The organism is Pseudomonas mucidolens (assembly GCF_900106045.1).
Lineage (GTDB): Bacteria > Pseudomonadota > Gammaproteobacteria > Pseudomonadales > Pseudomonadaceae > Aquipseudomonas > Aquipseudomonas mucidolens.
In genome coordinates this window covers 4,924,932-5,381,597 of record NZ_LT629802.1, presented here as the reverse complement: position 1 = coordinate 5,381,597, position 456,666 = coordinate 4,924,932, and the positions used below count along the sequence as shown (strand labels likewise).

General features: G+C 60.3%; 427 protein-coding genes, 1 other RNA gene and 13 pseudogenes (1 of these 441 cut by a window edge). 203 read left to right on the top strand and 238 right to left on the bottom strand.

The features are described 5' to 3' along the window. Nucleotides 1-7: 7 nt before the first annotated feature. Entirely contained in the window at nt 8-928 is a 921-nt protein-coding gene (locus BLU75_RS24800) for a LysR family transcriptional regulator (RefSeq protein WP_084378536.1), read from the top strand. Between the two features lie 9 nt (nt 929-937). Here the strand turns inward: BLU75_RS24800 and madM are convergent, their stop codons facing one another. The 13 genes from madM to BLU75_RS24735 form a co-directional block, all read right to left on the bottom strand. Continuing rightward, nucleotides 938-1,702, bottom strand: coding sequence for a malonate transporter subunit MadM (madM, locus tag BLU75_RS24795; RefSeq protein ID WP_084378537.1), 765 nt, complete (start codon nt 1,700-1,702; stop codon nt 938-940). A 5-nt stretch (nt 1,703-1,707) separates the two neighbouring features. Further along, on the bottom strand, nt 1,708-2,100 hold the full coding sequence (madL, locus tag BLU75_RS24790; protein ID WP_084378538.1) for a malonate transporter subunit MadL: 393 nt from the start codon (nt 2,098-2,100) through the stop codon (nt 1,708-1,710). A 66-nt stretch (nt 2,101-2,166) separates the two neighbouring features. Beyond that, nucleotides 2,167-3,072 (bottom strand): malonate decarboxylase subunit epsilon, encoded by a 906-nt coding sequence (gene mdcH, locus BLU75_RS24785; RefSeq protein WP_084378539.1) that lies wholly within the window; start codon nt 3,070-3,072, stop codon nt 2,167-2,169. Next, nucleotides 3,069-3,665 (bottom strand): malonate decarboxylase holo-ACP synthase, encoded by a 597-nt coding sequence (locus BLU75_RS24780; protein WP_084378540.1) that lies wholly within the window; start codon nt 3,663-3,665, stop codon nt 3,069-3,071. Before BLU75_RS24780 ends, mdcH begins: the two co-directional genes overlap by 4 nt. After that, on the bottom strand, nt 3,659-4,435 hold the full coding sequence (gene mdcE / locus BLU75_RS24775) for a biotin-independent malonate decarboxylase subunit gamma (protein WP_084378541.1): 777 nt from the start codon (nt 4,433-4,435) through the stop codon (nt 3,659-3,661). Before mdcE ends, BLU75_RS24780 begins: the two co-directional genes overlap by 7 nt. Then, nucleotides 4,432-5,274, bottom strand: a complete 843-nt coding sequence (locus BLU75_RS24770) for a biotin-independent malonate decarboxylase subunit beta (protein ID WP_084378542.1) — start codon at nt 5,272-5,274, stop codon at nt 4,432-4,434. The genes mdcE and BLU75_RS24770 overlap by 4 nt, the downstream gene beginning before the upstream one ends. Continuing rightward, nucleotides 5,267-5,566 (bottom strand): malonate decarboxylase subunit delta, encoded by a 300-nt coding sequence (locus tag BLU75_RS24765; RefSeq protein ID WP_084378543.1) that lies wholly within the window; start codon nt 5,564-5,566, stop codon nt 5,267-5,269. Before BLU75_RS24765 ends, BLU75_RS24770 begins: the two co-directional genes overlap by 8 nt. Continuing rightward, complete coding sequence (locus tag BLU75_RS24760) at nt 5,566-6,423, bottom strand: triphosphoribosyl-dephospho-CoA synthase (RefSeq protein ID WP_084378544.1); 858 nt, start codon at nt 6,421-6,423, stop codon at nt 5,566-5,568. Before BLU75_RS24760 ends, BLU75_RS24765 begins: the two co-directional genes overlap by 1 nt. After that, nucleotides 6,424-8,094, bottom strand: coding sequence for a malonate decarboxylase subunit alpha (mdcA, locus tag BLU75_RS24755; protein ID WP_084378545.1), 1,671 nt, complete (start codon nt 8,092-8,094; stop codon nt 6,424-6,426). 105 nt (nt 8,095-8,199) lie between these two features. Continuing rightward, nucleotides 8,200-8,925 carry a hypothetical protein gene (locus BLU75_RS24750; protein WP_084378546.1) on the bottom strand — a complete coding sequence of 242 codons (726 nt, stop codon included), beginning with the start codon at nt 8,923-8,925 and terminating at the stop codon, nt 8,200-8,202. 68 nt (nt 8,926-8,993) lie between these two features. Further along, nucleotides 8,994-9,425 carry a hypothetical protein gene (locus tag BLU75_RS24745; protein WP_084378547.1) on the bottom strand — a complete coding sequence of 144 codons (432 nt, stop codon included), beginning with the start codon at nt 9,423-9,425 and terminating at the stop codon, nt 8,994-8,996. Next, a complete protein-coding gene (locus tag BLU75_RS24740; protein ID WP_084378548.1) occupies nt 9,388-10,017 on the bottom strand; it encodes a nucleotidyltransferase domain-containing protein in 630 nt (209 codons plus the stop codon). Before BLU75_RS24740 ends, BLU75_RS24745 begins: the two co-directional genes overlap by 38 nt. A 61-nt stretch (nt 10,018-10,078) precedes the next feature. Further along, entirely contained in the window at nt 10,079-10,330 is a 252-nt protein-coding gene (locus BLU75_RS24735) for a DUF6124 family protein (protein WP_084378549.1), read from the bottom strand. A gap of 487 nt (nt 10,331-10,817) precedes the next feature. Between BLU75_RS24735 and BLU75_RS24725 the strand changes: the two are divergent. Both BLU75_RS24725 and BLU75_RS24720 read left to right on the top strand, forming a co-directional pair. Beyond that, a pseudogene (locus BLU75_RS24725) lies at nt 10,818-11,100 on the top strand (type II toxin-antitoxin system RelE/ParE family toxin). Nucleotides 11,101-11,114: 14 nt separating this feature from the next. After that, complete coding sequence (locus BLU75_RS24720; RefSeq protein ID WP_084378551.1) at nt 11,115-11,402, top strand: HigA family addiction module antitoxin; 288 nt, start codon at nt 11,115-11,117, stop codon at nt 11,400-11,402. 185 nt (nt 11,403-11,587) lie between these two features. Here the strand turns inward: BLU75_RS24720 and BLU75_RS24715 are convergent, their stop codons facing one another. From BLU75_RS24715 to pilG, 6 genes are all read right to left on the bottom strand, one after another. Beyond that, nucleotides 11,588-12,043, bottom strand: a complete 456-nt coding sequence (locus BLU75_RS24715) for a chemotaxis protein CheW (RefSeq protein ID WP_084378552.1) — start codon at nt 12,041-12,043, stop codon at nt 11,588-11,590. Then, nucleotides 12,036-17,879, bottom strand: coding sequence for an Hpt domain-containing protein (locus BLU75_RS24710; RefSeq protein ID WP_084378553.1), 5,844 nt, complete (start codon nt 17,877-17,879; stop codon nt 12,036-12,038). The genes BLU75_RS24715 and BLU75_RS24710 overlap by 8 nt, the downstream gene beginning before the upstream one ends. 170 nt (nt 17,880-18,049) lie before the next feature. Then, nucleotides 18,050-20,101, bottom strand: coding sequence for a methyl-accepting chemotaxis protein (locus tag BLU75_RS24705; RefSeq protein WP_084378554.1), 2,052 nt, complete (start codon nt 20,099-20,101; stop codon nt 18,050-18,052). Then, nucleotides 20,098-20,637 carry a chemotaxis protein CheW gene (locus tag BLU75_RS24700; protein ID WP_084378555.1) on the bottom strand — a complete coding sequence of 180 codons (540 nt, stop codon included), beginning with the start codon at nt 20,635-20,637 and terminating at the stop codon, nt 20,098-20,100. The genes BLU75_RS24705 and BLU75_RS24700 overlap by 4 nt, the downstream gene beginning before the upstream one ends. Before the next feature lie 12 nt (nt 20,638-20,649). Beyond that, the gene (gene pilH / locus BLU75_RS24695; protein ID WP_084378556.1) at nt 20,650-21,015 is read right to left on the bottom strand and encodes a twitching motility response regulator PilH; all 366 of its coding nucleotides are present in this window, start codon (nt 21,013-21,015) and stop codon (nt 20,650-20,652) included. Between the two features lie 45 nt (nt 21,016-21,060). Continuing rightward, nucleotides 21,061-21,468: a twitching motility response regulator PilG gene (pilG, locus tag BLU75_RS24690; RefSeq protein WP_084378557.1), complete on the bottom strand. Its 408-nt coding sequence runs from the start codon at nt 21,466-21,468 to the stop codon at nt 21,061-21,063. Nucleotides 21,469-21,707: 239 nt separating this feature from the next. Here pilG and gshB point away from each other — a divergent pair, with 239 nt between their 5' ends. From gshB to BLU75_RS24655, 7 genes are all read left to right on the top strand, one after another. Continuing rightward, nucleotides 21,708-22,661, top strand: coding sequence for a glutathione synthase (gene gshB / locus BLU75_RS24685; protein WP_084378558.1), 954 nt, complete (start codon nt 21,708-21,710; stop codon nt 22,659-22,661). A gap of 77 nt (nt 22,662-22,738) precedes the next feature. Continuing rightward, on the top strand, nt 22,739-23,638 hold the full coding sequence (locus tag BLU75_RS24680) for an energy transducer TonB (protein ID WP_084378559.1): 900 nt from the start codon (nt 22,739-22,741) through the stop codon (nt 23,636-23,638). A gap of 60 nt (nt 23,639-23,698) precedes the next feature. Beyond that, the gene (locus tag BLU75_RS24675) at nt 23,699-24,268 is read left to right on the top strand and encodes a YqgE/AlgH family protein (RefSeq protein ID WP_084378560.1); all 570 of its coding nucleotides are present in this window, start codon (nt 23,699-23,701) and stop codon (nt 24,266-24,268) included. Continuing rightward, nucleotides 24,268-24,705 (top strand): Holliday junction resolvase RuvX, encoded by a 438-nt coding sequence (gene ruvX / locus BLU75_RS24670; protein WP_084378561.1) that lies wholly within the window; start codon nt 24,268-24,270, stop codon nt 24,703-24,705. The genes BLU75_RS24675 and ruvX overlap by 1 nt, the downstream gene beginning before the upstream one ends. A gap of 81 nt (nt 24,706-24,786) precedes the next feature. Then, nucleotides 24,787-25,293 carry a bifunctional pyr operon transcriptional regulator/uracil phosphoribosyltransferase PyrR gene (pyrR, locus tag BLU75_RS24665; RefSeq protein ID WP_084378562.1) on the top strand — a complete coding sequence of 169 codons (507 nt, stop codon included), beginning with the start codon at nt 24,787-24,789 and terminating at the stop codon, nt 25,291-25,293. Between the two features lie 24 nt (nt 25,294-25,317). Next, nucleotides 25,318-26,322: an aspartate carbamoyltransferase catalytic subunit gene (locus BLU75_RS24660; protein ID WP_084378563.1), complete on the top strand. Its 1,005-nt coding sequence runs from the start codon at nt 25,318-25,320 to the stop codon at nt 26,320-26,322. Then, nucleotides 26,319-27,590: a dihydroorotase gene (locus tag BLU75_RS24655; RefSeq protein WP_084378564.1), complete on the top strand. Its 1,272-nt coding sequence runs from the start codon at nt 26,319-26,321 to the stop codon at nt 27,588-27,590. Before BLU75_RS24660 ends, BLU75_RS24655 begins: the two co-directional genes overlap by 4 nt. 353 nt (nt 27,591-27,943) lie before the next feature. On the opposite strand, the gene BLU75_RS24650 is transcribed toward BLU75_RS24655, so the two are convergent. Further along, the gene (locus tag BLU75_RS24650) at nt 27,944-28,372 is read right to left on the bottom strand and encodes an NINE protein (RefSeq protein ID WP_084378565.1); all 429 of its coding nucleotides are present in this window, start codon (nt 28,370-28,372) and stop codon (nt 27,944-27,946) included. Nucleotides 28,373-28,621: 249 nt separating this feature from the next. Here BLU75_RS24650 and BLU75_RS24645 point away from each other — a divergent pair, with 249 nt between their 5' ends. Next, entirely contained in the window at nt 28,622-29,257 is a 636-nt protein-coding gene (locus BLU75_RS24645; RefSeq protein ID WP_084378566.1) for a C40 family peptidase, read from the top strand. A 50-nt stretch (nt 29,258-29,307) separates the two neighbouring features. Here BLU75_RS24645 and BLU75_RS24640 read toward each other — a convergent pair whose 3' ends face one another. Beyond that, nucleotides 29,308-30,342 (bottom strand): type IV pilus twitching motility protein PilT, encoded by a 1,035-nt coding sequence (locus BLU75_RS24640; protein WP_084378567.1) that lies wholly within the window; start codon nt 30,340-30,342, stop codon nt 29,308-29,310. A 57-nt stretch (nt 30,343-30,399) separates the two neighbouring features. Between BLU75_RS24640 and BLU75_RS24635 the strand changes: the two genes are divergently transcribed. From BLU75_RS24635 to BLU75_RS24595, 9 genes are all read left to right on the top strand, one after another. Further along, entirely contained in the window at nt 30,400-31,086 is a 687-nt protein-coding gene (locus tag BLU75_RS24635; RefSeq protein WP_084378568.1) for a YggS family pyridoxal phosphate-dependent enzyme, read from the top strand. A gap of 33 nt (nt 31,087-31,119) precedes the next feature. Further along, on the top strand, nt 31,120-31,938 hold the full coding sequence (gene proC, locus BLU75_RS24630) for a pyrroline-5-carboxylate reductase (protein WP_084378569.1): 819 nt from the start codon (nt 31,120-31,122) through the stop codon (nt 31,936-31,938). A gap of 9 nt (nt 31,939-31,947) precedes the next feature. Continuing rightward, nucleotides 31,948-32,538, top strand: coding sequence for a YggT family protein (locus BLU75_RS24625; protein WP_084378570.1), 591 nt, complete (start codon nt 31,948-31,950; stop codon nt 32,536-32,538). Between the two features lie 154 nt (nt 32,539-32,692). Continuing rightward, entirely contained in the window at nt 32,693-33,832 is a 1,140-nt protein-coding gene (gene metX / locus BLU75_RS24620; RefSeq protein WP_084378571.1) for a homoserine O-succinyltransferase MetX, read from the top strand. Between the two features lie 7 nt (nt 33,833-33,839). Beyond that, nucleotides 33,840-34,460 (top strand): methionine biosynthesis protein MetW, encoded by a 621-nt coding sequence (gene metW, locus BLU75_RS24615; RefSeq protein ID WP_084378572.1) that lies wholly within the window; start codon nt 33,840-33,842, stop codon nt 34,458-34,460. A gap of 21 nt (nt 34,461-34,481) precedes the next feature. Further along, nucleotides 34,482-34,919: a DUF4426 domain-containing protein gene (locus tag BLU75_RS24610; protein ID WP_084378573.1), complete on the top strand. Its 438-nt coding sequence runs from the start codon at nt 34,482-34,484 to the stop codon at nt 34,917-34,919. Then, nucleotides 34,916-35,509: an RdgB/HAM1 family non-canonical purine NTP pyrophosphatase gene (rdgB, locus tag BLU75_RS24605; protein WP_084378574.1), complete on the top strand. Its 594-nt coding sequence runs from the start codon at nt 34,916-34,918 to the stop codon at nt 35,507-35,509. Before BLU75_RS24610 ends, rdgB begins: the two co-directional genes overlap by 4 nt. Beyond that, nucleotides 35,506-36,708 (top strand): radical SAM family heme chaperone HemW, encoded by a 1,203-nt coding sequence (hemW, locus tag BLU75_RS24600; protein WP_084378575.1) that lies wholly within the window; start codon nt 35,506-35,508, stop codon nt 36,706-36,708. The genes rdgB and hemW overlap by 4 nt, the downstream gene beginning before the upstream one ends. Before the next feature lie 18 nt (nt 36,709-36,726). Then, complete coding sequence (locus BLU75_RS24595; protein ID WP_084378576.1) at nt 36,727-37,050, top strand: DUF3392 domain-containing protein; 324 nt, start codon at nt 36,727-36,729, stop codon at nt 37,048-37,050. A 163-nt stretch (nt 37,051-37,213) separates the two neighbouring features. Here the strand turns inward: BLU75_RS24595 and trmB are convergent, their stop codons facing one another. The 4 genes from trmB to BLU75_RS24575 form a co-directional block, all read right to left on the bottom strand. Next, nucleotides 37,214-37,939: a tRNA (guanosine(46)-N7)-methyltransferase TrmB gene (gene trmB / locus BLU75_RS24590; RefSeq protein ID WP_084378577.1), complete on the bottom strand. Its 726-nt coding sequence runs from the start codon at nt 37,937-37,939 to the stop codon at nt 37,214-37,216. Between the two features lie 9 nt (nt 37,940-37,948). Then, a complete protein-coding gene (locus BLU75_RS24585; RefSeq protein ID WP_017845016.1) occupies nt 37,949-38,743 on the bottom strand; it encodes a thiazole synthase in 795 nt (264 codons plus the stop codon). A 77-nt stretch (nt 38,744-38,820) separates the two neighbouring features. Further along, nucleotides 38,821-39,021: a sulfur carrier protein ThiS gene (gene thiS, locus BLU75_RS24580; protein ID WP_165447452.1), complete on the bottom strand. Its 201-nt coding sequence runs from the start codon at nt 39,019-39,021 to the stop codon at nt 38,821-38,823. A 71-nt stretch (nt 39,022-39,092) separates the two neighbouring features. After that, on the bottom strand, nt 39,093-39,473 hold the full coding sequence (locus tag BLU75_RS24575; protein ID WP_084378579.1) for a DUF423 domain-containing protein: 381 nt from the start codon (nt 39,471-39,473) through the stop codon (nt 39,093-39,095). Between the two features lie 74 nt (nt 39,474-39,547). Here BLU75_RS24575 and mtgA point away from each other — a divergent pair, with 74 nt between their 5' ends. Continuing rightward, nucleotides 39,548-40,270: a monofunctional biosynthetic peptidoglycan transglycosylase gene (mtgA, locus tag BLU75_RS24570; protein WP_084378580.1), complete on the top strand. Its 723-nt coding sequence runs from the start codon at nt 39,548-39,550 to the stop codon at nt 40,268-40,270. 65 nt (nt 40,271-40,335) lie between these two features. On the opposite strand, the gene rpoH is transcribed toward mtgA, so the two are convergent. The 4 genes from rpoH to ftsY form a co-directional block, all read right to left on the bottom strand. Next, nucleotides 40,336-41,190 (bottom strand): RNA polymerase sigma factor RpoH, encoded by an 855-nt coding sequence (gene rpoH / locus BLU75_RS24565; RefSeq protein ID WP_017845020.1) that lies wholly within the window; start codon nt 41,188-41,190, stop codon nt 40,336-40,338. A gap of 130 nt (nt 41,191-41,320) precedes the next feature. Continuing rightward, a complete protein-coding gene (ftsX, locus tag BLU75_RS24560) occupies nt 41,321-42,343 on the bottom strand; it encodes a permease-like cell division protein FtsX (RefSeq protein ID WP_084378581.1) in 1,023 nt (340 codons plus the stop codon). Beyond that, nucleotides 42,340-43,011: a cell division ATP-binding protein FtsE gene (gene ftsE / locus BLU75_RS24555; RefSeq protein WP_017476533.1), complete on the bottom strand. Its 672-nt coding sequence runs from the start codon at nt 43,009-43,011 to the stop codon at nt 42,340-42,342. The genes ftsX and ftsE overlap by 4 nt, the downstream gene beginning before the upstream one ends. Then, nucleotides 43,008-44,435, bottom strand: coding sequence for a signal recognition particle-docking protein FtsY (gene ftsY, locus BLU75_RS24550; protein WP_084378582.1), 1,428 nt, complete (start codon nt 44,433-44,435; stop codon nt 43,008-43,010). The genes ftsE and ftsY overlap by 4 nt, the downstream gene beginning before the upstream one ends. A 341-nt stretch (nt 44,436-44,776) precedes the next feature. Between ftsY and BLU75_RS24545 the strand changes: the two genes are divergently transcribed. The 4 genes from BLU75_RS24545 to BLU75_RS24530 are packed head-to-tail and all read left to right on the top strand — an operon-like array spanning nt 44,777 to nt 49,243. Beyond that, nucleotides 44,777-46,132, top strand: coding sequence for a M16 family metallopeptidase (locus tag BLU75_RS24545; protein WP_084378583.1), 1,356 nt, complete (start codon nt 44,777-44,779; stop codon nt 46,130-46,132). After that, nucleotides 46,125-47,615 carry a M16 family metallopeptidase gene (locus tag BLU75_RS24540; RefSeq protein WP_084378584.1) on the top strand — a complete coding sequence of 497 codons (1,491 nt, stop codon included), beginning with the start codon at nt 46,125-46,127 and terminating at the stop codon, nt 47,613-47,615. The genes BLU75_RS24545 and BLU75_RS24540 overlap by 8 nt, the downstream gene beginning before the upstream one ends. After that, nucleotides 47,615-48,220 (top strand): 16S rRNA (guanine(966)-N(2))-methyltransferase RsmD, encoded by a 606-nt coding sequence (gene rsmD / locus BLU75_RS24535; protein WP_084378585.1) that lies wholly within the window; start codon nt 47,615-47,617, stop codon nt 48,218-48,220. Before BLU75_RS24540 ends, rsmD begins: the two co-directional genes overlap by 1 nt. A gap of 6 nt (nt 48,221-48,226) precedes the next feature. Next, complete coding sequence (locus tag BLU75_RS24530; RefSeq protein WP_084378586.1) at nt 48,227-49,243, top strand: hydrolase; 1,017 nt, start codon at nt 48,227-48,229, stop codon at nt 49,241-49,243. A 425-nt stretch (nt 49,244-49,668) separates the two neighbouring features. Here the strand turns inward: BLU75_RS24530 and BLU75_RS24525 are convergent, their stop codons facing one another. Both BLU75_RS24525 and BLU75_RS24520 read right to left on the bottom strand, forming a co-directional pair. Continuing rightward, the gene (locus BLU75_RS24525) at nt 49,669-50,523 is read right to left on the bottom strand and encodes a sulfurtransferase (protein WP_084378587.1); all 855 of its coding nucleotides are present in this window, start codon (nt 50,521-50,523) and stop codon (nt 49,669-49,671) included. Nucleotides 50,524-50,556: 33 nt separating this feature from the next. Then, a complete protein-coding gene (locus BLU75_RS24520; RefSeq protein WP_084378588.1) occupies nt 50,557-51,228 on the bottom strand; it encodes a TetR/AcrR family transcriptional regulator in 672 nt (223 codons plus the stop codon). A gap of 147 nt (nt 51,229-51,375) precedes the next feature. Between BLU75_RS24520 and BLU75_RS24515 the strand changes: the two genes are divergently transcribed. From BLU75_RS24515 to BLU75_RS24495, 5 genes are all read left to right on the top strand, one after another. Then, complete coding sequence (locus BLU75_RS24515; RefSeq protein ID WP_090221583.1) at nt 51,376-52,803, top strand: coniferyl aldehyde dehydrogenase; 1,428 nt, start codon at nt 51,376-51,378, stop codon at nt 52,801-52,803. A 25-nt stretch (nt 52,804-52,828) separates the two neighbouring features. Beyond that, a complete protein-coding gene (locus BLU75_RS24510; RefSeq protein WP_084378590.1) occupies nt 52,829-53,374 on the top strand; it encodes a twin-arginine translocation pathway signal protein in 546 nt (181 codons plus the stop codon). A gap of 38 nt (nt 53,375-53,412) precedes the next feature. Then, on the top strand, nt 53,413-55,008 hold the full coding sequence (locus BLU75_RS24505; protein ID WP_084378591.1) for a GMC family oxidoreductase: 1,596 nt from the start codon (nt 53,413-53,415) through the stop codon (nt 55,006-55,008). Nucleotides 55,009-55,122: 114 nt separating this feature from the next. Further along, nucleotides 55,123-55,602 (top strand): pantetheine-phosphate adenylyltransferase, encoded by a 480-nt coding sequence (coaD, locus tag BLU75_RS24500; RefSeq protein WP_084378592.1) that lies wholly within the window; start codon nt 55,123-55,125, stop codon nt 55,600-55,602. A 105-nt stretch (nt 55,603-55,707) separates the two neighbouring features. After that, nucleotides 55,708-55,959 carry a YfhL family 4Fe-4S dicluster ferredoxin gene (locus tag BLU75_RS24495; RefSeq protein ID WP_003176712.1) on the top strand — a complete coding sequence of 84 codons (252 nt, stop codon included), beginning with the start codon at nt 55,708-55,710 and terminating at the stop codon, nt 55,957-55,959. Between the two features lie 149 nt (nt 55,960-56,108). Here the strand turns inward: BLU75_RS24495 and mutM are convergent, their stop codons facing one another. Together mutM and BLU75_RS24485 are read right to left on the bottom strand one after the other, a co-directional pair. Further along, nucleotides 56,109-56,921: a bifunctional DNA-formamidopyrimidine glycosylase/DNA-(apurinic or apyrimidinic site) lyase gene (mutM, locus tag BLU75_RS24490; protein WP_084378593.1), complete on the bottom strand. Its 813-nt coding sequence runs from the start codon at nt 56,919-56,921 to the stop codon at nt 56,109-56,111. Nucleotides 56,922-56,942: 21 nt separating this feature from the next. Then, complete coding sequence (locus BLU75_RS24485) at nt 56,943-57,755, bottom strand: HDOD domain-containing protein (RefSeq protein WP_165447455.1); 813 nt, start codon at nt 57,753-57,755, stop codon at nt 56,943-56,945. A gap of 242 nt (nt 57,756-57,997) precedes the next feature. Between BLU75_RS24485 and BLU75_RS24480 the strand changes: the two genes are divergently transcribed. Beyond that, complete coding sequence (locus tag BLU75_RS24480) at nt 57,998-59,194, top strand: class I SAM-dependent rRNA methyltransferase (RefSeq protein WP_084378595.1); 1,197 nt, start codon at nt 57,998-58,000, stop codon at nt 59,192-59,194. A gap of 259 nt (nt 59,195-59,453) precedes the next feature. Continuing rightward, nucleotides 59,454-60,653 (top strand): MFS transporter, encoded by a 1,200-nt coding sequence (locus tag BLU75_RS24475; RefSeq protein WP_084378596.1) that lies wholly within the window; start codon nt 59,454-59,456, stop codon nt 60,651-60,653. Between the two features lie 197 nt (nt 60,654-60,850). Here the strand turns inward: BLU75_RS24475 and BLU75_RS24470 are convergent, their stop codons facing one another. Continuing rightward, nucleotides 60,851-61,309: an REP-associated tyrosine transposase gene (locus BLU75_RS24470; RefSeq protein ID WP_084378597.1), complete on the bottom strand. Its 459-nt coding sequence runs from the start codon at nt 61,307-61,309 to the stop codon at nt 60,851-60,853. Between the two features lie 418 nt (nt 61,310-61,727). Here BLU75_RS24470 and ilvD point away from each other — a divergent pair, with 418 nt between their 5' ends. Continuing rightward, a complete protein-coding gene (gene ilvD / locus BLU75_RS24465; protein ID WP_084378598.1) occupies nt 61,728-63,569 on the top strand; it encodes a dihydroxy-acid dehydratase in 1,842 nt (613 codons plus the stop codon). 105 nt (nt 63,570-63,674) lie between these two features. Here ilvD and BLU75_RS24460 read toward each other — a convergent pair whose 3' ends face one another. Continuing rightward, the gene (locus BLU75_RS24460; protein ID WP_084378599.1) at nt 63,675-64,733 is read right to left on the bottom strand and encodes an HAD family hydrolase; all 1,059 of its coding nucleotides are present in this window, start codon (nt 64,731-64,733) and stop codon (nt 63,675-63,677) included. Nucleotides 64,734-64,975: 242 nt separating this feature from the next. Here BLU75_RS24460 and BLU75_RS24455 point away from each other — a divergent pair, with 242 nt between their 5' ends. Then, nucleotides 64,976-66,367, top strand: a complete 1,392-nt coding sequence (locus tag BLU75_RS24455) for an L-cystine transporter (protein WP_084378600.1) — start codon at nt 64,976-64,978, stop codon at nt 66,365-66,367. A gap of 112 nt (nt 66,368-66,479) precedes the next feature. Here the strand turns inward: BLU75_RS24455 and BLU75_RS24450 are convergent, their stop codons facing one another. Beyond that, nucleotides 66,480-66,992, bottom strand: coding sequence for a dihydrofolate reductase (locus tag BLU75_RS24450; RefSeq protein ID WP_084378601.1), 513 nt, complete (start codon nt 66,990-66,992; stop codon nt 66,480-66,482). Between the two features lie 90 nt (nt 66,993-67,082). Between BLU75_RS24450 and BLU75_RS24445 the strand changes: the two genes are divergently transcribed. Beyond that, on the top strand, nt 67,083-68,462 hold the full coding sequence (locus BLU75_RS24445) for a DUF2868 domain-containing protein (protein WP_084378602.1): 1,380 nt from the start codon (nt 67,083-67,085) through the stop codon (nt 68,460-68,462). After that, nucleotides 68,455-69,822 (top strand): DUF3482 domain-containing protein, encoded by a 1,368-nt coding sequence (locus BLU75_RS24440; RefSeq protein ID WP_084378603.1) that lies wholly within the window; start codon nt 68,455-68,457, stop codon nt 69,820-69,822. Before BLU75_RS24445 ends, BLU75_RS24440 begins: the two co-directional genes overlap by 8 nt. Before the next feature lie 27 nt (nt 69,823-69,849). Here the strand turns inward: BLU75_RS24440 and BLU75_RS24435 are convergent, their stop codons facing one another. The 6 genes and pseudogenes from BLU75_RS24435 to BLU75_RS24415 all read right to left on the bottom strand — a co-directional run bounded on the left by BLU75_RS24435 (nt 69,850) and on the right by BLU75_RS24415 (nt 78,295). Next, nucleotides 69,850-70,983 carry a TIGR03364 family FAD-dependent oxidoreductase gene (locus tag BLU75_RS24435; RefSeq protein ID WP_084378604.1) on the bottom strand — a complete coding sequence of 378 codons (1,134 nt, stop codon included), beginning with the start codon at nt 70,981-70,983 and terminating at the stop codon, nt 69,850-69,852. A 137-nt stretch (nt 70,984-71,120) separates the two neighbouring features. Further along, nucleotides 71,121-72,137 carry a putative 2-aminoethylphosphonate ABC transporter substrate-binding protein gene (locus BLU75_RS24430; protein WP_084378605.1) on the bottom strand — a complete coding sequence of 339 codons (1,017 nt, stop codon included), beginning with the start codon at nt 72,135-72,137 and terminating at the stop codon, nt 71,121-71,123. 27 nt (nt 72,138-72,164) lie between these two features. Further along, nucleotides 72,165-73,889 carry a putative 2-aminoethylphosphonate ABC transporter permease subunit gene (locus tag BLU75_RS27600; protein ID WP_084378606.1) on the bottom strand — a complete coding sequence of 575 codons (1,725 nt, stop codon included), beginning with the start codon at nt 73,887-73,889 and terminating at the stop codon, nt 72,165-72,167. A gap of 1 nt (nt 73,890) precedes the next feature. Next, nucleotides 73,891-74,957 (bottom strand): annotated as a pseudogene (locus BLU75_RS27595) (putative 2-aminoethylphosphonate ABC transporter ATP-binding protein). A gap of 172 nt (nt 74,958-75,129) precedes the next feature. Beyond that, on the bottom strand, nt 75,130-75,993 hold the full coding sequence (locus tag BLU75_RS24420) for a LysR family transcriptional regulator (protein ID WP_084378607.1): 864 nt from the start codon (nt 75,991-75,993) through the stop codon (nt 75,130-75,132). Nucleotides 75,994-76,009: 16 nt separating this feature from the next. Further along, a complete protein-coding gene (locus BLU75_RS24415; RefSeq protein WP_084378608.1) occupies nt 76,010-78,295 on the bottom strand; it encodes a heavy metal translocating P-type ATPase in 2,286 nt (761 codons plus the stop codon). Between the two features lie 85 nt (nt 78,296-78,380). On the opposite strand from BLU75_RS24415, the gene cadR reads away from it, so the two are divergent. Next, entirely contained in the window at nt 78,381-78,830 is a 450-nt protein-coding gene (gene cadR, locus BLU75_RS24410; protein WP_084378609.1) for a Cd(II)/Pb(II)-responsive transcriptional regulator, read from the top strand. A 32-nt stretch (nt 78,831-78,862) separates the two neighbouring features. On the opposite strand, the gene BLU75_RS24405 is transcribed toward cadR, so the two are convergent. Continuing rightward, on the bottom strand, nt 78,863-79,696 hold the full coding sequence (locus tag BLU75_RS24405; protein WP_084378610.1) for a thymidylate synthase: 834 nt from the start codon (nt 79,694-79,696) through the stop codon (nt 78,863-78,865). 51 nt (nt 79,697-79,747) lie between these two features. Then, nucleotides 79,748-80,560 (bottom strand): prolipoprotein diacylglyceryl transferase, encoded by an 813-nt coding sequence (gene lgt, locus BLU75_RS24400; protein WP_084378611.1) that lies wholly within the window; start codon nt 80,558-80,560, stop codon nt 79,748-79,750. Between the two features lie 261 nt (nt 80,561-80,821). On the opposite strand from lgt, the gene BLU75_RS24395 reads away from it, so the two are divergent. Continuing rightward, nucleotides 80,822-81,568 carry an NRDE family protein gene (locus BLU75_RS24395; protein ID WP_084378612.1) on the top strand — a complete coding sequence of 249 codons (747 nt, stop codon included), beginning with the start codon at nt 80,822-80,824 and terminating at the stop codon, nt 81,566-81,568. 157 nt (nt 81,569-81,725) lie between these two features. Here BLU75_RS24395 and ptsP read toward each other — a convergent pair whose 3' ends face one another. Next, nucleotides 81,726-84,005 carry a phosphoenolpyruvate--protein phosphotransferase gene (gene ptsP / locus BLU75_RS24390; RefSeq protein ID WP_084378613.1) on the bottom strand — a complete coding sequence of 760 codons (2,280 nt, stop codon included), beginning with the start codon at nt 84,003-84,005 and terminating at the stop codon, nt 81,726-81,728. A gap of 22 nt (nt 84,006-84,027) precedes the next feature. Next, nucleotides 84,028-84,507, bottom strand: coding sequence for an RNA pyrophosphohydrolase (locus tag BLU75_RS24385; protein ID WP_003176750.1), 480 nt, complete (start codon nt 84,505-84,507; stop codon nt 84,028-84,030). A gap of 143 nt (nt 84,508-84,650) precedes the next feature. Between BLU75_RS24385 and BLU75_RS24380 the strand changes: the two genes are divergently transcribed. Continuing rightward, on the top strand, nt 84,651-85,307 hold the full coding sequence (locus BLU75_RS24380; RefSeq protein WP_084378614.1) for a histidinol-phosphatase: 657 nt from the start codon (nt 84,651-84,653) through the stop codon (nt 85,305-85,307). Between the two features lie 135 nt (nt 85,308-85,442). On the opposite strand, the gene BLU75_RS24375 is transcribed toward BLU75_RS24380, so the two are convergent. Then, nucleotides 85,443-85,856, bottom strand: a complete 414-nt coding sequence (locus BLU75_RS24375) for a DUF2269 family protein (RefSeq protein ID WP_084378615.1) — start codon at nt 85,854-85,856, stop codon at nt 85,443-85,445. Nucleotides 85,857-85,896: 40 nt separating this feature from the next. Next, complete coding sequence (gene ilvA, locus BLU75_RS24370) at nt 85,897-87,411, bottom strand: threonine ammonia-lyase, biosynthetic (RefSeq protein WP_084378616.1); 1,515 nt, start codon at nt 87,409-87,411, stop codon at nt 85,897-85,899. A gap of 136 nt (nt 87,412-87,547) precedes the next feature. Here ilvA and rpiA point away from each other — a divergent pair, with 136 nt between their 5' ends. Further along, the gene (gene rpiA, locus BLU75_RS24365) at nt 87,548-88,219 is read left to right on the top strand and encodes a ribose-5-phosphate isomerase RpiA (RefSeq protein ID WP_084378617.1); all 672 of its coding nucleotides are present in this window, start codon (nt 87,548-87,550) and stop codon (nt 88,217-88,219) included. A 261-nt stretch (nt 88,220-88,480) separates the two neighbouring features. Further along, nucleotides 88,481-89,009, top strand: a pseudogene (locus BLU75_RS28190) (autotransporter outer membrane beta-barrel domain-containing protein); the annotation flags it as partial. On the opposite strand, the gene BLU75_RS24355 reads toward BLU75_RS28190, so the two are convergent. The 4 genes and pseudogenes from BLU75_RS24355 to BLU75_RS24340 all read right to left on the bottom strand — a co-directional run. Next, nucleotides 89,010-89,918, bottom strand: a complete 909-nt coding sequence (locus BLU75_RS24355; protein WP_084378618.1) for an SdiA-regulated domain-containing protein — start codon at nt 89,916-89,918, stop codon at nt 89,010-89,012. 122 nt (nt 89,919-90,040) lie between these two features. Further along, on the bottom strand, nt 90,041-90,967 hold the full coding sequence (locus BLU75_RS24350; RefSeq protein WP_084378619.1) for an SdiA-regulated domain-containing protein: 927 nt from the start codon (nt 90,965-90,967) through the stop codon (nt 90,041-90,043). Nucleotides 90,968-91,125: 158 nt separating this feature from the next. Then, nucleotides 91,126-91,791: a fumarylacetoacetate hydrolase family protein gene (locus BLU75_RS24345; RefSeq protein WP_084378620.1), complete on the bottom strand. Its 666-nt coding sequence runs from the start codon at nt 91,789-91,791 to the stop codon at nt 91,126-91,128. 31 nt (nt 91,792-91,822) lie between these two features. Then, nucleotides 91,823-93,211 (bottom strand): annotated as a pseudogene (locus tag BLU75_RS24340) (FAD-binding oxidoreductase); the annotation flags it as partial. A gap of 205 nt (nt 93,212-93,416) precedes the next feature. Between BLU75_RS24340 and serA the strand changes: the two are divergent. Then, nucleotides 93,417-94,646 carry a phosphoglycerate dehydrogenase gene (serA, locus tag BLU75_RS24330; protein ID WP_084378621.1) on the top strand — a complete coding sequence of 410 codons (1,230 nt, stop codon included), beginning with the start codon at nt 93,417-93,419 and terminating at the stop codon, nt 94,644-94,646. Between the two features lie 181 nt (nt 94,647-94,827). Here serA and BLU75_RS24325 read toward each other — a convergent pair whose 3' ends face one another. Next, nucleotides 94,828-95,268, bottom strand: a complete 441-nt coding sequence (locus tag BLU75_RS24325; protein WP_084378622.1) for a DUF4399 domain-containing protein — start codon at nt 95,266-95,268, stop codon at nt 94,828-94,830. Between the two features lie 134 nt (nt 95,269-95,402). Here BLU75_RS24325 and BLU75_RS24320 point away from each other — a divergent pair, with 134 nt between their 5' ends. Beyond that, a complete protein-coding gene (locus BLU75_RS24320) occupies nt 95,403-96,053 on the top strand; it encodes a transporter substrate-binding domain-containing protein (RefSeq protein ID WP_090221581.1) in 651 nt (216 codons plus the stop codon). Nucleotides 96,054-96,089: 36 nt separating this feature from the next. Here BLU75_RS24320 and BLU75_RS24315 read toward each other — a convergent pair whose 3' ends face one another. Both BLU75_RS24315 and BLU75_RS24310 read right to left on the bottom strand, forming a co-directional pair. Beyond that, a complete protein-coding gene (locus BLU75_RS24315) occupies nt 96,090-96,584 on the bottom strand; it encodes a 2-thiouracil desulfurase family protein (protein WP_084378686.1) in 495 nt (164 codons plus the stop codon). A gap of 2 nt (nt 96,585-96,586) precedes the next feature. After that, nucleotides 96,587-97,219: a 2OG-Fe(II) oxygenase gene (locus BLU75_RS24310; protein ID WP_084378623.1), complete on the bottom strand. Its 633-nt coding sequence runs from the start codon at nt 97,217-97,219 to the stop codon at nt 96,587-96,589. A gap of 131 nt (nt 97,220-97,350) precedes the next feature. On the opposite strand from BLU75_RS24310, the gene BLU75_RS24305 reads away from it, so the two are divergent. Further along, nucleotides 97,351-98,103 (top strand): DUF2059 domain-containing protein, encoded by a 753-nt coding sequence (locus BLU75_RS24305; protein WP_090221580.1) that lies wholly within the window; start codon nt 97,351-97,353, stop codon nt 98,101-98,103. Nucleotides 98,104-98,152: 49 nt separating this feature from the next. Here BLU75_RS24305 and bipL read toward each other — a convergent pair whose 3' ends face one another. Continuing rightward, the gene (bipL, locus tag BLU75_RS24300) at nt 98,153-99,094 is read right to left on the bottom strand and encodes a phospholipase BipL (RefSeq protein WP_084378625.1); all 942 of its coding nucleotides are present in this window, start codon (nt 99,092-99,094) and stop codon (nt 98,153-98,155) included. 109 nt (nt 99,095-99,203) lie between these two features. Between bipL and BLU75_RS24295 the strand changes: the two genes are divergently transcribed. Both BLU75_RS24295 and BLU75_RS24290 read left to right on the top strand, forming a co-directional pair. Beyond that, on the top strand, nt 99,204-99,779 hold the full coding sequence (locus BLU75_RS24295) for a DUF6436 domain-containing protein (RefSeq protein ID WP_084378626.1): 576 nt from the start codon (nt 99,204-99,206) through the stop codon (nt 99,777-99,779). A 29-nt stretch (nt 99,780-99,808) separates the two neighbouring features. Continuing rightward, nucleotides 99,809-102,175 (top strand): penicillin acylase family protein, encoded by a 2,367-nt coding sequence (locus tag BLU75_RS24290; protein WP_084378627.1) that lies wholly within the window; start codon nt 99,809-99,811, stop codon nt 102,173-102,175. A gap of 20 nt (nt 102,176-102,195) precedes the next feature. On the opposite strand, the gene BLU75_RS24285 is transcribed toward BLU75_RS24290, so the two are convergent. Further along, nucleotides 102,196-103,101 (bottom strand): AraC family transcriptional regulator, encoded by a 906-nt coding sequence (locus BLU75_RS24285; protein ID WP_084378628.1) that lies wholly within the window; start codon nt 103,099-103,101, stop codon nt 102,196-102,198. 99 nt (nt 103,102-103,200) lie between these two features. Here BLU75_RS24285 and BLU75_RS24280 point away from each other — a divergent pair, with 99 nt between their 5' ends. Next, complete coding sequence (locus tag BLU75_RS24280; RefSeq protein WP_084378629.1) at nt 103,201-103,554, top strand: carboxymuconolactone decarboxylase family protein; 354 nt, start codon at nt 103,201-103,203, stop codon at nt 103,552-103,554. Here the strand turns inward: BLU75_RS24280 and BLU75_RS24275 are convergent. Continuing rightward, entirely contained in the window at nt 103,532-104,497 is a 966-nt protein-coding gene (locus BLU75_RS24275) for a GlxA family transcriptional regulator (RefSeq protein ID WP_084378630.1), read from the bottom strand. The genes BLU75_RS24280 and BLU75_RS24275 overlap by 23 nt on opposite strands. Before the next feature lie 218 nt (nt 104,498-104,715). On the opposite strand from BLU75_RS24275, the gene BLU75_RS24270 reads away from it, so the two are divergent. After that, nucleotides 104,716-105,357: an HD domain-containing protein gene (locus BLU75_RS24270; RefSeq protein WP_084378631.1), complete on the top strand. Its 642-nt coding sequence runs from the start codon at nt 104,716-104,718 to the stop codon at nt 105,355-105,357. 291 nt (nt 105,358-105,648) lie between these two features. Here BLU75_RS24270 and BLU75_RS24265 read toward each other — a convergent pair whose 3' ends face one another. The 8 genes and pseudogenes from BLU75_RS24265 to BLU75_RS24230 form a co-directional block, all read right to left on the bottom strand. Beyond that, nucleotides 105,649-106,533, bottom strand: coding sequence for an ABC transporter permease subunit (locus BLU75_RS24265; protein ID WP_084378632.1), 885 nt, complete (start codon nt 106,531-106,533; stop codon nt 105,649-105,651). Beyond that, nucleotides 106,530-107,450, bottom strand: coding sequence for an ABC transporter permease subunit (locus BLU75_RS24260; protein WP_084378633.1), 921 nt, complete (start codon nt 107,448-107,450; stop codon nt 106,530-106,532). The genes BLU75_RS24265 and BLU75_RS24260 overlap by 4 nt, the downstream gene beginning before the upstream one ends. Further along, nucleotides 107,447-108,589, bottom strand: a complete 1,143-nt coding sequence (locus tag BLU75_RS24255) for an ABC transporter ATP-binding protein (RefSeq protein ID WP_084378634.1) — start codon at nt 108,587-108,589, stop codon at nt 107,447-107,449. Before BLU75_RS24255 ends, BLU75_RS24260 begins: the two co-directional genes overlap by 4 nt. Before the next feature lie 67 nt (nt 108,590-108,656). Further along, a complete protein-coding gene (locus BLU75_RS24250) occupies nt 108,657-109,751 on the bottom strand; it encodes a polyamine ABC transporter substrate-binding protein (protein WP_084378635.1) in 1,095 nt (364 codons plus the stop codon). A gap of 244 nt (nt 109,752-109,995) precedes the next feature. Further along, nucleotides 109,996-111,108: a polyamine ABC transporter substrate-binding protein gene (locus BLU75_RS24245; protein WP_084378636.1), complete on the bottom strand. Its 1,113-nt coding sequence runs from the start codon at nt 111,106-111,108 to the stop codon at nt 109,996-109,998. Nucleotides 111,109-111,307: 199 nt separating this feature from the next. After that, nucleotides 111,308-112,672, bottom strand: coding sequence for an aspartate aminotransferase family protein (locus tag BLU75_RS24240; protein WP_084378637.1), 1,365 nt, complete (start codon nt 112,670-112,672; stop codon nt 111,308-111,310). A 57-nt stretch (nt 112,673-112,729) separates the two neighbouring features. After that, nucleotides 112,730-114,088 carry a glutamine synthetase family protein gene (locus tag BLU75_RS24235; protein WP_084378638.1) on the bottom strand — a complete coding sequence of 453 codons (1,359 nt, stop codon included), beginning with the start codon at nt 114,086-114,088 and terminating at the stop codon, nt 112,730-112,732. A gap of 226 nt (nt 114,089-114,314) precedes the next feature. Then, a pseudogene (locus BLU75_RS24230) lies at nt 114,315-114,495 on the bottom strand (gamma-glutamyl-gamma-aminobutyrate hydrolase family protein); the annotation flags it as partial. A 278-nt stretch (nt 114,496-114,773) separates the two neighbouring features. On the opposite strand from BLU75_RS24230, the gene BLU75_RS24225 reads away from it, so the two are divergent. Together BLU75_RS24225 and BLU75_RS24220 are read left to right on the top strand one after the other, a co-directional pair. After that, the gene (locus BLU75_RS24225; protein WP_084378639.1) at nt 114,774-116,150 is read left to right on the top strand and encodes a glutamine synthetase family protein; all 1,377 of its coding nucleotides are present in this window, start codon (nt 114,774-114,776) and stop codon (nt 116,148-116,150) included. Nucleotides 116,151-116,304: 154 nt separating this feature from the next. Beyond that, on the top strand, nt 116,305-116,940 hold the full coding sequence (locus BLU75_RS24220; RefSeq protein WP_084378640.1) for a TetR/AcrR family transcriptional regulator: 636 nt from the start codon (nt 116,305-116,307) through the stop codon (nt 116,938-116,940). 168 nt (nt 116,941-117,108) lie between these two features. Here the strand turns inward: BLU75_RS24220 and BLU75_RS24215 are convergent, their stop codons facing one another. The 10 genes from BLU75_RS24215 to argE form a co-directional block, all read right to left on the bottom strand. Further along, nucleotides 117,109-117,324, bottom strand: a complete 216-nt coding sequence (locus BLU75_RS24215; protein WP_003213899.1) for a TOBE domain-containing protein — start codon at nt 117,322-117,324, stop codon at nt 117,109-117,111. A 27-nt stretch (nt 117,325-117,351) separates the two neighbouring features. Continuing rightward, on the bottom strand, nt 117,352-118,158 hold the full coding sequence (gene ssuB / locus BLU75_RS24210) for an aliphatic sulfonates ABC transporter ATP-binding protein (protein ID WP_084378641.1): 807 nt from the start codon (nt 118,156-118,158) through the stop codon (nt 117,352-117,354). Next, entirely contained in the window at nt 118,155-118,943 is a 789-nt protein-coding gene (gene ssuC / locus BLU75_RS24205; RefSeq protein ID WP_084378642.1) for an aliphatic sulfonate ABC transporter permease SsuC, read from the bottom strand. The genes ssuB and ssuC overlap by 4 nt, the downstream gene beginning before the upstream one ends. A gap of 7 nt (nt 118,944-118,950) precedes the next feature. Beyond that, complete coding sequence (gene ssuD, locus BLU75_RS24200; protein ID WP_084378643.1) at nt 118,951-120,099, bottom strand: FMNH2-dependent alkanesulfonate monooxygenase; 1,149 nt, start codon at nt 120,097-120,099, stop codon at nt 118,951-118,953. 25 nt (nt 120,100-120,124) lie between these two features. Beyond that, nucleotides 120,125-121,093 carry a sulfonate ABC transporter substrate-binding protein gene (locus BLU75_RS24195; RefSeq protein ID WP_090221579.1) on the bottom strand — a complete coding sequence of 323 codons (969 nt, stop codon included), beginning with the start codon at nt 121,091-121,093 and terminating at the stop codon, nt 120,125-120,127. Between the two features lie 91 nt (nt 121,094-121,184). Further along, nucleotides 121,185-121,778: an NADPH-dependent FMN reductase gene (ssuE, locus tag BLU75_RS24190; protein ID WP_084378645.1), complete on the bottom strand. Its 594-nt coding sequence runs from the start codon at nt 121,776-121,778 to the stop codon at nt 121,185-121,187. A gap of 48 nt (nt 121,779-121,826) precedes the next feature. Next, a complete protein-coding gene (locus BLU75_RS24185; RefSeq protein ID WP_084378646.1) occupies nt 121,827-122,465 on the bottom strand; it encodes a peroxiredoxin in 639 nt (212 codons plus the stop codon). 156 nt (nt 122,466-122,621) lie between these two features. Further along, nucleotides 122,622-123,950: an OprD family porin gene (locus BLU75_RS24180; protein ID WP_090221578.1), complete on the bottom strand. Its 1,329-nt coding sequence runs from the start codon at nt 123,948-123,950 to the stop codon at nt 122,622-122,624. Between the two features lie 542 nt (nt 123,951-124,492). Beyond that, nucleotides 124,493-125,791, bottom strand: a complete 1,299-nt coding sequence (argA, locus tag BLU75_RS24175; protein ID WP_084378648.1) for an amino-acid N-acetyltransferase — start codon at nt 125,789-125,791, stop codon at nt 124,493-124,495. Between the two features lie 135 nt (nt 125,792-125,926). Next, nucleotides 125,927-127,075 (bottom strand): acetylornithine deacetylase, encoded by a 1,149-nt coding sequence (gene argE / locus BLU75_RS24170; protein WP_090221577.1) that lies wholly within the window; start codon nt 127,073-127,075, stop codon nt 125,927-125,929. Nucleotides 127,076-127,232: 157 nt separating this feature from the next. Between argE and BLU75_RS24165 the strand changes: the two genes are divergently transcribed. The 6 genes from BLU75_RS24165 to BLU75_RS24140 all read left to right on the top strand — a co-directional run bounded on the left by BLU75_RS24165 (nt 127,233) and on the right by BLU75_RS24140 (nt 133,651). Further along, complete coding sequence (locus BLU75_RS24165; RefSeq protein ID WP_084378650.1) at nt 127,233-128,600, top strand: CYTH domain-containing protein; 1,368 nt, start codon at nt 127,233-127,235, stop codon at nt 128,598-128,600. 136 nt (nt 128,601-128,736) lie between these two features. Further along, nucleotides 128,737-130,491 (top strand): type IV pilus assembly ATPase TfpB, encoded by a 1,755-nt coding sequence (tfpB, locus tag BLU75_RS24160; protein ID WP_084378651.1) that lies wholly within the window; start codon nt 128,737-128,739, stop codon nt 130,489-130,491. Between the two features lie 87 nt (nt 130,492-130,578). Next, entirely contained in the window at nt 130,579-131,499 is a 921-nt protein-coding gene (locus tag BLU75_RS24155; RefSeq protein WP_084378652.1) for an SPFH domain-containing protein, read from the top strand. A 10-nt stretch (nt 131,500-131,509) separates the two neighbouring features. Then, the gene (locus BLU75_RS24150) at nt 131,510-131,956 is read left to right on the top strand and encodes an NfeD family protein (RefSeq protein WP_084378653.1); all 447 of its coding nucleotides are present in this window, start codon (nt 131,510-131,512) and stop codon (nt 131,954-131,956) included. Nucleotides 131,957-132,025: 69 nt separating this feature from the next. Beyond that, on the top strand, nt 132,026-132,343 hold the full coding sequence (locus BLU75_RS24145; RefSeq protein ID WP_084378654.1) for a DUF2388 domain-containing protein: 318 nt from the start codon (nt 132,026-132,028) through the stop codon (nt 132,341-132,343). A gap of 162 nt (nt 132,344-132,505) precedes the next feature. Then, nucleotides 132,506-133,651 carry a DegT/DnrJ/EryC1/StrS family aminotransferase gene (locus BLU75_RS24140; RefSeq protein ID WP_084378655.1) on the top strand — a complete coding sequence of 382 codons (1,146 nt, stop codon included), beginning with the start codon at nt 132,506-132,508 and terminating at the stop codon, nt 133,649-133,651. Nucleotides 133,652-133,762: 111 nt separating this feature from the next. Here the strand turns inward: BLU75_RS24140 and gcvH are convergent, their stop codons facing one another. The 9 genes from gcvH to BLU75_RS24095 form a co-directional block, all read right to left on the bottom strand. Beyond that, entirely contained in the window at nt 133,763-134,146 is a 384-nt protein-coding gene (gene gcvH, locus BLU75_RS24135; protein WP_084378656.1) for a glycine cleavage system protein GcvH, read from the bottom strand. Between the two features lie 52 nt (nt 134,147-134,198). Continuing rightward, nucleotides 134,199-135,281 (bottom strand): glycine cleavage system aminomethyltransferase GcvT, encoded by a 1,083-nt coding sequence (gene gcvT / locus BLU75_RS24130; RefSeq protein WP_084378657.1) that lies wholly within the window; start codon nt 135,279-135,281, stop codon nt 134,199-134,201. 157 nt (nt 135,282-135,438) lie between these two features. Then, nucleotides 135,439-137,055 (bottom strand): ABC transporter permease, encoded by a 1,617-nt coding sequence (locus tag BLU75_RS24125; RefSeq protein ID WP_084378658.1) that lies wholly within the window; start codon nt 137,053-137,055, stop codon nt 135,439-135,441. 165 nt (nt 137,056-137,220) lie between these two features. After that, nucleotides 137,221-138,225: an extracellular solute-binding protein gene (locus BLU75_RS24120; protein WP_084378659.1), complete on the bottom strand. Its 1,005-nt coding sequence runs from the start codon at nt 138,223-138,225 to the stop codon at nt 137,221-137,223. A 135-nt stretch (nt 138,226-138,360) separates the two neighbouring features. Continuing rightward, complete coding sequence (locus BLU75_RS24115; RefSeq protein ID WP_165447453.1) at nt 138,361-139,578, bottom strand: 2-octaprenyl-3-methyl-6-methoxy-1,4-benzoquinol hydroxylase; 1,218 nt, start codon at nt 139,576-139,578, stop codon at nt 138,361-138,363. 9 nt (nt 139,579-139,587) lie between these two features. Next, a complete protein-coding gene (locus tag BLU75_RS24110) occupies nt 139,588-140,073 on the bottom strand; it encodes a DUF4442 domain-containing protein (protein ID WP_084378661.1) in 486 nt (161 codons plus the stop codon). Next, complete coding sequence (gene ubiH, locus BLU75_RS24105) at nt 140,066-141,253, bottom strand: 2-octaprenyl-6-methoxyphenyl hydroxylase (protein ID WP_084378662.1); 1,188 nt, start codon at nt 141,251-141,253, stop codon at nt 140,066-140,068. Before ubiH ends, BLU75_RS24110 begins: the two co-directional genes overlap by 8 nt. After that, on the bottom strand, nt 141,250-142,572 hold the full coding sequence (pepP, locus tag BLU75_RS24100; protein WP_084378663.1) for a Xaa-Pro aminopeptidase: 1,323 nt from the start codon (nt 142,570-142,572) through the stop codon (nt 141,250-141,252). Before pepP ends, ubiH begins: the two co-directional genes overlap by 4 nt. A 20-nt stretch (nt 142,573-142,592) precedes the next feature. After that, complete coding sequence (locus BLU75_RS24095) at nt 142,593-143,150, bottom strand: YecA/YgfB family protein (protein ID WP_084378664.1); 558 nt, start codon at nt 143,148-143,150, stop codon at nt 142,593-142,595. Nucleotides 143,151-143,287: 137 nt separating this feature from the next. Here BLU75_RS24095 and BLU75_RS24090 point away from each other — a divergent pair, with 137 nt between their 5' ends. The 4 genes from BLU75_RS24090 to BLU75_RS24075 all read left to right on the top strand — a co-directional run bounded on the left by BLU75_RS24090 (nt 143,288) and on the right by BLU75_RS24075 (nt 144,721). Continuing rightward, nucleotides 143,288-143,497 carry a TIGR02449 family protein gene (locus BLU75_RS24090; RefSeq protein ID WP_003213954.1) on the top strand — a complete coding sequence of 70 codons (210 nt, stop codon included), beginning with the start codon at nt 143,288-143,290 and terminating at the stop codon, nt 143,495-143,497. Beyond that, nucleotides 143,494-143,811, top strand: a complete 318-nt coding sequence (locus BLU75_RS24085) for a cell division protein ZapA (RefSeq protein ID WP_084378665.1) — start codon at nt 143,494-143,496, stop codon at nt 143,809-143,811. Before BLU75_RS24090 ends, BLU75_RS24085 begins: the two co-directional genes overlap by 4 nt. Before the next feature lie 30 nt (nt 143,812-143,841). Then, nucleotides 143,842-144,020, top strand: a non-coding RNA gene (gene ssrS, locus BLU75_RS24080) — 6S RNA. Between the two features lie 65 nt (nt 144,021-144,085). Then, nucleotides 144,086-144,721, top strand: coding sequence for a 5-formyltetrahydrofolate cyclo-ligase (locus tag BLU75_RS24075; RefSeq protein ID WP_084378666.1), 636 nt, complete (start codon nt 144,086-144,088; stop codon nt 144,719-144,721). Between the two features lie 2 nt (nt 144,722-144,723). Here BLU75_RS24075 and BLU75_RS24070 read toward each other — a convergent pair whose 3' ends face one another. After that, nucleotides 144,724-144,873 carry a hypothetical protein gene (locus tag BLU75_RS24070; protein WP_090221576.1) on the bottom strand — a complete coding sequence of 50 codons (150 nt, stop codon included), beginning with the start codon at nt 144,871-144,873 and terminating at the stop codon, nt 144,724-144,726. Between the two features lie 195 nt (nt 144,874-145,068). Here BLU75_RS24070 and BLU75_RS24065 point away from each other — a divergent pair, with 195 nt between their 5' ends. Beyond that, nucleotides 145,069-145,521, top strand: coding sequence for an EVE domain-containing protein (locus BLU75_RS24065; protein WP_084378667.1), 453 nt, complete (start codon nt 145,069-145,071; stop codon nt 145,519-145,521). A gap of 40 nt (nt 145,522-145,561) precedes the next feature. On the opposite strand, the gene BLU75_RS24060 is transcribed toward BLU75_RS24065, so the two are convergent. Beyond that, nucleotides 145,562-145,969 (bottom strand): flagellar basal body-associated protein FliL, encoded by a 408-nt coding sequence (locus BLU75_RS24060; protein ID WP_084378668.1) that lies wholly within the window; start codon nt 145,967-145,969, stop codon nt 145,562-145,564. A 150-nt stretch (nt 145,970-146,119) separates the two neighbouring features. Between BLU75_RS24060 and BLU75_RS24055 the strand changes: the two genes are divergently transcribed. Together BLU75_RS24055 and glpT are read left to right on the top strand one after the other, a co-directional pair. After that, complete coding sequence (locus BLU75_RS24055; protein WP_084378669.1) at nt 146,120-147,097, top strand: NADPH:quinone oxidoreductase family protein; 978 nt, start codon at nt 146,120-146,122, stop codon at nt 147,095-147,097. A gap of 380 nt (nt 147,098-147,477) precedes the next feature. Next, nucleotides 147,478-148,815, top strand: coding sequence for a glycerol-3-phosphate transporter (gene glpT / locus BLU75_RS24045; RefSeq protein ID WP_084378671.1), 1,338 nt, complete (start codon nt 147,478-147,480; stop codon nt 148,813-148,815). Here the strand turns inward: glpT and BLU75_RS24040 are convergent. Continuing rightward, complete coding sequence (locus tag BLU75_RS24040; RefSeq protein WP_084378672.1) at nt 148,812-149,465, bottom strand: gamma-glutamylcyclotransferase; 654 nt, start codon at nt 149,463-149,465, stop codon at nt 148,812-148,814. The genes glpT and BLU75_RS24040 overlap by 4 nt on opposite strands. 232 nt (nt 149,466-149,697) lie before the next feature. On the opposite strand from BLU75_RS24040, the gene BLU75_RS24035 reads away from it, so the two are divergent. Then, on the top strand, nt 149,698-150,174 hold the full coding sequence (locus BLU75_RS24035; protein ID WP_084378673.1) for a sn-glycerol-3-phosphate transporter: 477 nt from the start codon (nt 149,698-149,700) through the stop codon (nt 150,172-150,174). Nucleotides 150,175-150,188: 14 nt separating this feature from the next. Here BLU75_RS24035 and BLU75_RS24030 read toward each other — a convergent pair whose 3' ends face one another. The 5 genes from BLU75_RS24030 to trxA all read right to left on the bottom strand — a co-directional run bounded on the left by BLU75_RS24030 (nt 150,189) and on the right by trxA (nt 156,680). Next, the gene (locus tag BLU75_RS24030) at nt 150,189-151,157 is read right to left on the bottom strand and encodes a CDP-6-deoxy-delta-3,4-glucoseen reductase (protein ID WP_084378674.1); all 969 of its coding nucleotides are present in this window, start codon (nt 151,155-151,157) and stop codon (nt 150,189-150,191) included. Next, nucleotides 151,157-152,623, bottom strand: coding sequence for a 4-hydroxy-3-polyprenylbenzoate decarboxylase (gene ubiD / locus BLU75_RS24025; RefSeq protein WP_084378675.1), 1,467 nt, complete (start codon nt 152,621-152,623; stop codon nt 151,157-151,159). The genes BLU75_RS24030 and ubiD overlap by 1 nt, the downstream gene beginning before the upstream one ends. A 90-nt stretch (nt 152,624-152,713) precedes the next feature. After that, entirely contained in the window at nt 152,714-154,696 is a 1,983-nt protein-coding gene (locus tag BLU75_RS24020; RefSeq protein WP_084378676.1) for an acyltransferase family protein, read from the bottom strand. Nucleotides 154,697-154,856: 160 nt separating this feature from the next. Further along, nucleotides 154,857-156,116 carry a transcription termination factor Rho gene (gene rho, locus BLU75_RS24015; protein WP_084378677.1) on the bottom strand — a complete coding sequence of 420 codons (1,260 nt, stop codon included), beginning with the start codon at nt 156,114-156,116 and terminating at the stop codon, nt 154,857-154,859. A gap of 234 nt (nt 156,117-156,350) precedes the next feature. Further along, nucleotides 156,351-156,680, bottom strand: coding sequence for a thioredoxin TrxA (gene trxA / locus BLU75_RS24010; RefSeq protein WP_084378678.1), 330 nt, complete (start codon nt 156,678-156,680; stop codon nt 156,351-156,353). Between the two features lie 244 nt (nt 156,681-156,924). Between trxA and BLU75_RS24005 the strand changes: the two are divergent. Next, nucleotides 156,925-157,068 (top strand): annotated as a pseudogene (locus tag BLU75_RS24005) (ATP-binding cassette domain-containing protein); the annotation flags it as partial. A gap of 4 nt (nt 157,069-157,072) precedes the next feature. On the opposite strand, the gene BLU75_RS24000 reads toward BLU75_RS24005, so the two are convergent. The 4 genes and pseudogenes from BLU75_RS24000 to BLU75_RS23985 all read right to left on the bottom strand — a co-directional run bounded on the left by BLU75_RS24000 (nt 157,073) and on the right by BLU75_RS23985 (nt 161,646). Further along, nucleotides 157,073-157,723, bottom strand: a complete 651-nt coding sequence (locus BLU75_RS24000) for a DUF1120 domain-containing protein (RefSeq protein WP_231982590.1) — start codon at nt 157,721-157,723, stop codon at nt 157,073-157,075. After that, a complete protein-coding gene (locus BLU75_RS23995) occupies nt 157,677-160,175 on the bottom strand; it encodes a fimbria/pilus outer membrane usher protein (protein ID WP_084378688.1) in 2,499 nt (832 codons plus the stop codon). Before BLU75_RS23995 ends, BLU75_RS24000 begins: the two co-directional genes overlap by 47 nt. Continuing rightward, nucleotides 160,165-160,794: pseudogene (locus BLU75_RS23990) on the bottom strand (fimbria/pilus chaperone family protein). Before BLU75_RS23990 ends, BLU75_RS23995 begins: the two are co-directional and overlap by 11 nt. A gap of 204 nt (nt 160,795-160,998) precedes the next feature. After that, nucleotides 160,999-161,646 (bottom strand): DUF1120 domain-containing protein, encoded by a 648-nt coding sequence (locus tag BLU75_RS23985; RefSeq protein ID WP_084378679.1) that lies wholly within the window; start codon nt 161,644-161,646, stop codon nt 160,999-161,001. A gap of 478 nt (nt 161,647-162,124) precedes the next feature. Here BLU75_RS23985 and ppx point away from each other — a divergent pair, with 478 nt between their 5' ends. Next, nucleotides 162,125-163,627 carry an exopolyphosphatase gene (ppx, locus tag BLU75_RS23980; protein ID WP_084378680.1) on the top strand — a complete coding sequence of 501 codons (1,503 nt, stop codon included), beginning with the start codon at nt 162,125-162,127 and terminating at the stop codon, nt 163,625-163,627. 65 nt (nt 163,628-163,692) lie between these two features. Here the strand turns inward: ppx and ppk1 are convergent, their stop codons facing one another. Both ppk1 and hemB read right to left on the bottom strand, forming a co-directional pair. Then, on the bottom strand, nt 163,693-165,915 hold the full coding sequence (ppk1, locus tag BLU75_RS23975; RefSeq protein ID WP_084378681.1) for a polyphosphate kinase 1: 2,223 nt from the start codon (nt 165,913-165,915) through the stop codon (nt 163,693-163,695). 18 nt (nt 165,916-165,933) lie between these two features. Further along, nucleotides 165,934-166,947: a porphobilinogen synthase gene (gene hemB / locus BLU75_RS23970; RefSeq protein WP_084378682.1), complete on the bottom strand. Its 1,014-nt coding sequence runs from the start codon at nt 166,945-166,947 to the stop codon at nt 165,934-165,936. A 218-nt stretch (nt 166,948-167,165) separates the two neighbouring features. On the opposite strand from hemB, the gene BLU75_RS23965 reads away from it, so the two are divergent. After that, nucleotides 167,166-167,813, top strand: coding sequence for a DedA family protein (locus BLU75_RS23965; RefSeq protein ID WP_084378683.1), 648 nt, complete (start codon nt 167,166-167,168; stop codon nt 167,811-167,813). Here the strand turns inward: BLU75_RS23965 and BLU75_RS23960 are convergent. Continuing rightward, nucleotides 167,794-169,032, bottom strand: coding sequence for a sterol desaturase family protein (locus BLU75_RS23960; protein ID WP_084378684.1), 1,239 nt, complete (start codon nt 169,030-169,032; stop codon nt 167,794-167,796). The two genes, BLU75_RS23965 and BLU75_RS23960, sit on opposite strands and share 20 nt — an antisense overlap. A 115-nt stretch (nt 169,033-169,147) precedes the next feature. On the opposite strand from BLU75_RS23960, the gene elbB reads away from it, so the two are divergent. Further along, nucleotides 169,148-169,813 (top strand): isoprenoid biosynthesis glyoxalase ElbB, encoded by a 666-nt coding sequence (elbB, locus tag BLU75_RS23955; RefSeq protein ID WP_084378685.1) that lies wholly within the window; start codon nt 169,148-169,150, stop codon nt 169,811-169,813. A 130-nt stretch (nt 169,814-169,943) separates the two neighbouring features. On the opposite strand, the gene BLU75_RS23950 is transcribed toward elbB, so the two are convergent. The 4 genes from BLU75_RS23950 to BLU75_RS23935 form a co-directional block, all read right to left on the bottom strand. Continuing rightward, nucleotides 169,944-171,842, bottom strand: a complete 1,899-nt coding sequence (locus tag BLU75_RS23950; RefSeq protein ID WP_090221575.1) for a cytochrome c/FTR1 family iron permease — start codon at nt 171,840-171,842, stop codon at nt 169,944-169,946. Between the two features lie 230 nt (nt 171,843-172,072). Beyond that, nucleotides 172,073-172,705: a LysE family transporter gene (locus BLU75_RS23945; RefSeq protein WP_084381326.1), complete on the bottom strand. Its 633-nt coding sequence runs from the start codon at nt 172,703-172,705 to the stop codon at nt 172,073-172,075. Between the two features lie 88 nt (nt 172,706-172,793). Next, nucleotides 172,794-173,366, bottom strand: a complete 573-nt coding sequence (locus BLU75_RS23940) for a mechanosensitive ion channel family protein (protein ID WP_084381325.1) — start codon at nt 173,364-173,366, stop codon at nt 172,794-172,796. Beyond that, on the bottom strand, nt 173,366-175,276 hold the full coding sequence (locus tag BLU75_RS23935) for an ATP-binding cassette domain-containing protein (RefSeq protein ID WP_090221574.1): 1,911 nt from the start codon (nt 175,274-175,276) through the stop codon (nt 173,366-173,368). Before BLU75_RS23935 ends, BLU75_RS23940 begins: the two co-directional genes overlap by 1 nt. 50 nt (nt 175,277-175,326) lie before the next feature. Here BLU75_RS23935 and BLU75_RS23930 point away from each other — a divergent pair, with 50 nt between their 5' ends. Then, on the top strand, nt 175,327-175,791 hold the full coding sequence (locus tag BLU75_RS23930; protein WP_084381323.1) for a TIGR02444 family protein: 465 nt from the start codon (nt 175,327-175,329) through the stop codon (nt 175,789-175,791). On the opposite strand, the gene BLU75_RS23925 is transcribed toward BLU75_RS23930, so the two are convergent. Continuing rightward, nucleotides 175,788-176,813 carry an AlgP family protein gene (locus tag BLU75_RS23925; RefSeq protein ID WP_090221573.1) on the bottom strand — a complete coding sequence of 342 codons (1,026 nt, stop codon included), beginning with the start codon at nt 176,811-176,813 and terminating at the stop codon, nt 175,788-175,790. The two genes, BLU75_RS23930 and BLU75_RS23925, sit on opposite strands and share 4 nt — an antisense overlap. 192 nt (nt 176,814-177,005) lie before the next feature. On the opposite strand from BLU75_RS23925, the gene BLU75_RS23920 reads away from it, so the two are divergent. Next, the gene (locus BLU75_RS23920; protein ID WP_084381321.1) at nt 177,006-177,671 is read left to right on the top strand and encodes an FKBP-type peptidyl-prolyl cis-trans isomerase; all 666 of its coding nucleotides are present in this window, start codon (nt 177,006-177,008) and stop codon (nt 177,669-177,671) included. Between the two features lie 53 nt (nt 177,672-177,724). Here BLU75_RS23920 and rsd read toward each other — a convergent pair whose 3' ends face one another. The 7 genes from rsd to BLU75_RS23885 all read right to left on the bottom strand — a co-directional run bounded on the left by rsd (nt 177,725) and on the right by BLU75_RS23885 (nt 184,117). Next, nucleotides 177,725-178,183, bottom strand: a complete 459-nt coding sequence (gene rsd / locus BLU75_RS23915; protein ID WP_084381320.1) for a sigma D regulator — start codon at nt 178,181-178,183, stop codon at nt 177,725-177,727. A 206-nt stretch (nt 178,184-178,389) separates the two neighbouring features. Next, entirely contained in the window at nt 178,390-178,911 is a 522-nt protein-coding gene (locus BLU75_RS23910; RefSeq protein WP_084381319.1) for a disulfide bond formation protein B, read from the bottom strand. A 236-nt stretch (nt 178,912-179,147) separates the two neighbouring features. Then, nucleotides 179,148-180,389 carry a heme biosynthesis protein HemY gene (locus BLU75_RS23905; RefSeq protein WP_084381318.1) on the bottom strand — a complete coding sequence of 414 codons (1,242 nt, stop codon included), beginning with the start codon at nt 180,387-180,389 and terminating at the stop codon, nt 179,148-179,150. A 5-nt stretch (nt 180,390-180,394) separates the two neighbouring features. Further along, nucleotides 180,395-181,507: a uroporphyrinogen-III C-methyltransferase gene (locus BLU75_RS23900; protein ID WP_084381317.1), complete on the bottom strand. Its 1,113-nt coding sequence runs from the start codon at nt 181,505-181,507 to the stop codon at nt 180,395-180,397. A 19-nt stretch (nt 181,508-181,526) separates the two neighbouring features. Further along, entirely contained in the window at nt 181,527-182,294 is a 768-nt protein-coding gene (locus BLU75_RS23895; protein WP_084381316.1) for a uroporphyrinogen-III synthase, read from the bottom strand. After that, the gene (gene hemC / locus BLU75_RS23890) at nt 182,291-183,232 is read right to left on the bottom strand and encodes a hydroxymethylbilane synthase (RefSeq protein ID WP_084381315.1); all 942 of its coding nucleotides are present in this window, start codon (nt 183,230-183,232) and stop codon (nt 182,291-182,293) included. The genes BLU75_RS23895 and hemC overlap by 4 nt, the downstream gene beginning before the upstream one ends. A gap of 138 nt (nt 183,233-183,370) precedes the next feature. Further along, on the bottom strand, nt 183,371-184,117 hold the full coding sequence (locus tag BLU75_RS23885; protein WP_084381314.1) for a LytR/AlgR family response regulator transcription factor: 747 nt from the start codon (nt 184,115-184,117) through the stop codon (nt 183,371-183,373). Between the two features lie 549 nt (nt 184,118-184,666). Here BLU75_RS23885 and argH point away from each other — a divergent pair. After that, entirely contained in the window at nt 184,667-186,061 is a 1,395-nt protein-coding gene (gene argH, locus BLU75_RS23880; RefSeq protein ID WP_084381313.1) for an argininosuccinate lyase, read from the top strand. Nucleotides 186,062-186,121: 60 nt separating this feature from the next. Here argH and BLU75_RS23875 read toward each other — a convergent pair whose 3' ends face one another. Next, a complete protein-coding gene (locus BLU75_RS23875; protein WP_084381312.1) occupies nt 186,122-186,781 on the bottom strand; it encodes a glutathione S-transferase family protein in 660 nt (219 codons plus the stop codon). A 125-nt stretch (nt 186,782-186,906) separates the two neighbouring features. On the opposite strand from BLU75_RS23875, the gene BLU75_RS23870 reads away from it, so the two are divergent. From BLU75_RS23870 to BLU75_RS23860, 3 genes are all read left to right on the top strand, one after another. After that, nucleotides 186,907-187,191, top strand: a complete 285-nt coding sequence (locus BLU75_RS23870; protein WP_084381311.1) for a hypothetical protein — start codon at nt 186,907-186,909, stop codon at nt 187,189-187,191. Between the two features lie 182 nt (nt 187,192-187,373). Continuing rightward, nucleotides 187,374-187,628, top strand: a complete 255-nt coding sequence (locus BLU75_RS23865; protein ID WP_084381310.1) for a TIGR02647 family protein — start codon at nt 187,374-187,376, stop codon at nt 187,626-187,628. Between the two features lie 167 nt (nt 187,629-187,795). Then, nucleotides 187,796-190,636: a class I adenylate cyclase gene (locus BLU75_RS23860; protein WP_084381309.1), complete on the top strand. Its 2,841-nt coding sequence runs from the start codon at nt 187,796-187,798 to the stop codon at nt 190,634-190,636. On the opposite strand, the gene rnk is transcribed toward BLU75_RS23860, so the two are convergent. From rnk to cyaY, 3 genes are all read right to left on the bottom strand, one after another. After that, complete coding sequence (rnk, locus tag BLU75_RS23855; RefSeq protein WP_084381308.1) at nt 190,633-191,040, bottom strand: nucleoside diphosphate kinase regulator; 408 nt, start codon at nt 191,038-191,040, stop codon at nt 190,633-190,635. The two genes, BLU75_RS23860 and rnk, sit on opposite strands and share 4 nt — an antisense overlap. A gap of 142 nt (nt 191,041-191,182) precedes the next feature. Continuing rightward, entirely contained in the window at nt 191,183-191,401 is a 219-nt protein-coding gene (locus tag BLU75_RS23850) for a DUF1289 domain-containing protein (protein WP_084381307.1), read from the bottom strand. Nucleotides 191,402-191,403: 2 nt separating this feature from the next. Further along, entirely contained in the window at nt 191,404-191,736 is a 333-nt protein-coding gene (gene cyaY, locus BLU75_RS23845; protein WP_084381306.1) for an iron donor protein CyaY, read from the bottom strand. Between the two features lie 239 nt (nt 191,737-191,975). Between cyaY and lptM the strand changes: the two genes are divergently transcribed. The 6 genes from lptM to BLU75_RS23815 are packed head-to-tail and all read left to right on the top strand — an operon-like array spanning nt 191,976 to nt 196,553. Then, on the top strand, nt 191,976-192,137 hold the full coding sequence (gene lptM / locus BLU75_RS23840) for an LPS translocon maturation chaperone LptM (RefSeq protein WP_084381305.1): 162 nt from the start codon (nt 191,976-191,978) through the stop codon (nt 192,135-192,137). A gap of 9 nt (nt 192,138-192,146) precedes the next feature. Next, entirely contained in the window at nt 192,147-193,394 is a 1,248-nt protein-coding gene (gene lysA, locus BLU75_RS23835) for a diaminopimelate decarboxylase (RefSeq protein WP_084381304.1), read from the top strand. Nucleotides 193,395-193,398: 4 nt separating this feature from the next. Further along, nucleotides 193,399-194,229: a diaminopimelate epimerase gene (dapF, locus tag BLU75_RS23830; RefSeq protein WP_084381303.1), complete on the top strand. Its 831-nt coding sequence runs from the start codon at nt 193,399-193,401 to the stop codon at nt 194,227-194,229. Nucleotides 194,230-194,242: 13 nt separating this feature from the next. Next, nucleotides 194,243-194,959: a DUF484 family protein gene (locus BLU75_RS23825; RefSeq protein WP_084381302.1), complete on the top strand. Its 717-nt coding sequence runs from the start codon at nt 194,243-194,245 to the stop codon at nt 194,957-194,959. Nucleotides 194,960-194,961: 2 nt separating this feature from the next. Continuing rightward, complete coding sequence (gene xerC / locus BLU75_RS23820; protein WP_084381301.1) at nt 194,962-195,861, top strand: tyrosine recombinase XerC; 900 nt, start codon at nt 194,962-194,964, stop codon at nt 195,859-195,861. Beyond that, complete coding sequence (locus tag BLU75_RS23815) at nt 195,858-196,553, top strand: HAD family hydrolase (protein ID WP_084381300.1); 696 nt, start codon at nt 195,858-195,860, stop codon at nt 196,551-196,553. Before xerC ends, BLU75_RS23815 begins: the two co-directional genes overlap by 4 nt. Before the next feature lie 143 nt (nt 196,554-196,696). On the opposite strand, the gene sutA is transcribed toward BLU75_RS23815, so the two are convergent. From sutA to glnK, 4 genes are all read right to left on the bottom strand, one after another. Next, nucleotides 196,697-197,023 (bottom strand): transcriptional regulator SutA, encoded by a 327-nt coding sequence (sutA, locus tag BLU75_RS23810; protein ID WP_084381299.1) that lies wholly within the window; start codon nt 197,021-197,023, stop codon nt 196,697-196,699. Between the two features lie 103 nt (nt 197,024-197,126). Next, a complete protein-coding gene (locus tag BLU75_RS23805) occupies nt 197,127-197,552 on the bottom strand; it encodes a secondary thiamine-phosphate synthase enzyme YjbQ (RefSeq protein ID WP_084381298.1) in 426 nt (141 codons plus the stop codon). Nucleotides 197,553-197,763: 211 nt separating this feature from the next. Further along, complete coding sequence (locus BLU75_RS23800) at nt 197,764-199,101, bottom strand: ammonium transporter (protein WP_084381297.1); 1,338 nt, start codon at nt 199,099-199,101, stop codon at nt 197,764-197,766. Nucleotides 199,102-199,135: 34 nt separating this feature from the next. Continuing rightward, nucleotides 199,136-199,474, bottom strand: a complete 339-nt coding sequence (glnK, locus tag BLU75_RS23795; RefSeq protein WP_084381296.1) for a P-II family nitrogen regulator — start codon at nt 199,472-199,474, stop codon at nt 199,136-199,138. Nucleotides 199,475-199,886: 412 nt separating this feature from the next. Between glnK and BLU75_RS23790 the strand changes: the two genes are divergently transcribed. The 3 genes and pseudogenes from BLU75_RS23790 to BLU75_RS23780 all read left to right on the top strand — a co-directional run. Beyond that, nucleotides 199,887-200,147 (top strand): accessory factor UbiK family protein, encoded by a 261-nt coding sequence (locus BLU75_RS23790; protein WP_025856328.1) that lies wholly within the window; start codon nt 199,887-199,889, stop codon nt 200,145-200,147. Nucleotides 200,148-200,281: 134 nt separating this feature from the next. Further along, entirely contained in the window at nt 200,282-201,778 is a 1,497-nt protein-coding gene (locus BLU75_RS23785) for a YifB family Mg chelatase-like AAA ATPase (RefSeq protein WP_084381295.1), read from the top strand. Nucleotides 201,779-201,820: 42 nt separating this feature from the next. Continuing rightward, a pseudogene (locus BLU75_RS23780) lies at nt 201,821-202,088 on the top strand (ABC transporter six-transmembrane domain-containing protein); the annotation flags it as partial. A gap of 3 nt (nt 202,089-202,091) precedes the next feature. Here BLU75_RS23780 and BLU75_RS28425 read toward each other — a convergent pair. From BLU75_RS28425 to BLU75_RS23770, 3 genes and pseudogenes are all read right to left on the bottom strand, one after another. Next, a complete protein-coding gene (locus BLU75_RS28425) occupies nt 202,092-202,814 on the bottom strand; it encodes a methyl-accepting chemotaxis protein (RefSeq protein ID WP_373863671.1) in 723 nt (240 codons plus the stop codon). 180 nt (nt 202,815-202,994) lie between these two features. Beyond that, nucleotides 202,995-204,068: pseudogene (locus BLU75_RS28420) on the bottom strand (Cache 3/Cache 2 fusion domain-containing protein); the annotation flags it as partial. 177 nt (nt 204,069-204,245) lie between these two features. After that, complete coding sequence (locus BLU75_RS23770) at nt 204,246-205,166, bottom strand: LysR substrate-binding domain-containing protein (RefSeq protein ID WP_084381293.1); 921 nt, start codon at nt 205,164-205,166, stop codon at nt 204,246-204,248. 151 nt (nt 205,167-205,317) lie between these two features. Here BLU75_RS23770 and BLU75_RS23765 point away from each other — a divergent pair, with 151 nt between their 5' ends. Beyond that, entirely contained in the window at nt 205,318-206,718 is a 1,401-nt protein-coding gene (locus BLU75_RS23765) for a NorM family multidrug efflux MATE transporter (protein ID WP_090221572.1), read from the top strand. Here BLU75_RS23765 and BLU75_RS23760 read toward each other — a convergent pair. Beyond that, nucleotides 206,698-208,371 (bottom strand): putative bifunctional diguanylate cyclase/phosphodiesterase, encoded by a 1,674-nt coding sequence (locus BLU75_RS23760; RefSeq protein WP_084381291.1) that lies wholly within the window; start codon nt 208,369-208,371, stop codon nt 206,698-206,700. The two genes, BLU75_RS23765 and BLU75_RS23760, sit on opposite strands and share 21 nt — an antisense overlap. Nucleotides 208,372-208,635: 264 nt before the next feature. On the opposite strand from BLU75_RS23760, the gene rep reads away from it, so the two are divergent. Then, nucleotides 208,636-210,645: a DNA helicase Rep gene (gene rep, locus BLU75_RS23755; protein WP_084381290.1), complete on the top strand. Its 2,010-nt coding sequence runs from the start codon at nt 208,636-208,638 to the stop codon at nt 210,643-210,645. 57 nt (nt 210,646-210,702) lie between these two features. Then, complete coding sequence (locus tag BLU75_RS23750) at nt 210,703-211,275, top strand: xanthine phosphoribosyltransferase (protein WP_084381289.1); 573 nt, start codon at nt 210,703-210,705, stop codon at nt 211,273-211,275. 129 nt (nt 211,276-211,404) lie between these two features. On the opposite strand, the gene BLU75_RS23745 is transcribed toward BLU75_RS23750, so the two are convergent. The 6 genes from BLU75_RS23745 to dadA all read right to left on the bottom strand — a co-directional run bounded on the left by BLU75_RS23745 (nt 211,405) and on the right by dadA (nt 217,500). Further along, entirely contained in the window at nt 211,405-213,327 is a 1,923-nt protein-coding gene (locus BLU75_RS23745; protein WP_084381288.1) for an acetyl-CoA hydrolase/transferase C-terminal domain-containing protein, read from the bottom strand. A gap of 137 nt (nt 213,328-213,464) precedes the next feature. Further along, a complete protein-coding gene (locus BLU75_RS23740) occupies nt 213,465-213,875 on the bottom strand; it encodes a c-type cytochrome (protein WP_084381287.1) in 411 nt (136 codons plus the stop codon). A gap of 181 nt (nt 213,876-214,056) precedes the next feature. Further along, on the bottom strand, nt 214,057-214,605 hold the full coding sequence (locus BLU75_RS23735; protein WP_084381286.1) for a cupin domain-containing protein: 549 nt from the start codon (nt 214,603-214,605) through the stop codon (nt 214,057-214,059). A 116-nt stretch (nt 214,606-214,721) separates the two neighbouring features. Then, a complete protein-coding gene (alr, locus tag BLU75_RS23730; protein ID WP_084381285.1) occupies nt 214,722-215,795 on the bottom strand; it encodes an alanine racemase in 1,074 nt (357 codons plus the stop codon). A gap of 78 nt (nt 215,796-215,873) precedes the next feature. Further along, a complete protein-coding gene (locus tag BLU75_RS23725; protein ID WP_084381284.1) occupies nt 215,874-216,227 on the bottom strand; it encodes a RidA family protein in 354 nt (117 codons plus the stop codon). Next, on the bottom strand, nt 216,199-217,500 hold the full coding sequence (gene dadA / locus BLU75_RS23720; protein WP_084381283.1) for a D-amino acid dehydrogenase: 1,302 nt from the start codon (nt 217,498-217,500) through the stop codon (nt 216,199-216,201). Before dadA ends, BLU75_RS23725 begins: the two co-directional genes overlap by 29 nt. Nucleotides 217,501-217,656: 156 nt before the next feature. On the opposite strand from dadA, the gene BLU75_RS23715 reads away from it, so the two are divergent. Then, entirely contained in the window at nt 217,657-218,145 is a 489-nt protein-coding gene (locus BLU75_RS23715; protein ID WP_003206849.1) for an Lrp/AsnC ligand binding domain-containing protein, read from the top strand. Between the two features lie 34 nt (nt 218,146-218,179). Here BLU75_RS23715 and BLU75_RS23710 read toward each other — a convergent pair whose 3' ends face one another. Next, nucleotides 218,180-218,533, bottom strand: a complete 354-nt coding sequence (locus BLU75_RS23710; protein WP_084381282.1) for a YkgJ family cysteine cluster protein — start codon at nt 218,531-218,533, stop codon at nt 218,180-218,182. 115 nt (nt 218,534-218,648) lie between these two features. Here BLU75_RS23710 and BLU75_RS23705 point away from each other — a divergent pair, with 115 nt between their 5' ends. Then, entirely contained in the window at nt 218,649-219,941 is a 1,293-nt protein-coding gene (locus tag BLU75_RS23705) for an NAD(P)/FAD-dependent oxidoreductase (RefSeq protein ID WP_084381281.1), read from the top strand. 1 nt (nt 219,942) lies between these two features. On the opposite strand, the gene BLU75_RS23700 is transcribed toward BLU75_RS23705, so the two are convergent. Beyond that, nucleotides 219,943-220,176 carry a DUF1127 domain-containing protein gene (locus BLU75_RS23700; RefSeq protein WP_084381327.1) on the bottom strand — a complete coding sequence of 78 codons (234 nt, stop codon included), beginning with the start codon at nt 220,174-220,176 and terminating at the stop codon, nt 219,943-219,945. A 166-nt stretch (nt 220,177-220,342) separates the two neighbouring features. Between BLU75_RS23700 and BLU75_RS23695 the strand changes: the two genes are divergently transcribed. Both BLU75_RS23695 and BLU75_RS23690 read left to right on the top strand, forming a co-directional pair. Continuing rightward, nucleotides 220,343-221,773 carry an aminotransferase-like domain-containing protein gene (locus tag BLU75_RS23695; protein ID WP_084381280.1) on the top strand — a complete coding sequence of 477 codons (1,431 nt, stop codon included), beginning with the start codon at nt 220,343-220,345 and terminating at the stop codon, nt 221,771-221,773. 62 nt (nt 221,774-221,835) lie between these two features. Next, nucleotides 221,836-223,398 (top strand): phospholipase D family protein, encoded by a 1,563-nt coding sequence (locus BLU75_RS23690; RefSeq protein ID WP_084381279.1) that lies wholly within the window; start codon nt 221,836-221,838, stop codon nt 223,396-223,398. Here the strand turns inward: BLU75_RS23690 and BLU75_RS23685 are convergent. Both BLU75_RS23685 and BLU75_RS23680 read right to left on the bottom strand, forming a co-directional pair. Next, nucleotides 223,395-224,537, bottom strand: a complete 1,143-nt coding sequence (locus tag BLU75_RS23685) for an MFS transporter (protein WP_084381278.1) — start codon at nt 224,535-224,537, stop codon at nt 223,395-223,397. The genes BLU75_RS23690 and BLU75_RS23685 overlap by 4 nt on opposite strands. Nucleotides 224,538-224,704: 167 nt before the next feature. Beyond that, a complete protein-coding gene (locus tag BLU75_RS23680; protein WP_084381277.1) occupies nt 224,705-226,198 on the bottom strand; it encodes an aldehyde dehydrogenase in 1,494 nt (497 codons plus the stop codon). A gap of 228 nt (nt 226,199-226,426) precedes the next feature. On the opposite strand from BLU75_RS23680, the gene BLU75_RS23675 reads away from it, so the two are divergent. Further along, on the top strand, nt 226,427-226,789 hold the full coding sequence (locus BLU75_RS23675) for a cupin domain-containing protein (RefSeq protein WP_084381276.1): 363 nt from the start codon (nt 226,427-226,429) through the stop codon (nt 226,787-226,789). Between the two features lie 290 nt (nt 226,790-227,079). Here BLU75_RS23675 and rpmG read toward each other — a convergent pair whose 3' ends face one another. Together rpmG and rpmB are read right to left on the bottom strand one after the other, a co-directional pair. Further along, nucleotides 227,080-227,235 (bottom strand): 50S ribosomal protein L33, encoded by a 156-nt coding sequence (rpmG, locus tag BLU75_RS23670; protein ID WP_003176906.1) that lies wholly within the window; start codon nt 227,233-227,235, stop codon nt 227,080-227,082. An 11-nt stretch (nt 227,236-227,246) separates the two neighbouring features. After that, nucleotides 227,247-227,480 (bottom strand): 50S ribosomal protein L28, encoded by a 234-nt coding sequence (rpmB, locus tag BLU75_RS23665; RefSeq protein ID WP_007920377.1) that lies wholly within the window; start codon nt 227,478-227,480, stop codon nt 227,247-227,249. Between the two features lie 458 nt (nt 227,481-227,938). Here rpmB and BLU75_RS23660 point away from each other — a divergent pair, with 458 nt between their 5' ends. Beyond that, the gene (locus BLU75_RS23660) at nt 227,939-229,531 is read left to right on the top strand and encodes an ABC transporter substrate-binding protein (RefSeq protein WP_084381275.1); all 1,593 of its coding nucleotides are present in this window, start codon (nt 227,939-227,941) and stop codon (nt 229,529-229,531) included. A 48-nt stretch (nt 229,532-229,579) separates the two neighbouring features. On the opposite strand, the gene radC is transcribed toward BLU75_RS23660, so the two are convergent. Then, nucleotides 229,580-230,254: a RadC family protein gene (gene radC, locus BLU75_RS23655; RefSeq protein ID WP_084381530.1), complete on the bottom strand. Its 675-nt coding sequence runs from the start codon at nt 230,252-230,254 to the stop codon at nt 229,580-229,582. 131 nt (nt 230,255-230,385) lie between these two features. On the opposite strand from radC, the gene coaBC reads away from it, so the two are divergent. From coaBC to argB, 4 genes and pseudogenes are all read left to right on the top strand, one after another. Then, nucleotides 230,386-231,594 carry a bifunctional phosphopantothenoylcysteine decarboxylase/phosphopantothenate--cysteine ligase CoaBC gene (coaBC, locus tag BLU75_RS23650; RefSeq protein ID WP_084381531.1) on the top strand — a complete coding sequence of 403 codons (1,209 nt, stop codon included), beginning with the start codon at nt 230,386-230,388 and terminating at the stop codon, nt 231,592-231,594. Nucleotides 231,595-231,599: 5 nt separating this feature from the next. Continuing rightward, a complete protein-coding gene (dut, locus tag BLU75_RS23645; protein ID WP_084381532.1) occupies nt 231,600-232,055 on the top strand; it encodes a dUTP diphosphatase in 456 nt (151 codons plus the stop codon). Nucleotides 232,056-232,310: 255 nt separating this feature from the next. Beyond that, nucleotides 232,311-233,714: pseudogene (locus BLU75_RS23640) on the top strand (phosphomannomutase/phosphoglucomutase); the annotation flags it as partial. A gap of 19 nt (nt 233,715-233,733) precedes the next feature. Continuing rightward, the gene (gene argB, locus BLU75_RS23635; RefSeq protein WP_084381534.1) at nt 233,734-234,639 is read left to right on the top strand and encodes an acetylglutamate kinase; all 906 of its coding nucleotides are present in this window, start codon (nt 233,734-233,736) and stop codon (nt 234,637-234,639) included. A 147-nt stretch (nt 234,640-234,786) separates the two neighbouring features. Here argB and pyrE read toward each other — a convergent pair whose 3' ends face one another. Further along, entirely contained in the window at nt 234,787-235,434 is a 648-nt protein-coding gene (gene pyrE, locus BLU75_RS23630) for an orotate phosphoribosyltransferase (protein WP_084381535.1), read from the bottom strand. Between the two features lie 82 nt (nt 235,435-235,516). On the opposite strand from pyrE, the gene BLU75_RS23625 reads away from it, so the two are divergent. Beyond that, complete coding sequence (locus BLU75_RS23625) at nt 235,517-236,296, top strand: exodeoxyribonuclease III (protein ID WP_003176915.1); 780 nt, start codon at nt 235,517-235,519, stop codon at nt 236,294-236,296. A 72-nt stretch (nt 236,297-236,368) separates the two neighbouring features. Here the strand turns inward: BLU75_RS23625 and BLU75_RS23620 are convergent, their stop codons facing one another. Together BLU75_RS23620 and rph are read right to left on the bottom strand one after the other, a co-directional pair. Further along, nucleotides 236,369-236,737, bottom strand: a complete 369-nt coding sequence (locus tag BLU75_RS23620; RefSeq protein ID WP_084381536.1) for a DUF4870 domain-containing protein — start codon at nt 236,735-236,737, stop codon at nt 236,369-236,371. A gap of 23 nt (nt 236,738-236,760) precedes the next feature. Next, the gene (gene rph, locus BLU75_RS23615; protein ID WP_084381537.1) at nt 236,761-237,483 is read right to left on the bottom strand and encodes a ribonuclease PH; all 723 of its coding nucleotides are present in this window, start codon (nt 237,481-237,483) and stop codon (nt 236,761-236,763) included. A 421-nt stretch (nt 237,484-237,904) separates the two neighbouring features. Between rph and BLU75_RS23610 the strand changes: the two genes are divergently transcribed. From BLU75_RS23610 to BLU75_RS23585, 6 genes are all read left to right on the top strand, one after another. Beyond that, nucleotides 237,905-238,768 (top strand): YicC/YloC family endoribonuclease, encoded by an 864-nt coding sequence (locus BLU75_RS23610; RefSeq protein WP_084381538.1) that lies wholly within the window; start codon nt 237,905-237,907, stop codon nt 238,766-238,768. A gap of 10 nt (nt 238,769-238,778) precedes the next feature. Further along, nucleotides 238,779-239,399 carry a guanylate kinase gene (gmk, locus tag BLU75_RS23605; protein WP_084381539.1) on the top strand — a complete coding sequence of 207 codons (621 nt, stop codon included), beginning with the start codon at nt 238,779-238,781 and terminating at the stop codon, nt 239,397-239,399. Between the two features lie 167 nt (nt 239,400-239,566). After that, nucleotides 239,567-239,830: a DNA-directed RNA polymerase subunit omega gene (gene rpoZ / locus BLU75_RS23600; protein WP_003176920.1), complete on the top strand. Its 264-nt coding sequence runs from the start codon at nt 239,567-239,569 to the stop codon at nt 239,828-239,830. 60 nt (nt 239,831-239,890) lie between these two features. Then, entirely contained in the window at nt 239,891-241,996 is a 2,106-nt protein-coding gene (gene spoT / locus BLU75_RS23595; protein WP_084381540.1) for a bifunctional GTP diphosphokinase/guanosine-3',5'-bis pyrophosphate 3'-pyrophosphohydrolase, read from the top strand. A gap of 36 nt (nt 241,997-242,032) precedes the next feature. Then, nucleotides 242,033-242,413, top strand: a complete 381-nt coding sequence (locus BLU75_RS23590; RefSeq protein ID WP_003176922.1) for a RidA family protein — start codon at nt 242,033-242,035, stop codon at nt 242,411-242,413. 56 nt (nt 242,414-242,469) lie between these two features. Further along, a complete protein-coding gene (locus tag BLU75_RS23585) occupies nt 242,470-243,213 on the top strand; it encodes a hypothetical protein (protein ID WP_084381541.1) in 744 nt (247 codons plus the stop codon). 43 nt (nt 243,214-243,256) lie between these two features. On the opposite strand, the gene BLU75_RS23580 is transcribed toward BLU75_RS23585, so the two are convergent. Next, nucleotides 243,257-244,108 (bottom strand): SDR family oxidoreductase, encoded by an 852-nt coding sequence (locus BLU75_RS23580; RefSeq protein ID WP_084381542.1) that lies wholly within the window; start codon nt 244,106-244,108, stop codon nt 243,257-243,259. A 187-nt stretch (nt 244,109-244,295) separates the two neighbouring features. On the opposite strand from BLU75_RS23580, the gene exbB reads away from it, so the two are divergent. The 6 genes from exbB to BLU75_RS23550 all read left to right on the top strand — a co-directional run bounded on the left by exbB (nt 244,296) and on the right by BLU75_RS23550 (nt 251,123). Continuing rightward, nucleotides 244,296-245,318, top strand: coding sequence for a tonB-system energizer ExbB (gene exbB, locus BLU75_RS23575; RefSeq protein WP_084381543.1), 1,023 nt, complete (start codon nt 244,296-244,298; stop codon nt 245,316-245,318). A gap of 6 nt (nt 245,319-245,324) precedes the next feature. Continuing rightward, entirely contained in the window at nt 245,325-245,750 is a 426-nt protein-coding gene (gene exbD, locus BLU75_RS23570; RefSeq protein WP_084381544.1) for a TonB system transport protein ExbD, read from the top strand. Continuing rightward, entirely contained in the window at nt 245,747-246,499 is a 753-nt protein-coding gene (locus tag BLU75_RS23565) for an energy transducer TonB family protein (protein ID WP_084381545.1), read from the top strand. The genes exbD and BLU75_RS23565 overlap by 4 nt, the downstream gene beginning before the upstream one ends. A gap of 145 nt (nt 246,500-246,644) precedes the next feature. Next, nucleotides 246,645-247,565 carry a hydrogen peroxide-inducible genes activator gene (locus BLU75_RS23560; RefSeq protein ID WP_084381546.1) on the top strand — a complete coding sequence of 307 codons (921 nt, stop codon included), beginning with the start codon at nt 246,645-246,647 and terminating at the stop codon, nt 247,563-247,565. A gap of 9 nt (nt 247,566-247,574) precedes the next feature. Continuing rightward, complete coding sequence (gene recG, locus BLU75_RS23555) at nt 247,575-249,650, top strand: ATP-dependent DNA helicase RecG (RefSeq protein WP_084381547.1); 2,076 nt, start codon at nt 247,575-247,577, stop codon at nt 249,648-249,650. 78 nt (nt 249,651-249,728) lie between these two features. Further along, the gene (locus BLU75_RS23550; protein WP_090221571.1) at nt 249,729-251,123 is read left to right on the top strand and encodes an aminoacyl-tRNA deacylase and HDOD domain-containing protein; all 1,395 of its coding nucleotides are present in this window, start codon (nt 249,729-249,731) and stop codon (nt 251,121-251,123) included. A 64-nt stretch (nt 251,124-251,187) separates the two neighbouring features. On the opposite strand, the gene BLU75_RS23545 is transcribed toward BLU75_RS23550, so the two are convergent. From BLU75_RS23545 to tagH, 13 genes are all read right to left on the bottom strand, one after another. Further along, the gene (locus tag BLU75_RS23545; RefSeq protein ID WP_084381549.1) at nt 251,188-251,568 is read right to left on the bottom strand and encodes a helicase; all 381 of its coding nucleotides are present in this window, start codon (nt 251,566-251,568) and stop codon (nt 251,188-251,190) included. A gap of 125 nt (nt 251,569-251,693) precedes the next feature. Further along, entirely contained in the window at nt 251,694-252,617 is a 924-nt protein-coding gene (tagQ, locus tag BLU75_RS23540; RefSeq protein ID WP_084381550.1) for a type VI secretion system-associated lipoprotein TagQ, read from the bottom strand. Nucleotides 252,618-252,701: 84 nt separating this feature from the next. Next, entirely contained in the window at nt 252,702-254,429 is a 1,728-nt protein-coding gene (locus BLU75_RS23535; protein WP_084381551.1) for a formylglycine-generating enzyme family protein, read from the bottom strand. Further along, a complete protein-coding gene (locus BLU75_RS23530) occupies nt 254,422-255,606 on the bottom strand; it encodes an ABC transporter permease (RefSeq protein WP_084381552.1) in 1,185 nt (394 codons plus the stop codon). The genes BLU75_RS23535 and BLU75_RS23530 overlap by 8 nt, the downstream gene beginning before the upstream one ends. Beyond that, nucleotides 255,606-256,310, bottom strand: a complete 705-nt coding sequence (locus BLU75_RS23525) for an ABC transporter ATP-binding protein (protein WP_084381553.1) — start codon at nt 256,308-256,310, stop codon at nt 255,606-255,608. The genes BLU75_RS23530 and BLU75_RS23525 overlap by 1 nt, the downstream gene beginning before the upstream one ends. Continuing rightward, the gene (locus tag BLU75_RS23520) at nt 256,310-259,315 is read right to left on the bottom strand and encodes a serine/threonine-protein kinase (RefSeq protein ID WP_084381554.1); all 3,006 of its coding nucleotides are present in this window, start codon (nt 259,313-259,315) and stop codon (nt 256,310-256,312) included. The genes BLU75_RS23525 and BLU75_RS23520 overlap by 1 nt, the downstream gene beginning before the upstream one ends. Then, entirely contained in the window at nt 259,312-260,031 is a 720-nt protein-coding gene (locus BLU75_RS23515; protein WP_084381555.1) for a PP2C family protein-serine/threonine phosphatase, read from the bottom strand. Before BLU75_RS23515 ends, BLU75_RS23520 begins: the two co-directional genes overlap by 4 nt. Continuing rightward, entirely contained in the window at nt 260,032-260,685 is a 654-nt protein-coding gene (gene tagF, locus BLU75_RS23510) for a type VI secretion system-associated protein TagF (protein WP_084381556.1), read from the bottom strand. Further along, a complete protein-coding gene (tssM, locus tag BLU75_RS23505; protein ID WP_084381557.1) occupies nt 260,682-264,182 on the bottom strand; it encodes a type VI secretion system membrane subunit TssM in 3,501 nt (1,166 codons plus the stop codon). Before tssM ends, tagF begins: the two co-directional genes overlap by 4 nt. Continuing rightward, nucleotides 264,179-265,474, bottom strand: coding sequence for a DotU family type VI secretion system protein (locus BLU75_RS23500; protein WP_084381558.1), 1,296 nt, complete (start codon nt 265,472-265,474; stop codon nt 264,179-264,181). Before BLU75_RS23500 ends, tssM begins: the two co-directional genes overlap by 4 nt. Nucleotides 265,475-265,480: 6 nt before the next feature. Continuing rightward, complete coding sequence (gene tssK / locus BLU75_RS23495; RefSeq protein WP_084381559.1) at nt 265,481-266,815, bottom strand: type VI secretion system baseplate subunit TssK; 1,335 nt, start codon at nt 266,813-266,815, stop codon at nt 265,481-265,483. An 18-nt stretch (nt 266,816-266,833) separates the two neighbouring features. Further along, entirely contained in the window at nt 266,834-267,340 is a 507-nt protein-coding gene (gene tssJ / locus BLU75_RS23490) for a type VI secretion system lipoprotein TssJ (protein ID WP_084381560.1), read from the bottom strand. 55 nt (nt 267,341-267,395) lie between these two features. Beyond that, on the bottom strand, nt 267,396-268,751 hold the full coding sequence (gene tagH, locus BLU75_RS23485; protein ID WP_084381561.1) for a type VI secretion system-associated FHA domain protein TagH: 1,356 nt from the start codon (nt 268,749-268,751) through the stop codon (nt 267,396-267,398). Between the two features lie 402 nt (nt 268,752-269,153). Between tagH and tssA the strand changes: the two genes are divergently transcribed. The 17 genes and pseudogenes from tssA to BLU75_RS23405 all read left to right on the top strand — a co-directional run bounded on the left by tssA (nt 269,154) and on the right by BLU75_RS23405 (nt 289,111). Next, nucleotides 269,154-270,173, top strand: coding sequence for a type VI secretion system protein TssA (gene tssA, locus BLU75_RS23480; protein ID WP_084381562.1), 1,020 nt, complete (start codon nt 269,154-269,156; stop codon nt 270,171-270,173). Nucleotides 270,174-270,227: 54 nt separating this feature from the next. Further along, nucleotides 270,228-270,734 (top strand): type VI secretion system contractile sheath small subunit, encoded by a 507-nt coding sequence (gene tssB, locus BLU75_RS23475; protein WP_084381563.1) that lies wholly within the window; start codon nt 270,228-270,230, stop codon nt 270,732-270,734. 2 nt (nt 270,735-270,736) lie between these two features. Next, on the top strand, nt 270,737-272,230 hold the full coding sequence (tssC, locus tag BLU75_RS23470; RefSeq protein ID WP_084381564.1) for a type VI secretion system contractile sheath large subunit: 1,494 nt from the start codon (nt 270,737-270,739) through the stop codon (nt 272,228-272,230). Nucleotides 272,231-272,404: 174 nt separating this feature from the next. Continuing rightward, entirely contained in the window at nt 272,405-272,893 is a 489-nt protein-coding gene (locus BLU75_RS23465; protein WP_084381565.1) for an Hcp family type VI secretion system effector, read from the top strand. An 80-nt stretch (nt 272,894-272,973) separates the two neighbouring features. Then, complete coding sequence (locus tag BLU75_RS23460; protein WP_084381566.1) at nt 272,974-273,423, top strand: type VI secretion system amidase effector protein Tae4; 450 nt, start codon at nt 272,974-272,976, stop codon at nt 273,421-273,423. Continuing rightward, the gene (locus tag BLU75_RS23455; RefSeq protein ID WP_084381567.1) at nt 273,420-273,866 is read left to right on the top strand and encodes a hypothetical protein; all 447 of its coding nucleotides are present in this window, start codon (nt 273,420-273,422) and stop codon (nt 273,864-273,866) included. The genes BLU75_RS23460 and BLU75_RS23455 overlap by 4 nt, the downstream gene beginning before the upstream one ends. Beyond that, entirely contained in the window at nt 273,863-274,378 is a 516-nt protein-coding gene (gene tssE, locus BLU75_RS23450) for a type VI secretion system baseplate subunit TssE (RefSeq protein ID WP_084381568.1), read from the top strand. Before BLU75_RS23455 ends, tssE begins: the two co-directional genes overlap by 4 nt. Beyond that, nucleotides 274,375-276,234, top strand: coding sequence for a type VI secretion system baseplate subunit TssF (tssF, locus tag BLU75_RS23445; RefSeq protein ID WP_084381569.1), 1,860 nt, complete (start codon nt 274,375-274,377; stop codon nt 276,232-276,234). The genes tssE and tssF overlap by 4 nt, the downstream gene beginning before the upstream one ends. Continuing rightward, nucleotides 276,198-277,241, top strand: coding sequence for a type VI secretion system baseplate subunit TssG (gene tssG / locus BLU75_RS23440; RefSeq protein WP_084381570.1), 1,044 nt, complete (start codon nt 276,198-276,200; stop codon nt 277,239-277,241). Before tssF ends, tssG begins: the two co-directional genes overlap by 37 nt. Continuing rightward, nucleotides 277,234-279,912, top strand: coding sequence for a type VI secretion system ATPase TssH (tssH, locus tag BLU75_RS23435; protein ID WP_084381571.1), 2,679 nt, complete (start codon nt 277,234-277,236; stop codon nt 279,910-279,912). The genes tssG and tssH overlap by 8 nt, the downstream gene beginning before the upstream one ends. 133 nt (nt 279,913-280,045) lie before the next feature. After that, nucleotides 280,046-281,977, top strand: coding sequence for a type VI secretion system Vgr family protein (locus BLU75_RS23430; RefSeq protein WP_084381572.1), 1,932 nt, complete (start codon nt 280,046-280,048; stop codon nt 281,975-281,977). 18 nt (nt 281,978-281,995) lie between these two features. Continuing rightward, nucleotides 281,996-282,430, top strand: coding sequence for a DcrB-related protein (locus BLU75_RS23425; protein ID WP_084381573.1), 435 nt, complete (start codon nt 281,996-281,998; stop codon nt 282,428-282,430). A gap of 12 nt (nt 282,431-282,442) precedes the next feature. Next, entirely contained in the window at nt 282,443-286,828 is a 4,386-nt protein-coding gene (locus BLU75_RS23420; RefSeq protein WP_231982589.1) for an RHS repeat-associated core domain-containing protein, read from the top strand. A 13-nt stretch (nt 286,829-286,841) separates the two neighbouring features. After that, the gene (locus BLU75_RS23415) at nt 286,842-287,504 is read left to right on the top strand and encodes a hypothetical protein (RefSeq protein WP_084381786.1); all 663 of its coding nucleotides are present in this window, start codon (nt 286,842-286,844) and stop codon (nt 287,502-287,504) included. An 89-nt stretch (nt 287,505-287,593) separates the two neighbouring features. Continuing rightward, nucleotides 287,594-288,235: pseudogene (locus BLU75_RS28415) on the top strand (RHS repeat domain-containing protein); the annotation flags it as partial. Nucleotides 288,236-288,316: 81 nt separating this feature from the next. Next, nucleotides 288,317-288,625 (top strand): HNH endonuclease, encoded by a 309-nt coding sequence (locus BLU75_RS28410; RefSeq protein WP_373863676.1) that lies wholly within the window; start codon nt 288,317-288,319, stop codon nt 288,623-288,625. Nucleotides 288,626-288,637: 12 nt separating this feature from the next. Beyond that, nucleotides 288,638-289,111: an SMI1/KNR4 family protein gene (locus tag BLU75_RS23405; protein ID WP_084381785.1), complete on the top strand. Its 474-nt coding sequence runs from the start codon at nt 288,638-288,640 to the stop codon at nt 289,109-289,111. A 371-nt stretch (nt 289,112-289,482) separates the two neighbouring features. Here BLU75_RS23405 and BLU75_RS23400 read toward each other — a convergent pair whose 3' ends face one another. Continuing rightward, entirely contained in the window at nt 289,483-289,764 is a 282-nt protein-coding gene (locus BLU75_RS23400) for an HU family DNA-binding protein (RefSeq protein WP_084381784.1), read from the bottom strand. Nucleotides 289,765-289,791: 27 nt separating this feature from the next. Here BLU75_RS23400 and BLU75_RS23395 point away from each other — a divergent pair, with 27 nt between their 5' ends. Beyond that, nucleotides 289,792-290,379 carry a hypothetical protein gene (locus BLU75_RS23395; RefSeq protein WP_084381783.1) on the top strand — a complete coding sequence of 196 codons (588 nt, stop codon included), beginning with the start codon at nt 289,792-289,794 and terminating at the stop codon, nt 290,377-290,379. Nucleotides 290,380-290,535: 156 nt separating this feature from the next. Here the strand turns inward: BLU75_RS23395 and BLU75_RS23390 are convergent, their stop codons facing one another. The 3 genes from BLU75_RS23390 to BLU75_RS23380 form a co-directional block, all read right to left on the bottom strand. Further along, the gene (locus BLU75_RS23390; protein ID WP_040071769.1) at nt 290,536-290,811 is read right to left on the bottom strand and encodes an HU family DNA-binding protein; all 276 of its coding nucleotides are present in this window, start codon (nt 290,809-290,811) and stop codon (nt 290,536-290,538) included. Nucleotides 290,812-291,002: 191 nt separating this feature from the next. Beyond that, the gene (locus BLU75_RS23385; RefSeq protein WP_084381782.1) at nt 291,003-292,151 is read right to left on the bottom strand and encodes an NAD(P)/FAD-dependent oxidoreductase; all 1,149 of its coding nucleotides are present in this window, start codon (nt 292,149-292,151) and stop codon (nt 291,003-291,005) included. Nucleotides 292,152-292,202: 51 nt separating this feature from the next. Beyond that, nucleotides 292,203-292,370 carry a rubredoxin gene (locus BLU75_RS23380; protein WP_032856748.1) on the bottom strand — a complete coding sequence of 56 codons (168 nt, stop codon included), beginning with the start codon at nt 292,368-292,370 and terminating at the stop codon, nt 292,203-292,205. A gap of 196 nt (nt 292,371-292,566) precedes the next feature. Here BLU75_RS23380 and BLU75_RS23375 point away from each other — a divergent pair, with 196 nt between their 5' ends. Next, nucleotides 292,567-293,130: a chorismate--pyruvate lyase family protein gene (locus BLU75_RS23375; RefSeq protein ID WP_084381781.1), complete on the top strand. Its 564-nt coding sequence runs from the start codon at nt 292,567-292,569 to the stop codon at nt 293,128-293,130. Continuing rightward, nucleotides 293,130-294,020: a 4-hydroxybenzoate octaprenyltransferase gene (ubiA, locus tag BLU75_RS23370; protein WP_084381780.1), complete on the top strand. Its 891-nt coding sequence runs from the start codon at nt 293,130-293,132 to the stop codon at nt 294,018-294,020. The genes BLU75_RS23375 and ubiA overlap by 1 nt, the downstream gene beginning before the upstream one ends. 124 nt (nt 294,021-294,144) lie before the next feature. On the opposite strand, the gene BLU75_RS23365 is transcribed toward ubiA, so the two are convergent. Next, the gene (locus BLU75_RS23365) at nt 294,145-294,522 is read right to left on the bottom strand and encodes a COG4315 family predicted lipoprotein (protein WP_084381779.1); all 378 of its coding nucleotides are present in this window, start codon (nt 294,520-294,522) and stop codon (nt 294,145-294,147) included. A gap of 152 nt (nt 294,523-294,674) precedes the next feature. Between BLU75_RS23365 and phoB the strand changes: the two genes are divergently transcribed. The 3 genes from phoB (at nt 294,675) to BLU75_RS23350 (ending at nt 298,256) form a co-directional block, all read left to right on the top strand. Continuing rightward, nucleotides 294,675-295,364: a phosphate regulon transcriptional regulator PhoB gene (gene phoB, locus BLU75_RS23360; RefSeq protein WP_003231714.1), complete on the top strand. Its 690-nt coding sequence runs from the start codon at nt 294,675-294,677 to the stop codon at nt 295,362-295,364. 141 nt (nt 295,365-295,505) lie between these two features. Further along, nucleotides 295,506-296,792 carry a phosphate regulon sensor histidine kinase PhoR gene (gene phoR / locus BLU75_RS23355; protein ID WP_231982691.1) on the top strand — a complete coding sequence of 429 codons (1,287 nt, stop codon included), beginning with the start codon at nt 295,506-295,508 and terminating at the stop codon, nt 296,790-296,792. 123 nt (nt 296,793-296,915) lie between these two features. Then, entirely contained in the window at nt 296,916-298,256 is a 1,341-nt protein-coding gene (locus tag BLU75_RS23350) for a hemolysin family protein (protein WP_084381777.1), read from the top strand. A gap of 4 nt (nt 298,257-298,260) precedes the next feature. Here BLU75_RS23350 and BLU75_RS23345 read toward each other — a convergent pair whose 3' ends face one another. From BLU75_RS23345 to BLU75_RS23310, 8 genes are all read right to left on the bottom strand, one after another. Then, nucleotides 298,261-298,941 carry a M23 family metallopeptidase gene (locus BLU75_RS23345; RefSeq protein ID WP_084381776.1) on the bottom strand — a complete coding sequence of 227 codons (681 nt, stop codon included), beginning with the start codon at nt 298,939-298,941 and terminating at the stop codon, nt 298,261-298,263. Nucleotides 298,942-299,037: 96 nt separating this feature from the next. Beyond that, entirely contained in the window at nt 299,038-299,937 is a 900-nt protein-coding gene (locus BLU75_RS23340; RefSeq protein ID WP_084381775.1) for a response regulator, read from the bottom strand. Between the two features lie 166 nt (nt 299,938-300,103). Then, entirely contained in the window at nt 300,104-300,865 is a 762-nt protein-coding gene (gene phoU / locus BLU75_RS23335) for a phosphate signaling complex protein PhoU (RefSeq protein WP_084381774.1), read from the bottom strand. A 114-nt stretch (nt 300,866-300,979) separates the two neighbouring features. Continuing rightward, a complete protein-coding gene (gene pstB / locus BLU75_RS23330) occupies nt 300,980-301,813 on the bottom strand; it encodes a phosphate ABC transporter ATP-binding protein PstB (protein ID WP_084381773.1) in 834 nt (277 codons plus the stop codon). Nucleotides 301,814-301,991: 178 nt separating this feature from the next. Next, nucleotides 301,992-303,662 carry a phosphate ABC transporter permease PstA gene (pstA, locus tag BLU75_RS23325; RefSeq protein ID WP_084381772.1) on the bottom strand — a complete coding sequence of 557 codons (1,671 nt, stop codon included), beginning with the start codon at nt 303,660-303,662 and terminating at the stop codon, nt 301,992-301,994. Nucleotides 303,663-303,677: 15 nt separating this feature from the next. After that, complete coding sequence (locus tag BLU75_RS23320) at nt 303,678-305,963, bottom strand: ABC transporter permease subunit (protein ID WP_084381771.1); 2,286 nt, start codon at nt 305,961-305,963, stop codon at nt 303,678-303,680. Nucleotides 305,964-306,195: 232 nt separating this feature from the next. Beyond that, a complete protein-coding gene (locus BLU75_RS23315) occupies nt 306,196-307,182 on the bottom strand; it encodes a phosphate ABC transporter substrate-binding protein PstS (protein ID WP_084381770.1) in 987 nt (328 codons plus the stop codon). A gap of 253 nt (nt 307,183-307,435) precedes the next feature. Beyond that, complete coding sequence (locus BLU75_RS23310) at nt 307,436-308,725, bottom strand: MFS transporter (protein WP_084381769.1); 1,290 nt, start codon at nt 308,723-308,725, stop codon at nt 307,436-307,438. Nucleotides 308,726-309,143: 418 nt separating this feature from the next. On the opposite strand from BLU75_RS23310, the gene BLU75_RS23305 reads away from it, so the two are divergent. From BLU75_RS23305 to BLU75_RS23295, 3 genes are all read left to right on the top strand, one after another. After that, a complete protein-coding gene (locus BLU75_RS23305; RefSeq protein WP_003176975.1) occupies nt 309,144-309,548 on the top strand; it encodes an acyl-CoA thioesterase in 405 nt (134 codons plus the stop codon). A 56-nt stretch (nt 309,549-309,604) separates the two neighbouring features. Continuing rightward, on the top strand, nt 309,605-310,504 hold the full coding sequence (locus BLU75_RS23300; RefSeq protein WP_090221570.1) for a D-hexose-6-phosphate mutarotase: 900 nt from the start codon (nt 309,605-309,607) through the stop codon (nt 310,502-310,504). 306 nt (nt 310,505-310,810) lie between these two features. After that, on the top strand, nt 310,811-311,728 hold the full coding sequence (locus BLU75_RS23295) for an IS110 family transposase (protein WP_084381955.1): 918 nt from the start codon (nt 310,811-310,813) through the stop codon (nt 311,726-311,728). Between the two features lie 51 nt (nt 311,729-311,779). Here BLU75_RS23295 and BLU75_RS23290 read toward each other — a convergent pair whose 3' ends face one another. The 4 genes from BLU75_RS23290 to purE all read right to left on the bottom strand — a co-directional run bounded on the left by BLU75_RS23290 (nt 311,780) and on the right by purE (nt 314,332). Beyond that, complete coding sequence (locus BLU75_RS23290) at nt 311,780-312,316, bottom strand: DUF3299 domain-containing protein (RefSeq protein ID WP_084378275.1); 537 nt, start codon at nt 312,314-312,316, stop codon at nt 311,780-311,782. 76 nt (nt 312,317-312,392) lie between these two features. Further along, entirely contained in the window at nt 312,393-312,638 is a 246-nt protein-coding gene (locus BLU75_RS23285; RefSeq protein WP_048723510.1) for a GlsB/YeaQ/YmgE family stress response membrane protein, read from the bottom strand. 104 nt (nt 312,639-312,742) lie between these two features. After that, entirely contained in the window at nt 312,743-313,828 is a 1,086-nt protein-coding gene (locus tag BLU75_RS23280) for a 5-(carboxyamino)imidazole ribonucleotide synthase (protein WP_084378276.1), read from the bottom strand. A gap of 12 nt (nt 313,829-313,840) precedes the next feature. Continuing rightward, nucleotides 313,841-314,332: a 5-(carboxyamino)imidazole ribonucleotide mutase gene (gene purE / locus BLU75_RS23275; RefSeq protein WP_084378277.1), complete on the bottom strand. Its 492-nt coding sequence runs from the start codon at nt 314,330-314,332 to the stop codon at nt 313,841-313,843. Nucleotides 314,333-314,722: 390 nt separating this feature from the next. Here purE and BLU75_RS23270 point away from each other — a divergent pair, with 390 nt between their 5' ends. After that, nucleotides 314,723-315,292 carry a M12 family metallo-peptidase gene (locus tag BLU75_RS23270; RefSeq protein WP_084378278.1) on the top strand — a complete coding sequence of 190 codons (570 nt, stop codon included), beginning with the start codon at nt 314,723-314,725 and terminating at the stop codon, nt 315,290-315,292. 43 nt (nt 315,293-315,335) lie between these two features. On the opposite strand, the gene BLU75_RS23265 is transcribed toward BLU75_RS23270, so the two are convergent. Continuing rightward, nucleotides 315,336-316,241 (bottom strand): LysR substrate-binding domain-containing protein, encoded by a 906-nt coding sequence (locus tag BLU75_RS23265; protein WP_084378279.1) that lies wholly within the window; start codon nt 316,239-316,241, stop codon nt 315,336-315,338. A 181-nt stretch (nt 316,242-316,422) separates the two neighbouring features. Between BLU75_RS23265 and aspA the strand changes: the two genes are divergently transcribed. The 20 genes from aspA (at nt 316,423) to BLU75_RS23165 (ending at nt 335,645) form a co-directional block, all read left to right on the top strand. Continuing rightward, entirely contained in the window at nt 316,423-317,847 is a 1,425-nt protein-coding gene (gene aspA, locus BLU75_RS23260; RefSeq protein ID WP_084378280.1) for an aspartate ammonia-lyase, read from the top strand. Nucleotides 317,848-318,354: 507 nt separating this feature from the next. After that, nucleotides 318,355-319,191 (top strand): ABC transporter ATP-binding protein, encoded by an 837-nt coding sequence (locus tag BLU75_RS23255; RefSeq protein WP_231982690.1) that lies wholly within the window; start codon nt 318,355-318,357, stop codon nt 319,189-319,191. A gap of 37 nt (nt 319,192-319,228) precedes the next feature. Beyond that, on the top strand, nt 319,229-320,221 hold the full coding sequence (locus BLU75_RS23250; RefSeq protein ID WP_084378283.1) for an ABC transporter substrate-binding protein: 993 nt from the start codon (nt 319,229-319,231) through the stop codon (nt 320,219-320,221). A gap of 28 nt (nt 320,222-320,249) precedes the next feature. Continuing rightward, nucleotides 320,250-321,026 carry an ABC transporter permease gene (locus BLU75_RS23245; RefSeq protein ID WP_084378284.1) on the top strand — a complete coding sequence of 259 codons (777 nt, stop codon included), beginning with the start codon at nt 320,250-320,252 and terminating at the stop codon, nt 321,024-321,026. Then, nucleotides 321,023-321,790: an SDR family oxidoreductase gene (locus BLU75_RS23240; RefSeq protein ID WP_084378285.1), complete on the top strand. Its 768-nt coding sequence runs from the start codon at nt 321,023-321,025 to the stop codon at nt 321,788-321,790. The genes BLU75_RS23245 and BLU75_RS23240 overlap by 4 nt, the downstream gene beginning before the upstream one ends. Before the next feature lie 13 nt (nt 321,791-321,803). Beyond that, nucleotides 321,804-322,343: a cupin domain-containing protein gene (locus BLU75_RS23235; RefSeq protein WP_029289969.1), complete on the top strand. Its 540-nt coding sequence runs from the start codon at nt 321,804-321,806 to the stop codon at nt 322,341-322,343. 4 nt (nt 322,344-322,347) lie between these two features. Next, nucleotides 322,348-323,226, top strand: a complete 879-nt coding sequence (locus tag BLU75_RS23230) for an alpha/beta fold hydrolase (RefSeq protein WP_084378286.1) — start codon at nt 322,348-322,350, stop codon at nt 323,224-323,226. Continuing rightward, complete coding sequence (locus BLU75_RS23225) at nt 323,223-324,056, top strand: IclR family transcriptional regulator (RefSeq protein ID WP_084378287.1); 834 nt, start codon at nt 323,223-323,225, stop codon at nt 324,054-324,056. Before BLU75_RS23230 ends, BLU75_RS23225 begins: the two co-directional genes overlap by 4 nt. Before the next feature lies 1 nt (nt 324,057). Continuing rightward, nucleotides 324,058-324,855: an SDR family oxidoreductase gene (locus tag BLU75_RS23220; RefSeq protein ID WP_084378288.1), complete on the top strand. Its 798-nt coding sequence runs from the start codon at nt 324,058-324,060 to the stop codon at nt 324,853-324,855. Next, complete coding sequence (locus BLU75_RS23215) at nt 324,848-326,530, top strand: thiamine pyrophosphate-binding protein (protein ID WP_084378289.1); 1,683 nt, start codon at nt 324,848-324,850, stop codon at nt 326,528-326,530. The genes BLU75_RS23220 and BLU75_RS23215 overlap by 8 nt, the downstream gene beginning before the upstream one ends. Before the next feature lie 10 nt (nt 326,531-326,540). After that, nucleotides 326,541-327,344 carry an aspartate dehydrogenase gene (locus tag BLU75_RS23210; RefSeq protein ID WP_084378290.1) on the top strand — a complete coding sequence of 268 codons (804 nt, stop codon included), beginning with the start codon at nt 326,541-326,543 and terminating at the stop codon, nt 327,342-327,344. A 10-nt stretch (nt 327,345-327,354) separates the two neighbouring features. Next, a complete protein-coding gene (locus BLU75_RS23205) occupies nt 327,355-328,851 on the top strand; it encodes an aldehyde dehydrogenase (protein WP_084378291.1) in 1,497 nt (498 codons plus the stop codon). Beyond that, nucleotides 328,848-329,813 (top strand): VOC family protein, encoded by a 966-nt coding sequence (locus tag BLU75_RS23200; protein ID WP_084378292.1) that lies wholly within the window; start codon nt 328,848-328,850, stop codon nt 329,811-329,813. Before BLU75_RS23205 ends, BLU75_RS23200 begins: the two co-directional genes overlap by 4 nt. Before the next feature lie 13 nt (nt 329,814-329,826). Beyond that, nucleotides 329,827-330,969 (top strand): FAD-dependent monooxygenase, encoded by a 1,143-nt coding sequence (locus tag BLU75_RS23195; protein ID WP_084378293.1) that lies wholly within the window; start codon nt 329,827-329,829, stop codon nt 330,967-330,969. 2 nt (nt 330,970-330,971) lie between these two features. Next, a complete protein-coding gene (locus BLU75_RS23190; RefSeq protein ID WP_084378294.1) occupies nt 330,972-331,289 on the top strand; it encodes a hypothetical protein in 318 nt (105 codons plus the stop codon). 1 nt (nt 331,290) lies between these two features. Beyond that, a complete protein-coding gene (locus BLU75_RS23185; protein ID WP_084378295.1) occupies nt 331,291-331,518 on the top strand; it encodes a recombinase-like helix-turn-helix domain-containing protein in 228 nt (75 codons plus the stop codon). Nucleotides 331,519-331,539: 21 nt separating this feature from the next. Then, complete coding sequence (locus tag BLU75_RS23180) at nt 331,540-332,574, top strand: aromatic ring-hydroxylating oxygenase subunit alpha (protein WP_084378296.1); 1,035 nt, start codon at nt 331,540-331,542, stop codon at nt 332,572-332,574. After that, the gene (locus BLU75_RS23175) at nt 332,571-333,002 is read left to right on the top strand and encodes a RidA family protein (protein ID WP_084378297.1); all 432 of its coding nucleotides are present in this window, start codon (nt 332,571-332,573) and stop codon (nt 333,000-333,002) included. The genes BLU75_RS23180 and BLU75_RS23175 overlap by 4 nt, the downstream gene beginning before the upstream one ends. Then, complete coding sequence (locus BLU75_RS23170; RefSeq protein ID WP_084378298.1) at nt 332,995-333,948, top strand: PDR/VanB family oxidoreductase; 954 nt, start codon at nt 332,995-332,997, stop codon at nt 333,946-333,948. The genes BLU75_RS23175 and BLU75_RS23170 overlap by 8 nt, the downstream gene beginning before the upstream one ends. Before the next feature lie 467 nt (nt 333,949-334,415). Continuing rightward, entirely contained in the window at nt 334,416-335,645 is a 1,230-nt protein-coding gene (locus BLU75_RS23165) for a hypothetical protein (RefSeq protein WP_084378299.1), read from the top strand. A gap of 12 nt (nt 335,646-335,657) precedes the next feature. On the opposite strand, the pseudogene BLU75_RS28020 reads toward BLU75_RS23165, so the two are convergent. Further along, nucleotides 335,658-335,771, bottom strand: a pseudogene (locus tag BLU75_RS28020) (outer membrane lipoprotein carrier protein LolA); the annotation flags it as partial. A 286-nt stretch (nt 335,772-336,057) separates the two neighbouring features. Here BLU75_RS28020 and BLU75_RS23160 point away from each other — a divergent pair. The 5 genes from BLU75_RS23160 to BLU75_RS23140 all read left to right on the top strand — a co-directional run bounded on the left by BLU75_RS23160 (nt 336,058) and on the right by BLU75_RS23140 (nt 341,903). Then, nucleotides 336,058-337,509 (top strand): alanine/glycine:cation symporter family protein, encoded by a 1,452-nt coding sequence (locus tag BLU75_RS23160; protein ID WP_084378300.1) that lies wholly within the window; start codon nt 336,058-336,060, stop codon nt 337,507-337,509. A gap of 72 nt (nt 337,510-337,581) precedes the next feature. Then, the gene (locus BLU75_RS23155) at nt 337,582-338,568 is read left to right on the top strand and encodes an asparaginase (protein ID WP_084378301.1); all 987 of its coding nucleotides are present in this window, start codon (nt 337,582-337,584) and stop codon (nt 338,566-338,568) included. Between the two features lie 50 nt (nt 338,569-338,618). Next, complete coding sequence (locus tag BLU75_RS23150; RefSeq protein WP_084378302.1) at nt 338,619-339,611, top strand: AraC family transcriptional regulator; 993 nt, start codon at nt 338,619-338,621, stop codon at nt 339,609-339,611. A 166-nt stretch (nt 339,612-339,777) separates the two neighbouring features. Next, nucleotides 339,778-340,815 (top strand): histone deacetylase family protein, encoded by a 1,038-nt coding sequence (locus BLU75_RS23145; RefSeq protein WP_084378303.1) that lies wholly within the window; start codon nt 339,778-339,780, stop codon nt 340,813-340,815. Next, the gene (locus BLU75_RS23140; RefSeq protein WP_084378304.1) at nt 340,812-341,903 is read left to right on the top strand and encodes a polyamine ABC transporter substrate-binding protein; all 1,092 of its coding nucleotides are present in this window, start codon (nt 340,812-340,814) and stop codon (nt 341,901-341,903) included. The genes BLU75_RS23145 and BLU75_RS23140 overlap by 4 nt, the downstream gene beginning before the upstream one ends. A 9-nt stretch (nt 341,904-341,912) precedes the next feature. Here BLU75_RS23140 and pdxR read toward each other — a convergent pair whose 3' ends face one another. After that, nucleotides 341,913-343,463 (bottom strand): MocR-like pyridoxine biosynthesis transcription factor PdxR, encoded by a 1,551-nt coding sequence (gene pdxR, locus BLU75_RS23135; protein ID WP_084378305.1) that lies wholly within the window; start codon nt 343,461-343,463, stop codon nt 341,913-341,915. A 103-nt stretch (nt 343,464-343,566) separates the two neighbouring features. Here pdxR and BLU75_RS23130 point away from each other — a divergent pair, with 103 nt between their 5' ends. Genes BLU75_RS23130 through BLU75_RS23120 form a run of 3 tightly spaced genes read left to right on the top strand, consistent with a single transcriptional unit; the run spans nt 343,567 to nt 345,327 of the window. Beyond that, a complete protein-coding gene (locus tag BLU75_RS23130; protein ID WP_084378306.1) occupies nt 343,567-344,202 on the top strand; it encodes an FMN-binding negative transcriptional regulator in 636 nt (211 codons plus the stop codon). After that, on the top strand, nt 344,199-344,645 hold the full coding sequence (locus BLU75_RS23125) for a GNAT family N-acetyltransferase (protein WP_084378307.1): 447 nt from the start codon (nt 344,199-344,201) through the stop codon (nt 344,643-344,645). The genes BLU75_RS23130 and BLU75_RS23125 overlap by 4 nt, the downstream gene beginning before the upstream one ends. Before the next feature lie 10 nt (nt 344,646-344,655). Further along, the gene (locus BLU75_RS23120) at nt 344,656-345,327 is read left to right on the top strand and encodes a GNAT family N-acetyltransferase (RefSeq protein WP_084378308.1); all 672 of its coding nucleotides are present in this window, start codon (nt 344,656-344,658) and stop codon (nt 345,325-345,327) included. Between the two features lie 122 nt (nt 345,328-345,449). On the opposite strand, the gene BLU75_RS23115 is transcribed toward BLU75_RS23120, so the two are convergent. Beyond that, the gene (locus BLU75_RS23115; RefSeq protein WP_084378309.1) at nt 345,450-346,355 is read right to left on the bottom strand and encodes a homocysteine S-methyltransferase family protein; all 906 of its coding nucleotides are present in this window, start codon (nt 346,353-346,355) and stop codon (nt 345,450-345,452) included. Between the two features lie 111 nt (nt 346,356-346,466). Here BLU75_RS23115 and BLU75_RS23110 point away from each other — a divergent pair, with 111 nt between their 5' ends. Both BLU75_RS23110 and BLU75_RS23105 read left to right on the top strand, forming a co-directional pair. Next, on the top strand, nt 346,467-347,288 hold the full coding sequence (locus BLU75_RS23110) for an ABC transporter substrate-binding protein (RefSeq protein ID WP_084378310.1): 822 nt from the start codon (nt 346,467-346,469) through the stop codon (nt 347,286-347,288). Beyond that, the gene (locus tag BLU75_RS23105; protein ID WP_084378311.1) at nt 347,285-348,118 is read left to right on the top strand and encodes an amino acid ABC transporter permease; all 834 of its coding nucleotides are present in this window, start codon (nt 347,285-347,287) and stop codon (nt 348,116-348,118) included. The genes BLU75_RS23110 and BLU75_RS23105 overlap by 4 nt, the downstream gene beginning before the upstream one ends. A gap of 3 nt (nt 348,119-348,121) precedes the next feature. On the opposite strand, the gene BLU75_RS23100 is transcribed toward BLU75_RS23105, so the two are convergent. Together BLU75_RS23100 and BLU75_RS23095 are read right to left on the bottom strand one after the other, a co-directional pair. Continuing rightward, entirely contained in the window at nt 348,122-348,400 is a 279-nt protein-coding gene (locus tag BLU75_RS23100) for a helix-turn-helix domain-containing protein (protein ID WP_084378312.1), read from the bottom strand. After that, nucleotides 348,397-349,671 carry a HipA domain-containing protein gene (locus BLU75_RS23095; protein WP_084378313.1) on the bottom strand — a complete coding sequence of 425 codons (1,275 nt, stop codon included), beginning with the start codon at nt 349,669-349,671 and terminating at the stop codon, nt 348,397-348,399. The genes BLU75_RS23100 and BLU75_RS23095 overlap by 4 nt, the downstream gene beginning before the upstream one ends. Before the next feature lie 247 nt (nt 349,672-349,918). Here BLU75_RS23095 and BLU75_RS23090 point away from each other — a divergent pair, with 247 nt between their 5' ends. After that, on the top strand, nt 349,919-352,882 hold the full coding sequence (locus tag BLU75_RS23090) for an autotransporter outer membrane beta-barrel domain-containing protein (RefSeq protein WP_084378314.1): 2,964 nt from the start codon (nt 349,919-349,921) through the stop codon (nt 352,880-352,882). A 110-nt stretch (nt 352,883-352,992) separates the two neighbouring features. Further along, the gene (locus tag BLU75_RS23085) at nt 352,993-354,315 is read left to right on the top strand and encodes an autotransporter outer membrane beta-barrel domain-containing protein (RefSeq protein WP_084378315.1); all 1,323 of its coding nucleotides are present in this window, start codon (nt 352,993-352,995) and stop codon (nt 354,313-354,315) included. Nucleotides 354,316-354,400: 85 nt separating this feature from the next. Here BLU75_RS23085 and oadA read toward each other — a convergent pair whose 3' ends face one another. Together oadA and BLU75_RS23075 are read right to left on the bottom strand one after the other, a co-directional pair. Next, a complete protein-coding gene (gene oadA / locus BLU75_RS23080) occupies nt 354,401-356,209 on the bottom strand; it encodes a sodium-extruding oxaloacetate decarboxylase subunit alpha (RefSeq protein WP_084378316.1) in 1,809 nt (602 codons plus the stop codon). Nucleotides 356,210-356,221: 12 nt separating this feature from the next. Then, nucleotides 356,222-357,637: an acetyl-CoA carboxylase biotin carboxylase subunit gene (locus BLU75_RS23075; RefSeq protein WP_084378317.1), complete on the bottom strand. Its 1,416-nt coding sequence runs from the start codon at nt 357,635-357,637 to the stop codon at nt 356,222-356,224. Between the two features lie 195 nt (nt 357,638-357,832). Here BLU75_RS23075 and BLU75_RS23070 point away from each other — a divergent pair, with 195 nt between their 5' ends. Continuing rightward, nucleotides 357,833-358,807: a LysR family transcriptional regulator gene (locus BLU75_RS23070; protein ID WP_084378318.1), complete on the top strand. Its 975-nt coding sequence runs from the start codon at nt 357,833-357,835 to the stop codon at nt 358,805-358,807. On the opposite strand, the gene BLU75_RS23065 is transcribed toward BLU75_RS23070, so the two are convergent. The 3 genes from BLU75_RS23065 to BLU75_RS23055 all read right to left on the bottom strand — a co-directional run bounded on the left by BLU75_RS23065 (nt 358,737) and on the right by BLU75_RS23055 (nt 363,002). Next, the gene (locus tag BLU75_RS23065; protein ID WP_084378319.1) at nt 358,737-358,934 is read right to left on the bottom strand and encodes a PA3496 family putative envelope integrity protein; all 198 of its coding nucleotides are present in this window, start codon (nt 358,932-358,934) and stop codon (nt 358,737-358,739) included. The two genes, BLU75_RS23070 and BLU75_RS23065, sit on opposite strands and share 71 nt — an antisense overlap. A 154-nt stretch (nt 358,935-359,088) precedes the next feature. After that, nucleotides 359,089-359,955, bottom strand: a complete 867-nt coding sequence (gene hexR, locus BLU75_RS23060) for a transcriptional regulator HexR (protein WP_003177007.1) — start codon at nt 359,953-359,955, stop codon at nt 359,089-359,091. 173 nt (nt 359,956-360,128) lie between these two features. Then, entirely contained in the window at nt 360,129-363,002 is a 2,874-nt protein-coding gene (locus BLU75_RS23055) for an EAL domain-containing protein (RefSeq protein WP_084378320.1), read from the bottom strand. Nucleotides 363,003-363,280: 278 nt separating this feature from the next. On the opposite strand from BLU75_RS23055, the gene uvrD reads away from it, so the two are divergent. The 3 genes from uvrD (at nt 363,281) to BLU75_RS23040 (ending at nt 367,172) form a co-directional block, all read left to right on the top strand. Continuing rightward, nucleotides 363,281-365,464 carry a DNA helicase II gene (gene uvrD, locus BLU75_RS23050; RefSeq protein ID WP_084378321.1) on the top strand — a complete coding sequence of 728 codons (2,184 nt, stop codon included), beginning with the start codon at nt 363,281-363,283 and terminating at the stop codon, nt 365,462-365,464. Nucleotides 365,465-365,768: 304 nt separating this feature from the next. After that, nucleotides 365,769-366,629, top strand: a complete 861-nt coding sequence (locus BLU75_RS23045) for a Tim44 domain-containing protein (RefSeq protein ID WP_084378322.1) — start codon at nt 365,769-365,771, stop codon at nt 366,627-366,629. 135 nt (nt 366,630-366,764) lie between these two features. Next, entirely contained in the window at nt 366,765-367,172 is a 408-nt protein-coding gene (locus tag BLU75_RS23040) for an SMI1/KNR4 family protein (RefSeq protein WP_084378323.1), read from the top strand. Between the two features lie 42 nt (nt 367,173-367,214). On the opposite strand, the gene BLU75_RS23035 is transcribed toward BLU75_RS23040, so the two are convergent. Then, the gene (locus BLU75_RS23035; RefSeq protein WP_084378324.1) at nt 367,215-368,978 is read right to left on the bottom strand and encodes a cation:proton antiporter; all 1,764 of its coding nucleotides are present in this window, start codon (nt 368,976-368,978) and stop codon (nt 367,215-367,217) included. 292 nt (nt 368,979-369,270) lie between these two features. Between BLU75_RS23035 and BLU75_RS23030 the strand changes: the two genes are divergently transcribed. Then, the gene (locus tag BLU75_RS23030; RefSeq protein WP_084378325.1) at nt 369,271-369,756 is read left to right on the top strand and encodes an acyl-CoA thioesterase; all 486 of its coding nucleotides are present in this window, start codon (nt 369,271-369,273) and stop codon (nt 369,754-369,756) included. 517 nt (nt 369,757-370,273) lie between these two features. Here the strand turns inward: BLU75_RS23030 and pdxY are convergent. After that, entirely contained in the window at nt 370,274-371,146 is an 873-nt protein-coding gene (pdxY, locus tag BLU75_RS23025; protein ID WP_084378326.1) for a pyridoxal kinase PdxY, read from the bottom strand. Between the two features lie 116 nt (nt 371,147-371,262). Between pdxY and BLU75_RS23020 the strand changes: the two genes are divergently transcribed. Beyond that, the gene (locus tag BLU75_RS23020) at nt 371,263-371,655 is read left to right on the top strand and encodes a DUF3301 domain-containing protein (protein ID WP_084378327.1); all 393 of its coding nucleotides are present in this window, start codon (nt 371,263-371,265) and stop codon (nt 371,653-371,655) included. Here BLU75_RS23020 and BLU75_RS23015 read toward each other — a convergent pair. From BLU75_RS23015 to dksA, 4 genes are read right to left on the bottom strand one after another with little or no spacing between them, the layout of a single operon-like run. Then, the gene (locus BLU75_RS23015; protein ID WP_084378328.1) at nt 371,649-372,611 is read right to left on the bottom strand and encodes a CobW family GTP-binding protein; all 963 of its coding nucleotides are present in this window, start codon (nt 372,609-372,611) and stop codon (nt 371,649-371,651) included. The two genes, BLU75_RS23020 and BLU75_RS23015, sit on opposite strands and share 7 nt — an antisense overlap. A gap of 43 nt (nt 372,612-372,654) precedes the next feature. After that, nucleotides 372,655-373,299 carry a DUF1826 domain-containing protein gene (locus BLU75_RS23010; RefSeq protein WP_084378329.1) on the bottom strand — a complete coding sequence of 215 codons (645 nt, stop codon included), beginning with the start codon at nt 373,297-373,299 and terminating at the stop codon, nt 372,655-372,657. Further along, nucleotides 373,299-374,507, bottom strand: coding sequence for a zinc metallochaperone GTPase ZigA (gene zigA / locus BLU75_RS23005; RefSeq protein WP_084378330.1), 1,209 nt, complete (start codon nt 374,505-374,507; stop codon nt 373,299-373,301). Before zigA ends, BLU75_RS23010 begins: the two co-directional genes overlap by 1 nt. 26 nt (nt 374,508-374,533) lie before the next feature. Next, nucleotides 374,534-374,938, bottom strand: coding sequence for an RNA polymerase-binding protein DksA (gene dksA / locus BLU75_RS23000; RefSeq protein WP_084378331.1), 405 nt, complete (start codon nt 374,936-374,938; stop codon nt 374,534-374,536). A 127-nt stretch (nt 374,939-375,065) separates the two neighbouring features. Between dksA and BLU75_RS22995 the strand changes: the two genes are divergently transcribed. Beyond that, on the top strand, nt 375,066-375,434 hold the full coding sequence (locus BLU75_RS22995; RefSeq protein ID WP_084378332.1) for a glutamine synthetase: 369 nt from the start codon (nt 375,066-375,068) through the stop codon (nt 375,432-375,434). Here BLU75_RS22995 and BLU75_RS22990 read toward each other — a convergent pair. Beyond that, on the bottom strand, nt 375,431-376,630 hold the full coding sequence (locus BLU75_RS22990; protein WP_084378333.1) for an N-acetylmuramoyl-L-alanine amidase: 1,200 nt from the start codon (nt 376,628-376,630) through the stop codon (nt 375,431-375,433). The genes BLU75_RS22995 and BLU75_RS22990 overlap by 4 nt on opposite strands. A gap of 80 nt (nt 376,631-376,710) precedes the next feature. Between BLU75_RS22990 and folE2 the strand changes: the two genes are divergently transcribed. Genes folE2 through BLU75_RS22955 form a run of 7 tightly spaced genes read left to right on the top strand, consistent with a single transcriptional unit; the run spans nt 376,711 to nt 382,353 of the window. Further along, nucleotides 376,711-377,607 (top strand): GTP cyclohydrolase FolE2, encoded by an 897-nt coding sequence (gene folE2, locus BLU75_RS22985; RefSeq protein WP_084378334.1) that lies wholly within the window; start codon nt 376,711-376,713, stop codon nt 377,605-377,607. Then, nucleotides 377,604-378,272, top strand: coding sequence for an ATP-binding cassette domain-containing protein (locus BLU75_RS22980; protein WP_084378335.1), 669 nt, complete (start codon nt 377,604-377,606; stop codon nt 378,270-378,272). Before folE2 ends, BLU75_RS22980 begins: the two co-directional genes overlap by 4 nt. Further along, nucleotides 378,272-379,138 carry a metal ABC transporter permease gene (locus BLU75_RS22975; protein ID WP_084378336.1) on the top strand — a complete coding sequence of 289 codons (867 nt, stop codon included), beginning with the start codon at nt 378,272-378,274 and terminating at the stop codon, nt 379,136-379,138. The genes BLU75_RS22980 and BLU75_RS22975 overlap by 1 nt, the downstream gene beginning before the upstream one ends. A gap of 11 nt (nt 379,139-379,149) precedes the next feature. Continuing rightward, nucleotides 379,150-380,034 carry a metal ABC transporter substrate-binding protein gene (locus BLU75_RS22970; protein ID WP_084378337.1) on the top strand — a complete coding sequence of 295 codons (885 nt, stop codon included), beginning with the start codon at nt 379,150-379,152 and terminating at the stop codon, nt 380,032-380,034. Further along, nucleotides 380,031-380,456, top strand: a complete 426-nt coding sequence (gene hisI / locus BLU75_RS22965) for a phosphoribosyl-AMP cyclohydrolase (RefSeq protein WP_084378338.1) — start codon at nt 380,031-380,033, stop codon at nt 380,454-380,456. The genes BLU75_RS22970 and hisI overlap by 4 nt, the downstream gene beginning before the upstream one ends. After that, nucleotides 380,453-381,013, top strand: coding sequence for a gamma carbonic anhydrase family protein (locus tag BLU75_RS22960; RefSeq protein ID WP_084378339.1), 561 nt, complete (start codon nt 380,453-380,455; stop codon nt 381,011-381,013). Before hisI ends, BLU75_RS22960 begins: the two co-directional genes overlap by 4 nt. Before the next feature lie 2 nt (nt 381,014-381,015). Beyond that, nucleotides 381,016-382,353, top strand: a complete 1,338-nt coding sequence (locus tag BLU75_RS22955; protein WP_084378340.1) for a dihydroorotase — start codon at nt 381,016-381,018, stop codon at nt 382,351-382,353. 156 nt (nt 382,354-382,509) lie between these two features. Here the strand turns inward: BLU75_RS22955 and BLU75_RS22950 are convergent, their stop codons facing one another. Then, on the bottom strand, nt 382,510-383,031 hold the full coding sequence (locus tag BLU75_RS22950; protein ID WP_084378341.1) for a DUF3617 domain-containing protein: 522 nt from the start codon (nt 383,029-383,031) through the stop codon (nt 382,510-382,512). Nucleotides 383,032-383,161: 130 nt separating this feature from the next. Between BLU75_RS22950 and cls the strand changes: the two genes are divergently transcribed. Beyond that, on the top strand, nt 383,162-384,601 hold the full coding sequence (cls, locus tag BLU75_RS22945) for a cardiolipin synthase (RefSeq protein WP_084378342.1): 1,440 nt from the start codon (nt 383,162-383,164) through the stop codon (nt 384,599-384,601). A 65-nt stretch (nt 384,602-384,666) separates the two neighbouring features. Here the strand turns inward: cls and cfaB are convergent, their stop codons facing one another. The 4 genes from cfaB to bufA2 all read right to left on the bottom strand — a co-directional run bounded on the left by cfaB (nt 384,667) and on the right by bufA2 (nt 387,880). Then, nucleotides 384,667-385,851, bottom strand: a complete 1,185-nt coding sequence (gene cfaB, locus BLU75_RS22940) for a C17 cyclopropane fatty acid synthase CfaB (RefSeq protein WP_084378343.1) — start codon at nt 385,849-385,851, stop codon at nt 384,667-384,669. A gap of 86 nt (nt 385,852-385,937) precedes the next feature. Continuing rightward, nucleotides 385,938-386,726, bottom strand: a complete 789-nt coding sequence (locus BLU75_RS22935; protein ID WP_084378344.1) for an HvfC/BufC N-terminal domain-containing protein — start codon at nt 386,724-386,726, stop codon at nt 385,938-385,940. Further along, nucleotides 386,717-387,562 (bottom strand): MNIO family bufferin maturase, encoded by an 846-nt coding sequence (bufB, locus tag BLU75_RS22930; protein WP_084378345.1) that lies wholly within the window; start codon nt 387,560-387,562, stop codon nt 386,717-386,719. Before bufB ends, BLU75_RS22935 begins: the two co-directional genes overlap by 10 nt. 63 nt (nt 387,563-387,625) lie before the next feature. Continuing rightward, nucleotides 387,626-387,880, bottom strand: coding sequence for a BufA2 family periplasmic bufferin-type metallophore (gene bufA2 / locus BLU75_RS22925; RefSeq protein ID WP_084378346.1), 255 nt, complete (start codon nt 387,878-387,880; stop codon nt 387,626-387,628). Nucleotides 387,881-388,139: 259 nt separating this feature from the next. On the opposite strand from bufA2, the gene BLU75_RS22920 reads away from it, so the two are divergent. The 5 genes and pseudogenes from BLU75_RS22920 to BLU75_RS22905 all read left to right on the top strand — a co-directional run bounded on the left by BLU75_RS22920 (nt 388,140) and on the right by BLU75_RS22905 (nt 390,908). After that, a complete protein-coding gene (locus BLU75_RS22920; RefSeq protein WP_084378347.1) occupies nt 388,140-388,763 on the top strand; it encodes a CDP-alcohol phosphatidyltransferase family protein in 624 nt (207 codons plus the stop codon). Between the two features lie 10 nt (nt 388,764-388,773). Continuing rightward, nucleotides 388,774-388,869, top strand: a pseudogene (locus BLU75_RS27395) (hypothetical protein); the annotation flags it as partial. Between the two features lie 31 nt (nt 388,870-388,900). Then, a complete protein-coding gene (locus BLU75_RS22915) occupies nt 388,901-389,344 on the top strand; it encodes a hypothetical protein (RefSeq protein ID WP_084378348.1) in 444 nt (147 codons plus the stop codon). Nucleotides 389,345-389,353: 9 nt separating this feature from the next. Next, nucleotides 389,354-389,974: a lysophospholipid acyltransferase family protein gene (locus BLU75_RS22910; protein ID WP_084378349.1), complete on the top strand. Its 621-nt coding sequence runs from the start codon at nt 389,354-389,356 to the stop codon at nt 389,972-389,974. Nucleotide 389,975: 1 nt separating this feature from the next. Next, nucleotides 389,976-390,908, top strand: a complete 933-nt coding sequence (locus BLU75_RS22905) for a phosphatidate cytidylyltransferase (protein ID WP_084378350.1) — start codon at nt 389,976-389,978, stop codon at nt 390,906-390,908. 508 nt (nt 390,909-391,416) lie between these two features. On the opposite strand, the gene BLU75_RS22895 is transcribed toward BLU75_RS22905, so the two are convergent. From BLU75_RS22895 to rpmH, 30 genes are all read right to left on the bottom strand, one after another. Further along, complete coding sequence (locus BLU75_RS22895) at nt 391,417-392,001, bottom strand: AraC family transcriptional regulator (protein ID WP_084378352.1); 585 nt, start codon at nt 391,999-392,001, stop codon at nt 391,417-391,419. Nucleotides 392,002-392,138: 137 nt separating this feature from the next. Continuing rightward, entirely contained in the window at nt 392,139-392,777 is a 639-nt protein-coding gene (locus BLU75_RS22890; protein WP_084378353.1) for a response regulator transcription factor, read from the bottom strand. Between the two features lie 4 nt (nt 392,778-392,781). Further along, nucleotides 392,782-395,796 carry a sensor histidine kinase gene (locus BLU75_RS22885; RefSeq protein WP_130909346.1) on the bottom strand — a complete coding sequence of 1,005 codons (3,015 nt, stop codon included), beginning with the start codon at nt 395,794-395,796 and terminating at the stop codon, nt 392,782-392,784. Between the two features lie 76 nt (nt 395,797-395,872). Continuing rightward, nucleotides 395,873-396,649 (bottom strand): alpha/beta fold hydrolase, encoded by a 777-nt coding sequence (locus BLU75_RS22880; protein ID WP_157720799.1) that lies wholly within the window; start codon nt 396,647-396,649, stop codon nt 395,873-395,875. A 138-nt stretch (nt 396,650-396,787) separates the two neighbouring features. Further along, on the bottom strand, nt 396,788-398,374 hold the full coding sequence (locus tag BLU75_RS22875) for an MFS transporter (protein ID WP_084378356.1): 1,587 nt from the start codon (nt 398,372-398,374) through the stop codon (nt 396,788-396,790). A 50-nt stretch (nt 398,375-398,424) separates the two neighbouring features. After that, on the bottom strand, nt 398,425-398,847 hold the full coding sequence (locus tag BLU75_RS22870; protein WP_084378357.1) for a DoxX family protein: 423 nt from the start codon (nt 398,845-398,847) through the stop codon (nt 398,425-398,427). A 104-nt stretch (nt 398,848-398,951) separates the two neighbouring features. After that, complete coding sequence (locus tag BLU75_RS22865; RefSeq protein ID WP_165447472.1) at nt 398,952-400,790, bottom strand: amidohydrolase; 1,839 nt, start codon at nt 400,788-400,790, stop codon at nt 398,952-398,954. Nucleotides 400,791-400,927: 137 nt separating this feature from the next. Then, nucleotides 400,928-401,503 (bottom strand): antibiotic biosynthesis monooxygenase, encoded by a 576-nt coding sequence (locus BLU75_RS22860; protein ID WP_172832086.1) that lies wholly within the window; start codon nt 401,501-401,503, stop codon nt 400,928-400,930. A gap of 45 nt (nt 401,504-401,548) precedes the next feature. After that, a complete protein-coding gene (locus tag BLU75_RS22855) occupies nt 401,549-402,235 on the bottom strand; it encodes a hydrolase (protein ID WP_084378359.1) in 687 nt (228 codons plus the stop codon). A gap of 277 nt (nt 402,236-402,512) precedes the next feature. Further along, nucleotides 402,513-404,345, bottom strand: a complete 1,833-nt coding sequence (gene glmS / locus BLU75_RS22845) for a glutamine--fructose-6-phosphate transaminase (isomerizing) (protein WP_090221568.1) — start codon at nt 404,343-404,345, stop codon at nt 402,513-402,515. A gap of 10 nt (nt 404,346-404,355) precedes the next feature. Then, nucleotides 404,356-405,123: a DeoR/GlpR family DNA-binding transcription regulator gene (locus BLU75_RS22840; RefSeq protein ID WP_084378361.1), complete on the bottom strand. Its 768-nt coding sequence runs from the start codon at nt 405,121-405,123 to the stop codon at nt 404,356-404,358. Nucleotides 405,124-405,286: 163 nt separating this feature from the next. After that, nucleotides 405,287-406,654, bottom strand: a complete 1,368-nt coding sequence (glmU, locus tag BLU75_RS22835; RefSeq protein ID WP_090221567.1) for a bifunctional UDP-N-acetylglucosamine diphosphorylase/glucosamine-1-phosphate N-acetyltransferase GlmU — start codon at nt 406,652-406,654, stop codon at nt 405,287-405,289. A gap of 115 nt (nt 406,655-406,769) precedes the next feature. Then, complete coding sequence (locus BLU75_RS22830; protein ID WP_084378363.1) at nt 406,770-407,195, bottom strand: F0F1 ATP synthase subunit epsilon; 426 nt, start codon at nt 407,193-407,195, stop codon at nt 406,770-406,772. Between the two features lie 44 nt (nt 407,196-407,239). After that, complete coding sequence (gene atpD, locus BLU75_RS22825) at nt 407,240-408,616, bottom strand: F0F1 ATP synthase subunit beta (protein ID WP_020294925.1); 1,377 nt, start codon at nt 408,614-408,616, stop codon at nt 407,240-407,242. Between the two features lie 27 nt (nt 408,617-408,643). Continuing rightward, nucleotides 408,644-409,504 carry a F0F1 ATP synthase subunit gamma gene (atpG, locus tag BLU75_RS22820; protein ID WP_084378364.1) on the bottom strand — a complete coding sequence of 287 codons (861 nt, stop codon included), beginning with the start codon at nt 409,502-409,504 and terminating at the stop codon, nt 408,644-408,646. A 50-nt stretch (nt 409,505-409,554) separates the two neighbouring features. Further along, on the bottom strand, nt 409,555-411,099 hold the full coding sequence (gene atpA, locus BLU75_RS22815) for a F0F1 ATP synthase subunit alpha (protein ID WP_084378365.1): 1,545 nt from the start codon (nt 411,097-411,099) through the stop codon (nt 409,555-409,557). Nucleotides 411,100-411,120: 21 nt separating this feature from the next. Beyond that, nucleotides 411,121-411,657 carry a F0F1 ATP synthase subunit delta gene (locus BLU75_RS22810; RefSeq protein WP_084378366.1) on the bottom strand — a complete coding sequence of 179 codons (537 nt, stop codon included), beginning with the start codon at nt 411,655-411,657 and terminating at the stop codon, nt 411,121-411,123. A gap of 12 nt (nt 411,658-411,669) precedes the next feature. Beyond that, nucleotides 411,670-412,140 (bottom strand): F0F1 ATP synthase subunit B, encoded by a 471-nt coding sequence (locus tag BLU75_RS22805; RefSeq protein WP_017736230.1) that lies wholly within the window; start codon nt 412,138-412,140, stop codon nt 411,670-411,672. 56 nt (nt 412,141-412,196) lie between these two features. Continuing rightward, nucleotides 412,197-412,454 carry a F0F1 ATP synthase subunit C gene (atpE, locus tag BLU75_RS22800; RefSeq protein WP_002555987.1) on the bottom strand — a complete coding sequence of 86 codons (258 nt, stop codon included), beginning with the start codon at nt 412,452-412,454 and terminating at the stop codon, nt 412,197-412,199. A gap of 133 nt (nt 412,455-412,587) precedes the next feature. Next, nucleotides 412,588-413,457: a F0F1 ATP synthase subunit A gene (gene atpB, locus BLU75_RS22795; RefSeq protein WP_084378367.1), complete on the bottom strand. Its 870-nt coding sequence runs from the start codon at nt 413,455-413,457 to the stop codon at nt 412,588-412,590. A gap of 16 nt (nt 413,458-413,473) precedes the next feature. Further along, on the bottom strand, nt 413,474-413,881 hold the full coding sequence (locus BLU75_RS22790) for a F0F1 ATP synthase subunit I (protein WP_084378368.1): 408 nt from the start codon (nt 413,879-413,881) through the stop codon (nt 413,474-413,476). Between the two features lie 148 nt (nt 413,882-414,029). Then, nucleotides 414,030-414,902 (bottom strand): ParB/RepB/Spo0J family partition protein, encoded by an 873-nt coding sequence (locus tag BLU75_RS22785; RefSeq protein ID WP_084378369.1) that lies wholly within the window; start codon nt 414,900-414,902, stop codon nt 414,030-414,032. 9 nt (nt 414,903-414,911) lie between these two features. Next, nucleotides 414,912-415,709: a ParA family protein gene (locus tag BLU75_RS22780; protein ID WP_084378370.1), complete on the bottom strand. Its 798-nt coding sequence runs from the start codon at nt 415,707-415,709 to the stop codon at nt 414,912-414,914. 18 nt (nt 415,710-415,727) lie between these two features. Next, nucleotides 415,728-416,372 carry a 16S rRNA (guanine(527)-N(7))-methyltransferase RsmG gene (gene rsmG, locus BLU75_RS22775; RefSeq protein ID WP_084378371.1) on the bottom strand — a complete coding sequence of 215 codons (645 nt, stop codon included), beginning with the start codon at nt 416,370-416,372 and terminating at the stop codon, nt 415,728-415,730. Continuing rightward, nucleotides 416,369-418,261 (bottom strand): tRNA uridine-5-carboxymethylaminomethyl(34) synthesis enzyme MnmG, encoded by a 1,893-nt coding sequence (mnmG, locus tag BLU75_RS22770; protein WP_084378480.1) that lies wholly within the window; start codon nt 418,259-418,261, stop codon nt 416,369-416,371. The genes rsmG and mnmG overlap by 4 nt, the downstream gene beginning before the upstream one ends. Before the next feature lie 549 nt (nt 418,262-418,810). Next, nucleotides 418,811-420,181, bottom strand: a complete 1,371-nt coding sequence (mnmE, locus tag BLU75_RS22760; RefSeq protein WP_084378372.1) for a tRNA uridine-5-carboxymethylaminomethyl(34) synthesis GTPase MnmE — start codon at nt 420,179-420,181, stop codon at nt 418,811-418,813. An 80-nt stretch (nt 420,182-420,261) separates the two neighbouring features. Further along, nucleotides 420,262-421,944 (bottom strand): membrane protein insertase YidC, encoded by a 1,683-nt coding sequence (gene yidC / locus BLU75_RS22755; protein ID WP_084378373.1) that lies wholly within the window; start codon nt 421,942-421,944, stop codon nt 420,262-420,264. Nucleotides 421,945-421,946: 2 nt separating this feature from the next. Further along, nucleotides 421,947-422,192, bottom strand: a complete 246-nt coding sequence (gene yidD, locus BLU75_RS22750; protein WP_010465488.1) for a membrane protein insertion efficiency factor YidD — start codon at nt 422,190-422,192, stop codon at nt 421,947-421,949. Next, nucleotides 422,185-422,592, bottom strand: coding sequence for a ribonuclease P protein component (gene rnpA, locus BLU75_RS22745; protein ID WP_373863642.1), 408 nt, complete (start codon nt 422,590-422,592; stop codon nt 422,185-422,187). The genes yidD and rnpA overlap by 8 nt, the downstream gene beginning before the upstream one ends. Before the next feature lie 13 nt (nt 422,593-422,605). After that, nucleotides 422,606-422,740 (bottom strand): 50S ribosomal protein L34, encoded by a 135-nt coding sequence (gene rpmH, locus BLU75_RS22740; RefSeq protein ID WP_003213577.1) that lies wholly within the window; start codon nt 422,738-422,740, stop codon nt 422,606-422,608. A gap of 585 nt (nt 422,741-423,325) precedes the next feature. Between rpmH and dnaA the strand changes: the two genes are divergently transcribed. From dnaA to gyrB, 4 genes are read left to right on the top strand one after another with little or no spacing between them, the layout of a single operon-like run. Next, the gene (gene dnaA / locus BLU75_RS22735) at nt 423,326-424,837 is read left to right on the top strand and encodes a chromosomal replication initiator protein DnaA (protein ID WP_084378375.1); all 1,512 of its coding nucleotides are present in this window, start codon (nt 423,326-423,328) and stop codon (nt 424,835-424,837) included. A 39-nt stretch (nt 424,838-424,876) separates the two neighbouring features. Beyond that, entirely contained in the window at nt 424,877-425,980 is a 1,104-nt protein-coding gene (gene dnaN / locus BLU75_RS22730; protein WP_084378376.1) for a DNA polymerase III subunit beta, read from the top strand. A 20-nt stretch (nt 425,981-426,000) separates the two neighbouring features. Next, nucleotides 426,001-427,104 carry a DNA replication/repair protein RecF gene (gene recF / locus BLU75_RS22725; protein WP_084378377.1) on the top strand — a complete coding sequence of 368 codons (1,104 nt, stop codon included), beginning with the start codon at nt 426,001-426,003 and terminating at the stop codon, nt 427,102-427,104. A gap of 4 nt (nt 427,105-427,108) precedes the next feature. Continuing rightward, the gene (gene gyrB / locus BLU75_RS22720) at nt 427,109-429,526 is read left to right on the top strand and encodes a DNA topoisomerase (ATP-hydrolyzing) subunit B (RefSeq protein WP_084378378.1); all 2,418 of its coding nucleotides are present in this window, start codon (nt 427,109-427,111) and stop codon (nt 429,524-429,526) included. Nucleotides 429,527-429,613: 87 nt separating this feature from the next. Here the strand turns inward: gyrB and BLU75_RS22715 are convergent, their stop codons facing one another. Then, complete coding sequence (locus tag BLU75_RS22715) at nt 429,614-430,354, bottom strand: response regulator transcription factor (protein WP_084378379.1); 741 nt, start codon at nt 430,352-430,354, stop codon at nt 429,614-429,616. 216 nt (nt 430,355-430,570) lie between these two features. On the opposite strand from BLU75_RS22715, the gene BLU75_RS22710 reads away from it, so the two are divergent. From BLU75_RS22710 to BLU75_RS22700, 3 genes are all read left to right on the top strand, one after another. Next, nucleotides 430,571-430,825: a hypothetical protein gene (locus BLU75_RS22710; RefSeq protein WP_090221566.1), complete on the top strand. Its 255-nt coding sequence runs from the start codon at nt 430,571-430,573 to the stop codon at nt 430,823-430,825. Between the two features lie 396 nt (nt 430,826-431,221). After that, the gene (locus BLU75_RS22705; protein WP_084378380.1) at nt 431,222-432,211 is read left to right on the top strand and encodes a FecR family protein; all 990 of its coding nucleotides are present in this window, start codon (nt 431,222-431,224) and stop codon (nt 432,209-432,211) included. 18 nt (nt 432,212-432,229) lie between these two features. After that, nucleotides 432,230-434,533, top strand: a complete 2,304-nt coding sequence (locus BLU75_RS22700) for a CHASE2 domain-containing protein (RefSeq protein ID WP_084378381.1) — start codon at nt 432,230-432,232, stop codon at nt 434,531-434,533. Nucleotides 434,534-434,906: 373 nt separating this feature from the next. Here the strand turns inward: BLU75_RS22700 and BLU75_RS22695 are convergent, their stop codons facing one another. The 4 genes from BLU75_RS22695 to glyQ all read right to left on the bottom strand — a co-directional run bounded on the left by BLU75_RS22695 (nt 434,907) and on the right by glyQ (nt 439,305). Then, complete coding sequence (locus BLU75_RS22695) at nt 434,907-435,677, bottom strand: lysophospholipid acyltransferase family protein (RefSeq protein WP_084378382.1); 771 nt, start codon at nt 435,675-435,677, stop codon at nt 434,907-434,909. Between the two features lie 84 nt (nt 435,678-435,761). Beyond that, complete coding sequence (gene gmhB, locus BLU75_RS22690) at nt 435,762-436,298, bottom strand: D-glycero-beta-D-manno-heptose 1,7-bisphosphate 7-phosphatase (RefSeq protein WP_165447471.1); 537 nt, start codon at nt 436,296-436,298, stop codon at nt 435,762-435,764. 2 nt (nt 436,299-436,300) lie between these two features. Continuing rightward, entirely contained in the window at nt 436,301-438,355 is a 2,055-nt protein-coding gene (gene glyS / locus BLU75_RS22685; protein ID WP_084378383.1) for a glycine--tRNA ligase subunit beta, read from the bottom strand. Continuing rightward, complete coding sequence (gene glyQ, locus BLU75_RS22680) at nt 438,352-439,305, bottom strand: glycine--tRNA ligase subunit alpha (RefSeq protein ID WP_003187265.1); 954 nt, start codon at nt 439,303-439,305, stop codon at nt 438,352-438,354. The genes glyS and glyQ overlap by 4 nt, the downstream gene beginning before the upstream one ends. Nucleotides 439,306-439,386: 81 nt before the next feature. On the opposite strand from glyQ, the gene BLU75_RS22675 reads away from it, so the two are divergent. Next, complete coding sequence (locus BLU75_RS22675; protein ID WP_084378384.1) at nt 439,387-439,944, top strand: DNA-3-methyladenine glycosylase I; 558 nt, start codon at nt 439,387-439,389, stop codon at nt 439,942-439,944. Between the two features lie 41 nt (nt 439,945-439,985). Next, nucleotides 439,986-440,873, top strand: a complete 888-nt coding sequence (locus BLU75_RS22670; RefSeq protein ID WP_084378385.1) for a lysophospholipid acyltransferase — start codon at nt 439,986-439,988, stop codon at nt 440,871-440,873. Between the two features lie 130 nt (nt 440,874-441,003). Here the strand turns inward: BLU75_RS22670 and BLU75_RS22665 are convergent, their stop codons facing one another. Genes BLU75_RS22665 through def form a run of 5 tightly spaced genes read right to left on the bottom strand, consistent with a single transcriptional unit; the run spans nt 441,004 to nt 445,553 of the window. Then, the gene (locus BLU75_RS22665; protein WP_084378386.1) at nt 441,004-441,315 is read right to left on the bottom strand and encodes a tetratricopeptide repeat protein; all 312 of its coding nucleotides are present in this window, start codon (nt 441,313-441,315) and stop codon (nt 441,004-441,006) included. A gap of 16 nt (nt 441,316-441,331) precedes the next feature. After that, a complete protein-coding gene (gene trkA / locus BLU75_RS22660; protein ID WP_084378387.1) occupies nt 441,332-442,705 on the bottom strand; it encodes a Trk system potassium transporter TrkA in 1,374 nt (457 codons plus the stop codon). A gap of 23 nt (nt 442,706-442,728) precedes the next feature. Next, on the bottom strand, nt 442,729-444,039 hold the full coding sequence (gene rsmB / locus BLU75_RS22655) for a 16S rRNA (cytosine(967)-C(5))-methyltransferase RsmB (RefSeq protein ID WP_084378388.1): 1,311 nt from the start codon (nt 444,037-444,039) through the stop codon (nt 442,729-442,731). Beyond that, the gene (fmt, locus tag BLU75_RS22650; protein WP_084378389.1) at nt 444,036-444,989 is read right to left on the bottom strand and encodes a methionyl-tRNA formyltransferase; all 954 of its coding nucleotides are present in this window, start codon (nt 444,987-444,989) and stop codon (nt 444,036-444,038) included. The genes rsmB and fmt overlap by 4 nt, the downstream gene beginning before the upstream one ends. A 57-nt stretch (nt 444,990-445,046) precedes the next feature. After that, nucleotides 445,047-445,553 (bottom strand): peptide deformylase, encoded by a 507-nt coding sequence (def, locus tag BLU75_RS22645; RefSeq protein ID WP_084378390.1) that lies wholly within the window; start codon nt 445,551-445,553, stop codon nt 445,047-445,049. A gap of 136 nt (nt 445,554-445,689) precedes the next feature. On the opposite strand from def, the gene BLU75_RS22640 reads away from it, so the two are divergent. From BLU75_RS22640 to tsaC, 3 genes are all read left to right on the top strand, one after another. Further along, nucleotides 445,690-446,490, top strand: a complete 801-nt coding sequence (locus BLU75_RS22640; protein WP_084378391.1) for a peptidoglycan-binding protein — start codon at nt 445,690-445,692, stop codon at nt 446,488-446,490. A 64-nt stretch (nt 446,491-446,554) separates the two neighbouring features. Then, complete coding sequence (gene dprA, locus BLU75_RS22635) at nt 446,555-447,649, top strand: DNA-processing protein DprA (RefSeq protein ID WP_084378392.1); 1,095 nt, start codon at nt 446,555-446,557, stop codon at nt 447,647-447,649. A 54-nt stretch (nt 447,650-447,703) separates the two neighbouring features. Further along, nucleotides 447,704-448,261 carry an L-threonylcarbamoyladenylate synthase type 1 TsaC gene (gene tsaC / locus BLU75_RS22630; protein ID WP_084378393.1) on the top strand — a complete coding sequence of 186 codons (558 nt, stop codon included), beginning with the start codon at nt 447,704-447,706 and terminating at the stop codon, nt 448,259-448,261. A 59-nt stretch (nt 448,262-448,320) separates the two neighbouring features. On the opposite strand, the gene BLU75_RS22625 is transcribed toward tsaC, so the two are convergent. Beyond that, the gene (locus tag BLU75_RS22625; protein WP_084378394.1) at nt 448,321-449,298 is read right to left on the bottom strand and encodes a quinone oxidoreductase family protein; all 978 of its coding nucleotides are present in this window, start codon (nt 449,296-449,298) and stop codon (nt 448,321-448,323) included. A 160-nt stretch (nt 449,299-449,458) separates the two neighbouring features. On the opposite strand from BLU75_RS22625, the gene hemF reads away from it, so the two are divergent. Beyond that, nucleotides 449,459-450,391, top strand: a complete 933-nt coding sequence (gene hemF / locus BLU75_RS22620; protein WP_084378395.1) for an oxygen-dependent coproporphyrinogen oxidase — start codon at nt 449,459-449,461, stop codon at nt 450,389-450,391. Continuing rightward, a complete protein-coding gene (gene aroE / locus BLU75_RS22615) occupies nt 450,391-451,212 on the top strand; it encodes a shikimate dehydrogenase (RefSeq protein ID WP_090221565.1) in 822 nt (273 codons plus the stop codon). The genes hemF and aroE overlap by 1 nt, the downstream gene beginning before the upstream one ends. Here the strand turns inward: aroE and BLU75_RS22610 are convergent, their stop codons facing one another. The 3 genes from BLU75_RS22610 to betC all read right to left on the bottom strand — a co-directional run bounded on the left by BLU75_RS22610 (nt 451,213) and on the right by betC (nt 455,689). Beyond that, complete coding sequence (locus BLU75_RS22610; protein ID WP_084378397.1) at nt 451,213-452,784, bottom strand: SulP family inorganic anion transporter; 1,572 nt, start codon at nt 452,782-452,784, stop codon at nt 451,213-451,215. Nucleotides 452,785-453,219: 435 nt separating this feature from the next. Then, on the bottom strand, nt 453,220-454,155 hold the full coding sequence (choX, locus tag BLU75_RS22605) for a choline ABC transporter substrate-binding protein (RefSeq protein WP_084378398.1): 936 nt from the start codon (nt 454,153-454,155) through the stop codon (nt 453,220-453,222). A 19-nt stretch (nt 454,156-454,174) separates the two neighbouring features. Then, nucleotides 454,175-455,689 (bottom strand): choline-sulfatase, encoded by a 1,515-nt coding sequence (gene betC, locus BLU75_RS22600; protein ID WP_084378399.1) that lies wholly within the window; start codon nt 455,687-455,689, stop codon nt 454,175-454,177. Nucleotides 455,690-455,803: 114 nt separating this feature from the next. Here betC and BLU75_RS22595 point away from each other — a divergent pair, with 114 nt between their 5' ends. Then, nucleotides 455,804-456,666, top strand: the 5' portion of a protein-coding gene (locus BLU75_RS22595; protein WP_084378400.1) for a choline sulfate utilization transcriptional regulator. The gene runs 88 nt beyond the window's last position; the window shows 863 of its 951 coding nt (coding positions 1-863); the start codon lies at nt 455,804-455,806; its stop codon lies beyond the right edge, outside the window.

Below are 456,666 nucleotides of genomic sequence, written 5' to 3'. Positions count from 1 at the left end.
CACCGCCATGCTGATCGACGAAGAGTTCACCCTCAAGAAGCTGGAAATCTTCCTGGCATTCATGCGCACCGGCAACCTCGCCCGCGCCGCCGCCGAGTTGCAGACCAGCAACGTCAGCGTACACCGCGCCATCCATTCCCTGGAAAACGCCCTGCGCTGCCCGCTGTTCAAGCACGAGGGTCGCAACCTCACGCCGCTGGAGAGTGCCTATGTGCTGGAGGAGCGCGCGCAAAAGCTGGTACAGGAAGTGGTCGACAGTGTGCGCCTGACCCGCGAAGCCGCTGGTTTTTCCGCCGAGCGCTTCAAGCTCGGCGCCCTGTATTCGCTGACCGTGAAGACCGTGCCGCAGTTGATCATGGGCCTGAAGATCCGCCGCAGCGAGCTGAATATCGACCTGATCCTCGGCTCCAATTTCGACTTGCTGTACAAGCTCAAGAACATGGAAGTCGACGCGATCCTGATCTCTCTGGACGAACACGCCAGCGACCCGGACTGTGCACAGATCCCACTGTTTTCCGACGATATCTTCCTCGCCACACCGGCCGATTCACCCTTCGACCGCGCACACGAAATCGATCTGGCCGAAGTCCGCCACGCCACGTTCATCACCCTGACCCAAGGCTTCGCCACGCACCAGGATGGCAACCAGGTGTTCAAGCAAGCGGGCTTCGAACCGAAGGTGGCGATGCAGGTCAACGATATCTTCACCCTGCTGAGCATGGTCAGCTCGGGCGTGGGTTATGCGCTGCTGCCGGGCAGGATTGCGGCGGTGTACGAGAATCGGGTCAAGCTGATCCCCTTACAGGCACGCTACCGCTTGCAGCAGCACATTGGCGTGGTGTTCTTGAAGGCCAAGGAGCGTGATCCGAACTTGCTGGCGTTGCTCGCGGAGTGTCGGATGTATGCCAACCGACACTTGGCGGCCTGAAGTACCGGATCAGCCCACCAGCCCGCGCATCATCAGGAACAACAGTGACGGCCCGAGCAAACACCCTAGCGCCGTATAGAACGCCGCCGTCAGGCACCCGTAAGGCACCAGTTTCGGGTCGGTCGCCGCCAATCCGCCCGCCACACCGCTCGAGGTGCCCATCAGCCCGCCGAAAATCACCGCGCTGCGTGGATTGTTCAGGCCGATCAGCGGCGCCACGAACGGTGTCATGACCATGACCAGAATGGCCTTGATCAACCCGGCCGCGATGGACAGCGCCATGACCTCGGAACTCGCGCCAATCGCCGCGCCGGTCACCGGCCCGACGATGTAGGTCACCGCGCCCGCGCCGATGGTGGTCAGGCTGACCGCATCGGTGTAACCAAAGGCCATCGCCACGCCCACACCGGCGATAAACGATGAACCGACCCCGACAAACAGCGCCAGCACACCCACATACCCGGCGCGTTTAAGCTCATCGACACTGACCCCGAAGGCGGTGGCGACAATCGCGAAATCCCGCAGCATCGCCCCACCCAGCAGCCCAATGCCCGACAACAACGGGATATCCACCACGCCTTTCGAGCCACCGGTGAAGGCGCCGCCGACATAGGACAGCACCAAGCCCAGCAGAATCGCGATGGCCGAACCATGCAGGCGGCCTTTGGTGAAATTGTCGGAGATCCAGTAAGACACCCACATCGTCAAACCGATCAGCGCGAAACCGCTGATCAAGCCGTAGCCCGTAATGACTTTCATCAAGGATTCATACATGGCGATCACCCCACCGACTTGGTAGTGGAGGCAGCATCCGGTTCACGGTTGCCGATACGTACCAGGACGGGCACCAGGGCAAACGCCACCACCACCGCACAGGTCCCGGCCAGGACCGCCATGGGACCGCCACTGATGGCGCCGTAGACGTTTTGCTGGGCCGCCATCGCCACCACGATCGGGATGTAGATCGCCGCCCAAAAAGTCAGGCCTTGTTCCGACTTGCCGGTAAACAGGCCGCGTTTGCCCAGGTAGCTGCCAACACCAATCAGCAGCAACATCGCGATGCCGACCCCGCCGACGTTAGCCGGAATGCCCAGCAACTTGCCCAACAGCTCGCCGATAAACAGCCCGGTCAGGGTACATATGGCTAAAAACGCCACACCGTAAATAATCATCTTGGTAGTCCTCTTTATGCTTATTCGAAATTGTTGTTGTTGTGCTTCGAAAGCCAAGGTCACGCTTTATCGGTGGTGGCTGCCCTCCTCTCGCAGGAGTGCCTGTAAGGTGTCCAGACGCGTCCCCTCGAACGCCATGACACGCCCTTGTTCGAATACGCGCCGCGACAAACCGCTGAGCACCGCGCCTGGAGGCAATTCGATTTGCAGGCGCACGCCGCGCTCGTACGCGCCTTGTACGGTGCCGCGCCAGTCGACGACGCGGCACATGTTGAAGGCCAAGTCGTCGCGCAACTGTTCGGGGTCGCGAATCGGGCGGGCGCGACTGCTGCTCAGGTAACGGATGGTCGGGGTGTTCAAGGTGACCCCGGCAAACGCCGCCGCCAGCGCCTGGGAGGGTTGCTCCAGCAGCGGGCAATGCGACGGCACACTGACCGCCAGTCGCTTGGCGACCCCGCGCCCGCGAACCCGTTCGGCGACGGCTTGCAGGGCCGCATGACTGCCGGCGATGACGCTTTGGTTATCGGCGTTGATATTGGCCAGGTACACCGGGGTCTGCCGGCTGTGGACCTGGGCCAGCAACGCTTCCACCGCCGCCAGGTCCAGGCCGATGATCGCGGTCATGCCGTAGCCATCGGGATAAGCCTGCTGCATCAACTCGCCCCGCAGACTGACCAGTTTCAGTGCATCGCGAAATTCCAGCGAGCCCGCAATCACCGCTGCCGGGTACGCGCCGATGGACAAGCCCGCGACGTAATCCGCTGTGTGCTCCAGCAAACGCGCACTGGCGACCCCAGCGATCAACAGACACAGCTGCACGGCGCGGGTCGACCTCAAAGCTTGCGCTGAATCGAGCTGGCGTACGTCTTCGCCCAAGCTGTCGCTGGCCTCTTGCAGCACGCTGGCCGGTAACTGCGCGAGCATGCCCGGACGCTGCGCGCCCTGGCCTGGAAACACCAGAAGGCTGCTCATGCGCCGGCCTGCCACGGATCGCGCACCAATCGCGCACCGTCGCGGGCCTTGAGCAGTACACGCGCGGCGGTGCCGGCCCATTCGCGCAAGGCGAGCGCGCCCAAAGGCGTTTGCAACTGCACGTCCACCGGGCAGAGCGCCGTGTCCAACAACGCCAGCCATTCACCGGCCTCGCGTCGGCTCATCGGTTCGGGCGTGTGCACAATCAGGTCCAGGTCACTGTCGGCATGCAACGCCTCAATGCCGCTGGCCAATTCAAACCCGGCGCTGCCGCTGACGCCCCACTCCAACGGTTCCAGCAAGGGCCGCAGTTGATCCAGTGCGCGCAAGGCGGGCAAGTCCCGTGGCGAGGTCACATTGCGTAATGCCTGCGGGGTGACCCGCCGCACAATCGCCTCAATCGGCATCAGCGTTGCGTAGCGTTGCTCGCGTAACGGGCCACGCACGCCGACCGGCAGCCAACCGCCGTCGACCACTGCTCGGCGCACCACCACCGGATGCCCCGCGCTGACCGCGTCCAGCACCCAACCCGGCGCATCGGCCGGGAGCTGGCCCGGGGTCATGCCCCAGAGCAAATCGTGGGCGTTCACCATTGTTCCCGCAGCAACTGACGAACGTGACTGGAGGCTGCGCGATGGGGCGCGCCCAGACGACCGCTCAAGTCACGGGCGCCGCGCCGCACATCCGTGATGGCCTGCACCAGGCAGTCGCTGACCCGCGCCACGTCGTCGGCCGTGGGCTGTTGAATGTTGTCGACCGACAAGCTCTCCCACAGCAAACCCAAGCTGGCGAAGCTGTCGATGTCATAGGCCATCGGCGGCACGCTGGCGGCCAGCGCTTCCAATTCTTCGACACTGCGCAAGGTCACCCGCGCCGCCGAGGCTTTGCCCATGGCGTGAACCATGACGCCCGGATCGCGCAAGGCAATCAGGCGATTGGCTTGATAGCCGTGGGCGAGAAACGCCCCGGACATGGCCTTGCCCACCAGCAAGCCGATCACCGGGTGCCCGGCCAGACGCGCGCGGGCGTAGCTGTCGGCGGCGGCGGCCAGCGCCTGGTGAATGCCCAGCGCCTCTTCGCGCCGTCCATAGGCCTGGCTCGGCACATCGACGATGGCAATCACCGGGCGCTTATCGCCGCTGGCGATCACTTCATCGACCGCCTTGGCCAAGCCCCAGCCTTCGAGCAAACCGACTTCACCGCTACGGGCACGGGGAAACCGATTGTGGGCATCGGGCACCACCGCGATAACGCGTACGGTTTGCTCGCCGAGCAGCGCATCCGCGACTTTCAGCGAGTCTGGCAAACCGCTGACCGGCGTCGCCCCGGCGCTCAACGCGTTGAACCACTGCACACCTCTCATGAGCGTTCTCCCTGATACAGATCACGAACCGTCGCCGCATCGATTTGCGGCTCGGCGTCCAGCGAGGCCAGGCGCGCCAGGTAGTCATCGGCTTGGCGACTGCGTTGGCGTGCCGGCAAACCCAGGTGCAACAGTTCAGTGACTTGCTGCTGGATCCGCGCCACATCGTCCGCCACATAACGGTCGGCCAGGCCACTGTTAAAGCGCTGTTCGCCGCCGGTCAGGCTCCAGATAAATGGCCGGTCGCGCGAATCGTATTCTTCAAGGCCGGCTTCCTGCTCAATCACTTGCGGGCCGTTCAAGCCCAGCCGTGCTTCGCGAGTCACCAACAAGTAACTGCACAAGCCTGCGGCGATGGACATGCCGCCAAAACAACCGACGCTGCCCGCCACCACGCCGATCACCGGCTGGTACTGGCGCAGATCGACAATCGCGGCGTGGATATCGGCAATCGCCGCCAGCCCGAGGTTGGCTTCCTGCAAGCGCACACCGCCGGTTTCCAGCAACAGCACCGCGCGGGTGGGAACGCCGTTGCGGTTGTCTTCGGCGGCCAGTTCCAGGGCGCCGGCGATTTTCGCGCCACCCACTTCACCCAGGCTGCCGCCCTGGAAATTGCCTTCAATCGCGGCGATCACCACCGGCAATCCAGCGATCAGGCCCTTGGCGATCACCACGCCATCGTCCGCTTGCGGCACGACGCCCTGACGGCTCAACCACGGCGACATCACTCGCTGAAACGGGTCGATCAGTTCCCGGTAACTGCCGGCATCCAGCAAGGCCTGGGCCCGCTGCCGGGCACCCAGTTCGACAAAGCTGTGTTTGCTGCGCAAGTCAGTCATGGCCGACCTCCTCGAAACCTTGTTCCAGGCGCAGGCGCACCACGCCGGGCGTGGCGCCGAAGTCGTGGATATCAATGTTCAGGGCCGGCGGGGTCTGCTCCTGGAAGATCCGCTCGAACAGGTGTTGCCAACGTTGCCCGGCGCCGTTGACCGAGGTTTGCACCTGGATCGTCAAGGTGCCCGCGGTGCCCGGTTCCAACAGCACTTCCAGGTCACCGGAACCGACACACCCCACCAGCGCACGGCCTTTTGGCGGCTGCCCGGCGGGGAATTCAAAGGATAAGGTTTCCATCAAAACGCTCCATCGCAAGACTCGATGCGGTCGATAAACAGGCAAGCGGCCAGCAGGTCGGCAGCGCCTCCGGGGGAAGCATTCAAGGCGAGCAACTGCTGGTCCAGTTCATTCAGTCGACGGCGCCCGGCCAGGCTCGCGCTGCCGCCCGCATCCAGCACCGCTTGCGCGCCCTGTTGCATGGCCTGCAGGCCTTCGGTACCGGCGCGATAGAGCACGCAGGTGTCGGCCAGTCGGGTCATGATCGCCAGCAGTGCGTCGAGGCGGGCGTTCTGTTCGCCGTGCGGGTGCGCGCGGCTTTTTTTCAGCTGCGGCAGGCCGCGTTGCAGCACCGACGGGAAACCCAGTTGTGCTTCTTCGCGGGCGCCGCGAGCACCGTAGCGGCGCGCGACTTGCGCGCCATGGCTCAGCGCTTGCGGCGCATGCCGGTCGTTAAGCAGCGCCAGGCGCGCCGCCCGCAAGGCCAGCGCATTGGCGTTGCGTGATTCAGGCGCCAGGGCGGCGGCGGCGACCAGCAATCCAAGGGCCCAGATCGCGCCACGGTGAGTGTTCACGCCCTGGGTGGTGGCGAGCATTGACTGCTCACCTTCGCGGCCGATTCGCCCTAGCGCCTCGCGCAACGGCAGGCCGATTTCACCCAGTGCAATCGCCGCCTCGGCCATTTCCTTGAAGGCCGGCCACAGGGACAGCGCCGACGCATGCATCAGGCCCAGGTGCAGATCGTTGTGGGCACCATTGCCACGCCGATCCACCAGGGCCGGCTTGGGCGAAAGATCCGCTTCGTCGATCAAGGCCTCTACCGCCAAGTCAGCCAGTTGCTCGGCCAACGTCAGTGTGTGCAGTTTGAGTGCGTGCATTTACCAGCTCCTGAACTTGGCGGGCGGGTTGTACAAGCCACCGGACCACTCCACCAGATCAGCCACGCTTTTCGCGGCCAACAGCTCGCGGGTGGCGTCGGTGCGGCGGATGCCGAGGTCTTCCGGCAAGGCGATCAACCCCTCGCGGCGCATGCGCGCGGTGTCTTTGGGGTTGTGGCGCAGGCCGATGGCGGTGACGCCGGCCACCGCCGCAATCATCGCCTGGCGCTCTTCCAGGGAACGGGCCTTGTACAGGTAGGCGATGCCTTCTTCGGTGAGCAGGTGGGTCACGTCGTCGCCGTAGATCATGATCGGCGCCAACGACATGCCGCTCTTGCGCGCCACTTCCACGGCGTCGAGGGTTTCGACGAAGGTCGGTTTGCCGCCTTCCTGGAACGTTTCGACCATCTGCACCACCAGCTTCTTGCCGCGTTCGAGCAAAGCTTCAGGCGCATCGCCGTGGCGCATGTCGAGCCAGGCCGGCGTACCGTGACGCCGACCACGTGGGTCGTGCCCCATGTTCGGCGCCCCACCGAAACCGGCGAGGCGACCGCGCGTCACGGTGGAGGAATGGCCGTCGCCGTCCACCTGCAGGGTGGCGCCGATAAACAGGTCCACGGCGTATTGCCCGGCGAGTTGGCAGAACATCCGGTTGGAACGCATGGAGCCGTCGCGACCGGTGAAAAACACATCCGGACGGGCGGCGATGTAGTTTTCCATGCCCAGTTCGGTACCGAAGCAATGCACGCTTTCGACCCAACCGCTTTCAATGGCCGGGATCAAGGTTGGGTGAGGGTTGAGCGTCCAGTTGCGGCAGATCTTGCCTTTGAGGCCGAGGGATTCGCCGTAGGTCGGCAAAATCAGCTCGATCGCGGCGGTGTTGAAACCGATGCCGTGGTTCAGCGACTGGACATTGTGTTTCTCGTAGATGCCACGGATCGCCATCATCGCCATCAACACATGCACCGGTTTGATGTGCCGTGGATCGCGGGTGAACAACGGTTCAATGTAGAAAGGCTTGTCTGCCACCACCACGAAATCGACCCAACTGGCCGGGATATCGACGCGGGGCAAATCGCTGACGTCGTCCACCAACTGGTTGACCTGGACGATGACAATGCCATCGCTGAACGCCGCGGGCTCGATCAGCGCCGGGGTGTCTTCGGTGCTGGGGCCGGTGTAGATATTACCGGCGCGGTCGGCCATGAAACCGGCGGACAGCACCACGTTGGGGATCAGGTCCACCACCAGCCGTGCGTAAAGTTCGATGTAGGTATGAATTGCACCGACTTCCAGCAGCCCGTCTTCCAGCAACTGGCTGATGCGCAGCGATTGGGTGCCGGCGAAGGAGAAATCGAGCTTGCGCGCAATGCCCTTTTCAAACAGGTCCAGGTGCTCGGAGCGCCCGACGCTGGGCATGATCATGTGCAAGTCGTGAAGCTTGGCCGGGTCGGCCTTGGCCAGGGAACGCGAGAGAAAATCCGCCTGCTTCTGGTTGTTGCCTTCCAGCACCACGCGGTCGCCGGGCAGGATCAGCGTTTCAAGCGCTTCGACGAGCCGGTCACTGGGGATCACCGCACCGTCGGCAATGGACTTGACCAGCCCGAGTCGCCGCCGCTTTTCATCGCGCCGCCGCGTCCAGCGCGAATCGGGGTTTATTGTTGTTGTCATGCTCGCTCCACGGGTTCGCTGTCGTGGGGCTTACCTTAGGAGCGAATCACGGGCCCATCAATCAAGCTCGGCGGCGAACTGTTACGGCTGGAGTAACGGTGCGAATCACTTGGCGTCACGGGCGTTAATGCGCTGACGCCACACCGTCCAGGCTAAAGCCAGCACTGCCACCGCATGAAAACTCAAGACCGCCGTCCGCGCCCCGTTCCACAACCCGAGCAAGCCCTGCACATACACGGGCAGCAGGAACAGCAGCAATACCACCAACATGCCGGCGCCCAGTTGCTCCCAGTTTTTCAGTCGACGAGGACCGGCGGCTATCGCGTAACCCAAGCCTGCGCCCAGAAACACCACCAACAGGCTCGCTATCTCATGCTCCGTCGCCACGGGCTTTTGCAGCAGTGCCGGTAACAGGGAAGTAACGAACAGCACGAATGCACAGGCACCGATAAAAAAGAACGCGTACTCGAAGATATTCAACAGTCGCTCACGAATGAAGGTACGGGCCTGAGTGTCTTCAGCCTCGTCAGGCCCTTGGGATATGGCCACCGCGAGCAGGCCAGAGCCAAGGCCACCCAAGGTCATCACCACCAGGTTGCTCACCACCGCCTTGAGCGCTTTTCCATCGTCATCAAGATTGAGGCTTTCCAGGTACAACAAGATAATCACCGCACCGGATGCGCTGACCACAAATCCCCACAGCTTCCCGCGGTTCGACTCGAACCTCATCGTCAAGCTCGCGGTCGCCACCAGCACCGCAAACCACATCAACAAGGCACCGGTAAACGGGCTCAGGTTGTACAACCAGGCAAATACGTCGAATAGCCACATTGCGTCGTTACTTCCACCGAAAGACTCCTCGGGTTATCGGCGGGCTTTGGGGGAGCTTTACTGATGTGTCATTGAGACGGGCGTTTCAGCCGTTGATCGACCACCCCCAACAGCGCTTGAGTGCTGTCGAGCAACTGCCGCAGTAACGCCTCATCCTCATCCATATAGCCTTCATATTCAGCCAGGTTGCGCCGCTCGTGGCACAGGGCAAATAACCTCACCTGAACATTGCCTATACAAGCGGTATGAGTCAGGCATTGGAAGACCAAATAGCGTTTTTCGGATCGGTAGCCATGCAAACGCAAGGCGGTAAGCGCGATGGCATGAGCTGCGTTGTAGGCCAGATCAAATCGACTGGCAAAAGACAAATTCACGCAGCTCGCATCCTTCAAGCGGTCCTTGGCCGAACGTATCAAACCTTCGCATTCCTTGCGATCCGGCGGCTCCACCTTCAATCCACCACTACGTTGCAGGTTCTCCAGATTGATCTTGCTGTCCATCCTTGGACTCCATGGGGTTTTCCCCAATGAGATTGATCTTGGCCTGATCCGCGACCCGGCGTACAAAACTGTTCCCGGCATTCCATTTGCCAATCCAGTCTTGGGGGGTGTAGAGCGTTGGGTTGATGGTGCGCCCCAACTGCTGCTCCAGCGGCATGAGCTGTTCCATGACTTCACTGTAGTCGAGGCTTTCGCCGATCAGCATCAGATCTATGTCACTGGATGAGTGCGCCGCGTCCTTGGCGATGGAGCCGTAGATAAAGGCCCACTTCAAATGTATGGCGAACGGTGCCAGTGCATTGCGCAGCGGTGCGTCCAGGCTCAGGGACTTGCGCACGATGGCCAGCAGCTCGGCGTATATCGGGCATTGAGGGTTGGCTTGATAGTGAGTCTGGTTACCCTGGCGGGTCATGTTCAAGATACCCGCCAGATGCAGGCGCTCCAATTCACGCGTCAGGCTGCCTTTACCGACTTGAGCCCAGCGCGCGATTTCATTGGTAAAAAAGCTCTGCTCAGGTTTGCCATAGAGCAAGCCCAGAACTTTTTGCTGGGTCACAGTAAAAAGGGCTGCGCTGAGAGACAGGGTTTGCATGAAGGTGACCAAAGAGTCCCAAAAAGGGAACGATAGGTCCCTTTTTGGGACTGATCAAGTTTTACAGCACCGAGGAAGGGGATAACTGTTCCAGCGCTCGCTCCACCAACATCTGGCCCAGTTCGGTCATTTGCTGGATCGCAAGCATCACACCGCGCTGGGAACCCACCAGTTCAAAAGCCAGGCCGCCGGTCAAGGCGTTGAGTGAGGCGAGGGTTTCGCTGGCGTTGATCAACAGGGTTTCGGTGTTTTGGTAAGGATTAACGCTGAAGAGGCTGGATGAGGCGGGCGAATTGGGTGTGGGTTTGAACATGATAGACAGCTCCGATATGTGAGGGAGACTGACCCTGATCGCTTGCACGCGAATTGGGTGGCAGCTGTACGCAGGTGTGCAAGACCGGGCATATCGGACCCCGGCAGACCCGAAGGTCTCCCGCGCACAGCCGCCATAACAAACACAGCGAGCATAAAAAACGCCCGTTGAATGGCTAGGGGCGTTGGTGCGCCGATATGTAACCGGACTTGCACGTCCGTGTCACCGTTTTTTGCGATGACCGTCAAAGACTAGGCGTGAAGACACCTCACCACAAGTTCATGCATTACGCGAAAACTTGCAGGAAAAGTCCCAAGGGCGCACCCCACGACGACGTCTCCTACGGTTCTTTCGGGTTGTTGCTCGGAACCGCCCTCTCTAGTCTCTCAGGCCTGAATGACCTCACCAGCGGGGCTACCATGAATCTCACCCTCAAATCCGATGCAAGGGCATTGCAAGGCGTGATGTATCACATCACAATCGCACCATGATCGTCAGCTGGAAACATAAAGGTCTCAAGATTTTTTATGAGACTGGTTCGACTCGAGGTATTAACGCTGATCATGCAAAGCGCTTGCGGCGTGTATTGCTCATTCTGGATAAAGCAGAACGTAGAGATGAGCTTGAGCTGCCTGGCTGGCTGGCGGTTTCACCAACTGAAAGGTGACCTGGTCGACTATTGGTCTGTATCCGTCAGCGGCAATTGGCCCATCATTTTCCGCATGCTCGACGATCAGGTCGAACTGGTCGATTACCTTGACTACCACTGAGTAGAGGTACCTACATGGGTATGCACAACCCACCTCACCCCGGCGAAATCCTGCTTGAGGACGTGATGCCCAGTTTGGGTATCACCATCACCGAAATGGCTAAACGTCTTGGCTTTGCCAGGGAGACGCTTTCCAGGATCCTGCACGGCCATGCACCGATCAGCCCGGACCTTGCTGTCAGGCTGGAACGCGCAGGTGTCAGCAAAGCGCGGTTGTGGCTGTCAATGCAAAGCACCTACGATCTGTGGCAGGCGGAGCACCGGGAACAGCCAGCCATTGAGCGTTTTGCACGGATTGAATAGCAGACTAAGCCGAGCGCATTGGCATTTCCCAAAAAGCCAACCTCGCGTAGCAGCTGTCGAGCCCCGGCGAGGCTGCGATAACAGTCTGTCAGGCGACATAAATGTCGGCAGGTCCGCCCTCATCGCAGCCTCGCCGGGGCTCGACAGCTCCCACCTTTGATCTCCATCGGTCACAGGGATTTTGTTCAGGCCAACCCGGCCTCCACCAGCAGCGCTTCCAGCCCCATCAGGTCCGGGACTTTCGCCACCTGTTCGCCGACTTGTACCGCCGCCAGTTCCAGCGGGCAGAGCGGCACATCCACGTAACTCAACTGGCTGTCGACCTTGTATGAGCGTGGAATGCCCTGAATCACCAGCGCAATGAATTTCAACGTCGCCCGCCCGCCCAGGGCATTGAGGACTACGATCCTTGCATGCTCGCCCATTGCGCTGGCGCCACCGCAGGCGGCTTCAAAGCTGATCAGCGGCAGCTGCTGGTCGCGCCAGGTCACTTGGCGCAAGTACCACGGCGGTGCGTCGCTGGCGGGTTCGCCGCGTTGGAAGTCGATCAGCTCCGCTACCGCCACGTTGGGCAACAACAGGTGACGGTCGGCCAGGGGCAGCAGCAATCCGGTGAGTTGGCTGGCTCGATGATCAAGCATGTTTCGGGCTCCAGTAGGCAATGCTCTCCAACAACACCGACTCCTGATAGGGCTTGCCGAGGTAATCGTTGACGCCGATGGCCATTGCCCGGTCGCGGTGTTTCTGCCCGGTGCGGGAGGTGATCATGATGATCGGCAGGTGCTTGAGCCGTGGGTCGTTGCGCACCTGGATGGCCACTTCAAAACCGTCCATGCGTGGCATTTCAATGTCCAGCAACAGCAGGTCGGGTGTGTGCTCTTCGAGCACGGCGATGGCGTCGATCCCATCTTTGGCGGTCAGCACGTTCATGCCGTTGCGCTCCAACAGCCGGCTGGTGACTTTGCGCACCGTGACCGAGTCGTCCACCACCAGCACGCGCAACCGGCGTTTCTGCTGCGGCTCATTGAGCGCCGGCAGCATGCCCGACGCTTGAGACGGCAAGGCCGGAGCCAACGCGCGGATATAGGCCAGCAGGTCGATAATCAGCACCACCCGGCCGTCCCCGAGGATCGTCGCCCCCGACAGCCCTTGCACCGTGGCAAATTGCGGACCCAGGCCCTTGACCACAATCTCCCGGGTGCCGGCCACGGCGTCGACCTGCACGGCAACCTGCCGGTCATTGCATTGCATCAGCAACACCGGCAACGGCTGGTGTTGACCCAGCAGCTCAGGCCGGGCGACGGTGTGCAAAAGCTCGCCCAGGTAATGCAACTCATAGCGCTGCCCAGCGTATTCATACACTGCAGGATCAAGTTGGTAGTGACCCTCCAGTTCACCAGGCAGCACTCGCACCAAGCCTTGGATGGCGTTCAGCGGAATCGCGTATTGATCGTCCGCGCACTGCACCATCAACGCCCGATTGACCGACACGGTGAACGGCAAACGAATCCGGAAATGCACGCCTGCCCCGGGCGTGGAGTCGATGACCATCGTGCCGCCAAGCTGGCGCACTTCTTCATGAACCACGTCCATGCCTACGCCGCGCCCGGAAATCTGGGTGATTTTTTCGGCGGTGGAAAAGCCCGGCTGCAAGATGAATTGCAGCACATCGCGGTCGCTGACCTCGACGCTGGGGTCGAGCAAGCCGCGCTTGATCGCCTTGCGTCGCACCGCCTCCAGAGGCACGCCCGCGCCGTCGTCGCGCATGTCGAAGATGATGTCGCCACGTTCATGGGTCAGGTCCAGGGTGATCCGGCCTTTCTCCGGCTTGCCCGCCAACAGACGCGCCTCACGCGACTCCAGGCCGTGGTCGACCGCGTTGCGCAGCATATGCTCCAGGGGCGCGACCATGCGCTCCAGGACATTGCGGTCCATCTCACCCTCGGCATTGCCGACCACGAACTCAACCTCCTTGCCCAGCTCGCCGGCCACTTGCCGCACGATGCGCTTGAGGCGCGGCAGCATGCGTTCGAACGGCACCATGCGCGTGCGCATCAAGCCTTCTTGCAGCTCAGTGTTGATCCGCGCCTGCTGCTGCAACAGGTTGTGTGCGTCCTGATTGCGCTGGTCGAGGGTTTCCTTGAGGTCCAGCAAATCGGAGGCCGATTCAAACAGCGCACGGGACAGCTGTTGCAGCTGGGAATGACGGTCCATTTCCAGCGGGTCGAACTCCTCGTAGCCCAACCGTTCGGCCTCGGCCTGCTGGCGACTGAGGATCCGGCCCTGGGTTTCGATGTCGAGGCGGCGCAGTTGGTCGCGCATCCGTTCGATGGTGGTTTCCACCTCGGTCAGCGCGAGGCGCGCATCGTTGACCTGCTGTTCGATACGCCCACGGAAAATCGAAGTTTCACCCGCCAGGTTAACCAGGTCGTCCAGCAGCTCGGCGGAGATTTTCACCATGTCCGCCGCCGGGTCACTGACGGCCGCCGCCTCGGGCTTGCCGGTAGACAGCGTCAACGGAGCAGCGTGTTCCTCCGCCGGGCGAACCAGGCTTCTGATCCGCTCGATCAAGCGTTCCACCGACCCCACGGGCATGCCCGCCGCCACCGCATCGACCATTTGCGCCAAGCGGTCGTGGCAGCCTTGCAACAGCGCGAACAGCTCCGCCGTGGATGACAGCAAGCCCGCCGACAAGCCTTCGTAGAGAAATTCCAGTTCATGGGCCAGGTCGCCTATCGGCCCGATCTCGACCATCCGCGCACCGCCCTTGAGGGTGTGCAGATCCCGCAGCAGGGTTTCCACTTCCTGGCGACCTTGAGGGTCGGCCTGCCAGCGCACCAGCGCGGCGCCGGAACTGTCGAGGATATCCGCCGCTTCTTCGAGAAAGATCTCCAGCAATTCGGGATCACTGCCCGCCGCATCGGGTGCTGGCGGCGCTGCAGCGGCTATAGCGCCAGGCTGTTGGCGCCACTCGCGCAATTGACTGGTCAAAGTGCTGGAATCACTCAACGCTTGCTGCTGTTGCAATTGCTCCAACTGCAGCGCCAGGTGTTCGTGGCTGGCCATCAACAGCTGCGCCACTTCGTTGGAATAGCTGTAGCGTCGGTCGACCAGGCCTTCGTAAAGGGTCTCCAGCTCCAGCGCCAGATCGCCCACCGGGCCGATCCCGGCCATGCGCGCGCCGCCTTTGAGCGTGTGCAAATCGCGTTGCAGAGACGGCAACGGTGTCGCGTTTTCGGGATCGAGCAACCAGCGCTTGAGGGACTGCCCGGCGCTATCGAGGATATCCACGGCCTCTTCAAGGAATATCTCGACGATTTCATCGTCTAGCGCCGTGCTCTGCTCCAACTGCGCAGTGGCGGTGGTCAACTCGGAAATACTCAGGCCGCGACTGCCATCGCTCTTGATCAGCCCAGTGGCGGCCGGGTCGAGGCTTTCTTCCAGCAGCTCGCGCAAGGCCCGCACCCGCAGCGGCGCGGGGCTGATTTCCTGGCCGGCGGCCAATTGATCGAGCATGTTGATCAGCGCTTCATGGGCCTGTTCGGCCTCATGAAAAAAGCGCTCGCTGACTGCCAGGCTGCTCTCTTCCACAGCGCCATACAGGTCGAGCAGGGCTTCGCACAGCGCGTCCATCGGGTGTAGATCCGCCAGGTGTGCACCCTCGCCCAGGGTGGTCAACTCTTCCAGCAAGGCGCTGAGTTCCTGGCGCTCGCCGGGATGTTGCCGCCAACGATGCAAAAGACTTTCGGCGTCGAGCAAAATGTCCATGCCCTGTGCCAGGAAGTTGCTGATCAACTGCGGATCACGCTTGATTCGTTTGCCTGCGCTCGGGCCGTTGATAAAGGCTTCAAGCTGGCTGTCGAGACGCCCTTGAATGCGCTCGATCAAATCGGCGGCACCGCTGATCGACGCATGAGGATCGCGGTCCAACTGACGCAAACCGCGCTGCAACAGCGCTTCGGCCTCCAGCAGCAGGTCGATTTCGTCCAGGTCCAACGCCAGGCGGTGGGCCTTGTATTCACGGGTCAGATGGTCCAGCGGCCGCGCCAGCTCAGCGATGGATAGCACGCCGGCCATATAGGCGCTGCCCTTGAGGGTATGCAGCGCGCGTTGCAGCTCGTCACTGACCTGCAACGGCATCTGCTCGGTGGCGCGCTGCAAAAAAAAGTTGATGCTGTCGAGATGGCTTTGAACCTCATTGCGGAAAATCTCCAGCAGCAAGGGATCCAGGGCAGGCGTGTCCTGCTCCTGCATCGGCGGTAACTCGACACCGACCGCCAAGGCATGGGCTTGTGCCGCCAAGTGATCGACGTCATCGCGTTGACGCTGGGTACCCGCAGCGAAATCCGCGATCAGCTCAGGCAGCACTGCCACGGCTTCGTCCAGAATCGCCTGGACCTCCACCCCCGACGCCACACTGCGTTCCAGCACCCGGTTGAGCAGGTTTTCCACGGCCCAGGCCAATTCCGCCAGCACCAGGGCGCGAACCATGCGCCCGCTGCCTTTGAGGGTGTGAAAGGCTCGGCGTATTTCGCTCAAGGTGGACTTGTCTTTCAAGCCCGCCGTGCCGTCCGGTACATGGCGATGCAAGACCTCAAGCACCTCTTCGGTTTCTTCAAGGAACACGTCCCGCAGCTCGTCGTCCACCGGTTGCTCATCGGCGGGCGGCGGCAGCAGGCTCCCGGGGCGTTGCAGCGCCGGCGGATTGAGGCGCGAGGTCGGATGGGCCAGCGACGCGGTTGGCGGCCGTGCCTCATCGCTGCCCACCGGCAGAGCCTGGCCCCAAGGCAACGGGCTTTCGCTCGGGGCATAGCCAAGCGCTGTCAGCCCCTCAAAGGCCACATCCAGCACCCGTTCGCCAGGCGCGTCCGGGTCCTGGAGCATGCGTTCCAGGTAGTACTCCAGGCTGGTGAGCACATCGGCAAAATGCGCAAGCGACACTTCGGCAGGCGCCACCTTGCTGCTCATCAGTTGTTCATCGACATAGTCATTGCACGCGCGCATGAGGCGCGCTGCACGTGGTAACGGGATCATCGCCAAAGCGCCGCGTACCTGGGTCAACAACTCGGGCACGGATTCCAGGCACTGCGTGTCCCAACCTGCCTCAAGGCAGTCGATGAGCAATTCCCGGGTCTGCCTGAGGCACTGGCACGATTCCTTGACGACCATCTGGTGGATCCGGGTCAGGTCGGTCGTCGGCAATCGGCTTTCTTCACGGCTTTGCGGCTCGACGGTGCCCACCATCCCGGCCAGGGTCGCCTCGACGTAGAGCAACGCTCCCGCAACGTCCATCAGGACCGCGTCGTTCGGCTCACGCTGGCCCTGGGCCAAACCCAACACGACCGCCAACTGGTCGATGATCACTTTGCGCGGCTGGCCGAAACCCAATACCGCCAAGGTGTCGGCGATCTGTCGCAAAGGTGCCAACAGACTGTCGAGGTCGGACGCATGCTGACGGTCACTGCGCACGAACAGGTCCAGGCGCTCCTTGACCCGTACCAACTCTTCACACAACGCCCCCAGCACCGAGCCCATGGCGTTGCGATCGGGCCCCGCCAGGCGCGCACGCTCGGCGTCCACCAACGCGCTATCGGGCAAGGCGTCGTCCAGACCGTAGCGTTCCTTGAGGCTTTGCATGCGCGGCGTCGGTCGGGTGACCTTGGCGATGTAGAACAACAGACTCTTGAGCAACTCATCCGGCGCCGGTGTGTTAATCGCCCCGATGCCGTGGGTTTGCAGGCGCTTGAGTTCCTGGTCACACGCCTTGAACAGACTGCGCAGCGCCGGACTGTTGGCGATAACGCCGGTAAGCATACCTTCGGCCAGCGCCGAGGTGACTTGCCACAGAGGCAACAGCGGCGCGCCGTGGCACAGCGCTTCGAGCTGGGCGAACACCCGCGCCATATCTTCCAGGTTGCTGGGACCATGGTCTTCACGCAACAGCCCGGCCAGACCTTGCTGCAGCATTTGCCGCCATTGTAGCAAGTGCTCGGGGAAATCCTCTGGCGCACGCTGGGTCAGGGCATCTTCGGGCAGCGGCGCAATCACCAGCAGTTGCGGGCTGAACAGACTGGTTTCCGACAGCAGGCTTTTACCATGCACGCTACGCAGATCGTTGAGCAACGGCAGGACCACCAGCGGCAAGTCACGACGCGCGCCGTGGACCCGATCCAGGTACAACGGCAACTGTCCCAAGGCGTGTTGCAGCAGGCGAACACCCTCATCACGCTGGCTGACACGCCCGGCTTGCAGAGCCTGGGCCAAGTGCTCCATTTCTTCGGCAAGCAGCGCCGCGCCATAGAACTCGACCATTTGCAGGGCGCCGTGGACCTGATGAATGCCCGCGAGGCACTGCGTGATCGCCTCGCCGCTCGAATCGTCGACATAGGTGGCCAACGCCGAACGCGCCTGTTTGAGGGTTTCGGCGATTTCGCCCTTGACCCATTCGAGGGCAACGTAGTCGTGCCGGTCAACCATAACGGCTCCCATCTGAATTAACCGTGGGGTTCAATGGTGGGGGCGGGCTTGCTCGCGATAGCGGTGTGTCAGATACGTATAAGGTGACTGACACAGCGTTATCGCGAGCAAGCCCGCTCCCACACAGGCCCGTTCCCACAGGGCGGCTGCGGTGATGTTGAGGGTGCATTTTATTCATCGGTCTTGCGTGCGGGCGGCAAGGTAAAGCCCGATACCGAGCGCCGCAACTGGTTGGCCATTTTCGTCAGGTTGCCAATGCTTTCGGCGGTGGCGGTGGAGCCTGACGAGGTCTGGCTGGTGATCTGCTGGATCACGTTCATGGTCAGGGAGATCTGCCCCGCCGACGACGTCTGCTGTTGTGCCGCGTTGGAGATGCTCTGGATCAACGCCGCCAGGGTCTTGGACACGCCTTCGATCTCTTCCAGCGCCACTCCGGCGTCCTGGGCCAGTCGCGCGCCGCGCACCACCTCGGTGGTGGTCTGCTCCATGGAGATCACCGCTTCGTTGGTGTCGGCCTGGATCGCCCGCACCAGCGTTTCGATCTGCCGGGTGGCCGCAGACGAGCGCTCGGCCAACCGCTGTACTTCATCGGCCACCACCGCGAACCCACGCCCGGCATCGCCCGCCATACTGGCCTGGATGGCCGCGTTGAGGGCGAGGATGTTGGTCTGTTCGGCGATATCGTCGATCAGGCTGACGATGTCGCCGATTTCCTGGGATGACTCACCCAGGCGCTTGATGCGCTTGGCGGTGTCCTGGATCTGTTCGCGAATGTTGTCCATGCCATGGATGGTGTTATGCACCACCTCATTGCCCTTGTTGGCGATTTCCACCGAGCGTTCGGCCACTGCCGAGGATTCAGCCGCGTTGGCCGAGACCTGATCGATGGACAGGGCCATCTGGTTGATCGCCGTCGACGCTTCGGCAATCTGCTGCGCCTGGTGTTCGGACGCCTGGGCCAGGTGCATGGCGGTGGCTTGGGTGTCCTGCACGGCGCCGGCCACCTGGCCGGCCGTGAGGTTGATGGTCGCCACCAGATCCCGCAGTTGATCCACGGAATAATTGATCGAATCGGCGATGGTGCCGGTGAAGTCCTCGGTCACCGAGGCGGTCACCGTGAGGTCGCCGTCGGCCAGGTCTTCGATTTCGTCCAGCAGGCGCATGATCGCGTTCTGGTTGCGTTCGTTTTTCTCGGCGGTTTCGCGCAACTGGCGATTGGTCTCGCGCACCATCACCAGGCCGATCAGGATGATTGAGGCCAGCGCCAGCAAGCCCAGGACATAGCCGCCAATCGTGTCGAGCGTGCGCCCGTCCGCAAGGTTTTCAAACCCCGTGGCCAGGTGCGAGGCTTCATCGAGCAGGGTTTGCGACAGGCTGAAAATGTTGCTTGCTGAAGCGCGCACCTGAAACAACTGCGGCGAAGTTTCGAGGATTTCGTCCACGGAGCCGGAGACGAACTCGAACAGCTCGGCTATTTCCGCCAGCCGCGCACGCGCGTCGGGGTCTTGCACCTCGGTGATCTTCAACGCGGCGTTGCCCTGGAGCATGCCGCCAAGGACCAGGCCAAAGCGGTTGGCATCGCGTCCAAAGGCGTCGGCGGCCTTTACTGCCGTTTCGTCACCCGCCAACACCGTGTTGACCGCCCCCAGGATGCGTTCGGCCAGCAGCGATTGGCGCTGGGCCACGGCCACTTGGCTGGCAGGCGCACCGCGCTGCAAGAGGATTTCCACGACTTTTTCCGATTCCAGCTGCAATTGCGGAACGGTTTCGGCCAGGGTCGCCGCCACTTGATGCAGGGACAGCACCGTCTGTTCGCTGGCCAGGATCACGTCGGTGTTTTTCAGCAACGCTTCCCAGTCATGCTGCACGGCGCGCATTTCGCTGTGCACGGCGCTCGGCGCGGCGGGCAGGCCGGTGGCCGGGTCGCCCTGCTTCAGGTAACCCCAGCGCAGGGCAAAATCATTGCGCGCCTCGCTCAGCAGCTTGAAGGCCGCAGCCTTGCCGGTAGCCGATTCCGTGGCGTTCTTGGCAATGCGCTGGGACAGCACCCGCAACTCGCCCGCATGACCGATGTACTGTTTGTCGTAGCCGGATTGCGTGTTGAGGTACGCGAAGTTGGCGAACAGCAACATGATGAAGATGATCAGCGCGATAAACAGCACGATGATCTGCGAACGGCTACGGGAGGCTTCCTGCGGTTTGACGGGGCTGACGCTGGTCATGCTGCAACATCCAGAAAGTCCGGAGCCCGGGCCAGGGCAAAGGGGCTGAAGACCTGCCACAGCGGGTCGCCGCTGAATTGGCCTTGAATAAATGCCGCACCGCTCGTCGTCGACGCTTCTGGCGGGATGCGTTCCAACAGATCCTGGGCAAAATGTTGCAGGCCGACGACTTCGTCCACCAGCAACCCGACAAACATGTCTTCGTGCTCAATCACCAGCACTCGCCGCTGTTTGCGCACCACTGACAGGGTGTGGCCGAAAAATCCGCACAAATCGATCACCGGCAATAACCGCCCACGCAGGTTAGCCACGCCTCTGACCCACGGTTTGACCCCGGGCATCAGGGTACAACGTGGCTCGTGCATCACTTCAGCAACCTCGCCCATGGGCGCGACATACCAATGCTCGGCCAGCCGAAAGCCGATCCCGCTCCAACTGTGCGAGCGGGTTTCCTGGGACGGCAGATCCGCGGCCAGCAGACGGCAGCGGCGGTCGATGTCCAGCAGCAGCTCGAAGGCGGTTTGCGACTCGGTCATGGGAGCGAGCCGTCAGCCTGCCAGCACCGCGTTCAAGGTCTTGATCAACGTCTCTTCATCCACCGGCTTGGTCAGGTAATCCTTGGCCCCCTGGCGCGTGCCCCAGACCTTATCGGTGTCCTGATCCTTGGTGGTGATGATGATCACCGGGATATGGCCGGTCTCGGGATCCTTGGTCAATTGACGCGTGGCCTGGAAACCATTGAGGCCCGGCATGACGATATCCATCAGCACCGCGTCAGGCTTTTCCTGACGGGCCAGCGCAACGCCATCACCGCCATTGACCGCCTTGAGCACCTGGTGCCCGTGTTTTTCAAGCATTTCGGTGAGTTTGTACATTTCAGTCGGCGAATCGTCGACGATCAGGACACGTGCCATGGTTTTCCCCACTACATTGGTGGACGCAAGCCCTTTGGGGCTGGGTCAGTGTGCTTGTTCTACCGGCGCGAAACCCGGCGCATAGGCCTTGATCGCACTCAGCAGTTCTTCCTTGCTGAACGGTTTGGTCAAAAACTGATCAGAGCCGACGATCCGCCCCTTGGCCTTGTCGAACAGACCGTCCCGGGAAGACAGCATGATCACCGGGATCGCTTTGAACGCCGGGTTGTTCTTGACCAGGGCGCAGGTCTGATAGCCATCCAGGCGCGGCATCATGATGTCGACAAAAATAATGTGCGGGTGATGATCAACGATCTTGGCCAGGGCATCGAAACCGTCGATGGCCGTAATGACTTCGCACCCTACGTTCTTCAACAGTGTCTCGGCGGTGCGGCGAATCGTTTTCGAATCGTCGATCACCATCACTTTCAAGGCGTTGGAATGCTGTTCCATATCTGCTCTACCATCGCCACAGCGAATCGGTTTTCGGTGTGTACTGCCTGATGTTGCCAAGGACGCGCGCCAAACCCTTGCCGTGCAAGGGCCAGTACGCCTTGGCAGCCTTTTTAGCACAGACTGGGAAGGCAATCTATCAGCCAACCGGCAAGGTGGTTTTTCCTTGACCCGCAACGGCCTGCGCGCCACTCTGGCGCCACTTTTCATGCGCCCTTATTTGCTAGAGGAAATCCCCCATGAGCGTTCGCGTCGGCATTGTCATGGACCCTATCGCCAGCATTTCCTATAAAAAGGACAGCTCGCTGGCCATGCTGCTGGCCGCCCAGGCCCGCGGCTGGAGCCTGTTCTATATGGAGCAGCGCGATCTTTACCAGGGTGACGGTGAAGCGCGGGCGCGGATGCGTCCCTTGCAGGTGTTCGCCAACCCTGACAAGTGGTTCGAACTGCAGGACGAAGTCGACAGCCCGCTGAGCGATCTGGACGTGATCCTGATGCGCAAGGATCCGCCGTTCGACATGGAGTTCGTCTACTCCACCTATCTGTTGGAGCAGGCCGAGCGCGCCGGCGTGCTGATCGTCAACAAACCGCAAAGCCTGCGTGACTGCAATGAAAAGCTGTTCGCCACGCTGTTCCCGCAATGCACGCCGCCCACCGTGGTCAGCCGTCGCGCCGACGTGTTGCGCGAATTCGCCGCGAAGCACGGTGACGTGATCCTCAAACCGCTGGACGGCATGGGCGGCACCTCGATCTTTCGCCATCGCGCAGGCGATCCGAACCTGTCGGTGATCCTCGAGACCCTGACCGCGCTGGGCACCCAGCAGATCATGGGCCAGGCGTACCTGCCGGCGATCAAGGACGGCGACAAGCGCATCCTGATGATCGACGGCGAACCCGTGGATTACTGCCTGGCGCGCATTCCAGCGGCCGGTGAAACCCGTGGCAACCTGGCGGCCGGTGGGCGTGGCGAAGCCCGGCCGTTAAGCGACAAGGACCGCTGGATCGCCGCCCAGGTCGGCCCGACGCTGAAGGAAAAGGGCTTGCTGTTCGTGGGCCTGGACGTGATTGGCGAGCACCTGACGGAAATCAACGTCACCAGCCCGACCTGCATTCGTGAAATCGATAATGCGTTCGGCACGAATATCGGCGACATGCTGATGACCGCGATTGCCTCCAAGCTACAAGCCAAGTGACATAGAACAGCCGGATGTAAACCAACATTGCGCTATCATGCCCCACCTGTGAAACGCACGATGTTGGTTTTCCTGCTATGACGCTCCCGTCCAATCCGCCCCCCGAATTCACCCACAGCGGCGTACGCCCGGCTGATCGGCTCGGATTTACGCTGTTTCTCGCGGCACTGATCCATTTGGCGCTGATCCTCGGCCTGGGCTTCACGTTCGTCGAGCCCAAGCAGATCAGCCAGACCCTGGAGATCACGCTCGCCACCTTCAAGAGCGAGAAGGCGCCCGAGAAAGCCGACTTTCTCGCCCAGGACAATCAACAAGGCAGCGGCACGCTGGACAAGAAAGCCGTGCCCAAGACCACTGAAGTGGCGCCGTTCCACGACAACAAGATCAATAAGGTCACGCCGCCTCCGGTGCCCAAGCCCGAGGTCAAGCAGGCTGCGCCCAAGGCCGCGGTCGCGACCACCGCGCCAAAACCGCAAAAAACCGTGACCCAACGGGAAAAAGTCAAGACCGAGCCGGCCCCCAAGACACCTGCCCCGACGTTCGACAGCTCGCAGCTTTCCAGCGAAATCTCCAGCCTGGAAGCCGAACTGGCCAACGAACAGCAGTTGTACGCCAAACGCCCGCGCATCTACCGGCTGAATGCCGCCTCGACCATGCGCGACAAGGGCGCCTGGTACAAGGACCAATGGCGCAAGAAGGTTGAGCGCATCGGTAACCTGAACTACCCGGACGAAGCCCGACGCCAGCAGATCTACGGCAACCTGCGACTGCTGGTCTCGATCAACCGCGACGGCAGTTTGTACGAGGTCCTGGTGCTGGAGTCCTCCGGCCAGCCGTTGCTGGACCAGGCAGCCCAACGCATTGTGCGCCTGGCGGCGCCCTTCGCGCCGTTTACCGGCGACCTGGCCGACATCGACCGGCTGGAAATCATCCGCACCTGGCGCTTTGCCAAGGGCGACCGGCTATCCAGCAACTGATCACGCCCGCAACACATCCCCAGCTTGTCAGTTCGTCCCTCCAACGCCACACTAGCGAACATGAAAAACGTCAGCCCGACCTACCTCAAGCACCAATTCCTGATCGCCATGCCCCATATGGCCGACCCGAACTTTGCACAGACCTTGACCTATATCGTCGAGCACACGGCCAATGGCGCCATGGGCTTGGTGGTCAACCGCCCGCAAGACCTGAACCTGGCCGATATCCTCGAGCAATTGCGCCCGGACGTTGATTCGCCCGCCAGTTGCCAGGCCGTGCCGATCTATTTCGGCGGGCCGGTGCAGACTGACCGCGGTTTTGTGCTGCATCCGAGCGGGCCCACGTTCCAGGCGACGGTGGATCTGGACGGGCTGTCCCTGTCGACCTCCCAGGACGTGCTGTTTGCGATTGCCGACGGCGGCGGGCCGGCGCAAAGCCTGATTACCCTGGGTTATGCCGGGTGGGAAGCCGGTCAACTGGAAGCAGAGTTGGCCGATAACGCCTGGCTGACCTGTCCGTTTGATGCCGACATTCTGTTCAACACCCCCAGTGAATTACGCCTGAATGCGGCAGCGGCGCGGCTGGGCGTCAACCTCAGCCTGCTGACCAGCCAAGCGGGGCACGCCTGATGGCCTTGCGTCTGATCCTCGGCTTTGACTACGGCACCAAACAGATCGGCGTCGCCGTGGGCCAGGTGATTACCGGCCAGGCCCGCGAGCTGTGTACCTTGAAAGCGCAGAACGGTGTGCCGGACTGGAATCAGGTCGAAGCGCTGATCAAGGAATGGCAACCCGACGCCGTGGTCGTCGGCCTGCCATTGAACATGGACGGCAGCCCCAGCGAGATGTGCCTGCGCGCCGAAAAGTTTGCCCGCCGCCTCAACGGTCGTTACAACCTGCCCTTCTATACCCACGATGAACGCCTGACCACGTTCGAGGCCAAGGGCGAACGCCTGACCCGTGGCGGACAGAAAGGCAGCTACCGCGACAACCCGGTGGATGCGATTGCCGCGGCCTTGCTGTTGCAAGGTTGGCTGGACGAAAACACCGCTTTATTTGAATCCTGACTGACGCGGCTTGCCGCGTCTTCTTACGTTTGAGCCCGGACTTTGTCAGCCCACGCTGGCCAAGGCCTTGAAGGAGCCACCATGAGCCTGCCGAATCCCGCCGACCTGATCAGTCAGATGGCGACGCGCCTTACCGCCCATCTGCACCATCGCGCCATCAGCGAGCCGCGCTTTATCGGCATTCGCACCGGCGGCGTCTGGGTGGCCCAGGCGTTACTCGAAGAACTGCGCAGCGATTCGCCCCTGGGCACCCTGGACGTGTCTTTCTACCGCGACGATTTCAGCCAGAACGGTCTGCACCCACAAGTGCGCCCCTCGGCCCTGCCCTTCGAGATCGAAGGCCAGCACCTGGTGCTGATCGACGACGTATTGATGAGCGGCCGCACTATCCGTGCCGCGATGAACGAGTTGTTCGACTACGGCCGTCCGGCCAGCATCACCCTCGTGTGCCTGCTGGACCTGGACGCCGGCGAGTTGCCAATCAGCCCAGATGTGGTGGGCGCGACACTGTCGCTGGAGGCCAACCAGCGGGTAAAATTGTCCGGTCCCACGCCGCTCGAACTCGAACTGCAAGACCTCGTCCTTTAAACCGCCTTGTAAAGAGTCCCCGCGATGACGCCTCTAGATGCCAAGCGCCCGCTGCAGCTCAATGCTCAGGGCCAGTTGCAACACTTCCTGTCTCTCGACGGTTTGCCCCGCGAACTGCTCACTGAAATCCTCGACACCGCTGACTCGTTCCTTGAAGTCGGCGGCCGGGCGGTGAAAAAAGTCCCGCTGCTGCGTGGCAAGACCATCTGCAATGTGTTCTTCGAGAACTCCACGCGCACCCGCACCACCTTCGAACTGGCGGCCCAACGCCTGTCGGCGGATGTGATCACGCTGAACGTCTCCACCTCATCGGCGAGCAAGGGTGAAACCCTGCTCGACACCCTGCGCAACCTGGAGGCCATGGCGGCCGACATGTTCGTGGTGCGCCACGGTGATTCCGGCGCCGCGCATTTCATCGCCGAGCACGTATGCCCGCAGGTGGCGATCATCAATGGCGGCGACGGCCGTCACGCCCATCCGACCCAGGGCATGCTCGACATGCTGACCATCCGTCGGCACAAGGGCGGGTTTGAAAACCTCTCGGTGGCGATCGTCGGCGACATCCTGCACTCGCGGGTCGCGCGCTCGAACATGCTGGCCCTGAAAACCCTTGGCTGCCCGGACATCCGGGTAATCGCGCCGAAGACATTGCTGCCGATCGGCATCGAGCAATATGGCGTGAAGGTCTACACCGACATGGCTGAAGGCCTGAAGGACGTCGACGTGGTGATCATGCTGCGCCTGCAGCGCGAGCGCATGTCCGGCGGCCTGTTGCCCAGCGAAGGCGAGTTCTACCGCCTGTTCGGCCTGACCACCGCACGCCTGGCCGGTGCCAGGCCGGACGCCATTGTGATGCACCCGGGTCCGATCAACCGCGGCGTGGAGATTGAGTCGGCGGTGGCCGACGGACCGCACTCGGTGATTCTCAATCAGGTCACCTACGGCATTGCGGTACGCATGGCGGTGTTGTCCATGGCCATGAGCGGGCAAACCGCCCAACGTCAATTCGAGCAGGAGAACGCCCAGTGAAGCTCAGCATTCTCGGCGCCCGAGTCATCGATCCGGCCAGCGGCCTGGATCAAATCAGCGATCTGCACCTGGAAGCCGGCAAGATCATTGCCATCGGCGGCGCCCCCAGCGGCTTCAGCGCGACCGAAACCATCGACGCCAAAGGCCTGGTCGCCGCGCCAGGACTGGTGGACCTGAACGTCGCCCTGCGCGAGCCGGGTTACAGCCGTAAAGGCAGCATCGCCAGTGAAACCCGCGCCGCGGCGGCGGGTGGCGTCACCAGCCTGTGTTGCCCACCACAGACCAGGCCGGTGCTGGACACCTCGGCCGTGACCGAGCTGATCCTCGACCGCGCCCGCGAAGCCGGTAACTGCAAGGTGTTCCCGATCGGCGCCCTGAGCAAAGGCCTGGACGGCGAGCAACTGGCCGAGCTGATTGCCCTGCGCGACGCCGGTTGCGTGGCCTTCGGCAACGGCCTGGAGAGTTTCCGCAGCACGCGCACCCTGTGCCGCGCCCTGGAATACGCGGCAACGTTCGACCTGACGGTGATTTTTCACTCCCAGGACCGCGACCTGGCCGAAGGCGGCCTGGCCCACGACGGCGCCACCGCCGCCTTCCTGGGTCTGCCGGGCATCCCGGAGACCGCTGAAACCGTGGCCTTGGCCCGTGATCTGCTGTTGGTGGAACAAAGCGGCGTGCGCGCGCACTTCAGCCAGTTGACCAGCGCCCGGGGCGTGGCCCTGATAGCGCAGGCCCAGGCGCGTGGCTTGCCGGTGACGGCGGACGTGGCGTTGTATCAACTGATCCTGACGGACGAAGCCCTGATCGACTTCTCCAGCCTGTATCACGTGCAACCGCCCTTGCGCACCCGCGCCGACCGCGAGGGTTTGCGGGCTGCGCTGAAATCCGGCGTGGTGTCGGCGATTTCCAGCCATCACCAACCTCATGAGCGCGACGCCAAGCTGGCACCGTTTGGTGCCACTGAGCCTGGCATCAGCAGCGTCGAGTTGTTGTTGCCGTTGGCGATGACACTGGTCGAGGACGGATTGCTGGACCTGCCAACGCTGCTGGCACGCCTGAGTTCAGGCCCGGCCCAGGCCTTGCGCCTGCCGGCCGGCAAACTGGCGGTGGGTTCGGCAGCGGATCTGGTGCTGTTCGATCCGGCCAGTTCCGTGGTAGCTGGGGAAGGCTGGTTGTCCAAAGGCGAAAACTGCCCGTTCATGGGTCACAGCTTGCCGGCGACGGTGCGCTACACCCTGGTGGATGGGCGGATCAGCTTCCAGGCCTGATCGCTTGCCCGCCTGATGTGGGCGGGCCGGGTTGTTCGCGGTGGCCTCACCCTTACAACCCCCTCACCCTAACCCTCTCCCAGAGGGCATAGGCATCTACACAACTTTGCCTCAACGCTTAAATCCAGGCAGATAGGGCTGTTGTGGCGAGCGGGCTTGTCCCGCGCAGGGCTGCGAAGCAGACCCAGTAAGCCGAATGCGGTGTATCAGATACTTCATAGCGGCTGGTTTTGGGGCTGCTTCGCAACCCTACGCGGGACAAGCCCGCTCGCCACAGGGACATTCGTCAGCTTCTGAAAGTTGTGTAGACACCTATGCCCTCCGGGAGAGGGCTAGGGTGGCTTTTGACCCACTTATCGCCCACCAATCCGTTCAGCATTGCGGATGGAAATCTGCGTGTTCAACGTCCAGAAGTCATACAGCACCCCCACCAGAAACAAACCGCCGGTCAGCAGATACAAAATGCCGGTGAGCCATTTGCCCTGATACATCCGGTGCAAACCAAACACCCCAAGGAACGTCAACAGAATCCACGCCACGTTGTATTCAATGGGCCCCGCGGTAAAACGCAAATCCGCTTCCCGGTCCATGGCCGGAATCAGAAACAGGTCGATCAGCCAACCGATGCCCAGCAGGCCGAAAGTGAAAAACCAGATCGTGCCGGTCACCGGCTTACCGTAATAAAAGCGATGAGCCCCCGTGAAGCCAAAAATCCACAGCAGGTAACCGATCACCTTGCTATGGGTGTCCTGCTGCGAAACATCCTGTCGATAGGTGTTCATAAATGACCTCTTTTGCCTCGATAGATAAATATTTCTGGTTTATTTGTGACTTTTTTTAAAGCACCCGACGTACGGCAAATCCTACCGTCACTTTCCTCAAAGCCTTACGCCACCTGAGTCGTGTAGGACAATTACGACAGTGAGTCGCGGATTTCATGAAATTGACCCCCAGGTTCAGTCGACAAACGGCCTGAGAAAGACACAGAAAGCTGTTATAAAGTTGCGCGCAAACCAATACGAGCCTGCCTGATGCGACCATTTTTAAAGACATGGCTAACCATTTGCCTATTAGTGCCACTGGCTGCCCACGCCACCAATCGCGAGCAACGACTTCCGAACGTTAACGGTTTTACCCCTAAACTTCACGTCACCACCCGCCCAGCCAAAGCCGTCAAGCTCACCGTCAAGCGCCCGGCCCAACTGAACAAGGCCCATGGCAAAGCGGTCCCCGGCCTTTTCGCGAACACCAACCAGCAGAGCAGCAAAGTCTTGAGCCGTGCCGTCAACGTGCTCGGTACTCCTTATCGTTGGGGCGGCAGCAGCCCAAGTAAAGGGTTCGACTGCAGCGGCCTGGTGAAATATGCGTTTAACGACATCGCCTCGGTGGATTTGCCACGCACCTCCAAGGCTATGGCCAGCGGCCACGGGCAGAAAGTCAATCGCAAGGACCTGAAACCCGGTGACCTGCTGTTCTTCAAGCTCAAAAGCCGCAGGGTCAACCATGTTGCCATTTATCTGGGCAACGACCGTTTCATCCACGCGCCGCGCCGTGGCAAAACGGTCAGCATCGACACGCTGAAAAAGCCGTTCTGGAGCAAGAACTACGTGATTGCCAAACGTGTCTTGCCTAAAGAGCAGAGCAATCTGCGGATTGTGCAACGCTGACAGCAAGCCTCCGCCCACATTTGGACTGCATTCAAATGTGGGCACTCGCCTCACATCTCCCCAGGCGCGCGCGCCCTCTCCCGGGCATCCTCCCGACTGATCAGGCCTTGGTTGACCAACGCCTTCAGGCTCATGTCCAACGTCTTCATCCCGAACGCCCCACCGGTCTGAATCGCCGAGTACATCTGCGCCACCTTGTCCGCGCGGATCAGGTTACGGATCGCCGGCGTGCCAAGCATGATTTCATACGCCGCCACGCGCCCGCCGCCGATTTTTTTGATCAAGGTTTGAGACACCACCGCCTGCAAGGACTCCGAGAGCATTGAGCGGACCATGGTTTTTTCACTGGCGGGAAACACATCCACCACCCGATCCACGGTTTTCGCCGCCGTCAGGGTGTGCAAGGTGCCAAACACCAGATGCCCGGTTTCGGCAGCCGTCAGGGCCAGGCGAATGGTTTCCAAGTCACGCATTTCCCCCACCAGAATCACATCCGGATCCTCTCGCAGTGCGGAACGCAAGGCGGCGCAGACGCTGTGGGTATCGCGATAGATCTGCCGCTGGCTGACCAAGGCCTTTTTGGACGGATGGACGAATTCGATCGGGTCTTCAAGGGTGAGGATGTGCCGGGGACGATGGCTGTTGAGGTAATCGATCATCGCCGCCAGGGTCGTGGATTTGCCCGAACCCGTGGATCCGGTCACCAGCACCAGGCCTTGGGGCAGATCGGCGATACGCCGGAACACCTCGCCCAGCTGCAGTTCGTCGAGGCTCAGTACCCGTGACGGAATCGCCCGGAACACCGCGCCCATCCCCCGGTGCTGCTGAAAGACATTCACTCGAAAACGCGCCACATCAGGCAACTCGAACGAAAAATCAGTTTCAAGAGATGTTTCGAAATCCTTTTGTTGATGTTTATTGAGTAGCGGGCTGAGCATGTCCGCCACTTGCGTAGCGCTCAGTGCCGGCCAGTCGAGAGATCGAATGTCGCCGTCGATCCGCACCCTCGGCGCCAGACCGGCTGACAAATGCAGGTCTGAGGCGCCATGGCTGACGCTTTCGGCCAGCAATTGAGTGATATCCATAGGGCTTTCCATTTCCAGTAGAATGCCGCGGACTCCATATCCGCGGGCGCAACTTGAATGTCGACCATAGCAGACAATATTGGCCTGGTTAATGACCGGATCCGTACGGCGGCCCAGGCCGTGCAGCGGGATGAAACCAGCGTGCATTTGCTGGCCGTAAGCAAGACCAAACCCGCGCAAGCCGTGCGCGAAGCGCATGCCGCCGGACTGCGCGACTTTGGCGAGAACTATCTGCAGGAAGCCCTCGGCAAACAGGCCGAATTAACTGACCTGCCCTTGAGTTGGCACTTCATCGGCCCCATTCAATCGAACAAGACGCGTGCTATCGCCGAAAATTTCGCTTGGGTGCACTCCGTGGACCGTTTGAAAATCGCACAACGCCTCTCCGAACAACGCCCGGCTGACCTGGCGCCGCTGAATATCTGCATTCAGGTCAACGTCAGTGGCGAGGCCAGCAAATCCGGCTGTACACCCGCCGATCTGCCGGCATTGGCTGAAGCGATCAACCGGCTGCCGCGCCTGAAACTGCGTGGCTTGATGGCTATTCCCGAGCCGACCGACGACCGCGCCGAACAAGACGCCGCGTTCGCCAAGGTTCGCGACTTGCAGGAGAGCCTGAATCTCAAGCTCGACACACTTTCCATGGGCATGAGCCATGACCTTGAGTCAGCCATTGCCCAAGGCGCTACCTGGGTGCGGATCGGTACCGCGCTGTTTGGCGCCCGCGACTACGGCCAGCCATGAAATGGCTGACTTCCATCTGAGTAAGGACCTGTCATGAGCAACACGCGTATTGCCTTTATCGGCGCCGGTAACATGGCGGCCAGCCTGATCGGCGGGCTGCGGGCCAAGGGTCTGGACGCTGCGCAGATTTGCGCCAGCGATCCGGGTGCCGAGAGCCGCACCCGTGTGAGCACTGAACACGGTATCGAGACCTTTGCCGACAACGCCGAGGCCATTCAGGACGCCAACGTGATCGTGCTGGCGGTCAAGCCACAAGCCATGAAAGCCGTGTGTGAAACCCTGCGCCCGAGCCTCAAGCCCGATCAACTGCTGGTTTCCATCGCCGCCGGCATCAACTGCGCCAGTTTGAAGAACTGGCTGGGCGCCTCGCCAATCGTGCGGTGCATGCCGAATACACCATCGCTGTTGCGCCAAGGTGTAAGCGGCCTGTACGCCACGGCTGAGGTCAGCGCCGAACAGCGCGACCAGGCCCAGGAGCTGTTGTCCGCCGTGGGCATCGCTGTGTGGCTGGAAGAGGAACAGCAACTGGACGCGGTGACCGCCGTTTCCGGCAGCGGCCCGGCCTATTTCTTCCTGCTGATCGAAGCCATGACCGCCGCCGGCGTGAAACTTGGCCTGCCTCGGGCTGTCGCCGAGCAGTTGGCCGCGCAAACCGCGCTGGGCGCCGCGCACATGGCCGTGTCCAGCGACGTGGATGCCGCCGAGTTGCGCCGCCGCGTGACCTCCCCCGGCGGCACCACGCAGGCCGCCATCGAATCATTCCAGGCCGGGGGCTTTGAAGCCCTGGTGGAAAAAGCACTAGGTGCCGCCGCGCACCGCTCGGCCGAACTGGCCGAACAACTGGGTCAATAAGGAGCCAACATGATTGGTTTGAACACCGCAGCCGTCTACGTGCTGCAAACCCTCGGCAGCCTGTACCTGCTGATCGTGCTGTTGCGCTTTGTCCTGCAATTGGTGCGCGCCAACTTCTACAACCCGCTCTGCCAATTCGCCGTGAAGGCCACTCAGCCGCTGCTCAAGCCATTGCGCCGGGTGATCCCGAGCCTGTTCGGCCTGGACATGTCGTCGCTGGTGCTGGCGATCCTGGTGCAACTGGCGCTGATGGCTCTGACCTTGTTGCTGACGTACGGCTTTATCGGCAATTTCCTGCAATTGCTGGTTTGGGCCATCATCGGCGTGACCGCGCTGTTCCTGAAGATTTTCTTCTTCGCCCTGATCATCAGCGTGATCCTGTCGTGGGTCGCACCGGGTAGCCATAACCCTGGGGCGGAACTGGTCAACCAGATCTGCGAGCCGGTGCTGGCGCCGTTCCGCAAAATCCTGCCGAACCTGGGCGGACTGGATATCTCGCCAATCCTCGCGTTCATGGTGCTCAAGCTCCTGGATATGCTGGTGATCAACAACCTGGCGGCGATGACCATGATGCCGGACATCCTGCGCCTGCTGATCTAAACCCAACACCGACCCAAAATGTGGGAGCGGCGGTGCGACTTGCTCGCTCCCACATTTTGTAACTGCGTATTGAGTTGAATCCATGCAGGCCTTCGCTTGCCGCTTGCCCCCCCGGTCTTTAGACTTACGCCTCATTTAAATGAGAGCAGGGTCGATGCCAGCAGCCTTTCCCCCCGATTCTGTTGGACTGGTCGTGCCACACGTGGCGCACTTCAGCGAACCGCTGGCCTTGGCCTGCGGCCGTTCGCTGCCTGCCTATGACCTGATTTACGAAACCTATGGTGAGCTGAACGCCACGGCGAGCAATGCCGTGCTGATTTGCCACGCCCTGTCCGGCCATCATCACGCCGCCGGCTACCACAATGTCGACGAGCGCAAGCCCGGCTGGTGGGACAGTTGCATCGGCCCCGGCAAGCCCATCGACACCCACAAGTTCTTTGTGGTCAGTCTGAACAACCTTGGCGGCTGCAACGGTTCCACCGGCCCCAGCAGCCTCAACCCGGAAACCGGCAAGCCCTTTGGCGCCGACTTCCCGGTGCTGACCGTGGAAGACTGGGTCCACAGCCAGGCGCGTCTTGCCGACAAGCTGGGCGTCAGTCAGTGGGCCGCGGTGATCGGCGGCAGCCTTGGCGGCATGCAGGCGCTGCAATGGACCATCACCTACCCGGACCGCGTGCGCCATTGCCTGGCCATTGCCTCGGCCCCCAAATTGTCGGCGCAGAACATCGCGTTCAACGAAGTGGCGCGCCAGGCGATCCTCACCGATCCCGAGTTCCACGGCGGCTCGTTCCAGGAACAGGGCGTGATCCCCAAGCGCGGGCTGATGCTGGCACGCATGGTCGGGCACATCACCTACCTGTCGGACGACTCCATGGGCGAGAAATTCGGCCGTGGACTCAAGAGCGAGAAGCTCAACTACGACTTCCACAGCGTCGAATTCCAGGTCGAAAGCTACCTGCGTTATCAAGGCGAAGAGTTTTCCGGGCGCTTCGACGCCAATACCTACTTGCTGATGACCAAGGCCCTGGACTACTTCGACCCGGCGGCGAGTTTCGACAATGACCTGGCGAAAACCTTCGCAGGCGCCACCGCCAAGTTCTGCGTGATGTCGTTCACCACTGACTGGCGCTTCTCCCCGGCCCGCTCCCGGGAGCTGGTGGATGCGTTGATGGCGGCAAAGAAAGACGTCTGCTACCTGGAGATCGATGCACCGCAAGGCCACGACGCCTTCCTGATTCCGATCCCGCGCTATTTGCAGGCCTTCAGTAACTACATGAACCGCATAACTTTGTGAGAACGCCATGAGAGCCGACCTGGAAATCATCCAAGACTGGATCCCTGCTGGCAGCCGCGTGCTCGACCTGGGTTGCGGCGATGGCGAACTGCTGAGCTGGCTGCGCGACAACAAGCAAGTCACCGGTTATGGCCTGGAAAACGATGCGGACAACATTGCCCAGTGCGTGGCCAAGGGCATCAACGTGATCGAGCAGGACCTGGACAAGGGCCTGGGCAACTTCGCCAGTAACAGCTTCGATATCGTGGTGATGACCCAGGCCCTGCAGGCCGTGCACTATCCCGACCGGATCCTCGACGAAATGTTGCGGGTCGGCCGCCAGTGCATCATCACCTTCCCCAACTTCGGTCATTGGCGCTGCCGCTGGTACCTGGCCACCAAGGGTCGGATGCCGGTCTCGGATTTCCTGCCGTACACGTGGTACAACACGCCGAACATTCACTTCTGCACCTTTGAAGACTTCGAAGCGCTGTGCGGTGAACGTGAAGCCAAAGTGCTCGACCGCCTGGCCGTCGATCAACAGCACCGCCACGGCTGGGCGAGTAAGCTATGGCCTAATCTGTTGGGCGAAATCGGTATCTACCGGGTCAGCAGTCCGGGCCTGACGGACCACCAGATTGCCGTCTAACCATTTTCAAGAGGGACGATCATGAATCGCCTGGCTGTTTTTCTACTTACCGCGTGCCTGGGCGCCAACGCCATGGCCGCCGATGTCATCGACAGCAATCGCCAGAGGGCGTTTGGTGACATCACCGTGCATTACAGCACCCTGAGCAGCACCTACCTGCAGCCGGAAACCGCCCAGGCCATCGGCGTGGTGCGCAGCAAGAACAAGGGTCTGATCAATGTGTCGGTAATCAAGGGCGCCGAGCCGGTAGCGGCGCAGGTGACCGGCTCCATCAAGGACCTGACTGGCAAAAGTGAAATGCTGACGTTCAAGCAAATCAACGAAAAAGGCGCGACCTACTACATCGCACCCTATTCAGTGCCGCAACAAGAAGTCCGAGTGTTCACCATCAACGTTGAAACCGGCGGCAAGGCCCATGGTTTCAGCTTCAGCCAAGAACTGTTTCCGACCGAAAAATGAACCTGACCCGACTCGTACTGGCCAGCCATAACGCCGGCAAACTCAAAGAACTCCAGGCCATGCTTGGGGCATCGGTGCAACTGCGCTCGATTGGCGAATTCAGTCAGGTAGAGCCGGAAGAAACCGGCTTGTCGTTTGTCGAAAATGCGATCCTCAAGGCGCGCAATGCCGCGCGCATTTCCGGCCTGCCGGCCTTGGCCGACGATTCGGGCCTGGCCGTGGATTTCCTCGGCGGTGCGCCGGGCATCTACTCGGCGCGTTACGCCGACGGCAAAGGTGACGCGGCGAACAACGCCAAGCTGCTGGACGCCCTCAAGGATGTGCCGGACGCCGAGCGCGGTGCGCAATTCGTCTGCGTGCTGGCCCTGGTGCGTCACGCCGATGACCCATTGCCGATCCTTTGCGAAGGCTTGTGGCACGGGCGCATCCTGCATGCGGCCAGCGGGGAACAGGGTTTCGGCTACGACCCGCTATTCTGGGTGCCGGAGCGCAATGTCTCCAGCGCCGAGCTGAGCCCGGCCGACAAAAACCAGATCAGCCACCGCGCCCGCGCCATGGTTTTGCTGCGCCAGCGCCTGGGCCTGAAATGACCCACGACACCCCGGCGCTGCCGCTGATCCACGGCGGCGCGCAGACACCTCGGGCGGCCCTGCCTCACCTGCCGCCCCTGGCGCTGTATATCCACATTCCGTGGTGCGTGCGCAAATGCCCGTATTGCGACTTCAACTCCCACAGCGCCAGCCCGGTGCTGCCGGAGGAAGATTATGTCGATGCGTTGCTGGCCGACCTCGATCAGGACCTGCACGCGGTCTACGGCCGTGAGTTGAGCTCGATCTTCTTCGGCGGCGGCACCCCGAGCCTGTTCAGTGCAGCAGCATTGGGCCGGCTGCTGGAGGGCGTGGAGCAGCGTATCCGCTTCGCCCGCGACATCGAGATCACCCTGGAAGCCAACCCCGGCACCTTCGAACAAGAGAAGTTCGTGGCTTACCGCGCCCTGGGTATCAATCGCCTGTCCATCGGCATCCAGAGCTTCCAGCAAGAAAAGCTCAAGGCGTTGGGCCGTATCCACAACGGCGACGAAGCGGTGCGCGCGGCGGGCATGGCGCGTCAAGCCGGGTTCGACAATTTCAACCTGGACCTGATGCATGGCTTGCCCGACCAGTCCCTGGAGGATGCCCTCGACGATCTGCGCCAGGCTATCGCCCTCAAGCCGACCCATTTGTCGTGGTACCAACTGACCCTGGAACCCAACACCGTGTTCTGGAACCAGCCGCCTGAGCTTCCGGAAGACGACACCTTGTGGGATATCCAGGAAGCCGGCCAGGCGCTGCTCGCCGAACACGGTTACGCCCAGTACGAAGTCTCGGCCTACGCCCAGCCCGGCCGGGCGGCACGGCACAACCTGAATTACTGGAGCTTTGGCGACTTTATCGGTATCGGTGCCGGTGCCCACGGCAAGCTGAGCCATCCGGACGGACGCATTGTGCGCACCTGGAAAACCCGCGCGCCGAAGGACTACCTCAACCCGGCAAAAGACTTCCAGGCCGGGGCGAAAACACTGACTAACGAAGAGCTGCCTTTCGAGTTCCTGATGAACGCCCTGCGCCTCACCGACGGTGTCGAGGCCAAACTCTATGCCGAACGTACCGGCCTGCAGCTGGCCAGCCTGGATGACGCTCGCCGAGAGGCAGAACAAAGTGGCTTAATGCAGGTCGAACCGTCACGCTTGGCGGCCACCGACCGTGGACAACTCTTTCTCAATGACCTGCTGCAGAAGTTTTTGAGCTGATCGCTCTAAGGAAATCGAATGGATCTGGTACTCGACCTGCTCGCCACCGTATCCCGCTGGAGCCGCAGTAATCTGTCGGAAATCTCCCTGGCTCTTGTCGGCTGCCTGCTAGTGCTGTTCGGCGCTGACATCAAGGGCTGGGTCGAAGCGCGCCTGGGCAACATCGCCGGTGCCTTGCGCGTCCCAATGATGGCCCTGCTGTGCATGATCGGCAGCGGTGCCGCGCTGATCTACGCCACACCCTGGATTGTTCGCGGCTTGAGCCAATTCAATAACTACAGCCTGGCGCCGGTGTTGCTGGTGGTGCTGGTGTTGATCGGCGTCGTGGCCGACCGTCGCTGATAACCCCGCCACAAAACAACTGTAGGAGCGAGCTTGCTCGCGAAGAACCACAACGATAACGCAGCGTTATCAGAAAGCCCGCGTTGGCCGTGCGTTTTTCGCGAGCAAGCTCGCTCCTACAGTTGATCACATCCGTTGATTGCGTTCCGAGTGGGGTAGCGGCTTACGCCAACTTCTCGAACTTCAAATCCCAGACGCCATGCCCCAGTCGCTCGCCGCGACGCTCGAACTTGGTGATCGGGCGTTCGGCCGGGCGTGGCACGCATTTGCCGTCTTCGGCCAGGTTGCGATAGCCGGGAGCGACGTTCATCACTTCCAGCATATATTCCGCGTAGGGCTCCCAGTCCGTGGCCATGTGCAGGACGCCGCCGACCTTGAGCTTACTGCGCACCAGCTCCGCGAACGAAGCCTGGACGATGCGACGCTTGTGGTGACGCGCCTTGTGCCATGGGTCGGGAAAGAACAGCATCAGGCGGTCGAGGCTGTTGTCGGCGATGCAGCGGTTGAGCACTTCAATGGCATCGCAATCGTAGACCCGCAGGTTTTTCAGGCCCTGGGTCAACACACCGTTGAGCAGCGCACCGACGCCCGGGCGATGCACTTCCACACCGATAAAGTCCTGCTCCGGCGCGGCGGCAGCCATTTCCAGCAAGGAATGGCCCATGCCGAAGCCGATTTCCAGCGAGCGTGGAGCCGAACGACCAAACACCTGGTCGAAATCCACCGGCGCGTCGGCCAGCGGCAGCACGAACAGCGGTGCGCCCTGCTCCAGGCCTTTCTGCTGACCCTCGGTCATGCGCCCGGCGCGCATCACGAAGCTCTTGATCCGGCGGTGCTTGGACTCGTCGCCTTGTTCCACGGTGCTCGGTGTTTCGTTTGATTCAGTCATCAATAGCTCTTACTTGATCAGACCATCCAGCGGCGAGGAGGCGCTGGCGTACAGTTTTTTTGGCATACGCCCGGCAAGGTAGGCCAGGCGCCCGGCGACAATCGCGTGCTTCATGGCTTCGGCCATCATGATCGGCTGTTGCGCGTTGGCGATGGCCGAATTCATCAGTACCGCTTCGCAGCCCAGTTCCATGGCGATGGTGGCATCGGAAGCGGTCCCGACACCGGCGTCCACCAGTACCGGAATCTTCGCTTCTTCAAGAATGATCTGCAGGTTGTATGGGTTGCAGATCCCCAGGCCTGTACCGATCAAACCGGCCAGCGGCATCACGGCAATGCAGCCGATCTCCGCCAATTGACGGGCGATGATCGGGTCATCACTGGTGTAGACCATCACGTCGAAACCTTCCTTGACCAGCGTTTCTGCGGCCTTGAGGGTTTCGATCACGTTGGGAAAGAGGGTCTTCTGGTCGGCCAGGACTTCCAGCTTTACCAGGTTGTGGCCGTCGAGCAGTTCGCGCGCCAGGCGGCAGGTGCGTACGGCTTCAATGGCGTCGTAGCAACCGGCGGTGTTCGGCAAGATGGTGTAGCGGTCTGGCGGCAGGATATCCAGCAGGTTCGGTTCGCCCGGGTTCTGGCCGATATTGGTGCGACGCACGGCGACGGTCACGATCTCGGCGCCCGAAGCTTCGATGGCCAGGCGGGTTTCTTCCATGTCGCGGTATTTGCCGGTACCTACCAGCAAACGCGACTGGTAGGTACGACCGGCCAGGACGAAGGGCTTGTCGCTACGAACGATGCTCATGGGAAATCCTCTGTTGGGGTGAGGTTCTGCAGTATTCGGGGCCACATAAGAGTGTGGCGCAGGCGCCGCAAGGACGACTAGCCGCCGCCGATGGCGTGGACCACTTCGACCTGGTCGCCCTCGGCGAGCGCGGTGTCGGCATGCTGGCTACGCGCAACGATATCCTGATTGAGTTCCACTGCAACGCGACGTCCAGTCAGCTCCAGACGGGTCAGCAGGTCCGCGACGGTTTCACCGTCGGGCAGTTCAAAGGATTCGCCGTTCAACTGAATGCGCATGCAACGGGCCGCCATCGTTTTTAGGGGCCAGTATTCTAGCCCGATTGGCAGCCAAAGGTCAGCTACAAGCGTCAGGCGGTCAGTTGCAAGCGCCAGGCGGCCAGCCCCAACAATAACCATCCGAGCAGGAAAGCCAGACCACCCAACGGAGTGATTATCCCGAGCTTGCTGATGCCGGTCATCGTCAGCACATAGAGGCTGCCGGAGAACAATAGGATACCCACGGCAAACGCAACACCCGCCCACATCACCAGGCGCCCGGGCAAATGCGCGGCCAGCAAGGCGACGCCAAACAACGCAAGGGCATGCACCAGTTGATAGGTGACGCCGGTATGAAAAATCGCCAGGTAGTCGGCGCTCAGACGGTTTTTCAGGCCGTGGGCGGCGAAGGCGCCAAGGGCGACACCCGTGAAACCGAAAAAGGCAGCCAGCATCAGAAAGCCACGCAGCATGAGGAACTCCAGTCAGACTCATTGGGCAGGGTCTGTATAATGGCCCGCTCAACGGGTTCGGCCAAGCCATCTCTATGCTGCGTTTTCTCTTCAGTCGTGTTCTCAAAGCCGTGAAATGGTTCGTCATCGCCAGCATCGTGTTGGTGCTGCTGTTTCGCGTGGTGCCGCCCCCGGGGACTGCGCTGATGGTCGAGCGCAAGATCGAATCCTGGGTCGATGGCGAGCCCATTGACCTGCAACGTAGCTGGGTGCCGTGGAATGAAATCTCCGACAACCTGAAATTGGCGGTCATGGCGGGCGAGGACCAACGGTTCCCGCAACATTGGGGCTTTGATTTCGGCGCGATCCAGGCCGCTTTACTGCATAACGAGCGTGGCGGGTCGCTGCGTGGTGCCAGTACGTTGAGCCAGCAGGTGTCGAAAAATCTATTCCTGTGGTCGGGCCGCAGCTGGTTGCGAAAAGGTCTGGAAGCGTGGTTTACCGGGCTGATCGAAGTGTTCTGGCCCAAGCAGCGAATTCTTGAGGTGTACCTCAATAGCGTCGAATGGGACGACGGCGTGTTTGGGGCGCAAGCGGCTGCGCGGCATCATTTTGGCGTAGGCGCCAAGGCCCTGAATCGTCGGCAGGCCAGTTACCTGGCGGCGGTGCTGCCTAATCCGCGGGTATGGAGCGCCAGCCGTCCGACGGCGTATGTGGCGCGGCGGGCGGCGTGGATTCGCCAGCAGATGAGTCAGTTGGGTGGAACAGGCTATTTGGCGGAGTTGAACAACTCCCGAAAAGCCCCTTGGGCTGACTGACACGTCCCAAAACAACTGTGGGAGCGAGCAAGCCCGCTCCCACATGTTTTTGAGCGCGTTACTGGTTAGGCCGCGATCGACAGTTTCAGCTTATTCATCGCGCTTTTCTCAAGCTGACGAATACGCTCGGCCGACACGTTGTACTTCTGCGCCAGGTCGTGCAGCGTGGCTTTTTCTTCCGCCAGCCAACGCTGGTAGAGGATGTCACGGCTGCGGTCGTCCAGCACTTCCAGCGCTTCGTGCAGATTGTGATTGGAGTTGTCGCTCCAGTCGGCATCTTCCAGTTGGCGCGCCGGGTCGTACCGGTGGTCTTCCAGGTAATTGGCCGGCGATTGGAAAGCACTGTCGTCGTCCGCTTCCGCGGCCGGGTCGAAAGCCATGTCATGGCCGGTCAGGCGGCTTTCCATCTCGCGCACTTCACGCGGCTCTACACCGAGGCTCTCCGCCACACGGTGGACTTCCTCGTTGTTCAGCCAGGCCAGACGTTTCTTCTGGCTGCGCAGGTTGAAGAACAGCTTGCGCTGGGCCTTGGTGGTCGCGACTTTCACAATGCGCCAGTTGCGCAGGATGAACTCGTGAATTTCCGCCTTGATCCAATGCACCGCGAACGAAACCAGGCGCACGCCCATTTCCGGGTTGAAGCGCTTTACAGCCTTCATCAGGCCGACATTGCCTTCCTGGATCAGGTCAGCCTGAGCCAAACCGTAGCCGGAATAGCTACGGGCGATATGTACGACAAAACGCAGGTGGGCGAGCACCATCTGCCGAGCCGCCCCCAAATCCTGCTCATAGTAGAGACTCTCGGCCAGTTCACGCTCCTGCTCGGGCGTCAGCAAAGGAATGCTGTTAACCGTATGCACATAGGCTTCCAGGTTTGCACCCGGGACCAGAGCATAAACAGGTTGCAAAGAAGTGGTCATACGAATAAACCTCCGACTCACATAACTCGTGCAGTTCAGCACTGCGAAAATTGACCGGGGAACCGTAGGACAAGTTCCCTAAATTACAGATACGGCCAATACAAGCGAAACCACATTAATCTGACATTAACTACTTCGGCGACAGCTCACGTAAATGCCGTGCCACCGCAATCCATGCACCGATATACCCCAACAGCACCGCGCCAAGCAAGAGCGATAGACCATCGGCTACCGGCACACCGGCCAAGGCAAAATCACTGCCATACAAACCCGCCAGGCCGACTACCGCGTCGTTCAGCCAATCCAGGCCAAACGCCAATACGCCCCAGGACAGAATCCCGGCTCCAAAGCCATATAACGCGCCCATATATAGAAAAGGACGACGCACATAGCTGTCCGTGCCGCCGACCAGTTTAATCACTTCTATCTCAGTGCGACGGTTTTCAATATGAAGACGAATGGTATTGCCTATCACCAAAAGTAATGCAGAAACCAGCAGCACCGTCAGGCCGAAGACAAACCGGTCGCCCAGTTTGAGAATCGCCGCCAGACGCTCGACCCAGACCAAGTCAAGTTGCGCCTGTTGCACCTTGGGCAACTCGGCCAGTTTTAACCTCAATGCTTCAAGTGCCAGCTTGTCGACTTCATTCGGCGTGACCAGCACCACGCCGGGCAGCGGATTTTGCGGCAGTTCTTTAAGCGCCTCGCCCAAGCCTGATTGCTGCCGGAACTCTTCCAACGCCTGCTCACGGCTGATGTACTCGGCCTGCGCCACGCCCGGCAGGTTGCTGATCTGCTCGCGCAAGGCCTCGCCTTCGCTGGCACTGGCGTCCAGTTGCAGGTACAGCGAAATCTGCGCCGCACGCTGCCAGGAGCCGCCCAGGCGCTCGACATTATTCAGCAGCAGCGAAAGCCCCATCGGCAGGCTCAGCGCCACCGCCATCACCAGGCAGGTGAAAAAGCTGCCAATCGGTTGCTTGCCCAGGCGCCGCAGGCTGTCGAGCAGGCTGGCGCGATGACTTTCGATCCAGGCGTGGAGCAAAGTGCTGAAGTCTGGACCGTCATCTTCGTCGCGTTTCTTTTTCTGCGGCTGCGGATCGGCCGGTTTCGGCGCCACACGCTCGGATACTTTGGGGCTACGTGTCGCACTCATACCCCAGCCTCCCCGTCACCGATCAGGCGGCCGCGTTGCAGGGTCAGCATGCGGTGGCGCATGCGTGCGATCAGCGCCAGGTCGTGACTGGCTATCAGCACGCTGGTGCCCAGGCGGTTGATATCTTCGAAAACCCCCATGATTTCTGCCGCCAGGCGCGGATCGAGGTTACCGGTCGGTTCGTCCGCCAGCAGCAAGGCCGGGCGGTGGACAATCGCGCGGGCAATGCCGACGCGCTGTTGCTGGCCGGTAGACAGATCGCCCGGGTACAAGTCGGTCTTGTCCGAAAGCGCCACGCGCTCCAGGGCCGAGTCCACGCGCTTGATGATTTCCGCCTTGGACAGGCCAAGAATTTGCAACGGCAAGGCGATGTTGTTGAACACCGTGCGATCGAACAACAGCTGGTGATTCTGGAATACCACACCGATCTGGCGACGCAGGAACGGGATCTGCGCGTTGCTGATGGTAGCCAGGTCCTGGCCCGCCAGCAGCAGCTTGCCGGTGGTCGGCCGCTCCATCGCCAGCAACAAGCGCAACAAGGTACTTTTACCAGCGCCAGAGTGACCGGTTACAAACAAGAACTCGCCACGCCGCACTCTGAAACTCAGCTCATGCAAGCCAACGTGCCCATTGGCGTAGCGTTTTCCCACCTGTTCGAAACGAATCATGAACGCTCCCGCTCGGCAAACAGTGCCTGGACAAAGGGTTCGGCTTCAAATGTGCGCAGATCGTCGATGCCTTCACCGACACCGATATAACGAATCGGCAACCCGAATTGTTTGGCCAAGGCAAAAATCACTCCGCCCTTGGCCGTGCCATCGAGCTTAGTCAATGCCAGGCCAGTCAGTTGCACCGTCTGGTTGAATTGCTTGGCCTGGCTGATAGCGTTCTGACCCGTACCGGCGTCCAGCACCAGCAGCACTTCGTGCGGCGCATCGGCGTCCAGCTTGCCGATGACCCGGCGTACTTTCTTCAACTCTTCCATCAGATTGTCTTTGGTGTGCAGGCGACCGGCGGTGTCGGCGATCAACACATCGATGTTACGAGCCTTGGCAGCCTGCACCGCATCAAAAATCACCGACGCCGAGTCGGCGCCCGTGTGCTGGGCAATCACCGGGATCTTGTTGCGCTCGCCCCAGACCTGCAACTGCTCGACCGCCGCGGCCCGGAAAGTGTCGCCAGCGGCGAGCATGACTTTCTTGCCTTCCAACTGCAGCTTCTTCGCCAACTTGCCAATGGTCGTGGTCTTGCCAGCGCCATTCACGCCCACCACCAGAATCACGAAAGGCTTGTTCTGCGCATTGATGACCAGCGGCGCTTCCACCGGCTTGAGCATCGCGGCCAACTCGGCCTGCAACGACGTGTAGAGCGCGTCGGCGTCGGTCAGTTGCTTGCGGGCGACCTTTTGGGTCAGGCTCTGGATGATCACCCCCGTGGCTTCGACGCCTACGTCAGCAGTCAGCAGACGGGTTTCGATGTCTTCCAGCAGCTCGTCATCAATGATTTTCTTGCCCAGGAACAGGCTGGCCATGCCTTCGCCAATGCTCGCGCTGGTTTTGCTCAAGCCTTGCTTCAGGCGGGCGAAAAAGCCGGTTTTGCCGGTTTCAGTCGCGACCGCGACAGGCTCCGGGTCCGCTGTCGGTTCGATAACAGCCGGCGCGGCGGCCACCACAGGAAGAGGCTCGACGGCCACGGGCGCGGGCTCTTCGACGGCGGGCGGCGACTCAAGCGCTACGGGTACGGGCTCGACAATGGCCGGAATCGGCGGCGCCACGTGTTCGGCCCGCACATCTTCAACCAACGCCACGGGCTCCTCGGCGACCGGCAAGGGCGGCCAAGGCTGATGTTCTGGCTCTGGAGCAGGTTCGGCCTCAACCACCGGTTGCCGCACCGGTTCAGCGATGGGCAGCACCACCGGCTCCGGCACCTCGACCACCGGCTCCGGCGCGACGGTCGATTGAGGAATCGATTCAGGTTGGATAGGTGGCTGTTCGACGACGGTTTCCTGCGGCTTTTTGCGCAGCCATCCGAACAGGCCTTTTTTCTCGCCAGCCGCAGCTGGGGTCTTTTTGTCGTCGTTGGAACCAAACATGGAGGACGGCTATCTCAAGGTAGCGACGCGCCCAGGTGGCGCCTCGGTAAATAATATTCGATGCGCAACAGACTGTTTTTTAGCCAGCTTGTTCATACGCAACCTTGTGTGAGGCGTTAATCCAACCTCAACAAATCGATTCAAAGTAGGATTGAAGCGATAAAATCGGCGAAAAATGAAAGATGTTCGGGGAAACCCAGCGCTAATCTCACAATTCCTGCAACTCGATCCGAATTGACCTGACAGCCGCAGTGGCCGCGGTTAATTCGGATCAGTATCCTAGCACCTCCTCGCCCGCCGACGCTAAGACCACGCGGGCAGCTCAACAGGTTTAAAAACGAATGAATGCTCTAGCCCGCCGCGCCGCTGGCCTGCTGCTCTGCACAGTTTGTCTGCCCCTTTCAGCCTTGGCCGCTGATCCACAACCCACCCACGAATTCACCCTGGACAACGGCCTCAAGGTCGTCGTGCGCGAAGACCACCGCGCACCGGTGGTGGTTTCGCAGGTCTGGTACAAGGTCGGCTCCAGCTACGAAACACCCGGCCAGACCGGTTTGTCCCACGCCTTGGAACACATGATGTTCAAAGGCAGCTCCAAGACCGGTCCCGGCGAAGCTTCGCTGATCCTGCGTGACCTCGGCGCCGAAGAGAACGCCTTCACCAGTGATGACTACACGGCGTATTACCAGGTCCTGGCCCGCGACCGCCTTGGCGTTGCGCTGGAACTGGAAGCCGACCGCATGGCCACCCTGCGCTTGCCGGCCGACGAGTTCAGCCGTGAGATCGAGGTGATCAAGGAAGAGCGCCGCCTGCGCACCGACGATAACCCGATGTCCAAGGCCTTCGAGCGCTTCAAGGCCATGGCCTACCCGGCCAGCGGCTACCACACGCCGACCATTGGCTGGATGGCGGACCTGGAACGCATGAAAATCGAAGAGCTGCGTCACTGGTACCAATCCTGGTATGCGCCGAACAATGCCACGCTGGTGGTGGTCGGCGATGTGACGCCGGACGAGGTCAAGACCCTTGCCCAACGCTATTTCGGTCCGATCCCCAAGCGCGACGTGCCGCCAGCGAAAAAACCACTGGAACTGGCCGAGCCGGGCGAGCGCTTGTTGACCCTGCATGTGCAAACCCAGCTGCCCAGCGTGCTGCTGGGTTTCAACGTGCCAAGCCTGGCCACCACCGAAGACAAACGCTCGGTCAACGCCTTGCGCCTGATCTCGGCATTGCTGGACGGCGGCTACAGCGCACGCATCCCGACCCAGCTGGAGCGCGGTGAAGAACTGGTGTCTGGCGCCTCGACCAATTATGACGCCTACACCCGTGGCGACAGCCTGTTTACCCTGAGCGCCACGCCCAACCAGCAGAAGCACAAGACCGTCGCCCAGGCCGAAGCCGGGCTGTGGCGCCTGCTGGACGAACTCAAGAACAAGCCGCCGACGGCCGAGGAACTGGAACGCATCCGCGCCCAGGTAATCGCTGGCGTGGTCTACGAGCGCGACTCCATTACCAGTCAGGCCACGGCGATTGGCTCGCTGGAGACTGTCGGCCTGTCCTGGAAACTCATGGACACCGAACTCGCCGAGCTGCAGAGCGTGACCCCGGAGGATATCCAGAAAGCCGCGCGTACCTATTTCACCCGCGAACGTCTCAGCGTCGCCCATGTCCTGCCCGAGGAGACCGCTCATGAGTGATCGCAAACGTAACCGCCTGGTGCTTCCCGGCCTGACCGTTGTCACGCTGGTTGCCGCAGTCGCGGTGTATATCGGTCGGCCGGACGCTTCCGTCGCCAGTCAGGCCCTGGATCAGGCCAAGTCTGCCAATACCCTGCAGTCCCTGGCGGAGCTGGACGGCAACAACCCGACCAACCGCACGCTCAACGTACAAACCTGGAACACCGCCGAGGGCGTCAAGGTGCTGTTCGTCGAAGCCCACGAATTGCCGATGTTCGACATGCGCATCCTGTTCGCCGCCGGCAGCAGCCAGGACGGCGACACGCCAGGCCTGGCGCTGCTGACCAATGCGATGCTCAACGAGGGCGTGCCGGGCAAGGATGTCGGGCAGATTGCTGCCGGTTTCGAAGGCCTCGGCGCCGATTTCGGCAATGGCGCCTATCGCGACATGGCCTTGGTTTCACTGCGCAGCCTCAGCGCTGTCGACAAGCGCGACGCTGCGCTGGCGCTGTTTGATCAGGTGATCGGCCAGCCAACTTTCCCCGCCGATTCCCTGGCGCGGATCAAGAACCAGCTGCTGGCCGGCTTCGAGTACCAGAAACAGAACCCCGGCAAACTGGCGAGTATCGAACTGTTCAAGCGACTGTATGGCGATCATCCTTACGCTCATCCGAGCGAAGGCACGCCCGAGAGCGTACCGGCCATTACGCTTGCACAACTGAAGGCATTCCACGCCAAGGCGTATGCCGCCGGCAACGCCGTGATTGCCCTGGTGGGTGACTTGTCCCGTGCCGATGCCGAGGCCATGGCCGCCAAGGTGTCCGCTTCGCTGCCCAAGGGCCCGGCGCTGGCGAAGATCGCCCAGCCGGTCGAGCCTGCGTCCAGCATCGGCCATATCGAGTTTCCGTCCAAGCAGACACATCTGCTGTTCGCACAACTGGGCATCGACCGCGCCGACCCGGACTACGCGGCCCTGTCGCTGGGCAACCAGATCCTCGGCGGCGGCGGGTTCGGTACCCGCTTGATGAGCGAAGTCCGCGAAAAGCGCGGCCTGACCTACGGCGTCTACTCCGGTTTCTCGCCGATGCAGGTGCGTGGTCCGTTCATGATCAATCTGCAGACCCGCGCCGAAATGAGCGGCGGCACCTTGCGTCTGGTGGAGCAAGTGCTGGCCGACTACCTCAAGACCGGCCCGACCCAGAAAGAGCTGGACGATGCCAAGCGTGAACTCGCCGGCAGCTTCCCGCTGTCCACGGCCAGCAACGCCGATATCGTCGGGCAACTGGGCGCCATGGGTTTCTATGACCTGCCGCTCAACTACCTGGAAGACTTCATGAAGCAGTCCCAGGCGCTGACGGTGGAGCAAGTCAAAGCAGCGCTGAACAAACATCTGAGCAGCAATAAAATGGTGATCGTGACCGCCGGTCCGACCACCGCGCAAAAGCCACTACCGCCACCCACTGATAAACCTGCCGAGCAGCCGCTCGGGGTTCCGGAGCATTAATGGCTAGTCCATCGCGTCCCAAAAAACCTGTCCACAACGTGCACAATGGCGTGGGTCAACTGCGCATCATTGGCGGCGAATGGCGCAGCCGCAAGCTGAGCTTCCCGGACGTCGTGGGCCTGCGTCCGACGCCGGACCGGGTCCGCGAGACCTTGTTCAACTGGCTCGCACCGTACATTGCCGGGGCCAAGGTGCTCGATCCGTTCGCCGGCAGCGGCGCGCTGTTCCTCGAGGCCCTGTCCCGTGGCGCGGCCTTGGGCCAGGCGCTGGATGCCAGCAATGTCGCGGTGTCCAGCTTGCGTGAACACTTGGGCACGCTGCGTTGCACCACCGGCCAGGTACAGACCGCTGACGCTTTGCGCTATCTGGAAACCCAACCGGCCAGCGCATTCGACGTGGTGTTCCTCGACCCGCCGTTCAATCAGAACCTGTTGCCGAGCGTTTGCGCCCTGCTCGAGGAACGTCAGTGGCTGGCCGATGACGCGTGGATCTACACCGAGAGCGAAACCGCGCCGTCGGCGCTGGGCCTGCCCGCAAGCTGGCGCCTGCACCGGGAACAGAAATCCGGGCGCGTGTATTACGCGTTGTGGCAACGTACGTTGTAGGCGTTTATGACGCCTTCTTCCGACCGTTTCACCCCGGCCTTCGGCCTCGGCAACCCGCATCTGCAAACGCTGTGGGGACCGCTGTGGCGCAAGACTACTCACATCGAACGCCTGCGCGAGCGACTGTGGCTGGATGACGGCGACTTTCTCGATCTGGACTGGCACGGCTCGCATGACGCGCAGACCCCGTTGGTGCTGGTGCTGCACGGGCTGACCGGCTCTTCTAATTCACCTTATGTCGCCGGCCTGCAAAAAGCCCTCGCGGCGCAAGGCTGGGCCAGCGTGGCACTGAACTGGCGTGGCTGTTCGGGTGAACCGAATCTGTTGGCACGCAGCTATCACTCTGGTGCTAGCGAAGACCTGGCGCAGGCCATTGCCCACCTGCGCGCCAAACGGCCGTTGGCGCCTCTGTATGCGGTGGGCTATTCGCTGGGGGGCAACGTACTGCTCAAGCATTTGGGGGAAACCGGCGATGCCTGCGGGTTACAAGCGGCGGCGGCGGTGTCGGTGCCGTTTCGCCTGGACCAATGCGCCGACCGTATCGGCCTGGGCTTTTCGCGGGTTTATCAGAAGCACTTCATGCGCGAAATGCTCGCCTACATCCGCGTCAAACAACGCCAATTCCTGCAGGATGGCCGCGCGGACGGGCTGAAAACTCTAGAGTCGCTGGGTTCACTGGAAAAAATGCGCACGTTCTGGGACTTCGATGGCCGGGTCACCGCGCCGCTGCATGGTTACCTGAGTGCCGAGGACTACTATCGCCGGGCGTCCAGCCGTTACTTCCTGGGCGATATCCGCACGCCTAGCCTGATTATCCACGCCGCCGATGATCCGTTCGTGTTTGCACACAGTTTGCCGGACGCCAGCGAGCTGTCGGCATGCACCGAGTTCGAACTGACGGCCAAGGGTGGGCATGTGGGATTTGTCGATGGCACGCTGCGCCAGCCCGGTTACTACCTGGAGCGGCGGATCCCGCAATGGCTGCTGGCACGCCACAACCAGCACGCAACAACACCGCCGTAGCTGTCGAGCCCCAGCGAGGCTGCGTTAGCGGTGCCTCTGGCACACCGCAGACGCAGCCTCGCTGGGCATAGGTATCTACACAACTTTCAGAAACTGACAAATGTCCCTGTGGCGAGCGGGCTTGTCCCGCGTAGGGCTGCGAAGCTGCCCCAAACCCAGCTGCTATGAAGTATCTGATACACCGCATTCGGCTTACTGGGACTGCTTCGCAGCCCTACGCGGGACAAGCCCGCTCGCCACAACACCCCTATCTGCCTGGATTTAAGCGTTGAGGCAAAGTTGTGTAGATACCTATGCTCGCTGGGACTCGACAGCTGCTACGGGGTAACTTATGTCGAGACTTGCGCTTGCTCGACAAGAGTCAAGACGGTATTTACTGGAGGACGCGGACTTACACTCTACGGGCATTTCAAATAGGAGGAACATCAATCGCCGGTCGCGATTGCTCGCGCCGGGTCGGTAATCCACTCGCTCCACGATCCCGCATACAACTTGCCCAACGGATAACCCGCCAGGCACAACGCAAACAGGTTGTGGCACGCCGTCACGCCGGAGCCGCAATACGCCACCAGCTCATCCGGCGAACGGTCTTGCAGCTTGGCAGCGAAACGCTGCTTGAGCTGTTGAGCCGGCAAGAAGCGGCCATCACTGCCCAGATTTTCACTGAACGCCACGCACTGCGCGCCGGGAATATGCCCGGCAACCGGATCGATAGGTTCCACTTCGCCGCGAAAGCGCGGCAGGGCGCGGGCGTCAAGCAGTGTCAGGCCCGGCTGTCCGAGACGTTTTCGCAGGTGTTCGGCGTCCAACAGCATGCGGCTGTCCGGGGTGCCGGCAAACGTTCCCGGCTCGACCTGCGGCGCATCCAGACTCAGCGGAAATCCCGCGGCGTGCCAGGCTTTCAGGCCGCCATCGAGGATAAACACAGCGTCACGTTTGCCCAGCCACGCCAACAGCCACCAGGCGCGGGCGGCATAGGCACCAGGACCATCGTCATACAACACGATTTCGCTATCGGCGCCAATGCCCCAGGCCTGCAACTGTCCGACCCACGTGGCCGGTGCCGGCAGCGGATGCCGACCGGTCATGCCCTTGCTCACCGGGCCACTGAGGTGGCGCTCCAGATCAGCGTATTGCGCGCCTTCGATATGCCCTTCGGCATAGCTGCAACGTCCGTAGTCCGGGTCTTCCAGGGCAAAGCGGCAATCGAGAATGACTAAAGGCCCCTGCTTCTGGCGCTCGGCCAATTGTTGCGGGCTGATCAGTTGCGCAAGCGGCATAACAGACTCCTGACAATACGTTCGGGAAAGGGCCTACTTCACTTCTTCCAGTGCCTGATTCAACGGCACGTAAAACTCTTTGAACAGCGCATCCACCGCTTCTTTAGCCTGTGGCGTGACAAAACCTGCCTCCAGCACCAGCACCTGATACACCCCGCGCTTGATGGCCTCGGCACTCAAATGCGCAGAGTTTTCATTGGTGGTACACAGGAAACGCACCCAGGAGGTGAGGATGATCCAGGCATTGAGGGTCAGCGCTTCGGTCTGCACCGGGTCCATGTTCAGAATCCCGGCCTCGACAAACCCACGATAGATCGCGTTGCCCTGGATCAGGCAACGCTGGGAGAAGCGCCGATAGCCCGTGGCCAGCTCCGGGTCGCTCTCCAGCAGATGTTCGAGATCGCGGTGCAGGAAACGGTACCGCCACATGCCGGCCAGTACTGCCTGAAGATAGAAACGCTTGTCGTCCACGACCATCGCGCGCCCCTGAGGCGGGCGCAGGAAGCTGTCCACCAACGCTTCGTACTCGTGAAACAACACCGCGATGATCGCCTGCTTGTTGGGGAAGTGGTAGTACAGATTGCCCGGCGAGATTTCCATGTGGGCGGCGATGTGGTTGGTGCTGACAGTGCGCTCGCCCTGCTGGTTAAAAAGCTCCAGGCTGGCTTGCACAATGCGTTCGCTGGTCTTTACTCGTGTGGCCATGGGAGGTCGGCTTCTTAAATCCTGATACAAACATCTTACGATCTATCCCGGCCAGGATAAAACCGCATGTTGCTGCAATGTCATTTGACAATTTAGAGTAATGACTCTAAAAGTTGATGCATTCCAATAACAAGCGGGACCCGCGCCATGCCTGCCAACGTTGCCTACCTGCAAAATTCCCCGGAGCTGGACCAACTCCAGGACCTCTTCGATGCCCAACGTCGCGCCTATGCAGCCAATCCAATGCCGCCGGCCGCGCAGCGTCAGCAATGGCTCAAAGCGTTGCGGGAGATCCTCAGCGACGAGCGTCAGGCGCTGATTGAGGCTATCAGCCGCGATTTCAGCCATCGCAGCGCTGACGAAACCCTGTTCGCCGAACTGATGCCCAGCCTGCACGGCATCCATTACGCCAGCAAACACCTCAAGCGCCGGATGAAACCGTCCCGGCGCGCCGTCGGCATCGCCTTCCAGCCCGCCTCGGCCAAGGTTATTTATCAGCCGTTGGGCGTGGTCGGGGTCATCGTGCCCTGGAATTACCCGTTGTACCTGGCCATCGGTCCGTTGGTGGGCGCACTGGCCGCGGGCAACCGGGTAATGCTCAAGCTCAGCGAGTCGACACCGGCCACCGGGCAGTTACTCAAAACCCTGTTGGCAAAGATTTTCCCCGAAGACCTGGTGTGCGTGGTGCTGGGCGAAGCCGAAGTGGGCATGGCATTTTCCAGGTTACCCCTTGATCACCTGCTGTTCACCGGGGCTACCAGTATCGGCAAGCACGTGATGCGCGCCGCCGCCGAACACCTGACCCCGGTCACCCTGGAACTGGGCGGCAAATCACCGGCCATTGTTTCAGCCGACGTGCCCCTCAAGGACGCCGCCGAACGGATCGCCTTCGGCAAGGCGCTGAACGCCGGGCAAACCTGCGTGGCACCGGACTACGTGCTGGTGCCGGAAGATCGCATCGACGGTTTCGTCGAGGCCTACAGTAAAGCCGTGCGCGGGTTCTATCCGACCCTGGCCGACAATCCGGACTACACGGCCATCGTCAACGAGCGGCAACTTGCCCGGCTCAACGGCTACCTCAAGGACGCCACCGACAAAGGTGCCACCGTGCTCCCGCTCTATGATCAGGGCCAGGACCGACGCATGGCCCATGTCCTGCTGCTCAATGTGACTGATGAGATGACGCTGATGCAGGACGAAATTTTCGGCCCGCTGCTGCCGATCGTGCCCTATCGCGGCCTCGACCAGGCCTTCGCCTACATCAACCAGCGCCCTCGCCCGCTGGCGCTGTATTACTTCGGCTACAACAAGGCCGAACAGAACCGCGTCCTCCACGAAACCCATTCTGGCGGCGTGTGCCTGAACGACACCCTGCTGCACGTGGCCCAGGACGATATGCCTTTCGGCGGCATCGGCCCTTCAGGCATGGGTCATTACCACGGACATGAAGGCTTCCTGACGTTCAGTAAGGCCAAGGGCGTGCTGGTCAAACAGCGCCTGAACGCGGCCAAGCTGATTTATCCGCCCTACGGCAAGTCCATTCAAAAGCTGATCCAGAAGCTGTTCGTCCGCTAACACCATCTCAGGGATAACAATAAAAATGCACCCTAGCCTGACTGAATCACCCGCGTTGTCACGGCGCGGCGTCTTGAAACTCGGCCTGTGCGCCAGCGCTTTCCTGGCCACCGCCGGGCTTGGTGCCAGCCTCAGCGGTTGTTCCAGCAGTACGCCGGCCAGCGGCTTTGCCATGTTGCGCAGCAGTGACCTGCCGTTTCTGCGGGCAGTGATTCCGGTATTGCTGGAAGGCGCGGCCAGTGCCGAGGCCGTGGCCGCAGGCATCGAGGACACGCTGAAAAAACTCGATTACAGCCTGCAACACCTGTCCCCTGAGATGTTCAAGCTGACCCAGCAGTTGTTCGATGTGCTGGGCATGGCCGTCACGCGAGGACCGCTGACCGGTATCTGGGGCAGTTGGGAAAATGCCAGCGCCGAGCAAATCCGCAACTTCCTCCATCGCTGGGAAAACAGTTACCTGAACCTGTTGCGCATGGGCCAGGGCTCGTTGCTCAAGCTGGTGATCATGGCCTGGTATTTCCGACCCACGTCTTGGGCCCATTGCGGCTATCCCGGCCCACCCACTATCTGACCTGCGCGCACCTTCAATAAAAACAAGAGAGCCATCGAATGCCCGTATCTGATCTGTTCCGCGACGGCCTGGCCCGCGGCTGGAAGACCCACAATGGCGCCGCCCTCGACCGGGACCTGACCCTGGAAGCTGACGTAGCGATCATCGGCAGCGGCGCGGGCGGTGGCACCAGCGCCGAAATCCTCAGCGCGGCAGGCTACAAAGTGCTGCTGATCGAAGAAGGCCCGCTCAAGACCAGCAGCGACTTCAAGCTGCTGGAAGACGAAGCCTACGCCAGCCTGTATCAGGAAGGCATCGGCCGCATGAGCAAGGATGGCGCCATCACCATCCTCCAGGGTCGCGCAGTGGGCGGCACGACCTTGATCAACTGGACCTCCAGCTTCCGTACCCCGGATCAGACCCTCGCGCATTGGGCCAGCGAATACGCGGTCAAAGGCCACAGCAGCGCCGAGATGGCGCCCTGGTTCGAAAAAATGGAGCAGCGCCTGGGCATCGCGCCCTGGGCCGTGCCACCCAATGCCAACAACGATGTGATCCGCAAAGGCTGCGAAACACTCGGCTACAGCTGGCATGTGATCCCACGCAACGTGCGCGGCTGTTTCAATCTGGGCTACTGCGGCATGGGTTGCCCGGTCAACGCCAAACAATCGATGCTGGTGACCACTATTCCTTCCACCCTCGAGCAAGGCGGCGAGCTGCTGTACCTGGCCCGCGCCGAACACTTGAAGTTCAGCGGCGACACTATCACCAGCCTGGAATGCGCGGCGATGGACACGCGCTGCGTGGCACCCACCGGTTATAAAATCACCGTCAAAGCCAAGCATTACGTGCTCGCCGGCGGCGGTATCAATAGCCCGGCGCTGCTGATGCGTTCGGATGCGCCCGACCCCCACTCGCGGCTGGGTAAACGCACCTTCCTGCATCTGGTGAATTTTTCCGCGGGATTGTTCGACGAAGTGATCAACCCGTTCTACGGCGCGCCACAGTCGATTTATTCCGACCATTTCCAATGGCAGGACGGCACCACCGGCAAAATGTCTTACAAGCTGGAAGCACCACCCTTACACCCGGCCCTGGCCAGCATCTTGTTCGGTGGCTATGGCACGCAGAACGCACTGGATATGAGCCAACTGCCCAAAACCCACGCGATGCTGGCGCTGCTACGGGACGGTTTTCACCCCGACAGCCTGGGCGGTAGCGTGGACTTGCGTGGCGATGGCACACCAGTGCTCGACTATCAGGTCTCGCCCTACGCGTGGGATGGGCTGCGTCGGGCATTTCACAGCATGGCCGAGATTCAGTTCGCCGCAGGTGCCAAGTCGGTGAAACCGCTGCACCATGACGCACGCTACGTCACCACGCTGGCCGAGGCCCGCAGCCTGATTGATGGCCTGAACCTGGAACTGCACCGTACCTGCCTGGGCAGCGCCCACGTCATGGGCGGTTGTGCCATGGGCGAAGAGCCGAAAAACGCGGTCGCCGACAGTCTCGGGCGGCATCACCAATTGCGCAATCTGTCGATCCACGACGGTTCTTTATTCCCCACCAGCATTGGCGCCAACCCGCAATTGTCGGTGTACGGATTAACCGCGCAATTGGCGACCGCATTGGCTGAACGTCTGAAAACAGCATGAAAAAACACGCTATTCGCGGTGTCTATAGTGCTTTCTTCTGCATAAGTTGACTTGGCCGACCGGGATGGCTGCGATACCATCCGATTCCCCAACGGACTCCGCCAGGACGACGCGATGAACCGAGTGTTGTACCCAGGAACCTTCGACCCGATTACCAAAGGCCATGGCGATCTGGTCGAACGCGCCTCACGCTTGTTCGACCATGTGATCATCGCAGTCGCTGCCAGCCCCAAGAAAAACCCGCTGTTTCCCCTGGAGCAGCGCATGGAGCTGGCGCAAGAGGTCACCAAACACTTGGCCAACGTCGAGGTGGTCGGCTTTTCAACGCTGCTGGCGCATTTCGCCAAGGAACAGAATGCCAATGTGTTCCTGCGCGGCCTGCGAGCGGTCTCGGACTTCGAATACGAATTCCAGCTGGCCAACATGAACCGCCAACTGGCGCCGGACGTGGAAAGCCTGTTCCTCACACCGTCAGAACGTTATTCGTTCATTTCCTCGACGCTGGTCAGGGAAATCGCGGCCTTGGGCGGTGATATCACCAAGTTTGTGCACCCGGCGGTCGCCGATGCGCTGACCCTGCGCTTCAAGAAGTAACGACCGCTCAACCGGCGCCCGCTCGCACTGCGGGCGCCAATGCGGCACAATTGCGCGCATTAAGTTTTCAGATGCCTTGGCTCAAGCGCCCTGGCAGGAGTTTCCATGTCCCTGATCATCACCGACGATTGCATCAACTGCGACGTCTGCGAACCCGAGTGCCCAAACGCCGCCATTTCACAGGGCGAAGAGATCTATGTGATCGATCCCAACCTGTGTACCCAGTGTGTCGGCCACTACGACGAACCTCAGTGCCAGCAAGTCTGCCCTGTGGACTGCATTCCGCTGGATGAAGCCCATCCTGAAACGCAAGAGCAGTTGATGGAGAAGTACCGGAAGATTACCGGTAAGGCCTGACGATTTGCAGCGCCTGCCAGGGCGTTTTCGCGAGCAATCCCACGCCCACATTCGACTGCATTCAGACTCAAGAAACACGATTGAATGTGGGAGCGGCGGTGCGACGATTCGACTTGCTCGCGAACGCAATATCAGCCATCACACAGCAATCAACGCTGGCACTTGGGGCAAAACACACTCGCCCGCTGCCCCAGCACCACATTGCGCAGTTCGGTCCCGCAGACCTTGCACGCCTCACCGCCACGGCCGTAGACGAACAACTCCTGCTGGAAGTACCCCGGCTGGCCGTCGCCACCAATAAAGTCGCGCAACGTAGTGCCGCCACGCTCGATGGCCGCCGCCAGAATGCGCTTGATCTCGATGGCCAGTTTCAGATATCGCCCGCGGGAAATGCCCTTGGCCTCCCGGCGAGGATCAACCCCCGCCGCGAACAAGGCTTCCGTCGCATAGATATTGCCCACCCCCACCACCACCGCGTTATCCATGATGAACGGCTTGACCGCCATGGAACGTCCACGGGACAGCTGAAACAGGCGGTCGCCGTCGAACAGCTCGGTCAACGGCTCGGGCCCCAGGCGAATCAGCAGTTCGTGGTTGTGCGGGTCCTGGCTCCAGAGCATTGCGCCAAAACGGCGAGGGTCGGTGTAGCGCAGGGCCAGTCCAGACTCCAATTCGATGTCCACATGCTCATGCTTGGCCGCCGGCATGCCGACTTCCACCAGGCGCAAGTTGCCTGACATGCCCAGATGGCTGATCAGTGTCCCCACTTCGGCATTGATCAACAGGTACTTGGCCCGCCGCTCCACCAGCACGATGCGCTGTCCGGACAGGCGCACATCGAGGTCCTCGGGAATCGGCCAGCGCAGGCGCCGTTCACGCACGATCACGCGGCTGACACGCTGGCCTTCGAGGTGCGGGGCAATCCCGCGCCGGGTGGTTTCGACTTCAGGCAACTCGGGCATGTGTACCTCTTGAATGAAGGATCAGTGCACGCCCAGCTCGCGGATCGACAACTTCATGCTTTCGAAGTCGTAGTCCGACAGGCCGACATGGTCGAGCACCAGATGGCCAACGCTTTCCCATTCGAGATCAACCGCTTGATTACCCAGCACCCGGTAGGAGGAACAGATGTGCTCGGCCATCTTGAGGATCGCCAGCAGGTTTTTCAGTTGCAGATTGCGCGTCGACTCATCGCTGAAGATCGCCAGGGCATTGTGGTGATTGGCGATAGCGTCGGTCACATGCTCCGGCAGCCGCCAGGACTTGCCCGTGTAGTAACCGACCACGGCGTGGTTGGTGTTGAACGCGCGGTTTTCCGTATCGACCACACGCCACTCTGGGCCCGCGCTGGCATAAGCTTCCTCCAGCACCGCCATGTAATTGGGGAACCGCTTGAGCATCAACGGCACGCCACAATCGTGGAACAACCCCAACGCGTAGGCCTCGTCCACCGCCTGGAAGCCCGTGCGCTTGGCCAGGGTCAGGCAGGTCATCGCCACATCCTGGGCGGTGTCCCAGAAGCGGTTGAGGGTGACGATAGTGTCATCGCTCATCTCGCCCTTGATCGACTGGGCGTTGATCAGGTTGATGACCGAGCGACTGCCCAACAGGTTCACCGCGCGCTGGATCGAAGCAATCTTGTTGCTCAGGCCGTAATAAGGTGAGTTGACGATCTTCAGCAATGCCCCCGACAAGCCCGGATCCTGGGAAATCAACCGGGCGATCACTTCCAGGTCCGGATCGGGCATGTACTGCTCCATCTGCAAATCCACCATGATTTGCGGTTGAGGCGGCACACTGATGCCCTGCAGGGTTTGTTGGATCTGGTCGGCGGAAAGCTCTGGGGACATAAGTAAACACTCTAGGCTAAGGCGCGATTCTAACCTCTATCGCGGTCTTTTGTGGGAGCGGGCTTGCTCGCGACAGCATCGCCACCGTACGTCAGATACACCGCACCGCCTGCATCGCGAGCAAGCCCGCGCCCACATCAATCCCTGCACAACAGGTATACTCCCGCTCTTTTTTCCGGAGCGACGTCATGTCCCTGCCAAGCCTGCGTCTCAAAGCCAACGCCGATCGTCGTTTGCGCAACGGCCACCTGTGGGTCTGCAGCAACGAGATCGACGTGGCCGCCACCCCGCTTCACGGCTTCCAGGCAGGCGACCAAGCCATCCTGGAAGCGGCTGGCGGCAAGACCCTGGGCATCGTGGCCATGAGCCCGAACAACCTGATCTGCGCGCGCCTGCTGTCGCGCGACATCAAGTTGCCTCTGGACAAGTCGCTGCTGGTGCACCGCCTGAACGTGGCCCTGTCCCTGCGTGACCGCCTGTTCGACAAGCCGTTCTACCGCCTGGTGTACGGCGATTCAGACCTGCTGCCAGGCTTGGTCGTCGACCGTTTCGGCGACATCCTGGTGGTGCAGATCGCTTCGGCGACCATGGAAGCCCATAAGGACGACGTGATCGCCGCCCTGACCCAAGTACTCAAGCCCAGCGGCATCCTGTTCAAAAACGATTCCGCCGCGCGCGACGCCGAAGGCCTCAACCGCTACGTCGAGACCGTCTTCGGCCTGGTACCGGAGTGGGTCGCACTGGAAGAAAACGGCGTGAAATTCGAAGCCCCGGTGATCCAGGGCCAGAAAACCGGCTGGTTCTACGACCACCGCATGAACCGCGCCCGCCTGGCCCCCTACGCCAAAGGCAAGCGCGTCCTCGACCTGTACAGCTACATTGGCGGCCGGGGTGTGCAAGCGGCAGCCTTCGGCGCCAGTGAAGTGTTCTGCGTCGACGCCTCCGCCTTCGCCCTCGATGGTGTGGAACGCAACGCCGCGCTGAACGGCTTCGCCGAGAAAATGACTTGCATCGAAGGCGACGTCTTCGAAGCGCTGAAAGAACTGAAAGCCAGCGAAGAACGCTTCGACGTGATCGTCGCCGACCCACCGGCCTTCATCAAACGCAAAAAAGACATGAAGAACGGCGAAGGCGCCTACCGTCGCCTGAACGAACAAGCCATGCGCCTGCTCAGCAAGGACGGCATCCTGGTCAGCGCTTCATGCTCCATGCACCTGCCGGAAGACGACCTGCAGAACATCCTGCTGACCAGCGCCCGCCACCTGGACCGCAATATCCAGATGCTCGAACGCGGTGGCCAGGGCCCGGACCACCCGGTGCACCCGGCGATTGCCGAGACGCGGTATATCAAGAGCATCACGTGCCGGTTGTTGCCCAATAGCTGATTGAGCTACACCGTCCCTTGTAGGAGCGAGGGGGGGCGCCTAGCCCTTGCTCGCGAAAAACTCAAAGGCACCGCGGGTTACCGGGTAGCGCTGCGTTATCGTTGACGATCTTCGCGAGCAAGGGCTAGGCGCCCCCTCGCTCCTACAGTTACAGCAATGGCTCACGTACGTACCGGAAAGTTCGCACGCTACTGCTGATTGAATTGTGTTTTCCGCAGACTAGTATCGGTTTCTGGTTTTATTCCGGAAAACAAACACAATGTCTGAGTCCTCCTGCTCGCCCCCGCTCAGTGGCGACCTCAAGCGCCAACAATTCTCCCGCTTCATCCTCATCACCTGCATTTCCCTGATCAGCTTCTTCCCGATCAATATCCTGCTGCCCTCTTACCCTGCCCTGTCCGCCAAATTCGATCGGCCATCCGCAGCCATCGCACTGTCCATCAGCCTGTTCACGCTGGTCTTTTCGATCTCTCAGCTGATCGCCGGCCCGCTTTCGGATAAATGGGGCCGCAAGGAAGTCCTGCTCGGCTGCATCACGCTGTCGATCCTGGGTGCTCTCGGTTGTGCATTGGCGCCGGATTATCCGGCCTTCCTGCTGTTTCGCGCGGTCCAGGCCATGGGTTGCGGCTTCTTCGTACTCGGCCACGCGTTAGTGGAAGACTTGTTCGACGAACGAGACCGCGCCCGTGTGCGCCTTTATTACATGACGCTGAGCGGTTCCTTTGTCGCGCTGTCGCCGCTGATCGGCTCGTGGCTGCAAACCACATTCGACTGGCAGGGGAGTTTCTATGGCTTCGCGCTGATGGCGCTGGGCATGTTGATCCACGCGTCCTGCATCTTGCCGTCCAAGTCCGTCAGCCCACACCGCGCCTCCCTATCGATCATCGGCACGCTGAAAGCCGTCGCACGCAACCGAGACTTCCTGCGCTACTGGTGGATCGCCGCGCTGGTATTCGCCTGCTACTTCGCCTTGATCAGCGTGACCCCGCTGATTTTCATGGATGCGTTGAAGCTCACCGAATACCAGTACGCGCTGGTGCTGATGGTATATGGCGCGGCTTATCTGCTCGGCGGAGTTGCGGCGTCGTTCTTGCAAAAACACATCTCGCTGTCCCAGCAAATCAACATTGGCCTCGGATTGCTCTGCATCGCCGGCGTGCTGTTAACGCTGGTCGTCAGCTTCAATGCCATCAACACCTTGACCCTGCTGATCCCCATGCTGATCAGCGCCCTGGCCGTCACCCTAGTGCGACCCGCCGCGATTTCTGCGGCAATGCTGCTGTTTTCAAGCAGCGCAGGGACGGCGGCGTCGGCGGGCAACAGCATCATGTTCCTCACGGCCGCCGTCACCAGCGCAGCGCTTGCGCAAACCGGCACCCATTTGTTGATGACCATTGCAGTCAGCTTCATGGTTTTCAGCCTGTGGGGTTGGCTGACGAATACCCGAATCAACCGCTGACGCATTGCCCTGGACGAACGCCCAAATCAACCTCTGACGCATTGCCCTGGACGAATACCCGAATCAACCTCTGACGCGTTCTCTTGTAGGAGCGAGCTTGCTCGCGAAGATCGTCAACGATAACGCAACGCCACCTGGTAACCCGAGGTGCCTTTGAGTTTTTCGCGAGCAAGCTCGCTCCTACAAGGGAAGGTGTTTCACAGCCAGACCGCGTCCCACAGTGAGTATTGACCGATACGCTCAACTAAACCCGCGCGCAAGGGATTGGCGACGATGTAACGCGCCATCGCCTTAAGGTCATCCTCCCGACGCAGCGCCCGGTCGAAGTAACCCTTTTGCCAAAGCGTCCCGTGACAGCCTCTGGCCTTATTGATGGCATGGGCACTTCGCGACTTCGTGATTCGCATCAGTCTTGGTAAATCGCCGTTATGCAATTCAATCAGCCAGTGGAAGTGATCCGGCATGACCACCCAGGCAAGCGACGTCGCTTCGCCATCGTCTTGAGCTTTCCTGAACTCGCTGACCAGCAAGCGGCCCATGCGCCAATCTTGAAAGATTCGGTGTCTTTGGTGGGTGACGGCAGTGAGCAAGTAGATGCGCCCGAGCTCTGAATAGCGCCCCGTGCGCAGTCGGTGTGCGTTTTGCTGAGTGGACATTCCTTCGTCCTCGTTGCTGGCTGGAAGAGAAACAGTAGGCATCTCCAGCGTTTATTGGCGCTTAAACAGTGGTTCCGGATATGTCCCGGTCTGCGTAGGAGCGAGCGTGCTCGCGAAAACCTCGAAGGCACCGCGGGCTGCCTGATGGCGCGGCGTTATCGTTGAGGTTTTTCGCGAGCAAGCTCGCTCCTACAGGTAGACGGCCATTCCCTCCAGCCGCCAGCGGTGTAGAATCGGTTCTATTCATCGCCAGTCATCCCCCGGCGGGTTTATGAGCTCGAGGCCCACGCACGCGGCGATCCCGCACTGCGAGTGGCAACTTCCGGACACACGGCCATTTGCGGTGTGCTCCAGACGTCCATAGAAGCTCACTTCCCTTAGCACCTGATTAGTCCTGATTTGCCGCCCGGAGTGCTCCATGCCAGATTACCGCTCGAAAACATCCACCCACGGCCGCAACATGGCCGGCGCCCGTGCCTTGTGGCGCGCCACGGGGATGAAAGATGACGACTTCAAGAAGCCGATCATCGCGATTGCCAACTCGTTCACCCAGTTCGTACCGGGCCACGTGCACCTCAAGGACCTGGGCCAACTGGTCGCCCGCGAGATCGAGCGCGCTGGCGGTGTCGCCAAGGAATTCAACACCATCGCCGTGGATGACGGCATCGCCATGGGCCACGACGGCATGCTGTATTCCCTGCCGAGCCGCGAGATCATCGCCGACTCCGTGGAGTACATGGTCAACGCCCACTGCGCCGACGCCATCGTGTGCATCTCCAACTGCGACAAGATCACCCCCGGCATGTTGATGGCGTCCCTGCGCCTGAATATCCCGGTGATCTTCGTTTCCGGCGGCCCGATGGAAGCCGGCAAGACCAAACTGGCCTCCCACGGCCTGGACCTGGTCGACGCGATGGTCATCGCCGCTGATTCCAGCGCGTCTGACGAGAAGGTCGCGGAATACGAGCGCAGCGCTTGCCCGACCTGCGGTTCGTGCTCCGGCATGTTCACTGCCAACTCGATGAACTGCCTGGTCGAAGCCCTCGGCCTGGCATTGCCCGGCAACGGTTCCACCCTGGCCACCCACAGCGACCGCGAGCAGTTGTTCCTGCAGGCCGGCCGCACCATCGTCGAGCTGTGCAAGCGTTACTACGGCGAGAACGACGAGTCGGTGTTGCCGCGCAACATCGCCAACTTCAAGGCGTTCGAAAACGCCATGACCCTGGACATCGCCATGGGCGGTTCCACCAACACTATCCTGCACTTGCTGGCTGCCGCCCAGGAAGCCGAGATCGATTTCGACCTGCGCGACATCGACCGTCTTTCCCGGCATGTGCCGCAACTGTGCAAGGTCGCGCCGAACATCCAGAAGTACCACATGGAAGATGTGCACCGCGCCGGCGGGATCTTCTCGATCCTCGGCTCCCTGGCCCGTGGCGGCTTGCTGCACACTGACTTGCCGACCGTGCACAGCACGTCCATGGCCGAAGGCATCGCCAAATGGGACATCACCCAGACTGACGACGAAGCCGTACACACCTTCTTCAAGGCCGGTCCGGCAGGCATTCCGACCCAGACCGCGTTCAGCCAGTCGACCCGTTGGGACACGCTGGACGACAACCGTGAAAACGGCTGTATCCGCAGCGTCGAGCATGCCTACTCCCAGGAAGGTGGCCTCGCCGTGTTGTACGGCAACATCGCCCTCGATGGCTGTGTGGTGAAAACCGCCGGCGTGGATGAGTCGATCCATGTGTTCGAAGGTCGCGCCAAGATCTACGAAAGCCAGGACAGCTCGGTTCGCGGCATCCTCGCCGACGAAGTGAAAGAAGGCGACATCGTGATCATCCGCTACGAAGGCCCGAAAGGCGGCCCGGGCATGCAGGAAATGCTCTACCCGACGTCGTACCTGAAGTCCAAGGGCCTGGGCAAAGCCTGCGCGCTGCTGACCGACGGTCGGTTCTCCGGCGGCACCTCCGGCCTGTCCATCGGCCACGCTTCGCCGGAAGCGGCTGCCGGCGGCGCTATTGGTCTGGTGCAGGACGGCGACAAGGTGCTGATCGACATTCCAAACCGTTCGATCAACCTGTTGATCAGCGACGAAGAACTGGCGGCACGCCGGGTCGAGCAGGACAAGAAAGGGTGGAAGCCGGTGGAAAAGCGTCCGCGCAAAGTCACCACCGCCCTGAAAGCCTACGCCCTGCTGGCGACCAGCGCCGATAAGGGTGCAGTACGTAACAAAGCGATGCTGGATGGGCTGTAAGCCTTAGCTTCTCCCGTAAAAATGCCCCGCCAGTGCGGGGCATTTCTTTGCCTGCCAAAAATCCCCCAGACAAAAGAGATCAACTGTGGGAGCGTGTACTGGTGATTACTGAATGTCTTCAGGCTTGACGATCACCCAGTTCTTGTCCGCCGTCACCGGCAACCCTGCCTTGGCCTGGGCCGCCGCGTGCTTGGCCATCATGCCGTTGAGCTGAGTCATGTACTTGTCCTTGCGGTTGATCCACAAGTGAATACCGCCCTTGGCCACGTCCACATCATGGAACAGCATGTAGCCGTCACTGGTCGGCGTATCACCGCCCACCAGCAGCGGTTTTTTCCATTCGTCGATGTAGGTGAGGATCGCCGCGTGCTTGCCTGCCATCCAGGTCGCCGGAGTCCACAGATACGGGGTCAATTCCAGAGCGAGGTTGGCTTTTTCGTCATACTTGCCGGCGCTGATTTGCTTGCGCGAGGTGGTCAGTTCGCCGGTCTTGCGGTCCTTGAGCAGCAGGCTGACACCAATGACATTCTGCGGCTTGACGTTGTAGCCGTACTTCGGATCGGACGCGACCATACGCACCAGCTCCTCGGAGGCCGCGGTCATCACATACACCTCGATGCCGTTTTCCATGAGCTTGTTGTACAGCTCCTGCTGGCCGGTGAAGATTTTCGGCGGCTGCACCTGCATGTTCTTCACCACGTCGCCTTCGTAGTAGGTGGCCGGTACCGGCTTGTCGGACGCCATCAATTCGTCGACATAGCCTTTGAGTTCCTTGAGGGTGAAACCGGAAAACACCTGTGCAACCCACGGGTAGCAGACCATGTCATCCACTTCGCACAAGCGATAGTAGTAACTGAACAGGCTTTCCTTGTGGTCGGCGGTGTCTTTGAAGGGCATCAGTTTGAGTGAAGGGTCGAGGCTCTCGCGAGTGATCAGGCCCTTGTTCTCCAGATAGGGCAGCAACGACTCTTCGAGGTCGAAACGGTAGCTGGTGTTGTCCATGTCGAACACCGCGAAATCACCCTTATTGGCGTTGGCCGCGATCATTTCGTCCAGTTGCTTGGCGGCGGGTGCCGGCCAATGCTTCAACTCGGTAGCGGCCATGCCCTGAGTGGCGAGTCCCAGACACAGCGCGGCAGCAAACAATCTCGGTACGAGCTTCATCGGCGTTATCTCCCTGAGTGAAAGGCATCGACGCTAACAAATCCTGAAGAACCCGCCCATCACGAGCACGACCGGCTGCGTCGTGATTCCGCCAGCGGCATATACCTGCGCGCCACGCTCTTATTCCAGAAACGACAGCCACCATTCCATAACGGTATTAAATCAATATATTTCAAACTGTTAGGATTTTCGGCTCGCAGTCGCAGGCTCATGCGATTGGCAGCCTTTTTTCTGGAGCTTCAATGAATCTGCCGCTGATTCTCAATTTGCTGGTGTTCCTGGCGTTACTGCTGGGCCTGGCACAAACCCGCCGTACTGACTGGAGCCTGGCCAAGAAAGTCTTGGCCGCACTGGTGCTGGGCGTAGTCTTCGGTGTGATCTTGCACACTATTTACGGTGCCGGCCATCCGGTGCTCAAGGCCTCGATCAGTTGGTTCGATCTGGTGGGCAATGGTTATGTGCAGTTGCTGCAGATGATCGTGATCCCGCTGGTGTTTGCCTCGATCCTCAGCGCCGTGGCGCGCCTGCACAATGCCTCGTCCCTGGGCAAAATCAGCTTCCTGACGATCGGCACCCTGCTGTTCACCACGGCCATTGCGGCGCTGATCGGTATCGGCCTGACCAACCTGTTCGGGCTCACCGCCGAGGGCCTGGTGGCCGGGACCCAGGAAATGGCGCGCCTGCAAGTGATCCAGAACGATTACGCCGGCAAGGTCGCCGACCTGAATGTGCCGCAACTGCTGCTTTCGTTCATCCCGCAGAATCCGTTTGCCGACCTGGCACGGGCCAAGCCGACCTCGATCATCAGTGTGGTGATTTTTGCTGCGTTCCTGGGAGTTGCCGCGCTGCAACTGCTCAAGGACGACGTGGAAAAAGGCCAGAAAGTGCTCAACGCCATCGACACGCTGCAAGCCTGGGTGATGCGCCTGGTACGCCTGGTGATGAAGCTGACGCCCTACGGTGTATTGGCACTGATGACCAAAGTGGTGGCCGGCTCCAACCTGCAAGACATCCTCAAGCTCGGCAGCTTCGTGTTGGTCTCCTACCTGGCGCTGGGACTGATGTTTGCAGTCCACGGCCTGTTGCTGTCGCTGGCCGGGATCAACCCGCTGCGGTTTTTCCGCAAGGTGTGGCCGGTGCTGACCTTTGCGTTCACCAGCCGCTCCAGCGCCGCGAGTATCCCGCTGAGCATTGAAGCGCAAACCCGCCGCCTCGGTATTCCGCAGTCCATCGCAGGATTCGCCGCCTCGTTCGGCGCAACGATCGGCCAGAACGGTTGCGCCGGCCTGTACCCGGCGATGTTGGCCGTGATGGTCGCGCCGACCGTGGGCATCGACCCGTTGGATCCGTTGTGGATCGCCACGCTGGTGGCGATTGTGACCTTGAGTTCGGCAGGCGTCGCCGGCGTGGGCGGCGGCGCGACGTTTGCCGCCCTGATCGTGCTGCCAGCCATGGGCTTGCCGGTGTCCCTGGTGGCGTTACTGATTTCCGTGGAGCCGCTGATCGACATGGGCCGCACGGCCCTGAACGTGAACGGCTCGATGACAGCGGGGGCGATTACCAGCCAGATCATGCAGCAGACGGATAAACAACTGCTGGATGCCGATGAGCATGCCGAGTTGGCGCAGGCATAACGGCGTATAACCTGTAGGAGCGAGCTTGCTCGCGAAGAACGTCACGATGACGCGGACATTCTGAATGAACGCGGCGCCCTCAAGTTCTTCGCGAGCAAGCTCGCTCCTACAGTCAGTTTCGTTCCCAAACCTCAAAGTTGTACGCCGGCTTATCGCCCTCGGCCGGATTCTCCAGGTTTGACACCAGCTTCCACTGATCCTGACCAAACTCGGGAAACCACGCATCCCCGTCCGGGCTCAACGCGACCCGCGTCAAATACAGGCGGTCCGCCTGCTCCAGGCCTTGCGCATACAACTGTGCGCCGCCGATCAGCATCAGCTCATCGACTCCCTGCTCAAGCGCCCACTCTTCAGCTCGCGCCACCGCTGCTTCAAGTGACGGAAAAACTTCCGCACCTTCAAGCCTCAGATCGGTCTGACGGCTGACCACAATGTTCAAGCGACCCGGCAGCGGTCGGCCCAGGGAATCCCAGGTCTTGCGCCCCATGATGATCGGCTTGCCGAGGGTGGTAGCCTTGAAATACTTGAAATCCCCCGGCAAATGCCAGGGCATGCTGTTGTCGACGCCGATCACGCGGTTTTCACCGAGGGCTGCGATCAGGCTTAAAGGGAGAGTTTTTTTCATGGCAACGAGAATACCAGAGGCACGCCCGGCATACCCCAACCGCCTTCACAGCGGTTATGCTCCCACTTCACTTGTACAACAGGACGGCGCGTGACCGCACTGAATCCCCTGCAAAAACTCTGGCTGACGGAAACCGTGCGCCTGCGCGAAGAGCAAGCCGGCCCTTTGGAAGACCAGGAAGCCAATCGCCTGGCCCGCAGCAGCGGCGGCGACCTGCCGACGCGCATTCAAAATCGCGCTGTATGGCTGGCCGAACGTGATGGCCTGACCGCTGCGCTGCGGCACTGGCTGCAAGGCGCGCGTCTGGCGTTGATGGTGCTGGCGGTGCTCGCCATCGTCAGCGGCGCCGGCCTGGCCTTTGCCGCCCTGGGCAACGGTTTGGCCCCGGTCAACGTGTTCTGGGCCTTGGGCAGCCTGCTGGGCCTGAACCTGATTCTGCTGTTGAGTTGGGCCCTGGGCCTGCTGTTCGCCGGTGAACACAGCGCCAGTCTCGGGCGCCTGTGGCTGTGGCTCAGCGAAAAGCTCGCCCGCGATGCCAAGGCCGCGCAACTGGCGCCAGCGCTGTTGGTGTTGCTGCAACGCCAAAAACTCAATCGCTGGGCCGTCGGTGTGCTGGTCAATGGCCTGTGGTTGCTGGCTCTGCTCAGCGCCGTGGTGATCCTGCTGAGCCTGATGGCCACGCGGCGCTACGGCTTTGTCTGGGAAACCACGATCCTGGGGGCCGATACTTTCGTCAGCGTGACCCAGGCTCTCGGCGCCCTGCCCGCCTTGCTCGGTTTCAGCGTCCCCAGCGTCGAGATGATCCGCGCCAGCGGCGATTCGGCGCTGACTATCGAAACAGCCCGCCAGACCTGGGCCGCGTGGCTGGTGGGTGTGGTGTTGATCTACGGCATCCTGCCCCGGCTGATCCTCGCCCTGATATGCCTGTGGCGCTGGAAAAGCGGGCGTTCAGCCTTGCACCTGGACCTCAACTTGCCTGGCTACAGCCAGTTGCGCGAACCGTTGATGCCCAGCAGCGAACGCCTCGGCATCAACGATGCCGCCCCTGAACAGCTGCACCAAGTGACCGGCGGTGTCAGCGATCTGCACAGCGACGGCGCGCTGCTGGTGGGCATCGAACTGGACGACCAACGGCCTTGGCCGCCGAAGCTGCCGTCCACCGTCAACGACGCCGGCATCCTCGACAGCCGTGAATCACGCAACAAGCTGCTGGAACAACTGAGCCGCTTTCCACCCGCACGCCTGGCCATCGCCTGCGACCCCCGGCGCTCGCCGGATCGCGGCAGCCTCGCACTGATCGCCGAACTGGCCCGCAGCGCAAGCGCAACGCGGGTCTGGCTGCTGCAAGCGCCAGCGGGACAGGCGCTGGATGCCGAACGCCTCGGTGATTGGCACACCGCCTTGCAACAATTGGACGTGCCGTTTGCCGATTGTGCGCCGCTCACTTGGCTGGAGACCGGTCATGACTAACCCTTTGAAGCTCGCGGTGGTCGGCCATACCAACGTCGGCAAGACCTCGCTGCTACGCACCCTGACCCGCGACGTGGGTTTTGGCGAAGTCTCCCACCGTCCCAGCACCACCCGTCATGTGGAAGGCGCGCGCTTGTCCGTCGACGGCGAGGCCTTGTTGGAGCTGTATGACACGCCGGGCCTGGAAGATGCAATCGCCCTGCTCGACTACCTCGAACGCCTGGACCGTCCTGGCGAACGTCTCGACGGCCCGGCCCGACTGGCGCGCTTTCTGGAAGGCAGCGAAGCCCGGCAACGCTTCGAGCAGGAAGCCAAGGTGCTGCGCCAACTGCTCGCCTGCGACGCGGGCCTGTATGTGATCGACGCACGGGAGCCGGTGCTGGCCAAGTACCGCGATGAACTGCAAGTGCTGGCCAGTTGCGGCAAGCCTTTATTGCCCGTGCTCAATTTTGTCAGCAGCACCGAACACCGTGAACCGGATTGGCGCGAAGCCCTGGCGCGACTCGGCTTACATGCATTGGTGCGTTTTGACAGCGTCGCGCCACCGCAAGACGGCGAGCGCCGGCTGTACGAAAGCCTCGCCTTGTTGCTGGAAACCTCGCGCGGGCAGTTGGAACGACTGATTCTTGATCAAGAGGCCCAGCGCCAGGCCCGCCAGCAAAGTGCCGCTCGCCTGATCGCCGAATTGCTGATCGACTGCGCCGCGTGCCGACGCAGCGTGGTCACTGAAGACGAGCAGCAAGCCATCGGCGATCTGCGCAAAGCAGTACGTCAGCGCGAACAAAAATGCGTGGAGGCCCTGCTCAAGCTGTTCGGCTTCCGTGCACAAGACGCCGCCGCGAGCGATTTGCCGCTGCTGGATGGCCGTTGGGGTGACGACCTGTTTAACCCGGAAACCCTCAGGCAGCTCGGCGTGCGCGTAGGCGGCGGCATTGCCGCGGGCGCGGCAGCCGGTGCCGGCGTGGATCTGCTGGTGGGCGGTCTGACACTGGGCGCTGCCGCGCTGGCCGGCGCCATCGCCGGTGGCGCGCTGCAAACCGCGCGCAGCTATGGCAGCCGCCTGCTCGGCAAGCTCAAAGGTCAGCGCGAACTGACCGTCGACGACAGCGTATTGCGCCTGCTGGCCTTGCGTCAGCGGCAATTGCTCAAGGCCCTGAACCTGCGCGGCCACGCGGCCATGCACAGCATCAAGATCGATACTGCGCAGGACAAGACATGGCGCGAAGGCAAACTGCCGGAAGCCCTGAACAAAGCCCGGGCCCACCCGCAATGGTCGTCCCTCAACCCTCACGCCAGACTGAGCCAGGCCGAGCGCCAGGAGCAGATCGAAGCCCTGGCCCAGCGCCTGGATGCCGACTAAGCCGCCAGCAGTCCTCTTCGGCGCTCATCACGCAGCGCCCCATAGTTCAGCGATGTTGCGCTCGGCCATCGCCGGTCCGACGCTCATGCCCACACCGGTGTGCATCAGCGCCGCACTCACCCCGGGCGCCGCTCGCAGGAAAGAAAACGGCCCCGGCCCACGGGCGCCATAAACGCCTTGCCAGCGTTCCACGACCTGGATCTGGCAGCCCAAAGTCTGCTGCGCCAGTTCGATCATCCAGTTGTCCACCTGTTCGGCATTGAACGGTGAAGGATCGCTGCCGTAATGATGAGAATCACCGATGATCAATTCTCCATACGGCGTAGGACTGATCAGCAGATGAATACCGTTCGCTTGCAAGTGCGGCATGTCCCGCAGAATCTGCGCCTGTACCGGTGCCGCTTCCGGCAGGTCGGCGAAGGCCCCGTAATGCACACAGCTCAACCCGGTCAGCAGGGCGTGTTGCAGCTGCAAATCCACCTGAGGCCGCGCACGCAGCATCTGCAATCGGCAAATTTGCGGGTTGAGTTCGGCGATTTCCTCGGCCAGCAAGGTCTGGTAGTCGTGACCTGAACACACGATGATCTGCTCGCCACCAAACGTCCCGGCCGTGCTGCGCAACTGGCCAGGTTCGATGTCGCGTACCAGGGTGGAGAAGTGAAACTCCACCTTGAGTTCACGGCACAGGTAGTTGATCAGCGCGGGAAGCGCTTCGCGGGAATACACTTGTTGATCGTCCAGGCCATGCAGCGCCGCACGGTGATGGCGGAACTGGCCGTTATACAGATCGTCCATCGCCGCGCCTTTGAGCAGATTCACCCGATAACCATATTCCTCGGCGCGCCCCCTGCAAAAAGCTTCCAGCAGTTGTTCTTCCGCTTCGGTGCGGGCAAACAGATACGAGCCGTTGCGCTTGAGTTGCAGGCCCGCAACGCGTGCCCAATGCCCCCAGATATCGCGGCTTTCCCGAGCCAGATCAAGCATCGGGCCCGGCGGCTGGCCGGTGACCAGGGCTTGGCCGAAGTTCCGTACCGAAGCCCCCAAAGGCGTGGCGCTGCGTTCGAAGACCTTGACCTTGAGGCCGCGTTTGGCGGCGGCGTAGGCATGGGACAAGCCGAGGATACCGGCGCCGATGATCAGTAGATCACTGTGATTGCTCATGAACTTTACAGCCTCCTGTAGGAGCGAGCTTGCTCACGAAAAAACCTGAGGGCGCCGCGGGCATCCTGACTACCCGCGTTATCGTTCACGTTCTTCGCGAGCAAGCTCGCTCCTACAATTATGGAATCAGAGGGTATTTATTGTTTTTCCGACTTGCCGTCATAACGCTTGCGCCATTCGGCCAGGATCTTGTCGCGGTTTTTCGAGGCCCAGGCAAAGTCGTTCTTGATCAAGCGTTGCTCGTAGTCCGCCGGCAATTCGGTCTGTGGCTTGGCAATGCCCGGTTGGGCAAGAACGGCAAAGTTCTCCTTGTACAGCTCCATGGCGGCAGGACTGGCGGAAAAATCGGCGAGTTTTTTCGCCGCTTCTGCATGCGCGGTGCCCTTGATCACCGCCGTGGCTTCAATCTCCCAGCCCAAGCCTTCCTTGGGCAGGACGATATCCAGCGGCGCACCTTGGCGCTTCAACTGCACCGCCGGGTATTCGAAGGAAATACCAATCGGGAACTCTCCGGAAGCCGCCAACTTGCAAGGCTTGGAGCCGGAATGAACGTACTGGCCGATGTTCTGGTGCAAGTCGTCCATGTACTGCCAGCCCTGTTTTTCGCCAAAGGTCTGCAACCAGGCGCTGACGTCGAGGAAGCCGGTGCCGGACGATGCCGGATTAGGCATGACGATCTTGCCCTTGTACTCAGGCTTGGTCAGATCCTGCCAACTGACCGGCTTGCTCAGCCCCTGTTTTTCGGCTTCAACGGTGTTGAAGCAGAGCGTCGCGGCCCACACGTCCATGCCGACCCAGGCCGGCGGATTGGCCGCGTCGCGATAGTTCGCGCCAATCTTGTCCAAGTCTTTCGGCGCATAGCCTTGCAGCATGCCTTGCTGATCCAGGATCGCCAGGCTGGAGGCCGCCAGGCCCCAGATTGCATCGGCCTGCGGGCGGGCTTTTTCGGCCAGCAGCTTGGCGGTGATAATCCCGGTGGAGTCACGCACCCACTTGATTTCAACGTCTGGATTGGCCGCTTCAAAGGCGTTCTTGTAGGTCTTCAATTGTTCGGCTTCGAGGGCCGTGTAGACCGTCAACTCGGTTTTCGCGGCGAACGCATTCAGGCTGAACGCGGTGAGCACAACAGCGGCTGACGCCAAGGGCTTGAACATGGTGCGTTTCCTTTGATCAGGACAGAGTTATTGACCCGGCGCGGTTTGGCGCCAAGCCTGAGAGCGGCGCAACAAACCGCGTGAGGCCCACGCCAGCAGCAGCGACACGCCGGCCGAGGTGAACAGAATCAGGGTCGACATGGCTGCCGCGCCACCGACGTTGCCGGCGTCGTCCATGTTCAGGACCGCCACCGCCGCGAGGAGGGTGTCGGGGCTGTAGAGGAAGATCGCGGCGGACACGGTGGTCATCCCCGACACGAACAGGTAACGGACGATATCCAGCAGTGCCGGCAGGCAGATCGGCAGCGTGACACGCAGGTAATGGCGGTACAGCGGCGCCTTGAGGGACAGCGCGGCGGCTTCGAATTCGGCATCCAGTTGGCGCAGAGCGGTGGTGGCGGTCATTTGCGCAGTGGTCAAATAATGAGCAATGGTGCACACCACCAGCAACGTCATGGTTGCGTAGAACACGTGCAACGGGTTGCCGGGGAGGTTGAAAAAGAACACGTAGCCCAGGCCCAGGACCAGGCCCGGTACCGCCATCGGTACAAAGCTGAGCATGCGCAGCGCCAGGTTCAGCCCGCGCTGGCTTGGGGTTTTCTCCATCAGATAGGCGCCGGTAAAAATCAGCACGCTGCCGATCAACGCGGTACACAGCGCCATGGTCAGGCTGTTGCGATAGGCCAACCAGCCGCCGCCCGCGGTATCGCTGAAGTGATAGTGGTCCAACGACAGCGACAGGTTGTACGGCCAGAACTTCACCAGCGATGAATACACCGCCATGCCGAACACCAGCAGCAACACCGCGCACATCAACAGGACAATCACCAGGTAGCAGCCATCGCGCAGCCGCGACGGAGTCGGCTGAAAGGCTTGGGCACGGCCACTCATGGCGTCGCCCTGGCGACGACGCAGCCATGCATCGACGCCGAAGCTGAACAGCGCGGGCAGCAGCAGCACCATGCCGATCAAGGCCCCCCGGCCGAACTGCTGCTGGCCGACCACCGCCTTGTAGGCTTCCAGCGCCAGCACTTGATAATCACCACCCACCACCACGGGCACGCCGAAGTCGGTAATGGTCAGGGTGAACACCAGGCAAAACGCGCCGAACACGGCCTGGCGCGTCGCCGGCCAGGTAATGCTGCGAAACGCCCGGGCCGGACTGGCGCCCATGCTTGACGCTGCATCGAACAGTCGCGCATCCGCCAGGGACAATGCCGACAACAGAATCATCAGCGCGTGGGGAAAGGTGTAGATCACCTCACCCAGGACAATGCCCCAGAAGCCGTAGATGTTGTCCGACAGCACGTCGCGCAACAGGCCCTGGTTACCAAACAGATACACCAGGGCAATGCCCGGAAGCATCGACGGCGCCATCAGCGGCAGCAACGACAGACCGCGCCAGACGGTTTTGCCTGGGATCAGCGTACGCTGCAACGCGTAGGCGAACAGATACGCCAAGGGCACGACAATGCAGGCAACGCTGAGGGAAACCTTCAGGCTATTGCCCAACAGCCAGTGGAAATTGGCGCTGCTGAGCAGCTCGCGGGCCGCCACCCAACCGCCGCCCTGCCCGGCTTCGGCGCTGAATCCGCGCCAGAAGATCGCCAGCAGCGGCAATAGTACGGCGATACTCAACAGGCACAACAACAGCAGTTTACCGCCGAGGACAAACACACGGTCGCCGATGTCGGCACGGGCCGCTTGTCGGGTCATGGGATCGCGTAGCGGCAGGCTCATGTCAGCGGGCATCTCAGGCAAACACCTGCAGGCAGCGCGGCGGCAACGCCACCCAAATCGCCTGCCCCCCCCCAGGCGAGGCATGGCGTCCGGCGTCAACTCGGCCAGCAACGGATGGCCTGGCAACTGGTCGAGCTCGAAGCTCATGCGGCAGCGATTGCCGAGGAACGTGATATCACGAACCTGGGCCGGGAACAGGTTCTCCTCATGCACCGGTGGATTGACGCTGATGGCTTCCGGACGGCAAAACAGTCGGCCCGAGGCAGCTTTGCCGGAATCATCGGCCAGGCGCACGTTCATCCCGCCGACCTGGGCGTGGCTGGCACTGTTGCGGCTGAAGGGCAGCCAATTGCCTTGGCCGACAAACTCGGCCACGAACGGGGTGGCCGGACGGTCGTAGATTTCCTGGGGCGTGGCGTACTGCTCGACCTTGCCGTTGTGCATCACGGCGATACGGTCGGCCATCAGCATGGCCTCGTCCTGATTGTGGGTGACCATCAGCGTGGTGATCCCCAGGCGCCGTTGCAGCTGGCGCAACTCGCTACACAGATGCTCGCGGACCCGAGCGTCGAGGGCCGACATCGGTTCGTCCAACAGTAACAACGAGGGTGCCGGCGCCAGGGCGCGGGCCAGGGCGACCCGTTGTTGCTGGCCGCCAGACAATTGGCCGGGGTATTTCTTTTCGCTGCCGGTCAGGCCCACCAGCTCCAGCATTTGCGCCACCCGCTTGCGCACTTCATCGCGTCCACTGCCGGCCAGGCCGTAACCGATGTTGGCTTCAACCGTGAGATTGGGAAACAGTGCGTAGGACTGAAACAGAATGCCGTAGTCCCGTGCCTGAGGAGCCAGCAGGGAAACATCCCGATTGCCCAGGTATAACTCGCCGCTGTCCTGACGCTCGAGGCCGGCGATGCAGCGCAACAAGGTGGTTTTGCCACAGCCCGATGGACCGAGCAGGCACACCAGCTCGCCGGCGGCGACATCCAGGGACACATGGTCCAAGGCGGTGAAAGCGCCGAAACGCTTCTGGATACCACGCACCTTCATTGGCGCGCCGGGGTTGCTCAGGGCTGTGTTCATGAAGGCACCTCATCGAACGGATGAAGGCCATGCTAGGCAGGCAATGCGTCCCTGTTGTGGCAGAAAGGCAAAACCCGGCGATAGTGGTATTGATGGATTTGGGTAGGGCCACAAGGAGGTGGTGACTGATCTGGCTTGCTCGCGATGGCGGCTTCAAGACCACCCAACAACCTCAGATCGGTGACATTTCCTGCGCTAACCCCAGAAAGGCCGCCGGTAACCGCGCGCCTTTTCGCTCTTTGAGGCAGTACAAGTACTCGGGGATCTGGGGTGCATTCTCAATGGTCAGCACCCGCAGCTGTGGGTCATGGGGCACTTCCTGGCGGGCAATGATGCTGATGCCGATGTTGCGCAACACCGCTTCGCGGATTGACTCGCGGCTGCCGATCTCCAGCAGCGGTCCGTAGCTCACGCCGGCGTCCTCCAGCATGTCCTCGGTAAGTTGGCGGGTGGTGGAACCGGCTTCACGCATCAGCAATGTATGCCCGGCCAATGCCGTCAAGGGCACATGGTCGAGCGTCGCCAGCGGATGATTGCGATGCACCGCGAGCACCAGCGGGTCGGTGCCCAATATGCGGCGAATCAAGCGCGGGTCATCCACCCGCTGTGACGAGGCCGCGACGTCCACGCGGTAGTCTTCCAGGGCCTCGATGACCTGCTGCGAATTGCCGATCTCTACCGATACGTCCACCTGCGGCAGACGCTCGCGAAACGCCTTGACCAGATCGAGGATGTAGTACGGCGCCGTCGCAGCGATGCGCAGTGCGCCCTGGACCTGGCCACTGTTGCGCAGGAAAAACTCGATATCCGCTTCCTGCTGCAACAGCGCCTTGACCATCGGCAACAGCCGCGCGCCTTCGTCACTGACGGTGAGCCGACGACCACCGCGGTAGAACAACTCAACCGAGTACTGACTCTCCAGATGACGAATCTGGGTCGTCACCGTGGGCTGGCTCAAACCAAGTTTTTTCGCCGCCTGGGTAATGCTGCCCAGACGTGCGACCTTATAAAACGCCTTCAACTCGGCACTCAGCACATCGCCCTCTCATCGACTATTTGCGCAACAGGCGCAGTCCGTTGAACACCACCAGCAGGCTCACGCCCATGTCGGCAAACACCGCCATCCACATGGTGGCCATACCCAGAAAGGTGAACACGAGGAAGATCGCCTTGATCACCAGCGCCAGCGCGATGTTTTGCTTGAGGATACTCGACGTTTGTCGCGAGAGCCGTATAAATGCCGGAATCTTGCGCAAATCATCGTCCATCAGCGCCACGTCGGCGGTTTCGATGGCGGTGTCCGTCCCGGCGGCGGCCATGGCAAATCCGATCTCGGCGCGCGCCAGGGCGGGAGCGTCGTTGATGCCATCACCGACCATGCCGACGCGATGGTCTTTGCCATACAAGGCTTCGATGGCGTGCAGCTTATCCACGGGCAGCAGATCGCCCTGGGCCTGGTCGATGCCCACCTGGGCGGCAATCGCCTGGGCGGTGTGGGTATTGTCGCCGGTGAGCATCAGGGTCTTGATGCCCAATTCATGCAGTTGCTGAATGGCTTCGCGGCTGCTGTCCTTGACCGTGTCAGCCACGGCAAACAGCGCCAGCGGGCCGGACTTGTCCAACAGCAGCACCACGGATTTGCCTTGTTTTTCCAGGGCGAAGAGTTTTTCTTCGAGGGCCGGCGAACACAGGCCCAGCTCTTCAACCAGGCGGTGGTTGCCCAGGTAATAAACCTCGCCATTGATCTCGCCGCGCACTCCACGCCCGGCCAGGGCCTCGAAGTTATCCACAGCGAACACCGTCAGTTGTTTATCCACAGCCGCATTGGCGATAGCCAACGACACCGGATGATCGGAACGCCCGGCCAGACTGGCGGCCAACGCCGGGGCCGTGGCTTCGACAGTGGGCTGCAATGCCAGGAAATCGGTTTGCACCGGCTTGCCGTGGGTGATGGTGCCGGTCTTGTCGAGGGCCAGGTAATCCAGCTTGTAACCCCCCTCCAAGTACACGCCGCCCTTGATCAGGATGCCCTTGCGCGCGGCAGCGGCCAGGCCACTGACAATGGTCACCGGTGTAGAGATCACCAGCGCACACGGACACGCGACCACCAGCAGCACCAGCGCACGGTAGATCCAGTCAAACCAGGCGGCGCCCATGAACAAAGGCGGGATCAACGCTACGCCCAAGGCAAACAGAAACACCGCTGGAGTGTAGATTTTCGAGAAACTGTCGACGAAGCGCTGGGTCGGCGCCCGTGCGCCCTGGGCCTGCTCCACCGCATGGATGATGCGTGCCAGGGTCGAGTTATTGGCGACGGCGGTAACGCGGTACTCCAGGGAACCTGCCTGATTGATGGTGCCGGCGAAGACTTTGTCGCCCACGGTTTTTTCAATCGGCAGGCTTTCACCGGTGATCGGGGCTTGGTCGATGGTCGATTGCCCGGCACTGACCTCACCGTCCAGGCCGATACGCTCACCGGGACGAACCCGCACAATAGCACCCAACTCGATGAATTTGGCCTCCTGTTCGACCCAACTGCCGTCTGCCTGACGTACCGTGACCTGTTCCGGGGCCATTTGCATCAAGCCACTGATGGCATTGCGGGCACGGTCCAGGGACTTGGCCTCGATCAACTCGGCCACGGTGAACAGGAACATCACCATTGCCGCTTCCGGCCACTGGCCGATCAGGATGGCGCCGGTCACGGCGATACTCATCAGGGCATTGATGTTGAGGTTGAGGTTCTTCAGGGCGATCCAGCCCTTTTTGTAAGTGCTGAGGCCACCGCTGAGGATCGACACCAGCGCCACCAATGCCACCACCCAGGTCGGTGCCGCTTGGGTGAAGTGGATCACCTCGGCCGCCAACGCGCAGACACCGGACAACGCCAGCAGCCACCCGTGTTTCTTCGCGGGCGGCGCGGCGGCCGCGACGCCGTCTTCGATCGGCTCGGCCTGCATCCCCAGGGCTTTGATGGCGGCAATGATCGGCGCGGTGTCCGGCAGGTCGTGGGTGACCCCAAGAACACGGTTGATCAGGTTGAATTCCAGTTGCTGCACACCGACCAGCTTGCCCAGTTTGTTCTGGATCAGCGTCTGCTCGGTAGGGCAATCCATGGCTTCGATACGGAAGCTGCTCAGGCGCGAGCCGGCGGTGGTCGCCTCGCTCAGCTTCACCAGCGCGGGCGCGGCGGCGCTGGAACAGCAAGAGCCGCCATGGCTCGCCTGATCGTGACTTGGCGCTGAAGCCAGCTTCGCGCCGTGATCGTGATCGTGATCGTGATCGTGATCGTGATCGTGATGATCATGGGGGTGCCGGGTATGGATGGAGTCGCTCATGGATACAGTCCGCAAAAGGTGCCTGTTGCCAAGTAAAGACCCTGTAGCCACTATAGGGTCAAGCACCCTTTTGGAGATTGCTGCGATGAAGATCGGTGAATTGGCCAAACTGACCGACTGCCCAGTGGAAACCATCCGTTATTACGAGAAAGAAGGCCTGCTGCCACCGCCAGCCCGCAGCGAGGGTAACTACCGCCTGTACACCCAGGCCCATGCCGAACGGCTGACCTTTATCCGCAACTGCCGCAGCCTGGACATGACCCTGGAGGAAATCCGTAGCCTGCTGGGCCTGCGCGACAGCCCGCAGGATCAGTGTGAAAGCGTGAATGCGCTGATCGACGAGCATATCCAGCACGTCAAAGCGCGAATTGATGGTTTGTTGGTATTGCAGGAACAACTGCTCGACCTGCGCCAGCGTTGTGGCGAAGGACCGGATGTTGATCAATGCGGGATTCTGCAGCGCCTGGAAGTCAGCGGGAGTGTGCCGACGAGTGACGCCGAACATTCCCATGTGGGCCGCAGCCACGGCCACTGATCGTTCCCACTGAGTGGGAACGATCACATCACTCAGATGGCCACGTCGGCCTTGATGCTTGGATCGGCGTCATAGCCCACGATTTCGAAATCTTCGAACCTGTAGTCGTAGATCGACTCGGGTTTGCGCTTGATCACCAGGCTCGGCAGCTTTTTCGGCGTACGCGCCAGCTGGGTCTGGATCTGTTCCATGTGATTGCTGTAGGCGTGGGTGTCACCAGTGGTGACGATGATCTCGTGGGGGATCAGGTCGCATTGCTGGGCCAGCATGTGGGTCAGCAGCGCCAGTGCAGCGGTGTTGTACGGCAGGCCGAGAAACACGTCGGAGCTGCGGATATACAGCTGCATCGACAGATGACCGTCATGCACGAACGCCTGATACAGCAGGTGGCACGGTGGCAAGGCCTGCTTACCGTTGCGCGCATTGTCCTGGGGGCTTTTGGTCTCATCCGGCAGGTATTCGACGTTCCAGCCGTGGAACAGGATGCGGCGGCTGTTGGGGTTGGTCTTCAACGTCTCGACCATGTAGTCGATCTGGTTGATCTTGCCGCCGTCCTTGGTTGGCCAGGCGGTCCACTGCTCGCCATAGACAGGGCCCAGGTCACCTTCTTCGGTGGCCCACTCGTCCCAGATGCGCACACCGTTCTCATTCAGCCACTTGATGTTGGTGTTGCCGCTCAACATCCAGATCAGCTCATTGGCGATACTTTTGAAGTGCAGCTTCTTGGTAGTCAGCAGTGGGAAGCCGTCGGCCAGGTTATGCCGGAACTGACGGGCAAACACCGCTTTGGTACCGGTGCCGGTGCGATCACCCTTGGCCAGGCCATTGGTTACGACGTCGCTCAATAGTTCGAGATATTGCTTCATGACATTACCTGTATCGTTGAAGCCGAGGCTCGCAGGCCTCGGCGTTCGAGTTTAAAGCGTGCTGTTCTTGATCGCCTGTGGGCGATTGTAAGCCCACCACAGCAAGCCCAGCCCCGCGAGAATCATCGGAATACTGAGAATCTGACCCATGGTCACCCAGCCGAACGCCAGGTAGCCCAACTGGGCGTCCGGCACCCGCACGAACTCGACGATAAAACGGAAGATTCCGTAGAACAGCGCGAACATCCCCGAAACCGCCATGGTGGGCCTTGGCTTGCGCGAGAAAATATAGAGGATCAAGAACAGCGCCACCCCTTCCAACGCGAACTGGTAGAGCTGCGACGGATGGCGCGGCAGTTGCGCCGGATCGCTGAACGGCGGGAACACCATGGCCCACGGCACGTCGGTCGGTTTGCCCCACAATTCGGCATTGATGAAGTTACCGATGCGCCCGGCGCCCAGGCCAATCGGCACCAGCGGTGCGACGAAATCCATCAGTTGGAAGAATGACTTGCCGTTGCGGCGGGCAAACCACCAGGCCGCGATCATCACGCCGATAAAACCGCCGTGGAAGGCCATCCCGCCTTTCCAGACCTCGAAGATCAGGGTCGGGTTGGCCAGGTAGGCGCTCAAGTCGTAGAACAGCACGTACCCCAGACGCCCGCCGATGATCACCCCCATCGACAGCCAGAACACCATGTCGGAGAGTTTTTCCTTGGTCCAGGTCGGGTCGAAACGGTTCAAGCGCCGGGAAGCCAGCAGCCAGGCGCCGCCAATGCCGATCAGGTACATCAACCCGTACCAATGGATTTTCAGCGGACCGATGGCCAGGGCCACCGGATCGATCTGCGGGTAAGCCAGCATTGCGACTCCTTGTTAAATCATTCGTTATTGCGCCCGGACCATGCCGGAGCGCGATTAAGCCAGTATTTCGTCAAAGCGACGGCATCAAATTAAAAAGCTCCAGCCCACGCCGAACAGCCCGGCGAGCCCCACCCGCGTAGGCGTCCAGCGCCAAATACAGCAGGAATTCCATGGGCGCTCCCAAAATCGAATCGGCATGTTAACGGATGCAAAGCACAGGGTTCTATGGGTAGAGTGGGCAAAACACCAAGGGATCGCTTTATGTGCCTGATTGTTTTTGCCTGGCGGCCGGATCATACCCAGCCGCTGATCGTCGCGGCCAACCGCGATGAGTTCTACGCCCGCCCCAGCTTGTCATTGGCCCAATGGCTTGATGCACCGCAGGTGTATGCCGGACGCGACCAGGAAGCGGGCGGCACTTGGTTGGGAGTCGGTGCCGACGGCCGGTTTGCGGCATTGACCAATATTCGCGATCCTCACCAGCCCCCCGCACGCAAATCCCGGGGTGAGCTGGTGGCGCGCTTTCTCAGCGGTTCTCAGCCGATTGATCAATATTTAGCCGACGTTCACGGCAGAGCCATCGAGTATGCCGGGTTCAATCTTTTGCTCGGTACGCGACAAGAGTTGTGGCATTACAACGCCAACGACACCGCCCCTACGCGGCTGAGTCCGGGTATCTACGGGCTATCGAATGCCCAGCTTGATACGCCGTGGCCAAAGTTGCTCAAGGCCAAGGCGGCGTTGGCCGAGGTGCTCGACGATCCGCATCCCGATGCCCTGCTGGCCATTCTGGGTGATGCGCAACCCGCTGCGTTCACCGAGTTACCGGATACCGGCGTGGGGCTGGCGACGGAGAGTCTGCTATCAAGCGTGTTCATCGCCAGCCCGAGTTACGGGACACGGGCGAGTACGGCGCTGATTGTGCACGCCGATGGGACACGGCATATGGTCGAGCGCAGTTTTGGGCCGCATGGCGGGCGACTGGGCGAAGTAGAACTCAATTTTTAGCACAACATTGATTGTGGCGAGGGGACTTGTCCCGTTGGGCTGCATAGCAGCCCCAAGAAAATCGCTGCATTGTTCAGACAGAGGCTGTGAAGGGGCTGCTTCGCAGCCCAACGGGGGACAAGCCCCCTCGCCACAGAAGCCCCACTTGCCCTCGAATTCAGAGGTTTTTTGCAGAAGCCGGATTGATCATCCGCGCCAACCCGAGGTTTTTCAGGGCCAGTTGCAGCGAGCTGTGGATAACTTGCGGGTTGTCGATGGTCATCAGCTCGGCCAGCATGTCCTTGGCCTTGCTGAGGTTGATCTGACGCAGCATCCATTTCACTTTCGGCAAGTTGGTGGCGTTCATCGAGAGGCTGTCGAAGCCCATTGCCATCAACAGCACCGCCGCTGCGGGATCACCGGCCATTTCACCGCAGATACTCACCGGCTTGCCTTCGGCATGGGCGTCACGCACCACATGTTGCAAGGCTTGCAGCACGGCCGGATGCAGATAGTCATAAAGGTCCGCGACCCGTGGGTTGTTGCGATCCACGGCCAACAGATATTGGGTCAGGTCGTTGGAGCCCACCGAGAGGAAATCCACCTGCCGCGCCAGCTCCTTGGCCTGGTACACCGCCGCCGGAATTTCGATCATCACGCCAATCGGCGGCATCGGCACATCGGCGCCTTCGTCGCGCACTTCGCCCCAGGCGCGGTGGATCAGGTGCAGGGCTTCTTCCAGCTCGTGGGTGCCGGAGATCATCGGCAGCAGGATGCGCAGGTTGTTCAGGCCTTCGCTGGCCTTGAGCATCGCGCGGGTCTGGACGAGGAAGATTTCAGGGTGATCGAGGGTTACACGAATGCCGCGCCAGCCAAGGAAGGGATTGTCTTCCTTGATCGGAAAATAAGACAGTGACTTGTCGCCGCCGATGTCCAGGCTGCGCATCGTCACCGGTAGCGGATGGAAGGCAGACAGTTGCTCGCGATAAATCGCCAGCTGCTCCTTCTCGCTCGGGAAACGCTGATTGATCATGAACGGCACTTCGGTGCGGTACAGCCCCACCCCTTCGGCGCCACGCTGTTGCGCCCGCGCCACGTCCGCCAGCAGGCCCGTATTGACCAGCAGCGGTACGCGGTGGCCATCGAGGGTCACGCACGGCAATTCACGCAGGGCATCGAGGCCCTGGGACAGCTGGCGCTCCTCCTCGACAACCTCGGCGTACTGCTTACGCAACACGTCGCTGGGGTTGGTATAGACCTCGCCGTGGTAGCCATCGACGATCATGTCGATGCCATCGACCTTGGAATACGGCAGGTCCACCAGCCCCATCACGGTCGGGATGCCCATGGCTCGGGCCAAGATGGCCACGTGGGAGTTACCCGAACCCAATACTGAAACCAGTCCCACCAGTTTGCCTTCCGGCACTTCACCAAGCATGGTCGCGGTGAGTTCTTCACTGATCAGAATGGTGTTGTCGGGGTAGACCAGGTTGGTGGTGCGGTCTTCCTGCAGGTAAGCCAGGAGACGGCGGCCGAGGTCGCGCACATCCGAGGCACGTTCACGCAGGTAGGCGTCGTCCATCAACTCGAAACGGTTGACGTGATCGGTGACCACCTGGCGCAGTGCGCCCTGGGCCCACTGGCCGGTCTTGATCACGGTCTTGACTTCGTTCCCCAGGGACGCGTCGTCGAGCATCATCTGGTACACGTCGAACAGCGCCCGCTCTTCGGGGCGCAGTTGGGTGGCCAATTTGGTCGACAGGTTGCGCATATCGGCGCGCACGCCTTCCAGGGCGGTCTTGAACAGCTGGATTTCGGCTTCGATGTCAGTGACGGTCTTGTCCGGCACCACATCCAGGTCGGCCGGCGGCAGCATGACCACCGCGGTGCCGACCGCCGCGCCGGGCGAGCCGGGCACACCGACAAACTTGGCTTCCTGGATGCCCTTGCCCTGGCGTCCCAGGCCGCGAATCGAACCGGTGGCCTCGGCGTGGGCGATAACCCCGGCCAGTTGCGCGCTCATGGTGACAAGGAAGGCTTCTTCACCCTCGTCGAACTGGCGACGCTCTTTCTGCTGGATGACCAACACGCCGACGACGCGGCGGTGGTGAATGATCGGGGCGCCGAGGAAGGAGGCGTAACGCTCTTCACCGGTTTCGGCAAAGTAGCGATAACGCGGGTGACCCGCGGCGTTTTCGAGGTTCAGAGGTTCTTCACGCGTCCCGACCAGGCCCACCAGACCTTCATTGGGCGCCATGCTGACCTTGCCGATGGAGCGCTTGTTCAAGCCCTCCGTCGCCATCAGCACAAAACGGTTGGTCTCGGGGTCCAGCAGGTAAACCGAGCAGACCTGGCTGCCCATGGCTTCCTTGACGCGCAACACAATAATCCCCAACGCCGCCTTGAGATCCTTGGCGGAGTTAACTTCCTGGACGATCTTGCGCAGCGTATTGAGCATGGCTCGGGGTCGAACTCCGTCGTCAGTCGCGCGCTAAGAGGCGCGGGGCAAGTTCTTTGAGAGCGCGACGATAAACCTCGCGCTTGAATGTCACCACCTGGCCCAACGGATACCAATAACTGACCCAGCGCCAGCCATCGAACTCCGGTTTACCGGTCAAATCCATCCGCACCCGCTGCTCGTTCGAGATCAGGCGCAGGAGAAACCATTTCTGCTTCTGGCCGATGCACAGCGGTTGGCTGTGGGTACGTACCAGGCGTTGCGGCAAACGATAACGCAACCAGCCACGGGTACAGGCGAGAATCTGCACATCTTCGCGCTCAAGGCCCACTTCTTCGTTCAACTCACGGTACAGGGCGTCTTCAGGGGTTTCATCGGGGTTGATCCCGCCTTGAGGAAACTGCCAGGCATCTTGGTTGATACGGCGAGCCCATAGCACCTGTCCGGCATCATTCGTAAGAATAATCCCAACATTAGGACGGAAACCATCGGGGTCGATCACGGCAACAACCTCGCAAACGCATGTCGCCGCATTGTTCCACAAAGCTTGTTGCAGCGGCAACGAGGCTGCTTACCTTATGTGCACTCTTGTGAAAAGACCGTATTCTGGACGTCTTTTTACAGACTTTTCAGCGAGTAACCGCAATGCGCCTGGCTTTATTCGACTTGGACAACACGCTTTTGGGCGGCGACAGTGACCACGCCTGGGGTGATTACCTGTGCGAGCGCGGCATTCTGGATGCCGTCGCCTACAAATCCCGCAACGACGAGTTCTACCAGGACTACCTGGCCGGCAAGTTGGACAACGCCGCTTACCTGAACTTTTGCCTGGAAATCCTCGGTCGTACAGAGATGGCCCAGCTGGACGAATGGCACCGCGACTACATGCGTGACTGCATCGAGCCGATCATGCTGCCGCTGGCAGCCGACCTGTTGGCCAAACACCGGGCGGCTGGCGACAAGCTGGTGATCATCACCGCCACCAACCGGTTTGTCACCGCGCCGATTGCCGCACGTTTAGGGGTTGAAACCCTGATTGCGACCGAATGCGAGATGGTCGATGGCCGTTATACCGGGCGCAGCACTGATATTCCGTGCTTTCGCGAAGGCAAGGTGACGCGCTTGAATCGGTGGTTGGCGGAAACGGGATATAGCCTGGAAGACAGCTATTTCTACAGTGACTCGATGAATGACTTGCCGTTGCTGGAGCAGGTGACACATCCAGTGGCGGTGGATCCGGATCCGAATTTGCGGGCCGAGGCCGAGCAGCGTGGGTGGCCGGTCATCACCCTGCGCGGTTGATGACCCGTTAACTGTAGGAGCGAGCTTGCTCGCGAAAAACCCAAGAGCGCCGCGTGCATTCAGGATGCACGCGCTATCGTTGACGTTTTTCGCGAGCAAGCTCGCTCCTACGGTGATTTAAGTGATTTACCGTCGTTAAGCCGGCTTGGCGCCCATTAACCCGGCAATCGCCACAAACCCCATCAGGCTGACCACCGCCAGCACCAGCGTGAAATTCAGGTTGCCTCCCCCGCCCAATCGCAACCGGTTGAGTCGCGCCAGCAACCAGAACCAGGCCAGCGCCGCCACGCTATAGATCACGCTGGAACCCAGGATCCAGGTCTGCCCCAACGGCCAGCCGATCAAGTGCACCAGCCACCAGCCGGTGAACGGCATGCTCACCAGGCTTATCCCCATCAACAACCAGACAAACACCCACGGGCGTCGCAGGGTGCAGGCCGGCCCGACGCTGCGTTTGCGCCAGGCCAGGATGGCCAGTGCCAGGCCGCAGCCCAATAACAGCACCGTGGCCACCACGTGAATGACTTTGAGGGTAGTCAGCGTTTCCATGTTCTCGATTCCTTGAAGGCCGCTCAGTCAGCGTAGTCGCTCAACCGAGGAACAGTTGATACGCCGGGTTATCGCTCTCATCCCAGTACGGATAGCCAATCGCTTCCAGCGCCGCCGGCACCAGATGACGTTCGTTCGCCGGCACTTGCAGGCCGGCGACCACCCGACCGTCGGCCGCGCCGTGGTTGCGGTAGTGGAACATCGAGATGTTCCAGCGCCCGCCCAATTTGTTAAGAAAGTTGAACAAGGCGCCCGGGCGCTCGGGGAATTCGAAGCGAAACACCACTTCATTACTGACGTGCGCCGCATGACCGCCGACCATATGGCGAATGTGCAACTTGGCCAGTTCGTTTTCGGTCAGGTCCAGCACTGGGAAACCCTGCTCGGTGAGGCTGGCGATCAAGGCGCTGCGCGGATCGTTTTCCGGGTGCGTCTGCACCCCGACAAAGATGTGCGCTTCGCTGCCGGAGTGATAGCGGTAGTTGAATTCGGTGATCTGGCGCTTGCCCACGGCTTCGCAGAACGCCTTGAAGCTGCCGGGTCTCTCGGGAATGGTCACGGCGATGATTGCTTCGCGGCCTTCACCCAATTCGGCGCGCTCGGCCACGTGGCGCAAGCGGTCGAAGTTGACGTTGGCCCCGGAGTCGATGGCGACAAAGGTCTGCCCGCTGACACCACGGGTCTCGACGTACTTCTTGATCCCCGCCACGCCAAGGGCGCCGGCCGGTTCGGTGATGGAGCGGGTGTCGTCGTAGATGTCCTTGATCGCCGCACAGATTTCATCGGTGCTGACGGTGATCACCTCGTCGACGTAATCCTTGCAGATGTCGAACGTATGCTGGCCGATCTGCGCCACCGCCACACCGTCGGCAAAAATGCCCACGGTTGGCAGCACCACGCGCTCACCGGCCGTCATGGCCGCTTGCAGGCAATTGGAGTCGTCCGGCTCCACGCCGATGATCTTGATTTCCGGTCGCAGGTACTTCACGTAGGCGGCAATCCCGGCAATCAGGCCGCCCCCGCCCACCGGGACGAAAATCGCGTCCAACGGCCCCGGGTGCTGGCGCAGAATCTCCATTGCCACGGTGCCCTGCCCGGCAATGGTGTGCGGATCATCGTAGGGGTGAATGTAGACGTAGCCTTTTTCGTCGACCAGTTTCAGCGAATACGCCAGGGCTTCGGGGAAAGAGTCGCCGTGCAGCACCACTTTGCCACCACGGGAGCGCACACCTTCAACCTTGATCTCCGGGGTGGTCTTGGGCATCACGATCGTCGCCTTGACCCCCAGCACCTTGGCCGCCAGGGCCAGGCCCTGGGCATGGTTGCCCGCCGACGCGGTGACCACGCCACGTGCGCGCTCTTCGACCGTCAATTGCGTCAACTTGTTGTAGGCACCGCGAATCTTGAAGGAAAACACCGGCTGCAAGTCTTCGCGCTTGAGCCAGACCTTGTTGCCCAGTCGCTCGGAGAGCTGGCGGGCGGTCTGCAACGGGGTTTCCACGGCAACGTCATAAACGCGCGAGGTGAGAATCTTTTTGACGTACTGTTCGAGCATCGGCAAGCATCACTGGGCGGGTTGGGCAGGGCCAAGGAGTCTAACCCAGCGTTTGCCCGGGCGACCACACGAATCCAGAGGTTTTGTTGGGTTATACTCGCGGCCCTCTTTACTCCCCGCCCGTTCCGGAGCCCGCATGACCCAGGATCAACTCAAACAGGCAGTGGCCCAGGCCGCCGTCGATTTAATCCTTCCTAAACTCGACGATAAGAGCATCGTCGGTGTCGGCACCGGCTCCACCGCCAACTGCTTTATCGATGCGCTGGCCGTGCACAAGGGCGCGTTCGACGGCGCGGTAGCCAGCTCCGAAGCCACGGCCGCCCGGCTCAAGGGCCACGGGATTCCAGTGTACGAACTCAATACCGTGAGCGACCTGGAGTTCTATGTCGACGGCGCCGATGAAAGCGACGAGCACCTGAACCTGATCAAGGGCGGCGGCGCGGCCCTGACCCGCGAGAAGATCGTCGCGGCCGTGGCCAAGACCTTTATCTGCATTGCCGACGCCAGCAAGCTGGTGCCGGTGCTGGGCAATTTCCCGCTGCCGGTGGAAGTGATCCCGATGGCCCGCAGCCACGTGGCCCGCGAACTGGTGAAACTGGGCGGCGACCCGGTGTACCGCGAAGGCGTGTTGACCGACAACGGCAATATCATCCTCGACGTGTTCAACATGCAGATCACCAACCCGGTGGCGCTGGAGACACAGATCAATGCCATCGTCGGCGTGGTCACCAATGGTTTGTTTGCCGCGCGTCCCGCTGATGTGCTGCTGCTGGGTACCGCCGAAGGCGTGAAAACCCTCAAGGCCTGACGTAACAGCCTTGTCGTTTTGTAGGAGCTGGCTTGCCAGCGAAAACCGCCAACGATAACGCGGGGCGCCTAGTGCCAAGCGGTGTTCTCGGGTTTTTCGCCGGCAAGCCGGCTCCTACAGCTACCGAGCCGCCCTCACGGCGCATGTAACAAAAACGGCGCCAATTCACGCTCGCCCAAGGAATCAGGCGCGCATCCTGCAGGCAGATTCGGTTTGAACCTCCCAATCATTTCAAGGAAGACCCTGTGATCAAGCCCCTACCTGCAATCGTCCAGTCGTGAAGTAGGCAGTTTTGAGGGTGAAGTTGGCGTGGATGGCGAGTTCAACCCGGACAGCGGTTTCGATACCGCCCCCAATCCAGAAACGCGGCGTCTTGGCCTGCATGCCTTGGGTGACTATCAACTCAGCAGCAGCCTGAACATCGGCGCCAGCCTCAGTTATCTCAATGGTCGTGACAAGCTTGAGCACCGCGGCAAGCTGGACAGCGACACCTGGAAGCGGCGCGGTCGCCCTGCCCTACGGTTTGAGCCTGATGCCTTATGGAGACATTGCCTGGGTCAAGGAGTTGACCGATGGCCGGCTGGACGATCTCTATCTGACCGCCCGCGCCGATGGCCAGGCACGCACCGCTCGACTGGGCACGGTAGACAAGAGTTTTGGTCGCACACAGCTCGACAGCCAACTGGCGATCACTCCGCAGTTGGGCGTGTTTGCCGAGGTGAACGGCCGCCTGGGTCACGCCGAGGGCAGCCAGACCGGTTATTCGCTGGGCGTGCAGTGGATGTTCTGATCAGGACTTTTTGAACACGTAAAACAGGTTCGGCTCACTGACCATGTAAAGCGTGCCATGGTCATCCATGGCAATCCCTTCGGCCTGGGGCACGCGCTTTTCCAGGCCATGGTGCCCGTTGAGCAACGACAAGCTGCTCAAAGGACGACCGTCGATATCCAGTTCCAAGACCAGAAACGACTCATCGGAGAGTGCCAGCAAATGGCCGCTGCGCTCATCGTATTGCAGGCTCGACAGATCGCGTACAAACAGACCGGCATCGCGCTTGGGGTTGTTGACCACGTGTACGGAGTAGGTTTTTTCCGGTTTGAAGTGCGGAAAACCGTGCACTTCATAAATCAGCATCGGATCGCGTTCCTTGGCGACAAACAGGCGCTTGCCCACCGAATCGTAGGCCAGGCCTTCAAACCCTTTATTGCCGCTCAAATGCACACCGAGGGTCATCTGCTCGGCATCGTCGGCATCCAGGAACTGCGTGTCGTCTTCGAGGTGAATATTGATCAAGCGCTGCCGACGTTCGTCGCTGATCACGTAGGTATTTTCGCTGATGAACTCCACCGCCTCGGCATCGCCAAAGCCCACCAGATGAATACGCCGCACGAGCTTGCCGTCCAGGGACAGCTCGATCAGCTCGGCGTTTTTATTGGTGACGGTGAACAAACTGTTACGCACCGGATCATAGGTCAGCGCCGAGACGTCCGCATCCAGGCCTTCGATCACTTGCGCCTCCAGCACCACCTGATAGTCCGCCAGGCCAATGGCGCGCTCATCCAGTGGATGACGCGAGACTTGCCAGTTGAACCAGGCGCGCTCGAACAGACGAAACTGCTGCGCGACCACCCCGGCCGCAACAAGGGCGATCAGCAACAGGATAAAAAAAGCAGATTTGGGGCGGGCAAGTCGACGCATGGGGGGCGGGCTCAAAGTGAAAACTGGCGGATAGATATCACGACCGCCTGAATTTAAACTTAAACGCACCTGACTGTCTGGCAAATGCCGCTTATAGAGAAGAATCCTACATGATAAGTCGGCTATTTCTGTCTTTCGAAACGATAGAACAGGTTCGGTTCGCTGACCATGTACAGCGTGCCGTTTTCATCCATGGTCACGCCTTCGGCGCGGGGGATGGTGTCTTTCAAACCGTTGAAGCCGCCGAGCAGCGTCATGAAGCTGACTTGCTCGCCTTTTTCATCCAACTCCAGCAGCAGATGGGAGTCGGCCGACAGCACCAGCAAATGACCGGTACGCGGGTCGACACTCAGGGCTGAAAGATTGCGCATGTCCAGCTCGGAGCTGGGCAGCTTTTGCTTATCCCCGGCCAGGGCCTGGCTGCCGTCGCTTTTCCAGGTAAACAAGGCCGCCGGCCGTTCTTCACCCAGCACCAGTTGCTGATTGCGCGGGTCCCAGGCGACCGCTTCAAAGGCCTTGTTCTGATCCGTGGAAGGGCCCAGGTCGTAGGTCGGGAAGTCCGCGAAGGTCAATTGCCGAGTGCCGGCATCGACCTTGACCAGGGTCAGGGTGTGCATGCGCTCATCGACAATCGCCAGCACGCCGTTTTCCATCACGCTCACGCCTTCCGGGTTGTTCCAGCCGACCAGGGGCATCTTGCGCAATACATCCCCTTGCAGGTTCAGTTCTACCAAAAAGGGGTTTTTGCCCATCACCGCGAACAAGGTCTTGGTCTGCGGGTTGTAGGCCAGGTCCGAAGCTTCATCCTTTTCCATCCCCGGCAACAGCTTGGCATCGATGACCACCTGATAGTCGGGGAGCCAGACACTTTCCTTGCGCTCGACCGGGCTTTCAAAGCCTTCCAGTATCCACAGCACACCACGATCATCCCAATGCATCGCCCAGGAAACGCCATAAATGATCACCCCGGCCAGAAACAGCCAGGAATACCAGCGCATGGTGAAGCGAGAGCGGCGGGTGGATTTCACAGGAGGAAGAGGCACGGTCATGGAGAGCGTTCCAGAAAATCAGCTATAGGTGGAGGCACAGGATCAACAGGCCCGCGTGCCAAAGGCTGGAGATTATCCGGACGGGGTGTGAAAAAAATGCAAAACGTCCAGGTCGCGCTGGCGTCCCTGTGGCGAGCCCGCTCGCCACAGGTCGGCATTCAGCGCACGTTGCTGTCGAAGCGGCTCACGCCCGGCAACTCCACCACCAGCTCGTCACCCACATTCAGCGGACCTACACCCGCCGGGGTCCCGGTAAGGATCACATCACCGGCCTGCAGCGAAAAGCAGCCGGCCATGTGCTGGATCATCGGGACAATCGGGTTGAGCATTTGTGCGCTGTTGCCATCCTGGCGCACTTCGCCATTGATGGTCAGACGTATACCGATGTCGGTGATATCGGCAAAGCTGCTGCCCACCACGAATGGCGCGATCACAGCCGCACCGTCGAAGGATTTAGCGATTTCCCACGGCAGGCCCTTGGCCTTGAGTTCGGCCTGTTTGTCCCGCAGGGTCAGGTCCAGGGCCGGGGCGAAACCGGAGATAGCGTCCAGCACTTCTTCGCGGCTTGGCTTGGTGGACAAGGGCTTGCCGATCAGCACGGCGATTTCCGCCTCGTAATGCACCGAGCCACGCTCGGCGGGAATGGCGAAGCCGCCTTCCATTGGCACCACGCAACTGCCTGGCTTGATAAACAGCAAGGGCTCGGTCGGCACCGGGTTATCCAGTTCCTTGGCGTGTTCGGCGTAGTTACGCCCGATGCACACCACTTTGCCCAAGGGAAAATGAATGTTGGTCCCATCGACGTACTTGTGCTGATAGCTCATTGACCGCGTCCTCTCTGGTGCCAGTTAAAACAGCGAAGATCTTGCCCGGGTTCATGATCCCATTCGGGTCAAACACCGCCTTCACTGCCTTCATGTATTCGATTTCCACTGGTGAACGGCTGTAGGTCAGGTAATCGCGTTTGGTCATGCCCACGCCGTGCTCGGCGGAGATCGAACCGTTGTACTTCTCGACGGTTTCAAACACCCACTTGTTCACGGTAGCGCACTTGGCGAAGAACTCGTCCTTGCTCAGGTTTTCAGGCTTGAGGATATTCAAGTGCAGGTTGCCGTCGCCAATGTGACCGAACCAGACAATTTCGAAGTCTGGATAGTGTTCGCCGACAATAGCGTCAATTTCTTTCAGAAATGCCGGCACCTTTGAAACGGTGACCGAAATATCATTCTTGTACGGCGTCCAGTGGGAAATCGTCTCGGAAATGTACTCGCGCAGCTTCCACAGGTTGTGCAGTTGGGTTTCGCTCTGGCTCATCACGCCATCCAGCACCCAGCCTTGTTCGACGCAGTGCTCGAAGGTTTCCAGGGCGTGGTTGGCCACCTCTTCCGTGGTGGCTTCAAATTCCAGCAGCGCATAGAACGGGCACTCGGATTCGAAAGGCGCCGGTACATCGCCACGGGCGAGGACTTTGGCCAAGGCCTTGTCAGAGAAGAATTCGAAGGCCGTCAGGTCCAACTTGCTCTGGAAGGCGTGCAATACCGGCATGATCGAGTCGAAATCAGCCGTGCCGAGCACCATCGCGGTAAGGTTCTTCGGCGCGCGGTCCAGGCGCATGGTCGCTTCGACCACAAAACCCAGCGTGCCTTCAGCGCCGATAAACAGCTGGCGCATGTCGTAACCGGTCGCGTTCTTGATCAAGTCCTTGTTCAGTTCCAGCAGATCGCCCTTGCCGGTGACCACCTTCATGCCGGCCACCCAGTTACGGGTCATGCCGTAGCGAATCACCTTGATCCCGCCGGCGTTGGTGCCGATATTGCCGCCAATCTGGCTGGAACCGGACGATGCGAAGTCCACCGGGTAATACAAGCCTTGTTCCTCGGCGACGTTCTGCAGCTGCTTGGTCACCACGCCCGGCTGGCACACGGCGGTGCGATCGGTGAGGTTGACGTCGAGAATCTGGTTCATGTAGTCGAACGACACCACCACTTCGCCATTCGCCGCAACCGCAGCGGCCGACAGCCCGGTACGACCACCGGAGGGTACCAGCGCCACCGTGTGCTGATTGGCCCAGCGGACAATGGCCTGCACCTGCTCGGTGGTCTTGGGGAAGACAATGGCCACCGGGGCCGGGGCGAAATGCTTGGTCCAATCCTTGCCGTAAGCATTCAGGGAGTCGGCATCGGTCAGGACTTTGCCAGGCTCAACCAGGGTCTTCAGCTCATCAATCAGGGCAGGATGGGTCATCGACAGAACTCTCGAACAATTCATGGTCATCCTGAGAACGCTTCACGTCGCAGGAATGGGTGTTTAGCGGGGCACGTATGCTAGCATACCGCCCCCGCAGGACAGAGCCCAAGGGCGTTTCTGCGGTGACGGCTTTCCTGCCGTCCGGGTCAGCTTGCGCTGCTCGATTCCCTGCCATTTTTCTCCGGGATACAGGTTTACGCAGATGAGCAAGACTTCTCTCGATAAGAGCAAGATCAAGTTCCTTCTTCTGGAAGGCGTCCACCCATCGGCCGTCGACGTCCTTAAGGCCGCCGGGTACACCAGCATTGAGTACATCACCAGCTCTCTGCCGGAATCCCAGCTCAAGGAAAAGATCGCCGACGCGCACTTTATCGGCATTCGCTCCCGTACCCAACTGACCGAAGAGGTCTTCGACCACGCCAAGAAACTGGTAGCGGTCGGCTGTTTCTGCATCGGCACCAACCAGGTCGATCTCAATGCAGCGCGCGAGCGCGGCATCGCGGTGTTCAACGCACCGTACTCCAACACCCGCTCCGTTGCGGAGCTGGTCTTGGCCGAGGCCATCCTGCTGCTGCGTGGTATCCCTGAGAAGAACGCTTCCTGCCACCGTGGCGGCTGGATCAAGAGTGCAGCCAACTCCTTCGAAATCCGCGGTAAAAAGCTGGGAATCGTCGGTTACGGCTCGATCGGCACGCAATTGTCGGTATTGGCCGAAGGCCTGGGCATGCAGGTGTTTTTCTACGACACCCTGACCAAGCTGCCATTGGGCAACGCCACGCAAGTGGCGAGCCTGACCGAGCTGCTGGGCATGTCCGACATCGTGACCCTGCACGTTCCGGAAACCGCTGAAACCCAGTGGATGATTGGCGAGAAGGAAATCCGTGCAATCAAAAAAGGCGGGATTCTGATCAATGCCGCACGCGGTACCGTGGTCGAGCTGGATGCCCTGGCCGACGCGATCAAGGACAAGCACCTGATCGGCGCCGCCATCGACGTATTCCCGGTTGAGCCGCGCTCCAACGACGACATCTTCGAAAGCCCGCTGCGTGGCCTGGACAACGTGATCCTGACCCCGCACATCGGCGGTTCCACCGCTGAAGCCCAGGCCAATATTGGCCTGGAAGTGGCCGAGAAGCTGGTCAAGTACAGCGACAACGGTACCTCGGTGTCCTCGGTCAACTTCCCGGAAGTGGCGCTGCCGGCTCACCCTGGCAAGCACCGCCTGTTGCACATCCACCAGAACATTCCGGGTGTGATGATGGAGATCAACAAGGTTTTCGCGGAAAACGGCATCAACATTTCCGGCCAGTTCCTGCAGACCAACGAGAAAGTCGGCTACGTCGTCATCGACGTCGACGCCGAGTACTCCGATCTGGCGCAAGAGAAGCTGCAGCACATCAACGGCACTATCCGTAGTCGCGTGCTTTTCTAAAAAGCCTGTAGGAGCGGACTTGTCCGCGAAAAACGTTAACGATGACGCGTGCATCCTGGATGCACACGGCGCCCTCGAGTTTTTCGCGAGCAAGCTCGCGCCTACACAAATCAGCGACCAACGCTGCCATAAAAAATGGGAGACCCGCTGGGGCCTCCCATTTTTTATGTCTGAACAAATCTTACTTGACGTTAACCGTGATGACTTTCGACGCTACAGTCGGCTCGAATTGCATGTGCAGCTTGTCGCCAGCGACCAATTGCAAAGTGTGCTTGCCTGGGGCGAGGGTCACTTCGGTTTCGGTCTGGGCCTTGCCGTAGTGGATCACGGTGTCGGTGGCGGGGATCGGAAGGCTGGCATCCGGCAGTTCTTTCTGGTCGATCAGCAAGTGATGATGACCGGTGCCTGGCGTCTGATCAGTGGCGGGAGCCAGCTTCAGGCCTTCCATGGCGAATTTCACGGTGAAGGTTTTATCCACGGTAGCGCCATCTTTCGGCGAAACGATGGACACTTCAGCACCTGCTGGTGGCGCGCTGCGCGGAATACCGTCAGCGGCGGTTGCCAGCATCGAAGCTCCCAGCAGCAGGCTGGCCAGGGTTGCACGAGACAAAATGGCTTTCATTAACTTCTCCAGTTTTTCTGTGAAATCTGTAGGGTTGTGACAACTTAGTGACGAAACGCTGTCCAAGGCACTCAACACCATAGCAAAGCGGGCCTGAACGGCGCCTCGCACCTTCGAATCCTTTAGGAGTGACCATGCGCTTTTTGCCTGGCCTGTTACTTTTGCTTCCTCTTATAAACCCTTTGGCTCACGCCGAAATGTTCGATGATGTGTTTGATCGCGGGGAGTTGCGCATCGCTCTGGAAGCCAACACGCCGCCCTTCAACTTCATGGAAGGCGAAAAACTCACCGGCTTCGAGGTAGAACTGGGTGAACTGCTGGCCCGGGAAATGGACGTACGCGCGTCTTTTATCACCACCGATGACAGCGAATTGTTGCCTGGCGTCGAGAGTGGTAAGTACGACGTGGCAATCAACCATATCGCTGTGACTCCTGAACTGCAGGATCGTTTCGATTTCAGCGAGCCTTACAGTTATTCCAAAGCCTATCTGATTGCGCCCAAGCCGGAAAAGCCCCGGCTGAGCAGCCTTGATGCAATCAACGGCAGCCAATTCGTCAGACCACCACGCCCCCCTGAAGGCGTGGACCTGCGCAGCCAGGTCACAACCCGACGAGCCGCCGCAAAAGACCCGACCTTGAGCTTGGCGATCCCGTTCCAGAAAGGCAATCCGGCCTTCAAGTCGAGCCTGGACAAGGCGCTGCAGCGGATCAAGGCCGATGGACGGCTGACGGCGCTGTCGCAGAAATGGTTCGAGACCGATATGAGCAAACCGGCGAAGCCCTGAAACGGGGCAGGTGGGTGAATGTGCGAGCGACGATGCTCAAGCAGGCGTTGAAAGGAGCGCCAGCGCCTGTGCGGCTGCGGGCAATTCCAGCTCGCTGAAGACCTGCACGCCATGGCGTTTGAGCAAGGCTGCCGTGACCCCTTCGCCATTGACCTTCACGCCGCTGAATGTGCCGTCATAAGTCAGCAGATTGCCGCATGACGGACTGTTGGCCTTGAGCACGGCAATGCGGATGCCGTGACGTTGCACTAATGCCAGGGCCTGACGGGCCCCGTCCAGGAACGCTTGGCTGACATCCTCACCCGCAGCCGTCAACACCTGAGCGCGCCCGTCCCAGACGTCGACGCCCTGACCGCCGGGTATTTCGGCTGCCGGCCGTGGTGTCGACAACCCACCTGCCACCTCCGGACATACCGCAACCACCCGGCCTTCGGCCTGCCACGCGGTCAATTGATCAAAGGGCCCGCTGGCACCAGCGTCGTAGCGCACCCGGTGCCCCAACAGGCAGCGGCTGACCAGAATCTTTTGCATCATCAAAACGGCTCGTTGCCGCGCCGACGAAACCAGCCCGTCAGGGACAGGCGCTCGCGGTTGGCAGGCAAGACTTCGTGGGGCATTTCACCCGACAGGAACACCACCAGACAACCGCCGACGGGATCCACATCGTATTCAACGGCATTTTTGAGGTACATGCGCAATTGGCCGCCATGCTCGGGCAACCAGGCGTCATTCAGGTAAAGCACCGCCGAGACCATCCGCCGGTCATCATCGCGAAAACGGTCGACATGCTTGAGGTAAAACGCCCCTGGCGGGTACATCGCGAAGTGACATTCGAACTCTTCCAGTCCGAGGAACAGACCTCGGTTCATCGCCAGACGCAGGTTGTCCATCAGCGCGAGATAGCGGTCACATATCGCCGCCTGGCCGGCCTCCAACCATTGAATATGGTCACCACGAATACCTTCGCGAATCTCCTGGGCCGGGCCGCGCCCGACCGCCGCTGGCGCCAATTCACCTTCGGCGGCACGTTTACGGCACTCAGCCGCCAGTTCCAGGGTCAGAGCCTCTGGCAGGAAGATGTTCTGCTGCGACCAGCCTTGCACGGCCAGGTCGTCGACGATGCTTAGCAGCAGCGGGTGATCAGAGGGTATTGGCATGGCGCGCATAGTATCCATACGCCTGTGAATCCGACAGAGCCGCCGAGCGCCTAAATACACATTAGTCAGGTAACTGATAGGACTTCTCGACAAATCCTACGCCCGACACGGACAATAGTGGCCGACTGACAGGAGTCCTTATGCGTCGTTTGTTTTTATCCTTGCTGATGTGTTGCGTTTTGCCCGCCTGGGCAGACAGCTATGACCAGTTGTACACGGTCGCCGGCTGGCCAGAACAGCGTGCGCATTTCAATGACGCCTTGAATGCCGCCCAGCAGCGGTACCGCAACAGTCTGCCGCCTGCGGTGTACCAGGCGCTGGTGGATAACAGTAATAAACGCTTCGCCCCCGAGGCCATGGATCAGCGCGCCGAAGCGCAGTTGCGCAAGCACTTGGCGGACCCCAAACCGGCACTGGATTTTTTCCAGTCACCCCTGGGCCGCAAGATCGTCGCCGCAGAGTTATTGGCGACGCGCCGTGATCAACTGGCAAAAAATGCCCGTGGCCTGCCACAGATCCAGGCCGATGCCACCCGCAGCCTGATCATCGGCCATCTGGCCCAGGCCCTGCCCGCCCGCGAAGCCGGTGCCGAGGTCAGCCTGGCGATTGCCGGCGTGGCGGCCGACAGCCTCAGCCAAATGATTCCCGGCCTGCTCGGCGGCGGCCAGGCACAAAGTATGCTGAACGGCCAGCGTGAGCGGTTGATGCAGCAGATCGGCAATGATTTGAACAACACATTGCTGTACGTCTACCGGGACCTGTCTGACCCGGAGCTGGAAGAGTTCGCAACCTTCGCCGAATCGCCGGAGGGCAAGGCGTATTACCAAGCAGCGCTGGCAGCGATCCGCGCCGGCCTGGCGGTCGGCCAAAGCACCTCCAGCCTGGCCCCCTGACGCCCCTTCCCCTGTAGGAGCGAGCAAGCTCGCTCCTACAGGGGAAGGGTTATTTCAGGTGGCCGGTGAGGAACTTGAAGTATTGCTCGCGGATTTCAGGCAACTCATTTGCCAAGTGATGCCGCCCACGCGGCACCATCAGGATCTGCGGCTGATCGAACTTGCCGCTTAGCACCTGCAGATTGTGCTGCCAATCCACCGTCATATCCTCCTCGCCCTGCACGATCAGTGGCCGCCGCGTACTGCGCGGGGCAGCCTCGATGCGCTTGATCCAGCGCCCCAGCGCGCCCACCCAGGCGGTCGGCAGTTGTCGTGGCTGCAAGGGGTCGGCTTCGAGGAATGGCCGGAACGCCGGGTCGTTGCTGTTATCGCTGAAGCGCCGGGCGATGCCTTTGACGAACGGTTTGAGCAAGTAATAGCTGAGCTGCGACCAGCCCCAGGCTCGCGGTCGCACCAGCGGCGACAGCAGGAAGGTCTGGCCTTGCGCCGGGCTGTCCGGGCCATGGTGGAGCAGATGGTCCACCACAATCGCCCCGCCGGTGCTTTGCCCGAACAGATGCCAGGGCTTGGGCAGTTGCAGCGCGTCGGCCTGTTCGAACAAGCCGTTCACCACCTGCTGGTACACCGCAAAATCATCGATGCTGGCACGCTCGCCACTGGACAGGCCATGCCCCGGCAAGTCACAGGCAATCACTACGAAACCCTGATCCAGGCCCCACTCCACCACGCTGCGGTACAGCCCCATGTGGTCGTAGAAACCGTGAAACAGAAACAGGCTCGCCACGGGTTGCGCGGGCCACCAGACCTGGCTGACCACCTCAAAGCCGTCGATATCAAATCGTCCCAGGCGGCTGACCACCGGTTCCTTGCGTGTCGCCAGATCCAGGCCATAGAAACGTTGATAGACCCGAGCCTCAGCCGAAAGCGCTTGCGCATCCACCAGAGGCCGCAAGCTTTCGCGCAGGTGATCGGGGTCAAAGGTCACGGGCATAAGAAGTTCCAGACTAAGGCTCAACGCGCTGAACAGGTTTTATCGAGCTGCGATATTCATCTGTCAGGGCAAGCATGGCAAGCTACGCGACCATCGAGGATTGATCCGAATGCGAAAACCCTACCGCACCGCCCTGTTGGCCAGCCTGATCATCCTGATCTGCGGCGCGATGCTGTGGGCCGCGTATGACTGGTTCCAGGGTCGCTACCTGCGGGCTTTCAGCCAACACACCGCAGTGTTTTCCGGAGACATGCTCACACTGCCCGAGCCCCTTGCAGGCCCCGGCCCCATTCGCCTGGTGCATTTCTGGGACCCGGCCTGCCCGTGCAATGTCGGCAACCAGCAGCACCTCAGCGAATTGATTGAACAGTACGCGCCCCAAGGCGTGGAGTTCTATGCCCTGCAAAAAGCCGGCAGCCACGGCCAACTGCCCGCGACCCTCGGCGCAATGACCCTACTCAGTGCCTTGCCCGGCGCCGAGCAGGTCCCCGCCAGCCCGGCCGTGGGCATCTGGGATCGCAATGGCAAGCTGGCGTATTTCGGTCCTTACAGCGAGGGACTGACCTGTAATTCGAGCAACAGTTTTATCGAGCCGATCCTGCAAGCACTCAACAGCGGGCGCGAGGTGAACGCTATCCACACCCTGGCAGTTGGCTGCTATTGTTCGTGGCCTAAAGACCTGTAGCCCGTCGCCCTCTTTACTAAGGATTGTTCATGAAGCGCGTCTTGTCGGTTCTCGCCGCCCTGCTGGTATTGATCGCCCTCGGCGCCGGCTGGTACGTCTACAGCAAGCAACCGACCCGTCAGGGCACGGTGCAGTTGGCCAACCTGCAAGATTCGGTCACGGTGCGCTATGACGACCGGGGCGTGCCGCATATCCGCGCCGAGAACGAGGCCGATCTGTACCGCGCGCTGGGTTACGTGCACGCCCAGGACCGGTTGTTCCAGATGGAAATCATGCGCCGCCTGGCCCGGGGCGAACTGGCCGAAGTGCTGGGCGCCAAGTTGTTGGACACCGACAAGCTGTTTCGCAGCCTGCGCATCCGCGAGCGCGCCACCACCTACGTGGCCCAGATGGATCGCCAATCACCGCACTGGAAAGCCTTGCAAGCGTATCTGGACGGAATCAACCAGTATCAGGACAACCACGCCCGCCCCATGGAGTTCGACGTGCTGGGCATCCCCAAGCGGCCGTTCACCGCCGAAGACACCATCAGCGTCGCCGGTTACCTGGCCTACAGCTTTGCCGCGGCCTTTCGGACCGAGCCCTTGCTGACTTATGTGCGCGACCAACTGGGCAGCGACTACCTGAAGGTGTTTGACCTCGACTGGAAACCCAAGGGCGACCTCGGTCTGGCCGCCACCGACTGGCAAGGCCTGAGCGCCATCGCCCGCCTCAGCGAGCAGGCCCTGGCCGACAACGGCCTGCCGCAGTTCGAAGGCAGCAACGCCTGGGCCATCAGTGGCAACCGCACCAAGAGCGGCAAACCGTTGCTGGCGGGCGACCCGCATATCCGCTTCTCGGTGCCATCGGTGTGGTACGAGGCGCACCTGTCGGCGCCCGGCTTCGAACTCTACGGTTATCACAACGCCCTGGTACCGGTGGCGTTCCTGGGCCACAACAAAGCGTTTGGCTGGAGCCTGACGATGTTCCAGAACGATGACCTCGACCTGATCGCCGAGAAGGTCAACCCGGACAATCCCAACCAGGTGCGCTACCACGACCAGTGGGTCGACATGACCACCAGCGAGCAACAGATCGCGGTCAAGGGCCAGGCGCCGGTGACGCTGACATTACGCCAGTCGCCCCACGGCCCGATCATCAACGACGTGCTCGGCGCCAACGCTGGTACCACGCCGATTGCCATGTGGTGGGCGTTCCTCGATACCGAAAACCCGATCCTCGATGGGTTCTACCAACTCAACCGCGCCGACACCCTGGCCAAGGCCCGCCAGGCAGCCGCCAAGGTGCATGCGCCGGGGCTGAACATCGTCTGGGCCAATGCCAAGGGCGATATCGGTTGGTGGGCCGCGGCGCAGTTGCCGATCCGCCCGGCCGGGGCCAATGCCGGGTTTATCCTCGACGGCAGTACGCCGCAGGCTGACAAGCTGGGCTTCTACCCGTTCAGCGCCAACCCCCAGGAAGAAAACCCGGCCCGTGGTTATGTGGTCTCGGCCAATGCCCAGCCGGTCTCGCCCACTGGTATGCAGATCCCCGGCTATTACAACCTGGCCGACCGCGGCCAGCAGTTGAATACGCAATTGAGCGACAACCGCGTGAAATGGGATGTGGAAAACAGCCAGGCCCTGCAACTGGGCACCACCACCGCCTACGGGCCACGCTTGCTGGCTCCGCTGCTGCCGGTGCTACGCGAGGTGGTCAAGGATCCGGCCGAACTCAAGCTGCTAGAGCAACTGGCCATGTGGAAAGGTGACTACCCGGTGGAGTCGGTCCCGGCCACGCTGTTCAACCAGTTGCTGTATGACCTGACGGACGCCGCCTTCCGCCCCAAGCTGGGCGACGACATGTTCAAGACCCTGATCACCACCCGCGTGGTCGACGCCGCCTTGCCACGCCTGGCCGCCGCCGATTCGCCGTGGTGGAACAGGCAGCGTGCCGAGACGGTCAAGCGCGCCTGGGACAAGAGCCTGGCCCACCTGAAAACCACCTTCGGCGATGACCCGGCGCAATGGCAATGGGGCAAGGCGCATACCCTGACCCATGGCCACCCGCTGGGCATCAAGAAGCCGCTGGACCAGATCGTCAATGTCGGCCCGTTTGCCTCCCCGGGCAGCCACGAAGTACCGAACAACCTGTCTGCAATCATTGGCCCGGCGCCATGGCCGGTGACTTACGGCCCATCCACCCGACGCCTGGTCGACTTCGCCGACGCCGCCCACGCTCTGACCATCAACCCGGTGGGACAGAGCGGCGTACCGTTCGACAAGCACTATGCCGACCAGGCCGAGACCTACATCGAAGGCGGGTACGAGCAGACGCATTTTGATGAAGAGGAGGTCCAGGCCAATACTCGCGGCACCCTCAAGCTATTGCCGGCCCGCCCCCCACAACAGCCCTGACGAAACACCCTCCCACAGTTTTAATCTGCGTTGCGCATCCGACCGGGCGCCTGGCCATACGCCTCCTTGAATTTCTTGCTGAACGCCGCCTGGGATTGATAACCCACCCGGGCGGCGATATCCGTCAGGCTCAACCGCGACTGCTGCAACAGATTGAACGCCAGCTCCATGCGCAACTGGGTCAGCAGCACCCACGGCGATACGCCCGCCACTTTGACAAACGCGCGCATGAACGTGGCTCGGGACATCGACGCCGCGCCGGCCAGGCTGTCGATGGTCCAGTCATGCCCGGGCGCGGCCAGCATCGCCTGCCAGGCGCGGCCCAGGCGTTTGTCGGTGAGCAAGGTAAACGTCCCCGTCAGCGACGCTTGTTGTGCCAGCCAGGTGCGCACCAGCAAGGTGAACAGGGCCACCGACAACGCATCGATGAACGACCGCGCACCGAGCCGTTCGCCATCCGCTTCGCTGCGCATCAGCGCAATCAGGGCCGCCAGTTGCCCATCGGCCTGCCATTGCCGGCTGGACACCACCAGATACGCCGGCAACGCCGCGAACAGCACCGACTGGCGGTTGTAGTGAAAGCTGCCACAGAGCATCTCCACCTCCGGCTGATCGCCACCCAGGCGATGCACCTGAAGGACACCGTCGTCGATCACCCTGGGTAACATCGCCGGCACCGTCGCGCCCTGGCTGCGCAACAGGTGAGTCGCACCGCCGGGCAGCAGCAGGATATCGCCCTCTTCCAGGGTCACTCGCTGCCCGCCCGAAAGCTCGGCGCGGCAGGTGCCACTGACCACAATGTGATACGGCGCCACGCCCAGGGACTCGGGCGCATGGTCCAAGGCCCAGTCGCCCTGGAACTGGCAACGTACGTCGAGACTGCCGCGCAGATTGGCCATGGTGATCAGGGTGTCGATAGCGTTCATTTGCGAATATCGGTCAAAAAGTTGAGCGGATCGAACAATACCGCCAAACCCGAACGGCACACACTGGCTTCACACCCATCCCGTTCAGGAATAATCGCAATGTTCAATAACTGGTCCGACTTGCTGCCTACCGTGAAGAAAGCCTTTGGCACACTGGGCAAGAGCAACCCGAAGATGGTCAAAGCCTACATGGCGCTTGGCGAAGCCGCCGAGGAAAACCACGTCCTGGATGCCAAGACCCGCGAACTGATCTCGATTGCAGTGGCGATCACCACTCGCTGCGACGGTTGCATCGGCGTACATGCCGACGCCGCGATCAAGGCTGGCGCCACTCGCGAAGAAGTCGCCGCAACGCTGGCCACTGCCATCTCACTGAATGCCGGCGCCGCCTACATCTACTCGCTACGTGCGCTGGAAGCCTACGACACGCTCAAACCGGCGCCGCAAAGTTGAGCCGGAACTGCTGCGGCGTCACGCCCAGCCGGCGGTTGAACACACTGCGCATGTGCTGGGCATCGCGAAAGCCGCATTGATAGGCCACGGTCTTGAGCGGCGCGCTGCTGCTTTCGAGCATCACCCGCGCCGCGTCCACCCGCGCCCGCTCGACAAACTCCGCCGGGGTGATCCGCGCCTCACGGGCAAATACCCGCGAAAAGTTGCGCGCACTCATGTTGGCTGCGCGGGCCAGGTCAGCAATGCCCAGGTCGCCGGTCAGATTCGCCAGCACGTACAACTGCACCTGCGCCACCGCCGAGTTGGCTTCGGCGTGGGGCATCAGGAACGGGCTGAACTGTGACTGTCCGCCGCTGCGCTGGGTAAACACCACCAGGCGCTTGGCCACGCTCAAGGCCACTTCCGGGCCGTGGTCCTGGGCCAGCAGGTACAACGACAGGTCAATGCCCGCCGTGACCCCGGCCGAGGTGTAGAGGTTGGCGTCTTGCACGTACAGGCGGTCGGCGTCGACCTGGGTCGAGGGGCATAGTCGCACCAGATCCGCCGCGTCGCCCCAGTGCGTGGTGACCGTGCGCCCCTCCAGCAAACCCGCCCGCGCGAGCATGAACGCACCGTTGCAGATCGAGCCGAAACGCCGAGCCCTGGCACTGGCGCCCTGCAGCCACTGATTGAACCCCGGGCCGAAATCCTCGAAGGGTAACTGCGGGCCGCCGGCCACCAACAGCAGGTCATAGGCTTGCAGGGCCTCGCTGTAATGGATGTGTGCCTGCAATGCCAGACCGTTGGAGCAGGCGATGCTGCCCTGGACCTGGCCGATGACTTCGAGCTGGTAATGATCCTCCGGCGCCAGGAAGCGATTGGCCTCGCAGAACACGTCCATGGGACCGGTCACATCCAGTGACTGGACGCCGGGAAAGATCAGGATGGCGACGGTTTTGTGCATGGATGGCACACCTTTTCTATCGGAATAAACGATCAAACAAATGTGGGAGCGGGGCTTCACGGGAAAGCAGTGCCTGCTACACCCTAGCCGATTTCACTTGGCACGATGTGAGCGCACATTGGCCGGGATCGCATCCTCAGCGCGATGGCCCTCGCGCACAGGCGCGTCCAGACTGCACCCATCAGCGCCAACCCAGCGCTTTCTTGAGGATCATGACCATGAGTAGCACCATCGCCGGCATCAAAATCCCCGACAGCGCCCTGGCCAAGGCCACCACCGAATACATCCGTGACATTGAATCCGACCTGCTCTACCACCACTCCCGTCGCGTCTTCCTGTTTGGCGCCTTGAGCGGCGAGCGCAGGCATATGACCTACAACCCGGAGTTGCTCTACGTCGGCGCGATGTTCCATGACCTGGGCCTGGTGGCTGGCCATCGCAGTGACAACGAGCGTTTTGAAGTGGACGGCGCCAACGCTGCCGCCGACTTTCTCAAGCCCTACGGGTTGAGCGATGACGATATCGAGCAGGTGTGGTTGTCCATTGCCCTGCACACCACGCCTGGCGTGCCCAAGCACCTGCGCCCTACCGTCGCCCTGGTGACCGCTGGCGTGGAGATGGATGTGCTGGGCATGGACTACGCCGCGTTTACGCACGTGCAGCGCGAGGCTGTGGTGCATGCGCATCCACGGGGCGAAGGGTTCAAGGAATGCATCATCTGCGCCTTTGCCGACGGCTTGCGCCATCGCCCGCAGACCACGTTTGGCAACGTGAAGACCGATGTGTTGGTGGATCAGGAGCCGGGGTTCAAGCCGATGAACTTTGTCGAGGTGATTCGCCAGTCGCCGTGGACTGCCTAATCAACTTTAAATGCAACCCAGCGTGGGAGCTGGCTTGCCTTTGATGACAGCACCGCAAGCAACGAAAGCATGTTGAGGGAGGAGCTCAGGCCGTGAAGCAGCCCCAAAACCAGCCGCTACGGTGTATCTGATACATCGCATTCGGCTTACTGGGGCTGCTTCGCAGCCCAGCGCGGGCGATACGGCGTTCCGGCAAGCCCGCTCGCCACGACAGCCCCGTCTGCTTGAATTTATGCGTTGCGGCAAATTTGTATAGATACCGCTATCGCAGGCAAGCCAGCTCCCACATTTTTAGACCGGTGCGGGAGCCCGACGTACGTCCGGCTGTTTCCAACCATCCGCTGCCGCTTCTTCGATGGCCTGCTGGATCGCTTTCTTGCGACGTTCTTCGGCCCGGCGGCTGAAAAACCACACCAGGAAGGTCACCAGTGACACCGCCAACAGGATCAGGCTGGCCACGGCATTGATCTCGGGTTTTACCCCCAGGCGCACAGCCGAGAACACTTCCATCGGCAACGTGGTAGAACCCGGCCCCGAGACGAAGCTGGCCAATACCAGGTCATCCAGGGACAGCGCGAACGACATCATGCCGCCCGCTGCCAACGACGGCGCGATCATCGGGATGGTGATCAGGAAGAACACCTTCCACGGCCGCGCGCCCAGATCCATCGCCGCTTCTTCGATCGACAGGTCCAGCTCACGCAAGCGCGCCGACACCACCACCGCCACATACGCCGCACAGAACGTGGTGTGGGCGATCCAGATGGTGAGGATGCCCCGTTCCTGGGGCCAGCCGATCATCTGCGCCATCGCCACGAACAGCAGCAACAACGACAGACCGGTGATCACTTCGGGCATCACCAGCGGCGCGGTCACCAGGCCGCCGAACAGCGTACGGCCCTTGAACTGGTTGATACGCGTCAGCACGAACGCCGCTAACGTACCCAACGCCACCGCGGCCACCGCCGTGTAGCAGGCGATTTCCAGGGAACGGGCAACCGAGCCCATCAATTGGGTGTTATCCAAAAGGCCGACATACCACTTGATCGACCAGCCGCCCCACACCGTCACCAGCTTCGATTCGTTGAACGAATAGATCACCAGGATCAGCATCGGCAGGTAGATGAACAGCAGCCCTACGACCAGCATGAAGCTGGAGAAACTGAAGCGCTTCATACCTTGCCCTCCATCTCTTTGGCCTGGCTGCGGTTAAACAGGATGATCGGCACGATCAGGATCGCCAGCATCACCACTGCCAGGGCAGACGCCACCGGCCAGTCACGGTTGTTGAAGAATTCCTGCCACAACACTTTACCGATCATCAGCGTTTCCGGACCGCCCAGCAGTTCGGGGATCACGAACTCGCCCACTACCGGGATAAACACCAGCATGCAGCCGGCGATAATGCCGTTCTTGGACAGCGGCACGGTGATTTTCCAGAAACTGTTGAAGGTGCTCGAGCCCAGGTCGGATGCGGCCTCCAGCAAGCTCTGGTCATGTTTAACCAGGTTGGCGTACAGCGGCAGGATCATGAACGGCAGGTACGAATAGACCACACCGATATATACCGCGATATTGGTGTTGAGGATCTGCAACGGCTCGTTGATCAACCCCATGGACATCAGGAAGCCGTTGAGCAAACCGTTGTTGCTGAGGATGCCCATCCACGCATACACACGGATCAGGATCGCCGTCCAGGTCGGCATCATGATCAGCAGCACCAGCACGGTTTGCATTTCCTTGCGCGCGGTGGCGATACCGTAGGCCATCGGGTAGCCGATCAGCAGACACAGCAACGTGCTGAAAAATGCCATTTTCAGCGAGCCGAGGTACGCGGCGATGTACAGGTCATCGCCCGCCAGCAAACTGTAATTGGCCAGGTTCAGCACCAATTGCAGCTTCTGCTCAACGTAGGTGTAGATCTCGGTGTAAGGCGGAATCGCCACGTCGGCTTCGGCGAAGCTGATCTTCAAAACAATGAAGAACGGCAGCGCGAAGAACAGAAACAGCCACAGGAACGGAATCCCGATGACCACCTGCTTGCCACTGGGGACTATGCGGTGCAAGCGCCGCTTGAATTTGCGCATGTTCATGAGCGCAGTACCACGCCGCTGTCGTCTTCCCACCACACGTAAACCTGATCACCCCAGGTCGGCCGCTGGCCACGGCGCTCGGCGTTGGCGACGAAGGACTGCACCAGCTTGCCGCTCGGCAACTCCACGTAGAACACCGAGTGACCGCCGAGGTACGCGATGTCGTGGACCTTGCCGCTGGACCAGTTGTGCTCGCAGGTCGGCATTTCGGAGGTGACCAGCAGCTTTTCCGGGCGAATCGCGTAAGTCACCGACTTGTCTTCCACCGCAGTGGCGATGCCGTGACCTACGTAGATGTTGCGATCCAGGTCAGCACACTCGAGCACCGCGTGACCTTCGGCGTCGTCCACCACCAGGGTTTCGAAGATGTTGACGTTGCCGATGAACTCACACACCAGACGGCTGGTCGGGGTTTCGTAGATATCGATCGGGCTGCCGATCTGGGCGATCCAGCCCAGGTGCATGATCGCGATGCGCTCGGCCATGGTCATGGCCTCTTCCTGATCGTGTGTCACCATCACACAGGTCACGCCGACGCGCTCGATGATCTCAACAAGCTCCAGCTGCATCTGCGAACGCAGCTTCTTGTCCAGGGCGCCCATGGGCTCATCGAGCAGCAACAGTTTCGGACGCTTGGCCAGGGAACGTGCCAGCGCCACCCGCTGGCGCTGGCCGCCAGACAACTGATGCGGTTTGCGCTTGGCGAACTGACTCATCTGTACCAGCTTGAGCATCTCGGCCACGCGCGCTTCGACTTCCGCCTTAGGGATCTTGTCCTGCTGCAGGCCGAACGCGATGTTCTGCGCCACGGTCATGTGCGGGAACAACGCGTAGGACTGGAACATCATGTTGATCGGACGCTCATACGGCGGCATGTCGGTGATGTCGACACCGTCGAGGAAAATCCGCCCCTCAGTCGGGCGCTCGAAACCTGCGAGCATACGCAGCAAGGTGGACTTGCCCGAACCCGAACCGCCGAGCAAGGCGAAAATCTCGCCTTTCTTGATCTCCAGGGACACATCGTCCACGGCAATCGTCTCGTCGAACTTTTTCGTGACCCGGTCGATTTTGACCAACACCTTTTTCGGTGTCTGGTCGCCCTCGAGGGCTTTCTTATAGGCGCCGGAGGCAACTGCCATTTACGAAACTCCCAACAAAAAAGAGTGCAGCTCGCCCCAGACGGGCGAACTCTGGATAGTTTGAGTCTTACTTGCCCGTCTTGACCTTGGTCCAGCTACGGGTCATCAGGCGTTGCACCTTCGGGGGTAACTCGCTGTTGACGAATGTCCGCTCGAGAACCGCCTGCGGTGGGTAAACCGCTGCGTCGGTGCGTATCGATTGATCCATCAGTTTGTCCGCCCCCGGGTTAGGGTTGGCATAACCGACGTAATCGCTGACCTGGGCGATCACCTCAGGTTGCAGCAAATAGTTGATGAACGCGTGCGCTTGCTTGACGTTGGTGGAGTCCTTGGGGATCGCCAGCACGTCAAACCACAGGTTGCCGCCTTCCTTGGGAATCACGTAGGCGATATTTACGCCTTTGCCCGCTTCGGCCGCGCGGGCCTTGGCCTGGAACACATCACCGGAGAAACCCGCCGCCACGCAAATATTGCCGTTGGCCAGGTCCGAGATGTATTTGGAAGAATGGAAGTAAGTCACGTAGGGACGTACTTCCAGCAATTTTTCAGCAGCCTTTTTATAATCGGCCGGGTTTGTGCTGTTAGGGTCCAGGCCCATGTAATTGAGAACCGCCGGCAGCATTTCATCGGCAGAGTCCATGAAAGACACACCGCAACTGGCCAGCTTTTTCATGTTCTGCGGCTCGAACAGCACCGCCCAGGAATCGATCTTGTCGACACCCAGCACTTCCTTGACCTTATCGACGTTGTAGCCAATGCCGTTGGTGCCCCACAGATAAGGCACCGCGTATTGGTTGCCCGGATCGTTCTTTTCCAGACGTTTAAGCAGCGCCGGGTCGAGGTTGGCGTAGTTGCTCAACTGCGCCTTGTCGATTTTCTGGAACGCCCCGGCCTTGATCTGCTTGCCCAGGAAATGGTTGGACGGCACCACCACGTCATAACCGGTGCGACCGGCCAGCAGCTTGCCTTCCAGGGTTTCGTTGGAGTCAAACACATCGTAGACGGGCTTGATGCCGGTGGCTTTTTCAAACTCGGCCAGGGTATCGGGACCGATATAGTCCGACCAGTTATAAACGTGCACGGTTGAAGCGGCTTGCACGCTGACTGCCAACGTGAGGCCCGCCCCTACCAGCAAGGCTTTGCGAAATAAGGAAATTGGCACGTGGAGGTCCTCTCAATTAGTTGGGCCTAAGTTGTTGCCCGAATTGCAGGGTCGTTTCACCGCCCGACAACAAAACCGGCGCGCAACTTACCTTCGATAAACCGATCCGGCAAAACTTTCTGTCATTTAATTTGTTGTAGGAGCGAGCTAGCTCGCAAAGGTCGTCAACGATAACGCGGGGCATCAGGCACCCCGCGGCGCATTTGAGTTTTTCGCGAGCACGCTCGCTCCTACCGGTTTTTGCTTATTTGCCCGATTTGATCTTGGTCCAACTGCGCGTCAGCGTCCGCAGGGTAGTGGGCGGCAGATCGCTGATGGCATACAGCTTGGCTTTCACTTCGTCCGACGGATAGATGCTCGGATCACCCGAGATATCTTTGTTCACCAGCGGCGTGGCGGCCTTGTTGCCGTTCGGGAAACGGACGCTGTTGGTGATCTCGGCCATGACTTCAGGCTGCATCAGGTAGTTCATGAACTGGTAGGCCGCGTCGAGGTTTTCGGCATCTTTAGGAATAGCGACCATGTCGTAGAAGCTGCCTGCACCTTCCTTGGGAATGACGTAGGAGACTTTGACTTTGCCGCCGGCTTCGGCAGCGCGGGACTTGGATTGTTCCAGGTCGCCCGAGTAACCCACGGCGACGCAGATGTTGCCGTTGGCGAGGTCAGAGATGTACTTGGAGGAATGGAAGTAACCCACCGAAGGACGAATCTTGAGGAACAACGCTTCGGCTTCAGCCAGTTGTTTTTTGTCGGTGGTGTCGGTCGGGTAGCCCAGGTAATGCAAGGCGGCGGGAATCATTTCGGTCGGTGAGTCGAGGAAACTCACGCCACAGCCTTTGAGTTTGGCGATGTTCTCGGGCTTGAACAGCACGTCCCACGAGTCGATCTTGTCGACGCCCAGCGCAGCCTTGACCTTGTCCGGGTTGTAGCCGATGCCGATGGTGCCCCACATGTAGGGAAACGCGTGCTTGTTGCCTTTGTCGCTGGCGTCGCCAACGGCCTTGAGCAGATCGGTATCCAGGTTCTTCCAGTTCGGCAGCCTGGACTTGTCCAGCTCCTGATAAACACCGGCCTTGATCTGCTTGGCGAGGAAGTTGTTCGAGGGAATCACGATGTCATACCCGGACTTGCCAGCCAGCAGCTTGGCTTCCAGGGTTTCGTTGCTGTCGAAAACGTCGTACACCACCTTGATGCCAGACTCTTTTTCAAACTCGGCGACAGTGTCCGGTGCAATGTAATCGGACCAGTTATAAACGTGCAGCACTTTGTCGGCGGCCTGGGCCGTGCCTGCCATTACACCCATCATGGACAAAGCCAGGAGGGTCTTGCCAGCGTTCTTCAAACCTAATGCCTTCATTCGGTCATGCTCCAATTTTTCTTTTTTGGGCCACAGCATTTTTGTCTATTAAAGAGTTGCATGTTTTGGTGGCCCAGGAAGGGCAACAAAACAGGGCGACAGTCTGGCAAGTTCAGGGGCCGGCTTTCAACCAAAGCCCCATTCTTTTATAACCACCCGGACGGAAAGCCTGCTGGCCGTTCCGTCCTGAGCCTAGCACTTAGCCTTGCAATGCCGCCAAGGTCAGGTCCAGGCATTGGCGAGCCTTGGTCACCAGCTCGTCAATCTCGGCCTTGCTGATCACCAGCGGCGGCGAAATGATCATGGTGTCGCCCACGGCGCGCATGATCAGGCCATTCTCGAAGCAGAAGGTACGGCAGATCATGCCCACGCCCTTGCCTTCATAACGCTTGCGCGTCGCCTTGTCTTGCACCAGCTCGATGGCACCCAGCATGCCGACACCGCGTACTTCGCCCACCAACGGGTGATCCGCCAACTCACGTAGACGCTTTTGCAAATACGGTGCCGTTTCGTCGTGAACACGGCTGACAATTTTTTCATCACGCATGATGCGGATGTTTTCCAGGGCGACCGCTGCAGCCACCGGGTGACCGGAATAGGTGAAACCGTGGTTGAAGTCACCGCCTTCGTTGAGCACGTCGACCACTTCGTCGCGCACGATCAGGCCACCCATCGGGATGTAGCCCGAGGTCAGGCCCTTGGCGATGGTCATCATGTCGGGCTTGAGATCGTAGAAATCGCTACCGAACCACTCACCAGTACGACCGAAGCCACAGATCACCTCATCGGCGACAAACAGAATGTCGTACTTGGCGAGGATCTCCTTGACGCGCGGCCAGTAGCTGGCGGGCGGCACGATCACCCCACCGGCGCCCTGGATCGGCTCGGCAATAAAGGCGCCGACGTTGTCCACGCCCACTTCCAGAATCTTTTCTTCCAGTTGGTTGGCGGCCCAGATGCCAAACGCTTCGGGGCTCATGTCGCCGCCTTCGCCGAACCAGTACGGCTGGGCGATGTGGACAATGCCAGGGATCGGCAAATCACCTTGCTCATGCATGTAAGTCATGCCGCCCAGGCTGGCGCCGGCCACGGTGGAGCCGTGGTAGCCATTCTTGCGGCTGATGATGGTTTTTTTGTTGGGCAGGCCCTTGATCGCCCAGTAGTGGCGGACCATGCGCAACATGGTGTCGTTGCCTTCGGAGCCGGAGCCGGTGAAGAACACGTGGTTCATGCCGGCGGGGGCGATATCGGCGATGGCCTTGGCCAATTCCAGTACCGGTGGGTGAGCGGTCTGGAAGAACAGGTTGTAGTACGGCAGTTGTTTCATTTGTTTGGCGGCGGCGTCAGCCAGTTCATCGCGACCGTAACCGATCGCCACGCACCACAGGCCGGCCATGCCGTCGAGAATCTTGTTGCCTTCGCTGTCCCACAGATAGACGCCCTTGGCGTTGGTGATGATGCGCGGGCCTTTCTCTTTCAACTGTTTGAAGTCGCTGAACGGTGCCAAGTGATGATCGTTGCTCAGGGCTTGCCATTCACGGGTTTGCGGGTTGTTGCTGGACATACCAATCTCCAAAAATAGCAGGTGAAGGTGCGGCGAATCCCAGCCGCACCCGGCGCATCAGACGGCGAAGAGCAGGAATTCCCGCTCCCACGAACTGATCACGCGCTTGAAGTTTTCATGCTCGGCCCGCTTGACCGCGACGTAGCCTGTGATGAACTTTTGACCCAGGTATTTCTCGATGGTCTTGCTGTTTTCCATACGCTCCAGCGCGTCTTCGATGGTCAACGGCAGGCGCAGGTTGCGACGCTCGTAACCCCGACCGACGACCGGCGCGCTCGGGCTGATGCCTTCGACCATACCGATATAGCCGCACAGCAAGCTGGCGGCGATGGCCAGGTACGGGTTGGCATCGGCGCCCGGCAAACGGTTTTCCACCCGGCGATTCTGGGGGCCGGCATCCGGTACCCGCAGGCCGACGGTGCGGTTTTCTTCCCCCCACTCCACGTTCACTGGCGCCGAAGTGTCCGGCAGGAAGCGGCGGAACGAGTTGACGTTAGGGGCGAACAACGGCAACAGCTCGGGAATGAGTTTCTGCAGACCGCCAATGTGGTGCAGGAACAGTTCACTCTTGGTTCCGTCTTCATTGGAGAACACGTTCTTGCCAGTGGCGATGTCGATGATGCTCTGGTGCAGGTGCATGGCGCTGCCAGGCTCACCGGTCATCGGCTTGGCCATGAAGGTGGCGGCCACATCGTGCTTGAGCGCCGCTTCGCGCATGGTGCGCTTGAACACCAGGATCTGGTCGGCCAGGGACAGGGCATCGCCGTGACGGAAGTTGATTTCCATCTGCGCCGTGCCGTCCTCGTGGATCAGCGTGTCGAGATCCAGCTCTTGCAGCTCGCACCAGTCGTAGACATCTTCGAACAACGGATCGAATTCGTTGGCGGCTTCTATGGAGAAGGATTGGCGACCGGTTTCCGGACGCCCGGAGCGGCCGATCGGCGGTTGCAGCGGGAAGTCCGGGTCTTCGCAGCGCTTGGTCAGGTAGAACTCCATCTCCGGCGCGACGATGGGCTGCCAGCCTTTGTCGGTATAGAGCTTGAGGACTTTCTTGAGCACGTTGCGCGGCGACAGCTCAATCGGGTTGCCTTGCTTGTCGTAGGTATCGTGGATCACCTGGGCGGTGGGTTCGATGGCCCAGGGCACCAGGTATACCGCGTTCTCGTCCGGGCGGCAGATCATGTCGATGTCGGCCGGGTCGAGCAGTTGGTAATAGATGTCGTCTTCGACATAGTCGCCGGTCACGGTCTGCAACAGCACGCTCTCGGGCAGGCGCATGCCTTTTTCGGCGATGAACTTGTTGGTCGGCGAGATCTTGCCCCGGGTGATACCGGTGAGGTCGCCAACCATGCATTCGACTTCTGTGATCTTATGGTCTTTCAACCAATCGGTGAGCTGGTCGAGGTTGTTACTCATAAATGCCTCTGGGCTGGGTTTCCTGACATCCATTAAAGGCCAGGCGTTGGTTGACGCAGCATCCGCGTCGTTTTGTCGATCAGGGTAAGAGCTTACCTGCCATTTGCGCTGACATTGCACTCCTCAAGCAAAAGCCGTGCAGAATCACGAGCGACACCCCGAATGGGAGCGGCCCGATGCGCAGACTTGGATTGCAGGCGAGAAGGTAAGCCGATAACGAAGGTGACGGCCAGGCCGTCAAAAATAATGGCCGGTTCGAACGCGTCCGCCTGGGACGGCATGATCAATGGCAAGCCCCTGGCAGTGGTGGCCACTGCGCGGACGTATGAGTCGCCACTGATGTGATAAGCATGCAGACCGACCTGTTTGGACCAGGCGGTGACGCCGATTGACGGCAGGCGATACATGAAGCACCCCGGTATTATTGCTGTTATGGGTTTGAATCGAGCTTAGCCTTGTTCATTTTTTAACACAACACCCCCGTAAAAAATACAATACGGCCCGCTCAACGTCGCAGGTCCCAAGCCCCTCAATCAGCTAAAAGCGCCCCAAACCGCCTCAAAAATGCCCTTGTGGCGCTTTTTTAGGGCAAAAAAGGCCTCGCTTGACTTCGGCAAGCCGTTCGGGTTGACTGAAACCAGAGAAGATCAATGATTGATATTTTTAACAACAAAGGTGTTGCATCATGTCGGTACCCCCGCGTGCCGTTCAGCTTAACGAAGCGAACGCGTTCCTTAAGGATCATCCTGAGGTTCTGTACGTAGACCTTCTAATTGCGGATATGAATGGTGTGGTGCGCGGCAAGCGCATCGAACGCACCAGCCTCCACAAGGTTTACGAGAAGGGCATTAACTTGCCTGCCTCTTTATTTGCCCTGGATATCAATGGCTCGACGGTGGAAAGTACCGGCCTGGGTCTGGATATCGGTGATGCTGACCGAATCTGTTATCCAATCCCTGACACCCTGTGCAATGAGCCCTGGCAAAAGCGTCCTACCGCGCAATTGCTGATGACCATGCACGAACTTGAAGGTGAACCTTTCTTCGCCGATCCGCGCGAAGTGCTGCGGCAAGTCGTGACCAAGTTTGACGAGCTCGGCCTGACCATCTGCGCAGCCTTCGAGCTTGAGTTCTACCTGATCGACCAGGAGAACGTGAACGGCCGGCCTCAACCGCCTCGCTCGCCGATCTCCGGCAAACGCCCGCACTCGACCCAGGTCTACCTGATCGACGACCTCGACGAATACGTCGACTGCCTCCAGGACATTCTGGAAGGTGCAAAAGAGCAAGGCATTCCGGCCGATGCAATCGTCAAGGAAAGCGCCCCGGCCCAGTTCGAAGTGAACCTGCACCACGTGGCCGATCCGATCAAGGCCTGCGACTACGCCGTACTGCTCAAGCGCCTGATCAAGAACATTGCCTACGACCATGAAATGGACACTACCTTCATGGCCAAGCCTTACCCGGGCCAGGCAGGCAACGGTTTGCACGTGCATATTTCGATCCTGGACAAGGAAGGCAAGAACATCTTTGCCAGCGAGGATCCCGAGCAGAACGCCGCATTGCGTCACGCAATCGGCGGTGTGCTGGAGACCCTACCCGCTCAAATGGCGTTCCTGTGCCCCAACGTCAACTCCTACCGCCGTTTCGGCGCACAGTTCTACGTGCCGAACTCGCCGTGCTGGGGCCTGGACAACCGTACCGTGGCGATCCGCGTACCCACCGGCTCCGCCGATGCGGTGCGGATCGAACACCGTGTGGCCGGCGCCGACGCCAACCCTTACCTGCTGATGGCTTCGGTCCTGGCGGGCGTGCACCACGGTCTGACCAACAAGATCGAACCCGGCGCACCGGTGGAAGGCAACAGCTACGAGCAGAACGAACAGAGCCTGCCGAACAACCTGCGCGACGCATTGCGCGAGCTGGACGACAGCGAGGTGATGGCCAAGTACATCGATCCGAAATATATCGATATCTTTGTCGCCTGCAAGGAAAGTGAGCTGGAAGAGTTCGAGCACTCCATCTCCGACCTTGAGTACAACTGGTACCTGCATACCGTGTAAGCGCTTGCTCCCGCTAAAAGGAACGCCGCTGACTTGGGTCGGCGGCGTTTTTTTATGGGTTTATTCCGGAAGACCACGCTTGCTCCCGATGAGGCCCTGGCAGACAACACCGTTTCCTGCTCATACAATGCGCGCTGCCTTGTAGGAGACTTCAATGACATCCCGCCCCACCGCCCCTCGCAAACCCCGCGCCCGCAGCCAGGCCCGGATCGACGCGATACTCGACGCCGCCCGCACCTTGCTGGCCGCCGAAGGCGTGGGCAGCTTGTCGATCTATAGCGTGGCTGAGCGCGCACAGATTCCACCGTCGTCGGTGTATCACTTTTTCGCCAGCGTGCCGGCCTTGCTGGAAGCGCTGACCGCCGACGTCCATGCGGCCTTCCGCGCAGCCCTGCAGGCGCCCATCGATCACGACAAAATCCAGCACTGGCGCGACCTTTCTCGCGTGGTCGAGTTGCGCATGCTGACCATCTACAGCAAGGACGCCGCCGCCCGCCAGTTGATCCTTGCCCAGCATGGCCTTACCGAAGTGACCCAGGCGGACCGCCAGCATGATCTGGAATTGGGCGATCTGATGCTGGCCGTATTCAACCGCCATTTTGAAGTGCCGACGTTGCCGTCCGATGTCGATGTGTTTGCCCTGGCGCTGGAGTTGAGCGACCGCGTGTATGCGCGCTCAGTGCATCAGCACGGGCAGATCACGCCGCGCATGGCGGAGGAAGGAATGCGGGTGTTCGATGCGTATGTGGGACTCTATCTGCCGGCGTTTTTGCCCAAGCGGGTGCTGTAGGAGCGAGCTTGCTCGCGAAAAACCTGAGATCGCCTCGGGGGCCAGATTTCCCGCGCCATCGTTAACGATCTTCGCGAGCAAGGGCTAGGCACCCCCTCGCTCCTACAGGGCGCCGCCCCCGGCGCGGAGGACACCATAGCCCCCCGCAACCCTCACCAGAAACAGCAACTACAACTTGGCAATCGACACCTCGGTCGACTTCACGAACGCAATCACCTCACTGCCAATCACCAATTCCAGCTCTTTGACCGAGCGGGTGGTGATCACCGACGTGACGATACCGGACGCGGTCTGCACATCGATTTCCGATAACACGTCGCCTTCGACGATCTCCTTGATGGTGCCTTTGAACTGGTTACGCACGTTGATGGCTTTAATAGTCATGGTGTTCTTCCTTCAGGGACAAGTGAGTTATTGAGCCCAACGCAGTTGCGTAGGCAGCGGTGAAACAGGTTCCGGCTCTGGCGGGGTGCCAGGCAACGACAACACACGGTTAAGTACTTCGGTTTCCAGGGCCGCAAGGCGGTGCGAGCCACGAACCCGTGGGCGCGGCAGGTCGATGTGCAAGTCGAGGCCGACTTCGCCGTCTTCGATCAGGATCACCCGGTCGGCGATAGCAACGGCTTCGCTGACGTCGTGGGTTACCAACAGCACGGTGAAGCCATGCTTGCGCCACAGGTTTTCAATCAGTTGCTGCATTTCGATCCGAGTCAGGGCGTCCAGCGCACCCAAGGGCTCGTCCAGCAGTAACAAACGTGGTTGATGGATCAGCGCACGCGCCAGGGCAACGCGCTGCTTTTGCCCACCGGACAGGGCGGCGGGCCATTCATCGGCACGCTCGGCGAGGCCGACCGCTTCCAAGGCATCAAGCGCCTGAGGCCGCCAATTACCCTTGAGTCCCAGGCCAACGTTATCGATGATCTTTTTCCACGGCAGCAAACGTGCCTCCTGGAACATCAACCGCGTGTCTTCAAGCGCTTCATGCAGTGCCCCGGAGCCGGCCAGCAGCTCGCCGCCACTGGCGTTATCCAGCCCGGCCAGCAAGCGCAACAATGTGCTTTTGCCACAGCCACTGCGGCCGACCACCGCCACGAACTGGCCTGCCGGAATATGCAGGTCAATGCCCTTGAGCACTTCGCGCGTGCCGAATGACTTGCGCAACTGGCGCACCGCCAGCGGGATGCCTCGCAACAGGCGCGGAGGTTGTTGAGCCGTCATGCCGCACCTCCTTTACTGACTTGATACGCCGGATGCCAGCGCAGCCAGACTCGCTCCAGGCCACGCGCCGCCAGGTCTGCGAGCTTGCCAAGAACGGCGTACAGCACAATCGCCAGCACCACGACATCGGTTTGCAGGAACTCCCGGGCATTCATCGCCAGGTAACCGATACCGGAACTGGCCGAGATGGTCTCCGCCACGATCAGCGTCAACCACATAAAGCCCAGGGCAAAACGCACGCCCACCAGAATCGATGGCAAGGCACCCGGCAGGATCACTTGGCGAAACAGGCTGAACCCGGACAGGCCGTAGCTGCGGGCCATTTCCACCAGTGCCGGATCGACGTTACGAATGCCGTGGTAAGTGTTGAGGTAGATCGGAAACAGCGTGCCGAGCGCGACCAGGAATACCTTTGCCGTTTCATCGATGCCGAACCACAGAATGACCAAGGGAATCAGCGCCAGGTGCGGCACGTTACGAATCATCTGCACCGAACTGTCCAGCAGACGCTCGCCCCACTTCGACAGGCCAGTGATAAACCCCAGCGCCAAGCCGATCCCGCCGCCGATGACAAAGCCCAGCCCGGCACGCCAACCACTGATGGCCAGATGTGTCCATATTTCGCCGCTGCGCACGAGGTTGATAGCGGCCTCGATCACCGCGCCAGGCGCTGGCAGAATCCGTGTCGACAGCCAACCCGCCGACACCGACAACTGCCATACCGCCAATAACAGCAGCGGCAAGGCCCACGGCGCCAGTCGATGAGAAATGCGTTGAATACTCATCAAAACCTCAGCTCTGTGCCGCAGCTTTGGGAAGAATGTCGTTGGCTACCATCTCGCCAAACGGGCTGACATAACCACCGCTTTTCGGCAACTCGGGACGTTCGATATCCAGGTGTGGGAAGAGCAGCTCCGCCACCCGATATGACTCCTCCAAATGTGGATAACCGGAGAAGATGAAGGTATCGATGCCCAGGTCTGCATACTCCCTGACTCGCGCCGCAACCGTCGGGCCATCACCGACCAGGGCAGTTCCCGCGCCGCCGCGCACCAGGCCAACGCCGGCCCACAGGTTCGGGCTGACTTCCAGGTTGTCGCGACTGCCGCCATGCAAGGCCGCCATGCGTTGCTGGCCAACCGAGTCAAAGCGCGCCAGTGAAGCCTGGGCCCGGGCGATGGTGTCGTCGTCCAGATGGGAGATCAGTTTGTCAGCCGCTTTCCAGGCTTGATCATTGGTTTCGCGCACGATGACATGCAGGCGTATGCCAAAGCGCACGGTGCGCCCCAGCTTCGCGGCCTTGGCCCTTACCTGCTCGATCTTCTGCGCTACGGCCTCCGGTGGTTCGCCCCAGGTGAGGACCATTTCCACTTGTTCGGCCGCCAGGTCCTGGGCCGCTTCGGACGAGCCACCAAAGTACAGGGGCGGACGCGGTTGCTGGACCGGTGGATAGAGCAGCTTGGCGCCTTTGACGCTGATGTGCTGGCCGTCGTAATCCACGGTTTCGCCTTCCAGCACCCGACGCCAGATACGGGTGAACTCCACTGACGCCTGATACCGCTCTTCATGGCTGAGAAACAAGCCGTCACCGGCCAGTTCTTCAGGATCACCACCGGTCACCAGATTGAACAGCGCCCGCCCACCCGAGAGTCGATCCAGGGTCGCCGCCTGACGCGCAGCCACCGTTGGAGAAATAATCCCGGGACGCAGGGCAACCAGAAATTTCAAGCGCTGGGTCACCGGTATCAGCGACGCGGCCACCAGCCACGAGTCTTCGCAAGAGCGTCCGGTGGGAATCAACACGCCGCCAAAACCCAAGCGGTCCGCCGCCTGGGCCACTTGCTGCAAATAACCATGATCGACGGCGCGCGCGCCTTCAGTGGTGCCAAGGTAATGGCCATCACCATGGGTGGGCAGGAACCAGAAAATATTGAGGCTCATGGAGTTGTCTCCTGAAAAAGGCGAATTACGGCGCTTTGGCAACGGACGCAGGTGGCGTCCAGATCACGTCCTTGATGCTCAAGGGCTTGGGGATCAATTTGAGTTGGTAGAAGCTGTCGGCGATTTTCTGCTGCGCCGCGATCACTTCCGGGGTCAGGAACAACGCACCGAAGCCTTGGCGCTGCATCGAAGTCAGGGTGACATCGATCGGCAGGCCGAGCAGCGGGGCAACTTGGGCGGTTACCTCTTGCGGGTTGGCCTTGGCCCAATCGCCGACGGCGCGCACTTCTTCCGCCAGCGCCTTGACCACCTCCGGGTGTTTTTCGGCGTAAGGCCGAGTGGCCAGGTAGAACTGATGGTTATCGGCGAGGCCGCTGCCGTCACGCAGGGTGCGGGCCTGCAGCTGCTGCTCGGCGGCCGCCTGGTACGGATCCCAGATGACCCAGGCGTCGACACTGCCACGCTCGAAGGCGGCGCGAGCATCAGCGGGGGGCAGGAATACAGTCTGTACGTCGGTATATTTCAGGCCGGCATCCTCCAGGGCGCGCACCAGCAGGTAATGCACGTTGGAACCTTTGTTGAGGACGACTTTTTTGCCCTTGAGGCCCTGCACCGAGGTGATCGGCGACGCCTTGGGTACCAGGATTGCCTCGCTGGTGGGCGCAGGCGGTTCATAGGCGACGTAGAGCAGATCGGCGCCGGCTGCCTGGGCGAAGACCGGGGGCGTTTCGCCGGTCACACCAAAGTCGATCGAGCCGACATTCAGCCCTTCCAGCAACTGCGGACCGCCAGGAAACTCGGTCCATTGCACTTGAACGCCCTGTTCGGCCAGGCGTTTTTCCAGCGTGCCTTTTACCTTGAGCAGCACCAGCGTGCCGTATTTCTGATAGCCGATACGCAGGGTCTCGGCCGCTTGTGCTTGAACAATGACGCCAAAGGACACAGCCGCGGCAAACAGCGCGACCAGTCCCCGACGCAAGATGACAGTGCGCATGGCGCTCTCCAAATAGCGATAAGGGTTCTGGCTGCACCTGCTTGGCCGTTGGCGGCTGAGTAAGGTGAGGGTTACTGAATCAGGGTACGGCTCAAATGCTCCAGCGAGCACTCAACAAACGTTCATTCAACACGTGCGGATCAAGTGGTTTCGGGCGACGGGCCAACGCGCTGTAGAACTGCTCCAGGGCTTCGCTCAAGCGTTGCTCGAGCACCGGCACCAATTGCGCCTGTTGACTGCCTTCGCCATAAGCGATCTGGCTGTCTTCGGCGAAAATCCCATGAAGCAACTCCTGGGCTTTCAAGGCCGACAGCACCGGCTTCAACGCGTAGTCCACCGCCAGCATGTGCGCAATGCTGCCGCCCGTGGCCATGGGCAATACAACCTTGTGCGCCAGCGCACGCTCGGGCAGCAGGTCGAGAATGCTTTTCAGCGCGCCAGAAAACGATGCCTTGTATACCGGCGTGGCAATCAGCAAGCCATCGGCGTTGGCCACTTGCTGCAACAGGTCGAGGACTTTCGGGCTGTCGAAACGTGCATGCAGCAAGTCCTCGGCCGGGAAGTCCCGTACCCGATAACTCACCACTTCGACACCTTGTTGCTGCAACCAGCGTCGGGAATGATCCAGCAGCACCCCGGAGCGGGAGCGTTGGCTGGGACTGCCACCAAGTGTTACAACCAGCATGTATGAAATTCCTTGAGCACGTGTCAGCGGTTCGCGACGTGGCGCGCCTTAGCGATTGGGTTGGGGGGTAAGCCGCAGATAAGGTTTCACCGCCCGATACCCCTTGGGAAAACGCTGTTTGATTTCCTCCTCGTCCTTGAGCGACGGCACGATCACCACTTCATCACCGTCCTGCCAGTTGGCCGGGGTCGCGACTTTGTAGTGGTCGGTCAGTTGCAGCGAATCAATGACCCGCAGAATTTCGTGGAAGTTACGGCCCGTGCTGGCCGGGTAGGTAATGGTCAGGCGAATCTTTTTGTGCGGATCGATCACGAACAGCGAGCGCACCGTGAGCGTGTCACTGGCGTTCGGGTGGATCAGGTCATACAGATCGGAGACCTTTCGGTCGGCATCGGCCAGAATCGGGAAGTTGACGACGGTGCCTTGGGTTTCGTTGATGTCTTCGATCCACTTGTGATGGGAGTCCACCGGGTCCACGGACAAGGCGATGGCCTTGACGCTGCGCCGGGCAAATTCGTCCTTGAGCTTGGCGGTGAAGCCCAGCTCAGTGGTGCAGACCGGCGTGAAGTCCGCCGGATGGGAAAACAGTACGCCCCAGCTATCGCCCAGCCACTGGTGAAAACGAATCTTGCCGGCGCTGGAATCCTGTTCGAAGTCGGGGGCGATATCACCCAGTCTGAGGCTCATGGTTTGGCTCCTGATGAAGTGCTTATAGAGCCTACTGTGCCTGCGACAAAAACAAATTAAAAAGAATAAATATCGATTTATTTAGATCAAAAAGAAATATAGAAATCCACCCCAAAAAAAACCCCGCGATAGCGCGAGGTTTTTTATCAACCGGACTTACAGGAAGCTGTAGGTGTAGTTGAAGATCAGGCGAGTCTGATCCTGGTCGTTGATACCGGTGCCGCTGCCACGGTAGACACCGTGACGCAACGTGGTACCAAAGCCTTTAAGTGCGCCTTGTTGAATGGTGTAGTCAATGCGCATATCACGCTCCCACTCGGACTGGTCGCTGCCACCGTTCTTGGCTTTGATGTTGTCGCCATGCAGGTAGGCAATCGAGGTTTTCAAGCCTGGAACGCCCAATGCCGCGAAGTCATAGGAGTATTGGCCGAACGTGGTGTTTTCACCCGCACGTACGAAGGAGTTGATCATGCTATCGGTGAACAGGTAGAAGCTCGAGCCACCGGCACCTTCGTTACGACCATTGCCGTCGACCACGCTGCCTTGGTTCAACCAGACGAAACCGCCATCATCGTTGACGCGCTGGTGACCCAACAGGAACGCACTGCCACCCAAGGTGTAAGTGAACATGGCGCTCCAGGTCTTGTTATTGACCTCGCCAGCGTCTTTCGCGTAACCGCCGTTGTTGTTGAACTGATAGCCAGCCTGACCATTCTTGCCGTCGGAGCTGCTGTCAAAGTAGCGCACGTCGGTCTTGAACGATTGACCTTCGGCGATCGGATAGACGTGAACCAGGCCCAGGAAGTGTTGCTTATAGAAGTCTTCCAGGTTGGCGTAGTAGTACTGCAGCGTCAGGTCTTTGGTGACTTTCCAGTCAGCGCCGCCAAACCGGAACTGGTTGCTTTCCTGGGTCGCGCCGTTGACCGACAGGCCAGTGCTGTTGCTCGAGGCACGGCCAGTGGCATGCTCGAGTTGACCGGCGTTGAAGGTCACATTGTCGATTTCCTTGGAGGTGACCGTGCCGCCTTCAAAGGTCTGTGGCAACAGACGACCGTCGCTCGCTACCAGGATCGGCAGGTTCGGTGCCAGCGCGCCACCCAGATGCGCTTCGGTCTTGGAGAAGCGGGCCTTCACGTTGGCACTCGCGCTGCTCCAGTTGCTCACAGCCGAACCATCGGTGTCACTTGGAACGAAGGAGTTATTGTCCGGGTGATGGCCGCGACCTCCGTCCAGGTGAATACCGACGAGTGCTTGAGCATCAATACCAAAACCAACGGTGCCTTGGGTGAAACCCGACTGGTAATTGAACTTCAGGCCGGTGGCCGTTTCGCGCTGATCAGCCCCGCCGTTTTCACGCTGATCATTATTGAAATACAAGGTCCGGGAACTCACCGATGCCTTGCTGTCTTCGATAAAGCCTGCTGCCCCAGCATGCTGAGCCAACGCAGCTACCGTAATAGCCAACGCCAATGTGGACTTCTTCATGTACCGCTCCTCTCGTTTCTAATTTTTGTAGTTCTTTGGTCTCGGGTCTGACGCCCTCGATCCACAGATGCGCGATTAGCGCCAGATAGTGACTGACAAGTCAATCGTAAGCATGAGTGTCTACGACCTTCGTCTAATCACCGTTTATTGGGTCCTTGCAGGGTAATAAGACTTCCATACTTCCGAAAGGAATAATTCCGCTCTTTTTCATTCAATTCAGGAATAAGGCACACCATGAGACGATAGGCCCGCAATGGGGTATCGCGCCATACGCTGATTTCTGAAGGGTATTTTTTGGCCGTTTTTTAGATCGCTTCGCGTGAATGCACTGCTGCATACGTCACTCACGATCAAAAACGCGACACCATCATGGCCAAACGCGCATCCTTTCGTCAATTTGTTACAGTTTTCGGATCGCTCACATTTTTTTCAAATGTACGTGTTGCCGCACTATTTGGCGCGGGTCGCGGGGAGGTTTTGTGGGCGAGCAGAAGCACACCAGCGGCAGGGACGCGGGGCTCGTCCCTATCGTGGCTGGGGTTTTACAAGGCTTTTTCGAAGATTTTCGAGTTGCGCTGGAAGTTGTACAACGAAGCCCTGGCGGACGGCAGGCGATCCACGCTGCTGGGCACAAAGCCCCGCTCGCGGAACCAGTGGGCAGTGCGCGTCGTCAGCACGAATAGCGTCTTCAAGCCTTGGGCGCGAGCACGGGTCTCGATACGTTCGAGCAACTCATCACCACGCCCGCCGTGACGATACTCCGGGTTGACCGCCAGGCATGCCAACTCGCCGGCGTCCGACTCGGCGATCTGATACAACGCGGCACAGGCGATGATCATGCCTTCGCGTTCCACCACACTGAACTGCTCGATTTCGCGTTCCAGCACTTCCCGGGAGCGGCGCACCAGAATGCCCTGTTCTTCCAACGGACTGATCAAGTCCAGCAAGCCACCGACGTCTTCAATCGCTGCCTCGCGTACCAGTTCGAATTGTTCCTGAGCCACCAGGGTGCCACCGCCGTCCCGGGTAAACAGCTCGGTGAGCAGAGCCCCGTCCTCGACATAACTGACGATATGGCTGCGGCCCACGCCACCCCGGCACGCCTGGGCGGCGGCATCCAGCAATTCGGCCTGATAGTTGCTGCCAAGGCGCTGCAAATGCGCCGGTACCTGCTGCGGGCGCAATTCACGCACCAACCGGTCATTTTCGTCGATCAGGCCCAGATCGGCGCCAAACAACAGCAGCTTGTCTGCCCCCAGATCAATCGCCGCACGGGTCGCGACATCCTCACAGGCCAGGTTGAAAATTTCCCCGGTCGGTGAGTAGCCCAAGGGAGACAACAACACGATGGAACGCTCATCCAGCAGACGATTGATGCCCTTGCGGTCGACCCGGCGCACTTCGCCGGTGTGGTGATAGTCGATGCCGTCCAGCACGCCGATAGGCCGCGCGGTCACCAGATTGCCACTGGCGACCCGCAGGCGTGAGCCCTGCATCGGCGATGACGCCATGTCCATCGACAGGCGCGCTTCGATGTCTATGCGCAGATGGCCCACCGCGTCGATCACGCACTCCAGGGTCGCGGCATCGGTGATGCGCATTCCTTCGTGGTAATGCGGGGTCAGGCCGCGCGCCGCGAGGCGGGTTTCGATTTGCGGGCGCGAACCGTGGACCAGCACCAGCCGCACGCCCAGGCTGTGGAGCAGCACCAGGTCGTGGACGATATTGCCGAAGTTCGGATGGTCCACACCATCACCCGGCAGCATGACCACAAAGGTGCAGTCGCGGTGGGCATTGATGTAAGGGGAAGCGTGACGAAGCCAATTGACGTATTCGGGCATAAAACCTGGGCCTGTAATAAAAAGCAGCCAAAAAAGGATGAATCGCTAAACGCACAGCGGGCTGATGGTTATCGTCGGAACAGGCTTGGCGACACGCTCGCTCTCCTTTTATGTACGGGATGAGGTGGGGTTAATTTATGCAGGCTTGAGGCAGTAATGTTCAATCAGTTCCCGCAATAGACGCACTGTAGGCGTCAAGCGTGACATTTCAAGGTATTCGCCCGGCTGGTGGGCGCAGGCGATATCGCCGGGGCCAAGCACCAGGGTTTCACACCCGAGGCGCTGAAGATAAGGTGCTTCGGTGCCAAACGCTACTGCTTCGGCGCGATGACCGGTCAAACGTTCCGCCACGCGCACCAGTTCTGCGTCTTCAGGCTGCTCGAAGGGCGGTACTTCGGGAAACAGTGGCGCGTATTCGATCTGCACCTGATGGTGCTCGGCAACGGGCCCCAGTTTCTGTCGAATAGCGGCGCGCAATACCTCGGGATCCATGCCCGGCAAGGGCCGCAAATCGAACTCCAGGGAGCATTGGCCGCAAATGCGATTGGGGTTGTCGCCGCCATGGATACAGCCAAAGTTCAAGGTCGGTTGCGGTACGCTGAATTGCGCGTTGCGATATTCCCGTTGCCAGGCCAGGCGCAGGCCACGCAACTCACCCATGGCGTCATGCATCGCTTCAAGGGCGCTGTGACCCAGGCGCGGATCCGAGGAATGACCGCTGCGCCCGAGAATATCGATGCGCTCCATCATCACGCCTTTGTGCAGGCGAATGGGCTTGAGGCCGGTTGGCTCGCCGATGACCGCCGCACGCCCCAACGGACGACCGGCTTCAGCCAGGGCACGGGCGCCGGCCATGGAGCCTTCTTCATCGCAGGTGGCGAGGATCAGCAGCGGTTGCTTGAAAGGTTGGTCCAACAGCGGCAATACGGCTTCGATGACCAAGGCGAAAAAGCCCTTCATGTCACAACTACCCAGTCCTACCCAGCGGCCATCCACTTCCGTCAGTTTCAAAGGATCGGTCTGCCACAACGCTTCATCGTAGGGCACAGTGTCGCTATGCCCCGCCAATACCAGACCGCCAGGGCCCGACCCGAAACTGGCCAGTAGATTGAACTTGCCTGGGCTGACCTGCTGGATATCGCAGGAAAACCCCAAGTCACCGAGCCAGGTGGCGAGCAAGTCGATCACCGGACGATTGGTTTGATCGAGAGAGGCCTGGGTACAACTGACCGAAGGCGCGGCGATCAGCGCGGCAAACTGTTCTTTCATCGACGGTAAAGGCATGCGCTGTCTCTCCACTTCCAGATGAAACTCATCATAGAACCATCTGCGTCGCACAATAAACCGTTGCGGCACGTTGCCGGGCTCAGTCCTGTACACTGCACGACCTTGGCAGCCACACATTTATCCGGCTGCGCTCCCGATCCTGGATTTTCCGGCCATGCAGAAAGAAACCGAAATCAAGCTCCGCGTCAGCCGCGAGACCCTCGCCGCGCTACGTGAGCACCCGTTACTGAAAAAACGCAACAAAAGTGGCTGGGAACGCCGTGAGTTGATGAACCAGTACTTCGATACCCCGCAGCGCGACCTGGCCCAGGCCAAGGTCGCCTTGCGCCTGCGCCGTGACGGCGACGAAGTGATCCAGACCCTCAAGACCCGCGGTCAAAGCATCGCCGGTTTGTCGCAACGTAATGAATACGACTGGAAGCTGCCCAAAGCCAAGCTCGACGTAAAGAAGCTCGACGGCGAATGCTGGCCCGAGCAACTGAGCGAACTCGACAAAAAGACCCTGAAGCCAATTTTCACCACGGATTTCGTGCGTGAACGGGCCGAAATCGCTTGGGGCCGTGGCAAGGCCAAGGTGGTGATCGAAGCGGCGCTGGACCTGGGTCACGTCATCGCCGGCAAGCAGAAAGAAGAAATCTGCGAGCTGGAACTGGAGCTGCGCGAAGGCGAGCCGGCCGCCCTGCTGGAACTCGCCGCCGAGCTGGCACAGACCCTGGCGCTGATGCCGTGTGACATCAGCAAGGCCGAGCGCGGCTATCGCCTGTTCGACGCCAACAGCTACTCCTTGAGCCTGCCGGCTCCGGTGCTGGCCGCGGAAATGCCGCTGGACGAGGTGTTCGCCGCACTGACCTGGCACTTGCTGGGCAGTAGCCAGCGCCTGGCCGAGCAGTACCGTTTCAACGGTCACTGGCGCTTGTTGCAGGATTGGGTGGAGAACCTCGCCGAACTGCGTGCCCTGATCGGCAGCCTCGGCCAAGCCGCCCCACGCCAAACCACCAGCGAACTGCGCAGCGCCCTGGATGCCCTGCTGGAAGACTGGCGCCCGCTGGTCCAGGCGGGCGACGAGGACGAAGACGTGCGCAAGGCCGCGCCCGAGCAGTTCATCGAAGAGCTAAGCGATGTGCGCTGGGGCTTGTTCTCGCTGAACACCTCGCGTTGGCTGCTGGCCCGCACCTGGAGCCTGGACCGCAATGTACGCGGCAACCGCCAGGGTGCCGCGCAGATCGCCAACTGGCTGCCGCGCCTGCTGGCCGACGAAGCCGTCGCCCTGCGCCTGCCGCGCTACCAGCAACAGCCGGAAGACCTGGCTGAGCAACTGCCGCGCATCGAACGCCTGCAAGCCTGGCTGCACCATGCACGTCAGCTGCTGGAGATCCCGGAACTGGATCGCTTGTACGGCGAGTTGAACAAGTTGGCGGCATTGGCCAACCAACCGATCACCGACGAATCGCTGGATGCGCGTATGCATCAGGTGATTGCGGTCTATCAGAACCGCGCGTGGAAGACCTTGCTGCGGCTGTAAAACCCTACAGCGCGAGAGCCTCTGGCCATCCGTGGCGGCGGATGGCCCGGTAAGAACCTGCAATACCATTCTGGGCGGTCGCGGCCAAGGGGCGACTAACCTTGGTGCTACCTAAAGACCGCCCGGGACAGCCGCCATGACCGTTGAGCCAGCACTCCAGGATCGTCGGCTGACCCTCAACGAGTTGCTGCCCGCCTTGACCGCCCACAGGCTGATCACCGAAGCGACGGTCGCGCGATTGCTAGACCTGCCCACCCGCGACGTGCACCCTCTGGAGCTGCTCGCCAGCCAAGCGCTCGTCGACCCTGCCCGCCCTGATCAGTCCCTGTCCCTGGAAACGCTGACGCAGTGGCTGGCCAACCATGTTGATCAACCCTATCTGCGTATCGACCCACTGAAGATCGACGTAACCACTGTGGTGCCGCTGATGTCCTGCGCCTTCGCCCAGCGCCATCACATTCTCGCCGTCGGCCTCGATGCCGATAGCGTCACGGTCGCCAGCGCCGAGCCTTACCTGCACACGTGGGAAGCTGGCCTGGCGCATGTCTTGAAGCGCCGCATCAAACGCGTGGTGGCGAATCCCGCGACCATCCGGCGCTGTACCCTGGAATTCTACCGGCTGGCCAAGTCAGTCAGCGGCGCCGATCACAAAATCCTCGCCACGGCCAACACCGGGCACCTGCTCAACCTCGGCGCTATCGACCAGGAACCCGAGGCCAATGACGCGCACATCGTCAACATCGTCGATTGGTTGCTGCAATACGCATTTGACCAGCGCGCCAGCGACATCCATCTCGAACCCGCCCGCGACCATGGCCGCGTACGCTTTCGCATCGACGGGCTGTTGCATGACGTCTATCAGTTTCCGTCCCAGGTCAGCACGGCGGTGGTCAGCCGCCTGAAAAGCCTCGGACGCATGAACGTCGCCGAAAAACGCAAACCCCAGGACGGAAGGGTCAAGACTAAAAGCCCGGGCGGCGGCGAAGTGGAACTGCGCCTTTCAACCTTGCCTACGGCGTTCGGCGAAAAGCTGGTCCTGCGGATCTTCGATCCCCTGTTACTGCTCAAGGACTTCCAGCAACTGGGACTCTCCCCCAGCGACCGACAACGCTGGCAGCACATGACCGGCCAGGCCAACGGCATTATCCTGGTCACCGGCCCCACCGGGTCGGGCAAGACCAGCACCCTCTACACCACCCTCAGGCAGCTGGCAAGCCGCGAGATCAACCTGTGCACGGTGGAGGACCCGATCGAGATGGTCGAACCAGCCTTCAACCAGATGCAGGTCCAACACAACATCGGCCTGACGTTTTCCAGCGGCATACGCGCACTGATGCGCCAGGATCCGGACATCATCATGATCGGTGAAATCCGCGACGTGGAAACGGCCGAAATGGCGATCCAGGCGGCGTTGACCGGGCATCTGGTGCTGTCGACCCTGCACACCAACGACGCGCCGAGCGCCATCAGCCGATTGCTGGAACTGGGCATTCCCCATTACCTGATCAAGGCAACGTTGCTCGGCGTCATGGCTCAGCGTCTGGTGCGCCTGCTGTACCCTCACTGTAAAAGCCCTGTCGCGGTGAACCATGACGACTGGCAACGCGTGACACAGCCTTGGCCGGTTCCATTGCCAGCGCAGATATTCAGGGCCAACGGCTGCGCGGAATGCCGCGAAAGCGGCTATCGCGGGCGCGCTGGCGTCTACGAAATCATGCTGATGAACGACGCAGCCAGGGTCTTGGTCAGCGCCGAGACTGACGTCCAGGCGCTGCGCCGCGCAGCACTCGAAGATGGCATGCACAGTTTGCGTCTTGCGGGCGCGCACAAGGTGGCGGCGGGACTGACAAGCCTCGAAGAAGTGTTTCGAGTAACACCTTCGCTTTATTGATGAGCGAGTAAACCGTTCCTATCTCTGACAAGCCCGTTACACTCAACAAAATCCGTATTACCGCCACTATCCAGACAAGGAATCGTTATGCAGACCGGTGCCGTTCTTCTCCTCTTCGTAGGCTTGGCCATCGCCATCCTCTTCATGGGCTTCAAGGTTGTGCCGCAGGGCTACCAATGGACGGTCGAGCGCTTCGGACGCTACACCAACACGCTCAAGCCGGGCCTGAACATCATTATTCCGGTCATGGATCGCATCGGCCGCAAGATCAACGTCATGGAAAGCGTGCTGGATATTCCACCCCAGGAAGTCATCACCGCCGACAACGCCACCGTGCAGATCGATGCCGTGTGCTTCTTCCAGGTGGTCAACACCGCCCAGGCGGCCTACGAGGTGAACAACCTTGAACACGCCATCCGTAACCTGCTGCAAACCAACATTCGTACGGTGCTCGGCTCCATGGAGCTGGATGCCATGCTCAGCCAGCGTGACGGCATCAATGAAAAACTGCTGCGCACCGTCGACGAAGCCACGGCTCCGTGGGGCATCAAAATCACCCGTATCGAGATCAAGGACATCAGCCCGCCCGCGGATTTGATGGCGGCCATGTCCGGCCAGATGAAAGCCGAGCGGATCAAGCGTGCCCAGATCCTCGAAGCCGAAGGCCTGCGGGCATCGGCGATCCTGACGGCCGAAGGCAAGAAGCAGGCGCAGATTCTTGAAGCCGAAGGCAGTCGTCAGGCAGCGTTCCTTGAATCCGAAGCCCGTGAGCGCCAGGCCGAGGCAGAAGCCCGAGCGACGCAGGTGGTATCGGAAGCTATCGCCTCGGGTAACGTGCAGGCCGTCAACTACTTTGTCGCTCAAAAATACATTGATGCCCTGGGCAAACTTGCCTCGGCCAACAACAGCAAAGTGATCCTGATGCCGCTGGAAGCCAGCCAGGTCATCGGCGCGGTGGGCGGTATCGGCGAAATCGTCAAGGCCACCTTCGACAACAAGAAAGCCTGAGGCACTTGTCATGTGGGAGTTCTTGCAACATCTGTCGTTTTGGGACTGGCTGGCACTGGGCACGGTCCTGTTGATCCTTGAAGTGTTCGGGACCGGCGGTTACCTGTTGTGGATGGGGATCGCCGCCGCCGCCGTAGGCGTGCTCAAGTTCCTGATCCCGGGACTTGGGCTGGAACTGCAACTGCTGCTGTTTGCCGTGCTGTCCATACTGACAGCGGTGTATTGGTGGAAACGCCAGCGCAGCGCCGCCAAGGCCAGCGATCAGCCTGGGCTGAACATGCGCGGTTCGGAGCTGATCGGTCGCACTTTTTTGGTGCACGAGGCAATCATCGAGGGTCGGGGCAAAATAAAGGTGAGCGATGGCGTGTGGATAGTCACCGGGCCTGATACACCCGCTGGGGTCCATGTTCGGGTGATTAGCCAGGACGGCGTGATTTTACGCGTGGAAACTGTTTAGTCAGTCACGGAACTAGGCTGGGTTATTCAGAATCAAACGGTTCAGATAACCTAGTCGGAGTCATCCATCATGCGTCTTAAATATGCTGTCGCTACCCTTGCGTTGCTGTCCCTTCCTGTCGGTTCGGCGATGGCCGATAGCTTCTGGCGTAATATCATCTCGTCGGGCGCCACCACCGGCTCGACATACCTGACGTTCAAGGACCATAAACTGGTGGTCGCCGCCCAGGACGACGCCGGTAGCTTCGTCGCCAGCGACGGCGGCATCCGTGGTCCTTACCTGGAAGCTGCCATGCAGAAAGTGCGCGCGGACAACCCGGGCCTGCAAGCCACTGACATGGAATTGGCCAACGCCATCCTGGCCAAAAACGCCATTGCCGCCGAGTAACATCGCCTCATGAGAAAGCCGCTTTTTAAAGCGGCTTTTTTACGCGCGTCAATTGACGACTCGCTCACGGATGACAGGCTATATTCAGTCACTGCGTGTCACCCTGGCGGGGTCGACGCGTTTTTCACGCCTGGTCCTTTTGAAACGGATGCCTTTCTCGTCATGAGCCAACTGCCTTTTCTACCTTTTTCCAAACCCACCATTGATGAAGCCACGATCACGGCGGTTGGTGATGTGTTGCGCTCTGGCTGGATCACCAGCGGACCGAAGGTGCAGACGTTTGAAGCGCAATTGTCGGAATACTTCGGTGGCCGGCCGGTACGCACCTTCAACTCGGGCACTTGCACCATGGAAATTGCCTTGCGCATCGCCGGTGTAGGGCATGGGGATGAAGTCATCACCACGCCTATTTCCTGGGTGGCTACGGCCAACGTGATTCTTGAGGTGGGCGCCACCGCGGTGTTTGCCGATATTGATCCCGTTACCCGCAATATCGACCTCGCTCAAGTGGAAGCCGCGATCACGCCGCGTACCAAGGCAATTATTCCGGTCTACCTGGCTGGGCTGCCGCTGGATATGCCGAAGCTCTACGCACTGGCCGACAAGTACGGTTTACGTATCGTGGAGGATGCCGCCCAAGCGCTGGGGGCCAGTTGGAACGGCCAACGTATTGGCGCCACCGGCGACCTGGTGTCGTTCAGCTTCCAGGCCAACAAGAACATCACCTGCTCCGAAGGTGGTTGCCTGGTATTGAATAACGCCGATGAAGCACGGCTTGCGGAAAAATACCGCCTGCAAGGCGTGACGCGCAGTGGCTTCGACGGCCTGGATGTGGACGTGTTGGGCGGCAAGTTCAATATGACCGATATCGCGGCAGCCATTGGTTTGGGGCAGTTTGCCCATATCGAGGAGGTCACGGCCCATCGCCGCGAACTGGCTCGTCATTACTTCAAGTGCTTTGGTAGTGACTTTGAGCAAATCTACGGCGCGCAATTACCGCCGGCAGATTTTGAAAACAGCAACTGGCACCTGTTCCAACTGGTGCTGCCTGAGCGTCAGGACGACCTGCCCGCACGCGCCACGTTCATGGAACAGATGCAGGCCCACGGCGTGGGTGTCGGTTATCACTACCCGCCAATCCATCTGCTGAGCCTGTATCGGGCACGGGGATTCAAGGAAGGCATGTTCCCGTTGGCGGAAAAAGTCGGGCGTTTGATTGTGTCGTTACCGATGTTCACGCCGATGACCAAGGCGGATGTGGAGCGGGTTGTAGCGACGGTCAAAGCGGTACTGAAAGCCCACGGTTGATACAGGTCAGTGTAGGAGCGAGCTTGCTCGCGAATGCGGTGGGCCAGCCACTGATGTATTGACTGACACTCCGCCTTCGCGAGCAAACCCGCTCCACAGTGGGATTTGCGTTTACTCGCCGATGGCAGCCTTGTAACCGGCAGCATTCAGCAGCTTGTCCAGATCAGCCGGATTGCTTGGCTTGAGCTTGAAGATCCAGGCGCCGTACGGATCGGAGTTCAACAGCTCCGGGTTTGCGCTCAACTCGTCGTTGACGGCAATCACTTCGCCCGCAACCGGTGCATAGATATCCGAAGCAGCCTTAACCGACTCAACCACACCCGCCTGGCCTTGGGCTTCAAATGTGGCGCCAACCTCGGCCAACTCAACAAACACCACATCACCCAACGCTTCCTGGGCATGATCGGAGATACCGACGGTCACACTGCCGTCAGCTTCCAGACGCGCCCACTCGTGGCTTTCGGCAAAACGCAGGTCGGCAGGGATATCACTCATTGTCTGTGTCCTCAAAAAGAAATGTCAGCGGCCAGCGGCCAGCCAAATAAGGTTAGATCAAGGTTTTGCCATGGCGCACGAAAGTCGGCTTGACCACTCGCACCGGGTACCATTTACCGCGAATTTCCACCTCGGCGCGGTCGGCGGTCGCCATCGGCACACGCGCCAGGGCAATGGATTTGCTCAGCGTAGGAGAGAAACTACCACTGGTGATCTCTCCTTCGCCAACATTGGCGATACGAACCACCTGATGAGCACGTAAAACGCCACGCTCTTCCAGTACCAGCCCTACCAGCTTGAGCGCCACACCCGCAGCTTGCTCGGCTTCCAGCGCAGCCCGGCCGATGAAATTACGGTTGCGCGGTTCCCAGGCAATGCTCCAGGCCATATTGGCGGCAAGCGGTGACACTTGCTGATGAATGTCCTGGCCGTAGAGGTTCATGCCTGCTTCGAGGCGCAGGGTGTCACGAGCACCCAAGCCGATCGGTGAAATGCCCGCCCCGACCAGATCGTTGAAAAATGCCGGGGCCTGATTCGCAGGCAGGACAATTTCCAGACCGTCCTCGCCGGTATAACCGGTACGGGCAATAAACCAGTCGCCGTCGGCCTGGCCTTCAAAGGGCTTGAGTTGATGAATCAAGGATGCGCGGGATTGGCTCACCAGTTCAGCGATCTTTTGCCGGGCCTGGGGGCCCTGAATAGCGAGCATAGCCAATTCCGACCGCTCGTGGATTTGCGCCTGGTAGCTACCGAGTTGCGCCTGCATCCAGGCAATGTCCTGGTCGCGGGTAGCGGCATTGACGACCAACCGGTAACCGTCGTCGTTGCGATAGACGATCATATCGTCCACCACCCCGCCCTGTTCGTTGAGCATGGCGCTGTACAACGCACGGCCGCAGCCATGCAGACGATCAACATCATTGGCCAGCAGATACTGTAGCCATTCCTTGGCCTGGAGGCCTGTGACATCGATCACGGTCATGTGGGAAACATCAAACACCCCGCAGTCACGTCGCACCTGATGGTGCTCCTCGACCTGCGAGCCGTAATGCAAAGGCATATCCCAACCGCCAAAATCGACCATTTTCGCGCCTAGGGCGAGATGCAGGTCGTACAGAGGCGTACGCTGTCCCATGGGTTTCTCCTTCCGGGCTTGGCGAAGGTGCGGACGGTTGCCGTTTATAGCCACACGCCTTGAAATACAAGGCCTGGAACCACGCTCAGCTATCCGATCTGAAAGATGGACCGCACCGAATGCCGCGCATTGTAGCCTCAAGCCGTATGACTGGCACCTAACCGATTCGTCGCGCTGAACGTCGAATCAGCCCGATGACCGGCAAGAGCCCCACCAACACCAGCGTCAGCGCCGGTAACGAAGCCCTCGCCCACTCCCCTTCGCTGGTCATTTCAAAGATGCGCACCGCCAGTGTGTCCCAGCCGAACGGCCGCATCAGCAGGGTAGCCGGCATTTCCTTGAGCACGTCGACGAACACCAACAACGCGGCACTCAAGGTGCCTGGCAGCAACAGCGGCAGATACACCTTGCAAAACAGTCGTGGTCCGCCCACTCCCAGACTGCGGGCGGCTTCCGGCAAGGACGGCCGGATTCGCGCCAGGCTGTTCTCCAGCGGGCCATAGGCCACCGCCATGAATCGCACCAGATAGGCGAGCAACAACGCCGACAGGCTGCCCAGCAGCAAGGGCTTGCCGGCACCGCCCAACCAGCCGGAAAGCGGAATCACCAGTTCGCGGTCCAGATAGCTGAACGCCAACATGATCGACACCGCCAGCACTGAGCCCGGCAATGCGTAACCCAGGTTGGCCAGGCTGATCCCGGATCGTATGGCGCGGGTCGGGGCCAGGCGATTGGCGAACGCCAGAACCAAGGCGACACTGACCGTAATCAGCGCTGCCATACCGCCCAGATACAGGGTGTGGACGATCAGCCCGGCATATCGTTCGTCGAGGTCGAACCGGCCGCGCTGCCAGAACCAGACCATCAACTGCAGCATCGGGATGACAAAGGCGCAGGCAAACACCAATCCGCACCAGCCACTCGCCGCAGCCGCCTTGAGCCCGCGCAGATGATAGAGCGCCTTGCCACGCGGTCGCTCATTACTCGGTCGACTGGCGCCTCTGGCGCGGCGCTCACCGTACAGCACCAGCATCACCACCAGCAGCAACAAACTCGCCAGTTGCGTGGCGCTGGAAAGGCTGAAAAAGCCGTACCAGGTCTTGTAGATGGCGGTGGTAAACGTATCGAAGTTGAACACCGATACCGCCCCGAAGTCCGCCAGCGTTTCCATCAATGCCAGGGCTATGCCAGCACCGATGGCCGGTCGCGCCATGGGTAAGGCAACCCGCCAGAAGGCCTGCCATGGCGACTGGCCCAGCACTCGCGCCGCTTCCATCAATCCTTTGCCCTGGGCAAGGAACGCGGTGCGTGCCAGCAGGTAGACGTAGGGATAGAACACCAGCACCAGGACGATGATCACGCCGCTGGTGGACCGCACACGCGGTAGGCGCAGGCCGCTGCCGAACCATTCGCGCAGCAGCGTCTGCACCGGTCCTGCGAAGTCCAGCAGACCGACAAAGACGAACGCCAGCACATACGCAGGAATGGCGAACGGCAACATCAGCGCCCAATCCAGCCAACGCCGGCCGGGGAATTCGCAGAGGCTGGTCAGCCAGGCCAGGCTGACGCCCAGGACCGTCACGCCGACACCGACGCCCAGCACCAGGGTCAGGGTATTACCCAGCAAACGCGGCATCTGGGTTTCCCACAGGTGGGTCCAGATTTGCACGTCGATGCTTTGCCAGGACAACAGCAGGACGCTCAGCGGCAGCAGTACCAGGGCGGCGACGGTGAAGACCGGCAGGTACCAGCGGCGTTGGGCGGGATGGGCCAAGAGCAGATTCTCAGGAAATGGATTAGTTGGAGACGAACACAAAACAGTGCGGGAGCGGGCTTGCTCGCGATAGCGCTGCATCAGTCAAAGATACATCGACTGACACTCCGCTATCGCGAGCAAGCCCGCTCCCACATTGGCTTTGCGGCGTCTTGTAAAGTGTACTCAGTTCCAGCCAGCGCGATCCATCAGGCGAATCGCTTCGGCCTGGCGCTTGCCCGCGACTTCCACCGGCAAGGTGTCTGCAATGAACTTGCCCCAGGCAGCCACTTCGGCCGACGGCTGTACCGCCGGGTTAGCCGGAAACTCCTGGTTCACATCGGCAAAGATTTTCTGCGCTTCAGGCGTGGTCATCCACTCCACCATGGCCTTGGCGGCTTCCGGATGCGGCGCGTACTTGGTCAGGCCAATGCCCGACAGGTTGATGTGTACGCCACGGTCGCCCTGGTTCGGCCAGAACAGTTTTACGCCCAGGTCCGGCTTCTGCTTGTGCAGGCGGCCATAGTAGTAAGTGTTCACGATGCCGACGTCACACTGGCCGGCGTCAATCGCTTCCAGCAAGGCGGTATCATCGGAGAACACATCGGTGGACAGGTTATTGACCCAACCCTTGATGATTTTTTCGGTCTTGGTCGCGCCATGGGTTTCGATCAGGGTCGCGGTCAACGACTGGTTATAGACCTTTTTCGAGGTACGCAGGCATAGGCGGCCTTCCCATTGCTTGTCGGCCAGGGCTTCGTAGGTAGTGAGTTCACCCGGCTTCACGCGTTTGGTGGAGTAGGCAATGGTCCGCGCGCGCAGGCTCAAACCGGTCCACGCATGGCTGGAGGCGCGATATTGCATAGGGATGTTGTCGTGGATCACTTTGGAGGTGAACGGTTGCAGGATACCCATCTGCTCGGCTTGCCAGAGGTTGCCGGCATCGACGGTGAGCAGCAGGTCGGCAGTGGCGTTCTCGCCTTCAGCCTTGATGCGCTGCATCAGTGGTGCTTCCTTGTCGGTGATGAACTTCACCTGCACACCGGTTTTCTTGGTGTAGGCATCGAACACTGGCTTGATCAGCTCGTCGATACGAGAGGAATAGACCACGACTTCGTCAGCCGCCTGGACGGTGGTGCTGCCGATAAGGGTGAGTGCCAGGGCAGTCAGGAGGCGCTTGGGTGCCAACATGGGTGCGGTCTCTCGTAATCGAAGGAGTGCAAATGATAAGGACTCACATTTAGCATCTCAACCGAACACTCGGTAGAGGCGTTACGAAATGTTGCACAATTAAGGTTTACCCTGCGGCAAATGACCCCGGCGAGCTCAGGCCTTGGCCAATTCCGGCAAATCCCCGGTCAGTCCCAGCGCCTGACGCACAAACAGCGCCTTGGCTTCGGGCATCTGGTCGACCATCTTCAGCCCCGCATTACGTAGCCAGCGCAACGGCAACTGATCAGCCTGGAACAATCGTTCAAAGCCCTCCATCGCCGCCATCAGCGCCAGGTTATGCGGCATGCGTCGTCGCTCGTAGCGGCTGAGCACCTTCACATCCGCCAGCCGCTCGCCGCGCTCCAGCGCTTGCAACAGCACCTCGGCCAGTACCGCCGCATCCAGGAAGCCGAGGTTGACGCCCTGCCCCGCCAAGGGATGGATGACATGCGCGGCATCGCCAATCAACGCCAGACCTTCGGCCACATAGCGTTTGGCGTGACGCTGGCGCAACGGCACACACAACCGTGGATCGGCGCTGAGTACCCTGCCCAGGCGTCCTTCAAAGGCACGTTCCAGCTCACGGCAAAAGCTTTCGTCGTCCAGCGCCATCAGGCGCTCGGATTCGCTCGGCGTGGTTGACCAGACGATGGAACACCAGTCGTCCTGGCCGTCTCGCGAAAGCGGCAAGAACGCCAGCGGTCCCTGATCGGTGAAGCGCTGCCAGGCCGTACGTTGGTGCGGTTGGCTGCTGCGCACGCTGGTGACGATGGCATGGTGCAGATAATCCCACTCGCGCGTGGCGGTACCGGTCAGTCGCCGCACCGCCGAGTTGGCGCCATCGGCCGCAATCACCAGCGGCGCGCGCAAGGTACGGCCATCGGCCAGGGTCAGCAGCCATTCATCGCCGGAACGACGCATCTGTTCCAGGCGCGCAGAGGCCAGCAGGCCCAGGTCGCAATCATGCAAACGCTCGAGAAGCGCGTCCTGGACCACGCGGTTTTCGACGATATGTCCAAGCACATCGGCATGCACGCTGGCGGCTGAAAAATGGATCTGCCCGGTACCGCTGCCATCCCATACCTGCATCTCGCCGTAAGGGCTGGCGCGGCGGCTGGCGATACCCTCCCAGACACCCAGACGCTCGAGAATGCGCTGGCTGGCGGCTGACAGGGCACTGACCCGCGGTTCGAAGGGGGCGGCGGCGTCGAACGGTTTGACGCTCAGTGGACCGCCGTCGAGCAGCAGCACTTGCAGGCCGCTGCCTTGCAACGCCAGCGCCAGTGCACTTCCGACCATTCCGGCCCCGACAATCAGCACATCTGCACGCATATCCATGGTTTAAGCCTGTTTCGCTGGCGGCTTGCGCCGCACGTAAAGGGTTTTGTCGACTCGCGCCACCAACGTGCCGAAGCCGTCATGAATCTCGACCTTGAGCCGTGGCAAATATTTCGCGCCGCCGTCGGTCTGCCGACGCACCTCATCAAGCAAGGTCTCATCGATGGAGAATTCGGCAAACACCGGACCTTTGCCCGGCGAGATGAAATCGATGGTCGCGGCCTTGTCCCAGACGATGTAGCCACGCCCCAGGTTTTCCATCAGCATCAACATGAAGAACGGGTCGACCATCGAATACAGGCTGCCGCCAAACTGCGTGCCGACATAGTTGCGGTTGTACCAGCCAAGGCCCATGCGCACCTTGATCTGTCGAAAATCCTTGCTGATGTGCCGCACCCGGATACCCGCCCCCAGATAAGGCGGATAAAGGGTCATCAGCCAACGCAACAAACGCGCCTTGCCCAAGCGATCAATCAGCCACTTACACATCAGGACGCGTACCCAGGCCCATGGCCTGACGGGCGAACCAGCGCTTGGCCGGTGGTAGCAGGTCCAGGCCCAGCAAGCCCAGGTTACGGCCCATCGCGACCAGCGGCTGGCCACTGCCAAACAGTCGCGTGACCTGGTCGGAGAAGCCCACGGTCAGCTTTTGATCCAGGCGCTGGCGCTCGCGATACGCCTGCAACGTCGCCAGGTCGCCGGGTACCCGTGGCCCGGCCAGCAAGGCCTCGGCCAAGGCATAGGCGTCGCGCAGGGACAGGTTGAAACCCTGCCCGGCAATCGGATGCAGGCTGTGAGCCGCGTTGCCCAGGATCACCAGATGAGCGCGCACTTGCTCTTCGGCCTCCACCAGCGTCAACGGGTACAAGTGGCGGGCGCCCACCTGTTTCAGGGCGCCGAGACGGTAGCCGAATACACCCTGCAATTCGCTGAGAAAACTGCGCTCGTCGAGTGCCGCCAAGCGTTGCGCATCCATACCGACGCGGGTCCAGACCAGCGCGCAACGGTTGTCCGGCAACGGCAACAAAGCCATCGGGCCATCATCGGTAAAGCGTTCGAACGCCTCGCCGTTATGCGCTTCGCTCGGGGTGATGTTGGCGATCAAGGCGCTCTGGTTGTAAGGGCGTTGCCTGACACCGATCCCCAACTGCTCACGCAGCCCGGAGCGTCCGCCGTCGGCCAGCACCGCAAGGTCACACTCCAGCACCGTTTCATCGTTGAGCGTCAGGCGATAGCCGTCAGCCAAGGGCTCCATGCCAGTGACTTCGGCCGGGCAGCGCCAACTGATCACGTCCTTGTCCAGTCCTTGCCACAGGCATTGCCCGAGCCAGGCGTTTTCCACCACATATCCCAAGGCGGGAACGCCTTCTTCCATGGCCGATAACCGGGCGGTGGAGAAACGTCCACGGTCCGAGACATGGATTTGCTTGATCGGCTCGGCTCGCCGGGAAATGTTCTGCCACACGCCCAGGCGCTGATAAATCTGCCGCGCCCCAAACGACAAGGCCGAGGAACGTGCGTCGTAGCTCGGCTGGTAGCTTTCGCCGGGGGCGAAGGGCTCAATCAGCACGATCTTCCACCCCAACGCCTTGGCCCCGGCCTGCAGCGCCAGGGCCAGGCTGGCGCCCACCAGGCCGCCGCCGATAATGGCAAGATTGACCCGGCTCATCGGGCGCCCGCCATCAACGCTTCAATCTCGGCCACCGTCTTCGGTACGCCGCCGGTCAAAATTTCACAGCCTTGCTTGGTCACCACCACGTCATCCTCGATGCGCACACCTATGCCACGCCATTTTTTTGCCACGGTCCGGTTGTCCGGGGCAATGTAAATTCCCGGTTCCACGGTCAGGGCCATACCGACTTCCAGTACCCGCCATTCACCGCCGACCCGGTATTCACCGACATCATGCACATCCATGCCAAGCCAATGACCCGCACGGTGCATGTAAAAAGCCTTGTAGGCTTCGTCGGCGATCAACGCCTCGACATCGCCCTGCAACAATCCCAGTTTCACCAACCCTGCCGTGATTACCCGCACCGTGGCTTCATGGGCCTGGTTCCAGTGTTTGTTCGGCGCGATTTCGGCAAAAGCGGCTTCCTGAGACGCCAGTACTACTTCGTAGATCGCTTTCTGTTCCGGCGAAAACCTGCCGTTGACCGGCCAGGTGCGGGTGATGTCGCTGGCGTAACAATCGATTTCGCATCCGGCGTCGATCAACACCAGGTCACCGTCCTTGAGCAACGCATCATTCTGCTGGTAATGCAGGATGCATGCGTTACGTCCCGAGGCAACGATGGAGCCGTACGCCGGCATCTTCGCCCCGCTTCTGCGGAACTCGTAATCCAGTTCGGCTTCCAGGCTGAACTCATGCAACCCGGCTCGGCTGGCCCGCATCGCCCGCACATGAGCCGCACAGGAAATCCGCGCGGCCTCGCGCATTACCTTCACTTCCGCGGTGGATTTATACAGGCGCATGTCATGCAGCAGATGATCCAGGGCAACAAATTCGTTCGGCGGCTGGGCGCCGAGGTGCGCCTTGGAGCGGATGACGTTGATCCACTCCATCAGATGCCGGTCGAACTCGGCATTGCTGCCCATGGCCGAATACACCCGGTCGCGGCCTTCGATCAGGCCGGGGAGGATGTCGTCGATATCGGTGATGGGAAATGCATCGTCAGCGCCATATTCACGAATCGCGCCTTCGGTACCGGCGCGCAGACCGTCCCACAGTTCACGCTCGACATTGCGCTCGCGGCAGAACAGCACGTATTCGCCGTGGCCACGGCCGGGCATCAGCACAATCACCGCTTCGGGCTCGGGAAAGCCGCTCAGGTACTGGAAATCACTGTCCTGGCGATACACGTGTTCGACGTCGCGGTTACGGATCGCCACGGCGGCGGCGGGCAGGATCGCGATGCTGTTGGGTTCCATCTGCGCCATGAGCGCCTTGCGGCGGCGGGTGTATTCCGCCTTGGGGATATGAACCATGGGCAGATGGGCTTCCTCTCTTAGTGCAGCGACGGCTTGGGTGCAGCGGGTTCCGCAGGCTTTTTAGTCTCGGTGAACAGCAGCAATGGTGCGACGCGCAGGTATTCCATGACTTCCATATAGTCTCTTTCGCCGTCTTCGGACTCTTCCAGAGCATCTTGTACCTGGGAGATCGCGGCAAGGTCTTGCAACACTTCCTGGGCATCCGTGCTCAGGTCCAAGCCACCGGCGTTTACCCCAAAACCATGCAGGAAGCCCTGGCACCATTGGCCAAGCGCGGCGGCACGCTCTGGCAGCGGGGCGTCCTCGTTGGGGAGCAGCAGAACGACGGTGACGTCGTCACCGGTCAACTCGCCCTTGACCATCTCTTGCAGACCGATCAAGGCGTTGCGCACGTTCTCTTGCGGCTCGGTTTCCAGCAACTCGGCGACGTCAGCGAGCCAGTTGTCGGCGTCAAAGCCGACACCGGTGCAACTGCGGCCGAGCAGCACGCCGTGCAGCTCGGCGGGCGAGCAAGGATGACCGCTGGTGCTCAGCAGTTTGGAAAAAGCGTCGTACGGGGAATTCTGAATAGGCATGGTGAGCTAGGCGCCAGGCAGCGCAATGACTAGAATGAAGCGATGTATCCTAGCACCGGCAGACGCACCAGACTATCGAGGGCGTCAGATCGTTTATCCTGCAGTTGCCATTCATCAGACAAATCCAGTGGAACCCAATGGAAGACACCGACTTGCAAGCGCTGATGGCCAGACTCGAATTGCTAATTAACCGGGTCGAGCAACTAAAGAGTCAAAACGGACTCCTATTAGCTCAGGAAAAGACCTGGCGCGAGGAACGCGCTCACCTCATTGAAAAAAACGAAATCGCCCGGCGTAAGGTCGAATCGATGATTTCGCGCCTGAAGGCCCTGGAGCAAGACTCATGAGTTCAAGCAATAGCGTCACCGTGCAGATTCTCGACAAAGAGTACTCAATCATCTGCCCCCAGGAAGAACACAGCAACCTGGTGAGCGCCGCCCGCTACCTGGACGGCAAGATGCGCGAAATCCGCAGCAGCGGCAAAGTCATCGGTGCCGACCGCATTGCGGTCATGGCAGCGCTGAATATTACCCACGACTTGCTGCACAAGCAGGAACGCCCTGACGTACAGGCCAGCGGCTCGACGCGTGAGCAGGTACGGGACCTGTTGGAACGCGTGGATCTGGCGCTTTCCAACGATCAAGAACCACCCAAGGGCTGATTGCAGCGTCTGTTTCGGGTATACTCGTTCCACTCCCTGGCGTGCTTGCCAGTCGGCGATGTCCCGGAGCCGATTCGCACTACCCTGGAAGTTGCACGTTGGGCTGGTGTGCATGTCCGCTAGACGGAAAGCCTTAAAGCCTACTGCTTCTTCCACCTTGAACTTTCGGGTTCAAGGGCTAAGTCGACAGCGGTTCTGTCGGGGAGCCTGATTTCCAATCCAATGCCAGTCATGTGACTGGCATTGTTTTATCACCTGAAAAAAGCCGACACCCATGACCGAACCTGCGCCGCTTTCCCGCCCGCAACTTCGACGCATGTTGCGCAAAGCCCGCCGCGCCCTGACGCCAAGCGAGCAGCGCCAGGCCGCCCTCGGCCTGTATCGGCAACTGGCACAGCACCCGCTGTTTCGCCGGGCCAAGCACATTTCCTTATATCTACCGTCGGACGGTGAAATCGATCCGCGCCTGCTGCTACGGGCGGCTCAGCGTCGCGGCAAAGCCACCTACCTGCCGGTGCTCAGTGCCTGGCCGCGGACCAAGATGGTGTTTCAGCGAGTACGCGCAGGAGAAAAACTGAGGCCCAATCGTTTCCGCATTCTTGAGCCTCGGATCAACGCCGCCCGGCAGCGCAAGGTCTGGGCAATGGATCTGGTGCTCTTGCCGCTGGTAGGCTTCGATGATGCGGGCGGCAGACTGGGCATGGGCGGCGGCTTCTACGACCGTAGCCTGGCGTACCTGGCACAGCGAAAAGCCTGGCGCAAACCGACGTTGTTAGGCTTGGCCCATGAATGCCAGAAAGTCGGACAATTGACGCAAGCGAGCTGGGATGTACCGCTGCAAGGCACGGTCACGAACAAGCAATGGTATGTCGCGCAAGAGACGCCGCTGGATTCAACGGCGCCGAAGTAGCATCAACGCTTGAAGAGTTGTGACTGCTGCTGCGTAAGTTCAATCGGCGCTTCGGTCTTGTTCGACCACAAGCTCTGTGCATAACCGGTGGTCACGACGCCCAGACCAAACAAAACAACCAATATCCATAGTAAATCCGGTTTGCGTTTCATCGATTGCCCCCCTTCAGGCATATCACACACGATGACAGCAACGTTCCAAAGTAGTCCGTTCCAGCTGCGTCAAGCTTAAAATCCCGGCATTTTGCGTTAACGTGAACCAACACGCAAACCTTGACGTCAACCGACCGTCGGTTTGTCATGAAATTGCCAGGCAACTTGCCCAATTGCTTTTTGAGGAGCAAAAACATGGCCTATTGGCTGATGAAATCCGAGCCCGACGAACTGTCCATCAAAGGCCTGGAAAAGCTCGGCGAAGCCCGCTGGGACGGCGTGCGCAACTATCAGGCGCGCAACTTCCTGCGGGCGATGGCCGTGGGCGACGAATTTTTCTTCTACCATTCCAGTTGCCCGGAACCGGGAATCGCTGGCGTGGGCAAAATCATCGAGGCTGCCTACCCCGATCCGACCGCGCTGGAGCCTGACAGCCATTACTTCGATGCCAAGGCCACGCCCGAGAAAAATCCGTGGAGCGCCATCACCGTGGCCCACGTCGAGACCTTTCCCGGGGTTCTGGGGCTCGGTTACCTGAAACAGCAAGCCGCTCTGGCCGAGCTACCGCTGGTACAAAAAGGCAGTCGTTTATCGGTGATGCCGGTGACCGCCGAACAGTGGGCGGCCGTACGCGCACTCAACCCATAGCGAAACCCTGAGTATCTGCGTACCAGACCCCGGCAGGCCGCTACTGAATGATCAGGTTGTTAAACAGCAGGTCTTCAACGACCGGCTTGCCAGTCTCGTCATTCATCACTTGCTGGGTTTGCTTCAAGGCTTCCTGACGCAGTTTTTCCTTGCCCTCGACGCTGCTCATGCTCTCGGCGGTCTGCTGGGCAAACAGCGCCACCAACTGGTTACGAATCAGCGGGTCATTGGCCTTGACCGCCGCCGCCGCCTCGGTTCCGGTCACCCGCAGGGCGACGTCAGCCTTGTACACCCGCAGTTTCGCGCCGCCATCCAGGGCATAGTTGCCCACAAAGGGCGGCGTCAGGCTGATGTAACTGACCTTCGGTGCTTCGCCCTCCTTGGCTTCTTCGGCATGCGCTGCCATCGGCAGCGTCAGGGCCAGCATCAACAGGATCCACGCTTTCACAGTTCATTCCTCACGATCGATTGCCCAGTAGCATAACGCTAGCAAGGCTGAGCACAAGCTTATGGCGACTTATCAGGCCGGGCCATGCTCGTTGACCCGCTCACTGACCCACCTACACTTATCGGCCACTACGCCAAAAGGAAGAGTCCGATGAAAGCCGTGCTGTGCAAAGCTTTCGGCCCCGCCGAAACCCTGGTGCTGGAAGACGTCGCCAGCCCCGCGCTCCAGAAGAACGAAATCCTGCTGGATGTACATGCCGCCGGGGTGAATTTCCCGGACACCCTGATCATCGAGGGCAAATACCAATTCAAGCCACCCTTCCCGTTCTCGCCAGGCGGCGAAGCGGCAGGCGTGATCAGCGAAGTCGGGGAAAAGGTCAGCCACCTCAAGGTCGGCGACCGGGTCATGGCGTTGACCGGCTGGGGCAGCTTTGCCGAGCAGGTCGCCGTGCCGGGCTACAACGTGCTGCCGATTCCGTCGAGCATGGACTTCAACACCGCCGCTGCTTTCAGCATGACTTACGGCACCTCAATGCACGCACTCAAGCAACGGGGTCATCTGGTACCGGGGGAAACCTTGCTGGTACTGGGTGCATCCGGCGGCGTCGGCCTTGCCGCCGTGGAAATCGGCAAGGCCATGGGCGCGCGGGTAATCGCTGCCGCCAGCAGCGCAGAGAAACTCGCCGTGGCCAAGGCCGCGGGTGCCGATGAGTTGATCAACTACAGCGAGGCCAGCCTCAAGGATGAAATCAAGCGACTGACCGACGGCAAAGGGGCCGACGTGATCTACGATCCGGTGGGGGGCGATCTATTCGACCAGGCCATCCGCGCCATCGCCTGGAACGGCCGCCTGCTGGTGGTCGGATTTGCCAGCGGGCGCATTCCGGATCTGCCGGTAAACCTGGCGCTGCTTAAAGGGGCGGCAGTGGTCGGGGTGTTCTGGGGATCATTTGCCCAGCGTCAGCCGCAGGACAATGCGGCGAATTTCCAGGAATTATTTGGGTGGTATGCCGAGGGCAAGTTGAAGCCGTTGGTGTCGCAGGTGTATCCGCTGGAAAGCACGGCCCAGGCGATCAATGATCTGGGGCAGCGCAAGGCGGTGGGTAAGGTTGTGGTTCAGGTTCGCTGATTCTATAGATTGGGCGCTTTGTAGGCGCGAGCTCGCTCGCGAACAACCTGAGGCCGCCTCGCGGTGTCAGGTTGTTCGCGTCATCGTTGACGACCTTCGCGAGCAAGCTCGCTCCTACAGGGCTCACGGTTCACAAAAATTGGGCGTCGATAGCGCCTCGCCGTAAACGCAAAATTGCTATCAGCCGCTACGCAAAAACAGCTATCCCCTCACGCCGCACCGCAAAATCACGCCCTTCACCTACCCATAAACGACATGTTCACAAAAGAACATGCAATTACTCCAATTTCCTGCATCCGCGGATAAGAGGCAATGCTATTTTCGGTAACGAAACTGTAACATTCGCATCCGCAGTCAAAACAAGAATCTGGAGCTCTTGAATGTTTGCTTTCTTTCGTCCTGCCGCACACCAGGCACCCTTGCCTGAAGAAAAAATAGACAGCACCTACCGACGCCTGCGCTGGCAAATCTTCGCCGGTATTTTCATCGGTTACGCCGGCTACTACCTGCTGCGTAAAAACTTCTCCCTGGCCATGCCATACCTGATCGACGAGGGCTACAGCCGGGGCCAACTCGGCCTGGCGATGTCCGCGATCGCGATTTCCTACGGCCTGTCCAAGTTCCTCATGGGCCTGGTGTCCGATCGCTCCAACCCGCGTTATTTCCTGCCCTTTGGCTTGCTGGTGTCCGCCGGGGTGATGTTCATTTTCGGTTTCGCACCTTGGGCAACGTCCAGCGTCACCATGATGTTCATTTTGCTGTTCATCAACGGCTGGGCCCAGGGCATGGGTTGGCCGCCCAGTGGCCGGACCATGGTTCACTGGTGGTCGCAGAAAGAGCGCGGCGGCGTGGTGTCGGTGTGGAACGTAGCGCATAACGTCGGCGGCGGCTTGATCGGCCCGCTGTTCCTGCTGGGCATGGCCTTGTTCAATGACTGGCACGCGGCATTCTACGTCCCCGCCACCGTGGCCCTGATGGTGGCGGCCTTCGCCTTCATCACCATGCGCGACACCCCGCAATCGGTAGGCTTGCCGCCCATCGAGCAGTACAAGAACGATTACCCGGAAGGCTACGACGCCAGCCACGAAGAAGAATTCAGCGCCAAGGAAATCTTCGTCAAGTACGTGCTGCGCAACAAAATGCTCTGGTACATCGCCCTCGCCAACGTCTTCGTTTACCTGCTGCGCTACGGCGTGCTGGACTGGGCGCCGACCTACCTCAAGGAAGCCAAGCACTTCACCGTCGATAAATCATCATGGGCGTACTTCTTCTATGAGTGGGCGGGCATTCCAGGCACGCTGCTGTGCGGCTGGATGTCAGACAAGATCTTCCGTGGCAACCGGGGTCTGACCGGCATTGTGTTCATGGCGCTGGTGACGGTCGCGACCCTGGTTTACTGGCTCAATCCACCGGGCAACCCGATGGTCGACATGATCGCACTGGTGTCTATCGGCTTCCTGATCTATGGCCCGGTCATGCTGATCGGTTTGCAGGCGCTGGAACTGGCGCCGAAGAAAGCCGCGGGTACAGCGGCAGGCTTCACCGGCCTGTTCGGCTACCTCGGCGGTTCGGTCGCGGCCAGTGCGGCCATGGGCTACACCGTGGACCACTTCGGCTGGGACGGCGGCTTTGTGCTGCTGATCGGTGCGTGCCTGTTGGCCATCGCGTTCCTGATCCCAACGCTGTGGCACACCAATAGCGTCAGTTCTGCACGCTAATCATCTGCACAGTTTCTGAAACATCGCTTGAGCCGCGCCTCCAGATTCTTGTCTGGCATGGCGTGGCTACGCAGGGCCTTGACGGTCTGCTCGACATAATCGCGAGTGGTGCCGTAACGCCCGCAAGCGCTCTCGAACACCTGACTCAGAACGCTGTCCGGCAGATTGCCGGCATAACTGGGCAAGTGGCGCTCCAGCACAAATCCCAAGGCTTGCACTTGGCTGCCATCTTCAAGACGGCAACTGAGCCAATGCGGACGGTAAGAGGGATAAGGCATCTCACGTTGCCATAAGGCATAGAGCGACGCTTCCAACTGCTCCTCCGGCAAGCGATAAGCAAAGCCGCTGCACGAACCGCCACGATCCAGGCCAAATACCAACCCCGGCAATTGCGGTGTGCCACGGTGCTCGTGGGACCAAAGGTAAAGGCCTCGATGATAGCCATGCACCCGCGCGCGCAAACGCTCTATAGCCGAACACTCGGGACGCCAGATCAATGAACCATACGCAAAGAGCCAGACCGGTCCTCCCTTGTGCAAACCCAGGGTGGCCTGCATCGAGCTCATCAATTGCTCCTGGGTCAGTTGCCGCCCCAGATCCAGCCGGGGAGGGTAAGCCTTGTTCAAAAGATCAGATTCAGTGACGGTCATGGCGAATAACGTTCGACTCCCGTTGTATTACCAGATGTAAGCGACTTTACCGTAACACAGCTCGCCGCTGGCGCTCGCAAGACGAAAAACCGCAACCGGCGATACGCCCGTCGGAATAGCCGGTGAAATCCCGGTACTTTCAGCCCCCGTTCAGCCTTTGCGGATCAGGAGCCCTCAAAATAAGCCACATCACGACCCACTAGCCGCACCCATCGACTACCGAGGTCACCCCATGAAACACCGATTTTTGGGCCTACTGTTATTGACGCAGGCCGCCATCACCTGGGCTGGCGAAGCGCCGGTCAAGGACGACAAAGGCTTCTGGTACACCCAGACCAGCGTTTACACACGGCACTTTGCCCCTGACCCTGCACACAATAATCATCAAGATCTGATCGGCCTGGAACGCAATCAAGCATCGGGGTGGGTGTATGGTGGCGCCACGTTTCGCAACTCGTTCCGCCAGCGCTCCTACTACGCCTATGCCGGCCAACGTTTCGACATGACTGACTATCCGGTGTACCTGAAGGTCACCGGCGGGGCGATCCAGGGGTATCGGGGCAAGTACCGCGACAAGATTCCGCTGAATCGCTACGGCGTAGCGCCAGTGATCATCCCATCAGTGGGCACTCACTATGGCCCGGTGGCGGCGGAACTGGTGTTACTGGGGTTCAATGCAGCCATGCTCACGACAGGCGTGCGGTTCTGATAAACCGCACCGCATCAAGGCCTGGGCGCGTAGGCAAACACATCGGCACGCATCTGGTGCGCATCCATCCCGGCATTCACCAGCGCATCCAGCGTCCCATAGACCATCGCCGGTGAGCCGCTGGCGTAGACATGCACACCTTTGAGGTCGCTGATGTCCTCGCAGACGGCTTCATGCAACAGGCCGCAGCGCCCTTCCCAACCGCACAGATCGCTGACCACTTTATGCAGGAACAGATTGGGCAATTGCTGCCACTGCTGCCAATGCTCGATCCGGTAGAAATCATCGGGACGCCGCACGCCCCAATACAAATGCACCGGATGCTTGAAACCACTGGCTCGGCAATGCTCGATCAGGCTGTGCATCTGCGCCATGCCGGTACCGGCGGCGATCAGCACCACCGGCCCGTCGGGCAGTTCCGCCAGGTGCGTATCGCCAAAGGGTAGTTCGATCCGGGCCATCTGGTTGCGCTGCAGCTGCTCGATCAGGTTGCGAGCGCTGTCTTCGCGCGCCAGCACGTGCAGCTCCAGTTCACGCCCGGAGTGGGGCGCCGACGCCAGTGAAAATGCCGATTTCTCGCCATTATCCCGTTCGATCATCACGTACTGGCCGGCGTGATAACGCAGCGCCTTGCCGGCAGGCGCACGCAGGCGCACGCGCCAGACATCGCCGCCGATGTCCACGCATTCGCTCAACTGGCACGCGAGTGCGCGCACCGGTAATTCTCCCGGCGCCAGCACGCCATCCCACAGGACGATGCAATCGTCCAGCGGCTCGGCGATGCAGGTATAGAACTCGCCATGATCACGCACTTCACCGGCCTGCCGGACCCGACCCTCGACCAGCAGCGCTGCGCAAACGTGGCACACGCCGTTGCGACAGGCCTGTGGGCATTCATAACCCAAGCGCCGCGCGCCATCGAGAATCCGCTCACCGGGCTGCAAGTCGAGGACCGCACCGGAAGGCTGCAGGGTTACACGCATCAATCTATTCCCAATTCATTCCAGAGCGCATCGATACGGGCAGTCACCGCTTCATCCTTGACGATCACCCGGCCCCACTCCCGCGTGGTTTCGCCCGGCCACTTATGCGTGGCGTCCAGACCCATCTTCGACCCCAGGCCCGATACCGGCGAGGCGAAATCCAGGTAGTCGATCGGCGTGTTGTCGATCATCACCGTATCGCGCTTGGGGTCCATGCGCGTGGTGATGGCCCAGATCACGTCGTTCCAGTCCCGGGCGTTGATGTCGTCGTCAGTGACAATAACGAACTTGGTGTACATGAACTGTCGCAAAAACGACCAGACACCCAACATGACGCGCTTGGCATGGCCCGGATACGACTTCTTCATGGTCACGATAGCCATGCGGTACGAACAGCCTTCAGGCGGCAGGTAGAAGTCGGTGATCTCCGGAAATTGCTTCTGCAGGATCGGCACGAATACTTCATTCAACGCCACGCCGAGAATCGCCGGTTCATCTGGCGGGCGGCCGGTGTAGGTGCTGTGGTAGATCGGCTTGATGCGATGGGTGATGCGCTCGACGGTGAACACCGGGAAGCTGTCGACTTCGTTGTAGTAACCGGTGTGATCACCATAAGGACCTTCGTCAGCCATTTCGCCTGGATGAATCACCCCTTCAAGGATGATTTCGGCGCTGGCCGGGACTTGCAGGTCATTGCCGCGGCACTTCACCAGTTCGGTGCGATTGCCCCGCAATAGGCCGGCAAAGGCGTATTCGGAAAGGCTGTCAGGCACCGGCGTGACCGCGCCAAGGATGGTCGCCGGGTCCGCCCCCAACGCCACGGAGACGGGAAATGGCTGGCCAGGATGCTTCTCGCACCACTCGCGATAATCCAGCGCGCCGCCCCGATGGCTCAACCAGCGCATGATGACCTTGTTGCGGCCAATCACTTGCTGACGATAGATACCGAGGTTCTGGCGATCCTTGTTCGGTCCCTTGGTGACGGTCAGGCCCCAGGTGATCAGCGGGCCGACGTCGCCGGGCCAGCAGGTCTGCACCGGAAGCATCGCCAAGTCGACGTCATCGCCTTCGATGACCACTTCCTGGCACACCGCGTCCTTGACCACTTTGGGTGCCATGGCAATGATCTTGCGAAAGATCGGCAGCTTCGACCAGGCGTCTTTCAAGCCCTTGGGCGGCTCGGGCTCCTTGAGGAAGGCCAGCAACTTGCCGATCTCGCGCAATTCGCTGACCGATTCGGCGCCCATGCCAAAGGCGACACGCTCGGGAGTGCCGAACAGGTTGCCGAGTACCGGGATATCAAAACCTGCAGGTTTTTCGAACAACAGCGCCGGGCCCTTGTTGCGCAAGGTACGGTCGCAAATCTCAGTCATTTCCAGGACCGGGGAAATCGGCACCTGGATACGTTTCAACTCTCCGCGCTGCTCAAGTTGCTGCACGAAATCCCGAAGATCCTTGAATTTCATTAACCATCACACCCGTAAAATAGGCGTACATCCTACCTGCTCTGAGGGCGGCTGGCAGCTTATCGCGGTGCAATTGAGCACCGCGCAGGCTTAATTGGCCGTCAGCCCCCGCGATTGCAGCGACCGGAACAGGGGCTCCAGGAACTGCTCGATATGCAACGCGCCGACATCGGAGAGATGGTTATCGTCGGTGTACAGGGCGCGACCATCGAGCTCGACCCGACACAGACCACCGGAATCACATAGTTGGGGCGCAGGGTCCAGCACCTGGACCCCGGGATCGGCGCTGGCAATCTCATTGAATAGCTGACTGATAAACTGCTGGCGCTTGAGGTGATGCGCGAACAGCAAACCTTGACCCTCCACCGGTCGATGAAGCATCGCCAGCCGGCTCAGGCGGTAAGGCACGACGAACTCCTGCAGCGGCACTTCCTTGACCAGCCACACCCGATGCCCGGCGGCGCGCAATCCGGCAATCCGTTGACGCAACCCTTCGGCGAACCGGCGCTCGGCCGTGGCCCGGTCGTATTGGCCGGTGGCCGGGTCCTTGATGGCGTGTTCAGTGTCGCCGGACATCTGCCCGTAGAGATACAGGCTCCAACGCGCCACCAACGCCACATCACTGAATGACTGCTGAGCCAGGGCTTTTTCCACACGCTGGTTGAAATGCGCACAGCGCGGAATATTTTCCAGCCCGCCAATCGGCACACAACCGGCAAAGCTGCCCTGGACCAGACTGATATCGTGCTGCTTCGCGCCTTTTGCCAGGGCCGGGATCAATGCGGTTGCATGGCTATCGCCCCACACCAGCGCAGACGTCGAGTTGCCCTTAGGTCCAAAGTGGCAGAACAACCGATCATCAGGGGTGTTTTTTTCAGCCAGGCAAGCCAGCAGTTCCGGACTCCACTCCTTGGCTTGGGCAAAACGCAGGGCCTGCTCGGACAGCCGCCAAGGCAAGCCATCAGTCCAGCGCAAGGCCTGGCCCGCCAGGCCAATACACAAAATCCCACACCCCGCCGCCAGCAATATTGCCTTGCGGCCCGGCAGCAGGCGCTTCTCGCGGAACGGACTTTCCACCAGTTTCCAGGACAGATAACCCAGCACCAATGTCAGCAGCATCAACCCGGCCAGCTCGAATGGCGCAAGGGCCTCAACGCTGGCATAAGTGGCGAACACGAATACTGGCCAATGCCACAGGTACCAGGAATAGGAAATCAGCCCCAGACCCACCATCACCCGCGTACTCAACAGGCGCCCCATCCATGTCTGCTGCTGCCCGTTGGCCCAGATCAAGCCGACCACGCCCAACACCGGCAACAGAGCCGCCGCACCGGGGAACGGCGTGCGGGGATCAAAACCGAACACCGCCACCAGGATCAGTCCCATGGAGGCCAGACTGACCCCTTGGGCCAGCGCAGGGGAGGCGCGCCATTCACTTCGGGGCACGACGGCCAGCATCGCGCCGGCCAATAACTCCCAGGCACGCATCGGCAGCAGGAAAAAAGCCTTTTCCGGATGCTGGGCCACGGCCCAGACACTGAGGCCGAACGACACCAGCAACACCCCGAACAGCGCCGTGCGCCAATATTTGAGGCGAGCGGACAACACGCTCAGCAACAGCGGGAAGACAATATAAAACTGCTCTTCCACCGCCAGCGACCAAGTATGCAGCAACGGCTTGAGGTCCGACGCCACATCAAAGTAACCGTCTTGACGCATAAACAGCAGATTGGAGACGAACAACACCTGGTAGCGCGCCGAGCGGCCCAGCTCTTCATAATCCTTGGGCGCCAGCAGGAACCAGCCCACCGCCAGCGTGGCCACGATCATCACAAACAACGCCGGCAGGATGCGACGAGCACGACGCGCCCAGAAATCCACAAAGCTGAAGCGCTTGGCCTGACGCTCGCGCCAGATGATGGAAGTAATCAGGAAGCCGGAAATTACAAAAAACACATCGACGCCGACAAAGCCGCCAGTGAAACCGGGAACGCCAAAATGGAAAAGCACTACAGCGATTACAGCCACTGCGCGCAGGCCGTCGATATCCCTTCGATAAGCAAGTGTGGTCATAAATCTAATTGTCTGTCAGAACTGAAAATAGGAAACCGCAGCCAGGGCGCACACCTTAACGTATCTAAACCGACAAGTTCACTGACAAAACCTTCCTTTTCTCGACAAAAAAAAGCGCCCCTCGTGGGGCGCCATTTTGTCGACCAGTGAAGCGGCAGTTTTACTTGCGCTTCATCGACAAGAAGAACTCGTCGTTGGTCTTGGTGGCCTTCAGCTTGTCGATCAGGAACTCAATGGCGGCAACTTCGTCCATCGGGTGCAGCAGCTTGCGCAGGATCCACATACGCTGCAGTTCGTCGTCGGCCGTCAGCAACTCTTCGCGGCGAGTGCCGGAACGGTTGATGTTGATGGCCGGGAACACACGCTTTTCAGCGATACGGCGATCCAAAGGCAGTTCCATGTTACCGGTACCCTTGAACTCTTCGTAGATCACTTCATCCATCTTCGAACCGGTTTCAACCAGCGCGGTGGCGATGATGGTCAGCGAGCCGCCTTCTTCGATGTTCCGCGCAGCGCCGAAGAAACGTTTCGGTTTCTCCAGGGCGTGGGCATCGACACCACCGGTGAGGACCTTGCCGGAGCTCGGGATCACGGTGTTGTAGGCACGCGCCAGACGGGTGATGGAATCCAGCAGGATCACCACGTCCTTTTTGTGTTCGACCAGGCGCTTGGCCTTTTCGATGACCATTTCGGCAACCTGCACGTGGCGGGTTGGTGGCTCATCGAATGTCGAGGCAACCACTTCGCCGCGCACAGTACGCTGCATTTCGGTCACTTCTTCCGGACGCTCATCGATCAGCAGTACGATCAGGTGAACTTCAGGATTGTTACGCGCAATGTTGGCTGCGATGTTCTGCAACATGATGGTCTTACCGGCTTTCGGCGGTGCGACGATCAGGCCACGCTGGCCTTTGCCGATCGGGGCGCACAGGTCGATAACACGACCCGTCAAGTCTTCGGTGGAACCGTTACCGGCTTCCATCTTCATGCGCACGGTCGGGAACAGCGGGGTCAAGTTCTCAAAGAGAATCTTGTTTTTCGCGTTCTCGGGACGATCGAAGTTGATCGTGTCGACCTTCAGCAGGGCGAAATACCGCTCGCCTTCTTTTGGAGGTCGGATCTTGCCAACGATGGTGTCACCGGTGCGCAAGTTGAAGCGACGGATCTGGCTCGGAGAGACGTAGATATCGTCTGGACCGGCGAGATAAGAAGCGTCCGCGGAGCGGAGGAAGCCGAAGCCGTCCTGGAGAATCTCCAGCACGCCATCACCGGAGATTTCCTCGCCGCTTTTCGCGTGCTTTTTCAGCAGGGAGAAAATCACGTCCTGCTTGCGCGAACGGGCCATATTATCTATGCCCATCTGTTCGGCCAATTCGAGCAGTTCGGTAATCGGCTTTTGCTTGAGTTCAGTCAGATTCATATAGGAATGACGTAATCATTTATGGAGGGGGGAAATTAAGCTTTTGGCTTAATGAGGCCGCGCCGCAGAGAAGGCGACAGGATCGCGTACTAATCGAAAAGGAGTGCGTCGGCGACGGCTTGCAGGGGGCAGTGGAGAAACCAGTGCGGGGCCGAATGTACCACTTGATTTTCAGAGCGTCTAGCCCTGTTTCACGAAAAAGCCCCGCGACTCGCGGGGCTTTTTTGACGACGCTTAGATGTTAGCGTCGAGAAATGCAGCCAGTTGCGACTTCGACAGTGCCCCAACCTTGGTCGCTTCGACGTTGCCGTTCTTGAACAGCATCAGGGTCGGAATACCACGCACGCCATGCTTGGCCGGGGTTTCCTGGTTTTCGTCGATGTTCAGCTTGGCAATGGTCAGTTTGCCTTCGTAGGTGGTTGCAATGTCGTCCAGGACCGGAGCGATCATTTTGCAAGGACCACACCACTCAGCCCAGTAGTCCACCAGCACCGGGCCTTCAGCCTTGAGTACTTCGGCATCAAAGTTCGCGTCGGTGACGTGCTTGATAAGTTCGCTGCTCATGGATGTCTCCGGGTTGTAAGCAAAAAAAACGTTGCCCATCATAGCCGCCCTTCCCACGTTCAGGAAGTCGCAGCTGATTGACTCTTGCTATCGCGTGCCATGAGTTTGGGTATCGCTCAAAGCATGCGCGTTCGACGGCCACATCATACTTGTCGATCCTGGCGCGAGCGACTCTTGTACGAACGCACCTTAAAAGGGCTTCGCCGGGTGTTGGCGACGCCCGAAAAAGGTAAAAGAGGCCGCTCGACTGTCCGGCGGCTAACAGCAGTGTGTAGCCATTGCCCGAGCCTTGGCGATGTCGCCCAAAGTGTTGTTGTGTGACGAAATCACTTCGGCGCTGGATCCCGAGCGGGTCAATGAAGTGCTCAGCGTGGTCCGCCAACTGGCCAATTTCATGGGTTCGGTAGAGCAGCCGGGCTGACACTTACGGCACCGGGCAGCCATTCAAATTGTCCCTGCCCTTCAAACGTTGTCTCGCGGCGTACAGAAAACAGGGCGACTGGCAGGTAGGTATCGACGTCCACTTGTGCCGAGAGTCGTCGCCCCGTCACCGGCACACCCCCCGCCCGGGCTATCAGCACATGGCCGGGCAACAGTCGCCCGTCGGGTATCCCCGCCAGCGGTTGCTCGGCAGTCAGCTCGACGTTTCGGCCATCCAGGCGGGCATTCTTGATTCCAAGGGTAAAGCTGCCGCCATGGCCAAACCGAAAGCCCTGTGGGCCCGCCGGTGCCCCGCTAAAACGTATGGCCATGGGGCTGATATCGACACACAGAACGCTCAGGTGAAGGGTGCGCTTGCCCGGCGCGATGATCTGCGGACCGAAGCGGTCATTCAACAGCTGCGCCTGACGCAGCACACCATAGTCGATCCGCGACTGGCTCAGGGACAGCTGGCAACTGGCAGCGCGCACCTCACAGGTCATCAGCATCATAAGGAGCAACAGGAAAAAGCCCGGCAACCGGCGCAGACAGGTCAAGTCGCAGCCATCTGATGATTCAAGGAGCACGGCAAATGGCCGATGCGGTTTCGTAGAGTTTTTCATGCGCGGGTTCTGGCTCCAGATTGAATTGCAGCAGGCAGGGAGTGGTCGAGTCAGGCAGCGCAACGCTGAGGTTTCTCTGCTGGTCGCTGTTGTTCAGGAAAATCAAGCCATCACCTACAACGCTGGTCAGGAAAGCCTTGTCCTCACCAAATACCGCCGCGCCCTGCGGCAAGGGCCGGCCGCGTTCATCATGCGCCTCCAGCAGCACCCGACGTACGCTCACGACGTTGAAGCCCACGGTATTGAATGAGCCGCGCCCGGCCGCGAGGATTTTGGTGCCGTTCTTGAGGTCAGCGCGCCTGGGCAAGGACTGGGTCTGTACTTCGATATGACTGTTGCTATACGCAGGCAACCCGGGAATTACCGCGTAACCGCGATAGTCGGTCCAGACGGGACCTTGGGGCGTACTGACCCTGGCACCCGAGATTTCCCCGACCGAGAGAATGCCGAAGGTGTCCTGGACCGCATAGGGAGAAAACGTCAGGCCCTGTGAATGGGCGACGATGCCGCCCTGCAGCTGTCCGGTGTAGCTGGTATTCGCAGCATCCCGACTCATTCCCAGGCCAATGCGCGTGTAGCGCGGCATAATCTGCGCGCGAGCGCGTACTGCCTGTTCGCGCTGATTCAGATCACGTTCGGTCCCCACCTCGTAGTTCACGTACTCGTTGACGCGTCCGGCGAGCGCGGTGCCGAGGTCAGAGCGCCTGTTCCGTCGACTGGCGTAGGACGTAAGACGGTGATTCTCGCCAATGGGCAGGCTGACTTGAAGGCGCAGTGAGAGGCCGGTAGCGGGCAGTTCATTGCGCTCGTCCCTGTCCGTGTAACGGTCTTTGCGCCGTCGTGGCGGGCCTATTTGCGAGTCGGCAATCAGCGCCACATCCGCGCCCTTGAAGCCTTTGCTCCACGAAGCGAAAACGTGCCCGGTGCCCTGGCCATCAAACTGAACGCTGCGCGAATAGCTCAAGGATAAAGCCCCCAGGCTTGAATCGGCCCAGGTCAAACCGGCGGTGTACTGGTGCCGGAACAAGGAATCCAGAACGTCTGCGCTGGGCGCGGCGCCGGCCTCCATCAGGTCGCGGTAACCTCGATTCTGGGTGGTGGCACTCAGGTTCATCTCAATCCCGGCCCCCAGCGGGCTGCTGAATGACAAGGCGCTGCGCGCACCACTCACACCCCGCACCTTGTCTCGGGACAGGTTATGCCGGGCAGTTATCGCCACCCGCTGGAAAAACACGCGGCTCAACGTGCCACCGGCTGCGTGGTACTCGTCCGTACTCAACACGCCAAACCCCAGCGATGTGCCCGCGCCAAGCCCCCAAGTACCGCTACCCATGGCGACCACTGGGTGCTCCCTGCCATCGGTAACCGCTTCTCGCACCTTGCCCAAAGCAAAATCAAAACCTGGGGCCACGGGAACACCCGATCCAAACGAGGCCGCCGGCACCACGAAACCACGTTTGCCGCCCCGGGTCCCGATCACGCTCACGTCCAGATCGCTGGTGCCGTTGAGCAACGACAGGCCGGTCAGGCTGAAGGGCCCTTCAGGCACCAGGGTCGAATGGATCAGCACCCCGGATTGGCGTACCTCGACCCTGGCTTGGCTATGTGCCAGCCCCTCTACCACCACATCGTTACCCGCGGCGATGCGCGAAACGCCATCAGGAAACAGCTGAAAACCCGACAGTTGCAGGCCCCCGAATACCGGACTGCGGGTGGATATCTGCCCGACCTGGAAGGTCGATTGCAAGCTGCCGATATCCCGCTGGGCATAGGCGTACACATGCTCGCTACTGCCTTTGCCGTTGTCGGACAGATAGAATTGCCGACTGCGAACAATCCAGTTGCCCAGATTAAATCCCGCTTCGGTATACGCCGAAACGAAACGACTGGGGCCACTGTGCCCATCGGTGTCAAATGCCAGCAGGTCATAATTGAGCATGGCCGCTGCTCCACCCTGAGTGAAGCTTCCCGCCTGCCAATCAGGCCCACGCAACGATTGCGTGGGCACCACCAGGGAGACCTCGTCGCTGCCGGGGCGCAGCCTCACCAGGGTCGCCGGAAACTCGCCAAGAAAGTCATGACACGCCTGATCCGGCGAGACACCCGACTGCAGAATCGCGGAGGGAGTCCATAAACCAGCCTTGTCCAACAAGCTCTGGGTAAAGCACAACTGCCCCTGATAATCGAAACGCGCATCCACCAGCCCCAATGGCGCGCCGTTGACCCGTAGCCCCACCACCTGGACACCTTCGCGAAAACGCGCCGCACTGCGAAAATAGTCTGAAACCTTCGGATCAATGCCATGGCTGGTCAGTGCGGCCAGGTCAAAACCCTCGCCCAATTCGAGCGCCCGCACGTCACCGGGAAGTCCGCACAGGGTTGCCAACCCCACGAAAAATCCTGAACAGCAGACGCCACTCGCCCCCCTTCCCAAGGCCCGGTCAAATTCCATCATCGACAACATCCGCGTGATAGCTGTCGACCGTGAACCCATACACGGTGGCTGGCTGTATCACCACCGAGGTGACGCCAACCAACGATCCACGGGTATTCACCTTTAGCGTCTCACCCGGCAAGACATAGCTGCGAGGGAGGGTGGCGGCCTGGTTTTCCGGGATCAGTTGCACCTCCAGCGCCAGCCGTACCACATAGGCACTGTCGTTGTGCACGCTCAGGCCATCACCCTGACGTTTCCATTTGAGCAGCTCCCACGGTGCCTGATGCCTGGCCAGTCCTTGTGGGTGCAGGATCAGCGGCAGGTTCTGCCGCAGCGTGATACCAATGGTCGCACCACCCGGGCTACGAGCCTGGGGAATCCCCTCAAAAGACACACGCTTCAGACGCTAGGTCTTGAGCGGTGTCTTCAAGGTACTGATAAAGCGGACCAATTGAGTTTCGCCTGCCTCGACGCGGGTAATCGGAGGCGTGACAATCAACAGCGGCTCCTGATCCTCGGGTACGTTTTCGATCACCGAATGCAATAGCGCAGGCCCAGGGTCGGTGTTCTTGATATTGATCGTCGCCTCGCCGTCCTCTTCAAAAAGGACCACGACCGTTGTTTCAGGCTGCATGCCATCGGCGTTTACCGGTGTGACCCCCAACACTGAAAAACTTGCACATAATAACGCTGCACGCGCTTTCGAAAGAGCACTCACCGAGTTTTCCCCGTCACATTCAAAAAACAGCAGATAAACAAGCATCCACACGAAAGCCGCCGATAAGAAACACAAGTATCATGAAAGTTCCTGTTTCAATACCGGCTGCTTGTTGAGTGTTTAGATGTAACTCAATACCAACGTGGCGCGCCCATCGAGTGTGACGTCTCGGGTAAGATCCAAGGCTTGCGCTTTATTGATAACCGCTTTTACTGCAATGACACCCGTTAGTTGGGCGATGGAAGCGGGTGTAGCGGTCGAGCCGTTACGCCACGAATACTGACTGGGCACTTGAGCGACTTTGCCATCACTGTGCTGCCAGGCGCCGCTACCGACCCGCATGATCGGGTGCAACGTAACACCCGAAGACCGCAGATCCTTCAATGTGACCGAGTAGCCTCCGGTACGGCGGCCGGACACCGCTCCCAAGCCGTAGTTCTGCGCTTCGCTATAGCCCGACCCCAGAATGCCCGAAACCTTGCTGCCCGCCTGCAAGTCGGTCAAGGTCAACCCGAACTTTGCCGGGGTGGTGCCGCAATTGACCACCAGCGACGTGACTTTTTCTTCGCGGGGGTTGTAAGCAGTCTGGGACAGCTCGCCAGAACGAATGGTCCCGTAATCGATAATGCCGCCGCCGCCCAGGCTGAGATTGCAGGCCGCCGGAACGATGGTTCCGCGGACTACCAACTGTGCAACATCCGTAGCTTGAGCCGTGAGACTGGCCGCGAGACAAATAGCACCCATTGTCAAACCTGCTAATTTTTTCATGCTTATCCTAACGTCAGTAAGTGTCAGGCATTTTTATTATGGTTCGGGCCACTCCGCGCTCAACACACGCCTTTCCCTGACATACAGAACCATAAATAAATAACACCACGGCATAATTGCCGGATCACAGTCTTACTCTTCGAGTGCTTGGAGAAAATCAGACGACGCGCCAACATCTGTGAGACCAATTAAATACCAACGCCTTCTTTAACTACGCCTACAGTAGTCCGATGTAATTCTCAAACTAACAAAAGAAACTCGTTCATGTAGGAAATCTTATGTACAGCAAACAGTCCAAATAAAACGTTATTGCCCTACCCGCTTTAATGCAAAGTCATCAGCCACTCATGGATTTGTCCTATATTTCCCGCGCACCCTCTCCGTCCTAGGTGACAGGAGAAATCCCCGAACACTACGCGTTGGCGTCAGCCTTTGATCGTGGCACGATGGCGAGGTTATCGACCGAGACCCCCTACCCATGCCGCAATCCCAAGCCAAGAGTCTGTCCCTGATCGCCGCCATCGACCTGGGCTCCAACAGTTTTCACATGGTCGTGGCCAAGGCCCAGAACGGTGAAATTCGTATCCTTGAGCGGCTCGGTGAAAAAGTACAACTGGCCGCTGGGATCGACGACGAGCGCAAGCTCAACGAAGAATCCATGCAACGCGGGCTTGATTGCCTCAAGCGCTTTTCCCAACTGATCAACGGCATGCCGCCAGGCGCCGTGCGAATTGTCGGCACCAATGCCTTGCGTGAAGCGCGTAACCGTGGCGAGTTCATCCGCCGCGCCGAGGAAATCCTCGGGCATCCAGTGGAGGTCATCTCCGGCCGTGAAGAAGCACGCCTGATCTACCTGGGCGTATCCCACACCTTGGCCGACACCCCGGGCAAGCGCCTGGTGGCCGACATCGGCGGCGGCAGTACCGAATTCATCATCGGCCAGCGTTTTGAACCCCTGCTGCGCGAAAGCCTGCAGATGGGCTGCGTCAGCTACACCCAGCGCTATTTCAAGGATGGCAAGATCACTCCGGCTCGCTACGCCCAGGCGTACACCGCGGCGCGGTTGGAGATCATGAGCATCGAGCACGCGCTGCACCGTCTGACCTGGGATGAAGCCATCGGCTCATCCGGCACCATCCGCGCCATTGGCCTGGCGCTCAAGGCTGGCGGTCACGGAGCTGGCGAAGTCAACGCTGAAGGCCTGGCGTGGCTCAAGCGCAAGCTGTTCAAGCTCGGTGACGTCGAAAAAATCGACTTCGATGGAATCAAGCCTGACCGTCGGACCATCTTCCCGGCAGGCCTGGCCATTCTGGAGGCGATCTTCGACGCCCTCGAACTGCAACGTATGGACCATTGTGATGGCGCCCTGCGTGAAGGCGTGCTCTACGACCTGTTGGGGCGCCATCACCACGAGGATGTGCGGGAGCGCACGCTGGGTTCGCTGATGGAGCGTTACCACGTCGATCTGGAGCAAGCCGCGCGGGTCGAGCGCAAGGCGCTGCATGCTTTCGACCAGGTGGCCGAGGATTGGGACCTGGAAACCGAGGTCTGGCGTGAACTGTTGGGCTGGGCAGCCAAGGTCCATGAAGTGGGCCTGGATATCGCCCACTACCATTACCACAAGCATGGCGCCTACCTGATCGAGCACTCTGACCTGGCAGGTTTCTCCCGGGAGGACCAGCAGATGCTCGCGCTCTTGGTGCGCGGTCATCGCCGCAATATCCCCAAGGACAAGTTCGCCGAGTTCGGTGACGAGGGCATCAAGCTGATTCGCCTGTGCGCATTGCTGCGTTTTGCGATTCTGTTCCACCACATCCGTGGCACCCGGCAAATGCCACAGGTGACCCTGCGCGCCCATGGCGACAGCCTGGATGTAGTATTTCCTGACAACTGGCTGGACGAAAACCAGTTGACCCAGGCCGATTTCGCCCAGGAGGCAGAGTGGCTGACGCGGGTTGGATTCAGCCTGAACGTGCGCTGACTGGCTAACGCCGACAAGCGACTGCAGGAACGAGCTTGCTCGCTCCTGCAGTCCCAGGCGCTGGTTTAACGGACGCTCAGCAACGGCAGGCCCAGGCGCTCCAACAACGTCGCCTGCGCACTGCGCGGGTTCTGGTTGCCGGTTGGCGTGTTACGCACATAACGGCCGTCCGACTGCAGGCTCCAGCTGTGGGTGTTATCGGTAAGATAGCTTTCCAGCTCTTTCTTGACCCGCATGATCAGCTTCTTGCCTTCCACCGGGAAGCAGGTCTCCACGCGTTTGTCGAGGTTGCGCTCCATCCAGTCGGCGCTGGACAGGAACATCTGTTCTTCGCCACCGTTAAGGAAATAGAACACCCGCGTGTGCTCCAGGAAGCGCCCGATGATCGAGCGTACGTGGATGTTGTGCGACACCCCGGCAATCCCCGGCCGCAGGCAGCACATGCCCCGCACCACCAGATCGATGCGCACGCCGGACTGGCTGGCCTTGTACAACGCACGAATGATTTTCGGATCGGTCAGCGAGTTGAACTTGGCAATGATGTGCGCCGGTTTGCCGTCGAGGGCGAACTGGGTTTCCCGGGCAATCATGTCGAGCATGCCCTTTTTCAAGGTGAATGGCGCATGCAGCAGCTTTTTCATGCGCAAGGTCTTGCCCATGCCGATCAACTGGCTGAACAGTTTGCCGACGTCTTCACACAGCGCGTCGTCGGAGGTCAGCACGCTGTAGTCGGTGTAGAGCTTGGCGTTGCCAGCATGGTAGTTGCCGGTACCCAAATGTGCATAACGCACGATTTCACCGGCTTCGCGACGCAGGATCAGCATCATCTTGGCGTGGGTCTTGAAGCCCACCACACCGTAGATCACCACCGCACCGGCCGCTTGCAGGCGACTGGCCAGTTGCAAGTTGGACTCTTCGTCAAACCGCGCGCGCAGCTCGATCACCGCGGTGACTTCCTTACCGTTACGCGCCGCGTCCACCAGTGCATCGACGATTTCCGAGTTGGCGCCGCTGCGGTACAGGGTCTGGCGCACGGCCAGCACATGCGGATCCTTGGCGGCCTGGCGCAACAGGTCGACCACCGGCGTGAACGATTCGAACGGGTGCAGCAGCAGGATGTCTTGCTTGCTGACCACGCTGAAAATGTTCTCGCTGTTTTGCAGCAATTTCGGAATCTGCGGGGTGAACGGTGTGTATTGCAGCTCCGGATGGCTGTCCAGGCCGGTGATGCTGAACAGGCGCGTCAGGTTTACCGGGCCATTGACCTGATACAGCTCGGACTCGGCCAGGTTGAACTGCTTGAGCAGGTAGTCCGACAAGTGTTTCGGGCAGGTGTCGGCCACTTCCAGGCGCACCGCATCGCCGTAGCGCCGCGAGAACAGTTCCCCGCGCAGGGCGCGGGCCAGATCTTCAACGTCTTCGGAGTCCAGCGCTAGGTCGGCGTTACGGGTCAGGCGGAACTGGTAGCAGCCCTTGACCTTCATGCCTTGGAACAAATCATCGGCATGGGCATGGATCATCGACGACAGAAATACATAGTTATCGCCTGCTCCCCCAACCTCTTCCGGTACCTTGATAACCCGTGGCAACAGGCGTGGTGCGGGAATAATTGCCAGGCCCGAGTCACGACCGAAGGCATCGATACCTTCAAGCTCGACGATGAAGTTCAGGCTCTTGTTCACCAGCAGCGGGAACGGGTGCGTCGGGTCGAGACCGATCGGGGTAATGATCGGCGCGATCTCGTCACGGAAATAACGTCGCACCCAGGTCTTGAGCTTGACCGTCCAGTTTCGCCGGCGGATGAAGCGGACCTGATGCTTTTCCAATTCCGGCAACAGAATGTCGTTGAGAATGGCGTATTGACGGTCCACATGACCGTGTACCAGCTCGCTGATGCGGGCCAACGCCTGATGCGGCTGCAGGCCGTCGGCGCCGGCCTGCTCACGGGCGAAGGTGATCTGCTTCTTGAGGCCGGCGACGCGAATTTCGAAGAACTCGTCCAGGTTGCTGGAGAAGATCAACAGAAACTTCAATCGCTCCAGCAGCGGGTAGGACTCATCCAGCGCCTGTTCCAGCACGCGGATGTTGAATTGCAGTTGCGACAGTTCGCGATGGATGTACAGGCTGCTGTCATCCAGGTTCGGAATCACGATCGCCGGTGCCGCCGCCACCGGCTCAGCGACTACGGCGGGCTGCTCAGGCTCCAGTGCCGGCGGGGCTTCGGTGTCGTGTTCAACTACCGGGAGCGCGTCTTTTACAGCAACTTCTGTGAGTCCTTCGGTATTCATGGAGTGTTCCTGTGAGGGCTATTGTTGCTCTCTAAGCAATTGGGCGGCACGGACGGCAAAGTAAGTCAGGATGCCATCGGCACCCGCACGTTTAAAGGCCGTGAGGGACTCAAGAATCACCCCTTCACTCAACCAGCCATTTTCAATCGCTGCCATGTGCATGGCGTATTCACCACTGACCTGATAGACAAAGGTCGGCACCTTGAATTCATCCTTGACCCGATAAAGGATGTCCAGATATGGCATGCCGGGCTTGACCATGACCATATCGGCACCTTCAGCCAGGTCCGCCGCCACTTCGTGCAAGGCCTCGTGGCCGTTGGCCGGGTCCATCTGGTACGAGGCCTTGTTGGCCTTGCCCAGGTTCAGCGCCGAGCCGACGGCATCGCGGAACGGGCCGTAGTAAGCGCTGGCGTACTTGGCCGAATAAGCCATGATGCGCACGTTGACGTACCCGGCCATTTCGAGGGCTTCCCGGATCGCCTGGACGCGACCGTCCATCATGTCCGACGGAGCGACCACCTGGGCGCCCGCAGCAGCATGGGAAAGCGCCTGTTTGACCAAGGCGTCGACCGTGATGTCGTTCTGCACATAACCGTCTGCGTCCAGGATGCCATCCTGCCCGTGGGTAGTGAACGGATCCAGCGCGACGTCGGTAATCACCCCCAGCTCCGGAAAACGCTCGCGCAGGGCGCGGGTCGCGCGCTGGGCAATGCCCTCGGGGTTCCAGGCTTGTGCGGCGTCCAGCGACTTGAGTCCAGCCGGGGTCACCGGGAACAACGCCAGGGCCGGAATCCCCAACTCGACCCAATGCGCAGCCTCTTCGAGCAACAGGTCAATGCTCAAGCGCTCGACACCCGGCATCGACGCCACCGTTTCCCGCCGGTTCTCCCCGCCCAGCACAAATACCGGCAAGATCAGGTCATCCACCGTCAGCACGTTTTCACGAACCAGGCGGCGAGAAAAATCATCCCGACGGTTGCGGCGCAGGCGCGTGGCGGGAAACAGGCGTTGGGCGGGGGTAAAGCTCACGGCAGACTCCTGAGCCCGGGTCGACGGGCGAGCGTGACAGTTATAAGCGGTCATTATGACGGAGGAATTACAGTTGTGCTCCCTCATACTCACGGCACGCCCGCTGGCGTTGTGCTCACGGTTTCTGTAGGAAATGTTCATCTCATGACACATTTCGATACTTTCATGAATGTGCGCGAAGGCGTAGGCTGCGCGTTCACTTCGCCAGCACCCAGACAATGCTCCAACAATTTCTGAATGACTTTGGCTACTTTGCTCTCTTCCTGGGCACGTTTTTCGAAGGCGAAACCATCCTGGTCCTCGCAGGCTTCCTGGCGTTCCGCGGATACATGGATATCAATCTGGTGGTCGTGGTTGCGTTCTGCGGCAGCTACGCCGGCGACCAGCTGTGGTACTTCCTGGGTCGCAAGCACGGACGCAAGCTGCTGGCACGCAAGCCGCGCTGGCAATTGCTGGGGGACCGCGCGCTGGAGCACATCCGCCGACATCCGGACATTTGGGTACTGAGCTTTCGTTTTGTCTATGGCCTGCGCACCGTGATGCCCGTGGCGATTGGTCTGTCAGGCTATCCGCCGGGACGTTACCTGCTGCTCAACGGCATCGGTGCCGCCATTTGGGCCGCGGCCTTGGGTGCAGCGGCCTATCATTTCGGTGCGGTGCTTGAAGGTATGCTGGGCAGCGTCAAGAAATATGAGCTCTGGGTTCTGGGCGCGCTGTTGGTGCTCGGCCTGGGCTTGTGGCTGCGGCGCCGCATCAAGAATGCCCGCCTGACCCGCGCAGCCTGCGCCGCGGAAAAGTGTCAACTGGAGCAACAGCAACTGAACGAAGCGAAGGCCTCCAACAAACCTACGACGCCAGCCGAGTAACCCGCGCCCGACAACAGTAGAGGCCGATGACACTCAGCAAACTGTAGCTGGCCAGTCCCAGCCAACCCAGTGTGCTGCTGGCCGGCCATAACCCGAGCAGCGGTGCCAGCCACACTAACGGCACGTTCAGTGCCAGACGCGACAGCTCAGCCTTCAAGGCCCACGGACGATTCTCCAGCGCCACGCCCAGGGTAAACAATCCCAGCCCCATCGCGCCCCAGCCAAGCACCAGGGCGGCAGTCGGCATACCTTCGCCAGCATTCATCAAGTAGCTGCCAAAGCCCACATAGACGGCAAATTGCAGGGCAATGTAGATCTGCTGGCGCGTGTCCAGCGCCACCTCAAACTTGCGAAACTGACTCAGATCCGGCTTCGCCAACGGGTATTTCGCCTTCACGTCCGCCGGACGCCAGCCCGTGCGCATAAACCAGATTCGCAGCTTGTCCCACCAGCGCTCGGTTCGCCGCGCATCGCTGCATAACTGCGCATAAAACTGCAAGTTAGCCCATAGCGGATTCCAGCTCGCCAGCGGCGTGGTCACGCCAAAGATCACCGGTTCGTTTTCATCTTCTTCCTGGAAAGATCCAAACAGCCGGTCCCAAATAATGAACACTCCGCCGTAGTTGCGATCCATGTAGAGAGCGTTCTGTGCATGGTGGGCCCGATGGTTGGAGGGCGTCACAAAGAACCACTCGAACCAGCCCAGCTTAGGCACATGACGGGTATGAACCCAGAACTGATACAGCAGATTAAGGGACGCGACGCTGATAAATACCAGCAGCGGCACGCCGATCACGGCCAGCGGCAGATAGAAGATCCAGCTCAGCAAAAAGCCCGTGCTGGTCTGGCGCAAGGCTGTGGTGAGGTTGTAGTCCTCGCTTTGATGATGCACCGAGTGCGCGGCCCACAGGATGTTGCGTTCGTGACCACAGCGGTGCAGCCAGTAGTAGCAGAAGTCGTAGAAGAAAAACGCAACTACCCAGGTCCAGATGCTTTGGGCCGGGAGTTCAAGCAAGGCCAGATGTTCGAGGGCGAAGGCGTAGGTCAGCAGCCCCACCCCTTTGGTCAGCAACCCGGTGGTGGTGGAGAGCACACCGGTACTCAGGCTGTTGATGGCGTCTGCGACCCGATAATTGCGCTGGCCGCGCCAGCGGTCGGCCAGCAGTTCGACCACAATCAAGGCAATGAAAAACGGTACCGCGTAAGGGACGAAGTCCATGGGCAAGTCCGGTCAATTATTGTTACATCAAGATTAGGTGTACTGGCGAGATATCCCATTGGCAATGAGTGACAAATAAGTAGACATTTAACGCCATAAACTAGGAGAAATGCCCATGAGCAAAAAGATTGCAGTGATCCTTTCCGGCTGTGGTGTCTACGACGGCACTGAAATCCATGAAAGCGTAATCACCCTGCTGCGCCTGGATCAGCGCGGTGCTCAGGTCCAGTGTTTTGCCCCCGATATTGCGCAGCTGCACGTGATCAATCACCTGACCGGTGAAGAGATGCCCGAATCGCGCAATGTGCTGGTGGAATCGGCGCGCATAGCCCGCGGCGAGGTAAAGGACATTCGCGAGGCCAGCGTCGCGGACTTCGATGCGCTGATTGTGCCGGGCGGTTTTGGGGCAGCGAAGAACCTGTCGAACTTTGCCGTCGAAGGCGCCGGCTGCACCGTCAATCCAGAGCTGCTGGCGTTGGCCGAAGCGTTTGCCGAAGCCGGCAAGCCGGTAGGGTTGATCTGCATCTCGCCGGCGCTGGCAGCGAAGATCTACGGCCCCGGCGTGACATGCACCATTGGCAACGATGCCGACACGGCAGATGCCCTGAACAAGATGGGCGCGATCCATCAAGAGTGCGTGGTAGAGGAGATCGTCGAAGACAAGGCACGCAGACTGGTCTGCACACCGGCCTACATGCTGGCCAAGAACATCAGCGAAGTAGCGTCCGGGATCAACAAACTGGTGGACCGCGTGCTGGAGCTGACCCACGAGAATGACTGAGCCCTCTTTGCCTGCTCACAGCTCAATGTGGGAGCGGGCTTGCTCGCGATGCAGCCGCCTGGGTGTATCCGCTACACCCAGGTGAGGCTATCGCTCACAGCCCGCTCTCACATCTTGATTGAAGGTGCGGTCAAGAAGCCGCTGTCCGGCGTTTATCGGCCATTCGACTGCGGCTGTACAACAGCACAATCGCGATGATCGCCACCGCCTGGGCGCTCAGCGAATAAGCGTCGGCGTGAATGCCCAGCCAATCGAAATCGAAGAACGCCACCGGCCGTGTGCCGAAGATGCCCGCTTCTTGCAACGCCTTGACACCATGTCCGGCGAACACCACCGACAAGGCACACAACAGCGCCGCGTTGATGCCGAAGAACAGCGCCAACGGCAGCTTCGCGGAGCCCTTCAGGATGATCCACGCCAGGCCCATCAGCAGCACCAACGCCGTGGCACCGCCGGCCAATACCGCATCATGCCCGGCAGGCCCGGCTTGCAGCCACAGGGTTTCGTAGAACAGGATCACCTCGAACAGCTCGCGGTACACTGAAAAGAACGCCAGCACTGCAAAGCCGAAACGCCCACCGCCGCCCACCAGGCTGCTTTTGATGTAATCCTGCCAGGCCGCCGCATGGCGTCGGTCATGCATCCACACACCGAGCCACAACACCATGACGCTGGCAAACAGCGCGGTGCAGCCTTCCAGCAGTTCACGCTGGGCGCCGCTGACATCAATCACATACGCCGCCAGCGCCCAGGTCGCCAAGCCGGCTACCAGCGCTAGGCCCCAACCCACGTTGACGCTGCGCACGGCCGATTGCTGGCCTGTGTTGCGCAGGAACGCGAGGATCGCCGCCAGCACCAGAATCGCTTCCAGGCCTTCGCGCAACAGAATCAGCAGGCCGGAGATATAGCTCAGCGTCCAGCTCAAGCCATCACCGCCCAGCAGGCCGGCTGACTCGGTAAGTTTGCCCTTGGCCACGTCCAGGCGCTGCTGGACCTGTTCGATTGGCAATCCATCCTGCAACGACTGCCGATAAGCCATCAGGGCTTTTTCGGTGTCCTTGCGCACGTTGGCGTCGACGTTGTCCAGGGAGCTTTCAACCAGTTCGAAACCTTCAAGATACGCCGCGACCGAGAGGTCATAGGCCTGCTCGTGCTCACCATTGCGGAATGCCGCCAGGCTTTTGTCCAAGGTGGTCGCGGTGTAGCCGAGCAACTGTGCTGGGCCCCGCTGGACCTGCGGCGGCTGTGCCCGCTGGGCACGGAAAACACGCGCGACGTCCGGGCCTTCGGCGGTCAGCACTTCCTCGGGCGTCTGGCGCGCCAGTTCAGCCAGGTTGAAGGATTTTTCGCTTTTTGCCGCCGCCGGATCGGCGGTGAAGCCTGCGATGTAGGTGGCCAGGTCCCAACGCTGACGGTCATCCAACTGATCGGCGAAGGATGGCATGTCGGTACCTTCCACGCCCAGGCCCAAGGTGTTGTAAATCCCGTAGAGGCTCAAGCGGTCCAACCGCGCGGCATCGCGCAGGTTGGCCGGTGGCGGCACCAGACCAACCCCGGCCGGCCCATCGCCGGCGCCAGTCGCGCCATGGCATACCGAACAATGCTGGGCATACAGCGGTGCCCCCCGCGCCGGATCCGGCGTAATGACCGGTGCTTGGCTGACTTCATAGGCCACCGCCAGCTTGGCGCCCAGTTGCCGCGCCTGACGCGCCACCACCGTACCGTCCTGGTGGGCGCTCACGGCAACCAGCAGTTCATCGACGCCTTTCACCAGTTCGCCGCGTTCGGGCGTGTCCGGCAATTCCGCCACCAGTCCCTGCAAAACCCCAAGGAACTCGACCTGTTCGAGGTATTCAGACTCGTCGACAACCTTGCCCGCCTCCACCGTCGGTGGATAGTCAGCGCCAATATAATCCAGCAAATGCAGGGCCTTGGGCGCACCTTCTGGAGTAGCCGCCAGCAGGTTGAAGCTGCACGACACCAACGCTGGCAACAGCAGCCAGGCGAGAAAACGGAAGGGGGCAGTCATGAATGGCTCTCAAATGGAAACAAGAAGTAACACATTGTCGAGTGTTAAGCGCTTTGACTCAAGGCGTTAGTGATGTGTTGGCGCAATAACCTGCCAAGGACGTACCGTCGGGCAGCCCTAATTAAAGAGGAATGCCGCGTATCAGGCACTCCTCGGCGGCGGGCTTGAGGGCTTGGCAGGCGTCAGTTGCTGTCGCCGGCAAGTCTGCTTGATTCACGATACAGGGTCGATCAGGCCGTTGCGCGATGCAAGCTGGCCAGGAAGGCCGCAGCGCCGACGAACAACCCGGCAAACGTGCGGTTCACGCGCTTCTGCTGTTTCGGTGTGCGCAACAGGCGCAAGACTTTCGACGCCAGTCCGGTGTAGCCCGCCATCACGATCATGTCGACACTGATCATCGTCGCCCCCAGGATCAGATATTGGCTCAACAACGGTGCCTGCGGGTTCACGAACTGTGGCAACACCGCCAGCATGAACACCAAGGCTTTGGGGTTGCTGGCGTTCACCAGAAAGCCACGGAACATCATTGCCAGAGGTTTGCCGATGGGGCGCACGGCGGTGTCATCGCTCAAGTCTGCCGGTAACGCACGCCATTGCCTGATGGCCAGATAGACCAGGTAAGCAACGCCGAACCATTTGATCACGTAGAACGCCGTGGAAGACGCCGCGAGAATCGCGCCCAGACCGCCAGCCACCACGGCAATCTGCATCGCCAGGCCCAACTGCAAGCCCAAGGCATTCCAGTAGCCGCGCAGAAAACCGTATTGCAGACCGCTGGACATCGAGGCGATGGCGCCCGCGCCAGGAGAGAGACTGATGATCCAACTGGCGGCAAAAAAGGCCAGCCATGTTTCGAGCGCCATTACACACCTCAATCGGGAGTTTGCTGTTGGGCCTTACGCTAACGCCGCGGACTGAAAGTTGGCTATAGATTTTTACCCGATGCGAACATCAACGGTCGCTCGGAAACACATGCGTGCCTGGCCAGCGGCGTACCGAACGCTGGAAAAACAAGCTATTGGGCACTTGCACCATGGCGCTGTCGGTGCCCGCCTCTTCAACTTCGATCAGCGTGGTGTACAGCAAGTTGATCGCCACCACACGGCCTTTGACGCCGGGCTTGTCAACGGTATCGACCAGTTCGACCAGATCCCCCAGGCGAAACGGCCCCACCGTGAAAATCAGAATTGCACAAAGCAGGTTGGACAGTACCGACCACATGGCAAAGAACGCCACCGCCGCAACGGCGACAAAACCCGACAGCGCGGTCCACAGCACCGTGGCCGAAACGCCCAGGCGCCCAAGCACAAAAATCAGTGCGCTGCCCATGATCAGCCAGCGCAGGCCACCGCGCAGCGGCATCAGCAACTGCGGCGGGAACGGATAGCGTTCGCCCAGGCGCGTCAGGCCTTTGGCGACAAAGCGCTGGGTCAGATAACCCGCCAACAGGATCAGTAGAATTTGCACACCGATCCAGAACGGCGCGACCCAGTGCGCTGGCAGCATCAATTGCAGAGTTTCCATCAGGATAACGCCTCCAGCTCCGCTTGCAGGCTTTCCAGCAGTTCGAGGGCTTCCATCCAGTTCTCCTCCAGTTGCGCTTCGCGAACTTTGAGCTTGGCCTGTTCGGCCAGCAAGTCGCGCAGTTCATCCTTGCGCGCCGCTTCGTACACCGCGCTGTCGCCAAGGCTGGTTTCAATCCTGGCCAAGCGTTCGTGAACCTTGCCCAACTCGGCTTCCAGCTTGTCGGCTTCGCGTTTGTGCGGCGCCAGTTGCTGACGCAAGGCCGCGGCGGCCTGGCGCTGGGCTTTTTTGTCGGTTTTGTCCGGGTTGACCGGCGTGTTGCTGACCGGCGCGTTACGCAAACGATAGTCCGTCAGCCAACGAGCGTAGTCGTCCAGGTCTCCGTCGAACTCCTCGACCTTGCCATCGGCCACCAGCAGGAAGTTATCGGTGGTGCTCTTGAGCAAATGCCTGTCGTGAGACACCACCAGCACCGCACCGCTGAACTCCTGCAAAGCCATGGTCAGCGCCAGGCGCATTTCCAGGTCCAGGTGGTTGGTGGGTTCGTCGAGCAGCAACAGGTTTGGCCGTTCCCAGGCAATCAGCGCCAGGGCCAGACGGGCTTTTTCGCCACCGGAGAAATTCAGTACGGGCTCATCAATGCGCGCGCCACGGAAGTCGAAACCACCGAGGAAATCGCGCAAAGTCTGCTCGCGTTCGGTGGGGGCTAGGCGCTGCAAATGCAACAACGGGCTGGCCTTGGCATCCAGAGAGTCAAGTTGGTGCTGAGCGAAGTAACCCACCACCAGGTTCTCGCCACGGGTCAGTCGCCCGGCCAGCGGTTGCAGCTCGCCGGACAGGTTCTTGATCAGCGTCGACTTGCCTGCGCCATTGGGGCCGAGCAGGCCGATCCGCGCACCGGGCGTGAGCTGCAGCTTGACCTTCTCCAGGATGGTTTTGTCGCCGTATCCAAGACGAGCGTCGGACAGGTCGAGCAACGGGCTGGAAATTTTCACCGATTCGCGAAACACGAAGTCGAAGGGTGAATCGACATGGGCCGCCGACAGCTCTTCCATGCGTTCCAGGGCCTTGATCCGGCTTTGGGCCTGGCGGGCCTTGGTGGCCTGGGCCTTGAACCGCGCGATATAGCTTTCCATATGCGCACGTTGCGCCTGCTGCTTCTCGAAAGCCTGCTGTTGCTGGGCCAAGCGTTCGGCGCGGGCGCGCTCGAACGCGGTGTAGCCGCCGCGATAGAGAGTAATTTTCTTCTGCTCGACGTGGGCGATGTTATCGACCACCGCGTCGAGGAAATCGCGGTCGTGAGAAATCAGCAGCAAGGTGCCGGGGTAGCTTTTCAGGAAGTCTTCCAGCCACAGGATCGCATCGAGGTCCAAGTGGTTGGTCGGTTCGTCGAGCAGCAGCAGGTCCGAGGGGCACATAAGCGCCTGGGCCAGGTTCAGACGCATGCGCCAGCCACCCGAGAAGTCGGCGACCGGACGATCCATCTGTTCGTTGGTGAACCCGAGACCGGCGAGCATTTTGCGCGCGCGGGCATCGGCAGTGTAACCGTCGGCGCTGTCCAGCTCCGCGTGCAGGCGCGCCTGCGCGGCGCCGTCCTGGGTCTTTTCAGCCTCGGCCAGCTCGCGCTGCACCTGACGCAAGCGCAGATCGCCATCGAGCACGTAGTCGATTGCGATGCGATCCAGGGTATCGATCTCCTGGCGCATATGGGCGATGCGCCAATCGGCCGGCAGCTGACAATCCCCCGAATCGGGCGTCAGCTCACCCAACAGCAAGGCGAGCAACGTGGATTTGCCGGCGCCGTTGGCACCGATCAGGCCGGCTTTGTGACCGGCGTGCAGGGTCAGCTCGGCGTCTTCGAGAAGACGTTGCGGGCCACGCTGTAATGTTAGGCTTTGAAGTCGGATCATAATGGCGGCGGAGTCTACCAGCTTCGTTGACCGCTGGCTTGGGTAGGAATATGTGCGCTGACCTGTGGAGCTTTGCCCTCTCGACTTACGCCCGCCCGGGCGTTGAAGACTCATGCCTGCGCTTGCAGGCGCAAGGGGCCGATGTGTGTCTGTTGCTCTGCGGGTTGTGGCTGGAACAGCGTGGCGTCGCCCCTGATGCCATGCGCTTGCAAGCCTTGAAGCAGATTGCACGGCCCTGGCAGGCACAGGTGATCGAACCCCTGCGTCGACTACGCAAACAATGGCGCGCCACGGCGCAACACGATGTTGAACTGGAGGTGTTGCGTGAACGGCTCAAAAGCCTGGAGTTGGACGCCGAACGGCAGTTGTTGTCACGCTTGCACGAACAGACGCTGACATGGCCGACAGGGGCAATGGCCGGGCATGAACCCTGGCTTGAAGAACTGGCGGCAGAAGCCGCCAACCTCGACCGCGACGCGCTGCATCAACTGCGCGCCGCGATCGCCAGCACTTAGGAAGCGCTGGTTGGGGTGGTGCTTGGTGTCGGCGCAGCAGGGTTGGCGGCCGGAGCGGCTGGCGCGGTGGACGCTGCCGGAGTCGCGGCAGGTGCTGGCGAGGTAGCCGGCTTCGCTGCGGTTGCCGCAGGTTTAACCGCTGGCTTGGCTGCAGGTTTTGCAGCAGCGGTTTTAGCCGCTGGCTTGGCCGCAGGTTTTGCAGCAGCTGGTTTAGTCGCTGGCTTGGTTGCAGGTTTTGCTGCAGCGGTTTTAATCGCTGGCTTGGCCGCAGGTTTTGCAACAGCTGGTTTGGCCGCTGGCTTGGCTGCAGGTTTTGCAGCAGCGGTTCTAGCCGCTGGCTTGGCTGCAGGTTTTGCAGCAGCGGTTCTAGCCGCTGGCTTGGCTGCAGGTTTTGCAGCAGCGGTTCTAGCCGCTGGCTTGGCCGCAGGTTTTGCAACAGCAGTTTTAGCCGCTGGCTTGGCCGCAGGTTTTGCAGCAGCGGTTCTAGCCGCTGGCTTGGCTGCAGGTTTTGCAGCAGCAGTTTTAGCCGCTGGCTTGGCCGCAGGTTTTGCAGCAGCGGTTCTAGCCGCTGGCTTGGCCGCGGTTTTTGCCGGGGCCTTGGCAGCTACGGCTTTAGCCGGAGTACGCGTATTCAGCGCCTTAGTCACCGCTTCTTTCACCCGTCCAACGCCCTGAGCCAGCTTCAAGCTCTCTTGAGCATCGCGTTTGAGCTGCAGAATGTAGGCGCGCGTTTCGGATTGGCGATCTTTGAGGGCGTCGAGCAAGTCCTCAAGTTCTTTCACCGCGCCCTTGGCTTTGGTTTGCGCCTTGGCTTTACCTGCGCTTGCGGCATCTTGCAGCTTGGTACGGGATTTATGCAGTTTTTCCTGAGCCTTGCCGCGCTGTTTTTCCAGCTTGGCGAGCAACTTCTCCGCATCAGCCAAGGCTTGGGAGCAAGCACTTTCCAAGTGTTCGAGCAGGCTGCCCGAGAGTTGTTGGAGCAAGTGCAATGGGGTATTTACAGGCTTCTGTTTGGCCGACATGGTTTACCTCCTGGCTGACGTGGGTGCGGCTCATACTAGCCCTCTGCTCTTACCGCCGCTAGGGCATGTTGACAGTATCGAATGCCTCGCGTTGCACTGCACAAAAATTCTTATCGATATAACGAAGAACCGCTCCGGTTTTTGCTCATGCACACTGGCATAATCCACCGCACTTTCGGCTGGAGAATACCCATGTCGCGTTACCTTTTTTTCATCTTGATGTTGTCCTTTTCAGCGACCGACGCAAGCGAGCAAACCTCTTCCAAAGACAGCCATGACCTGGCCTACAGCTTAGGTGCCAGTCTCGGTGAACGCCTGCGCCTGGAGGTTCCCGACCTGCAGATCCGCGCCTTGCTCGAAGGCCTTGAACACGCCTATCAAGGCAAACCACTCGCCCTGGATGACGCCCGCATCGAACAAATCCTCGCACAACATGAAGCCCAGGCCAGCATCGATGCTCAGGTACCGGAAAGTGAAAAGGCCCTCGCCGCCGAGCAGTTGTTTTTGTCCACGGAAAAAGCCAAAGCTGGCGTTCGCGAATTGACTGACGGCATCTTGCTGACCGAACTTGCCCCTGGCAGCGGGCAAAAACCACAGGCCAATGATCAGGTGCAAGTGAACTATGTTGGACGCTTGCCCGACGGGACGATTTTCGATCAGAGCACACAACCCCAATGGTTTCGCCTGGACAGCGTGATCAGCGGTTGGCGGAACGCGTTGCAACAGATGCCGACAGGTGCGAAATGGCGCCTGGTGATTCCATCGGCGCAAGCCTATGCGGCGGACGGGGCCGGCGAGTTGATTGCGCCTTATACGCCGCTGGTATTCGAGATTGAATTGCTCGATAGCCGTCACTGACCCAACGAAAAACGGTGCGCCATGCGCACCGTTTTTATCTCCACCGCTGAGGATCAAGCCTGGGTTGCAGGCTCTTCCTTGTGGGCGTTATGCAGCACTTCGATCAGGCAGTCTTCCAACTCGAAACGCTCATGGAGCAGCGCGCCCAATTCCTTGAACTTTTCTGCGACACAGTTTCCGGCATCACACAGGTCGGTGAACGCCAGCAGTTTCTCGGTGATGACATCGATACGTGGATAGAGGGTGTCGGCCAAGTCCAGACCACGCTGATCGTCAAAGGCCTCCGCCTCCTTGGTCAGTTGCTCGTAGACACCGAAATGCCCGGCAGACACGTAGTCCACCAACACTTCACAGAATTCTTGCAGCGGTTTGCGATTCTCAGCCAATGCCTCGGGCTTGGCGCCGAGTGCATCAAAGGCCCGAACCAGTTCGTGACGTGCCTTCAACCAGCTGTCGATCAGCTTGTGCACCCCACCCCAGCGTTCCTGAGCATTCTGACAACTTTCCAGCATGATGATCTCTTCCCTTATGGGCGGTGCCGTTGTATGCCCGCGCAACACTTCAAGGATAAAGCGGCAACCGGACAAAGCCGCATCGAACAAACTGTTTCAATAACCCGTGCGGGCCAGATTATGCCCGCATGACTATGGCTTCAAGGTACGCAGGACAGAAAGTTCATACAAGTGTTTAATCCCGTCCTACGGCCCAAGGTAACTAATCAGTACCTCGCCAAACGAAACCTCTGACGGAACAGCAAGCGCGAGACCTGTGTTGCTCCCAGCATCAGCATCGCCACGAAGAACAGCAGACTCCACTCAGGAATGCTCAAATCGAACAGCGTCCAGTTGATTTCCGCGCAGTCGACGGTGCCCTTGAAGGCCAGTTGCAAGGCTTGCCACGGCGACAGGTGTTCGATCATGTACTGCAGGCTGGGCCAGCAGTTGGGCAACTGATCAGGAGGGATGTTTTGCAACAAAACCTGACGCACCGCGGTTATGGCCCCCAACAGCGCGCACAGCATGCTGGCCGACCAATACAGATAGATGCCCGAACGCTTGGGGCCATGCAGCGCCGCCACCAGATTGATCAGCGTAAAGACAGCCAGCAGAGTGCGCTGAATCAAACAAAGGAAACAAGGGCGCAAAAGCGCCCCGTATTCCAGATAAAAGGATGCGCCCAAGGTCAGCGCACCGGCCATGAATGCCAGGAAGAACAAGGAGCGTGAGGGGACCAAAGACATTGTTTATCCGCAACGCAAGAGATAGGTAGTTACGGTAGAGGAAAGGCCTTACCCCTTTCAATACGCGTTGGAGCAGACAATTCCGCGAGAGTGTAGGGATATCCCGTCAGAGAGAGGGTAACTTTACGTAGTCCGATGTAAGAATCTACCCTGCCCCCCTTAAATCCTGCTGAGATGGAGGCTTTGAAGGGTTGGCTGTCAGAGACTTCCGAGCCAACCCCACAAGTCTTCCTACTTCAAACCCGCGCAGGTACTGGCAACGGTGAAGCCAGCAGACGGCTGTCCAACAGGCCAAGGCCTTCCTGGAATAATTGATTGCTGCGCTCGGTGTCACCTAACTGGGCAAGCAACCGCGCCAGCTCGGCACAGGCTTCAGGGTTACGCTGAACGTGCAAACTGTTCTCGAGGTAGTCCCGCGCTTTCCCCCATAAACTGTTTTGCAGGCACAGTCTGCCCAGCGTCAACAGCAGACTTGCATCACCTGGATGATCCTTGAGCCAGCCTTCGGCGAACTTCAACTGCCGCGCCGGATCACTGCCGCGCAGCAAGCCGTAGAGCCTGATCAGGTGGCTGTCATACCCGCGCTTGATCGCCCCGCGCAAGGCTTCTTCAGCCGTGGCATCGGCACCCAGCTGGCGTAGTTGCTCGGCGTAAGCCAATACCAACTGCGGCTCCTGGCGCTGGGCAGAGGTCAATTGCTGCCAAGCCCGCTCCAGCGATTGCAGACCGGCTTCACCTCGCTCCTCACGCTGGGCCGCCAGGCTCAGGTTCTCACCCCATGCCCGGCGTTCCAGATCCGCCAGCTCCGAGGGCGGCAACACTTTGTCTTTGCGCAACTCCGGCAGCAGCTTGATTACTGACGACCAGTCACCCCGTTGCTGATGCAACCGCTGCAACTGACGCAGCACCTGGACATTGTGCGGATGGCGCTCATGCATGGCGGTGAGGGTGATCAGGGCAGCCTCAGTGTCACCACGATCCACCTGCAACTGTGCATGACTCAAGGCCACCGCCAGCTCGGCCTGAGGCTGTCGCTCCAGGGCGCGCTCCAGCAAGCTGTCCGACTCTTCGTAGCGACCCAGCTCATTGGCCGCCCGTGCCGCACCCAGGTAGTACAGCAATGGCTGGCGCTCAGCTTCAGCGGCGCGATGCAAGTGACGCTCGGCACTGGCCCAGCGCCCTTCTGCCAGGTCCATCTGACCTTGCTCGATCGCCACCTGAACCCGCCGGGTGCGATTACGCCGCGACCAAGGATTGACCACCCCACCGGAGGTCGTCACCAGGCTCAGCAGCACGCGCAGCAGATAGATCGCCAGGCCGAGGACAAATAACGCCACCAAAGTCGACCACAATCCGGACTCGTAATGCAGCACATGGGGATAGGTAATCAGCACATAGCCGGTGTGTTTCGAAATGCCCACCGCCAGCGCCAGGGCAATTGCAATCGCCAGCACCAGGACCACATAGAAGCGTTTCATCGGCTTTACTCCTGAGTCGCCGGTTTGCCAGCAGAAGCCTTGGCTTCATCGGCAGACAGATGACGACGTTCGAGGTAGGCCTGCACCGCAGACAGGCTCGCCGCCAGATCCGGGGTGATCACCGAGACAGCCTTGGGCTCAAGTTCGGCAAGACGCGCCAGCATCGCCTGACTCTGCGGATTGTCCTGATTGAAGTTGTCTTGCAAGACGCTGCGGGCCTCGCTCAGGGAACGGCTATAGACCGCGGGCTCGCCATTGAGGGCTGCCCATTGCGCTTGCTCCAGCGCCAGGCTCAGGGCCAGGCGCACTTGATTCAAACCTTGGCCGGCAAGCAGTGGACGAATGTTGTCATCCGGATTGAAGTCAATGCGGAAATAGCGGGAAATCTGCTCCCACCACTGGGACCAACGATTGTCAGTATCGGTGCTCTGCCGCTCTTGCGGGGCATCCTGAAGCTGATATTCGGGAGAAACGGCTGCCAGTTGCACCACCTGGTCACGTAGCGCTGCCAGTTGCAGGAACAGTCCGGTACGGTCGGGCTGCTCAATACTGCGCAACGCCGCCAAGCTCTTGGCCAACTGTTCACGGGCCGCGAACGAACCTGGATCGCTTTGCTCGCGAAGGATTTCATCCGCCCCCTGGACCAGTGCCTGCGCGCTGTTGATATCTTGCAACGCCGATAAGCGCAGGCTGGCGAGGCGCAGCAGGTGCTCGGCCTCGGCCAGACGCCAGTCCTGACGGCTGGCGCCCAGAACGGTTTCCAGACGTTGGTTCAAGCGCTGTTGATCACCCTGCAGTTGCGCAACCAACCGACGGCGCTCTTCCAACTCATCAGCACCGGGCAACTGGGCCAGGCGCGCGGTCAACTGCTGTTGAGCCTGCTTGATGCCCTGGGCCTGCTGATCCAGGTTCTGTACCTGTCCCAACTGCTGCTGGCTGCTCGCTTGCAGGGCGCGGACCTGCCAGATCCCCCAACCACCTGCCGCAAGGCCGGCGGCACCCAGCAACAAGGCGAAAATCGCCAAACCGTTGCCACGGCGAGGCGCTATGACAGGTGTTTCAACAGGCGCATCAAGCGCGGGTTGAGCTTCATCTTTAGGCAAGGCTGTTTCGCTCACATGTCCATCCTTTGCGTTATTAGAGAGTGGGAACGGGCTGGCTCCGTAACGCCACTAGCAAAGCCGCAGCGCTGGCGCCCCGACAATCCACAACTTTTTCCGCGCCCGCATTGCGTGCCATCTCGGCAACACGCGGACTGGGCACGAACAACTGTAACCGTGCCACGCTTGGCCAATCGACACCAGCCAGGGTTTGCAGATGTAAAAAACCCTGCCCACTGCTGACCACCAGGCCGTTCAAGCGTTCCACATCGATGCGCCGTGTCAGCGTGCCTGCGTCATAGGCCGGGAGAAAACGGCGATACAACTCCAGATAATCGACACTAGCACCTTGGTCACGTAAGCGCTCAGCCAGCAGCCCGCGCCCGCCCTCGCCACGCACAATCAGCACACGCGGATCGGCGACGGCGATAGCCTCGCGCAACCGCGGTGAATCAAGCAAGGCTTCACTGTCATCGCCGTGCTCGGGATAGCTCACGTCCAGGCGATGCGCGGCCAGCACCTGCGCCGTCGCCGCACCGACACTGAACCACGGCACAGCCGGCGGTTGCGGGCAGCATTGTTCCAGTAGACTCAGGGCCAGGCGAGCAGCCGGCTTGCTGACGACGATCACCGCGCAATAACGCTCCAGGCGACGAAAAATCGCCTCATGATCGGCGGTGGCAGGCAAGGGTTCGGTTTCCAGCAAGGGCAGGCTGCTGCTGAAGATGCCATTATCGGACAACGTCGCCGCCAGGGCCGCCGACTCTTCGGCAGGCCGCGTCAGCAGCAAGCGCCAACCAGTCACTGCGGGCCGGCCTCGCCATAGACTTTTTGCAGAATGACGCCGGCGCCTTTTTCGAGCAGTTCTTCGGCCACCTGAATACCCAATGCCGTGGCTTCAGACTGCGGCCCACGCACCTCTGCGGTGAGCAAGGTGCCACCTTCGGGGTCACCCACCAGGCCTCGCAGCCACAGGTTTTCACCCTCCAGCACTGCGTAGCAGGCGATTGGCACCTGACAGCCACCGTTGAGGTGCTTGTTCAGCGCACGCTCGGCGGTGACCCGCACTTCGGTGTCGTGGTGATCCAGGGGTTTAAGCAATGCATGAATTTCGCGGTCGAGCGTGCGGCATTCAATACCTACCGCGCCCTGGCCACCGGCAGGCAAACTGTCTTCGACGCTGATGGTCGAGGTAATACGGTCTTCGAAGCCCAGACGGATCAGCCCCGCCGCCGCCAGGATAATTGCGTCATATTCGCCAGCGTCCAGCTTGGCCAGGCGCGTATTGACGTTGCCCCGCAGGAAGCGGATCTGCAGGTCCGGGCGGCGGGTCAGCAATTGGGCCTGGCGACGCAGGCTGGAGGTGCCGACGATACTGCCCAGGGGCAGATCATCAAGAGATGCATAGGTATTGGAGACAAAGGCATCACGAGGATCTTCACGCTCGCAGATGCAAAACAGCCCGAGGCCATCGGGGAAATCCATCGGCACGTCTTTCATCGAGTGCACGGCGATATCGGCTGCATTTTCCAGCAGCGCGGTTTCCAGCTCCTTGACGAACAACCCCTTGCCGCCGATTTTCGACAGCGGCGAGTCGAGCAGCTTGTCGCCGCGACTGACCATGGGCACCAGGGACACCTTGAGCCCTGGATGGGCCTGTTCAAGACGTGCTTTGACGTATTCGGCCTGCCACAAGGCCAGGGCACTTTTACGGGTGGCGATGCGGATTTCGCGAGAGGACATGGATCAATCCGTACTGAATAGATACGGCAGATAATAACAGCTCAGACAGATTCGCCTTGATTTGAATCAGCAAGTGCGGAGCCTCCCTGGCCTCGCCGTACCGGAGTTCGAGTGAAAGGTGGCGCAGCAACCTTCAGGTCATAGCTGCTGCATCATCTTGCGCACACCTGCGACATGTCGCCGGCTGACAATCAGCGCATCACCATTCAGCCCTTTGAGGAACAGTTGAAAGTGTCCCAGGGGCGTGCGCTGCAGGCGTTCGATACGTTCGCGAGCCACCAATGCATTGCGGTGGATGCGCACGAAGCGTTCGCCAAACTCGTCTTCCAAAGCCTTGAGCGGTTCGTCGAGCAGTACTTCGCCAGCCTCGTGACGCAAGGTCACGTACTTGTGATCGGCGATAAAATAGATCACCTGGCTCACCGGAATCAGCTCGATGCCCTTGCGGGTCCGGGCACTGATATGGCTGCGCGGACCGTTGCCGCTTTGGGCCGCGGGTTGCGTCAGCGCTGCAAGCTGGACACGATTGGGGCGTTCAGCGCCTTTCAGAGCCTTGAGCACCGTATCGGCGCTCACCGGCTTGACCAGAAAGCTGGCGCCACTGGCTTGCAGCGCCTCCAGGGAAAACTCATCCTGGGTGGCGCACAGCACCAACGCAGGCGCAGATTCGCGCTCGCTCAAGCGAGCGGCCACTTGCAGGCCATCCAGGCCAGGCATCCGGATATCGAGTAACACGATGTCCGGCTTAAGGCTTTCGATCAAGGCCAATGCCTCGTCGCCATTGGCGGCGCTCGGCTCAAGGACACTGTATCCCTCGAGTTCGCTGACCATACGGTTCAGTCGTTCGCGGGCTTGGGGTTCGTCATCAACGATCAGGACATTCATATTGCGCTGGATTCCTGCGTGAGTCTCGCACAAGGATAGCGTAGACAGGTGCGGTGACTTCCGTCACGGCGATCCACGCTAAGACTAGCGTGAGCGGTAAAAAGTGCCCCAAGAGCGGCAGCAATATTTATCCGTACCTGTCCAATAGCGCCCAAAACCCGATGCTGCGACGCATCGTCATAGGGTTTGTTGATACACAATACGAACACCCCCCTTTCTAATGATTTGCCTGGAGTTCGACCTCATCACCTGACATTGGTGCGTTGAACCTTCTGTCAGTCCAACTGTAGACGCTCATGAAGACGATATTGCTCAATCGTCAAATATCGTCTCAATAAACACCGAGGCGATACTTCACACAGCCACCGCGTCAATTTTCTGCTACGGGCGCTCTCCAGTCTCGTCCCGGACGCGCTCGACGGCAAGGCACTTTGCCAGCCTGCAAGCAAATAAAAATGCCAGCACGCTGTATCAACGCCTCCTGGGGCAACCCTGTTATTATCGGCGACACACTTTCACGTCCTCTTTCAGCAGATCACGAGCGAATCCATGAGCACCGACAAGACCAACCAGTCCTGGGGCGGCCGCTTCAGTGAACCCGTCGACGCCTTCGTCGCGCGCTTCACCGCCTCCGTCAACTTCGACCAGCGCCTCTATCGTCACGACATCATGGGCTCCATCGCCCACGCCACCATGCTGGCCAAGGTCGGCGTGCTGACCGACGCCGAGCGCGACAGCATCATCGACGGCCTGACCACCATCCGTGGCGAAATCGAGGCCGGCACCTTTGACTGGCGCGTCGATCTTGAAGACGTGCACATGAATATCGAGGCGCGTCTGACGGATCGCATCGGCGTGACCGGCAAGAAACTGCACACCGGCCGCAGCCGCAACGACCAGGTCGCCACCGATATCCGCCTGTGGCTACGCGACGAAATCGACCTGATCCTGGCTGAAATCACCCGCCTGCAACAAGGTTTGCTGGAGCAGGCCGAGCGTGAATCGGACACCATCATGCCCGGCTTCACCCATTTGCAGACCGCGCAACCTGTAACCTTCGGACACCATCTGCTGGCCTGGTTCGAAATGCTCAGCCGCGACTACGAGCGTCTGGTGGACTGTCGCAAGCGCGCCAACCGCATGCCCCTGGGCAGCGCCGCGCTGGCCGGTACCACCTACCCGATCGACCGTGAATACACCGCGCAACTGCTGGGTTTCGACGCGGTGGGCGGCAACTCCCTGGATGGTGTTTCGGACCGCGACTTCGCCATCGAGTTCTGCGCTGCGGCCAGCATTGCGATGATGCACCTTTCGCGCTTCTCCGAGGAGCTGGTGCTCTGGACCAGCGCTCAGTTCCAATTCATCGACCTGCCTGACCGCTTCTGCACCGGCAGCTCGATCATGCCGCAAAAGAAAAACCCTGACGTTCCCGAGCTGGTACGCGGCAAGAGCGGCCGAGTGTTTGGCGCATTGATGGGCCTGCTGACCCTGATGAAGGGCCAGCCCCTGGCCTACAACAAAGACAATCAGGAAGACAAGGAACCGCTGTTTGACGCCGCCGATACCCTGCGCGACTCACTGCGCGCCTTTGCCGACATGATCCCGGCGATCAAACCCAAGCACGCGATCATGCGTGAAGCGGCCCTGCGCGGCTTCTCCACCGCGACGGACCTGGCCGACTACCTGGTACGCCGCGGCCTGCCGTTCCGTGATTGCCACGAAATCGTTGGCCACGCCGTGAAATACGGTGTGGACACCGGCAAGGACCTGGCGGAAATGAGCCTGGAAGAACTGCGTCAGTTCAGTGACCAGATCGAGCAGGATGTGTTTTCGGTGCTGACCCTGGAAGGCTCGGTGAATGCCCGCAATCATATCGGCGGGACCGCTCCGGCGCAGGTCAAGGCAGCTGTCGTTCGCGGCCAAGCGTTGCTCGCCAGCCGCTGACAACTCGATCAAATGTGGGAGCAAGCCCGCTCCCACATTTTGTGTCCGAGGCGTCCGGGATTATTTCTTCGCCGCGATCATCGCCATGAAAGCTGGCATCGCCGCGTCCTTATCCGCCGCCACTCGCTGAGCGCTGGGCATTTTCTGCAATGTGTCGAGCAGGGTCTTGGCCTTCGGCAATTCTGCCAGCAGATCCAGGCCAAACAGCTTGCCACCGACCGCACAGGCCAAATCCACGCTGTACATGAAATACAGATCAGCAAGCGTAAAACTCTCCCCCGCCACATACGGCGCAAACCGCCCATGCCGCCCCAGCGAAGCGATTCCCAGCAATAACTCGGCCTTGGCCTTGTCCTTGATGGCCTCCGGCACCGTCATTCCAAAGAACGCCTCGCCATAGCAGGCCCTGGCTGGCAGCTCGATGTACAACTCGATTTCCCTGCATAACGCCAATACCTGGGCGCGCTGGAACGGATCGGCAGGCAGCAGCGAAGGTCCTGACTGCGTCTGCTCGATATATTCGAGGATGACGCTGGTTTCGTTGATAAATCCTTGTCCGACGCCCAACACCGGTACCTTGCCCCGCGGGCTCACTGCCAGGGCTTGGGGGGTTTGCCCGGCAAAAAAAGGCACTTCTTCAAAGGGTACGCTTTTTTCAAGCAGCGCCAGCTTGACCATGTTGTAGTAGTTGCTGACCGAAAATCCGTAGAGTTTGAGCATTACAAATGCCTCCAGGCCGTGCGGGGGTTGGCGGGTTGGTTATAGAACGTAAAACGCCGCCTGACCAGCAGCATCGTCGAGTTGAATGGGGGTAAACTGGCGCCCTATCCTGACAGGAGCCTGCCATGAGCGAGCCCACCGATATTGACAATGACGAAGAAGAATTCACCGAATCGACGTTGATTCAAGCGATCGAAAACCAGATCGAAAGCGATATTCCGCCTGCCGCCAAAGCCACCTTCAACAAGCTGAGCCTGGTGGGCTACGAGCGCGAAGACATCCTCAATTTGATGGCGCATGTACTTGCCTTTGAAATCGACGCGATGCTGGCTGAAGATCGCGCGTTCGATACCCAATGGTATGAAACCGCGTTGCGCGCGCTGCCGGAATTGCCGCCGCAGAAGCAATAAGCGCTGTGTAGCAACCAACTTGCCCGCGAAAACCCCTGCACGCCGCACGACTCCAATTGCCCCGCGTCAATGTTAATGCTCTTCGCGAGCAAGCCCGCGCTCACACACTGGACAGTTCGCTCAAGTGCGTTCACCTTATGGGCTGCAAGCGTCTAACAATTCCTAGAACGTCCGGAGTCCTTATGTCGTATACCCCTGAGTTGGTTGCCGAACTGGAAATCCTTGCACTTTTCAACCTGGGCAACTCCCAGGAAGGTTTGAAAGTCCATCAGACCGCTGCACCTTCTGCGATTGCCGCCGCCAAGCGCCTGTTCGATAAAGAATTGATCGACCAACCAGACGGTGGCTACCTGACCAGCCTGGGTCGGGATGCCGCGGAACAGGCCCAGACATTGCTGACGATCCTGACCACCGCCAACACCAAAGAAACCGCCTGATACCGTCTATCGCCCACGGGATCCTCTTTCACGGATTCCGCGGGCATACCTGCGCCTTCGGTAAAATTCTGACTTCAAAAACAAATTCCCCTTAAACCTCCTACGCTTCTGTCTGTAGACTTCAAAACGGCCGCCCACGCCGGGCTCCGCGAGCTGCCGAGTTCGACATGACCAACACCCACGAAATTCGCCCCGACCTGGACGAAGGCATTGACCGCAAGGTCCTGGCCCGCCTTCGCGCGCGCTTCCTGAGCCTGAATGAAGGCCGCATGGCCCGGGCCATCGAGGGCCTGACACCGCGCCAGCAAAGCGTACTGGCGTTGCTGCCATTATTTTTCCACGTGAATCATCCGCTGTTGCCCGGTTATGTCTCGGGCAGCACGCCGGCCGGGCTGTCGAACTATGAACCGGATGCTCAGGTCCTGGCCGAAGCCCAGCGCCTGACCCGCTCGTTCTCCTATAAGACTCGCCACGGCAATCCGCCACGTCCCATCCACGGCCTGTTCCTGATGGGCAGCCTCGGTACGCTGGCCCAGGCGGATCAAAGTGATATGGACGTGTGGGTCTGCCACGCCGGGGATCTGCAGGAGGAGGAACTGGCCGAACTGCGCAAGAAATGCCAGCTGCTGGAGACGTGGGCGCAGACCATGGGCGCTGAAGTCCACTTCTTCCTGGTTGAACCGAACCGGTTTATCCAGGGTGATCGCGACACGCAACTCAGTTCCGATGACTGCGGCACCACCCAGCACTACCTGCTGCTGGACGAGTTCTATCGCACCGCAATCTGGCTGGCCGGACGCACGCCCATCTGGTGGCTGGTGCCCGTCGATGAAGAAAGCCGTTACACCGAGTTTACCCACGCCCTGATTTCCAAACGGTTTATCCGCGCGGACGAAACGCTCGACCTGGGACACCTGGCGAACATTCCGCCCGGCGAATTTGTCGGCGCCGGCCTGTGGCAACTGTTCAAGGGCATCGAATCTCCCTATAAATCCGTGCTCAAGCTGCTGCTGACTGAGGTCTACGCCAGCGAACACCCCAAGGTGCAATGCCTGAGCCTGCGTTTCAAGCGTGCCGTATTCACCAATCATCTGGACCTTGACGAGCTGGACCCCTACATCGTGGTCTACCGTCGCATCGAAGAATACCTCCTGGACCGCAACGAGCCCGAGCGCCTGGAACTGGTACGGCGCAGCCTGTACCTGAAGGTCAACCGCAAACTCAGTGCGGGCCAGCGCACGCCAGGCTGGCAACGCTCGCTGCTGGAGCGACTGGCCAGCGAATGGGGCTGGGATCAACGGCAATTGACACTGCTCGATAGCCGCAGCCAGTGGAAGGTCCGCCAGGTCGCCTCCGAGCGCCGGGCCTTGGTCAACGAACTCAATTACAGCTATCGCTTCCTGACCCAATTCGCCCGTACGGAGCAGACCGTCAGCCTGATTAACAAGCGCGACCTCAATGTTCTGGGCCGACGCCTCTACGCCGCGTTTGAGCGCAAAGCCGGCAAGGTCGAATTCATCAACCCCGGCATTGCCCCGGACCTGGCCGAAGATACGCTGACCCTGGTCCACTCCCCCAACCGCAAGGAGCCGGGCCAGCACCATTGGGGCCTGTACAACGGCAGCCTGACCGCGCTGGAGTGGGAGCACTTCGCGCCGATCAAGCGCAGCCGTGACCTGCTGGAAATGCTTACGTGGTGCCATCGCAACGGTGTCATCGACAGCAGCACTCGCCTGGCCTTGCACCCCGGCGCCAGCGACTTGACCGAATTCGAGCTGTTCAATCTGCTGGGCAGCTTGCAACAAACCATTGCCTTGCCCCTGGCCAGTGTCGAAGAAGATCGATTGCTGCGCACGGCAATCCCCGAGGAGGTGCTGTTACTGGTCAACGTCGGCGTCGATCCGCTCAAGCATCACCGCGACTTGAATATCCTGATGACCACCGAGCGCACCGACTCCCTGAGCTACGCCGGCGTCAGGGAAAACCTGGTCTTGACCCTGGATCACGTCACCCTCAACAGTTGGAACGAGGTAATGGTCAGTCGTTATGACGGGCCTCACGCCCTGCTCGATTGCCTGCGTGACTACCTCAATCAACTGCCGGGCGATCACCTGCCCCGGCTACGCGTGCGCTGTTTCTGTCATAACCGTGCGCAATTCATTGCACAACGGGTAGAGGAAATTTTCGACACTGCGCAAAACCTGCTGCTCAGCCGACTCAACCATCGGTACCTGATCCAGGTGCAGCAGCACTACCACGTGATGGAGCTGACGCCGGGACAAGCCAACCACGTGCCGCTGACCAGCGAGCAGGCGCTGGTGGAGTACCTCTGCGAAGAATTGGCCAGCTACAGCCCGCTGCACCTGGACGCCATGGCATTGCAAGACCACGACCTGGCGGTGCTGTTGCCCATGGGGCTGCCGGAGTGTGTGCAGGTGTTCTACCGCATCAACGAAGGCTTCGCCGAGCTGTATGTCCTGGACGAGTTCAACGCACTGTGGCAACAGCGCTTGCCGTTCCACGACGAGCAAAGCCTGCTGGTGCCATTGCAGCGCTTCCTGCAAGCGACCATCTATCGACGTGACGCGCTGTCACCGCTGGACCCGCAACAGCCGCTGGCTGCGGTGCAGATTGTGTATTACCGGCTATTGCCATCGGGTAGCGGACGCGCGCGCCGGGTTGAACCACGACCCGCGCCACAAACGCCGGCGAACAAGCCGTTTTACGACGTGCAGGCGATTATTGGCAAAGGCACGCCGGGCCAGGTCAGCGTTACCCTGTACTGCGATCAACGGGAATTTTCCGAGCTGGAATTCGGTGACCAATTGTTTGCAGTGGTTGCCCGGGAAATCGTCGGGCAGCGCCGGGAGCCCGAACGCTATCGTTGCTACATCACCGACCTGGACCTGTCGGGCCTACTCGGTGATGTGCAGAGCCCGAGCAATCTGTACTTACGCTACAAGGCGCAGCTGGAACAGGGACTCAATGGCGCGCTGGAGCAGATTTAGAGCGGGAAAGCGCCGCCGTCTTTGGGCTGGCCTTCGACACTCAGCAGCTCCAGCTTCAGGGTCTTGCCGCCCGGCGCCGGCCAGTCAATGTGTTGACCGACTTGCAAACCCAGCAAGGCGCTGCCCATCGGCGCCAGGATCGAAATCTTGCCTGCGTCGGCGTTCGCGTCTTTCGGGTAGACCACGGTCAGGTGATAGTCCTTGCCGCTGCCTTGCTCACGGCAATGCACGCTGGCGTTCATGGTCACGACAGTTGCCGGTACTTCATCGTGGCCAACCACGTCTGCGCGGTCGAGTTCGGCTTGCAACGCTTCGACACCAGGAAACTCGTCGCCCAAGCGGTCGATCAGGTGCTCCAGACGCTGTACGTCAAGGCGGGTGAGGATGATGGAAGGTGCGGTCATGATTCAGGCAGACTCCTTTTTTCTGCACAAAAAAGCAAAACCCCGCCAGGAAAAGGCGGGGTTCTCACGGACCTCGATGAGTTGAGGCGTACCCGGACACTACCACAGCACAGTAAATAAACAAGACGGACTGACCCGACGGTCAAGCATCGGCCTTGCGCTGTTCGGCCCGGGCCACGATCAATCGGCGTCGCTGATCATCAGCAGAACGCCATTCCCGGATGTCTTCCACATGGCGAAAGCAGCCGACGCAGACTCTTTCTTCGTCCAGGCGACACAAACTGATACAAGGTGACGGTACCGCCGGGCTGACGTTGCTGAACAGCGGTTTGGGCGGCCGTGCGGGGGCAGGCTGGGTCACGATCAGAGGCCTTCGAATTCCAACGCAATATCGGCCTGCTCACGCACAAGACGCTCCAGCATTTCGCCCAACTGCTCTTCGCTCTTGTCACACATCCAGCGCTCGCTTTCCTCGTCATAGTCAAAATGAAAACCACCCGAGCGCGCGGCTAGCCAAAGCTGACGTAGCGGCTCCTGGCGGCTGAAGATCAACTGGCTACCGTTTTCGAACTTGACGGTAAGCACACCCGCGGAGCTTTCCAGATCGATGTCTAGGTCACTCTCGTCGAAAATATCCTCCAGCATTTGCTGGGTTGTATCGACCAGATCGTGAAAGCGGGCTTCGGTCAAACTCATGATGGGAACCTCAAAAAGTGTCTACTCACGCTCAAGCGCCGCACGATACGGACGCGTCACGATGATTGCAAAGGATACCGATTTCATTCCCCACAGCCGCGTGAAATATCCTTGATTACTGTAGGCAAGTTTACAACCAACTCGGCAAAGCCCCGCCGGACGGGTACCCCGGCGCATAGGCAAGCCAGCGGGTGGCCGGTATACTCGGGCGCAATTAATGCATATTCAAGGATTTAGCCATGAAGCGCCTGATCTCTTCCCTTGCTGCGCTCGTCGCGGTCGCTTGCCTCGTCAGTGCCTGTGGTCAAAAAGGCCCGCTGTATCTGCCCGACGACAGCAAAGACCCGAATGAGCAGGCGCAATCGTCGCAATCCAAAGCGCATAAGCACGACACCAATTAAGGGAACATCATGGACGCTTTTAACTACCGGGACGGCGAGCTGTTCGCGGAAGGCGTGGCGCTGTCCGCGATTGCAGAGCGCTTCGGTACACCGACCTATGTCTATTCCCGTGCCCACATTGAGGCGCAGTACCGTGCCTACGCCGACGCGCTGAACGGTACACCGCATCTGGTGTGCTACGCAGTCAAGGCCAACTCCAACCTCGGCGTGCTCAATGTACTGGCGCGCCTGGGCGCTGGCTTCGACATCGTGTCCCGGGGCGAGCTCGAGCGCGTGCTGGCCGCTGGCGGTCAGGCCGACAAGATCGTGTTCTCCGGCGTCGGTAAAAGCCGCGAAGACATGCGCCGTGCCCTGGAAGTCGGTGTGCATTGCTTCAACGTCGAGTCCACCGACGAGCTGGAGCGCTTGCAGGTGGTGGCCGCCGAGATGGGTGTTCGCGCACCGATCTCCCTGCGAGTCAATCCGGACGTCGACGCCGGTACCCACCCGTACATTTCCACAGGCCTCAAAGAGAACAAGTTCGGCATCGCCATCGCAGACGCCGAGGACGTGTACATCCGCGCAGCCCAACTGCCAAACCTGGAAGTGCTCGGCGTGGATTGTCACATCGGCTCGCAACTGACCAGCCTGGCGCCATTCCTCGACGCCCTCGACCGCTTGCTGGCGCTGATCGATCGTCTTGGCGAGTGCGGCATCTACCTGCACCACATCGACCTCGGTGGTGGTGTCGGCGTGCGTTATCGTGACGAAGAGCCACCGCAGGTAGCCGACTACATCAAGGCCGTACGCGAGCGCTGTGAAGGTCGTGACCTGACCCTGATGTTCGAACCCGGCCGCTATATCGTCGCCAACGCCGGCGTACTGTTGACCCGGATCGAGTACCTCAAGCACACCGAACACAAGGATTTCGCCATCGTCGACGCGGCGATGAACGACCTGATCCGTCCGGCGCTGTACCAGGCCTGGATGAATGTCAGCGCCGTGTTCCCGCGCGACGGCGAAGCTCGCGCCTACGACATCGTCGGCCCGATCTGTGAAACCGGCGACTTCCTCGCCAAGGACCGTGAACTGGCCCTGGAAGAAGGTGATCTGCTGGCTGTGCATTCGGCCGGAGCCTACGGGTTTGTCATGAGTTCCAACTACAACACCCGCGGCCGTAGCGCCGAGGTGTTGGTGGACGGTGATCAGGTGTTTGAAGTGCGTCGCCGCGAGACGGTAGCCGAGTTGTTTGCTGGCGAAAGCCTGCTGCCGGAGTAAGCCCATGCTGCTGCGTTTTACCAAGATGCACGGCCTGGGCAATGATTTCATGGTCCTAGACCTGGTCAGCCAGCACGCGCACATCCTGCCCAAGCACGCCAAACTGTGGGGCGACCGCCACACCGGTATCGGCTTCGATCAGTTACTGATTGTCGAGGCCCCGAGCAATCCGGAAGTGGATTTCCGTTACCGGATCTTCAACTCCGATGGCTCCGAGGTGGAACAGTGCGGCAACGGCGCGCGCTGTTTCGCGCGCTTTGTGCTGGACAAGCGCCTGACCGCCAAACGGCAGATTCGCGTGGAGACCAAGAGCGGCATTATTGAGCTGGATATCCGCAGCGACGGCCAGATCAGCGTCGACATGGGCGCACCCCGGCTGGTGCCGGCGGATATTCCGTTCCTGGCTGACGAACAGGCTTTGAGTTACTCGCTGGACGTCGCCGGCAAGACTGTTGAACTGGCCGCGGTGTCCATGGGCAATCCCCATGCGGTGCTGCGGGTCAACGACATCAACAATGCGCCCGTGCACGAGCTGGGACCGAAAATCGAACACCATCCGCGCTTTCCGGCGCGGGTTAACGTCGGTTTCCTGCAAGTCATCGACCGTTCGCGCGCACAATTGCGCGTCTGGGAACGTGGCGCCGGGGAAACCCAGGCCTGCGGTACCGGTGCTTGCGCCGCAGCGGTGGCCGCAATCAGCCAGGGCTGGATGGATTCGCCGTTGTTGATCGACCTGCCCGGCGGACGCCTGTCCATCGAATGGGCAGGCCCAGGCCAACCGGTGAAAATGACCGGCCCGGCCACACGCGTATACGAAGGACAGGTCCGTCTATGAGAGAGCCAATCCAATGACCGATAAGCCCCGGGCACCCGCCAAACATTCATCTAGCGAGAGTCTGGAGGCAGTGGCGGTAGCCGCTTACCTGGAGGCTAATCCGGACTTCTTCGTCGAACATGAAGAACTGTTGCCGGCCTTGCGCATTCCGCACCAGCGTGGCGACACGGTATCGCTGGTGGAGCGGCAGATGAAGATCCTGCGCGAGCGCAATATCGAAATGCGCCATCGGCTTTCGCAGTTGATGGATGTGGCTCGCGACAACGACCGTCTGTTCGACAAGAGCCGCCGCCTGGTCCTGAGCCTGATGGACGCCAACAGCCTGGAAGAAGTGGTCATCGCCGTCGAAGACAGTCTGCGCCAGGACTTCCAGGTGCCTTTTGTCAGCTTGATCCTGTTCAACGACACCCCGATGCCGGTCGGTCGCTGGGTCACCGGCAGCGATGCGCAAACCGCTATTGGCGGGTTGTTGTCGGAAGGCAAGACCATCAGCGGTACCTTGCGCGAGCATGAGCTGGACTTCCTGTTTGGCGAGGAACAGCGCCAGCAAATCGGCTCGACCGCCGTGGTTGCGCTCAGCCACCAAGGTTTGCATGGCGTGCTGGCCATTGCCAGCCGTGATCCCCAGCATTACAGAAGCTCGGTGGGCACACTTTTCCTGACCTACATTGCCGAAGTCCTGGGCCGGGTCTTGCCGCGTTTTACCAGCGCTCTGCGCGCGGTGCGCTAGCCATGGAACGGCAACTGGACGCCTACTGCGCTCACCTGCGCAGCGAGCGCCAGGTGTCTTCCCATACGCTGGAAGCCTACCGGCGGGACTTGAACAAGGTCCTGGCTTTTTGCGAGAAGCAACAGATCAGCAGTTGGAAGACCCTCGATATCCAGGGCCTGCGCAGCCTGATCGCACGTCTGCATCAACAAGGCCAATCTTCGCGCAGCCTGGCCCGCCTGTTGTCGGCGGTGCGCGGCCTGTATCACTACCTCAATCGCGAAGGCCTGTGCGATCACGACCCGGCCAACGGCCTGGCGCCGCCCAAGGGCGAACGGCGCCTGCCCAAGACCCTGGATGCCGATCGCACCCTGCAATTGCTCGACGGCGCGGTCGAGGATGACTTCCTCGCCCATCGCGACCAGGCGATCCTCGAGCTGTTCTATTCCTCGGGCCTGCGCCTTTCAGAGCTGACCAGCCTCAATCTCGATCAACTGGATCTGGCGGATGGCCTGGTGCAAGTGCACGGTAAAGGCAGCAAGACCCGCGTGTTGCCGGTCGGCAAAAAGGCCCGGGAAGCGCTACAGGTCTGGCTGCCACTGCGGGCGCTGAGCAATCCGCCGGATGACGCGGTGTTTGTCAGCCAGCAAGGCCGGCGTCTCGGGCCACGCGCCATCCAGTTGCGGGTCAAGGCCGCCGGCGAGCGCGAGCTGGGGCAAAACCTGCATCCACACATGCTCCGGCACTCCTTTGCCAGTCACATGCTCGAGTCATCGCAAGACTTGCGCGCCGTGCAGGAACTGCTTGGCCACTCAGACATCAAGACCACCCAGATCTACACCCACCTGGACTTCCAGCACTTGGCGACGGTGTACGACAGCGCCCATCCACGGGCCAAACGCATTAAAGGCGGCGACTCATGAGCATCAAGCTAATCACCTTCGACCTCGACGACACGCTCTGGGATAACGTACCCGTCATCATCAGCGCCGAAGCGTCGATGCGCGAATGGCTGGCGACTCACGCCTCGAAGGTGGGCGAGCTGCCCCTGGAGCAGTTCGCCAGCCTTCGCCAGCAAGTGCTGCAGCGTCATCCCGAACTCAAGAACCGCATCAGCCTCTTGCGCCACAGGGTGTTGTTGCACGCTTTTGAAGAGGCAGGCTACCCGCAGCCTGAAGCGACGGAAATGGCCGATATATGCTTCGAAGCGTTTATTCACGCGCGCCACCAACTCACAGTATTCCCCGAAGCAGAACCGATGCTGCAGGCGCTACGTCGCAACTATCTGCTGGGGGTTATCACCAACGGCAATGCCGATGTGCAGCGTGTGGGCCTGGCTGACTACTTCCACTTCGCCCTGCGCGCCGAAGACATCGGCATCGCCAAGCCGGATGCGCGATTGTTCCAGGAGGCGTTGCAACGCGGTGGTGTAGACGCCAACGCGGCAGTGCATGTCGGCGATCATCCTGGCGATGACATCGCCGGGGCACAGCAGGCGGGATTGCGCGCGGTATGGTTCAACCCGACGGGCAAGGCTTGGGAAGGGGAAAAGCGCCCGGATGCACAGATTCGCAGCCTGACCGAGCTGCCAGTGCTGCTCAATAGCTGGACGTAAGGCATTCGCGGCAACGCTGAAGACCAAAATGTGGGAGCGGGCTTGCTCGCTCCCACATTGATAGGCGGCGACTTGCTGGCATTTGTTCCTCATGAAAAAGCCCGCAGCGACGGCGGGCTTTTTCAGCAAGCACGTCAGCAGCCTTAGATAGGGCGGCTGCCGTACTTGTTATCCGGCTTCTTCGGCGGATCGGCCACCACGTTTGCCTCGACCTCCTGCACTTTGCCGCCTTTGGCGAGGAACTCTTCCATCGCTCGGGCCAGCGCATCGCGCTCTTTGTTCTTGGCTTCAACGCTCGGCAATTCGTCTACCGAAACAGCCGCCTTGGCCTTGCCCTTCGCGGCCGGGACCGGTGCATCATCGCCACTGTCGTCATCTGCCACGTCTTCGGCAGCCGCCTCAAGCCCCTCTTCGGTGTCGTCCTCGTCACCTACTTCGAGTTCGTCGTTTTCCAGATCATCGTCGCTCATGTTCTACCTCATGACTTGCGAAAAGCAGATTAGTTATAGCCCAGCTTCGCCATCTGTCGAAGGCTGCCGGAAAAAAATCAACGTCCACCGGATAACCAGTGGCTTATGCCCCATCACCGTGCAAGGTGGCGAGGACTTTACGGGCACCGCCATGATCACGGTGCTCGCCCAGATAAACGCCTTGCCATGTTCCTATCGCCAAGCGGCCGGCCTTGATCGGCAGACTCAGCTGGCAGCCCAACAGGCTGCCCTTGAAGTGCGCCGGCAGATCATCCGGACCTTCGTCGTTGTGTTCATATCCCGCCGCGCCTTGCGGCACCAGCGCATTGAAAAACCGCTCGAAGTCTCGGCGAACCGCCGGGTCGGCATTCTCGTTGATCGTCAACGAGGCCGAGGTGTGCTGCAGCCACAGATGCAACAGGCCGACTCGACACGCCTGCAACTCAGGCAAGCCGGCGAGCAACTCGTCCGTTACCAGATGAAAGCCCCGAGGCTTGGCCCGCAGGGTAATCAGGCTCTGTTGCCACATACAGTTCTCCGCCCATCGGCGCGCATTCTAGCGTGCTCTGGGAAAAAACAAAGTGCCGAATACGCCTACATGCCTGTAAGACATTCGCACAATGAAAAGTACCTTGTGGATCACGTCACAAACTGCGCAGAAAAATCTCACAAGCCTTTCTGACAGACAAACCCCAGACAAAAAAATGCCCGGCAAGCCGGGCATATGTTTTCAAGCGAACTTACAAGTTGTAGCCACGTTCGTTGTGTTCCGCCAGGTCGAGACCCACCGCCTCTTCCTCTTCGCTCACACGCAGCCCTATCACCATGTCCAGCACCTTGAGAATGACGTAAGTGATGATACCGGTGTAGATCACGGTGAAACCAACGCCCTTGGCCTGAATCCAGACTTGCGCGGCAATGTCAGTCACCGTGCCGAAACCACCCAGTATCGGCGCCGCGAACACGCCGGTAAGAATCGCGCCGACAATACCGCCGACACCGTGTACGCCGAAAGCGTCCAGCGAGTCGTCATAACCCAGCTTGCGCTTGAGGCTGGTGGCGCAGAAGAAGCAGATCACACCCGACGCCAGGCCGATGACCACGGCGCCCATCGGGCCCACGGTGCCGGCAGCCGGGGTAACCGCCACCAGGCCGGCCACCACGCCCGAGGCGATGCCCAAGGCGCTTGGCTTACCGTGGGTGATCCACTCGGCGAACATCCAGCCCAGTGCCGCCGCCGCAGTAGCAATCTGCGTGACCAGCATCGCCATGCCGGCGGTGCCGTTGGCCGCCGCGGCAGAACCTGCGTTGAAGCCGAACCAGCCGATCCACAGCATGGCCGCGCCGATCAGGGTGTAACCCAGGTTATGCGGAGCCATCGGTGTGGTCGGGTAGCCTTTACGCTTGCCGAGCACGATGCACGCCACCAGGCCAGCCACGCCGGCGTTGATATGCACCACCGTGCCGCCCGCGAAGTCGAGCACGCCCCAGTCCCACATCAGGCCGCCGTCGCCGCTCCAGACCATGTGGGCGATGGGCGCATACACCAGGGTGAACCAGATGGCCATGAAGATCAGCATGGCGGAGAATTTCATGCGCTCGGCGAACGCACCGACGATCAGCGCCGGCGTAATGATCGCAAACGTCATCTGGAAGGTGATGAACACCGCTTCCGGGAACAGCGCCGCAGGACCGGTGAGGCTGTCTGGGGTCACACCCGACAGGAACGCCTTGCCCATGCCGCCGAAGAATGAGTTGAAGTTGACGACGCCCTGCTCCATGCCCGTGGTGTCGAACGCGATGCTGTAGCCGTAGACGACCCACAGAATGCTGATCAGGCCGGTAATGGCGAAGCACTGCATCATCACCGAAAGAATGTTCTTGGAACGGACCATGCCGCCGTAGAACAGCGCCAGGCCAGGAATAGTCATGAACAGCACCAGCGCGGTGGCCGTCAGCATCCAGGCGGTATCGCCGGAGTTGAGGACTGGAGCCGCCACTTCGTCTGCCGCCATGGCCAGGCTGGGCATTACGATGGACAACAGGGCTCCTAGCCCTGCGAATTTACGCAGAGTCATATTGTTTTCTCCTGGGGCGTTGGGGTTTGGCGGCTTAGATTGCGTCGGTATCGGTTTCGCCGGTACGGATGCGAATAGCCTGTTCCAGATTGACCACGAAGATCTTGCCGTCACCGATCTTGCCGGTGTTGGCGGCCTTGGTTATAGCCTCGATAACCCGGTCAAGATCCTTGTCGTCAATGGCGACATCGATCTTCACCTTCGGCAGGAAGTCGACTACATATTCCGCGCCGCGATACAGCTCGGTATGACCTTTCTGCCGACCGAAGCCTTTGACCTCAGTGATGGTAATGCCCTGCACGCCGATCTCCGACAACGACTCGCGTACATCGTCCAACTTGAACGGCTTAATGATGGCAGTGACTAGCTTCATGAAAACTCTCTCCCGAATTGGTGGACTTGCCCCAGGAAAACAAACCCGACTCAAGTCTAAGCGCAGTGCCTGGCTTTGTAACGCATCGTCGCCTCGGCAATTGCCTTTGCGACGCCATGACGAAACCTGTACCCCTGATCCGTCGGCGCACTGCATTCGTCACAGCGACTGCATCAGTGCATGGGTCATGATCGTCTAAGCAGAAACCTTGCCAGCTCCATAAAAACTCCTGAAATCAATCCCTTGCCCACTCATGCCCACCAAAGGGCCACTGCGGCGTGGCGGATACGCACAAAAACAGTGCGCCCGCGCCCAACCCCATGCGCAAAAAGCGTGCGACCACCACTGTGAGAAATGACTGCAGACGCTGCGTGATACACTGCCTGCCAACCGTTATTCCGGATTATTTCCCATGCTCGCGCCCAAAGACCTCCTCGACGCCCTGAGCGGCCACGCCTCTCGACTGTTCAGCGGTGACACCCCGCTGCCCCGCAATGAAATCGAAAGCCAGTTCAAGGCGCTGTTGCAGAGCGGCTTCAGCAAGCTCGATCTGGTTAGCCGGGAAGAGTTCGATAGCCAGATGGTCGTGCTGGCCCGTACGCGAGCGCGCCTGGAAAGCCTGGAGGCCAAGGTTGCAGAGCTGGAAGCACGCCTGACGCCGCCCACCGAATAAAACGAACAACCTGTAGCAACGCGGGGCACACCCAGTTCTGGATACGTTCTGTAAAACCTCCCCGCCGTGCTCTTCCCCATCTCGTCTACCCTTGAAAAACCGCAGGAAGCGGCCCTCCACCTCAAGGAACGAGCATGTCCCTCGCCATTGTCCACAGCCGCGCCCAGATTGGCGTCGAGGCCCCCGCCGTCACGGTTGAGGTGCATATGGCCAACGGGTTGCCCTCCCTGACGCTGGTAGGCCTGCCCGAAACGGCCGTCAAGGAAAGCAAGGACCGGGTGCGCAGTGCCATTCTGAACTCCGCGCTGCAATACCCCGCGCGTCGTATCACCCTCAATCTCGCGCCCGCCGACTTGCCCAAGGATGGCGGGCGTTTTGATTTGGCGATCGCCCTGGGGATCCTGGCGGCCAGCGTGCAGGTGCCGGCGCTGATGCTGGATGACGTGGAATGCCTCGGTGAGCTGGCGCTGTCCGGCGAAGTACGTGCGGTGAAAGGTGTGCTACCAGCTGCGCTGGCGGCACGCAAGGCCGGACGCACCTTGATAGTGCCGCGCGCGAATGCCGAGGAAGCGTGCCTCGCCTCCGGCCTGAAGGTGATTGCAGCCGATCATCTGTTGCAAGTGGTGGCCCACTTGAATGGACAGGTGCCGATTGAACCCTTCAAGTCCGACGGCTTGCAGTACTTGAACAAACCTTACCCCGACCTGAACGAAGTCCAAGGCCAACTGGCGGCCAAGCGCGCGCTGTTGATTGCCGCAGCGGGCGCTCACAACCTACTGTTCAGTGGGCCGCCAGGCACCGGAAAAACCTTGCTCGCCAGCCGCCTGCCAGGTTTGTTGCCGCCCTTGAGCGAACAGGAAGCGCTGGAGGTCGCGGCGATTCAATCCGTGGTCAGCCTGGCGCCGTTGAGTCACTGGCCCCATCGACCGTTTCGCCAGCCGCACCATTCCGCATCGGGACCGGCGCTGGTGGGCGGCGGCTCTAAACCACAGCCCGGGGAAATCACCCTCGCCCACCATGGCGTGCTGTTTCTCGATGAACTGCCGGAGTTTGATCGCAAGGTGCTGGAAGTACTGCGCGAGCCGCTGGAGTCCGGGCACATTGTGATTTCCCGCGCTCGCGACCGGGTACGCTTCCCGGCGCGCTTTCAACTGGTGGCCGCCATGAACCCGTGCCCGTGCGGTTACCTGGGCGAGCCGAGCGGACGCTGCCGGTGTACCCCGGAACAAATCCAGCGCTATCGCAACAAACTCTCCGGCCCGTTGCTCGACCGCATCGACCTGCACCTGACCGTAGCCCGGGAAAGCACAGCGCTGAGCCCGACCCGACAGATTGGCGACAACACCGCCATGGCATCGGTGCAGGTTGCCGACGCGCGGGAGCGTCAGCAACGGCGCCAGGGCTGCGCCAATGCTTTCCTCGATCTGCCGGGGCTGCGTGCACACTGCCAACTGCAGAAAGTTGATGAAGGCTGGCTTGAAGCCGCCTGCGAGCGACTGACGTTATCGCTACGCGCGGCCCATCGGCTGCTCAAGGTAGCGCGCACCCTGGCGGATCTTGAGCAAATGGAGGGTATCGCCCGGCATCATTTGGCGGAAGCGCTGCAGTACCGGCCAGCGGCGCTCGGCTAAGGGTCCTTGGGCAGATCCAGCAGTAGCCCAGCCACTTCCAACAAGGTGCTGTCGCGTCTGCAAATCTGGCTGTCCGAGCGCGAGGCCGCCACGTTCCTGTTTATAGGTTCACTGGCGGCACTGCTGTTCGTCATGGCGATCCACCAGTTGGCATGGTCACCGGCGGTCAAGGCCGGCCATGTGTACGCGGTGATGACCCACCTGTGGACTTTTGTCGGCAGCCTGGATGAGGCTGCCAGCGATGGTTGATCAACTGGCGCGTCTCAAGGACATCGGCAAGCGCTTGGATCCGGGGCTTGGCGAGCGTTAAGCCTCAGCGAAACCGATCGACCTCATGGCGCAGGCCCGCCGCCAGGGTCTCCAGTTCCTTGGCGGTGATCGCCAGGTTGGACACCACTTCGCGCTGCTCACTGTTAGCCAGGGCAATGCTCTGCAAGTTGCTGCTGAGCAAGGTCGCGGTGCTGCTCTGTTCCTGGGTCGCGGTGGTGATCGCGGCGAATTGCTGGCCGGCCGAGCGGCTTTGCTCGTCGATCCGCTCCAGTGCCGACGCCACGTCGGCATTGCGCGACAGACCTTCCTGCATCAACACCTTGCCCTGCTCCATGGTGCTGATGGCATTCCCGGTTTCCTGCTGGATGCTCTGGATCATCCCGGAAATTTCGTCGGTGGCCTGGCGGGTGCGCGATGCCAGGTTGCGCACTTCGTCGGCCACCACCGCAAAGCCCCGACCTTGCTCACCGGCGCGCGCTGCTTCGATAGCCGCATTGAGCGCCAGCAAATTGGTCTGTTCGGCAATCGCGGTGATCACGCCGACGATCCCGCCAATCTCCTGGGAACGTTGACCGAGGGTATTGATCACCGTGGCGGTACCGTTCAGCGCGACGGCGATATGTTCCAGGGACGAAGACGCCTCTTGCATCGAGGTCCGCCCGATCCGGGTTTGCTGGGTGTTCTCCTGGGCCAGACGTTCGGTATTGCCCATGTTGTCGGCAATGTTCAGGGAAGTAGCGCTGAACTCCTCCACCGCGCCGGCCATGCTGGTGATCTCGCCGGACTGCTGTTCCATGCCTTCGTAGGCACCACCGGATAAACCGGACAGGGCCTGGGCACGGCCATTGACCTCTTCGGCGGCCTTGCGGATCTGCGAGACCATGGTCGACAGGGCTTCGCCCATCTGATTGAAGCTGCGTGCCAGTTGACCGATTTCGTCATGGCTGGAGACGTTCAGGCGTGCACTCAAATCACCCGCGCCCAAGGCCTCGGCCTGGCGCACCAGATCCCCCAGGGGCTGCAATTTGCTGCGCAGCAACCAGACCGTGGCGCCCACCGCCAGCAACATCGCCAACACGCTGCCGATGACCAGCCGGATGCCGACGGCCCAGGTGACCGCGCGAATCTCGGCCTTTGGCATGCTGGCAACCACCGACCACGGGCCGCCGTCGAACGGCATCGCGACGCTGTAGAAATCTTCGTTCTTGTCGCTCCAGAAACGCCCCACACCCGGCTTGCCGGCAAGATCGCGCATGACCGCCACCGCCTGGTCCGGCGCCTGCACGCCCGCCGGCGGCACCAGCCAGCGCTGCTGCTCATCGAGCAACGCGAGGGAGCCGGTCTTGCCGATGCGAAAACGCTTGAGGTTGTCGAACTGCGCATTCTGCGCGTCGGTGTAGTCAAAACCGATGAATAACACCGCGATGACCTTGCCGCTGGCATCACGCACCGGACTGTATTGGGTCATGTACGAGCGTTCGAACAGCACCGCGCGACCAATGTAAGTCTGCCCGGCAAGCACCGGCTGATAGGCCGGGCCCTGGCGATCCAGCACCGTGCCGATAGCACGGTTGCCATCCTGCTTGGTCAGGGACGTGCTGATGCGGATAAAGTCTTCTCCGCTGCGCACAAACACCGTGGCGACACCGCCGGATACCTGCTTGAACTCATCCACATCGTCAAAGTTGTTGTTCAGCACCGCGCTGCCCAGATACAGGCTGGGCGTCTGCATGCCAGCCACGTTCACGGGCTGGTCCGCATGCACGCTCAAACCGGCGGCGAAACGCTTTTCGAAGAGCCCACTCAAGCGTTGCGTGCTCTCGCGCAGGGTGCTGTGAAAGGTGTTGAGTTGGTCGGCGAGCAAACGCGCTTCACTGGCCAGATGCTCTTCCCGGGTGTCGAGGTTGGCGGCATCCAGGGAACGCAGGGCGAAGACGGTACTGCCGCTGATAACGACAGCCAAGATCACGGCTAAGGCTATGCCCAACTGCGAAGCAATTCGGGCGCGTGGTTGAGACATGACAGCTCCTGGCCGTGGCCCGGATCATCCTGATCTCATAGCGCTAATCGGCAATTCTCTAATAAAGAGCCACCATTCATCAGCGGCTCGACACACCTACGTCGGCGGCACCTGTCAATACTTGAGCGTGTCACAGGGAGATTGTCCAAACGCATTGTTTCGGGGCGCTATATCGATTCAGTCGAGCCGTTCGACCAAAGGTAATTGCATGGCTTGGACCTCGCCCTGGAGGAAATCCGAAAGTCTGCGCAGGCGCTCGCCACCGGGGCGGGTTTTCGGCCAGACCAGATAGTAGCTCTCCCCACTGGCCACGGCGGTCGGCCACGGCAGGCTTAAACGATCCTGGGCGACATCTTCGGCCACCATCAGCAAATCACCCATCGACACGCCATACCCGCGGGCAGCGGCAATCATGCCCAGTTCGAGGGTGTCGAACACTTGTCCACCCTTGATCGGGACCTGTGACGCCAGCCCGGTGCGCGCAAGCCAACGACGCCAGTCGCGACGGTCCGGCGTGGGATGCAGCAGTTCGGTGGCGGCCAGACGTTCGACATCCCATGGCCCATCCCGGAGCAAATTGGGCGCCCCCACCGGAATCAGCCATTCGGAAAACAGATAGCTGGCTTCCCAGTCCGGCGGAAAGTGGCCGTCGCTCAACAATACCGCGCAGTCGAACGGCTCCTGATTGAAGTCCACCTCATCGATGCTCATCCAGGCGCTGGTCAACTGTACTTCGTTGCCCGGCTGCAAATGCCGGAACCGGCTCAGTCGCGCCAGTAACCAACGCATGGTCAAGGTGGACGGCGCCTTCATGCGCAGGATGTCGTCTTCGGCGTTCAAGGTATGGCAGGCCCGCTCCAGGGCCGCAAAACCCTCGCGCACACCGGGCAGCAATAAGCGCGCGGATTCGGTGAGTTGCAAAGTGCGCCCGCTGCGCTGAAACAAGCGACAGGCAAAGTGCTCTTCCAGGGTGCGGATATGCCGGCTGACCGCGCTCTGGGTGATGGACAGCTCTTGCGCCGCACGGGTGAAAGAGTTGTGCCGGGAAGCGGCCTCGAAAGCGCGCAGCGCGTAAAGCGGAGGAAGACGACGAGACATGGGAAAGCTCCGACAGCATGATTGCGAAACCCTAGCAGAATCTCCCAGGCATGAGTTTTAATCATATGAGTGATCGCATTTATCCCTTTGTGCAAAGCGCTGGGAGCGCCGAGAATCAATCCTTTCGCCATTCCCCGAATTGTTGAGTGTAATGACCATGCAGCATCCAGCGCGTACCGAACTCTGGGCCATTCTGCGGCTGTCAGGGCCGTTGATTGCCTCACAGTTGGCCCACATGCTGATGGTGCTGACCGATACCCTGATGATGGCGCGCTTGAGCCCCGAAGCCCTGGCCGGCGGAGGCCTCGGCGCGGCAAGCTACTCGTTCGTGTCGATCTTTTGTATCGGTGTGATCGCCGCTGTCGGCACCTTGGTCGCGATTCGACACGGCGCGGGCGACATCGAGGGCGCCACCCGCTTGACTCAGGCCGGGATCTGGCTGGCTTGGTTGATGGCGCTGGTGGCCAGTTTGCTGCTGTGGAACCTCGAGCCGGTGCTGCTGATGTTCGGCCAGACCGAAACCAACGTGCAGTCGGCCGGGCAGTTCCTGATGATTCTGCCGTTCGCCCTGCCCGGCTACCTGACGTTCATGGCCCTGCGTGGTTTCACCAGCGCCATCGGCAAGGCCACTCCGGTGATGATCATCAGTCTGGGCGGCACGGTAATCAATTACCTGCTCAACCATGCCTTGATCGAAGGCATGTTCGGCCTGCCGAAACTCGGTCTCATGGGCATCGGCCTGGTGACGGCCATCGTCGCCAACTGCATGGCCCTGGCACTGCTGTGGTACATCAAATACAACCGTTCCTACGCCGCTTATCCCTTGGGCAAGGGCCTGATGCGTCCCAACCTGCATTACCTGCGGGAACTGTGGCGCCTGGGCCTGCCGATCGGCGGCACGTACGCGGTTGAAGTCGGTCTGTTCGCCTTTGCAGCGCTGTGCATGGGCACCATGGGCAGCACACAATTGGCCGCGCACCAGATTGCCTTGCAGATTGTTTCGGTGGCGTTCATGGTGCCCGCCGGCATGTCCTACGCCGTCACCATGCGCATCGGTGCGCATTACGGTGCCGGGCAATTACTCGACGCGCGACGGGCCGGGCGGGTCGGGATAGTGTTCGGCGCGGTGCTGATGCTGGGGTTTGCCATGACGTTCTGGCTGTTCTCCAACCCACTGATCGGGCTGTTCCTGGACCATGACGACCCGGCTTTTCGCGAGGTCATCCGCCTGGCGGTCAGCCTGTTGGCCGTGGCGGCGTGGTTTGAGCTGTTCGACGGCGTGCAGACCATCGCCATGGGTTGTATTCGCGGGCTCAAGGATGCGAAGACCACGTTCCTGGTCGGGTTGGGTTGTTACTGGCTGATCGGTGCGCCCTCCGCGTGGTTGATGGCCTTCACCCTCGGCTGGGGGCCGACCGGAGTCTGGTGGGGCTTGGCCCTGGGCCTGGCGTGTGCGGCGGTCAGCCTGACCTGGGCGTTTGAACGGAAAATGAAGCGGATGATTCGCCAGGAGCCTGAAACTCAACGGGTATTACAGCGCCTCGCCCAATAGCACTTGCTGGTTGCTGCCGAACGTCAGGTACTCCACCAGTTCCGGCAGCGGCAAAGGTTTGCTGATCAAGTATCCCTGAGCTTGATCGCAGCCAAACAAGCGCAACAACGCCAGCTGTTCCGCGGTTTCGACGCCCTCGGCCACCACCTCGAGGTTGAGGTTGTGGGCCAGGTTGATCATCGCATGGACCAACTTGCGATTTTCCTCTCGCTCCTCCATGCCACTGACAAAACTCTTGTCGATTTTCAGCAAAGCAATCGGCAGGCTGTTGAGGTGGACAAAGGACGAAAAGCCGGTGCCAAAGTCATCCAGGGAAAACCTCACACCCAAGCGTCCGAGGGCATCCATGGTCTGCTTGACCAGATCACTGCGGCGCATCACGGCGGTTTCCGTGAGTTCGAACTCCAGCCACTGGGCCTCCACCCCGCGCTCTGCGATCAGGCGGCTCAAGGTCGACAGCAGTTGGCTGTCCTGGAACTGGCGAAACGACAGGTTGACCGCCATGTGCAACGGCGGCAGGCCGCGCTCGCGCAGGTCCTGCATGTCTCGCAGGGCACGGGAAATCACCCAATACCCCAGCGGCACAATCAAGCCGCTCTGTTCGGCCAACGGCACGAACTCACTGGGCGGCAACAGGCCACGCTCGCCATGGCGCCAACGCACCAGGGCCTCCAGGCCGACAATATGCCCATCGTCCAGGTCCAGCCGAGGCTGGTAGTGCAGCTCCAGTTCGTCACGACGCAATGCCTGGCGCAGCTCGCTTTCCAGATCGGCAAGGCTGCGCGCATTGCGGTTGATGCGCTCGTTGAAAATATGAAAAGTGCAGCCTTGGGTGCTTTTGGCTTGCTGCATGGCGATATGCGCGTGCCACATCAACGGATCGGCGCCCGCCTTGGCACGGGCGTGGGCCACGCCCAGGCTGCAACCGATCAGCAGGCTTTCACCATCGACCCAATAGGGTTCGGCCAGAGCCTCGATGATGCGCTCGGCCATCCATTCGGCGCGCTGGGGCGCTCGACGGGTATCGATCAACAAGGCGAATTCATCACTGCCCAGGCGTGCCAGTTGGTCGCCGGCTTCCAGCTGACTCTTGAGCCGCGAGACCACCTGCAGGATCAGCCGGTCACCGGCCTGATGCCCCAAGGCATCGTTGGCATGACGGAAGTTGTCCAGGTCCAAGTGACCGAGGGCCAGGCCACACCCGACGTTTTCCGCCAGGCGTGCGGCCAGCAAGGTCTGGAAGCCCTGGCGATTGGCAATGCCGGTCAACGGGTCTTGTTCGGCCAGGCGTTGCAGGGTGTTTTCCAGCAAGCCCCGCTCGCGGACATGCCGCAGGCAACGCCGCAAGGTATCGTTATCCAACGAACCGCGAATCAACCAGTCGCTGGCGCCCAACGGCGCAACCAGTGGTTCCAGGTCCAATAGCAACACGGTAGGCAGACTGCAACGGCCGGGGCCGGGTTGCAAGCTGGGCGTGGTCAACAATACGGCCATGTGGTCATCATCGAACAGACTGCTCACCGACTCCCAGTTTGGCGCACTGATCAGCACAGCCCCATCGCCCATCGGCGCCAGGCACTCGCGCAATAACGCTGCCCATACTGGCTCCTCGGCCAGTAGCAGCAAACGCAAGGGTTCGACAGGCGTAGACAAGCTAGCTCCCTAGACTCTGCAAAAGTTCGTTGGCGGCGGGCATTATGACGTGCAGCCTGACAATGACCAATGATATTGGTTATCAGATACGCGCAGTGCGGTTCTTGAACAATAGTCCCAAATACCTGGCACATCCTGCGGCAAAGTGACAAAAGCGGCAAATTTAGATCAAGCGGTACGTCACACCGTCGTACAGAGGCAGCAGAATCCTGCCAGCCTGTTAAAATGCTCGCCCTTTTTGCTCAATGACCCCCAAAATCTCGTATGTCCCGACTCAATCCCCGGCAGCAAGAAGCCGTGAACTACGTCGGCGGCCCTCTATTGGTGCTCGCCGGCGCAGGCTCCGGCAAGACCAGTGTGATCACCCGCAAGATCGCGCACCTGATCCAGAATTGCGGCATCCGCGCCCAGTACATCGTCGCCATGACCTTTACCAACAAGGCGGCGCGGGAAATGAAAGAGCGTGTCGGTACCCTGCTCAAGGGTGGCGAAGGCCGTGGCCTCACCGTGTGTACTTTCCACAACCTGGGGCTGAACATCATCCGCAAGGAGCATCTGCGGCTGGGCTACAAGCCGGGTTTCTCGATTTTTGACGAAACCGATGTCAAGGCCCTGATGACCGACATCATGCAGAAGGAATACGCAGGCGACGACGGCGTCGACGAGATCAAGAACATGATCGGCGCCTGGAAAAATGATCTGATCCTGCCGCCCGAAGCCCTGGAAAACGCACGCAATCCCAAGGAACAGACGGCCGCCATCGTCTACACCCATTACCAGCGCACGCTCAAGGCGTTCAATGCGGTGGACTTCGACGACCTGATCCTGTTGCCGGTGAAGCTGTTCCAGGAGCACACCGACATCCTCGAAAAGTGGCAGAACAAAGTCCGCTATCTGTTGGTGGACGAATACCAGGACACCAACGCCAGCCAATACCTGCTGGTCAAGTTGCTGATCGGCACGCGCAACCAGTTCACCGTGGTGGGCGACGATGACCAGTCGATCTACGCCTGGCGCGGCGCCCGCCCGGAAAACCTGATGTTGCTCAAGGACGACTATCCGTCCCTGAAAGTCGTGATGCTGGAGCAGAACTACCGCTCCACCAGCCGCATCCTGCGTTGCGCCAACGTGTTGATTTCCAATAACCCTCACGAATTTGAAAAACAGCTGTGGAGCGAAATGGGCCACGGCGACGAGATCCGCGTGATCCGCTGCCGCAACGAAGACGCCGAAGCCGAACGGGTGGCCGTGGAAATCCTCAGCCTGCACTTGCGCACGGATCGGCCCTACAGCGACTTTGCGATCCTGTATCGCGGCAACTACCAGGCCAAGCTGATCGAGCTGAAGTTGCAGCATCACCAGGTGCCGTATCGCCTGTCGGGCGGCAACAGTTTTTTCGGACGCCAGGAAGTAAAGGACCTGATGGCCTACTTCCGCCTGATCGTTAACCCGGATGACGACAACGCCTTCCTGCGGGTGATCAACGTACCGCGCCGGGAGATCGGTTCGACGACCCTGGAAAAGCTTGGCAACTACGCCACCGAACGCAAGATTTCGATGTACGCCGCCACCGACGAGATCGGCCTGGGCGAACATCTGGACACGCGCTTCACCGATCGCCTGTCACGCTTCAAGCGCTTCATGGACAAGGTGCGCGAGCAGTGTGCCGGCGAGGACCCGATCAGCGCCCTGCGCAGCATGGTCATGGACATCGACTATGAGAATTGGCTGCGCACCAACAGCTCCAGCGACAAGGCCGCGGATTACCGCATGGGCAACGTCTGGTTCCTGATCGAAGCGCTGAAGAACACCCTGGAAAAAGACGAAGACGGCGACATGACCGTCGAAGACGCTATCGGCAAGCTGGTCCTGCGCGACATGCTCGAACGCCAGCAGGAAGAGGAAGACGGCGCCGAAGGCGTGCAGATGATGACCTTGCATGCCTCCAAGGGCCTGGAATTCCCCTACGTATTCATCATGGGCATGGAGGAGGAAATCCTTCCGCACCGCTCGAGCATCGAAGCCGACACCATCGAAGAAGAGCGGCGCCTGGCCTACGTGGGTATTACCCGCGCACGCCAGACCCTGGCCTTCACCTTTGCCGCCAAGCGCAAGCAATACGGCGAAATCATCGATTGTGCACCCAGCCGCTTCCTTGATGAGCTGCCACCGGACGATCTGGCCTGGGAAGGCAATGACGACACCCCGACCGAAGTGAAAGCCGTTCGCGGCAATACTGCCTTGGCGGATATACGCGCGATGTTAAAGCGCTAGAATCGACTACTTTTTAATCTACTTTCGGCGCCCATTGCGCCACCAGAGGAAGCCTTTGTGGAAGCACTGCACAAGAAAATTCGCGAAGAAGGCATCGTGCTTTCCGATCACGTACTCAAGGTCGACGCCTTTCTGAACCATCAGATCGACCCGGCACTGATGAAGCTGATCGGCGACGAATTTGCCGCATTGTTCAAGGACTCGGGGATCACCAAGATCGTCACCATCGAAGCGTCGGGGATCGCGCCAGCGATCATGACCGGCCTGAACCTCGGTGTGCCGGTGATCTTCGCCCGCAAGCAACAATCCCTGACCCTGACGGAAAACCTGCTGTCAGCGACGGTGTATTCGTTCACCAAGAAAACCGAAAGCACCGTGGCGATCTCCCCACGCCATCTGACCAGCAGCGATCGTGTGTTGGTCATCGATGACTTCCTGGCCAACGGCAAGGCGTCTCAGGCGCTGATTTCGATCATCAAGCAAGCTGGCGCGACCGTGGCGGGCCTGGGGATTGTGATCGAGAAGTCGTTCCAGGGCGGCCGCGCGGAGCTGGATGCCCAAGGCTACCGGGTCGAGTCCCTGGCACGGGTAAAATCGCTGGCCGGTGGCGTCGTGACCTTCATCGAATAACCGCCACCGCCTCTGTAGGAGCGAGCTTGTTCGCGAAGAACCACACACTAGCGCAGCGCTATCAGGTAGCCCGCGGTGCCTATGCGTTCTTCGCGAGCAAGCTCGCTCCTACAGCGAAGGGGGCGGCTGTCAGTGCGCAGTGGCCTGTAGGCCGGCGAGTAGCAAGCGCTGATACAGATCCTCTTTAAGTCCCTCGGGCTGGTCCAGGCCCATCCGCTTTAAATGCTCGGGAAACGCCGCAGGCTCAGGGGCATCCAGCGCCGCCTTGCCCAGCTCGAGCACTTCGGTCAGCTTGAATTTGCTCTTGAGCCAGTTCAATGCGCGCAACAAATCCCTCTCTTCATCGGTGAAGTCACTGCCCAACGGATACTCCGGGAACAATCGCGGATGCCGCGCCTCGATTGCCTGCAAACGCTGCGGCGTGTTCTCGGCAAAACGCGGATCCAACTGGAAATCCTTCGGCAGTTTCCCGGCCTTCTGGGCCTTTTCAATCAACCCTTGCTGAAACCGCGAATCGGTAATATTCAGCAGCGCCTCGATCACCTTGGCGTCGGTCTGGCCGCGCAGGTCGGCGATGCCGTATTCGGTAATCACGATGTCCCGCAGGTGGCGCGGAATCGTGCAATGCCCGTACTCCCAGACAATATTGGAGCTGACTTCACCACCCGACTCGCGCCAGCTGCGCAGGATCAGGATCGAGCGCGCGCCCTCAAGGGCGTGCCCCTGGACAACGAAATTGTACTGTCCGCCCACGCCGCTGAGCACACGCCCGTCTTCCAACTGATCCGCCACGCCCGCGCCCAACAGGGTCACGGTAAAAGCACTGTTGATAAACCGTGCATCCAGGCGCTGCAAACGCTTGAGTTGCTCTTGTCCATACAACTCGTTGATGTAGCTGATGCGAGTCATATTGAATTCAAGGCGCTTGTTCTGTGGCAAGTCCCGCAGCCGTTCATAAAAGCTGCGCGGGCCGAGGAAGAAGCCGCCATGTATCGAGATTCCGTCCGGCTGCGCCGCCTCGTCCAGCATGCCGGCATTGGCCTGCTCCTGGGTCGCGACATCCGGGTAAACCTTACGCCGCACGATCCCCGCGTCGGCCAGCACCAACAAGCCGTTGACGAACATCTCACTGCAACCGTACAGGCCACGGGCGAACGACTCGACCCCGCCTTCGCGGCTGATCAACGCTGCCCACTGGTACACATCCAGGTCGCTGAGCAACTGCCGATAGCCTTCGTTATCTGCCTGGCGAGCCAACAGTGCAGCGGTCAGCGCGTCGCCCATGGCGCCAATACCGATCTGCAAGGTGCCACCGTCGCGCACCAACGTACTGGCGTGCAGGCCGATAAAGTGATCCTGGAACCCCACCGGCATATTCGGTGTGGAAAACAGTGTGGTGCAGTCCTTTTCATCGATCAGGAAATCGAACTGATCCATGCCCAACTCGGCATCGCCGGGCATGTAGGGCAAATCATCATGGACCTGCCCCACCACCAGAATCGTTTCCCCGGCTTCGCGGCGCTTGGCGATCATTGGCAATAGATCAAGGGTGATATCGGGGTTACAGCTCAAGCTCAGGCGGTCCGGATGCTCGCTGCTGCTCGCCACCAGTTGTGCCACCAGGTTCAAGCCGGCGGCGTTGATATCCCGGGCGGCGTGGCTGTAGTTGCTGCTGACATAATCCTGCTGAGCCGTGGCGCTGTGGAGCAGACTGCCGGGCTGCATGAAGAACTGTTGCACATGGATGTTGGCCGGCAGGCTGTCGTTGCGCAGGTCGGCAAGAAAATCCAGTTCGGGGTAGTCACCGAACACCCGCTCGATAAACGGCTGAAGAAAGCGCTTTTGCAAACCATCGCCCAGGGGCGGACGACCCAGGCTCAGGGCGGTGTAAATGGTCAGCGTTCGCTCCGGAAGCTTGGCGATACGCCGATACAGCGCGTTGGCAAACAGGTTCGGCTTGCCCAGCCCCAAGGGCATCCCCAGATGTATATGCGCTGGCAAGCGTTCCAGTACGTCATCGACCGCTTGCTCGATTGAACACAACTGCACCATCCGACCCTCCCGAACATTCCATGAATTGGGCTTGGACCGAGATTGCCGGGTCTTTGCTGCAATGAACAGCCCTGGAAGATGAATCGCGGGCACAAAAAAGCCGCTGGTCAGCGGCTTTTTCAGCGAAGATCGGTCAATTACAAACCGGACATCTTCTTGATGGCGCCCATCAGGTCTTCATCCGAGCAATCGGCGCAGGTACCTTTTGGTGGCATGGCGTTGATGCCGGTGATGGCCTTGGCCAGGATGCCGTCAAGGCCGCCCTGGTGGTCGGCGCGCTCTTTCCACGCGGCGGTGTCGCCAATTTTCGGCGCACCCAGCAGGCCGGTGCTGTGGCAGGCATTGCAATGCTTGGCAATGATCTCGTCCGGCGTTTTCGCGCCGCCGCCGCCCGCGGTCACCGCGACTTCCATCCCCTTGCACTCCTCGCCTTGAACACAGACCTTGCCGACGGGTTCAAGGCGCTTGGCAATCTCATCATTGGTCGCAGCCTGAGCGCTGACAGCCCAAAGGGCCAATACGGTTGCTGGTACAGCCAGCATTTTCATAATTAGGTTCACGCGTTCACCCTCATGGTGGCTATTCACGCCTGCGGCCACGGTTTCGCAGGCGGCGAAAGTATAACGGTTAGCCCGTCCCGCTGAAACAACCCTATTGTCCAAAGGGAGATTCAGCATGACGGAATACAGCTACGGACACCTCTGCAAGGTAGGCAGGGCGCCTCTTTTACTAAAAGTTCGCGGGCGTGGCTGCGCTGATTAGTCGCGCCGGCACGTCGAACGGATTGCGGAAACGGTGAGGCTTGGTGCTTTCAAAGTAGTAGCTATCGCCGGCTTCGAGCACAAAAGTTTCGAGACCGACCACCAGCTCCAGGCGACCTTCCAGCAAAATCCCGGTCTCCTCGCCTTCGTGGGTGAGCATTTCATCACCGGTATCGGCACCCGGCGGGTAGATTTCGTTGAGAAACGCGATCGCCCGGCTGGGATGCGCCCGGCCCACCAGTTTCATGGTCACCGCGCCATCGGAGATATCGATCAGCTCATTGGCTTTATAGACGATCTGGGTCGGTTTTTCCTGGAGGATTTCTTCGGAAAAGAATTCGACCATGGACATCGGAATGCCGCCCAGCACCTTGCGCAAGGAACTGATGGATGGGCTGACACTGTTTTTCTCGATCATCGAAATGGTGCTGTTGGTGACGCCCGCACGCTTGGCGAGTTCACGCTGGGAAAGACCTTTCAGTTTACGGATGGATTGCAGTCGTTCGCCGACGTCCAATGCGGGAGCCTCCTAGGATTCAGGCTTTGTTGTAATTGAGCGTTATCATGGCGACAGCGTTCAGTATTTACAACACTTTGACCTGAATCCCGGCCAACGTCGTTGGTCGACAGCGGCTAAGTGCCGGAATAGACGCGTGGTACTCGGCGCAGATTGCAAAAAATCTGATACGGGATGGTGTCGGCCGCCGTGGCGACATCGCTGGCGAGGACGTTTTTGCCCCATAACTCGACCGTCGATCCAAGGCCCGCCTGCGGAACATCGGTCAGGTCGATACACAGCATGTCCATCGATACCCGGCCCAGCAACCGACTCCGCTGACCGGCAACCAGCACCGGCGTGCCGGTCGGTGCGTGACGCGGATAACCGTCCGCATAGCCCATGGCGACGACGCCGACGCGCATCGGTTTCTCGGTCACGAACCGAGCGCCATAACCGACCGGTTCGCCGGCCGGCAGCTCGCGCACGCAGATGACTTTCGACTCCAGGGTCATCACGGGCTGCAAACCTGCGGCAATGGCCTGATTCTCGCCAAATGGCGTGGCGCCGTAGAGCATGATTCCCGGACGCACCCAATCGCTGGACACGCTCGGCCAGCCCATCACCGACGGCGAATTACGCAGGCTGACCTCGGCCACCAGGCCCTGGCGCGCCGCTTCAAACACCGCAACCTGTTCATCGCTACGCGTGGAGTCCAACTCATCGGCGCGGGCAAAATGACTCATCAACACAATCTTCGCCACTTTGCCGCTGGCCAGCAGGCGCTGGTAAGCGTCGTGATAATCCTTGGGGTGCAGCCCGACACGGTGCATGCCCGAGTCCAGTTTGAGCCAGACCGTAAGCGGCTTGCTCAGGGATGCGTGCTCAATCGCCTCCAACTGCCACAGCGAATGCACCACGCACCAGAAGTCATGCTCGTTGATCAACGGCAGTTCGTCTGCCTCGAAAAAACCTTCCAGCAGCAGGATCGGCCCGCCAATTCCCGCCGCCCGCAACTCCAGCGCTTCCTCGATACACGCCACGGCAAATCCGTCAGCCTCGGCCTCCAACGCCTGGGCCACGCGCACGGCACCATGACCATAGGCGTCCGCCTTGATCACGGCGAGCGCCTTGGCTCCCGTAAGTTGACGCGCCAATTGGTAGTTGTGGCGCAGGGCTTGAAGATCGATCAGGGCACGGGCTGGGCGCATAACGGCAGACTTCTAGGCGGCTGGGGGAAGAAAAAACCGGCGCCGACTGCAACAGCGGCGCCGCAAGAGGGCGTGTATTTACGGCAGGGCTGCCACGACGGACAGTTCCACCAGGATTTGCGGTTCGCACAGTTTCGACTCAACCGTGGCACGGGCCGGGGCGACACCTTTTGGCAGCCACTTGTCCCATACCGCGTTCATTCCGGCAAAGTCGGCGTCGATGTCTTTCAGGTAGATCGTCACCGAGAGCAGACGGGTCTTGTCGGTACCGGCCAGGTTCAGCAGGCGCTCGATATTGGACAGGGTTTCGCGGGTCTGCTGTTCAATCCCGGCACTCAGGTCGTCGCCGACTTGTCCTGCCAGGTACACGGTACCGCTGTGGACAACGATCTGGCTCATGCGCTCATTGGTGAGCTGGCGCTGGATTGACATGCTTTGCAGACTCCTGTGGTTGGCCGTAACGGGAAATATCGAGGCCTTCGGCGCTGATTTGCGGGGTTTTCTTCGCCATCAGATCCGCCAGCAGACGGCCAGAGCCGCAGGCCATGGTCCAACCGAGGGTACCGTGGCCGGTGTTCAAAAACAGGTTTTTGAACGGCGTAGCACCGACAATCGGGGTGCCGTCCGGTGTGGTCGGCCGCAGCCCGGTCCAGAAACTGGCCTGGGACAGATCACCGCCCTGAGGATAAAGGTCGTTGACGATCATCTCCAGGGTTTCACGCCGACGCGGGTTCAGCGACAGGTCAAAACCGGCTATTTCAGCCATGCCGCCGACACGGATGCGGTTGTCGAAACGGGTGATCGCCACCTTGTAGGTTTCATCCAGAATGGTCGAGTTCGGTGCCATTGCACCATTGGTGATCGGCACGGTCAGCGAATAACCCTTGAGCGGGTACACCGGTGCCTTGATCCCCAGCGGCTTGAGCAACTGCGGCGAATAACTGCCAAGCGCCAGCACGTAACGGTCGGCGGTTTCCAGCTTGCCGTCGATCCACACACCGTTGATACGGTCGCCCGCGTAGTCGAGGCGCTGGATATCCTGCTCGAAACGGAATTCAACGCCCAACTGGATGGCCATTTCCGCCAGGCGCGTGGTGAACATCTGGCAGTCACCTGTCTGATCGTTCGGCAGGCGCAAGGCACCGGCCAGGATACCGGTGACGCTGGCCAGGGCCGGCTCGACGCGAGCAATACCCGCACGGTCGAGCAGTTCAAAAGGAACGCCGGATTCGCGCAACACCGCGATGTCCTTGGCGGCGCCATCCAACTGGGCCTGGGTGCGGAACAGTTGGGTGGTGCCCAGGCTGCGGCCTTCGTAGGAGATGCCGGTTTCGCTGCGCAGTTCGTCGAGGCAGTCACGGCTGTACTCGGACAGGCGCACCATGCGCTCCTTGTTCACCGCATAACGGCTGGCGGTGCAGTTGCGCAGCATCTGCGCCATCCACAGGTATTGGTCGATGTCGGCGGTGGCCTTGATAGCCAGGGGCGCATGCCGCTGCAGCAGCCATTTGATGGCTTTGAGCGGCACACCCGGGGCCGCCCATGGCGAAGCGTAGCCTGGCGAGACCTGGCCGGCGTTGGCGAAGCTGGTCTCCATGGCAACCGCCGGCTGACGGTCGACCACGACCACCTCGAAACCGGCCCGCGCCAAGTAGTAGGCACTCGCCACACCAATGACACCGCTACCCAAGACCAAAACGCGCATTTTTATACCCTCATCACGGCCTGTCCGCTGACGTTTGTTGTTCAGCACAAAGATGCCCGCAGTATAAAAAGCAATCGCCAGTGCATTTCACTATATAAATGCCTATATTTGGCGACAATTCTCGGCAAATACCTGTTCCACGGAGGAGCATCCCCTATGCGAACCAACACCCAGACCAAGCGCGAGCTGGACAAGATTGATCGCAATATCCTGCGCATCTTGCAGGCAGACGGCCGGATTTCGTTTACCGAGCTGGGAGAGAAAGTCGGCTTGTCGACCACGCCCTGCACCGAACGCGTCCGGCGCCTGGAGCGCGAGGGGATCATCATGGGCTACAACGCCCGACTCAATCCGCAACACTTGAAGGGTAGTCTGCTGGTGTTCGTCGAGATCAGCCTCGACTACAAATCCGGCGATACCTTTGAAGAGTTCCGACGGGCCGTACTGAAACTGCCCCATGTGCTGGAATGCCACCTGGTCTCAGGGGACTTCGATTATCTGGTGAAGGCCCGGATTTCCGAGATGGCCTCGTACCGCAAATTGCTGGGCGACATTTTGCTCAAGCTGCCCCATGTGCGGGAGTCCAAGAGCTATATCGTGATGGAAGAGGTGAAGGAAAGTCTGAATCTGCCAATCCCGGATTGAGCCAGCGGCCCGCCGCACAGTGCCGAGATCCCGCCTAGACCAACACCTGCCGGGTGCTCGCCATGTAGTCATGGATCTGCTTTTCCACCCGCGGATGGATCAGCTCCACCGGACGCCGGCCATTGGGGCAAGGCAAGCTGGGTGTGGTGCCGAACAGCCGGCAAATCAACGGTCGCTCGTCATACACCGTGCAGCCGTCGGGCCCCAGGTGTACGCAGTTCAGTTGGTCCATGGCCGCTTCCTGCTCTGCCGCCGTCTTGCGCGGCAGGCGCGACATTTCCTCTGGGGACGTGGTTACCGGCCCACAGCAGTCATGGCAACCCGGCACACACTCGAATGAAGGAATCTGCCGACGCAGCGTGCTGATCTTTTGCCTGTTGCAACTCATCGAACCACATACCGAACGGCGAATAAGCGTGAATTCTGCCTTAAAAACCCACGATGAGACAGCATCGTCCGACCGCTGTATCCTGCGTCAAATTTTCCAGACACGGATGCTTCCCATGACTGCCAGCGCCCGGCACACCGCTTCGTACTACGCCGCCAGCAGCCTGCCTCAACCCGATTACCCGGCGTTGACGGGCGAGGTGGTGGTCGATGTGTGCGTGATCGGCGGCGGGTTTTCTGGGCTCAACACCGCACTGGAGTTGGCCGAGCGAGGCTTTAGCGTAGCGCTGCTGGAAGCCCGCAAGATCGGTTGGGGGGCCAGCGGACGCAACGGTGGGCAGTTGATCCGTGGCGTCGGCCATGGCCTGGACCAGTTCGCCAAGCTGATCGGCGCCGACGGCGTGCGGGAGATGAAGCTGATGGGCCTGGAAGCCGTGGAAATCGTACGCCAGCGGGTCGAGGACTTTCAGATCGACTGCGACCTGAGGTGGGGCTACTGCGACCTGGCCAACAAACCCCGCGACCTCGAAGGCCTGGCCGCCGACGCCGAAGAACTGCGCAGCTTGGGCTATCGCCATGAACTGCGCCTGCTGCAAGCTGGGCAAATGCGCAGCGTGATTGGCTCCGACCGCTACGTCGGCGGCATGATCGACATGGGCTCCGGCCACTTGCACCCGCTCAACCTGGCCCTCGGTGAGGCCGCCGTGGCGCAGCAATTGGGGGTGAAGCTGTTTGAACAGTCAGAAGCACTGCGTATCGACTACGGCCCTGAAATCAAGATTCACACCGCCCACGGCTGCGTGCGCGCCAACACCCTGGTGCTGGCGTGCAATGCCTACTTGAATGGCCTCAACCCGCACCTCAGTGGCAAGGTCCTGGCCGCCGGCAGCTACATCATCGCCACCGAGCCGTTGAGCGAAGCGCAAGCCGCCGACCTGCTGCCGCAGAACATGGCGGTGTGTGACCAGCGGGTGACCGTGGATTACTTCCGGCTTTCGGCAGACCGACGCTTGCTGTTCGGCGGCGCCTGCCATTATTCGGGGCGAGACCCGAAGGACATTGGCGCCTATATGCGACCGAAGATGCTCCAAGTCTTCCCGCAACTGGCCGACGCCAGAATCGACTATCAGTGGGGGGGCATGATCGGCATCGGCGCCAACCGCCTGCCGCAGATTGGTCGTTTGGCGGACCAGCCCAATGTGTACTTCGCTCAGGCCTACGCCGGTCATGGCCTCAACGCCACTCACCTGGCGGGCAAGCTGCTGGCGGAAGCCATCGGCGGCCAGCAAAGCGGACGCTTCGATTTGTTTGCCCAGGTGCCGCACATCACCTTCCCCGGCGGCAAACACTTGCGTTCGCCGCTCTTGGCACTGGGCATGCTCTGGCACCGCTTGAAAGAACTGCTCTGAATCAGCCGCGCCAGAACGGTTTCAAACCTTCCTGGCGCGCCTGTTCGGTATCCAGGCCAATATCGCGCAATTGCTCCTGGGTCAGTTCAAGCAACGCCTTGCGGGTTTGCCGCCGCCGCCAGAACAGTGACCAGCCGCTGGTCACCCTGGGCGCCAGACCCGCCGTCGTCCGTTGCTGCCCGGCTTCCAGCTCCTGACTCTGCAACACCAGCCGCACATCGTTCAAACCGCTCATCATCCTGCCCCTCATTTGCCTGTTGCGATGAGTCACCAGAATGAACCGCTGCGCAAAACCATTACAGATTCAACCTTCCGTTATTAAATCCATACAGACACTGCCTATCCTGCCCTGAATCCTGTATTTTCGCTCTATCTGTACTGGTCACTCAGGAGCGACCACCATGACTCTCTACGTCAACCTCGCCGAACTGTTGGGCACACGTATCGAACAGGGCTTCTATCGCCCTGGCGACCGGCTGCCCTCGGTACGGGCGTTGAGTATCGAGCACGGGGTCAGCCTGAGTACCGTGCAGCAGGCCTATCGCGTGCTGGAAGACCACGGCCTGGCGACACCAAGACCCAAGTCCGGCTACTTCGTCCCGGCAGGCCGCGAGCTGCCCGCCCTGCCCGCAGTGGGGCGTCCGGCGCAGCGGCCGGTGGATATTTCCCAATGGGATCAGGTGCTGGAGCTGATACGCGCGGTACCGCGCAAAGATGTCATACAGCTGGGACGAGGCATGCCCGATGTACTGTCACCGACCCTCAAGCCCCTGCTCCGCAGCCTGGCGCGGGTCAGTCGACGCCAGGACCTGCCGGGCCTGTACTACGACAATATCTACGGCTGTATGGAACTACGCGAACAAATTGCCCGACTGTCTTTGGATTCCGGCTGCCAGCTCGACGCCCAGGACATCGTGATTACCACCGGCTGCCACGAAGCCTTGTCGGCCAGCATCCATGCAATTTGCGAACCGGGCGATATTGTCGCAGTGGATTCACCCAGCTTCCATGGCGCCATGCAGACGCTCAAGGGCCTGGGCATGAAAGCCCTGGAGATTCCCACCGATCCACTGACCGGCATCAGTCTCGAAGCCCTGGAACTGGCCCTGGAACAATGGCCGATCAAGGTCATTCAACTCACGCCCAACTGCAACAATCCCTTGGGCTACATCATGCCGGAAGCCCGTAAACGCGCGTTACTGACATTGGCCCAACGCTTTGACGTGGCGGTCATCGAAGACGATGTGTATGGCGAACTGGCCTACAGCTACCCTCGTCCGCGCACCATTAAATCCTTCGACGAGGACGGTCGCGTCCTGCTCTGCAGTTCGTTCTCGAAAACCCTCGCCCCAGGCCTGCGGATCGGTTGGGTAGCCCCCGGCCGCTATCTGGAGCGGGTGCTGCACATGAAATACATCAGCACGGGTTCGACCGCCACCCAACCCCAGATCGCGATTGCCGAATTCCTGCAAAATGGACATTTCGAACCCCATTTACGGCGGATGCGCACCCAATACCAGCGTAATCGCGACGTGATGCTCGACTGGGTCAGCCGCTATTTCCCGGCCGGCACCCGCGCCAGTCGCCCTCAAGGCAGCTTCCTGCTGTGGGTCGAACTGCCAGAGGGCTTTGACACCCTGAAGCTCAATCGCGCGCTGCTCGAGCAAGGTGTGCAGATTGCCGTCGGCAGTATTTTTTCCGCCTCCGGGAAATACCGTAATTGCCTGCGAATGAACTACGCTGCCAAGCTGACGCCGCAGATTGAAGAGGCGGTGCGCAAGGTCGGCGCGGTCGCGACCCGCATGCTGGCCGAGGAACAGGGTGCGGACTGACCTTTCGCGCAAAATAGCCGTCATATATCGACAACTGCCTTGATTCGGAACCCACAGACTTGATGAGCCAGCGGCTTTTAGCGTTTTTCCTGTCGGGATTACTGAGCCTGGGCGGTTGCGCCAGCCTAAGCACGCCACGCGAGCCCAGCCAGGCTTTGTCCGCGACAGCTTCTTCCTTCGGCCGCTCGATCCAGGCCCAGGCCGCGCCTTACCAAGGTCGCTCAGGGTTTCGCCTGCTGTCCGATAGCAGTGAAGCGTTCATGGCCCGGGCCGAACTGATTCGCAACGCCCAGACCAGCCTCGACCTGCAGTACTACATTGCCCACGACGGCATCAGCACCCGTATGCTGGTGGACGAGTTGCTCAAGGCCGCCGACCGGGGCGTACGTGTGCGCATCCTGCTGGACGACACCACCAGCGACGGACTCGACCAGGTCATCGCGACCCTGGCCGCACATCCGCAGATCCAGATTCGCTTGTTCAATCCACTGCATCTGGGCCGCAGCACGGGCGTGACCCGCGCCATCGGCCGGCTGTTCAACCTGTCGCGCCAACACCGGCGCATGCACAACAAATTGTGGCTGGCCGACAACAGCGTGGCGATTGTCGGCGGGCGCAATCTGGGCGATGCGTATTTTGATGCCGAGCCCAACCTGAATTTCACCGATATCGACATGCTCAGCGTCGGCCCGGTGGCCGAGCAACTGGGGCACAGCTTCGATCAATACTGGAACAGTGCGCTCAGCAAACCCATCGGCCAATTCATCTCCAGCAAGTCCTCGCAGGATTTGGCGGTGGTCCGTGCGCAACTGGAAGACTCCCTTGCCCAGTCCCGCCAGCAAAACCACGTGCTGTATAACCGCCTGAGGACCTACCAGACCCAGCCGCGCATGGATCTCTGGCGCCGCGAGCTGATCTGGGCCTGGAACCAGGCGCTGTGGGATGCGCCGAGCAAAGTCCTGGCCAAGGCTGATCCCGACCCGCAACTGTTGCTGACCACCCAGTTGGGACCCGAACTGGAAGGTGTCAGCCAGGAGCTGATGATGATTTCAGCGTACTTCGTTCCCGGCGAACCCGGCTTGCTGTACCTGACCGGTCGGGCCGACGCCGGCGTGGCGGTCAGCCTGCTGACCAATGCCCTGGAAGCCACCGACGTGCCGGCCGTGCATGGCGGCTACGCACCGTATCGCAAGGCGCTGCTTGAGCACGGAGTGAAACTCTACGAACTGCGCCGCCAACCAGGCGATGGCGGCGGCAGTGGCCCGCACCTGCTGGGCAGTCGCTCACTCCAGGGTTCGGACTCCAGCCTGCATAGCAAGGCAATGATCTTTGATCGAAAGAAATCGTTTATCGGCTCCTTCAACTTCGATCCGCGCTCGGTACTGTGGAACACCGAAGTCGGGGTGCTGGTGGACAGCCCGGAACTTGCCGAACATGTGCGCAACCTGGCCCTGCAAGGCATGGCGCCAGCCTTGAGCTATGCAGCGAAATTGCAGGAGGGCCACGTGGTATGGGTCACCGAGGATGACGGCCAATTACACACCCTGACCCGTGAGCCTGGCACGTGGTGGCGCCGCTTCAATGCCTGGTTTGCCACCACGGTCGGGCTGGAGCGCATGCTTTAAGCCGGCTGCACGGCGCCGAATGCGCCCTGGCGCAACAACAGAATCACCAGGCCCAAAGCGCCCGCCGCCATCAGTAACGGCAACGCGTGCCCACTGATCCACTGACTGCCGGCACCCGCCACCAGCGGCCCGACCAGACAGCCAATCCCCCACAGCTGGGCGATATGGGCGTTGGCCCGCACCAGCGCGTCGTCGCGGTAACGCTCGCCGATCAGAATCAGCGACAAGGTGAACAACCCCCCGGCACTGGCGCCGAACAACACCCATACTGGCCAGATCAGCAGCGTATCCAACAACAATGGAATCGCCAGGCTGGAAGCCAGCAGCAACACCGCGCAGGTGAGAAACAAGGAGCGCCGGGGCAGGTAATCCGCCAGCGCGCCTATCGGTAATTGCAGCAACGCATCACCCACTACCACGGTACTGACCATTGCCAAGGCAATTTCGGCGGTGAAACCCTGCCGCAGGCAATACACCGGCAACAACGTGAGAATCATCGCCTCGAAAGCCGCGAACAACGCCACCGCCCAGGCAATCGCCGGCAAGCCCCGGCAGAACCGCAACAGGTCGCCAAACGTCACGCTGAAAGCCTCGGCAGTCGGCGCACCGGAACGCCCGAGCAACAGCACCGGCGAGACGATCAGCAACCCCGCGCCGACCCAGAAGCCAAGGTCATTGCCGGTGCCGAGGACGCCCAGCAGCAACGGGCCGGACAGCTGGCTCAAGGCATAACTGCAGCCATACAGCGCCACCAGGCGGCCACGCCATTGCTCTACCACCAGTTGGTTGATCCAGCTCTCACCCAGAACGAACACAATGGTCAGGATCACCCCGATCATCAGCCGCAGTGCCAGCCACACGGGATAGCTGGGCAGCACCGCAAGCAAACCGATGGAAATCGCCCCCGCCCACAGACACAGGCGCATCAGATTCGCCGTGCCGAGGTGCGCAGCCAGGCGGCTGGACACCTTGGCCCCGAGCAAGACGCCGAAGGCCGGCATCGCCGCCATCACACCGATGGCGAAGCTGCCATAACCCCAGCTTTCGAGGCGCAGCGACACCAGCGGCATGCTCACGCCCAAGGCCAGGCCGACGCTCAGCACTGAGGAAAGAACGGCGAAGTAAGTCGCCCAACGCATGCTCCACGCTCCTGTGGATTATTTCCAGATCACACAAAACAGTGTGGGAGCGGGTTTGCTCGCGAAGGTGGTGGGTCAGTCAATACATGTGCTGACTGAAACCCCGCCTTCGCGAGCAAGCCCGCTCCCACATTGGATCGACTACGACTTGAGCCCTGAGTCCGGACTTACAACTTGATCCAGGTCGCCTTCAGCTCGGTGTATTTGTCGAACGCATGCAGCGACTTGTCACGGCCATTACCCGATTGCTTGAAGCCACCAAACGGTGCAGTCATATCGCCGCCGTCATACTGGTTGACCCACACGCTGCCTGCGCGCAGGGCCTTGGCGGTCAGGTGGGCCTTGGAGAGGTCGGAGGTCCATACCGCGGCAGCCAGACCGTATGGCGTGTCATTGGCGATCGCCACGGCTTCTTCGGCGTTGTCGAAGGTGATCACCGAGAGTACCGGACCGAAGATTTCTTCCTGGGCAATTTTCATCGCATTAGTCACACCGTCGAAAATCGTCGGTTCAACGTAAGTGCCTCCGGTATCTTCCAAGGTACGCTTGCCGCCGGCTACCAACTTGGCGCCATCGGCATGCCCGGCTTCGATGTACGACAGCACGATGTTCATCTGCTGGGTGTCCACCAACGCACCGACGTTGGTGGCCGGGTCCAGCGGATTGCCAGGTTTCCAGCCCTTGAGGGCTTCGATCACCAATGGCAGGAAGGTGTCCTTGATGGAACGCTCTACCAGCAGGCGCGAGCCCGCGGTGCAGACTTCACCCTGGTTGAAAGCAATCGCGCCCGCGGCGGACTCAGCGGCAGCTTGCAGATTCGGCGCATCGGCAAATACGATGTTCGGGCTCTTGCCACCCGCCTCCAGCCAGACGCGTTTCATGTTCGATTCGCCGGAGTAAATCATCAATTGCTTGGCGATCTTGGTGGAACCGGTGAACACCAGGGTGTCGACGTCCATATGCAGCGCCAACGCCTTGCCCACGGTATGACCATAGCCCGGCAGGACGTTGAGCACGCCTTTGGGGATACCGGCCTCGACCGCCAGGGTCGCGATGCGGATGGCCGTCAGCGGGGATTTTTCGGACGGCTTGAGGACCACCGAATTGCCGGTGGACAGCGCAGGCCCCAGCTTCCAGCAGGCCATCATCAGCGGGAAGTTCCACGGCACAATGGCAGCAACCACGCCCACCGGTTCACGGGTCACCAACCCCAACTGATCATGGGGCGTCGCGGCGACTTCGTCGTAAATCTTATCGATGGCTTCACCGCTCCAGCTCAGGGCTCGGGCAGCGCCGGGGATATCAATCCCCAGGGAATCGCCGATCGGCTTACCCATGTCCAGGGTTTCCAGCAGCGCCAGCTCTTCGGCGTTGGCATTGAGCAACGCGGCAAAACGGATCATGGTGGCCTTGCGCTTGGCCGGCGCCAAGCGCGACCAGACACCGGAATCAAAGGTGGCGCGAGCGTTTTCAACCGCGCGCTGGGCGTCGGCAGCGTCACAGCTGGCAACGTTGGTCAGCAAACGCCCGTCCACCGGGCTGATGCATTCGAACGTGTCGCCGGAAACGGCGGTGGTGTATTCGCCATTGATGTAGGCGCGACCTTCGATCTTCAGGTCCTTGGCGCGTTGTTCCCAGTCGGCACGGGTCAGGGTGGTCATGCGAGTGTCCTCCTCTTATTGAATGAAGCGTCCGGGGTATCCCCAGGCGCCTTCAAAGAATGCTTGCCCGGCCAGCCATCTGTTCGGCTCAAGGCACCCTCCACCCTAAACCAGCCGCCAGGGATGTTTCAATATATTTGACATAACGACGGCAAACACCCTTGCGATGTTCATTTTAATAAACATAGACTTTGGCTCTACAACCACGGGCCTAGACGGGACACGCACATGAGCATTCAAACCATCGTCGACTTCAGCCAAGCCGCCACCGCCGCCGAACGCTACAGCCCCGCCGCGGAGAAGATCCTCAAGGGCGATCCGCAACAAACCGTCTACAACCATTACAACAGCCCGTGCGGCCAGATGAACGCCGGCGTCTGGGAAGGTGAAGTCGGACAATGGAAAGTGAACTACACCGAGCACGAGTACTGCGAAATCGTCCAGGGCGTTTCGGTGTTGCGCGATGTCGACGGGAATGCCAAGACCTTACGCGCCGGTGACCGGTTTGTAATTCCAGCCGGTTTCAGCGGTACCTGGGAGGTGCTGGAAACCTGCCGCAAGATCTACGTGATATTCGAAAGCAAGGCCTGATCAAAACCCCATTGAGCGCTGTGATGAGGGAGGGCTTGTCCTGTGGCGAGGGGGCTTGTCCCCCGTTGGGCTGCGCAGCAGCCCCCAAAAGGTCTCCCCCCGATCCTCCAGTCAAAACGGGGTGACAGGTTTCAGGGCTGCTGCGCAGCCCAACGGGGGACAAGCCCCCTCGCCACAAGGTTTACTCAGGCTTAATTGAAGCGGCAGCGTTCGCTCGATAAGGGCTTTTTTGAAGACAAAAAAAACCCGCATCGTGAGATGCGGGTTTTTTTCACAAGAAAGAAAACCAATTACTTGATTTTGCCTTCTTTGTAGATCACGTGCTTGCGAACGCGCGGGTCGAACATTTTCTTTTCGAGCTTGTCCGGGGTAGTACGCTTGTTCTTGTCGGTAGTGTAGAAGTGACCAGTACCGGCGCTAGAGATCATTCGAATCAATTCACGCATGATATAGCTCCTTAGATTTTGCCGTCGCGGCGCAGTTCAGCGAGCACGACAGTGATGCCACGCTTGTCGATGATGCGCATGCCTTTGGCAGATACGCGCAGACGGACAAAACGTTTCTCTTCTTCAACCCAGAAGCGGTGATGCTGCAGGTTTGGCAGGAAACGACGACGGGTTTTGTTGTTTGCGTGGGAAATGTTATTCCCAGTCACCGGACCCTTACCGGTAACTTGACAGACTCTCGACATGCCTCAGCCCTCTAAACCTCATGCCCAACCCGGCATGGGTTGGCCGCTTAATCTCTCAGTCATTTGGCGCCAGGCGCCGCGTTTCTTTAAGGGTCTTACCGGCTACACCTACAAGCGAAGGAACCGGGCCCCTAGAAAAGAGCGCTGCTTTATACCAGAAAGACCCCAGTGCAACAACAACCCGTGTGTATTTCCTGGGCTAAATCGTGCCTGCAAAGGCCTGAACCGCCGCAACAACGGGGCCCAGTGCAAATTCACCGCTCGTCGCACCGAATCATTTACCGAGCCAACGCGCACCGCAAAGTGCCGGGCCAAAAGACGTGAGGCGTCATCAAAACAGCATTTGCCGCAAAAGCACAGCCAAAAATGGGCTAGTCATTTTCCAACCAGCCTACTACGGTAGGACTTTTCCAGACTGCACTCGCAGATGGGCCTTCGATCTGCAAAGGAAACCGAATATGCGCCTCGCAGCCCTACCGCTATTGCTCGCCCCTCTTTTTATTGCGCCGCTGGCGCAGGCGGCCACCACCTTGAGTGTCTGCACCGAGGCCAGCCCCGAAGGGTTCGATGTGGTGCAGTACAACTCGCTGACCACCACCAACGCTTCGGCGGATGTGCTGATGAATCGCCTCGTGGAGTTCGACGCCGCCACCGCGACGCTGGTCCCCAGTCTCGCCGACAGCTGGGAAGTCTCGGCGGATGGCCTGACCTACACCTTCGCGTTGCACCCGGACGTCAAATTCCACCGCACCGGCTATTTCAATCCGAGTCGTACCCTGACCGCTGAAGATGTGCGCTTCAGCTTCGAGCGCATGCTCGACCCAGCCAACCCATGGCACAAGATTGCCCAAAGCGGCTTCCCCCACGCCCAGTCCCTGCAACTGCCAGCGCTGATCAAGAAAATCGACGCGCTGGATCCGCTGACCGTGCGTTTTACCCTGGATCACGCCGACTCCACGTTCCTGGCGGCGCTGAGCATGGGCTTTGCTTCGATCTACTCGGCCGAATACGCCGAAAAATTGCTCAAGGCCGGCACTCCCGAAAAACTCAACAGCCAGCCTATCGGCACAGGCCCCTTCGTTTTCAGGCGTTTCCAGAAAGACGCAGTCATTCGCTACAAGGCCAACCCGAATTACTTCGCCGGCAAACCCGCGGTGGACAACTTGATCTTTGCCATCACCCCGGATGCCAATGTGCGCTTGCAGAAGTTGCGCCGTGACGAGTGCCAGATCGCCCTGTCGCCCAAACCGCTGGATATCGGCGAGGCCCGGCAGGACGCCGAGTTGAAGGTTGAAAAAACCGCCGCGTTCATGACCGCCTTTGTGGCGATCAACAGCCAGCACCCTCCACTGGACAAGCCCGAGGTTCGCCAGGCCATCAACCTGGCCTTCGACAAGAGCACTTACCTGAAAGCCGTATTTGAAGGAACTGCCGAAGCGGCCAACGGCCCTTATCCTTCCAGCACCTGGAGTTACGCCAAGGACCTGCCCGGTTATCCACAGGACGTTGCCAAGGCCAAGGCATTGCTGGAGCGCGCCGGACTCAAGGACGGTTTCAAGACCACGATCTGGACTCGGCCCTCAGGCAGCCTGCTGAACCCTAATCCGAACCTGGGCGCCCAATTGTTGCAAGCCGACCTGGCCAAGGTCGGCATTCAGGCCGAGATTCGCGTGATCGAGTGGGGCGAATTAATCCGCCGCGCCAAGGCCGGCGAGCATGACCTGCTGTTTATGGGCTGGGCCGGCGACAATGGCGACCCGGATAACTTCCTGACGCCGCAGTTCGCTTGCGCGGCAGTGAAGTCCGGCACCAACTTCGCCCGTTATTGCAACCCGACCCTGGACAAGTTGATCAGCGCGGGCAAAACCACCAACGAACAAGGTGTGCGCAGCAAGCTGTATCAGCAGGCCCAGACGCAAATCCAGCAGCAGGCGCTGTGGCTACCCTTGGCACACCCGACCGCCTTCGCCCTGACACGCAAGGAAGTCAAGGGCTACCAGGTCAGCCCCTTCGGTCGGCAGGATTTCTCCAAGGTCAGCCTCGAGCCATAAGCTGCAACCTAACTTGAGGCTTGCGGCTTATGGCTCGCCGCTGCCTCTCTACATCCACCCGTATTCAACCATCGACAGCGGGTCGCCGTCGCCCACGATAATATGATCGAGCACCCGCACATCCACCAACTCCAGGGCCCTTTGCATCTCCTTGGTCAATTTTCGATCAGCGAGACTCGGCTCAGTACTGCCCGAAGGGTGGTTGTGACACAAGATCAGCGCAGCGGCGTTGTAATCCAGGGCGCGCTTGACCACTTGCCGAGGGTAGACCGTGGCGCTGTCGATGGTGCCCTGGAACAGCTTCTCGAAACCCAGCACCCGATGTTTTGAATCGAGAAACAGACACCCGAACACTTCATGGGGCTCATGACGCAGCAGTGCCTTGAGGTAGTTACGCACAGCGACCGGACTTTCCAGGACCGAATCGTTGCGCAGGCGCTCGGCCATGTGGCGTCGGGCCATCTCCAGCACTGCCTGGAGCTGGGCGAATTTTGCCGGCCCCAGGCCCAAGTGCTGGCTGAACACGCTCTGCCTGGCATCCAGCAACGCACGCAAGCTGCCGAATTGCCCCAGCAAATAGCGTGCAAGGTCCACCGCACTCTTGCCGGACACCCCCGTACGCAAGAAGATCGCCAGCAATTCGGCGTCCGAAAGACTCGCCGCTCCCAACTCCAAAAGCTTCTCTCGTGGCCGCTCCGCCGCAGGCCAATCGCGAATACTCATAGCACCTCCGTATGCATGTACGCCGCTGTTGCAAGGCGGTCGCTGTGTTATCGTAGGCCCTCTTTTTTGCGTGCGATTTCTCCTGGGGAGGGGGGATCGCAACGCCATCACTGAACTGGAAAGGCAAGCCAATGCAGCGTCTGTATCGGAAACGCATCGTTCTCGGCGTCGGCGGCGGCATTGCCGCCTACAAGAGCGCAGAGCTGGTTCGCCGGCTTCTGGACCAGGGCGCGGAAGTGCGTGTGGTCATGACCCGTGGTGGCAGCGAATTCATTACGCCGTTGACCATGCAGGCACTGTCCGGCCATCCGGTGCACCTGGATCTGCTGGACCCTGCCGCCGAAGCAGCCATGGGCCATATCGAGCTGGCCAAGTGGGCCGACCTGGTGCTGATCGCGCCGGCGACCGCCGACCTGATCGCTCGCCTCGCCCAAGGCATTGCCGACGACTTGCTGACCACTCTGGTACTGGCGACCGACGCCACGGTCGCCATCGCCCCGGCGATGAATCAAGCCATGTGGCGCGACCCCGCCACCCAGGCCAACACCCAATTGCTGCAAAGCCGTGGCCTCAAGGTCTTCGGCCCGGCCTCCGGCAGCCAGGCCTGCGGCGATGTCGGCCTGGGCCGGATGCTTGAAGCCACCGACCTGGCGCTGTGTGCCGCGGAGTGCTTCCAGCACCTGGCGCTGACCGGCAAACACGTGTTGATCACCGCCGGCCCGACCCAGGAAAACATCGACCCGGTGCGCTACATCACCAACCATAGCTCAGGAAAAATGGGCTTTGCCCTGGCCGAAGCCGCGGTTGAGGCAGGCGCTCGCGTCACACTGATCACCGGCCCGGTGCATTTACCGACCCCGGATCGGGTCACGCGCATCGACGTGGTCAGCGCCCGGGACATGCTGGCGGCCTGTGAGGCAGCGATTCCCTGCGACCTGTTCATCGCTTCGGCAGCAGTGGCGGACTACCGCCCTGAAGTCGTTGCACCGCAAAAACTCAAGAAAGACCCTACAAGTGGCGACGGCCTGCTCCTGCAAATGGTCCGCAACCCGGACATTCTGGCGACCATCGCCACCCGTCCGGACCGCCCGTTCAGCGTCGGTTTCGCAGCCGAGACCGAACGCCTGCTGGACTACGCCGCACGCAAGTTGAAAGACAAAAACCTCGACCTGATCGTTGCCAATGATGTCGCCAACCCAAGCATCGGCTTCAACAGCGAGGAAAACGCCTGCAGCGTGATCGACCGAGCGCTGCACGCCACCCTTTTCGCCCAGACCAGCAAGGGCAAGATTGCCCGCCAACTGATCTCTTTTATCGCCCAACGGCTGAACCAGGTTTAATTTCCATGCACGCTTTGCAAGCCAAGATCCTCGACACCCGCCTCGGCACCGACTTCCCGCTGCCGGCCTACGCGACCCCAGGCTCCGCCGGGCTCGACCTGCGCGCCATGCTCAAAGAGGACCGCGTCCTCGAGCCAGGCCAGACCCTGCTGATCCCGACCGGCCTGTCGATTTACGTCGGCGACCCGGGTCTGGCCGCGCTGATCCTGCCGCGCTCCGGCCTGGGCCACAAACACGGCATCGTGCTGGGCAACCTGGTGGGCCTGATCGATTCCGACTACCAGGGCGAACTGATGGTGTCCTGCTGGAACCGTGGCCAAACTGCATTCAACATCGCCGTCGGTGAACGCATTGCACAACTGGTGCTGGTGCCGGTGGTGCAGGCACACTTCGAACTGGTGCAAGAATTTGACGAGACTCAGCGTGGCGCAGGCGGTTTCGGGCATTCCGGCAGCCACTGAATACGCTGAGACAGGCCGGGTGCCCGACCCGGCTTGCGGGCAACGCATCCCCCTCAAGGAAGACGAATAAGGCGTGCTGACCAGCGCGATTTTTGTTTAAAAATCAATGTATTAAATAGACAAAAAAGCTGTATTGCGGCGGCGATGGCACTTTTGCTCCACGAACTCTATGCCAGAAACACCGTCTTACCTTTCAGCCCGAGCCTGCTGTTCAGCAATATTCAGGCCTGCCCCGCACCGTATCGATGGAGTTTCCCAGTGATGAGCAACGCAGCCCACGTCGCACCGAGCTTTCCCGACAGCATTTTCCGCGCCTACGACATCCGTGGCGTCGTCCCGAAAACCCTGACCGCCGAAACCGCCTACTGGATCGGCCGCGCCATTGGTTCACAGAGCCTGGCTCAGGGCGAACCCAACGTGTCAGTGGGCCGCGACGGCCGCCTGTCGGGCCCGGAGTTGGTTGAACAGCTGATTCAGGGCCTGGCCGACAGCGGCTGCCATGTCAGCGATGTCGGCCTGGTGCCGACGCCTGCGCTGTACTACGCCGCCAACGTACTGGCTGGCAAGTCGGGCGTGATGCTCACCGGCAGCCACAACCCGTCGGACTACAATGGCTTCAAGATCGTAATCGCGGGCGACACCCTGGCCAACGAGCAGATCCAGGCGCTGCACACGCGCCTCAAGACCAATGACCTGACCAGCGGCGAAGGCAGCATCACCCGAGTCGATATTCTCCAGCGCTACTCGGATGAAATCACCGGCGACATCCAGCTCGAGCGTCGCCTGAAAGTGGTGGTGGATTGCGGCAACGGCGCGGCCGGTGTGATCGCCCCGCAACTGCTCGAAGCCCTGAACTGCGAAGTGATCCCACTGTTCTGCGAGGTTGACGGCAACTTCCCCAACCATCATCCGGATCCGGGCAAGCCTGAGAACCTGGTGGACCTGATCGCCAAGGTCGAAGAAGTCGGCGCCGATGTCGGCCTCGCGTTCGACGGCGACGGCGACCGTGTCGGCGTGGTGACCAACACCGGCAATATCGTGTTCCCGGACCGCTTGCTGATGCTGTTCGCCCGCGATGTGGTGGCGCGCAATCCCGGCGCCGAGATCATCTTCGACGTGAAATGCACCCGTCGCCTGACGCCACTGATCAAGGAATATGGTGGCCGCCCACTGATGTGGAAGACCGGTCACTCGCTGATCAAGAAAAAAATGAAGGAAACCGGCGCCCTGTTGGCCGGCGAAATGAGCGGCCACGTGTTCTTCAAGGAACGCTGGTTCGGTTTTGATGACGGCATTTACAGCGCCGCGCGCCTGCTGGAAATCCTCAGCAAGGAAAAATCCACGGCAGAAGCGCTGTTCCAGACCTTCCCGAATGATATTTCCACGCCGGAAATCAATATCCATGTGACCGAAGAGAGCAAATTCAGCATCATTGATGCACTGCACGATGCGCAATGGGGCGAAGGTGCCAGCCTGACCACCATTGATGGTGTGCGAGTCGATTATGCCGAAGGCTGGGGCCTGGTTCGCGCTTCCAACACCACACCGGTGCTGGTCCTGCGTTTCGAGGCGGATACCGAGGCCGAGTTGCAGCGCATCAAGGACGTGTTCCACGCCCAGTTGAAACGTGTTGCCCCTGATCTCCAATTACCGTTCTGATTTTTGCCCGGAGCCCTGAATGACCCTCGAACGCGAAGCCGCCGCCAATACCGCCAAGGTCCTTTCCGAAGCGTTGCCTTACATTCGACGCTATGTCGGCAAGACGCTGGTGATCAAGTACGGCGGCAACGCCATGGAAAGCGAAGAGCTGAAAACCGGCTTTGCCCGCGACATCGTGTTGATGAAAGCCGTCGGGATCAACCCCGTGGTGGTACACGGTGGCGGCCCGCAAATCGGCGATCTGCTCAAGCGCCTGTCCATTGAGAGTCACTTCATCGACGGCATGCGCGTTACCGATGCGCAGACCATGGACGTCGTGGAAATGGTCCTCGGCGGCCAGGTCAACAAGGACATCGTCAATCTGATCAACCGTCATGGCGGCAGCGCCATTGGCCTGACCGGCAAAGACGCGGAACTGATCCGGGCGAAGAAACTCACCGTCACCCGCCAGACGCCTGAAATGACCCAGCCGGAAATCATCGACATCGGCCAGGTGGGCGAAGTGATCGGGATCAACACCGACCTGCTGAACCTGTTGGTAAAAGGCGACTTCATTCCGGTCATCGCACCTATCGGCGTAGGCGCCAATGGCGAGTCCTACAACATCAACGCCGACCTGGTGGCCGGCAAAGTTGCCGAAGCACTGAAGGCCGAAAAGCTGATGCTGCTGACCAACATCGCCGGCCTGATGGACAAGGCGGGTCAGGTGCTGACTGGCTTGACCACCCAGCAGGTGGACGACCTGATCGCTGACGGCACCATCTACGGCGGCATGCTGCCGAAGATTCGTTGCGCACTGGAAGCGGTACAAGGCGGCGTCGGTAGCTCGTTGATCATCGATGGCCGGGTACCGAATGCGGTCCTGCTGGAAATCTTCACCGACACCGGCATGGGTACGCTGATCAGCAATCGCAAGCGTCCTTAAGCACAAAAGCCCCACCCTCTGTAGGAGCGAGCTTGCTCGCGAAAAACTTGAGGACGCCGCGCTTATCCAGAATAAACGCGGCATCGTTAACGTTCTTCGCGAGCAAGCTCGCTCTTACAGAAGGTGGGGCTTTTTATTGCTCGGCGCTTATTGAACGCCGAACTGCTCGCGGTACGCCTTGACCGCCGGCAGGTGCTGCTTGAGCTGTGGATCGTCTTCCAAAAACTGCAAGACCTGGTTCAACGAAACAATGCTCACCACCGGAATCGCGAAATCGCGCTCCACTTCCTGGATCGCCGACAACTCACCGTTGCCACGTTCCTGACGGTTCAGTGCAATCAGCACGCCCGCGGCCTTGGCGCCGTCCTGGGAGGCGATGATCTGCATCACTTCACGAATGGCTGTGCCCGCGGTGATCACGTCGTCGATAATCAGCACATCGCCCTGCAGTGCAGCCCCGACCAGGCTACCGCCTTCGCCATGGGCCTTGGCTTCCTTGCGGTTGAAGCACCATGGCAAATCCCGCCCGTGGTGTTCGGCCAGCGCCACGGCTGTCGCGGCAGCCAAAGGAATACCTTTGTAGGCCGGACCAAACAGCACATCGAAGGAAATACCACTTTCAACAATGGCGGCGGCGTAGAAACGACCGAGCTGAGCCAGCGCCGAACCCGAATTGAACAGGCCGGCATTGAAGAAATACGGGCTGGTGCGCCCGGACTTGAGGGTGAACTCACCGAAGCGCAAAACCCCGCGATCGATGGCAAAACGAATGAAATCGCGTTGATACGCCTGCATGAAAAAAGCCTCAGATACCACGGATTTAGCTAATTAGGTGGACGGCGTGTATCATACACGCACGTGATTTTTGGGGCCATTTATGCGGATCATCAGTGTGAACGTTAATGGTATTCAGGCTGCAGTCGAGCGTGGTTTGCTCAGTTGGCTGCAAGCCCAGAATGCTGACGTCATCTGCCTGCAGGACACCCGCGCCTCCGCCTTTGAACTGGACGACCCAGCCTTCCAACTGGATGGCTACTTCCTTTATGCCTGCGATGCCGAAGTCCCTGCCCAAGGTGGCGTGGCTTTGTATTCGCGGTTGCAACCCAAGGCGGTCATCAGCGGCCTCGGCTTCGAGACAGCCGACCGCTACGGGCGCTACCTGCAAGCCGATTTCGACAAGGTCAGCATCGCGACCTTGCTGCTTCCATCAGGGCAGAATGGCGATGAAGACTTGAACCAGAAGTTCAAGCTAATGGACGATTTCGCCCGTTACCTGGATAAACAGCGGCGTAAACGTCGCGAGTACATTTATTGTGGCTCGCTGTATGTGGCGCAACAGAAGCTGGATATCAAGAACTGGCGCGACAGCCAGCAATCACCGGGCTTCCTGGCGCCGGAACGGGCCTGGATGGACGAGATTGTCGGCAATATGGGCTATGTGGACGCCCTGCGCGAAGTCAGCCGTGAAGGCGATCAGTACAGCTGGTGGCCGGATAACGAACAGGCTGAGATGCTCAACCTGGGCTGGCGGTTCGACTACCAGTTGCTGACCCCGGGCCTGCGTCGCTTTGTGCGTAGCGCACGCCTGCCACGTCAGCCGCGCTTTTCACAGCACGCGCCACTGATTGTGGACTACGACTGGACCCTGACCATCTGAGGTCATTGTCCAGACAGCAAAGTCCAGGCACAAAAAAACCGACAGCGATGTCGGTTTTTTTGTGGACGCTGGTTACTTGATCAGCCGCCAGGTCAGGGGATAACGGTAAGCGACCCCCTTGTTGGCCTTGATGCCGGCGATAATCGTCAGCACCAACGCGGCGATCACCACAACTGCCATCAGCAGGAAGCCAATCACCACAAACCCCAGCACAATGCAGACCACCCAGGCGATAGCCACGGTGATCTGGAAGTTCAGCGCCTCCTTGCCTTGATCATCGATGAGTGGGTCCATGTCCTTCTTTACCTGCCACAGGATCAACGGTCCGAGCAGGCTGCCGAATGGAAACACCAGCCCGAAAAAGGCCGCGAAGTGACAAAGCATGGCCCACTGGCGCACCTCCTTGTCCGGGACTGGCACGGGAAGCTGATTGTCACTCATGGCCTTTCTCCTCAAGGCTGACGTCAGTCAGCCAGTGCGACGTTCTGCAGTTCGAATATCTCGGTCATGCCTTTCTGCGCCAACGCCAGCATGGCGTTCAACTCGGCCGGCTGGAACGGCGCGCCTTCGGCGGTGCCCTGCACTTCGATGAAACCACCGGTGCTGGTCATCACCACGTTCAAGTCAGTCTCGGCGGCCGAGTCCTCAAGGTAGTCCAGGTCCAGCACCGGCTCGCCCTGGTACATGCCCACCGATACAGCGGCGATCATTTGCTTGAGCGGGTCGCCGCTTTTCAGGCCGCCGCGCTTCTTGATGACTGCCAAGGCGTCGACCAGGGCAACCATGGCGCCAGTAATGGACGCAGTGCGCGTGCCGCCGTCGGCCTGGATCACATCGCAGTCGACGTACAGGGTAACGTCGCCCAGCTTGGACATGTCCAGCGCCGCACGCAGGGAACGGCCGATCAGGCGCTGGATTTCCAGGGTGCGACCGCCCTGCTTGCCACGGCTGGCTTCACGCTGGTTACGTTCGCCGGTGGCTCGGGGCAGCATGCCGTATTCAGCGGTCAACCAACCCTGGCCCTGCCCCTTGAGGAAACGCGGCACACCATTTTCGACGCTGACGGTGCAGATAACCTTGGTATCGCCAAACTCGACCAGTACGGATCCCTCGGCGTGTTTGGTGTAGTTGCGGGTGATGCGGATCGAGCGGAGCTGATCGGCAGCGCGACCACTTGGACGTTTCATAGGGGATACCTGTACTGAGGACGAAAAACTGCCGAACATTATAGAGCCGCCAACCGATTCAGGGCACTTCTAATAAATTCGGTTACGAATGGATGGCCCCGAACCGAGCTTGCCAACCTTTGTCACAGCCACTGTTTGGGGCAGCCCGTCCAGTTGCGCTACAATCCTGCGCCTTCGCAGCCTGTCGGCTTAAGGCCCGCCGTAGGAGCGCAATGCCGTTCAGTTAAGATTTTTTGTAGGAGCGAGGGGCACGCCTAGTCTTTGCTCGCGAAGAACTCATAGGCACCGCGTTTATCCAGGAAACACGCGTTATCGTTGACGTTTTTCGCGAGCAAGCCCGCTCCTACAGAACAGCATTAGCTTGTCGGCTTCAATTTACCTATCAGCCCGTTTTTACGGGACTGCATCGCGAGGTACCTCCATGGTGCACAGCATGACCGCCTTCGCCCGCGTCGAAAAAGCCGGCGCCCAAGGCACCCTGAGCTGGGAGTTGCGCTCGGTCAACAGCCGCTACCTGGAACCGCACCTGCGCTTGCCGGAATCTTTTCGCGACCTCGAAGGCGCGGTGCGCGAAGCGCTGCGCGCCGGTATCTCCCGCGGCAAGCTGGAATGCACCCTGCGCTTCACCGAAGAGACCACCGGCAAGCCGCTGCAGGTCGACCGCGAGCGTGCCGCGCAACTGGTCGCCGCGGCCGAAATCATCGCCGGCCTGATCAAACAGCCGGCCGCGCTGAACCCACTGGAAGTCCTGGCCTGGCCCGGCGTGCTGGTGGCCGATGCCACCGATCCGCAAGCCCTCAACGCCGAGGCGCTGGCCCTGTTCAATCAAGGCCTCAAGGAACTCAAGGCCGGCCGTGAGCGCGAAGGCGCGGAACTCGCGCGCCTGATCAATGAACGCTTGAACGCTATCGAGCAAGACGTGCTGACCCTGCGCGAACTGGTGCCACAGATGCTCGCCACTCAGCGCCAGAAAGTCCTCGACCGCTTCACCGACATGAAGGCCGATCTCGATCCCGTGCGCCTGGAGCAGGAAATGGTCCTGCTGGCACAGAAGAGCGACGTCGCCGAAGAACTCGACCGCCTGAGCACCCACATCCTGGAAGTACGCCGGGTGCTCAAGTCCGGCGGTGCCGCTGGTCGACGCCTCGACTTCCTGATGCAGGAACTCAACCGCGAAGCCAATACACTGGGCTCCAAAGCTTTCGACCCGCGCAGCACCACGGCCGCGGTCAACCTCAAAGTGTTGATCGAGCAGATGCGTGAACAAGTACAGAATATTGAGTAAGGCACCTCCCATGACCCACAGCACTGGCACCCTGTACATCATTTCCGCCCCTTCGGGCGCGGGCAAGAGCAGTCTGGTCAAGGCCCTGACCGACGCCAATCAAGAGATCCGTGTCTCGGTCTCTCACACCACGCGGGCCATGCGCCCCGGCGAAGTGAACGGCGTGAACTATCATTTCGTCGAACGCAGCGAGTTCGTGAAAATGATCGAGCACGGTGACTTCCTCGAGCGCGCCGAGGTGTTCGGCAACCTCTATGGCACCTCCCAGAGTCATCTGCAGCAAACCCTGGACGAAGGCCATGACTTGATCCTGGAAATCGATTGGCAGGGTGCCGAACAGGTGCGCCAACTGATGCCGAAAGCCCGTTCGATCTTCATCCTGCCGCCGTCGCTTGAAGCCTTGCACCAGCGCTTGACCAACCGCGGACAAGACAGCGACGAGATCATTGAAGGCCGCATGCGTGAAGCGGTCAGCGAAATGAGCCACTACGTCGACTACGACTACTTGATCATCAACGACGACTTTGCCCATGCCCTGGACGATCTGCAGGCGATTTTTCGCAGCAATCAGTTGCAGCAAAAGCGTCAGCAGCAGCGTTTTGGTAAATTATTGGCCGAACTGCTTGGCTGATTGGCTCTTCCCAAAACCGCTGTAAGGGCCTTACATTGGCACCTGTAGCGTGCTTGCGATGGCCTGCAAAAAATCAGCGCTTCCCTAAACGCTGGTGATTTTTTAAACTGTTCAGTCCGCTCGCCCAACCGGGCAGCGCGCATCTTGCATTCGCTCCGAGGAATACCATGGCCCGCGTAACCGTTGAAGACTGCCTAGAACACGTGGATAACCGCTTTGAGCTGGTCATGCTCTCTACCAAGCGTGCCCGTCAATTGGCCACTGGCGGCAAAGAGCCACTGGTGCAGTGGGAAAATGACAAGCCTACCGTTGTGGCCCTGCGCGAAATCGCTGAAGGCCTGATGAGCTACGAGTTCATCGCCAATGCCGAAATCGTTGAAGACGAACCGCTGTTTGCAGCGTTCGAGGATGAGTCCAACGAGGCCGTCTAAGCCTATGCCTGGTCGACGTAGCACGGCGCGGGGTCAACGCCCGCGGCAGGAGTTCACACTTTGCCGAGCATAGACGCCCTCGCCGATCGCTTATCGACCTACCTCGGCCCAGACCAGGTCAACCTGGTCCGCCGAGCGTATTTCTACGCCGAACAAGCCCACGACGGCCAGCGCCGCCGCAGCGGCGAGGCGTACGTCACGCATCCTCTTGCAGTGGCCAATATTCTTGCCGACATGCACATGGACCATCAGAGCCTGATGGCCGCGATGCTGCATGACGTGATCGAAGACACCGGTATTGCCAAAGAGGCGCTCTCTGCGCAATTTGGCGAAACCGTGGCCGATCTGGTCGACGGGGTCAGCAAACTGACCCAGATGAACTTCGAAACCAAGGCCGAAGCCCAGGCGGAAAACTTCCAGAAAATGGCCATGGCCATGGCCCGGGATATCCGGGTGATCCTGGTCAAGCTGGCCGACCGCTTGCACAACATGCGCACACTGGAAGTGTTGTCCGGCGAAAAACGCCGACGCATTGCCAAGGAAACCCTGGAAATCTACGCGCCCATCGCCAATCGGCTGGGCATGCACGCCATTCGTATCGAATTCGAAGACCTCGGTTTCAAAGCCATGCACCCGATGCGTTCCGCGCGCATCTACCAGGCGGTCAAGCGCGCCCGGGGCAATCGCAAGGAAATCGTCAACAAGATCGAAGAGTCCCTGAGCCATTGCCTGGCAATCGATGAGATTGAAGGTGAAGTCAGCGGCCGCCAGAAGCACATCTACGGCATCTACAAGAAGATGCGCGGCAAGCGTCGGGCCTTTAACGAGATCATGGACGTCTACGCGTTCCGGATCATCGTCGACAAGGTCGATACCTGCTACCGTGTGCTGGGCGCTGTACATAATTTGTACAAACCCCTGCCGGGGCGCTTCAAGGATTACATCGCCATTCCCAAGGCCAACGGCTACCAGTCGCTGCACACCACGCTGTTCGGCATGCACGGGGTGCCGATCGAGATCCAGATCCGCACGCGGGAAATGGAAGAGATGGCCAACAACGGCATCGCCGCCCATTGGCTCTACAAATCCTCGGGTGACGAGCAGCCCAAAGGTACCCATGCCCGCGCCCGACAGTGGGTCAAGGGCGTGCTGGAAATGCAGCAACGTGCCGGCAACTCGCTGGAATTCATCGAAAGCGTGAAGATCGACCTGTTCCCGGACGAGGTCTACGTGTTCACGCCCAAAGGCCGGATCATGGAGCTGCCCAAGGGCTCCACGGCGGTCGATTTCGCCTACGCGGTACACACCGACGTCGGCAACAGCTGCATCGCCTGCCGCATCAACCGCCGCCTCGCGCCGCTGTCGGAACCCCTGCAAAGCGGCTCCACGGTGGAAATCGTCAGCGCACCAGGTGCACGCCCGAACCCGGCATGGCTGAACTTCGTGGTGACGGGCAAGGCTCGCACCCACATTCGTCACGCCTTGAAACTGCAACGCCGCTCCGAGTCCATCAGTCTCGGCGAACGCCTGCTGAACAAGGTGCTCAACGGCTTTGACAGCGCCCTCGACAAGATTTCCACCGAGCGCGTGCAGGCAATGCTCCACGAGTATCGCCAGGAAACCATCGAGGATTTGCTCGAAGACATCGGCCTGGGCAATCGCATGGCCTATGTGGTGGCCCGCCGACTACTCGGCGAAGGCGAACAACTGCCAAGCCCCGAAGGCCCGCTGGCCATTCGCGGCACCGAAGGCCTGGTGCTCAGCTATGCCAAGTGCTGCACACCGATCCCGGGAGACCCGATTGTCGGGCACCTGTCCGCCGGCAAAGGCATGGTGGTGCACTTGGACAACTGCCGCAATATCAGTGAAGTCCGCCACAACCCGGAAAAATGCATCCAGCTGTCCTGGGCCAAGGATGTCACCGGCGAATTCAACGTCGAGCTGCGGGTGGAGCTGGAACACCAGCGTGGCCTGATCGCGCTGCTGGCCAGCAGCGTCAACGCGGCCGATGGCAATATCGAGAAAATCAGCATGGACGAACGCGACGGTCGCATCAGCGTGGTCCAACTGGTGGTCAGCGTCCACGACCGCGTACACCTGGCCCGCGTGATCAAGAAACTGCGCGCCCTGACCGGCGTTATCCGCATCACGCGCATGCGTGCATGACGCCCCCTACAGCCCAGACACTACAAGGAGTCATTCATGACCAAGACTGTTATCACCAGCGACAAGGCACCTGCTGCCATCGGCACCTACTCCCAGGCGATCAAGGCGGGCAACACCGTCTACATGTCCGGCCAGATCCCGCTGGACCCAAAAACCATGGAGCTGGTTGAAGGCTTCGAAGCGCAAACCGTCCAGGTCTTTGAAAACCTCAAGTCGGTGGCCGAAGCCGCTGGCGGTTCGTTCAAGGACATCGTCAAGCTGAACATTTTCCTCACCGACCTGAGCCACTTCGCCAAGGTCAACGAGATCATGGGCAAATACTTCGAACAGCCTTACCCAGCCCGCGCCGCCATTGGCGTTGCTGCCCTGCCAAAGGGCGCGCAGGTTGAGATGGATGCAATTCTGGTCATCGAGTAATACCTGCGGCGCAATCCCTAGCGGTTGCGCCGACTTCGTTTTAAAAGGATTTCGTCATGCGCAAAGCGCTCGTTGCTTCCTCGCTGCTCGCGCTGCTACTCAGCGGCTGCGCCAGCAATCCTGCCGACCGTGACGTCAGCGGCACCTGGATCAATCAGGTGGCCATTGACGCCGCATCCCAGGGCGGCCCTTTGCGTGAAGCGTTGCAAGCCTACGGCCCGAACCTCGAATGGGAGGTCAACACCAAGGCCAGCCAGGCGCGCTATTTCAACGGCTTTGAGCGTCCCGAAGGTAAGCTGCTGGGGGAAAAGTCCGGCATCTGGAGCGTTGACTTCTATGGCAGCTCGACCACTGAGCTCAAGCGCGATGGCAGACAACTGCTGCAAGCGGCCAATGACAATGAGCCCGAGCAACTGTTTGATCGCCCCAGTGAGCCAGCCCCGGAAGGCGCGCCACTCGGCGCCAGCTTCGAGCGAGCGCTGTACGCCTCCTATATGGGTGGCAGCTGGACAATCAGCAGCGGAAATGGCGCAGGCGCCACCGTGCACTTCCAGGCCAATGGCCAGGTAAGCGGCCTGCCAGGCGTAGATCAATACTCGCTGTGCCTCGCTGGCGATTGCGCGTCGATGAGCGGCGGCTACGACAGCGTCTGGCTGCAGCAAGGCGGCCAGGGCAATCCGTGGATTTTTGCGCGCAGCGGCAAGCAATTGGAGATCTTCCAGGCGATCAATACGTCCCAGGCAGACGAAGTGCCTTCGTTTACCCCGGGGCCACGCCAGTGGTTGCTGGAAAAACAGTAAACCCCTTGCAGGAGCCGGCTTTGTGGCTCCTGCCTGGCAGGGGTCAGCCTTTCAGAATGGCGGTGTAACCTTCGCGGTAACTCGGGTACGTCGGCGCCCAGCCCAGCGCCCTGGCTCGGGCGTTGCTGCATTGTTTGCTGCCCGCGCGCCGCACACTGGCGTCTTCCGCCCACTCGGTAACACCCAGATATTCACGCAACCAGCCAACGACGTCCGCCAGCGGCGCTGGTGCATCGTCGACACCGATATAGACCTTGTCCAACCCACCGCCCTGCTCCACATGCCGCAGCAAAAAGGCCAACAGGCCCGCCGCGTCATCCGCGTGGATGCGGTTCCCATACAAAGGCGGATCGGTTGCCACACGGTAACCTCGGCGCACCTGAGTCAGCAGCCACTCGCGGCCCGGACCGTAGATCCCGGTCAAACGCACAATGCTCGCAGCAATGCCACTGTTGAGCGCTACCTGCTCGGCCTCCAACATCACCTGCCCGGAATAACCCTGTGCCTGAGTCTCAGAAGACTCGTCGACCCATTCGCCGTTCTGCTGACCGTACACGCTGCTGCTGGATACAAATAAAAGCTGCTTGGGCGCCTGACCATAATCGTTCAGCCACTCGAGCACATGCTGCAAACCTTCGACATAGGCCTTTCGATAGCCTGCCTCGTCATGGTCGGTCGCCGCCGCGCAGTACACCAGGTAATCCACGCCGCCCACTGGCCAGGTTTCAGGACACTCTTTGTCGAACAAATCACCGGCAATACCGATCACCCCTTCCGGCAGGCGAGAGATACTTCGTCGCAGGCCATAAACCTCCCAATTCCAAGCCAGCAACTGGGTCGCCAGACGGCTACCCACATCGCCGCAACCGGCAATCACAACAGAAGGCGCAGACATCACAAAACTCCGTTCTCAAAGGTCTAGATTAGCCTTCGCAAGTGACCAGCGGCCAGAAAAAGCACAAATAAAGTTACTGTATTACTTTTGTTAACAAGAATTACTTGCAATAATAACCGCCCATTTGTCCTCGACCCTCAAGGTCTGGAAGGACGATCACTCATTTTTTCTCTCAGGTCCGGCCAGCATGACACGCAATAAACTTCCCGCTTCGCCAACCAAGCTTCACAGCCCATCTCGCGCCTGGCGCGCGATTGCTGCGCTGCTGTTCAGCGCTCTGCTGGCACCGACCGCCGCGTTCGCCGATGCCACGGCTCCGGCCACACAGCCTGCTGCCACGCCCGCAGCCGCACCGGCACCAGCACCGGCACCAGCACCAGAGCAAAACGCAGCAGCACCTGACGCACCGGCGGCAGCGCCTGTCGCCAGCGATCCGGCCGCCGCCGATGGCCTGGCCCCGGCTGACGAGTCCGGCGTCGTGCTGGAAGAAGACAACACCTTGGGCATGGCCCACGACCTGTCGCCCTGGGGCATGTACCAGAACGCTGACATCATCGTGAAAATCGTGATGATCGGCCTGGCCATTGCCTCGATCATCACCTGGACCATCTGGATCGCCAAAGGCTTCGAACTGCTGGGTGCCAAACGCCGCCTGCGCTCCGAAATCGCCAACCTGAAAAAAGCCACCACCCTGAAAGAAGCCAGCGAAAGCGCGGCGATCAAGGGCACGCTGGCACACCTGCTGGTTCACGATGCGCTGGAAGAAATGCGCCTGTCGGCCAACAGTCGCGAGAAAGAAGGCATCAAGGAACGGGTCAGCTTCCGCCTTGAGCGCCTGGTTGCAGCCTGTGGCCGCAACATGAGCAGCGGCACCGGCGTACTGGCGACCATCGGTTCCACCGCGCCGTTCGTCGGCCTGTTCGGTACCGTATGGGGCATCATGAACAGCTTTATCGGCATCGCCAAGACCCAGACCACCAACCTCGCCGTCGTGGCCCCGGGTATCGCCGAAGCCTTGCTGGCAACGGCGCTGGGCCTGGTGGCCGCGATTCCCGCGGTGGTCATCTACAACGTCTTCGCCCGCTCCATCGCCGGCTACAAGGCCCAGGTGTCGGACGCTTCGGCTGAAGTCTTGTTGCTGGTCAGCCGTGACCTCGATCACCAGCCTACCGAGCGCAGCTCGCAACCGCACATGGTGAAAGTGGGGTAATCGGCCATGGGCCTGCATTTGAATCAAGGCGACGACGAACTCGTCGAAAACCACGAAATCAACGTCACACCGTTTATCGACGTGATGCTGGTGCTGCTGATCATTTTCATGGTGGCGGCCCCCTTGGCGACGGTCGACATCAAGGTCGACCTCCCGGCTTCCAGCGCGAAACCCGCGCCACGGCCGGAGAAACCGGTGTTTCTCAGCGTCAAGGCCGATCAACGCCTGTTCCTGGGCGAAGAGGAAGTCAAATCCGAAACCCTCGGTGCGGTGCTCGACGCCAAGACCCAGGGCAAGAAAGACACGACGATTTTCTTCCAAGCCGACAAAGGCGTGGACTATGGCGACCTGATGAGCGTGATGGATGCCCTGCGGGCAGCCGGCTACCTCAAGGTAGGCCTGGTCGGACTTGAGACGGCAGCCAAGAAATGATCACGACGCGCCACAAACTGACGCGATATGGCAGCAGCCTCGCCGTCGTGCTGGGCGTCCACGCCGTCGCGATTATCATCGCGCTCCAGTGGTCGGCGCCCCAGGTGGTCCAGCTGCCACCGGCCGCCATGGTCATCGACCTGGCGCCGATGCCGGCCCCGCCACCTCCGGCTCCACCGAAGGTGGTGACGCCACCGCAACCGCCCGAACCGGTCGAAGAACTGCCATTGCCGAAACTGGCCGAAGCGCCAAAGCCGACCATTGCAGCGCCCAAACCGGTCAAGCCCAAGCCCAAGCCAAAACCGCAGCCGCCAAAACCTGAGAAAAAGCCTGAGCCACCCAAGGAAAAACCTTCCGAAAAGCCGCCCAGCGAATCCCCTCAGAATAACGCGCCCGCGGAAAAATCGGCGCAGCCAACCCCCGGCCCTTCGCCTGCGCAAATCGCCGCCAAGGCCACTTGGCAAAGCACCTTGCTCGGCCACCTGGCGAAGTACAAAAAGTACCCACCAGGCGCTCAAGCCCGTGGCAAGGAAGGCTTGAATCGCTTGCGGTTCGTGGTGGATGCCGAAGGCAAGGTACTCTCCTACGAACTGACGGGGCGTTCCGGCAACGCCGACCTCGACCGCGCCACGCTGGACATGATTCGTCGTGCCCAACCGCTGCCCAAGCCACCGCCCCACATGCTGACGAATGGCAGCATCGAAATCACTGCCCCGTTTGTCTACAACATCGAGAAACGTCGCCGCTAGCGGCTGAATGTGGGGGCGAGCTGGCTCGCTCCCACATTTGATCAAAATTGACCCTGGCATCGGGTCAATCCCTGCCAAAGTTCTGATAACGTGCGTCTATCGATTGCAGCCGGTATGCTTGGCCGCAACCTCATGGACGCCCGCTATGACTCTTACAGAATTACGCTACATCGTGACCCTCGCCCAAGAGCAACACTTCGGCCATGCGGCTGAACGTTGCCATGTCAGCCAGCCGACCCTGTCGGTGGGCGTGAAGAAGCTTGAAGACGAACTCGGTGTGCTGATTTTCGAGCGCAGCAAAAGCGCCGTGCGCCTTACGCCGGTAGGCGAAGGCATTGTTGCCCAGGCCCAGAAGGTACTGGAACAGGCGCAAAGCATCCGCGAGTTGGCCCAGGCCGGTAAGAACCAACTGACCGCACCGCTGAAGGTCGGCGCCATTTACACCGTCGGACCGTACCTGTTCCCGCACCTGATTCCGCAACTGCACCGCGTCGCGCCGCAGATGCCGCTGTATATCGAAGAGAATTTCACCCACGTGCTGCGCGACAAACTGCGCAACGGCGAGCTGGACGCGATCATCATCGCGCTGCCCTTCAACGAAGCGGACGTGCTGACCTTGCCGCTCTACGACGAGCCGTTCTACGTACTGATGCCCGCGTCCCATCCGTGGACCAAAAAAGACACCATCGACGCCGGCCTGCTCAACGACAAGAGTCTGCTGCTGCTCGGTGAAGGCCACTGCTTCCGCGACCAGGTGCTGGAAGCCTGCCCGACCCTGACCAAGGGTAACGACGGTGCCAAACACACCACCGTGGAATCCAGCTCCCTGGAAACCATTCGCCATATGGTCGCGTCGGGCCTGGGTATTTCGATCCTGCCGCTATCGGCCGTGGACAGTCATCACTATGCCGCCGGCGTGATTGAAGTACGTCCACTGACGCCACCGGTACCGTTTCGCACCGTGGCGATTGCCTGGCGCGCGAGCTTCCCACGGCCAAAAGCCATCGAAATCCTCGCCGACTCGATCCGCCTGTGCTCGGTGGCCAAGCCGCCCGCCGCGAGCTAAGTTGCCGTCATGAGCGAGTTGTCACAGGTATCGGTGACGGCACTCAAGGGTGTCGGCGAAGCCATGGCCGAGAAGCTGGCCAAGGTTGGCCTGGAGAATCTCCAGGACGTGCTGTTTCATCTGCCATTGCGTTATCAGGATCGCACTCGCGTGGTGCCCATCGGCCATCTGCGCCCTGGGCAGGACGCGGTGATCGAAGGCACCGTCAGCGGCGCCGACGTAGTGATGGGCAAGCGCCGCAGCCTGGTGGTGCGTCTGCAGGATGGCACCGGCGGCCTGAGCCTGCGCTTTTACCATTTCAGCAACGCGCAAAAAGAAGGCCTCAAGCGCGGCACCCGCGTACGTTGCTACGGCGAAGCTCGACCTGGCGCTTCGGGGCTGGAAATCTACCACCCGGAATACCGCGCCATTACCGGCGACGAGCCACCACCGGTTGATACCACGCTCACGCCAATCTACCCGCTGACCGAAGGTCTGACCCAACAGCGCCTGCGCCAGTTGTGCCAGCAGACCCTGACGCTGCTGGGCCCGAAAAGCCTGCCTGACTGGCTGCCTCAAGAGTTGGCCCGCGACTACCAACTGGCACCGCTGGATGATGCGATTCGCTACCTGCATCATCCGCCAGCCGATGCCGACGTCGACGAATTGGCCCTTGGTCATCACTGGGCCCAGCATCGCCTGGCGTTCGAAGAACTGTTGACCCATCAACTGTCCCAACAGCGCCTGCGCGAAAGCATGCGCTCGCTGCGCGCCCCGGCGATGCCCAAGGCCACTCGCCTGCCAGCGCAGTACCTGGCGAACCTGGGCTTCGCGCCAACCGGCGCTCAGCAACGGGTCGGTAACGAAATCGCCTACGACCTCAGTCAGCAAGAGCCGATGCTGCGCCTGATCCAGGGCGACGTGGGCGCTGGTAAAACCGTGGTTGCCGCCCTCGCCGCGCTGCAGGCCCTGGAAGCCGGCTATCAAGTGGCGCTGATGGCGCCCACCGAGATTCTCGCCGAACAGCATTTCATCACCTTCAAGCGCTGGCTCGAACCGCTGGGCCTGGAAGTGGCGTGGCTGGCCGGCAAGCTCAAAGGCAAGAATCGGCTGGCAGCCCTGGAGCAGATCGCCGCTGGCGCGCCGATGGTGGTCGGCACTCATGCGCTGTTCCAGGACGAAGTGCAGTTCAAGAACCTGGCATTGGTGATCATCGACGAACAGCATCGTTTCGGCGTGCAACAACGCCTGGCCTTGCGTCAGAAAGGCGTGGGCGGCCGCATGAGCCCGCACCAATTGATCATGACCGCCACACCGATCCCGCGCACCCTGGCCATGAGCGCCTACGCCGACCTCGATACCTCGATCCTCGACGAACTGCCGCCCGGCCGGACCCCGGTCAACACCGTGCTGGTCACTGATACCCGACGCGTCGAAGTCATCGAACGGGTGCGCGGCGCCTGCGCCGAAGGACGTCAGGCCTATTGGGTGTGTACGCTGATCGAAGAGTCGGAAGAACTCACTTGCCAGGCTGCTGAAACCACTTACGAAGACCTCACCAGCGCGTTGGGCGAGCTCAAGGTCGGGCTGATCCACGGCCGTATGAAGTCGGCGGAAAAAGCCGCGGTAATGGCCGAATTCAAGGCCGGCAACCTGCAACTGCTGGTGGCCACCACGGTGATTGAAGTCGGCGTCGACGTGCCCAATGCCAGCCTGATGATCATCGAGAACCCCGAACGGCTTGGTCTGGCGCAGTTGCACCAATTGCGCGGCCGCGTCGGTCGGGGCAGCGCCGCCAGTCACTGTGTGCTGCTCTACCACCCGCCGCTGTCGCAGATTGGGCGCCAGCGCCTGGGAATCATGCGTGAAACCAACGACGGTTTCGTGATCGCTGAAAAAGACCTGGAGCTGCGTGGCCCCGGCGAGATGCTCGGCACCCGCCAGACCGGGCTGCTGCAATTCAAGGTCGCTGACCTGATGCGCGATGCCGATTTACTCCCCGCGGTGCGCGACGCGGCCCAGGCATTGCTGGAGCGCTGGCCACAACACGTCAGCCCGTTGCTGGATCGCTGGTTGCGGCACGGCCAGCAATACGGTCAAGTGTGACGGCGTGCTCACTTAGTCGACCCCCACTCGGACCAAGCTGGTTATACTCCTACGAAATGTAGGAAATTGGATTCGGCCATGTCAGAAGTTGCCCACGCCACAGTTCCGCCGACCGTACCCATGGTCATTCGCGATCTGCTTGCAACACTCGCCATCAGCTATACGGAAGTTGTCGAACATGCTGGCCTGAATCCGGCGCGAAGAGTTCAAGCCGTACTGCTCGATGATGCCGTGGGCACGCTCATGGTGCTGTTTCCCCATGACCAGTTGCTGGACCTCAATCGTCTCACCGAACTGACCGGCCGCAAGCTGACTGCCGTCTCGCCGGACCGCCTGGAGCGCATGCTCGGCAAACACAACCTCAGCCAGTTGCCCGGCATACCACCGTTGACCAGTTCGCCGTGCCTTTACGAAGAAAGTCTGCTGCGCGAGCCCACGTTGCTGGTTCCCTCGGGTGAAGCCTCGGTGCTGCTGGAAGTCTCCACTGACGACTTCAAACGCTTGTTGAGCAACGCCAGCGCCGCCAACTTTGGCGAGCCCCTGAGCAACATCCAGCCCAACTTTGACCGCCCGAATGACGACCGCGACGAAATCACCCAGGCGGTGCAGGCGTTTACCGTGCGGCGCATCCAGCAACGCCTGGAAGCTACCATTGAAATCCCGCCGCTGGCCGACACCGCGCAGAAGATCATCAAGCTCCGAGTCGATCCCAACGCCACCATCGACGACATCACCGGCGTGGTGGAAACGGATCCAGCTCTCGCCGCGCAAGTGGTGAGTTGGGCGGCCTCGCCGTACTACGCCTCACCGGGAAAAATCCGTTCGGTAGAGGATGCAATTGTGCGGGTGCTGGGCTTTGATCTGGTGATCAACCTGGCCCTGGGCCTGGCGTTGGGCAAAACCTTGAGTTTGCCCAAAGACCACCCACAACAGGCCACACCGTACTGGCACCAATCCATCTACACCGCAGCGGTGATCGAAGGCCTGACCCGCGCCATGCCACGCGCCCAGCGCCCGGAAGCGGGCCTGACTTACCTCGCCGGCCTGTTGCACAACTTCGGCTACCTGTTGCTGGCGCACGTGTTCCCGCCGCACTTCTCGCTGATCTGCCGGCACCTGGAGGTCAACCCGCACCTGTGCCACAGCTACGTCGAGCAACATTTGCTGGGGATCAGTCGCGAGCAGATCGGCGCCTGGCTGATGCGTTACTGGGACATGCCGGACGAACTGTCCACCGCCCTGCGCTTCCAGCATGATCCTGCCTACGACGGTCAATACGCGGAGTATCCAAACCTGGTGTGCCTGGCTGTGCGCCTACTGCGCAGCCGTGGCATCGGCGCCGGCCCTGACGCCCAGATCCCCGACGAACTGCTGGAACGTCTGGGCCTGAGTCGCGACAAGGCCGAAGATGTGGTGAGTAAGGTACTCGATGCCGAAGTGCTGTTGCGCGAACTGGCGTCCCAGTTCCACTGAGGCTGGGTTCCAAGGCTGTGGCCTGGAGGTTGGCAGGTAGTGATTTCGGTCTTACGCCCGTCTCTCAAGCCTTGGGTTTTTTCTTCGGCTTCAGATATTTGGTCAAACCCTGGAACCAGATCACCAACGCCGGATTGCCCTTGATCTGGATCGATTTGTCCTGAATCCCCGTCATGAACGCCAGCTGCTTGTTCTTCGCCTGCATCGTGGCAAAGCCGTAGGCGGCGTCTTTAAAGGCGATGGCAAACGCAGGCTGCGGGTGAACACCCGAGCGGCTGGTGATGCGCTGATCCTTGACGATGAAGTGCCGGGCAACCTTGCCGTCGAGGGTCTGCAGCTGAAACGCCAAGTCCTTGTCACCCAACTGTTGCTGGAAGGCAGGGTTGGAGCGGCTGGCTCTGCTCATCATCAGGCCCAGCACCCACAAAAGAAAACGAAATTTCATGCACACGGCCTCAATGTAATTATTAAGTGGCCGCAGCAGTTTAACGATTTGCAGGCAGAACACCACCGATCTTGCGCATTAGCAGAAGATCGGTTGGTGTTTACCGCTTATAGCAACAACTTACCTTAAACGTTAGGGCAAGGAACGGGCGCCCAATCGGCCAGGTTCGGATCGCGGCAAGTGCCTTCGATCTGACTTTTACCAGCGCTGGCCACCTGATTGCTCTCAGCTTGCTTGGCCTTGGCGGTCTGGATGGTTTTTTCGGTGGTCACGGCTTCTTTCGGCACCGTTGGCAGCGCCTGCTTCTTCGCGGCCTTGACCGGCTTTTTGCCTTTTGTCGCGGTTGTCGTCTCGGCCTTGGCCACGGTGACCACATCGTTACGCTGCACACCCACCTGCTGCAGGTCTTTCTCGTAAGCCTGGGTGTAGTTGTTCAGGTCTTCGCTGGCCTTGCCGTTCACCGCTACGATCAAGTCGTTGGATTCATTCAGGCCGGAGACGATTTCCGCCAGGCGCTTGCGGCCTTCGGTTTCGTTGACGGTCTTGGCTTTGCGATCGGCCACCAGTTTGGTGAACGCGCTCTGGTAGCACTGCTGGGACGCCTTGGCGTATGCAGTGCTGCGATCGATGTCGGAGGCGCTTTTGTTGAAGTCGGCAGCGTAGGAAGCGATGCGTTGGTTGTCATCGCTGATCTGTTTCTGACGCTCGGTGTAGTAACCCGCCGCGCCGCCCGCCAGGGCACCGCCCGCTGCGCCGATGGCGGCATTGCGACCACGGTTGTCGGAGTCGCCGGTCAGGGCGCCCAGCAACGCGCCACCGGCCGCGCCAAGGGCCGCGCCCGTCACCACCGACTTGGTCATGTCAGAATCAGTGGCACGCAGGTGCTGCACCGGCTCGTAGCAGTTCGGGTAGTACTCGACCTTGGTGCTTGACGCGACCTTGGACGCCGGCGAGGTGGCGCAACCCGTCAATACGGTGCTGAAGCCCGCCGCGATCAGCAGCAAGTAACGCTTGGAAACCGGTGTAGACGTCTTAGGGGAAAAAAGCATAGTTGTGTTCTCTTTTAAGTTTGACCAGCCCAGCACGGCACACCACCGCCTGAGTCCCTTCCAAGCTCGCCAGCCTGCGTGCGATCAAGACCGCTGAGCGCTCGCTGCGAGCAATTCCTTCAAGATCGTTGCCGGGTCGGCCCGCTGTTGCTTGCGGTAGTTGCCGACATGGCGAACGAATAACGTCGCGCGCGTCACCAGGCTCTTGCCCAGTATCGGCTTGCGATCCAGCTCTTCCTTGATTCGTTGAAACTGCGCCTGGATCACCGCATCGGTATAACGCGTGCCCGTGGCCAGGTTGTCGATGTAAATGCCGACCGCGCCGTCCAGGGCGCTGCGACCATTGGCGATGGCCGTGGCAAACAGTTGCGCGCTGGCCTCGTCCTTGGCCGCCAGGGAGCGCTCGCGACTCTTCTGCAGATTGATCAGGCGGATGTTGTAGTTGCTGATGGTTTCGGCCACCAAGGCTGCGGACTGGATCAAGTTGCCGGCCGCTTCCTCGCGCTGTCGGGCAATCAGCGAGACGTTGCGCTTGAGCTCTTCGTTGACCAACCCAAGTTCGGCTTGCAGCCGTGGGTCGACGCTGGCGGCGATGATGCTGTCCAGCCGTTTGGTCGGATCCTGCGCATCGTCGATGGCATCGGTCAGCCCGGCGAGTCGGCCTTCTTTTTGCCATTGGGCAAACAGCTCGTTGTAGCGCGAACGCGGTGCCGACAATGCCCCAATCGCCACCCGGAACCCGGTGGTTTCGTTGCTTTGTTCAGTGCCGTCAGCGCCGAATAGCGGATATTCGCGGCGCATCCCCGTGAACAGCGTGCCCTCGCCTTCCAGGTAATTCCCGCCCTTGACCACAAAACCGCCGTAAGTGCCCTGACGGCGACCCGCATGGACCAACTGGAACGATTCCTGGACCATTTCGGCGGCGTTGCCAATCACGTCGAACAGGCCAATCGGATTCGGCAATCGGGTGCCGATGGGCAGCAGGCGTGCGGCCTGTCCGGTGCCTCCGGCCACCTGGTTGAACACCGCCCAATCCGCCAACGGACCGTCGCTTTCACTGCCTTCGATACGCCGTGGGAACAGCCGACCTTCCAAGTCCTGACGACTGACCGCATGGCCACCGCGAGCGGCGAACTCCCATTCCACTTCGGTCGGCAGCCGCACAAAACCCACACCGCCATCTTCTGCCGACGCACCACGGCCGCTGACCGGCAGCAAGTCGCGGTGGTATTTCATCAACCAGGCGCTGTACACCGCCGAAAAGCGCTCGGCTTCAAAGCGCGACAACTTGACCTTGGGCAGACGCCCGGCCATGCCGGTGGGTACATCGCAGGCCGGTGCCGGTTCGCCGCTGGCCAAGGACTGGGCCTGGGACATGACTTGAGCATATTGACGAGCGGTGACTTCGTACTTGCCGATGAAGTAGAACATCGGCTTGAGCGGGTTCTTGGCGTCGGTCTCGGGCATCAGCGGCGTGATGACCTTGTTCCAATCGCTGGGCAGGTCCTTGAGGGTGAACTGGCCGTTGATATAGTCCCGGCGATAGCCGGAAATAAACGACTGCTTATAACCCGCCTCGCCTTCACTGAAGGGATAGCCGAGGCTGATCTCCCGATCGTCAAGGGCGCCTTGGGCCAGGATATAGACGTAACGAAAGACCATGCTGCCTTCGCACGGCAATGGCAGGCTGACGTCACCGACCAACGGCTTGGGGTTGTCCAGTGTGTTCTGCGCCCCTGATGAAGAGGCCTCGTCGGAACAGGCCACGGTGGCCAAGCTCAGCACCACGGCGGCGCCCAGTAATTTATACATCTCTGATTCCTTCAGAAGCCTGGATTCGCGCTACACGCCAACCACCACACGCTGCCGCCACGGCACTGACGCCGAGGACAGCCACCAGGGCCAGAATGTAGTGTCGCGCCAACAGATGACTGGCGTACTCGCCCGGCACCTGCACGAATAATTGGTTCAAGCCCGTCTGAGCGAACGCATACAACAGGGCACTGAGTACTGCAGCAAAACCGGCGCTGTAGAGCGCCTGCAACACCACAAACAACAAGAGCGCGCTGGTCGAAAAACCCAGCAGGCGCAACACCGACAATTCCCGACGCTTGCGTGCAACCGCCGCCAACGCACCGGCAAAAATCGCCGCAAACGCACCGGCCAACGCCAGCCCGGCGATCACCCAGAACACGATCGACAGATTGCGACTCAGTGACTGCACCTGAGCGATGGCCTGGGCCTGGGTCGAAACCAGCAGGTTCTGCCCGGCGAAATACACCCGCAGCGGCTCCACATCCGCCAGGCTGCGGGCATACAAACGAAACGCCGGATACACCCGTTGCGCGTGCACGCCCTCGACATCGCCTGCCCACCCCAACGCCGGGACAGCGCGACCGTCGCGGTAATCCTCTGCCGCTTCCAGCAACCCCAGCGAGGCGAACAGGGCATCGCGGGCGAAAGCTTGCAGCGGCAACACACCCAACACCTGGAGCGGCGTGCGCTGGGTCTCGACGCGCCCCGCCACCTGGCGCGTAAAACTGGCGTCCAGCCAATCCCCGGCTTTGGCGCCCAGCTTCTCGGCAGCGGTGTGGCTCAGCAGCATTTGATCCAGGCCGCGAGGCAGAGGCATGCCGCTCAACAGCGGGTCACGTTCGGCGGTTGGCAGCATTTCCAGGGTCTGCGCGCCCAACTGCGCCGTCGCTGCAATCTGTCGCGTGCGCGGTACCGCGAAGGCCACATCCGCGCGCTGGCCCAGTTGCTCGATAAACGCGCCACTGAATCGCCCCCCTCCCAACGGAATAATTTCCCGCGTCGCGGGGTCATTTTCCAAGCGTTCGGTCAAACTGCTGACCAGTCCGAATTTCAGGCCGAATAACACCAGCAACGGTGCGATCACCGCCACCAGGGCCAACACCGAACACGCCGACAGCCAGGCATCGTTGCGATAGTCTTGCCAGGCCAGGGAAGCCACCAAGGCGCCGCGCATCAGCAGGCCTCCCCAAGGGTCGCGGTGACGCCGCCATCGGCATCACGCCGACAACTGATACGCCGGACCTGCAAACCACTGGCGCGGGCGAGCGGTTCATCATGGGTCGCGATCACGCAGCACGCGCCCGCCTCCCGGGTACGCGCCAGCAGCGCCTGCATCACCCGCTCGGCGTTCAAAGGGTCAAGTGCCGCGGTGGGTTCGTCGGCCAGTACCAGCTGCGGGCCATGGGCCAATGCCCGGGCGCAGCTCACTCGCTGGCGTTGCCCCACGGATAACGCTGCCGGTGGTTTGCCGAGCTGATCGCTGATTTCCAACTGCTCGGCAAGGCGCATGACGCTGCCGTCATCCCGCATCCCCAAAAGTTGGCGGGACAGCGCGATGTTGCCGCGCACATCCAGAAAGCCCAGTAAACCGCCGGTCTGCGGCACATACCCCAGATACCGACTGCGCAGCTCGGCCAGGGTGCTTTGCCGGCCACCACGCCAGAGCCCGGCAATGTCGATACGGTTGAGCGCGAACTGATCGACTTGATCCGGCGCCAGCACCAACGCCAGCATATCCAGCAAGGTGCTTTTACCGCTGCCACTGGCGCCGACAATCGCCAGTTGCTCGCCGGCCCGAAGTTGCAGCGCCGCAATGACCAGGCTATAGCGCTGGCTGCCGACGCCCCGGCTTTTGTGCACCGCGCGCAGGCTCAACATTACGGCAGTGTCGACAGCGGCACGCGGTACAACGCATCGCCCGGTTCGGCATCACCGAAACGAACCCAGTTGGCCACGTCGTTATGAAAGGTTTCATAGAGGCGGATTTTCGAATCGAGCTCGTCGATAAAGTCCTCTTGCTCGGCCACGCTCAACGACAACCACAGGTCCTGGGTCATGCTCAGCGATTTGCTGCGGTACGGCAGGCCTTCCAGGTATTCACCGAGAATGCCGCCATCGGCCAGGTTGCCGCCCTTGCGCAAGGCCTGGGGATCGCGGCTCATGTACGCCGAGGCGCTGGCGATTTCCTGGAAGAAATCTCGCGGCGAGGTCTGGGTCTTGCGCGCGGCATCGACAATCAGTTTCAGCGATTGCTGCAAGTCGTTGAGTTGCAATTTGGTCAACATCACGCATACCTGGAACGCCGGCAACGCCGGGTTGGTCAGGTCACGGTCGGCGGTCCAGGCACTGACCAGTTGCGGCGCCTGGCTCGCGGTTTTGCGCCCGAGGAAATCCATGTGCATGGCGTAGCCAACGGCCGCGGACTTGTCCGTCAGGCTCGGCGCGGCATTGAGCAACGGCACCGGCTGCGCAGTGTTGCTGCGCACTTGATGCACCAGATTGGCGAATACGCTGCCGATTTCATCGACCTGCTGCCCCAGCTTGCGGACGTCACCGTCCGGCACCGGCGCATACAGATCGCCAATCTGCGGGTTGGCATCGGCGGTCAGCGTGCGGTACTGGGCTTCGGCGCCGCCGTGGGTTTTCTGCCCGGCAGGGGTGCGCAGGTGCAGCGCGTAGATCTTGATCTGCTTGCCCAGGGCCGCTTGGCGGACTTCGGCTTCATTCATCTGGGTGGCGGCGAACGGGTCATTCTTGCGCAGGGCGCCCGCATCGGTCACCAGCAGGATCAGGCGCCCGCCGTAACCGGACCAGTCCATGCCTTCCACCGCCTGCATGACCCCGGCAAATGCATCCTCATTGAATGAGTGGCTGGACACGGTGGACGCCTTGACCTGCCGTGCCATGTCGAGAAAACGCTGCGGGTCGCGGCCCTGATCGAGCGTGATCAGGGTCTTGGCCGCGTATTCCAGGCCGGGGGTTTTCTTCACGCTGCTGCGAAAACCGACCATGCCAAAGCTGACGCTGTCCAACTCGCCACGCTCGGCGATACGGGTTTGCAACGCGTGCACCACGTCGCGCACTTGATCGATATAGGGCTGCATCGACACGGTGGTGTCCACCACCAACACCACCGCGGTGCGGAATGCGTCGGCGTTGGCGCTGATCACGGGCGTGGCGGGCCTGGCCTGGGTCGACGCGGCGCTGCCAGGATCGATGGACGCGATGTTGAGCACCTGCACCGGCTGACCGTTTTCGTCAAAGCTTTCCTTGGAATCGAGGATCGGCAGCAAGTAAAACTGGTTCTGCGGGACGGCGCTGGCAGCGGGTTCCAGTGCCAGCACCTGCTGATTGTCCTCGGGATTTCGCTGCGCCTTGAGCAGCAGGTTTTTCGCCCCGGCGGGATCGGCCAGCAACTTTTCCACTGCAGCCGGTTGACGCAGGAACATCACTGGCGCCCGACCCGAACGTTCGGTGAACTTGAGTACCAGGCTTTGCTTCCAGTCGCTGACTTGCGCGGCCGGTAACCAGCCGTCACTGCGTCCGTCAGTGGCGGCGCCAATGCGCAGCCAAGGACTGCCATCGATGTCCTTGCGTTGGTAGACATACAGCACCGAGAACGCTGGCAAGGCCTTGCCCGGTACACCGCCGGCCTCACTGGAGAGTTTCGCGCCGGGCTTGCTCAGTACCCGCTGGAACAGGGTCTTTTTGCCGTCCATCAGCAACGGGCGTTGCCCGCCGTCAACGTCAGCCACAGGGACGCTGAGCACGGGTGTCGCAGCTGGCGCCACATCCGGGGTAGCTGCCGCTGGCGGCGGCGCGTCGGGCGCCTCGTCACTCAGCCACCAGTAACTGCCGCCGCCGATAGCCAGCGCGACGGCTACCGCCACAGCGGCCAGCGCCAACACCGGTCCGCGGCGCTGTTCGGAAACCGTGCGGTGTGGCGTCGGCGTCACCACCGGCTGGCGCGCCGCTTGTGGTTGCGGCTGCGGGGCGTGGGTCGGAATCTCGATGGAAACCGGTGTCATGCCCGCCAGATCATTGCCAGGCGCAATCGGCAGCGGCCGAATCAATGTCGCCTCAAGACTATCCTTGGGCAGTTGATCCAACGCACGCAGCAACGACGCCGCGTCCGGGAAACGTTGCCCCGGGTCCTTGGCCAGGAGCTTTTTCAACACCTCCTGATAACGACCATGATGCACCGGCAATTCCGGCAGCGGCTCGGTGAGATGCGCCAGCGCGGTGGAGAGTGCATCGGTGCCGTTGTAAGGCAGCTTGCCAACGAGGATTTCGTAAAGCACCACGCCTAAAGCGTAAAGGTCGGCACGCCCATCGATCTCCTGGCCTCGCGCCTGCTCCGGGCTCATGTAACTCGGGGTACCCACGGCAAACCCGGCCTGAGTGAACTGGGTACGATCATCCAGGGACTTGGCAATGCCGAAGTCCGACAGCACTGCGGTGCCATCGGCGCGAAACAGAATGTTCGCCGGTTTGACGTCGCGGTGCACCAGTCCTTGGGCGTGGGCATAACCCAGCGCCGAGGCAATCTGGCGGATGTACACCAAGCCCTGTTCCGGCGTCAGGCCGTCGGCAATGCGCTCCTTGAGCGTGCCGTTGGGCAGGTACTCCATGGCCATGTAATACAGCTCGCCGACATTGCCGATGTCATGGATGGTCACCGTGTGTGGATGTGACAAGCGCGCCAGGGTCTTACCTTCGCGCAGGAAACGCTCACAGAAGCTCGGGTCGGCAGCGAGCGCGGCAGCCATGATTTTCAACGCCACCTTGCGCTCCAGGGAACGCTGGGTCGCCAGGTAGACGCTGGCCATGGCGCCTTCGCCAATCTCGCCCTCGATGTCATAGCCGGGAATGTCGAGGGTCATGGCGACACCTTCACGACAATCGTGGTGATGTTGTCGGGCGCGCCCCGATTGAGTCCCAGGTGCACCAGGCTGCGCACAATCTCCTGCGGCTCGTCATGACTGAGCACTTCACGCATCTCATGGTCCTCGACAGTCTTGTTCAGGCCGTCACTGCACAGCAGGTAACTGTCGCCGGGGGCGATCAGCAGGTCGACTGCCGACAACTGCAACTGCGCCTCCACGCCAATCGCGCGAGTGACGATATTGGCGCGCGGATGCACCCGTGCGTCTGCTTCGCTGAGCAACCCGCTGTCCTGCAGGTCCTGCACATAGCTGTGGTCACGCGAGATACTTTCCAGGACCCCATCACGCAGGCGATACAGGCGGCTGTCGCCCGCCCACAGGCACACTCCGCGCAAGCCGCGGGTGGCCAACAGCACCACGGTGCTGCCCATCATGGTCACGCCACGGTGAGCCGTTTCTTCACGCACGGCGCTATTGACCCGGATCAGGTCGGAGCGCAGCGCCGCGCTGTATTCCTCGAGGGAGCGGCCCACGGGAATGTTGCGCAGGCTGTCGACGATCAGACTGCTGACGTAATCACCCGCAGCATGCCCGCCCATGCCGTCGGCCACCACCCACAGGCGGTTTTCCGGCAGGTCCAGGAAGGCGTCTTCGTTAACCTGGCGAACCATGCCGACGTGGCTTTTGCTCGCGGATTTGTACGTCGCACCCATCTACACCACACCTTCTTGTCCGAGCAGAAATTGCGCAAAATCACCGGCGGCAGGCAGACCCTGACACCGCAATAAACCAGGAGAAATCCGTTGCGATCCACGTCCCCACCACAGGCTCGTACCTTCGCAGGCCTGCTCCGCCAGCACGCGCATGCGGGTCTGCGGATCGGTGGCGCCAAAGCGTTGCAACCCAGCGAAACGACTGCCTTCGGTGCGCGACTGGCAAACCGGTGCGCCCAAGGCTTCGATCCCGGCCTCGAAACGTTCAACACTGGCGCCGCCATCCAGGGTGCTCAGCAGCAGTTCCTCTACCGCTTCAAACCAGGCGTCCGGGCCAGCGATAACCGAAGCCGGGTCGCTGTCGTGGTCCAGCAACGTCGCCACCGTCAGCGGGAAATAGCGCCCGACCCGGTCGATACTCGGCATCACCACGCCTGCGACCGCATCCGGTCCGCACACTCCCGGCCCCAGCACAAACCGCCACAGCGGGCTGACCAGATAGACGTTCAACCACTCCGCGCCAAGGCTGGCTTGGCTGGCCAACAAACCCGCCGCCAGCCAACTGTCCCAAGGCCCGATAAAACTCTGCGGCAAACCGCGGCTGACAAAGTCCCCGCGACTGGCCAACTTGCCGTAGAAACCGGGCGTTGTCATAGCCGCTCCGGCAGACTGAAACCGCGCAGCACGCGACTCTTGAACGGGTTGAAGGCGCTGCCGGCCCGCAACTCGTAGGCGATGCTCGCGCCATCGACCCGCAGCCGCAGGTTGAAGCGGTCCGGCGAATTGCCGGCGCTCAGGTCCGACTGATCCAGCAGGCGAAACCAGGCCCACGGTCCATCCAGGGTCACGCCGGAACGCCCGCTGGCCGACGGTGGCATGATGGAAATACGCACCACGCCGATGCTGCCGGGATTGGGCCATTGCATGGCGACCGGGCGGCTCGGTCCGTGGTCGTAGCTCAGTTGCTGACCGTCCAGGTCCAGCAGGAACTGGGTGATGGTTGGGTCCATAGCCACGGGTTTGAGCTCGAAACGCACAATGGGTTGAGTGCCACCGGCGCGGAAAAACGCATCGCGAATAGTCGCCGCGTGCTGGAAGGTTTTCAGCACCCCCGAAGAGATCCCGAGCTTCTGCGCCGCGCCCGGTTGCCAGCGCCAGGTCTTGGCCGAGGTGTCGACATAGGGTTGCAGGTATTTACGGAAGTAGTTGTCCATCACTCCGCCGACGCCGAAGAACTGGCCAAAGTCATCCAGTGTCGCGTCGCGGGCACTGCCCGGCGACATCGGGTAACGCCCAGCCAGGGACTGGCGATAAACGTTGACCACTTCGCTGCCCCACGCCGCGTTCAGTTGATCGCGCACCCCGCCCATCATGCTGCTGGTGGTGGCGTTGACCACCGACTTGACCATGCCCTGCACCAGCGGCGGCTGGCGTTCAGCGTTCAGGCTGACCCGCGTGGCCGCGGCGCTCGCCTGGTTCTTGGCCTCGCCGAGCAAGGCTTCCCCACTGGCGCCGACCATCGCGCTGACCTGCACATAGAGCGCGTTCATGTCCGCCAGCAAGCCGTCGATGGCCGCTGGCTCGCCTTCGTTCTTGGCGACGATGCGGTTGAGCTCGGCAAAATGCGCGGTGACTGGATCATCACTGGTGGCCGGCGCATCGGGCGCGGCCTGTTCCTGGCCGAGCAGGCTGCCGAGGCGCTCCTTGAGCTGGTCGACACCACCTTCCACCGGCGCGCCTTTGGCGGCCAACAAGCGCTCTTCCTGTTGCAGATCGGTTTCCTTGGCCACCGCCACCAGCAGTTTTTTCAATGGCGAGGAAGGTCCGGAAATCACCCGCAGTACATCGGCGGCCTGGGCCACGCTGGTGATCGGCACAAAGTCGATGTCGGCCAGCATGGCATCCCACTGACGCTGATAGTCCTGGAAGTACAAGCGACGCACGTCCGCGGCAAGGCTGGCGGCGTTCTGTTGATCGGCCGGCTCGCGACCCAGTACCCACTGCTCCTCGGCAAGGGTGCCGGCCTGGTTCAGGCTGGTCAGCAAGAAACCCTGGCGATAGCCCTTGGCGGTAAAGAATCCACTGAGCGGCTCGCTCAACGGCTTGCCACTTTTACGGCTGAACACCAGCGCGGCATCCCGGCCAGCGGCTTCGCTGAGACGAAAATCCGCCACGCCCTCCGGCAGCTTCTGGCGTTTGACCCGATCGTACACACGCTGGGCCACCGGCAGTTGCTGCAGTTGCCGACGCAGGTCATCGATCAGTCGCGGGTCCAGGCGAGCACTCGGCGGATGGCGATCGAACAGCGCCTGTAAGTGCCCGGCCAGCGCCTGGCGCTGCTCGGCTGGCAGGTCGCGCGGCAGGCTGCGGTCCCAATCCAGCGCGATCCAGGCCTTGATGAAGTCCGGGTCGTAATGCTCGTTGTCGGCGAGCATCAGGTAAGCCTTCAGACCTTCGTAGAGGAAGTCCGAGCTACCGCCGCCCTGCAATTGTTCTTCGATGCGCGTCACCAGGCGTGGCGCGAACACCGCGATCAGCAGCTTGCGGTAGACGCTGCCGGACTCGGCCTCGAGCATGTCGCCTTGATACAAGCCCAGGCCTTCGGCCCAGCTCGGCGAATCGGCGGCAAGGTTTTTTACCGCGTTGAGCAACGGCAATACGGCGAGCACGTCGCGTTGCGCCGGGCTCAGGTTCTGCACGGTCTGGCCCAGGGGCGCGACCTTCTGGTCGACCTGGGCAATGTAGGCCTGGTTGGCGCGATAGCTGACCCACCACAAGGTACTGACCACCAGCACCAGCGCCACGGTAGCCGCCAGCACGCCACGGGCCATCCACTTGCGGCGCCGCTCGACCTTCGGGTTGACACCGACCAAGCCCCGCTCGGCAAACGCCACGGCGCTGAACAGTTTTTCAATGAAGTAACTGCGCCCGGTACCGCTCTGACGCGCCAGGTGCTGGCGGTCCAGGTTCATGCTCTGGGCCATGGCGCCGATCAGCCGGTCAATCGGGCTGCCTTCCTGGGTGCCGCTGGTGAAGTACACGCCGCGCAGCAAGACACGCTCTTCGAAGGCATTGGGTTTGAACACCCCCTCAAGGAAACTCTGCAGGCAATCCTTCAAGGCGCCGAACTGTTGCCCGAAGCCGTAGATCAGGTCGCGCCGCGCCGGATCGCGCTCCTGTTGCAGACGCTCCACCAGACGCTCGTTCAGACGTTGTTCGAGACCGGCAAATTCGCTTTGCAGATGGGCCAGCGGGCTGTCGCTGCTTTTGCCATCGTCCAGGGCGAAGGTCATGCCCCATACCTGGGCGCGCTCTTCCTTGTTCAGGTTGTCGAAGAACTCCATGAAGCCCGGCACCAAGTCGAGCTTGGTCAGCATCAGGTAAATCGGGAAACGCACGCCCAATTGGCTGTACAGCTCCTGGACCCGCAAGCGGATCGCCGCCGCATGCGCGGCCCGCTCGGCGTCACTGCCGAGCAGCAGGTCCGACAAGCTGATGGCGATAAAGGCCCCGTCAATCGGGCGCCGCGCGCGTTGCTTTTTCAGCAGGTCGAGAAAGCCCAACCAGGCGGCTTTATCCACCGTGGAGTTGCTGTCCTGGGTGGTGTAGCGGCCAGCGGTGTCCAGCAGCACGGCTTGATCGGTGAACCACCAATCGCAATTGCGCGTACCGCCAACGCCACGCACGGCGCCCGCGCCCAATTGCGCGGCCAGCGGGAAATGCAGCCCCGAGTTGACCAGCGCGGTGGTCTTGCCCGAACCCGGCGGGCCAATAATCACGTACCACGGCAGCTCATACAGGTTACGACGCTCGTCACCGCCCAGCTTGGCCTTTTTCAACAGCACCAAGGCTTCATCCATGCGCTGGCGCAAGGTCGCGAGTTCTTCAGCGGTGGCGACACTGTCGGGATCCGCCGGGGTTTCGGCCGCGAGACTGCGCATCACTTCAGCGGCTTGCCGGCGCGCCTGGACGATGCGCCATACACGGTACGCGAGCCACACCGCGAAGATCAGAATGATCAGCGCCCAACGCCGGCCTTGCGGGACAAGGATGTCGAGCAACGGCCCGACAAACCAGATGATCAGGCTCAAGGCAATCAGGCCCAACAGTGGGATCACCCAGCGAATCATGAAACTGAAAAACGCCTTCACTCGACGCCCTCCGCCAATACGGTGATTTCAACCCGACGATTGCGGGCACGGCCTTCGGCTGTGGCGTTGGTCGCCACCGGCTCGGTGTCGCTTCTGCCCTCGGCACTGAAGCGACCGCCCTGGCCGGTCTTGGCCGCGAGAATCTCCAGCACCGATCGGGCCCGGGCTTCGGACAAGGCCCAGTTGGACGGGAAGCGCAGGGTGGCAATCGGACGGTTGTCGCTGTGCCCGGTAACCCGCACCTGCCCCTTGACCTTGCGGATGGCATCGGCGATGCGCAGCATCAATGGCTGATAGTCATCGACGATGCTGGAGCTGGCCGACGCGAACAGCTCATCACCACGAATGGTCACCACCGAGCGGTCCACCGCATCTTCCACTGCCACGCGCCCGGCCTTGATGTCCTCGACCAGGAAACCCGCCAGACGCGGTCGCTCGATGATTTTCGGTTGCGCTACCGGACGGTCGATGGCCTGCACCGGGATCTCGCCAAGGGCATGAATGTTCTTGAACACCGGCTCGGCATCCGCCGCCAGCTTCATCCGCAGGCCAAACAGCAAGGCCAGCAGCAAGGCCAGGCCAATCGCGACCGCGATCCACGGCGGCATGAATTGCGCCAGGCGGTCGCGGGCCACGGTGACGCCACGCCAATGCGGCGACAGCTCACGCTCGTGATCGCCCCGGGCGCTGCGAATCGCCGCCGCCGTGCGCTCACGCAAGGCTTCCAACTGGCTGCGACCGTCGTTCATCACCCGGTAGCGGCCCTCGAAACCCAGGCATATGCACAGATACAGCAACTCCAGCAGATACAGGCGCTCGCGCGGACTTTGCAGGCAGTGATCGAGCAACTGGAAGACTTTTTCACCGCCCCAGGCTTCGTTGTGGACAGTGATCAGCAGGCTCTGCTTGCCCCAGTCACTGGTGCTGCCCCATGGCGTGCTCAACACCGCTTCATCGAGGGCGGTGCACAGCGCATAGCGAGCCAGCAATACTTCATTGCGGGCCACACCGGCGGCTTCGGCACGCTCTTCGAACTGACGCAGGTAGGCCAGCAACTGTGCTCGCAGACTCGACGGGGCCGGATGCGCAATGGTGTTGCGCAGCCGCGTCAGCAACGCCAGCAGTGGACCGGCCGCGCCTTCCAGCGGATTCAGGCCCTGGGCTTTGCCGGTGAGTGGCGCGGTCGGCATCGACAGTGGCGCCGCCGCAACCGGCTCCGCGCGGCCGGGCTCCGGCGCACGACCACCCGGACGCGGCATGAACTGGGTGCGGTCATCATCATTGGGATGCATCGCGGATTATCCTCGGATCGCCCAGAAGGCCAGGTTCAAGCCCGGGAATTGCCCGGCGATGTGGAAGGCAAAACCGCCGGAGTGGATCAATTGCTGCCAATGCTCGCTGCCCCGATCCAACTCGTAGTAAGTGGAACCGGCGTGGTACGGAATCTGCCGAGGCGCCACCGGCAGCGGCAGCAGGCCAATACCCGGCAATTGCAGATTGACCAGGTCGCGAATGTGTTCCACCGAACCGACTTTGCTTTGCTGGCCGAAGCGTGCGCGCAAGGTTTCGCTCGGCACATCGGCGCGTACCACCAGGATGAAACTTGCGCTGTCGATCAAGGTTTTGTCCGCGAGCATCGCCACATGGACGCCGTAGGCTTTCTCGACAATCGGGATCGGCGTGGCTTTGCTGTCGATCAGCATCGACAACGCTTCACGCAATGCCTGCATCACCGGGGTGAAGCTCAGGACAAGATCGTCATGCTGGTATTGCGGATATTCCTGAGGACGACGGCCGACTGTGGAGAAGGTCGAGAATTCGCCAGCCAGGCTGACCAGTTCGCTGAAAAAACGCTCCGGATGCAATGGGCTCAACTGGTTCAAGTGCTGAATCAACGGCTGCGCGCGGTTGACCAGTTGCAGCAGCATGAAGTCGGCAATCTCCGAAGCACCACCGGCGCCCGACGCCACGACCCGCCCGGCGAGGGCTTCGCCGCGTTGATGCAGCAAGCCAAGCAGTTCGCTGCGAAAGGCTGTCAGCGGTTTGCTGGCCGCCACGTCGAGCACTGGCGGGATGTAGCTGTCATCCAGAACCAGCGCGCGGTCGGCGCGCTTTTCCTTGATGCGTACCAGGCCGATGGCTGCGTAATCGCTGACGCCATCCTCGGTCGTCAGCAAACGCAAGGCACGCGAACCGACCGCCACCGGCGCACGATTTTCAAACGGCGCATTGTCGTCGCGCACTTCCCGGACCTGGCTCACATAACGCGCGGCGCCCAGGGCTGCACCTTCATCGACCGTATCGGGGGCGCCGGCGCGTTTGAGCGGCAAGGCCAGGTAAACCAAGCCGTCGCGCAGGCTGTCGTCAATGTTCAACGGGCTCGGTGCCAGATCGTCCTGGGGAATGTTGAACGGCGTGCCATCGGGCAACAAGCCACGGGCCGAGACGATGGCCAGCTTGCCTTGGGCCAGCAGCCCTTGGTCGATCAGCAGTTCGGAAAAGCCCCACGCGCCTGCCGCCAACGGACGGCTGCGGGCATCAATCAGGTTTTCCAGGTAACGGTCATGCTGCTGAAAGTGCTGCGTTCCGATGAACATGCCTTCCGACCAGACCACGCGATTGTTCCAGGACATGGGGGCTCCGATTGCTTGTTATTGGGCAGGGCTGGATGGGGGAACCACGATGTCCGCGCGCACCGCACGCACATCAAGGCTGATCTGGTATTCGGTGTACGCGCGCGGCGGGATGTCGAGCACCGTGCGCCATTGCGCGCGGTCCAGCTCGCGATAGCCCACCAGCAGCCCGACGTGTCGAGTGGCCGGGTCGAGGTCACGCTGAATACTCAGTTGCTGGCCGGGTTTGATCACGACTTCGTCCTGATCGATCAAATCCAGTCCGAGCGTCGCCTGGGCACGGTCGGCCAGGGCGAAATAGTCAGAACGACTGAAAATCGCGGCATTTTTCAGCTCGAAAATCCGTACCCGCACCGGCGCAGCCTGGCCCGTGGTGCCGGGGTTGAGCCCGTTGATGGCATGAAAGTGCAGCTCCACGGCGGCAGTGTCCGCTTCAGCTTCGGGGGCCGAAGACTTTGCTGCATCCTTGGCACACGCCGTCAGCAGAAATACGCTGGCGACTGCGACTAAAAACCTGGAAATCATCCTGCGTCCTCAATGACGTGCTTAGCTATCCGTTATTCCATTGTTGTACTGCGCTTCAGCGTCGCTGGCGTGCGCTGTGCGCTTCGTAGGCCCGGCTGAATTCGCGACCGAACAAGTCCTGGAAATCTTCCTGGGCTTCACGAGAAATGTTGCTGTACAGCTCGGTAAACTGCTGCCAGTACTGGGCCTGGCGCGACCCGTTGAACAGGCCCGACAGCCCGCCGGGCTTGCCCATGCGCTCCTCCAACTGCGCCGGTTCAAAACGCGCCAGCAAGTGTTTGATGGCCGCTTCAACACCGGCCATCACCGCCAACTGGTGGGCACGTAAATCATCGAAACTGTCGCGCACGGCAAGGTCCGGCGCCATAAACGCCGGATTGCCATGACGCAGCAGCAACAACAAGGCTTCGTCGGCATTCGGGGCGAACTTCAACGGGTTGTTTTCCACCGGCTGAATCATCGTCTGCTGCATCCGAAACTCGCCCTTGAGGCTGCTGCGGGCACGCAACACGTCAATCAAGCCTTCGACCATCAGCCGGTAGCTGCGCCCGATGCTTTCCATCTGCGCTTCAGCCTGCGCTTTGTCCAGGCGCAGTTGATCGAGCCCGGCACCGCGCAGGAAGGCTTGCAGCAAATCGGGTTGTGGGCTGTCGGATACCTCCGGCGGGCGTTCCGGCGCTGGCGGTTCGACTATCGGCAGCGGCGGCGGCGGGGCTTCCACGGGGACTGCGATCTCGATCACCGGCGGGGGCGGGGGCGGGTCGCCCAACAAATCCCAGTCCTCAGGAATCACCGCACCCGGCGGCACCGGCTCAGGCGCGGAAGGCAGCGGAGTCGGCGGGCGGAAGTCGTGCTGCTCGGCTGGGACGTGATCGGGCTGCGTGGCTGGCGGCACGGCGGCCGGGCTGAGAAAGTCGAACAGGTCGGGCAGCGTGTCCATCGATGATGCGCCCTGAAACTGCGGCGCGATGGCCGGCGACGCGCTCGGTGTGGCCACGGGCGGAACGGCGGCGCCCTGGCGGCCCATCAACGCTTCAAAACTGTTGGAAGTGTCACCCGCGAACGGCAGGTTATCGCTCACTTTCACCCCAGCGTCGATGCGCGCCTGGATTTCGTAATCGCCGATACGGATCAACTCGCCATCCTGCAAGGGCTCACTGTTTCCCCGGCGCAAACGAATACCGGCGTTGACCAACTCCACACCGTTAGTGCTGTTATCGGTCAAGTAGTAACGACCATCCTTGTATTGAATGACGCAATGTTGCGCGGAAACCAAACGCTCTGGGTCAGGCAATACCCAGTCATTTTCAGCAGCGCGCCCGATGGCCATCACTCCATTATCCATGGACTTTTCCGCACACTGTCCAGGGGTAATTTTGTGATAACTAGTAATAGTCAAACACAGCGCCATCTTGCCTCCTTGCTGAAACCCACGCATGCCCGAGCCGCGAGAAAATCATTCCCAAGGCCCCGGCGAAAAATCGTGAAAACCACCCTAGAAGCCCGTTTTAACCGCAGGATCGCTGATCTTAACTGGATCTTGTGACAAAAATCCTCTAACGGCACTGACTTTGACCTACGGGTCGCGCAGCTTGTTAAGCACCGCACATCTGTCACACGGTGCGAATAGCTTACCTTGACAAGGCACAACTACTACACCAAAAATGCATAACTTCTTGAATTTGCATGATGGCACTTTGAAATTAAAGAGCCTGCACTGACAAGAAAACATGCCCATAAAAAGCGCAAGTTCCGTGCGCAACTAATGCATGCGTCGCCCGAGACTAACGGGCTGATAAGGAGATCGAATTTAGTGGATGTGCCGCTGCTGCTCGCCGCCGTTTCCGCAACTTCACCCTGTGGTGAAGACTTGGAATATGACGCGGACTATCTGCATCTGGAACGTGCTGCCCAGGGTCAACCCGAACGCAGCATGGGCGACTCGATCCTGCCCGCCGAACCGCCGGAATGGCGCAGTATCCAGCAGCAAAGCCTGGACCTGCTGCAACGCAGCAAAGACTTGCGCATCACCCATTTCCTGTTGCAAAGCTCCCTCGCCCTGCAAGGCGTGAGCGGACTTGCGAATGTCCTGCGCCTGATCAGCGAACTGCTTCAGCAGTACTGGGGCGACCTGCATCCGCGCCTGGACGCCGAGGACAACAACGACCCCACGGTACGCATCAACGCCCTCGCCGGCCTGACCTGCGACGAGACCATTCGCTTGCTGCGCGAAAGCATCCTCACCCGCTCCCGAACCTTTGGTCCCGTGAGCCTGCGGGGCGCGCTCAACGCCAGCGGCCTGCAAAGTTTCCCCGGTGAACAACTCGGCGCCGAACAACTTACCGGGGCCTTTCTCGACAGCGACGCACAACAGGTGCAAGCCACTCGCGTCGCGCTCGATGAAGCGCGCAGCGCCTGCGAAACCATTGAGCGATACGTCAGTGACCAGGTCGGTTCCGCCCAAGGCGTGGATCTCGGCCCGCTCAAGCAACCACTCAAGCAGGCGTTGCAGATTTTCAGTCAGTTTGCCCCCCAGGACGGTGACAGTCGTGAACCCGAGGTTGTCAGTGACGACAACGCCGCCTCGGTCGAGCACGCAGCACCGCCCGCCGCACCGCGCAGCACCGGCGAAATCGCCAGCCGCGATGAAGTGCTGCGCCATCTGGATCGAATCCTTGCGTACTACAGCCGTCACGAGCCTTCGAGCCCGCTGCCGGTGCTGTTGAACCGTGCGAAAAATCTGGTGCACGCCGACTTCGCGGCCATCGTGCGCAATCTGATTCCAGACGGCATGTCCCAATTTGAAAACCTGCGTGGACCGGACGGCGAATAAACGTCTGGTTTTCGCAGTAACAACACCGTCGCTCAAGCGACCAGGAGCAGCAACGTGGCGAAGCAAAGTTCTCAGAAATTCATCGCGCGCAATCGTGCGCCCCGGGTGCAGATCGAGTACGACGTCGAGCTTTACGGCGCCGAGAAAAAGGTCCAGCTGCCCTTCGTGATGGGCGTCATGGCCGACCTCGCCGGCAAACCCGCCGAACCGTTGGCGCCGGTGGCCGATCGCAAGTTCCTTGAAGTCGACGTCGACAACTTCGACTCACGCCTCAAGGCCATGCAGCCGCGCGTCGCGTTTCACGTGCCCAACGAGCTGACAGGCGAAGGCAACCTAAGCCTGGACATCACCTTCGAAAGCATGGACGACTTCAGCCCCGCCGCCGTGGCGCGCAAGGTCGACTCGCTGAACAAGCTGCTTGAAGCGCGCACGCAACTGGCCAACCTGCTGACCTACATGGACGGCAAGACCGGCGCTGAAGAAATCATCATGAAGGCGATCAAGGATCCAGCGCTGTTGCAGGCCCTGGCGAGCGCGCCGAAGCCAGCACAGGACCAATGATCATGACCGATACCGCACGCGAAGGCGCCCAGAACCTCGGCGCAACCGAAGAAACCAGCGAGTTCGCCTCGCTGTTGCTGCAAGAATTCAAACCCAAGACCGAGCGCGCCCGTGAAGCGGTGGAAACCGCCGTGCGCACCTTGGCCGAACAGGCCCTGGCGCAGACAGACCTGGTGTCCAACGACGCCATCAAGTCGATCGAATCGATTATCGCCGCGATTGATGCCAAGCTCACCGCCCAGGTCAATCAGGTCATCCACCACCCGGATTTCCAGCAACTGGAAAGCGCCTGGCGTGGCCTGCACTATCTGGTCAACAACACCGAGAGCGATGAGCAGCTGAAGATTCGCGTGCTCAATATCTCCAAGACCGACCTGCACAAGACCCTGAAGAAATTCAAGGGCACCGCGTGGGACCAGAGCCCGATCTTCAAGAAGATGTACGAAGAGGAATACGGCCAGTTCGGCGGCGAACCTTACGGTTGCCTGGTGGGCGATTACTACTTCGACCAGTCGCCTCCCGACGTCGAATTGCTCGGCGAGCTGTCGAAAGTCTGCGCCGCCATGCACTCTCCGTTCATCGCTGCGGCATCGCCCACCGTGATGGGCATGGGTTCGTGGCAGGAACTGTCGAACCCGCGCGACCTGACCAAGATCTTCACCACTCCGGAATACGCTGGCTGGCGCGCGCTGCGTGAGTCGGAAGACTCGCGCTACATCGGCCTGACCATGCCGCGCTTCCTGGCGCGCCTGCCGTATGGCGCCAAGACCGATCCGGTGGAAGCCTTCGCCTTCGAAGAAAACACCGATGGCGCCGACAGTTCCAAGTACACCTGGGCCAACGCCGCGTACGCGATGGCGGTGAACATCAACCGCTCGTTCAAACATTTCGGCTGGTGCTCGCGCATCCGTGGCGTGGAGTCGGGTGGTGAAGTGGAAAACCTGCCGGCCCACACCTTCCCTACCGATGACGGCGGCGTGGACATGAAGTGCCCGACCGAAATCGCCATCAGCGACCGCCGTGAAGCGGAGCTGGCCAAAAACGGTTTCATGCCGTTGTTGCACAAGAAAAACACTGATTTTGCCGCGTTCATCGGCGCCCAGTCGTTGCAGAAACCAGCCGAATACGATGATCCGGACGCCACCGCCAACGCCAACCTGGCCGCGCGCCTGCCGTACCTGTTCGCCACCTGCCGCTTTGCGCACTACCTGAAGTGCATCGTGCGCGACAAGATCGGTTCCTTCAAAGAGAAGGACGAGATGCAGCGCTGGTTGCAGGACTGGATCCTCAACTACGTCGACGGTGACCCGGCGCACTCCACTGAAACCACCAAGGCCCAGCATCCATTGGCTGCCGCCGAAGTGATCGTAGAAGAAGTCGAAGGCAATCCCGGGTACTACAACTCCAAGTTCTACTTGCGACCGCACTACCAGCTCGAAGGGCTGACCGTGTCGTTGCGCCTGGTATCCAAACTGCCTTCTGCCAAAGGCGCGTAAAAATCGGGACCGACTCGCTCTCTGTAGGAGCGAGCGTGCTCGCGAAAAACTTGAAGGCGCCGCATTCATTCAGGATGCCAGCGTCATCGTTGACGACCTTCGCGAGCAACCTCGCTCCTACAGAGGTCGGCGACGCCCACAACGTCTGTGGCTGAGACCACACAGGGAGAAAACATGGCTGTTGATATTTTCATCAAGATCGGTGACATCAAGGGCGAGTCCATGGACAAGGCCCATAAGGACGAAGTCGACGTATTGAACTGGAGCTGGGGCATGTCCCAGTCCGGCAACATGCACGTCGGTGGTGGCGGTGGCGCAGGCAAGGTGAATATCCAGGACCTGTCGTTGACCAAGTACGTCGACAAAGCCTCGCCCAACCTGATGATGCATTGCGCCAGCGGCAAGCACATCGACAAGGTCAAGCTGACCGTGCGCAAGGCCGGCGGCGAAAACCAGGTCGAGTACATGATCATCAACCTGGAAGAAGTGCTGATCACGTCCCTGAGCACTGGCGGCTCGGGCAACGATGATCGCCTGACCGAAAACGTCACCCTGAACTTCGCCAAGGTGCTGGTGGACTACCAGCCGCAGAAAGCCGACGGCACCAAGGACGGCGGTCCGATCAAGTTCGGCTGGAACATCCGCCAGAACATCAAGGCGTAATCGAACATGCCCCCGGTGCCACATGCCGGGGGTGTTTGGTGCTTGCTCGAGTCCTGTCCTTTCCCACTGGTGTATGAGTCATGGCCAAGCCTTCGTTTATCAATTTGTGGAACAGCTATCCGCCCTATTCTTCCGACCATCCTCCGGCCTGTGACGGGCCTTGGGATAATCAGTGCGCTATCCGCATGAGCATCGCCCTGAACGGCGAGCACACCATCAAGGTCAACAGTTCGACCTACACCGAGCCCAAATGCGCGCATGGCCATGCGCGAGGCGCAGAGTCACTTGCCAACTGGCTGTGGCGCCATTACTTAGGTCGCCCGACAATCTTGACCGGTAGCGCCGAAGACCGTCGCACATTGCAACAGAAGACCGGAATCATCTTCTTCAAAGACTGCTTCAGACGATATGGAGAAAGCACCGAGGCCCGCTCAGGTGACCATATCGACGTATGGAGACGCGGACAGACCGGCAGCTACGATGACCCCGCACATGCCTCCAGGCAAGTCTGGTTCTGGGAGCTCACATGATCAAGCTATGGATATTGCCCCTATTTGCGGCTTGCGTTGTTTCCAGCCTGTCCGCCTGTGCAGAGCAGGCCCCGCCCTCAACGGCTGAGCTTGCCAAGGACAGGGTGATATTGGCTGGGCAGACGTTGATACTGGAAAATCACCAGCAACGTTGCGCATTGCGCAAACCCGACCAAAGCCTGCTGCAACTAGAAATCCCCTGGCCATGCAAATTCAGCCCGGACCGCAAGGGATTACCTCGTGTTGAAGCTGTCAGCGATAACGAACTGATCATCCTCGTCTATCACTCACAAGCAGAGCCCGAACCCAGCCGTAGTTGCACATCTCAATATCAGGCTGTCCGCCAGATCCAAGGCCGTCTGGAAACGTCCATCGTAGCCCAGAGTTCATTTTGCATGGGCGGCGTGATAGACCAGAAGCACTTCGTCGGACTTTTCCCGTGATAACCGAAATCGCCACCCGCGACCGCCTGCAACCCTCCCTGCTGGATCGGTTGACCGACGACGACCCAAGCAACCCCAAGGAAAGCGCGGACAAGCGCGTGCTGTCCCTGAGCCAGCTGAAAGCCTCGGTGCTGCGAGATCTTGCGTGGCTGCTCAACACCACCTCCCTGCTCAGCGCCGATGCGACGCTGCACACCCCGGCGGGGACCTCGGTGGTCAATTACGGCCTGCCGGCCCTGGCCGGCAACAGTGCCTCCAGCGTCGATATCAACGCCCTGGAAGCCTTGATCTACCAGGCGATTGCCACGTTTGAGCCACGCATCCTGCGCCACACCCTGCGGGTCAAGGCGCGGGTGGCCCACGGCGAGATGAACCACAATGCTCTGAGTTTCGAGATTGAAGGCGACCTGTGGGCGCAACCGGTGCCGTTGCGTCTGTTGCTGCAAACCGATCTGGACCTGGAGTCCGGCCACGTGCGCGTGGTCAATGCCGATCAGCGGAGACGCTCATGAATCCGCGCCTGCTCGAGCTGTACAACCAGGAACTGCACCACGTGCGCGAAAGCGCCGCGGAGTTCGCCAAGGAATACCCGAAGATCGCCAGTCGGCTGACCCTGTCCGGCATGGACTGCGCCGACCCGTATGTCGAGCGATTGCTCGAAGGCTTCGCCTACCTCACCGCACGCGTGCAGCTCAAGCTCGACGCCGAGTACCCGACCTTCACCCATAACCTGCTGGAGATCGCCTACCCGCACTACCTCGCGCCGACGCCGTCGATGACCGTGGTGCAGTTTCAGGCCGATCCCGACGAGGGCTCCCTCGCCGACGGCTTTCCACTGCCGCGAGGCACTGTCCTGCGCGCCGCATTAGGCCGTGAAAGCCAAACCTGCTGCGAGTATCGCACCGCGCATCCGGTGACGCTGTGGCCGCTGCGTGTCAGCCAGGCCGAGTACTTTGGCAATCCCTCCGCCGTACTCGGGCGCCTGGCCGCCAGCGAACCCAAGGCCAAGGCCGGGTTGCGACTGACCTTGCGCACCGGCGCTGAATTGCCGTTCAACAGCCTGGCCCTGAATGACCTGCCGCTGTACCTCAATGGCGCCGACGAGCAACCGTTTCGCCTCTACGAACAATTGCTGGGCAATGCCTGTGCGGTATTTGCGCGCAAGCCCGGAGGCGACTGGGTCGAGCGCCTGCCGCAGGACGCGCTGCGCTCACGCGGTTTCGACGATGCCGATGCGGCGATGCCGGTGGTCTCGCGGGCCTTCCAGGGGTATCGGTTGTTACAGGAATACTTTGCTCTGCCCCACCGCTTTCTGTTCGTTGAGATCGCGCAGTTGAGTCGTGCAGTGCAACGGTGCGACGGCCAGGAACTGGAACTGATCGTGCTGTTCGACCGCCATGAGCCGAGTCTGGAAGGCAGCGTTGGCGCGGCGCAGTTCGTACCGTTCTGCACCCCGGCGATCAACCTGTTCCCCAAGCGGGTGGACCGCATTCACTTGTCCGAGCGGGTCAACGAACACCATGTGATCGCCGACCGTACCCGGCCGATGGACTTCGAGATTCACTCCCTGAGCGGCATCACCGGCCATGGCACCGGGCCGGATCAGCCGTTCCTGCCGTTCTATGCCGTACGTGATCCGTCGCGCTACGGGCGCGACCTGGCCTATTACACCGTGCGCCGCGAGCCGCGCGTGCTGTCCAGCGACCAGCGCCGCAACGGTCCGCGCTCGACCTATGTGGGCAGCGAGACCTTTGTCAGCCTGGTCGACAGTCAACAGGCGCCCTACCGCCACGACCTGCGTCAGCTGGGCGTGACGGCGCTGTGCACCAACCGCGATTTGCCGTTGTTCATGAGCGTGGGCAATGGCAAGACTGACTTCACCCTGGCCGACAGTGCCCCAGTGCTGGCGGTGCGCTGCGTCGCCGGGCCCAGCCGCCCACGCGCCAGCCACGCCCACGATGCCAAGGCCTGGCGCCTGATCAGCCAGTTGTCACTCAACTACCTGTCCCTCAGTGAGCAAGGCCAGGGCGCCGCTGCGTTGCGTGAGTTGCTGCGCCTGTACGGCGACAGCAACGACGCCGCCCTGCAATTGCAAATCGAAGGCCTGCGCGAAGTCAGCAGCAAAGCCGTGACCCGACGCCTGCCGATGCCCGGCCCGATCGTGTTTGGCCGGGGCCTGGAAATCACCCTGGAATTTGACGAAAACGCGTTTCGCGGCACCGGCGTGTTCCTGCTCGGTGCGGTGTTCGAACGCTTTCTGGCACGCTACGTGTCGATCAACAGTTTTACCGAGACGGTGATCCGTACCACCGAACGCGGCGAGATCATGCGATGGAAAGCCAAGCCCGGACGCCGTCCGACCCTGTGAGTACCCTGGATGCGATGCATCAGCAGCCCTGGGAATATGACTTCTTCCAGGCGTTGCGGCGTATCGAGTGCGAATCGCCGGACCTACCGCGCCTGGGCCACTCCCTGCGCCTGGCGGATGACCCGCTGCGCCTCGGGCAACAGGCCGACTGCACCTTCGCCCCGGCCACCCTGGCCTCGGTCGAGCCGGGCGGCGACGACAAGCCGGCGCGTCTGGAGCAGTTCTTTTTCGGCCTCGGTGGCCCCAACGGCCCGCTGCCCCTGCACATCACCGAATACGTGCGCGAACGCCAGCGCAACAATGCCGACGGCACCAGCAAGCGCTTCCTGGATGTGTTCCACCATCGCCTGCTGACCTTGTTCTACCGGGCCTGGGCCGAGGCGCGGCCAACGGTCAGCCATGATCGCCCAGACGATGATTATTGGTCGGCACGCTTGGCGGCCCTGAGTGGCCGAGGCATGCCCAGCCTGCTGGAACAGGGCCAGATCCCCGACACCGCGAAACTGCATTACAGCGGCCACCTCAGCGCGCAAACCCGCTACCCCGACGGTTTGAAAGCAATCCTCGGCGAATACTTCGGCCTGCCGGTAGCGATCGAAGAATATGTCGGCCAATGGCTGGAACTGCCCGAGCGCAGCCGCGTCGGTGTCAGCGCCCACCAGCTCGGCATGGATTTTTGCCTGGGCAGCCACGTCTGGGATCGCCAGCATAAATTCCGCATTCGCCTGGGCCCGCTCACGCTCGATGACTACATGGGCATGTTGCCCGGCAGCCAGCCGTTCAACGAACTGGTGGCCTGGGTGGCCGAATACCTGGGCCATGAATTGGACTGGGACCTCAACCTGGTTCTGCAACAACCTGAAGTCCCCGCACTGAGGCTTAACGGCCAGTTCCGACTGGGCTTCAATACGTGGCTGGGCCAACCCGGACACGACGCCAACGACCTAATCCTGGCCCGGCATTACGCCGAACTGGCCACCACCTCAAGGAATCCAGAGCATGGGTGAAATCAGTCGCGCCGCATTGTTCGGCAAACTCAACAGCGTGGCCTACAAAGCCATCGAAGCCGCCACTGTGTTCTGCAAGCTGCGGGGCAATCCGTATGTGGAATTGGCCCACTGGTTTCACCAGTTGTTACAACTGCAGGACTCGGACCTGCACCGTATCATCCGTCAGTTCAACCTGGAGCCGGCGCGCCTGGCCCGCGACCTGACCGACGCCCTGGACCGCCTGCCCCGTGGCTCGACGTCGATCACTGACCTGTCGTCCCACGTCGAAGAAGCCGTGGAGCGCGGCTGGGTCTACGGCAGCCTGATGTTTGGCGAAAGCCAGGTGCGCACCGGTTACCTGGTGCTGGGGATTCTCAAGACCCCAAGCCTGCGCCATGCGCTGCTGGGCTTGTCGTCGGAATTCGACAAGATCAAGGCCGAAGCCCTGAGCGAGCGCTTTGACGAATACGTCGGCGACTCGCCGGAAAACGCCCTCGGCGCCAGCGATGGTTTCAATGCCGGCGCCGTGCCCGGTGAAGCCAGCGGCGCCATGGCCCCAAGCGCTATGGGCAAGCAGGAAGCCCTCAAGCGTTTCACCGTCGACCTGACCGAACAAGCCCGTAGCGGCAAGCTTGACCCGATCGTCGGGCGTGACGAAGAAATCCGCCAACTGGTGGACATCCTCATGCGTCGGCGTCAGAACAACCCGATCCTCACTGGCGAAGCCGGCGTCGGCAAGACCGCCGTGGTCGAAGGTTTCGCCCTGCGTATCGTCGCCGGCGACGTGCCGCCCGCGCTCAAGGATGTGGAACTGCGCAGTCTTGATGTGGGCCTGCTGCAGGCCGGCGCCAGCATGAAAGGCGAGTTCGAACAGCGTCTGCGTCAGGTCATCGAAGACGTCCAGGCCTCGCCCAAGCCGATCATCCTGTTTATCGATGAAGCCCACACCCTGGTGGGTGCCGGTGGCGCCGCCGGCACCGGCGATGCGGCCAACCTGCTGAAGCCGGCATTGGCCCGTGGCACCTTGCGCACCGTGGCCGCCACCACCTGGGCCGAGTACAAAAAACACATCGAAAAAGACCCGGCGCTGACCCGCCGCTTCCAGGTCGTACACGTCGCCGAGCCTGCCGAAGACAAAGCGCTGCTGATGATGCGCGGCGTGGCGTCGACCATGGAAAAACACCACCAGGTGCAAATCCTCGACGAAGCCCTGGAAGCCTCGGTCAAGCTGTCCCACCGCTATATTCCAGCACGTCAGTTGCCGGACAAATCCGTAAGTCTGCTGGACACCGCCTGTGCCCGCGTCGCCATCAGCCTGCACGCGGTTCCAGCGGAAGTGGACGATAGCCGCCGCCGCATCGAAGCGTTGGAAACCGAGCTGCAAATCATCGCTCGCGAGCACGCGATCGGCATCGCCATCGGCGCCCGTCAAACCAACAGCGAAGCCTTGCTGACGGCAGAGCGTGAGCGCCTGGCGAGCCTGGAAAGCCGCTGGGCTGAAGAGAAAACCCTGGTCGACGAACTGCTCGCCACCCGCGCCACGCTGCGGGAAAAAGCAGGCGTGGTCGACAGCGACGTCGGTACCGACGAGAGCCACACCCTGCGGGAAAAACTGCTGGACCTGCAACAGCGTCTCACCGCCTTGCAAGGTGAAACGCCATTGATCCTGCCGACCGTGGATTACCAGGCCGTGGCCTCGGTGGTCGCCGACTGGACCGGCATCCCGGTCGGTCGCATGGCGCGTAATGAACTGGAAACGGTACTTAACCTCGACCAGCACCTGAAGAAACGCATCATCGGCCAGGATCACGCCCTGCAGATGATCGCCAAGCGCATCCAGACCTCTCGCGCCGGCCTCGACAACCCGAGCAAGCCGATTGGTGTGTTCATGCTGGCCGGTACCTCCGGCGTAGGCAAGACCGAAACCGCCCTGGCCCTGGCCGAAGCCATGTACGGCGGCGAGCAGAACGTTATCACCATCAACATGAGCGAGTTCCAGGAAGCCCATACGGTGTCGACCCTCAAGGGCGCACCGCCGGGTTATATCGGGTATGGCGAAGGCGGCGTGCTGACTGAAGCGGTACGGCGCAAACCCTACAGCGTGGTGCTGCTGGACGAGGTGGAAAAGGCCCACCCGGATGTGCATGAAATCTTCTTCCAGGTCTTCGACAAAGGTGTGATGGAAGACGGCGAAGGCCGGGTGATCGACTTCAAGAACACCTTGATCCTGCTGACCACCAACGCCGGTACCGAACTGATTTCCCAGGTCTGCAAAGACCCGGCGAGCATCCCGGAACCTGAGGCCATTGCCAAGGCCCTGCGCCAACCACTGCTGGAGATTTTCCCGCCAGCGCTGCTCGGACGCCTGGTGACGATTCCTTACTACCCGCTGAGCGACGAGATGCTCAAGGCAATCACCCGCCTGCAACTCGATCGCATCAAGAAGCGCGTGGAGAACACCCACAAAGTCGCGTTCGATTACGACGCCGCGGTGATCGACCTGATTGTCTCGCGCTGCACCGAAACCGAAAGTGGCGGCCGCATGATCGACACCATCCTGACCAACAGCCTGTTGCCGGACATGAGCCGCGAGTTCCTCACGCGCATGCTGGAAGGCAAGGCCTTGGCGGGAGTGCGGATCAGCACGCGGGATAACGAATTACACTACGACTTCAGCGACGCGGCATAGCCAACGCCGCAATACCTGTAGGAGCAAGCTTGCTCGCGAAGGACTGGAAGGCGCCGCGTTCATTTAAGATGCCAGCGTCATCGTTAACGACCATCGCGAGCAAGCTCGCGCCTACAATTGAACGGGTTAACCGATGTTATTCAACCAAGCCTCACGCCTGGCCAAGATCACCAGCCCTCTCGGGCCGGATGTGCTGTTGCTCAATGAGATGGGCGGTGGCGAAGAGCTTGGGCGGCTGTTCAACTACGAGCTGCAACTGAACTCGCTGGACGCCAACATCGACCTCAACCAGTTGCTGGGCAAGCCGATGGGCCTGAACCTGCAACTGGCGAATGGCGGCGAGCGCTATTTCCATGGGATCGTCGCGCGCTGCAGCCAAAACATCGACCGTGGCCAATTCGCCAGTTATCAAGTGACGCTGCGCCCCTGGCTGTGGCTGTTGAGCCGGACCTCCGACTGCCGGATTTTCCAGAACCTGACGATCCCGCAGATCATCAAGCAAGTGTTCCGCGACCTGGGCTTTTCCGATTTTGAAGATGCCCTGAGCCGACCTTATCGCGAGTGGGAATACTGCGTGCAGTACCGCGAGACCAGCTTCGATTTCGTCAGCCGCCTGATGGAACAGGAAGGGATCTACTACTTCTTCCGCCACGAACAGGATCGCCATGTGCTGGTGCTGGCCGATGCCTACGGCGCTCACCTCACAGTGCCCGGCTACGAGTCGGTGCCCTACTACCCCAAGGACGAGCAGCAACGCGAACGCGACCATATGCACAACTGGCATCTCGCCCAGGAAGTGCAGCCCGGCTCGCTGGAACTCAACGACTACGACTTCCAGCGCCCCAGCGCGCGGATCGACGTGCGTTCGGCGATGCCCCGCCCGCACACTGCCGGTGACTATCCGCTGTATGACTATCCCGGCACCTACGTGCAAAGCGCTGACGGTGAACACTACGCCCGCACCCGCATCGAAGCCCTGCAAACCCTGCATGAACAAGTGGAATTCAGCGGTAACGCCCGCGGCCTGGGCTCCGGCCATCTGTTCAGCCTCACCGGCTTCAGTCGCCGCGACCAGAACCGTGAATACCTGATCGTCGGCGCGCGCTACTACATCACTCAGGAGAACCTGGAGTCCGGCGGCGGCGCCGCGTCGGCACAGTTCGAAAGCAGCCTGACCTGCATCGACGCGCAGCAGAGCTTCCGGCCGCTGGCCAACACCTACCGGCCCATTGTCAAAGGCCCGCAGACCGCACTGGTGGTGGGCCCCAAGGGCGAGGAGATCTGGACCGACCAGTATGGTCGGGTGAAGGTGCATTTCTATTGGGACCGCCACGACCAGTCCAACGAAAACAGCTCGTGCTGGATTCGCGTGTCGCAATCCTGGGCCGGGAAAAACTGGGGCTCGATGCAGATTCCACGAATCGGCCAGGAAGTGATCGTCAGCTTCCTGGAAGGCGATCCCGACCGGCCGATCATCACCGGGCGCGTGTACAACGCCGAACAGACGGTGCCCTATGACCTGCCGGAAAACGCCACCCAGAGCGGCATGAAAAGCCGTTCGAGCAAAGGCGGCACGCCCGCCAACTTCAATGAAATCCGCATGGAGGACAAGAAGGGACTGGAGCAGTTGTACATCCATGCCGAGCGCAACCAGGACATCGTGGTCGAGGTCGACGAAAGCCATTCGGTGGGCCACGACCGCAACAAGAGCATCGGCCATGACGAGACGGTGACCATCGGCAATAACCGCCTGCGCATCGTCAAGCAGGAAGACATCCTCTCGGTGGGCCAGAAGAAGACCGACAGCATCAGCCAGAGCTATGTCATCGAAGTCGGCGAGAACCTGCGCCTGGTCTGCGGTGAAAGCATTCTGGAGTTGAATGCCAGCGGGCAGATCAACCTCACGGGCGTGCAAATCAGCGTTTACGCCAGCGGCGATGCCGAGTTCAACACCGGCGGCGTGCTGCACCTGAACAACGGCGGCGGCCCCGGTGCCACGCCGGACGGCCAGGGCGTCAAGGCTGGCATCGACGCCAACATCAGCGCCGCGTTCCCCAAGGGCTAACCTCGAGATTTATCCGTCATGACTTACCGCATCAATGAATTCCAGTTCCAGCTGCCGCCCAGCGAGTTGCTGGACGCCACGATCAACATTCTCAAGTTCCCCGAGCTGGGCACGTCGCTTATCGTCAGCCGCAGCTTGCTGGCCGAGGGCGAAACCCTGCAAAGCAACCTCGACGACCAGCTCAAGCGCCTCGAGCAACAGGTACAGGACCTGCGTTGCCAACCGGGCGCCACCGTGCGCCTGGGGGCCAACCAGGAAGTCGAAGGCATCGAGCTGCGCAGCCGGTTCAACAAGGGCAATGAAAAAGTCTTCCAGTACCAGTTGGCGCTGGTGCTGCCAGGCACGCGCAAGATGCTTGCGCTGAGCTACGTGAAAGCCGAGAAACTCGGCGATGCCGAAGCCGCGCATTGGGCAACTATCAAGGGTTCGCTGCTGTTCGACGTCCCGGCCTGATGAGCGAACTGCATGTCTGACGCACTCTGGGCCGCCCGCATGGGCGACGCGCTCAATCACACCTCGATGATGGCCGACATTCTCGGCGGCGTGCTGGAGGTGGCGGCCAATATCGCCATCACTGCCCTGGCGACGGCTGCCGTGGTGGCGGCGACCGGTATCACCGTGGCCACCGGCGGGTTGGGTTGCTTCCTGCTTGGCGCGGTGGTGGGGACGGTCGTTGGCATCGCCATGAGCAAGACCGGCGCCGATAAAGGCCTGAGCGATATGTGCGAGGGCATTGGCAACGCGTTGTTTCCGCCCACGGTGCAGGCCAACATCCTCACCGGCTCCAAGGACACCTTCACCAACAACATCGCCTCGGCCCGCGCCGCCGGCGCCGTGATGTCGCATGTGGCGCCGGCCGGCACCGAACTGGAGATGCCCGAACCGGAAGAACAATCCGAGCCCAGTTACCTGGACATGGCCGGCAATTTCTTCTCGCAGATGTGGCGCCCCACCGTCGCCACGCCCGCCCCTGGCACCGAGACCCGGCCGGAAGACCTGGTGATCTGCACCAAGCACCCGCCGATGCCGCCGCAGTTCATGGCCGAAGGCTCGGACAAGGTCACCATCAACGGCCAGCCCGCGGTGCGCAGCGGCGATCGCAGCACCTGCGATGCAACGGTAGTGTCAGCCGGGCTGATTTCCTCGAACGTGACCATTGGCGGCGGTTCGGTGGTGGTGCGTGAGATCCGCAGCGGCAAGACCCCGGGCGTGGGCCTGGCGGTCACCGCGTTGCTGATGCTCAAGGGTGGCAAGGGCAAGTTCTTCAGCAAACTGCCGTGCATGCTGGCCGGGGGCGCGGCGTCGATGGCGGTCAGCAGCGCCATGGGCGCGGCGGCCAATGCCGCCATGGGCTCGTCGAACCCGGTGCATGCCGCGACCGGCGCCAAGGTGCTGGGTCGCGATGAAGAGCTGGACTTCGTCTTGCCCGGCGTGCTGCCGATCGACTGGCAGCGCTTCTACAACAGCCGCGACGAACGCTCGGGCAGCCTGCTGGGTGCGGGCTGGAGCGTGCCCTATGAAGTGTGCGTCGAGAGCCGTCCGCACCCCGAAGGCGGCGAAACCCTGGTCTACACCGACGAACAGGCGCGGCCCATCGACATGGGCTCGATCCCGTTGGGCGGCGCGGTGTTCAGCCCCGGTGAAGGTCTCGCCGTGCGACGCCACCTCAACGGGCAGGTGCTGATCGAAAGCGATGACGGCCTGTATCGTCTGTTCGAACCTACGCCAGCCAGCCCCTCACGGCTGCGCCTGAGCCAGCTCGGCGACCGTAACGACAACCGCATCTTCCTCGATTACGACGATGCCGGACGCCTGATACGCCTGCGCGATACCTTCGATCGGGTGCACGTCGAGCTGATCCGCGAAGGCGAACGCCTCAGCCGCCTGGAACGCCTCTACCCCGACCAACAGCGCGAAGTGCTGGTCAGCTACGCCTACGACGCGGCGCACAACCTGAGCGAAGTGCGCGACGCCAGCGGCCAGGTGCAACGGCGCTTCAGCTACGACGCCGGCCAGCGCATGGTCGAACACCAACTGCCCACAGGGCTGCGTTGCTTCTACGAATGGGCGTTGATCGACGAGCTGGAATGGCGCGTGGTCCGCCACTGGACCGACGAGGGCGACGCCTACCAGTTCGACTATGACCTCAAGGCCGGCCTCACCCGCATCACCGACGGTTTGCAGCGGGTCAGCACGCGGCAGTGGAACAGCCAGCACCAGATCACCCGCTACAGCGACAACCTCGGCCAGACCTGGCTGTTCGAGTGGAACGACGAACGCCAGATGCTCAGCGCCACCGATCCGCAAGGTGGGCGCTATGCATACAGCTACGATGAAGCTGGCAACCTGATCGGCGAAACCGATCCGTTGGGCCGCAGCGATTCGACGTTATGGCTGGAACACTGGGCCCTGCCGCTGGTAGACACCGACGCCGCTGGCCACAGCTGGAAATACCGCTACGATCAGCGCGGCAACTGCACCGCCGAAACCGATCCGCTGGGGCATGTCACCCGCTACCGCTACGACGCCCACGGCCAAGTAGTGGAAATCATCGACGCCAGCGGCAAAAGCAAAAAGCTGCGCTGGAATCCCTTCGGCCAATTGGTGGAACACATCGATTGCTCGGGCTACCCGACACGCTTCAGCTACGACCAGCGCGGCTATTTACAGACCATCACCGACGCCCTCGGCGAGCGCACCCAGTTCAGCTACGACGCCCAGGGGCGTTTGCTCAGCAGCCAATTGCCGGACGGCCGCACCGAGCACTACCAACGCGACATCGCCGGGCAGTTGACTGGCTACACCGACCCCGCCGGGCACACCACGCTCTACCAACACAACCGCCGCGGCCAGGTCCGCCAGCGCACCGACGCCCACGGGCGGCAGGTGCAATTCGGCTACGACAGCTACGGGCGGCTGCAAACGCTGACCAACGAAAACGGCGAGCGTTATCGGTTCGCCTGGGATGCCGGCGATCGGCTAACCGAGCAGCAGGATCTGGACGGCAGCGCCAAGCGCTACGCCTACGATTTACTCGACAACGTCGCGGCGCTGACGGCGCTCCCCGCGCCCTACGGCACGGGCCTGGCAGTCATTCCCGAAGCGCCGCCAGCGCCCATCGTCCACCGCCTGGAACGCGACGCCGTGGGCCGACTGATCGCCAAGGTCACCGACGATGGCCGCACCGAATACACTTACGATGCGCTGGACCAGCTCACCGCCGTCACCTTCACCGACCTGCACGGCACCGCGCAAACCCTGGGTTTTGCCTACGACCCGCTCGGCCAATTGCTCAGCGAACACAGCGCCACCGGCAGCCTGCAGCATCACTACGACGAACTCGGCAACCTGATCCAGAGCCAACTGCCCGACGGCCGCTGGCTCAATCGCCTGTACTACGGCAGCGGCCACCTGCACCAGATCAACCTCGACGGCCAGGTCATCAGCGACTTCGAACGCGACCGCCTGCACCGCGAAGTGCTGCGCACCCAAGGCCAGATCAGCACCCGCAGCGAATACGACCGCGCCGGCCGCCTGCGCGCCCGCCAACGCCGCCACAGCAGCCAACCCGCGCTGATGCCGGCGGCGCTGCAAAAACACTTCGAGTACGACCCCGCCGACAACCTGATCGGCAAACTCGACCAACAACCCGCCGCGCAACAGCGCCAACTGCTGCACTACGACGCCACCGGCCGCATCATCGCAAGCCAGGACAGCCAGCACGGCCAGCGCGAAACCTTCGCCTACGACGCCGCCGCCAACCTGCTCGACGGCCCGCAAACCGGTGCCGGGCTGGTGGTGCACAACAAACTGCTGACCTACCAGGACAAGCGCTACCGGTACGACGCTTTTGGCCGAATGATCGAAAAACGCAGCGCCACACGCGGCCTGCAACGCTTCGCCTACGACGCCGAAAGTCGCCTGATCGAAGTGCGCAACGACAACGCCAGCGTGGTCAAAATGACCTACGACCCGCTGGGCCGGCGCATCGAAAAGACCGAACACGGCAACGACGGTTATCCCCTCGGCGAAACCCGCTTCACCTGGGACGGCCTGCGGCTGCTGCAGGAACACAAACACAGCCAGACCAGCCTTTATGTTTACGAAGACGAAGGCTACCAACCCCTGGCCCGCGTCGACGGCAACGGCGCGCTGCAAAAAATCCGCTACTACCACAACGACCTCAACGGCCTGCCGGAACAACTCACCGAAGCGGATGGGCATAACGTTTGGCAAGCGACGTATCGGGTGTGGGGCAACACGCTGGAAGAAGTGCGCGAGCCGTATTACATCGAGGAGCAGAACCTAAGGTTTCAGGGCCAGTATCTGGACCGGGAAACGGGCCTGCATTTTAATACGTTTCGGTTTTATGATCCGGATGTGGGACGGTTTACGACGCCGGATCCGATCGGGTTGCTGGGTGGATTTAATCTGTACCAGTATGCACCCAATACGTCCGGGTGGATCGATCCGCTTGGCCTGCTCAAAGAAGGTGAAGTGGCAGGTTACGGTGCAAAGGCTCACAAAAATGATGGGCTGGAAGCACATGAGATTGTCCGCAATAAATTTTTGGAAGAAAAAGGTATCGCCAAAGGTCGGCGTTACAAAGGCAACCCATCCATAGCGCTATCGCCCAAGCATCACGACATGGTACATGCTGAGGAAAATCGTTTGCGGCGCGCTCGCGGAATGGGGGCCAATCAGATGTTTAAGCGTGGGAAGCTGGAGATTCGCCTCATGTCCCAAGCTATACACAACTCATTGGTCAAAACCGGCATCATCACACAACAACAGGCCAGAACGGCGAGGCGCTCTGCCGCGTCATTCGCCAAACGAAAAGGTTGTTTCTAAAGGATCACAGGCTATGGGCATCAATCAAATTATTCTCTCAGAGCAGGACCACAACCTTGGACAAATAGGCGGGGGGGCATGGCTGACAGATCTTGATCTGTGGCCTAAACACCCGCAAACCGGCCAGTTGATGCTGCCTGTGATTACGATGAACTCGACTTTCTTGGGCGTCCCATTCATACCCTCCGGGATGGCCCTGACGGTATTCGTCTGCGTTGAGCGCAATGAAGAAACCTACACGCGCTCCTCGGTACGCAAGTTGACGGTCCATCAACAAAGTGAGATGGAAAAACTCCAACTTGGCCACAGCTGCGTCCTGCTTCACACGTTGGCAACGTCTGAACTCACACCTGCTACGTTAGTTGATCCGATTCCACGAACATACATTGCCCAGCAGCCACTCACTCCCGAACAGATGGAGGAGGAGCTGGAGGACTTGGACAGTGGCGCGGGGATCAGTAAGGCTCTAGGTCGGCCCGCATGGTTGCAAGACCCCTTGTATGAAAGCCCTCGCTACTACTTTTTGGCTCAGCTAATCGACGCCGATATCGCAAAAATAAGCTCTCGACACGAAGGAATATTCGGTGGAGGTATCGGCTATATATTTGCCGATAATCGGGCGAAAAAGATGAAAGAAGGGGAGGTAGGTGGCTATTTCCTAGTTCAATTTACGTGAGTACATAGAGCAGGAATTATACTGTCACCTGATACGGCGTCGGGAGCGAGACCGCAACATACATTGGGGACCAGCGCCAACTGCTGCACTACGACGGCTTCGGCCGGATGATCAAAAAACGCAGCGCCAAACGCGGCCTGCAACGCTTCGCCTACGACGCCGAAAGTCGCCTGATCGAAGTGCGCAACGACAACGCCAGCGTGGTCAAAATGACCTACGACCCATTGGGCCGGCGCATCGAAAAAACCGAACACGGCAGCGACGGTTATCCCCTCGGCGAAACCCGCTTCACCTGGGACGGCCTGCGCCTGCTGCAGGAACACAAACACAGCCAGACCAGCCTTTATGTTTACGAAGACGAAGGCTACCAACCCCTGGCCCGCGTCGACGGCAACGGCCCGCTGCAAAAAATCCGCTACTACCACAACGATCTGAACGGACTACCGGAACAACTGACGGAAGCGGATGGGCATAACGTTTGGCAAGCAACGTATCGGGTGTGGGGCAACACGCTGGAAGAAGTGCGCGAGCCGTATTACATCGAGGAGCAGAACCTAAGGTTTCAGGGCCAGTATCTGGACCGGGAGACGGGGCTGCACTTTAATACGTTTCGGTTTTATGATCCGGATGTGGGACGGTTTACGACGCCGGATCCGATTGGGTTGGAAGGTGGTCTCAATCTTTATCAATACGCACCAAACCCTATTGGTTGGGCGGATCCTTGGGGCTGGGCGTTTGCAGGGGTGGACTTCACTGGAAGCAGTGATCTGTATCCGATTAAAGGTTCACAAAAAAATATCGTGACCATCAAGATGCAAGGCTCAAGACCGCGCGACTTTACTCAAGCCTACGAAGAGGCCGGCATTCCTAAAAGTGCTAAGAAGCACTATACCTGGCACCACGTTGATGACTTCGATCCTAAAACGGGCAACACAACGATGCAACTGATCCGAAAATCTGCCCATGAGGCCACATACCCCCATGGAGGCTCAGTTGCTCAATATGAAAAACATTTCAAGGTTAAATACGGCAGCAGTGAGTCAGTCCTTGAAGCATCAAAAAAAGGATGGCTCGCCAACAAGATTCCCAACCGCAAAACCAAACCTGGGCGCTGCTCATAATTGGAGGTTTCGATGCTTGAAAACAAATTTTCAGATTGCGAAACGAGCATAACCTCGGCGGATCTGGATCACGTGGAATCTGTCATCGGTAGGAAGCTACCGATTCCCTTTAGAAACCATTACCTCAAGTACAACGGCGGCGTGCCGGAACGGGCCTATTGGGTCAGCGAAGACTTTTTCGATCCAATCGAAGTGGCCTCCTTCAGGCCAATTGCCTACGGTGAACCAACGTTGTTATCCACGTACCAGCTAATGCTGAAGAAACAAGTTCTTCCTGCGCAACTTCTTGCCTTCGCGGACGATTTGGGCGGCAATTTTTTTTGCTTGAACCTTGATTCTGGGGCCATCAGTTATTTCACGACTGACACCTTTGATAGCGACCTTAGCCCTGAAGAAAATCAGGCTGAATCCGAAAAAAACCTTTGTTCGAATTTCCTCCGATTCGTCCAAGGGCTGAGTGACGAGGATGATTTTGACGATGAATAACGAAGCCAACACTGCAGGATTAGATTAGGGAGAACGATGGAAAACGGGGACGAGAACGGGCGAAAATGGGGACAGATTTATTAGTAAGAAGAATAATCAAATAAATCCGTCCCCTTTATTTCGTTTATTTCGATCACATTATTTACCGCGTGATAGCTCATTTGCGCAATGCGTTGAACGATAACGACTGTATGGGCCACTTTGAGTTACCCGAAGACTTGCGTATTGGTAGCGACGTTGCACTTGAACGTGTAAATAAAGCTGCGCAAAGCATGAAAGAACTATTCGACAGCAAATAAGGTGGACACTGACCAGTCGGCGTGCCCATTTTTTATCCGCGCTCGCCCGCAGCGTAGCGGGTACGGCGTGACTTAAGGATTAACGCTGTCTTTCAAGGATTTGCCCGGTTTGAACGCGACGGTGTTGCTCGCCTTGCTTTTCACCGGCTCACCGGTTTGCGGGTTTTTGCCGGTGCGGGCGCCGCGATGACGCTGCAGGAAGGTGCCGAAGCCCACCAGGGTGACGCTGTCCCTGCAGTGCAGGGCGCCGGTGATTTCTTCGAGAACAGCGTTGAGGACGCGACTGGCCAGTTCTTTGGTCAAAAAAGGTGACGGATTTACTTGATTGAAAATAGATCCGTCGCCTTTTGACATCAATGACTTTATAAACGGAGTGAGCCCATGGCCAAGCGCATAACCTGGAAAGAAGGCGATTTAGCCAGCCTTAAGTTGCGGGACGATTTATACACCGTAGGTCAGATGTTCAAAAATTCAGTCATGCGCTTTTACGACGTAAAAAGCGTCGATGGTGTCTGGACCGATCTCGTGCTGGAGAACAGCATGATCCTGTTCAGCGGCTATGTAGGGAAAGTGGTTACCCAACGTATGGCGGTGGAAAAACTAATGTCCACAACCCCATTGAGCCTCTCAGACCATGAACGTTATTGGTTAAGGCCGCACGTCAACTTTGAAGGTGGCTTCCCGTTTCGTGGTGCCGATCTGATCGATACCGGCAAAGACTGTGCTGCTGATTACAGCTTGGTGCCGGCGCTGAAGGCAGATCTGAAACTCTCGAAAAGCCGCGACGTGATTGAAAAATGCGAGCTCACCAACATGTGGGGGGATGAAGACTTGAGTGACCGGTTGTGCCGCCATTTTGATACGGGCATTAACCGCGACGATTTGAAGTTTGAAGTCTTCCCGGGGCTTTGGACGGATCGTGAGAGTCTACGGCCCTTAACACGCCGCCTACCTGCACCGCTTAGATGATCGGGTGGCGCGCGTGCACGCTTTTCGTGGCTCACTCAACCCGGGGGACTGAGAAAAGGGGGACAGATTTATTCGTAAAAAAAATGAGCACCCGACCCAGTCGGCGTGCCCATTTTTTATCCGTGCTCGCCCGCAGCGTAGCGGGTACGGCGTGACTTAAGGATTAACGCTGTCTTTCAAGGATTTGCCCGGTTTGAACGCGACGGTGTTGCTCGCCTTGATTTTCACCGGCTCGCCGGTTTGCGGGTTTTTGCCGGTGCGGGCGCCGCGATGACGCTGCAGGAAGGTGCCGAAGCCCACCAGGGTGACGCTGTCCTTGCGGTGCAGGGCGCCGGTGATTTCTTCGAGAACGGCGTTGAGGACACGACTGGCCTGTTCTTTGGTCAGGTCTGCCTTTTCAGCAATGGCGGCTGCAAGTTCTGGTTTACGCATAAGTGAAGCCTCTTTGACGGTTTTTTGTTGTTATGTCCGTGCTGCTCTCTGCTGGAGCAGCGCCCAAGGCGCCGCAGGCTCTACTCTGCGGCAGACGGGAGTGAGGATGGCATGCCAGCGGTGCCCGCGCCAGTCTCGCGGCGACCTTTCTATGCCCAAGAAGGTGCTTAATCCGACAGAACGACCGGCATTTACGCCAGCAGCGGCGGAAGCTCCTTGTTCAGGGCGAGTTTTTCCATGACTGCAGCGCCGGTCAGCGCATAACCCAACAGGCGCCCGTCGCTGGCGCGGCACAGGGCCTTGATGTCGGCGCCCTGTCCTTCGACGCTCCAGGCGCCCTCGCTACCCCGGGGCGGGGGCGAGACCACCAGCGGGCACACCGGCGTCTTGACGGTGACAGGCATCGGTCCGTAAGTAACCGCCGTGGCGTTGCCCGCCAGGGTCTGAGCGAGGGCCCGGGCGCAGCTCATCAGCGGCATCACATACAACAGGTTCAGGCCATCGACCTCGGCGCAGTCGCCCAAGGCGTAGATGTTGGCGTGGGAAGTCTTGAGGTGACGGTCGACAACGATCCCGCGGTTGATCTGCAAACCGGCCGCAGCCGCCAAGTCTACCCGTGGACGCAAGCCGATGGCCGAGACCACCAGATCACACTGAATCACTTCGCCATCAGACAGGTGGGCCTCAAGGCCGTCAGCGCTGCGCTGCAGGCGGTTGAGCACCGGCCCCAGGTGGAAACGCGCCCCCAGGCTTTCCAGCCCGGCCTGTACCGCGGCGGCGGCTGCCGGGTGCAGCAGGGTCGGCATGACTTGTTCGCACGGGGCTACCAGGTCGATTTCATAACCGCCGAGCATCAGATCGTTGGCAAATTCGCAGCCGATCAGGCCGGCGCCCAGCAGCAGCACTCGGCGCTTGCCGGCAGCGGCGGCGCGAAAGCGTGCATAGTCTTCCAGATCGTTGATCGGGAAAATCAGTTCGCCAGCATCGCCCTGCACCGGGACACGCACGGTTTCCGCGCCCCAGGCCAGGATCAGGTCGCGATAGGCCACCGCTTCCTCACCGATCCACAGGCGCTTGTGGCCCGGGTCGATGCCGCTGATGCGCGTGTGGGTCCGCACTTCGGCCTTGAGTTGCTCGGCCATCGCGCCCGGTGTCGCCATGCTCAGGCCGTCGGCGTCCTTGTTCTTGCCAAAACCGGTGGACAGCATGGGCTTGGAGTAGGAGCGCCCGTCATCCGCAGTGATCAGCAGCAGCGGGGTTTCGCCATCAAGCTTGCGAAACTCCCGAGCCAGGTTGTAACCGGCCAATCCCGTGCCAACGATCACGACAGGTGCGCTCATGCCTTTCTCCTTGCAGTACGTTTCTGGAATTCGCTTCTTGGGATCAAACAATCAGCCGATTTCGATCATTTCGAAATCCATCTTGCCGACGCCGCAGTCCGGGCACAGCCAGTCTTCTGGTACGTCCTGCCACAGGGTGCCTGGAGCGATCCCGTCATCCGGCCAACCGTCCGCTTCGTTGTAGATCAGGCCGCAGACTACACATTGCCACTTCTTCATTACTTGCTTCCTCAGGGTCCAGGCTTACTGGCCGACAGTCGATAGATACAGCATTGCCGCTCGGCTCAGGGCGTTTTGTACTGATCGGTGCGTCCAGATGCAAGCATGTTCGACCCACGGTTGCCGCGCACGCCAGCAAAAACTCAAGTCGCCATGGTAAGCTCGCCGCCTCATTGACTGCCAATAACGACTCTCTGTGCCGCACTCAATTGCCGTTCCCGATGCTTGCCGATGGCTGACCCAGAGCCTTCTGAGCCCCTCACCCGCCCCTGTGATCCTCGACTGGCTGTTCGATGAAGACTCGCTGACACGGCGCCTGACGCGCTTGTCCAGCAACGGCTTCAGCGTCACCCCGTTGTTCGAAGGCTGGCAGCCACTGCGAGACGACGAATGCGCCGCCCTCGACCTGCCGCCAGCGAGCATGGGTTGGGTGCGCGAGGTGTATTTGCGTGGACATGAAGAGCCCTGGGTGTTTGCGCGCAGCGTGGCGGCGCGCAGCGCGCTGCAGGGCGACGGCTTACAGATGGATGAACTGGGCAGCCGCTCGTTGGGCGAACTGCTGTTTTGTGACCAGGCGTTCACCCGCCAGGCCATCGAAGTGTGCCGCTATCCGCGCGCATGGCTGCCCGCGCTGGATCAGGCCGATGACCTGTGGGCGCGCCGTTCGCGCTTTGATCGCGGGCCGCTGAGCGTGCTGGTGGCGGAAGTGTTCCTGCCGAGCCTGTGGCACGCCGTGAACGACAACCCGGAGAATTGCTGATGTACCAGCGCTTGCTCAAGTCCATGAATCGCCTGAACCCCAGGGCCTGGGACTTTATTCATCTGACGCGCATGGACAAGCCCATCGGCATCTACCTGCTGCTGTGGCCGACACTGTGGGCGCTGTGGATCGCCGGCGAAGGCTCGCCTTCCTGGAGCAATATCGTGATCTTCGTGCTCGGCGTGGTACTGACGCGCGCGGGCGGCTGCGTGATCAATGACTGGGCCGACCGCAAGGTTGACGGTCATGTAAAGCGCACGGAGCAACGGCCGCTGGTCAGCGGCAAGATCAGTTCCAAAGAGGCGCTGGTGTTCTTTGCGGTGTTGATGTTCGTCAGTTTCCTGCTGGTACTGATGACTAATGCGACGACGATCTGGCTGTCACTGGGTGGTCTGGCACTGGCGGCCAGCTACCCGTTTATGAAGCGCTACACCTATTACCCACAGGTAGTGCTGGGGGCGGCGTTTTCCTGGGGCATGCCGATGGCATTCACCGCCGAGACCGGCAGCCTGCCCGCCGCGGCGTGGTTGTTGTACATCGCGAACCTGTTGTGGACCGTGGGCTACGACACGTATTACGCAATGACGGACCGCGATGACGATCTGAAAATCGGCGTGAAATCCACGGCGATTCTGTTCGGCGACGCCGACCGGATCATCATCCTGACCCTGCAGGGATTGGCCCTGGTCTGCCTGCTGCCGGCGGGAACGCGCTTTGAGTTGGGCGGCTGGTTCCACCTGGGCTTGTTGGCGGCGGCCGGGTGCTTCGCCTGGGAGTTCTGGTACACCCGCGACAAGGACCGGATGAAGTGCTTCAAGGCGTTCCTGCACAACCATTGGGCGGGGCTGGCGATTTTTGTCGGGATTGTCGCGGACTACGCATTTCGCTGACAGCTCAATACTGTAGGAGCGAGTTCACTCGCGAAAAACCCGAGGGCACCGTTGAGTGTCAGGTTGCGCGCGTTAGCGTTGTCGACTTTCGCGAGCAAGCTCGCTCCTACAATGGTTTTGATGATCAGGGTTTGATGATGTGCCAGACGCCACCTTTGCCATCACCGGTCTTGTCGCCGGCCTGCTTGTCGTCCTTGTAGGTATAGACCGGCTTGCCGTCATACGCCCACTGGCTGGTCTGGTCGTCACGGGTGATGACCGTCCACTTACCCGTTGGCGTATCCGTGGACTCGGCTTTCAGCGGTGGCCAGTTCGTTGCGCACTGATCCTTGCACACTGATTTTCCCTCTGCGTCCTTGTCGAAGGTGTAGAGCGTCATCTCGTTATGGTCCACCAGCATCCCGCCTTTGGCCATCGCCGGCTCCGTCGCAAACGCCAGGCTCGGCAGCGCCAATGCCGCCATCACCAGCAAAGCTTTGCAGGAAAAAGTACTGTGATTCATCGCAAGCATCCTTATGTGGTTGTCAGGATTCGGACTCAAAGCGTAGTTCAGCATCGCGCCAATTGCGCAAGCCTCTAAAATACTGTCACACGACTGCAATAATTCCGTTATCTAATGCGGCGCAAGACAGTTAAATGACAAGAGGACTTAGCATGGTTGGCAGGAGCATTCTGATCGTTGACGACGAAGCGCCCATTCGCGAGATGATCGCCGTTGCGTTGGAAATGGCCGGCTACGACTGCCTGGAGGCGGAGAACTCCCAGCAGGCCCATGCCATTATCGTCGACCGCAAGCCGGACCTGATTCTGCTGGACTGGATGCTGCCCGGCACCTCCGGCATCGAGCTGGCTCGCCGCCTCAAGCGCGACGAACTGACCGGGGACATCCCGATCATCATGCTCACCGCCAAGGGTGAAGAAGACAACAAGATCCAGGGCCTGGAAGTCGGCGCCGATGACTACATCACCAAGCCGTTTTCCCCACGGGAACTGGTCGCGCGCCTGAAAGCCGTGCTGCGTCGCGCCGGCCCTACCGATGGCGAGGCGCCCATCGAAGTCGGCGGCCTGATACTCGATCCTATCAGCCACCGTGTGACCATCGACGGCACGCCGGCCGAGATGGGCCCCACGGAATACCGTCTGCTGCAATTCTTCATGACCCACCAGGAACGTGCCTACACGCGCGGGCAATTGCTTGATCAAGTCTGGGGCGGCAATGTGTACGTCGAGGAGCGTACCGTCGACGTGCATATCCGCCGTCTGCGCAAAGCCTTGGGCGACGCTTACGAGAATCTGGTACAAACCGTACGCGGCACTGGATACCGGTTTTCCACCAAAGGCTGATGAGGCAGCGGTAAGCCTCAAGCGACAAGCGGCAAGATGGACACCGCTTCGCTCTAACTTGAAGCTTGCAGCTTGAAACCTGCAACTGCTCCGAAGGACGCATTAGTGAACCAAAACTGGCACGGCACCCTGATTCGCCACATGCTTTTGTTGATTACCGGCTGCCTGCTGGTGGGTTTGATCAGCGGTTACTACGGCTGGAGCCTGGCCGTGGGCCTGGGCCTCTACCTGGGCTGGACCCTCAAGCAACTGCTGCGCATGCACGAATGGCTGCGCCAGCACAAACCCGATGAACCGCCACCCGACGGCTACGGCCTGTGGGGCGAAGTGTTCGACAGCATTTACCACCTGCAACGCCGCGACCAACGGGTACGCGGACGCCTACAGGCAGTGATCGACCGGGTCCAGGAGTCCACCGCCGCGCTGAAAGACGCGGTGATCATGCTCGACAGCGATGGCAACCTGGAATGGTGGAACCGCGCCGCCGAAACCTTGCTCGGTCTCAAGACCCCGCAGGACAGCGGCCAGCCCGTCACCAACCTGGTGCGCCATCCTCGCTTCAAGGAATACTTCGAGCAGGACAACTTCGAAGAAGCGCTGGAAATTCCATCACCGACCAACGACCGGGTGCGTATCCAGCTGTACCTGACGCGCTACGGCAATAACGAACACCTGATGCTGGTGCGCGACGTGACCCGGATCCATCAGTTGGAACAGATGCGCAAGGACTTCGTCGCCAACGTCTCCCATGAGCTGCGCACGCCGCTGACCGTGATCTGTGGCTACCTGGAAACGCTGCTGGACAACGTCGAAGAGGTCAATCCGCGCTGGAGCCGTGCCCTGCAGCAGATGCAGCAGCAAGGCTCACGCATGCAGACCCTGCTCAACGACCTGTTGCTGCTGGCCAAGCTTGAGGCCACCGATTATCCCTCGGACAATCAACCTGTGACGGTACAGAGCCTGTTGCAGACCATCAAGAACGATGCCCTGGCCCTGTCTGGCGAACGTGGACAGCAAATCACCCTCGAAGCCGACCCGTCGGTGCTGCTCAAGGGCAGCGAGGGCGAGTTGCGCAGCGCCTTTTCCAACCTGGTATTCAACGCGGTGAAATACACCCAGGACACAGGCGCGATTCGCATCCGCTGGTGGGCCGATCACCAGGGCGCGCACCTGAGCGTGCAGGATTCGGGGATCGGTATCGACACCAAACACTTGCCGCGTCTGACCGAGCGTTTTTACCGGGTCGACTCCAGTCGCAACTCCAACACCGGTGGCACCGGGCTGGGCCTGGCGATCGTCAAGCATGTGTTGTTGCGCCATCGCGCGCGCCTGGAAATCAGCAGTGTGCTGGGACAGGGCAGCACATTTACCTGCCATTTCGCGCCCACTCAGGTGACACGTTCACCGGCAGTCACTCAGGACGAGTAGCTCCCCGCCCGGCAGCCGCCACTAGGCAAGCGCCCGTTCAGCCGCTACATTGCCTGACTTACGCCTGCCTGGCGGGCACACTTGCCACCTTTTTTGAACACACGGAACCCGCAAAACCCCATCATGGACCCTTCCCCTGGTATCACCCTCGCTACGCTCTTCGCCGATTTCGGCATGATTCTATTTGCACTGATCCTGGTACTGCTCAACGGTTTCTTCGTTGCGGCGGAATTTGCCATGGTCAAACTGCGCTCCACCCGGGTCGAGGCGATTGCCCACACCAACGGCTGGCGCGGTCAGATCCTGCGCACCGTACACAGCCAGCTCGACGCTTATCTGTCGGCCTGCCAGTTAGGTATCACCCTCGCCTCCCTGGGCCTGGGCTGGGTCGGCGAACCGGCCTTCGCGCATATCCTGGAGCCCTTGCTGGGCGCCATGGGCGTCGAATCACCCGAAGTGGTCAAGGGCGTGTCGTTCTTTGCGGCGTTCTTCGTGATTTCCTACCTGCATATTGTGGTCGGTGAACTGGCGCCCAAATCCTGGGCGATTCGCAAACCCGAGCTGCTGTCACTGTGGACCGCCGTGCCGCTGTACCTGTTCTACTGGGCCATGTACCCGGCGATCTACCTGCTCAACGCCAGCGCCAACGCGATCCTGCGTATTGCCGGCCAGGGCGAACCCGGCCCGCATCACGAGCATCATTACAGCCGTGAAGAGCTCAAGCTGATCCTGCACTCCAGCCGTGGCCAGGACCCGAGCGACCAGGGCATGCGCGTATTGGCATCGGCCGTGGAAATGGGCGAACTGGAAGTGGTCGACTGGGCCAACTCCCGGGAAGACCTGGTGACGTTGGATTTCAACGCGCCGCTCAAGGAAATCCTCGCGCTGTTCCGCCGCCACAAATTCAGCCGCTACCCGGTGTATGACGCCGTGCGTGGCGAATTTGTCGGATTGCTGCATATCAAGGATCTGTTGCTGGAACTGGCAGCCCTGGACCACATTCCCGAGTCGTTCAACCTGGCCGAACTGACGCGTCCGCTGGAACGCGTTTCGCGGCACATGCCGCTGTCGCAACTGCTGGAGCAGTTTCGCAAAGGCGGCGCGCACTTCGCCCTGGTGGAAGAGGCCGATGGCAACATCATCGGCTACCTGACCATGGAAGATGTTCTGGAAGTGCTGGTGGGCGACATTCAGGACGAACACCGCAAGGCCGAGCGTGGCATCCTCGCCTATCAGCCGGGCAAGCTGCTGGTGCGCGGTGACACGCCGCTGTTCAAAATCGAGCGCCTGCTGGGCATCGACCTCGACCATATCGAAGCCGAAACCCTGGCGGGCCTGATCTACGACACCCTGAAACGGGTGCCGGAAGAGGAAGAAGTCATGGAGGTGGAAGGTCTGCGGATCATCATCAAGAAGATGAAAGGCCCGAAAATCGTCCTGGCCAAGGTACTGATGCTGGACTAACGCCTCACGGCGCGCCCAACGCAAAGTTGGGTAGCGCCCCCACCGGGTGAGCGAATTCATACGGAATCGAAACCCACCCCGATCGCGTCTCGCGCTGCACGACAAAATGCAGGTGCGGCCCGCTGCTTTTCCCCGTATTGCCCGATAACGCCAGCGCACCGCCAACCGCTACTCGCTGCCCTTCCCGGACGCTGACCGAGCCTTGCTTGAGGTGCAGGTACACACTCTGAGTGCCATCGTCGTGCAACACCCGCACAAAATTGCCCGAAGGGTCACTGCCACGCCCGGATTGGTTGTTCTCGATTTTCACCACCACACCACTTCGCGCCGCGATGATCGGCGTCCCCTCGGGCATGGCAATGTCCATGGCATAGCGGCTTTTGCGGTCGGAATGACTGAAAGTACCGCCTGGGCCCTGGGTGAGTCGAAAGGGCCCGCCGCGCCAGGGCAACGGATAACGATAGGTCTGCATGTGCGTTGAGTGACCGGCCTTGCGGGTATCACGCATCGATCGCTTCACCGGCGACACGCTCCGCTCCTGGTATACAAAAGCCTGCGCCCCGGGGGTTTGCCGGTCGCTGAAAACCACCACACCATTGGCATCGGTGGATTTGTAGAGGGTCATGGCCAGGGTCGACGAAGCGACCAGGCACAGTCCGCAAAACAGCAATGAGCGCGTAAGCATGAGGCAGACCTGCCGAAACGACTGAACGGCAGGCTAACAAGGGATCATGACAATGCTGTGCCGTGCCCTGGCGGGCTGGTCATCCCCGTTTGGAGATCAGGCACCCGGCACAAAATGCTTCTGTGCCGTGCCACGGGCGATCAGCCGTGAAATGTAATCGAGCTTCTGCGCGTCCTGGTCGATAAAGCGAAAGGTCAATTGCAGCCAATCGCTGTCGGGGCGCGGTTCGTAGGCGACGATCGCGTGCAGATAGCCGTTGAGACGAGCTGTTTCGGCATTCTCGCCTTGCTCAAGGTCCAACACAGCGCTTTCCAACACTTGGGGCAGGGCCTCGCCACGGCGCACCACCAGCAGTGCTTCCTTGATGCTCAGGGCCTTGATGACGCATTGCTGGGTCCCGCTGGGCAAGCGCAACTGGCCCTGGCCACGACCACTGGCGGCCGATGGTGCGACGCTCGCCTGCACGGGCAGGGTGTTGAGCAAGCCTTTGCTGGGCGCGGCCACGGGGGCCGCCTTGACCGCCTCGGGCTTGCCGCCGGTCAGGGCGCTAAGGGAATCGTTACCGAACGCAGAGTTCATCTTGGTCGGAGCACTGGCGAGCAACGCGTCGAGGCGGCCGACCTTGTGCAGCGCATGCTTGACCTTGTTCAGCAACTGTTCGTTGGTGAAGGGCTTGCTGACGTAGCCGGAAACGCCGGCCTGGATGGCCTGAACCACGTTTTCCTTGTCGCCACGGCTGGTGACCATGACAAACGGCATTGTCTTGAGTTGGGGCTGCTCACGGCACCAGGTCAATAGTTCCAGACCTGACATCTCGGGCATTTCCCAGTCGCACAAGACCATGTCAAAAGTTTCGCGCATCAGGATGGCCTGGGCCTTTTTGCCGTTCACCGCATCTTCGATCTTGATACCAGGGAAGTAGTTGCGCAGGCACTTCTTCACTAGGTCGCGAATAAACGAGGCGTCATCCACCACCAATACACTGACTTTACTCATCGACCCTTCATCCTATAAAACCCCAGGCAAGCATAACGCTTCACTGATGGCATTTCGCTAAAACTCTACAGTCACGCTGGGACCTTTTTGCATCCTCCGCGCAAAACTCACACGCCACAAACGAAAACGCCCGACCAGAGGTCGGGCGTTTTTTACTCGGGCAATCTTATTTATCGTCAGTTTCGCGCGGAACATTAGGGATTTGATCGACCGTGCCTTCAACTTCGGCCTTCATTCGCTTGAGGCCCATGTGACGCACATCGGTACCCCGCACCAGATAGATCACCAACTCCGAGATATTGCGTGCGTGATCGCCAATCCGCTCCAGGGAACGCAGGACCCAGATGATGTTCAACACCCGCGAGATAGAGCGCGGATCTTCCATCATGTAAGTCGCCAACTCACGCAGAGCGGTCTTGTATTCACGGTCGATGATTTTGTCGTACTGGGCCACCGACAACGCCAGTTCAGCGTCGAACCGGGCAAAGGCATCCAGGGCATCACGGACCATGTTGCGCACCTGGTCACCGATGTGGCGCACTTCGACATAACCGCGCGGCGCTTCACCCTCTTCGCTCAACTGGATGGCACGACGGGCGATTTTGGTGGCTTCGTCGCCGATCCGCTCGAGATCGATCACCGATTTGGAGATGCTGATGATCAAGCGCAGGTCGGACGCCGCGGGCTGGCGACGGGCCAGAATGCGCAGGCATTCCTCGTCGATGTTACGTTCCATCTGGTTGATCTGGTCATCGATCTCGCGCACTTGCTGGGCCAGGCCCGAGTCGGCCTCGATCAGCGCGGTGACGGCATCGTTGACTTGCTTCTCTACCAGCCCGCCCATGGCCAGGAGGTGGCTGCGCACTTCCTCGAGCTCGGCGTTGAACTGCGCAGAGATGTGGTGGGTCAAGCCTTCCTTCGAAATCATGGTTCTGCTCCGCAAAAGCTGTAAGCCGCAAGCTACAAGCTGCAAGCTGATTTGTGTCGTTCCTCGAACCGCTCATGCTTGCCGCTTGAAACGCGCGGCTTGCAGCTGCCCCACCTAGCCATAACGACCAGTGATGTAGTCTTCGGTCTGTTTCTTCGCCGGATTGGTGAACAGCGTATCGGTGTCACCGAATTCCACCAGTTTGCCCATGTACATGAACGCGGTGTAGTCGGAAACCCGCGCCGCCTGTTGCATGTTGTGGGTCACGATGACGATGGTGAACTTGGATTTGAGCTCGTAGATCAGCTCTTCGACTTTCAAGGTGGAGATCGGGTCGAGTGCCGAGCACGGTTCGTCGAGCAGCAATACTTCCGGCTCTACCGCGATGGTGCGGGCGATGACCAGACGCTGCTGTTGACCACCGGACAGGCCCAGGGCAGATTCGTGCAGGCGGTCCTTGACCTCCTCCCACAGCGCCGCGCCCTTGAGCGCCCACTCAACCGCTTCGTCGAGAATGCGCTTCTTGTTGATGCCTTGGATGCGCAACCCATACACCACGTTTTCATAGATGGTCTTGGGGAACGGGTTAGGCTTCTGGAACACCATGCCGACCCGGCGACGCAGCTCGGCCACGTCCTCGCCCTTGCGGTAGATGTTGCTGCCGTAGAGGTTGATCGCGCCTTCCACGCGGCAACCGTCCACCAGATCATTCATCCGGTTGAAGGTACGCAGCAGCGTGGACTTGCCGCAGCCGGACGGACCGATAAAGGCGGTCACGCGCTGCTTGGGGATATTCATGCTGACGTCGAACAGCGCTTGTTTTTCACCGTAGTACAGGCTCAGGCCCGGCACTTCGATGGCCACGGTTTCCTGTTCCAGGCTCAGGCTCTGCTTGTCGCGACCCAGGGCTGACATGTTGATGCCGTGGGAATGGGTTTCATGTTGCATGGGATGCTCCCTGTGCTGCCAATTCGTTTCAGTGAGCCGCCGGTCATTGGGCCAGCGGTTACATCATTCTTCTGTAGGAGCGAGCTTGCTCGCGAAGGTCGTTAACGATAACGCGGGAAGCCAGGATGAACGCGGCGACCTTGCGCTTTTCGCGAGCAAGCTCGCTCCTACAGGGTTATCAACTGTCCAGCGCCTTGTATTTTTCGCGCAGGTGGTTACGAATCCACACCGCCGAGAGGTTGAGCGTGGCGATCACCAGCACCAGCAAGAACGCGGTGGCGTAAACCAACGGGCGTGCCGCTTCGACGTTGGGGCTCTGGAAGCCGACGTCGTAGATATGGAAGCCCAAGTGCATGATTTTCTGGTCAAGGTGCAAGTAAGGATAGTTGCCGTCCAGCGGCAGCGACGGCGCCAGTTTCACCACACCCACCAGCATCAGCGGAGCCACCTCACCCGCGGCACGAGCCACAGCGAGGATCATGCCGGTCATCATCGCCGGGCTGGCCATCGGCAGCACGATTTTCCACAGCGTTTCCGCCTTGGTCGCGCCCAGTGCCAGGGAGCCTTCACGCACAGTGCGCGGGATCCGCGCCAGACCTTCCTCGGTGGCGACGATCACCACCGGAACCGCCAGCAGCGCCAGGGTCAGCGACGCCCACAACAGGCCCGGGGTACCGAATGTCGGTGCCGGCAGGGCTTCGGGGAAGAACAAACGGTCGACCGAGCCACCCAGTACGTAAACGAAGAAACCCAAGCCAAACACACCGTAAACAATGGCCGGAACGCCCGCCAGGTTGTTCACGGCGATACGGATGATCCGGGTCAGGGTGTTCTGCTTGGCGTATTCACGCAGGTAAACCGCCGCCAGCACGCCGAACGGGGTGACGATGACCGCCATGATCAGCGTCATCATCACGGTGCCGAAAATCGCCGGGAAGATCCCGCCTTCAGTGTTGGCTTCCCGCGGATCGTCGCTCAGGAACTCCCAGACCTTGCTGATATAGAAACCGATCTTGGTCATGACGCCCATGGCGTTCGGCTGGTAGGCACGCACCACGTGGCCGATACTGATAACTACTTCTTTACCGTTTGCATCGCGGGCGGTGAGGCTATCGCGGTTGAACTGGGCGTGCAGGTCCATCAAGCGCGCTTCAACACCTTTATAACGAGCGTCGAGTTCGGCGCGGTCGGCGTCCATGTCAGCCTGGGTGGCGGCGTCGAGCTTGCCGTTCAGTTCCAGCTTGCGGCCCTGCAGGCGAAGGCGCTCAAGGCCGGCGTTGATCGCACCGATATCTGACTTCTCAAGGGTCTTGAGTTCGGCGGCCAGCGCGTTGACCCGGGCCACACGTGCTTGCAGCTCCGGCCAGGCGGCCGACCCTTCGGCGATCACCTTGCCATCTTGCTTGACGTTGACCAGGGTGCCGTAGAAGTTGCCCCACTCGCGACGCTCGATGGCCATCAGTTCGGCAGGCTTGGTCTGGCTGGTCAGCCACTCGCCGACGACCCAGGTGAAGTCGTTGCCGTTCAAATCCCGGTTGCCGACCTTAATCAGCTCGCGGGTCATGAATTCCGGGCCTTCATCCGGCACCGGCAAACCAGCACTTTTCAGACGCGCGCGGGGCACTTGTTCTTTCTGCACCACTTCGCCGACGACCACATGGTTGGGCTGGCCCGGTACATTGTAGTTGGCCTGGATCACGTCAGCCGGCCAGAAGTGGCCCAAACCACGGACCGCGATCACTGCCAGCAAACCAATGGTCATGATGACCGCGATGGCGACCGCGCCACCGCTGATCCAGACGCCCGGGGCGCCGCTCTTGAACCATCCATTCAGGGAGTTCTGTTTCACAGACTTCTACCTTTCTTAAAGCGACGAGTATTTCTTGCGCAGACGCTGACGAATCAGCTCGGCGAGGGTGTTCATGAGGAAGGTGAACAACAGCAGCACCAGTGCCGAGAGGAACAGCACGCGGTAGTGGCTGCCGCCGACTTCCGACTCGGGCATTTCCACCGCGACGTTGGCCGCCAGGGTGCGCAGGCCTTCAAACAGGTTCATTTCCATGATCGGGGTATTGCCGGTGGCCATCAGTACGATCATGGTTTCACCGACTGCACGCCCCATGCCGATCATCAACGCCGAGAAAATCCCCGGACTGGCGGTCAGCAATACAACCCGCGTCATGGTCTGCCATGGCGTGGCGCCCAGGGCCAGAGAGCCCAGGGTCAGGCCGCGCGGCACGCTGAACACAGCGTCTTCAGCGATCGAGTAGATGTTCGGGATGACCGCAAAACCCATGGCCAAACCGACAACCAGTGCGTTGCGCTGATCGTAGGTAATGCCCAGGTCGTGGGAGATCCACATACGCATGTCGCCGCCGAAGAACCAGTTTTCCAGGTACGGGCTCATGTACAGCGAGAGCCAACCCACGAACAGGATCACCGGGATCAACATCGCGCTTTCCCAACCATCCGGTACCCGCAGGCGGATGGACTCAGGCAGGCGGCTGAAGATGAAACCAGACAACAGAATGCCTATCGGCAGCAACATCAGCAGGCTGAAAATCCCCGGCAGATGCCCTTCGACATAGGGCGCCAGGAACAGGCCGGCGAAGAACCCGAGGATCACTGTCGGCATCGCTTCCATCAACTCGATCACCGGCTTGACCTTGCGACGCAGGCTCGGCGCCATGAAGTAGGCGGTGTAGATGGCCGCCGCAATGGCCAGCGGCGCCGCCAGCAGCATGGCGTAAAACGCAGCCTTCAGCGTACCGAAGGTCAACGGCGCCAGGCTCATCTTGGGTTCGAAATCGCTGTTGGCGGCGGTCGATTGCCAGACGTATTGAGGCTCGTCGTAGCTCTCGTACCAGACCTTGCTCCACAACGCGCTCCACGAAACTTCGGGGTGCGGGTTGTCCAACGACAACGGTTGCAGCTTACCGCCGGCCTCGACGATCACACGGTTAGCCCGTGGCGACATGCCGAAAATGCCTTGGCCTTCTACCACCGGATCCACCAGCAAGGTGCGGTGGGCGGTGCTGTGGAACACCCCGAACTTGCCGGCAGCGTCGAGAGCGACGAAGCCTTTGCGACGCTCTTCGGCGGCGATTTCAACGATGGGCGTGGTGCCCATCTGGAACGTGCGGATCTGCTTGAGATGCTGCTCGCCATCCGGGTCGCGGGCCATGAACCACTGCGCCAGGCCACCCTTGGAGCTACCGATGATCAGCGAGATGCCACCCACCAATTGGGTGCTGGCGGTGACTTCGGCATCGCCCTCTTCCAATAGTTTGTAGCGACCGTTGAGATTCTTTTCCCGCAGGCTGAACACATCGGCCTGGGCGCGACCGTTGATCACATACAACCATTGCTGGCGCGGGTCGACGAAGATCGCTTTAACCGGCTCGGTCATTTGCGGCAGCTCGATACGCGTCTGCTCGCTGGTGACTTCGCCAGTCATCATGTTCTCTTCGCGGCTCAAGGACAGCACATTCAAGTGCGAACCAGTGGAACCGGCGATCACCAACGACGAGTCGGTGGCGTTGAGTGCAACATGCTCCAGCGCACGGCCTTCTTCATCGAGAACGATCGGCGCCTCGCCGTACGGATACTCGATGGCAGGCGTGATCGTCTTCTTGCCGTCCGGGTAAGACACCTTATAGGTGTGACGGAACACCAGGGACTGGCCGTTGGATAAACCAAGAATCACCAGCGGGCTGCCCGGCTGGTCCTTACCAATGGATACCACGCGGGTACCGGCAGGCAGCGGCAGGTCGACCCGTGACAACTCGGCAGCGCCCTCGACGCTGAAGAACAACACCTGGCCCTTGTCGGAAACCCGCATTGCAACCTGGTTCTGTTCTTCCATGGAGATCAGCAACGGCTTGCCAGCGTCTTGCATCCAGGCCGGCGTCAGAGCGTCGTCCTTGGTCAGGCTGGCGCCCTGGAACAGTGGCGCGACCACATAGCCAAGGAAGAAGAAAATCAGCGTGATGGCGCCGAGCACGGCGAGGCCGCCGACCAAGACATACCAACGGGTCAGGCGATCCTTGAGCGCGCGAATGCGGCGCTTGCGTTGCAGCTCAGGCGTATTGAAGTCAATGCGCTTGGGGGGAGAAGTCGTCGTCATAGTGGAATTGGCCAGATCATTCATGCGCACACCCTAGCGATCCTATATGACAAAAAGATGACAATGTGGTGACGCACGAAATCCGCCGCATGGCAGAGCCGACAGCGGACCGAAAAATTAGGGATTCCGTAGGAGCGAGCTTGCTCGCGAAAAACGTCAGGGCGCTGCGTTAACTCAGAGACAGCGCGTTATCGCTAACGACTTTCGCGAGCAAGCTCGCGCCTACAGAAAGGCCGGTTTTACCCGGCCCTGGAACTTAGTTACCTTCTTTCAGACCCAGGTCAGCCAGGGCCTTGGCGGCAACTTTGGCTGGCAGCGGGATGTAGCCGTCTTTCACTACGACTTCCTGACCCTGTTTGGACAGAATCAGTTTCACGAACTCGGCTTCCAGCGGGGCCAGAGGCTTGTTCGGCGCTTTGTTGATGTAGACGTAGAGGAAACGCGACAGCGGGTACTTACCGTTCAGGGTGTTTTCTTCGGTGTCTTCGATGTAATCAGTGCTGCCTTTCTTGGCCAGGGCCACAGTCTTCACGCTGGCAGTCTTGTAGCCGATGCCCGAGTAACCGATACCGTTCAGCGAAGAGCTGATCGACTGCACGACCGAAGCCGAACCTGGTTGCTCGTTGACGTTCGACTTGTAGTCGCCTTTACACAGGGCTTCTTCCTTGAAGTAGCCGTAAGTGCCGGATACCGAGTTACGACCAAACAGTTGAAGCGGCTTGTTGGCCAGGTCACCGGTCACACCCAGGTCGCCCCAGGTCTTGACTTCAGCCTTGGCGCCGCACAGACGAGTCGAGGAGAACACCGCGTCGACTTGTTCCATGGTCATGTGCTTGATCGGGTTGTCCTTGTGCACGAACACAGCCAGGGCATCCACGGCAACCGGGATAGCGGTTGGCTTGTAGCCGTACTTCTCTTCGAAGGCCTGCAGCTCGTTGTCCTTCATCTTGCGGCTCATCGGGCCCAGGTTGGCGGTCCCTTCGGTGAGTGCAGGTGGCGCGGTGGAGGAACCAGCGGCCTGAATCTGGATATTGACGTTCGGGTATTCCTTTTTGTAACCCTCGGCCCACAGGGTCATCAGGTTCGCCAGGGTATCGGAACCAACGCTGGACAAGTTGCCCGAGACACCAGAGGTCTTCACGTAAGCCGGGATCGCCGGGTCAACACCAGCGGCTACCGCGTTAGCGGTCGCAACGCCAGCAGCGACAAAAGTCATTGCCGCCATCAAACGCTTCAGTTTCATGCCTTACTCCTAGCAGATAGGGATAGTTGGATCGGGGCCAAGTATCGGGAGGCCGTGTGAACACTCTATGTCCGTAATGTGACAATTAGATGAAAGGCCAGCATTGAAAGCGAGATGGCGAAAGAGAGGAATTGCCTGGAACAGGGACGTTGCGGGGAATCGGAAATACGCTGTAATTATTGAGGATCAAAAGCTGATTGCTGATCGTTCCCACGCTACTGCGCAGGAACGATTACCGCCCAAGCAGCGGTTTTCAGCGACCGCGCTTCCACAGATAGCCACCTACCAACATGCCCATGATGCAGATGACGGCCACGTAGTAGGCCGGGCCCATCGCGCTTTCCTTCATCAGCAGCGACACCACCAACGGTGTCAGGCCACCGAACACAGCGTAGGCAACATTGTAGGAGAACGAAAGACCGCTGAAGCGCACCACTGGCGGGAACGCTTTCACCATCACGTAAGGCACCACACCGACCACGCCGACGAACAGACCCGTCAGGCTGTACAGCGGGAACAGCCAGTCGGGATGGCTGGCAAGGCTGTGATAGAGCGTCCATGAAGTTGCCAGTAATAACAGGCACCCCGTCACCAGCACACGCCCCGCGCCGAATCGGTCGGCCAGGGCGCCAGAGGCGATGCAACCCAGGCTCAGGGTCACGATTGCCAGGCTGTTGGCTTGCAATGAAACCGTCGGGCTGAAATGGTAAACCGTTTGCAACACGGTCGGGGTCATCAGGATCACCACGACGATGCCGGCCGACAACAACCAGGTCAGCAGCATCGACAGTACGATGGCACTCCGATGGTCACGCAATACCGTGCGCAAAGGCAGTTCGGCGGCCAGCGTCTTGCGTTGCTGCATCTCGGCGAAGATCGGCGTTTCATGCAGCCAGCGACGCAGGTACACCGAAAACAGGCCGAATACACCGCCCACCAGGAACGGGATCCGCCAGGCGTAATCCGATACCTGCTCAGGGGTGTAGATCGTGTTGATCGCGGTGGCCACCAGTGAACCCAGCAGGATCCCGCCGGTCAGGCCACTGGTCAGGGTGCCGCAGGCGTAGCCGATATGCCGGGGTGGCACGTGTTCGGACACGAAGACCCAGGCGCCCGGCACCTCGCCCCCAATCGCCGCGCCCTGGATGACGCGCATCAGCAGCAACAGGATCGGTGCCCACAGGCCGATCTGCGCGTAGGTTGGCAGCAGTCCCATGATCAGGGTCGGTACGGCCATCATGAAGATGCTCAGGGTGAACATCTTCTTGCGACCCAACAGGTCACCGAAGTGAGCCATGACGATCCCGCCCAGCGGGCGTGCTAGATAGCCCGCCGCAAAGATGCCGAAAGTCTGCATCATGCGCAGCCATTCAGGCATGTCGGCGGGAAAGAACAGTTTCCCGACCACGGTGGCGAAAAATACGAAGATGATGAAGTCGTAGAACTCCAGCGCCCCGCCCAAGGCAGACAGCGACAGGGTCTTGTAGTCGTTGCGGGTCAGCGGGCGCGAAGGTTGCGCACTGCTTGCGGGCACGGAGGACATGGCAAGGCTTCTCTTATAGTAGTCAGAACGACGAACCCGGCCACAGGCATTGCCTGGAGCGGGTCTGGCAAGATAGCAAATCGTTTGCAAAAGCACAGCGCCCAAGCGTGCCCCAGTCAGTGCGAGTAGCACAGTTGCCCGGTAAAGCCCCGATACAGCGACTATTTACCGACCAAATGAGCCTCAAGTGGTCGTCGTAGCGATAAGGGCTCGATATACTCGGCCTTGCAATCGCCAAACCCGCATCCTTGAGGGGTTGCTGTGCCAAAGCGCCGTTGGCTGTTCCAGCCGGTTTGGCAGAGTTTCCCCGTTAGTACGCCTGACGAGAATCGCGTAGAGGTATTGAAGCGCTTTCCTGGCAGTCGGCTACCCACTTGAAACATCCTAAAAAGCGTCACGGGCCAGAGGCACCCCCGGCATGATCGAACTCGAACAGGAAGATCCTATCCCGCAAGGCGACCTCGCCCTGCAAATCACCGCGCTTCCGCGGGAAACCAACGGTTTTGGCGATATCTTCGGTGGCTGGCTGGTCGCTCAGATGGACCTCGCCGGCACGGCAATGGCTAGCAAGGTCGCAGGCGGACGCGTGGCGACCGTGGCGATTGATCGCATGGCTTTCCTGGTGCCGGTAGCGGTCGGCGCACAGCTCTCCTTCTACACCCAGGCCCTGGAAATTGGCCGCAGCTCGATCCAGATGATGGTCGAAGTGTGGAGCGACGATCCGCTATCCAGCGAATGGCGCAAGGTCACCGAGGCGGTGTTTGTGTTCGTCGCCATCGACGGCAGTGGCCGCACGCGCTCGGTTCCCTCACGAGCCCGTTAAACCTCGTTGCGTTTTGACGGTCAATTGCCCCATTGCCTGCCATTGAGAGTGCTTGTATGTCGATGCCCCACATTGAAACCGTGAAACTGGATGAGCTGGATTGCTGGCGCATCCGCCATAACGGCGCCGAACTGTTGGTAGCCCAGCAAGGTGCACACATCGTCAGTTACCAGCGTCAGGGCGAGCAGCCTCTGATCTGGCCCAACGATGAGGCGGTATTCAAGCAAGGTAAAGGCATCCGTACGGGCGTTCCGGTGTGCTGGCCGTGGTTCGGGGTTTTCGAGCGTAACCCGCAAAGCGTGAAGGCGATGCGTCAAAGTGACGAGCCAGCGGGTGCCCACGGCTTTGTGCGCACCGCGACGTGGCAACTGGCAGGCGTTGAAAACCAGGGCCAGGCGTTACGCGTGAACCTGCTATTGCCGGCGCCCGCAGGCGGTTTTCCCGACTGGCCGCATCAAGTCGACTTGAGCCTGAACCTGTTGTTGGACGATCAACTGCACATCCAACTGACCAGCCACAACCGCGGCACCGAAACCGTAACCCTCAGCCAGGCGCTGCACACTTACTTCGCGGTCAGCGATGTGCGCAATGTACAGGTCGAAGGGTTGGACGGATTGCAGTACATCGATACGGCGGACGGCTGGCAGACCAAGCAACAATCCGGCCTCTTGCACTTTACCGGCGAGACCGATCGCATCTACCTCGACACCCCCACACACTTGAATATTGTCGACAAACATTGGCAACGGCGCCTGCAACTCACCAGCCAAGGCTCGAAGTCGACCGTTATCTGGAACCCATGGACCGAACGCGCCAAGGCCTTGGACGACATGGCCGACGACGGTTGGCAGGGCATGCTGTGTATCGAGACGGCGAATGTGCTGGATGATGTGGTGGCGCTGGCACCGGGTGAACGCCATACGCTAGGCGTGAGCATCGCCAGTATCGCCCTGTAGACCCAATCAACAATGTGCGAGCGGGCTTGCTCGCGAATGAGGAGTGTCAGTCACACATATATTGGCTGATACACCGCATTCGCGAGCAAGCCCGCTTGTGTCTTGATCTAGGAATAAACTCTGGGGTGAGAGGGGTGGATGGCAAGCTGCAAGTCCGCGGTGCTCAAAGCACGTGTGGGAGCCGAGCTGCCATCCACCTTTCCACTCTGGCCTACAAGCCCGAACAGTTGGACGAGCAGCCACTCGAAATCACAAGCGTGGGCAAAGCCAGAGCACTCTCACATCTGAGTGTAAGAGGGTTTTGCCATGATTTCCTGGGTCGGTATCGACATCTCAAAATCAAACCTTGTCGTCTGGGTTAAACCACAGAGCGAAGGTTTCGATGTTTCAAACACTTCAGAAGGATTTCTTGAGCTGATTCGACGATTGAGTCAGTTTGAAGTCAGTCTGATTTTGCTGGAGGCCACCGGGGGCTATGAGCGTAATGCCATGGCGGCTCTGCAAGGCGCAAACTTCAAGGTGCTCAGGGTCAATCCTCGCCGAGCCAGATCCTTTGCCGTGGCGATGGGCAAGAATGCGAAGACTGACGCTATTGATGCGGCCGTTCTAGCAGACTTTGCTGAAGTGCTGAATGCCTCAAGCAGCAAGGTTATTTCGCCTGAGCGTGAAGCGCTCCGCGAGCTGGTTCAGCAGCGCGAGCATTTCGTTCAGCAACGAGACGACAATAAGCGCCGTCTTCAGCAAGCCCAGCTACCAGCCGTTATTGCGCTGATCAAAGGCCATATTCACTTCCTGCAAACGCAAATCAGGCAACTTGATAAGGCCATCAATCAGAGCATGCACGAACTGGACGCAGAAAAAGCCCAGCGGCTCATCTCTGTTAAAGGTATCGGTACGGTTGCCACCGCGAGTTTGCTGGTTTATCTGCCCGAACTAGGTGAGCTTGATCGCCGTGAGGTTGCGGCCTTGGCAGGTATCGCGCCCTTGAACGACGACAGCGGTAATCACAGCGGGAAGCGACATATCTATGGAGGCAGAGCCCGTGTCAGACGGGCTCTGTACATGTCCTGCTGGGTTGTAATCCGCCATCAGCCCGACTTCAAGGCACGCTACGAAGGCCTTCGAGAGCGAGGTAAGAGCGCGAAGGTCGCGCTCATCGCCTGCATGCGTGTACTGCTGATTAGGCTCAATGCCATGTTGCGAGATGGCACTGAGTGGCGGTGACGAATGGCATGGTGAAGACAGTTGCTCCCACATTGGGTTTGGTGTTCTGGCCTAGAGATCAGCTTCCTGCACCACCCGCACCTTGCTCGCATCCAGCGCGTAAGCGGCATCCGCCAGGTCGTTGTTGACCTTCTCCACCTTCATCGTGCCCGTTACCCACAGCGGTGTGTAGATGTCATCCAGCTTCAAACCCTTGGGATAACGCACCAGCACCAACTGATTTGGCGGCGGTGGCGGCACGTGGATGCAGGCACCTGGATAAGGCACCAGGAAGAACAGGGTGCTGCGGCCCTTGGCATCGGTTTCCAGCGGTACCGGGTAACCGCCAAGACGAACAGGCTTGCCGTTCATAGCGGCTACAGTTTTAGTCGAATACATCACCGCCGGCAGGCCCTTGCTCTGCTTCAAGCCACCTTTTTCGGTAAAGGTGCCCATGGCTTCAGGGGAGTTGTGATCGATTTCCGGCATTTGTTCGAGGGCTTTCTGGTCCGACTTGGGCATCAGTTCCAGCCAGTCGGTTTCAGGTAGCTCGGAGGCGTGGGCCAGGCTCGAGCCCAGCAAAAGGACAGTCAACAGAAGACGGCGCATGAATTGACTCGGCAAATAAACAGTGCCGGCATTCTAGCCCTCTACGCCTGCGCAGCGCAGAGGGCCAGACGATAAATCATTTCTTTTTGATCAGGCCGTAGATCACCAGCAGTACGATGGCACCGACCAGCGCACCGAGGAAACCCGCACCTTGGCCAGCCTGATAGATACCCAGCGCCTGGCCGCCATAGGTGGCCGCCAGGGAGCCCGCGATACCCAGCAGGATGGTCATGATCCACCCCATGTTGTCGTCACCCGGTTTCAGGAAACGCGCCAGCAGGCCGACGATCAAACCGATAAAGATGGTTCCAATAATACCCATGCCATTTCCCTCTGAGTGAAGTGAACTATGCCAAAGCCTAGTCAGACTTTGGCATCCTGCCATCAGAGGATGGCGGTCACCAATGGTTCCCGCCGATCTGGAGGTTATTGCGCGGCGATCAGCGTTTCGACCTTGAGGATCTGCGCGTCAAGCGTCGCGCGGTCCTTGCAACGCAGGTTGGCATGACCCACTTTGCGCCCGACCTTGAAGGCCTTGCCGTAGTGGTGCAGATGACAATCTTCAATGGCGATCACCTGCTCCACGGGCGGAACCACACCGATGAAGTTGAGCATCGCACTCTCGCCGACCTTGGCCGTGGACCCCAACGGCAAGCCCGCCACCGCCCGCAGGTGGTTTTCAAACTGGCTGCATTCGGCGCCTTCAGTGGTCCAGTGCCCGGAATTGTGTACGCGCGGCGCAATTTCGTTGGCTTTGAGGCCACCGTCGACTTCGAAAAACTCGAAGGCCATCACGCCGACGTAATCCAGTTGTTTCAGCACGCGAGCGGAATAGTCTTCCGCCAAGGCCTGCAACGGGTGATCGGTGCTGGCGATGGACAGCTTGAGGATGCCGCTATCGTGAGTGTTATGCACCAGCGGATAAAAGCGGGTTTCGCCCTCGCGGGAACGCACGGCGATTAACGAGACTTCACCGGTGAACGGCACGAAACCTTCCAGCAGACAGGCCACGCTGCCCAGCTCGGCAAAGGTGCCGACCACATCATCGGCGGTACGCAGGACTTTCTGGCCCTTGCCGTCGTAACCCAGGGTGCGGGTCTTCAATACGGCCGGCAAGCCGATGCTGGCGACGGCCGCATCCAGGTCCGCCTGGGACTGGATATCGGCGAAGGCCGGGGTCGGAATGCCCAGGTCCTTGAACATGCTCTTCTCGAACCAGCGGTCACGCGCAATGCGCAGGGCGTCGGCGCTCGGGTACACCGGGACAAACTGCGACAGGAACGCCACGGTTTCAGCCGGGACGCTTTCGAACTCGAAAGTCACCAGGTCGACTTCCTCGGCCAATTGGCGCAAGTGGTCCGGATCACTGTAGTCAGCGCGCAGGTGTTCACCCAGCGCAGCGGCACATGCGTCTGGCGCGGGGTCCAGGAAAGCGAAATTCATCCCCAACGGGGTGCCCGCCAAGGCGAGCATACGGCCCAATTGGCCGCCACCGATTACACCGATTTTCATCAATCAACAACCTCAGGCAATGCGTGGGTCTGGATTGTCCAGGACACTGTCAGTCTGCTCGTCGCGGAATTTTTTCAGTGCCGTGTGGAACTGCGGGTGCTTGGCGCCCAGGATACTCGCGGACAACAGCGCGGCATTGATGGCGCCAGCCTTGCCGATCGCCAGGGTCGCCACCGGAATACCGGCTGGCATCTGCACGATGGAGAGCAGTGAATCCACCCCCGAAAGCATCGACGACTGCACCGGAACACCGAGTACCGGCAGGTGGGTCTTGGCCGCACACATGCCCGGCAGGTGGGCTGCGCCACCGGCACCGGCGATAATCACCTCGATGCCACGGGATTCTGCTTCATCGGCATACTGGAACAGCAGGTCCGGGGTGCGGTGGGCCGAAACCACCTTCACTTCGTACGGAATGCCGAGTTTTTCCAGCATATCGGCGGTGTGGCTAAGGGTGGACCAATCGGACTTGGAGCCCATGATCACGCCAACCAATGCACTCATCGTCGCGCCTCTTCTCTCTGGGCGCCCGCAGGCGCGTCGAAAAACAACAAACCACGCAGAATGCGTGGCTTGATTGTACGAAAAATGGCCGGACGGACCGGCCGAAGGCCGCGCAGTATACCGCAATGCAGCAGATAAACAGCCCCTTGGATGACCATCCGTCTACACCCGTTTAAATCCTACAAATCCACGGTTTTGCTGACCTGCAGGTCAAGCCTTCGGCACCCGGTAACGCACCTTCCCATCACCTGCAAACTCGGCCACATACGCTGGCGAAAAGAGCTACCGCACATACAGAAATGCCACCGCCCTGCGGCCCCGGGCCCGCCGCTAATCTTCAACCTCGCAGCGTCCAGGCGACACACATTGCCCCTTCACGTGAGGATTCCCATGCGCCCCATCAACCTTAACACCTTCATTCATGACAGTGTTTCCGATACGAACTACCAGCACCTCAAAACCCGGCAACTCGATCACTTTGTCGAAGAACTGGCGAACGTCAGTGGCCGCCAGGTCAACATTTGCTTTCACGAATATGTACCGGGCGTCACCAACTTCGACTACCAGGGCCCCAATGCCGGGGCGAAAGTGAATGAATGGAATGGCGTTGCCAACCAATACGCCGAAAAAATCGGCATCACTCCGACCCAGACTGACCGTAACGTGCTGGTGATCGATGGCTTCATCACCGGCCAAGTCGCGGGCGTCGCCCAGACGGCTGGAAAAACCGGCAACTCGCTGATCGCGTCCACCATCGACGCCACCACCCTCGCTCACGAAGTGGGCCACACGTTCAATGCCAAGCACACCGGCGTGATGCAGGTCCCTGACCCAGACAATCCCGGGCATTTTCGCTCAAGCTACATGGCCACCGGCAAAGACGTGGGTACAGGCAACCTGTTGCGCTACAGCACGATCAATCGGGAGCGCATTCAAGACTTTCTGAAAAACCTGGCTTGACCCCAGTGTTCCGTGGCCTCGCCTGTACACGCAAGGCCACGGCTCATGCCGTTTGAGCGCCACTCTCGAGCTTGCGCCACAACAAGCGTACGTTCGCCTTGCGCACCAGGGCGCAGCGATACAAGCGAATCTCCAGCGGCACATGCCACTGCGGGCCGCCGCACACGACCAACTCACCCCGAGCCAGTTCGGCACGCACGCTCAAGCGAGGCACCCAGGCAATCCCCAGCCCCTCCAGGGCCATGCTTTTCAGGCTATCGGCCATGGCGGTTTCGTAGACGGTGGTAAAGCGCAACGCGCGCTGGCGCAGCAACAAGTTCACCGAGCGCCCGAGAAACGCCCCGGCGCTATAGGCCAACAGGGGCACGCTGCCCTCGCCTTCCAGGTCAAACAACGGCGTGCCGTCAGCGTCCGCGGCGCACACCGGTAGCATCTCGGTATTGCCCAAGTGCAGCGACGGGAAGATCTCGGCATCCATCTGCATCGCCGCGTCCGGATCGTAGAACGCCAGCATCAGGTCACAACCCCCTTCGCGCAAGGCATGCACCGCGTCACCCACGTTGGTTGCCACCAGGCGTGTCGCGATGTTCAATCCTTCGTTGCGCAACTGCGCAATCCAGCGTGGGAAAAAACCCAGCGCCAGCGAGTGCGCCGCCGCAACCTGCATGACCTCGCCCTGGCCGCCTTCCAGATGATGCAAGTGGCGCAAGACTTCACCGAGCTGTTCAACCACGGTGCGCGCGGTCACCAGAAACAACTGCCCCGCCGCCGTCAATTCGACGGGCGTGCGCGAGCGGTTGACCAGTGTCAGCCCCAACGCCGCCTCAAGGCTGCGGATCCTGCGACTGAACGCTGGCTGGGTGACGAAGCGCCGCTCTGCGGCCTGGGAGAAACTGCGGGTCGCCGCCAGGGCGCTAAAGTCTTCCAGCCATTTACTTTCAAGGTTCATCAGATTCTCCCAGGGCATGCACCATTTTGGCACACACGCCCGCCATGATAACTGGGTCACATCAACATTATGCCGTTTCTGCATAGGCCAGCGTGTAACAGCATTGGCCCAAAAACTTCTGCAAGCCTAGCATTCTCAACGTTCCGGCCAGTTCCGGGTCCATAATGAGATGATTTCCGTCATGTCCTCTGCTGCATCATTCCGTACCGAAAAAGACCTGCTTGGCGTACTCGAAGTACCGGCTCAAGCGTACTACGGCATCCAGACCCTGCGAGCGGTGAATAACTTCCGTCTCTCCGGCGTTCCGATTTCGCATTACCCGAAATTGGTGGTCGGTCTGGCAATGGTCAAGCAGGCTGCCGCTGAAGCCAACCGTGAGTTGGGCCAGCTCAGTGAAGCCAAGCACGCCGCCATCAGCGAAGCGTGCGCCCGCCTGATCCGCGGTGACTTTCACGAAGAGTTCGTGGTGGACATGATTCAAGGCGGCGCTGGCACTTCGACCAACATGAATGCCAACGAAGTCATCGCCAACATCGCGTTGGAGGCCATGGGCCACAACAAGGGCGAATACCAGTACCTGCACCCCAACAACGACGTGAACATGGCGCAGTCGACCAACGACGCCTACCCGACCGCGATCCGCCTGGGTCTGCTGTTGGGCCATGACGCGTTGCTGGCCAGCCTTGACAGCCTGATCCAGGCGTTTGCCGCCAAAGGTCTCGAGTTCAACCACGTGCTGAAAATGGGCCGTACGCAACTGCAAGACGCTGTGCCGATGACCCTCGGCCAGGAATTCCGCGCCTTCGCCACCACCTTGGGTGAAGACTTGGCCCGCCTGAAAACCCTGGCGCCAGAACTGTTGACCGAAGTCAACCTCGGCGGCACCGCCATTGGCACCGGCATCAACGCCGACCCGCGTTACCAGGCCCTGGCCGTTCAGCGCCTGGCAACCATCAGCGGCCAGCCGCTGGTGCCGGCCGCCGACCTGATCGAAGCCACGTCCGACATGGGCGCCTTTGTACTGTTCTCCGGCATGCTCAAGCGGACCGCGGTGAAGCTGTCGAAGATCTGCAACGACCTGCGCCTGCTGTCCAGCGGCCCACGTACCGGCATCAACGAAATCAACCTGCCGGCGCGCCAGCCAGGCAGTTCGATCATGCCCGGCAAGGTCAACCCGGTGATCCCGGAAGCGGTCAACCAAGTGGCTTTCCAGATCATCGGCAACGACCTGGCCCTGACCATGGCTGCCGAAGGCGGCCAACTGCAACTGAACGTGATGGAGCCACTGATCGCTTTCAAGATCTTCGACTCGATCCGCCTGTTGCAACGTGCCATGGACATGCTGCGCGAACACTGCATCACCGGCATCACCGCCAACGAAGCCCGCTGCCGCGAGCTGGTGGAACACTCCATCGGCCTGGTCACCGCGCTGAACCCGTACATCGGCTATGAAAACGCCACCCGCATTGCGCGTATCGCGCTTGAAAGCGGTCGCGGGGTGCTGGAACTGGTGCGCGAAGAAGGCTTGCTCGACGACGCCATGCTCGACGACATCCTGCGCCCGGAAAACATGATTGCCCCGCGCCTGGTGCCTTTGAAGGCCTGATCGCGTTGCACCGCTCACCAGGTTGAGGGACTAGACACCTCTCACCTTTTGAGGGCTTGAAGATTACGATCTTCAGGCCCTTTTTTTTGCCCTCGTTTCATGATGTGCCGCCCCCTTTGGTAGGAGCGAGCTTGCTCGCGAAAAGCGTTAACGATAACGCGGGCATTCTGAATCAACGCCGCGACCTCAGGTTTTTCGCGAGCAAGCTCGCTCCTACAGCGTGCGTTTTATATATAAAACAAATAAGCCCTTTCGTAACTTTCTCGCGTTACCTGAAAAGCATCAACTTCTCGCAACTTCCACGGGCGGTGTGCAATTTCGTGCCATATAAGAAGCAACGTTTCATATATGAAACGTCAAGCTTTTCGATATTTTCCCCTAACCATCTGATATTCAATACTAATCACTCTATTAACGTAGGAAATAACTCACTGGCATTGTTCATGCACTAAACGTCGTATCACCTATAAAACAGACCAGAGAACCCTCCCAATGGCTGTGAAAGAGATGTACGCCGTGACACCCCAATGGAATAAGCCCGCGCTTAAGGAAGATCTGGAACCGACTGAAATCGAATTTCGCAATGTCGGTAAATGTTTCCCGGCCAAAGGCAAAACAGACGCGCCGTTTGCCATCCGCGAGGTAAATTTCAAGATTCGCCGGGGTGAAGTGGTCTCGATCATCGGCCCTTCCGGTTGTGGCAAGAGCACCATTCTGAATATGGGTTCTGGTCTGTACCGTCCGAGCGAAGGTGAGGTCTTTGTCGGTGGCGAGCCGGTCACAGGTCCTGTGCCGCAGGTCGCCTTCATGCTGCAAAAAGACTTGCTGATGCCCTGGCGCAGCATCCGCCGCAACGTCGAGCTGGGGCTGGAGATTCAGGGCGTGCCCGCCGCCACCCGGAAGAAGGTGGCCCTCGACTTACTTGATCGCTGTCACCTCAACGGTTTCGCCGATCACTACCCGTTCCAACTGTCCGGTGGCATGCGCCAGCGCGCCGCCCTGGCCCGCACCCTGGCTATTGATCCGCAGGTGCTGTTCCTCGACGAACCGTTTTCCGCCCTCGATGCCCAGACCAAGATGATCCTGCAACAGGACATGGCGCGGATGCTGTTCGACGAAAAGAAGACCGCGCTGTTCATCACCCACGACCTGATCGAAGGCATAGCCATGTCTGACCGGTTGCTGGTCATGAGCGCCCGCCCCGGCACCATCGTTGAAGAAATCAGTATCGACCTGCCGTTTCGCGACAACCCGCTGGAGCGCCGCAAGCTGCCGGAAATCGGCCCGTTGGTGGGCCGCCTGATGGAGTTGCTGCAAGTCGGCGCAAACACCGAACTGCATTGATCACGCCTTTGCGGTCCCAACCGATTCAGGAGTTCTCATGCTCAAGTTTTTGTTTCAACGTCTCAGTACACTCAGCCTTGGCCTCGGCCTGGCCTGTGTCGCCCAGGCACAGCCGACCGATGTTACCTACCTGCTGCCGGCACCGCCCAACTCGCCCGCGTTTGCACCGTGGATTATTGCCAAGGAAAAAGGTTACTACGCGGCTCAAGACCTGAACCTGTCCTTTATCGCCGCCAAGGGCGGCGTGGACGTGGCCAAGCAGATTGGCGCCGGTAACGCCCTGCTCGGCGGCGCCATCGGTGACACGCCGATTGTCGTCCGGGCCAACGGCATTCCGGTGCGCGCCGTGGCGGTTCTGGGATCCGGCGGGGTGACGATGATTGCTACCAACGCCAAAGAAAACATCAACGCCATCAGCGATCTCAAGGGCAAGACCATGACGGTAATGTCGTACTCCGACACTACCTACTACGCCCTGCTCGCCTCGTTGCGCAAGGCAGGACTGAGCAAGACCGACGTGAATATCCAGGCCGCTGGCCCTGCCGGGGTTTGGCAGCTGTTCTCGGCCGACAAGGCCCAGGCCATGGCCGGTGTGCCGGACTGGGTGGTCAACGCCGAAGAAGCCGGCGTGCAGATCAAGCTGATCCCCCAGACGCAGATTTTCGAAAGCATGGCCCAGGCGATTCTCGCCTCCGACGACGCCATCAAGAACCAACCAGAGGTCGTGCGCGGCGTGGTCCAGGCGACCCTGCAAGGCATGCGCGACATCATCCAGGACCCACGCGCAGCCGCCGTGACCTTTGCACAGGCGGTACCGGCATATGCCGGCAAGGAAGACTCGCTGGAGAAGGTTTTCAAGCTCTACATCGAACACGTCTATGCCAATCAGAGCGTACTCGGACACATCGACCCGGAGCGCCTGGACAAGGTCCGCCAGTTCTACGTCAGCGAAGGCATCGTCACCCAGGAGACCCCGCTTGCGGATCTCTTCACCAACCAATTCGTCGATAGCCCGGCCGCTGCGCAATAAGCAACCGGGCCAATAAGGTACGCACACGATGAAAAGTCTGAACAACTCCGCGCTCGGTAGCGTCGCGCTGCTGATCCTGTTCCTGGTGCTCTGGCAATGGGGACCAGGATGGCTCGGCATGCCCGAATTCGTCATGCCAAAACTGAGTCGCGTGGCCCAGGAAAGCCTGGTGATGTGGCACAGCGGCGGCTTGCTGCAACATACCCTGATCACCGCGCTGGAAATCGTCGTCGGCTTCGCCCTCGGCGCGCTGCTGGGTGTGGTGATCGGCGTGTCTCTGGGCCTCTCGCCCGCCGCCGAGGCGATGTTATCGCCTTATATTTTGGCGTTGCAGATCGCCCCCAAAGTTGCCTTTGCGCCGCTCTTTGTGATGTGGCTGGGCTACACCATTTACCCGAAGATTCTGATCGCGATCCTGATCGTATTTTTCCCGGTGATGATCAACGTGCTCTCGGCGATCCGTACGGTCGATCCAGACATGATCAACCTGGTGCGCACCATGAACGCCAGCCGCTGGCAGATTTTCCGCCTGGTGGAGTTCCCCTCGGCCATGGCCGCGCTGTTTTCCGGTCTGCGCATTGCCTCGACCCTGGCGGTGATCGGCGTCACCGTCGGCGAGCTGGTGGGCGGCAACCAGGGCCTGGGTTTCCTGCTGGTGGACGCTGAAGGCCAGGGCAATACGGCCGGCGTATTCGTCGCTATTGTCATGCTCACCCTGATCGGGGTGATCGCTTACGGCGCGGTGGTCTGGGCAGAAAAACGTGTCCTGCACTACATGCCCAAAGCCATGTTGAGCACGCAATGATGAGTATCCAGAACCGTTTGCTTGAAGGTCGCCGGGTGCTGGTCACCGGCGGCGCCCGTGGCCTTGGCTACGCGTTCGCCCAGGCCATCGGCCGTGCCGGTGCCCGCGTGGTGATCGCCGATGTATTGGACGAACGTGTGCAACAGACCGCCTGTGAACTACAGGCCCAGGGCCTGGACGTGCAGGCCGTGACGGTGGATCTGGCGCAGCCGACCTCGATCCAGGCGTGTATCGACTCGACACTCGGCCTACTGGGCGGTCTCGATGGCCTGGTGAATAACGCCTCCATCACCAACTCCGGCGGCAAGGGCTGCGAAGCACTGAGCATCGACACCTGGGACCAAGTGATGCAAGTCAATGTGCGCGGCACGTGGTTGATGACCACCGCCTGCCTGCCGGCACTGCGCGCCAGCGGCCAGGGCGCCATCGTCAACCTGGCTTCGGACACTCCGTTGTGGGGGGCACCGAACCTGCTGGCTTACGTCGCCAGCAAGGGCGCAATCATCGCCATGACCCGCAGCCTGGCCCGCGAACTGGGCGCCGACAACATCACGGTCAACGCGATTGCCCCAGGCTTGGTGCTAGTGGAAGCCACCGCCTACGTGCCGGAGGCGCGCCACCGCTTGTACAACGACCAGCGGGCCATCCAACGCCCGCAACTGCCCGAAGACGTCAGCGGCGCCGTGCTGTTCGCGCTCTCTGACCTTGCCCGCTTCATCACTGGACAAACCCTGCCGGTCAACGGCGGGTTTGTCATGCCTTGATCTGGAGACTGTCATGACTGATCTATCTGCCCAAAACGACACCCCGAAAAGCTGGGACCGCCCCGCCGGCGCCAGCCTTGAAAGCTGGATGAGCACGCGCATCGCCCGCTACGAGACACGCAAGTACGACTGGGATGCACTGAAATTCCAGGCCGACTACGACCCCAAATTCCGTCGTGCGCAAATGCGCTACATCGGCACCGGCGGCACCGGTATCAGCACCGACATGAACACCATCCCGTCCGAGCACTTCACCTTCTCCACCATGGTGATTCCGGCCGGCCACGAAGGCCCGCCGCACCTGCATATCGATGTCGAGGAAGTGTTCTTCGTGTTGCGCGGCAAGCTCAAGGTCGTGCTGGAAAAAGACGGCGAGCGCTTCGAGACGATCCTTACCGACCGCGACGTGATTTCCGTGCCGCCAGGTGTGTACCGCGAAGAAATCAACATCGGCGATGAAGACGCGCTGATGTGCGTGATGCTCGGCGCGAAAAAACCGATCACCCCGACCTATCCGCCAGAGCACCCTCTGGCTTCGATCAAGCGCGGATAAGCCCATGTTGCCAGGACTCTCTCAAGCCCCGCCGACGGCTGACCTGCAAGCCCAGTTGGAGCGCGACTTTCCCCAGCGCCTGGTGCTCGCAGCCGGTGGCCGGCAGGCGCTGCGCGAATGTGGCGCGGGGCCGACAGTGGTCATGCTGCACGGCATCGGCTCCGGGGCGGCGTCCTGGCTGCAAGTGGCCCAACACTTGGCGCCCCGCGCTCGGGTCATCGCCTGGGACGCGCCGGGCTACGGTGATTCCAGCCCCCTGGAGTCAGACGCGCCGAAGGCCGAGCAGTACGCGACGCGGCTGGCACAGATGCTGGATGCCCTGAGTGTCGAGCAGTGCGTGCTAGTGGGCCACTCCCTCGGCGCGTTGACCGCCCTGGCGCTGGCGCGTAGCTCACAGGCCAATCGAGTGAGCCGCCTGATATTGATCAGCCCGGCTCGCGGCTATGGCGCACCGCAACACGCCGCGCAGCGCCAGCAGGTACGCCAGCAACGCCTGGACAATCTGCAACGCCTGGGTATCGCCGGCCTGGCCAAAGAACGCAGCGCCCACATGCTGTCGCCTTGTGCCACGCCCCAGGCCCTGGCCTGGGTGCGTTGGAACATGGAGCGCCTGAACCCGGTCGGCTATCGCCAGGCAATCGAGTTGTTGTGCGGTGATGACCTGTTGCGCCACGGCCAGCCCGACATGCCCTGCGAAGTGCATTGCGGCGAGGCCGACAGCATCACCACCGCCCAAACCTGCCTGAGCGTAGCCAAGGCGCTGGGCGCCGGCTTCAACCTGATTGCCGACGCCGGTCATGCCAGCCCCATCGAACAACCGCAGGTGGTAGCCGGTCGCCTGGCCTTTGCCATCCAACAATCCCTGACAGGTACACGCCTATGAACGATTCCGATCTGTTGAAGGATGCCCAGGACAAATACATCGTGCCTGGCCTTGAGCGCGGGTTGTTGCTGCTCTGCGAATTCAGCCGGCGCAACCGCACCCTGACCGCGCCGGAACTGGCACGCCGCCTGGCGCTGCCGCGCTCGACCATTTTCCGCTTGCTAACCACCCTGGAAACCATGGGCTTCGTCACCCGCAGCGGCAACGAATACCGCCTGGGCATGTCGGTGCTGCGCCTGGGCTTCGAATACCTCGCTTCGCTGGAGCTGACCGAGCTTGGCCAGCCGTTGCTGGCGCGCTTGTGTGACCGCCTCAACTACCCGAGCAACCTGGTGGTGCGCGACGGGCGCTCGATCGTCTACGTGGCCAAGGTTTCGCCGCCTTCGGTGTTTTCCAATGCGGTCAACGTCGGCACCCGTCTGCCGGCGCACGCCACCGTGTTGGGGCGCATCCTCCTCGAAGACCTGTCGCTGGCCGAACTGCGCGAGCTGTACCCCGAAGAGCATCTGGAACAGCACTCGCCCTGCACGCCCAAGACGGTGCTGGAGCTGTTCGACCTGGTGCAGGCCGACCGCCAGCGCGGTTTTATCAGCGGCGAAGGGTTCTTTGAGTCGGCGATTTCCACGGTGGCCGCGCCCGTACGTGACCAGAGCGGGAGCATCGTCGCTGCCCTAGGCGTGACTATTGCGACCACGCAAATCGGTCATGTGAATTTTGAAGAACTGCTGACCCAAGTGCGCCGCAGCGCTGACGAACTGTCACGCCTGCTCAACTACAACGGCGGCGCCCATAGTGGGCAGCCGCGCGTGACCGCCTTGATGAGAGATTGAGATGAGCCTTTTTCCCTTGCAGGGTCATGTTGCAATCGTCACCGGAGGCTCTTCGGGCATCGGCCTGGCCTGCGTCGAGCTGTTGCTGGAAAGCGGTGCCGGCGTGGCGTTCTGCGGCCGTGACCCAGAGCGCCTGCGCAGCGCCGAAGCCAGCTTGCGCCAGCGCTTCCCCCAGGCGCGGCTGCTGGCCCACGCCTGTAACGTACTCGATGCCGAATCGGTCAACGCCTTTGCCGCCGCCAGCCTCGCCGCGCTCGGCCCGGCAGGCATCTTGATCAATAACGCCGGGCAAGGCCGGGTCTCGACATTTGCCGATACCACCGACAGCGCCTGGACCGAAGAGCTGAACCTGAAATTCTTCTCGGTGATCAACCCGGTCCACGCCTTCAAACGCCAGCTGGAAAGCCAGGTCGACGCCGCCATCGTCTGCGTCAACTCGCTGCTGGCCAGCCAGCCTGAACCACACATGGTTGCCACCTCGGCCGCTCGCGCCGGGGTGATGAACCTGGTGCGTTCGATGGCCACCGAATTCGCCCCCCAGGGCATCCGCGTCAACGGCATCCTGATTGGCCTGGTGGAATCCGGGCAATGGCGTCGACGTTTCGAGGCGCGCGAAGAGCGCCACCTCGACTGGGCGCAATGGACCGCCCAGCTGGCACAACGCAAACACATTCCCTTGGGGCGCCTGGGCCTGCCGATTGAAGCGGCCCGCGCGATCCTGTTTCTGGCCTCGCCTCTGTCGGCTTACACCACAGGCAGCCATATCGATGTATCCGGAGGCCTGTCCCGCCATGCGTAATGAAAATACTGTGACTGTCGGCGCTGCCATCACCGCCTTTCTCGAACAATGCGACGTCAAGGCGGCGTTCGGCGTGATCTCGATCCACAACATGCCGATCCTCGATGCCTTTGCGGTGCGCGGCAATATCCGCTTCGTCATGGCTCGTGGCGAAGCCGGCGCGGCGAACATGGCCGACGCCTATGCCCGCACCACCGGCGGCCTGGGCGTATGCCTGACGTCCACCGGCACCGCCGCCGGCAATGCCGCTGGTGCCCTGGTGGAAGCGCAGACTGCCGGCACGCCGCTGCTGCACATCACCGGGCAGATCGAAACGCCGTACCTGGATCAGGAACTGGCTTATATCCACGAAGCCCGCGACCAGTTGAACATGCTCAAGGCGGTGTCCAAGGCAGCCTTTCGTGTGCGCAGCGTCGAAACCGCCATCAGCACCCTGAAGCTGGCCGTGCAGACCGCCCTGACCGCGCCGACCGGCCCGGTGAGCGTCGAGATCCCGATCGATATCCAGTCGACCTTTATCCCGATGCCGACCGACCTGTCGCCACTGCCGATCCCGGTCGCCGTGCCGGCACCGGACGCCCTCGACCTGGTGGCCGAACGGCTGGCCGGTGCCAAGCGCCCGATGCTGTGGCTCGGCGGCGGTGCGCGGCATGCCGGCGCGCAGGTCAAGCGCCTGCTGGCGATGGGCGTGGGGGTGATCACTTCCACCCAGGGCCGTGGCGTGGTCAACGAAGATGACGAGCGCTGCCTGGGTGCTTTTTCACAGAACAAGCAGGTCGAGCAGTTTCTGCAAACCTGCGATGCGCTGCTGATCGCAGGTTCGCGCCTGCGCAGTAACGAGACCTTCAAGTACGCCCTGAAACTGCCGCGCAACACCCTGCGTATCGACGCCAACCCGGCCATCGAGGGCCGCAGCTACGCCAGCGAGTTGTTTATCTGCGGCGATGCCGCCCTGGCGCTGGAAGGCCTGGCCGATCGCCTTGAAGGGCGCCTGCACACCGATCCGAACTTCCTTGCCGAACTCAAGGCGGTCCGCGCGCAATCGCGCCGCCAACTGGTGGCCGACCTGGGGCCGTACTCGGCGATGGTCGAGCAGCTGCAAGCCAGCACCGGCCGCAACTTCTCCTGGGTGCGCGACGTAACCCTGTCCAACAGCATCTGGGGCAACCGCCTGCTCAACCTTTACCACCCGCGCGCCGGGGTGCATGCCCTCGGTGGCGGTATCGGCCAGGGCTTGGCCATGGGCATCGGCGCTGCCGTGGCCGCTGCCGAAACCGCCCCCGAACGCAAGGTGTTTGCCCTGGCCGGCGATGGTGGCTTCATCCTCAACCTCGGTGAGCTGGCGACCCTGGTCCAGGAGCGCGCCAACCTGGTGATCCTGTTGATGAACGACCAGCGCTACGGGGTGATCCGCAATATCCAGGACGCGGTCTACGGCAGCCGTCATTGCTACGTCGACCTGCACACCCCGGACTACACCAAGCTCGCCGACGCCTTGGGGTTGCGTCATGGCCTGGTCACCGACCTCAAGGACTTCGGCCGTGTGGTCGACAGTGCCCTGAGCCAGCCCGGCCCGTTCCTGCTGGAAGTCGACATGCTCAGCGTCGGCAACTTCGCCACCCAGTTTGCCGGCCCGCCCAACAGCGAAACCAAAGCCCAGAAGGCTTCCGCCTGAGGATCGCCGCATGTTGCATATTACGATGATCGGCTGCGGCGCCATTGGCGTCGGCGTGCTCGAGTTGTTGGAGAACGACCCGCAGCTGTGCGTGGACTACGTCATCGCATCCGAAGGTTCCAAAGCCCTGGTGCGCCAGCGCCTGGCCAGTTTCAAGCGGCCACCGCAGGTGCTCACGGCATTGCCCGCCGACGCCCGCCCGGATTTTCTGGTGGAATGCGCCGGCCACCGGGCGATTGAAGAACACGTGCTGCCGGCGCTGGAACGCGGTATCGCCTGCCTGATCGTGTCGGTCGGCGCCTTGTCCGAGGTCGGTCTGGTGGAACGCCTGGAAGCGGCTGCCGAGCGCGGCCACACGCGTATCGAATTGCTGCCCGGCGCCATTGGCGGCATCGATGCATTGTCTGCGGCCAAGGTCGGCGGGCTCGACTCGGTCAACTACACCGGGCGCAAGCCGGCCCACGCCTGGAAGAACACGCCCGGCGAGCAGGCCTGCAACCTGGACACCATCAGCGAAGCCACGGTGATCTTCCAGGGCAGCGCCCGCGAAGCGGCGCGGCTGTACCCCAAGAACGCCAACGTCGCCGCCACCCTGTCACTGGCCGGACTTGGCCTGGATCGCACGCAGGTCACGCTGATCGCCGACCCCCACAGCGATGAAAACGTTCACCACTTTGAAGCCCGTGGCGCCTTTGGCGGTTTCGAGTTGAGCCTGCGCGGCAAACCGCTGCTGGCCAACCCCAAGACCTCGGCGCTGACCGTTTACAGCGTGGTCCGTGCCTTGGGCAACCACGCCCATGCGATTTCGATTTAGGAGCCGGTCGATGACCCTCGGACAGACTTTACCTATCTGCATCGCCGGCGAGTGGCGCCTGGGCCGTGGCGCGCGCTACGCCAGCCGCTACCCGGCCACCGGCGAGGCCGTCGCCTGGCTGAATGCCGCCGACCTGCAAGACGTCGAAGACGCCATCCAGGGCGCGCACCAAGCATTCCTGCACAGCGGCTGGGCGCAGCGCAAACCTCACGAGCGGGCCGGTGTGCTGTATCGCATTGCCGAGCTGATCCGCCAGCACAGCGAAGAACTGGCGCAACTGCAGCGCCAGGACAACGGCAAGCCCATCAGCGAAACCCGCGCCCTGGTGGCCAGCGCCGCCGGTACGTTCCAGTTTTTCGCCGCAGCCTGCGAAACCCTGGAAGAAACCATTACGCCCTCGCGCGGTGATTTCGTCAGCATGAGCGTGTACGAACCGATGGGCGTGGTCGCCGCAATCACCCCGTGGAACTCGCCCATCGCCAGCGAAGCGCAGAAGGTCGCGCCAGCCCTGGCAGCGGGCAATGCGGTGGTGATCAAGCCGGCAGAAATCACCCCGCTGCTGGCCCTGCGCCTGGCGCGCCTGTGCGAAGAGGCCGGCCTACCCAAGGGCTTGATCAGCGTGTTGCCGGGCAAAGGCTCGCTGCTGGGCGATGCATTGACCCGTCATCCACTGGTCAAGCGCGTGTCGTTCACGGGCGGCACCAGCACCGGCAAGCACATCGCGCATATTGCCGCCGACAAGATGATGCCGGTGTCCCTGGAACTGGGCGGCAAGTCGCCAACCATTGTGTTGGAAGATGCCGATCTCGATCATGCGGTGGCCGGCGTGCTGTACGGCATTTTCAGCTCCTCGGGCGAGGCCTGCATCGCTGGCTCGCGGTTGTTCGTGGCGCGCGCGTTATACGAGCCGTTCATGCAGCGTTTAGTCGCCGCCGCCGCCAATCTGCGGGTCGGTGACCCGGCTGACGAAAACACGCAAATGGGCCCGCTGATCAGCGCCGCCCACCGTGAATCAGTCGAGCGCTACGTCGCCCTCGGCCTGGCCGAAGGCGGCCGCCTGCGCCTCGGCGGGCAGCGGCCCAGCGGCGGTCTCTACGATCAAGGCTACTTCTACCCGCCGACCATCCTCGAAGGCCTGGGCAACCACCAGCAGGTGTGCCAGGAAGAGATCTTCGGCCCGGTGCTGGTGGCCATGCCGTTCGACGACGAAACCCAACTGCTGGAGCAGGCCAATGACAGCCTGTACGCCCTCGCCGCCGGTATCTGGACCCGCGATTACAAGCGCGCCTGGGCCCTGGGCCGACGTTTGCAGGCCGGCACCGTGTGGATCAACACCTACAAGCAGTTCTCGATTTCCACGCCCTTTGGCGGCTGGCGCGACAGTGGCCTGGGCCGCGAAAAAGGTCGCCTGGGGATCCTGCAATACATGGAACAGAAGAGCCTCTACTGGGGCATGAACGAACAGCCACTGGCCTGGGCCGGTGTGCCGCGAGAGGTAACGCTATGAGCGTTTTAGGTATTGATGAAGTCACCTATGGCGTCGAGGACCTCGACACCTGCGTGCGTTTTTTCAGCGATTGGGGCCTCAAGCAAGTCAGCACCCAGCCCGATGAAGTGATTTTTGAAACCCTCAACGGCTGCCGCGTGGTGCTTGCCGATCTGAACAAACCGGGCCTGCCGCCCGCCATCGAGGCCGGGTCCACCGTGCGCGAAGTAGTGTGGGGCGTGGCCAACGCGGCGGACCTGGCGCTGTACAGCGAACGCATCGCCCGCGATCCGGATTTTGTCGAGCGCGACGGGCGCATCGGCTGCACCGATCCCAATGGCCTGGCGATCCGCCTGCAAGTCACCCGCAAGCGCGAGCTCGATATCGAATGCAGCGGCCACAACACCTGGCAGACCAAGGGCCGGATCAACAAGGCGGCGCCGATCTATGAGCGCGCCACGCCAATTGAGGTCGGGCATGTGGTGTTTTTCGTCAAGGATGTGAATGCCTGCGAAGCCTTCTACCACGAGCGTTTCGGCTTCCAGGCCTCGGACCGCTATCCGGACCGCGGGGCCTTTTTGCGCACCGCCGAAGAAGGCGGCCATCACGATCTGTTCATGCTGCAACTGCCGGCACCCCGGGCCGGCCTGAACCATGTGGCCTTTACCGTGCGCGACGTCCACGAAGTGTTCGGTGGCGGCATGCATGTGTCCCGCAGCGGCTGGCCGACCGAGATCGGCCCGGGACGCCATCCGGTTTCATCGGCGTTCTTCTGGTACTTCAAAAACCCGGCCGGGGCGCTGGTGGAGTACTACGCCGACGAAGACCAACTGACCGGCGAATGGCAGCCGCGCAGCTTTGAACCCGGGCCTACGGTGTTCGCCGAATGGGCGATTGCCGGTGGCATCGACGGCCATACCCGGCGCCAGCAACACGTCGAGGCGCCGCAAGGCAAATTTCTTACCGACAAACCGAAACCCTGAGCAGGAGCCGTCCATGTCTTCCCTGAACATTGCCATCGCCGGTGCCGGTATCGGCGGCCTCACCGCCGCTATCGCGCTGCACCGTGCCGGTCACCAGGTCACCGTGTTCGAGCAGTCGAAAGCCTTTTTGCGGGTCGGTGCCGACATCAACCTCACCCCCAATGCGGTGCGTGCGCTGGACGGCCTTGGCATCGGCGCGGCGGTACGGATTCCCGCCGCCCGCCCGACCCACCGCATCAGCCGGATGTGGGACAGCGGTGAAGAAACCTCGCGCCTGGCGATGTCCGACGCCGCCGAACAGAAATACGGCGCACCGCAACTGACGATTCACCGCGCCGACTTGCTGGCGGCACTGGCCGAGGTGTTCCCGCTTGCGCAGGTACAGTTCGCCAAGCGCGCCGAACGGGTCGAGCAAACCGATGACGGCATCACGTTGCATTTCAAGGATGGCGACCAGCACCGCTGTGACGTGCTGATCGGTGCCGACGGTATCCACTCGGTAGTGCGCAATGCGCTGTTTGGCGAAGAGCACCCACGCTTTACCGGGGTGGTGGCATACCGTGCGGTGGTGCCGGCCGAGCGCGTGGCGCACGTGCCAAATATCCAGGCATTCACCAAATGGTGGGGCCCCAACCCGCAGAGCCAGATCGTCACGTTCCCGCTGAATCAGGGCAAGGACATTTTCATCTTCGCCACCACGGCCCAGGACAGCTGGCACGAAGAGTCCTGGACCAGCGCCGGGGATGCCGATGAACTGCGCAGCCATTACCAGGCGTTCCACCCAGACGCCCGTGCGCTGCTGGAGGCTTGCAGCGATGTACTCAAGACCGCGCTGTATGAGCGCGACCCACTGCCGTTCTGGTCCAAGGGCGCCATCACCCTGTTGGGCGATGCCTGCCACCCGATGATGCCGTTCATGGCACAGGGCGCCGGCCAGGCCATCGAAGACGCGGTGGTGCTCGGCCGCTACCTGCAAGACCTCGACAGCCCAGCCCAGGTCGCCGATGCGTTGCAGGCTTACCAGCAGGCGCGGCTGGCGCGTACCAGCCAGATCCAGATCGGCTCGCGGGGCAACCAGTGGCTCAAGGACGGCGGCAACGCCGACTGGGTCTACGGCTATGACGCCTGGGCGGTGCCCACCGAGAGCGCAGCCTGAACATGAGCGAGACATTGCTGGTGACCGTGCTGCTCAAGCACGACCAATCGAAGAACCTGGACGACATTCAGCGCCACATGAAGCAGCAGGACTGGTGGGAGCGTTTTCCACCCCAAGGCGTCGAGCTGGTGTCGTGGACCGTGGCCATGGGCCTGGGCCAGATCGTCACCCTGCGCTTGCCGCCCAGCCTGCTGCCGAGCCTCAACGTCGAGCTGGAACGCTCGGCCTGGGGCGTATTCAGCACTGAGGTTTTCCCTACATACGACTTTGTCCCGGTGCGCGAAACGATCCGCGAACGGGTACGCAACGGAGGTCAATGAGATGAGCACTACCGAACGATTCCTGGAGCCCCATCAGGCGCGCAAACGCCCCAACACGCAGTTCGAGGAGTTGCTGGGCGACTCCATCGAGCGCGCTTTCGGCAACGGCGTGACCGAGTTGCCCGCGCTGCTTGCCCACCTCAACCTGGCCGGCCCGCCCTGCCCGCTGACCAGCGGCGAGTGGACTGCAGATGCCTATGAAACCCTGATGGCCCGGCTGGGCGAATGACCCGGCAGAAGGAATAAAAACATGACCATGCAACTGACCGTCGACCCTGTTGAAAACCATCTGGCCAATGGCCTCAAAGACCTCTGGTTCCCGGTATTACCGTCGGACCTGCTGAGCGAAAAACCGGTATCGGTGCGCCGCCTGGGCTACAAGATTGCCCTGTGGCGCGACAACGATGGCCGCGTCCACGCCCTCGAAGACCATTGCCCTCACCGTGGCGCACCACTGTCCCAGGGCCCGGTGCTGGGCGATCGCCTGCAATGCCCTTATCACGGCATCGAAGTGCGCTGCGACGGCACCGTGACCAAGGTGCCCGGCAGCCCCGGTTGCAAGCTTGAAGGCAGCCGCCCCACGCGAATGTTCCACACCCGCGAGGCCGCAGGCGCGATCTTTGTGTTCAACGCCACCGACCCGCATCTGCAGACTCCGCCGGAGCTGGTACTGCCGGAGCAACTGACGTCGCCTGAGTGGAGCAGTTTTGTCTGCTACACCGAGTGGAAAGGCGACTACCGCTACGTGCTCGACAATGTCATGGACCCCATGCACGGCACCTACCTGCACAAGATGTCGCACTCGATGAGCGAAGGCGAAGCCACCGCCAAGTTCGTCACCCGCGACACCGACAATGGTTTCTTCTTCGAGAAAGAAGGCCAGCGCGGCGTGAACTTCGACTGGACCGAGTTCATGGACAACGGTTGCCATTGGCTGCGCCTGGAAATCCCTTATCCGAAAACCGGTGGCCCCGGTGGCAACTTCACCATCATCGGCAGCTACACCCCGAGCAGCCGCGCGCTGGCGGCGGTGTTCCACTGGCGTTGCCGCCCGCTGACCGGCTGGCAGCGCGACACCTGGCGCTTCCTCTACAAGAACCGCCTCGAAGCGCGCCACTGGGCAGTGCTGGAACAGGACCGGGTGTTGCTGGAGTTCATGGAGCCGGACGCCAACCAGCGGGAAAATCTTTACCAGCATGACTTGGGCGTGGTGCGGCTGCGGCGCTATTTGAAAAACGCTGCCAAGGCCCAGCTCGAACTGATCGACGCGAAGCAACTGCCATGAGCCCGGCCGTTCAGCGGGTTGATTGCCCTGCCGTGCTCGAGCCTGGCGCTGCCACTTGGTCGAACGCTCTGTTGATCGGCCGCGAGGTGGTGATGTCGGGCATGACCGCGCACCCGGCTTCACGCGAAACGACGTTGGACTGCTACGCCCAGACCCTGGTGGTACTGGGCAAGATCCAGGCATTGGTGGAGGCTGCCGGCGGCCATGTCGGCAATATCTTCCGGCTGACGGTGTACCTCACCGACATCGCTGACAAGGAACACGTGAGCCGCGCCCGACGTGATTTTTTCGCCGGGCAGGCGCTGTTTCCGACCTCCACCCTGGTGGCAGTCAGCGCGCTGGTATTTCCCGAACTACGGGTCGAAATCGAAGCCAGTGCCCGGCTCGATGTCGACCTGCGTACTGTCACAGAGGTGAACGATGTCTAAGCTCCTCAACGCCCGCGTCCACACCCTGCGCTACGAAGCCGAAGGCATTATCAGCGTCGAACTCAGACCGTTGGGCGATACCGTATTCACGCCGTTCGACGCCGGTTCGCACATCGACCTGCATTTGGCCAACGGCCTGGTGCGTAGTTACTCGTTGCTCAACTCGCCGAGTGACCAAGGGCGGTATGTGGTCGGCATCCTGCGCGACCGCAACAGCCGCGGCGGCTCGGAATATGTACACAGCCAACTGCGGGTCGGCATGCCCTTGTCGATCTCGGCGCCACGCAACAACTTTGCCCTGGACGTCAGCGCCAGCCACAGCGTGCTGGTGGCGGGTGGCATCGGTATCACGCCGATCTATTGTATGTTCCGTCAGTTGCTGGCACAGGGAAAATCCGCCGAATTGATCTACTGCGCCCGCTCACGCCAGGAAGCGGCGCTGGTGGAAGAGCTGAGCGGGCTCGACGCCAGGGTGGTTTACCACTTCAACGACGAAAAAGGCGTGCCGCCGGACCTCGCCATTTACCTCGCGGGGCAACCGCTGGATACGCATTTCTATTGCTGCGGCCCGACGCCGATGCTCGACGCTTTCGAGGGCACCTGTGAACGCCTGGGATATCCTCATGCTCACATCGAACGTTTTGCTGCCGCCGAACTGCCACCCAGCGCAGACGCGCAACGCAGCTACAGCGTGGAGCTGAAAAAAACCGGCAGAACCTTGTCGGTGGAGCCCGGCCTGAGCCTGCTGGATGTGTTGCTCGAGGCCGGTTGCGACATCGAGCACAGTTGCCGCGAAGGCGTTTGCGGCTCCTGCGAAACACCGGTGGTGGAAGGTGACATTGATCACCGCGACGGCGTGTTGACCAAGGCCGAGCGCGCGGCCAATAAATCCATGATGGTCTGCGTCTCCGGCTGCAAGAGCCGGCGTTTGGTGTTGGATCTCTAAACCACTGCCCCCTTCTGTAGGAGCGAGCTTGCTCGCGAAGAACCTGAGCGCAACGCGGTTATCCAAGATAACCCGCGTTATCGTTGACGTTTTCGCGAGCAAGCTCGCTCCTACATTACATCGGCGTGCCCATCTCATTGGCAATGTGCAATAAAGACGCACCTATCGCGGGCAATTTTGTTACCCACCTTCCTCTCTGTTTCATGAGTTATACAAGCTGTGTTGTTTCCCATATAAACAATTGTATTTAATCAACTTTATGTAAATTTCCGGCAAACATTCTGCCTGGCACAGTTCCTGCTCTACCCCTTGTGTATCCACAGATCAAACGGCGTTTCGCCGATAAAACAATAAGCGCCAACACTTAAACCCGGCACCACCCGCTCCCGCCACAGTTGCCTGATCAGGCAAGCGGACGAGTGTTGCCGATCACCCGGTAAAGCCGAGTATCACAAGGTGAGGTCAACATGACGCGTCGTATCGTATGTGCAGGATTGATGTTTGCCAGTTTCACCAGTTTCGCCGTCGAACCGATTCCATCCGAACCGGTACGCGCCAATGCAGCCAAAAAACCTTTCCCGCACATTGCCTGGCGCAGTGATGACGGCAACAGCAGCCTGGATATCGGCGGTGCATTGCGTACCAACTATCGCGACGAGCATTGGGACACCACCGAGAACAACGGGCGGTTTCTCTTCGACACCTTTCGCCTGGATGTGCAGGCCACTTACAAGAACCTCTACAGCGATATCGGCTACTGGTTCCAGGACGACGGCAAGCGCTCCATCGACCGTGGGTTCATCGGCTATCGGCTCAACGCCAACTCCAACCTGCAACTGGGGGCACCATTCAAGCCCTTCGGCCTGGAGCCTTACCCGCAATTCGGCTGGAGCTACCACTTACCGTTTTTCATGGGTTATGGCTCAAGTGCCGGTACCGGCCTCAAATACAGTTACAAGGATCAGGATTGGGACGTGCAGCTAGGCTTCTTCCCGCGCATGTTGCCCAGCGACATTCGCTATTCGCCGGAAGTCGGGCGCTACGCCGATCTGGATGACAATGCGATTGCCTTCACCCAATCGCGCCAGGACAACGAGAAGCACAACCAATTCAACGCTCGGGTAGCGCGCACCTTCAACAACGATGGCTGGAAAACCGAGATTGGGGCTTCGCTGGCCACCGCCCAGCTCTACAACGCCACCACCAAGGACGATGGCGACTACTGGGCCGCAGGCGTGCATGCAATCATCAGCAAAGGTTTGTGGACCGTCACCACCCAAGCCATCCGCTACGAATACGACCCGCAAAACCCGGCCGGTGTCAGCAAGGATTCGGTGTTGATGGGTGGCAATGGCCTGACTCCCGCGTACCTGATCGCCTCCAAGGCCAGTCTCGCGTCGCTGAACGTCGGCTACGACATCTACACGCCCCGGCTTGGGCAGTTGAAGAAGATCAAGCTGTACAGCGATTACAGCCGAATGATGAAAGACAAAAGCGGCTGGGACGACTCGCAGATGTACACCGTCGGCGCGCAGTTCCTGGCCATGCCGATCATGGCTTGGGTCGACCTGACCTGGGCCCGCAACGCCAACCCCTACGGTGGTGCGGAGAATGGCAGCGGGTTTACCAATACCAGCTCGGTGGGCAGCAACGAGTGGTACTACCGCACCAACGTCAATATTGGTTACTACTTCTAAGGTTTTACCCCGTGTAGGAGCGAGCTTGCTCGCGAGAAATTCAAGAGCACCTCGGGGTGCCAGATTTCCCGCGTTATCGTTAGCGACCTTCGCGAGCAAGCTCGCTCCTACAGGGATACATTCCAGATCGTCAGCGGGAATCGAGCCGCGCTTTTCCCACCGACCATTCCTCGGGCAATTGCGCCGGTTGCAGACGGTTGGCGCACACATAGGTATAGTGCCGCCCCTCTTCGCATGCACTGTCGTCGGTAACGAGACCCGAGTCATGCGAACGCCGAACTAATAACAACCCGCGAATTGGAACCGGGACGAGCACCCGATCCACCTATTGTGCTGCCTGCACGATAGTGTGTAACTCGATGTGTCGAACCGACCGGCTTCTGCCTTTAGAAAAAATAGCGAGGAATACTCCATGCTTGAAGTCATCAACGACTTCCTCTCAGGAAAAGTACTGATCGGGCTCATTGTCGGGCTCGGTGGTTACTTCACGATCCGCTCGCGCTTCGTTCAATTTCGTCACTTCTTTCATATGTTCGCGGTATTTCGCGACAGTCTGAAAAGCAGCGCCGGTCAACTCAGCTCATTCCAGGCGCTGATGCTCAGCCTGGCCGGGCGCGTCGGGGCCGGTAACATCGCGGGCGTCGGCATTGCCGTGACGCTCGGTGGACCGGGCGCGGTGTTCTGGATGTGGGTGACTGCCTTGGTGGGCATGTCCTCAAGCTTTATCGAGTGCTCCCTCGGCCAACTCTACAAACGCACTGACGCCGAAGGCACCTACCGGGGTGGCCCGGCCTATTACATCCAGCACGGCTTGCACAAGCGTTGGCTGGGGATGGTGATGGCATTCCTACTGCTGGTGACATTCGGCTTTGCCTTCAACGGTCTACAAGCTCACGCGGTGACGCACTCGCTCAATAATGCCTTCGGCTTCGATACCACCTACACCGGCCTGGCGCTGGTGGCATTGCTGGGCCTGGTGTTCATCGGCGGGATCAAGCGCATCGCCTCGATCGCCGACCTACTGGTGCCGGTCAAGACCCTGGTCTACATCGCCGTGACCCTCTACGTGATCGTGCTGCAATTCGATCAGGTGCCGGGCATGTTGATGACCATCGTCAAGAGCGCCTTCGGCCTCGACCAGGCCTTCGGTGGCCTGCTCGGCAGCGCGATTATCATGGGCGTCAAGCGCGGCGTATTCGCCAACGAAGCGGGCCTGGGCAGCGCGCCCAACGTCGCCGCCGTGGCCTCGGTCGAACACCCGGTCGCCCAAGGCGTGGTCCAGGCGTTCAGCGTGTTCCTCGACACCTTCATCATCTGCACCTGCACCGCGCTGCTGATCCTGCTGTCGGGTTTTTACACCCCCGGTTTCGAAGGCGACGGCATTGCCCTGACCCAGAACTCGCTGGCGGCCGTGGTCGGCGACTGGGGCCGGATGTTCATCTCGGTGGCCCTGGCGTTATTCGTGTTCACCTCGATCATGTACAACTACTACCTCGGCGAGAGTAACCTGCGCTTTTTGCTCGGCAACAACCGCAAGATGCTGATTGGTTACCGCACGCTGGTATTGGTGTTGATTTTCTGGGGCTCGGTCGAAAACCTGAGCACGGTGTTCGCGTTCGCCGACATCACCATGACCCTGCTGGCATTCGTCAACCTGTTCGCCCTGGCGTTCCTGTTCAAGATCGCCATGCGTATCCTGCGTGACTACGACGGCCAGCGCGCCGCGGGGATCAAGACGCCGGTATTCGATTCCAGCCAGTTCCCCGATCTGGACCTGGATCTCAAGGCCTGGCCGGCCAACCCGGCAACCACTGGGTCTGTCGCCACGGCCGCTGCTGAATCGAACGCTCAAACGCAACGCTAAGAGCCGTGACACACCGTGTGGCCTTGGGCATGCTCTGGGGCACGCGGTGTTTTTCATTCAGGAGAAGGTTCGATGGCCCCAGCAAATAACATCATGGTGCTCTACACCGGTGGCACCATCGGCATGCAGGCCAGTGCCAATGGCCTGGCCCCGGCCTCGGGGTTCGAAGCCCGGATGAGCGAGTACCTCGCCGGACAACCCCAACTCACTGTACCCGCATGGCGCTTCCGGGAAATGGCGCCGCTGATCGACAGCGCCAACATGACCCCGGATTACTGGCAGCGTTTGCGCGTGGCCGTGATCGAAGCGGTGGACGACGGTTGCGACGGCGTGCTGATTCTGCATGGCACCGACACCTTGGCCTACAGTGCGGCGGCCATGAGCTTCCAGCTGTTGGGGCTGTCCGCGCCGGTGCTGTTCACCGGCTCCATGTTGCCCGCCGGCGTGCCGGACAGCGATGCCTGGGAAAATGTCAGCGGTGCGCTGGTAGCGTTGGGCGAAGGCCTCGCGGCGGGTGTGCACCTGTACTTTCACGGCGCACTGATGGCGCCAACCCGTTGCGCAAAGATTCGCAGCTTTGGCCGGCATCCGTTTGCCGCGTTGCAACGCACCGGCGGGGTCGCCAAGGCCGATTCGATCCCGCAGACACTGGGCTTTCGTCACGCCAAGGCAGTGGCGAACGTCGGCGTCTTGCCACTGGTGCCGGGCATTGGCGCGGCGCAACTGGACGCAATGGTCAACAGCGGCATCCAGGCATTGGTGTTGGAGTGCTTCGGCAGCGGCACCGGGCCGAGCGACAACCCCGAGTTCCTCGCCAGCCTTCAGCGCGCACAGGATCAGGGCGTCGTCGTCGTCGCCCTCACCCAATGCCATGAAGGTGGCGTGGACCTGGACGTCTACGAAGCCGGCAGCCGCTTACGCGGCGTGGGCGTGTTGTCCGGTGGTGGAATGACCCGTGAGGCGGCATTCGGCAAACTCAATGCGTTGCTCGGTGCCGGGCTCGACACCCGCGAAGTCCGCCGCCTGGTCGAGTTGGACCTGTGCGGCGAGCTGCGCTGAGCGGCATGTAACTTGCTCTTCTTCCAGCCATCCCCTGGCTGGAAGATTCCATGCTGCACTCCCACCTCACCACCCTCAACGCCGTCTCCCTGGTGCTCAATACCTTCAAGGGCGAAGGCCTGCCGCCTGAAGACCTGCTCGCCGGCAGCGGTATCTGCACGGCGGACTTGAGCCGTCCCGACGCCCGCATCACCACCAATCAGGAAATGCGCGTCTGCGCCAATGCCGTGGCGTTGCGAGGGGATATCGGCCTGGACCTCGGCCGGCAGATGCACGTTTCGTCCTACGGCATGCTCGGTTATGCGCTGCTCACCAGTGCCACCTTTGGTGACGCCTTGCGCCTGGCGTTGCGCTATCCGGCGCTGCTGGGAACACTTTTCGCGCTGCGCCTGCAAGAAGACGGCGAGCGCATCTGGTTCAGCGCCAGCGATTACCGGGAAATGCCGGCCATGGCGATATTCAACGTCGAGCTGTGCCTGGCCTCGCTGAAAGTCATCTGTGACGACCTGCTCGGCCAGCCGCTGCCGTTGCTGGGCGCGCGTTTTGAATACCCCGCCCCGGATTATCGTGCGCGGTATGCGGAACGCTTCGACTGCCCGCTGCACTTCGAGGCTGGCAACAACGCCTTTGCCTTCGACAAACGCTGGATGGATCAGCCGCTGCCCCTGGCCGATGCCATCACCCACCAGACCATGGCCGAACGCTGCCGCAAGCAGAACCTGGAGTTCACCGGGCGTCAGGCCTGGCTGGGCAGAATCCGGCAATTGCTCGCGGCCCAGCTCAGCGCCGCACCCGGCATTGAAGGCCTGGCCGAACAGATGAACTGTTCGGCCCGCACCCTGCGCCGTCACCTGCGTGATCTGGGTTGCAGCTACCAGGAACTGCTCGACGAGCTGCGCTTTGAACGTGCCAAGCAGTTGCTGGGGGAAGGTCAACTGCCGATCTACCGTATCGCCGAGCAATTGGGCTTCAGCGAAACGGCCAGCTTCCGCCATGCATTTGTGCGCTGGAGCGGTGTTGCACCGAGCGCGTTTCGCACTTGAGCCTGCACTGTGTTGAGGCTGTCGCAAGCCAGCCCGTTCACCGATAGGGCGAATTATGGACAGATAATTTGGCCGTATTTATCCCCTTTTGGCCGCTCCTGCCGTTCTCATACCGCGGCTCCACCGCAAGACTGCAGATACCGATACCGCCTGCGGAGAACAACAAATGCTGACGATCTACTCGGACGATCACCACCTGCACCACGGCCGTTGCGAATTGATGGACGGGCAACTGATGCCGTGTTTTGAAATGCCCTCCCGCGCCGACCATGTGTTGCAACGCGTGAAGGAGTGCGGACTGGGTCCGGTACATGCGCCTCAAGATTTTGGTCTCGCGCCGCTGCAACGTATCCACAGCCGCGCTTACCTGGACTTCTTCAAAGGTGCCTGGCAACGCTGGACCGCCTTCAACCAGCAGGGCGACCTGCTGCCCTACACCTGGCCGGCCCGGACCCTGCGTCGGGTCTTGCCCACCAGCCTGCACGGCCAATTGGGCTACTACAGCTTCGACGGCGGCGCGCCTATCACCGCCGGTACCTGGCAAGCCGCCTATAGCGCCGCCCAGGTCGCATTGACCGCCCAGCAGGCGATCCAACAGGGCGCACACAGTGCCTTCGCGCTGTGTCGACCGCCGGGACATCATGCCGCCAGCGACCTGATGGGCGGTTACTGCTACCTCAACAACGCCGCCATCGCCGCGCAGGCCTTTCTCGACCAGGGCCATAAACAGGTCGCGATCCTGGACGTCGACTATCACCACGGCAACGGCACGCAATCGATCTTTTATGCGCGCAGCGACGTGCTGTTTACCTCGATCCACGGGCATCCGGAGGCTGAGTTTCCGTTCTTCCTGGGCTATGCCGATGAGCGGGGCGAGGACGCGGGAGAAGGTTTCAACTTCAACTATCCGCTGCCGGCCGGCACCGACTGGAGCCGTTGGAGTGCAGCACTGGAGGACGCCTGCAACGAAATCGAGCGTTACGGCGCCGAGGTCATCGTGGTCTCTCTCGGTGTGGATACGTTCAAGGAGGATCCGATCTCGCAGTTCAAGCTCGACAGCCCGGATTACCTGATGATGGGCCAACGTATCGCGCAACTTGGCAAGCCCACGCTGTTCGTCATGGAAGGCGGTTATGCCGTGGAAGAAATCGGCATCAATGCCGTCAACGTCCTCGAAGGCTTCGAACAGGAGTCAAGCCGATGAACAGGCTCAAATCGCTGGTCCTGTGTGCCGCCCTCGTGACTGGCATCGCACACGCTGAAGAGAATACTTTGCGAGTCTACAACTGGTTCGACTACATCACGCCCAAGGCGCTGGATGACTTCAAGACGCAAAACCCCGCGATCAAACTGGTCTACGATATTTTCGACACCAATGAAGCCCTGGAAGCCAAGCTACTGACGGGCAACTCCGGCTATGACGTCGTGGTGCCGTCGAATGTGTTCCTCGCCAAGCAGATCGAGGCCGGCGTATTCCAGCCCCTGGACCGCAGCCAGTTACCGAACTGGCATCACCTTGATCCCAAGCTGATGCAGTTGATCGAAGCCAACGATCCAGAGAACAAGTTCGCTGTGCCCTACATGTACGGCACCATCCTCATCGGCTTCAACCCGGAAAAGGTCAAGGCCGCGCTGGGTGCCGACGCGCCGGTGGACAGCTGGGACCTGATCTTCAAGCAAGAGAACATCAGCAAGCTCAAGCAATGCGGGGTCACCCTGCTGGACTCACCGTCCGAAATGCTGCCGCTGGCCCTGCAACACCTAGGCCTGGATCCCAACAGCAACAACCCAAAGGATTACCTCAAGGCCGAAGCGCTGCTGATGAAGATCCGTCCGTACATCACCTACTTCCATTCCTCCAAGTACATGGCCGACATCGCCAACGGCGACATCTGCGTCGCCGTCGGTTATTCCGGCAGCTTCTCCCAAGCCGCCAACCGCGCCAAGGAAGCCAGGAACGGCGTGACCGTGGACATGCGCCTGCCCAGGGAAGGCGCGCCGATCTGGTTCGACATGCTCGCCATTCCCAAGGGCGCCAAGAACCCGCAGGCCGCCTATACCTTCATCAATTATTTGCTGCAACCGAGCGTCATTGCGCCGATCAGTGATTTCGTCGGTTATCCCAACCCCAACAAGGACGCAACCGAACAGGTTGCCCCCGCGATCCGCAACAATCCCAACCTGTACCCGACCGCAGCGGCGATGACCACGCTGTATACCTTGAAACCCTTGGACGCCAAGGTCGAGCGTTTCCGCACCCGCGCCTGGACCAAGATCAAGTCCGGAACCTGAAAGCGCGGGTTATCGCGCCAGCCACGCCGTGCGCAAACGTAGCAATGCCTCGGCGATGGCGACTTCCGGCACCGCCGCAAACCCCAGCACCAGGCCGGCACGCTGATCCGGCGGGGTGCTGGAATCCGCTAGCCAATAGCTACTCAACCCCGTGACCTCGACCTGCGTCGCCCGGGCCTGGGCCAGCAATTCCTGCTCACGGGCCAGGCTGTCCACGCGTACCGTGAGGTGCAACCCCGCCGCGACGCTGGGCACGCAGCCCACGCCGGGTACATTCGCGGGCCAGCCGGCCAGCAAGGCATTGCGCCGACTCAACGCGGCACGGCGCATGCGCCGGATGTGGCGCTGGAAATGCCCGGCGGCCATAAATTCCGCCATCACCGCCTGGGTGCTGACCTCCGAATGCCGAACATCCACGGCGCGGCGCCGGGTGAATGCTTCCACATATCCCGGCGGCAATACCAGGTAACCGAGGCGTAGCGCGGGAAAGGCCACCTTGCCAAACGTGCCGATGTACACCACCCGACCACTGCGGTCCAGCGCCGCCAAAGGCGCCAGGGGCGCGCCGCTGTAACGGTACTCGCCGTCGTAGTCATCCTCGATGATCCAACCGTCGCTGCGTTCGGCCCAGGCCAGCAACTCCAGGCGCCGGGCCAGGCTCATGACCACGCCTGTCGGGTATTGATGCGACGGCGTGACATAAACCAGCCGGCACTCCTTGAGCGCATTGAGGGCAGCGCAGTCGATGCCTTCACTGTCCACGGCCACGCCGTGGAGGCTTGCGCCGGCAATTGCGAACGCATGCCCGGCCGCCCGATAGCCCGGATCTTCAATTGCCACACGGTCTCCAGGCGCCACCAGCAACTGTGCACAAAGGCTGATTGCCTGCTGTGCGCCGCTGGTGATCACTATTTGTTCAGCCGTGCACTGCAGGCCCCGCGAGCTGCGCAGATAGGCAGCGATCAATCCCCGCAAACGCTCATCACCCGCCGGGTGGCCATAACACAGCTGTTGCAGATCCGGCTTGCGCCAGAAAGCCGCATTCAGCTTGGCCCAAACGTCAAACGGGAACAGATCGAAGGCCGGTACACCGACCCGAAAAGCCCGTGGCGGCCCGGCAGGTGGCAGTGGTAAATGATTACCTTGCAAGCGATCCAAGGCCGGGCTGTGAATAACTTTTCGGCTCGAATCATCCGGCAAATTCAGTCGATCTGTGGATAAGGCTGGGGATAAGCCTGTTGAAAACCCTGTGGATGGTTTTGTGGATAGTTTTTTTGCAGCGCCTTCGGTTGTCGGCAACTGCGCGACGTAAGTGCCGTCGCCGACCCGGCCTTCGATGAAGCCTTCGGCGTAGAGCTGATCGTAGGCCCTGACCACACTGTTGCGAGAGATCGACAAGGCCGTCGCCAAATCCCGACTCGCCGGCAACCGCGTGCCACCGACCAAGCGCCCGTCCAACACCCGTTGGCGCAATGCCTGATACAACTGGCGCGTCAGCCCCAGGCGCCGATCCAGCTCGATTCCAGCGGGGTTGAACGACAGCGGCGGCGCTGACGGCATGGCGAACACTCCGGTAATTGGACCCATGAAATGGAGCAAAGATGGCTCTTACAACGAACCATTAGCCTGCCTAGGATGCAGGCATTCGCCAAGGAAAATATTTATGTACACACCCCGCGCTTTTGCCTTCGACGATTTGCCCCAGATCCAGCAATTGATCCAGCACACGCGCCTGGCGCAATTAGTGACCTTTGGCGAGCAAGGCCTGCAAGCCAGCCACTTGCCGCTGTTGCTCAACCCCGATGAAGGCCCCAACGGCACGCTTTACGGCCACATGGCCAAGGCCAATCACCAATGGCAGGACTTGCAAAACGGCGGCGAGGCGCTGGTGATTTTTGCTGGCGCCGAGGCGTATATCAGCCCGGCGTTTTACCCGGCCAAAGCTGAACACGGCAAAGTGGTGCCAACCTGGAACTATCTCGCGGTCCACGCTTACGGCCAGGCCGAGGTGTTTACCGACGCCGAGCGCCTGCTTGAGCTGGTCAGCGCCCTGACCCAGCGTCACGAAACCGAGCGCGCCCAACCATGGGCCGTCAGCGACGCCCCGGCCGACTACATTGAAGGCATGCTCAAGGCGATTGTCGGCTTTGCCCTGCCGATCAAGCGCTTGGAGGGCAAGCGCAAACTGAGCCAGAACCGTAGCGCAGCAGACATCGCCGGCGTGCGCGAAGGGCTGGCCGCCAGTCCCGACGTACGCGACCAGATCCTCGCGCACCTGATTCCCAAGGAGCCCGCATGAACCCGATCGACATTCGTCCGGTAACCGCCGCCGACCACGCTGCCTGGCTGCCCTTGTGGCAGGCGTACCTGCGCTTTTACAACACCGAACTGCCCGATGCCGTCAGCGCCAGCACCTGGCAGCGGATGCTCGACGCCAGCGAGCCCACTCACTCGGCCCTGGCCTGGCAGGACGGTAAAGCGGTGGGCATGGTCAATTTCATCTATCACCGCTCCAACTGGAGCATCGAGCGTTCCTGCTACCTGCAAGACCTGTTTGTGGGTCAGGACCAACGAGGCACCGGTATCGGCCGCCAACTGATCGAATTTGTCTACGCCACTGCTAAGGCCGACGGTTGCTGCAAAGTCCATTGGTTGACCCACGAAAGCAACGCCACCGCCATTCAACTCTACGAACGCATTGCCGAACGACCTGGCTTGATCCAGTTTCGCAAAGGTCTTTAAGGAGCACCGCATGTCGACATCGCTGGCAGATTGGAAAGGCGTCCCGGCGCCCACCGTGCAACTGATTGAAGGGCGCTTCATCCGCCTCGAAAAACTCGACCCGTTCCGCCACGGCGACGGCTTGTGGCAAGCCCTCGAAGGCCCGGGCGCCGATCCCAAGCTGTGGGACTATTTGCCCTATGGCCCGTTTTCCGAGCGCGCCGCTTTCGACGCGTGGTTGAACAATCACGCGGCCCACAGCGACCCGTATTTTTTCAGCGTTATCGATCGCGCCAGTGGTGAGGTGCAGGGCATTCTCAGCCTGATGTCGATCGTCCCGGCACAGGGCCGTATCGAGATCGGCCACGTCACCTTCGGTGCGCCGATGCAGCGTTCACCGAAAAGCACAGAAGCCATTTACCTGCTGGCCAAATACGCTTTCGAACAAGGCTACCGTCGCCTGGAATGGAAGTGCAACAACGCCAACGCCCGCTCCAGATACGCCGCCGAGCGGTTGGGGTTCAGCGTTGAAGGGGTGTTTCGCCAGCACATGGTGGTCAAGGGCCAAAACCGCGATACCGCGTGGTACTCGATTATCGACTCGGAGTGGCCGGTGATCGAGGCAGGGTTCGAGGCGTGGTTGTCAGCGGAAAATCAGCACGGCGACCGACAGGTGAGAAGCCTGGCGCAATGCCGGGCCTGACACCCCATCCATTGTAGGAGCGAGCGTGCTCGCGAAAGCGCCGCGTTTAACCCGCGGGCCCGCGTTATCGTCCACCACCTTCGCGAGCAAGCTCGCTCCTACAGGCAGAGGCGCCCGCTTTTCTAGGCGCCGCGAAGACTCTGCGCCAACAGCGCAATATGCTCCGGCCCGATCCCGCAGCAGCCACCTAAATGGCTGGCACCGCGCGCCTGCCAATCGGCCGCCCAGTGCAGGTAGCCCGGCGGGTCAAGGTCTTCGCGCAGCGGGTCCAGGCCGTCGTTGGCCGTGGCTTCCTTAGGCTGCGGCGGGAAGGCGTTGGCGTAGGCGCCGATGTGAATCGTCACGCCCAGCCGCTCGAAGGTTTGGCGCGCAGCGTCGATCGCCGCGCCGATCACTTCCGGCTGGCTGCAATTGAACAGCAGCACCTGCACACCCAACTGCGCCGCCGCCTCCGCTGCGTCCGCCACAGGCTCACCGGAACGCAAGCGCGGCACTTCGTCGGTGTCTTCATCTTTCAAGGTGAACGACAGCCAGAACGGCTTGCCGTCCTGGGGCAAACCGGCATGAATCGCCCGCGCTTCGACGATCGAACTCTGGGTTTCCGCCAGCCACACATCGACATGTGGCGCCAGCCCCCGCACCAGCGGCGTCAGCAATTGCGAAACGCGCTGCGCTTCAAACAGGTCGGGACGGTAAGAGCCAAACAGCGGCGGTAGCGAACCGGCCACGCGCACAGCCTTGCCTGAAGCCTCCACCGCGCGTCGCGCCAACTCACCCGCCAACGCCGCCAGGGCTTGGCCTTCGGCCGCAAACCGCGCTTCACCGATATGAAACGGCACCACCGCGTAACTGTTGCTGGTAATCACGTTGGCGCCACTCTGGATATAAGCCGCATGCACCGCTTCCACCGCCTGCGGGGCTTCGCTCAAGGCCAGAGCCGACCATTCCGGCTGCCGGAATGGCGCACCGCGACGTTGCAGTTCACGGCCCATGCCGCCATCGAGAATTACTGTGTTTGCTGAGCCCATATGCTTTTTACTCATAAGCTTATGAAAATAACTCACTATGAGAGTCGTTCTTATAACTATTTAATGCGTACCACTCGGTGAATAACAACTTCTTTTTTTCAGGTGTCAATTGTGAAACTTAAACCGCTGCTGGCCCTGGGCCTGACGATTCTGGCCTCCTCTACCCAAGCCTTTGGCGGTGCCACCCTGGAGCGCATCGAGCAAAACAAAGAACTGGTCGGCGTGTTGATGGAAAGCTACCCACCGTTCTCGTTTCTCAACGAGCAGAACCAGCTCGACGGCTTCGACGTCGACGTGGCCAAGGCGGTGGCGCAAAAGCTCGGCGTGAAACTGCGTCTGGAAACCCCATCCTGGGACGTGATCGCGGCGGGCCGCTGGAGCGGTCGCTACGATATTTGCATCTGCTCCATGACCCCGAGCAAGGCCCGCGCGCAAGTCTTTGATTTCCCGGTGGAGTACTACGCCTCGCCGGCGGTGATCGTGGTCAATGCCAAGGACGATCGCATCCACGGCGCAAAGGACCTGAGCGACAAGAAAGTCGGCCTCACCAGCGCCTCCAGCTATGAGAGCTACCTGAACAAAAACCTGGTGATTGAAGGCGCCGAAGACACCCGACTTCAGTACCCCTTCGAAAACGTACAGATCGCGCCGTACGACACCGACAACGTGGCCTTCCAGGACCTGGGCCTGGGTGCCGGCGTACGTTTGGACGCGATCCTCACCAATCTGGTGACCGCCCAGCCGCGCCTGAGCCAGGACCAGCGCTTCAAGCTTGTCGGCGAACCGCTGTACTCGGAGCCCAATTCGGTGGCCATCGAAAAAGGCGACGCCGAGTGGAACAGCAAGGTGCGTGACGTCTTTGCGCAGCTCAAACAGGACGGCACCTTGAGTCAGCTGTCGCAGAAATGGATCGGCGCCGATATCAGCCAATGACTGCGTTCCAGCCTCCTTCTTCCAGGCCGCCGGTGATCAAGACCGCGCTGCAGCGGCTGTTGGGCTTTCGCACGCGCCTGTATCTGACCTGGGCCGCGCTGTTTGCCCTGTTCGCCAGTTTCTTCCTGAGCTTTGACCTGAAGTTCTCGATCATTCTCGACAAGTTGCCCAACCTGGTGGGCCTGCACCTGGCGCCCAACGGTTTCCTGCAAGGCGCGGCGCTGACGCTGTTCCTGTGTCTGTGTTCGATTGCGACGTCGTCGGTACTGGGCTTTATCACCGCGCTGGGCCGCTTGTCGAAGAGTGCCGTGGCGTTCGGCATCACCAGTTTCTACGCCTCGTTCTTTCGCGGCACGCCGTTGCTGATCCAGATCCTGCTGATCTACCTCGGCCTGCCGCAATTGGGCCTGGTACCCGGCGCCATCACCGCCGGGGTGATCGCCCTGTCGTTGAACTACGGGGCTTACCTGAGCGAAATCTTCCGCGCCGGCATCCTCGGCGTCCCTCACGGCCAACGGGAAGCTGCGTTGGCCCTGGGCATGCGTGACCGTGCGATCTTCTGGCACGTCACCCTGCCCCAGGCCATGCGCACCATCATTCCGCCGGCGACCAACCAATTCATCTCAATGCTCAAGGACTCGTCCCTGATCTCGGTGATGGGTGTCTGGGAGGTGATGTTCCTGGCGCAATCCTACGGCCGCTCGAGCTACCGCTACATCGAAATGCTCACAACGGCCGCGATCATTTACTGGATCATGTCCCTCGGCCTGGAACTGATCCAGGCGCGCATGGAACGGCATTACGGCAAGGGGTATGTGCGGCGAGGGTGAAGCTCAATACATGGGGCGTCGAGCCTTGACCACACCCATCTGCAAACCGAAAGGCCGAAGCACCGCGTTCATCGATTTCAGCGTTTGGTTACCCTCACCGTGCTCGATATGCACGAGGGTGCGCACAGAGATTTTACACATTCGGGCGAACTGGCTCTGGTGCAATCCCGTGACCTCAACGCGCAAGCGCCGCACGGCATCGCCCAACTCAAGCGAGCCGTCAGCCAACCGTTGTTCGATGTGCTCGATCAACTGTGCACGCTGCTCTATCGAAATACTCATCTGAGCCCCCAATCGGTCAAGCGTTGATCCAGATGTCGCAGGGCGATCCGCGGATGACGCCACGTCACCTCCGGTAGACCGCCCGTCAGCAAAATGTCCGGCAGAGCCCGCAGTCGCTCAGCGTCCTGACGCAGCCCCTCAAACGTCTTCTCAGGATCAACCAGCGGGGAGAGCGCGTCGCAGACGCCACGCCAATCGATATCACCCGCCACCTCCAGTGGACTGGGCCATTTAGTTGTGCGGGTGATGCCTTCATCGTCCATCACCATGGGCGCCAAATCGTAAATCGGCGCCAGACGCAGGCGGTCATGCTCCCGGATGATTGAGGTGTTACGTCCATGGTTGTCGGAGTTGCCAAGGATCTTGTTCAGCAAGTCGCGCCGTAAATAGTCCGCCACCAGATCAGCCACTTGCGCCTCTTGGCCCGCCGACCGCCATAAATTCACCAGCATCTGCACCACTCGCATGTGATCCATGCTGCTGCCCGGCGCGATGACGCCTGCCGCCGAATAAAGCGACTCGACCGGTAAACGCTCAACCCCTTGAGCACCTACCTTGCGATCGAAACGGTGCATCCACAAGCTGGGTCGGCTGGCCTCCTCCAGCGCGAGTCCGTCAATGGCAACCGTCTCGATGCCGAGCGCCTGTAAAGCCTTGTAGTAGTGGTATTCACTTCTAAGGATGTCCTGATCCCGTTGCAAGGCCCGATGGCGGGCGAACTTGATAAACCAGTGCTGGCTGACCTGAGCATCATCCACCACCGCATCCGGGTACAACAGCCCATCATGACTTTGCGTCAGCAACAACTTCGGGGCCTCGCCTCCTGCCCCCGTCGCCCCGCCAATGGCGGCGCCTTGCTCATAAGCGTATTCAAGGAATCGGTTATCGCGGTCAACCACGTCTTTGCGTGAAAATCCGATCGCGGGCCGGTTCTCCTCAACCCGAACCGATTCTTTGATACGCATATGGCCAATGGGCGCGGGGGTGCTATGCGCCAACAGGAACAGGTCGGTGCTCATGCCCTCGGGTTTTGCCTGCCCCATGAGCCCCAAAAGAAAGCGCTTGGCGGCCCCCGCTGGCGCAATGTCGTACAGGAAGGCCGGCGCATGTGTATGCGCCTCTTGCCCCCAGATGGGCCGAACCCTGACGCTGACCGCTGGCGCGAACAGCGTATCAATGTGATCGAGATGTTCAGTCAAGTACGCCGACTCGTAGCCGAATCGGCACGGGCCGGCAAACCCGTTCTGCAGGTCGACAAACGTCAGGAGCATGGCGTCCTGCCATCGCCCCGCTTCAAATACCTGTACTGTCAATTTGAAAGACGAATCAATCTGCAATTTAATGCACCCACGGGTCAAAATAGGCCTTCTTACTTGCAATATAGTGCATAAATATCAACTTGGTTGGGTTATAGACGCATTAAAATGCAACCACACCCTTTCGTAACCTCCCCGACACATTCCTGTAAACACCCTTCGCTATACAGGTCGACTCGTTCCCATAACAAGGTCGTCCGCCATGCCCTCGTGCCCCCACCGTCTTGCGCTCGCCATCGCCCTGCTGACCAGCAGCGGATGGGCTGCAGCGGCGCCCCAGGCGATTCAGATCGACACACCCACCAGCACCGCGCAAAGCCTGAGTGGCAATGATTCCTTGAGGGTCTCGGCTTCGGGGAGCATCAGTACCGCCAAGGTAGCCGTCAAGTTGAAGGACGCTACCAGCGGCCAGGGCGTAGTGATTGAGAACGCCGGCCAGATCATCTCCACCGAAGGGCGCGCCATCGACAGTTCGGGCGACCTCGCAGGGACACGCAACTACAGCATTTACAACCGCGCCGGTGGGGTGATTCAGGGGGCCAACGATGCATTGCGCATTGACAGCGATTTCGCCAGCGGCAACCTGTTGATCGATAACAGCGGCGACATCCGCTCCAGCACCGGCCAAGGGCTGGACCTGGATGCGATCCGCAGCGACACCGTCACCACCACCATCATCAACCGCGCAGGCGCACTGATTCGCGGCGAAGCCAGCGACGGCATGAAAACCGGAGCCAACGCCACCATTACCAATTACGGCGAGATATCCACAGGCGATACCTTCTCCCGGGACGACAAGTTCGACGGCGTCGATATCGACTCCGCCAGCGGTGTGACCGTGACCAACCACGGGACCATTTCCGGTGGCCGCCACGGCATCACCACCGACCTGGGCGCGACGCTGAACAACTACGGCACCGTGATCGGCCGCAATGGATCGGGCTTCGGCTCCGATGGCGACGGTACAGTGATCAACCACGGCACGATCACAGGCGCGTTTTCCGGGCTGCAACCCGATGGCGACGGCGATGGCGTAGACATCGACAAAATCGCCCATATCGAAAACTACGGGGTCATCGAGGGCGCTGGCGCCGGCGGTGTCGACAAGAACGGCTTTGCCAACGGCAGTGAAGGCATCGCCCTCGGCGGCGGGTATGTATTCAACGGCGCCGACGCACGGGTCAGCGGTGCCAGCAACGCCATTCTGGTGGACGACGGCAGCGACGGGTCAGGCCTGGCCGCCACCACCCTGGAAAACCATGGCGTCATCCAAGGCCTTGACGGGTTTGGCGTAAAGTTCGTCGGCGAGTTTGCCGACCGCGTGATCAATAGCGGCACCATCAGTGGCAGCAACGGCCTGGCCCTGGACCTGGGTGGCGGGGATGACCGCCTGACGCTGCTTGCAGGCAGCCGCTTTATCGGCGTGGTGGACGGCGGCGGCGGCTACGACCGCCTGACCCTCAACGACACGGCCGGCGGCAGCTTCAGCGACAGTCGCAACCTCGAATGGCTGGACGTCAAACAAGGCGCCTGGACGCTCACCGGCAGCGGCGACTTCAGCGACGGTGGCGCAATCGCCAACGGCGCCACACTGATCAACCAAGGCGGGATCGCCGGTGATGTAACGGTCGACGCAGGCGGTGTCTACGCCGGCGGCGGCACGGTGGGCAGCCTGCAGGTCCTGGGTACCTTGCAGACCAATACGGTGCTGGGCACCGCCACCGTCATCCGCGACTTGCACATGAGCGGCGGTTCAACCCTGGCCTATGGCGTCAACGCCGATGGCAGCAGCGCGCCGATCAAGGTCGGTGGCTCGGCCAACCTGAATGGTGCCACCCTGGCGATCAATCCCGGCGCAGGCACGTACCCGTGGCAAAGCCAGTACACCGTACTGCAGGCCGGGAGCGTCAATGGCACGTTCGGCAAGGTCACCAGCGATTATGCCTTCTTGACCCCAACCCTGAGTTACCGCCCCACCCAGGTCGACCTGACGTACACCCGCAACGACATCGCCTTCAACCAGTTCGCCAACACCGGCAACGGTAGCAACGCCGCCAATAGCCTGGCTACGCTGGGCAAGCACAACGCGCTGTATAACGCCTTGCTCAACACCACTCAGGCAAGTGCCGGCGCAGCCATCGAGCAACTGGCCGGCGCCAGTACCGCCAACCTGACCAGCGCCACCCTCGGCGCCAGCGCCCAGGTCGGTGCCAGCATGCTCGCGGCCATGCATCAAACAGGCGCCGGGGCTGGCTTGCTGACAGGGCTGGATCAACGCGCTACACCGCTACTCGCCGCCACCGGCGTACCGGCCGCGGCACGCAATCTCAACGACCCGAACGCCCAGGGCCGCCTGTGGCTGCAAGGCATTGGCAGCTACGGCAAGCTGGACGGCGAACATGGCAGCAACGGCATGACGCAACGCACCAAGGGCGGTGTGCTCGGTAGCGATTGGGCGCTTACCTCCGAGTGGCGCGTGGGTGTCCTGGGCGGCTATTCGAAGACCGATCTGGACACCACCGGCGTGGACGGCGGCGTCGACAGTTGGCACGCTGGTATCTATGCGATGCGCCAGAGCGGGCCCTTGGCCGTGCGTCTGGGAGCCGCGTATAGCGGGCATCAGGGCGATAGCAAACGCAGCGTGGCGTTCAACGGTTTCACCGATCGCCCCAAGGGCGACTACGACGCCAACAGTCAGCAAGCCTTTGCCGAGGTCGGCTATGCCATGGGCAGCGGCCGCCTGAGCGCCGAACCGTTCGCCAATCTGGGATACCAGCGCTATCACCGCGACAGTTACAACGAGAAAGGTGGCGCCGCCGCACTGCATGTCGACGGGCAAACCCAGGACAACGTCAGCACTACCCTCGGTTTGCGCCTGGCTCACCTGAGTCAACTGGACAACGGCATCAGCCTCACCCCTCGCCTCAGCGCCGGCTGGAAACACACCTATGGCGACGTCGACAGCACCACTCGCCAAGCCTTCCTGATGGGCGGAACAGCGTTCAACGTCGAAGGCAGCGCCTTGGATCGCGACAGTCTGTTGCTGGAAGCGGGCCTGGATGTCGGTCTGTCGGCACGCCAGTCCCTGGGTGTGGGCTACAGCGGCGAAATAGGTAGTAACAGCCGCAATCATGGCCTGATCGGGCAATGGCAGATGAGTTTTTAATCGCAGCAGACTAGAGACTTCTCCCGCAAACGAGGAGTGCCTGGCCTGACAGTTATCCCCCCGGCGTCCCGCTAAATTCCCGACCTCATACAGATAGAGGTTGGGTTTACATGCCGCTCGCACACAAACGACTCGCACTCGCCATCACCCTGGCGATGGGAACCATCGGCGCTCAATGCGCCCACGCCCACAGCAATCTCGACAGCGCGCCAGGCTGGCTCAAACAATCCCTGGTGGAACAGCAACGGCCGCCCATCGACGCGGGGATTGTGACACCCGACCTGCCAAAGCCCAGAGGTTCGTCCTTCGCCGCCCACGCCACCAGCCGCAATGGCTTGAGCGTGGCGCGTGTACTGGATTCGGTGGGAAGTGCCCCGTCGACACCACGCCGCCTGAATCAGTGGGCGTCCAACCCCGCCTATGCCGAGCGCTATCCGTACGGCCTCGCGCCAGGCCGCCTGGGCGCCCTGCTGGAACAATTGGCCGGCAGCCAGAACGCCAACCTCGGCAGCGCCACGCAAAACACTCTGCAACAGGTGAACAACGGCCTCCTGTCGGCGCTGCGCCAAGTGGATAACACCACGTCGGAAAATAGCCGGGTGTGGTTCAAGGGCCTGGGTAATACCGGCACCCTCGACGCTCAACACGGCAGCGCCGGTGTGCAACAGCGCAGCCAAGGCCTGTTGATGGGCGCCGACTGGTCGCTGGACCACGCCTGGCGAATCGGCGTGATGGGCGGCAAATCCACCAGCGACTTGAACGCCAAACGCTTCAAAGGGGATTTGGACAGCTGGCACCTGGGCGGCTACGCCGTCCGCCAGGACGGCCCTTTGGCGCTGCGCCTGGGGGCGATCTACAGCAGTCATGCCGGGCAGAACCAGCGCGATGTCGATTTCGCCTTCGTCGATTACCGCGAACACCTCCAGGGCACCTACAAGGCCCAGAGCCAAAACGCCTTCGCCGAGCTGGGCTATCAGTGGGACAGCGGTGGCCTGCGCGCCGAACCCTTTGCCAGCCTCGGCTACCAACGCTACCAGCGTGATCGCTTCCAGGAAAAAGGTGGCGACAGCGCTCTCAACGTCGGCGCGCAGACCCAGCAGAACCTCAGCAGCAGCCTCGGCCTGCGCGTGACCCACGACTTCACGCTGGACAACCAGATGGTCCTCACACCCCACCTGAGCACCCGCTGGAAACACCTGTATGGCGATGTCGGCAGCAGCGTGCGCCAGTCGTTCGCCTGGGATCAACGGGACGCCTCGCGCCGCGAATTCACGGTGGGTGGCACCTCGCTGGACCGCGACAGCCTGTCGCTACACACCGGCCTCGACCTCGCGTTGTCAGCCCAACACAGCGTGGGCCTGGCCTACACCGGCGAGTTCGGCAGCAACAGTCGCAGCCAGGGCCTGACCGGGCAATGGACGATGACGTTCTGAGGCGCTGACGAGCTTTCGCCCAGGCAAAAAAAAGGGGGCACATGCCCCCCCCCGAGGATTAAGCGGTAGTCTCGAAGGCTGTGTCTCAGCCTTCGATTTCGATCAGGATTTCGCCAGGGTTGACCCGGTCGCCCTTGGCTACGTGAACGGCGCTGACCTTGCCGGCGATGGCGGCCTGGACTTCGGTTTCCATTTTCATCGCTTCGGTGATCAGCACGGCCTGGCCGGCCTTGACCACGTCGCCTTCCTTGACCAGTACATCGACAATATTGCCCGGCATCGACGTGCTGACGTGTCCTGGCTCGCTGGCCTGCTTGCGCTTGCTGCTGCCGCCGCCGACGAATTCGTTGAGCGGTTCAAACACCACTTCTTCGGGCATGCCGTCGATGGACAGGTAGAAGTGACGCTTGCCTTCGGCCTTGACGCCGACACCGGTGATGTCGACGCGGTAGCTTTCGCCGTGCACATCGATGACGAACTCGGTCGGCACGCCTTCACCGCCCGCCTTGGCGACACTGCCCGCCTCCGGGATCGGCAACAGCACTTCAGGACTGAGGGTGCCGGCTTCACGTTCCTCGAGGAATTTACGCCCGATATCCGGGAACATCGCATAGGTCAGCACGTCTTCTTCGGACTTGGCCAACCCTCCGATTTCGCCGCGCAGCTTGGTCATTTCCGGCTTGAGCAGATCGGCCGGACGCACATCGATGACCTCTTCGCTGCCAATCGCCTGACGACGCAATTTTTCGTTAACGGTACCCGGCGCTTTGCCGTAGCCGCCTTGCAGGTACAGTTTCACTTCGTTGGTGATGGTCTTGTAACGCTCGCCGGCCAACACGTTGAAGAACGCCTGGGTACCGACAATCTGCGAAGTCGGCGTCACCAGCGGAGGGAAACCGAGGTCTTCACGCACCCGCGGAATTTCGGCCAATACTTCGCCCATGCGATTCAACGCGCCCTGTTCCTTGAGCTGGTTGGCCAGGTTGGAAATCATCCCGCCCGGTACCTGGTTAACCTGCACACGGGTGTCGACGGCGGTGAATTCGCTTTCGAACTGGTGGTATTTCTTGCGCACGGCGTAGAAGTACAAGCCGATTTCCTGCAGCAGTTCCAGGTCCAGGCCGGTGTCGAATTCGCTGCCTTTAAGGGCCGCGACCATCGATTCGGTGCCTGGGTGGCTGGTCCCCCAAGCGAAGCTGGAGATGGCGGTGTCGATATGATCGGCACCGTTCTCGATCGCCTTGAGTTGGCACATCGCGGCCAGACCGGCGGTGTCGTGGGAGTGGATGAAGACCGGCAGGCCTTGCTCGGCTTTCAGTGCCTTGACCAATTCGCCCGTGGCGTAAGGCGTCAACAGCCCGGCCATGTCCTTGATCGCCACCGAGTCACACCCCATCGACTCCATCTGCTTGGCCTGGGCCACGAAAGCCTCGATGGTGTGCACCGGGCTGGTGGTGTAGGCGATGGTGCCCTGGGCATGTTTGCCGGCGGCTTTTACTGCCTCGATGGCCACTCGCAGGTTACGCACATCATTCATCGCGTCAAAGATGCGGAACACGTCGATACCGTTGACGGCGGCCTTGGCGACAAAGGCCTTGACCACATCATCGCTGTAGTGGCGATAGCCCAGCAGGTTCTGGCCGCGCAGCAGCATTTGCAGGCGGGTGTCAGGCAGCGCAGCGCGCAGTTGGCGCAAGCGCTCCCACGGATCTTCTTTCAGGAAGCGCACGCAGGCATCAAAGGTCGCGCCGCCCCAGACTTCCAGGGACCAGTAGCCGACTTTGTTGAGCTTGTCGCAGATCGGCAGCATGTCGTCGGTGCGCATGCGGGTCGCCAGCAACGATTGGTGAGCGTCACGCAGGATGGTGTCTGTAACGTAGATTTTCTTGGACATTGTGCTAATTCCTCACAGGCCTGCGTGGGCGGCGATGGCGGCGGCGATGGCCAGGGCCAGCTCTTCGGGTTTGCGCTTGATCGAATAGTTAGTCAGCTCAGGGTGGCTTTCCACAAAGCTTGTATTGAATTGGCCACTGCGAAATTCCGGGTTACGCAGGATTTCCTGGTAATAGGCGGCGGTGGTCTTCACGCCTTGCAGACGCATATCGTCCAGGGCGCGCAGGCCACGGTCCATCGCCTCTTCCCAGGTCAACGCCCACACCACCAGCTTCAGACACATGGAATCGTAGAACGGCGGAATGGTGTAACCGGTGTAGATCGCCGTGTCGGTGCGCACACCTGGGCCGCCGGGAGCGTAGTAACGGGTGATCTTGCCGAAGCTCGGCAGGAAGTTGTTCTTCGGGTCTTCGGCGTTGATCCGGAACTGCAACGCGAACCCACGGTGCTGGATGTCTTCTTGCTTGACCGACAACGGCAGGCCCGAAGCAATACGAATCTGTTCACGGACAATGTCGATGCCGGTGATTTCTTCGGTAATGGTGTGTTCCACCTGCACCCGCGTGTTCATTTCCATGAAGTACACCTCGCCCTCGGCGAGCAGGAACTCCACGGTACCGGCGTTTTCGTAGCCCACGGCCTTGGCCGCGCGCACCGACAGATCGCCGATGTAGGCGCGCTGTTCCGGGGTCAGTTGGGGGCTTGGGGCGATTTCGATGAGTTTCTGGTTGCGACGCTGGATCGAGCAATCGCGCTCGAACAGGTGCACTACGTTGCCAAAGCTGTCACCGAGGATCTGCGCCTCGATGTGCTTGGGATTGACGATGCATTTTTCCAGGAACACTTCCGCCGAGCCGAACGCCTTGGTGGCTTCGGAAATAACCCGGGGGAAGGCTTGTTCGAGTTCTTCGCGGCTGTTGCAACGACGGATACCCCGACCGCCGCCGCCGGAGGTGGCCTTGAGCATCACCGGATACCCGATGCGGTCGCCTTCGGTCAGCGCTTCGGCAATATCCGCAACGTTGCCTTCGGTGCCAGGTGTCACCGGTACGCCCGCCTTGATCATGCTGCGGCGGGCTTCGGTCTTGTCGCCCATGCGGCGAATGACTTCGGCGGCCGGACCGATGAATTTAATTCCGCGTTCGGCGCAAATGTCCGCCAGCTCGGCGTTTTCCGACAGGAAGCCGTAGCCGGGGTGCAGCGCGTCACAACCGGTTTCCACCGCGAGGTTCACCAGCTTGCGCGGGTTCAGGTAGCCGGCCAGCGGCTCGGCCCCAATGCTGTAGGCCTCGTCGGCTCGTTTGACGTGCAACGCGTGACGGTCGGCGTCGGAATAGACCGCGACCGAGCGAATGCCCATCTCGGCGCAGGCACGCACGATTCGTACGGCAATCTCACCACGGTTGGCGATCAGGATCTTTTTTATCACTTGGAAATTCCCTTGAGCCGATTGCTGCGTTCTTCGACCCTTTGGAGCGGGTCGGCGCGTGACTAAATGTTTCATGCCAGTCGCGTGACACACACTATGCCTCAGGAGGAATTAACAAAAATCAATAATTATTGGGTTGTGTATAAGTAAAGACTTATAGTTGTGGCTTCGAGCGCCGGCGGGAGTACCTGGATAATGCGTAAGTCATTGATGCGAATGACATTACGTCAATTGCAGGTTTTCAATGAAGTCTGTGATTTGCGGTCCTACAGCCGCGCAGCCGAGGAAATGTCTCTCACACAGCCGGCCGTCAGCCTACAAATTCGGCAGCTGGAGGAGCTGATCGGCCAGCCGCTGTTCGATTACGTCGGCAAAAAACTCTACATGACCGAAGCGGCCGAGGCCTTGCAAAAGGCCAGCCGGGATATTTTTGGCCGCCTGGAAAACCTCGACATGCAGCTCTCGGACATGCAGGGCTCGCTGCAGGGACAATTGAAACTGGCGGTGGAATCCAGCGCCAAGTATTTCGTGCCGCACTTGTTTGCCGCCTTCAAACGCCAGCACCCGGAGGTGCAGTTGCACCTGACAGTGGTGAACCGGGCCCAGGTGATACGCCGAATGTCCGACAACCGTGACGACCTGGTGATCATGTCCATGGTGCCGCAGGACATGGGCCTGGAATTCCTGCCGTTCCTCAACAATCCGATTGTCGCCGTGGCACCGCCCGACCATCCCTTGAGTCTGCAAGGGCCGCTGCGCCTGCAGGACCTGGAACCGTACACGCTGTTGCTGCGCGAGCCGGGTTCCGGAACGCGGCTGGCGTGTGAGGAGTACTTCAAGGAGAAACGCGTGCACTTCAACCAGACGGTGGAAGTGGCCTCGGCCGAGGCGCAGCGTGAGTGTGTGGTCGCGGGGCTGGGTGTCGCGCTGCTGACGCGCCACGCCTTGAAACTGGAACTGGCCACCGGCGGGCTCAAGGAGCTGCCGGTGGAAGAGTTGCCGCTGTACCGCAGTTGGTGCCTGGTGCAGGCCAAGGCCAAGCGCCTGTCACCGGTGGCCCATGCATTCCTGGGCTTTATCCGCAGCGAGCGGGTGCAGATCAGCGCGTTGGCTGAGCGTTTCGCTGGGCAGCCACGGGCGCCTGCCAGTGCAGTTCCGGATAGTCACTGATGCTTTGGAGCAGTTGGCGTTGTTCGCAACGGTCTTCAATTGCACGACGGAACGCCATGCGGCGCTGGTCTTCCTGCTGACGACGGGTCTTGACGGTGCTGGTGCTGTCTTCGTAGTGCCGGGCCATTTCGAGTCTCCCAATGCGATTACGGGGAGTTCAGGATGGGCGCGCAGGATGACGGTTTGGCGGCGCGAGGATGACAAGCTGATGAATCTTCTGGACATGCCGCCATTCAACATGTGGGAGCGGGCTCGCTCCCACACAAACCCGCCCCCACATATTAGTCGTCGAGGGCCTTGACGGACTTGGGTGACAGACGGAGGCTGCGCAGGCTGCGCTTGACGCTCTTGAGGTGGTTGACCAGGCTGGGGCCGCGCGCCATTGCCACGCCCATCGCCAGCACGTCAATCACCACCAGATGGGCGATACGCGAGGTCAGCGGGGTGTAGATTTCGGTGTCTTCGTGGACATCGATCGCCAGGTTGACGGTCGACAGCTCCGCCAACGGCGTCTGGCTTGGGCACAGGGTAATCAGCGAGGCGCCACTTTCACGCACCAGGTTGGCGGTGATCAGCAAATCCTTGGAGCGACCGGACTGAGAAATGCAGATCGCCACGTCAGTCGGCTTCAACGTCACCGCCGACATCGCCTGCATGTGCGGGTCACTGTAGGCCGCCGCCGTCAGCAGCAGGCGGAAGAACTTGTGCTGGGCGTCGGCCGCGACCGCGCCGGACGCACCGAAGCCATAAAACTCCACGCGCTGGGCCTGGGACATGGCGGTCACGGCTTTTTGCAATTCCACCGGGTCGAGCTTTTCCCGCACTTCCATCAGGGTGTGCAGGGTGGTGTCGAAAATTTTCAGGCTGTAATCGGCGACGGAATCGTCTTCGTGAATCGCAAACTGCCCGAAGCTCGCGCCGGCCGCCAGGCTCTGGGCCAGTTTCAGCTTCAGATCCTGAAACCCCGAGCAACCGATGGCGCGACAGAAACGCACGATGGTCGGCTCGCTGATACCCACGCTGTGGGCCAGGTCAGCCATGGAACTGTGCATCACGGCCGCAGGATCAAGCAGCACGTGATCGGCAACCTTGAGTTCCGATTTGCGTAACAGGTGGCGCGACTGGGCGATATGTTGCAACAGGTTCAAAGGGCAGGACTCTTGTTATTGGCAGGCGCCAGGGATGTAGCAAGCTTGTAGTTATACTACAAGAATTGTTGTTTTGCCCGCTCGATGCGTCACTAAATCGCCCTGCTGGGCGCTGATTCAGTGGGGATTCAGCGGATAAATGCTTTGTAGCCGCTGGCGCAGTCCAGGCGGCGCTACGGAAAAATTGCATTTTTTCGTAACAAATCCGCCAAGCCGTCAGCCTCGATCGGCCGACTGATCAAATAGCCTTGCACTTCATCGCACCCTTCAGCCCGGAGAAAGTCCAGTTGCTGCTGGTCCTCCACACCTTCGGCCACGACTTTGAGCGCCAGCCCATGCGCCATGGCGATGATCGCGCGGGTAATCGCCGAGTCCTCGCCGCCCTGCCCCAGGCCACGGATAAACGTCTGGTCGATTTTCACGTAGTCCACCGGGATGCGCTTGAGGTAGCTGAGAGAAGAATAGCCGGTGCCAAAATCGTCGATGGCCAGCTTCACTCCCAGGTCCCGCAATTGCTGGAAGGTGGCGATGATGTGTTCGACACTGTCGAGCAGTTGGCTTTCGGTCAGCTCCAGCTCCAGGTACTGCGGCGCCAGTCCGGTTTCCTCCAACACCTGACGCACCAGGCTCACCAGCTTGCCTTGGCGTAACTGATGCACCGAAAGATTGACCGAGACCCGAATCGGCGCCAGGCCCTGGCGCTGCCATTCGCATGCCTGCCAACAGGCCTGACGCAGAACGAACTCCCCCAACGGCACAATCAACCCGGTTTCTTCGGCCAGACCGATGAAGTCGCCCGGCGGTATGCTGCCCCATTGCGGGTGGTCCCAGCGCACCAACGCCTCGGCGGCATTCATCTTGTCCGTGGCCAGGCATAACTTGGGCTGGTAGTACACGCTCAATTGCCGCTCATCAATCGCCTTGCGCAGCTGGTTTTCCAACTGTAGACGCTCCAGGGTGCTGGCTTGCAGGCTGTCGGTATAAAACTGAAAGTTGTTACCGCCCAAGTGTTTCGCGTGCTGCATGGCCATGTTCGACTGACTCACCAACGCGGAAATTTCCCGCGCATTGTCTGGCAACAGGCTGATCCCCATTGAGGCGCTGACCACCAGTTCATGCTCTTCCACCGTCACCGGCACCCGCAGTTTGGCGAGCAAGCGGGTGGCGACCCGCGCCAGGCTCGACAGGTTGCCGTAGGCATCGAACAACACCGCGAATTCATCACCGGACAGCCGTGCAATGGTGTCGGCCTCCGGCAACGCGTTAATCAAGCGCCGGGCCATTTTCTGCAATAACTGGTCGGCAACTTCGTGACCAAGGCTGTCATTAAGCAGTTTGAAGCGGTCCAGGTTGATGTGCAGCAACGCCAGACTGCGGCCGCCTTGGCGCACGCGCTGATGAGCTTCGTGCAGACGCTCGCGAAACAGCGAACGGTTGGCCAGGCCGGTCAGCTCGTCGTAGTGGGTGAGATAGCGCATGCGCTCCTCGGATTCACGACGGGCGGACAGATCGGCAAAAAAACCCACGATATGGCTGATTTTTCCCCTGATATCGCGCACCACGTTCAATTGCAGCCATTGCGGATAAAGTTCGCCATTCTTGCGCGCCTCCACCAGTTCACCCTGCCAGGTACCGTGACTGAGCAAGGCCTGGCGAATCGCCGGGAAGTGGCGCCGAGCATCGCGGCTGCACGGCAGTTCGACCACATTGCGTCCCAGCATGTCGCCGATATCAAAACCGGTGACACGGCTGAAGGCCTGATTGATCGCGATCAGGACATAGTCCGGGTCGAGAATCACGATGCCTTCACTGGCGGCCTCGAACACTGTCGACGCCAGCCGCTGTTGCTCTTCCAGGGCCTTGCCGGCACTGATATCGCGCCGCGTGCCGAGCATCCGGATGACGCGCCCGTTGGCGGTACGCTCCACCGCCCGCCCGCGGTCCTGGATCCATACCCAATGTCCGGCGTGATGCCGCACCCGGTATTCCACCCGATAGTCCTCGCTGCGGCCTTTCAAGTGCTCGACCAGCGCTCGCTTGAGCAATGGCAAATCGTCCGGGTGCAGCCGCGGCTTGAGGTGGCTGAGCATCGCCTTGACGCCGTCCGGCTCCAGACCGAACAGCTCCTTGAGCTGCGTGTGATGCACCTCGTCGGTCTGCAGGTTCCAGTCCCACAAGCCGAGTTCACTGGCTTGCAACGCCATCACCAGCCGCGCCTCGCTTTTGCTCAAGGCCAGGCTGGCGGCGTCCAACTCCTGGCCCCGCTGTTCAACGCGGCTTTGCAGGCCGACCTGGGCTTCGCGCAACTCGTGTTCAACCTGGCGCCGCTGCTCGACCTCACGGCTCAGCTCCAGATTCAACTGGTCGCTACGCTGCCGGGCGTGCTGCAAATGTTCGATCAACGCCTGATTCTGGAAGCGTCGCAGCAACCCGCGCTGGATCAGACGATTGACCTGCCACGCGACAAGGCTCAAGGACGCCAGCAGAATCAGGCCGAGCACGCCCCAACCCTGCTGTTGCGGGTCACCTCTCCAGAAGAGATAAACAATGGCCGGAACCAGGCATGGCAAGACGAACGACAGAAATGCCGGCAGGCTCACGGCATAAGCCACGCTGGCCGAAAGCGTGGCCATCCCGATTAGCCCAAAAACCCAGGCCTGCTGTACGAAACTGTCCACCGGCACCAGGGCAATCGCTGCACTGGCCAAGGTCAAGCCACTGGCGCCCGACCCCAACATGAACATCCGGCGCCAGATCGGCTGCGCCTGGCGGCTGGGCATGGCGGAGTCGAACGCCGCGACTTGAATCACCCGCAGAGCCACCAGCGCCAGCAGCCACACCATCCCAATGCCGACCACGACAGCGCGCTGCGGGCTCCAGAGTAACCAGGCGCAGACCAAACCGTTAATCAACATCAATAAAGTGGGCAGCAATGAGCCTTGGTACAGCAGGCGCGTGCGCTCGACCGCCATCTCCATGGCGTAGTGTTTGCGAATAACCTGCGCTGGCGCTACCGAAGAGCCAGACGGGTCAGTGCTAAGGGTCATAGGCAGTGTTCTTATAATGGTGAGCCCGAAACGTCGACGGAGCATACACAAGCAAACCGACAGACCAAACTGCCGGGGCGCATAAAAATACCTGAACAAACAAGCGAAACGTCGGTGCCAGAGCGCCTGAACAAGACAGGCTGCGGCCTGCACGCGATGACTAACCAGTCATCACCGAGCGATGATTAGTGCTTTGTCGGATCCTGCGCGGGTGTTTTTCCAGCGACCACCCGGCATTGGGATTTGCCCCCCTTCACCCGGCACCCTAGAATGCGCCGATGCGCGATGATCTCTCTCTTTTGCTGAACTCTCTCAACGATGCCCAACGCCAGGCCGTAGCAGCCCCCGTTGGCCGTCAGTTGGTCCTGGCCGGTGCTGGCTCCGGTAAAACCCGAGTGCTGGTGCACCGTATCGCCTGGCTGATCCAGGTTGAAAACGCCTCCCCCCACTCCATCCTGTCGGTGACGTTCACCAACAAGGCCGCTGCCGAGATGCGCCACCGCATCGAGCAGTTGATGGGCATCAGCCCGGCCGGCATGTGGGTTGGCACCTTCCACGGCCTGGCGCACCGCTTGTTGCGGGCCCACTGGCAGGAAGCGGGCCTGAGCCAGACCTTCCAGATTCTCGACAGCGATGACCAGCAACGCCTGGTCAAGCGGGTGATTCGTGAGCTGGGCCTGGATGAGCAGCGCTGGCCGGTCCGTCAGGCCCAGTGGTTTATCAACGGCCAGAAAGATGAAGGCCTGCGCCCACAGCATATTCAAGCCAGTGGTGATCTGTTCCTGGCGACCATGCGCAGCATTTATGAAGCCTACGAAATCGCCTGCCAGCGCGCCGGCGTCATCGACTTCTCGGAACTGCTGTTGCGCGCCCTCGACCTGTGGCGTGACAACCCGGGATTGCTGGCGCACTACCAGAAACGCTTCCGGCATATCCTGGTGGACGAATTCCAGGACACCAACGCCGTGCAGTACGCCTGGCTGCGTCTGCTGGCCAAGGGCGGTGACAGCTTGATGGTGGTGGGCGACGACGACCAGTCGATCTATGGCTGGCGCGGCGCGAAAATCGAGAATATCTACCAGTACTCCGAAGACTTCCCGGACGCCGAGACCATTCGCCTGGAGCAGAACTACCGCTCCACCGCGGGCATCCTGAAGGCCGCCAATGCCTTGATCGCCAACAACACCGGGCGCCTGGGCAAGGAGCTGTGGACCGACGGCGGTGAAGGTGAGGCGATCAACCTCTACGCCGCCTTCAACGAGCACGATGAAGCGCGCTACGTGGTAGAAACCATCGAAAGCGCCCTGAAAACCGGCCTGGCCCGCAGCGACATCGCCATTCTGTACCGTTCCAACGCCCAATCGCGGGTGCTGGAGGAGGCGTTGCTGCGCGAGCGCATCCCGTATCGCATCTATGGCGGCCAACGCTTCTTCGAGCGCGCCGAGATCAAGAACGCCATGGCGTACCTGCGCTTGCTGGAAGGTCGCGGCAACGATGCAGCGCTGGAGCGGGTGATCAACGTACCGGCGCGTGGCATCGGCGAGAAAACCGTCGAGGCGATTCGTGAACATGCGCGCCACAGCGATGTATCGATGTGGGAAGCGATGCGTCTGCTGATCGCCAATAAAGGCCTGACGGGCCGCGCCGCCGGCGCCTTGGGCGTATTTGTCGAGCTGATCGACAACCTCGCCGCCAAGTGCCTGGAAATGCCCCTGCACCTGATGACCCAGACCGTGATCGAACAATCCGGGCTGATCGCTTATCACGAGGCGGAAAAAGGCGAGAAGGGCCAGGCCCGGGTAGAAAACCTCGAGGAACTGGTCAGCGCCGCCCGCGCTTTCGAAAACAGCGAAGAAGACGCCGACCTGTCACCGCTGGCGGCTTTCCTCGGCCATGCGTCCCTGGAAGCCGGCGATACCCAGGCCGACGAGCACGAAGACAGCGTGCAACTGATGACACTGCACAGCGCCAAAGGCCTGGAATTCCCTTATGTATTCCTGGTCGGCATGGAAGAAGGCCTGTTCCCGCACAAAATGAGCCTGGAAGAACCGGGCCGCCTGGAGGAAGAGCGTCGTCTGGCCTACGTCGGCATCACCCGCGCCATGCAGAATCTGGTGATGACGTACGCTGAAACCCGTCGCCTGTACGGCAGCGAGACCTACAACAAGGTGTCACGCTTCGTACGGGAAGTGCCGAAGGGACTGATTCAGGAAGTGCGGCTGTCCAACAGCGTCAGCCGTCCGTTCGGCGGCAGCCAACAGAAAAGCAACAGTAGCCTGTTCGCCGGCTCGGAAATTCCCGAGACGCCCTTCAGCCTGGGTCAGCAGGTCAAACATGCAATCTTTGGGGAGGGCGTGATCCTCAACTTCGAAGGTTCCGGCGCCCAGGCAAGGGTGCAGGTGAACTTCGCCGAAGGCAGCAAGTGGCTGATGATGGGCTACGCCAAGCTGGAAGCGATATGAGACCTTGCGGCCTTGGGGCCCGGTGGGCGCGAGCTGCTCGCGAAGTGCGTTAACGATGACACGGGAAACCTGAGGGCGCCCTCAGGTTTTTCGCGAGTAAGGGCTAGGCGCCCCCTCGCTCCTAAAATGAAAGGTTTATGGGCCTACACTTGTTTTTACCCGTAGCGGGCCAATATCTGTAATAAGTCCTACGGATCATTCGGATCCAGTCTTACGCAAAAGCCCGAAACATTATGCCGCTAGCCACTGCGATCACACCTGTGCAACATGGCGCGCGTGCAATCCACAAATGGGAATTCCCTTTATGAAACGTTTTCTTAGCATCGCCATGGCGTTGTGCATTGGCCTGACGATGAGCCTCGACGCCAACGCCAAGCGCTTCGGCGGCGGCAAAAGCTTCGGCTCCGCGCCGAGCCACCAAACCAGCAAAATGGCGCCAGCTGCCGGTGCCGGCGGTGCAGCTGCCACGGCCGGTGCCGCGGGTGCCGCTGCCAAAGCCGGCGGTGCTTCGCGCTGGCTGGGCCCTCTGGCCGGTATCGCTGCCGGTGGCCTGCTCGCCTCCATGTTCATGGGTGACGGCTTCCAGGGCATGCAGATTTTCGACATCCTGATCATGGCGCTGATCGCTTTCGTGATCTTCCGTTTCATCGCCGCCCGTCGTCGCAAGCAACAGGAGCACCTGGCTCCAGCCGGCGCGCCGATGCAGCGTGAAGTGTTCGAGCAAAAGCCTGCCATGGGCTCGATCTTTGGCGGTTCGGCAGCCCCGACTGCCGCACGTCCGGTAATCAATGCGCCCGCCTGGTTCAACGAAGAGCGTTTCGTTGAAGCGGCCCGCAACCACTTCCAGTCCCTGCAGCAACACTGGGACGCCAACGAAATGGACAAGATCGCCGAGTTCGTGACCCCACAACTGCTGGAGTTCCTCAAGCGCGAACGTGCCGACCTGGGCGACGCGTTCCAGTCGACCTACATCGACGACCTGCAGGTACAGCTGGAAGGCGTGGACGACCGTGCCGACAAGACCATCGCTACGCTGACCTTCAGTGGCGTGTCGAAGACCTCGCGCTTCGACCAGGGCGAAGTGTTCAGCGAAAGCTGGAACATGGAGCGTCCGCAAGGTGAAAACCAGCCTTGGCTGGTCGCCGGTATCCGCCAGAACGCCTGATCCTTCAAGGCTTCAGCACGCAGTAACAAAAACCCCGGACTTGTCCGGGGTTTTCTATTTCACGGTTGCACTTATAGCGAGCTACTGTATAAAACGCTCCTATAAACCGCGCCATCTAGCAAGAGGATCCCGGCCGTGGAAGAAGTCATCGAACAATTGCGTGAAGCGAACGAACCTGTACCGGTTCCTCTGGAACTGCCTGACGAAGACCAACTGGTGGAAGTTGAAGAACAGTTGTTCATTAACATCCCGTTCGTCTTCAAGGAATTCCTGCTGACGGTCAGCGATGTGGTCTACGGCAGCCTGGAGCCGGTAACCATTACCGATCCCGGTTCTCACACCTACCTGCCGGAAGTCGCCGCTACCGCTTGGGATATCGGCGTACCGCGCGAATTGATCCCGATCTGTCAGGACGGCGAAGACTATTACTGCGTCGAAGAAGACGGCACCGTGGTGCTATGGTCCGGTGACGAAGAACTGGTCACCGAAGAGTCCTGGGAATCGGTATGGCACTGGGCACGGGACGTCTGGCTGGAAAGCTGATGCTCCGCCCCGATTGAACGACACTCATGCGTAGGATCTTGGTCAGTGTTCTGGCGTGTCATTGTGGTTATCCAGGGTTTCTAGCAAGGCCACCTGCATCCGCGTATGCATGCGGATGAACCAGCGCCAGAGCACGGCGGCCACCGCTGCCGCGACCACCGCAATCAGCACCAGCAGCTTCTGGGTCGGCAAGATACTCGCCGACAAGGCTGCCAATAGCACGAAGATCACCAGCAGCGAGAGGATCGGGATCAGCTCGGCGATCACCCGTCGCACACGCTGGGTGTGGCGCCCGGCCATTTCCGGCTTGACGCTCATCTCCGCCAGCAACATCGACAGTGCCTTGAGCTTGCGGTACGCCGCGATCAGGAATGGCAGCGACAGCAGCAACGCTCCGCCCCAGATCAGTGCTTTCTGCCAGCCCGGATCGCTGATCCAGACTTCCAGGTAGTCGCCAATGCGCAGCGCGAAAAAGCTGCCGGCAAAGAAAATCGCAATGACCAGCGCCAGATTCACTCCCACTTGCAGGATGATCTTGCGGATCATCGACGCCAGCATCGCGCCCTCGCCATGCGGCTGAATACTGCGCAGCCATTCACCATACATCCCGAACACCCGACTCATGCGCCGCGGCATTATTGCCGCGATTTTCAAGGACAGCGGGTCGGCGCCACGGATCAAGTACGGTGTCAGCAGTGTGGTGATGGCTGATACGGCGACCGCCACGGGATAGAGAAAGTCGCTGGTGACCTGCAAGGTCATCCCCAGCGCGGCGATGATGAACGAAAACTCGCCAATTTGTGACAGTCCCATCCCTACGCGCAACGAAGTCCGGCCATCGTTGTCGGCAATGAAGGCTCCCAAGCCACAGGAGAGCATTTTGCCCAGCACCACGGCCACGCTAATCACCGCAATCGGCCAGGCATATTGCAACAGGATCTGCGGGTCAATCATCAAACCGATGGCGACAAAAAAAATCGCGCTGAACATATCGCGAACCGGCTCGACCAAGCGCTCGATTTTCACCAACTGCCGGGATTCAGCCATGATTGCGCCGATCAGGAACGCCCCCAGCACCATGCTGTATTCCAGCTTGACCACCAGCAGGCAAAAACCAAAACACAGTCCCAGGACCGTGATCAACAGCATCTCGTTGCTTTCGAATGTGGCCACATAGGCCAACAGCCGTGGCACCAGCAAAATGCCAATGACCAGGGCGACGATCATGAACAACGACAGTTTGCCGACCGTGGAAAACACCTCGCCGGAGCTGACCGTGCCGCTGACGGCGATACTCGAGAGCAAGGCAATGATGCCGATGCCCAGGATGTCTTCGACAATCAGCACGCCAAAGATCAGTTGGGCAAAACGCTGGTTTTTCATCTTCAGGTCATTAAGCGCCTTGACGATGATGGTGGTGGAGGAAATCGCCAGGATTGCGCCTAGGAACAGCGAGTCCATGGTGTTCCAATCGAACCATTGGCCAATCTCGAAACCGATCCAGATCATCAGGACGATTTCCAGAAAGGCTGCGATAAATGCGGTGACACCCACCTTGAATAACTTGCGCAGGCTGAACTCCAGGCCCAGACAGAACATCAGGAAAATCACACCCAGTTCGGCCAGGGTCTTGATGGTGTCCTCGTCGTGAATCAGGCCGAATGGAGGGGTATGAGGACCGATGATCAGGCCGGCGACGATATACCCCAGGACCACCGGCTGCTTGAAACGATGGAACAGTATCGTCACCACCCCCGCCACCAGCATGATCACGGCCAGGTCCTGGATAAAACTGATGGCGTGCATGGCGAGCGGCTCCCAAGGGTGCTGGCGCTTTTCCGACTCCGGTGCTGTCGTTCAAATAATCGCAATACGCGGAAGGAAAAGCCTGCCTTAAATGTAAGAAATGCCCCCTGAACCGGGCTTTCCAAGGTTAACACCGCGACTTCCTGCAGAAAGCCGGTGCAATATATGGAAACAGATAGCTCCGGGCGTGACGACAACTCACGTCTCGGCGTCCCGTTAGGGATGGTTCTGCAAAGATTCGAGCACCCGCAGAGGTGCCTCCCCAACCAATGCCTACAACCGTGAGTGTGCTATGGAACCCGGAAACGCCCAGCTGTCGATGACGGTATTGATGACCCCAGACATGGCCAACTTCTCAGGCAATGTCCATGGCGGCACGCTGCTCAAGTACCTCGACGAAGTGTCCTACGCCTGCGCCAGCCGTTACGCCGGTCGCTATGTCGTGACGTTGTCGGTGGATCAGGTAATTTTCCGCGAGCCGATCCATGTCGGCGAGCTGGTGACGTTTTTGGCGTCGGTCAACTACACCGGCAATACGTCGATGGAAGTGGGGATCAAGGTGGTCACCGAAAACATCCGCGAGCGCTCGGTACGCCATACCAACAGTTGCTTCTTCACCATGGTCGCGGTGGACGACAACCGCAAACCCGCCGCCGTTCCGCCGCTGCAGCCGCAGAACAGCGAAGATCGGCGCCGGTTCGTGCAAGCGCAGCAGCGCCGACAGATCCGCCAGGAACTGGAAAAGCGCTATCGGGAGATCAAGGCCGACGCGCCTTAATGGCTAGCCTTTCAAGTAGTTGAGAAACCAGCTGCATCGGGTTGAGGCGGGCTGTCGAGATCAAGGTTTCGCGGCGAAGTGGGCTATGGCGTGTCCCGTTTGAAAATCCCGGGGTGGCCGTGCGATAGGTGGCCGGCTTGAGATCCGCCCCTCACCCCAACCCTCTCCCCAGAGGGGCGAGGGGGCAGACCGAAGTGTGCGGAGAAAATCGGCAACCTGGGAAACCGTGTTGACTGCGGTCTTTCAGGTCGATGTAAACCGCCAGTACCCCCAATCGGCCCCTCTCCACCAAAAGAGAGTGGGCGCTGGCCGAAGTGTGCGGAGAAAATCGGCAACCTGAACGACCGTTTCGATTATGGATTCAAGGCCGCTCTCTCAGGTCGCCGTAAACCGCCAATATCCCCCGATCAGTCCCCTCTCCCTCTGGGAGAGGGTTAGGGTGAGGGGTGGATCTCAAGTCAAACACAAAAAGCTCATCCACTCGGCCCAAAACAGCTCTTCAGCCCGCTGCATAACCTCACAGACCAATTGCCGTCGCCTCGAACCGGACGCGCGGATGGGCGATTCGGTCCTGGGCCCGCACCAACTCCAACTCGTAACTGGCGCAGGCCTGGGTTTCCAGCAGCACTTCGTGCACTGCCGCCGCGGTGAATTCGAAGGCGGCCAACAGGCTGTCTCCGAGTAATACTCGTGCCAGGAACAGGCCCGACGTCAGGTCGCCCACACCTACCGGCTGGCGTGGAAACGCCAGCAGTGGCCGTCGCAGGTGCCAGCTGCCTTCGGCGGTTACCAGCAGCATCTCGAAACCCTCCGCCAGCTTGCCGGGATAGTCCAGGTGCTTGACCAGCACCGCTTTCGGCCCGCGAGCCAACAGCGCCCGCGCCATGCCCAGGCAATCGAGCAGCGACTGCGGTTTGCGTCCGGAAAAACTGTCCAGCTCCAACTGGTTGGGGCACAGGAAGTCGGCCATGGCGGCCGCCTCGTCCAGCAGGAAATCACTGACGTCCTGCGGCACGATGCAGCCTTTTTCCGGGTGCCCCATCACCGGATCGCACAGGTACAGCGCTTTCGGGTTGATTGCCTTGATCCGCGCCACCCCCGTCAGGATCGCTCGTCCCTGGGCCGCGCTGCCCAGATACCCGGACAACACCGCATCACAGTTGCCCAACTCACCAATCGCCGCGATGCCTTCAACCAGTGCGGGAATTTGCTGCGGCGCCAACACTTCTCCCGCCCATTGACCATACTGGGTGTGGTTGGAGAACTGCACGGTGTTGAGTGGCCAGACATTCACTCCGATCCGCTGCATGGGAAACACGGCAGCGCTGTTTCCGGCATGGCCGAAAACCACATGGGACTGGATCGCAAGCAGATGAGGCGTACGTTTCATGCAAGGGACTTCCGTAAAACGGTTAATTTCTGGCCGCGCAGTATGCGTCTAAACGCAGCCTGTACGACAGACCAGCGTCGCAGTTAAGCTGTTCATACTTTGTTGGAGTTCATCGAATGCTGACCCTGGGAAATATCTTCGTGCTGATGCTGTTCGCGGCCGCTGCTGCGTGGGTGTGGCACAATCATGGCCTGCGCGAGCGCGCGCTGGAACGGGTCAAGCAGCATTGCGCCAAGCTCGACATCGAACTGCTCGACGGCGCCGTGGCCTTGAAGCGCATCGGTTTTGTGAAGGATGCCAATGGTCGGCGTCGGTTGGCGCGGATTTACAACTTCGAGTTCACCGTGACCGGCGAAGCCCGTCATCCAGGCACCATCACCCAGTTCGGTGCCCACAGTGCACAGATTGAACTGGCGCCCTACCCGTTCGAGATCAAGACGCCGCAGCCCAGCGCAGAAGTGATTGAATTAAGCCAATGGCGCCAGGAACACAGCAAAAGCCGTCACTGACGACAAGCAGCCAAGGCGCTTTGCAACACCGCAACCTCCTGCGCCTGGTTGAAAATCAACTCGATGCGCGAGTCTCGCCGCCACTCGCTGGGCTGCCAAGTAAGCGGCGCATTATCCACAGCGTTAGCCGAAACCCAACCGTCCGGGCTGTGGATAACCAGCTTGGCGCGCCGCCAATCCAGGGATGCCAGGTATTGCCGGAGCTTTTCCGGGTCGAACCGCTGGCTCGGATGCCAACGCCAACCGACGCTCCAGCCGCCTTCCTGAGCCTGATGCAGGCAGATCGGCAGCAATGGATCGCTCCAGATGTGCGGCATTGACGCCGCTCCCTTGGGCAATTCCAAGTTATCCACAGCCGTCCCGGCTTGAACACACAGCCCCGGGAGCTGCGCCAAGGGCAAGGCCGCTTGGCGTGTCCAGTATCGAGCGCACGCCGGCAATTGATCTTCAATGGTCGCGCGCTGCGTGTCGTCCAGCCCTTCAGCCTTGTTCAACACCAGCAGACCTGCACTGACCAAGGCCTCACGCTGAGCATCCGGCAACGGTTTGCCCGCCGCCAGCGCCTGCGCGTCCAGAACCAGCACACACGGCTGAACGGCCAGCACGCCTTGCCACGGCGCTTGGCGTAATTGCCTGAGCAATTGTGCCGGGTGCCCCAAGCCTGAGGGTTCGATGAACAATCGGTCCGGCTTGGCCTTACGCAGCAATCGGCCCAGTCCTACCTGAAAAGGCGCTCCATTCACACAGCACAAGCAGCCGCCCGCCACTTCACCCAGGGCAATGCCATCGTCGTCGCGGGTCAGCAGTGCCGCGTCCAAGCCTATCTGCCCGAACTCATTGATCAACACCGCCCAACGTTCGTTGACCGGACGTTGGGCGAGCAGGTGTTGAATCAGGCTGGTCTTGCCGGCACCCAAGGGGCCGGCGATCACGTGGGTGGGAATGTTCTGGAGCATCGGGATATATTCGGACCGTGTAGAGAGGTTCGATCCTACGCGGTTATGCCAACCAATCCAGGGTCAGAATCAGCCGTCGTTGATTGGCTGCCAGCGCTGGCGAACGGTGGATCACGCCGAAGCCTTCATTGCCATGCCATTTTTCGCCCTTGAGCAAGGCCACTTCACCACAGTGGATCTGCTCGATACGCGCTTCGGGCTCCGCATCTGCCTGACTCAACTTGCGCCGGTCCATCACCCCTTCCCGCAACCATTGACTGCCAATCCCGGCATAGGTGGTGATCAACCGCACGGGCACATGATCGACGTGAAACCGTGGGCACATGGCTTTATCCAGCAGCCTTAACCGCACGCCGATACGCTTGGCGCCCAGCAGGCACGCAAAGGCGCTGACCAGCCACGACACATCGGCGATAAAGCCTTCATAGCCTTCAAGATCACTGAAGCCCGATGCCAGGCCTCGCAGATCAGGTTCAGCCTGTTCGCTGTCCAGCTCCAGTACCAGCGACTCGGCCAACGGCTCGTTCAGTGACGCCAGCAAGGCGCCGAATTCGGCGATGTGCAGCGGTAACTGGCGCTGCCACAGCGCCAGGTTCACACCGTCTTGCAGGATGTCGGTGAGGATCAGCGGGGTTTCACCGAAGGCCGGGCGAATCACCGGGCGTAGTTGAATGACAGGTGCCAGCATCAGGCTGCGCTCTCCTCGTGCCAAGGGCCAAAAGGATCGCTCAGCAAGCGCCAGCCTTCGACACCCGAAGCCATTTCATCATCGCTCAGCAAGCACGCGTCGAGTTCAGCCGTCAGTTGGGTGAAGTCGATGTTCTGCCCGATAAACACCAGTTCCTGGCGGCAATCGCCAGTTGAAGGTGTCCAGTTTTTCATGATTGCGGCGACGTTTTCCTCGTCCTGCGGCCATTGGTTCTTCGGCACAAAGCGCCACCAGCGCCCGGCGAAACCATGGCGCATCAGACCGCCGGCCTGGGACCAACTGCCGGCCTCCTGGTGTTTGCTCGCCAGCCAGAAAAACCCCTTGGAGCGCAACAATTTGCCATTGACCCACGGGCGGTCGATGAAGTCATAAAAACGCTGGGGATGAAACGGGCGCCGAGCGCGGTAGGCCGTGGACGCGATGCCGTATTCTTGGGTTTCCGGTACGTGCTCGCCACGCAACTCCTGCAACCAGCCAGGCGCCTGGGCCGCACGTTCGAAGTCGAAGCGCCCGGTGTTGAGGATTTCTGTCAGCGGCACTTCGCCCATCACCATCGGGATGATTCGCGCCTGGGCGTTGAGGCGCTCCAGAATCGCCACCAGTTCCTCGCGTTCGCGGCTGCTGATCAGATCGATCTTGCTGATCAGGATCACATCGGCGAATTCGATCTGCTCGATCAGCAGGTCGGTGATCGAGCGTTCGTCGTCTTCACCGAGGGTTTCGCCTCGGGAGGCCAGGCTTTCAGCGGCCTGATAGTCGAGCAGGAAGTTCATGCCGTCGACCACGGTAACCATGGTGTCCAGGCGCGCGATGTCCGCCAGGCTTTGCTCATTTTCGTCGCGGAAGGTGAAGGTTTCCGCCACCGGCAGCGGCTCGGAAATGCCGGTGGACTCGATCAACAGGTAATCGAACCGACCATCCCTGGCGAGTTTTCCGACTTCCACCAGCAAGTCTTCGCGCAACGTGCAACAAATGCAGCCGTTGCTCATTTCCACCAGTTTTTCTTCCGCGCGATTGAGGGTGACGTCCCGCTGCACCTCACCGCCATCGATGTTGATTTCGCTCATGTCATTGACGATCACCGCCACCCGCAGGTTGTCGCGGTTGCGCAGGACGTAGTTGAGCAGCGTGCTTTTACCGGCGCCGAGAAATCCGGACAGCACGGTAACGGGGAGACGGTCGGTCATCAGGTATTCCTCATCAGGTTGGCCGGTCAAATCGCCCGTTGATGGCGTTCGCGCAGCTCTTCACGTTCTTTGGCTTCGATACACAGCGTGGCCGTGGGCCGCAGCAACAGGCGCTTGAGGCCGATGGCTTCGCCGGTCTCGCAGCACCAGCCGTATTCACCACGCGCCACGCGTTCCAAGGCTTCGTCGATCTTGTCGAGAAGCTTTTTTTCCCGCTCCAGCAAGCGCAACTGCCATTGACGCTGCTCTTCCGCGCTGCCGACATCGGCCGGGTCGCTGCAAGGTTCTTGTTCGCGCAGCACCAGGAACTCGGTTTCGATCCGCGCTTGCAGGTCGTACCGTTGGGCCAACAGCAACTCGCGGAAAAACCCTAGTTGGGCTTCGTTCATGTAGTCGGCGGGCGATTGGGCAAAGAGGTCTTGTTCGGTCATAGAGACAGGTTCACGGGGTGGCTGTCTTTTAATGTTATAGTATAACAGTGCAAATAAGCCACTCTTACCCTTGCTCGTCACGACGAAGGGCGCAATGCTTGAGTCCCTCAATGCCTCGAGACACCCCATGAGATACCTGTTGTGCGGACTGTTACTGGTGATTGCGAACCAGGCCAATGCCCAAGTGCCAAGCCCGTTGGCCAACTGCACGCGCAGCGCCAACCTGCTGGCTTGCGTTGATCCCGAGGGCAATGCCTACAGTGTCGCGACGCACGGCAATACCACGTATTTGCGCGGGTTCGAGGTGCTTGGCAAACGCTATTGGGCCCAGACCAACAGCCGCTACGGGCAACTGACGTTCTTCACCGGGCTGGCCAGCGATGGCGAGGCGTGGGTGGGCTACACCCGACGGGTGGGCTGGACCACCATCAACCGTTTTTCAAGTTCCGGTGGCACCAGCGCCAAGTTCACCTGCAACCGTCTCACCGGCTGTTAGGTCTGGGCTTTCTGCTGTTCCTGAACCCAGGCCATGTAGCTGTTGATCGGTGGGTGTTTCTGGAAATAACGCTGCAAGCCTTCAAACAACCCATCCGCTATCGCCTGTTGATGGCGTGCAGTGACCAGCCGCTGGCTGTCGCGGACGTTGGAAATAAATCCGGTCTCCACCAGGATCGACGGCACGTCCGGTGACTTGAGCACCGCGAATCCGGCCTGTTCCACGCGTTTTTGATGCAGCGTGGTAATGCCCGCCAAACTGCCCAGCACGGTGCTGCCCAGTTGCAGACTGGCGGCGATGGTGGCGTTCATCGACATATCAAGAATCACCCCCGCGAGCATCGGGTCCTTGTCCGCAAGGCTGAGCAGGCTGGTTGCTCCCAGCAAGTCAGCGCCGTTTTCCCGTTGCGCCATGAAGCGCGCGGTCGCCGAGGTCGCGCCGCCTTCGGATAACGCATACACCGACGCGCCGGAGGCGGTTAGCCTGGGCGCCGCATCGGCGTGTACTGAAATAAACATGTCGGCGTTGTGTTTGCGGGCAATCTCCACCCGTTTGCGTAACGGCACGAAAAAATCAGCATTGCGTACCAGTTTCACGTCAAAGCCTTTCTCGCGCTTTAAACGCTTGGCCAACCGTTGAGCGATGGACAGCACCACGTCCTTTTCGCGCTCTCCCTTGGCTCCGACGGCGCCTGGGTCTTTGCCGCCGTGGCCGGGATCGACCACAACGATGATGTCGCGCTTGGGGTGAGTCCTGTTCACCGGCGCGCTCGTCGTGGCGATCGATGACGGCGCCTGTCTGGCGCTGATCAAATCCAGTACCAGTCGATGCCCTTGCCCATCCTGGGGGGGCAAAAGAAAGCTGTTGAGCTGCATGGGCGCCGCAAGATCCAGAACGATCCGTGTGTCGTTCTTGCCCAGATGCCCGGAGCGAATCGACCTGATACCGCTGTTGGCCAGCGCCAGTTGGCTGAAATCAGCGCTCAGGCTCGCGCCGTTCAAGTCGATGATCAATCGCTCGGGAGCCGTCAGGGAAAAGGTTTTGTAGCGCACCGGACCGCTGAGATCGAACACCAGCCGCAGCTTGTCCTCCGAGCGCCACAAACGGGCATTGCGAATCTGTGTCGCGCCAACCCCCAACGGCAATGTGAACACCGCACTGGCCAGTAGCAGGTTGAGAAGCTGACGTCTGTGCATGGGATACACCGCAGAAAATAATCGTCGACTCGATTGTTATACTATAACATATCATTTCATTACCAACGTTGGACCTGCTCATGAACGCGCTGACTCTGCCGGATATCGCCGCGCAGGCTTCACGCCAAGCCTTGCCGCTCGACTGGGTGGGCATGTGCGGCATTGCCCTTCCTATCCTCATCGACGGCCAGCGCTTGAGCGCAAAGGTTGATGCAGGCGTGAGCCTGGACGACGGCGAGGCACGCGGCATTCACATGTCACGCTTGTATCTGGCGCTAGAAAGACTCGAGCAAGAAGATCTGCGGCCAGCCCTGTTGCGCCAAGTCTTGCAGCACTTCCTTGATAGTCACGAAGGTTTATCGGGCAACGCCTATCTGCGGATTCATGTCGACTTGCTGCTTAAACGTCACGCGCTGGTAAGCCCGTTAGCGGGTTGGAAGACCTACCCAGTCAGTATCGAAGCGCGCCTGGAAAACCAGATGTTCCACGTGGAACTAAAAATTGACGTGACTTATTCTTCCACCTGCCCTTGCTCCGCCGCCCTCGCCAGGCAGTTGATTCAGCAGCAATTTGTCGACGACTTCGGCAACACCTCGCTGCAGCACGCCGATGTCCTGGCCTGGCTCGGCAGCGTAAAAGGCATCGTGGCCACACCCCACAGTCAACGCAGCAGCGCCCAGCTACACATTCATCTGAACAATCAGCAGCCAATCCTGCCGCTGGCTGAGTTGATCGACAATGCCGAAGCCGCCCTTGGCACCGCCGTGCAAACCGCCGTCAAACGTGCCGACGAACAAGCCTTCGCCCTGGCCAACGGGCAGAACCTGATGTTTTGCGAGGATGCCGCTCGCCGCTTGAACCTGGCGCTGCAACGCTCAGCGGCCGTCAACGCTTTCCACCTCAAGGTGGTTCACGCCGAAAGCCTGCACGCGCATGACGCCGTGGCCGAAAGCCGCTGGACGAGGGCATCCACGTGATCAAGTGCAACCAATTGCGCTGGGGCGCTCCAGGCCAACCGCTGACACCGGCGATCGATATAGCGTTGGCCAAAGGTAGTCTCACCGGCGTCATCGGTGCCAACGGTTCGGGCAAAAGCAGCTTGTTGAAAGTCATCGCGGGGTTGCAGAAGCCCTTGGCCGGAAACGTCATTCTGCAGGTTCCACGACGCGGCGGCCTGTCGTTCCTGGCGCAACAGCACTACCTGGACCGCCAGTTTCCAATCACCCTGGAAGAGCTGGTGGCCGCTGGATTCTGGGGCAGCCAAGAGACACCACTACAGCGCCGCCAACGCCTGCGTGCCGTGTTGAAAGGTTGGTGCCTGGACGGTCTGGAGCGGCGGCCTTTGATGGCGTTGTCCGGCGGCGAATTGCAACGCGCCCTGCTCGCGCGTCTCAGCCTGGCCGACGCGCCGCTACTGCTGCTGGACGAACCCCACGCCGCACTGGATGAAGAAGGGCAAGCGCTGTTATGGAAGCACATCCACGCTTGGCATGCCGAAAGACGAACCCTGGTCGTGGTCTGCCATGACCTGGCCGCCGTGCGCCGACACCTGCCCCAGACCCTGCAGATTAAAAGCAGCGGCTGCGTGCTTGCACCCAGTAAAGACCTGATTCTCCAGCAGCCGCGGATGCAGGTCGCGTGATGCACTTCGCGACCCATCTCTGGCTGCCGTTCCACGAGTTCGTGTTTATGCGCCGCGCTCTGCTGGGCGGCTTGGTCCTGGCCTGCAGCACCGCGCCGCTTGGGGTATTTCTAATCCTGCGGCGCATGAGCCTGATCGGTGACGCCGTGGCCCACGGCATCCTGCCCGGCGCCGCGCTGGGTTTCTGGTTTGCCGGCCTGAGCTTGCCTGCCCTGACGCTAGGTGGCCTCGGTGCCGGCCTGAGCATGGCCGGGCTCGCCGCCTGGATCACCCGGCGCACCGGCCTGCGGGAAGATGCCAGCCTGGCCGCCATCTATCCGATCTCCCTGGCAATCGGCGTATTAATCCTGGGCATCGCCGGCAAGCGCCTGGACCTGCTGCACCTGCTCTTCGGTTCGGCGTTGGCGGTGGACGGACCGACCTTGACCGGCATGCTCTGGGTGTCCGGCTTCAGCCTGATCGCCATGGCACTGATCTACAAACCGCTGCTGCTGGACACCCTCGACCCACTTTTCCTGCAAACCGTGAGCCGCCTCGGCCCGCTGGCACACGGCTTGTTCCTGACCCTGGTGGTACTGAATCTGGTGATCGGCTTCCAGGCCATCGGCGCCTTGATGGTGGTCGGACTGATGATGCTGCCGGCAGCGGCGGCGCGTTTCTGGAGCCGACGCCTGCCGGTGTTGATCGCCGTCTCGGCGGTATCGGGATGCGTGTCGGTGTGGTTGGGTCTGTTGCTGTCGTTCTACTACTCGCTGCCGAGCGGCCCGGCGATTGTGCTGGTGGCCGGCGGTTTGTATCTGCTGTCCGTGGTGTTCGGCCCGGTGCATGGTTTGCTGCGCCGCCCGCCTTTGCTTACATCCCAATGAGGTGTCTATCGATGCGTGCTCTTCCCGTGCTGTTCAGTGTGTTGCTGGCGCTGTCGTTCACGACCGCCCAGGCGGGCGAAAAACTCCAGGTGGTGACCAGTTTCAGCATCCTCGCCGATATCACCCAGCAAGTGGGTGGCGAGCATATCCAGATCAGCAACATGGTCGGTCCCGACGCCGACGCCCACACCTATGAACCGTCTCCGGACGATGCCAAGTCATTGCTCAAGGCACGTCTGATCATCAAGAACGGCCTCGGTTTCGAGCCGTGGCTGGATCGCCTGATCAACAGCACCGAGACCCGCGCCGTGGTTGTCACCGCCAGCAAAGGGGTGATCGCCCGGACCATGGAAGAAGACGGCGACACCCTCCCCGACCCGCACGCCTGGCACAATTTGGCGAATACCGAAATCTATGTAAACAACATCACCAAGGCGTTGAGCGCCGCCGACCCGGCCAACCAGGCCGATTATCAGCACAACAGTCAGGTCTACCTGAAGCAGATCTACCGTCTGCTGGCCGAGGCCAACCGCAAACTCGGCTCGCTGCCGCCCGGCAACCACCGCATCGTCACCTCCCATGACGCCTTTGGTTATCTGGGCCAGGCCTACGGCATCGACTTCCTGGCGCCGCAAGGCCTGTCCACCGATCGCGACCCGTCGGCCGCCGAAGTAGCGGCGCTGATCACCCAGATCCGCCAGGACAAGGTCAAAGCGGTGTTCATGGAGAACATCAAGGACTCGCGCCTGCTCAAGCAGATTGCCGATGAAAGTGGTGCCCGGATCGGCGGCACCCTGTACTCCGATGCCTTGGCCGCCAAAGGCCCGGCCAGTACCTTCATCGGGTTGTTTGAGTACAACCTCGACACCTTGTACGAGGCTTTGCGCCAGCCATGAGACTGTCGATGCTCGACCTGGAAACGGCAGCGCCGGGGGATTGCTTTGCTCTCGACCACGTACTCGACGCGCTGCCGTGGAACAGTGCCGGCCTGATCGCGGCCATCGCGCAACAACACGGCAGTGGCGAGGTGCTGATGCTGGCCTGGATGAATCGTCAGGCACTCGACGAAACCCTGGCGACCCGACAAGTCTGTTACTGGTCGCGCTCGCGCAAACAGTTGTGGCGCAAGGGCGAAAGCTCCGGTCATCGGCAACGGTTGATAGAAGCCCGGCTGGATTGCGACGGCGATGCCGTGCTGTTGATCGTCGATCAACAAGGCCCGGCCTGCCATACGGGGCGCCTGACCTGCTTCTACAACGCCATCGACCACGACCAGATCCATGTCCTCACCGCCCCCCTCAAGGAGCCTGCCGCATGATCCGCAAGAACCCTTCCGGCGACCTGCCCGTGATTGCCGAGTCGGCCTACGTCGATAAAACCGCCATTATTTGCGGCAAGGTCATCATCGGCGAAAACGTGTTTGTCGGCCCTTACGCCGTGATCCGCGCCGACGAGGTGGATGCCAATGGCGACATGGATCCCATCACCATCGGCGCCAATTCGAATATTCAGGATGGCGTGGTGATCCACTCCAAATCCGGCGCGGCAGTGAACATTGGCCAATTCACGTCCATTGCCCACCGCTCCATCGTTCATGGGCCGTGCAGCGTGGGTGACCGGGTTTTTATCGGTTTCAACAGCGTGTTGTTCAATTGCGTGGTGGGCGATGGCTGCGTGGTACGGCACAACTCGGTGGTCGATGGCCGCGATTTGCCCGCGGCGTTCTATGTGCCGTCGACCACGCGCATCGGTCCCCACACCGATCTGTCGCTCTACCCGCCCGTGAGCGTCAGCGCCTCGGAGTTTTCCGAAGATGTGGCGCGTACCAACGTTGATCTGGTGCGCGGCTACAAAGCCCTGCAAAACGAGTTTTGAACATGCACCGCGTGCTGATCCGCAACGCCCGCCTGGTCAATGAAGGCCAAATATTCGATGCCGACCTGCTGATCGCCAACGGCCGTATCGACACCATCGCCAGCAGCATCGAGGGGCAAAATGCCCCCATCGAGATCGACGCCCAAGGCCAATGGCTGCTGCCAGGAATGATCGACGACCAAGTGCATTTCCGCGAGCCCGGGGCGCCGGACAAAGGCAGCTTCTACAGCGAATCCCGAGCGGCGGTGGCCGGTGGCATCACCAGCTTCATGGACATGCCCAACACTCAGCCCGCGACCTTAACCCTTGCAGCATTGGCCGACAAACAGGCGCGAGCGGCCCGGGATTCGGTGGCCAACTACGGTTTTCACTTTGGGGTGAGCAACGATAATCTCGATACCGTCGCGGCGCTCGACCCGCGCACCGTGGCCGGGGTCAAAGTGTTCATGGGAGCGTCCACCGGCAATATGCTGGTGGACGATCCCAGAATTCTGGAGTGCCTGTTCGCGCAGGTGCCGACCATCCTGCTGGCTCACTGCGAACACACGCCGAGCATCCAGGCCAACGAACAGCGCTTCAGAGCGCGTTTTGGCGATGCCATCCCCGCCGTCGCACATCCGCTGATTCGTGATGCCGAAGCCTGCTACCGCTCCTCATCCCTGGCGGTAGAACTGGCCCGGCGCCATGGCACACGCCTGCATGTGCTGCACCTGACCAGCGCTCGCGAACTGGCGCTGTTTGAAGACAAGCCCTTGGCGGAAAAACGCATCACGGCTGAGGTCTGCGTGCATCACTTGCTGTTCGATGATCGTGATTACGCACGCCTGGGCCATCAGATCAAATGCAATCCAGCGATCAAGACCCGCGCCGATCGTGACGCGCTGCGCCAGGCTTTACTGAGCAACCGCCTGGATGTGATCGGCACTGACCACGCGCCCCACACCTGGACGCAAAAACAGCTGCAGTATCGCGAGGCGCCTTGCGGCTTGCCGTTGGTGCAGCACGCGCTGCCGGCGCTGCTGGAATTGGTAGCCGACGGCTTACTGCCGCTGACAACCCTGGTGGCCAAGACCAGCCACCGGGTCGCAGATCTGTTCGCCATCCATGACCGCGGTTATCTGCGCGAAGGTTATTGGGCCGATCTGGTGCTGATCAAAGCCGAACCCCAGGGCAAGCCCGTCAGCAGCCAGCCGATCCTCGCCCGTTGCGGCTGGACCCCGTTCGCCGAGCGTAGCTTTCGCCATAGCGTCAGTACCACGCTGGTTTCCGGCTGTGTCGCTTGGCACGACGGGCAAGTGCAGGACAGTTGCCAGGGGTTACCCCTGCATTTTTGGCGGTGATTGACGGGGCGCAGGATCAAGATCACACGCCGAGGCAGCTCTCTGTAGCAGCAAGCTTGCTCGCAAAAAAACCGAGGACGCCTCGGGGTACCAGACTCCCGGCGTCATCGTTAACGTTCTTCGCGAGCAAGCTCGCTCCTACACGAAGAGGGTTTATCAGGCTCTTGGCTTGACGGTTCCACAATCGCTGCCCAACCACTGGGCATGAGTATCCAGGCTGCCATTCTGCTGTACGCCTGTGGCATTGAACGTGCCGTTGACCGTGGTGGTGAAAGCTTTCTGGCTCTGGAACGTCGCCACACCGGTCCCTTGGGCTTTCGGGCAACTGAAGCGGAATTTCCACTGGTTGCCGGTTTTATCCGTCACTTCCTGCTTACAACCCGACTGCGGGTCGGTCAGCGGGATCGAATCGGACGCCACTTGGGCCGGTGTCAGGCACACCTGGACGCCTTTTCCGGCCATGGTGATGCCTTGTTTTTCCAGCATCGCTCGCTGTTCCGGGGTCATCTGTTGCTTCAGTTGACCGAGGATCAGCGACAGATCCGGCAAGCTCTGGTTATCGACTTTCATATTGCTGGTGGTCAATTCCCACAAGCCCGGCGCCAACATCTGCGCCTGCGCCGCCACGGGCAGCGTCAAACCAACAACCATGGCCAAACCAAGCAGACGAGCATTCATCGGGTAACTCCTGGATAATTGTCGGCGTTAGACGTCGTAAAGCCGCGAGTGTTGCACGGCGAATAAAATAGCGACTTTCCCCGCCGAACATGGTCTGTTAAGCATTGGATTGTCAGGAGTAACGTCGTCCATGGATTTCTTTGGCCCGCACCTGCTTGGCTACGTGATCGCAACCCTGCACTTTCTCGGCTCCCTGGCCGCCATTCATGCAGTGCTGACCGTCCGGACCGCTCAAGGCTCGATTGCCTGGGCGCTGTCGTTGATGTTTATGCCCTACCTGACGCTGATTCCTTACCTGATCTTTGGCCGCAGCACCTTTGACGCTTACATCCAGGCCCGCCGCCAGGCCAATCAGGAAATGCGCAAGGCAATTACCGAGCTGAACTGGCGGCCTTGGGTCGAAGAAGCCCTGGCCGCGCGCAACTCCCTCGCCTACGCGTCCCTGCGCGCCATGCCCAAGCTGGGACGCATGCCGTGCCTGGCCAACAATCAGGTGCGTTTGCTGGTGAATGGCGACGCCACGTTCAACGCGATTTTCGAGGCCATCCGCTCGGCAAAGACGGCGGTGCTGATTCAGTTTTTTATCATCCATGACGATGAACTCGGGCAACAACTGGCCACCTTGCTCAAGGAAAAAGCCGCCGAAGGTGTGGCCATCTACGTCCTGTACGACCGCATCGGCAGCCACTCCCTGCCCCACAGCTATGTGCAGTCTCTGCGCGATGCCGGGGTACAGATCAAGGCCTTTGCTACCCGCAGCGGCTGGCTCAATCGCTTTCAGGTGAACTTCCGCAACCATCGCAAGATTGTCGTGGTGGACGGCGTCAGCGGGTTTGTCGGTGGGCATAACGTGGGCGATGAATACCTGGGCAAGAAACCGCCACTCGCCCCCTGGCGTGACACCCATGTGCACGTCAGCGGCCCGGTGGTGGCCTGCTTGCAAGAGTCGTTTGCCGAAGACTGGTTCTGGGCCGCACGTGAACTGCCGCCGCTGATCTTGCCCGACACCTATGCCGATGACGGCGTGCTCTGCCAGTTGCTGGCCAGCGGTCCGGCTGACGCGTACGAAACCTGCTCGCTGTTCTTTGTCGAGGCCATTCATGCGGCGACCGAACGCGTATGGATCACCAGCCCGTACTTCGTTCCGGATGAAGCCGTATTCGCCGCGCTGAGGCTCGCGGTGTTACGTGGCGTTGATGTGCGCCTGCTGCTGCCCTCCCGCGCCGACCACCGCATTGTCTACGCCGCATCCAGCCTGTATGCGATCGAAGCGATGCACGCGGGCGTACGGGTGTTCCGCTACACACCCGGTTTTTTGCATCAGAAAGTGGTGTTGGTGGACAGCGAAATCAGCGCCATCGGCAGTGCGAACCTGGACAACCGTTCATTCCGGCTCAATTTTGAAGTGATGCTGTTGACCGTGGATCAGGCCTTTGCCAGCGAAGTAGAGCAGATGCTGCTGGATGACTTCGCCCAGTCGCATGAAACCAGCCAGGAAGAAAGCCGCCAGCCCCGCCGCCTGCAACAACTGGGCATGCGGGTCGCACGGTTGATTTCCCCGATCCTATAAGTTGCGCCACCGAAATGTGGGAGCGGGCTTGCTCGCTCCCACACAAGCCGCCACCCTCTGAGATCTCAACGGTAGAGGTCTTCTCGCGTCCACGGCAACTCATGGCTGCCATCGGCATGGGGCTTGACCGCCAGGATCTGATGCAAATTGATCCAGCCCCTGGCAAAGGCATACGCACACCCAGCCAGGTATAGGCGCCAGATACGCAAGGCTTGCTCCGGCACCAACTTCGCCGCCGTTTCCAAATTGTCTTCCAGGCGCTCGCTCCAATGGTCCAGGGTGCGCGCGTAATGCAGGCGCAGGCTTTCCACGTCGACCACTTCCAGGCCCACTTCGCTGATCTCGGCGCTGATCATCACCAGGTGCGGCAACTCGCCGTTGGGGAACACGTAACGCTCGATAAACTCACCGGCACCACGTCCCACCGGACGGCCATCGGTGTGTTTGGCAGTGATCCCATGGTTGAGCACCAACCCGCCTTCGCGTACCGCGCCGAACAAGGTCTTGCAGTACTGCGCCAGATTGGCGTGACCCACGTGTTCAAACATACCTACGCTGACCACCTTGTCGAATCGCCCATCCTGGGGCAGGTCGCGGTAGTCGAGCAGTTTCAGCTCCACCTGATCCTCAAGACCTTCGGCAATCACCCGTTCCTTGGCCAAGGCCAGTTGTTCCTTGCTCAGCGTGATGCCCAGGACTTTCACCCCAAACTCCCGCGCGGCATAGCGCGCCAGCCCGCCCCAACCGCACCCGACATCCAGCAGATACTCCCCCGGCTGCAACCGCAATTTGCGGCACAGATGGCGGAATTTGTCTTGTTGGGCCTGATCGAGGGATTCACTGCCGGTTTCGAAATAACCACAGGAATAAGCCATGTCACGGTCCAGCCAGAGCTGGTAAAACTCGTTCGACAGGTCGTAATGGTAGGAAATGGCCGCTGCGTCCGTGGCCTTGTCATGGATTGATCGAACCGGATGTTTGTCATCATCGTCCTCGACCAGCGCATGACTCAGTTCGTCACACACCCGGATCACTTCGGTGATAGAGCCTTCCAGCTCCAGTTTGCCCTCGACGAAGGCAGTGCCCAATGAATTGAGCGTGGGATGGGTCAGTTGCGTGACCATCACCGGATCCTTGACCACAATCGTGACACTGGGCTCCGGACCCAGATTGAATTCATGGCCGTCCCAGAGTCGCAGACGCAGCGGAAGCTGTAGATTCTGTAAGGCCGGTGGAAGTTGCGCGAGCATGAGTAGTCCCCCTTGTTTCAGACACCTGAAAATGAGGGTAGACCATCCGCAGAAAAGTAGCTGGCTATCGATCTGATAGAAATTTTCTAAGATGCTCGACGTTGCAGCAAGCCGTCCTGGACCCATTGTTTCAGCCAGGTAGCAGCTTGCAGCGGCGCGCCCTCCTGATGAGTGACTGCCAATTCGGCGCACAGTTCTGAAAACGTCCAAGCGCTGTCGAGCATTCCGACCAGCGCGTATGCCTCCGCGGGTTCCAGGCTGCGGTAGCGGCAGACCTGTTGGTCACGCCAGACCAGGCAGACTTCGGTCAGCGCCAACGGGTGGCTGCCGGGAAAATCCACCTGATCCTTGAATGAACGCCAGATTGCCAAGCTGTTGAAACGACACGTCAGCGACTGCACCGAGGGCGTCCGCTGCACCTTGAGCCCTGGCCACGCCTCAGGCGCCAGCCCGGCCATGTCGGCGAGTGTCAGCGGCTGGCATGGCAGCGCATCGAACGCCAGGGTAAACGCCCACTCCAGCCGTGCAAGCTCCACCAATGGGGCACTTTGCTCCGCGATCAGATAGTCAGCGAGAAAGCCTGCAAAGCGCTGCCCCAACCAGCGCAAGCTGAAATGTTCGGAGGGATAGCGGTGCACGTAGGCCTGCACCAGCGCCGCAAACGCTTCGTCCCCCAGCCAGTGCCGTACTGCCGGAAAATCCCCCTGCATCACCTCCAGCAAGCGGGCCTTATAGGCGTTGTGATAAATCGCCAGCCCGGTGTCGACATCCAGACTTGGACCACCGATCAAGCTCGCGCTGAAACCCTTATCCGCGGCGCCGTGCTCTGTCATCAGATGCTGCTCGAACGCCAACTGCCAATCGATCAGGCGCATAGCGACCTCCGCGCCAATGCCATGGCGCCGAGTTCACGGGCCTTGGCCAACTCGTCGAGCAGTTCGGCAAACGGCGGGAAATGATCATCGCGCTCCAGCAACGTCGCCACCGGTCCCACGTGCTCCAGCGTCTGTTGATAAAGCGTCCACACCGGATCGCACACCGGCTGATCATGGGTATCGACCACGTAGTCGCCGTAATCCCTATGCCCGGCCAAGTGCAGTTGGCGGATGCTCTGGGGCGGCAAGTCGCGAATGAAGGTCCAGGCATCGAAGCCATGGTTGCGCGCGCTGACGTACACGTTGTTCACGTCCAATAGCAGCTCACAGCCGCTGAGGCGGCTCAAGGCACTGAGGAATTCCCACTCGGTGAATTGATCGGCCTTGGCGCGCACATAACTGGAGACGTTTTCCAGCACCAGTGGCCGCTGCAGCACCTCTTGCACCTGCGACACGCGGGCGGCAACGTGATAAAGGCTTTCTTCTGTGTAGGGCAATGGCAGCAGATCATGCAACTGATGCGCGTTGCCACGGCTCCAGCACAGGTGATCTGACACCCAGGCCGGGTTGATCCGGTCAGCCAGTCGCTTGAGTTGCTTGAGGTAGCCCATGTCCAGCGCATGTGGCCCACCGATAGACAAGGACACGCCATGCATCACCAACGGGTAACGCTCGGCGATGGCGTCCAGGTAGTACAAGGCTTTGCCGCCTTGCACCAGATAATTCTCGGAGACTATTTCAAACCAGTCCACGGCCGGCGACTGCTCGATGATCTCCTGGTAATAAGCACTGCGTAATCCCAGGCCGTAGCCCAGGCAAGGTACCGATGCAGACATGACGAACTCCAGGGCCGGTGTTCGCAGCGGCGTGCACACCGCTGCGAGATCAAGTCTTCGCCATTACTCGCCGACTTTACCGCCAGCGGCGTCGCAGGCTGCCTTGGTCATCGCCTTGAAGCCGTGGCCCTTGCAGACAGACTGGCCTTTGCAAGCGTTTTCAGCGGTCTTGCAATCGTTCATGCCTTTGCAGGAGGTCACGCCGTAACAATGCACCTGCGCTTCAGCAGCAGCTTGGGCCTGGGTCGCGACACCTGCAAACATCGTGGCGGCAGCGATTGCCAGGGCGGCACCGGAAACGGCGTTCTTGATGTTCATGGTTGTAGTCCTCATAGATCGATAGGGGTGTCGGCTGAACCCTTTGTTCAGTCCCGACACAGCACTAGAGTGAGGTCCCCGATGAGCGTTACAACGTCGTCAGAAATTATTCTTCCAGTTTCAATAGAGGCTCCTCAAACTTCAGCAAACACCCGGCGTTACCCAACATAAACACGCGCCATCACTCGTGCGGGCCAGGATAAATCGGCACACTTCGGACAGTTATTCGCGGGTTAACAGACAAGGAAGCGTCACCCTCATGATTTCGATCTATCAGCTCAAGCCGCGTTTTCAAAACTTGCTGCGGCCCTTGGTCCAACGTCTGTACGACAACGGCACCACCGCCAACCAGATCACCGTGCTGGCCGGGGTCATCTCCGTGCTGGTGGGCCTGCTGATCGCAGGTTTTGCCCAACACACCTGGTTATTCGCGCTGATTCCCCTGTGGATGATCCTGCGCATGGGCCTGAATGCCATCGACGGCATGCTCGCCCGCGAATTTGGCCAGCAATCGCGCCTCGGCGCTTACCTCAATGAACTCTGTGACGTGATCGCCGACAGCGCGTTGATTCTGCCGTTTGCGTTGATCCCGGGCGCGAGCCTGGTGCCGGTATTACTGGTGGCCCTGCTGGCGGTGTTCAGCGAATATGCTGGAGTACTCGGGCCAATGGTCGGCGCTTCACGGCGCTATGACGGCCCGATGGGCAAGAGCGATCGGGCCTTTGTTCTCGGCGTGCTGGCCACCGGCGTGGCGCTGGGCTGGTTGGGTGGCGGTTGGGTCGACGGCGTGATGTGGCTGGTAGCCGCGTTGCTCGCTTACACCCTGGTCAATCGGGTCCGCCAGGGCCTCAAAGAAGCACAGCAACGCCCACCGATTGCATAAGGACTTTGCGATGCGCGAACAGCAAGATCACACCTTCAGCACCCATGACGGGGTGGAGCTTTTCTACCGTCACTGGCCCGCCACGGCGCCGTGTCGTCCTGCACCCGCTCACCGTGAAGTGTTGGGAGATCTGCCTTATGCCCGCTGACATGGAACTCCAGGTCGTCGCCAGCCTGCTGCGTCGAGGCCGATCACTGGATCAGTTATCCACAGGCCTGACCCTGCTTGGGGTGCTGTTTGGTCTGCTGCAGCTGCTGATGAGCAGTATCACGCCGATCTGCCTGCTGCTCAGCCTGTGGATGATTATTCTCGGGCTGCTGCAAAAATACTGGGCGCTGCGGGTCGCCTTCGACGCCGAGCTGTTTACGCTGATGGCCAAGGACCTGGAGCGCACCGACGAACTCGACCAGACGCTACAGACCCTGGGCCTGCAATCGCCACATCGCGCCAACCGACCCTGGACCGAGCGTCGGCGCGGCGCGTTGAAACTGTTGCGCAAACAAGCCTATTTGCTGGGCGCACAAGTCCTGCTGACATTGGCCGTGATCCTGGTCAGCCCTTGGCTGCCTTTTGCCGGATAAGGAATTGCTATGTTTGAGCCCGTGGTCGCGACCCTGATTACCTCCATGGCCCGCACCGTCACCGGCGCCCGCAGCCTGTGGCTCGGCTGTTCGCCGGAGGCGGCGCAGCGCATCTATTTCGCCAACCACAGCAGCCACGGCGACTTCGTGCTGCTGTGGGCGTCCCTGCCGCCGAACCTGCGTAAAACCACACGGCCGGTGGCCGGCACCGATTATTGGAACAAGAGTTCACTGCGGCGCTACATCATCAACCGGGTGTTCAACGGCGTGTTGATCGATCGCGAGCGCAAAGACCCTGTGGATAACCCGCTGCAGCCGATGCTCGATGCCCTGGAAAACGGCGACTCGCTGATCATCTTTCCCGAAGGTACGCGCAATCTGGAAGACGGTTTGCTGCCCTTCAAAAGCGGCCTGTATCACTTGGCCAGAAGTTACCCACAGGCGCAATTGATCCCGGTGTGGATCGCCAACCTCAATCGGGTCATGCCCAAGGGCCGGGTGCTGCCGCTGCCGTTGTTATGCACAACCAGTTTCGGTGCACCGCTGCAACTGGAGGACGGCGAAGACAAGGCGTTGTTCCTCGCCCGAACCCGCGACGCCCTGCTCGCCCTCGCCCCGGAGCATGTCTGAAATGGATAGCCAAACCCTGATGTTGTTCGGCGGGATCGGCATGATCCTGGTGCTCGCCTCACTGATCGGCCTGATGCTCAAGCTGCGCACCCGCGGCACGCCCAATGCGGTCATCGACAACCTGAACGCACGCATCAATGCCTGGTGGGTGATGGTGATCGTCATCGGCATCGCATTCTGGCTGGGTACGGGAGCAGTGATCCTGCTGTTCTATGCAGTGTCGTTCTATGCGCTGCGCGAATTCCTCACCCTCACGCCCACCCGGCGCAGCGATTATCCGGCGCTGGTGGCGGCGTTCTACCTGGCGCTGCCGCTGCAATACGTGCTGATCTACTTCGACTGGTACGGACTGTTTTCGATCTTCATCCCGGTCTACGTGTTCCTGCTATTGCCGATCCTCGCCTCATTGGGCGGCGACAGCACGCACTTCCTCGAACGGGCCTCCAAAGTGCAATGGGGCTTGATGATCGCGGTGTTTTGCGTGTCTTTCGTGCCGGCGTTGCTGACCCTCGACATCCTCGGCTATGAAGGGCGCAACCTGCTGCTGATCGCCTACCTGGTGATCGTGGTGCAGCTCTCGGACGTGTTGCAGTACGTCTGCGGCAAGCTGTTCGGCAAACATAAGATCGCGCCCAACCTGTCACCTTCAAAAACCGTCGAAGGCTTTGTCGGCGGGATCCTGTTGTCCTCGCTGATCGGCGCCGCGCTGTGGTGGATCACGCCATTCAATCCGTGGCAGTCATTCTTGATCTCGTTGTTGATCAACTTGCTGGGCTTTGCGGGTGGGATCGTGATGTCGGCGATCAAGCGCGACCGGGGCGTGAAAGATTGGGGGCATATGATCGAAGGGCATGGCGGGATGCTGGATCGCCTGGATTCCGTATGTTTTGCGGCGCCGATTTTCTTTCATCTGGTGCGGTATTGGTGGACCTGAAACGCAAAAGGGCAGCCACGCAGTTAACACCCTGTAGGAGCGAGCTTGCTCGCGAAGAATTTACAAGCGCCGCGTTTATCCAGGATGCACGCGTTAACGTTGACGTTTTTCGCGAGCAAGCTCGCTCCTACAGGGTGTTAACTGATCGGCGTTAGCCACTCGGGCCGCTGTAAGCCGTCGCAGACTTCGCGGCCTCTCAATCGCTGCGAGAAACTTCCAAAACTGTCGCCGGAAGGTTTGAATTTTTCCGTTACTCCTCCACTGCCTGAGGTATGCCTGAGGCACATAGTGGTTATCCTTTTTGATACTTCCCATTGAGGCGTGCTGGTCACATACGATGCGTCGTACGAAGGCATCCCTAATCTATCGAAGAACGAAGAACTTGAGGGCAGGCCAACGGCTCCTCGGCCATGCGAAGCTTGAAAGCACCGTCAAATACCTAGTAATTGACGGTGCTTTAGAAATGACAGAGCAAACCGCGGTCTGATATGTAGAGCGACGGTCAAAGTCACGCCGTCGCTCTTTGACCCAACGCGGCGAGTAGGGGGGGTGCAGCATGCAGCTTTCGCCAGGCCTGCGGCGACAAGCCTGTTTCGCGTCTGAATACTCGGCTAAAGTGCGACTGGTCGCAAAATCCATGGCTAAGCGCAATGTCACTTAAGGAATGCGCTGAGCACAGCATGTATTGCCGTGCTGCCTCCACTCGTGCGGCGGTCACATACATCAGCGGAGTCATTCCGGTCGTCTGTTTGAATGCATGCGAAAAATGACTGACGCTCAGACTCAGTAACGAAGCCAGTTCGGTTGTCCGTATGCAATGGTCGACATGCTCATTTATGTATTCGTCTACACGGGAGATTTGCCATCGAGCCAACCCACCCCTGTTTCTGTGCGGCAAAAGTCCGCTTTGACGCTCGACGGCCAGCAAGTCAATTGCCTGATTAAGATAAGTCGAAGCGATGTCCGGATCACGTTGAATGGCTCGCTCCGCCTCCATCAGCAACGTCAGCAGTTGCCTGGTCTGTTTCAAACAATTGGGACCACGAGTGGCGGTGTTGTCCAATAAGCAATCTGCGCTGGTATTCCCGTTCATAGCTGACGCTCCTAGGCCGGGATCAAAACTTGGTGGCGCGTTTAACTCGTCACCATGGGGCAGCACAGAATGGCGTTGTGGCGGGGCCTCGCACAGCCCCAAACGAGTTGGCATTAACCAACACTAAAGGGGGGTATTTATTGCGGAAGATCGATAATCCCTCGCTGGATACCGATAGTCACCGCGTGAGTCCGATTATGAGCTTCCAGCTTCTCCATAATATTTCGCAGATGCCCCTTCACCGTGTCTTCACCGATTGCCAGTGCAAGGGCTGTCTCCTTATTCGACAAGCCTTCGGCGACATTTTGTAGCACCTGAACCTCTCTATTGGTGAGACCATCCTGGTCCATGTGAGCCGCCAATTCCGCCGCGATTTCTGGGGGAAAGCAGCGTTTGCCGGCGGCCAGGGCACGTATGGTTTCAATGAGCTCATGGCGCAACGTGCTTTTCAAAAGATAGCCTCGCGCCCCAGCCTTGATGGCTTGTAACGCCCTTACATCCCCTCGGTAGGTAGTGAGCACAGCAATACGAGCTTGCGGGAACTCGGACATGATGGAGCTGATGGCGCCAAGTCCGTTTAGCTCAGGCATCTGTACATCCATAAGCGTGACGTCTGGTTGCGTCGTTCGGTATAACCGGATTGCCTCAAGCCCGTTAGAGGCTTCCCCCACCACGGTGATGTCGTCATAACCACCCACTACTGCTTCAATACCTTCCCGTATCAGCGGATGGTCATCCACTATCAGCACGGTGATGGGTCTCTTGTGATCTACCATAGGTTTATCCTGCCCTGCTCGAGCGCTTCTGTTTACCGCCAACCGAGTTTTCATAGGCAGCGGCACCCGGCAGTGAGAGTGTAATGCGCGTACCGTTCTGGGGGTTGCTAACTATCGCCAGGGTTGCATCAATTCTACTGGCCCGTTCATACATGCCTCTCAGCCCACCGTGTTCAGGTCGCCCGTGCATTCTCTGATAGAGCGGATCAATGCCCACCCCATTGTCGACAATAAGCATCTCGAACGTGCCCGGCGCATATCTGAAGGTAACGGTGATCCGAGTAGCCTGCGCATGGCGAAGCGAATTGGAAACCGCCTCCCTGCCCACCTGGTAAAAAGCATCACGAACTTCGTTCAGCAGCGCCAGCGGTTCACCCAAGTTGCTAACGTGGTAGGTTGCACAAAAAGCAACGCTGGCCTCCAGCTTTAAAGCTTGAAACGCAACGACTAAGTCTTCAGATGGCGCCATCTGGCCACGCAAACCTGTGATTCGGTCACGGCCCTCAGCAATCACCTGCTCGGCCCGGTCCAGCGCCCGCTCCATCGAATGGCGAGCACGGGATCCCTCCGGCAGACTGTCCGCGACCGCCTGAAAGCTGAGCATCATTCCCTGAACGCTTTGCAGCAAGGTGTCATGCAACTCGCACGCGATGCGCTCGCGCTCCTGAAAGCGCTCCTCAAGGCGGGTCCTAAGGGCTGCCTTTTCTCGTTGTGTATAAACGCGGGACATCCCGAACAAAAGCGTCAGCAGCGCGACTGAAAAGATCAGCAAGAATCCTGGGCGTAAATAGAAAACCTGAGGAATGCTGACGGTTAACGTCGCGTCAGGTGGATTGAAATGCCCATTCTCGCCAAGCGCACGGACCTGGAATTCGTAATCACCCGGGTGCAGGCGTGAAAAAGCTGCTTGCCTGGAGCGCCCAGCGTCGACCCATTGCGAATCATGGCCATTAAGCCGGTATTGAAAGCGCATGGTCTCTGGTGAGGCGAGATTCAATGCTGAATAGGTAATAACCAACTGTTCCGGCGCAGCTGATAACCGAACGGGCGCGGCGTAGATATCAAAATCATTTCCATCGACTGTCAGCGCCTTGATCGTGACTGTAGGTGGTAGTGCCATATCCGTTGGCTGGTATGGATCAACACGGACAACCCCGTTTCCGGTGGTGAACCATAGCAAGCCATCTTCCGTGTGGACCGCAGTGGGCAACGGCAATACTTTGAATGGGTCCATGGGTAGCCGGCCAATGTGATCGTGCGAGCTGTACAACAGTGTGTTGCCGCCCGCTATTACTCGCTCGATCTCTGCTGCAGGCAGTTTGAAGATTCCATCGCGGCTGTGTACCCAGATATCCATTCCGAATTCGGCTGCGTTTTTCTCAGCCGGTACGGCGACGAGCCCATAGATATTCTGAAAGGGTCCGGCAGCCGGTAGATCCAGGCGATGAAAACGTCCATCCTTGAGATACGCCAAGCCATGTTGACCACCTACCCAGGTGCGTCCGGGCAAATGCAGCATCGCCGTGACATGGCCGATGTTCAGACCTTCCTGCTCGCTCCAGCGTTCGATCTTCTGCTCATCAACGGACACCAGAAGATTATCCCGGTAGCCGAACCACAGCGTGCCCACCAAGTCTCGGGAGGCGGTGACAGGCATCACTTGCCGTTCGGAATCACTGACCGGCTCAATGCGTCGCCATTGCTGATCAGCCCAGACAAAAAGCCCTGCGCGGTTGACTGAGACCCATATATCGCCATTCTTTCCTACGGTCATCGCCCTTACGGCAGCCTCGCGGGCGGATTCGACAGGTAATGCTGCGATGCGCACTGGCCCGCCGTCTGAAAGCGAGAAAATCCCCTGATACCCGCCAATCAACAAGCCGTGCTGCTGACTGTTTACCAATGTGGTGATCGGCATGTCCAACTCAAAGGTGGAATGGCTGTCGCCCCGGAAGCCCATCAGTTGGCCATTGCCGGAGCCGATCCATAAGGAACCATCACCGCTTACTGCCAATGCATGACTGCCCGCGCCGACAGGTAGAGCAAAGGGAGACAGTGTTTTACGCTTGAGTCGATCCAGCCCCGTATCCGTGCCCACCCATAGTGTGCCATCGCGGTCGATGAGCTGGGCCAATACATTATCGGAGCTGAGGCCATCGCGAACGGTGTATGAGTTGAATGCATCCTGATCCTCGACAGACGTGGGCTGCTCCCCGGCCGCCAAGTGATGTACACCGGATTCAAGCGTGCCCAGCCAAGCGTCTCCCTGCTCGTCCAGAACGATACTGACTGTGCGTGATGTCGGTATCTCTTCAAACTCAATGCCGGCAGAGCCTGTTTTTTTCAGACGCAGTAGATGGTTCCTGGAACGATCAGTTATCCATATGTCTCCTGCAGGGGACGATACTATTTTGCTGATCGATTGACTCTTAATGCCGATTTCCATGAACGCAGATGCCCCTGGGGGAAGCATATATATTGCCTCTTCACTCGCCGCCCAGACATAGCCCTCTGCATCCACGTGCACCGCTCGGGCATGGCGGTAGGGAAAGCCCGCCTCCTTGCCAACCAAGTGCCAACCCGTGCCGTCATGCCGGGCAAGCCCGTCATCCGCCGCGACCCAAACTTGTCCTTGCTGATCCTCGGCCAAGCTGTACACCGCCCCGCCCGGAAGGCCTGGATCAATCGGTTGAATCACGCCGTTTGCATTGATCAAACGAGCCCCACCGGCACGAAAACCCACCCACAGACCTTCGCTGGAGCTGAGAAGCGCCGAGACCACGCCCAGCCGCTCACCGTCAGCAGGCGCGAATTTCTCGAACTCAAAACCATCGAAGCGATACAAGGAATCATGAGTACCGAGCCAGAGGTATCCATCAGCGGTTTGCGCAAGCGCTCCCACTGAGCTAGGGCCGTGATCGATGGCGGTCCAGCGGCGATGGTCCATTTCATCCGAAATGCGCGCCGCTGCACTTGAGCACGCAAGGCAACCAAGCACCAAGCTCAGCAGCAAAACCACGTTTATTCGCAAGCAATGCACCTACGGCACGCGCCAGCACGCGCCCTTGTATTGAGTAGATAGCCTGTGGGTAACATCAAAACCGGCCCAACTGTCGCTGCAGCCATTCAATGATTCGATCCGCGACATGCTCCCAACCCGGCTGCGTAATGAGCAGGTGCCCGTAGCCGGGTAACGAGATGAAATCTGTCGGTGCCAACGACCGCCTCTGATAGAGATAGTTGGCCAAAACTACAGAACTGGCAACCACATGGTCATCGCCACCGCAAATCAGTAATAAGGGCCCGCGCTCGTGGTTGAAGAGCAATCTGCTACCCACGCCTAACGCTACCGTTGTCATCAGGCTTTTCGGGACTGTACCAACAAACTGTTCATAGAGCGGACCGGTTGTCTGCCGGGATGCCGGATACCCCATGAGGCGGGAAAATTGCGCAGGCGTCATGCGCAGAAAGCGCATGCCCTGCTGCTGTTCAGCTCTTGTCGACAGTATCTGTAGCAACGAAAGAATGCCCGGAAAGACCCGCTGAGGTGGGCGCGGGGCTATCGCGATGCCTGCCACCCCCAGACCACGGTCCAACAGCAGTTGAACGACCAGCCCGCCCAGCGCATGGCCAATCAGAACAGGTGGCGCCGGGAAGGCCGCAATCTGTTCAGCGTAGAAGTCCACCAGACATTTAAGGGGCGATGATCTGGCATCCTTGCCGTGCAGAACTCGGTACCAACCTTGCTCGCCTTGGGCTGGCAATGACAGGACACAGCAGGCGTAGCCACAGGCCTTGAAGTGGCGCTCGAATTTTTCCCATACCGCCGGAGCCAACCAATCGCCCTGAATAAAACAGACCTTGTAATCCACGGCCGGCAATCAGCGACGCGCTATGTGCATGAAATGGCGTGTTAGGTCGCAACGCCGCTGCTCGATGACCATTTCAATCATGTCGCGTCTCCTGCTTGCTTGTCGCCCGGACCATCCGCACGGCCTCAGCGTCCAGAGTCAAAGTGGTCGCAACAGGTGGCGGACGACGGGCGGTTGATCGCCGATGTGAAACGCGCTCAACAGTTCCTGATCCAGTGCATCGCTATGGGTCACCCTCGCATGCTGGCGCTGATGCTCGACCCAGCTTTCGACGATGAATGCCTCCACCACCCGGCCGGGCTCTGCGACGTCCTCCCAGACATCCCAGCGGATCGCGCCGTCGCGATAGCGCGTCGCACGAAAATTACGTAGGGCGGCGGTGAACGCGGCCTGTTGTTCCGGGGCGATCCGGTATTCGACTTCGATCAGGACGGGGCCGCGGTCATTGGCAAGCGGGACAGCGAGGACAGGCTCGGCCCAATGGTTCGAGGGCGCCAGATCGGTGGTGGAATCCTTCGGCAGCCGCCAGCGCAAGGCCAGCAGGATCGCCAGCGTCTGGCCGATGGCCGCGATGATCAGGGCGCCGGCGACGCCCGCGCTGCTTGCAAGGGTACCCCACAGGATACTACCGCCGGTCATGGCTCCCTGAAGCACCAACAGATAGACTGCGAGCGCCCGTGCCTTGACCCAGCCGGGCGAGGCCATCTGCGCCGCGACGTTGAGCGAGGTCAGCATGCCGATCCAGGCGACGCCGGCAGCGAACATCACTGCCCCGGCCAGCCAAGCATTGGGCGCCAGCGCCAGTGCGAGGGTCGCAGCCGCGAACAGCAGTGTCGCCCAGATCGAGACCCTGTTGGACGCTACCTTCTTGCGCAGTTGTTTCAGCAGCAATGCACCGACAATGGCACCGGCGCCCATGCAGCCGAGAAGCGCGCCGTAGCCCGCCGCATCCAGCCCCAGTTCGCGGCGGCCCACCAGCGGCAGCATCGCCCAGAGCGCGCTGCTGAACAGGAAGAAGCCCAGCGTGCGGATCAGTACCAGCCGCATCGCCGGAGAATGCCGTGCATAGCGATAACCGGCCCGCAGCGCGCCGAAGAAATGTTCGGGCGGCAAGCTATGTACGGTCGTGGCGCGTTTCCATGTGACAAGCACGATCAATACCGCCGAAACCGAAACGGCATTCAGCGCGAAGACCGCTGGAACACCGGCTAACGCAACGATCACCCCGCCAAGCGCCGGGCCTATGGCACGCGAGATGTTGACGCCGAGACTGTTGAGCGCCACCGCATCGGGCAAGGTGGCCTTGTCGACCAGTTCTGGAACGATGGCTTGAAACACCGGCGCACTGAGCGCCGCCGCCACGCCGAGAACAAAGGTGGCGACGAGCAGCAGCCACGGGGTGGTCAGTCCTTGAAAGGTCAGGAAGGCCAGAACGGCGGCGGCAGCAAGGCCGAGGACCTGTGCGGACAGCAGCATCTTCCGGCGATCGACGATGTCGGCCAGCGCCCCGGCCGGCAGGGCCAGCAAGAACATCGGCAGGGTCGTAGCGGCCTGCACCAGAGCCACCAGCAGTGGACTGGGCGACAGCGAGGTCATCAACCATCCCGCACCGACATCATGCATCCAGGTGCCGATATTGGAAATGATCGTGGCGATCCACAGTGCCCGGAAGACCGGTAGGCTCAGCGGGCCCTTCGCTGGGGCGGGCATGTCAATGGCGGTCATCCGATTCTCCTTGACGGGTGAGGTGGTTTAGAAACGTCAGGCTACTTTCGTCACAGATCGAGGGACGGGTTCCGGGCAAGATCCACCCAGACGACAAGTAGGAACCCTCCGATGAGACCGAGATGTTCGAAAAAGGCATTCGCGTCTGCGTGCCTAGCCTCGCCTGCCGGCTGCTCCCAGAACCGCAGCGCGATCAGGGTGGATAGAAGCGTGAATCCGGCCAATGCCAGCGCACCCAGCCAGCGCAGAAAGCCCGTCAACACCATCACAGAGGCGCCCAGTTCCAGCGCTATCACCAGAACGGCGAACAAGACGGGCGGGTTCAGGCGGAAGTGGGCCATCTCAACGACGGCGCCGGGGAAATCGGTCAGTTTGACCAGCCCGCCCTGGATATACGCCGCGCAAAGTCCCAGATGCACGAGGAACAGCAGCACGATCGAGATTGCGCCACCCGCCTCAATGCTGAATGGCATCAGCCCTCTCCATCGATACGGGTGACAAAGCGACCCTTTTGGCGTTTATCCTATGATGAAGCAGCGGGCTCCAGGCCGATGCAACGGGGGCCGATGTCACGCTATCAGAACGCAAAGCAGGAACATCCAAAAGCGCCCCAGAAACCCTGATAATCGCTGATCGGGACTGATGACGTCCTCACTGGGCCATGCTGATGTGCGTGAACAGCACAAGGTCCCGAGCATTGATGAACGCTTGCCTGCAGGGGAGCGTTTGGTTTCCAATGCCCAGGTACAAGCGCCACGGGGGACCAATCCGGCATCACGGGTATTTCACCGGGGGACAACGGCCTAAACTCCCCAGTGGCATAAACCACTTTGCCACCGACCACCGTCAGCACCGATTCCATCCACTTGATCTGTTCTTCCTCGACGTTGAAAAAGTCGGCGTTAAGCGCGATCAGGCCTGCCAACTGGCCTACTTTTAGTTGGCCTTTCTTGCCCTGCTCCGACGAAAACCAAGCACTGCCATGGGTAAAGAGTTCAAGTGCGACTGCGCGGGACAAGCCTTCAGGGTACAGTTCCATGCCTCCCACCGTCTTGCCACTGACCAACCAGTAAAGCGACGTCCAGGGGTTGTAGCTGGATACCCGCGTAGCGTCAGTACCTGCGCCCACCGGCACGCCCTCAGCCAGCATCCGCTGGATCGGCGGCGTCTGTTCCGCCGCCTTGCTGCCGTAGCGGTCAACAAAGTACTCGCCTTGGAATGCCATGCGATCCTGAATCGCGATGCCGCCACCTAATGCTCGCACACGCTCGATGTTGCGCGGCGTAATGGTTTCAGCGTGATCGAAGAACCATGGCAAGCCGTTGAAGGGAATATCCTGATTGACCCGTTCGAACACATCCAACATGCGCGAGATGGATTCGTCATAGGTTGCATGCAAGCGGAACGGCCAACGGTGTTCCACCAAGTGGCGCACCACTGGCTCTAGGTCCGCCTCCATTTGCGGCGCAAGGTCCGGACGCGGCTCAAGAAAGTCTTCGAAGTCTGCCGCAGAGAACACCAACATTTCGCCCGCACCGTTGTGGCGGAAAAAATCGTCGCCATCTCCAGGCTTCACTTGCTTGGTCCAGCTTTGAAAGTCTGCCAGCTCCTCCTTGGGTTTCTGGGTAAACAAGTTGTAGGCGATACGCACCGTAAGCTGATCGTTCTTCGCGAGGTCGCGCACCACCTGGTAATCATCCGGATAATTCTGGAAGCCGCCACCCGCATCGATGGCACTGGTTACGCCCAGCCGATTCAGTTCCCGCATGAACTGGCGCGTGGAGTTGATTTGATATTCGATAGGCAGCGTCGGACCTTTTGCGAGCGTTGAGTAGAGAATCATCGCATTCGGTCGCGCTACCAACATCCCGGTCGGCTCGCCATTGGCGTCGCGCTGAATTTCGCCGCCCGGAGGATTGGGCGTGTTGCGCGTATACCCAACCACTCGTAATGCGGCGCGATTCAATAAAGCCCTGTCATACAGATGCAGAACAAACACCGGCGTATCCGGTGCAGCCTGGTTAAGCTCATCGAGCGTTGGCATTCTCCGTTCGGCAAACTGGAATTCATTCCATCCCCCTACCACCCGCACCCATTGCGGCGTGGGGGTGCGGTCTGCCTGAACCTTGAGCATACGCAGCGCATCAGCCAACGAAGGCACCCCTTCCCAGCGCAACTCCAGATTGTAATTGAGGCCACCGCGGATCAGATGAAGGTGGGAGTCGTTTAACCCGGGGATCACCGTGCGCCCTTGTAAATCAACCACCTGAGTTGCGGTACCACGAAACGCCATGGCCTCGGCATCGTTGCCGACAGCAACAAACTTGCCATCCTTGATCGCCACGGCTTTGGCGCGCGGTTTTTCTCTATCCACCGTGTGCAGGTCGCCATTGTAGAAAATGATGTCAGCAGTCATGTTGCCTCCTGAGATAGTTGAGGACGTTGAGCCTGCGGCGGCTGCAAACGGAAACGTCGACCACAGAGCACCGGCAGCGCCGATCAAAGATCCAGCGGCGATAAACCCTCGCCGGCCCTGGTCTGTTGGTTTATTTGTCATGATCTCGCTCCGTCATCGTCACTTAGCCAGCCAGCGAACCAGCCGGTGACCATGGGCATGAAAACGTAAACCACCAGTAGAACAATGGTGGCTGTGATCAGAACGTTGCTGGCAACGTAACCACCCAGCCAGGGGATGTTTGTGAAGACTGGGCGCCACGCCAAGGGGATCAGTAGGCTAAGAGGTAAGATCACCAGAAAGGTTACGCAGACCTGTTTCCAGCGCGGCGGCTGAGTGTCCTGCTCGGTCGGGGTGAACCAGAATTCATTTGCCGTACTGACACCTGTCTGATCACCTTCTACCAGCAGCGGAAGCGCCTCATTGATAAGCTCTTGGCGCTCATCCGAATCGAGCCATGCCTGCAACCGCTGGGTAGTGCTAAAACGCAATACGATAGTGAAGTTAGCCAAATCTGCACCGGGGGCACGCATGACATCTACACCCAGGTGGCCTTCGAACTGCTTTGCAGCACCTATGGTTCGGCGTAACCAGGCTTCATATGGCTCAAGCTGCACGGTTCGCACGCAGTGGCGCACGACCAGCGTCACAATGTCGGGCAACTGTTCGATCATAGCGGGGCTCCCGAATCAGGACGACCAAGGCCGCCCCCGAATGGCCTAGATATCAGCGTGAACCGGCGCCAGCGTGGGGCCGTGCTTCACCCGCTCTTCTGCCTTGTGCACCATGGTGTAGGCATAATCGATGCCCATGCCGTAGGCACCTGAATGCTCTCTAGCCACGGCCATGACCTGGTCGTAGGTATCGCGGTTTTTCCAGTCGCGCTGCCACTCCAGCAACACTTGCTGCCAGGTGACAGGTACCACACCCGCCTGGATCATCCGTTGCATTGAGTAATCGTGGGCCGCCTGGCTGGTTCCGCCAGAAGCGTCAGCGACCATATAGATTTCGTATCCGGCATCGTGCATCGCCGAGAGTGCGAACGTGGTATTGCAGACTTCTGTCCAAAGCCCCGAAACGATCACCTTATTGCGCCCGTTACGCTTGAGCGCATCGCGCACTTTCTGGTCATCCCAGGAGTTCATCGAGGTGCGCTCAAGGATAGGCGCATCGGGGAATACCTCCAGCAGTTCGGGATAGGTATGACCCGAAAAACTTTCGGTTTCGACAGTGGTGATAATTGTCGGTACGCCAAAAATACGCGCCGCTTTCGCCAGGCCTACGGTGTTGTTCTTCAAGGTTTGCCGATCAATGCTCTGCACACCAAAAGCCATTTGCGGCTGTTGGTCGATGAAGATCAGCTGAGAGTTGCTGGGGGTCAAGACTTCAAGCTTCGGGTTCTGCATTGTGCTCACCTTTTTACAAGTAAGGAGGGGTGTGAAGCGCCCGTTCACAGTCGCAAAGTACCGTCGCTTATTATTGGATTACCTTCTGATGTTGGGATTATCGTGTGATTGGCATCAACCTGTGCCAGCCCATGCGAACCGCCAGGTAGACCTCCAGGGTCGCCTAGAGAAAATTGCCGCAGAGGCTGTGCCGATCTGGCAAGCCCTGCGGCAGTTTTAATTCACAAGCGACAGCTTTAATTCTCAAACACCACTGTCCTTGCTTCACCGCTAAGCGCTATTCCACCGTCACCGACTTGGCCAGGTTACGCGGCTGGTCAACGTCAGTCCCCTTGAGCACGGCCACGTAGTACGACAGCAGTTGCAGCGGGATGGTGTAGAGGATCGGCGACAAGGTGTCGTGGATATGCGGCATGTTGATGACATGGGTGCCTTCGCCGTTGGTCATACCGGCTTTTTCGTCGGCAAACACAATCAGTTGGCCGCCACGGGCGCGTACTTCCTGCAGATTGGACTTGAGCTTCTCCAGCAGTTCATTGTTCGGCGCCACTGTGACCACCGGCATGTCGTCGTCCACCAGCGCCAGTGGGCCGTGTTTCAACTCGCCGGCCGGGTAGGCTTCGGCGTGAATATAGGAAATTTCCTTGAGCTTCAGGGAGCCCTCCATTGCCACCGGGTACTGCGCGCCACGGCCGAGGAACAGGGTGTGGTTTTTGTCAGCGAACAACTCGGCGACTTTTTCTACGGTGCTGTCCATCGCCAACGCTTCGCCCAGGCGGGTCGGCAGGCGACGCAGTTCTTCTACCAACGTGGCTTCAACGCCTTCGGCCAATGTGCCACGCACTTGTCCCAGGGACAGGGTCAATAGCAACAGACCAACCAACTGGGTGGTGAAGGCTTTGGTGGAAGCGACACCGATTTCGCGACCGGCTTGGGTCAGCAATGTCAGGTCGGACTCACGCACCAGCGAGCTGATGCTGACGTTGCAGATCGCCAGGCTCGCCAGGTAACCCAGCTCTTTGGCATTACGCAGGGCCGCCAGGGTGTCAGCGGTTTCGCCAGACTGGGAAATGGTGACGAACAGGGTATCAGGCTGCACCACCACCTTGCGGTAGCGGAATTCGCTGGCAACTTCGATCTGGCACGGAATACCGGCCAGTTCTTCCAGCCAGTAACGGGCAACCATGCCGGCGTGGTAGCTGGTGCCGCAGGCAACGATCTGTACATTGCGCACTTTGGCGAACAACTCGGCGGCTTGCGGGCCGAAGGCGTTGACCAGCACCTGACTCTGGCTCAGGCGACCTTCAAGGGTGCGTTGCACCACGGACGGTTGTTCGTGGATTTCCTTGAGCATGAAGTGGCGGAACTCACCTTTGTCAGCAGCTTCAGCGCCATCACGGTACTGCACCGCTTCGCGCTCGACTGACTGGCCATCAACGTCCCAGATCGCCACGCTGTCGCGGCGAATGTCGGCGATATCGCCTTCTTCCAGGTACACGAAGCGGTCAGTAACCTGACGCAGAGCCAGTTGGTCGGAAGCCAGGAAGTTTTCCCCCAGTCCCAAGCCGATCACCAGCGGACTGCCGCTGCGGGCCGCAACCACGCGATCCGGCTGGCTGGCACTGACGACCGCCAGGCCATAGGCGCCATGCAACTCCTTAACGGTGGCCTTGAGGGCGACGGTCAGGTCACTGTGGTCCTTGAGCTTGTGGTTCAACAGGTGGGCGATAACTTCGGTGTCGGTGTCCGACGTAAAGACGTAGCCCAGTCCCTTGAGTTGCTCACGCAGCACTTCGTGGTTTTCGATGATGCCGTTGTGAACCACGGCCAGGTCACCGGAAAAATGAGGGTGGGCATTGCGTTCGCACGGCGCGCCGTGAGTTGCCCAGCGGGTGTGGGCGATACCCAGGCGGCCGGCCAGAGGCTCACCGACCAAAGCCTGTTCCAATTCGCTGACCTTGCCCGGACGGCGCATGCGTTCCAGCTTGCCAGCGTTGCTGAAGACCGCCACACCGGCGCTGTCATAGCCACGGTATTCAAGGCGTTTGAGGCCTTCGAGCAAAATGGCGGTGACGTTGCGTTCAGCGACTGCGCCTACAATTCCACACATGGTTTCTCTCCTAGATGACTGCCGCGCAAATCAGCGTGATGCCGCGGGCTTGAATCTGGTCGCGGGCCTCGAGCGGCAGGCGATCATCGGTAATAAGGGTATGGACGCTGCTCCAGGGCAGTTCCAAGTTGGGGATCTTGCGGCCAATCTTGTCGGATTCGACCATGACCACGACTTCGCGGGCGACCTCGGCCATGACTCGGCTCAGGCCCAGCAATTCATTGAAGGTGGTGGTACCGCGCTGCAAATCGATGCCGTCGGCGCCGATGAACAGTTGATCGAAATCGTAGGAACGCAGCACCTGTTCGGCGACCTGGCCCTGGAAAGAGTCGGAATGCGGGTCCCAGGTGCCGCCGGTCATCAGCAGCACCGGTTCATGTTCCAGTTCGCTCAGGGCGCTGGCCACATGCAAGGAGTTGGTCATCACTACCAGGCCGGGCTGATGGCCCAGTTCGGGAATCATCGCGGCGGTGGTACTGCCGCTATCGATGATGATCCGGGCATGTTCACGCAGATGCTTGACCGCCGCGCGGGCAATGGCGCGCTTGTGGATAGAAATGGGTTGAGCGGGATCGCCCACCAATTCCTGGGGCATGGTGATTGCCCCGCCATAGCGGCGCAACAGCAAGCCGTTACTTTCCAGGGCCGCCAGGTCCTTGCGGATAGTCACTTCCGAGGTTTCAAAACGCTTGGCCAATTCGTCCACGCTCACTTCGCCCTGCTCATTGAGCAAAGTAAGAATATTGTGGCGTCGTTGGGGGGTGTTTCGTTTCGACATGGTGATGATAAGTTTCGTTTCGAAAGATAACGAAGGCAATCAAAACCTATTGGCGAAAGATCGTCAAGCGCTGAACAGCTTTTTTTGAAAACAACACCAGGCAAATGTGCGAGCAAGCCCGCACATACATTTAATGTTTATTGCTAAAGAGATTGTGGATAACTCAGGGTTTCTTGATTTTGACCGGGCGTTTCCAGCCGTCGATGTTGCGTTGACGCGCGCGGGCAACAGCCAGCTGCGACTTATCCACATCCTGGTTGATCGTCGACCCGGCCGCGGTGTTGGAGCCATCGCCAACGGTCACTGGCGCAACCAGCGAATTGTTGGAGCCGATGAATACGTCTTCGCCAATCGTGGTCTGGTGCTTGTTGGCGCCATCGTAGTTGCAGGTGATGGTGCCTGCGCCGATATTGGTGCGGGCGCCGATCAGCGCGTCGCCCAAGTAGGTCAGGTGACCGACCTTGGCCTCAGCGCCCAAGCGGGCATTTTTCAGTTCGACGAAGTTACCCACATGGGCTTTTTCCCCCAGCACGCTACCGGGACGCAACCGCGCAAACGGACCGGCATCGCTGCCCTCACCCATGACCGCGCCGTCGATGTGGCTGTTGGCCTTGACCACCACGCCTTTGCGCAAGGTGCTGTCCTTGATCACGCAGTTCGGGCCAATCACCACGTCGTCTTCAATCACCACGCGACCTTCGAGGATCACGTTGATGTCGATCAGCACGTCGCGGCCCACGCTGACATCACCGCGCACGTCGAAGCGCGCCGGGTCACGCAAGGTCACGCCCTGGGCCATCAGACGCCGTCCTTCGCGCAATTGGTAGTGACGCTCCAGCTCTGCAAGTTGCTTGCGATCGTTGGCGCCCTGCACTTCCATCGGGTCGTGAGGCTGCTCGGTGGCAACCACCAAGCCATCACTGACGGCCATTTCGATCACATCGGTCAGGTAGTACTCGCCTTGAGCATTGTTGTTCGACAAGCGGCTCATCCAGTCAGCCAACCGATCAGCCGGTACCGCAAGAATGCCGGTGTTGCCTTCGGTGATTGCGCGCTGGGCGTCACTGGCGTCTTTATGCTCGACGATGGCGGCCACCTTGCCGTCGGCATTACGCACGATGCGGCCATAACCGGTAGGGTCATCCAGCTCGACGGTGAGCAGGCCCATTTGGCCCGGCACCACATGCTTGAGCAGGCGTTGCAGGGTTTCCACTTCAATCAACGGCACGTCACCGTAGAGGATCAGCACGGTCTCGGCCTTGATGAAGGGAACCGCTTGAGCCGTGGCATGGCCGGTGCCCAGTTGTTTGTCCTGAAGCACGAAATTCAGATCATCCGCCGCCAAGCGCTCACGCACCACGTCGGCACCGTGGCCGATCACCACATGAATACGCTGCGGAGCCAGTTGCCGGGCGCTGTGGATAACATGACCCAGCATGGAGTTACCCGCAACCGGGTGCAGCACCTTGGGCAAGGCCGAACGCATGCGAGTGCCTTGGCCTGCGGCGAGAATTACGATTTCAAGAGACATGAATGGCTACCAATCCTGGGCGGTCCGACTTCAGACCAAAGAAGTGTTTTGCAAAAAAAGAAAAAGGGTAGCCGAGGCTACCCTTTTTAATCAATCACGCATGAAGGGTGACGGCTTAGCCGCCAAACTTCTTGCGGATCTGCTGGACGGTACGCAGCTGAGCTGCGGCCTCGGCCAGACGTGCAGCAGCAGAACCGTAGTCGAAATCTGCGCCTTTTTCGTTCAGGGCCTTCTCGGCAGCCTTGACGGCTTCCTGAGCGGAGGCTTCATCCAGGTCAGCAGCACGTTGCACAGTGTCGGCAAGTACCTTGACCATGTTCGGCTGAACCTCGAGGAAACCACCGGAGATGTAAAACACCTCCCGTTCCCCGCCTTGCTTGGTCAGAGTGATCGGACCTGGCTTCAAGCTGGTGATCAGCGGGGCGTGGCCCAAGGCGATACCAAGATCACCCAGTTCGCCGTGTGCAATCACCATTTCTACCAGACCGGAGAAGATTTCCCCTTCCGCGCTGACGATATCGCAATGGACTGTCATAGCCATCTGATTGCCTCAACCTGATGAGCGCCCGTTTCCGGGCGCCGGGATTACAGTTTCTTGGCTTTCTCGATCGCTTCTTCGATGCCGCCGACCATGTAGAACGCTTGTTCTGGCAGGTGGTCGTAGTCACCGTTGAGGATGCCTTTGAAGCCAGCAATGGTGTCTTTCAGGGAAACGTATTTACCCGAAGCACCGGTGAAGACTTCAGCCACGAAGAACGGCTGCGACAAGAAGCGCTGGATCTTACGAGCGCGGGATACCAACTGCTTGTCGGTTTCCGACAGCTCGTCCATACCCAGGATCGCAATGATGTCCTTCAGTTCTTTGTAACGCTGCAGCACGTACTGAACGCCGCGAGCGGTGTCGTAGTGCTCCTGGCCAATCACGTTCGGGTCCAGCTGGCGCGAAGTCGAGTCCAGTGGATCGACCGCTGGGTAGATACCCAGGGAGGCGATGTCACGGGACAGAACGACGGTGGCGTCCAAGTGGGCGAAGGTGGTCGCTGGCGACGGGTCGGTCAAGTCATCCGCAGGTACGTATACCGCTTGGATCGAGGTGATCGAACCTTCCTTGGTCGAAGTGATACGTTCTTGCAGAACGCCCATCTCTTCAGCCAGGGTCGGCTGGTAACCTACTGCCGAAGGCATACGGCCCAGCAGTGCGGATACTTCAGTACCGGCCAAGGTGTAACGGTAGATGTTGTCGACGAACAGCAGAACGTCGTTACCTTCGTCACGGAACTTCTCGGCCATGGTCAGGCCGGTCAGTGCCACGCGCAGACGGTTTCCCGGCGGCTCGTTCATCTGACCGTAAACCAGTGCCACTTTGTCCAGAACGTTGGAGTCCTTCATCTCGTGGTAGAAGTCGTTACCCTCACGAGTACGCTCACCCACACCGGCGAACACGGAATAACCGCTGTGCTCGATGGCGATGTTACGGATCAGTTCCATCATGTTTACGGTCTTGCCGACACCGGCACCACCGAACAGACCGACTTTACCGCCCTTGGCGAACGGGCAAACCAGGTCGATAACCTTGATGCCGGTTTCCAGCAGGTCGTTGCCGCCAGCTTGCTCGGCGAACGAAGGTGCTGGACGGTGAATGCCCCAACGCTCTTCGGTGTCGATCGGGCCAGCTTCGTCGATCGGGTTGCCCAGTACGTCCATGATCCGGCCCAGGGTCGCTTTACCGACCGGTACGGAGATGGCAGCGCCAGAGTCGATAACGTCCAGACCGCGCTTCAAGCCTTCGGTGGAACCCATCGCAATGGTACGAACCACGCCGTCGCCCAGCTGCTGCTGAACTTCCAGGGTGGTTTCCGCGCCTTGTACTTTCAGCGCGTTGTAGATGCTCGGTACGCTGTCGCGTGGAAATTCCACGTCGATAACGGCGCCGATGATTTGAACGATACGTCCGCTACTCATAGCTGGATCCTCTGAATATTTGAACCGTTAAACCGCGGCAGCGCCGCCGACGATTTCCGAGATCTCTTGGGTGATCGCAGCCTGACGCGCCTTGTTGTAGATCAGTTGCAAATCACTGATCAAATCACCGGCGTTGTCGGTAGCGTTTTTCATCGCGATCATCCGCGCCGCTTGTTCAGCTGCGTTGTTCTCGACCACCGCCTGGTAGACCTGCGACTCCACGTAGCGCACCATCAAGCCGTCAAGCAGCTCTTTAGCGTCTGGTTCGTAGAGGTAGTCCCAGTGATGCTTGAGTTCCTGATCCGGGGTTGCCACCAATGGAATCAACTGCTCCACGGTAGGCTGTTGTGTCATGGTGTTGATGAACTTGTTGGATACCACGGACAGGCGGTCAATCCGGCCTTCCAGGTACGCATCCAGCATCACCTTGACGCTGCCGATCAAATCATTGATCGACGGCTCTTCACCCAGGTGGCTGATAGCTGCAACGACGTTACCGCCGAAGTTGCGGAAAAAGGCCGCACCCTTGCTACCAACAACACACAGATCAATCTCGACGCCGTTTTCGCGGTTTACCGCCATGTCCTTGACCAGGGCCTTGAACAGGTTGGTATTCAAGCCACCGCACAAACCACGGTCACTGCTCACGACGACATAACCGACACGCTTGACGGCGCGGTCGATCATGAACGGGTGGCGGTATTCCGGGTTGGCGTTGGCCAGATGCCCAATTACCTGGCGGATACGCTCCGCATAGGGACGGCTAGCCGACATGCGCATTTGTGCCTTGCGCATTTTGCTGACCGCCACTTTCTCCATGGCGCTGGTAATCTTTTGCGTGCTTTTGATGCTCGCAATCTTACTGCGAATCTCTTTTGCGCCTGCCATGTAACACCTATCAGGTTAGCAAGCGGGAGCCTCGCGGCTCCCGCTGCGGCTTACCAGGTTTGGGTGGCCTTGAACTTCTCGATACCGGCTTTCATGCCAGCGTCGATTTCGTCATTGAAGTCACCCTTCACGTTGATCTTGGCCATCAAATCGGCATGATCGCGGTTGAAGTAAGCAATCAGCGCTTGTTCAAAGCTGCCGACCTTGGCGATTTCGACGTCAGTCAGGAACCCACGCTCAGCGGCATACAGCGACAACGCCATGTCAGCGATCGACATTGGGGCGTATTGCTTCTGCTTCATCAGCTCGGTAACGCGCTGACCATGCTCAAGTTGCTTACGGGTCGCTTCGTCCAGGTCAGAAGCGAACTGGGCGAATGCCGCCAGTTCACGGTACTGAGCCAGAGCGGTACGGATACCACCGGAGAGCTTCTTGATGATCTTGGTCTGAGCGGCACCACCCACACGGGATACCGAAACACCGGCGTTCACAGCAGGACGGATCCCGGAGTTGAACATGGCCGATTCCAGGAAGATCTGACCGTCGGTGATGGAAATCACGTTGGTCGGAACGAACGCGGAAACGTCGCCAGCCTGGGTTTCGATGATCGGCAGTGCGGTCAGGGAACCGGTTTTGCCGGTCACTGCGCCGTTGGTGAACTTCTCTACGTACTCTTCGGAAACGCGGGATGCGCGCTCCAACAGACGGGAGTGGAGATAGAACACGTCGCCTGGGTAGGCTTCACGGCCTGGTGGACGGCGCAGCAGCAGGGAAATCTGGCGGTAAGCCACTGCTTGCTTGGACAGATCGTCATAAACGATCAGCGCGTCTTCACCGCGGTCGCGGAAGAATTCACCCATGGTGCAACCGGAGTACGGTGCCAGGAATTGCAGCGCAGGAGATTCCGAAGCACTGGCAGCCACGATGATCGTGTTGGCCAGGGCGCCGTTTTCTTCCAGCTTGCGAACCACGTTAGCGATGGTCGATTGCTTCTGACCGATGGCTACGTAGACGCAGAAAATGCCGCTGTCTTTCTGGTTGATGATCGCGTCGATCGCCAGTGCGGTCTTGCCGATCTGACGGTCACCAATGATCAGCTCACGCTGGCCACGGCCGACCGGGATCATGGCATCGACAGCCTTGTAGCCAGTCTGTACAGGCTGGTCTACCGACTTACGCCAGATCACGCCAGGAGCAACTTTCTCGACCGCATCGGTCTCGGTGTTGTTCAGCGGACCTTTGCCGTCAACAGGGTTACCCAGTGCGTCGACAACACGACCCAGCAATTCCTTACCAACTGGAACCTCCAGGATGCGGCCTGTGCACTTGGCGCTCATGCCTTCGGCCAGAGACTGGTAAGCGCCCAATACAACGGCACCTACGGAGTCTTGCTCCAGGTTGAGGGCCATACCGAAGACGCCGCCCGGAAACTCGATCATTTCGCCGTACATGACGTCGGCCAGACCGTGAATCCGCACGATGCCGTCAGATACGCTGACGACAGTGCCTTCGTTACGGGCTTGGGAGGTCACATCGAGCTTGTCGATGCGGCCCTTGATAATTTCACTTATTTCGGAAGGATTGAGTTGCTGCATTGCTCTGCTGCCCCTTCAAACTCAAGATTTCAATGCTTCGGCAAGGCTCGCGAGTTTGCCGCGAACCGAGCCATCGATAACCAGGTCGCCGGCGCGAATGACAATGCCCCCAATGAGGGACTTGTCTTCCGTAGCTTGCAGGCGCACTTCCCGATTGAGTCGTGCACTGAGAACCTTGGCGAGTTTGTCTTGCTGTTCTTGGTTCAATGCAAAAGCACTGGTGACTTCAACGTCTACCGATTTCTCTTGCTCGGCCTTGTACAGGTCGAACAGAGCGGCAATCTCCGGCAGAAGCGGGAGACGGTCGTTTTCGGCAACGACGTGAATGAAGTTCTGCACTTTTACATCAAACTTGTCGCCGCACACGTCAATAAACGTGGCGGCCTTGTCTGCGCTCGTCAGTCGCGGGGCCTTGAGCACGCGCTGCATGGTGTCGTCTTGCGACACTGCTGCAGCCAGGCCGAGCATGGCTGACCAAGAGGCCAGCTGCTGGTGGGCCTGGGCGTGCTCGAAGGCTGCCTTAGCGTAAGGTCGGGCCAACGTGGTCAATTCTGCCATGATCGCCCTCGCTTAAATTTCAGCAGCCAGTTTGTTAACCAGCTCCGCGTGCGCGTTTTGATCGATTGTGGCACCCAGGATCTTCTCAGCACCGCCGACGGCCAGAGCACCCAGTTGGGCACGCAGCGCATCTTTGACACTGTTCAATTCCTGCTCGATCTCGGCCTGAGCCTGAACCTTCACACGGTCAGCGTCGATACGGGCTTTTTCAACAGCCTCTTCAACGATCTGGTTACCGCGTTTCTTGGCTTGCTCAATGATTTCAGCTGCCTGAGCTTTCGCTTCGCGCAGTTGCTGACCCGCTTTGTCTTGGGCCAACTCCAGGTCGCGAGCTGCTCGGGCGGCAGCGTCCAGTCCATCCGCGATCTTCTTCTGACGTTCGTGCAAAGCCGCGATGACCGGAGGCCATACGAACTTCATGCAAAAAACTACAAAAATCAAGAACGCTAAGGACTGACCAATAATGGTTGCATTAATGTTCACGCCAATACCTCGCTCGTTCGTTGCACAACACACCAATCACTCGAAAAAACGAGTGATTAACCGGCGAGTTGACCAACGAAGGGGTTCGCGAAGGTGAAGAACAGAGCGATACCAACGCCGATCATGGTCACGGCGTCGAGCAGGCCGGCAACGATGAACATTTTAACTTGCAGCATTGGAACCATTTCTGGCTGACGCGCTGCGCCTTCCAGGAACTTGCCGCCCAGCAGGCCGAAACCAATGGCAGTACCCAGGGCGCCCAGGCCGATCAACAGTGCAACAGCGATAGCGGTTAGACCAACTACAGTTTCCATCTTTCCTCCCGACTTTTACGTCGTATGGTTTAGGTTTTTTAGATTTTAAAGCGGTAAAACAAATCGTTTCATAGCCCTTTCAGGCCACCTTCCCGTTTCACCGGGAAGGACATCAGACTAGTCGAGACTGGTCTTAATGGTTCTCTTCGTGCGCCATCGACAGGTAGACGATGGTGAGCATCATGAAGATAAAGGCCTGCAGGGTGATGATCAGGATGTGGAACACAGCCCACGCCCACTGCAGAACAATGCCCAGGCCGCTAAGCCAGAGCAGACCGCTGCCGAACATCACAGCAATCAGAATGAACACCAGTTCGCCGGCATACATGTTGCCGAACAGTCGCAGAGCCAGGGAAATCGGCTTGGCGATCAGGGTCACGAATTCCAGCAGGAAGTTCACCGGGATCAGCAGCGCTTGAACGAAAATGTTCTTGCTGCCGAACGGGTGCAGGGTCAGTTCGCCAATGAAGCCACCGATGCCCTTGACCTTGATGCTGTAGAAAATGATCAGTACGAATACCGACAGGGCCATGCCCAGGGTAGCGTTCGGGTCAGTGGTCGATACGGCGCGGAACGGGAGGTGCGGGTCGCCGCTGATCCACATTGCCGCAACTGGAATCCAGTCCACCGGAATCAGGTCGATGGCGTTCATCAGGAACACCCAGACAAAGATGGTCAGTGCCAGCGGTGCAATCACCGCGCTGCGACCATGGAAGCTGTCTTTCACGCTGCCATCGACGAATTCGACCAGTACTTCAACGAAGTTCTGCAAGGCACCCGGCTGGCCGGAAGTGGCCTTTTTGGCGGCCATGCGGAAAATCAGGATGAAGATCAGACCCAGTGCGACCGACCAGCCGAGTGTATCGACGTGGAAAGCCCAGAAGCCCATTTCCTTGGCTTCTGCAGCGGTGTGGGCAAAGCCCCAGCCGCCAGTAGGATGCTGACCGAACGTCAGGTTCTGCAAGTGGTGCTGGATATAGCCCGAAGCGGTTGTCTCTGCCATGGTTGCCTCAAACGCCCTAAGGTCTCGAAAGTCTTGTTTTCATCAACAGGGGTGAAAACCAGCTGACCAATTGGGTCAACACGAAGACGCCGAATACAGCCAGCGGCGCCAATGGCTTCACACCTGCGAAGGTCAATGCAAAAAGCACTGCCGTCAAAATCAGTTTGCCCGCCTCACCGGCATAAAAAGACCGGACGATGGCTTGGGCTGCTCGGGCGCCGGAAAACCGAAAGGCCCTGTGAGCAAAATACATATTGGGCAGCAAGGCTATCAGGCCTCCACAGAGACCTGAATATCCGGCTACGACTCCATGCCAATACCAGAGCGCCAACGCGGCGATCAGCAAAATGACAAATTGGGCCATTAAAACCGGAAAAACAGCCAGGCGATGGAACGGCAACGTGTTTGGCGTGCGGGTTTCCATCACTTTTGCTCCTCAATGGTCGGCTGCCGGAAATCAATAACTTGGCATAATTTGTGCCGACAAAATGCGCGCAGAGTATAGGGGCGGTTTAGCCCCTATTCAACTGCCGGGTAGTGATTTCCGACTGCGCGCTACATAAGCAAATGTTTCAGCGGATGTGGGCAAGGACGCCCTGAAGCTCATCGAGAGAGTTATATCCGATAACCAGTTGTCCTTTGCCCTTCTTCCCGTGGCGAATTTGCACCGCAGAGCCCAGCCGCTCGGCCAGACGCTGTTCGAGACGAGCGATATCCGGGTCGACTTTGGTCGCTTCCACAGCAGCCGGTTTACCGTTGAGCCATTGGCGAACCAGCGCTTCCGTCTGACGAACGGTGAGCCCTCGTGCGACAACGTGTCGCGCCCCTTCAACCTGTTGATTTTCCGGCAAACCCAGCAATGCCCGAGCGTGCCCCATTTCAAGGTCACCATGGGAAAGCATGGTCTTGATCACTTCCGGAAGCGCAATCAGGCGCAGCAAGTTGGACACCGTCACCCGGGATTTACCCACGGCATCGGCCACCTGTTGCTGGGTCAGCTGGAATTCCTGCTGCAAGCGCTGCAGGGCGATAGCTTCCTCGATCGGATTGAGGTCTTCGCGCTGAATGTTCTCGATCAGCGCCATGGCGATAGCGGCTTCATCCGGTACATCACGCACCATCGCCGGGATGCTTTCCTTGCCGGCCTGTTGGCTGGCACGCCAGCGACGTTCGCCGGCTATGATCTCAAAGCGTCCACCGGCAATCGGGCGCACCACAATCGGCTGCATCACGCCCTGGCTCTTGATCGAGTTCGCCAATTCTTCCAGGGCCTGGGGATCCATGTCGCGGCGCGGCTGGTATTTGCCACGCTGGATCAGGTCCAGCGGCACATGTTGCAACTCGCGCTCATCGACCTGCACCGCTTGTTCTTCAAGGGTCGTGACAGTCGGACCACTCAGCAGTGCGTCCAATCCACGTCCGAGACCTCGTTTCTTGACGGCCATGGGGGTTCCTTAAGTTGGCTGGACAGCAGCGGTGCGTGAGTGACGGCGTTGGCGACGAACCATCTCGCCCGCCAGGGCCAGGTAGGCCAGTGCGCCACGCGAGGATTTATCGTACGCCAGCGCAGGCATGCCGTAGCTTGGTGCTTCGGCCAGGCGAATGTTGCGTGGAATCACCGTGTCGTAAAGCTGATCGCCAAAGTGTTCCTTGAGCTGCGCCGAAACGTCGTTCATCAGGCTCAGACGCGGGTCATACATGGTCCGCAGTAAACCTTCGACCTTCAGGTTAGGGTTGAGCAGCTCGGCGATGCGCTTGATGTTATCCACAAGGTCGCTCAAGCCTTCGAGCGCAAAGTACTCGCATTGCATAGGGATAATCACCCCATCGGCGGCCACCAAGGCATTCAGCGTCAACATCGACAGCGACGGCGGGCAATCGATCAGGATGTAATCGTAATTCTCGCGGATCGGTGCCAAAGCGCTGCGCAGACGACTTTCTTTCATCTGCATTTCCAGCAGCACCACTTCCGCCGCGGTCAAGTCGCGGTTGGCCGGCAGCAGTTGATAGCCGCCGTGCTCGGAATAGTGCATGGCCTGCGCTAGGTCGCACTCGCCAATCAGCAAGTCGTAGACCGAGTTTTCCAGGCCATGTTTATCCACACCGCTGCCCATGGTGGCGTTGCCCTGTGGATCGAGATCGATCAACAGCACCCGGCGCTTGGTAGCGACCAGGGAAGCTGCGAGGTTGATGCAGGTGGTGGTTTTACCCACACCACCTTTCTGGTTCGCTATCGCGAATACCTTAGCCATTCTTGCTTGTGTTCCCAATCATGCCGTGCGGCGCAGTATCAGCAGATGGCGTTGGCCTTGGCAACCGGGTACGGCCAAGGCGTGTTCGCTATCGAGGTGGAAGTCTGCCGGCAATGCTAACAGCTCGTCGCTTGGATGAACGCCCTTCATTGCCAACCAACGCGTATCGCGGTCGCCGAGGTGGCGAGTCCAGCCCGTGAAGTTTTCCATGCTGCTGAACGCCCGGGAAACAATTCCGTTGAAGGGCTGCTCAGGGACATAGGCTTCGACGCGGCTGTGGATAACTTGCAGGTTATCCAGTTTGAGTTCGAGTTTGACCTGAGTGAGGAAGCGGGTTTTCTTGCCGTTGCTGTCCAGGCAGGTCACCTGCGAGTCGGGAAACAGGATCGCCAGTGGAATGCCAGGCATGCCGCCACCGCTGCCGACATCCAGCCAGCGACCGTTTTCGATAAACGGCATCACGCTGAGACTGTCGAGCAGGTGCCGAGACACCATCTCGTCCGGATCGCGCACGGCAGTGAGGTTGTACGCCTTGTTCCATTTGATCAACAGGGCCAGATACCCCAGCAGCAACTCGTGCTGGGTCTCGGTCAGGTTGACCCCCAACTGACGAGCACCTGTGGATAACTCTTCGGCATGTTGCGAGGTGACCAACGAACTCAAGCGCTTTGCTCCAACTGACGGCCCGCGCCGCGTTTTTTCAAATGAATCATCAACAGCGAAATGGCTGCCGGGGTGACACCCGGGATACGCGAAGCCTGGCCGAGTGTTTCCGGACGCGTTGTCCCCAGCTTGCCTTGAATCTCTTTGGACAGGCCGGAAATGCCGGTGTAATCGATATCCACAGGCAATTTAGTGTTTTCACTGGCACGCAGACGGGCGATTTCGTCCTGCTGGCGATCAATGTATCCGGCATATTTGGTCTTGATTTCAACCTGTTCGGCGACCTGTGGGTCCTCGGCGCCGCCGCCAGTCACGTCGACCAGGCCTGCGTAATCGATTTCCGGACGGGACAGCAGGTTGAGCAAATTGTATTCGTGGGTCAGCGGCGTGCCGAATTTTTCGGCAATCGCATCGCCTTGCTCGGTACCCGGACGAACCCAGGTACTTTTCAAACGCTGCTCTTCCAGCTCGATACTTTCGCGTTTTTTGCAGAACGCCGCCCAGCGCACGTCATCGACCAACCCCAACTCGCGACCTTTTTCGGTCAAGCGCAGATCGGCGTTGTCTTCACGCAGGATCAGGCGATATTCGGCCCGCGACGTGAACATCCGGTACGGTTCCTGGGTGCCGAGGGTAATCAGGTCATCAACCAGCACGCCGATGTAGGCTTCATCGCGGCGCGGGCACCAGCTGTCCTTGCCCTGTGCGCGCAGTGCGGCGTTGGTTCCGGCCAGCAATCCCTGGGCGCCGGCTTCTTCGTAACCGGTGGTGCCATTGATTTGCCCCGCAAAGAACAAACCACCGATTACCTTGGTTTCCAGACTGTATTTCAAGTCGCGCGGATCGAAATAGTCGTACTCGATGGCGTAGCCGGGACGCACGATATGGGCGTTTTCCATGCCACGGATCGATTGCACGATCTGGATCTGCACGTCGAACGGCAAGGAAGTGGAAATTCCGTTCGGATACAACTCGTTGGTGGTCAAACCTTCCGGCTCGATGAAGACCTGGTGGCTTTCCTTGTCGGCAAAACGGTGGATCTTGTCTTCAATCGAGGGGCAATAACGCGGACCAATGCCTTCGATCACCCCGGAGTACATGGGCGAACGGTCGAGGTTCGCGGCAATGATTTCGTGGGTTCGGGCATTGGTGTGGGTAATCCAGCAACTGATCTGCCGCGGGTGTTGTTCCTTGGAACCCATGAACGACATGACCGGGATCGGCGTGTCGCCGGCTTGCTCGGTCATCATCGAAAAATCCACGGAGCGTGCGTCGATGCGCGGTGGCGTGCCGGTTTTCAGGCGACCCACGCGCAATGGCAACTCACGCAGGCGCTGAGCCAGTGCGATCGAAGGCGGATCACCGGCACGACCGCCTGAATAATTCTGCATGCCGATGTGGATAAGTCCGCCCAGGAACGTACCCGTGGTCAACACCACAGATTCTGCGAGAAAGCGCAGACCCATCTGGGTAACAACACCACGAACCTGGTCTTGCTCGACAATCAGGTCATCTGCCGCTTGTTGAAATATCCACAGGTTCGGCTGATTTTCCAGAGTTTCACGGATGGCGGCCTTGTACAGGATCCGATCGGCCTGAGCACGAGTAGCTCGCACAGCCGGGCCTTTACGGCTGTTCAACACGCGAAACTGAATACCACCCTTATCGGTGGCCATGGCCATCGCGCCGCCCAGGGCATCGATTTCCTTGACCAGATGGCTTTTGCCAATTCCGCCGATGGCGGGATTGCAGCTCATGGCGCCGAGGGTTTCCACGTTGTGCGTCAGCAGCAGGGTTTTCACGCCCATGCGCGCTGACGCCAGTGCTGCCTCGGTACCGGCATGACCGCCGCCGATGACGATCACTTCAAAACGGGAAGGGAAATCCACCACGCACCTCGTGCCTGCTTATGTAGGTAATCAGGAATTGATTGTTGAAAGAGTTTTGGAGCCTTGGCGGCAAGTATAGGGACTTAGGCCTTTCTAAAGAACCCTTTGCACAAAATTTAACCAGCTGTGGATGAATCACGGATAATAGAAATTAAAAGAGAGAGATTTATTAAATCTTTGTTTTTATGTTTATTTATACTGAGCCAGTTTTCTGTGGATAAGGTTCTACACACCAGATTTTACGCTGTGTACAGAGATTCAAAAGTCTGTGTTCAGGTGGCAATGAGGCCCTTGGATAAGTGCCTTGAGCCTGTGGATTAAACAGGTGGTTATCCACAGAGGGGATTATGCGCAGTTTTCAAGCCCTGTTATCAACTGGGCACAAGGCGGGTTATTCACAGGGCTTAATCCACAGAAAAGCGTTCGTCAGGGCAAATCGCGCCCACAAAAAGCCGTTTATGGCCGTGGGCTATTTTCAACAGAAGGAATTGATGCCCGGATTCGGGCGAAACAGACAGGCACGAATGGCCTGTCTGGGAGCAACCAGGGTTATTTACCGATGCAGAAGCTGGAAAAGATCCGTCCCAACAAATCGTCGGAGCTGAACGCGCCGGTAATTTCTCCCAGCAGTTGCTGGGCTTGACGCAAATCTTCGGCCAGCAACTCGCCCGCGCCCGCCAGGGTCAGCTGCGCACGACCGTGCTCCAGGGCGGCGCTGGCATGCCGCAGCGCTTCCAGATGCCTGCGGCGGGCACTGAAACTGCTCTCCGACGTCTGCTCATAGCCCATGCAGGCCTTGAGGTGATCACGCAGCAGCTCCAGACCGTCGCCACCCGACTTGGCGCTGAGGCTGATGGTGACATGGCCATCGTCGCTGACTTCCAGGGCAATGGCTTCACCGGTGAGATCAGCCTTGTTGCGAATCAACGTAACCTTTGCCGGATCTGGTCGTTGCTCGAGAAATTCCGGCCACAGGGCGAAAGGATCCACCGCTTCAGGCGCCGTCGCGTCCACCACCAGCAGGACCCTGTCGGCTTCGCCGATCGCTTTGAGCGCACGCTCCACGCCGATTTTTTCCACCTGGTCGTCGGTGTCGCGTAATCCTGCGGTATCAACCACATGCAACGGCATACCATCGATGTGGATATGTTCGCGCAATACATCCCGGGTGGTGCCGGCAATCTCGGTGACAATCGCCGCCTCACGCCCAGCCAGTGCGTTGAGCAGGCTGGACTTGCCGGCGTTTGGCCGACCGGCAATAACCACCGTCATCCCGTCGCGCAACAACGCGCCCTGTCCCGCTTCCTTGAGAACTGTGGATAACTCATCGCGAACTTTATCGAGCATGGCAAGGACGTGACCATCGGCAAGAAAGTCGATTTCCTCTTCCGGAAAATCAATGGCCGCTTCGACATAGATCCGCAAACCGATGAGCTGCTCGGTGAGGTTATGCACACGCTGGGAGAACGCACCTTGCAACGAGCGCAATGCATTGCGCGCAGCCTGTGCAGAACTGGCCTCGATGAGGTCCGCGATAGCCTCGGCCTGGGCCAGGTCAAGTTTATCGTTGAGAAATGCCCGCTCGCTGAATTCACCCGGGCGAGCCAGACGGCAACCCAATTGCAGGCAACGTTGCAGCAACATATCCAGGACAATCGGCCCGCCATGGCCTTGTAACTCCAACACGTCTTCTCCGGTAAAGGAGTTGGGCCCCGGAAAATACAGAGCGATCCCTTCGTCCAGGACTTCCTGCTCATCCCCAAAAAACGGGCCGTAATGGGCGTACCGAGGCTTTAGCTCACGGCCGCTGATGGCTCGGGCCGCCGCATGGGCGAGTGGGCCGGAAATTCGAACGATACCGACGCCACCACGACCTTGAGCGGTGGCGACAGCGGCGATGGTTTCACGAGGAGCGCTCATGGCGGGTACCCGGACAAAAGTGACGGAAAGCAAAACGCCCCACTAGGGGGCGTCTTGAGTGGTTTTATCCACAGAGTAAATTACGCCTCGGCTTTTTTCGCAGCCGCTTCGATTTTACGTGTGATGTACCACTGTTGGGAGATCGACAACACGTTGTTGACTACCCAGTACAGAACCAGACCCGCTGGGAACCACAGGAAGAAGAAGGTGAAGATGATTGGCATCATTTTCATCACCTTGGCCTGCATCGGATCCGGCGGCGTCGGGTTCAAGCGCTGCTGGATGAACATGGTAGCGCCCATGATGATCGGCAGGATAAAGAACGGGTCTTTGATCGACAGGTCGGTTATCCACAGCATGAACGGTGCCTGGCGCATTTCCACGCTTTCCAGGAGTACCCAGTAAAGCGACAGGAATACCGGCATCTGTACCAGAATCGGCAAGCAACCACCCAGCGGGTTGATCTTCTCTTTCTTGTACAGCTCCATCATGGCTTGCGACATTTTCTGCCGGTCATCGCCATGTTGCTCTTTCAATGCGGCGAGTTTCGGCGCCACTGCGCGCATACGCGCCATCGATTTGTAGCTGGCTGCCGACAACGGGAAGAAAATCCCCTTGATCAGCATGGTCAGGAAGATGATCGACCAGCCCCAGTTACCGACGATGCTGTGGATATGTTGCAGCAGCCAGAAGATTGGCTGGGCAATGAACCACAGGATTCCGTAATCCACGGTCAGTTCCAGACCTGGGGATAACTCTTTCAGGACTGCCTGGCTCTTAGGACCGGCGTACAACGTAGCGCTGGTTTCAGCCTTGGCACCTGGCGCGACGGTCAATGCCGGGCCAGTAAAACCGATGATGTAGTTGCCCTGGTTGTCCTTGCGGGTCTGAACCAGGTTGGATTCATTTTTGTTCGGGATCCATGCCGTCACGAAATAGTGTTGCAGCCATGCAACCCAACCGCCTTGGACGGTCTCTTTCAACGTTTCCTTGTCGATATCTTTCATCGACACTTTTTTGTACGGCTCGGCACTTGTCCACAGGGCGGCACCCAGGTAGGTCGCGGTGCCAGTGGCGGTACTGGAAGACGGATCGGAGCTGTCATCACGCTTGAGCTGGGCGAACAGGTTGCCCGTCCACGGCTTGGCGCTTTGGTTATCGATCAGATAAGTGACTTTCAGATCGTACAAGCCGCGGGTAAAGCTGAAGCGCTTGATGTAATTGACGCCGTCGTGACTGAATTTCAGGTCGACATTCAGCTGGTTCTGGCCATCAGCCAGTTGATAAGTCCGCTGTTCCGTCGAATAAACCGGACGACCGGTAGCACGCGCATCAGGACCGTCAGTGCCAGTCAGGCCACTTTGTGCCAGATAAACACGTTCGCCACCGTTATCGAACAGTTGGAACGGAACATCTGGATGGTCTTGGCGACGTGGATACAGCGGCAACTTCAGTTGGGCGATATCGCCACCCTGTGGATCGATCGCCAGGTCCAGCACATCCGTTTTAACGTGGATGAGGTCCTTATTGGTGATGACCGGATTTTCTAGAGGGGGGCTGGTCTCTGCATTCGCGCTGGGTACATCGGCACTGGCGGAAGCATTGTTACCCAACGGTGCGTCCGGAATAGCCGGGGCAGACTGATTGGTAGCAACATTCTGAGTCGGCAGGGCAGCCTGGCCATAGTCCTGGTTCCATTTAAGAACCATAACGTAGGACACGATTGCCAGGGCGACGATCAGGATCGTGCGTTTAATATCCATGATTACTCGGCCATCGAAGAAGAACGGGAGGTAGGGATAGGCGGAACCGGGTCATAACCACCGGGATTCCACGGATGACAGCGACCTAAACGACGAAAGGTCAGCCAGCCACCGCGCAGAAGGCCATGATTTTCTATGGCTTCATACGCGTAGCAGGAACAGCTGGGGTAGAAACGACAGTGGCTGGCCATCAGCGGACTAATGGCATAGCGGTAAAACTGGATCGGAACGAGGGCCAGTTTACGCATCAGTGCTGTCTACCCCTACAGTTTCGGGGCCGACTGCTGGCGCTGGCTTGTGGTTACGAGCCAAACGTTTCCAGAGCTTGCCGAAATGCTGAATCAATTCGGGGTTTTCTACGTCCCCCAAGCCTTTGCGCGCGACGATAACAATATCCCAACCAACCAGAGTGTCCTGGTGGAGGCGAAACGATTCGCGCATCAGACGCTTGAGGCGATTGCGCTCAACGGAGAGCTTGACGCTCTTTTTGCCGATCACTAACCCGAGACGGGGGTGATCAAGATCGTTGTTACGCGCAAGGAGCAGGAGATTTTTCCCCGGAACCTTGCCGGTGGGGGAGTCAAAGACTGCCTTGAAATGCCGGGGAGTTAGCAGACGCTTTTCCCGACTGAAGTCCTGACTCACCACCAGTGCCGGATTATCAAACTGCCAGACGCGCACGACCTTTGGCGCGACGACGCGACAGGACGGCACGACCGTTCTTGGTGGCCATGCGGGCACGGAAGCCGTGGGTACGGGCGCGTTTGATAGTGCTGGGTTGGAAAGTACGTTTCATGGCGTTGTTACCTGGTTCGTCCACAACGGGCCGGAATGGCCCCCGTTTTAAGAGACCGGCGATTCTAGAGAAAGCAAGCCTCTAGGTCAATTTCCAACCAGCTTTTCCTTCAATTAGATCTCTATAGCGTTCGGGCCTGTCCGGGAAGGTTCGGCTTCCATGTGTGATGCCATAGATATAAAAATAAAGAAGGAAGTTATTTAAAGCTTTTCTGTAAAGCTTATAAAAGCTAGGCAGGCAATCTTCTGTGGATAAGTACATCCAGGCCTTTATTTACGTACTGTACAGAGAATGACAACACGGGGGAGAAACGGTGTTCTGCCTGTGCTGCGCTATCGGATAAGCTGTGTGTGGAATGCTTGGTTATCCACAGGCCAGTTACCCACAGACTTTCGCCCCCACTTGTACAACGAGCTCAGGCCCGCTTATCCACAGGGCTTATGCACAGACCATTGGTCGGCTTTATCTCTGCTAAAACAGTGATTCTTGACGCCCTGTGAGCAACCTTCATGTGGATAAGTGGACGGCTCGCCGCTACAATGGCGGCTGTTTTTGCCTCACCGGCTTTCAACTTAGGGGATATCCGTGTCAGTGGAACTTTGGCAGCAGTGCGTGGAGCTTTTGCGCGATGAGCTGCCTGCCCAGCAATTCAACACCTGGATCCGTCCGCTACAGGTCGAAGCCGAAGGCGACGAGTTGCGCGTCTATGCACCCAACCGTTTTGTTCTCGACTGGGTCAATGAGAAGTACCTGAGCCGTGTTCTCGAATTGCTCGATGAACATGGCAATGGGCTGGCTCCGGCGCTTTCCTTATTAATAGGTAGCAAGCGCAGCTCGGCACCGCGTCCCGCACCGAATGCGCCGTTGGCCGCTGCTGCTTCACAAACGCAGGTAACGGCGTCTGGCAATAATCCGCCGACCGCGCCAGCCCCGACGAAGTCCTCTACGCAGAAGAATGCGCCGGTCAGCGAAGAGCCGTCCCGTGACAGCTTCGATCCGATGGCGGGTGCCAGTTCCCAGCAAGCGCCGGTTCGCGCCGAACAGCGCACAGTGCAGGTCGAGGGTGCGCTCAAGCACACCAGCTACCTGAACCGTACCTTCACCTTTGAGAATTTCGTCGAAGGTAAGTCCAACCAATTGGCCCGTGCCGCGGCCTGGCAGGTTGCCGACAATCCCAAGCATGGTTACAACCCGCTTTTCCTTTATGGCGGCGTTGGCTTGGGTAAAACTCACTTGATGCATGCGGTGGGTAACCATCTATTAAAGAAGAACCCGAATGCCAAGGTCGTGTACCTGCACTCGGAACGCTTCGTGGCTGACATGGTCAAGGCCTTGCAGCTCAACGCGATCAACGAGTTCAAACGGTTCTACCGTTCGGTCGATGCGCTGCTGATCGATGACATTCAGTTCTTCGCGCGCAAGGAACGCTCCCAGGAGGAGTTTTTCCACACGTTCAATGCGTTGCTTGAAGGCGGCCAGCAAGTCATCTTGACCAGTGACCGTTATCCGAAGGAAATCGAAGGCCTGGAAGAGCGTTTGAAATCGCGCTTCGGTTGGGGTCTGACGGTTGCGGTAGAGCCTCCAGAGCTGGAAACCCGGGTCGCGATCCTGATGAAGAAAGCTGACCAGGCGAAAGTCGACCTGCCTCACGATGCTGCATTCTTCATTGCCCAGCGCATTCGTTCCAACGTGCGTGAGCTGGAGGGCGCGCTCAAGCGGGTCATCGCTCACTCGCACTTCATGGGACGCGATATCACCATCGAATTGATTCGCGAATCGCTGAAAGACTTGTTGGCGTTGCAAGACAAGCTGGTCAGTGTGGATAACATTCAACGCACGGTGGCCGAGTACTACAAAATCAAGATTTCCGATCTGCTGTCCAAGCGCCGTTCGCGCTCGGTAGCACGTCCCCGTCAGGTTGCCATGGCCCTCTCCAAGGAGTTGACCAACCACAGCCTGCCGGAAATTGGTGATGTGTTTGGTGGTCGTGACCACACCACGGTCTTGCATGCATGCCGCAAGATCAACGAACTTAAGGAATCCGACGCGGACATTCGCGAGGACTACAAGAACCTGCTGCGTACACTGACAACTTGATGAACACCAGCGCAGCTTATTAAGGCAAGGGACTAGACCATGCATTTCACCATTCAACGCGAAGCCCTGTTGAAACCCCTGCAACTGGTCGCAGGCGTCGTCGAGCGCCGACAGACCTTGCCGGTGCTTTCCAACGTATTGCTGGTGGTCGAAGGCCAGCAGTTGTCGTTAACCGGTACCGATCTGGAAGTTGAGCTGGTTGGTCGTGTACAGCTGGAAGATGCCGCAGAGCCCGGTGAAATCACCGTACCTGCGCGCAAGCTGATGGACATCTGCAAGAGCCTGCCCAACGATGCGATGATCGACATCAAAGTCGATGAGCAGAAGCTGGTGGTCAAGGCCGGGCGCAGTCGTTTCACGCTTTCTACCCTGCCGGCGAATGACTTCCCGACGGTAGAAGAAGGCCCAGGTTCGCTGACGTGCAGCCTGGAGCAAAGCAAGCTGCGCCGGTTGATCGAGCGCACCAGCTTCGCCATGGCCCAGCAAGACGTGCGTTATTACCTCAACGGTATGCTGCTGGAAGTCTCGGCAGGCATCATCCGTGCGGTGGCCACTGACGGCCATCGCCTGGCGATGTGTTCGATGCAGGCCGACATCGGTCAGCCGGACCGTCACCAAGTGATTGTGCCGCGCAAGGGTATCCTCGAGCTGGCGCGTTTGCTCACCGAGCCGGACGGCAACGTCAGCATCGTGCTCGGCCAACACCACATCCGCGCGACGACTGGTGAGTTCACCTTCACCTCCAAACTGGTGGACGGTAAATTCCCGGATTACGAGCGCGTCCTGCCCAAAGGCGGCGACAAGTTGGTGATCGGCGATCGCCAAGCCCTGCGTGAAGCGTTCAGCCGTACTGCGATTCTTTCCAATGAAAAATATCGTGGTATTCGTCTGCAATTGGCCAATGGTCAATTGAAGATCCAGGCTAACAACCCGGAACAGGAAGAAGCGGAAGAAGAAGTAGGCGTCGATTACAACGGCGGCTCCCTGGAGATCGGCTTCAACGTCAGCTACCTGCTGGACGTGCTGGGCGTGATGACGACTGAACAGGTTCGCCTGATTCTGTCTGACTCCAACAGCAGCGCGCTGGTGCAGGAGTCGGATAATGATGACTCGGCCTACGTCGTTATGCCGATGCGTCTGTAATCATGTTCAGCAGAAGCTAGATGTCCCTCAGTCGTGTCTCGGTCACCGCGGTGCGCAATCTGCACCCGGTGACCTTCTCCCCTTCCCCCCGCATTAATATCCTCCATGGCGTCAATGGCAGTGGCAAAACCAGCGTGCTGGAAGCCATCCACTTGTTGGGGCTTGCGCGTTCCTTTCGCAGTGCGCGCTTGTTACCCGTTATTCAGTACGAACAGCTGGCCTGTACCGTATTCGGTCAGGTTGAGTTGGCGGAAGGTGGTCATAGCAGCCTGGGGGTATCGAGAGATCGCCAGGGAGAGTTTCAGATCCGGATCGATGGGCAAAATGCTCGCAGCGCTGCGCAGCTGGCGGAAATTCTGCCGCTGCAATTGATCAACCCTGATAGCTTCCGCCTGCTGGAAGGCGCACCGAAAATCCGCAGGCAGTTTCTCGATTGGGGCGTGTTCCACGTGGAACCACGGTTCATGGCTACTTGGCAGCGCCTGCAGAAGGCCCTCCGACAGCGGAACTCGTGGCTGCGGCATGGTACACTTGACGCCGCTTCGCAAGCTGCCTGGGACCGGGAATTGTGCCTGGCCAGCGCTGAAATAGATGAATACCGTCGCACCTATATCAAAGCCTTGAAACCGGTCTTTGAACAGACCTTGAGCGAGCTCTTGGCGCTTGAGGGGCTGACGCTGAGTTACTACCGTGGATGGGACAAAGAGCGCGAGCTGAGTGCAGTGCTCGCGTCGTCGCTGCAACGGGATCAGCAAATGGGTCACACCCAGGCCGGACCACAACGTGCTGATTTGCGTCTTAGATTAGGCGCACACAACGCGGCAGACATCTTGTCCCGCGGTCAGCAAAAGTTGGTGGTCTGTGCGCTGCGTATCGCTCAAGGGCATTTGGTTAGCCAAGCCCGACGCGGTCAGTGTATTTATCTGGTGGATGACTTGCCGTCCGAACTGGACGAGCAACATCGCCGCGCGTTGTGCCGCTTGTTGGAAGACTTACGCTGCCAGGTGTTTATCACCTGTGTAGATCACGAATTATTGAGGGAAGGCTGGCAGACGGAAACGCCAGTCGCTTTGTTCCACGTGGAACAAGGCCGTATCACCCAGACCCACGACCATCGGGAGTGAAGGCATGAGCGAAGAAAATACGTACGACTCGACCAGCATTAAAGTGCTTAAAGGTTTGGATGCCGTACGCAAACGTCCCGGTATGTACATCGGCGATACCGATGATGGCAGCGGTCTGCACCATATGGTGTTCGAGGTGGTCGATAACTCGATCGACGAAGCTCTGGCCGGCCACTGCGACGACATCAGCATCATCATCCATCCGGATGAATCCATCACCGTGCGCGACAACGGTCGCGGTATCCCGGTTGATGTGCATAAAGAGGAAGGCGTTTCGGCGGCAGAGGTCATCATGACCGTGCTCCACGCTGGCGGTAAGTTCGACGACAACTCCTATAAAGTATCCGGCGGTTTGCACGGTGTAGGTGTGTCGGTGGTAAACGCTCTGTCCGAAGAGCTGATCTTGACCGTCCGCCGTAGTGGAAAAATCTGGGAACAGACTTACGTCCACGGCGTTCCACAAGCACCGATGACGATCGTTGGCGACAGCGAAACCACCGGTACGCAGATTCACTTCAAGCCTTCGAGTGAAACCTTCAAGAACATCCACTTCAGCTGGGACATCCTGGCCAAGCGGATTCGTGAACTGTCCTTCCTTAACTCCGGTGTGGGTATCGTCCTCAAGGACGAGCGCAGTGGCAAGGAAGAACTGTTCAGATACGAAGGTGGTCTGCGCGCGTTCGTTGAATACCTGAACACCAACAAGACTGCGGTCAACCAGGTGTTCCACTTCAACATTCAGCGTGAAGACGGCATCGGCGTGGAAATCGCCTTGCAGTGGAACGACAGCTTCAACGAGAACCTGTTGTGCTTCACCAACAATATTCCACAACGCGATGGCGGCACCCACTTGGTGGGTTTCCGTTCTGCACTGACGCGTAACCTGAACACTTACATCGAAGCAGAAGGCCTGGCGAAGAAACACAAAGTCGCCACCACCGGTGACGATGCCCGTGAAGGCCTGACCGCGATTATTTCGGTCAAGGTTCCGGATCCGAAGTTCAGCTCCCAGACCAAAGACAAGCTGGTCTCTTCCGAAGTGAAGACTGCGGTTGAACAGGAAATGGGCAAGTACTTCTCCGACTTCCTGCTGGAAAACCCGAACGAAGCCAAACTGGTTGTCGGCAAAATGATCGACGCGGCGCGGGCGCGTGAAGCGGCGCGTAAAGCCCGTGAAATGACCCGTCGTAAAGGTGCGCTGGATATCGCCGGTTTGCCGGGCAAGCTGGCGGACTGCCAGGAGAAGGACCCTGCCCTCTCCGAACTGTATCTGGTGGAAGGTGACTCTGCTGGCGGTTCCGCCAAGCAGGGTCGTAACCGTCGCACCCAGGCAATCCTGCCGTTGAAGGGCAAGATCCTCAACGTTGAGAAAGCCCGCTTCGACAAGATGATTTCCTCGCAGGAAGTCGGCACCCTGATCACGGCCTTGGGCTGTGGCATCGGCCGCGAGGAATACAACATCGATAAGCTGCGTTACCACAACATCATCATCATGACCGATGCTGACGTCGACGGTTCGCACATCCGTACCCTGTTGCTGACGTTTTTCTTCCGTCAGTTGCCGGAGCTGATCGAGCGTGGCTACATCTACATTGCCCAGCCGCCATTGTATAAAGTGAAAAAAGGCAAGCAAGAGCAATACATCAAAGACGACGACGCCATGGAAGAGTACATGACGCAGTCGGCCCTGGAAGATGCCAGTCTGCACTTGAACGATGAGGCTCCGGGCATCTCCGGTGAGTCGCTGGAGCGTTTGGTAAACGACTTCCGCATGGTAATGAAGACGCTCAAGCGTTTGTCGCGCCTGTACCCTCAGGAGCTGACCGAGCACTTTATTTATCTGCCTGCCGTCAGTCTTGAGCAATTGGGCGATCATGCAGCGATGCAGGATTGGATGGCGCAGTACGAGACACGCCTGCGCACGGTGGAAAAATCCGGCCTGGTATACAAAGCCAGCCTGCGTGAAGACCGTGAGCGTAATGTCTGGCTGCCAGAGGTCGAACTGATCTCCCATGGCTTGTCGAATTACATTACCTTCAACCGCGACTTCTTCGGCAGCAACGATTACAAGACCGTTGTTACCCTCGGTGCGCAATTGAGCACCCTGTTGGACGACGGTGCTTATATTCAGCGCGGTGAACGCAAGAAAGCAGTCAAGGAATTCAAGGAAGCCCTCGACTGGTTGATGAATGAAAGCACCAAGCGTCACACCATTCAGCGATACAAAGGTCTGGGCGAAATGAACCCGGATCAGCTCTGGGAAACCACCATGGACCCAAGCCAGCGTCGCATGTTGCGTGTGACCATCGAAGACGCTATTGGCGCGGATCAGATTTTCAACACCCTGATGGGTGATGCGGTCGAGCCTCGTCGAGACTTCATCGAGAGCAACGCCTTGGCGGTTTCCAACCTGGATTTCTGATCCAGACACGCCAAACAAAAAAGGCCAACGCTTAGCGTTGGCCTTTTTTATGCAAAAAACTAATGACGGAATGCTCCACGTGGAACATCAAGCCAATTTTTCTTCCTCTTCCCCATTGGAAGCAGTGACGCTTTCCAGTCGGTACCCGTAGCCGTAGATGGTCAGCAACTGCCACCCGCGATCAGCCGTCAGACCCAGTTTGTTGCGTAATCGATAGATATGAGTATCCAGCGGCCTTGAAGAGACCATTTCTTCATGGGTCCAGAACCGCTCATACAAATACTCTCGGGACAGCGGTCGAGCCAGGTTGTCGAACAGGCAGCGCGCCAGACGGTACTCTCTTTCGGTGGGGTTGATAGGCGTGCCGTTGCGGGTCACGGTAAGTTCTGCATCGTCAAACGTCAGGTCATTAAACACCGACACTTCGCTGGCCTTGGCTTTATTTAAGCCGTGGCGACGCAGGACCGCCATTACGCGTGCCTTGAGTTCGTTAGGGCGAAAGGGTTTGCTGACGTAGTCATCCGCGCCGCTGTTCAACGCCGTGACGATATCGGCCTCTGCATCGCGACTGGTGAGCATGATGGCAGGGGGTGGCGCCTCGAGGTGTTCGCGGGTCCAGCGCAAAATGGCTAGGCCGCTGAGGTCAGGTAATTGCCAGTCAAGCACCAGCAAATCAAACGTTTCCCGGCGCAATTGGCGCAGCAAGTCTTCACCGCGTTCGAAGCAATGCAGCGTCCATGGCTGTTCCGAGGCGTTTGGAATTTGTCGCAGTGTCTGTTCCACCCGCTTCAATTCAGCAGGTTCGTCATCCAGTATCGCGACACGCATGTGGGAGGGTCCTTTCTTTCTTGATGAGTGCTACGCAGGTATTGCCAACGCCGCAGGTAGCTGCGCAAAAACCGAGTGTTGAATCTGAATAATTATGACCAGATTCTCAAGTCCCGTGGAACTCTCGGTACGCTGATATCAGATAGCCCTTAGGCCGTTAAACATCGCGTACCCAGCTGGAACGATACCGGCTCGAGCTCCTAAGGAAAAGGATCAATGGCGAACCGCTTTTATGCGCTATCACGACAAGCGATCGTCCTGCAGAAGGTCAGCGTGTGGGGAAAGATGCTGATGGTGGTCGCCGCTGCGACGCTCGGCACAGAAACGGTGAGTGCCAGTAATCCGAACATGATAGTTCCGTTTAATGAAGTTCACTCGTTGCATGAGGCCGTTGACTCCTTGGGGTACGCAGGCCTGCAGGTTGAGGCGCCACGTCCGCACCAGTCAACCACTCAGCGTTGGGTATTCTGAATCTGAACAAATGTGGCAAAGCCCCACGCAGACCTTTGTTGTAGGTAAATTCTCTATCACAGTGTGAAACACGGAGGGCTTGCGCGGGAAGCGCTCTCGACTCAGGGACGTGTCATCTGTAGTCCGAGGTTCGCCGCGGACTGTTGTCGGGGAGATGTGAGGGACAGTATTTCTTCGATGTACACCCGGCTCGACAATGTCGAATCGGTCGACACAGGGACGTGTCATCCATTCTCAATGGGTCACGGTCCAGCCAGCGGTCGTGTCTATCGCGTCAGACATTTCGGCTATCGAGTGCGATGCGTCATCGGGTATCGTAGGCGGCACTCAAGGTCCTGCTCCAGCAAGACGCTTTCTGAACGCGCTTTCTGATGAATTATTAGAACTAGAACCTTGATGGATACCATGACCCTCTTCCCTCGTCGTACCCGCTCTCCTCTCGCTCTTTTATTAAGCTCAGGCTTGATCATGGCGTTCTGTGCCGGCAGTCCGGTCGTCATGGCGAAGCCGGCTGCTATTCGTGCGCCCTATATTGATGACAACCTGCTCTGTCGGGCACAGCCGTTACCTGCGGTCGTTCAGCACCTCACGGGCGAAGCTTGGAAACTGGATGCCCAAGGCCGCCCGAGCGTGCTCGAAGAAGGCATGGTGATCGATGAGCTGGAAGGCGTGCAGACCTCACCGTCAGCGTTTGTCAGCCTGTTGTTGGGAGATGGTTCGCGGGTTGTCTTGCCCTCCAGTTCTCAGGTTCGGTTGCGTCTGGCATCCGAGCTTGCAATTCCCCAGGTGATTCTGGAGCAAGGCCAGGTCGAAGCCTATGTGCTCAAGCGCACCAGTGATCATGATCGCTTTCAGATCGTGACTCCGGTCGGTGTGTTGGGCGTGCGTGGCACTCACTTTCGCGTGCGCAACGACGATGATCAGTCGGTGGTCGAGGTGCTCAATGGCCTGGTCGCGGTCAGTCGTACCGAGCACCTGGATGCGGGGCGCCCAACCGAAGTGCCCGAGGGCCCGGTGCAAGAGCAATTGCAGGTCGGGGCCCGGCAAGGCGTCTTGTTCAAAAAACAGGGTGAGTTGAAAACCGTGGAGTTGCTGGGCGCCCCGCGATTGGTCGGGCAGGACGGCCAGAAAGGTGATGCCCCGGTGTGGACGTTATTCCTGCGCCCGCTGCCGGGTGCGCAACGCTACCGTGCCCAGGTCGCCTCCGATAAAGCTTTTATGAACATCAAGCAGGAAAATTTTTCCAGTGAACCGCGTGTAAGCTTCACTGGGCTCAAGGCATCGTTCTATCACGTTCGCGTGTCCGCGTTTGATGAGCAAGGACTGGAGGGAGAGGCTGGGGTTTATGACATTTTCTATTATCCGCCCGCCTCCCGTGTGCAGTAACACTGGGGCGACCTGCCGGTGAGGCTGTGGCGCAAGGCTGAAAAGCGCCAGCCGACTCAAGCTCAACGCCTGTTCAATGGTCTTGTGCGGGAATGGTTGTGGATCAGTCTGCTCCTGTTGCCGATGACCGCTTTCCTGTCCCTCAGCCCTGGCTTTGCGCTCAATAATCTGCTGTATGACAGCCTTCGGCGGTTAACGCCGTTACCGGTGGAACCGCGCGTTTTGCTGGTGACCATCGATGACCTGAGTCTCAGGCAATTGGGACAATGGCCCTGGTCACGTCGCCTGCACGCCGATCTGATTGACCAATTGAACGCAGCCAAACCCGCAGGCATTTTGTTCGATGTGATCTTCAGTGAACCGGCACGCGATCCCGCCGATGACCAGCGTCTGGCCCAGGCGATTTGCCAGGCGGGCAACGTCCTGCTGCCGCTGATCCGCGAAGGCACGCCGCGTTATGCTCAGCCGATACGGCAAATATTGCCGGTGCTGCCGCTGCGTGATTGCGTCAGGGGCATTGGGCATATCAATGTGGAAGCCGACGGCGACGGTATCGTTCGCAGCCTCTATCTGCGGGAAGGGCCGACTGGGCAAATGAGGCCGCAACTGGCTTGGTTGGCCTACGAGCTGAGTGGCGGAAAAACCGCCATGCCAGGGTTATCTGCCGCGTCAACGAGCAAGGACTGGCAGCGCGACAATGCTATTCGGATTCCCTTTATCGCGGCCGACGACGGCTTTCCCAGTGTGCCTTATGTCAGCGTGCTGCGCGGTGAGGTCCCGCCCGAGTTGCTGCGTGATCGTTTGATTCTGGTGGGCGCCACTGCGCCAGGCATGGGGGATCGTTACGTCACGCCCTTGTCGGCCAGTGTAGGCACCACACCAGGCGTGGAAATCCAGGCCAATATCCTCAACGGTTTGATGCAAGGACGCAGCATTACCGTCTTGCCCGGCTGGCTGGCGGCATTGCTGGCGACCTCAATGGTGGCGGTGTTGCTGGGCCTGCTGCTGTTTCGCCCGCGTTATGCATTGTGGTTGACCCTGGGCAGCATGACTATCGCCCTCCTCGGCGCCTGGGGCTTATTGCGCCTGGGCGCGTGGTGGTCACCTGCGGCCTGCCTGATCGGCTTGCTGCTCGGGTACTTGATCTGGAACTGGCGTCGTCTGAGCGTGATCCTGGCGTATTTCGGCTGGGAGCTGGCACGGCTCGACAGTGAGCCCAAAGTGCTGCCAGAGCGCCGCCGTGCGCCCGTCAGCAACGGAGACGTGTTGCAAGGTCGTATCTATGCCCTGGAGCAAGCCGTGAGCCGCACGCGCGACACGCGACGCTTTATGGCCGATGGGTTGGAGTGTCTGCCGGTAGCAACGCTGATTACCGACCCGAAAGGCAGCGTCCTGCTGGCTAACCGCATCGCCCGCGAGGTGTTTGATAGCGAGCTGGTCAATGAAAACCTGCAGGAGCAGCTTGCGGCATTGGGCTATCCGCCGTTGTTGGAAGGTGTGCGCCCGGCGATGTCGGCATTGGAGATCGGCGAGTTTCGCGACATCCGACAACGCAGCCTGCGCCTGGAGCTTGCACCATTGCTGCCGGCAGATGGCGAAGTGGCGTTGGGTTGGTTATTGAGCCTGACGGATCTGAGCATCGAACGTGAGGCCCAGCAGCAGCGCGAAACGCTTCTACGCTTCTTGTCCCACGATTTGCGCGCGCCGCACTCGGCGATTCTCGCGCTACTGGACGTCCAACGCCATGAAACCCCTGAGGCTTTCCCGGTATTTGCCCAAATCGAACAACAGGTGCGCCGCGCCCTGAACCTGACCGAGTCGTTCGTCCAGTTGGCCAAGGCTGAATCCGATGGCTATCAGTTTCAGCCGAGTCTGTTCGCCATGCTGGTACTCGATGCGTTTGATCAAGTGGCGCTGTTGGCTCAGTTGAAAGGCATCCACCTGGTTCACCCGTTGGATGAGGCAGGTGAAGAAATGGTCTTGGCGGATCAATCGCTGTTGACCCGCGCCTTATTCAACCTGTTGCAGAATGCAATCAAATACAGTCCGTCCGGCACGACGGTTACTTTGAGTGTCGAGTGCAGTGGCGAATGGCTGACGTGTCGAATCAGGGATCAGGGTCCCGGCATCGCGCCTGGGGATCTACCGGAGTTGTTCAGCCAATATCGACGCTTTGCTTCTGCCCAGGGCAGTGAAGGCCTGGGTCTGGGCCTGACGATGGTCAAGACCGTGGTGGATCGTCACAGCGGAAGGATTGAGTGCGAAAGCGTGGTTGGACAGGGCACGGTTTTCAGCCTGCAGTTGCCGCTGTGGCAGGAGTAGAACGACCGGATGAAAGCGAAGTTCAACCGTGTATGAAAAAACGGCCGCAAGGGCTAATGCCGATCAGTTAAGGCTTTCTGTAGGAGCAAGGGGGGCGCCTAGCCCTTGCTCGCGAAGAACTCAAAGGCGCCGCGTTTATCCAGAAGGCACGCGTTATCGTTGACGTTTTTCGCGAGCAAGCTCGCTCCTACAGGATGTCTCATTCGCTTAACTGATCGGCTTAGCCGCGAGGGCCGATTTTTATCGTGGGGAAAAAACTTATGCACGTTTTCAGTGTGTTTTATCAGCTTAAGAAATATGTAATAAAATCAGAAAGTTAAAATCAAAAATAGACAACTTTCGCACAAAGCGTACACAGCTTATCCACAGAAACTCAAATGGCCGTCTGGTCTTCTGCGACCGGCAGTGGCGGCAATGATCCCATCGCCCTTTGTTGAGCCTCATTCCATGCGGCTGCACGGTCATTCAGCGCTGCAATCGCGCGTGGCCCCTCGCCTTCGGCGTACATCGGTTCGCCGATGACCACGGTGATGGTGCCCGCGCGTTTGGCCCAGCCCTCTTTCGGCCAGAACCTGCCCGCGTTGTGGGCGATCGGCAGCACTGGCAGGTTGGCGTTGACCGCCAATGCCGTACCGCCCCTGGAGAACTTGCCCACAGTGCCAAACGGCACACGTGTACCCTCGGGAAAGATCAGCACCCAGACCCCGTCCTTGAGCAGTTCGTCACCCTTCTTTGCGACGTGCTTGAGCGCCGCCTTGGGGTTGTCGCGATCAATCGCAATCGGGCGCAGCATCGCCATGGCCCAACCAAAGAAGGGTACGAATAGCAGCTCACGCTTGAGCACCTGGCTCAGGGGTGAAAAGTACGCCGAGAGAAAGAAGGTTTCCCATGTGCTCTGGTGGTTCGACAGAATCACGCAAGGCTGGTCCGGGACATGCTCGGCGCCTTTGATCTCGAAACGGATATTCAGCAATACCTTGGTCAGCCACAATGCGCAGCGGCACCAATAAACGTTGATGAAACGATAGCGCGCCTTGAACGGCAAAAAGGGCGCGATAAAAAAGCTCAGGGTGCACCAGAGCAAGGAACTGGTGCCCAGCAGCAGGTAAAAGAAAAAGGTTCTGATGGCCTGCAAAATCGACATGGCGGCATTTACCGTTGCGGGGCAAGGCCCGCCTGTTAAAAGCGCGCTCCCGAACAGTCCTTGGTCAGGAAGTCAGAAGGGCTGCTATGTGTTGATAAGTTCAGCGGCAACCGCCGCCAGATCGTCAAAAATCAAGGTGCCCGCCGGCAGGGTTTTGCCCTGGGTCTTTTCGCCTTTCCCGGTTTTTACCAAAACTGGCTGTGAGTCGACGGTCTTGGCCGCCTCCAGGTCACCGAGACTGTCCCCGACGAACCATAGGCCCGTCAACGGAACATTGTAATGTTTTGCAATGGTTTTCAGCATGCCGGGTTTCGGCTTACGGCAATCGCAGCCTTCGTCCGGCCCGTGTGGGCAATAAACCACCAACCCGAGCTCACCGCCCTGCTCGGCCACCAACGTGCGCAAGCGCGCGTGCATGGCGTCCAGGGTGGCGAGGTCGTAGTAGCCGCGGGCGATGCCGGACTGGTTAGTGGCGACGGCCACTGTCCAGCCGGCCTTGCTTAACTGCGCGATGGCCTCGATCGAGCCGGGCAGTGGAATCCATTCCTCCACCGATTTGATGTAAGCGTCGGAGTCGTAATTGATCACCCCGTCCCGATCGAGAATCAGCAGTTTCAACATGTTCAGCCCAGTACGGAAATGTCAGCGATGTTGATAAACAACCCGCGCAGACGTGCCAGCATGGCGTAGCGGTTTTTCCGTACGTTCGCGTCTTCGGCGTTGATCATCACGGCCTCGAAGAACGCATCCACCGGTTCACGCAAGGTGGCCAGGCGCGCGAGGGCTTCGGCGTAGCTGCGTTCGGCGATCAGCGGCTTCACCGCGTTCTCGGCCTTGGCGATAGCCGAGTTCAGCGAGAACTCCTTGGCATCGGCAAACAGGCCTGGGTCAACGTCGGCCGAACCGAGGTTGTCGGCTTTGCTCAACAGGTTCGACACACGCTTGTTCACGGCGGCCAGTGCATCGGCTTCCGGCAACTTGCGAAACGCCTGTACGGCTTGCACGCGTTGATCAAAGTCCAACGCCGAACCCGGTTGCAGGGCCCGTACCGAGAGGTAGACCGCGACGTCGACGCCTTCGTCTTCGTAACGCGCGCGCAGGCGGTCGAACACGAACTCCAGCACTTGCTCGGCCAGGCCGGCTTGCTTGACCTTGGCCCCGAACTGGCCGACAGCGAACACCACGGCCTGGGTCAGGTCGAGGTCCAGTTGCTTGTCGATCAGGATTCGCAGCACGCCAAGGGCCGCACGGCGCAGGGCGTAGGGGTCCTTGCTGCCGGTGGGCAACATGCCGATGCCGAAGATACCCACCAGGGTATCCAGCTTGTCGGCAATCGCCACGGCCGCACCGGTGAGGGTGCTCGGCAGTTCGGCGCCAGCGCCGCGTGGCATGTACTGCTCGTTCAGCGCCAGCGCGACGTCGTCCGGCTCACCGTCATTGAGGGCGTAGTAGTAACCGGCAACACCCTGCATCTCCGGGAACTCGCCGACCATTTCGGTGGCCAGGTCGCATTTCGACAGCAGGCCTGCGCGCGTAGCCCAGGCGGCATCGCCACCAATGCGTGGCGCGATGTAGGCCGCCAGCTTGGAAACCCGCACGGCCTTGTCATAGACGCTGCCCAGTTTTTCCTGGAACACCACGTTTTGCAGGCGCAGGTTGAAGTCTTCCAGCTTCTGCTTCTTGTCTTGCTTGAAGAAAAACTCGGCATCGGTCAGGCGCGGGCGAACGACTTTTTCGTTACCGGCGATGATTTGCTGCGGGTCTTTGCTTTCGATGTTGGCCACGGTGATAAAGCGTGGCAGCAATTTGCCGTCGACATCCAGCAGGCAGAAATACTTCTGGTTGTCCTGCATGGTGGTGATCAGGGCTTCTTGCGGCACATCGAGGAAACGCTCTTCGAACGAACACACCAGCGGCACCGGCCACTCAACCAGCGCGGTGACTTCGTCGAGCAGGCTTGGCGGCACGATGGCGGTGCCTTCCTGCAGGCGGGCCAGCTCTTCGGTGCGCTTGCTGATCAGTTCGCGACGTTCATTGGCATCCGCCAGCACGTACGCGGCGCGCAGATCATTGAGGTAGTTGGCCGGCGAAGTGATGCGCACGCTTTGCGGGTGATGGAAGCGGTGACCACGCGAATCGCGTCCGGACTGCTGGGCGAGGATGGTGCAGTCGACCACCTGATCGCCCAGCAGCATGACCAGCCATTGGGTCGGACGCACGAACTCTTCCTTGCGGGCACCCCAACGCATGCGCTTGGGAATCGGCAGGTCGTTCAGCGAGTCTTCAACGATGGTCGGCAACAGGCTGGCGGTTGGCTTGCCCTTGATGACTTGGCTGAAACGCAGTTTCGGGCCGCTCTGGTCGATTTCGCTCAGCTCGACGCCGCACTTCTTGGCGAAACCAAGAGCGGCCTGGGTCGGATTGCCTTCGGCATCGAACGCGGCCTGGCGTGGCGGGCCGTCGAGGTTGATGTTGCGGTCCGGTTGCTGGGTTTCCAGCGCGGTCAGCAGCACAGCCAGGCGGCGCGGCGCGGCGTAGACATGCTTCGCTTCAAACTTCAGGCCGGCGCTTTGCAGGCCTTTTTCGATCCCGGCCAGGAACGCATCGGCCAGGGTGTTGAGGGCCTTGGGTGGCAGCTCTTCGGTACCCAGTTCAACCAGGAAATCTTGAGCACTCATTGTGCAGCCTCCAGCTTAGCCAACACTTCATCACGCAGGTCCGGGGTTGCCATCGGGAAGCCCAGCTTGGCGCGAGCCAGCAGGTAGGCTTGGGCGACGGAACGCGCCAGGGTGCGTACACGCAGAATGTATTGCTGGCGCGCGGTGACCGAGATGGCACGACGGGCATCCAGCAGGTTGAAGGTATGGGATGCCTTCAAGACCATTTCGTAGCTTGGCAACGGCAGCGGCTGATCCAGTTCGATCAGGCGCTTGGCTTCGCTTTCGTAGAAATCGAATAGTTCGAACAGCTTGTCGACGTTGGCGTGTTCGAAGTTATAGGTCGATTGCTCCACTTCGTTCTGGTGGAACACATCGCCATAGGTGACTTTGCCGAACGGACCGTCAGCCCACACCAGGTCGTAGACCGAATCCACGCCCTGCAGGTACATGGCCAGGCGCTCGAGGCCGTAGGTGATCTCGCCGGTCACCGGGTAGCATTCGATGCCGCCCGCCTGCTGGAAGTAGGTGAACTGAGTCACTTCCATGCCGTTGAGCCAGACTTCCCAACCCAGGCCCCAGGCGCCGAGGGTTGGCGATTCCCAGTTGTCTTCGACGAAACGGATGTCGTGGACCAGCGGGTCCAGGCCGACATGTTTCAGCGAGCCCAGGTACAGCTCCTGGAAGTTGTCCGGGTTAGGCTTCAAGACCACCTGGAACTGGTAGTAGTGCTGCAGGCGATTTGGGTTTTCACCGTAGCGGCCGTCAGTCGGGCGACGACTGGGCTGCACATAAGCGGCGTTCCAGGTTTCCGGGCCGATGGCCCGCAGGAATGTAGCGGTGTGGAAAGTGCCGGCGCCTACTTCCATATCGTAGGGCTGAAGTACCACACAACCTTGCTCTGCCCAGTATTGCTGGAGGGCGAGGATCAAGTCTTGGAAGGTACGCACGGCTGGCGTAGGCTGGCTCACGAAATTCACCTGTTACTTGGGCTGCGATTTAAAGAGCGGGAGTATACCCGATTCGGCCCCGCCACTACTCCCTGGAGCCTTATGCCACGCTGCTTTTGGTGTTCTGAAGATCCGCTGTACATGGCTTATCACGATCAGGAGTGGGGAACGCCGCTGCGCGATGCGCAGGGTTTGTTTGAACTGCTTTTGCTCGAAGGGTTCCAGGCGGGCCTGTCGTGGATCACCGTTTTACGCAAACGCGAGCATTATCGAAAGGTCTTGTTCGGTTTTGATGCGCAGCGGTTGGCGCGGTTGAGCGATGCCGAGATCGAGCTGTTGATGCAGGATCCGGGCATTGTGCGCAACCGCTTGAAACTCAACGCCACCCGACGCAATGCCGCGGCCTGGCTGGCGCTGGAGGATCCGGTGGGATGGCTCTGGGCGTTTGTCGGCGACGTGCCCAAGGTCAATCATTTCAAGGATCGCAGTGAAGTCCCGGCCATCACGCCAGAGGCTGAAGCCATGAGTCGCGCGCTGAAAAAAGCCGGCTTCACTTTCGTCGGGCCGACCATCTGCTACGCGTTCATGCAGGCCTCGGGCATGGTCATGGACCACACCCAGGACTGTGACCGTTACGCGGACTTGGCCAACGCCGGTTAGAATGGCGCACTTTGCGCACCGCACAACTTCAGGAGTGACCTGTGGAAAAGTTTAAAGGCGCCTTGCTGGTAGGCGCTCTTCGGTTGTTTGCCCTGTTGCCCTGGCGCGCTGTCCAGGCAGTCGGCACGGCGATTGGCTGGATCATGTGGAAAACCCCCAACCGTTCCCGCGACACGGTGCGGATCAACCTGTCCAAATGTTTTCCGGAGATGGATCCGGCCGAGCGCGAGCGTCTTGCGGGCCAGAGCCTGATGGACATCGGCAAGTCACTGACCGAAAGCGCCTGCGCCTGGATCTGGCCGGCCCAGCGCTCCATCGACCTGGTGCGTGAAGTCGAAGGCCTGGAAGTGCTGCACGAAGCCCTGGCCTCGGGCAAAGGCGTGGTCGGCATCACCAGCCACCTGGGCAACTGGGAAGTGCTGAACCACTTCTATTGCAGCCAATGCAAACCGATCATTTTCTATCGTCCACCCAAGCTCAAGGCGGTGGACGAACTGCTGCGCAAGCAGCGGGTACAACTGGGCAATCGCGTGGCGGCTTCCACCAAGGAAGGCATTCTCAGCGTCATCAAGGAAGTGCGTAAAGGCGGTCAGGTGGGGATTCCGGCGGATCCGGAGCCTGCGGAATCGGCCGGGATTTTCGTACCGTTCTTTGCCACTCAGGCGCTGACCAGCAAATTCGTACCGAATATGTTGGCCGGCGGCAAGGCGGTTGGGGTGTTCCTGCACGCCCTGCGACTGCCGGACGGTTCCGGCTACAAAGTGATTCTGGAAGCGGCGCCGGAGGACATGTACAGCACCGACACCGCCACCTCATGCGCGGCGATGAGCAAAGTGGTGGAGCGCTATGTGGGGGCGTATCCGAGCCAGTACATGTGGAGCATGAAACGCTTCAAGAAACGCCCGCCGGGTGAGGCGCGGTGGTATTGAGCGTCACCCTGCTCGCTCTGTGTGAATGATCACCCTGTAGCAGCGAGCGTGCTCGCGAAGAACTCAAGAGCACCGCGTACATTCAGTCTGTACGCGTCATCGTTAACGATCTTCGCGAGCACGCTCGCTCCTACAGTTGTTTGGCCAGCTTCTTCAGAAATACAGTCATCTCTTTTTCGGCCTGCTTGTCGCCATGGGCCTGGGCCGCTTCAATGCCCTTCTCCCATGCCAGCCGCGCTGCAGCACTATCTCCGAGCCCCAGCTGCGCCTTGCCCAGCAGCTTCCACGCCGCCGAATACTTCGGGTCGAACTCGACGCACTTCTGTAGGTGTTCGACAGCCCGGGCGTCGTCCTTCAGGTCCAGGTAACCCTTACCCAGGCCAAACCGCAACAGCGCGTTATCCACGCCCTTGGCGAGCATTTTTTCCAGGGAATCGAGCATGGGTCACTCCGGTTGATCAGAAAAAGCTCAAGCCCACGTGGAACAACTTCTCCACGTCGCGGATATGTTTTTTATCCACAAGGAACAGAATCACATGGTCCCCCGTGGCGATCTTCGTGTCGTCGTGGGCGATGATCACCTCTTCATCACGAATGATCGCGCCGATGGTTGTCCCAGGCGGCAGGCCAATGTCGCGGATCGCCTTGCCGATCACCTTGCTCGACTTCGAGTCGCCGTGGGCAATCGCCTCGATGGCTTCCGCCGCGCCCCGACGCAGCGAGTGCACGCTGACGATGTCGCCGCGACGCACGTGCGCGAGCAGCGTACCGATGGTCGCCAACTGCGGGCTGATGGCGATATCGATGTCGCCGCCCTGGATCAGGTCGACATAGGCCGGGTTGTTGATGATGGTCATCACCTTCTTTGCCCCCAACCGCTTGGCCAGCAGCGACGACATGATGTTGGCTTCGTCATCGTTGGTCAGTGCCAGGAAGATATCGGCGTCGGCGATGTTTTCTTCCATCAACAGATCGCGGTCCGAGGCGCTGCCTTGCAGCACCACGGTGCTGTCGAGGGTGTCGGACAAGTAGCGGCAGCGCGCCGCGTTCATCTCGATGATCTTGACCTGATAGCGGCTTTCGATGGCCTCGGCCAAGCGTTCGCCGATCTGCCCGCCACCGGCGATGACGATGCGCTTGTAGCTCTCGTCGAGCCGGCGCATTTCGCTCATCACTGCACGAATATTGGCCTTGGCGGCGATGAAGAAGACCTCGTCGTCGGCTTCGATCACCGTATCGCCCTGGGGCAGGATCGGTCGGTCGCGACGGAAAATCGCCGCGACTCGGGTTTCCACATTCGGCATGTGCTCGCGTAGCTGGCGCAGTTGCTGACCGACCAGCGGCCCGCCGTAGTACGCCTTGACCGCCACCAATTGCGCCTTGCCCTCGGCGAAATCGATCACCTGCAGGGCGCCGGGAATCTCGATCAGGCGCTTGATGTAATGGGTGACCACCTGCTCGGGGCTGATCAGCACGTCGACCGGGATCGCATCGTTATCGAACAGACCGGCGCGGGTCAGGTAGGCCGCTTCACGCACCCGGGCAATTTTGGTCGGGGTGTGGAACAGCGTATGAGCCACTTGGCAGGCGACCATATTGGTCTCGTCACTGTTGGTCACGGCCACCAGCATGTCGGCGTCGTCGGCGCCGGCCTGGCGCAATACCGTCGGGAACGAGGCGCGACCCTGGACCGTGCGGATGTCCAGGCGATCGCCCAGGCCACGCAGGCGCTCGGCGTCGGTGTCGACCACAGTGATGTCGTTTGCTTCACTGGCCAAATGCTCGGCCAGCGTACCGCCGACCTGCCCTGCGCCGAGGATGATGATTTTCATCCGGTCACTCCCTTAAAAACCATTCAACCGCGTGCAGCGGCAATTTTGATCAGTTTGGCGTAGTAGAAACCATCATGCCCGCCTTCCTGCGCCAGCAATTGGCGACCGTGGGGCTGCTTGATGCCGGCAGTCGTGGCGAGGTCCAGCTCCCGTGCGCCGCTGGTGCGGGCGAGGAAGGCCTCGATCACCTCGGTATTTTCGGTCGGCAAAGTCGAGCAGGTGGCGTAGAGCAGAATGCCACCGACTTCCAGCGTGGGCCACAAGGCATCCAGCAACTCACCTTGCAGCAGCGCCAGGGCGGCGATGTCGTCGGGTTGGCGGGTCAGTTTGATGTCCGGGTGGCGGCGGATCACGCCGGTGGCCGAACACGGTGCGTCCAACAGGATGCGCTGGAAGGGTTTGCCATCCCACCAGGTAGCCGTGTCGCGCCCGTCGGCCGCGATCAACTCGGCGCTCAGGCCCAGGCGGGCGAGATTTTCCCGCACCCGCACCAGGCGCTTGGCTTCCAGGTCCACCGCCACGACGCCGGCCAGGCCGGGTTCGACTTCCATGATGTGACACGTCTTGCCACCGGGTGCGCAGCACGCGTCGAGCACCCGTTGGCCGGGGGCCAGGTCGAGCAGTTCGGCGGCGAGTTGCGCGGCTTCGTCCTGCACGCTGATCCAGCCTTCGGCAAAACCCGGGAGGCTGCGCACATCAGCCGCGGCCTCGAGGACGATACCGTCCTGGCTGTACGCGCAGGCAGCGGCCTGGATACCGGCGTCTGCCAACAACTGCAGATAGGCCGCGCGGCTCTGATGACGGCGGTTGACCCGCAGAATCATCGGCGGATGAGCATTGTTGGCCGCGCAGATCGCTTCCCAATGCTCGGGCCAGAAAGCTTTCAGGGACTTTTGCAGCCAGCGTGGATGCGCAGTACGTACCATCGGATCGTGTTCCAGCTCGGCCAGCAACGTTTCACTCTCACGCTGGGCGCGGCGCAGTACAGCGTTGAGCAAGGCTTTGGCCCAGGGTTTTTTCAACTTGTCGGCGCAACCGACGGTTTCACCGATGGCGGCGTGGGCCGGCACGCGGGTGTAGAGCAATTGATAAAGGCCAACCAGCAGCAGCGCCTCGACGTCGGCATCGGCGGCCTTGAAGGGTTTTTGCAGCAGCTTGGCCGCCAGCGCCGACAAACGCGGCTGCCAGCGGGCGGTGCCAAACGCCAGGTCCTGGGTAAAGCCGCGATCACGCTCTTCGACTTTATCCAGCTGGGTTGGCAACGAGCTGTTGAGGGAGGCCTTGCCGTTGAGCACGGCGGCCAGGGCCTTGGCGGCGGCCAGACGTGGGTTCATTGGGCGGTCGCTCCCAGGCGCGTGCCCACGGCAAATTTTTCCCGGCGACTGTTGAACACGTCGCTGAAGTTCAGCGCCTTGCCGCCAGGTAATTGCAGACGGGTCAGGCATAACGCCTGGTCGCCGCAAGCCACCAACAGGCCATCCTTGCTGGCGCCGATGATTTCACCGGGCGCGCCCTTGCCTTCGGCCAAGTTGGCTGCGAGGACTTTCAAGGCTTCGCCATTGAGGCTGCTGTGGCAAATCGGCCACGGGTTGAACGCGCGCACCAGGCGTTCCAGCTCTACGGCCGGGCGGCTCCAGTCGATGCGCGCTTCGTCTTTGTTCAGTTTGTGGGCGTAGGTGGCCAGGTTGTCGTCCTGCACTTCACCTTGCAAGGTGCCTGCGGCCAGGCCGGCAATGGCCTGGATCACGGCGGGCGGGCCCATTTCGGCCAGGCGGTCGTGCAGGCTGCCGCCGGTGTCTTCGGCGGTGATCGGCGTGGTGACTTTCAGCAGCATCGGTCCGGTATCCAGGCCGGCTTCCATGCGCATCACCGTCACACCGCTTTCGTTGTCTCCGGCTTCGACGGCGCGCTGGATCGGCGCCGCGCCGCGCCAGCGTGGCAGCAGCGATGCGTGGCTGTTGATGCACCCCAGGCGCGGAATATCCAGCACCGCTTGCGGCAGGATCAAGCCGTAGGCCACCACCACCAGTAAATCCGCTTCCAGCGCGGCCAGTTCGGTCTGGGCTTGCACATTGCGCAGGGTCGGCGGTTGCAGCACGGCAATGCCGTTCTCCAGCGCCAGTTGCTTGACCGGGCTGGGCATCAGCTTTTGCCCACGACCGGCCGGACGGTCTGGCTGGGTGTACACCGCGACGATGTCATGAGGGCTGGCAAGCAGGGCCTTGAGGTGTTCGGCGGCAAACTCGGGAGTGCCGGCAAAAACGATGCGCAGTGGCTCGGTCATGGGAAACGTCTCACAAAAGAAAAAGGCTTGCCGCAGCAAGCCTTTGAAAGAAGGGAATCAAGCTTGCTGGCGATGCTTTTTTTCCAGCTTCTTCTTGATCCGGTCGCGTTTGAGCGTGGACAGGTAATCGACAAACAGCTTGCCGTTGAGGTGGTCGCATTCGTGCTGGATGCACACCGCCAACAGGTCTTCGGCAATCAACTCGAATGGCTTGCCGTCACGGTCCAGGGCCTTGATCTTGACGCGCAGCGGGCGCTCGACGTTCTCGTAGAACTCCGGTACCGACAGGCAACCTTCCTGATATTCACCCATCTCCTCGGTCAGCGGCTCGAACTCGGGGTTGATATACACCCGCGGTTCGCTGCGATCTTCGGACAGGTCCATGACCACGACACGCAGATGTACGTTGACCTGGGTCGCCGCGAGACCAATTCCCGGGGCCTCATACATTGTTTCAAACATGTCATCGACCAACTGACGAATCTTGTCGTCCACTACGGCCACCGGTTTGGCGATAGTGCGCAGACGCGAGTCCGGGAATTCGAGGATGTTCAAAATAGCCATAAGCGTAATTGCTGCACATGTGAGGTAGAGGCAAGTCGGCGTCGGGAAGGATCCCGGGCGGCCGGTGTGGAACGCTCGCAAGCCGCGAAGGCCTTGGCGTTACACGCGAACACACATAATAAAGGAGATTGACCCCATGAGGAAATCGCTACTGATCGTGCTGCTGTGCGCTCAGGCCGTAACCGCCAATGTGCCGGGCTCGTCCAAGGCTAGTTATCCACAGTCGCCGCGACCGCTGGACAGCCAGACACAAAGGGCTATCCGGGTTTTTTTGTTGCATAACCGCATGCTCGACACCCCCCAATTGCTGGACACGGCACCTTATGTTGTCGCCGCACAAGCCGGGCGAGTGTTGGGCGCCAACGGTGAACGCATTTACGCGCGAGGTGCTCTGAGTCCCGCGCAACCGAGCTATGCGATTGTCCGCCAGGGCAAGGTTTTTACCGATCCGGTCAGCCAGGAGTTGCTGGGGATAAACCTCGATGACATCGGTACTGCGCGCTTTGTGGCGGCGGGCGATGTCACCACCTTGGCGGTGTTGCGGGTGACCCAGGAGATACGCACGGGCGATCGCCTGGTCGGTGCGCAACCCTCGCCAGATCTCTCAACCCTGCTGGTTTCTGCACCGGCCCCCGGACTGACAGGACGAATCATCGACGTACCCCGCGGCGTTACCCGGATTGGTGTGCTGGATGCGGTCATTCTGAACAAGGGCCGGCGTGATGGCTTGCAGGATGGGCACCTGCTCGCCGTGACGAAAGCCGGTGAAACCGTGCGCGACACAGTCTCAGGCGTGCCGGTACAGATCCCTGAAGAGTACGCGGGCACGCTTTTGGTGTTTCGTACCTATGAAAAGCTCAGCTATGGCCTGGTCCTCAGTGCGATTCGCCCGCTGGCGGTAATGGACCGGTTTCAAAGCCCTGCGCCAGCGCAATAACCAATCTGGCAAAGAAGTTACCAACAGAGTTATCCACAGCTTGTACTTGATCAAGGATGATCACATGTCATCAATCGACACCCTGGGCATTTCTCCGGCGGAGCTGGAAGCCCGGCTGCGTTTACACCGGCTGCCGGAGCTGGGCCCCAAGCGTTTCAAAAAACTCATCGAGGCCTTTGGCTGTGCCTCGAAAGCCCTCAGCGCGCCACCCAATGCCTGGCGTTCGCTGGGATTGCCGGCGGCCTGTGCCGAGGCTCGACGCAGTCCGCAGATCCGTGATGGCGCCAGCAGCGCATTGGCCTGGCTGAAAGGTCCTGCCCAGCATTTACTGATGTGGGACCAGCCGGATTACCCGGCATTGCTGGCGGAACTGGAGGATGCGCCGCCCCTGCTTTTCGTGGCTGGCGCTTGCGCGATACTGGAAAAACCGCAGTTGGCGATGGTCGGCAGCCGACGTGCTTCGCGGCCGGGAATGGATACCGCCGCCGCCTTTTCCCGCAGTCTGGCGAGCGCCGGTTTTGTCATCACCAGTGGGCTGGCCCTTGGTATAGACGGTGCGGCCCATCAGGCGGCATTAGATGTCGGGGGTCAGACAATCGGCGTGTTGGGCACCGGTCTCGAAAATTTTTATCCACAGCGTCACCGACGACTCGCCGACGCGATGATTGAACAAGGCAGCGCGGTAGTTTCGGAGTTTCCGTTGGACAGCGGACCCCAGGCTGGCAACTTCCCGCGACGCAACCGCATCATCAGCGGGTTGTCCCTCGGGGTACTGGTGGTTGAGGCGAGTGTCGCCAGCGGTTCGTTGATCACTGCCCGACTGGCGGCGGAACAAGGGCGTGAGGTGTACGCGATTCCGGGGTCCATCCATCATCCGGGCGCCAGGGGCTGTCACCGGTTGATTCGCGAGGGGGCGGTGCTGGTGGAAACCATCGAACATATTCTTGAGGGGTTGCGCGGTTGGCAGGCGCTGTCGCGGCCGGCACCGATTCCGGTCACGCATCCATTGATTGCCTTGCTGCACGCCGCGCCGCATACCAGCGAGGGCTTGGCGATTGCCAGCGGCCAAGGCTTGTCCGAAGTGTTGGCGAGCCTGACGGAGTTGGAGTTGGAGGGCCGTGTGATCTGTGAAAGTGGCCGTTGGCTCGCGCGCAGTTAGGTTTTGTAATGAAGATCGGTAAACTGCACAGAGCTTTAGTCCGGAGAGTGAGCAATGGTCAACAGGTGGCGTGTGCAAGAAGCCGCACGAGAAATTCGCGCAGGCGCGGTGATTGCCTATCCGACCGAGGCCGTCTGGGGCCTGGGCTGCGACCCTTGGAACGAGGAAGCGGTAGACCGTTTACTGGCGATCAAGGGCCGATCGGTGGATAAGGGCTTGATTCTGATCGCCGACAATATTCATCAATTCGATTTTCTCTTCGAGGACTTTCCGGATACCTGGATAGACCGCATGGCCAGTACCTGGCCCGGTCCCAATACCTGGCTGGTGCCCCATCAGAACCTGCTGCCGCAGTGGATCACGGGTGTGCATGACACGGTCGCGTTGCGGGTCAGCGATCATCCGCTGGTGCGGGATTTGTGTGCGCTGGTGGGGCCGCTGATTTCCACCTCGGCCAACCCTCAAGGCCGACCGGCGGCCCGCACGCGGATTCGCGTCGAGCAGTATTTCCGCGGCCAGGTGGATCTGGTGCTGAGTGGCAGTTTGGGCGGGCGCAAGAATCCGAGTTTGATTCGAGACTTGGCGACTGGCGAGGTTCGGCGCGCGTCCTGAGACCCAGGCCTGGCTATCGCGGGCTTGCTCGCGATAGCGTCCTTCCAAACCCTAAGATGTCACGGCAACAAAATAGTCGAACCCGTCGTACGCCGCGCCGACAACTCGGTCTGCGCCTTCGCCGCATCCGCCAGCGAGTACCGCTGGTTAATGTCGATCCGCACCTTGCCGCTTTCGATCATCGAGAACAGATCATCCGCCATTGCCTGCAGGTTCTGTGGATTGTTGGCGTAGGTCGCCAGCGTCGGTCGGGTCACGTACAGCGAGCCCTTGGCCGACAGAATGCCCAGGTTAACCCCGTCCACCGCGCCCGAGGCGTTGCCGAAGCTGACCACCAGGCCACGGGGCGACACGCTGTCCAGCGAGGCCAGCCAAGTGTCCTTGCCCACGCCGTCGTACACCACCGGGCATTTCTTGCCGTCGGTCAACTCCAGTACCCGTTGCGCAACATTTTCCTTGCTGTAATCGATGGTTTCCCAGGCCCCGAGCGATTTGGCCAGCGCGGCTTTTTCCGGCGAGCTGACTGTACCAATCAGCTTCACACCCAGGGCTTTCGCCCATTGGCACGCGAGGGAACCGACACCGCCCGCTGCCGCATGAAACAAGATGGTTTCACCGCCTTTGAGTTCATAGGTCTGGCGCAGCAGGTACTGCACGGTCAGGCCCTTGAGCATGGCGCCGGCGGCCTGTTCAAAGCTGATGCTGTCGGGCAGGTGCACCAGGTTGGCGGCTGGCAGCACATGCAGCTCGCTGTAGGCACCCAGTGGTCCGCTGCCATAGGCCACGCGGTCGCCGACCTTGAATTGCGTGACTTCGCTGCCCACCGCATCCACGACTCCGGCCCCTTCCGCGCCCAGGCCCGACGGTAAGGCTGGAGGTGCGTACAGGCCGCTGCGGAAGTAGGTATCGATGAAGTTCAGGCCAATCGCTTTGTTGCTGACGCGGACCTGCTGCGGGCCCGGCTCTGCCGGCGTGTAGTCCTCATATTCAAGGACTTCAGGGCCGCCATGGGCTCGGAACTGGATACGTTTGGGCATCTGCACTCTCCTTGGGTCGTTTTCACGAAGGACTCCTATCGGACTCCTAAGCTTGATCTTCGTCAACTGCGGCAGTACTTGAGGCGGTGTTATCCTGTGCGCCCATTTGCCGCCGATGCCCAATGGCCTCGCGTAGCTTTGCCCGATTCAAGGTGATGCCATGACTACCCGCACCGAGGCTGTTAAAGCCTACCTGCTCGACCTGCAAGACCGTATTTGCAGCGCCCTGGAAACCTTCGAGACGGACACTCGCTTTATTGAAGACGCCTGGACCCGGCCTGCCGGTGGCGGGGGGCGCACACGAGTGATCGAGAACGGTTCGGTGATCGAAAAAGGCGGCGTTAATTTTTCCCACGTATTTGGCGCGAACCTCCCACCGTCTGCCAGCGCCCACCGTCCCGAGCTGGCCGGTCGCGGCTTTGAGGCCCTGGGCGTGTCGCTGGTGATCCATCCGCACAACCCCCATGTGCCGACGTCCCACGCCAATGTGCGGTTTTTCATCGCGGAAAAAGACGGCGAAGAAGCCGTCTGGTGGTTCGGTGGCGGCTTCGACCTGACGCCTTATTACGGCAACGAAGAAGACTGCATCCACTGGCACCGGGTGGCCGAGCAGGCTTGCGCGCCGTTCGGGCCGGATGTCTATGCGCGTTACAAAGCCTGGTGCGACAGCTATTTCCATATCAAGCATCGCAACGAGCCCCGGGGCATCGGCGGCCTGTTCTTCGATGATTTGAATGCGTGGGACTTCGACACCTGCTTCGCTTTCATGCGCGCCATCGGCGATGCCTATATCGACGCCTACCTGCCGATCGTCCAGCGCCGTAAAGCCATGGCTTATACCGAGCAACAGCGAGCATTCCAGGAGTTTCGTCGTGGCCGCTACGTGGAATTCAACCTGGTGTATGACCGCGGCACATTGTTCGGCCTGCAATCAGGTGGGCGTACCGAATCGATCCTGATGTCCCTGCCGCCGCAAGTACGCTGGAGCTATGACTGGAAAGCCGCCGCCGGGAGCGAAGAAGCGCGCCTGACCAATTACTTTCTGCAAGACCGCGACTGGCTGGGCGTTGCCGCGCCGAAGGCGGCGAGCTGATGGATCGTTATGTGGTGTTTGGCAACCCCATCGGGCACAGCAAGTCGCCGCTGATCCATCGCTTGTTCGCCGAGCAGACCGGCGAGCAGTTGGACTACAGCACTTTGCTCGCACCACTGGAGGATTTCACCACGTGCGCCCGTGAGTTTTTCCAACAGGGCCGTGGCGCTAACGTCACTGTGCCGTTCAAGGAAGAGGCTTATCGCTTGGCCAATACCCTCACCGAACGTGCCCAGCGTGCCGGAGCGGTAAACACCTTGAGCAAGCTCGCCGATGGCAGCCTGCTGGGTGATAACACCGACGGCGCCGGCCTGGTGCGCGACCTGACAGTCAATGCCGGGTTCAGCCTTGAAGACAAGCGCATTCTTCTGTTGGGCGCCGGCGGCGCTGTGCGTGGGGCGCTGGAACCGTTGCTGGCGGAAAAGCCGGGGTCGCTGATCATTGCCAATCGCACGGTGGAAAAGGCCGAGTTGCTGGCTGAATCATTCGACGACCTCGGCCCGGTTTCGGCCAGTGGTTTTGATTGGTTGCACGAGTCGGTGGACCTGATCATTAACGCTACGTCCGCCAGCTTGTCTGGCGATGTACCGCCGATCGCCGGCAGTTTGATCGAACCGGGCAAGACCTTTTGCTACGACATGATGTATGCCAAGCAGCCGACGGCATTCTGTCGCTGGGCCAGTGACCAGGGCGCTGCCGTGGCGATGGACGGCTTGGGCATGCTCGCGGAACAAGCGGCGGAAGCGTTCTTTCTGTGGCGCGGCGTGCGGCCGGACACCGTGCCGGTGCTGGCTGAGTTGCGTCGACAGCTGGCGCTGTAATCAGTCATCGAACTGGATGGGGCATTGCTCGGCCCCTTCCAGTTTTTTCAATTCATCCACCACTTGCGGTCGGGCCCCACGTAATCTGAGGCTGCGTCCCAGACCTTCCAGTCGCCTGGCTTCCTGGTGCAGCATGGTCACCCCGGAGTAGTCGATAAAGTTGATTTGCTGCGCCTCGATCACCACGCGTTGGCCCTGCAAACTCTGCAACCGCACTTGCAGGTAATGGCTGGCGCCAAAAAAAATCGAGCCGTCGACCCGCAATACGTCTTCCTCCCCGTCGCGCCATTGTTGGACCCGTGGTTGCGACGTGCGCTTGAGGTAGAAAAACAGCGACGCCAGCACCCCGGCATAGATCGCCGCCTGCAACTCCAACAGCAGCGTGGCCAGGCACGTCAGGCTCATCACCACAAACTCTGCGCGACTGACCCGGAACACCGCCCGAATGCCCCGATAATCCACCAGCCCCCAACAAATCAGCAGGATGCTGGCGGCCATGCTCGGGATCGGGATATGGGCGATCAGCGAGGCACCGAACAGTGCAAACAGCGTGACCCACAAGGCAGAAAATACCCCGGCCAATGGTGAGCGGGCACCGGCCTCAACGCTGAGCCCGGAGCGTGTGAAGGAACCGGCCGACAGATAGCCGGAGAAAAATCCGCCGGCGATATTGGATAAACCCTGGGCGCGGACTTCCTGGTTGGCGTCGAGCAGTTGTTGCGAGCGCGTGGATAACGAGCGGGCGATCGACAGGCTGGTCACCAGTCCCAGCATGCCCACGGCCACAGCGCTGGGCAGCAGGCGCAGGATCATGTCCAGGTCCAGCAGCGGCAGAGGGCTGAACGGCGGCAGTTTGCCGACAAATGAACTGACCCGCGCCACATGCCCGAACAGCGACGGCCAGAGCCATGCCGCTAGGCTGCCCAAGGCCAGGGCAATCAACAAGGTCGGCCAGCGTGGTACCCAGTATTTGAGCACCACGCCCACCAGCAAGGTGCCCAATCCGAGCACCAGCGAAGGTCGGTCCCACTCCCTGCTGTGGCCGATCAACGCCAGCAGGCTATTGATCGCCGTTGCCTCGCTTGGCAGGTCCAGCCCCAGCAGGTTGGGCAACTGGCCCAGGGCAATGACCACGGCGGCGCCCAGGGTGAAACCGATGACCACCGAGTGCGAGACAAAATTCACCAGCGCGCCGAAGCGCAACATGCCCAATAACCATTGGAAGACACCGGCCAGAAACGTCAGCAACAGGATCAGGGTGATGTAGTCCTGGGAGCCGGGCAGCGCCAACGGGCTGATGCTGGCGTAGAGCACAATCGAAATCGCCGCCGTGGGGCCGCAGATCAGATGCCAGGACGAGCCCCAGAGACAGGCGATCAGCACCGGGATGATCGCGGCGTACAGGCCATATTCCGGTGGCAGGCCGGCGATCAGGGCGTAGGCGATGGATTGCGGTAGTGCGAGAACGGCGCCGCTGAGACCGACCATCGCATCACGCCGGACGCTGGCGCGGGTCTGTTGAGGGAGCCAACTGAGGAACGGAAAAAGAGTATGGCGGTTGGGCCGTGGCATGACGAACTCGGGCTTGGGCGATGGAAACAAGGGTGAAGGGTTGGAGGGATTGGGGCAAGGTCTGCACAACTGTCAGAAACTGACGAATTTCCCGGTGGCGAGCGGGCTTGCCCCGCGCTGGGTTGCGGAGCAGCCTCAAAACCAGCCGTTGCGGAGTATCTGATACAGCGCATTTGGCTTACTGGGGCTGCTTCGCAGCCCAGCGCGGGGCAAGCCCGCTCGCCACAACAGCTCTGGATTTAAACGTGAGGCAACATCGTGTCGATACCTATGCCCAGAGGGGTGGGGGCCGATCCGGAGACATTGATGATTTGCAGCGACCTGCAAGCTCGTTACTCGGACTATCAGGTCGCCAATTATCAGCACACTTCGCTCAGCCCCTTTCCCCCATTGGGGAGGTCCGAAGTTTCGACAGGGTTAGGGTGGGGATGGCTGTCAAAGCTTGGCTTTGACAGACGCCAACGCATCCTCGCCATCTACTGTCTTCACCCCATCCAACCACTTATCCAACACTGCCGGATTGGCCTTGATCCAGGCTTTCGCCGCTTCTTCATTGCTGACTTTCTTGTCCGCCACCTCGGCCATGATGCTGTTCTCCATCTCCTGGGTAAAACTCAGGTTGGTCAGCAGCTTCCCGACATTCGGGCAGGCCTGTGCATATCCCTTGCGGGTCAACGTATACACGCTGCCGGTGTCGCCAAAGTATTTCTCGCCGCCTTTGAGGTAATGCATCTTCAACTGCACGTTCATTGGGTGCGGCGTCCAGCCGAGGAAAGTGACGAAACGCTTGCGCTTCACGGCCCGGGACACTTCGGCCAGCATCGCTTGTTCACTGGATTCGACCAGCTTCCACTGGCCAAGATCGAAGTCATTTTTCTTGATGATCTCGTGCAGCGAGAGATTGGCCGGCGCGCCGGAACCGATGCCGTAGACCTTCTTGCCAAACTTGTCGGCAAATTTATTCAAGTCGGCAAAATCACGCACGCCGGCGTCCCATACGTAATCCGGCACGGCGAGGGTGAATTCGGTGCCCTCGAGGTTTTTTGCCAACTGCACCACATCACCATTGGCCACGAACTTGTCGTAGAAGCCTTGTTGCGCCGGCATCCAGTTACCCATGAACACATCCATCTGGCTGTCCTTGAGCCCGCCGTAGATGATCGGCACGGCCAAGGTGGCGATCTCGGGCTTGTAGCCCATGCCGCTCAATAGAAAACCGGTAATGGCATTGGTCGCGGCAATATCGCTCCAGCCTGGATCGGCCATCTTCACCGTCTCGCAACTGGAATCGGCATACACACTGGTGGCGCTCAACAGTAGCAGCCCAGCGCCCAATAGCCTGGATAAATGGGTTGTGGATAACGTTTGCATGGCCTTCCCCTAACTGAATTTATTGGTTTTGGCAGGGTTGTGGATAACGCGCCTTGCGTTCCAGATCGTCCAGGTCGATATGGTTGCGCATGTACTGCTGGGTGGCGTCCACCAGCGGCTGGTGATCCCAGCTCTTGAGTTTGCCTTGGGTCAGCGCTTCGCTTACCAGGCGCCGACGGCGTTGGCTGGCGAGCACCTGCTGGTGGATCGCCGGGATGTCCCATTTGGCCCGCGCTTCGCTGAGGAACGCGTCGAACAGCGCGCGATGCTGCGGCGACTGGCTGAGCTCTTGCTGTTCACGCGGGTCGTTGTGCACATCAAACAATAGGCAAGGATCGTCTTCGCTGTAGATGAATTTGTAAGCGCCACGACGGATCATCATCAGCGGGCTGATGGTGCCTTCGGCCATGTATTCGCCGAACACTTCGTCATGCCCGCCCTGCCCCTGCAAGTGCGGGACCAGCGAGCGCCCGTCCAGGGGCAGGTTGGCGTCCAGTTCACCGCCGGCCAGTTCCACCAGGGTCGGCAACAGGTCCGCCGTGGACACCGCCGCGCTCACCCGAGCGGCCTTGAACTGCCCCGGCGCACTGATCAACAGCGGCACTCGGGCGGCCATTTCAAACCAGTGCATTTTGTACCAGAGCCCGCGCTCCCCCAGCATGTCGCCGTGGTCGCCGGAGAAGACGATCAGGGTGCCATCGGCCAGGCCGGTGTCTTCGAGGGTTTGCAGCAGCTTGCCGACATTACTGTCGATGTAGCTGCAGGCGCCGAAGTACGCGCGGCGCGCATCGCGGATCTTGTTCAACGGCAGCGGCTTGTCCCACAGGTCGTAGACCTTGAGCAGGCGCTGGGAGTGCGGATCGAGTGTGCTCTGCGCCGGTGTCGTCGGCATTGGGATGTCGTTGTCGTCGTACAGATCCCAGAACGGTTTGGGAATGGTGTACGGATCGTGAGGATGAGTCATCGACACGGTCAGGCAGAACGGCTGATCGCCGTCTTCGCGGATGTGGTCGAACAGGTATTGCTGGGCCTTGAACACCACCTCTTCGTCAAAATCCAGCTGATTGGTGCGTACGCAGGGACCGGCTTGCAGCACCGACGCCATGTTGTGGTACCAGGTAGGGCGTACGTCGGGCTCGTCCCAATTCACCGCCCAGCCATAGTCGGCCGGGTAGATATCGCTGGTCAGGCGCTCTTCATAACCGTGGAGTTGGTCCGGACCGCAGAAATGCATCTTGCCCGACAGCGCGGTGCGGTAGCCGAGACGGCGCAGGTAATGGGCGTAAGTAGGCACGTCGGCGGGAAAGTCCGCTGCGTTGTCATAGGCGCCGATCTTGCTCGGCAACTGACCACTGACCAGGGTGAAGCGCGATGGCGCACACAATGGGCTGTTGCAGTACGCGGCGTCGAACACCACTCCTTCAGCGGCCAGTCGGCTCAGGTTCGGTAGTTTGATAGGCGAAGAACCGTAGAACGGAAGCAACGGCGCGGCCATTTGATCGGCCATGATGAAAAGAATGTTCTTGCGCTTCATGGTTTCGCGGCGTTCCATAGTGAATAGTTATGCGAGAATGCTGTGGTTGAGGATGCAGCCCACGGAAAACTTGGTAAAGCCCATGGAAAACAATGTCTAGGATAAGCACTGCTTATGTATGAAGCCCTTGGTGAGCTGTCCCTGGATCTGCTGCGCGCCTTTGAAGTGGCCGCCCGCCAACGCAGCTTTACCGCGGCGGCGATGGAACTCGGCACCACTCAACCGGCGATCAGCCAGCAGATCAAACGCCTCGAAGAGCGGCTCGGCATTCGCCTGTTTGATCGCATTTACCGGGGCATCGAACTGACCGAGGCTGGGGCTGTGCTGTTCGAGCATGTGCAGGGTGGTTTACAGCACATTAACCAGGGCTTGAGTGCCATCACCCAGCAGGATCAGCATGAAGTCCTGCAGGTGGCGACGGATTTTGCGTTCGCCGCGTACTGGCTGATGCCGCGCCTGCAGCGTTTTCATGACGCCAACCCGCAGGTGGACGTGAGCCTGGTGACCAGCGAGCGCAACCATGCAACCTTGCGCAGCGATATCGACGTGGCGGTGCTGTTCGGCGATGGCCGTTTCAAACAGGGCGACAGCCAATGGCTGTTCAACGAAGAAGTATTCCCGGTGTGCAGTCCGCAATTGCTCAAGGGTCGTAACACGCCGCTGTCGCTGGAGAGTTTGCAGGACTACCCGTTGCTGCACCTGCGCCAGGAAAACAACAGCCAATGGTTCGACTGGAGCGGCGTCTTCCGAGCGCTGGGCATCACCGCCGCGCCGGGGCCGGGGCCATTGCGCTTCGACAACTACACGCTGCTGATCCAGGCGGCGATTGCCGGCCAGGGCGTGGCCATTGGTTGGCGGCATCTGGTGGACGATCTGTTGCAACAGAAGTGGTTGTGTCGTCCGATTGGCGACACAGTGATTTCGCGTTACGGCTATTACGTGGTGCTGCCCCAGCGCAAACGGCGTGGACAACTGAT

Bases quoted from the DNA above. Each gene is read 5' to 3' on its own strand.
- BLU75_RS24800 (WP_084378536.1), top strand. From the start codon at position 8: ATGCTGATCGACGAAGAGTTCACCCTCAAGAAGCTGGAAATCTTCCTG.
- madM (WP_084378537.1), bottom strand. From the start codon at position 1,702: ATGTATGAATCCTTGATGAAAGTCATTACGGGCTACGGCTTGATCAGC.
- madL (WP_084378538.1), bottom strand. From the start codon at position 2,100: ATGATTATTTACGGTGTGGCGTTTTTAGCCATATGTACCCTGACCGGG.
- mdcH (WP_084378539.1), bottom strand. From the start codon at position 3,072: ATGAGCAGCCTTCTGGTGTTTCCAGGCCAGGGCGCGCAGCGTCCGGGC.
- BLU75_RS24780 (WP_084378540.1), bottom strand. From the start codon at position 3,665: ATGGTGAACGCCCACGATTTGCTCTGGGGCATGACCCCGGGCCAGCTC.
- mdcE (WP_084378541.1), bottom strand. From the start codon at position 4,435: ATGAGAGGTGTGCAGTGGTTCAACGCGTTGAGCGCCGGGGCGACGCCG.
- BLU75_RS24770 (WP_084378542.1), bottom strand. From the start codon at position 5,274: ATGACTGACTTGCGCAGCAAACACAGCTTTGTCGAACTGGGTGCCCGG.
- BLU75_RS24765 (WP_084378543.1), bottom strand. From the start codon at position 5,566: ATGGAAACCTTATCCTTTGAATTCCCCGCCGGGCAGCCGCCAAAAGGC.
- BLU75_RS24760 (WP_084378544.1), bottom strand. From the start codon at position 6,423: ATGCACGCACTCAAACTGCACACACTGACGTTGGCCGAGCAACTGGCT.
- mdcA (WP_084378545.1), bottom strand. From the start codon at position 8,094: ATGACAACAACAATAAACCCCGATTCGCGCTGGACGCGGCGGCGCGAT.
- BLU75_RS24750 (WP_084378546.1), bottom strand. From the start codon at position 8,925: ATGTGGCTATTCGACGTATTTGCCTGGTTGTACAACCTGAGCCCGTTT.
- BLU75_RS24745 (WP_084378547.1), bottom strand. From the start codon at position 9,425: ATGGACAGCAAGATCAATCTGGAGAACCTGCAACGTAGTGGTGGATTG.
- BLU75_RS24740 (WP_084378548.1), bottom strand. From the start codon at position 10,017: ATGCAAACCCTGTCTCTCAGCGCAGCCCTTTTTACTGTGACCCAGCAA.
- BLU75_RS24735 (WP_084378549.1), bottom strand. From the start codon at position 10,330: ATGTTCAAACCCACACCCAATTCGCCCGCCTCATCCAGCCTCTTCAGC.
- BLU75_RS24720 (WP_084378551.1), top strand. From the start codon at position 11,115: ATGGGTATGCACAACCCACCTCACCCCGGCGAAATCCTGCTTGAGGAC.
- BLU75_RS24715 (WP_084378552.1), bottom strand. From the start codon at position 12,043: ATGCTTGATCATCGAGCCAGCCAACTCACCGGATTGCTGCTGCCCCTG.
- BLU75_RS24710 (WP_084378553.1), bottom strand. From the start codon at position 17,879: ATGGTTGACCGGCACGACTACGTTGCCCTCGAATGGGTCAAGGGCGAA.
- BLU75_RS24705 (WP_084378554.1), bottom strand. From the start codon at position 20,101: ATGACCAGCGTCAGCCCCGTCAAACCGCAGGAAGCCTCCCGTAGCCGT.
- BLU75_RS24700 (WP_084378555.1), bottom strand. From the start codon at position 20,637: ATGACCGAGTCGCAAACCGCCTTCGAGCTGCTGCTGGACATCGACCGC.
- pilH (WP_084378556.1), bottom strand. From the start codon at position 21,015: ATGGCACGTGTCCTGATCGTCGACGATTCGCCGACTGAAATGTACAAA.
- pilG (WP_084378557.1), bottom strand. From the start codon at position 21,468: ATGGAACAGCATTCCAACGCCTTGAAAGTGATGGTGATCGACGATTCG.
- gshB (WP_084378558.1), top strand. From the start codon at position 21,708: ATGAGCGTTCGCGTCGGCATTGTCATGGACCCTATCGCCAGCATTTCC.
- BLU75_RS24680 (WP_084378559.1), top strand. From the start codon at position 22,739: ATGACGCTCCCGTCCAATCCGCCCCCCGAATTCACCCACAGCGGCGTA.
- BLU75_RS24675 (WP_084378560.1), top strand. From the start codon at position 23,699: ATGAAAAACGTCAGCCCGACCTACCTCAAGCACCAATTCCTGATCGCC.
- ruvX (WP_084378561.1), top strand. From the start codon at position 24,268: ATGGCCTTGCGTCTGATCCTCGGCTTTGACTACGGCACCAAACAGATC.
- pyrR (WP_084378562.1), top strand. From the start codon at position 24,787: ATGAGCCTGCCGAATCCCGCCGACCTGATCAGTCAGATGGCGACGCGC.
- BLU75_RS24660 (WP_084378563.1), top strand. From the start codon at position 25,318: ATGACGCCTCTAGATGCCAAGCGCCCGCTGCAGCTCAATGCTCAGGGC.
- BLU75_RS24650 (WP_084378565.1), bottom strand. From the start codon at position 28,372: ATGAACACCTATCGACAGGATGTTTCGCAGCAGGACACCCATAGCAAG.
- BLU75_RS24645 (WP_084378566.1), top strand. From the start codon at position 28,622: ATGCGACCATTTTTAAAGACATGGCTAACCATTTGCCTATTAGTGCCA.
- BLU75_RS24640 (WP_084378567.1), bottom strand. From the start codon at position 30,342: ATGGATATCACTCAATTGCTGGCCGAAAGCGTCAGCCATGGCGCCTCA.
- BLU75_RS24635 (WP_084378568.1), top strand. From the start codon at position 30,400: ATGTCGACCATAGCAGACAATATTGGCCTGGTTAATGACCGGATCCGT.
- proC (WP_084378569.1), top strand. From the start codon at position 31,120: ATGAGCAACACGCGTATTGCCTTTATCGGCGCCGGTAACATGGCGGCC.
- BLU75_RS24625 (WP_084378570.1), top strand. From the start codon at position 31,948: ATGATTGGTTTGAACACCGCAGCCGTCTACGTGCTGCAAACCCTCGGC.
- metX (WP_084378571.1), top strand. From the start codon at position 32,693: ATGCCAGCAGCCTTTCCCCCCGATTCTGTTGGACTGGTCGTGCCACAC.
- metW (WP_084378572.1), top strand. From the start codon at position 33,840: ATGAGAGCCGACCTGGAAATCATCCAAGACTGGATCCCTGCTGGCAGC.
- BLU75_RS24610 (WP_084378573.1), top strand. From the start codon at position 34,482: ATGAATCGCCTGGCTGTTTTTCTACTTACCGCGTGCCTGGGCGCCAAC.
- rdgB (WP_084378574.1), top strand. From the start codon at position 34,916: ATGAACCTGACCCGACTCGTACTGGCCAGCCATAACGCCGGCAAACTC.
- hemW (WP_084378575.1), top strand. From the start codon at position 35,506: ATGACCCACGACACCCCGGCGCTGCCGCTGATCCACGGCGGCGCGCAG.
- BLU75_RS24595 (WP_084378576.1), top strand. From the start codon at position 36,727: ATGGATCTGGTACTCGACCTGCTCGCCACCGTATCCCGCTGGAGCCGC.
- trmB (WP_084378577.1), bottom strand. From the start codon at position 37,939: ATGACTGAATCAAACGAAACACCGAGCACCGTGGAACAAGGCGACGAG.
- BLU75_RS24585 (WP_017845016.1), bottom strand. From the start codon at position 38,743: ATGAGCATCGTTCGTAGCGACAAGCCCTTCGTCCTGGCCGGTCGTACC.
- thiS (WP_165447452.1), bottom strand. From the start codon at position 39,021: ATGCGCATTCAGTTGAACGGCGAATCCTTTGAACTGCCCGACGGTGAA.
- BLU75_RS24575 (WP_084378579.1), bottom strand. From the start codon at position 39,473: ATGCTGCGTGGCTTTCTGATGCTGGCTGCCTTTTTCGGTTTCACGGGT.
- mtgA (WP_084378580.1), top strand. From the start codon at position 39,548: ATGCTGCGTTTTCTCTTCAGTCGTGTTCTCAAAGCCGTGAAATGGTTC.
- rpoH (WP_017845020.1), bottom strand. From the start codon at position 41,190: ATGACCACTTCTTTGCAACCTGTTTATGCTCTGGTCCCGGGTGCAAAC.
- ftsX (WP_084378581.1), bottom strand. From the start codon at position 42,343: ATGAGTGCGACACGTAGCCCCAAAGTATCCGAGCGTGTGGCGCCGAAA.
- ftsE (WP_017476533.1), bottom strand. From the start codon at position 43,011: ATGATTCGTTTCGAACAGGTGGGAAAACGCTACGCCAATGGGCACGTT.
- ftsY (WP_084378582.1), bottom strand. From the start codon at position 44,435: ATGTTTGGTTCCAACGACGACAAAAAGACCCCAGCTGCGGCTGGCGAG.
- BLU75_RS24545 (WP_084378583.1), top strand. From the start codon at position 44,777: ATGAATGCTCTAGCCCGCCGCGCCGCTGGCCTGCTGCTCTGCACAGTT.
- BLU75_RS24540 (WP_084378584.1), top strand. From the start codon at position 46,125: ATGAGTGATCGCAAACGTAACCGCCTGGTGCTTCCCGGCCTGACCGTT.
- rsmD (WP_084378585.1), top strand. From the start codon at position 47,615: ATGGCTAGTCCATCGCGTCCCAAAAAACCTGTCCACAACGTGCACAAT.
- BLU75_RS24530 (WP_084378586.1), top strand. From the start codon at position 48,227: ATGACGCCTTCTTCCGACCGTTTCACCCCGGCCTTCGGCCTCGGCAAC.
- BLU75_RS24525 (WP_084378587.1), bottom strand. From the start codon at position 50,523: ATGCCGCTTGCGCAACTGATCAGCCCGCAACAATTGGCCGAGCGCCAG.
- BLU75_RS24520 (WP_084378588.1), bottom strand. From the start codon at position 51,228: ATGGCCACACGAGTAAAGACCAGCGAACGCATTGTGCAAGCCAGCCTG.
- BLU75_RS24515 (WP_090221583.1), top strand. From the start codon at position 51,376: ATGCCTGCCAACGTTGCCTACCTGCAAAATTCCCCGGAGCTGGACCAA.
- BLU75_RS24510 (WP_084378590.1), top strand. From the start codon at position 52,829: ATGCACCCTAGCCTGACTGAATCACCCGCGTTGTCACGGCGCGGCGTC.
- BLU75_RS24505 (WP_084378591.1), top strand. From the start codon at position 53,413: ATGCCCGTATCTGATCTGTTCCGCGACGGCCTGGCCCGCGGCTGGAAG.
- coaD (WP_084378592.1), top strand. From the start codon at position 55,123: ATGAACCGAGTGTTGTACCCAGGAACCTTCGACCCGATTACCAAAGGC.
- BLU75_RS24495 (WP_003176712.1), top strand. From the start codon at position 55,708: ATGTCCCTGATCATCACCGACGATTGCATCAACTGCGACGTCTGCGAA.
- mutM (WP_084378593.1), bottom strand. From the start codon at position 56,921: ATGCCCGAGTTGCCTGAAGTCGAAACCACCCGGCGCGGGATTGCCCCG.
- BLU75_RS24480 (WP_084378595.1), top strand. From the start codon at position 57,998: ATGTCCCTGCCAAGCCTGCGTCTCAAAGCCAACGCCGATCGTCGTTTG.
- BLU75_RS24475 (WP_084378596.1), top strand. From the start codon at position 59,454: ATGTCTGAGTCCTCCTGCTCGCCCCCGCTCAGTGGCGACCTCAAGCGC.
- BLU75_RS24470 (WP_084378597.1), bottom strand. From the start codon at position 61,309: ATGTCCACTCAGCAAAACGCACACCGACTGCGCACGGGGCGCTATTCA.
- ilvD (WP_084378598.1), top strand. From the start codon at position 61,728: ATGCCAGATTACCGCTCGAAAACATCCACCCACGGCCGCAACATGGCC.
- BLU75_RS24460 (WP_084378599.1), bottom strand. From the start codon at position 64,733: ATGAAGCTCGTACCGAGATTGTTTGCTGCCGCGCTGTGTCTGGGACTC.
- BLU75_RS24455 (WP_084378600.1), top strand. From the start codon at position 64,976: ATGAATCTGCCGCTGATTCTCAATTTGCTGGTGTTCCTGGCGTTACTG.
- BLU75_RS24450 (WP_084378601.1), bottom strand. From the start codon at position 66,992: ATGAAAAAAACTCTCCCTTTAAGCCTGATCGCAGCCCTCGGTGAAAAC.
- BLU75_RS24440 (WP_084378603.1), top strand. From the start codon at position 68,455: ATGACTAACCCTTTGAAGCTCGCGGTGGTCGGCCATACCAACGTCGGC.
- BLU75_RS24435 (WP_084378604.1), bottom strand. From the start codon at position 70,983: ATGAGCAATCACAGTGATCTACTGATCATCGGCGCCGGTATCCTCGGC.
- BLU75_RS24430 (WP_084378605.1), bottom strand. From the start codon at position 72,137: ATGTTCAAGCCCTTGGCGTCAGCCGCTGTTGTGCTCACCGCGTTCAGC.
- BLU75_RS27600 (WP_084378606.1), bottom strand. From the start codon at position 73,889: ATGCCCGCTGACATGAGCCTGCCGCTACGCGATCCCATGACCCGACAA.
- BLU75_RS24415 (WP_084378608.1), bottom strand. From the start codon at position 78,295: ATGAGCGACTCCATCCATACCCGGCACCCCCATGATCATCACGATCAC.
- cadR (WP_084378609.1), top strand. From the start codon at position 78,381: ATGAAGATCGGTGAATTGGCCAAACTGACCGACTGCCCAGTGGAAACC.
- BLU75_RS24405 (WP_084378610.1), bottom strand. From the start codon at position 79,696: ATGAAGCAATATCTCGAACTATTGAGCGACGTCGTAACCAATGGCCTG.
- lgt (WP_084378611.1), bottom strand. From the start codon at position 80,560: ATGCTGGCTTACCCGCAGATCGATCCGGTGGCCCTGGCCATCGGTCCG.
- BLU75_RS24395 (WP_084378612.1), top strand. From the start codon at position 80,822: ATGTGCCTGATTGTTTTTGCCTGGCGGCCGGATCATACCCAGCCGCTG.
- ptsP (WP_084378613.1), bottom strand. From the start codon at position 84,005: ATGCTCAATACGCTGCGCAAGATCGTCCAGGAAGTTAACTCCGCCAAG.
- BLU75_RS24380 (WP_084378614.1), top strand. From the start codon at position 84,651: ATGCGCCTGGCTTTATTCGACTTGGACAACACGCTTTTGGGCGGCGAC.
- BLU75_RS24375 (WP_084378615.1), bottom strand. From the start codon at position 85,856: ATGGAAACGCTGACTACCCTCAAAGTCATTCACGTGGTGGCCACGGTG.
- ilvA (WP_084378616.1), bottom strand. From the start codon at position 87,411: ATGCTCGAACAGTACGTCAAAAAGATTCTCACCTCGCGCGTTTATGAC.
- rpiA (WP_084378617.1), top strand. From the start codon at position 87,548: ATGACCCAGGATCAACTCAAACAGGCAGTGGCCCAGGCCGCCGTCGAT.
- BLU75_RS24355 (WP_084378618.1), bottom strand. From the start codon at position 89,918: ATGCGTCGACTTGCCCGCCCCAAATCTGCTTTTTTTATCCTGTTGCTG.
- BLU75_RS24350 (WP_084378619.1), bottom strand. From the start codon at position 90,967: ATGACCGTGCCTCTTCCTCCTGTGAAATCCACCCGCCGCTCTCGCTTC.
- BLU75_RS24345 (WP_084378620.1), bottom strand. From the start codon at position 91,791: ATGAGCTATCAGCACAAGTACGTCGATGGGACCAACATTCATTTTCCC.
- serA (WP_084378621.1), top strand. From the start codon at position 93,417: ATGAGCAAGACTTCTCTCGATAAGAGCAAGATCAAGTTCCTTCTTCTG.
- BLU75_RS24325 (WP_084378622.1), bottom strand. From the start codon at position 95,268: ATGAAAGCCATTTTGTCTCGTGCAACCCTGGCCAGCCTGCTGCTGGGA.
- BLU75_RS24320 (WP_090221581.1), top strand. From the start codon at position 95,403: ATGCGCTTTTTGCCTGGCCTGTTACTTTTGCTTCCTCTTATAAACCCT.
- BLU75_RS24315 (WP_084378686.1), bottom strand. From the start codon at position 96,584: ATGCAAAAGATTCTGGTCAGCCGCTGCCTGTTGGGGCACCGGGTGCGC.
- BLU75_RS24310 (WP_084378623.1), bottom strand. From the start codon at position 97,219: ATGCGCGCCATGCCAATACCCTCTGATCACCCGCTGCTGCTAAGCATC.
- BLU75_RS24305 (WP_090221580.1), top strand. From the start codon at position 97,351: ATGCGTCGTTTGTTTTTATCCTTGCTGATGTGTTGCGTTTTGCCCGCC.
- bipL (WP_084378625.1), bottom strand. From the start codon at position 99,094: ATGCCCGTGACCTTTGACCCCGATCACCTGCGCGAAAGCTTGCGGCCT.
- BLU75_RS24295 (WP_084378626.1), top strand. From the start codon at position 99,204: ATGCGAAAACCCTACCGCACCGCCCTGTTGGCCAGCCTGATCATCCTG.
- BLU75_RS24290 (WP_084378627.1), top strand. From the start codon at position 99,809: ATGAAGCGCGTCTTGTCGGTTCTCGCCGCCCTGCTGGTATTGATCGCC.
- BLU75_RS24285 (WP_084378628.1), bottom strand. From the start codon at position 103,101: ATGAACGCTATCGACACCCTGATCACCATGGCCAATCTGCGCGGCAGT.
- BLU75_RS24280 (WP_084378629.1), top strand. From the start codon at position 103,201: ATGTTCAATAACTGGTCCGACTTGCTGCCTACCGTGAAGAAAGCCTTT.
- BLU75_RS24275 (WP_084378630.1), bottom strand. From the start codon at position 104,497: ATGCACAAAACCGTCGCCATCCTGATCTTTCCCGGCGTCCAGTCACTG.
- BLU75_RS24270 (WP_084378631.1), top strand. From the start codon at position 104,716: ATGAGTAGCACCATCGCCGGCATCAAAATCCCCGACAGCGCCCTGGCC.
- BLU75_RS24265 (WP_084378632.1), bottom strand. From the start codon at position 106,533: ATGAAGCGCTTCAGTTTCTCCAGCTTCATGCTGGTCGTAGGGCTGCTG.
- BLU75_RS24260 (WP_084378633.1), bottom strand. From the start codon at position 107,450: ATGAACATGCGCAAATTCAAGCGGCGCTTGCACCGCATAGTCCCCAGT.
- BLU75_RS24255 (WP_084378634.1), bottom strand. From the start codon at position 108,589: ATGGCAGTTGCCTCCGGCGCCTATAAGAAAGCCCTCGAGGGCGACCAG.
- BLU75_RS24245 (WP_084378636.1), bottom strand. From the start codon at position 111,108: ATGAAGGCATTAGGTTTGAAGAACGCTGGCAAGACCCTCCTGGCTTTG.
- BLU75_RS24240 (WP_084378637.1), bottom strand. From the start codon at position 112,672: ATGTCCAGCAACAACCCGCAAACCCGTGAATGGCAAGCCCTGAGCAAC.
- BLU75_RS24235 (WP_084378638.1), bottom strand. From the start codon at position 114,088: ATGAGTAACAACCTCGACCAGCTCACCGATTGGTTGAAAGACCATAAG.
- BLU75_RS24225 (WP_084378639.1), top strand. From the start codon at position 114,774: ATGTCGGTACCCCCGCGTGCCGTTCAGCTTAACGAAGCGAACGCGTTC.
- BLU75_RS24220 (WP_084378640.1), top strand. From the start codon at position 116,305: ATGACATCCCGCCCCACCGCCCCTCGCAAACCCCGCGCCCGCAGCCAG.
- BLU75_RS24215 (WP_003213899.1), bottom strand. From the start codon at position 117,324: ATGACTATTAAAGCCATCAACGTGCGTAACCAGTTCAAAGGCACCATC.
- ssuB (WP_084378641.1), bottom strand. From the start codon at position 118,158: ATGACGGCTCAACAACCTCCGCGCCTGTTGCGAGGCATCCCGCTGGCG.
- ssuC (WP_084378642.1), bottom strand. From the start codon at position 118,943: ATGAGTATTCAACGCATTTCTCATCGACTGGCGCCGTGGGCCTTGCCG.
- ssuD (WP_084378643.1), bottom strand. From the start codon at position 120,099: ATGAGCCTCAATATTTTCTGGTTCCTGCCCACCCATGGTGATGGCCAT.
- BLU75_RS24195 (WP_090221579.1), bottom strand. From the start codon at position 121,093: ATGCGCACTGTCATCTTGCGTCGGGGACTGGTCGCGCTGTTTGCCGCG.
- ssuE (WP_084378645.1), bottom strand. From the start codon at position 121,778: ATGCTGGTTGTAACACTTGGTGGCAGTCCCAGCCAACGCTCCCGCTCC.
- BLU75_RS24185 (WP_084378646.1), bottom strand. From the start codon at position 122,465: ATGAGCCTCAGACTGGGTGATATCGCCCCCGACTTCGAACAGGATTCC.
- BLU75_RS24180 (WP_090221578.1), bottom strand. From the start codon at position 123,950: ATGAAGAAGTCCACATTGGCGTTGGCTATTACGGTAGCTGCGTTGGCT.
- argA (WP_084378648.1), bottom strand. From the start codon at position 125,791: ATGCCCGAATACGTCAATTGGCTTCGTCACGCTTCCCCTTACATCAAT.
- argE (WP_090221577.1), bottom strand. From the start codon at position 127,075: ATGCCTTTACCGTCGATGAAAGAACAGTTTGCCGCGCTGATCGCCGCG.
- BLU75_RS24165 (WP_084378650.1), top strand. From the start codon at position 127,233: ATGCAGAAAGAAACCGAAATCAAGCTCCGCGTCAGCCGCGAGACCCTC.
- tfpB (WP_084378651.1), top strand. From the start codon at position 128,737: ATGACCGTTGAGCCAGCACTCCAGGATCGTCGGCTGACCCTCAACGAG.
- BLU75_RS24155 (WP_084378652.1), top strand. From the start codon at position 130,579: ATGCAGACCGGTGCCGTTCTTCTCCTCTTCGTAGGCTTGGCCATCGCC.
- BLU75_RS24150 (WP_084378653.1), top strand. From the start codon at position 131,510: ATGTGGGAGTTCTTGCAACATCTGTCGTTTTGGGACTGGCTGGCACTG.
- BLU75_RS24145 (WP_084378654.1), top strand. From the start codon at position 132,026: ATGCGTCTTAAATATGCTGTCGCTACCCTTGCGTTGCTGTCCCTTCCT.
- BLU75_RS24140 (WP_084378655.1), top strand. From the start codon at position 132,506: ATGAGCCAACTGCCTTTTCTACCTTTTTCCAAACCCACCATTGATGAA.
- gcvH (WP_084378656.1), bottom strand. From the start codon at position 134,146: ATGAGTGATATCCCTGCCGACCTGCGTTTTGCCGAAAGCCACGAGTGG.
- gcvT (WP_084378657.1), bottom strand. From the start codon at position 135,281: ATGGGACAGCGTACGCCTCTGTACGACCTGCATCTCGCCCTAGGCGCG.
- BLU75_RS24120 (WP_084378659.1), bottom strand. From the start codon at position 138,225: ATGTTGGCACCCAAGCGCCTCCTGACTGCCCTGGCACTCACCCTTATC.
- BLU75_RS24115 (WP_165447453.1), bottom strand. From the start codon at position 139,578: ATGCGTGCAGATGTGCTGATTGTCGGGGCCGGAATGGTCGGAAGTGCA.
- BLU75_RS24110 (WP_084378661.1), bottom strand. From the start codon at position 140,073: ATGTGTAAGTGGCTGATTGATCGCTTGGGCAAGGCGCGTTTGTTGCGT.
- ubiH (WP_084378662.1), bottom strand. From the start codon at position 141,253: ATGAGCCGGGTCAATCTTGCCATTATCGGCGGCGGCCTGGTGGGCGCC.
- pepP (WP_084378663.1), bottom strand. From the start codon at position 142,572: ATGGTTCATATCCCCAAGGCGGAATACACCCGCCGCCGCAAGGCGCTC.
- BLU75_RS24095 (WP_084378664.1), bottom strand. From the start codon at position 143,150: ATGCCTATTCAGAATTCCCCGTACGACGCTTTTTCCAAACTGCTGAGC.
- BLU75_RS24090 (WP_003213954.1), top strand. From the start codon at position 143,288: ATGGAAGACACCGACTTGCAAGCGCTGATGGCCAGACTCGAATTGCTA.
- BLU75_RS24085 (WP_084378665.1), top strand. From the start codon at position 143,494: ATGAGTTCAAGCAATAGCGTCACCGTGCAGATTCTCGACAAAGAGTAC.
- BLU75_RS24075 (WP_084378666.1), top strand. From the start codon at position 144,086: ATGACCGAACCTGCGCCGCTTTCCCGCCCGCAACTTCGACGCATGTTG.
- BLU75_RS24070 (WP_090221576.1), bottom strand. From the start codon at position 144,873: ATGAAACGCAAACCGGATTTACTATGGATATTGGTTGTTTTGTTTGGT.
- BLU75_RS24065 (WP_084378667.1), top strand. From the start codon at position 145,069: ATGGCCTATTGGCTGATGAAATCCGAGCCCGACGAACTGTCCATCAAA.
- BLU75_RS24055 (WP_084378669.1), top strand. From the start codon at position 146,120: ATGAAAGCCGTGCTGTGCAAAGCTTTCGGCCCCGCCGAAACCCTGGTG.
- glpT (WP_084378671.1), top strand. From the start codon at position 147,478: ATGTTTGCTTTCTTTCGTCCTGCCGCACACCAGGCACCCTTGCCTGAA.
- BLU75_RS24040 (WP_084378672.1), bottom strand. From the start codon at position 149,465: ATGACCGTCACTGAATCTGATCTTTTGAACAAGGCTTACCCTCCCCGG.
- BLU75_RS24035 (WP_084378673.1), top strand. From the start codon at position 149,698: ATGAAACACCGATTTTTGGGCCTACTGTTATTGACGCAGGCCGCCATC.
- BLU75_RS24030 (WP_084378674.1), bottom strand. From the start codon at position 151,157: ATGCGTGTAACCCTGCAGCCTTCCGGTGCGGTCCTCGACTTGCAGCCC.
- ubiD (WP_084378675.1), bottom strand. From the start codon at position 152,623: ATGAAATTCAAGGATCTTCGGGATTTCGTGCAGCAACTTGAGCAGCGC.
- BLU75_RS24020 (WP_084378676.1), bottom strand. From the start codon at position 154,696: ATGACCACACTTGCTTATCGAAGGGATATCGACGGCCTGCGCGCAGTG.
- rho (WP_084378677.1), bottom strand. From the start codon at position 156,116: ATGAATCTGACTGAACTCAAGCAAAAGCCGATTACCGAACTGCTCGAA.
- trxA (WP_084378678.1), bottom strand. From the start codon at position 156,680: ATGAGCAGCGAACTTATCAAGCACGTCACCGACGCGAACTTTGATGCC.
- BLU75_RS24000 (WP_231982590.1), bottom strand. From the start codon at position 157,723: ATGAAAAACTCTACGAAACCGCATCGGCCATTTGCCGTGCTCCTTGAA.
- BLU75_RS23995 (WP_084378688.1), bottom strand. From the start codon at position 160,175: ATGGAATTTGACCGGGCCTTGGGAAGGGGGGCGAGTGGCGTCTGCTGT.
- BLU75_RS23985 (WP_084378679.1), bottom strand. From the start codon at position 161,646: ATGAAAAAATTAGCAGGTTTGACAATGGGTGCTATTTGTCTCGCGGCC.
- ppx (WP_084378680.1), top strand. From the start codon at position 162,125: ATGCCGCAATCCCAAGCCAAGAGTCTGTCCCTGATCGCCGCCATCGAC.
- ppk1 (WP_084378681.1), bottom strand. From the start codon at position 165,915: ATGAATACCGAAGGACTCACAGAAGTTGCTGTAAAAGACGCGCTCCCG.
- BLU75_RS23965 (WP_084378683.1), top strand. From the start codon at position 167,166: ATGCTCCAACAATTTCTGAATGACTTTGGCTACTTTGCTCTCTTCCTG.
- BLU75_RS23960 (WP_084378684.1), bottom strand. From the start codon at position 169,032: ATGGACTTCGTCCCTTACGCGGTACCGTTTTTCATTGCCTTGATTGTG.
- elbB (WP_084378685.1), top strand. From the start codon at position 169,148: ATGAGCAAAAAGATTGCAGTGATCCTTTCCGGCTGTGGTGTCTACGAC.
- BLU75_RS23950 (WP_090221575.1), bottom strand. From the start codon at position 171,842: ATGACTGCCCCCTTCCGTTTTCTCGCCTGGCTGCTGTTGCCAGCGTTG.
- BLU75_RS23945 (WP_084381326.1), bottom strand. From the start codon at position 172,705: ATGGCGCTCGAAACATGGCTGGCCTTTTTTGCCGCCAGTTGGATCATC.
- BLU75_RS23940 (WP_084381325.1), bottom strand. From the start codon at position 173,366: ATGGAAACTCTGCAATTGATGCTGCCAGCGCACTGGGTCGCGCCGTTC.
- BLU75_RS23935 (WP_090221574.1), bottom strand. From the start codon at position 175,276: ATGATCCGACTTCAAAGCCTAACATTACAGCGTGGCCCGCAACGTCTT.
- BLU75_RS23930 (WP_084381323.1), top strand. From the start codon at position 175,327: ATGTGCGCTGACCTGTGGAGCTTTGCCCTCTCGACTTACGCCCGCCCG.
- BLU75_RS23925 (WP_090221573.1), bottom strand. From the start codon at position 176,813: ATGTCGGCCAAACAGAAGCCTGTAAATACCCCATTGCACTTGCTCCAA.
- BLU75_RS23920 (WP_084381321.1), top strand. From the start codon at position 177,006: ATGTCGCGTTACCTTTTTTTCATCTTGATGTTGTCCTTTTCAGCGACC.
- rsd (WP_084381320.1), bottom strand. From the start codon at position 178,183: ATGCTGGAAAGTTGTCAGAATGCTCAGGAACGCTGGGGTGGGGTGCAC.
- BLU75_RS23910 (WP_084381319.1), bottom strand. From the start codon at position 178,911: ATGTCTTTGGTCCCCTCACGCTCCTTGTTCTTCCTGGCATTCATGGCC.
- BLU75_RS23905 (WP_084381318.1), bottom strand. From the start codon at position 180,389: ATGAAACGCTTCTATGTGGTCCTGGTGCTGGCGATTGCAATTGCCCTG.
- hemC (WP_084381315.1), bottom strand. From the start codon at position 183,232: ATGTCCTCTCGCGAAATCCGCATCGCCACCCGTAAAAGTGCCCTGGCC.
- BLU75_RS23885 (WP_084381314.1), bottom strand. From the start codon at position 184,117: ATGAATGTCCTGATCGTTGATGACGAACCCCAAGCCCGCGAACGACTG.
- argH (WP_084381313.1), top strand. From the start codon at position 184,667: ATGAGCACCGACAAGACCAACCAGTCCTGGGGCGGCCGCTTCAGTGAA.
- BLU75_RS23875 (WP_084381312.1), bottom strand. From the start codon at position 186,781: ATGCTCAAACTCTACGGATTTTCGGTCAGCAACTACTACAACATGGTC.
- BLU75_RS23870 (WP_084381311.1), top strand. From the start codon at position 186,907: ATGAGCGAGCCCACCGATATTGACAATGACGAAGAAGAATTCACCGAA.
- BLU75_RS23865 (WP_084381310.1), top strand. From the start codon at position 187,374: ATGTCGTATACCCCTGAGTTGGTTGCCGAACTGGAAATCCTTGCACTT.
- BLU75_RS23860 (WP_084381309.1), top strand. From the start codon at position 187,796: ATGACCAACACCCACGAAATTCGCCCCGACCTGGACGAAGGCATTGAC.
- rnk (WP_084381308.1), bottom strand. From the start codon at position 191,040: ATGACCGCACCTTCCATCATCCTCACCCGCCTTGACGTACAGCGTCTG.
- cyaY (WP_084381306.1), bottom strand. From the start codon at position 191,736: ATGAGTTTGACCGAAGCCCGCTTTCACGATCTGGTCGATACAACCCAG.
- lptM (WP_084381305.1), top strand. From the start codon at position 191,976: ATGAAGCGCCTGATCTCTTCCCTTGCTGCGCTCGTCGCGGTCGCTTGC.
- lysA (WP_084381304.1), top strand. From the start codon at position 192,147: ATGGACGCTTTTAACTACCGGGACGGCGAGCTGTTCGCGGAAGGCGTG.
- dapF (WP_084381303.1), top strand. From the start codon at position 193,399: ATGCTGCTGCGTTTTACCAAGATGCACGGCCTGGGCAATGATTTCATG.
- BLU75_RS23825 (WP_084381302.1), top strand. From the start codon at position 194,243: ATGACCGATAAGCCCCGGGCACCCGCCAAACATTCATCTAGCGAGAGT.
- xerC (WP_084381301.1), top strand. From the start codon at position 194,962: ATGGAACGGCAACTGGACGCCTACTGCGCTCACCTGCGCAGCGAGCGC.
- BLU75_RS23815 (WP_084381300.1), top strand. From the start codon at position 195,858: ATGAGCATCAAGCTAATCACCTTCGACCTCGACGACACGCTCTGGGAT.
- sutA (WP_084381299.1), bottom strand. From the start codon at position 197,023: ATGAGCGACGATGATCTGGAAAACGACGAACTCGAAGTAGGTGACGAG.
- BLU75_RS23805 (WP_084381298.1), bottom strand. From the start codon at position 197,552: ATGTGGCAACAGAGCCTGATTACCCTGCGGGCCAAGCCTCGGGGCTTT.
- BLU75_RS23800 (WP_084381297.1), bottom strand. From the start codon at position 199,101: ATGACTCTGCGTAAATTCGCAGGGCTAGGAGCCCTGTTGTCCATCGTA.
- glnK (WP_084381296.1), bottom strand. From the start codon at position 199,474: ATGAAGCTAGTCACTGCCATCATTAAGCCGTTCAAGTTGGACGATGTA.
- BLU75_RS23790 (WP_025856328.1), top strand. From the start codon at position 199,887: ATGCTCGCGCCCAAAGACCTCCTCGACGCCCTGAGCGGCCACGCCTCT.
- BLU75_RS23785 (WP_084381295.1), top strand. From the start codon at position 200,282: ATGTCCCTCGCCATTGTCCACAGCCGCGCCCAGATTGGCGTCGAGGCC.
- BLU75_RS28425 (WP_373863671.1), bottom strand. From the start codon at position 202,814: ATGGCCGGCGCGGTGGAGGAGTTCAGCGCTACTTCCCTGAACATTGCC.
- BLU75_RS23770 (WP_084381293.1), bottom strand. From the start codon at position 205,166: ATGTCTCGTCGTCTTCCTCCGCTTTACGCGCTGCGCGCTTTCGAGGCC.
- BLU75_RS23765 (WP_090221572.1), top strand. From the start codon at position 205,318: ATGACCATGCAGCATCCAGCGCGTACCGAACTCTGGGCCATTCTGCGG.
- rep (WP_084381290.1), top strand. From the start codon at position 208,636: ATGTCCCGACTCAATCCCCGGCAGCAAGAAGCCGTGAACTACGTCGGC.
- BLU75_RS23745 (WP_084381288.1), bottom strand. From the start codon at position 213,327: ATGGTGCAGTTGTGTTCAATCGAGCAAGCGGTCGATGACGTACTGGAA.
- BLU75_RS23740 (WP_084381287.1), bottom strand. From the start codon at position 213,875: ATGAAAATGCTGGCTGTACCAGCAACCGTATTGGCCCTTTGGGCTGTC.
- alr (WP_084381285.1), bottom strand. From the start codon at position 215,795: ATGCGCCCAGCCCGTGCCCTGATCGATCTTCAAGCCCTGCGCCACAAC.
- BLU75_RS23725 (WP_084381284.1), bottom strand. From the start codon at position 216,227: ATGTCAATCCAGCGCCAGCTCACCAATGAGCGCATGAGCCAGATCGTT.
- dadA (WP_084381283.1), bottom strand. From the start codon at position 217,500: ATGCGCGTTTTGGTCTTGGGTAGCGGTGTCATTGGTGTGGCGAGTGCC.
- BLU75_RS23715 (WP_003206849.1), top strand. From the start codon at position 217,657: ATGCGAACCAACACCCAGACCAAGCGCGAGCTGGACAAGATTGATCGC.
- BLU75_RS23710 (WP_084381282.1), bottom strand. From the start codon at position 218,533: ATGAGTTGCAACAGGCAAAAGATCAGCACGCTGCGTCGGCAGATTCCT.
- BLU75_RS23705 (WP_084381281.1), top strand. From the start codon at position 218,649: ATGACTGCCAGCGCCCGGCACACCGCTTCGTACTACGCCGCCAGCAGC.
- BLU75_RS23700 (WP_084381327.1), bottom strand. From the start codon at position 220,176: ATGAGCGGTTTGAACGATGTGCGGCTGGTGTTGCAGAGTCAGGAGCTG.
- BLU75_RS23695 (WP_084381280.1), top strand. From the start codon at position 220,343: ATGACTCTCTACGTCAACCTCGCCGAACTGTTGGGCACACGTATCGAA.
- BLU75_RS23690 (WP_084381279.1), top strand. From the start codon at position 221,836: ATGAGCCAGCGGCTTTTAGCGTTTTTCCTGTCGGGATTACTGAGCCTG.
- BLU75_RS23685 (WP_084381278.1), bottom strand. From the start codon at position 224,537: ATGCGTTGGGCGACTTACTTCGCCGTTCTTTCCTCAGTGCTGAGCGTC.
- BLU75_RS23680 (WP_084381277.1), bottom strand. From the start codon at position 226,198: ATGACCACCCTGACCCGTGCCGACTGGGAACAACGCGCCAAGGACCTG.
- BLU75_RS23675 (WP_084381276.1), top strand. From the start codon at position 226,427: ATGAGCATTCAAACCATCGTCGACTTCAGCCAAGCCGCCACCGCCGCC.
- rpmG (WP_003176906.1), bottom strand. From the start codon at position 227,235: ATGCGTGAATTGATTCGAATGATCTCTAGCGCCGGTACTGGTCACTTC.
- rpmB (WP_007920377.1), bottom strand. From the start codon at position 227,480: ATGTCGAGAGTCTGTCAAGTTACCGGTAAGGGTCCGGTGACTGGGAAT.
- BLU75_RS23660 (WP_084381275.1), top strand. From the start codon at position 227,939: ATGCGCCTCGCAGCCCTACCGCTATTGCTCGCCCCTCTTTTTATTGCG.
- radC (WP_084381530.1), bottom strand. From the start codon at position 230,254: ATGAGTATTCGCGATTGGCCTGCGGCGGAGCGGCCACGAGAGAAGCTT.
- coaBC (WP_084381531.1), top strand. From the start codon at position 230,386: ATGCAGCGTCTGTATCGGAAACGCATCGTTCTCGGCGTCGGCGGCGGC.
- dut (WP_084381532.1), top strand. From the start codon at position 231,600: ATGCACGCTTTGCAAGCCAAGATCCTCGACACCCGCCTCGGCACCGAC.
- argB (WP_084381534.1), top strand. From the start codon at position 233,734: ATGACCCTCGAACGCGAAGCCGCCGCCAATACCGCCAAGGTCCTTTCC.
- pyrE (WP_084381535.1), bottom strand. From the start codon at position 235,434: ATGCAGGCGTATCAACGCGATTTCATTCGTTTTGCCATCGATCGCGGG.
- BLU75_RS23625 (WP_003176915.1), top strand. From the start codon at position 235,517: ATGCGGATCATCAGTGTGAACGTTAATGGTATTCAGGCTGCAGTCGAG.
- BLU75_RS23620 (WP_084381536.1), bottom strand. From the start codon at position 236,737: ATGAGTGACAATCAGCTTCCCGTGCCAGTCCCGGACAAGGAGGTGCGC.
- rph (WP_084381537.1), bottom strand. From the start codon at position 237,483: ATGAAACGTCCAAGTGGTCGCGCTGCCGATCAGCTCCGCTCGATCCGC.
- BLU75_RS23610 (WP_084381538.1), top strand. From the start codon at position 237,905: ATGGTGCACAGCATGACCGCCTTCGCCCGCGTCGAAAAAGCCGGCGCC.
- gmk (WP_084381539.1), top strand. From the start codon at position 238,779: ATGACCCACAGCACTGGCACCCTGTACATCATTTCCGCCCCTTCGGGC.
- rpoZ (WP_003176920.1), top strand. From the start codon at position 239,567: ATGGCCCGCGTAACCGTTGAAGACTGCCTAGAACACGTGGATAACCGC.
- BLU75_RS23590 (WP_003176922.1), top strand. From the start codon at position 242,033: ATGACCAAGACTGTTATCACCAGCGACAAGGCACCTGCTGCCATCGGC.
- BLU75_RS23585 (WP_084381541.1), top strand. From the start codon at position 242,470: ATGCGCAAAGCGCTCGTTGCTTCCTCGCTGCTCGCGCTGCTACTCAGC.
- BLU75_RS23580 (WP_084381542.1), bottom strand. From the start codon at position 244,108: ATGTCTGCGCCTTCTGTTGTGATTGCCGGTTGCGGCGATGTGGGTAGC.
- exbB (WP_084381543.1), top strand. From the start codon at position 244,296: ATGACACGCAATAAACTTCCCGCTTCGCCAACCAAGCTTCACAGCCCA.
- exbD (WP_084381544.1), top strand. From the start codon at position 245,325: ATGGGCCTGCATTTGAATCAAGGCGACGACGAACTCGTCGAAAACCAC.
- BLU75_RS23565 (WP_084381545.1), top strand. From the start codon at position 245,747: ATGATCACGACGCGCCACAAACTGACGCGATATGGCAGCAGCCTCGCC.
- BLU75_RS23560 (WP_084381546.1), top strand. From the start codon at position 246,645: ATGACTCTTACAGAATTACGCTACATCGTGACCCTCGCCCAAGAGCAA.
- recG (WP_084381547.1), top strand. From the start codon at position 247,575: ATGAGCGAGTTGTCACAGGTATCGGTGACGGCACTCAAGGGTGTCGGC.
- BLU75_RS23550 (WP_090221571.1), top strand. From the start codon at position 249,729: ATGTCAGAAGTTGCCCACGCCACAGTTCCGCCGACCGTACCCATGGTC.
- BLU75_RS23545 (WP_084381549.1), bottom strand. From the start codon at position 251,568: ATGAAATTTCGTTTTCTTTTGTGGGTGCTGGGCCTGATGATGAGCAGA.
- tagQ (WP_084381550.1), bottom strand. From the start codon at position 252,617: ATGCTTTTTTCCCCTAAGACGTCTACACCGGTTTCCAAGCGTTACTTG.
- BLU75_RS23535 (WP_084381551.1), bottom strand. From the start codon at position 254,429: ATGTATAAATTACTGGGCGCCGCCGTGGTGCTGAGCTTGGCCACCGTG.
- BLU75_RS23530 (WP_084381552.1), bottom strand. From the start codon at position 255,606: ATGCGCGGCGCCTTGGTGGCTTCCCTGGCCTGGCAAGACTATCGCAAC.
- BLU75_RS23525 (WP_084381553.1), bottom strand. From the start codon at position 256,310: ATGTTGAGCCTGCGCGCGGTGCACAAAAGCCGGGGCGTCGGCAGCCAG.
- BLU75_RS23520 (WP_084381554.1), bottom strand. From the start codon at position 259,315: ATGACCCTCGACATTCCCGGCTATGACATCGAGGGCGAGATTGGCGAA.
- BLU75_RS23515 (WP_084381555.1), bottom strand. From the start codon at position 260,031: ATGGGTGCGACGTACAAATCCGCGAGCAAAAGCCACGTCGGCATGGTT.
- tagF (WP_084381556.1), bottom strand. From the start codon at position 260,685: ATGACAACGCCCGGTTTCTACGGCAAGTTGGCCAGTCGCGGGGACTTT.
- BLU75_RS23500 (WP_084381558.1), bottom strand. From the start codon at position 265,474: ATGCATCCCAATGATGATGACCGCACCCAGTTCATGCCGCGTCCGGGT.
- tssK (WP_084381559.1), bottom strand. From the start codon at position 266,815: ATGTCCTGGAACAATCGCGTGGTCTGGTCGGAAGGCATGTTCATCGGA.
- tssJ (WP_084381560.1), bottom strand. From the start codon at position 267,340: ATGATTTCCAGGTTTTTAGTCGCAGTCGCCAGCGTATTTCTGCTGACG.
- tagH (WP_084381561.1), bottom strand. From the start codon at position 268,751: ATGGCGCTGTGTTTGACTATTACTAGTTATCACAAAATTACCCCTGGA.
- tssC (WP_084381564.1), top strand. From the start codon at position 270,737: ATGACCGATACCGCACGCGAAGGCGCCCAGAACCTCGGCGCAACCGAA.
- BLU75_RS23465 (WP_084381565.1), top strand. From the start codon at position 272,405: ATGGCTGTTGATATTTTCATCAAGATCGGTGACATCAAGGGCGAGTCC.
- BLU75_RS23460 (WP_084381566.1), top strand. From the start codon at position 272,974: ATGGCCAAGCCTTCGTTTATCAATTTGTGGAACAGCTATCCGCCCTAT.
- BLU75_RS23455 (WP_084381567.1), top strand. From the start codon at position 273,420: ATGATCAAGCTATGGATATTGCCCCTATTTGCGGCTTGCGTTGTTTCC.
- tssF (WP_084381569.1), top strand. From the start codon at position 274,375: ATGAATCCGCGCCTGCTCGAGCTGTACAACCAGGAACTGCACCACGTG.
- tssG (WP_084381570.1), top strand. From the start codon at position 276,198: ATGGAAAGCCAAGCCCGGACGCCGTCCGACCCTGTGAGTACCCTGGAT.
- tssH (WP_084381571.1), top strand. From the start codon at position 277,234: ATGGGTGAAATCAGTCGCGCCGCATTGTTCGGCAAACTCAACAGCGTG.
- BLU75_RS23430 (WP_084381572.1), top strand. From the start codon at position 280,046: ATGTTATTCAACCAAGCCTCACGCCTGGCCAAGATCACCAGCCCTCTC.
- BLU75_RS23425 (WP_084381573.1), top strand. From the start codon at position 281,996: ATGACTTACCGCATCAATGAATTCCAGTTCCAGCTGCCGCCCAGCGAG.
- BLU75_RS23420 (WP_231982589.1), top strand. From the start codon at position 282,443: ATGTCTGACGCACTCTGGGCCGCCCGCATGGGCGACGCGCTCAATCAC.
- BLU75_RS23415 (WP_084381786.1), top strand. From the start codon at position 286,842: ATGGGCATCAATCAAATTATTCTCTCAGAGCAGGACCACAACCTTGGA.
- BLU75_RS28410 (WP_373863676.1), top strand. From the start codon at position 288,317: ATGCAAGGCTCAAGACCGCGCGACTTTACTCAAGCCTACGAAGAGGCC.
- BLU75_RS23405 (WP_084381785.1), top strand. From the start codon at position 288,638: ATGCTTGAAAACAAATTTTCAGATTGCGAAACGAGCATAACCTCGGCG.
- BLU75_RS23400 (WP_084381784.1), bottom strand. From the start codon at position 289,764: ATGTCAAAAGGCGACGGATCTATTTTCAATCAAGTAAATCCGTCACCT.
- BLU75_RS23395 (WP_084381783.1), top strand. From the start codon at position 289,792: ATGGCCAAGCGCATAACCTGGAAAGAAGGCGATTTAGCCAGCCTTAAG.
- BLU75_RS23390 (WP_040071769.1), bottom strand. From the start codon at position 290,811: ATGCGTAAACCAGAACTTGCAGCCGCCATTGCTGAAAAGGCAGACCTG.
- BLU75_RS23385 (WP_084381782.1), bottom strand. From the start codon at position 292,151: ATGAGCGCACCTGTCGTGATCGTTGGCACGGGATTGGCCGGTTACAAC.
- BLU75_RS23380 (WP_032856748.1), bottom strand. From the start codon at position 292,370: ATGAAGAAGTGGCAATGTGTAGTCTGCGGCCTGATCTACAACGAAGCG.
- ubiA (WP_084381780.1), top strand. From the start codon at position 293,130: ATGTACCAGCGCTTGCTCAAGTCCATGAATCGCCTGAACCCCAGGGCC.
- BLU75_RS23365 (WP_084381779.1), bottom strand. From the start codon at position 294,522: ATGAATCACAGTACTTTTTCCTGCAAAGCTTTGCTGGTGATGGCGGCA.
- phoB (WP_003231714.1), top strand. From the start codon at position 294,675: ATGGTTGGCAGGAGCATTCTGATCGTTGACGACGAAGCGCCCATTCGC.
- phoR (WP_231982691.1), top strand. From the start codon at position 295,506: ATGCTTTTGTTGATTACCGGCTGCCTGCTGGTGGGTTTGATCAGCGGT.
- BLU75_RS23350 (WP_084381777.1), top strand. From the start codon at position 296,916: ATGGACCCTTCCCCTGGTATCACCCTCGCTACGCTCTTCGCCGATTTC.
- BLU75_RS23345 (WP_084381776.1), bottom strand. From the start codon at position 298,941: ATGCTTACGCGCTCATTGCTGTTTTGCGGACTGTGCCTGGTCGCTTCG.
- BLU75_RS23340 (WP_084381775.1), bottom strand. From the start codon at position 299,937: ATGAGTAAAGTCAGTGTATTGGTGGTGGATGACGCCTCGTTTATTCGC.
- phoU (WP_084381774.1), bottom strand. From the start codon at position 300,865: ATGATTTCGAAGGAAGGCTTGACCCACCACATCTCTGCGCAGTTCAAC.
- pstB (WP_084381773.1), bottom strand. From the start codon at position 301,813: ATGCAACATGAAACCCATTCCCACGGCATCAACATGTCAGCCCTGGGT.
- BLU75_RS23320 (WP_084381771.1), bottom strand. From the start codon at position 305,963: ATGAATGATCTGGCCAATTCCACTATGACGACGACTTCTCCCCCCAAG.
- BLU75_RS23315 (WP_084381770.1), bottom strand. From the start codon at position 307,182: ATGAAACTGAAGCGTTTGATGGCGGCAATGACTTTTGTCGCTGCTGGC.
- BLU75_RS23310 (WP_084381769.1), bottom strand. From the start codon at position 308,725: ATGTCCTCCGTGCCCGCAAGCAGTGCGCAACCTTCGCGCCCGCTGACC.
- BLU75_RS23305 (WP_003176975.1), top strand. From the start codon at position 309,144: ATGATCGAACTCGAACAGGAAGATCCTATCCCGCAAGGCGACCTCGCC.
- BLU75_RS23300 (WP_090221570.1), top strand. From the start codon at position 309,605: ATGTCGATGCCCCACATTGAAACCGTGAAACTGGATGAGCTGGATTGC.
- BLU75_RS23295 (WP_084381955.1), top strand. From the start codon at position 310,811: ATGATTTCCTGGGTCGGTATCGACATCTCAAAATCAAACCTTGTCGTC.
- BLU75_RS23290 (WP_084378275.1), bottom strand. From the start codon at position 312,316: ATGCGCCGTCTTCTGTTGACTGTCCTTTTGCTGGGCTCGAGCCTGGCC.
- BLU75_RS23285 (WP_048723510.1), bottom strand. From the start codon at position 312,638: ATGGGTATTATTGGAACCATCTTTATCGGTTTGATCGTCGGCCTGCTG.
- BLU75_RS23280 (WP_084378276.1), bottom strand. From the start codon at position 313,828: ATGAAAATCGGTGTAATCGGTGGCGGCCAATTGGGCCGTATGCTCGCC.
- purE (WP_084378277.1), bottom strand. From the start codon at position 314,332: ATGAGTGCATTGGTTGGCGTGATCATGGGCTCCAAGTCCGATTGGTCC.
- BLU75_RS23270 (WP_084378278.1), top strand. From the start codon at position 314,723: ATGCGCCCCATCAACCTTAACACCTTCATTCATGACAGTGTTTCCGAT.
- BLU75_RS23265 (WP_084378279.1), bottom strand. From the start codon at position 316,241: ATGAACCTTGAAAGTAAATGGCTGGAAGACTTTAGCGCCCTGGCGGCG.
- aspA (WP_084378280.1), top strand. From the start codon at position 316,423: ATGTCCTCTGCTGCATCATTCCGTACCGAAAAAGACCTGCTTGGCGTA.
- BLU75_RS23255 (WP_231982690.1), top strand. From the start codon at position 318,355: ATGTACGCCGTGACACCCCAATGGAATAAGCCCGCGCTTAAGGAAGAT.
- BLU75_RS23250 (WP_084378283.1), top strand. From the start codon at position 319,229: ATGCTCAAGTTTTTGTTTCAACGTCTCAGTACACTCAGCCTTGGCCTC.
- BLU75_RS23245 (WP_084378284.1), top strand. From the start codon at position 320,250: ATGAAAAGTCTGAACAACTCCGCGCTCGGTAGCGTCGCGCTGCTGATC.
- BLU75_RS23240 (WP_084378285.1), top strand. From the start codon at position 321,023: ATGATGAGTATCCAGAACCGTTTGCTTGAAGGTCGCCGGGTGCTGGTC.
- BLU75_RS23235 (WP_029289969.1), top strand. From the start codon at position 321,804: ATGACTGATCTATCTGCCCAAAACGACACCCCGAAAAGCTGGGACCGC.
- BLU75_RS23230 (WP_084378286.1), top strand. From the start codon at position 322,348: ATGTTGCCAGGACTCTCTCAAGCCCCGCCGACGGCTGACCTGCAAGCC.
- BLU75_RS23225 (WP_084378287.1), top strand. From the start codon at position 323,223: ATGAACGATTCCGATCTGTTGAAGGATGCCCAGGACAAATACATCGTG.
- BLU75_RS23220 (WP_084378288.1), top strand. From the start codon at position 324,058: ATGAGCCTTTTTCCCTTGCAGGGTCATGTTGCAATCGTCACCGGAGGC.
- BLU75_RS23215 (WP_084378289.1), top strand. From the start codon at position 324,848: ATGCGTAATGAAAATACTGTGACTGTCGGCGCTGCCATCACCGCCTTT.
- BLU75_RS23210 (WP_084378290.1), top strand. From the start codon at position 326,541: ATGTTGCATATTACGATGATCGGCTGCGGCGCCATTGGCGTCGGCGTG.
- BLU75_RS23205 (WP_084378291.1), top strand. From the start codon at position 327,355: ATGACCCTCGGACAGACTTTACCTATCTGCATCGCCGGCGAGTGGCGC.
- BLU75_RS23200 (WP_084378292.1), top strand. From the start codon at position 328,848: ATGAGCGTTTTAGGTATTGATGAAGTCACCTATGGCGTCGAGGACCTC.
- BLU75_RS23195 (WP_084378293.1), top strand. From the start codon at position 329,827: ATGTCTTCCCTGAACATTGCCATCGCCGGTGCCGGTATCGGCGGCCTC.
- BLU75_RS23190 (WP_084378294.1), top strand. From the start codon at position 330,972: ATGAGCGAGACATTGCTGGTGACCGTGCTGCTCAAGCACGACCAATCG.
- BLU75_RS23185 (WP_084378295.1), top strand. From the start codon at position 331,291: ATGAGCACTACCGAACGATTCCTGGAGCCCCATCAGGCGCGCAAACGC.
- BLU75_RS23180 (WP_084378296.1), top strand. From the start codon at position 331,540: ATGACCATGCAACTGACCGTCGACCCTGTTGAAAACCATCTGGCCAAT.
- BLU75_RS23175 (WP_084378297.1), top strand. From the start codon at position 332,571: ATGAGCCCGGCCGTTCAGCGGGTTGATTGCCCTGCCGTGCTCGAGCCT.
- BLU75_RS23170 (WP_084378298.1), top strand. From the start codon at position 332,995: ATGTCTAAGCTCCTCAACGCCCGCGTCCACACCCTGCGCTACGAAGCC.
- BLU75_RS23165 (WP_084378299.1), top strand. From the start codon at position 334,416: ATGACGCGTCGTATCGTATGTGCAGGATTGATGTTTGCCAGTTTCACC.
- BLU75_RS23160 (WP_084378300.1), top strand. From the start codon at position 336,058: ATGCTTGAAGTCATCAACGACTTCCTCTCAGGAAAAGTACTGATCGGG.
- BLU75_RS23155 (WP_084378301.1), top strand. From the start codon at position 337,582: ATGGCCCCAGCAAATAACATCATGGTGCTCTACACCGGTGGCACCATC.
- BLU75_RS23150 (WP_084378302.1), top strand. From the start codon at position 338,619: ATGCTGCACTCCCACCTCACCACCCTCAACGCCGTCTCCCTGGTGCTC.
- BLU75_RS23145 (WP_084378303.1), top strand. From the start codon at position 339,778: ATGCTGACGATCTACTCGGACGATCACCACCTGCACCACGGCCGTTGC.
- BLU75_RS23140 (WP_084378304.1), top strand. From the start codon at position 340,812: ATGAACAGGCTCAAATCGCTGGTCCTGTGTGCCGCCCTCGTGACTGGC.
- pdxR (WP_084378305.1), bottom strand. From the start codon at position 343,463: ATGCCGTCAGCGCCGCCGCTGTCGTTCAACCCCGCTGGAATCGAGCTG.
- BLU75_RS23130 (WP_084378306.1), top strand. From the start codon at position 343,567: ATGTACACACCCCGCGCTTTTGCCTTCGACGATTTGCCCCAGATCCAG.
- BLU75_RS23125 (WP_084378307.1), top strand. From the start codon at position 344,199: ATGAACCCGATCGACATTCGTCCGGTAACCGCCGCCGACCACGCTGCC.
- BLU75_RS23120 (WP_084378308.1), top strand. From the start codon at position 344,656: ATGTCGACATCGCTGGCAGATTGGAAAGGCGTCCCGGCGCCCACCGTG.
- BLU75_RS23115 (WP_084378309.1), bottom strand. From the start codon at position 346,355: ATGGGCTCAGCAAACACAGTAATTCTCGATGGCGGCATGGGCCGTGAA.
- BLU75_RS23105 (WP_084378311.1), top strand. From the start codon at position 347,285: ATGACTGCGTTCCAGCCTCCTTCTTCCAGGCCGCCGGTGATCAAGACC.
- BLU75_RS23100 (WP_084378312.1), bottom strand. From the start codon at position 348,400: ATGAGTATTTCGATAGAGCAGCGTGCACAGTTGATCGAGCACATCGAA.
- BLU75_RS23095 (WP_084378313.1), bottom strand. From the start codon at position 349,671: ATGCTCCTGACGTTTGTCGACCTGCAGAACGGGTTTGCCGGCCCGTGC.
- BLU75_RS23090 (WP_084378314.1), top strand. From the start codon at position 349,919: ATGCCCTCGTGCCCCCACCGTCTTGCGCTCGCCATCGCCCTGCTGACC.
- BLU75_RS23085 (WP_084378315.1), top strand. From the start codon at position 352,993: ATGCCGCTCGCACACAAACGACTCGCACTCGCCATCACCCTGGCGATG.
- oadA (WP_084378316.1), bottom strand. From the start codon at position 356,209: ATGTCCAAGAAAATCTACGTTACAGACACCATCCTGCGTGACGCTCAC.
- BLU75_RS23070 (WP_084378318.1), top strand. From the start codon at position 357,833: ATGCGTAAGTCATTGATGCGAATGACATTACGTCAATTGCAGGTTTTC.
- BLU75_RS23065 (WP_084378319.1), bottom strand. From the start codon at position 358,934: ATGGCCCGGCACTACGAAGACAGCACCAGCACCGTCAAGACCCGTCGT.
- BLU75_RS23055 (WP_084378320.1), bottom strand. From the start codon at position 363,002: ATGACCCTTAGCACTGACCCGTCTGGCTCTTCGGTAGCGCCAGCGCAG.
- uvrD (WP_084378321.1), top strand. From the start codon at position 363,281: ATGCGCGATGATCTCTCTCTTTTGCTGAACTCTCTCAACGATGCCCAA.
- BLU75_RS23045 (WP_084378322.1), top strand. From the start codon at position 365,769: ATGAAACGTTTTCTTAGCATCGCCATGGCGTTGTGCATTGGCCTGACG.
- BLU75_RS23035 (WP_084378324.1), bottom strand. From the start codon at position 368,978: ATGCACGCCATCAGTTTTATCCAGGACCTGGCCGTGATCATGCTGGTG.
- BLU75_RS23030 (WP_084378325.1), top strand. From the start codon at position 369,271: ATGGAACCCGGAAACGCCCAGCTGTCGATGACGGTATTGATGACCCCA.
- pdxY (WP_084378326.1), bottom strand. From the start codon at position 371,146: ATGAAACGTACGCCTCATCTGCTTGCGATCCAGTCCCATGTGGTTTTC.
- BLU75_RS23020 (WP_084378327.1), top strand. From the start codon at position 371,263: ATGCTGACCCTGGGAAATATCTTCGTGCTGATGCTGTTCGCGGCCGCT.
- BLU75_RS23015 (WP_084378328.1), bottom strand. From the start codon at position 372,611: ATGCTCCAGAACATTCCCACCCACGTGATCGCCGGCCCCTTGGGTGCC.
- BLU75_RS23010 (WP_084378329.1), bottom strand. From the start codon at position 373,299: ATGCTGGCACCTGTCATTCAACTACGCCCGGTGATTCGCCCGGCCTTC.
- zigA (WP_084378330.1), bottom strand. From the start codon at position 374,507: ATGACCGACCGTCTCCCCGTTACCGTGCTGTCCGGATTTCTCGGCGCC.
- dksA (WP_084378331.1), bottom strand. From the start codon at position 374,938: ATGACCGAACAAGACCTCTTTGCCCAATCGCCCGCCGACTACATGAAC.
- BLU75_RS22995 (WP_084378332.1), top strand. From the start codon at position 375,066: ATGAGATACCTGTTGTGCGGACTGTTACTGGTGATTGCGAACCAGGCC.
- BLU75_RS22990 (WP_084378333.1), bottom strand. From the start codon at position 376,630: ATGCACAGACGTCAGCTTCTCAACCTGCTACTGGCCAGTGCGGTGTTC.
- folE2 (WP_084378334.1), top strand. From the start codon at position 376,711: ATGAACGCGCTGACTCTGCCGGATATCGCCGCGCAGGCTTCACGCCAA.
- BLU75_RS22975 (WP_084378336.1), top strand. From the start codon at position 378,272: ATGCACTTCGCGACCCATCTCTGGCTGCCGTTCCACGAGTTCGTGTTT.
- BLU75_RS22970 (WP_084378337.1), top strand. From the start codon at position 379,150: ATGCGTGCTCTTCCCGTGCTGTTCAGTGTGTTGCTGGCGCTGTCGTTC.
- hisI (WP_084378338.1), top strand. From the start codon at position 380,031: ATGAGACTGTCGATGCTCGACCTGGAAACGGCAGCGCCGGGGGATTGC.
- BLU75_RS22960 (WP_084378339.1), top strand. From the start codon at position 380,453: ATGATCCGCAAGAACCCTTCCGGCGACCTGCCCGTGATTGCCGAGTCG.
- BLU75_RS22955 (WP_084378340.1), top strand. From the start codon at position 381,016: ATGCACCGCGTGCTGATCCGCAACGCCCGCCTGGTCAATGAAGGCCAA.
- BLU75_RS22950 (WP_084378341.1), bottom strand. From the start codon at position 383,031: ATGAATGCTCGTCTGCTTGGTTTGGCCATGGTTGTTGGTTTGACGCTG.
- cls (WP_084378342.1), top strand. From the start codon at position 383,162: ATGGATTTCTTTGGCCCGCACCTGCTTGGCTACGTGATCGCAACCCTG.
- cfaB (WP_084378343.1), bottom strand. From the start codon at position 385,851: ATGCTCGCGCAACTTCCACCGGCCTTACAGAATCTACAGCTTCCGCTG.
- BLU75_RS22935 (WP_084378344.1), bottom strand. From the start codon at position 386,726: ATGCGCCTGATCGATTGGCAGTTGGCGTTCGAGCAGCATCTGATGACA.
- bufB (WP_084378345.1), bottom strand. From the start codon at position 387,562: ATGTCTGCATCGGTACCTTGCCTGGGCTACGGCCTGGGATTACGCAGT.
- bufA2 (WP_084378346.1), bottom strand. From the start codon at position 387,880: ATGAACATCAAGAACGCCGTTTCCGGTGCCGCCCTGGCAATCGCTGCC.
- BLU75_RS22920 (WP_084378347.1), top strand. From the start codon at position 388,140: ATGATTTCGATCTATCAGCTCAAGCCGCGTTTTCAAAACTTGCTGCGG.
- BLU75_RS22915 (WP_084378348.1), top strand. From the start codon at position 388,901: ATGCCCGCTGACATGGAACTCCAGGTCGTCGCCAGCCTGCTGCGTCGA.
- BLU75_RS22910 (WP_084378349.1), top strand. From the start codon at position 389,354: ATGTTTGAGCCCGTGGTCGCGACCCTGATTACCTCCATGGCCCGCACC.
- BLU75_RS22905 (WP_084378350.1), top strand. From the start codon at position 389,976: ATGGATAGCCAAACCCTGATGTTGTTCGGCGGGATCGGCATGATCCTG.
- BLU75_RS22895 (WP_084378352.1), bottom strand. From the start codon at position 392,001: ATGAACGGGAATACCAGCGCAGATTGCTTATTGGACAACACCGCCACT.
- BLU75_RS22890 (WP_084378353.1), bottom strand. From the start codon at position 392,777: ATGGTAGATCACAAGAGACCCATCACCGTGCTGATAGTGGATGACCAT.
- BLU75_RS22875 (WP_084378356.1), bottom strand. From the start codon at position 398,374: ATGACCGCCATTGACATGCCCGCCCCAGCGAAGGGCCCGCTGAGCCTA.
- BLU75_RS22870 (WP_084378357.1), bottom strand. From the start codon at position 398,847: ATGCCATTCAGCATTGAGGCGGGTGGCGCAATCTCGATCGTGCTGCTG.
- BLU75_RS22865 (WP_165447472.1), bottom strand. From the start codon at position 400,790: ATGACTGCTGACATCATTTTCTACAATGGCGACCTGCACACGGTGGAT.
- BLU75_RS22860 (WP_172832086.1), bottom strand. From the start codon at position 401,503: ATGATCGAACAGTTGCCCGACATTGTGACGCTGGTCGTGCGCCACTGC.
- BLU75_RS22855 (WP_084378359.1), bottom strand. From the start codon at position 402,235: ATGCAGAACCCGAAGCTTGAAGTCTTGACCCCCAGCAACTCTCAGCTG.
- glmS (WP_090221568.1), bottom strand. From the start codon at position 404,345: ATGTGTGGAATTGTAGGCGCAGTCGCTGAACGCAACGTCACCGCCATT.
- BLU75_RS22840 (WP_084378361.1), bottom strand. From the start codon at position 405,123: ATGTCGAAACGAAACACCCCCCAACGACGCCACAATATTCTTACTTTG.
- glmU (WP_090221567.1), bottom strand. From the start codon at position 406,654: ATGTCTCTTGAAATCGTAATTCTCGCCGCAGGCCAAGGCACTCGCATG.
- BLU75_RS22830 (WP_084378363.1), bottom strand. From the start codon at position 407,195: ATGGCTATGACAGTCCATTGCGATATCGTCAGCGCGGAAGGGGAAATC.
- atpD (WP_020294925.1), bottom strand. From the start codon at position 408,616: ATGAGTAGCGGACGTATCGTTCAAATCATCGGCGCCGTTATCGACGTG.
- atpG (WP_084378364.1), bottom strand. From the start codon at position 409,504: ATGGCAGGCGCAAAAGAGATTCGCAGTAAGATTGCGAGCATCAAAAGC.
- atpA (WP_084378365.1), bottom strand. From the start codon at position 411,099: ATGCAGCAACTCAATCCTTCCGAAATAAGTGAAATTATCAAGGGCCGC.
- BLU75_RS22810 (WP_084378366.1), bottom strand. From the start codon at position 411,657: ATGGCAGAATTGACCACGTTGGCCCGACCTTACGCTAAGGCAGCCTTC.
- atpE (WP_002555987.1), bottom strand. From the start codon at position 412,454: ATGGAAACTGTAGTTGGTCTAACCGCTATCGCTGTTGCACTGTTGATC.
- atpB (WP_084378367.1), bottom strand. From the start codon at position 413,457: ATGGCAGAGACAACCGCTTCGGGCTATATCCAGCACCACTTGCAGAAC.
- BLU75_RS22790 (WP_084378368.1), bottom strand. From the start codon at position 413,881: ATGGAAACCCGCACGCCAAACACGTTGCCGTTCCATCGCCTGGCTGTT.
- BLU75_RS22785 (WP_084378369.1), bottom strand. From the start codon at position 414,902: ATGGCCGTCAAGAAACGAGGTCTCGGACGTGGATTGGACGCACTGCTG.
- BLU75_RS22780 (WP_084378370.1), bottom strand. From the start codon at position 415,709: ATGGCTAAGGTATTCGCGATAGCGAACCAGAAAGGTGGTGTGGGTAAA.
- mnmE (WP_084378372.1), bottom strand. From the start codon at position 420,181: ATGAGCGCTCCTCGTGAAACCATCGCCGCTGTCGCCACCGCTCAAGGT.
- yidC (WP_084378373.1), bottom strand. From the start codon at position 421,944: ATGGATATTAAACGCACGATCCTGATCGTCGCCCTGGCAATCGTGTCC.
- yidD (WP_010465488.1), bottom strand. From the start codon at position 422,192: ATGCGTAAACTGGCCCTCGTTCCGATCCAGTTTTACCGCTATGCCATT.
- rpmH (WP_003213577.1), bottom strand. From the start codon at position 422,740: ATGAAACGTACTTTCCAACCCAGCACTATCAAACGCGCCCGTACCCAC.
- dnaN (WP_084378376.1), top strand. From the start codon at position 424,877: ATGCATTTCACCATTCAACGCGAAGCCCTGTTGAAACCCCTGCAACTG.
- recF (WP_084378377.1), top strand. From the start codon at position 426,001: ATGTCCCTCAGTCGTGTCTCGGTCACCGCGGTGCGCAATCTGCACCCG.
- gyrB (WP_084378378.1), top strand. From the start codon at position 427,109: ATGAGCGAAGAAAATACGTACGACTCGACCAGCATTAAAGTGCTTAAA.
- BLU75_RS22715 (WP_084378379.1), bottom strand. From the start codon at position 430,354: ATGCGTGTCGCGATACTGGATGACGAACCTGCTGAATTGAAGCGGGTG.
- BLU75_RS22710 (WP_090221566.1), top strand. From the start codon at position 430,571: ATGGCGAACCGCTTTTATGCGCTATCACGACAAGCGATCGTCCTGCAG.
- BLU75_RS22705 (WP_084378380.1), top strand. From the start codon at position 431,222: ATGGATACCATGACCCTCTTCCCTCGTCGTACCCGCTCTCCTCTCGCT.
- BLU75_RS22695 (WP_084378382.1), bottom strand. From the start codon at position 435,677: ATGTCGATTTTGCAGGCCATCAGAACCTTTTTCTTTTACCTGCTGCTG.
- gmhB (WP_165447471.1), bottom strand. From the start codon at position 436,298: ATGTTGAAACTGCTGATTCTCGATCGGGACGGGGTGATCAATTACGAC.
- glyS (WP_084378383.1), bottom strand. From the start codon at position 438,355: ATGAGTGCTCAAGATTTCCTGGTTGAACTGGGTACCGAAGAGCTGCCA.
- BLU75_RS22675 (WP_084378384.1), top strand. From the start codon at position 439,387: ATGCCACGCTGCTTTTGGTGTTCTGAAGATCCGCTGTACATGGCTTAT.
- BLU75_RS22665 (WP_084378386.1), bottom strand. From the start codon at position 441,315: ATGCTCGATTCCCTGGAAAAAATGCTCGCCAAGGGCGTGGATAACGCG.
- trkA (WP_084378387.1), bottom strand. From the start codon at position 442,705: ATGAAAATCATCATCCTCGGCGCAGGGCAGGTCGGCGGTACGCTGGCC.
- rsmB (WP_084378388.1), bottom strand. From the start codon at position 444,039: ATGAACCCACGTCTGGCCGCCGCCAAGGCCCTGGCCGCCGTGCTCAAC.
- fmt (WP_084378389.1), bottom strand. From the start codon at position 444,989: ATGACCGAGCCACTGCGCATCGTTTTTGCCGGCACTCCCGAGTTTGCC.
- def (WP_084378390.1), bottom strand. From the start codon at position 445,553: ATGGCTATTTTGAACATCCTCGAATTCCCGGACTCGCGTCTGCGCACT.
- BLU75_RS22640 (WP_084378391.1), top strand. From the start codon at position 445,690: ATGAGGAAATCGCTACTGATCGTGCTGCTGTGCGCTCAGGCCGTAACC.
- dprA (WP_084378392.1), top strand. From the start codon at position 446,555: ATGTCATCAATCGACACCCTGGGCATTTCTCCGGCGGAGCTGGAAGCC.
- tsaC (WP_084378393.1), top strand. From the start codon at position 447,704: ATGGTCAACAGGTGGCGTGTGCAAGAAGCCGCACGAGAAATTCGCGCA.
- BLU75_RS22625 (WP_084378394.1), bottom strand. From the start codon at position 449,298: ATGCCCAAACGTATCCAGTTCCGAGCCCATGGCGGCCCTGAAGTCCTT.
- hemF (WP_084378395.1), top strand. From the start codon at position 449,459: ATGACTACCCGCACCGAGGCTGTTAAAGCCTACCTGCTCGACCTGCAA.
- aroE (WP_090221565.1), top strand. From the start codon at position 450,391: ATGGATCGTTATGTGGTGTTTGGCAACCCCATCGGGCACAGCAAGTCG.
- BLU75_RS22610 (WP_084378397.1), bottom strand. From the start codon at position 452,784: ATGCCACGGCCCAACCGCCATACTCTTTTTCCGTTCCTCAGTTGGCTC.
- choX (WP_084378398.1), bottom strand. From the start codon at position 454,155: ATGCAAACGTTATCCACAACCCATTTATCCAGGCTATTGGGCGCTGGG.
- betC (WP_084378399.1), bottom strand. From the start codon at position 455,689: ATGAAGCGCAAGAACATTCTTTTCATCATGGCCGATCAAATGGCCGCG.